The organism is Mammaliicoccus sp. Dog046 (genome assembly GCF_034039665.1).
Classification (GTDB): Bacteria; Bacillota; Bacilli; order Staphylococcales; family Staphylococcaceae; genus Mammaliicoccus.
In genome coordinates this window covers 230687-692059 of sequence record NZ_CP120131.1, presented here as the reverse complement: position 1 = coordinate 692059, position 461373 = coordinate 230687, and the positions used below count along the sequence as shown (strand labels likewise).

General features: G+C 33.7%; 444 protein-coding genes, 6 tRNA genes, 3 rRNA genes, 3 pseudogenes and 3 riboswitches (2 of these 459 only partly in view). Of the genes and pseudogenes, 125 read left to right on the top strand and 331 right to left on the bottom strand.

The window, feature by feature from the left end; genetic code table 11:
• The 6 genes from rho to P3U32_RS03340 all read right to left on the bottom strand — a co-directional run.
• Nucleotides 1-1210 carry the 5' portion of a transcription termination factor Rho gene (gene rho / locus P3U32_RS03365; RefSeq protein ID WP_323704218.1) on the bottom strand. 107 nt of this gene lie to the left of the window's left edge, so only the first 1210 of its 1317 coding nucleotides appear in the window; it begins with the start codon at nucleotides 1208-1210; the stop codon falls past the left edge of the window.
• A 749-nt stretch (nucleotides 1211-1959) separates the two neighbouring features.
• Nucleotides 1960-3387 carry an aldehyde dehydrogenase family protein gene (locus tag P3U32_RS03360; protein WP_323704216.1) on the bottom strand — a complete coding sequence of 476 codons (1428 nt, stop codon included), beginning with the start codon at nucleotides 3385-3387 and terminating at the stop codon, nucleotides 1960-1962.
• A gap of 200 nt (nucleotides 3388-3587) precedes the next feature.
• Nucleotides 3588-3917, bottom strand: coding sequence for a winged helix-turn-helix transcriptional regulator (locus P3U32_RS03355; RefSeq protein WP_323704215.1), 330 nt, complete (start codon nucleotides 3915-3917; stop codon nucleotides 3588-3590).
• 68 nt (nucleotides 3918-3985) lie between these two features.
• The gene (locus P3U32_RS03350; protein ID WP_323704213.1) at nucleotides 3986-5248 is read right to left on the bottom strand and encodes a UDP-N-acetylglucosamine 1-carboxyvinyltransferase; all 1263 of its coding nucleotides are present in this window, start codon (nucleotides 5246-5248) and stop codon (nucleotides 3986-3988) included.
• A gap of 226 nt (nucleotides 5249-5474) precedes the next feature.
• Entirely contained in the window at nucleotides 5475-6332 is an 858-nt protein-coding gene (fdaB, locus tag P3U32_RS03345; RefSeq protein ID WP_323704212.1) for a class IIb fructose-bisphosphate aldolase FdaB, read from the bottom strand.
• A gap of 85 nt (nucleotides 6333-6417) precedes the next feature.
• A complete protein-coding gene (locus P3U32_RS03340) occupies nucleotides 6418-6771 on the bottom strand; it encodes a response regulator (RefSeq protein WP_323704211.1) in 354 nt (117 codons plus the stop codon).
• Nucleotides 6772-6831: 60 nt separating this feature from the next.
• On the opposite strand from P3U32_RS03340, the gene P3U32_RS03335 reads away from it, so the two are divergent.
• On the top strand, nucleotides 6832-7359 hold the full coding sequence (locus P3U32_RS03335) for a DUF2529 family protein (protein WP_323704210.1): 528 nt from the start codon (nucleotides 6832-6834) through the stop codon (nucleotides 7357-7359).
• 69 nt (nucleotides 7360-7428) lie between these two features.
• On the opposite strand, the gene P3U32_RS03330 is transcribed toward P3U32_RS03335, so the two are convergent.
• The 7 genes from P3U32_RS03330 to P3U32_RS03300 all read right to left on the bottom strand — a co-directional run bounded on the left by P3U32_RS03330 (nucleotide 7429) and on the right by P3U32_RS03300 (nucleotide 13469).
• Nucleotides 7429-9030, bottom strand: coding sequence for a CTP synthase (locus tag P3U32_RS03330; RefSeq protein WP_323704209.1), 1602 nt, complete (start codon nucleotides 9028-9030; stop codon nucleotides 7429-7431).
• 145 nt (nucleotides 9031-9175) lie between these two features.
• Nucleotides 9176-9694 carry a DNA-directed RNA polymerase subunit delta gene (rpoE, locus tag P3U32_RS03325; protein WP_323704207.1) on the bottom strand — a complete coding sequence of 173 codons (519 nt, stop codon included), beginning with the start codon at nucleotides 9692-9694 and terminating at the stop codon, nucleotides 9176-9178.
• Between the two features lie 104 nt (nucleotides 9695-9798).
• A complete protein-coding gene (locus P3U32_RS03320; protein WP_323704205.1) occupies nucleotides 9799-10656 on the bottom strand; it encodes a GNAT family N-acetyltransferase in 858 nt (285 codons plus the stop codon).
• 96 nt (nucleotides 10657-10752) lie between these two features.
• The gene (locus P3U32_RS03315; RefSeq protein WP_323704204.1) at nucleotides 10753-11289 is read right to left on the bottom strand and encodes a hypothetical protein; all 537 of its coding nucleotides are present in this window, start codon (nucleotides 11287-11289) and stop codon (nucleotides 10753-10755) included.
• A complete protein-coding gene (locus P3U32_RS03310; protein WP_323704202.1) occupies nucleotides 11283-11912 on the bottom strand; it encodes a lysophospholipid acyltransferase family protein in 630 nt (209 codons plus the stop codon). The genes P3U32_RS03315 and P3U32_RS03310 overlap by 7 nt, the downstream gene beginning before the upstream one ends.
• 13 nt (nucleotides 11913-11925) lie before the next feature.
• Nucleotides 11926-12864 (bottom strand): phosphatidate cytidylyltransferase, encoded by a 939-nt coding sequence (locus tag P3U32_RS03305; protein WP_323704200.1) that lies wholly within the window; start codon nucleotides 12862-12864, stop codon nucleotides 11926-11928.
• Nucleotides 12864-13469 carry a CDP-alcohol phosphatidyltransferase family protein gene (locus P3U32_RS03300; protein WP_323704199.1) on the bottom strand — a complete coding sequence of 202 codons (606 nt, stop codon included), beginning with the start codon at nucleotides 13467-13469 and terminating at the stop codon, nucleotides 12864-12866. Before P3U32_RS03300 ends, P3U32_RS03305 begins: the two co-directional genes overlap by 1 nt.
• A gap of 152 nt (nucleotides 13470-13621) precedes the next feature.
• Here P3U32_RS03300 and coaW point away from each other — a divergent pair, with 152 nt between their 5' ends.
• Genes coaW through P3U32_RS03285 form a run of 3 tightly spaced genes read left to right on the top strand, consistent with a single transcriptional unit; the run spans nucleotide 13622 to nucleotide 15852 of the window.
• The gene (coaW, locus tag P3U32_RS03295) at nucleotides 13622-14419 is read left to right on the top strand and encodes a type II pantothenate kinase (protein ID WP_323704197.1); all 798 of its coding nucleotides are present in this window, start codon (nucleotides 13622-13624) and stop codon (nucleotides 14417-14419) included.
• Between the two features lie 23 nt (nucleotides 14420-14442).
• Nucleotides 14443-15066 (top strand): pentapeptide repeat-containing protein, encoded by a 624-nt coding sequence (locus P3U32_RS03290; protein WP_323704195.1) that lies wholly within the window; start codon nucleotides 14443-14445, stop codon nucleotides 15064-15066.
• Between the two features lie 15 nt (nucleotides 15067-15081).
• Nucleotides 15082-15852 carry a TrmB family transcriptional regulator gene (locus P3U32_RS03285; protein WP_323704194.1) on the top strand — a complete coding sequence of 257 codons (771 nt, stop codon included), beginning with the start codon at nucleotides 15082-15084 and terminating at the stop codon, nucleotides 15850-15852.
• A 206-nt stretch (nucleotides 15853-16058) separates the two neighbouring features.
• On the opposite strand, the gene P3U32_RS03280 is transcribed toward P3U32_RS03285, so the two are convergent.
• The 4 genes from P3U32_RS03280 to P3U32_RS03265 all read right to left on the bottom strand — a co-directional run bounded on the left by P3U32_RS03280 (nucleotide 16059) and on the right by P3U32_RS03265 (nucleotide 19942).
• Nucleotides 16059-16721 (bottom strand): DUF2750 domain-containing protein, encoded by a 663-nt coding sequence (locus P3U32_RS03280; protein ID WP_323704193.1) that lies wholly within the window; start codon nucleotides 16719-16721, stop codon nucleotides 16059-16061.
• A gap of 105 nt (nucleotides 16722-16826) precedes the next feature.
• Complete coding sequence (gene ldmS / locus P3U32_RS03275) at nucleotides 16827-18014, bottom strand: L-aspartate--L-methionine ligase LdmS (RefSeq protein ID WP_323704192.1); 1188 nt, start codon at nucleotides 18012-18014, stop codon at nucleotides 16827-16829.
• Nucleotides 18011-19198: a M20 family metallopeptidase gene (locus tag P3U32_RS03270; RefSeq protein WP_323704190.1), complete on the bottom strand. Its 1188-nt coding sequence runs from the start codon at nucleotides 19196-19198 to the stop codon at nucleotides 18011-18013. The genes ldmS and P3U32_RS03270 overlap by 4 nt, the downstream gene beginning before the upstream one ends.
• A gap of 58 nt (nucleotides 19199-19256) precedes the next feature.
• A riboswitch (SAM riboswitch) is annotated at nucleotides 19257-19356 on the bottom strand.
• A gap of 43 nt (nucleotides 19357-19399) precedes the next feature.
• Entirely contained in the window at nucleotides 19400-19942 is a 543-nt protein-coding gene (locus P3U32_RS03265) for a GrpB family protein (protein ID WP_323704189.1), read from the bottom strand.
• Nucleotides 19943-20076: 134 nt separating this feature from the next.
• Here P3U32_RS03265 and P3U32_RS03260 point away from each other — a divergent pair, with 134 nt between their 5' ends.
• Entirely contained in the window at nucleotides 20077-20544 is a 468-nt protein-coding gene (locus tag P3U32_RS03260) for an S-ribosylhomocysteine lyase (protein ID WP_323704188.1), read from the top strand.
• Between the two features lie 475 nt (nucleotides 20545-21019).
• Here P3U32_RS03260 and deoB read toward each other — a convergent pair whose 3' ends face one another.
• The 4 genes from deoB to P3U32_RS03240 all read right to left on the bottom strand — a co-directional run bounded on the left by deoB (nucleotide 21020) and on the right by P3U32_RS03240 (nucleotide 25290).
• The gene (deoB, locus tag P3U32_RS03255) at nucleotides 21020-22210 is read right to left on the bottom strand and encodes a phosphopentomutase (RefSeq protein WP_323704186.1); all 1191 of its coding nucleotides are present in this window, start codon (nucleotides 22208-22210) and stop codon (nucleotides 21020-21022) included.
• A gap of 11 nt (nucleotides 22211-22221) precedes the next feature.
• Nucleotides 22222-23523 carry a pyrimidine-nucleoside phosphorylase gene (locus P3U32_RS03250; RefSeq protein WP_323704185.1) on the bottom strand — a complete coding sequence of 434 codons (1302 nt, stop codon included), beginning with the start codon at nucleotides 23521-23523 and terminating at the stop codon, nucleotides 22222-22224.
• An 83-nt stretch (nucleotides 23524-23606) separates the two neighbouring features.
• Nucleotides 23607-24269 carry a deoxyribose-phosphate aldolase gene (gene deoC / locus P3U32_RS03245; RefSeq protein WP_323704183.1) on the bottom strand — a complete coding sequence of 221 codons (663 nt, stop codon included), beginning with the start codon at nucleotides 24267-24269 and terminating at the stop codon, nucleotides 23607-23609.
• Nucleotides 24270-24354: 85 nt separating this feature from the next.
• Nucleotides 24355-25290: a DNA-binding transcriptional repressor DeoR gene (locus P3U32_RS03240; RefSeq protein ID WP_323704181.1), complete on the bottom strand. Its 936-nt coding sequence runs from the start codon at nucleotides 25288-25290 to the stop codon at nucleotides 24355-24357.
• Between the two features lie 110 nt (nucleotides 25291-25400).
• Between P3U32_RS03240 and deoD the strand changes: the two genes are divergently transcribed.
• Nucleotides 25401-26111: a purine-nucleoside phosphorylase gene (deoD, locus tag P3U32_RS03235; protein ID WP_323704180.1), complete on the top strand. Its 711-nt coding sequence runs from the start codon at nucleotides 25401-25403 to the stop codon at nucleotides 26109-26111.
• 146 nt (nucleotides 26112-26257) lie between these two features.
• Here deoD and P3U32_RS03230 read toward each other — a convergent pair whose 3' ends face one another.
• From P3U32_RS03230 to P3U32_RS03090, 29 genes are all read right to left on the bottom strand, one after another.
• A complete protein-coding gene (locus P3U32_RS03230; RefSeq protein ID WP_323704179.1) occupies nucleotides 26258-27514 on the bottom strand; it encodes a (Fe-S)-binding protein in 1257 nt (418 codons plus the stop codon).
• Entirely contained in the window at nucleotides 27504-28913 is a 1410-nt protein-coding gene (locus P3U32_RS03225; protein ID WP_323704178.1) for an FAD-binding oxidoreductase, read from the bottom strand. Before P3U32_RS03225 ends, P3U32_RS03230 begins: the two co-directional genes overlap by 11 nt.
• 756 nt (nucleotides 28914-29669) lie before the next feature.
• Nucleotides 29670-30113: a Dps family protein gene (locus tag P3U32_RS03220; protein ID WP_323704177.1), complete on the bottom strand. Its 444-nt coding sequence runs from the start codon at nucleotides 30111-30113 to the stop codon at nucleotides 29670-29672.
• Between the two features lie 162 nt (nucleotides 30114-30275).
• Nucleotides 30276-31190: a D-ribose ABC transporter substrate-binding protein gene (locus P3U32_RS03215; protein WP_323704176.1), complete on the bottom strand. Its 915-nt coding sequence runs from the start codon at nucleotides 31188-31190 to the stop codon at nucleotides 30276-30278.
• A gap of 20 nt (nucleotides 31191-31210) precedes the next feature.
• The gene (locus P3U32_RS03210) at nucleotides 31211-32149 is read right to left on the bottom strand and encodes an ABC transporter permease subunit (protein ID WP_323704174.1); all 939 of its coding nucleotides are present in this window, start codon (nucleotides 32147-32149) and stop codon (nucleotides 31211-31213) included.
• Nucleotides 32130-33626 (bottom strand): sugar ABC transporter ATP-binding protein, encoded by a 1497-nt coding sequence (locus tag P3U32_RS03205; protein WP_323704172.1) that lies wholly within the window; start codon nucleotides 33624-33626, stop codon nucleotides 32130-32132. The genes P3U32_RS03210 and P3U32_RS03205 overlap by 20 nt, the downstream gene beginning before the upstream one ends.
• A gap of 12 nt (nucleotides 33627-33638) precedes the next feature.
• Nucleotides 33639-34028 carry a D-ribose pyranase gene (rbsD, locus tag P3U32_RS03200; protein WP_323704171.1) on the bottom strand — a complete coding sequence of 130 codons (390 nt, stop codon included), beginning with the start codon at nucleotides 34026-34028 and terminating at the stop codon, nucleotides 33639-33641.
• Entirely contained in the window at nucleotides 34021-34902 is an 882-nt protein-coding gene (rbsK, locus tag P3U32_RS03195) for a ribokinase (RefSeq protein WP_323704170.1), read from the bottom strand. Before rbsK ends, rbsD begins: the two co-directional genes overlap by 8 nt.
• The gene (locus tag P3U32_RS03190) at nucleotides 34895-35869 is read right to left on the bottom strand and encodes a LacI family DNA-binding transcriptional regulator (RefSeq protein ID WP_323704168.1); all 975 of its coding nucleotides are present in this window, start codon (nucleotides 35867-35869) and stop codon (nucleotides 34895-34897) included. Before P3U32_RS03190 ends, rbsK begins: the two co-directional genes overlap by 8 nt.
• A 66-nt stretch (nucleotides 35870-35935) precedes the next feature.
• Entirely contained in the window at nucleotides 35936-36322 is a 387-nt protein-coding gene (locus P3U32_RS03185) for a thiol-disulfide oxidoreductase DCC family protein (protein WP_323704166.1), read from the bottom strand.
• Between the two features lie 573 nt (nucleotides 36323-36895).
• On the bottom strand, nucleotides 36896-38314 hold the full coding sequence (gene nhaC / locus P3U32_RS03180) for a Na+/H+ antiporter NhaC (protein WP_323704165.1): 1419 nt from the start codon (nucleotides 38312-38314) through the stop codon (nucleotides 36896-36898).
• A 136-nt stretch (nucleotides 38315-38450) separates the two neighbouring features.
• Complete coding sequence (locus P3U32_RS03175; protein ID WP_323704163.1) at nucleotides 38451-38813, bottom strand: transcriptional regulator, SarA/Rot family; 363 nt, start codon at nucleotides 38811-38813, stop codon at nucleotides 38451-38453.
• A gap of 314 nt (nucleotides 38814-39127) precedes the next feature.
• Nucleotides 39128-40501, bottom strand: a complete 1374-nt coding sequence (locus tag P3U32_RS03170; protein ID WP_323704162.1) for an EVE domain-containing protein — start codon at nucleotides 40499-40501, stop codon at nucleotides 39128-39130.
• A gap of 205 nt (nucleotides 40502-40706) precedes the next feature.
• The gene (locus tag P3U32_RS03165) at nucleotides 40707-41714 is read right to left on the bottom strand and encodes a LysM peptidoglycan-binding domain-containing protein (RefSeq protein WP_323704161.1); all 1008 of its coding nucleotides are present in this window, start codon (nucleotides 41712-41714) and stop codon (nucleotides 40707-40709) included.
• A gap of 121 nt (nucleotides 41715-41835) precedes the next feature.
• Nucleotides 41836-42777: a mannose-6-phosphate isomerase, class I gene (gene manA, locus P3U32_RS03160; protein ID WP_323704160.1), complete on the bottom strand. Its 942-nt coding sequence runs from the start codon at nucleotides 42775-42777 to the stop codon at nucleotides 41836-41838.
• Between the two features lie 154 nt (nucleotides 42778-42931).
• On the bottom strand, nucleotides 42932-44467 hold the full coding sequence (locus tag P3U32_RS03155) for an AbgT family transporter (protein ID WP_323704158.1): 1536 nt from the start codon (nucleotides 44465-44467) through the stop codon (nucleotides 42932-42934).
• Between the two features lie 448 nt (nucleotides 44468-44915).
• Nucleotides 44916-45608, bottom strand: a complete 693-nt coding sequence (locus P3U32_RS03150) for a LutC/YkgG family protein (protein ID WP_323704156.1) — start codon at nucleotides 45606-45608, stop codon at nucleotides 44916-44918.
• Entirely contained in the window at nucleotides 45608-47038 is a 1431-nt protein-coding gene (locus P3U32_RS03145) for a LutB/LldF family L-lactate oxidation iron-sulfur protein (RefSeq protein ID WP_323704153.1), read from the bottom strand. The genes P3U32_RS03150 and P3U32_RS03145 overlap by 1 nt, the downstream gene beginning before the upstream one ends.
• Nucleotide 47039: 1 nt before the next feature.
• A complete protein-coding gene (locus P3U32_RS03140) occupies nucleotides 47040-47774 on the bottom strand; it encodes a (Fe-S)-binding protein (RefSeq protein ID WP_323704152.1) in 735 nt (244 codons plus the stop codon).
• A gap of 215 nt (nucleotides 47775-47989) precedes the next feature.
• Complete coding sequence (locus tag P3U32_RS03135) at nucleotides 47990-48691, bottom strand: FadR/GntR family transcriptional regulator (RefSeq protein WP_323704150.1); 702 nt, start codon at nucleotides 48689-48691, stop codon at nucleotides 47990-47992.
• Nucleotides 48692-48774: 83 nt separating this feature from the next.
• The gene (dhaM, locus tag P3U32_RS03130; protein WP_323704148.1) at nucleotides 48775-49140 is read right to left on the bottom strand and encodes a dihydroxyacetone kinase phosphoryl donor subunit DhaM; all 366 of its coding nucleotides are present in this window, start codon (nucleotides 49138-49140) and stop codon (nucleotides 48775-48777) included.
• A gap of 2 nt (nucleotides 49141-49142) precedes the next feature.
• Nucleotides 49143-49718 carry a dihydroxyacetone kinase subunit DhaL gene (gene dhaL / locus P3U32_RS03125; RefSeq protein WP_323704147.1) on the bottom strand — a complete coding sequence of 192 codons (576 nt, stop codon included), beginning with the start codon at nucleotides 49716-49718 and terminating at the stop codon, nucleotides 49143-49145.
• 11 nt (nucleotides 49719-49729) lie between these two features.
• Nucleotides 49730-50695: a dihydroxyacetone kinase subunit DhaK gene (dhaK, locus tag P3U32_RS03120; protein ID WP_323704146.1), complete on the bottom strand. Its 966-nt coding sequence runs from the start codon at nucleotides 50693-50695 to the stop codon at nucleotides 49730-49732.
• 413 nt (nucleotides 50696-51108) lie between these two features.
• Nucleotides 51109-52764: an alpha-glucosidase gene (locus tag P3U32_RS03115; protein ID WP_323704145.1), complete on the bottom strand. Its 1656-nt coding sequence runs from the start codon at nucleotides 52762-52764 to the stop codon at nucleotides 51109-51111.
• 4 nt (nucleotides 52765-52768) lie between these two features.
• Nucleotides 52769-53782 carry a LacI family DNA-binding transcriptional regulator gene (locus tag P3U32_RS03110; protein WP_323704144.1) on the bottom strand — a complete coding sequence of 338 codons (1014 nt, stop codon included), beginning with the start codon at nucleotides 53780-53782 and terminating at the stop codon, nucleotides 52769-52771.
• Between the two features lie 15 nt (nucleotides 53783-53797).
• Complete coding sequence (locus tag P3U32_RS03105; protein WP_323704142.1) at nucleotides 53798-54640, bottom strand: sugar ABC transporter permease; 843 nt, start codon at nucleotides 54638-54640, stop codon at nucleotides 53798-53800.
• Nucleotides 54640-55908, bottom strand: coding sequence for a sugar ABC transporter permease (locus P3U32_RS03100; RefSeq protein ID WP_323704141.1), 1269 nt, complete (start codon nucleotides 55906-55908; stop codon nucleotides 54640-54642). Before P3U32_RS03100 ends, P3U32_RS03105 begins: the two co-directional genes overlap by 1 nt.
• 14 nt (nucleotides 55909-55922) lie before the next feature.
• Nucleotides 55923-57176, bottom strand: coding sequence for an extracellular solute-binding protein (locus tag P3U32_RS03095; RefSeq protein WP_323704140.1), 1254 nt, complete (start codon nucleotides 57174-57176; stop codon nucleotides 55923-55925).
• 33 nt (nucleotides 57177-57209) lie between these two features.
• Nucleotides 57210-58310, bottom strand: coding sequence for an ABC transporter ATP-binding protein (locus P3U32_RS03090; protein ID WP_323704139.1), 1101 nt, complete (start codon nucleotides 58308-58310; stop codon nucleotides 57210-57212).
• Between the two features lie 243 nt (nucleotides 58311-58553).
• Here P3U32_RS03090 and P3U32_RS03085 point away from each other — a divergent pair, with 243 nt between their 5' ends.
• Together P3U32_RS03085 and P3U32_RS03080 are read left to right on the top strand one after the other, a co-directional pair.
• Nucleotides 58554-59012, top strand: coding sequence for a MarR family winged helix-turn-helix transcriptional regulator (locus P3U32_RS03085; RefSeq protein ID WP_323704138.1), 459 nt, complete (start codon nucleotides 58554-58556; stop codon nucleotides 59010-59012).
• Complete coding sequence (locus P3U32_RS03080) at nucleotides 58996-60441, top strand: YhgE/Pip domain-containing protein (RefSeq protein WP_323704137.1); 1446 nt, start codon at nucleotides 58996-58998, stop codon at nucleotides 60439-60441. Before P3U32_RS03085 ends, P3U32_RS03080 begins: the two co-directional genes overlap by 17 nt.
• A 210-nt stretch (nucleotides 60442-60651) precedes the next feature.
• On the opposite strand, the gene P3U32_RS03075 is transcribed toward P3U32_RS03080, so the two are convergent.
• The 6 genes from P3U32_RS03075 to P3U32_RS03050 form a co-directional block, all read right to left on the bottom strand.
• The gene (locus tag P3U32_RS03075; RefSeq protein WP_323704136.1) at nucleotides 60652-61656 is read right to left on the bottom strand and encodes a zinc-binding alcohol dehydrogenase family protein; all 1005 of its coding nucleotides are present in this window, start codon (nucleotides 61654-61656) and stop codon (nucleotides 60652-60654) included.
• Nucleotides 61657-61698: 42 nt separating this feature from the next.
• On the bottom strand, nucleotides 61699-61902 hold the full coding sequence (locus tag P3U32_RS03070) for a DUF1272 domain-containing protein (RefSeq protein ID WP_323704135.1): 204 nt from the start codon (nucleotides 61900-61902) through the stop codon (nucleotides 61699-61701).
• Between the two features lie 136 nt (nucleotides 61903-62038).
• Complete coding sequence (locus P3U32_RS03065; RefSeq protein ID WP_323704134.1) at nucleotides 62039-62491, bottom strand: DinB family protein; 453 nt, start codon at nucleotides 62489-62491, stop codon at nucleotides 62039-62041.
• A gap of 13 nt (nucleotides 62492-62504) precedes the next feature.
• Complete coding sequence (locus P3U32_RS03060; RefSeq protein ID WP_323704837.1) at nucleotides 62505-62882, bottom strand: VOC family protein; 378 nt, start codon at nucleotides 62880-62882, stop codon at nucleotides 62505-62507.
• 77 nt (nucleotides 62883-62959) lie between these two features.
• Nucleotides 62960-63643, bottom strand: a complete 684-nt coding sequence (locus tag P3U32_RS03055) for a YjjG family noncanonical pyrimidine nucleotidase (protein ID WP_323704133.1) — start codon at nucleotides 63641-63643, stop codon at nucleotides 62960-62962.
• A 109-nt stretch (nucleotides 63644-63752) separates the two neighbouring features.
• Nucleotides 63753-64157 (bottom strand): Lrp/AsnC family transcriptional regulator, encoded by a 405-nt coding sequence (locus P3U32_RS03050; RefSeq protein ID WP_323704132.1) that lies wholly within the window; start codon nucleotides 64155-64157, stop codon nucleotides 63753-63755.
• Between the two features lie 112 nt (nucleotides 64158-64269).
• Between P3U32_RS03050 and P3U32_RS03045 the strand changes: the two genes are divergently transcribed.
• Complete coding sequence (locus P3U32_RS03045; protein WP_323704131.1) at nucleotides 64270-64680, top strand: carboxymuconolactone decarboxylase family protein; 411 nt, start codon at nucleotides 64270-64272, stop codon at nucleotides 64678-64680.
• A gap of 454 nt (nucleotides 64681-65134) precedes the next feature.
• On the opposite strand, the pseudogene P3U32_RS12795 reads toward P3U32_RS03045, so the two are convergent.
• From P3U32_RS12795 to rpsJ, 39 genes and pseudogenes are all read right to left on the bottom strand, one after another.
• A pseudogene (locus P3U32_RS12795) lies at nucleotides 65135-65560 on the bottom strand (PTS sugar transporter subunit IIA); the annotation flags it as partial.
• 93 nt (nucleotides 65561-65653) lie between these two features.
• A pseudogene (locus P3U32_RS03040) lies at nucleotides 65654-67024 on the bottom strand (PTS fructose transporter subunit IIC); the annotation flags it as partial.
• A 168-nt stretch (nucleotides 67025-67192) separates the two neighbouring features.
• Entirely contained in the window at nucleotides 67193-69079 is a 1887-nt protein-coding gene (locus P3U32_RS03035) for a BglG family transcription antiterminator (RefSeq protein ID WP_323704129.1), read from the bottom strand.
• A 214-nt stretch (nucleotides 69080-69293) separates the two neighbouring features.
• The gene (locus tag P3U32_RS03030; RefSeq protein ID WP_323704128.1) at nucleotides 69294-69914 is read right to left on the bottom strand and encodes a hypothetical protein; all 621 of its coding nucleotides are present in this window, start codon (nucleotides 69912-69914) and stop codon (nucleotides 69294-69296) included.
• Between the two features lie 173 nt (nucleotides 69915-70087).
• Nucleotides 70088-70480 carry a 30S ribosomal protein S9 gene (gene rpsI, locus P3U32_RS03025; RefSeq protein WP_323704127.1) on the bottom strand — a complete coding sequence of 131 codons (393 nt, stop codon included), beginning with the start codon at nucleotides 70478-70480 and terminating at the stop codon, nucleotides 70088-70090.
• Nucleotides 70481-70499: 19 nt separating this feature from the next.
• A complete protein-coding gene (rplM, locus tag P3U32_RS03020) occupies nucleotides 70500-70937 on the bottom strand; it encodes a 50S ribosomal protein L13 (protein ID WP_323704126.1) in 438 nt (145 codons plus the stop codon).
• Between the two features lie 212 nt (nucleotides 70938-71149).
• A complete protein-coding gene (gene truA, locus P3U32_RS03015) occupies nucleotides 71150-71953 on the bottom strand; it encodes a tRNA pseudouridine(38-40) synthase TruA (protein ID WP_323704125.1) in 804 nt (267 codons plus the stop codon).
• 10 nt (nucleotides 71954-71963) lie between these two features.
• Nucleotides 71964-72761, bottom strand: a complete 798-nt coding sequence (locus P3U32_RS03010) for an energy-coupling factor transporter transmembrane component T family protein (RefSeq protein WP_323704124.1) — start codon at nucleotides 72759-72761, stop codon at nucleotides 71964-71966.
• Nucleotides 72751-73617 (bottom strand): energy-coupling factor transporter ATPase, encoded by an 867-nt coding sequence (locus P3U32_RS03005; protein ID WP_323704123.1) that lies wholly within the window; start codon nucleotides 73615-73617, stop codon nucleotides 72751-72753. The genes P3U32_RS03010 and P3U32_RS03005 overlap by 11 nt, the downstream gene beginning before the upstream one ends.
• Entirely contained in the window at nucleotides 73614-74420 is an 807-nt protein-coding gene (locus P3U32_RS03000; protein WP_323704122.1) for an energy-coupling factor transporter ATPase, read from the bottom strand. Before P3U32_RS03000 ends, P3U32_RS03005 begins: the two co-directional genes overlap by 4 nt.
• Nucleotides 74421-74742: 322 nt before the next feature.
• On the bottom strand, nucleotides 74743-75108 hold the full coding sequence (rplQ, locus tag P3U32_RS02995; protein ID WP_323704121.1) for a 50S ribosomal protein L17: 366 nt from the start codon (nucleotides 75106-75108) through the stop codon (nucleotides 74743-74745).
• Between the two features lie 16 nt (nucleotides 75109-75124).
• A complete protein-coding gene (locus tag P3U32_RS02990; RefSeq protein ID WP_323704120.1) occupies nucleotides 75125-76069 on the bottom strand; it encodes a DNA-directed RNA polymerase subunit alpha in 945 nt (314 codons plus the stop codon).
• An 82-nt stretch (nucleotides 76070-76151) separates the two neighbouring features.
• A complete protein-coding gene (gene rpsK, locus P3U32_RS02985; RefSeq protein WP_016998822.1) occupies nucleotides 76152-76541 on the bottom strand; it encodes a 30S ribosomal protein S11 in 390 nt (129 codons plus the stop codon).
• Nucleotides 76542-76563: 22 nt separating this feature from the next.
• Nucleotides 76564-76929 carry a 30S ribosomal protein S13 gene (rpsM, locus tag P3U32_RS02980; protein ID WP_323704118.1) on the bottom strand — a complete coding sequence of 122 codons (366 nt, stop codon included), beginning with the start codon at nucleotides 76927-76929 and terminating at the stop codon, nucleotides 76564-76566.
• A gap of 20 nt (nucleotides 76930-76949) precedes the next feature.
• Nucleotides 76950-77063, bottom strand: a complete 114-nt coding sequence (gene rpmJ, locus P3U32_RS02975; RefSeq protein ID WP_003156543.1) for a 50S ribosomal protein L36 — start codon at nucleotides 77061-77063, stop codon at nucleotides 76950-76952.
• Between the two features lie 32 nt (nucleotides 77064-77095).
• A complete protein-coding gene (gene infA, locus P3U32_RS02970) occupies nucleotides 77096-77314 on the bottom strand; it encodes a translation initiation factor IF-1 (RefSeq protein ID WP_001118443.1) in 219 nt (72 codons plus the stop codon).
• Between the two features lie 308 nt (nucleotides 77315-77622).
• On the bottom strand, nucleotides 77623-78270 hold the full coding sequence (locus P3U32_RS02965) for an adenylate kinase (protein ID WP_323704116.1): 648 nt from the start codon (nucleotides 78268-78270) through the stop codon (nucleotides 77623-77625).
• Nucleotides 78271-78288: 18 nt separating this feature from the next.
• Nucleotides 78289-79590: a preprotein translocase subunit SecY gene (secY, locus tag P3U32_RS02960; RefSeq protein ID WP_323704115.1), complete on the bottom strand. Its 1302-nt coding sequence runs from the start codon at nucleotides 79588-79590 to the stop codon at nucleotides 78289-78291.
• A complete protein-coding gene (rplO, locus tag P3U32_RS02955) occupies nucleotides 79590-80030 on the bottom strand; it encodes a 50S ribosomal protein L15 (RefSeq protein WP_323704114.1) in 441 nt (146 codons plus the stop codon). The genes secY and rplO overlap by 1 nt, the downstream gene beginning before the upstream one ends.
• A 30-nt stretch (nucleotides 80031-80060) precedes the next feature.
• Nucleotides 80061-80240 (bottom strand): 50S ribosomal protein L30, encoded by a 180-nt coding sequence (gene rpmD / locus P3U32_RS02950; protein ID WP_037589015.1) that lies wholly within the window; start codon nucleotides 80238-80240, stop codon nucleotides 80061-80063.
• Nucleotides 80241-80256: 16 nt separating this feature from the next.
• Entirely contained in the window at nucleotides 80257-80757 is a 501-nt protein-coding gene (gene rpsE, locus P3U32_RS02945) for a 30S ribosomal protein S5 (RefSeq protein WP_078356951.1), read from the bottom strand.
• A gap of 18 nt (nucleotides 80758-80775) precedes the next feature.
• Nucleotides 80776-81138 carry a 50S ribosomal protein L18 gene (rplR, locus tag P3U32_RS02940; protein WP_323704113.1) on the bottom strand — a complete coding sequence of 121 codons (363 nt, stop codon included), beginning with the start codon at nucleotides 81136-81138 and terminating at the stop codon, nucleotides 80776-80778.
• Between the two features lie 27 nt (nucleotides 81139-81165).
• Nucleotides 81166-81702, bottom strand: a complete 537-nt coding sequence (gene rplF / locus P3U32_RS02935) for a 50S ribosomal protein L6 (RefSeq protein WP_323704112.1) — start codon at nucleotides 81700-81702, stop codon at nucleotides 81166-81168.
• Between the two features lie 29 nt (nucleotides 81703-81731).
• Nucleotides 81732-82130 carry a 30S ribosomal protein S8 gene (gene rpsH, locus P3U32_RS02930; RefSeq protein WP_323704111.1) on the bottom strand — a complete coding sequence of 133 codons (399 nt, stop codon included), beginning with the start codon at nucleotides 82128-82130 and terminating at the stop codon, nucleotides 81732-81734.
• Nucleotides 82131-82159: 29 nt separating this feature from the next.
• Nucleotides 82160-82345: a type Z 30S ribosomal protein S14 gene (locus tag P3U32_RS02925; protein WP_016998812.1), complete on the bottom strand. Its 186-nt coding sequence runs from the start codon at nucleotides 82343-82345 to the stop codon at nucleotides 82160-82162.
• 27 nt (nucleotides 82346-82372) lie between these two features.
• Nucleotides 82373-82912: a 50S ribosomal protein L5 gene (gene rplE, locus P3U32_RS02920; RefSeq protein ID WP_323704110.1), complete on the bottom strand. Its 540-nt coding sequence runs from the start codon at nucleotides 82910-82912 to the stop codon at nucleotides 82373-82375.
• A 25-nt stretch (nucleotides 82913-82937) separates the two neighbouring features.
• Nucleotides 82938-83258, bottom strand: a complete 321-nt coding sequence (gene rplX / locus P3U32_RS02915; protein ID WP_323704109.1) for a 50S ribosomal protein L24 — start codon at nucleotides 83256-83258, stop codon at nucleotides 82938-82940.
• Nucleotides 83259-83301: 43 nt separating this feature from the next.
• Nucleotides 83302-83670, bottom strand: coding sequence for a 50S ribosomal protein L14 (rplN, locus tag P3U32_RS02910; RefSeq protein ID WP_016911102.1), 369 nt, complete (start codon nucleotides 83668-83670; stop codon nucleotides 83302-83304).
• A 33-nt stretch (nucleotides 83671-83703) separates the two neighbouring features.
• Nucleotides 83704-83967 (bottom strand): 30S ribosomal protein S17, encoded by a 264-nt coding sequence (gene rpsQ / locus P3U32_RS02905; RefSeq protein WP_323704108.1) that lies wholly within the window; start codon nucleotides 83965-83967, stop codon nucleotides 83704-83706.
• Nucleotides 83968-83990: 23 nt separating this feature from the next.
• A complete protein-coding gene (rpmC, locus tag P3U32_RS02900) occupies nucleotides 83991-84206 on the bottom strand; it encodes a 50S ribosomal protein L29 (RefSeq protein ID WP_016998808.1) in 216 nt (71 codons plus the stop codon).
• Nucleotides 84196-84630 carry a 50S ribosomal protein L16 gene (gene rplP / locus P3U32_RS02895; protein WP_016998807.1) on the bottom strand — a complete coding sequence of 145 codons (435 nt, stop codon included), beginning with the start codon at nucleotides 84628-84630 and terminating at the stop codon, nucleotides 84196-84198. Before rplP ends, rpmC begins: the two co-directional genes overlap by 11 nt.
• Before the next feature lie 2 nt (nucleotides 84631-84632).
• Entirely contained in the window at nucleotides 84633-85286 is a 654-nt protein-coding gene (rpsC, locus tag P3U32_RS02890) for a 30S ribosomal protein S3 (RefSeq protein WP_323704107.1), read from the bottom strand.
• A gap of 28 nt (nucleotides 85287-85314) precedes the next feature.
• The gene (gene rplV / locus P3U32_RS02885) at nucleotides 85315-85662 is read right to left on the bottom strand and encodes a 50S ribosomal protein L22 (RefSeq protein WP_323704106.1); all 348 of its coding nucleotides are present in this window, start codon (nucleotides 85660-85662) and stop codon (nucleotides 85315-85317) included.
• 25 nt (nucleotides 85663-85687) lie between these two features.
• The gene (gene rpsS, locus P3U32_RS02880) at nucleotides 85688-85966 is read right to left on the bottom strand and encodes a 30S ribosomal protein S19 (protein ID WP_025906792.1); all 279 of its coding nucleotides are present in this window, start codon (nucleotides 85964-85966) and stop codon (nucleotides 85688-85690) included.
• Between the two features lie 64 nt (nucleotides 85967-86030).
• Nucleotides 86031-86864: a 50S ribosomal protein L2 gene (gene rplB, locus P3U32_RS02875; protein WP_323704105.1), complete on the bottom strand. Its 834-nt coding sequence runs from the start codon at nucleotides 86862-86864 to the stop codon at nucleotides 86031-86033.
• 31 nt (nucleotides 86865-86895) lie between these two features.
• Complete coding sequence (gene rplW, locus P3U32_RS02870) at nucleotides 86896-87174, bottom strand: 50S ribosomal protein L23 (RefSeq protein WP_323704104.1); 279 nt, start codon at nucleotides 87172-87174, stop codon at nucleotides 86896-86898.
• On the bottom strand, nucleotides 87174-87797 hold the full coding sequence (gene rplD / locus P3U32_RS02865) for a 50S ribosomal protein L4 (RefSeq protein WP_323704103.1): 624 nt from the start codon (nucleotides 87795-87797) through the stop codon (nucleotides 87174-87176). Before rplD ends, rplW begins: the two co-directional genes overlap by 1 nt.
• 29 nt (nucleotides 87798-87826) lie before the next feature.
• Nucleotides 87827-88489 (bottom strand): 50S ribosomal protein L3, encoded by a 663-nt coding sequence (gene rplC, locus P3U32_RS02860; protein WP_323704102.1) that lies wholly within the window; start codon nucleotides 88487-88489, stop codon nucleotides 87827-87829.
• Nucleotides 88490-88520: 31 nt separating this feature from the next.
• Nucleotides 88521-88829: a 30S ribosomal protein S10 gene (rpsJ, locus tag P3U32_RS02855; RefSeq protein ID WP_016998799.1), complete on the bottom strand. Its 309-nt coding sequence runs from the start codon at nucleotides 88827-88829 to the stop codon at nucleotides 88521-88523.
• 316 nt (nucleotides 88830-89145) lie between these two features.
• Between rpsJ and P3U32_RS02850 the strand changes: the two genes are divergently transcribed.
• Nucleotides 89146-89514 carry a hypothetical protein gene (locus P3U32_RS02850; RefSeq protein ID WP_323704101.1) on the top strand — a complete coding sequence of 123 codons (369 nt, stop codon included), beginning with the start codon at nucleotides 89146-89148 and terminating at the stop codon, nucleotides 89512-89514.
• A gap of 78 nt (nucleotides 89515-89592) precedes the next feature.
• On the opposite strand, the gene P3U32_RS02845 is transcribed toward P3U32_RS02850, so the two are convergent.
• Nucleotides 89593-90927, bottom strand: coding sequence for an NCS2 family permease (locus tag P3U32_RS02845; RefSeq protein WP_323704100.1), 1335 nt, complete (start codon nucleotides 90925-90927; stop codon nucleotides 89593-89595).
• Between the two features lie 146 nt (nucleotides 90928-91073).
• Complete coding sequence (locus P3U32_RS02840) at nucleotides 91074-93209, bottom strand: DNA topoisomerase III (protein ID WP_323704099.1); 2136 nt, start codon at nucleotides 93207-93209, stop codon at nucleotides 91074-91076.
• 140 nt (nucleotides 93210-93349) lie between these two features.
• On the opposite strand from P3U32_RS02840, the gene P3U32_RS02835 reads away from it, so the two are divergent.
• From P3U32_RS02835 to P3U32_RS02825, 3 genes are all read left to right on the top strand, one after another.
• Nucleotides 93350-94216 carry a GNAT family N-acetyltransferase gene (locus P3U32_RS02835; RefSeq protein ID WP_323704098.1) on the top strand — a complete coding sequence of 289 codons (867 nt, stop codon included), beginning with the start codon at nucleotides 93350-93352 and terminating at the stop codon, nucleotides 94214-94216.
• Between the two features lie 169 nt (nucleotides 94217-94385).
• Nucleotides 94386-95243, top strand: a complete 858-nt coding sequence (locus P3U32_RS02830) for a GRP family sugar transporter (protein ID WP_323704097.1) — start codon at nucleotides 94386-94388, stop codon at nucleotides 95241-95243.
• A 24-nt stretch (nucleotides 95244-95267) separates the two neighbouring features.
• Complete coding sequence (locus P3U32_RS02825) at nucleotides 95268-96053, top strand: glucose 1-dehydrogenase (RefSeq protein ID WP_323704096.1); 786 nt, start codon at nucleotides 95268-95270, stop codon at nucleotides 96051-96053.
• Nucleotides 96054-96198: 145 nt separating this feature from the next.
• Here P3U32_RS02825 and P3U32_RS02820 read toward each other — a convergent pair whose 3' ends face one another.
• Nucleotides 96199-97110 (bottom strand): AEC family transporter, encoded by a 912-nt coding sequence (locus tag P3U32_RS02820; RefSeq protein ID WP_323704095.1) that lies wholly within the window; start codon nucleotides 97108-97110, stop codon nucleotides 96199-96201.
• 103 nt (nucleotides 97111-97213) lie between these two features.
• A complete protein-coding gene (ybaK, locus tag P3U32_RS02815; RefSeq protein ID WP_323704094.1) occupies nucleotides 97214-97696 on the bottom strand; it encodes a Cys-tRNA(Pro) deacylase in 483 nt (160 codons plus the stop codon).
• Nucleotides 97697-97742: 46 nt separating this feature from the next.
• On the opposite strand from ybaK, the gene P3U32_RS02810 reads away from it, so the two are divergent.
• Nucleotides 97743-97910 carry an SE1832 family protein gene (locus P3U32_RS02810; protein ID WP_323704093.1) on the top strand — a complete coding sequence of 56 codons (168 nt, stop codon included), beginning with the start codon at nucleotides 97743-97745 and terminating at the stop codon, nucleotides 97908-97910.
• Nucleotides 97911-97925: 15 nt separating this feature from the next.
• Entirely contained in the window at nucleotides 97926-98246 is a 321-nt protein-coding gene (gene mspA, locus P3U32_RS02805) for a membrane stabilizing protein MspA (protein ID WP_323704092.1), read from the top strand.
• Nucleotides 98247-98270: 24 nt separating this feature from the next.
• Here the strand turns inward: mspA and P3U32_RS02800 are convergent, their stop codons facing one another.
• The 3 genes from P3U32_RS02800 to P3U32_RS02790 all read right to left on the bottom strand — a co-directional run bounded on the left by P3U32_RS02800 (nucleotide 98271) and on the right by P3U32_RS02790 (nucleotide 104765).
• The gene (locus P3U32_RS02800) at nucleotides 98271-99449 is read right to left on the bottom strand and encodes an aminotransferase class I/II-fold pyridoxal phosphate-dependent enzyme (protein WP_323704091.1); all 1179 of its coding nucleotides are present in this window, start codon (nucleotides 99447-99449) and stop codon (nucleotides 98271-98273) included.
• An 829-nt stretch (nucleotides 99450-100278) separates the two neighbouring features.
• A complete protein-coding gene (locus P3U32_RS02795) occupies nucleotides 100279-103422 on the bottom strand; it encodes an efflux RND transporter permease subunit (protein WP_323704090.1) in 3144 nt (1047 codons plus the stop codon).
• Between the two features lie 92 nt (nucleotides 103423-103514).
• A complete protein-coding gene (locus P3U32_RS02790; RefSeq protein ID WP_323704836.1) occupies nucleotides 103515-104765 on the bottom strand; it encodes a lipid II:glycine glycyltransferase FemX in 1251 nt (416 codons plus the stop codon).
• 128 nt (nucleotides 104766-104893) lie between these two features.
• On the opposite strand from P3U32_RS02790, the gene P3U32_RS02785 reads away from it, so the two are divergent.
• Nucleotides 104894-105151: a hypothetical protein gene (locus P3U32_RS02785; protein ID WP_323704089.1), complete on the top strand. Its 258-nt coding sequence runs from the start codon at nucleotides 104894-104896 to the stop codon at nucleotides 105149-105151.
• On the opposite strand, the gene P3U32_RS02780 is transcribed toward P3U32_RS02785, so the two are convergent.
• Nucleotides 105148-106353 carry a putative multidrug effflux MFS transporter TcaB gene (locus P3U32_RS02780; RefSeq protein ID WP_323704088.1) on the bottom strand — a complete coding sequence of 402 codons (1206 nt, stop codon included), beginning with the start codon at nucleotides 106351-106353 and terminating at the stop codon, nucleotides 105148-105150. The two genes, P3U32_RS02785 and P3U32_RS02780, sit on opposite strands and share 4 nt — an antisense overlap.
• A gap of 150 nt (nucleotides 106354-106503) precedes the next feature.
• Between P3U32_RS02780 and P3U32_RS02775 the strand changes: the two genes are divergently transcribed.
• Nucleotides 106504-107541, top strand: a complete 1038-nt coding sequence (locus P3U32_RS02775; protein ID WP_323704087.1) for an SDR family oxidoreductase — start codon at nucleotides 106504-106506, stop codon at nucleotides 107539-107541.
• 102 nt (nucleotides 107542-107643) lie between these two features.
• Here P3U32_RS02775 and moaA read toward each other — a convergent pair whose 3' ends face one another.
• From moaA to glp, 6 genes are read right to left on the bottom strand one after another with little or no spacing between them, the layout of a single operon-like run.
• Nucleotides 107644-108666: a GTP 3',8-cyclase MoaA gene (moaA, locus tag P3U32_RS02770; RefSeq protein WP_323704086.1), complete on the bottom strand. Its 1023-nt coding sequence runs from the start codon at nucleotides 108664-108666 to the stop codon at nucleotides 107644-107646.
• A gap of 28 nt (nucleotides 108667-108694) precedes the next feature.
• Nucleotides 108695-109285, bottom strand: coding sequence for a molybdenum cofactor guanylyltransferase MobA (gene mobA, locus P3U32_RS02765; protein ID WP_323704085.1), 591 nt, complete (start codon nucleotides 109283-109285; stop codon nucleotides 108695-108697).
• 6 nt (nucleotides 109286-109291) lie between these two features.
• Nucleotides 109292-109525 carry a molybdopterin converting factor subunit 1 gene (gene moaD, locus P3U32_RS02760; RefSeq protein ID WP_323704084.1) on the bottom strand — a complete coding sequence of 78 codons (234 nt, stop codon included), beginning with the start codon at nucleotides 109523-109525 and terminating at the stop codon, nucleotides 109292-109294.
• A complete protein-coding gene (locus P3U32_RS02755; RefSeq protein WP_323704835.1) occupies nucleotides 109522-109974 on the bottom strand; it encodes a molybdenum cofactor biosynthesis protein MoaE in 453 nt (150 codons plus the stop codon). The genes moaD and P3U32_RS02755 overlap by 4 nt, the downstream gene beginning before the upstream one ends.
• An 8-nt stretch (nucleotides 109975-109982) precedes the next feature.
• Nucleotides 109983-110444, bottom strand: a complete 462-nt coding sequence (gene mobB / locus P3U32_RS02750; RefSeq protein WP_323704083.1) for a molybdopterin-guanine dinucleotide biosynthesis protein B — start codon at nucleotides 110442-110444, stop codon at nucleotides 109983-109985.
• A complete protein-coding gene (gene glp / locus P3U32_RS02745) occupies nucleotides 110441-111700 on the bottom strand; it encodes a molybdopterin molybdotransferase MoeA (RefSeq protein ID WP_323704082.1) in 1260 nt (419 codons plus the stop codon). Before glp ends, mobB begins: the two co-directional genes overlap by 4 nt.
• Before the next feature lie 68 nt (nucleotides 111701-111768).
• On the opposite strand from glp, the gene moaC reads away from it, so the two are divergent.
• A complete protein-coding gene (gene moaC, locus P3U32_RS02740; protein ID WP_323704081.1) occupies nucleotides 111769-112248 on the top strand; it encodes a cyclic pyranopterin monophosphate synthase MoaC in 480 nt (159 codons plus the stop codon).
• Here moaC and P3U32_RS02735 read toward each other — a convergent pair whose 3' ends face one another.
• The 14 genes from P3U32_RS02735 to P3U32_RS02670 form a co-directional block, all read right to left on the bottom strand.
• Nucleotides 112249-112749 carry a MogA/MoaB family molybdenum cofactor biosynthesis protein gene (locus P3U32_RS02735; protein WP_323704080.1) on the bottom strand — a complete coding sequence of 167 codons (501 nt, stop codon included), beginning with the start codon at nucleotides 112747-112749 and terminating at the stop codon, nucleotides 112249-112251.
• An 11-nt stretch (nucleotides 112750-112760) separates the two neighbouring features.
• A complete protein-coding gene (locus P3U32_RS02730) occupies nucleotides 112761-113762 on the bottom strand; it encodes a ThiF family adenylyltransferase (protein ID WP_323704078.1) in 1002 nt (333 codons plus the stop codon).
• A gap of 156 nt (nucleotides 113763-113918) precedes the next feature.
• Entirely contained in the window at nucleotides 113919-115076 is a 1158-nt protein-coding gene (locus tag P3U32_RS02725; protein ID WP_323704077.1) for a nitrate/nitrite transporter, read from the bottom strand.
• 327 nt (nucleotides 115077-115403) lie between these two features.
• Complete coding sequence (nreC, locus tag P3U32_RS02720) at nucleotides 115404-116057, bottom strand: nitrate respiration regulation response regulator NreC (RefSeq protein ID WP_323704076.1); 654 nt, start codon at nucleotides 116055-116057, stop codon at nucleotides 115404-115406.
• A 17-nt stretch (nucleotides 116058-116074) separates the two neighbouring features.
• Nucleotides 116075-117109 carry a sensor histidine kinase gene (locus P3U32_RS02715; protein WP_323704075.1) on the bottom strand — a complete coding sequence of 345 codons (1035 nt, stop codon included), beginning with the start codon at nucleotides 117107-117109 and terminating at the stop codon, nucleotides 116075-116077.
• Nucleotides 117106-117549 carry a nitrate respiration regulation accessory nitrate sensor NreA gene (gene nreA / locus P3U32_RS02710; RefSeq protein WP_323704074.1) on the bottom strand — a complete coding sequence of 148 codons (444 nt, stop codon included), beginning with the start codon at nucleotides 117547-117549 and terminating at the stop codon, nucleotides 117106-117108. Before nreA ends, P3U32_RS02715 begins: the two co-directional genes overlap by 4 nt.
• A 32-nt stretch (nucleotides 117550-117581) precedes the next feature.
• Nucleotides 117582-118262 (bottom strand): respiratory nitrate reductase subunit gamma, encoded by a 681-nt coding sequence (gene narI, locus P3U32_RS02705; protein WP_323704834.1) that lies wholly within the window; start codon nucleotides 118260-118262, stop codon nucleotides 117582-117584.
• On the bottom strand, nucleotides 118255-118836 hold the full coding sequence (narJ, locus tag P3U32_RS02700) for a nitrate reductase molybdenum cofactor assembly chaperone (RefSeq protein WP_323704072.1): 582 nt from the start codon (nucleotides 118834-118836) through the stop codon (nucleotides 118255-118257). The genes narI and narJ overlap by 8 nt, the downstream gene beginning before the upstream one ends.
• On the bottom strand, nucleotides 118829-120385 hold the full coding sequence (gene narH / locus P3U32_RS02695; RefSeq protein ID WP_323704071.1) for a nitrate reductase subunit beta: 1557 nt from the start codon (nucleotides 120383-120385) through the stop codon (nucleotides 118829-118831). The genes narJ and narH overlap by 8 nt, the downstream gene beginning before the upstream one ends.
• The gene (locus P3U32_RS02690; RefSeq protein ID WP_323704070.1) at nucleotides 120375-124046 is read right to left on the bottom strand and encodes a nitrate reductase subunit alpha; all 3672 of its coding nucleotides are present in this window, start codon (nucleotides 124044-124046) and stop codon (nucleotides 120375-120377) included. The genes narH and P3U32_RS02690 overlap by 11 nt, the downstream gene beginning before the upstream one ends.
• A gap of 196 nt (nucleotides 124047-124242) precedes the next feature.
• Nucleotides 124243-124842, bottom strand: a complete 600-nt coding sequence (locus P3U32_RS02685) for an ATP-binding cassette domain-containing protein (protein ID WP_323704069.1) — start codon at nucleotides 124840-124842, stop codon at nucleotides 124243-124245.
• A gap of 5 nt (nucleotides 124843-124847) precedes the next feature.
• Nucleotides 124848-125516, bottom strand: coding sequence for a molybdate ABC transporter permease subunit (gene modB, locus P3U32_RS02680; RefSeq protein WP_323704068.1), 669 nt, complete (start codon nucleotides 125514-125516; stop codon nucleotides 124848-124850).
• Nucleotides 125517-125527: 11 nt separating this feature from the next.
• Nucleotides 125528-126295, bottom strand: coding sequence for a molybdate ABC transporter substrate-binding protein (gene modA / locus P3U32_RS02675; RefSeq protein WP_323704067.1), 768 nt, complete (start codon nucleotides 126293-126295; stop codon nucleotides 125528-125530).
• A 667-nt stretch (nucleotides 126296-126962) separates the two neighbouring features.
• Nucleotides 126963-129323: an FdhF/YdeP family oxidoreductase gene (locus P3U32_RS02670; RefSeq protein ID WP_323704066.1), complete on the bottom strand. Its 2361-nt coding sequence runs from the start codon at nucleotides 129321-129323 to the stop codon at nucleotides 126963-126965.
• Nucleotides 129324-129459: 136 nt separating this feature from the next.
• On the opposite strand from P3U32_RS02670, the gene fdhD reads away from it, so the two are divergent.
• The gene (fdhD, locus tag P3U32_RS02665; protein WP_323704065.1) at nucleotides 129460-130251 is read left to right on the top strand and encodes a formate dehydrogenase accessory sulfurtransferase FdhD; all 792 of its coding nucleotides are present in this window, start codon (nucleotides 129460-129462) and stop codon (nucleotides 130249-130251) included.
• A 58-nt stretch (nucleotides 130252-130309) separates the two neighbouring features.
• On the opposite strand, the gene P3U32_RS02660 is transcribed toward fdhD, so the two are convergent.
• The 5 genes from P3U32_RS02660 to P3U32_RS02640 form a co-directional block, all read right to left on the bottom strand.
• Complete coding sequence (locus P3U32_RS02660) at nucleotides 130310-131053, bottom strand: GNAT family N-acetyltransferase (protein ID WP_323704064.1); 744 nt, start codon at nucleotides 131051-131053, stop codon at nucleotides 130310-130312.
• Between the two features lie 9 nt (nucleotides 131054-131062).
• Entirely contained in the window at nucleotides 131063-131617 is a 555-nt protein-coding gene (locus tag P3U32_RS02655) for a biotin transporter BioY (RefSeq protein ID WP_323704063.1), read from the bottom strand.
• Nucleotides 131618-131690: 73 nt separating this feature from the next.
• The gene (locus P3U32_RS02650; RefSeq protein WP_323704062.1) at nucleotides 131691-132551 is read right to left on the bottom strand and encodes an ROK family protein; all 861 of its coding nucleotides are present in this window, start codon (nucleotides 132549-132551) and stop codon (nucleotides 131691-131693) included.
• A 9-nt stretch (nucleotides 132552-132560) separates the two neighbouring features.
• Complete coding sequence (locus tag P3U32_RS02645; RefSeq protein WP_323704061.1) at nucleotides 132561-133199, bottom strand: FadR/GntR family transcriptional regulator; 639 nt, start codon at nucleotides 133197-133199, stop codon at nucleotides 132561-132563.
• A complete protein-coding gene (locus P3U32_RS02640) occupies nucleotides 133199-133882 on the bottom strand; it encodes a FadR/GntR family transcriptional regulator (protein WP_323704060.1) in 684 nt (227 codons plus the stop codon). The genes P3U32_RS02645 and P3U32_RS02640 overlap by 1 nt, the downstream gene beginning before the upstream one ends.
• A 149-nt stretch (nucleotides 133883-134031) precedes the next feature.
• Here P3U32_RS02640 and P3U32_RS02635 point away from each other — a divergent pair, with 149 nt between their 5' ends.
• Nucleotides 134032-134901, top strand: coding sequence for an N-acetylneuraminate lyase (locus P3U32_RS02635; RefSeq protein ID WP_323704059.1), 870 nt, complete (start codon nucleotides 134032-134034; stop codon nucleotides 134899-134901).
• 30 nt (nucleotides 134902-134931) lie between these two features.
• Nucleotides 134932-136458, top strand: coding sequence for a sodium:solute symporter family protein (locus P3U32_RS02630; protein WP_323704058.1), 1527 nt, complete (start codon nucleotides 134932-134934; stop codon nucleotides 136456-136458).
• A 68-nt stretch (nucleotides 136459-136526) separates the two neighbouring features.
• Here P3U32_RS02630 and P3U32_RS02625 read toward each other — a convergent pair whose 3' ends face one another.
• Together P3U32_RS02625 and P3U32_RS02620 are read right to left on the bottom strand one after the other, a co-directional pair.
• A complete protein-coding gene (locus P3U32_RS02625) occupies nucleotides 136527-137447 on the bottom strand; it encodes an ABC transporter substrate-binding protein (protein WP_323704057.1) in 921 nt (306 codons plus the stop codon).
• A gap of 90 nt (nucleotides 137448-137537) precedes the next feature.
• On the bottom strand, nucleotides 137538-137906 hold the full coding sequence (locus P3U32_RS02620; protein ID WP_323704056.1) for a YbaN family protein: 369 nt from the start codon (nucleotides 137904-137906) through the stop codon (nucleotides 137538-137540).
• Nucleotides 137907-138048: 142 nt separating this feature from the next.
• Between P3U32_RS02620 and P3U32_RS02615 the strand changes: the two genes are divergently transcribed.
• A complete protein-coding gene (locus tag P3U32_RS02615; RefSeq protein WP_323704055.1) occupies nucleotides 138049-138981 on the top strand; it encodes a DMT family transporter in 933 nt (310 codons plus the stop codon).
• 28 nt (nucleotides 138982-139009) lie between these two features.
• Here P3U32_RS02615 and P3U32_RS02610 read toward each other — a convergent pair whose 3' ends face one another.
• From P3U32_RS02610 to P3U32_RS02550, 13 genes are all read right to left on the bottom strand, one after another.
• On the bottom strand, nucleotides 139010-140170 hold the full coding sequence (locus tag P3U32_RS02610; RefSeq protein WP_323704054.1) for an acyl-CoA dehydrogenase family protein: 1161 nt from the start codon (nucleotides 140168-140170) through the stop codon (nucleotides 139010-139012).
• Between the two features lie 231 nt (nucleotides 140171-140401).
• Entirely contained in the window at nucleotides 140402-141793 is a 1392-nt protein-coding gene (locus P3U32_RS02605; RefSeq protein ID WP_323704053.1) for an L-cystine transporter, read from the bottom strand.
• Between the two features lie 295 nt (nucleotides 141794-142088).
• On the bottom strand, nucleotides 142089-142757 hold the full coding sequence (locus P3U32_RS02600; RefSeq protein ID WP_323704052.1) for an ABC transporter ATP-binding protein: 669 nt from the start codon (nucleotides 142755-142757) through the stop codon (nucleotides 142089-142091).
• A 12-nt stretch (nucleotides 142758-142769) separates the two neighbouring features.
• On the bottom strand, nucleotides 142770-143690 hold the full coding sequence (locus P3U32_RS02595; protein ID WP_323704051.1) for an ABC transporter permease: 921 nt from the start codon (nucleotides 143688-143690) through the stop codon (nucleotides 142770-142772).
• Nucleotides 143687-144853 carry an ABC transporter permease gene (locus tag P3U32_RS02590; RefSeq protein ID WP_323704050.1) on the bottom strand — a complete coding sequence of 389 codons (1167 nt, stop codon included), beginning with the start codon at nucleotides 144851-144853 and terminating at the stop codon, nucleotides 143687-143689. Before P3U32_RS02590 ends, P3U32_RS02595 begins: the two co-directional genes overlap by 4 nt.
• Before the next feature lie 19 nt (nucleotides 144854-144872).
• Nucleotides 144873-146372, bottom strand: a complete 1500-nt coding sequence (locus P3U32_RS02585; protein WP_323704049.1) for a DUF6583 family protein — start codon at nucleotides 146370-146372, stop codon at nucleotides 144873-144875.
• Nucleotides 146373-146447: 75 nt separating this feature from the next.
• A complete protein-coding gene (locus P3U32_RS02580) occupies nucleotides 146448-147056 on the bottom strand; it encodes a C39 family peptidase (RefSeq protein ID WP_323704048.1) in 609 nt (202 codons plus the stop codon).
• 126 nt (nucleotides 147057-147182) lie between these two features.
• Entirely contained in the window at nucleotides 147183-147533 is a 351-nt protein-coding gene (locus P3U32_RS02575) for a transcriptional regulator, SarA/Rot family (protein ID WP_323704047.1), read from the bottom strand.
• 407 nt (nucleotides 147534-147940) lie between these two features.
• The gene (locus tag P3U32_RS02570; protein WP_323704046.1) at nucleotides 147941-148294 is read right to left on the bottom strand and encodes a hypothetical protein; all 354 of its coding nucleotides are present in this window, start codon (nucleotides 148292-148294) and stop codon (nucleotides 147941-147943) included.
• Nucleotides 148294-149346 (bottom strand): LLM class flavin-dependent oxidoreductase, encoded by a 1053-nt coding sequence (locus tag P3U32_RS02565; RefSeq protein ID WP_323704045.1) that lies wholly within the window; start codon nucleotides 149344-149346, stop codon nucleotides 148294-148296. The genes P3U32_RS02570 and P3U32_RS02565 overlap by 1 nt, the downstream gene beginning before the upstream one ends.
• A 151-nt stretch (nucleotides 149347-149497) precedes the next feature.
• Nucleotides 149498-149872: a hypothetical protein gene (locus P3U32_RS02560; protein ID WP_323704044.1), complete on the bottom strand. Its 375-nt coding sequence runs from the start codon at nucleotides 149870-149872 to the stop codon at nucleotides 149498-149500.
• A 53-nt stretch (nucleotides 149873-149925) separates the two neighbouring features.
• On the bottom strand, nucleotides 149926-150672 hold the full coding sequence (locus tag P3U32_RS02555; RefSeq protein WP_323704042.1) for a transcriptional regulator, SarA/Rot family: 747 nt from the start codon (nucleotides 150670-150672) through the stop codon (nucleotides 149926-149928).
• Nucleotides 150673-150685: 13 nt separating this feature from the next.
• Complete coding sequence (locus P3U32_RS02550; RefSeq protein WP_323704041.1) at nucleotides 150686-152698, bottom strand: helix-turn-helix transcriptional regulator; 2013 nt, start codon at nucleotides 152696-152698, stop codon at nucleotides 150686-150688.
• Between the two features lie 480 nt (nucleotides 152699-153178).
• Between P3U32_RS02550 and P3U32_RS02545 the strand changes: the two genes are divergently transcribed.
• The 3 genes from P3U32_RS02545 to P3U32_RS02535 all read left to right on the top strand — a co-directional run bounded on the left by P3U32_RS02545 (nucleotide 153179) and on the right by P3U32_RS02535 (nucleotide 156846).
• Entirely contained in the window at nucleotides 153179-153928 is a 750-nt protein-coding gene (locus tag P3U32_RS02545; protein WP_323704040.1) for a CHAP domain-containing protein, read from the top strand.
• 732 nt (nucleotides 153929-154660) lie between these two features.
• A complete protein-coding gene (locus P3U32_RS02540) occupies nucleotides 154661-155278 on the top strand; it encodes a CHAP domain-containing protein (RefSeq protein WP_323704039.1) in 618 nt (205 codons plus the stop codon).
• 278 nt (nucleotides 155279-155556) lie between these two features.
• On the top strand, nucleotides 155557-156846 hold the full coding sequence (locus P3U32_RS02535) for a cation:dicarboxylate symporter family transporter (protein ID WP_323704833.1): 1290 nt from the start codon (nucleotides 155557-155559) through the stop codon (nucleotides 156844-156846).
• A gap of 45 nt (nucleotides 156847-156891) precedes the next feature.
• Here P3U32_RS02535 and gmpC read toward each other — a convergent pair whose 3' ends face one another.
• The 3 genes from gmpC to P3U32_RS02520 are packed head-to-tail and all read right to left on the bottom strand — an operon-like array spanning nucleotide 156892 to nucleotide 159434.
• Nucleotides 156892-157734 (bottom strand): dipeptide ABC transporter glycylmethionine-binding lipoprotein, encoded by an 843-nt coding sequence (gene gmpC, locus P3U32_RS02530; protein WP_323704038.1) that lies wholly within the window; start codon nucleotides 157732-157734, stop codon nucleotides 156892-156894.
• Between the two features lie 21 nt (nucleotides 157735-157755).
• Nucleotides 157756-158415: a methionine ABC transporter permease gene (locus tag P3U32_RS02525; protein WP_323704037.1), complete on the bottom strand. Its 660-nt coding sequence runs from the start codon at nucleotides 158413-158415 to the stop codon at nucleotides 157756-157758.
• Entirely contained in the window at nucleotides 158415-159434 is a 1020-nt protein-coding gene (locus P3U32_RS02520) for a methionine ABC transporter ATP-binding protein (RefSeq protein ID WP_323704036.1), read from the bottom strand. Before P3U32_RS02520 ends, P3U32_RS02525 begins: the two co-directional genes overlap by 1 nt.
• Nucleotides 159435-159691: 257 nt before the next feature.
• Here P3U32_RS02520 and P3U32_RS02515 point away from each other — a divergent pair, with 257 nt between their 5' ends.
• Nucleotides 159692-160003 carry a DUF485 domain-containing protein gene (locus tag P3U32_RS02515; RefSeq protein WP_323704035.1) on the top strand — a complete coding sequence of 104 codons (312 nt, stop codon included), beginning with the start codon at nucleotides 159692-159694 and terminating at the stop codon, nucleotides 160001-160003.
• Nucleotides 160000-161547 carry a solute symporter family protein gene (locus P3U32_RS02510; protein ID WP_323704034.1) on the top strand — a complete coding sequence of 516 codons (1548 nt, stop codon included), beginning with the start codon at nucleotides 160000-160002 and terminating at the stop codon, nucleotides 161545-161547. The genes P3U32_RS02515 and P3U32_RS02510 overlap by 4 nt, the downstream gene beginning before the upstream one ends.
• A 160-nt stretch (nucleotides 161548-161707) precedes the next feature.
• Here P3U32_RS02510 and P3U32_RS02505 read toward each other — a convergent pair whose 3' ends face one another.
• Nucleotides 161708-162835 (bottom strand): FAD-dependent monooxygenase, encoded by a 1128-nt coding sequence (locus P3U32_RS02505; RefSeq protein ID WP_323704033.1) that lies wholly within the window; start codon nucleotides 162833-162835, stop codon nucleotides 161708-161710.
• 103 nt (nucleotides 162836-162938) lie between these two features.
• Nucleotides 162939-163706: an N-acetylglucosaminidase gene (locus P3U32_RS02500; protein ID WP_323704032.1), complete on the bottom strand. Its 768-nt coding sequence runs from the start codon at nucleotides 163704-163706 to the stop codon at nucleotides 162939-162941.
• 185 nt (nucleotides 163707-163891) lie between these two features.
• Between P3U32_RS02500 and P3U32_RS02495 the strand changes: the two genes are divergently transcribed.
• The 3 genes from P3U32_RS02495 (at nucleotide 163892) to P3U32_RS02485 (ending at nucleotide 167083) form a co-directional block, all read left to right on the top strand.
• Complete coding sequence (locus tag P3U32_RS02495) at nucleotides 163892-164824, top strand: DMT family transporter (protein WP_323704031.1); 933 nt, start codon at nucleotides 163892-163894, stop codon at nucleotides 164822-164824.
• A 23-nt stretch (nucleotides 164825-164847) separates the two neighbouring features.
• The gene (locus P3U32_RS02490) at nucleotides 164848-165309 is read left to right on the top strand and encodes an NUDIX hydrolase (RefSeq protein WP_323704030.1); all 462 of its coding nucleotides are present in this window, start codon (nucleotides 164848-164850) and stop codon (nucleotides 165307-165309) included.
• 301 nt (nucleotides 165310-165610) lie between these two features.
• Nucleotides 165611-167083, top strand: coding sequence for a catalase (locus tag P3U32_RS02485; RefSeq protein ID WP_323704029.1), 1473 nt, complete (start codon nucleotides 165611-165613; stop codon nucleotides 167081-167083).
• 45 nt (nucleotides 167084-167128) lie between these two features.
• Here P3U32_RS02485 and P3U32_RS02480 read toward each other — a convergent pair whose 3' ends face one another.
• On the bottom strand, nucleotides 167129-168313 hold the full coding sequence (locus P3U32_RS02480) for an MFS transporter (RefSeq protein ID WP_323704028.1): 1185 nt from the start codon (nucleotides 168311-168313) through the stop codon (nucleotides 167129-167131).
• A complete protein-coding gene (locus P3U32_RS02475) occupies nucleotides 168310-168744 on the bottom strand; it encodes a MarR family winged helix-turn-helix transcriptional regulator (RefSeq protein WP_323704027.1) in 435 nt (144 codons plus the stop codon). The genes P3U32_RS02480 and P3U32_RS02475 overlap by 4 nt, the downstream gene beginning before the upstream one ends.
• 250 nt (nucleotides 168745-168994) lie before the next feature.
• Between P3U32_RS02475 and P3U32_RS02470 the strand changes: the two genes are divergently transcribed.
• Complete coding sequence (locus P3U32_RS02470) at nucleotides 168995-170230, top strand: ammonium transporter (RefSeq protein WP_323704026.1); 1236 nt, start codon at nucleotides 168995-168997, stop codon at nucleotides 170228-170230.
• A gap of 442 nt (nucleotides 170231-170672) precedes the next feature.
• Here the strand turns inward: P3U32_RS02470 and P3U32_RS02465 are convergent, their stop codons facing one another.
• The 3 genes from P3U32_RS02465 to P3U32_RS02455 all read right to left on the bottom strand — a co-directional run bounded on the left by P3U32_RS02465 (nucleotide 170673) and on the right by P3U32_RS02455 (nucleotide 174679).
• Nucleotides 170673-171962, bottom strand: coding sequence for a Na+/H+ antiporter NhaC family protein (locus P3U32_RS02465; RefSeq protein WP_323704025.1), 1290 nt, complete (start codon nucleotides 171960-171962; stop codon nucleotides 170673-170675).
• A 122-nt stretch (nucleotides 171963-172084) separates the two neighbouring features.
• Nucleotides 172085-172927: a helix-turn-helix domain-containing protein gene (locus P3U32_RS02460; protein ID WP_323704024.1), complete on the bottom strand. Its 843-nt coding sequence runs from the start codon at nucleotides 172925-172927 to the stop codon at nucleotides 172085-172087.
• A gap of 204 nt (nucleotides 172928-173131) precedes the next feature.
• Nucleotides 173132-174679: a M4 family metallopeptidase gene (locus P3U32_RS02455; protein ID WP_323704023.1), complete on the bottom strand. Its 1548-nt coding sequence runs from the start codon at nucleotides 174677-174679 to the stop codon at nucleotides 173132-173134.
• A gap of 206 nt (nucleotides 174680-174885) precedes the next feature.
• Between P3U32_RS02455 and iadA the strand changes: the two genes are divergently transcribed.
• Entirely contained in the window at nucleotides 174886-176031 is a 1146-nt protein-coding gene (gene iadA, locus P3U32_RS02450) for a beta-aspartyl-peptidase (RefSeq protein WP_323704022.1), read from the top strand.
• A gap of 50 nt (nucleotides 176032-176081) precedes the next feature.
• Here iadA and P3U32_RS02445 read toward each other — a convergent pair whose 3' ends face one another.
• Nucleotides 176082-176453, bottom strand: coding sequence for a winged helix-turn-helix transcriptional regulator (locus tag P3U32_RS02445; RefSeq protein ID WP_323704021.1), 372 nt, complete (start codon nucleotides 176451-176453; stop codon nucleotides 176082-176084).
• Between the two features lie 118 nt (nucleotides 176454-176571).
• On the opposite strand from P3U32_RS02445, the gene P3U32_RS02440 reads away from it, so the two are divergent.
• Nucleotides 176572-177765 (top strand): MFS transporter, encoded by a 1194-nt coding sequence (locus P3U32_RS02440; protein WP_323704020.1) that lies wholly within the window; start codon nucleotides 176572-176574, stop codon nucleotides 177763-177765.
• 62 nt (nucleotides 177766-177827) lie between these two features.
• Here P3U32_RS02440 and P3U32_RS02435 read toward each other — a convergent pair whose 3' ends face one another.
• Nucleotides 177828-178544 (bottom strand): tyrosine-protein phosphatase, encoded by a 717-nt coding sequence (locus P3U32_RS02435; RefSeq protein ID WP_323704019.1) that lies wholly within the window; start codon nucleotides 178542-178544, stop codon nucleotides 177828-177830.
• 195 nt (nucleotides 178545-178739) lie between these two features.
• On the opposite strand from P3U32_RS02435, the gene P3U32_RS02430 reads away from it, so the two are divergent.
• Complete coding sequence (locus P3U32_RS02430) at nucleotides 178740-179342, top strand: nitroreductase family protein (protein WP_323704018.1); 603 nt, start codon at nucleotides 178740-178742, stop codon at nucleotides 179340-179342.
• Between the two features lie 539 nt (nucleotides 179343-179881).
• On the opposite strand, the gene P3U32_RS02425 is transcribed toward P3U32_RS02430, so the two are convergent.
• The 7 genes from P3U32_RS02425 to P3U32_RS02395 form a co-directional block, all read right to left on the bottom strand.
• Complete coding sequence (locus P3U32_RS02425) at nucleotides 179882-180445, bottom strand: GNAT family N-acetyltransferase (RefSeq protein WP_323704017.1); 564 nt, start codon at nucleotides 180443-180445, stop codon at nucleotides 179882-179884.
• Nucleotides 180446-180458: 13 nt separating this feature from the next.
• Nucleotides 180459-181328 carry an ROK family protein gene (locus P3U32_RS02420; protein WP_323704016.1) on the bottom strand — a complete coding sequence of 290 codons (870 nt, stop codon included), beginning with the start codon at nucleotides 181326-181328 and terminating at the stop codon, nucleotides 180459-180461.
• Nucleotides 181329-181355: 27 nt separating this feature from the next.
• Nucleotides 181356-182300: a magnesium/cobalt transporter CorA gene (corA, locus tag P3U32_RS02415; protein WP_323704015.1), complete on the bottom strand. Its 945-nt coding sequence runs from the start codon at nucleotides 182298-182300 to the stop codon at nucleotides 181356-181358.
• A gap of 77 nt (nucleotides 182301-182377) precedes the next feature.
• Nucleotides 182378-183220 (bottom strand): formyltetrahydrofolate deformylase, encoded by an 843-nt coding sequence (purU, locus tag P3U32_RS02410; RefSeq protein ID WP_323704014.1) that lies wholly within the window; start codon nucleotides 183218-183220, stop codon nucleotides 182378-182380.
• 123 nt (nucleotides 183221-183343) lie between these two features.
• Nucleotides 183344-184204, bottom strand: a complete 861-nt coding sequence (locus tag P3U32_RS02405; protein WP_323704013.1) for an SDR family NAD(P)-dependent oxidoreductase — start codon at nucleotides 184202-184204, stop codon at nucleotides 183344-183346.
• Between the two features lie 930 nt (nucleotides 184205-185134).
• Entirely contained in the window at nucleotides 185135-185617 is a 483-nt protein-coding gene (locus P3U32_RS02400; protein WP_323704012.1) for a DUF456 domain-containing protein, read from the bottom strand.
• A gap of 10 nt (nucleotides 185618-185627) precedes the next feature.
• Complete coding sequence (locus P3U32_RS02395; RefSeq protein ID WP_323704011.1) at nucleotides 185628-186839, bottom strand: sugar efflux transporter; 1212 nt, start codon at nucleotides 186837-186839, stop codon at nucleotides 185628-185630.
• 134 nt (nucleotides 186840-186973) lie between these two features.
• On the opposite strand from P3U32_RS02395, the gene P3U32_RS02390 reads away from it, so the two are divergent.
• On the top strand, nucleotides 186974-187618 hold the full coding sequence (locus P3U32_RS02390; RefSeq protein ID WP_323704010.1) for an MOSC domain-containing protein: 645 nt from the start codon (nucleotides 186974-186976) through the stop codon (nucleotides 187616-187618).
• Between the two features lie 36 nt (nucleotides 187619-187654).
• Here the strand turns inward: P3U32_RS02390 and P3U32_RS02385 are convergent, their stop codons facing one another.
• On the bottom strand, nucleotides 187655-188530 hold the full coding sequence (locus tag P3U32_RS02385) for a LysR family transcriptional regulator (protein WP_323704009.1): 876 nt from the start codon (nucleotides 188528-188530) through the stop codon (nucleotides 187655-187657).
• A gap of 168 nt (nucleotides 188531-188698) precedes the next feature.
• Between P3U32_RS02385 and P3U32_RS02380 the strand changes: the two genes are divergently transcribed.
• Nucleotides 188699-189520: an undecaprenyl-diphosphate phosphatase gene (locus P3U32_RS02380; RefSeq protein ID WP_323704008.1), complete on the top strand. Its 822-nt coding sequence runs from the start codon at nucleotides 188699-188701 to the stop codon at nucleotides 189518-189520.
• Nucleotides 189521-189860: 340 nt separating this feature from the next.
• Here P3U32_RS02380 and P3U32_RS02375 read toward each other — a convergent pair whose 3' ends face one another.
• From P3U32_RS02375 to P3U32_RS02365, 3 genes are all read right to left on the bottom strand, one after another.
• Nucleotides 189861-190400 carry a ribonuclease FAU-1 family protein gene (locus tag P3U32_RS02375; protein ID WP_323704007.1) on the bottom strand — a complete coding sequence of 180 codons (540 nt, stop codon included), beginning with the start codon at nucleotides 190398-190400 and terminating at the stop codon, nucleotides 189861-189863.
• 193 nt (nucleotides 190401-190593) lie between these two features.
• Nucleotides 190594-192483, bottom strand: coding sequence for a DHA2 family efflux MFS transporter permease subunit (locus P3U32_RS02370; protein ID WP_323704006.1), 1890 nt, complete (start codon nucleotides 192481-192483; stop codon nucleotides 190594-190596).
• A 12-nt stretch (nucleotides 192484-192495) separates the two neighbouring features.
• Nucleotides 192496-193143 carry an HlyD family secretion protein gene (locus tag P3U32_RS02365; RefSeq protein ID WP_323704005.1) on the bottom strand — a complete coding sequence of 216 codons (648 nt, stop codon included), beginning with the start codon at nucleotides 193141-193143 and terminating at the stop codon, nucleotides 192496-192498.
• A gap of 209 nt (nucleotides 193144-193352) precedes the next feature.
• Here P3U32_RS02365 and P3U32_RS02360 point away from each other — a divergent pair, with 209 nt between their 5' ends.
• Entirely contained in the window at nucleotides 193353-193904 is a 552-nt protein-coding gene (locus tag P3U32_RS02360; protein WP_323704004.1) for a TetR/AcrR family transcriptional regulator, read from the top strand.
• A 69-nt stretch (nucleotides 193905-193973) separates the two neighbouring features.
• Here P3U32_RS02360 and P3U32_RS02355 read toward each other — a convergent pair whose 3' ends face one another.
• On the bottom strand, nucleotides 193974-195518 hold the full coding sequence (locus P3U32_RS02355; RefSeq protein WP_323704003.1) for a phospholipase D family protein: 1545 nt from the start codon (nucleotides 195516-195518) through the stop codon (nucleotides 193974-193976).
• 129 nt (nucleotides 195519-195647) lie between these two features.
• Between P3U32_RS02355 and P3U32_RS02350 the strand changes: the two genes are divergently transcribed.
• A complete protein-coding gene (locus P3U32_RS02350) occupies nucleotides 195648-196757 on the top strand; it encodes a 5-methyltetrahydropteroyltriglutamate--homocysteine S-methyltransferase (protein ID WP_323704002.1) in 1110 nt (369 codons plus the stop codon).
• Between the two features lie 41 nt (nucleotides 196758-196798).
• Here P3U32_RS02350 and P3U32_RS02345 read toward each other — a convergent pair whose 3' ends face one another.
• The 3 genes from P3U32_RS02345 to P3U32_RS02335 all read right to left on the bottom strand — a co-directional run bounded on the left by P3U32_RS02345 (nucleotide 196799) and on the right by P3U32_RS02335 (nucleotide 198790).
• Complete coding sequence (locus P3U32_RS02345) at nucleotides 196799-197281, bottom strand: cupin domain-containing protein (RefSeq protein WP_323704832.1); 483 nt, start codon at nucleotides 197279-197281, stop codon at nucleotides 196799-196801.
• 12 nt (nucleotides 197282-197293) lie between these two features.
• Nucleotides 197294-198007 (bottom strand): YebC/PmpR family DNA-binding transcriptional regulator, encoded by a 714-nt coding sequence (locus P3U32_RS02340; protein WP_323704001.1) that lies wholly within the window; start codon nucleotides 198005-198007, stop codon nucleotides 197294-197296.
• 135 nt (nucleotides 198008-198142) lie between these two features.
• The gene (locus P3U32_RS02335; RefSeq protein WP_323704000.1) at nucleotides 198143-198790 is read right to left on the bottom strand and encodes a Bax inhibitor-1/YccA family protein; all 648 of its coding nucleotides are present in this window, start codon (nucleotides 198788-198790) and stop codon (nucleotides 198143-198145) included.
• A gap of 317 nt (nucleotides 198791-199107) precedes the next feature.
• Here P3U32_RS02335 and P3U32_RS02330 point away from each other — a divergent pair, with 317 nt between their 5' ends.
• Nucleotides 199108-199926 carry a LysM peptidoglycan-binding domain-containing protein gene (locus P3U32_RS02330; RefSeq protein ID WP_323703999.1) on the top strand — a complete coding sequence of 273 codons (819 nt, stop codon included), beginning with the start codon at nucleotides 199108-199110 and terminating at the stop codon, nucleotides 199924-199926.
• Between the two features lie 654 nt (nucleotides 199927-200580).
• Here P3U32_RS02330 and P3U32_RS02325 read toward each other — a convergent pair.
• The 7 genes from P3U32_RS02325 to P3U32_RS02295 all read right to left on the bottom strand — a co-directional run bounded on the left by P3U32_RS02325 (nucleotide 200581) and on the right by P3U32_RS02295 (nucleotide 207827).
• On the bottom strand, nucleotides 200581-201579 hold the full coding sequence (locus P3U32_RS02325) for an inorganic phosphate transporter (protein WP_323703998.1): 999 nt from the start codon (nucleotides 201577-201579) through the stop codon (nucleotides 200581-200583).
• A gap of 12 nt (nucleotides 201580-201591) precedes the next feature.
• Nucleotides 201592-202209 carry a DUF47 domain-containing protein gene (locus tag P3U32_RS02320; RefSeq protein ID WP_323703997.1) on the bottom strand — a complete coding sequence of 206 codons (618 nt, stop codon included), beginning with the start codon at nucleotides 202207-202209 and terminating at the stop codon, nucleotides 201592-201594.
• Nucleotides 202210-202407: 198 nt separating this feature from the next.
• Entirely contained in the window at nucleotides 202408-204234 is a 1827-nt protein-coding gene (locus P3U32_RS02315; RefSeq protein WP_323703995.1) for an ABC transporter permease, read from the bottom strand.
• A 100-nt stretch (nucleotides 204235-204334) separates the two neighbouring features.
• A complete protein-coding gene (locus tag P3U32_RS02310) occupies nucleotides 204335-205096 on the bottom strand; it encodes an ABC transporter ATP-binding protein (RefSeq protein ID WP_323703994.1) in 762 nt (253 codons plus the stop codon).
• An 80-nt stretch (nucleotides 205097-205176) separates the two neighbouring features.
• Nucleotides 205177-206208: a sensor histidine kinase gene (locus P3U32_RS02305; protein ID WP_323703993.1), complete on the bottom strand. Its 1032-nt coding sequence runs from the start codon at nucleotides 206206-206208 to the stop codon at nucleotides 205177-205179.
• A 1-nt stretch (nucleotide 206209) separates the two neighbouring features.
• Nucleotides 206210-206893: a response regulator transcription factor gene (locus P3U32_RS02300; RefSeq protein ID WP_323703992.1), complete on the bottom strand. Its 684-nt coding sequence runs from the start codon at nucleotides 206891-206893 to the stop codon at nucleotides 206210-206212.
• A 10-nt stretch (nucleotides 206894-206903) separates the two neighbouring features.
• Entirely contained in the window at nucleotides 206904-207827 is a 924-nt protein-coding gene (locus tag P3U32_RS02295) for an NAD-dependent epimerase/dehydratase family protein (protein WP_323703991.1), read from the bottom strand.
• 117 nt (nucleotides 207828-207944) lie between these two features.
• Here P3U32_RS02295 and P3U32_RS02290 point away from each other — a divergent pair, with 117 nt between their 5' ends.
• On the top strand, nucleotides 207945-208448 hold the full coding sequence (locus P3U32_RS02290; RefSeq protein WP_323703990.1) for a GNAT family N-acetyltransferase: 504 nt from the start codon (nucleotides 207945-207947) through the stop codon (nucleotides 208446-208448).
• Nucleotides 208449-208491: 43 nt separating this feature from the next.
• On the opposite strand, the gene P3U32_RS02285 is transcribed toward P3U32_RS02290, so the two are convergent.
• The 5 genes from P3U32_RS02285 to P3U32_RS02265 form a co-directional block, all read right to left on the bottom strand.
• The gene (locus tag P3U32_RS02285) at nucleotides 208492-209523 is read right to left on the bottom strand and encodes an alpha/beta hydrolase (RefSeq protein WP_323703989.1); all 1032 of its coding nucleotides are present in this window, start codon (nucleotides 209521-209523) and stop codon (nucleotides 208492-208494) included.
• Nucleotides 209524-209570: 47 nt separating this feature from the next.
• Nucleotides 209571-210635, bottom strand: a complete 1065-nt coding sequence (locus tag P3U32_RS02280) for a YkvI family membrane protein (protein WP_323703988.1) — start codon at nucleotides 210633-210635, stop codon at nucleotides 209571-209573.
• Between the two features lie 145 nt (nucleotides 210636-210780).
• The gene (locus tag P3U32_RS02275; protein WP_323703987.1) at nucleotides 210781-212214 is read right to left on the bottom strand and encodes an MDR family MFS transporter; all 1434 of its coding nucleotides are present in this window, start codon (nucleotides 212212-212214) and stop codon (nucleotides 210781-210783) included.
• A gap of 74 nt (nucleotides 212215-212288) precedes the next feature.
• Nucleotides 212289-212786: a hypothetical protein gene (locus P3U32_RS02270; RefSeq protein ID WP_323703986.1), complete on the bottom strand. Its 498-nt coding sequence runs from the start codon at nucleotides 212784-212786 to the stop codon at nucleotides 212289-212291.
• Between the two features lie 109 nt (nucleotides 212787-212895).
• A complete protein-coding gene (locus tag P3U32_RS02265) occupies nucleotides 212896-213222 on the bottom strand; it encodes a CHY zinc finger protein (RefSeq protein WP_323704830.1) in 327 nt (108 codons plus the stop codon).
• A gap of 126 nt (nucleotides 213223-213348) precedes the next feature.
• Here P3U32_RS02265 and P3U32_RS02260 point away from each other — a divergent pair, with 126 nt between their 5' ends.
• Both P3U32_RS02260 and P3U32_RS02255 read left to right on the top strand, forming a co-directional pair.
• Nucleotides 213349-213648 carry an ArsR/SmtB family transcription factor gene (locus tag P3U32_RS02260; protein WP_323703985.1) on the top strand — a complete coding sequence of 100 codons (300 nt, stop codon included), beginning with the start codon at nucleotides 213349-213351 and terminating at the stop codon, nucleotides 213646-213648.
• Nucleotides 213649-213670: 22 nt separating this feature from the next.
• The gene (locus P3U32_RS02255; RefSeq protein ID WP_323703984.1) at nucleotides 213671-214609 is read left to right on the top strand and encodes a cation diffusion facilitator family transporter; all 939 of its coding nucleotides are present in this window, start codon (nucleotides 213671-213673) and stop codon (nucleotides 214607-214609) included.
• A gap of 259 nt (nucleotides 214610-214868) precedes the next feature.
• Here the strand turns inward: P3U32_RS02255 and P3U32_RS02250 are convergent, their stop codons facing one another.
• Genes P3U32_RS02250 through P3U32_RS02240 form a run of 3 tightly spaced genes read right to left on the bottom strand, consistent with a single transcriptional unit; the run spans nucleotide 214869 to nucleotide 216817 of the window.
• Nucleotides 214869-215603: a metallophosphoesterase family protein gene (locus P3U32_RS02250; RefSeq protein ID WP_323703983.1), complete on the bottom strand. Its 735-nt coding sequence runs from the start codon at nucleotides 215601-215603 to the stop codon at nucleotides 214869-214871.
• Nucleotides 215604-215624: 21 nt separating this feature from the next.
• Complete coding sequence (locus P3U32_RS02245) at nucleotides 215625-216269, bottom strand: SDR family oxidoreductase (protein ID WP_323703982.1); 645 nt, start codon at nucleotides 216267-216269, stop codon at nucleotides 215625-215627.
• Between the two features lie 14 nt (nucleotides 216270-216283).
• Nucleotides 216284-216817, bottom strand: a complete 534-nt coding sequence (locus P3U32_RS02240; RefSeq protein ID WP_323703980.1) for a CHAP domain-containing protein — start codon at nucleotides 216815-216817, stop codon at nucleotides 216284-216286.
• Nucleotides 216818-216991: 174 nt separating this feature from the next.
• On the opposite strand from P3U32_RS02240, the gene P3U32_RS02235 reads away from it, so the two are divergent.
• The 5 genes from P3U32_RS02235 (at nucleotide 216992) to P3U32_RS02215 (ending at nucleotide 222004) form a co-directional block, all read left to right on the top strand.
• Nucleotides 216992-217909, top strand: coding sequence for a hypothetical protein (locus tag P3U32_RS02235; RefSeq protein WP_323703979.1), 918 nt, complete (start codon nucleotides 216992-216994; stop codon nucleotides 217907-217909).
• Nucleotides 217910-217977: 68 nt separating this feature from the next.
• Nucleotides 217978-218892, top strand: coding sequence for a hypothetical protein (locus tag P3U32_RS02230; RefSeq protein ID WP_323703978.1), 915 nt, complete (start codon nucleotides 217978-217980; stop codon nucleotides 218890-218892).
• A 62-nt stretch (nucleotides 218893-218954) separates the two neighbouring features.
• Nucleotides 218955-219896, top strand: coding sequence for a hypothetical protein (locus P3U32_RS02225; protein ID WP_323703977.1), 942 nt, complete (start codon nucleotides 218955-218957; stop codon nucleotides 219894-219896).
• 582 nt (nucleotides 219897-220478) lie between these two features.
• Nucleotides 220479-220913 carry a hypothetical protein gene (locus P3U32_RS02220; RefSeq protein ID WP_323703976.1) on the top strand — a complete coding sequence of 145 codons (435 nt, stop codon included), beginning with the start codon at nucleotides 220479-220481 and terminating at the stop codon, nucleotides 220911-220913.
• A gap of 107 nt (nucleotides 220914-221020) precedes the next feature.
• Complete coding sequence (locus P3U32_RS02215) at nucleotides 221021-222004, top strand: hypothetical protein (RefSeq protein ID WP_323703975.1); 984 nt, start codon at nucleotides 221021-221023, stop codon at nucleotides 222002-222004.
• A 31-nt stretch (nucleotides 222005-222035) separates the two neighbouring features.
• On the opposite strand, the gene P3U32_RS02210 is transcribed toward P3U32_RS02215, so the two are convergent.
• On the bottom strand, nucleotides 222036-222707 hold the full coding sequence (locus P3U32_RS02210) for a haloacid dehalogenase type II (RefSeq protein WP_323703974.1): 672 nt from the start codon (nucleotides 222705-222707) through the stop codon (nucleotides 222036-222038).
• 223 nt (nucleotides 222708-222930) lie between these two features.
• Between P3U32_RS02210 and P3U32_RS02205 the strand changes: the two genes are divergently transcribed.
• Nucleotides 222931-224072 (top strand): IS3 family transposase gene (locus P3U32_RS02205; protein WP_323702460.1). Its coding sequence is split into 2 segments (ribosomal slippage): nucleotides 222931-223201 and nucleotides 223201-224072, totalling 1143 coding nucleotides; the frame shifts between segments, so codons are not numbered across the junction.
• A gap of 65 nt (nucleotides 224073-224137) precedes the next feature.
• Here the strand turns inward: P3U32_RS02205 and P3U32_RS02200 are convergent.
• From P3U32_RS02200 to P3U32_RS02060, 29 genes are all read right to left on the bottom strand, one after another.
• Entirely contained in the window at nucleotides 224138-225001 is an 864-nt protein-coding gene (locus tag P3U32_RS02200; RefSeq protein ID WP_323703973.1) for an HAD family hydrolase, read from the bottom strand.
• A 74-nt stretch (nucleotides 225002-225075) separates the two neighbouring features.
• On the bottom strand, nucleotides 225076-225855 hold the full coding sequence (locus P3U32_RS02195) for an ABC transporter ATP-binding protein (RefSeq protein WP_323703972.1): 780 nt from the start codon (nucleotides 225853-225855) through the stop codon (nucleotides 225076-225078).
• A gap of 104 nt (nucleotides 225856-225959) precedes the next feature.
• On the bottom strand, nucleotides 225960-226742 hold the full coding sequence (locus P3U32_RS02190) for a VOC family protein (protein WP_323703971.1): 783 nt from the start codon (nucleotides 226740-226742) through the stop codon (nucleotides 225960-225962).
• Nucleotides 226743-226892: 150 nt separating this feature from the next.
• On the bottom strand, nucleotides 226893-227501 hold the full coding sequence (locus tag P3U32_RS02185) for a DedA family protein (protein ID WP_323703970.1): 609 nt from the start codon (nucleotides 227499-227501) through the stop codon (nucleotides 226893-226895).
• Nucleotides 227502-227674: 173 nt separating this feature from the next.
• Complete coding sequence (locus tag P3U32_RS02180; protein ID WP_323703969.1) at nucleotides 227675-230059, bottom strand: heavy metal translocating P-type ATPase; 2385 nt, start codon at nucleotides 230057-230059, stop codon at nucleotides 227675-227677.
• 14 nt (nucleotides 230060-230073) lie between these two features.
• Entirely contained in the window at nucleotides 230074-230376 is a 303-nt protein-coding gene (locus tag P3U32_RS02175) for a metal-sensing transcriptional repressor (RefSeq protein ID WP_323703968.1), read from the bottom strand.
• 207 nt (nucleotides 230377-230583) lie between these two features.
• Nucleotides 230584-232386 carry a glutamine--fructose-6-phosphate transaminase (isomerizing) gene (gene glmS, locus P3U32_RS02170; protein ID WP_323703967.1) on the bottom strand — a complete coding sequence of 601 codons (1803 nt, stop codon included), beginning with the start codon at nucleotides 232384-232386 and terminating at the stop codon, nucleotides 230584-230586.
• 496 nt (nucleotides 232387-232882) lie between these two features.
• Nucleotides 232883-234235, bottom strand: coding sequence for a phosphoglucosamine mutase (gene glmM / locus P3U32_RS02165; RefSeq protein ID WP_323703966.1), 1353 nt, complete (start codon nucleotides 234233-234235; stop codon nucleotides 232883-232885).
• Between the two features lie 21 nt (nucleotides 234236-234256).
• Nucleotides 234257-235192 carry a CdaR family protein gene (locus P3U32_RS02160; protein WP_323703965.1) on the bottom strand — a complete coding sequence of 312 codons (936 nt, stop codon included), beginning with the start codon at nucleotides 235190-235192 and terminating at the stop codon, nucleotides 234257-234259.
• Nucleotides 235193-235999, bottom strand: a complete 807-nt coding sequence (cdaA, locus tag P3U32_RS02155) for a diadenylate cyclase CdaA (protein WP_323703964.1) — start codon at nucleotides 235997-235999, stop codon at nucleotides 235193-235195. It abuts the gene before it with no gap.
• Between the two features lie 139 nt (nucleotides 236000-236138).
• Nucleotides 236139-237044 carry an arginase gene (gene rocF / locus P3U32_RS02150; protein WP_323703963.1) on the bottom strand — a complete coding sequence of 302 codons (906 nt, stop codon included), beginning with the start codon at nucleotides 237042-237044 and terminating at the stop codon, nucleotides 236139-236141.
• A gap of 218 nt (nucleotides 237045-237262) precedes the next feature.
• A tRNA-Lys gene (locus tag P3U32_RS02145) sits at nucleotides 237263-237335 on the bottom strand.
• A 6-nt stretch (nucleotides 237336-237341) separates the two neighbouring features.
• Nucleotides 237342-237416 (bottom strand) — tRNA-Gln (locus P3U32_RS02140).
• A 4-nt stretch (nucleotides 237417-237420) separates the two neighbouring features.
• Nucleotides 237421-237504 (bottom strand) — tRNA-Tyr (locus tag P3U32_RS02135).
• Between the two features lie 32 nt (nucleotides 237505-237536).
• Nucleotides 237537-237612: transfer RNA gene (locus tag P3U32_RS02130), tRNA-Val, on the bottom strand.
• A gap of 10 nt (nucleotides 237613-237622) precedes the next feature.
• A tRNA-Glu gene (locus tag P3U32_RS02125) sits at nucleotides 237623-237694 on the bottom strand.
• Between the two features lies 1 nt (nucleotide 237695).
• A tRNA-Asn gene (locus tag P3U32_RS02120) sits at nucleotides 237696-237770 on the bottom strand.
• A 13-nt stretch (nucleotides 237771-237783) separates the two neighbouring features.
• A 5S ribosomal RNA gene (gene rrf, locus P3U32_RS02115) occupies nucleotides 237784-237898 on the bottom strand.
• Between the two features lie 199 nt (nucleotides 237899-238097).
• Nucleotides 238098-241024, bottom strand: a 23S ribosomal RNA gene (locus P3U32_RS02110).
• 251 nt (nucleotides 241025-241275) lie between these two features.
• A 16S ribosomal RNA gene (locus tag P3U32_RS02105) occupies nucleotides 241276-242831 on the bottom strand.
• The 16S, 23S and 5S rRNA genes sit together here with 6 tRNA genes alongside, the layout of an rRNA operon.
• A gap of 437 nt (nucleotides 242832-243268) precedes the next feature.
• The gene (locus P3U32_RS02100; RefSeq protein ID WP_323703962.1) at nucleotides 243269-243898 is read right to left on the bottom strand and encodes a KinB-signaling pathway activation protein; all 630 of its coding nucleotides are present in this window, start codon (nucleotides 243896-243898) and stop codon (nucleotides 243269-243271) included.
• A gap of 15 nt (nucleotides 243899-243913) precedes the next feature.
• Nucleotides 243914-244975, bottom strand: coding sequence for an Mrp/NBP35 family ATP-binding protein (locus P3U32_RS02095; protein ID WP_323703961.1), 1062 nt, complete (start codon nucleotides 244973-244975; stop codon nucleotides 243914-243916).
• A gap of 191 nt (nucleotides 244976-245166) precedes the next feature.
• Nucleotides 245167-246636 carry an MDR family MFS transporter gene (locus P3U32_RS02090; protein ID WP_323703960.1) on the bottom strand — a complete coding sequence of 490 codons (1470 nt, stop codon included), beginning with the start codon at nucleotides 246634-246636 and terminating at the stop codon, nucleotides 245167-245169.
• A gap of 71 nt (nucleotides 246637-246707) precedes the next feature.
• Nucleotides 246708-247175 (bottom strand): SepA family multidrug efflux transporter, encoded by a 468-nt coding sequence (locus tag P3U32_RS02085; RefSeq protein ID WP_323703959.1) that lies wholly within the window; start codon nucleotides 247173-247175, stop codon nucleotides 246708-246710.
• Between the two features lie 33 nt (nucleotides 247176-247208).
• A complete protein-coding gene (gene sdrM / locus P3U32_RS02080; RefSeq protein WP_323703957.1) occupies nucleotides 247209-248549 on the bottom strand; it encodes a multidrug efflux MFS transporter SdrM in 1341 nt (446 codons plus the stop codon).
• Between the two features lie 3 nt (nucleotides 248550-248552).
• Nucleotides 248553-250142, bottom strand: coding sequence for an amidohydrolase (locus tag P3U32_RS02075; protein WP_323703956.1), 1590 nt, complete (start codon nucleotides 250140-250142; stop codon nucleotides 248553-248555).
• Between the two features lie 104 nt (nucleotides 250143-250246).
• A complete protein-coding gene (locus P3U32_RS02070) occupies nucleotides 250247-250489 on the bottom strand; it encodes a hypothetical protein (protein ID WP_323703955.1) in 243 nt (80 codons plus the stop codon).
• 10 nt (nucleotides 250490-250499) lie between these two features.
• Entirely contained in the window at nucleotides 250500-251198 is a 699-nt protein-coding gene (trhA, locus tag P3U32_RS02065) for a PAQR family membrane homeostasis protein TrhA (protein ID WP_323703954.1), read from the bottom strand.
• A 13-nt stretch (nucleotides 251199-251211) separates the two neighbouring features.
• Entirely contained in the window at nucleotides 251212-252399 is a 1188-nt protein-coding gene (locus P3U32_RS02060) for a UTP--glucose-1-phosphate uridylyltransferase (protein ID WP_323703953.1), read from the bottom strand.
• Nucleotides 252400-252582: 183 nt separating this feature from the next.
• Between P3U32_RS02060 and P3U32_RS02055 the strand changes: the two genes are divergently transcribed.
• On the top strand, nucleotides 252583-252735 hold the full coding sequence (locus tag P3U32_RS02055) for a hypothetical protein (RefSeq protein ID WP_323703952.1): 153 nt from the start codon (nucleotides 252583-252585) through the stop codon (nucleotides 252733-252735).
• Nucleotides 252736-252873: 138 nt separating this feature from the next.
• Here the strand turns inward: P3U32_RS02055 and P3U32_RS02050 are convergent, their stop codons facing one another.
• Both P3U32_RS02050 and P3U32_RS02045 read right to left on the bottom strand, forming a co-directional pair.
• Nucleotides 252874-253365, bottom strand: coding sequence for a metal-dependent hydrolase (locus P3U32_RS02050; RefSeq protein WP_323703951.1), 492 nt, complete (start codon nucleotides 253363-253365; stop codon nucleotides 252874-252876).
• Between the two features lie 276 nt (nucleotides 253366-253641).
• Nucleotides 253642-254361 carry a hypothetical protein gene (locus P3U32_RS02045; protein WP_323703950.1) on the bottom strand — a complete coding sequence of 240 codons (720 nt, stop codon included), beginning with the start codon at nucleotides 254359-254361 and terminating at the stop codon, nucleotides 253642-253644.
• Between the two features lie 158 nt (nucleotides 254362-254519).
• On the opposite strand from P3U32_RS02045, the gene hutG reads away from it, so the two are divergent.
• A complete protein-coding gene (hutG, locus tag P3U32_RS02040; RefSeq protein WP_323703949.1) occupies nucleotides 254520-255509 on the top strand; it encodes a formimidoylglutamase in 990 nt (329 codons plus the stop codon).
• Between the two features lie 3 nt (nucleotides 255510-255512).
• Nucleotides 255513-256418, top strand: a complete 906-nt coding sequence (gene rarD, locus P3U32_RS02035; RefSeq protein WP_323703948.1) for an EamA family transporter RarD — start codon at nucleotides 255513-255515, stop codon at nucleotides 256416-256418.
• A gap of 176 nt (nucleotides 256419-256594) precedes the next feature.
• On the opposite strand, the gene argF is transcribed toward rarD, so the two are convergent.
• Nucleotides 256595-257596: an ornithine carbamoyltransferase gene (argF, locus tag P3U32_RS02030; RefSeq protein WP_323703947.1), complete on the bottom strand. Its 1002-nt coding sequence runs from the start codon at nucleotides 257594-257596 to the stop codon at nucleotides 256595-256597.
• Between the two features lie 225 nt (nucleotides 257597-257821).
• Here argF and P3U32_RS02025 point away from each other — a divergent pair, with 225 nt between their 5' ends.
• The 3 genes from P3U32_RS02025 (at nucleotide 257822) to P3U32_RS02015 (ending at nucleotide 259486) form a co-directional block, all read left to right on the top strand.
• A complete protein-coding gene (locus P3U32_RS02025) occupies nucleotides 257822-258088 on the top strand; it encodes a SunI/YnzG family protein (RefSeq protein ID WP_323703946.1) in 267 nt (88 codons plus the stop codon).
• A 336-nt stretch (nucleotides 258089-258424) separates the two neighbouring features.
• Nucleotides 258425-259147: an SDR family NAD(P)-dependent oxidoreductase gene (locus P3U32_RS02020; RefSeq protein ID WP_323703945.1), complete on the top strand. Its 723-nt coding sequence runs from the start codon at nucleotides 258425-258427 to the stop codon at nucleotides 259145-259147.
• 12 nt (nucleotides 259148-259159) lie between these two features.
• Nucleotides 259160-259486, top strand: a complete 327-nt coding sequence (locus P3U32_RS02015) for a heme oxygenase (RefSeq protein ID WP_323703944.1) — start codon at nucleotides 259160-259162, stop codon at nucleotides 259484-259486.
• A gap of 647 nt (nucleotides 259487-260133) precedes the next feature.
• Here P3U32_RS02015 and P3U32_RS02010 read toward each other — a convergent pair.
• The gene (locus tag P3U32_RS02010) at nucleotides 260134-261492 is read right to left on the bottom strand and encodes a YjiH family protein (protein ID WP_323703943.1); all 1359 of its coding nucleotides are present in this window, start codon (nucleotides 261490-261492) and stop codon (nucleotides 260134-260136) included.
• A gap of 359 nt (nucleotides 261493-261851) precedes the next feature.
• Between P3U32_RS02010 and P3U32_RS02005 the strand changes: the two genes are divergently transcribed.
• Nucleotides 261852-263000 carry an MFS transporter gene (locus P3U32_RS02005; RefSeq protein ID WP_323703942.1) on the top strand — a complete coding sequence of 383 codons (1149 nt, stop codon included), beginning with the start codon at nucleotides 261852-261854 and terminating at the stop codon, nucleotides 262998-263000.
• A 201-nt stretch (nucleotides 263001-263201) separates the two neighbouring features.
• Here the strand turns inward: P3U32_RS02005 and P3U32_RS02000 are convergent, their stop codons facing one another.
• From P3U32_RS02000 to amaP, 3 genes are read right to left on the bottom strand one after another with little or no spacing between them, the layout of a single operon-like run.
• Nucleotides 263202-263711, bottom strand: coding sequence for an Asp23/Gls24 family envelope stress response protein (locus tag P3U32_RS02000; RefSeq protein WP_323703941.1), 510 nt, complete (start codon nucleotides 263709-263711; stop codon nucleotides 263202-263204).
• A 59-nt stretch (nucleotides 263712-263770) separates the two neighbouring features.
• Nucleotides 263771-263998, bottom strand: a complete 228-nt coding sequence (locus P3U32_RS01995; RefSeq protein ID WP_416361241.1) for a DUF2273 domain-containing protein — start codon at nucleotides 263996-263998, stop codon at nucleotides 263771-263773.
• Nucleotides 263999-264019: 21 nt separating this feature from the next.
• Nucleotides 264020-264559, bottom strand: coding sequence for an alkaline shock response membrane anchor protein AmaP (amaP, locus tag P3U32_RS01990; protein ID WP_323703938.1), 540 nt, complete (start codon nucleotides 264557-264559; stop codon nucleotides 264020-264022).
• Between the two features lie 254 nt (nucleotides 264560-264813).
• Here amaP and licT point away from each other — a divergent pair, with 254 nt between their 5' ends.
• The 3 genes from licT to ascB all read left to right on the top strand — a co-directional run bounded on the left by licT (nucleotide 264814) and on the right by ascB (nucleotide 269133).
• Nucleotides 264814-265659, top strand: a complete 846-nt coding sequence (licT, locus tag P3U32_RS01985) for a BglG family transcription antiterminator LicT (protein ID WP_323704828.1) — start codon at nucleotides 264814-264816, stop codon at nucleotides 265657-265659.
• A gap of 172 nt (nucleotides 265660-265831) precedes the next feature.
• Nucleotides 265832-267709, top strand: a complete 1878-nt coding sequence (ascF, locus tag P3U32_RS01980) for a PTS cellobiose/arbutin/salicin transporter subunit IIBC (RefSeq protein WP_323703937.1) — start codon at nucleotides 265832-265834, stop codon at nucleotides 267707-267709.
• Nucleotides 267709-269133 carry a 6-phospho-beta-glucosidase gene (gene ascB, locus P3U32_RS01975; RefSeq protein ID WP_323703936.1) on the top strand — a complete coding sequence of 475 codons (1425 nt, stop codon included), beginning with the start codon at nucleotides 267709-267711 and terminating at the stop codon, nucleotides 269131-269133. The genes ascF and ascB overlap by 1 nt, the downstream gene beginning before the upstream one ends.
• 89 nt (nucleotides 269134-269222) lie before the next feature.
• Here ascB and P3U32_RS01970 read toward each other — a convergent pair whose 3' ends face one another.
• The 7 genes from P3U32_RS01970 to P3U32_RS01940 all read right to left on the bottom strand — a co-directional run bounded on the left by P3U32_RS01970 (nucleotide 269223) and on the right by P3U32_RS01940 (nucleotide 278230).
• On the bottom strand, nucleotides 269223-270239 hold the full coding sequence (locus tag P3U32_RS01970; protein ID WP_323703935.1) for a FecCD family ABC transporter permease: 1017 nt from the start codon (nucleotides 270237-270239) through the stop codon (nucleotides 269223-269225).
• Nucleotides 270236-271240 (bottom strand): FecCD family ABC transporter permease, encoded by a 1005-nt coding sequence (locus tag P3U32_RS01965; RefSeq protein WP_323703934.1) that lies wholly within the window; start codon nucleotides 271238-271240, stop codon nucleotides 270236-270238. Before P3U32_RS01965 ends, P3U32_RS01970 begins: the two co-directional genes overlap by 4 nt.
• Before the next feature lie 12 nt (nucleotides 271241-271252).
• Nucleotides 271253-272056: an ABC transporter ATP-binding protein gene (locus P3U32_RS01960; RefSeq protein ID WP_323703933.1), complete on the bottom strand. Its 804-nt coding sequence runs from the start codon at nucleotides 272054-272056 to the stop codon at nucleotides 271253-271255.
• 272 nt (nucleotides 272057-272328) lie between these two features.
• Nucleotides 272329-273165, bottom strand: coding sequence for a YitT family protein (locus P3U32_RS01955; RefSeq protein WP_323703932.1), 837 nt, complete (start codon nucleotides 273163-273165; stop codon nucleotides 272329-272331).
• Between the two features lie 530 nt (nucleotides 273166-273695).
• Nucleotides 273696-274649, bottom strand: a complete 954-nt coding sequence (locus P3U32_RS01950; RefSeq protein WP_323703931.1) for an L-lactate dehydrogenase — start codon at nucleotides 274647-274649, stop codon at nucleotides 273696-273698.
• A 21-nt stretch (nucleotides 274650-274670) separates the two neighbouring features.
• On the bottom strand, nucleotides 274671-276269 hold the full coding sequence (locus P3U32_RS01945; RefSeq protein WP_323703930.1) for an L-lactate permease: 1599 nt from the start codon (nucleotides 276267-276269) through the stop codon (nucleotides 274671-274673).
• A 239-nt stretch (nucleotides 276270-276508) separates the two neighbouring features.
• Complete coding sequence (locus tag P3U32_RS01940) at nucleotides 276509-278230, bottom strand: ABC transporter ATP-binding protein (protein ID WP_323703929.1); 1722 nt, start codon at nucleotides 278228-278230, stop codon at nucleotides 276509-276511.
• A 189-nt stretch (nucleotides 278231-278419) separates the two neighbouring features.
• Here P3U32_RS01940 and pbp4 point away from each other — a divergent pair, with 189 nt between their 5' ends.
• From pbp4 to P3U32_RS01925, 3 genes are all read left to right on the top strand, one after another.
• Nucleotides 278420-279784 (top strand): penicillin-binding protein PBP4, encoded by a 1365-nt coding sequence (gene pbp4, locus P3U32_RS01935; RefSeq protein ID WP_323703928.1) that lies wholly within the window; start codon nucleotides 278420-278422, stop codon nucleotides 279782-279784.
• Between the two features lie 91 nt (nucleotides 279785-279875).
• Nucleotides 279876-280625 carry a M50 family metallopeptidase gene (locus P3U32_RS01930; RefSeq protein ID WP_323703927.1) on the top strand — a complete coding sequence of 250 codons (750 nt, stop codon included), beginning with the start codon at nucleotides 279876-279878 and terminating at the stop codon, nucleotides 280623-280625.
• Between the two features lie 953 nt (nucleotides 280626-281578).
• Nucleotides 281579-282127 carry a YdhK family protein gene (locus P3U32_RS01925; RefSeq protein WP_323703926.1) on the top strand — a complete coding sequence of 183 codons (549 nt, stop codon included), beginning with the start codon at nucleotides 281579-281581 and terminating at the stop codon, nucleotides 282125-282127.
• A 78-nt stretch (nucleotides 282128-282205) separates the two neighbouring features.
• Here the strand turns inward: P3U32_RS01925 and P3U32_RS01920 are convergent, their stop codons facing one another.
• Complete coding sequence (locus tag P3U32_RS01920; RefSeq protein WP_323703925.1) at nucleotides 282206-282859, bottom strand: metal-dependent transcriptional regulator; 654 nt, start codon at nucleotides 282857-282859, stop codon at nucleotides 282206-282208.
• A gap of 145 nt (nucleotides 282860-283004) precedes the next feature.
• On the opposite strand from P3U32_RS01920, the gene P3U32_RS01915 reads away from it, so the two are divergent.
• Genes P3U32_RS01915 through mntC form a run of 3 tightly spaced genes read left to right on the top strand, consistent with a single transcriptional unit; the run spans nucleotide 283005 to nucleotide 285467 of the window.
• Entirely contained in the window at nucleotides 283005-283718 is a 714-nt protein-coding gene (locus tag P3U32_RS01915) for a metal ABC transporter ATP-binding protein (protein ID WP_323703924.1), read from the top strand.
• Nucleotides 283718-284539, top strand: coding sequence for a metal ABC transporter permease (locus tag P3U32_RS01910; RefSeq protein ID WP_323704827.1), 822 nt, complete (start codon nucleotides 283718-283720; stop codon nucleotides 284537-284539). Before P3U32_RS01915 ends, P3U32_RS01910 begins: the two co-directional genes overlap by 1 nt.
• A gap of 10 nt (nucleotides 284540-284549) precedes the next feature.
• Complete coding sequence (gene mntC / locus P3U32_RS01905) at nucleotides 284550-285467, top strand: manganese ABC transporter substrate-binding lipoprotein MntC (RefSeq protein ID WP_323703923.1); 918 nt, start codon at nucleotides 284550-284552, stop codon at nucleotides 285465-285467.
• Between the two features lie 697 nt (nucleotides 285468-286164).
• On the opposite strand, the gene P3U32_RS01900 is transcribed toward mntC, so the two are convergent.
• From P3U32_RS01900 to P3U32_RS01860, 9 genes are all read right to left on the bottom strand, one after another.
• On the bottom strand, nucleotides 286165-287055 hold the full coding sequence (locus tag P3U32_RS01900; protein WP_323703922.1) for a DNA/RNA non-specific endonuclease: 891 nt from the start codon (nucleotides 287053-287055) through the stop codon (nucleotides 286165-286167).
• Between the two features lie 197 nt (nucleotides 287056-287252).
• Nucleotides 287253-287747: a Na+/H+ antiporter subunit G gene (locus tag P3U32_RS01895; protein ID WP_323703921.1), complete on the bottom strand. Its 495-nt coding sequence runs from the start codon at nucleotides 287745-287747 to the stop codon at nucleotides 287253-287255.
• A complete protein-coding gene (locus tag P3U32_RS01890) occupies nucleotides 287725-288018 on the bottom strand; it encodes a Na(+)/H(+) antiporter subunit F1 (RefSeq protein ID WP_323703920.1) in 294 nt (97 codons plus the stop codon). Before P3U32_RS01890 ends, P3U32_RS01895 begins: the two co-directional genes overlap by 23 nt.
• On the bottom strand, nucleotides 288018-288500 hold the full coding sequence (locus P3U32_RS01885; RefSeq protein ID WP_323703919.1) for a Na+/H+ antiporter subunit E: 483 nt from the start codon (nucleotides 288498-288500) through the stop codon (nucleotides 288018-288020). Before P3U32_RS01885 ends, P3U32_RS01890 begins: the two co-directional genes overlap by 1 nt.
• 2 nt (nucleotides 288501-288502) lie before the next feature.
• Complete coding sequence (locus P3U32_RS01880; RefSeq protein ID WP_323703918.1) at nucleotides 288503-289999, bottom strand: Na+/H+ antiporter subunit D; 1497 nt, start codon at nucleotides 289997-289999, stop codon at nucleotides 288503-288505.
• On the bottom strand, nucleotides 289992-290339 hold the full coding sequence (locus tag P3U32_RS01875; RefSeq protein ID WP_323703917.1) for a Na(+)/H(+) antiporter subunit C: 348 nt from the start codon (nucleotides 290337-290339) through the stop codon (nucleotides 289992-289994). The genes P3U32_RS01880 and P3U32_RS01875 overlap by 8 nt, the downstream gene beginning before the upstream one ends.
• The gene (locus P3U32_RS01870; RefSeq protein WP_323703916.1) at nucleotides 290336-290761 is read right to left on the bottom strand and encodes a monovalent cation/H+ antiporter subunit B; all 426 of its coding nucleotides are present in this window, start codon (nucleotides 290759-290761) and stop codon (nucleotides 290336-290338) included. The genes P3U32_RS01875 and P3U32_RS01870 overlap by 4 nt, the downstream gene beginning before the upstream one ends.
• The gene (locus P3U32_RS01865) at nucleotides 290748-293147 is read right to left on the bottom strand and encodes a DUF4040 family protein (protein ID WP_323703915.1); all 2400 of its coding nucleotides are present in this window, start codon (nucleotides 293145-293147) and stop codon (nucleotides 290748-290750) included. Before P3U32_RS01865 ends, P3U32_RS01870 begins: the two co-directional genes overlap by 14 nt.
• A gap of 18 nt (nucleotides 293148-293165) precedes the next feature.
• A complete protein-coding gene (locus P3U32_RS01860) occupies nucleotides 293166-293717 on the bottom strand; it encodes a tyrosine-type recombinase/integrase (protein WP_323703914.1) in 552 nt (183 codons plus the stop codon).
• Nucleotides 293718-293854: 137 nt separating this feature from the next.
• On the opposite strand from P3U32_RS01860, the gene P3U32_RS01855 reads away from it, so the two are divergent.
• A complete protein-coding gene (locus P3U32_RS01855) occupies nucleotides 293855-294064 on the top strand; it encodes a DUF1659 domain-containing protein (protein ID WP_323703912.1) in 210 nt (69 codons plus the stop codon).
• Nucleotides 294065-294097: 33 nt separating this feature from the next.
• The gene (locus tag P3U32_RS01850; RefSeq protein ID WP_323703911.1) at nucleotides 294098-294313 is read left to right on the top strand and encodes a DUF2922 domain-containing protein; all 216 of its coding nucleotides are present in this window, start codon (nucleotides 294098-294100) and stop codon (nucleotides 294311-294313) included.
• 607 nt (nucleotides 294314-294920) lie between these two features.
• Here the strand turns inward: P3U32_RS01850 and P3U32_RS01845 are convergent.
• Nucleotides 294921-295256 (bottom strand): helix-turn-helix domain-containing protein, encoded by a 336-nt coding sequence (locus tag P3U32_RS01845; RefSeq protein WP_323703910.1) that lies wholly within the window; start codon nucleotides 295254-295256, stop codon nucleotides 294921-294923.
• 262 nt (nucleotides 295257-295518) lie between these two features.
• Here P3U32_RS01845 and P3U32_RS01840 point away from each other — a divergent pair, with 262 nt between their 5' ends.
• A complete protein-coding gene (locus tag P3U32_RS01840; protein WP_323703909.1) occupies nucleotides 295519-297699 on the top strand; it encodes a helix-turn-helix domain-containing protein in 2181 nt (726 codons plus the stop codon).
• A 196-nt stretch (nucleotides 297700-297895) separates the two neighbouring features.
• Here P3U32_RS01840 and P3U32_RS01835 read toward each other — a convergent pair whose 3' ends face one another.
• From P3U32_RS01835 to P3U32_RS01765, 15 genes are all read right to left on the bottom strand, one after another.
• Nucleotides 297896-298858 carry an LCP family protein gene (locus P3U32_RS01835; protein ID WP_323703908.1) on the bottom strand — a complete coding sequence of 321 codons (963 nt, stop codon included), beginning with the start codon at nucleotides 298856-298858 and terminating at the stop codon, nucleotides 297896-297898.
• 243 nt (nucleotides 298859-299101) lie between these two features.
• Nucleotides 299102-299398: a hypothetical protein gene (locus P3U32_RS01830; protein ID WP_323703907.1), complete on the bottom strand. Its 297-nt coding sequence runs from the start codon at nucleotides 299396-299398 to the stop codon at nucleotides 299102-299104.
• Between the two features lie 47 nt (nucleotides 299399-299445).
• Nucleotides 299446-299871: an HTH domain-containing protein gene (locus P3U32_RS01825; protein WP_323703906.1), complete on the bottom strand. Its 426-nt coding sequence runs from the start codon at nucleotides 299869-299871 to the stop codon at nucleotides 299446-299448.
• A 149-nt stretch (nucleotides 299872-300020) separates the two neighbouring features.
• The gene (locus tag P3U32_RS01820) at nucleotides 300021-300872 is read right to left on the bottom strand and encodes a MurR/RpiR family transcriptional regulator (protein ID WP_323703905.1); all 852 of its coding nucleotides are present in this window, start codon (nucleotides 300870-300872) and stop codon (nucleotides 300021-300023) included.
• 5 nt (nucleotides 300873-300877) lie between these two features.
• The gene (locus tag P3U32_RS01815) at nucleotides 300878-302314 is read right to left on the bottom strand and encodes a PTS transporter subunit EIIC (RefSeq protein ID WP_323703904.1); all 1437 of its coding nucleotides are present in this window, start codon (nucleotides 302312-302314) and stop codon (nucleotides 300878-300880) included.
• Nucleotides 302315-302332: 18 nt separating this feature from the next.
• A complete protein-coding gene (gene murQ / locus P3U32_RS01810) occupies nucleotides 302333-303217 on the bottom strand; it encodes an N-acetylmuramic acid 6-phosphate etherase (protein ID WP_323703903.1) in 885 nt (294 codons plus the stop codon).
• Nucleotides 303217-304272: a MupG family TIM beta-alpha barrel fold protein gene (locus P3U32_RS01805; protein ID WP_323703902.1), complete on the bottom strand. Its 1056-nt coding sequence runs from the start codon at nucleotides 304270-304272 to the stop codon at nucleotides 303217-303219. Before P3U32_RS01805 ends, murQ begins: the two co-directional genes overlap by 1 nt.
• Before the next feature lie 163 nt (nucleotides 304273-304435).
• Nucleotides 304436-304798 (bottom strand): DUF1304 domain-containing protein, encoded by a 363-nt coding sequence (locus P3U32_RS01800; protein ID WP_323703901.1) that lies wholly within the window; start codon nucleotides 304796-304798, stop codon nucleotides 304436-304438.
• Nucleotides 304799-304810: 12 nt separating this feature from the next.
• Nucleotides 304811-305194, bottom strand: a complete 384-nt coding sequence (gene panD, locus P3U32_RS01795) for an aspartate 1-decarboxylase (RefSeq protein WP_323703900.1) — start codon at nucleotides 305192-305194, stop codon at nucleotides 304811-304813.
• Between the two features lie 345 nt (nucleotides 305195-305539).
• The gene (locus tag P3U32_RS01790) at nucleotides 305540-306154 is read right to left on the bottom strand and encodes an AAA family ATPase (RefSeq protein WP_323703899.1); all 615 of its coding nucleotides are present in this window, start codon (nucleotides 306152-306154) and stop codon (nucleotides 305540-305542) included.
• Nucleotides 306151-307008, bottom strand: coding sequence for a class II fructose-bisphosphate aldolase (locus tag P3U32_RS01785; protein ID WP_323703898.1), 858 nt, complete (start codon nucleotides 307006-307008; stop codon nucleotides 306151-306153). The genes P3U32_RS01790 and P3U32_RS01785 overlap by 4 nt, the downstream gene beginning before the upstream one ends.
• 14 nt (nucleotides 307009-307022) lie before the next feature.
• Entirely contained in the window at nucleotides 307023-308312 is a 1290-nt protein-coding gene (locus P3U32_RS01780) for a PTS sugar transporter subunit IIC (protein WP_323703897.1), read from the bottom strand.
• A 15-nt stretch (nucleotides 308313-308327) separates the two neighbouring features.
• Nucleotides 308328-308633: a PTS sugar transporter subunit IIB gene (locus tag P3U32_RS01775; RefSeq protein WP_323703896.1), complete on the bottom strand. Its 306-nt coding sequence runs from the start codon at nucleotides 308631-308633 to the stop codon at nucleotides 308328-308330.
• Nucleotides 308630-310714, bottom strand: a complete 2085-nt coding sequence (locus tag P3U32_RS01770; protein WP_323703895.1) for a BglG family transcription antiterminator — start codon at nucleotides 310712-310714, stop codon at nucleotides 308630-308632. The genes P3U32_RS01775 and P3U32_RS01770 overlap by 4 nt, the downstream gene beginning before the upstream one ends.
• A gap of 366 nt (nucleotides 310715-311080) precedes the next feature.
• Nucleotides 311081-311965, bottom strand: a complete 885-nt coding sequence (locus P3U32_RS01765) for a 5'-nucleotidase, lipoprotein e(P4) family (protein ID WP_323703894.1) — start codon at nucleotides 311963-311965, stop codon at nucleotides 311081-311083.
• A 151-nt stretch (nucleotides 311966-312116) separates the two neighbouring features.
• On the opposite strand from P3U32_RS01765, the gene P3U32_RS01760 reads away from it, so the two are divergent.
• On the top strand, nucleotides 312117-313118 hold the full coding sequence (locus tag P3U32_RS01760) for an LLM class flavin-dependent oxidoreductase (RefSeq protein WP_323703893.1): 1002 nt from the start codon (nucleotides 312117-312119) through the stop codon (nucleotides 313116-313118).
• Nucleotides 313119-313358: 240 nt separating this feature from the next.
• Here P3U32_RS01760 and P3U32_RS01755 read toward each other — a convergent pair whose 3' ends face one another.
• The 6 genes from P3U32_RS01755 to P3U32_RS01730 form a co-directional block, all read right to left on the bottom strand.
• Entirely contained in the window at nucleotides 313359-314573 is a 1215-nt protein-coding gene (locus P3U32_RS01755) for a CynX/NimT family MFS transporter (RefSeq protein WP_323703892.1), read from the bottom strand.
• A 107-nt stretch (nucleotides 314574-314680) separates the two neighbouring features.
• Nucleotides 314681-316231 carry an L-glutamate gamma-semialdehyde dehydrogenase gene (gene pruA / locus P3U32_RS01750; RefSeq protein WP_323703891.1) on the bottom strand — a complete coding sequence of 517 codons (1551 nt, stop codon included), beginning with the start codon at nucleotides 316229-316231 and terminating at the stop codon, nucleotides 314681-314683.
• Between the two features lie 114 nt (nucleotides 316232-316345).
• Nucleotides 316346-317245, bottom strand: a complete 900-nt coding sequence (mmuM, locus tag P3U32_RS01745; RefSeq protein WP_323703890.1) for a homocysteine S-methyltransferase — start codon at nucleotides 317243-317245, stop codon at nucleotides 316346-316348.
• Nucleotides 317223-318557 carry an amino acid permease gene (locus P3U32_RS01740; protein ID WP_416361240.1) on the bottom strand — a complete coding sequence of 445 codons (1335 nt, stop codon included), beginning with the start codon at nucleotides 318555-318557 and terminating at the stop codon, nucleotides 317223-317225. Before P3U32_RS01740 ends, mmuM begins: the two co-directional genes overlap by 23 nt.
• Nucleotides 318558-318738: 181 nt before the next feature.
• A complete protein-coding gene (locus P3U32_RS01735) occupies nucleotides 318739-319248 on the bottom strand; it encodes a thioredoxin domain-containing protein (protein ID WP_323703888.1) in 510 nt (169 codons plus the stop codon).
• 148 nt (nucleotides 319249-319396) lie between these two features.
• Complete coding sequence (locus tag P3U32_RS01730) at nucleotides 319397-319597, bottom strand: cold-shock protein (RefSeq protein WP_323703887.1); 201 nt, start codon at nucleotides 319595-319597, stop codon at nucleotides 319397-319399.
• A 477-nt stretch (nucleotides 319598-320074) separates the two neighbouring features.
• Here P3U32_RS01730 and P3U32_RS01725 point away from each other — a divergent pair, with 477 nt between their 5' ends.
• Nucleotides 320075-320629 carry a DUF4256 domain-containing protein gene (locus P3U32_RS01725; protein WP_323703886.1) on the top strand — a complete coding sequence of 185 codons (555 nt, stop codon included), beginning with the start codon at nucleotides 320075-320077 and terminating at the stop codon, nucleotides 320627-320629.
• Nucleotides 320630-320668: 39 nt separating this feature from the next.
• On the opposite strand, the gene P3U32_RS01720 is transcribed toward P3U32_RS01725, so the two are convergent.
• Together P3U32_RS01720 and P3U32_RS01715 are read right to left on the bottom strand one after the other, a co-directional pair.
• Nucleotides 320669-320998 carry a YflT domain-containing protein gene (locus tag P3U32_RS01720; protein ID WP_323703885.1) on the bottom strand — a complete coding sequence of 110 codons (330 nt, stop codon included), beginning with the start codon at nucleotides 320996-320998 and terminating at the stop codon, nucleotides 320669-320671.
• Nucleotides 320999-321016: 18 nt separating this feature from the next.
• On the bottom strand, nucleotides 321017-321412 hold the full coding sequence (locus tag P3U32_RS01715; protein ID WP_323703884.1) for a hypothetical protein: 396 nt from the start codon (nucleotides 321410-321412) through the stop codon (nucleotides 321017-321019).
• Nucleotides 321413-321596: 184 nt separating this feature from the next.
• Nucleotides 321597-321706, top strand: a riboswitch (TPP riboswitch).
• A 63-nt stretch (nucleotides 321707-321769) separates the two neighbouring features.
• Between P3U32_RS01715 and P3U32_RS01710 the strand changes: the two genes are divergently transcribed.
• From P3U32_RS01710 to P3U32_RS01690, 5 genes are read left to right on the top strand one after another with little or no spacing between them, the layout of a single operon-like run.
• Nucleotides 321770-322354, top strand: a complete 585-nt coding sequence (locus P3U32_RS01710) for a thiamine phosphate synthase (protein ID WP_323703883.1) — start codon at nucleotides 321770-321772, stop codon at nucleotides 322352-322354.
• Entirely contained in the window at nucleotides 322347-323465 is a 1119-nt protein-coding gene (gene thiO, locus P3U32_RS01705) for a glycine oxidase ThiO (protein ID WP_323703882.1), read from the top strand. The genes P3U32_RS01710 and thiO overlap by 8 nt, the downstream gene beginning before the upstream one ends.
• Nucleotides 323449-323649 carry a sulfur carrier protein ThiS gene (gene thiS, locus P3U32_RS01700; RefSeq protein ID WP_323703880.1) on the top strand — a complete coding sequence of 67 codons (201 nt, stop codon included), beginning with the start codon at nucleotides 323449-323451 and terminating at the stop codon, nucleotides 323647-323649. The genes thiO and thiS overlap by 17 nt, the downstream gene beginning before the upstream one ends.
• A 1-nt stretch (nucleotide 323650) precedes the next feature.
• A complete protein-coding gene (locus P3U32_RS01695) occupies nucleotides 323651-324418 on the top strand; it encodes a thiazole synthase (RefSeq protein ID WP_323703879.1) in 768 nt (255 codons plus the stop codon).
• Nucleotides 324418-325416: a ThiF family adenylyltransferase gene (locus P3U32_RS01690; RefSeq protein WP_323703878.1), complete on the top strand. Its 999-nt coding sequence runs from the start codon at nucleotides 324418-324420 to the stop codon at nucleotides 325414-325416. The genes P3U32_RS01695 and P3U32_RS01690 overlap by 1 nt, the downstream gene beginning before the upstream one ends.
• Before the next feature lie 187 nt (nucleotides 325417-325603).
• Here the strand turns inward: P3U32_RS01690 and P3U32_RS01685 are convergent, their stop codons facing one another.
• The 4 genes from P3U32_RS01685 to P3U32_RS01670 all read right to left on the bottom strand — a co-directional run bounded on the left by P3U32_RS01685 (nucleotide 325604) and on the right by P3U32_RS01670 (nucleotide 332662).
• Complete coding sequence (locus P3U32_RS01685) at nucleotides 325604-327559, bottom strand: fructose-1,6-bisphosphatase (protein WP_323704826.1); 1956 nt, start codon at nucleotides 327557-327559, stop codon at nucleotides 325604-325606.
• Nucleotides 327560-327688: 129 nt separating this feature from the next.
• Nucleotides 327689-329452, bottom strand: coding sequence for an ABC transporter ATP-binding protein (locus tag P3U32_RS01680; protein ID WP_323703877.1), 1764 nt, complete (start codon nucleotides 329450-329452; stop codon nucleotides 327689-327691).
• Nucleotides 329436-331226, bottom strand: coding sequence for an ABC transporter ATP-binding protein (locus P3U32_RS01675; protein ID WP_323703875.1), 1791 nt, complete (start codon nucleotides 331224-331226; stop codon nucleotides 329436-329438). Before P3U32_RS01675 ends, P3U32_RS01680 begins: the two co-directional genes overlap by 17 nt.
• 632 nt (nucleotides 331227-331858) lie before the next feature.
• The gene (locus P3U32_RS01670) at nucleotides 331859-332662 is read right to left on the bottom strand and encodes a glutamate racemase (protein ID WP_323703874.1); all 804 of its coding nucleotides are present in this window, start codon (nucleotides 332660-332662) and stop codon (nucleotides 331859-331861) included.
• A 181-nt stretch (nucleotides 332663-332843) separates the two neighbouring features.
• Here P3U32_RS01670 and P3U32_RS01665 point away from each other — a divergent pair, with 181 nt between their 5' ends.
• A complete protein-coding gene (locus tag P3U32_RS01665) occupies nucleotides 332844-333137 on the top strand; it encodes an antibiotic biosynthesis monooxygenase family protein (protein WP_323703873.1) in 294 nt (97 codons plus the stop codon).
• A gap of 85 nt (nucleotides 333138-333222) precedes the next feature.
• Here the strand turns inward: P3U32_RS01665 and P3U32_RS01660 are convergent, their stop codons facing one another.
• The 8 genes from P3U32_RS01660 to P3U32_RS01625 form a co-directional block, all read right to left on the bottom strand.
• Nucleotides 333223-333654, bottom strand: coding sequence for an SRPBCC family protein (locus P3U32_RS01660; RefSeq protein ID WP_323703872.1), 432 nt, complete (start codon nucleotides 333652-333654; stop codon nucleotides 333223-333225).
• 179 nt (nucleotides 333655-333833) lie between these two features.
• On the bottom strand, nucleotides 333834-334181 hold the full coding sequence (locus P3U32_RS01655) for a VOC family protein (protein ID WP_323703871.1): 348 nt from the start codon (nucleotides 334179-334181) through the stop codon (nucleotides 333834-333836).
• 21 nt (nucleotides 334182-334202) lie between these two features.
• Nucleotides 334203-335489, bottom strand: coding sequence for an SLC13 family permease (locus P3U32_RS01650; protein ID WP_323703870.1), 1287 nt, complete (start codon nucleotides 335487-335489; stop codon nucleotides 334203-334205).
• 39 nt (nucleotides 335490-335528) lie between these two features.
• Complete coding sequence (gene dapA / locus P3U32_RS01645; protein ID WP_323703869.1) at nucleotides 335529-336437, bottom strand: 4-hydroxy-tetrahydrodipicolinate synthase; 909 nt, start codon at nucleotides 336435-336437, stop codon at nucleotides 335529-335531.
• 56 nt (nucleotides 336438-336493) lie between these two features.
• Nucleotides 336494-337657: a sialidase family protein gene (locus P3U32_RS01640; protein WP_323703868.1), complete on the bottom strand. Its 1164-nt coding sequence runs from the start codon at nucleotides 337655-337657 to the stop codon at nucleotides 336494-336496.
• A gap of 17 nt (nucleotides 337658-337674) precedes the next feature.
• Nucleotides 337675-338703, bottom strand: a complete 1029-nt coding sequence (gene pdxA / locus P3U32_RS01635; RefSeq protein WP_416361231.1) for a 4-hydroxythreonine-4-phosphate dehydrogenase PdxA — start codon at nucleotides 338701-338703, stop codon at nucleotides 337675-337677.
• A 27-nt stretch (nucleotides 338704-338730) separates the two neighbouring features.
• Nucleotides 338731-339885 carry an iron-containing alcohol dehydrogenase gene (locus tag P3U32_RS01630; protein ID WP_323703867.1) on the bottom strand — a complete coding sequence of 385 codons (1155 nt, stop codon included), beginning with the start codon at nucleotides 339883-339885 and terminating at the stop codon, nucleotides 338731-338733.
• 26 nt (nucleotides 339886-339911) lie between these two features.
• On the bottom strand, nucleotides 339912-341141 hold the full coding sequence (locus P3U32_RS01625; RefSeq protein WP_323703866.1) for a four-carbon acid sugar kinase family protein: 1230 nt from the start codon (nucleotides 341139-341141) through the stop codon (nucleotides 339912-339914).
• A gap of 186 nt (nucleotides 341142-341327) precedes the next feature.
• Here P3U32_RS01625 and P3U32_RS01620 point away from each other — a divergent pair, with 186 nt between their 5' ends.
• A complete protein-coding gene (locus tag P3U32_RS01620; RefSeq protein WP_323703865.1) occupies nucleotides 341328-343109 on the top strand; it encodes a sigma-54-dependent Fis family transcriptional regulator in 1782 nt (593 codons plus the stop codon).
• A 909-nt stretch (nucleotides 343110-344018) separates the two neighbouring features.
• Complete coding sequence (locus P3U32_RS01615; protein ID WP_323703864.1) at nucleotides 344019-345557, top strand: bifunctional metallophosphatase/5'-nucleotidase; 1539 nt, start codon at nucleotides 344019-344021, stop codon at nucleotides 345555-345557.
• 43 nt (nucleotides 345558-345600) lie between these two features.
• Here the strand turns inward: P3U32_RS01615 and P3U32_RS01610 are convergent, their stop codons facing one another.
• The gene (locus P3U32_RS01610) at nucleotides 345601-347139 is read right to left on the bottom strand and encodes a DNA-binding protein (protein WP_323703863.1); all 1539 of its coding nucleotides are present in this window, start codon (nucleotides 347137-347139) and stop codon (nucleotides 345601-345603) included.
• A 222-nt stretch (nucleotides 347140-347361) separates the two neighbouring features.
• On the opposite strand from P3U32_RS01610, the gene P3U32_RS01605 reads away from it, so the two are divergent.
• The 6 genes from P3U32_RS01605 (at nucleotide 347362) to P3U32_RS01580 (ending at nucleotide 352104) form a co-directional block, all read left to right on the top strand.
• Nucleotides 347362-348318, top strand: coding sequence for a phosphate/phosphite/phosphonate ABC transporter substrate-binding protein (locus tag P3U32_RS01605; protein WP_323703861.1), 957 nt, complete (start codon nucleotides 347362-347364; stop codon nucleotides 348316-348318).
• An 82-nt stretch (nucleotides 348319-348400) separates the two neighbouring features.
• Nucleotides 348401-349174, top strand: coding sequence for a phosphonate ABC transporter ATP-binding protein (phnC, locus tag P3U32_RS01600; protein ID WP_323703860.1), 774 nt, complete (start codon nucleotides 348401-348403; stop codon nucleotides 349172-349174).
• Nucleotides 349175-349207: 33 nt separating this feature from the next.
• Nucleotides 349208-349972: a phosphonate ABC transporter, permease protein PhnE gene (gene phnE / locus P3U32_RS01595; protein WP_416361239.1), complete on the top strand. Its 765-nt coding sequence runs from the start codon at nucleotides 349208-349210 to the stop codon at nucleotides 349970-349972.
• Nucleotides 349969-350778 carry a phosphonate ABC transporter, permease protein PhnE gene (phnE, locus tag P3U32_RS01590; protein WP_323703858.1) on the top strand — a complete coding sequence of 270 codons (810 nt, stop codon included), beginning with the start codon at nucleotides 349969-349971 and terminating at the stop codon, nucleotides 350776-350778. The genes phnE (P3U32_RS01595) and phnE (P3U32_RS01590) overlap by 4 nt, the downstream gene beginning before the upstream one ends.
• Nucleotides 350779-350897: 119 nt before the next feature.
• Nucleotides 350898-351533 carry an FMN-dependent NADH-azoreductase gene (locus P3U32_RS01585; protein WP_323703857.1) on the top strand — a complete coding sequence of 212 codons (636 nt, stop codon included), beginning with the start codon at nucleotides 350898-350900 and terminating at the stop codon, nucleotides 351531-351533.
• Nucleotides 351534-351708: 175 nt separating this feature from the next.
• Nucleotides 351709-352104 (top strand): GtrA family protein, encoded by a 396-nt coding sequence (locus tag P3U32_RS01580; protein WP_323703856.1) that lies wholly within the window; start codon nucleotides 351709-351711, stop codon nucleotides 352102-352104.
• A gap of 272 nt (nucleotides 352105-352376) precedes the next feature.
• On the opposite strand, the gene P3U32_RS01575 is transcribed toward P3U32_RS01580, so the two are convergent.
• From P3U32_RS01575 to P3U32_RS01560, 4 genes are all read right to left on the bottom strand, one after another.
• Entirely contained in the window at nucleotides 352377-352991 is a 615-nt protein-coding gene (locus P3U32_RS01575) for a cyclase family protein (RefSeq protein WP_323703855.1), read from the bottom strand.
• Between the two features lie 76 nt (nucleotides 352992-353067).
• The gene (locus P3U32_RS01570) at nucleotides 353068-354429 is read right to left on the bottom strand and encodes a gluconate:H+ symporter (RefSeq protein ID WP_323703854.1); all 1362 of its coding nucleotides are present in this window, start codon (nucleotides 354427-354429) and stop codon (nucleotides 353068-353070) included.
• 26 nt (nucleotides 354430-354455) lie between these two features.
• The gene (locus P3U32_RS01565) at nucleotides 354456-355823 is read right to left on the bottom strand and encodes a four-carbon acid sugar kinase family protein (RefSeq protein WP_323703853.1); all 1368 of its coding nucleotides are present in this window, start codon (nucleotides 355821-355823) and stop codon (nucleotides 354456-354458) included.
• Between the two features lie 7 nt (nucleotides 355824-355830).
• Nucleotides 355831-356712, bottom strand: a complete 882-nt coding sequence (locus P3U32_RS01560; protein WP_323703852.1) for an NAD(P)-binding domain-containing protein — start codon at nucleotides 356710-356712, stop codon at nucleotides 355831-355833.
• 112 nt (nucleotides 356713-356824) lie between these two features.
• Here P3U32_RS01560 and P3U32_RS01555 point away from each other — a divergent pair, with 112 nt between their 5' ends.
• The gene (locus P3U32_RS01555) at nucleotides 356825-357427 is read left to right on the top strand and encodes a GntR family transcriptional regulator (RefSeq protein WP_323703851.1); all 603 of its coding nucleotides are present in this window, start codon (nucleotides 356825-356827) and stop codon (nucleotides 357425-357427) included.
• Between the two features lie 760 nt (nucleotides 357428-358187).
• Nucleotides 358188-358958: an aggregation-promoting factor C-terminal-like domain-containing protein gene (locus tag P3U32_RS01550; protein WP_323703850.1), complete on the top strand. Its 771-nt coding sequence runs from the start codon at nucleotides 358188-358190 to the stop codon at nucleotides 358956-358958.
• An 844-nt stretch (nucleotides 358959-359802) separates the two neighbouring features.
• Here the strand turns inward: P3U32_RS01550 and P3U32_RS01545 are convergent.
• From P3U32_RS01545 to P3U32_RS01530, 4 genes are all read right to left on the bottom strand, one after another.
• On the bottom strand, nucleotides 359803-361185 hold the full coding sequence (locus P3U32_RS01545; protein WP_323703849.1) for an amino acid permease: 1383 nt from the start codon (nucleotides 361183-361185) through the stop codon (nucleotides 359803-359805).
• A gap of 165 nt (nucleotides 361186-361350) precedes the next feature.
• Nucleotides 361351-362529: a CynX/NimT family MFS transporter gene (locus tag P3U32_RS01540; RefSeq protein ID WP_323703848.1), complete on the bottom strand. Its 1179-nt coding sequence runs from the start codon at nucleotides 362527-362529 to the stop codon at nucleotides 361351-361353.
• A gap of 34 nt (nucleotides 362530-362563) precedes the next feature.
• A complete protein-coding gene (locus P3U32_RS01535; protein ID WP_323703847.1) occupies nucleotides 362564-363427 on the bottom strand; it encodes a fructosamine kinase family protein in 864 nt (287 codons plus the stop codon).
• A 65-nt stretch (nucleotides 363428-363492) separates the two neighbouring features.
• Nucleotides 363493-364413: an LCP family protein gene (locus P3U32_RS01530; RefSeq protein WP_323703846.1), complete on the bottom strand. Its 921-nt coding sequence runs from the start codon at nucleotides 364411-364413 to the stop codon at nucleotides 363493-363495.
• 163 nt (nucleotides 364414-364576) lie between these two features.
• Here P3U32_RS01530 and P3U32_RS01525 point away from each other — a divergent pair, with 163 nt between their 5' ends.
• Both P3U32_RS01525 and P3U32_RS01520 read left to right on the top strand, forming a co-directional pair.
• Nucleotides 364577-365158, top strand: a complete 582-nt coding sequence (locus P3U32_RS01525; protein WP_323703845.1) for a phosphatase PAP2 family protein — start codon at nucleotides 364577-364579, stop codon at nucleotides 365156-365158.
• A 58-nt stretch (nucleotides 365159-365216) separates the two neighbouring features.
• Nucleotides 365217-366110 (top strand): VOC family protein, encoded by an 894-nt coding sequence (locus P3U32_RS01520; RefSeq protein WP_323703844.1) that lies wholly within the window; start codon nucleotides 365217-365219, stop codon nucleotides 366108-366110.
• A 127-nt stretch (nucleotides 366111-366237) separates the two neighbouring features.
• Here the strand turns inward: P3U32_RS01520 and P3U32_RS01515 are convergent, their stop codons facing one another.
• The 4 genes from P3U32_RS01515 to P3U32_RS01500 all read right to left on the bottom strand — a co-directional run bounded on the left by P3U32_RS01515 (nucleotide 366238) and on the right by P3U32_RS01500 (nucleotide 369983).
• Complete coding sequence (locus P3U32_RS01515; protein ID WP_323703843.1) at nucleotides 366238-367473, bottom strand: acetylornithine deacetylase; 1236 nt, start codon at nucleotides 367471-367473, stop codon at nucleotides 366238-366240.
• A 15-nt stretch (nucleotides 367474-367488) separates the two neighbouring features.
• Entirely contained in the window at nucleotides 367489-368166 is a 678-nt protein-coding gene (tenA, locus tag P3U32_RS01510; RefSeq protein ID WP_323703842.1) for a thiaminase II, read from the bottom strand.
• Nucleotides 368167-368237: 71 nt separating this feature from the next.
• Nucleotides 368238-368347: riboswitch (TPP riboswitch) on the bottom strand.
• Nucleotides 368348-368362: 15 nt separating this feature from the next.
• Nucleotides 368363-368719, bottom strand: coding sequence for a DUF2200 domain-containing protein (locus tag P3U32_RS01505; protein ID WP_323703841.1), 357 nt, complete (start codon nucleotides 368717-368719; stop codon nucleotides 368363-368365).
• A gap of 55 nt (nucleotides 368720-368774) precedes the next feature.
• On the bottom strand, nucleotides 368775-369983 hold the full coding sequence (locus tag P3U32_RS01500) for an MFS transporter (RefSeq protein ID WP_323703840.1): 1209 nt from the start codon (nucleotides 369981-369983) through the stop codon (nucleotides 368775-368777).
• Between the two features lie 204 nt (nucleotides 369984-370187).
• Here P3U32_RS01500 and P3U32_RS01495 point away from each other — a divergent pair, with 204 nt between their 5' ends.
• Nucleotides 370188-370808, top strand: a complete 621-nt coding sequence (locus P3U32_RS01495) for a LysE family translocator (RefSeq protein ID WP_323703839.1) — start codon at nucleotides 370188-370190, stop codon at nucleotides 370806-370808.
• Nucleotides 370809-371101: 293 nt separating this feature from the next.
• Here the strand turns inward: P3U32_RS01495 and P3U32_RS01490 are convergent, their stop codons facing one another.
• The gene (locus P3U32_RS01490; protein WP_323703838.1) at nucleotides 371102-372106 is read right to left on the bottom strand and encodes an NADP-dependent oxidoreductase; all 1005 of its coding nucleotides are present in this window, start codon (nucleotides 372104-372106) and stop codon (nucleotides 371102-371104) included.
• 255 nt (nucleotides 372107-372361) lie between these two features.
• On the opposite strand from P3U32_RS01490, the gene P3U32_RS01485 reads away from it, so the two are divergent.
• Nucleotides 372362-373741 carry an amino acid permease gene (locus P3U32_RS01485; RefSeq protein ID WP_323703837.1) on the top strand — a complete coding sequence of 460 codons (1380 nt, stop codon included), beginning with the start codon at nucleotides 372362-372364 and terminating at the stop codon, nucleotides 373739-373741.
• 90 nt (nucleotides 373742-373831) lie between these two features.
• A complete protein-coding gene (locus P3U32_RS01480) occupies nucleotides 373832-374119 on the top strand; it encodes a putative quinol monooxygenase (protein ID WP_323703836.1) in 288 nt (95 codons plus the stop codon).
• A gap of 257 nt (nucleotides 374120-374376) precedes the next feature.
• Here the strand turns inward: P3U32_RS01480 and P3U32_RS01475 are convergent, their stop codons facing one another.
• Nucleotides 374377-375696 carry an Nramp family divalent metal transporter gene (locus tag P3U32_RS01475; RefSeq protein ID WP_323703835.1) on the bottom strand — a complete coding sequence of 440 codons (1320 nt, stop codon included), beginning with the start codon at nucleotides 375694-375696 and terminating at the stop codon, nucleotides 374377-374379.
• A gap of 170 nt (nucleotides 375697-375866) precedes the next feature.
• A complete protein-coding gene (locus P3U32_RS01470; RefSeq protein ID WP_323703834.1) occupies nucleotides 375867-377135 on the bottom strand; it encodes a pyruvate MFS transporter in 1269 nt (422 codons plus the stop codon).
• Between the two features lie 328 nt (nucleotides 377136-377463).
• Between P3U32_RS01470 and P3U32_RS01465 the strand changes: the two genes are divergently transcribed.
• From P3U32_RS01465 to P3U32_RS01430, 8 genes are all read left to right on the top strand, one after another.
• The gene (locus P3U32_RS01465; protein ID WP_323703833.1) at nucleotides 377464-379098 is read left to right on the top strand and encodes an APC family permease; all 1635 of its coding nucleotides are present in this window, start codon (nucleotides 377464-377466) and stop codon (nucleotides 379096-379098) included.
• 982 nt (nucleotides 379099-380080) lie between these two features.
• Nucleotides 380081-382186: a BglG family transcription antiterminator gene (locus P3U32_RS01460; RefSeq protein WP_323703832.1), complete on the top strand. Its 2106-nt coding sequence runs from the start codon at nucleotides 380081-380083 to the stop codon at nucleotides 382184-382186.
• A gap of 19 nt (nucleotides 382187-382205) precedes the next feature.
• Nucleotides 382206-382676, top strand: a complete 471-nt coding sequence (locus P3U32_RS01455; protein ID WP_323703831.1) for a PTS sugar transporter subunit IIA — start codon at nucleotides 382206-382208, stop codon at nucleotides 382674-382676.
• Nucleotides 382677-382733: 57 nt separating this feature from the next.
• Nucleotides 382734-383012 carry a PTS sugar transporter subunit IIB gene (locus tag P3U32_RS01450; RefSeq protein ID WP_323703830.1) on the top strand — a complete coding sequence of 93 codons (279 nt, stop codon included), beginning with the start codon at nucleotides 382734-382736 and terminating at the stop codon, nucleotides 383010-383012.
• An 86-nt stretch (nucleotides 383013-383098) separates the two neighbouring features.
• A complete protein-coding gene (locus tag P3U32_RS01445; RefSeq protein WP_323703829.1) occupies nucleotides 383099-384358 on the top strand; it encodes a PTS galactitol transporter subunit IIC in 1260 nt (419 codons plus the stop codon).
• Between the two features lie 20 nt (nucleotides 384359-384378).
• Complete coding sequence (locus P3U32_RS01440) at nucleotides 384379-385410, top strand: zinc-binding dehydrogenase (RefSeq protein WP_323703828.1); 1032 nt, start codon at nucleotides 384379-384381, stop codon at nucleotides 385408-385410.
• Nucleotides 385411-385449: 39 nt separating this feature from the next.
• Nucleotides 385450-385608 (top strand): hypothetical protein, encoded by a 159-nt coding sequence (locus P3U32_RS01435; RefSeq protein WP_323703827.1) that lies wholly within the window; start codon nucleotides 385450-385452, stop codon nucleotides 385606-385608.
• 31 nt (nucleotides 385609-385639) lie between these two features.
• Nucleotides 385640-386677: a galactitol-1-phosphate 5-dehydrogenase gene (locus P3U32_RS01430; protein ID WP_323703826.1), complete on the top strand. Its 1038-nt coding sequence runs from the start codon at nucleotides 385640-385642 to the stop codon at nucleotides 386675-386677.
• Between the two features lie 458 nt (nucleotides 386678-387135).
• On the opposite strand, the gene P3U32_RS01425 is transcribed toward P3U32_RS01430, so the two are convergent.
• On the bottom strand, nucleotides 387136-388023 hold the full coding sequence (locus tag P3U32_RS01425; protein ID WP_323703825.1) for a nuclease-related domain-containing protein: 888 nt from the start codon (nucleotides 388021-388023) through the stop codon (nucleotides 387136-387138).
• A 134-nt stretch (nucleotides 388024-388157) separates the two neighbouring features.
• On the bottom strand, nucleotides 388158-389801 hold the full coding sequence (locus tag P3U32_RS01420) for an alpha-keto acid decarboxylase family protein (RefSeq protein WP_323703824.1): 1644 nt from the start codon (nucleotides 389799-389801) through the stop codon (nucleotides 388158-388160).
• Between the two features lie 209 nt (nucleotides 389802-390010).
• On the opposite strand from P3U32_RS01420, the gene P3U32_RS01415 reads away from it, so the two are divergent.
• Nucleotides 390011-390460 (top strand): MarR family winged helix-turn-helix transcriptional regulator, encoded by a 450-nt coding sequence (locus tag P3U32_RS01415; RefSeq protein ID WP_323704824.1) that lies wholly within the window; start codon nucleotides 390011-390013, stop codon nucleotides 390458-390460.
• A gap of 490 nt (nucleotides 390461-390950) precedes the next feature.
• Here P3U32_RS01415 and yidC read toward each other — a convergent pair whose 3' ends face one another.
• Together yidC and P3U32_RS01405 are read right to left on the bottom strand one after the other, a co-directional pair.
• Nucleotides 390951-391715 (bottom strand): membrane protein insertase YidC, encoded by a 765-nt coding sequence (gene yidC / locus P3U32_RS01410; RefSeq protein ID WP_323703823.1) that lies wholly within the window; start codon nucleotides 391713-391715, stop codon nucleotides 390951-390953.
• A 31-nt stretch (nucleotides 391716-391746) separates the two neighbouring features.
• Entirely contained in the window at nucleotides 391747-392016 is a 270-nt protein-coding gene (locus tag P3U32_RS01405) for a hypothetical protein (protein WP_323703822.1), read from the bottom strand.
• Between the two features lie 313 nt (nucleotides 392017-392329).
• Here P3U32_RS01405 and P3U32_RS01400 point away from each other — a divergent pair, with 313 nt between their 5' ends.
• The 5 genes from P3U32_RS01400 (at nucleotide 392330) to P3U32_RS01380 (ending at nucleotide 396751) form a co-directional block, all read left to right on the top strand.
• On the top strand, nucleotides 392330-393583 hold the full coding sequence (locus P3U32_RS01400) for an NAD(P)H-dependent oxidoreductase (RefSeq protein ID WP_323703821.1): 1254 nt from the start codon (nucleotides 392330-392332) through the stop codon (nucleotides 393581-393583).
• A 313-nt stretch (nucleotides 393584-393896) separates the two neighbouring features.
• A complete protein-coding gene (locus tag P3U32_RS01395; protein WP_323703820.1) occupies nucleotides 393897-394412 on the top strand; it encodes a PTS glucitol/sorbitol transporter subunit IIC in 516 nt (171 codons plus the stop codon).
• Nucleotides 394413-394439: 27 nt separating this feature from the next.
• Entirely contained in the window at nucleotides 394440-395444 is a 1005-nt protein-coding gene (locus P3U32_RS01390; RefSeq protein ID WP_323703819.1) for a PTS glucitol/sorbitol transporter subunit IIB, read from the top strand.
• Between the two features lie 12 nt (nucleotides 395445-395456).
• Complete coding sequence (locus P3U32_RS01385) at nucleotides 395457-395807, top strand: PTS glucitol/sorbitol transporter subunit IIA (RefSeq protein WP_323703818.1); 351 nt, start codon at nucleotides 395457-395459, stop codon at nucleotides 395805-395807.
• A gap of 8 nt (nucleotides 395808-395815) precedes the next feature.
• Nucleotides 395816-396751, top strand: a complete 936-nt coding sequence (locus tag P3U32_RS01380; RefSeq protein WP_323703817.1) for a sugar-binding transcriptional regulator — start codon at nucleotides 395816-395818, stop codon at nucleotides 396749-396751.
• A gap of 174 nt (nucleotides 396752-396925) precedes the next feature.
• On the opposite strand, the gene P3U32_RS01375 is transcribed toward P3U32_RS01380, so the two are convergent.
• The gene (locus tag P3U32_RS01375; RefSeq protein ID WP_323703816.1) at nucleotides 396926-398272 is read right to left on the bottom strand and encodes an amino acid permease; all 1347 of its coding nucleotides are present in this window, start codon (nucleotides 398270-398272) and stop codon (nucleotides 396926-396928) included.
• A 258-nt stretch (nucleotides 398273-398530) separates the two neighbouring features.
• On the opposite strand from P3U32_RS01375, the gene add reads away from it, so the two are divergent.
• Complete coding sequence (gene add, locus P3U32_RS01370) at nucleotides 398531-399505, top strand: adenosine deaminase (protein ID WP_323703815.1); 975 nt, start codon at nucleotides 398531-398533, stop codon at nucleotides 399503-399505.
• A gap of 52 nt (nucleotides 399506-399557) precedes the next feature.
• Here the strand turns inward: add and P3U32_RS01365 are convergent, their stop codons facing one another.
• Nucleotides 399558-399932: a hypothetical protein gene (locus P3U32_RS01365; RefSeq protein ID WP_323703814.1), complete on the bottom strand. Its 375-nt coding sequence runs from the start codon at nucleotides 399930-399932 to the stop codon at nucleotides 399558-399560.
• Between the two features lie 29 nt (nucleotides 399933-399961).
• The gene (locus P3U32_RS01360) at nucleotides 399962-400579 is read right to left on the bottom strand and encodes an NDxxF motif lipoprotein (protein ID WP_323703813.1); all 618 of its coding nucleotides are present in this window, start codon (nucleotides 400577-400579) and stop codon (nucleotides 399962-399964) included.
• 175 nt (nucleotides 400580-400754) lie between these two features.
• On the opposite strand from P3U32_RS01360, the gene bioB reads away from it, so the two are divergent.
• Nucleotides 400755-401717, top strand: a complete 963-nt coding sequence (bioB, locus tag P3U32_RS01355; RefSeq protein WP_323703812.1) for a biotin synthase BioB — start codon at nucleotides 400755-400757, stop codon at nucleotides 401715-401717.
• A 149-nt stretch (nucleotides 401718-401866) separates the two neighbouring features.
• Nucleotides 401867-403228, top strand: coding sequence for a CitMHS family transporter (locus P3U32_RS01350; protein ID WP_323703811.1), 1362 nt, complete (start codon nucleotides 401867-401869; stop codon nucleotides 403226-403228).
• Nucleotides 403229-403424: 196 nt separating this feature from the next.
• On the opposite strand, the gene P3U32_RS01345 is transcribed toward P3U32_RS01350, so the two are convergent.
• The 3 genes from P3U32_RS01345 to P3U32_RS01335 form a co-directional block, all read right to left on the bottom strand.
• Nucleotides 403425-404360, bottom strand: a complete 936-nt coding sequence (locus P3U32_RS01345; protein ID WP_323703810.1) for a mechanosensitive ion channel — start codon at nucleotides 404358-404360, stop codon at nucleotides 403425-403427.
• A 149-nt stretch (nucleotides 404361-404509) separates the two neighbouring features.
• Nucleotides 404510-404983: a GNAT family N-acetyltransferase gene (locus P3U32_RS01340; protein WP_323703809.1), complete on the bottom strand. Its 474-nt coding sequence runs from the start codon at nucleotides 404981-404983 to the stop codon at nucleotides 404510-404512.
• Nucleotides 404984-404998: 15 nt separating this feature from the next.
• Nucleotides 404999-405712 (bottom strand): GntR family transcriptional regulator, encoded by a 714-nt coding sequence (locus P3U32_RS01335; protein ID WP_323703808.1) that lies wholly within the window; start codon nucleotides 405710-405712, stop codon nucleotides 404999-405001.
• A 136-nt stretch (nucleotides 405713-405848) separates the two neighbouring features.
• Between P3U32_RS01335 and P3U32_RS01330 the strand changes: the two genes are divergently transcribed.
• Genes P3U32_RS01330 through P3U32_RS01320 form a run of 3 tightly spaced genes read left to right on the top strand, consistent with a single transcriptional unit; the run spans nucleotide 405849 to nucleotide 409345 of the window.
• Nucleotides 405849-407174: a family 4 glycosyl hydrolase gene (locus tag P3U32_RS01330; RefSeq protein ID WP_323703807.1), complete on the top strand. Its 1326-nt coding sequence runs from the start codon at nucleotides 405849-405851 to the stop codon at nucleotides 407172-407174.
• 14 nt (nucleotides 407175-407188) lie between these two features.
• Nucleotides 407189-407920 carry a chitin disaccharide deacetylase gene (gene chbG / locus P3U32_RS01325; RefSeq protein WP_323703806.1) on the top strand — a complete coding sequence of 244 codons (732 nt, stop codon included), beginning with the start codon at nucleotides 407189-407191 and terminating at the stop codon, nucleotides 407918-407920.
• Nucleotides 407921-407941: 21 nt separating this feature from the next.
• Nucleotides 407942-409345 (top strand): PTS transporter subunit EIIC, encoded by a 1404-nt coding sequence (locus P3U32_RS01320; RefSeq protein ID WP_323703805.1) that lies wholly within the window; start codon nucleotides 407942-407944, stop codon nucleotides 409343-409345.
• A gap of 67 nt (nucleotides 409346-409412) precedes the next feature.
• On the opposite strand, the gene P3U32_RS01315 is transcribed toward P3U32_RS01320, so the two are convergent.
• Nucleotides 409413-409742: a DUF4889 domain-containing protein gene (locus P3U32_RS01315; protein ID WP_323703804.1), complete on the bottom strand. Its 330-nt coding sequence runs from the start codon at nucleotides 409740-409742 to the stop codon at nucleotides 409413-409415.
• A gap of 164 nt (nucleotides 409743-409906) precedes the next feature.
• Here P3U32_RS01315 and P3U32_RS01310 point away from each other — a divergent pair, with 164 nt between their 5' ends.
• From P3U32_RS01310 to P3U32_RS01295, 4 genes are all read left to right on the top strand, one after another.
• Nucleotides 409907-410800, top strand: coding sequence for a fructose bisphosphate aldolase (locus tag P3U32_RS01310; RefSeq protein ID WP_323703803.1), 894 nt, complete (start codon nucleotides 409907-409909; stop codon nucleotides 410798-410800).
• Between the two features lie 343 nt (nucleotides 410801-411143).
• On the top strand, nucleotides 411144-412427 hold the full coding sequence (locus P3U32_RS01305; RefSeq protein WP_323703802.1) for an MFS transporter: 1284 nt from the start codon (nucleotides 411144-411146) through the stop codon (nucleotides 412425-412427).
• Between the two features lie 22 nt (nucleotides 412428-412449).
• Nucleotides 412450-413877: a glycoside hydrolase family 32 protein gene (locus tag P3U32_RS01300; RefSeq protein WP_323703801.1), complete on the top strand. Its 1428-nt coding sequence runs from the start codon at nucleotides 412450-412452 to the stop codon at nucleotides 413875-413877.
• Nucleotides 413878-413994: 117 nt separating this feature from the next.
• Nucleotides 413995-414972 carry a LacI family DNA-binding transcriptional regulator gene (locus P3U32_RS01295; protein ID WP_323703800.1) on the top strand — a complete coding sequence of 326 codons (978 nt, stop codon included), beginning with the start codon at nucleotides 413995-413997 and terminating at the stop codon, nucleotides 414970-414972.
• Nucleotides 414973-415134: 162 nt separating this feature from the next.
• On the opposite strand, the gene betA is transcribed toward P3U32_RS01295, so the two are convergent.
• Nucleotides 415135-416817 carry a choline dehydrogenase gene (gene betA / locus P3U32_RS01290; RefSeq protein ID WP_323703799.1) on the bottom strand — a complete coding sequence of 561 codons (1683 nt, stop codon included), beginning with the start codon at nucleotides 416815-416817 and terminating at the stop codon, nucleotides 415135-415137.
• 33 nt (nucleotides 416818-416850) lie between these two features.
• Nucleotides 416851-418341 carry a betaine-aldehyde dehydrogenase gene (gene betB / locus P3U32_RS01285; RefSeq protein WP_323703798.1) on the bottom strand — a complete coding sequence of 497 codons (1491 nt, stop codon included), beginning with the start codon at nucleotides 418339-418341 and terminating at the stop codon, nucleotides 416851-416853.
• 210 nt (nucleotides 418342-418551) lie between these two features.
• Here betB and cudC point away from each other — a divergent pair, with 210 nt between their 5' ends.
• Entirely contained in the window at nucleotides 418552-419109 is a 558-nt protein-coding gene (cudC, locus tag P3U32_RS01280) for a choline uptake/conversion transcriptional regulator CudC (protein ID WP_323703797.1), read from the top strand.
• 352 nt (nucleotides 419110-419461) lie between these two features.
• Here cudC and cysC read toward each other — a convergent pair whose 3' ends face one another.
• The 14 genes from cysC to P3U32_RS01210 all read right to left on the bottom strand — a co-directional run bounded on the left by cysC (nucleotide 419462) and on the right by P3U32_RS01210 (nucleotide 434601).
• Nucleotides 419462-420061 (bottom strand): adenylyl-sulfate kinase, encoded by a 600-nt coding sequence (cysC, locus tag P3U32_RS01275; RefSeq protein WP_323703796.1) that lies wholly within the window; start codon nucleotides 420059-420061, stop codon nucleotides 419462-419464.
• Between the two features lie 19 nt (nucleotides 420062-420080).
• Entirely contained in the window at nucleotides 420081-421259 is a 1179-nt protein-coding gene (gene sat, locus P3U32_RS01270; protein WP_323703795.1) for a sulfate adenylyltransferase, read from the bottom strand.
• Nucleotides 421260-421273: 14 nt separating this feature from the next.
• Nucleotides 421274-422182, bottom strand: a complete 909-nt coding sequence (locus P3U32_RS01265; protein WP_323703794.1) for a sulfite exporter TauE/SafE family protein — start codon at nucleotides 422180-422182, stop codon at nucleotides 421274-421276.
• A 16-nt stretch (nucleotides 422183-422198) separates the two neighbouring features.
• Entirely contained in the window at nucleotides 422199-422819 is a 621-nt protein-coding gene (locus tag P3U32_RS01260; protein WP_323703793.1) for an NAD(P)-binding protein, read from the bottom strand.
• Nucleotides 422820-422849: 30 nt separating this feature from the next.
• Entirely contained in the window at nucleotides 422850-423584 is a 735-nt protein-coding gene (locus P3U32_RS01255) for a sirohydrochlorin chelatase (RefSeq protein WP_323703792.1), read from the bottom strand.
• 16 nt (nucleotides 423585-423600) lie between these two features.
• Complete coding sequence (cobA, locus tag P3U32_RS01250) at nucleotides 423601-424371, bottom strand: uroporphyrinogen-III C-methyltransferase (protein ID WP_323703791.1); 771 nt, start codon at nucleotides 424369-424371, stop codon at nucleotides 423601-423603.
• Between the two features lie 22 nt (nucleotides 424372-424393).
• The gene (gene cysI, locus P3U32_RS01245) at nucleotides 424394-426094 is read right to left on the bottom strand and encodes an assimilatory sulfite reductase (NADPH) hemoprotein subunit (protein ID WP_323703790.1); all 1701 of its coding nucleotides are present in this window, start codon (nucleotides 426092-426094) and stop codon (nucleotides 424394-424396) included.
• Nucleotides 426095-426108: 14 nt separating this feature from the next.
• The gene (locus tag P3U32_RS01240; RefSeq protein ID WP_323703789.1) at nucleotides 426109-427929 is read right to left on the bottom strand and encodes an assimilatory sulfite reductase (NADPH) flavoprotein subunit; all 1821 of its coding nucleotides are present in this window, start codon (nucleotides 427927-427929) and stop codon (nucleotides 426109-426111) included.
• 113 nt (nucleotides 427930-428042) lie between these two features.
• Nucleotides 428043-428774, bottom strand: a complete 732-nt coding sequence (locus P3U32_RS01235; RefSeq protein ID WP_323703788.1) for a phosphoadenylyl-sulfate reductase — start codon at nucleotides 428772-428774, stop codon at nucleotides 428043-428045.
• A gap of 394 nt (nucleotides 428775-429168) precedes the next feature.
• Nucleotides 429169-430791 carry a BCCT family transporter gene (locus P3U32_RS01230; RefSeq protein WP_323703787.1) on the bottom strand — a complete coding sequence of 541 codons (1623 nt, stop codon included), beginning with the start codon at nucleotides 430789-430791 and terminating at the stop codon, nucleotides 429169-429171.
• A 321-nt stretch (nucleotides 430792-431112) separates the two neighbouring features.
• Nucleotides 431113-431811 carry an LrgB family protein gene (locus tag P3U32_RS01225; protein ID WP_323703786.1) on the bottom strand — a complete coding sequence of 233 codons (699 nt, stop codon included), beginning with the start codon at nucleotides 431809-431811 and terminating at the stop codon, nucleotides 431113-431115.
• The gene (locus P3U32_RS01220; protein WP_323703785.1) at nucleotides 431811-432188 is read right to left on the bottom strand and encodes a CidA/LrgA family protein; all 378 of its coding nucleotides are present in this window, start codon (nucleotides 432186-432188) and stop codon (nucleotides 431811-431813) included. The genes P3U32_RS01225 and P3U32_RS01220 overlap by 1 nt, the downstream gene beginning before the upstream one ends.
• A 164-nt stretch (nucleotides 432189-432352) precedes the next feature.
• On the bottom strand, nucleotides 432353-433231 hold the full coding sequence (locus tag P3U32_RS01215) for a LysR family transcriptional regulator (RefSeq protein WP_323703784.1): 879 nt from the start codon (nucleotides 433229-433231) through the stop codon (nucleotides 432353-432355).
• 35 nt (nucleotides 433232-433266) lie between these two features.
• A complete protein-coding gene (locus P3U32_RS01210) occupies nucleotides 433267-434601 on the bottom strand; it encodes a sodium-dependent transporter (RefSeq protein WP_323703783.1) in 1335 nt (444 codons plus the stop codon).
• Nucleotides 434602-434769: 168 nt separating this feature from the next.
• Between P3U32_RS01210 and P3U32_RS01205 the strand changes: the two genes are divergently transcribed.
• Nucleotides 434770-435204 carry a VOC family protein gene (locus tag P3U32_RS01205; RefSeq protein WP_323703782.1) on the top strand — a complete coding sequence of 145 codons (435 nt, stop codon included), beginning with the start codon at nucleotides 434770-434772 and terminating at the stop codon, nucleotides 435202-435204.
• Between the two features lie 193 nt (nucleotides 435205-435397).
• Nucleotides 435398-436264, top strand: a complete 867-nt coding sequence (locus P3U32_RS01200; protein ID WP_323703781.1) for a nuclease-related domain-containing protein — start codon at nucleotides 435398-435400, stop codon at nucleotides 436262-436264.
• A 451-nt stretch (nucleotides 436265-436715) separates the two neighbouring features.
• Here the strand turns inward: P3U32_RS01200 and P3U32_RS01195 are convergent, their stop codons facing one another.
• Genes P3U32_RS01195 through P3U32_RS01180 form a run of 4 tightly spaced genes read right to left on the bottom strand, consistent with a single transcriptional unit; the run spans nucleotide 436716 to nucleotide 440573 of the window.
• Nucleotides 436716-437684 carry a sugar phosphate isomerase/epimerase family protein gene (locus P3U32_RS01195; RefSeq protein ID WP_323703780.1) on the bottom strand — a complete coding sequence of 323 codons (969 nt, stop codon included), beginning with the start codon at nucleotides 437682-437684 and terminating at the stop codon, nucleotides 436716-436718.
• 23 nt (nucleotides 437685-437707) lie between these two features.
• Nucleotides 437708-438745 carry a Gfo/Idh/MocA family protein gene (locus tag P3U32_RS01190; protein ID WP_323703779.1) on the bottom strand — a complete coding sequence of 346 codons (1038 nt, stop codon included), beginning with the start codon at nucleotides 438743-438745 and terminating at the stop codon, nucleotides 437708-437710.
• Nucleotides 438746-438761: 16 nt separating this feature from the next.
• Nucleotides 438762-439478 (bottom strand): ThuA domain-containing protein, encoded by a 717-nt coding sequence (locus P3U32_RS01185; RefSeq protein ID WP_323703778.1) that lies wholly within the window; start codon nucleotides 439476-439478, stop codon nucleotides 438762-438764.
• Nucleotides 439479-439496: 18 nt separating this feature from the next.
• A complete protein-coding gene (locus tag P3U32_RS01180; protein ID WP_323703777.1) occupies nucleotides 439497-440573 on the bottom strand; it encodes a Gfo/Idh/MocA family protein in 1077 nt (358 codons plus the stop codon).
• Between the two features lie 378 nt (nucleotides 440574-440951).
• On the opposite strand from P3U32_RS01180, the gene mbcS reads away from it, so the two are divergent.
• The gene (gene mbcS, locus P3U32_RS01175; RefSeq protein WP_323703776.1) at nucleotides 440952-442532 is read left to right on the top strand and encodes an acyl-CoA synthetase MbcS; all 1581 of its coding nucleotides are present in this window, start codon (nucleotides 440952-440954) and stop codon (nucleotides 442530-442532) included.
• Nucleotides 442533-442784: 252 nt separating this feature from the next.
• Here the strand turns inward: mbcS and P3U32_RS01170 are convergent.
• The 7 genes and pseudogenes from P3U32_RS01170 to P3U32_RS01140 all read right to left on the bottom strand — a co-directional run.
• Nucleotides 442785-442859: pseudogene (locus P3U32_RS01170) on the bottom strand (hypothetical protein); the annotation flags it as partial.
• 126 nt (nucleotides 442860-442985) lie between these two features.
• Complete coding sequence (locus P3U32_RS01165) at nucleotides 442986-444392, bottom strand: helix-turn-helix transcriptional regulator (protein WP_323703775.1); 1407 nt, start codon at nucleotides 444390-444392, stop codon at nucleotides 442986-442988.
• Nucleotides 444393-444500: 108 nt separating this feature from the next.
• Entirely contained in the window at nucleotides 444501-445688 is a 1188-nt protein-coding gene (locus P3U32_RS01160) for a thiolase family protein (RefSeq protein WP_323703774.1), read from the bottom strand.
• Between the two features lie 31 nt (nucleotides 445689-445719).
• Nucleotides 445720-447978 carry a 3-hydroxyacyl-CoA dehydrogenase/crotonase FadB gene (locus P3U32_RS01155; RefSeq protein WP_323703773.1) on the bottom strand — a complete coding sequence of 753 codons (2259 nt, stop codon included), beginning with the start codon at nucleotides 447976-447978 and terminating at the stop codon, nucleotides 445720-445722.
• Nucleotides 447979-448029: 51 nt separating this feature from the next.
• Entirely contained in the window at nucleotides 448030-449235 is a 1206-nt protein-coding gene (locus P3U32_RS01150) for an acyl-CoA dehydrogenase FadE (protein ID WP_323703772.1), read from the bottom strand.
• A gap of 76 nt (nucleotides 449236-449311) precedes the next feature.
• Entirely contained in the window at nucleotides 449312-450814 is a 1503-nt protein-coding gene (locus tag P3U32_RS01145) for a long-chain-fatty-acid--CoA ligase FadD (RefSeq protein WP_323703771.1), read from the bottom strand.
• Between the two features lie 24 nt (nucleotides 450815-450838).
• Nucleotides 450839-452407: a fatty acid degradation protein FadX gene (locus P3U32_RS01140; protein WP_323703770.1), complete on the bottom strand. Its 1569-nt coding sequence runs from the start codon at nucleotides 452405-452407 to the stop codon at nucleotides 450839-450841.
• Nucleotides 452408-452945: 538 nt separating this feature from the next.
• Between P3U32_RS01140 and P3U32_RS01135 the strand changes: the two genes are divergently transcribed.
• Nucleotides 452946-453248 (top strand): hypothetical protein, encoded by a 303-nt coding sequence (locus P3U32_RS01135; protein ID WP_323703769.1) that lies wholly within the window; start codon nucleotides 452946-452948, stop codon nucleotides 453246-453248.
• Between the two features lie 321 nt (nucleotides 453249-453569).
• On the opposite strand, the gene P3U32_RS01130 is transcribed toward P3U32_RS01135, so the two are convergent.
• Complete coding sequence (locus P3U32_RS01130) at nucleotides 453570-454493, bottom strand: AEC family transporter (RefSeq protein ID WP_323703768.1); 924 nt, start codon at nucleotides 454491-454493, stop codon at nucleotides 453570-453572.
• Between the two features lie 519 nt (nucleotides 454494-455012).
• Between P3U32_RS01130 and fni the strand changes: the two genes are divergently transcribed.
• From fni to P3U32_RS01110, 4 genes are all read left to right on the top strand, one after another.
• Nucleotides 455013-456065 carry a type 2 isopentenyl-diphosphate Delta-isomerase gene (gene fni / locus P3U32_RS01125; RefSeq protein WP_323703767.1) on the top strand — a complete coding sequence of 351 codons (1053 nt, stop codon included), beginning with the start codon at nucleotides 455013-455015 and terminating at the stop codon, nucleotides 456063-456065.
• 160 nt (nucleotides 456066-456225) lie between these two features.
• A complete protein-coding gene (gene mvk, locus P3U32_RS01120; RefSeq protein WP_323703766.1) occupies nucleotides 456226-457158 on the top strand; it encodes a mevalonate kinase in 933 nt (310 codons plus the stop codon).
• Nucleotides 457155-458138 (top strand): diphosphomevalonate decarboxylase, encoded by a 984-nt coding sequence (gene mvaD, locus P3U32_RS01115; protein WP_323703765.1) that lies wholly within the window; start codon nucleotides 457155-457157, stop codon nucleotides 458136-458138. Before mvk ends, mvaD begins: the two co-directional genes overlap by 4 nt.
• 12 nt (nucleotides 458139-458150) lie before the next feature.
• Nucleotides 458151-459227, top strand: a complete 1077-nt coding sequence (locus tag P3U32_RS01110; RefSeq protein ID WP_323703764.1) for a phosphomevalonate kinase — start codon at nucleotides 458151-458153, stop codon at nucleotides 459225-459227.
• A 537-nt stretch (nucleotides 459228-459764) separates the two neighbouring features.
• Here P3U32_RS01110 and P3U32_RS01105 read toward each other — a convergent pair.
• Entirely contained in the window at nucleotides 459765-460235 is a 471-nt protein-coding gene (locus P3U32_RS01105) for a peptide-methionine (S)-S-oxide reductase (RefSeq protein ID WP_323703763.1), read from the bottom strand.
• Between the two features lie 93 nt (nucleotides 460236-460328).
• On the opposite strand from P3U32_RS01105, the gene P3U32_RS01100 reads away from it, so the two are divergent.
• A complete protein-coding gene (locus P3U32_RS01100; protein ID WP_323703762.1) occupies nucleotides 460329-460805 on the top strand; it encodes a GNAT family N-acetyltransferase in 477 nt (158 codons plus the stop codon).
• Between the two features lie 197 nt (nucleotides 460806-461002).
• Nucleotides 461003-461373, top strand: partial view of an oxygen-dependent tRNA uridine(34) hydroxylase TrhO gene (locus P3U32_RS01095; RefSeq protein WP_323703761.1) — the beginning only. 577 nt of this gene lie beyond the right edge of the window; the window shows 371 of its 948 coding nt (coding positions 1-371); it begins with the start codon at nucleotides 461003-461005; its stop codon lies off the right edge, out of view.

The window sequence follows — 461373 nt, the reverse complement described above, 5'->3', positions numbered from 1 at the left end:
CAGAGAAGTCATTTTGATCAGTAAATAGATTTCTTAATTGCCAAATCATTTCTAATTCGACAGGTTCTAATAACAACTCTTCTTTACGCGTTGAACTTCTTCTTATATCAATTGCAGGGAATATACGTTTTTCTGATAATTTTCTATCTAAATGTAATTCCATATTACCTGTACCTTTGAATTCTTCGTATATCATATCATCCATACGAGAACCCGTTTCCACCAATGCTGTTGCTAATATTGTTAAACTGCCACCCGCTTCTATGTTTCTTGCTGCACCAAAGAAATGTTTTGGTCTGTGCAATGAAGCTGGATCTAACCCACCAGAAAGTGTTCTACCACTTGGAGGTACAACTAAATTATACGCTCTTGCAAGTCTCGTTAATGAATCCATTAATATAATAACGTCTTCACCAATTTCTACTAAACGCTTCGCGCGTTCTAACAATAACTCTGCCACTTTCACATGATGTTCAGGTGGTTCATCAAATGTAGAATTGACAACTTCAGCTTGTTCAACTGAACGTTCAATGTCAGTTACCTCTTCTGGTCTTTCACCAATTAATAATATAAATAATTTAGTTTTAGGTTGATTTTTCGCAATTGCATTAGCAATTTCTTTAAGTAATGATGTTTTACCAGCTTTTGGGGGTGCTACAATCATACCACGTTGCCCTAATCCTATAGGTGTAATCAAATCCATAATTCTTGTTGAATAATTCTTTTCAGTTGTTTCTAATCGGATACGTTCTTGAGGATATAACGGAGTTAACGCTTGAAAGTGCGGTCGTTTTTTAACTTCTTCTGCATTTTGATCATTTACGAAGTCTACTTGTAATAATCCATAATATTTTTCATTCTCTTTAGGCTTTCTAACTTTACCTGTTACTTTATCGCCTTTTTTAATTTCGAATCTTCTAATTTGGCTTGCAGATATATAAATATCTTTTTCACCTTTGGAATAATTCACCGTACGAAGAAAACCATAACCATCTGGCTGAATATCATCTAAGATACCCTCCATATAGTAGTTACCGTCCTTCTCCATTTGCGCTTCCATTATTGCTAAGACAAGCTCTTTTTTATTTAGTTTACTATAATTTGTAATTCTAAGTTCTTTCGCCTTTGTTGTTAATTCTTTAGTTGTATAATTCTTGTATAATTCGTCGAACGATTCATACTGAGGACTTGTTCTTATTCTTTCAGCCATATCTATGACACCCATTTCTTAAAATCTATTTCATACCCACTTCCAGATTTATAATCTGCCTTTAAACTATAGCATTTTTTCTTAGGTATGACAAAATTTGTTATCACGAAAAATATTACGAAATGTTAACAATAATTAATGTGCAAATGCTGCTCAAATTTAACACTTCAGAATCGTTTTTCTCTCTAACGGGATTGTTTCCTAGAACTATCTTGTTAGATTTTCTAATAAGATTGTTTTCTAAAACTATCTCGTTAGAGCGTTATTTTCTCACTTTTTATAGTTCATTCAGGCTTTTGTGTGCTCATTTCGACCGCTAACGGGATTGTTTCCTAAAACTATCTCGTTAGATTTTCTAATAAGATTGTTTTCTAAAACTATCTCGTTAGAGCGCTATTTTCTCACTTTTTATAGTTCATTCAGGCTTTTGTGTGCTCATTTCGACCGCTAACGGGATTGTTTCCCAGAACTATCTCGTTAGACTTTCTAATAAGATTGTTTTCTAAAACTATCTCGTTAGAGCGTTATTTTCTCACTTTTTATAGTTCATTCAGGCTTTTGTGTGCTCATTTCGACCGCTAACGGGATTGTTTCCTAGAACTATCTCGTTAGCCACAATCTCAAGCATTTTTTTGCGCTGACTCCTGCGTGAAAAGCATGTGCATAAAAAAATGCCGACAAAGTATAAAACTTTGTCGACACTCTGCAACAAACCAAACAGAAAAGTTTGGTTTGTTTTTTATCTATCTTTATTTATAGTATCCAGGAATTGATTTAACTTCTAGGAATTCTTCAATTCCGTAGTCGCCCCATTCTCTACCAATACCTGATTGTTTATAACCACCGAATGGAAGATCTGGTTGTCTACCTGAATCATTAATTTCAACTGTACCAGCTTCAAGTTGTCTTGAAACTTGTTGAATTTTCTCTTGATCTTTACCGTAAACATAAGCTGCTAATCCGTAGATTGTATCATTAGCAATTTCAATTGCTTCATCTAAATCTTTATAAGTGATGATTGTACCTACTGGACCGAATATTTCTTCTTGAGCTATTGTCATATCATTTGTTACATCAGTGAATAATGTTGGTTTAACGAAGAAACCATTTTCGATTCCTTCTGGTTTACCTACACCACCGTGTAATAAAGTTGCGCCTTCATCAATACCTTTTTGAATATATCTTTGTACTGTATCGAATTGTTTTTTATTTACAACTGGACCTGCATCTTGACCAGCTTCTCTTGGGTTACCAACTTTAACATTTTCGATTGCTTTTTTAGCTGCTGCTACAAATTCATCTTTAATGCTTTCAGGAACAAGTGTACGCGTACCTGCTGTACATACTTGACCAGAATTTTGTACGAATTTGTTTACTGCACTTTTAGCTGCATCTTCTACATTAACATCATCTAATATTACTACTGGAGATTTTCCACCTAATTCTAATGACACTTTTTTAAAGTCTTTAGCTGAATTCTCCATAATTTTTCTACCTGTTGGGCCTGAACCTGTAAATGACATCATACGTACATCAGGATGAGAACTTAATGGGTCACCAACACTTTGACCATCACCATTTACTAAGTTAAATACACCTTTTGGTACGCCTGCTTTTTCAAAGATTTCAGCTAAGATAATAGCTGCAAATGGTGTTTCTTCAGAAGGTTTTAATACTACTGGTGAACCTGCTGCAATCGCACCTGCTAATTTTAATGATGTTTGGTTAGTTGGGAAGTTCCATGGTGTTACTAAACCAGATACACCAATTGCTTCTTTAACAACTAAAGCATCACCGCGTCGCTCTTCAAATTGAATTGAATCAATAGCTTTACTTGCTTCTCTAAAATGATCTAATCCCATTTGGAAATGAACGTAGTCAGATTTTTCAATTGGTGAACCCAATTCATCTGTCATTACGTTAACTAGATCTTCTTTTCTATTTTCATATTCATCAGCAATTCTTTCTAATAATGCTTTACGTTCTTCAACAGAAGTATTTCTAAATTCAACATACACACTTTTAGCTGCTGCAACTGCATCGTCAACATCTTGCTTGTTACCTGCTGCAATTGTTCCCATTACTTCTTCAGTTGCTGGGTTTAATACTTCTAATGTTTCGCCACTATGGCTATCTACCCAAGCACCATTTATATATTGTTTAATGTCTTGTCTCATTTTTATCTACTCCTTTTAATTACTTACATCGTGTATTATAAAACGAAACAAACCTAAATTTAAAATAATCTGTTTGTAAAAATAAAAAAGGAGCAGCACAGAAATCTAATTTATAAAAAAAGATTCCGTAGTCCCGCCCCCGGCAAAGATAATAAAAGGAGGCTGAGACATTTTATTATGTCCCAACCTCTCAGTATGACTTATGAATGACTTTGCTCTAGTTCAACGTTTCGTTGTGCCCATTCTTCTAATGGTACTAATGCTTGTGCCAGCTCATAGCCTTTATTTGTTAGATGGTACTCTACAGATAGAGGTGTTGTTGTAACTACCTTCTTCTCTACTAAGCCCCAATCACTTAACTCAGTCAGCTTTAATGAAAGTGCTCTTGGTGTAATACGTTTTAAATCTCTTTTCATATCAGAAAAATGAGCAGCGCGTTCATCACAACGTGATAAATAATTAAGTATTAAACCATTCCAACTACGTCCTATTACTTTGAATGTTTCTTCTAAATAAGGACAAATTTCCATGTTACTCACCTCTTAACTTCTATAATTCAATAATACTACACTTTATATACAAAGTATATATTTTATACTCAAGATTCTGTTGTTTCTGTCCAAATATCTGCACCTAATGCTTTTAATTTCTCGACTATTCCACTGTAACCTCTATATATATGCTTCACGTTATATACAGTTGTCACACCTTCAGAAATTAAACCGGCAATAATTAATGAAGCACCCGCTCTCAAGTCACTTGCAGCGACACTTGCTCCATTCAATTTAGATGGATAGTAAACAGCAGTACCATTTTCTAAGTTTACTTTTGCGCCCATTCTCATTAATTCATCAACGTGTTTAAATCTTGCTGGATAAATCGTTTCAGTAATTTTACTTTTTCCATTTGCTTTTAATAATAACGGCGTAAATGGTTGTTGTAAATCTGTCGCAAACCCTGGATATACAGAAGTTTGAATATCGACAGGATGATATTCATCCTTACCTTTAATAATTACTTCGTCTTCACCTAATTCTATTTCAGTGCCCATTTCTTTCAACTTAGCTATTAAAGGTTCTAAATGTAATGGGATTATATTTTCAATATGAACTTCTTCGCCCATAGCTGCAGCTGCACACATATATGTACCTGCTTCAATTCTATCAGGAATAATTGTGTGTGTAGTACCGTGTAAATTTTCTACACCTTCAATTTTTAATGTATCCGTACCTGCGCCTCTAATTTTTGCACCCATATTATTTAATAAAGTTGCAACATCGACAATTTCAGGTTCTTTCGCTGCATTTTCAATAACTGTTTTACCTTTTGCTAATGATGCGGCTAACATGATATTAATTGTAGCACCAACGCTTACTACATCCATGAAAATTTTTGCACCGACAAGTTCTTCAGCAATTAAATACATTGCACCTTGTTCATTAGTCACTTTAGCACCAAGCGCTTCGAAACCTTTAATATGTTGATCAATTGGACGAGGACCTAATGGACATCCTCCCGGAAGACCGATAACACATTTTTTAAATCTCCCTAACATTGCACCCATCATATAATATGAAGCTCTTAATGATTGTACTTTCTGGTTAGGTAATGGTAAGTTCACTGCGTCACTTGAATCCACTTTAAGTTTGTCACCATTTAATTCTGTTTTTATATTTAAATCACCTAAAAGGCTCATTAAAGTTTTTACGTCTGAAATGTCTGGAAGGCCATCTAATGTAACAACATCATTAGCCATTAAACTAGCTGGAATTAATGCAACAGCACTATTTTTAGCACCACTAATTTGCACCTTTCCATTTAATTTATTTCCACCTTTAATCTTTATAACTTCTTGAGACATATGATTGCTCCTTTACTTCATCGACATAGAGATGCATACTCTCTCACCATGAATATATATAATTACCCTTATTATATACTATTCAATAACATAAACGCAAAAACTCAAAAAGTAAAGGCCACCAATTCAATATATTTTTCAAGGTTATTACAGCACAAAAAAAGACTATCAACAAAGTCTGTAACTTTGTGATAGTCTTTCAAAATAATTCTATATCATTATTTTATTAAGCTTGGTTAGAAGTACCAAATTCTTGGATTTTACCTTGAACTGTAGCTTTGATTGCTTCACGAGCAGGTCCTAAATATTTACGTGGATCGTAAACTTCGCTATCATTGTTTAACACTTCACGAACCGCTTTTACAGATGAAATTTGGTTTTCAGTGTTAACGTTGATTTTAGCAGTACCGTAAGTGATAGCTTTTTTGATATCGTGTGTTGGGATACCAGTACCACCGTGTAATACTAATGGTAAACCAGTAGAAGCACCGATTTCTTCCATTTCTTTAAATCCTAAGTTTGGTTCACCTTTGTAAGGTCCGTGAACTGAACCTAATGCAGGTGCTAAAGTATCAATTCCTGTTCTTTCAACAAGTTCTTGACATTCTTTAGGATCAGCATAGATAACGCCTTCAGCTACTACGTCATCTTCTTGTCCGCCAACAGTACCTAATTCAGCTTCAACAGAAACTCCATTAGCATGTGCGTATTCAACTACTTTAGAAGTGATTTCGATATTTTCTTCAAATGAATGATGTGAAGCGTCGATCATTACAGAAGTAAATCCAGCATCAATTGCTTCTTTACATTTTTCGAAACTTGAACCGTGGTCAAGGTGAATCGCTACAGGAATTGTGATGTTATAATCTTCCATTAAACCTTCAACAATTTTAACGACAGTCTTGAAACCACCGATGTAACGTCCAGCTCCTTCAGATACACCAAGAATAACTGGTGCATTTTCTTCTTGAGAAGCTTGAAGAATTGCTTGTGTGAATTCTAAGTTATTGATGTTGTATTGACCAACTGCATAACCGTTTTCTTTTGCTTTAATTAACATTTCTTTCATTGAAACTAAAGGCATTGAGTTTCCTCCTATTGTGCTTTGCACGTATTATTTACATTATTATTATAACAAATTTACTTTGTATATGCACCTATTGAAAGCCCTATCCTAAATGTTTTCTTACAATTTTCATAACTTCGTCAATTGTAAACGGCTTCATTAGCATACCTGTCACATTCCCCTTATTTAGTATCTCAATATTTGAAGAAGATTGAAAAGCAGAGATAATATAAACTGGTATTTGCTCATCCAATTCACGAATTTTTTCAAATACTGCTTCACCAGATAAACCTGGCATTCTTTTATCTATAAAAATAAGTTTATAGTCATTTTCTTTAAATAATTCAATACCTCTATATCCATTTTCGGCAGTATGTACTTTATAATCGTTCAGTTCTAAAATTTCGTTTAATAGCTGTCGTATATTTTTCTCATCATCTATAATTAATACATCCATTGAAGATACCTCACTTTTTCTATAAAATAAATTTAATTACATATATAAGGAGAACTCACATTGCTTAAAATTTTTAATACACAACTTAATGGCATTTTTAGTAAAATAGATGCTCAAATAGAAGAAATCGAAATAGCATCTCAATTACTTATGCAAGCAGCAAATGGCGAAGGTCATATATTTATTAAGACATTTGATGAAATGAATCATTTATCTGAATTTATGTTATTTGGACAAGAAAGCTTACCACATGCCCACCCCCTTGAAACAACAGATGAAATACAACAAATAGATACAACAGATCGTGTATTACTTGTAGCAAGTCATTTCACACAAGAACTTAATCAATGGATAGATGCTTTAAATGCATCAGATGTAGATTTCGTAGTCATCTCAAATAAAGATAAAGAAAATAAAACACACGAATCACTTATGCATTTCGTTGATTTATCAACACCTAGACCAATCGTACCAACTACAGATTATAGTAAAATTATTACCCCTCATTTAATGGCATTAAATTACATTTATTATATCATGTTTGCAGAAATGTATGAGATAACACAAGATTTAAATGATGAATTATAAAAGATGGTGTTACTTATTAAAATAACCCCGACAAATTGCACAAACAGTTTGTCGGGGTTTAAACTACTATTATTTATTTTTAATACTTGCTTCTACAAATCCTCTAAATAATTTTTGAGGACGTGTTGGTCTAGAAAGGAATTCTGGATGGAATTGACATGCTACAAACCATGGGTGATTTTCTAATTCAACGATTTCTACTAATCGACCGTCTGGGCTTGTTCCTGAGAATTTCATTCCTTCTTCTTCTAGTCTTTCACGGTATTCATTGTTAAATTCATAACGATGACGGTGTCTTTCATCAACTTCTAATTCACCATACATTTTATGAGCAACTGTACCTTCTTCTATCTTACATGGATAAACACCTAATCTTAATGTACCACCTAAGTCTTCGATGTCTTTTTGTTCTGGTAATAAATCGATAATTGGATATGGTGTATTTGGATCTAATTCAGCAGAATGTGCATCTTTTAATCCAACTACATTTCTAGCAAATTCAACTGTTGCTAACTGCATACCTAAACAAATACCTAAATAAGGTACATCGTTTTCACGTGCATATTTAATTGCTAAAATTTTACCTTCAACACCTCTATCACCAAAACCACCTGGTACTAAAATACCATCTACATCAGCAAGTTCTTTTTGATAATTAGATTGTGTTAAGTTTTCGGAATTAATCCATTTAATTTCTACATCAGATTTAAAGTCATAACCAGCATGTTTAAGTGCTTCTGCAACTGATAAATAAGCATCTTGTAAGCTTACATATTTACCTACTAAACCGATTTTAACTTTATCATCTAAATTACGTACTGTATCTAATAATTGATTCCACTCTGTTAATTCAGCTTCTGGCGCTGCTTCAAGTGCTAATCTTTCAATTACTAAATCGTCCATGTGTTGTTCTTTTAATGCTAATGGAATTTGATATAAAGTATCTGCATCACGACATTCAATCACGGCACGTTTATTTATATCACAGAATAAAGCGATTTTATCTCTTAAATCTTCTGTCATTTCATATTCAGTACGAACAACGATTAAATCAGGTTGAATACCTAATCCTCTTAATTCTTTAACACTATGTTGTGTTGGTTTAGTTTTCATTTCACCAGCAGCTTTAATATATGGTAACAAAGTACAATGGATGTACATTACATTTTCTCGGCCTAAGTCACTCTTAATTTGTCTGATTGCTTCTATAAATGGTAAAGATTCAATATCCCCTGTTGTTCCACCAATTTCAGTAATTACAACATCGGCATTTGTACTTTCTCCAGCCATTAACAATCTTGATTTAATTTCATTCGTGATGTGAGGGATAACTTGAACTGTACCGCCTAAGAAGTCTCCACGTCTTTCTTTTTTCAAAACATGAGAATATACTTTCCCAGCTGTTACATTTGAATATTTATTTAAATTAATATCAATGAAACGCTCATAATGCCCTAAATCTAAATCTGTTTCGGCACCATCTTCTGTTACGAATACTTCCCCATGTTGATATGGACTCATTGTACCTGGGTCAACATTTAGGTATGGATCAAATTTTTGAATTGTTACATTTAGACCTCTATTTTTAAGCAGTCTCCCTAGTGATGCTGCAGTGATACCTTTACCAAGAGACGAAACGACGCCACCTGTTACGAAAATGAACTTTGTCATATTTGTACCTCCATTTGATTTTTTAAAAATAAAAAACGCTCCCACTCACATTACTAATAATGTAAGGAGGGAGCGTTGTATTTATACGTTTGTCCTATTTAAAGGAGCCCAAATAAAATATTACCATCTTTCAAAGAAAAGTCAATTAAAATTCTTCTTCCTCTTCTTCTTCGTCCTCATCGTCTTCTTCATCAACGACGATACCCGCTTCATCAAGCTCATCTTCAACTGTTTCGTCTTCTGGATCTTCTGGGTCATTAAGTCCTTCTGAATCGTCTTGGTCAATCGTAATGTCTAATTCTTTAGTTTTATCTTCTTCACCCAGTAAAGAAATTTCAGAATCAGCTTCATCTTCTTCGTCAAGTACGTTGAATTTTTGAATTGTTGGCGCAATTTTTTCTTCGATGTCATCAACTGAATACCAGTCACGAAGTCCCCAAATGTTTTCTCCAACACTTAAGAAACGTCCGTCCGTATTTAAGTCTGTATAAAATTGTAATATGCGATTTTCAATCTCTGAATCTTTATAGTTACCTAATCTTTTAAATTCGTCAATCATATCATATAAATTTGTTTCTTTGCCGTTCTCAGTTAATAAAATATAAGCCATTTCGATAAATGAATGCTCATCTACCATTTGTTTACTGAAATCTTTAAGTTTCATGCTTTACTCTTCCTTTCAACAATCGTACTATTGTCGCGCATTAATATTTATAATCATAACAGTTTACGATTATAATTGACAAGCTGATTTTTAGCAAATGTTTGTTAATACTGAATATATTTCAAAAGTTTAATATAGTCTTCGGATTTTTGAATTTCAACAAAACCTGCTTTATCACATAACGGCTTCAATTTATTATTGGAACCGAACAATGAAATATGAAGTTCTTTTTTATTATTAAAATGTTTTCTAATAAATGTACTTAATTGTCTTAAAGCACTTTCGGCTATACCTTCTTTTCGATCATTCTCATCTACTTCGATGCTTCTAATGTCAAAGTTATCCCCTTTATGTTCTAACACAAGGATGCCTACTTTGTGATTATCTTTCATTAAATGTATATTTTCGAACTCATTATTGAGTTCATCTTCTACTAATTCTAATTTTAATGATGAAACATACTTAGAATCTAAATCTAAATAATATAAGCGTTCTTTACCTAAAGGTCCTTCTTCTTTTGTTGCTGTATGCATAAACCCAGCTCTTTCATACAAATTCCATGCAGCCTCATTTTCAGCATCTACAACTAAAAATAAATGATCAAAATCAGGAAACACAAATTGTACATATTCAGGTAAATTCATCATAATTGATGTGCCATAACCATTACCTTGATATTTCTCGTTAATTGACAATGATCGTATATATACGACATTATCAGGCGTATCATAACCTTCATGTTGATAATATTTATGTAATACAAAGAATCCTACAATTTCATCATCTATATTAACAACAACATTCGGCCTTCTGTCTGGATCATTTATTGCTCCGTCTAACACTTCTTTAGGTAGTGATGAATAAATTTGCTGACGTTCATTTAACTGAAAATCATATAGCGCTTCTCTCATACTTTCTTCAAATGGTTTTATAAAAATTTCACCATATTGTTTTGAATTCATGAATTTTATCCCCCTGTGTGTTTAAATATATCATACCGAACTTCACATTCAATGCGCAATTAAGAACCTAGTAAACATGATTTGATTTTCTGTATATTAAATAGTATGAATTGAAAAGTAAATCAAATATACGATCACCCAAACGATGAACCATATGTATATTTTCAAAGATGCTTTTAAATGTTTGAACACGACATGACTTAAAAAATATGCAATATAACTCGTTAACATAAACCTCAATAACCTCGCAAAGAAACTTACAATGATAAACGTTAAGAAAGAAATACCTTCGTGATAACTTAACATCGCATATAGTTTATAAGGTACCCCAAATAGTGGTGCTTCTATCAATCCAAACACACTTTTTTCTTCTAAAGATGTTCTCACATGTTCAATCATATATTCATGAACAGCTGGTATCTTAAGCATCACGGATTCTACAAATGCCAAGTGATGTGTAGAAATAATGTAAACAATGATTCCACCGATTACTGCTCCAATAATAGCAACCACATTCGCCATTAATAATTTTACTTTGCCTTTATTTCTTACTGCATAAAATGTGAGTGCGACATCAGGAATAAAGAAGAAGATGACCGCTTCTAACAATGCCCATACAAAGATAATTACCATTCTTTGAAGTCACCTTCTTTTCTCAATTCACTCATACGATGATTAAGTTCATCCATAAATGATTTTCTATCATCATCAAATAAAAATGGACGTCCCACAAATATATCTATAAAAAATGGCACAAATAATTTAGACCCTTTAGGTAATGCTTTACCTAAGCCATGTAAAAATAATGGCTGTATCGGAATATCAGGTCTTTCTCTCATTAAATAATATATACCCGATTTATACTTAGATAACTTTTCCGGTTCACCTCTACTACCTTCTGGATAAAGTATGATAATACTCCCGTCATCTAAAGCTTCCACAATCGGTTCAAAAAGCCCTTTAATATCTCGTGTCATTTTTCGTTCGATTGGGATAATATGCATAATATTTAAAGAGAACCATTTTAAGAACTTATTCTTGAAAAAGTAATCTCCTGCCGCAACAGGTCTAACCTTCTTAAACCCTTGGCCCTTAAACAATGAAAGTAACACAAGTGTGTCTAAATGCGAGTTATGATTCGCTATAATCACAACGGGCCCCTTCTTAGGTAGCCACTCTCTTCGACGTATATTTAATCCAAGCACAATTAAAATAATTGGTTTGATAATTACCGTAAATATAATCAGTCTCAACATGTTGGTTCACCCCTTAAAAGTAAAAGAACCTGACAAAATGGAAGAACAGTGGTGCTGTGTAAGTTAAAGAATCTACTCTATCTAATATACCACCATGACCTGGAATTGCTTGAGAAGTGTCTTTAATATTTAAGTCTCTTTTCAGTGCTGAAATATTCACATCTCCAACAAATCCCATAACGCTAATATATATACCGGCAATGATCATGCCTATAAATGAAAACGGCGTTAATAATGGTGCGAGACATAGTGATAATATTGTAGTTGCTATCACGCCACCTACAAAACCTTCCCACGTTTTATTTGGACTTACTTTTGGAACAATTTTATGTTTTCCAAACGCTTTACCAAATAAAAATTGGAATACATCATTTGCTTGCGTTAATATCACTAAAAATAATACAAGACTTGCTCCAGGAACTGAACTTTTTTCATCTGGTAGGACGATTAAATATGCTAAGTGACTTAAACTAAAGACCATTAACATTAATCCCCATTGTACAGATCCCATTGATTGTAAGAATCCTTTTGTTTCACCGACAAATATTGCTTGTATCGGTATAAACAAGAACATATATACTGGTATGAAAATAATAAACATGCCATAAAATCCAAAATAAATAAATGTGAATTGAATTGGAATAGATAAATATGCCCAGAATAAAACTGCTCTATGACTTCGATTTGTCGGTATCAATGAAAAATATTCTTTCAATGCTAGAAAACAAAGTAAGCCTAGGAATATTAAAGATACGGTTGAATGTATTACTAATGCGATGGAGAAGATAATACACATACTCCACCAAGATTTAATACGTAACCTAATTTCAGAGAAATCTTTCTCAGGATAGCGTTTCGTTAAATAAACACTAATTAAACTTGATAATACAAGTACAATAAATACACCGACCATGACAATCATCATCTCATTAGAAATCTTTCCTAAATTCATTATACCGCCTCCTTCAATCCTTTTTTAATTCTGTTATAAATATTAATAATGATTAATATTGAACATATGTAAAATACAAAGTGTAAATAAGGTGCGACATTTAAATGAACAAATATTAAAAAGCTCATCAAACCGATAATGAAGGCTCTGTCACTTTTCCCCATTGGTCCGTCATATCTTCTTGAACTTCCTACTACTTGTACAGTGACACCAGCCATTTCACTTATGATAGACAATGCAATAAAGATAACAATACCTACACCATAATCTTCAGCGATAAATAAGAATGGCATAAATAAACATACATCACTAATCACATCACCTAGTTCGTTTAATAATAATCCTAGTTTGGATTTCATATTGTATTTAGTTGCCATGACACCATCAATAGCATTTAACGCCATTCTTACAAACATGACGATTGGCATTAAAATATAAATCCATTGATTATCATGGAAAACACTTATTAAACCCCCCGTTACAACTGATAAAATAAGTGCTAGCACTGTAACCTGATTAGGTGTCATGCCCATATTACGCATCCACTTTACAGCAGGCATCAGTAAATTTTGAAATTTTGGTTTTATTTCATATATGCTAATCAATTTAAAACACTCCTTATTTTTCTTTCTTTTATATTTTATCACGCAAATATTTAATTTCCATTATACTTTTTGGAAAAATTGTTATTTTATCAAAATCTAATTTTTATAGTATAATGGCACTAATTTATTAATTCATTCAAAGAGGTGTTAGTGTGAAAATAGGCATTGATGCAGGTGGTACACTGATTAAAGTTGTAATCGAAAATGAAAATGAAAGAACGTATAAAAAATGGTTATCAACTGAAATTGATCATGTTGCTACTTGGTTAAATCAATTAAACGATGTGGAAATATTTATGACTGGCGGGAAAGCACAATATTTAGATTCATTAATCAGTCATGAAGTTAAACGGAGTATTGAATTCGATGCAACATATGCAGGTATTCAATTATTTTTAGAAGAGCATGACATACATTTAGATAATTATATTTTCTCGAATGTAGGAACGGGTACATCCATTCATTATGCTACGAAAGAGCAACAAGAACGCGCTGGTGGTACGGGAGCTGGCGGCGGTATGATACAAGGTTTAGGTTATTTACTTACACAAATCAGTGATTATGACCAACTCGTTCAAACTGCGTCTCAAGGTGACAGGGATAAAATTGATTTAAAAGTAAAACATATTTATAAAGGCGACAAAACACCAATATCAGGTGAACTGACTGCTTCCAATTTTGGTCATGTATTACAACACATGGATGAGACTTTCTCAAACGAGGATCGTTTAGCTGCTGTATTAGGTATTGTTGGTGAAACAGTGACTACGGTTTCTATCCATGCTGCTAAACAATTTGAAACTGAAAATGTCGTATATATTGGTTCATCCTTTATCAATAATGATTTACTGCGAAAAATCGTGATCGATTACACAGTATTAAGAGGACTTAAACCATTTTTCATAGAAAATGGAGAATTCTCAGGTGCTTTAGGTTCTATTTATCGATAATTCAATTCAAAAGGAGCTTTCAAATGAAAATAATAGAACCGAAACATAATCAATCGTTCGATTTTATTGAAGATCAAACTTATACACTTTACCAAACGTCGTATAACCTATCGTTCAATAAAACAATCATTAATTTTGATGAAGATACGAGTCAAATTGATACAATTTATTTTAATCAATGTCAATTCGATTCAGTAGACTTCACAAAAATCCATGGCTTAGATATTGTATTTAAAGGTTGTGACTTATCTAACTGTATCTTTAGTGATGCTTCATTAAACAGAGTACACTTTAAAGAATGTCGCATGATAGGCGCAACATTTACAGACCTAACGTTAAAACATGTACAGTTTACAAATTGCCAAATGAAAATGAGTCAGTTTGTAAACTGTAAATTGGATCACGTATTATTTAAAGAAAATCAAATGACAGAGATGTACATTTCTTTTACTACTCAAAAAAATGTAGCAATCACACATTGTGAACTTCAATCTTTAGAAGTTATTGAAACATCCTTCGATCAAATTGATTTATCAACCAATGAAATCGAATCGCTCATGATTCAACCTAATGATTTAAAAGGGGCAACCGTTTCAGAATATCAGGCAATCGACATACTGCCCCTTTTCGGCGTAAAGGTAACTTAAAAACAGGTGATAAAAATGGAGAAAATGATAAGTATTTTAAAACATTTTGGATTAAGTGAATACGGTGCAAAAGCTTATGTAGCTTTAGTCCAAAATCCAGGTATAACCGCTTATAAACTCAGTGAGATTTCAGGTGTACCTAGGTCGAAAATATATGAAGCATTAAACAAAATAGAAGAACAAGGCATTGTATATATCAACTTTCAAGATAATAAGAAATACTACTTTGCCTTGGATCCAGAACAAACAATCAAACTATTCGAGAAACAACAACAAGAAGCACTATCAACATTAGAACAAGAAATAGCCAAATTAAATACAGATACGCAACACGATGCAATACAAATCGAAGTACTTACTCACGCATCAGCGATATTTGAACACATAAAAAATATTATCCATACAGCTGAAAATAAAATTACCGTTTCCATTTGGCCAGATCTGTACAATATTATTCAAGAAGAAATTGAAAATCACATCCAACTACAAGGCATCACATTTAAAGTCGAACAACCAGGATATGATATACTCAATCACAGACCAACCAATTATGTTAAAAACTCAGAAGCACTAAAACCATTTATTATCATTATAGATCACACATATATGATATACGGGCAAACAGCAGAAGATAATATGCGTGCGTATATAAGTAGAGACCTCACACAAATAAAAATGATGAAAGACTACATTTGGCATGATGTCCTCGTTAATAAGTACTTAAATCAAAATAATAGTGAAATAGAACAAGAAATAACCCTTAAGAGAAAATCCTTTTTCTCTTAAGGGTTATTTCGATTCATTAAAAACTACGTTGGGATGTAGTAACTACTTTGGTAGTTACTAATAATTTATCAAACAATTTTACCATCGTCAACATAATAAAAATTCTTCTTTTTAATACTCATTAATGTGGAAGAGCTAAATAAATTTCACCCACTAAAAAAAGACTTCTGCATCTTTTGCAAAAGTCTTTTTATCTAGCTTATTATTTAACACGGCATTGCATTTAATACTGCTTTCGGATCAGTAACTGTACCAATCATACCTGATTTCAAGTTAACACCAAGTGCAATATCTTCTTGTTTCAAGTCTACTAACCATTCTTCAAATACGTCTGTTTCTATTTCTATAATTTCGTATTCATCAAAGTCTTCTCGTCTTATCTTTTCTGCTAACTTTCTCGTACTCCAAACGGTCATCATATCTGGCAAGCTTTCATCTTCTTCAGAAATAATGATGAATTGTTTTTGTCCTTTGACTGTTAATCCGTAAACATATTTTTCTTTACAGATGTCTTCAGCAAATTCTTCAATTCGTATATCGTCTAGTTCACTCATAATTTCTTCAATAAATGGTATTGCTTCTACTTCTATCCCCTTATTACTTTCAAATCGATCCACGATGAATTGGTCTCCTTCATCTAGGATTTCGTCCATTTCATATGTAACAAATCGATCTAAATCAAGTTCCATGATTTTATCAAACTGAGTGATGTTTGATTCTTCTAAATATGATTGTGCATGTGCTTCTTTTGACCAAATTAAACGGATGTCGTTTTCTTGATCTCTTAAGATTTTACGATCGATTAATATGACGTAAAATTTTTCCCTGGCTAGAATTTGTTTGAACATGGACATATCTTGTATAGCCATTGTCATACCACCCTTATTTTTATATTTAATCCTTATAAAATATATTATATTTAAAAGCGTGAAGTCAATATAAATTTAAGCGTTCAATTGTATTTATGTTTATACTTATTTTTCGCTTATTTCTTTTATAAATGCTTGTTCTTTTTCAAGTGCAATTGACTCATTTTCAGCATGCCATATACCTGCAAATCGGGACTTTACTTGCTCGTCTTTAAACCAATCTCCATCATAGTAAGATAATGGGTATAAATAGCCTTCTCTTATGTACTTTTTAATTGTTTCTAAGAAGTGTGCATTATTGCCTTTGGAATGGTAACTTAAAAATTTATGATACCCTTCTTGTAAACGTTCTTGAAGTAACAATAAACTTGTAGAACCATTTTGTCTAAAGTTCAAATCAATGGCATATACGTCTTCATTCTTATCAATGAGTAAATCGAATCCTGACACACCCGTATAACCATGTTCAACGCCATTCTTCATAATTTCATATCCCGCTTCTATTACACTTTCAGGCACTTCATTCAAATTGACATTGCCATTATAAAATCCATATTTATCTGTTAGTTGTTGAACGGCACCTAAATATTGAATACCTTGTTCTTTACTATAACTATACTGCACACAGTAATTTTGAATTTCTTCAATAAATTGCTCAATGATGATATTTTTTGTTTCAGTTGCTGCATTGATTCGTTTTATCGCTTGATTTAAATCTTCTTCATTGTAACAAATCATCACGCCATATCCGCCTGCTGTTGGTAACTCATCACCTGGCTTAATGACAATCGGTAACGTCCATTGTTTCACTCGATTTTCAAAGTCTTCCACATTAACAATTTCTCTTTGTGGTAAATATTTACCACCTGTCCATTGTTCAATTTTTGTCTTATTATTTAAATCGATGAATGTTGATTTGTTAACCGCATATGATTCTGTTTCACAAAGATGGTCACCATGAATATATTGAAAGAAGATTTTCTTATTTTGGTGACATAATTGTTTAATAAGTGCTTCATATGATGATTGATCATAGAATGTGTGAATGTTATTCGGTATTTCTAGCGCTACTAGACTTAATAGGTCTTTCGCATTTTTTGTTATACATGCTTCATGTACAATCATAGGCATATCACTAATGATAAGTTCTCTAGCTGTTAAAAAATTAGACTGGGCTTCCTCTGCTTTTAACCAAGGATTATCCTCATATGAAGGTCGTGCATTATAAATCATATCTTCTTCATAAATGTCTTTCAAAGTTAAAGGTAATGATTTCCTATATTCTTTTTTCATAGTAATTTCTCCCTTAATGTTTGATGATGCTGGATAATTTCATTTCTAAGGGACGCGTTCTCTATCAGTTCTAAACCCATTGATGCTAAAATTTTCGCACCGCTTATCAATGCTTTATCGCCTTTTTGACTGGCAGCTGCCTGACAAAATTCTTTCGTATGTCCGACTAAATCTGAAGGTCCAATTTTTATATGTGGATGTATAGTCGGTACGATATGACTCACATTCCCTGTATCAGTCGATCCAAAACCAAAATCATCTTCAATTACTTCTTCTCCTATTTCTTCTGCATGTTTTCTAAATAATTCGTCTAACGGTTTGTTAATAATAAATTCATTTACACCATTTTGAATTGGTCGAAGCTCGTACGTTCCACCTGTTTGAATCGCTGCACCTTCAGCAATTTTTCTTACTTTATCCGTTAACACATCTAAAGATTTACGAGAAGTTGCACGTGTATAAAATCGTGCATGTGTATAATCAGGGATAATATTTGCTGCTTCTCCACCGTTTAAGATAACACCATGCACTTTATCCGTTTTCTTAATTTGTTGTCTAAGCATACTTACGCCATTAAAGAACGATAACATTGCGTCTAATGCATTAATTGCTTCGTCTGCATTTTCAGATGCATGTGCACTTTTCCCATAAAATTTAACGTCAAATACATCTACCGCTAATGAAGGCACGGTTACGTAAGTTTCGTGACCAGGATGAACCATGAGTGCAACATCAAGATCATCAATTATGCCTGCTTTAACATAACTTGCTTTCGCACTACCATTGACGCCACCTTCTTCAGCTGGACAACCAAGAACAACGACTTTCCCACCTATTTCGTCTATCACTTTTGATAAACTAATGCCTGCGAGCACACTTGAAGTACCGATAATATTATGACCACATGCATGTCCAAGTCCCGGCAAAGCATCATATTCTGCTAAAAATGCAATCGTCGGTCCTTCTTTGTTTGTATCATATGTAGCAATAAAACCTGTAGGATGTTTAGCAATATTTGTCTCTATATTAAAGTGATGTTTTTTTAATTGATCACTTAATAATTTTGAAGCAAATACTTCCTCATTTCCTAATTCAGGTCTTTCATGAATTTGATGACTCATTGATAAATATAAATGTTTATTTTGTTCTATATAATTAATAATATTTTGCGATAAATTACTCATTTCCATTCACCTTTCCAAAAGAAAAGCGCACTTCTTGTTAAGGAGTGCGCCAATCAATCATTTATCTCTCAGTACGTTACTGTAGGAATTGGCACCTTTCCGTTATGGGAGGTTGCTGGACTTCATCGGGCCCATCCCTCAGTCTCTCTGGATAATTCGTATGAAATTTGTTTTTAATTCTAACTTTATCACTCGGATATGTCAATGTTTTGTAGCAATATCATTAGAATTTAAATACCATTTTTCTGCCTTTTTCTCAAATTCTTTAATCATGCTATCTTTTCCTTTATAATATGCTACGCTATCATCTGGATAGTCCAAGACTAAATCATGCTTTAATCTGCTATAACGTTCTCTTTCACCATTAAACGTTCTTAAATAATCTCTAAAGGATAGTAATCTCAAAATGTGTGGGCTACCCTCATCATATATATGTAAATGATGCGATACCGCACCATATTGATCATACTTCTTAAAATACCTATTTCCGATAACGCCTCTTTCTCCTTTAGACTCATACCCTAAAACTGAAAGTTCATGTGTAAATGCATCTATTGACTGACTATCTTTCACAACGATTAATATATCTATAATTGGTTTCGCAGATAATCCAGGAATCGCCGTTGACCCAATATGTTCAATACTGACACTATGCTCTTTCAACAATGACTGTAAATACTTCTTCTCTTCTAGAAAAAGATGTTGCCATATACTATCGTATGGGACTACTTTTAACCTTTCCATATTATCACCTTATTTCGGAACAATTTATTACATTATCTTATAAAGTGACCTATAAAGAAAGCAATAAATCTGAATTGATTGTTTTTTCAATTTTTACTTGATATAATGATGCCGAAATCAAAGGAGGAAGTATCATGACAAAAATGAATGTTGAAAGTTTTAATTTAGACCATACAATCGTTGAGGCACCGTTTGTAAGACTTGCAGGAATTAAAGAAGGATTACACGGTGACGTGATTCATAAATACGATATCCGCTTTAAACAACCTAACAAAGCACATATGGAAATGCCTGCTTTACATTCATTAGAGCATTTAATGGCAGAAAACATTAGAAATCATACAGATAAAGTTGTCGACGTTAGCCCAATGGGATGTCAAACAGGTTTTTACGCTTCATTTATCAACCATGATGATTATGATGATGTATTAAATATCTTAGAAGCAACATTAAAAGATGTTGAACAAGCAACTGAAGTACCAGCTTGTAACGAAGTACAATGCGGTTGGGCAGCTAGCCATTCATTAGAAGGCGCGCAACAATTAGCAACTGAATTTTTATCTAAGAGAGATAGCTGGAAAGATATCTTTAAAGAAGATTAAAAAAAGAACTCGGATTAATTCCGAGTTCTTTTTTTATGGACTATTGTATATTCAGTCCATTTTCGCGCTAACGAGATTGTTTTCACTTTCTGTCTCGTTAGATTTTCTAACGGGATTGTTTTTTAAAACTATCTCATTAGCGCGTTATTTTCTCACTTTTTGTAGGTAATCGAGTCTTTTTAGTGCTCTATTTAACCTCTAACGAGATTGTTTTCACTTTCTGTCTCGTTAGATTTTCTAACGGGATTGTTTCTCAGAACTATCTCGTTAGTCGTTCTCAATGTTGCTTGTCAGCCTCCACTTGCAATGTTCAGCGCATAAAAAAATGAGGCTGGGACATAATAAATGTCTCAGCCGTTTTTAGTATCTAGTCATCCTTGCCGGGGCGGGAATACGAAATCTTTTTTATATAAATTAGATTTCTGTCCCGCTCCCACTCTGAAAGAACTCGGATTAATTCCGAGTTCTTTTTTTATTATTCAGCGTCTACGCCCATTTCTTTTAAATAACTTTTACCGAATTTCGGCAATGTTACATTAAAGTTATCAGCAATTGTTGCGCCGATTGAACTAAATGTTGTATCTCCTGATAATGCTTTGTATTCTTCAATACTTGGACTAAACATTAATAATGGTACATATTCACGTGTATGATCTGTTCCTGGTGCTGTTGGATCATTTCCATGGTCCGCTGTAATGATTACTAAGTCATCTTCTTTTAAAGATGATTTTAACTCTTCTAAACGATTATCGAAGTCTTTAATTGCTTGTGCATATCCTTCTTTATCACGTCTATGCCCATAAAGTGCATCAAAGTCTACTAAATTCAAGAAGCTTAATCCAGTGAAATCACTGTTTACTACTTCAATCAATTTATCCATACCGTCCATATTATCTTTTGTTCTAACGGATTTTGTAACACCTTCACCATCATATATGTCGTTAATTTTACCGATTGCTATCACATCATAGTTAGCATCTTTTAACGTATTCATGACTGTATTACCGAATGGTTTCAATGCATAATCATGTCTGTTTGATGTACGTGTAAAGTTACCTGGCTCACCTACATAAGGACGTGCAATGATTCTTCCGATTAAATATTTAGGATCTTTCGTTAATGCTCTTACTTTTTCACAAATATCATAAAGTTCTTCTAACGGTATGATATCTTCATGTGCTGCAATTTGTAACACCGGATCAGCTGATGTATATACAATTAAATCTCCTGTTTCCATTTGGTGTTGACCAAACTCATCAATAATCTCAGTACCGGAAGCTGGTTTATTAGCAACTACTTTACGACCTGTTATTGATTCTATTTCTTTAACTAATTCATCTGGAAAACCTTCTGGATAAACTTTAAATGGTTTATCAATATTTAATCCCATGATTTCCCAATGACCAGTCATTGTGTCTTTCCCAACTGATGCTTCACTTAATTTTGTATAAAATGCTCCTGGCGCTTCGACACTATTCATATTTGGTAATGGTTCAATATTGGCTAATCCTAATTGTTCAAGATTTGGTAATGATTCATTAAAACCTTCAAGTGTATGTTTTAATGTATGAGAACCTTCATCACCAAACGCTTTTGCATCAGGTGCTTCACCAATTCCTACTGAATCCATGACGATTAAATGAATACGTTTAAAACGATTTGTCATTTGGCACACTCCTAATCTGTAATTACTTTATGGATTAAAGTTGGTTTCACTTGCTCATCTGATATTGTAATGTTCTCTAAGATTTTAGATTTAACTTGATCCACATCTTCACGATTTGCATATATCGTTACTAAAGATTCACCTTTTTCTACTTTATCTCCGACTTTTTTATTTAATACTAATCCTACTGCCAAGTCAATGATATCATCTTTTGTTGCTCGTCCTGCACCTAAAAGCATTGATGCGACCCCAATTTCATCTGCAACGATATGAGAAACATATCCAGCTGTTTCTGCTTCAACTTCGATTTTATATTGTGCTTGTGGTAATTTACTTAAATCATCCACAACACTTGCATCTCCACCTTGGTTTTCTAAGAACACTTTAAATTTCTCTAAAGCTTTACCATTTTGGATTACTTCTAATAATTTTTCTCTTGCTTCATCTAACGTTTCTGCTTTTTTAGCTAAGACAACCATTTGAGAACCTAATGTTAATACAAGTTCTGTCAAGTCTTCTGGTCCTTCACCTTTTAACGTTTCAACAGCTTCTTTCACTTCTAAAGCATTCCCGATTGCTCTTCCTAATGGTTGACTCATATCAGAAATAATCGCCATTGTATTTCTGCCCACGTTATTCCCTATTTTAACCATTGCATGTGCAAGTAGCTCAGAATCTTCAATCGTCTTCATAAATGCACCAGCACCAGTTTTAACATCTAATACAATTGCATCTGCACCTGCTGCAATTTTCTTACTCATAATAGATGACGCAATTAAAGGTATTGAGTTAACAGTACCAGTAACATCACGTAAGCCGTATAACTTTTTATCTGCAGGTGTTAAGTTCCCTGTTTGACCAATAACTGCAACTTTATCTTTATTAACTAAATTAATAAATTCTTGTTCAGTAATTTCAACATGGAATCCTTCTACCGCTTCTAACTTATCGATTGTACCACCCGTATGTCCTAATCCACGACCACTCATTTTAGCAACAGGTACATCTAATGCTGCAACTAAAGGTGCCAATACTAATGTTGTCGTATCACCAACACCGCCTGTTGAATGTTTATCGACTTTAATACCATCAATATCAGAAAGATCTATTTGATCTCCTGATTCAACCATTGCCATTGTTAAGTGCGCACGTTCTTGATTGGTCATATCTTGGAAAAATATAGCCATCGCTAAACTTGAAGCTTGATAATCTGGAATATCTCCTGATGTGTAACCTTTGATGAAAAATTCTATTTCTTCTTTAGTTAATTCTTTCCCGTCACGTTTCTTAGCTATAATATCTACCATTCTCATAATGTTTACCCTCCTGAATATATATGAATACGCTTACTTAAATTTCAAAATATTAAAGGTACAAAAAACGTACCTTTAAAGTATTAATAATCAGAATCTGATGTTTCACCTTGTAAAATTTTAACCCCTGCAGATGCACCAATACGTGTAGCACCTTGATCTATCATAGATTTAACATCTTCATATGAACGAATACCACCTGATGCTTTAACACCTAAATCAGGACCAACAGTTTCTCTCATAAGTTTAATATCTTCTGGTGTTGCGCCCCCTGTAGAAAATCCAGTTGATGTTTTAACGAAATCAGCACCAGCAGCTACTGCTAATTCACATGCTCTTACTTTTTCAGCATCTGTTAATACTGAAGTTTCAATAATGACTTTAGTTGTTACGCCGTTTGCAGCTGCAACGACACTTTCAATATCTTTCTTCACAACATCATCACGGCCATCTTTCAATGCGCCAATGTTGATGACCATATCAACTTCGTTAGCACCCTTTTTAATTGCATCTTCTGTTTCGAAGCCTTTAACTTCACTCGTGCTTGCGCCAAGTGGGAAGCCTATTACTGTACATACAAGTACATCTGAACCTTCTAATACTTCGCTTGCATGTGCAACGTGTGTTGGGTTAACACAAACAGATTTAAATCCAAATTCCTTTGCTTCAGATAATAATGCATCAATTTGTTCTAAAGTTGTATCTGGCTTTAATGCAGTGTGATCGATATATTTTGCTAGTGTCATCATAACTCCTCCTAATATGTTTGTTATTAATTACATTATAACCCATTCGTGAACATTTGTAAATTCATACAAGAAATTATGTTCATCAATCTAACAGCGCTTGTGCAGTATACTGATCCGTAATTAATATATTACTTAGTCCTCCAGTCAAAGCACCTCTGATTGCGTTAATCTTATGTTCTCCACCTGCCACTAAAATTGTACGCTCGATTTCTTTTAAGGCATCCAATTCTATTCCCATCGTACGGTCATTGATTGCCTGATCAGCAACTGAACCTTCCTCATTATAGAAACGAGAACAAATATCTCCAACAGCATGTTGCTTCAATCTTTCCTTCTCTAATTCATTCAAAAATCCTAATTTAAATAATAAAGATGAATCTCTTACCGTACCTACTGTAAAGACTGCAAGATCAACTTCTCTACCTTGTTCTAAGATCGATTTAATATAGCGATCTTTCTCAACCATCTGTTTGACCTCTTTGACATCAAATATCACTGGTAATGGCAGGTCGATTGGTGAGGCGTTAAACACTTGAGCAAAAGTTTCTAATATTTGATGACTTCTTGTATCTACATGAGAAAAACTAATACCACCTTTCAACTGAATGATACTGACATCTTTTAAAGCACTCGGTTGTAAATACTTCGATAATTCGTACATCGTCTTACCCCAACTCACACCGATTTTATCTCCGCTTTTCACATTACGATTGATATATTCAGCTGCCCTTTTAGCAATTGCACTTTGCACATTTACATAATCATTGTGCGATGCGTGTTCAACAACACACGCTTTTAAATTATATTTTGACTTTATTAAATCAGCTAAGCTTTCTGCATCTTCATAAGGATCGTCTATTTTAATTTTTACGAAACCATGTTCTTTAGCATAATTGAGTAGCCTAGAAACCGTTGGCCTCGAAATTTCCAACTTCTTTGCGATTTCTTCCTGACTCATCGCTTCGTGATAATAAAGCTTTGCTATTTTTATGCTGTCTTTATTCTTTTGTAAATCCATCCCTACTCACCACTTTCTTTCACTCTTATCGTACAAAAATTCGCAAAAAATTGAAACAAATGTTATCTTTAAATTGAAAATACTTTTTATATTTAAAGGAGAAGATAGTTATGACTCAAGGCACACCACACATTCAACCAAATGGTGTAAAAATCGCGAAAACTGTACTAATGCCGGGGGATCCATTACGTGCAAAATTTATCGCAGAAAATTTCTTAGAAAACGTTGAACAATTTAACGATGTAAGAAATATGTTAGGATACACTGGAACATATAAAGGGAAAGAAGTTTCAGTAATGGGTTCAGGTATGGGGATTGCTTCAATCGGCATCTACTCATATGAACTTTATAATTTCTTCGATGTTGAAACAATTATTCGTATCGGTTCATGTGGCGCAATGCAAGAAAACATCAACTTATATGACATCATCATCGCTCAAGGTGCATCTACAAACTCACGTTACGTAGATCAATTTAATATTCCAGGTTACTTTGCACCAATCGCTGACTTTAATTTAGTTTCAAATGCTAAAAATAAAGCAGACGAAATCGGAGCAACAACACATGTAGGAAACATTTTCTCAAGTGATATTTTCTATAATGCTGATACAGAAGTAACAAGTAAATGGGCTAGATTAGGAATACTAGGGGTAGAAATGGAATCAGCTGGATTATATGTAAACGCCGCTGCTGCCGGTAAAAAAGCACTAGGTATCTTTACTGTAAGTGATCATTTACTAAGAGACGAAGCAACAACAGCAGAAGAAAGACAAAATTCATTTACACAAATGATGGAAATTGCCTTAGAAATCGCTGAATAAATCTTTTTTAGATATATAAGTAGAAAGAGGATGAGACTAGGTGTCTCATCCTCTTTCTGTTTTGATTGTTGAATGTTGAGATTGGGCCATGTCGTGAGTTAACTCCTTAGTTAATCCAAGACTAAATATACTCACGTTCAAAAATTCTATTCTACTCCACATGCTTCTGCGACAACTTCTACTATATGTTTGACTTCTATTGTATGTTCTAGATTTTCATTTTTAACGCCTAATAGCATTTGTAAATGACATCCTGGGTTTGATGTAATAATCAGTTGTGGCTCTACTTTTTTAACGTGTGTCATTTTCCTATTTAATATATCCATCGACGCTTCGTAATTTACGATATTATATATTCCTGCCGAACCGCAACATATATCTTTTTCTGGTAAGATTTTATATTCTAATCCTTTTATTTGTCTAATGACATTCTCTGGTTCTTTAAAAACTTGTTGTACATTTTGTAAATGACATGATGGTTGATAAATTGCTTTTTTATTAATTTCATTTGTTAAATTAAGATCTAATTGATCGAATATAACTGAGATGTCTTTTACTTTTTCTACAAATTGTTCTGCACGTTTGTTCCATTTATCATCATGTCTCAACAAATGGTCATATTCTATTAACGACGCGCCACAACCTCCGATTGCATTAACATAATAATCAACATCATATTTTTCAAGTGCTTCGATATTCATTTTTGCTAATGTTTTTGCCTTATCCATTTCACCGGCATGATGTTGTAAAGCGCCACAGCATGTTTGCTGACTTATTTCCACAACTTGTATATCATGCGCTTCTAATATTTTAATTGCCAAGTCATTAATATTTGAGAAGAATGCATCCATCATACATCCTCTAAAAAATCCTATCGTTGTTTTCTTAGTTCTAAACGGTTTGTTCACATGGTTCTTTTGCTTTTTAACTGGTGGTAATATTTTAGCCATGTTCCCTAATCTATCTGGTAGTATGTCTAACATTTTTGTATTTGTAATGGCTTTATACATGAATGGCGTATGATAAAGTTTTAACCCTTTATACATTAGCGTTAACATGTAATTGCGTTCTAGAAATAGTGACATAATTTTGCTATCTAATTTTTTATTTCGATTTTCTCTCAATACCGATACTGCTGTTTCATAAATATCACCGTATTGAACATTGGTTGGACAAACAGTTTCGCACTGTCTACAACCTAAACATAAATCTATTGCTTCTTCTAGGTCTTTTAACTTAGCCTTGCCTTCTACTGCATATTTAACGAGATTAATTCTTCCTCTAGGAGAATGTTTTTCTTCTTTCATAGTTAAGTAAGTCGGGCATGACGGTAAACAAAATCCACACTGAACACAGTCAAAAGTCGCATCATAGTCAAGTTTCTTAATTAATTCACTCGTCATGAACTAACACAAACCTTTCATTCTCGTCCGGAAATATCTTTCCTGGATTCAGACGATTATTAGGATCGAGTGCTTTCTTAACACCTTTCATAAAAGCCATTCCTGCTTCATCAAACTCATTATACATAAAAGGCTTTTTAAACAATCCTATTCCATGTTCACCACTTAAAGTACCGCCTAATTTCAAAGATGCTTTAAATATTTCAGCGACTGCTTGTTCTGCTTTTTTAAGTTCTTCAGGTTTACGTTTATCAGTAATAATATTAGGATGTAAATTCCCATCACCTGCATGTCCAAATACAACTAAATTCAAATCAAATTCTTGTCTAATACGTTCGATTGATTTAAAGAATTCTGGAATCTGACTGACAGGTACACTTGTATCTTCACTAATTTTAGTTGGTCCAAATTTTACAATTGCCGGGGAAACTAATTTTCGAACTTCCCATAATTCAGAAGCTTGATGTTTATCTCGTGCGACAATTACTTTACATCCAGGCAACGCTTGGCAAGTCTCTTCTATCACTTTCATTTCCGCTTCTAAAGCGAGCGGATGACCATCTAATTCCACTAATAAAACGGATTCTGCATCATTCGTAACATGTTCGATTGGATGCGTTGATAATACTGCATCAACACAATATTTATCCATAATTTCAATTTTCGAAGGTAATATACCAGACCTTAAAATTTTCGAAACGGCTCTACCAGAAGTAACAAAGTCATCGAACTGAAGCATTGCTGTTTTTGTATCAATTGGCTTTGGTATCAATTGCAAAGTTGCCTTCGTAATTATACCTAGCGTTCCTTCTGAACCAATCATTAACTTTGTCATATCATAACCAGTGACATTTTTAACCGTACGACCACCCGAACGAATAACGTCTCCATTAGCTGTTACAATTTCCAAACCAACAACATAGTCTTTCGTCACGCCATATTTCAAACATCTCGGTCCACCTGCATTCTCAGCTAAATTGCCTCCAATTGTAGATATGCTGGAACTCGATGGATCTGGTGGATACATTAAACCATAAGACTCTGCAATTTCATGTATTTTTGCGGTAATGACACCAGGTGAAACGTCCATCATTAAGTCATCTTCATACACAGTTATGTCGTTATCCCATCTTGAAAAATCTAATACTATCCCTCCATTTACAGGTAATGGTCCCCCACTTAAACTCGTTCCACTTCCTCTTGGATAAATAGGTACATCAAATTGATTACTTAATTTCACAATTTTAACGACTTCATCTGTAGACATTGGCTGACAAATAATATCAGGCATATATTCTCCAAACGACGCATCATAGCTATAACTCGAAAGATCCGCAACTTCTTTAGATACATGCCCCTTTTTCAATGCATCTTGTAAAGCAACAAATAATTCTTCCATTACATCGCCCCCCTTATTCCGAAAATATTTTCTGAATATTTCAATATTAATCATATCACTTTTGTTCTATTTAAATCAAAAGCCACATAAGGTTTTATCCTTATGTGGCTATAGAATGTGATCAACCAATATTAATATTTAAAATGCACTCTAACGGGATTGTTTTTCGGAACTATCTCGTTAGCACCTTAAACACTAGCTTTTTTCATCATTTTCTACTTAAAATCAGGATTTTTGACCGCTAACGAGATTGTTTTCACTTTCTATCTCGCTAGATTTTCTAACGGGATTGTTTTTCAGAACTATCTCGTTAGCACCTCATACTTTAGTTTTTTTCATCGTTTTCTACTTAAAAACAGCATTTTTGACCGCTAACGAGATTGTTTTCACTTTCTATCTCATTAGAATTTCTAACGGGATTGTTTTTCGGAACTATCTCGTTAGCGCCTTAAACACAAGTTTTTTTCATCTTTTTCTACTTAAAAACAGGATTTTTAACCGCTAACGAGATTGTTTTCACTTTCTATCTCGCTAGATTTTCTAACGGGATTGTTTTTCGGAACTATCTCGTTAGCCACAAATCTCAAACATTTTTTGCGCTGACTCCCACGGAAAGCATACGCATAAAAAAATGGGAGCGGGACAGAAATCTAATTTATATAAAAAAGATTTCGTAGTCCCGCCCCGGCAAGGATGACTGCCAAGATACTAAAAAGAGTCTGGGACATTACATTATGTCCCAGACTCAAGTTTCTATTATCCTAAGAAAGATTTTAGCATCCAGTTATGTTTTTCTAAACTTGTAACCATTGATAATAACATGTCTCCCGTCATGTCATCGTTTAATTTTTCAGCTAATTGTATTCCTTCTTCAAGTTGAGCGATCACTGTTGTGAAATCTTTAGAAAGTTGCTCAACCATTTGATTAGCTGATAAATTTTTCTCAGCTTCTTCTATTACTGACCATTCTAATGCTTCTTTCAATGTAGCAATAGGATGACCTTCAATTGCTAAAATTCTTTCAGCTAAGTCATCTATATAAACACTTGCTTCATTATATAATTCTTCAAACTTCTCATGTAATGAGAAGAAGTTTGGCCCCTTAACATACCAATGGTAATTGTGTAATTTCGTATATAAAACTGTCCACTCTGCTACTTGTTTATTTAATACTTCTATAACTTCTTTATTGTTTGTCATTCATCTTCACTCCTCAATTTGATTTGTTAATTTATACTCATTATTATATTATAATGATTCTAATCTGTCAATTCATTTTACACCCTTATTTAGAATTAATATAAATAAGCTATACATACTTTTGTCGCTCAAGTATGTACAGCTTATCGTTTCATTACATATTTATTTTGATGTTTCTAATTTTAAAGGTATTTTAATTTCTTTATTTAGCTTTTTACCATCCATAAGTTTAATAATGGAATCTACTGAAGATTTACCCATTTTATCTGGTTGTTGGGCAACAGTCGCATCTAATTTACCATTTTTAATGGCTTTCATAGCATCTTCATTACCATCAAACCCTACGACAATTATATCTTTATCACCGATTGCTTCGATAGCACCTAATGCCATTTCATCATTATGTGCGAAAATCGCTTTTACATCTGGATGTGCTTGAATAATGTTTTGTGTCACATTCAATCCTTCTGCACGGTCGAATTTAGCGCTTTGTTTAGCAATTACATCTAATGATTTATCGGCAACTTCGTGGAATCCTTTACCACGTTCTCTTGTTGCACTTGCGCCTGGAACACCTTCTAATTCTGCGACTTTAGCATTTTTACTTAATTGATCTAAGATGAAATTACCACCCATTTTTCCACCTTCAACATTATCTGAAGCAATAAATGTAGCTACATCACCTTTATCTACAGATCTATCTAACGTTATCACTGGGATGCCTTCATTATTTGCAGACTGTACAGCACTTGAAATGGCACTTGAATCAGTTGGATTCACTACTAAATAGTCTACTTGTTGTTGAACTAAATCTTCAATGTCATTAGTTTGTTTTGCTGAATCATCCCTAGCATCTACAACTTTCACTTTCATGCCTTGTTTCTTAGCTTCTTTTTCAATTCCCTCTTTAATTGATACAAAGAATGGGTTATTTAACGTTGAAACACTGACACCAATTGTTACATCAGATTTTTTCTTGTTCGATTTCCCTTGATTATCTTTTTTCAATGGTGATTCTAGTGAACATGCACTCAAAAGTAATACAGCAGCTACTAAAAAGGTTATTATTTTCTTCATACTTTACGCCTCACTTTTAATTATTTTTTTCTATCTATTAAGACAGCTATTAATATAACGACACCTTTAACAACTTGCTGATAGAATGATGAAACTCCGAGTAAGTTCAGTCCATTGTTTAACACACCAATAATTAATACCCCTATCAACGTACCTACTATACGTCCTTTACCACCTGTTAAAGATGTACCACCTAACACAACAGCGGCAATTGCATCTAATTCATAAGATGTTCCTGCAGTCGGTTGAGCAGAGTTTAAACGTGATGTTAAAATGGCACCTGCTAATGCTGACATTAATCCAGAAATACCATAAATTAAAATCTTCACTCTATTTACTTTAATACCTGAAATTTTTGATGCGACTTCATTACCACCGATAGCATATGTATGTCTACCAAATGTTGTTTTTTGTAATATTATTGCCAATATGATAAATACGATAATCATCGTTACTGCTGGTACAGGTATTCCGAAGAAATATCCTTTTCCAAACAATTGAAATAAGTAGCTATCTCCTAAGTTTGTGATTGGATTACCATCAGTTACAACGAGCGTCAACCCTCTAAATATTGTCATTGTTGCCAATGTAGCAATAAATGGTGCCATGCTACCAAATGTCACTAACACACCATTCACAACACCTAATATGAATCCTCCAAGTACACCCACGATTAATGCAACGATTGGATCCATGCCACTTGTAATTAAAATTGCAGTAAATGCGCTTGATAATGCTAAAATTGATCCGACTGACAAGTCAATTCCGCCTGTTAATATAACAAATGTCATTCCAAATGCGATTAAACCATTGATTGAAACTTGTCTTAATAAGTTAAGTAAATTTGATAAATCTAAAAACGCTGAATTCATAATACTGATAACGACCACTAATAAGATCAGTCCTATAAATGGGATGATTTTTTCGACTAATGGTGTTTTAGCTGTGATTTGTTGCATGTAAATCCCCTCCTGTAGCTAATGTCATAATATTTTCTTCTGTAATACTTTCGTTCTCTACTTCCCCTTTGATACTTCCTTCTTGAACAACGATGACACGGTCACTCATCCCAATCACTTCCGGCAATTCTGAAGAAATCATGATGATGGATACGCCACGTTCGGTTAATTCGTTCATCAATTGATAAATTTCTCGTTTTGCACCTACATCTATACCTCTCGTTGGTTCATCTAAAATAAGTACTTGTGCACCTGTTCCTATCCATTTGGCTAACACTACTTTTTGTTGATTACCACCCGACAGAGATGAAACAAGCGCTTTACGGTTCGTCTTAATATTCAACCGTTTACTCATTTGATCTGCGAATGAATGTGATGCCTTTTCGTTAATAAAACCTTTATTGGAGAAACTTTTCAATGATGGTAATACCATATTATGTTCAATTGAAAAATCTAATAATAGCCCTTCATCTTTTCGATTTTCTGTAATTAAACCTATACCATATTTCATCGCATCTTCTGGCGATTTGATTTGTACTTGTTTTCCTTTAATTGAAATCTTCTTTTTACCTTTATCAATGCCAAATAGACTTCTCATAATTTCAGTACGTCCAGCTCCCATCAAGCCACTAAAACCTAATATTTCACCTTGTTTTAATTGGAAAGAAATATCTTTAATACCATGTTCATCATTATCGAGCGATTGAACATCCATAATCACTTCACCAGGTGTTACCGTTCTATTTGGAAATTGTTCTGTTAAATCCCTTCCAACCATCGACTTTACAATTTCATCATAGTTTGTATCTTTCGTATCTTTGTATAAGACTGTTTTACCATCTCTCATAACCGTTATTTCATCTGATATTTCAAATATTTCCGCCATTCTGTGTGAAATATATACAAACGACACACCTTGTTCTTGTAATGTTCGAATCAATTTAAACAATTGGCTAATTTCTTTATCAGTCAATGCTGCGGTTGGTTCATCCATAACGATTACTTTAGCATTTGTCATCAATGCTTTCGCAATTTCTATCATTTGCTGTTCACCTATAGAACATTTTCCAGCAACTTTATTTAATGAAATACTGAAATTAAGCTTATCAAATACTTTTTTAGCTTCTTGCTTCATTTTTTTCTCATTAATAATGCCAAATTTATTTTTTACTTCTTTTCCAATAAATAAGTTTTCAAGCACTGTTAACTCCGGCCAAATATTTAATTCTTGGTGAATGAATGTCATGCCCGCTTCTTCTGATTTTTGTACATCTTTAAAATCGATTGCTTGTTCTTGAAATGTAATTGTCCCTTTATCTCTCTCATGTATACCTACAAGTATTTTCATTAAAGTAGATTTACCGGCACCATTTTCTCCCATTAGCGCATGAACAGAAGCTTCTTTCAACGTGAAATCTACGCCTGTTAAAACTTTATTTTGTCCAAACGCTTTATGAATCCCTGTCATTTGTAACATATAACCCCTCCTTTAAAATAAAACATCGCTTTCTAAGATTACATTCGCAAATGGTGTAGCTTCTCCAGTTCTTATCACTGCAACTGTATCTTTCGTTAATGTTTTAAATGTCTCATGAGATACAAATGTTGTATCTATATTTTTGTCGATAAGCTTTTCATGAAGTACTTTATTATCAGATTTTATTTCTTCAGCTAATATCATTTTTTGAACCGCCATATGCTCAAGCACCACTTCGTAAACGCTTTCAAAACTTGGTACACCAAGCGTGAGCGCAAGATCAATCTTACGCACACCTTTAGGAATAGGTAATCCACAATCTGCAATGACGATACGATCTGTATGTCCTAAATCACTGAGTACCTTTGAAATTTCACTATTTAAAATACCTGTTTTATACATGCCATTCACCTTCAATATCTGTTAAATTAGGCATTCCGCCTTGCGCACCCATTCCCATCACTGAATAACTCGCCGCTAAGTTTGCGAATGCTAATGCTTTTTCTAATGAATAGGATTTCTGTAACCCAACAGCAAATGCGCCGTTAAATGTATCTCCTGCGCCAGTTGTGTCTTTCACTTCACGTTTATAACCTGGTACTTCTACTTTTTCTTTACCGTTATAATAGACCGCACCTTTGGATCCTAAAGTTACAATCAATTTATTCGGATACTGAATCAATGCTTGTTCAACATTGCCATTAAACATTTCTGCACTTTCTGTTTCATTAGGTGTTAAATAACTTACTTTCTCTATAACCGTTTGATCTACTTCTCTATACGGTGCTGGATTTAATATTGAAATCACATCATGAGCTGCACAATAATCAACGACATGTGTTACCGTTTCACCTGGTATTTCTTGTTGAAGTAATACGATATCACCTTTGTTTAATGTGCTTAAATATTTATCCACGTAAGAAACATTGACTTCATTATTCGCTGAAGGTACAACAATAATACTGTTATCCTCTTCAGCGAGCGTAATATGCGCCGTTCCAGAAGGTAAATGTGTAACGGGTTCCACACTGTCCACAATAACGTTATTACTTTTTAAATTTTCATGTATTTCTTTACCAAAGTCATCATTACCGATTCTACCGATCATATGTACTTGATCACCTAAACGTGCTGCTGCTACTGCTTGATTGGCACCTTTTCCCCCAGGTGTTGTAAAGAATGTCTCCCCTAATATCGTTTCTCCTTTACCTGGTCTCTTCGCTGCAGAAACAACTAAATCTATAGACATACTTCCGATTACTACTATTTTATTCATGTTTTACACTCCTCGTTGATTGTCTTTCTATTAAAGTCACATCTAAAATTTCATGATGTTCCCTCTTCTTACCTTCTAATTGTTTTATTAATTGTTGGCACGCTTTCTTACCAATTAAATACGCTGGTTGATGTATCGTTGTTAAACTTGGCGAATACATACTCGACAAAGGTATATCATCATAGCCTATGACTTGAATATCGTTTGGCACATTATAATTCAAGTTATAAAGCATACTCATAATTTGAAATGCCCCAACATCATTACTACAAATAATACTATCCAACTGATGTTCATCAATTAATTGATTTAACTTGTCTTCAGTCATTGTTAATTCGTTAGCAGTTATATATTTAATATGATGTTCTTCTAATGTATTCTTTGCACCTAACCATCTTTCTCTAAATGATTTATAACTTAACTCCTGTTCAAGGATTAACACCGATTGTGCATTACCTTTGATCACTGCTTGTGCTTGCAAATGCCCACCTTTAAGATGATTGGTTTCTACAAATTCATGGTCCTCATAAACACGGTCCAATAACACAAAAGGCATTTGATATGTCTTAAATGAATCAAATGTTTCTTTGCTTGAAAGTTGTGACGCAATAATCCCACTACAATTATGTACTTTAAATGTATTTAAGTATGCGAGCTCTTTTTCATCATTATTATCTCCGTTTCCTAAGATAATATGATACCCTTTCTCCATTGCTTCATCTTCTACACCACGTGCGACTACGGTAAAAAAAGGATTACTAATGTCAGGTAAAAGTAACCCTATCATTTTAGATTGTCGTTTATATAAAGTACGAGCTGTTTCATTTGGATGATAATTTAACGCTTTAATTGCTTTATCAATTTTATCTTGTGTTTCTTGTTTAACATATCCACTTTTGTTCAATGCGCGAGATACAGTAGCAACAGAAACACCAGCATATTGAGCGACTTGTTTAATCGTTGCCATATTTCAACTTCCTTTTATGTAACCGTTTACACAAAAGGATATCACGGTTTTATTATAAATACAATATTAATCTAAAAAATATTTCCGTTCTTCTTCAGTTGGCAATTTACAACGGGTATTTGAAGGAATTCGATGTCTTATACGAGCAAATCCTCCATAAAAAATATCTCTCAAGGATTTTGGAATAAAGGAAATCATCATAGATAACCATCGATAACCTGGGACATGCTTAAGTAAATGAATCACTGCATCCGATTGTGTCAGAGTCATTGGACCATCAACAACAATAATAGAATCAATGTTCCTTAATCTAGGTTCAGTATTAATCAGCCTTTCACCATATTTACCACTTAATTGTGCAAATTGAAAATGAGTTGGGATATTGTGATGAATCAACCATTTCACTGCTTTATTACAATATCCACATGTTCCATCATAATAAATAATTGGCATTTATATCTCCCCATTTCTAAATTTAAAATAACACGATAAGAATTCAAATTAAAGAAAGATTGGGTAGTTTTGGAGGACAAACACTTTGGCGATGCCTATATATACCTGCTAACGGGATTATTTCCTAAAACTATCTCGTTAGCCATGATCAATGTTGCTTGTAAGCCCTCACTTGCAATGTTCAGACGCTCAATGTTGCTTGTCGACTCTCACTTACAATGTTCAGACGCTCAATGTTGCTTGTCGACCTCCACTTGCAATGTTCAGCATTTTTTGCGATGACTCCTGCGGGAAAAGCATGATTCGAAGACTACAGGCTGAGAACATGCCCGCGGAAAGCATGCGCAAAAAAATAAAGCTGGGACATAATGTAATGTCTCAGCTTCATTTAGTAACTTGGCAGTAGATGACTGAGTTAAAAATGCGCTTGTATCAAGCTTTTTTAACTCTAGTCATCCTTGCCGGGGCGGGACTACGAAATCTTTTTTATATAAATAAGATTTCTGTTCCGCTCCCATTTTAATCCTGGGATATTTATCCTAGACTTTATATATAAATATTTTTTTTATAACATTAAGCTTCTTTAAATTTACGATATTCTTCATCATTAATTTTAATAATTTTAAATCCAATATAACCAAATATCACTGAAATGATAGGCACAGTATAATTAAACACTGCATATATACCATATTCTAAAACATTTACATTAAGTGTTTGGGCTATAAATACACCACACGTATTCCATAAGAAGAACACTGACGTTACTGTTCCACCATCTTCTAACGCACGTGAAAGATTTTTCGGGTGCAATCGTCTATTTAAGAAAGTATTAATATACATTCTTGAAGGAACAACGATGGATATGTATTGTTCTGAACATGATGCATTTGTACCGATACATGACACGATAACCGAAGCGATGAGTCCACCTGTACCTTTAGCAATTTTTAATATTTGAGTAATAATGGCTTTTAACATGCCTGAATATTCAAGGATGCCACCAAATGTCATTGCGACTATTGTCATAGAAATCGTATAGAACATGGATTCTAACCCACCTCTATTAAATAGTTCCTTTACTAATGCATTATCACTATTCATCTGATAACCTGTTTGTAAAGCTTGAACGCTATCATGCAAGCTACCACCTTGAACGAATATTTGTGATAGAAATCCTAATACGATACCTACCACTAATGCTGGTATAGCTGGTACTTTTAACGCTACCAATATAATAACGATAACTGGTATAAGTAACAGCCACGGACTAATCACAAATTTATCTAACATCTCTGCATTAATATTATCTATCTTTCCTTGATTCATATTATCTACAGAAAACTGTCTTCCTAAAACAAAAAATACAATTAAAGAAATAATCACTGCCGGCACTGTCGTGTAAAACATATGTTTAATATGTTCAAATAAGTCTGTCCCAGTTAAACCAGCTGCTAAGTTTGTCGTATCTGATAGTGGACTCATTTTATCTCCGAAATATGATCCTGAAATAATTGCACCTGCTATCATACCTGCTGGGATATCCATACTTAAACCAATACCCATACCTGCCACGCCAACGGTTGCCATTGTTGACCAACTACTACCAATGGCCAATGAAACAATGGCACATATAACTGTAATCGTGACTAAAAATAATGACGGTGTGATTAGCTGTAATCCATAATAGATCATTGTAGCGACAACACCACCACCGATCCAAGCACCAATAATTAATCCTACTAATATGATAATCACAATTGCAGGTAACGCTAACTTAATACCTTTGTACATCATTTCCTCAATTTCTTTCCAACTGTAGCCATGATAATATGCAACAATCGCAGCAAATGCTGTACCGATCATTAATGGAATATGAGGTGCTTGTTCCAATACAACAACTGTAAATAACATACTCACAATCATAAATAAAAACGGGACAATCGCCCATATGAAACGTATTTCCTTCTTAGATGTTAATTCATTTCCCATAGTGAAGACCCCCTTATTAAATTAAAGCGCTTACATTTTGTAGTTTAAAAATCTACAATATCACCATTATATAAGAGTGAGACAAAAATTTTAATTCCCAATTTAAATTTCTGTCTCACACTTATTTTAATTTCAATTAATCCTCTTCCAGCATGTATAAAACATCTTCCATAACTTCATTGAATTCTTTTCTATATTCATCATTAAAACGTAATATGACTGCTCTTTCATCCGATTTTAAACGATTTTTTAATATGTATTTTTTCTCAAATAATCTCTTAATCGCACGCGCTGATTTATTTTGTTTAATATACCCTCTTTCAATTGCATCTTTAAGATGAACTTCTTTTACCTCAATTAACTTCATTAAGAAGAAGAATTCATGCTTCTTTAGACCATACTTATGTTCAATAACTAAAAAGATGTTATCAATTTTATTTTGATAGTCAAAGAATTCTGAACAAGCTGAAATCACTTCCGAATAAGATTTAGTCACCATGTAATTAACCTCCTAATTTTTAGTTATTTAGATTATCTCAAAATAATTTTAACACAAAATTAAATAACATCAATATGGAATTTAAATATATATCTGACATTTAATGTATTTCTTGATATTTTATTATCAACTGCTATGTAGAAACCTATGAATTCAATTATTTTCGTTATCATTTCTATTAAAAAAAGATTATAACCTGTGTTGTTATAATCAAATTTCTTCTAAACATTTCGTTTATTTAAGTTTATATTATCCATTTTTTTACTTCTTAAACACAAAAAAATGCTGAGACACAGTCCCAGCATTTCATAAATTTATGATCCAACATGTAACACACGACAATGTTTTAAAAATTGGTGTGAATATTGTTCTTTAATGTCTTCTATTGATCCATAACATAAGCCAATCATTCTCCATTTAGGATTATGTTTATAGAATGAATCTTTCTCCAAACTCCATTTAACCATCTTACCTTCATGATTATATCTTGGTAATGTCATTTCATGTCCTTCTAATACATCTAAGAATAATTGGAATATTTCAGGATCAATTCTTTCAAATTGATCAATGACTAACCATTCTCTTTCTGAACTTGTAATATGCCCAGTGATAAATCCTTCACGATAATAAAGTGCACCACTTTCATTTGGCAAATATCTACCATATAACATTTCTTCTGAAAAATCAGGATGCCCCACTGCATAAATACCTTTAGCAAGTTCTCTTTCAACGTAATGTTTTGCTTTTTTTAATCCTTCTTCTTTGTTGTCACAAAGCATAAGAATAATCGGTTTATCTTTTTTATGCTCTATTTCTTGTTCTCTCGGTACTGACATTTCATATTGAGGACTTGATGGTTGCTCATATGTCCCATTACTCATTTCCATCATAGCGTCATATTGTGCTTTTGTTAAATTAGCTATAGATTGTTTCGCATTATCTTGTAAGAAGTATAATTTTTTTAATGTTTGATGTCTATTTAATTCCCCAACATTTACTGGATTAATATCACTGTTATATTTAACCGTGATGCAAGTTGAATCCGTACGTCCTGGTTGTGGTGGTAACTTATGAATACTGTCAGTCACTTCACCTATACCAATAATAGATTGATTGGCATTTTTACTTAAGAATACAAGTTGGTCCCCGATCTCTAATTGCGTATAGTATGTATACCCATTTCTTTTAATACCATTTAATGTATGTGTAAATATTGTGTAGGTCTCTTCTTCTTCAAATTGTATTTCTTCAGTTAATAAGAAGTACCTTGGGATTTTTATTGCTCCTTGTCCTAATCCAACAATCAAATCAAATTCTTCTTTTGATATACGATTAAACAATTGTTCAGATATTTGATTGATTCTCGGTTCTAGCTGTTCACTTCTCTTTAAATAATCAACAGAGAGCATCGTTAATGACGATTCAAATTTAAAGTGAATGCTTACTTTCTGATTCCCACCTGATTGAACATGGACAATTTCTCCATAGCCTAGTAATCCAACTTGATTTTGAACTTGATAATAAATAACTTTATCTCCAGGTTTGGCTGTTTTAAATGCATGAAATCCTTGTGTAGGATTGAAACTTGCACCTGATTCAAATACTGCGATTTGACCTTCTAATGGTTCCGTATGATTCCATCTATTATACCCACAATTTAACCAAAAGTAGTTTCTTTCTTCAGACATATGTATACTCCTTAATATCTATAATTATCGATAGTTGTCTATTTTTATATACGTGATTTAATATGTTTATTCTTTTTAACTCATAAACTTTACATTAACTTTAAAATAACCTTTTAATATTAACATTGTATAAGACATTAACACTTGTGTCTATGTTTACACAAATAAAAAACCGGGACTTTATAAGGTCCCGGTTTAATCTGAATTAATGTATATAGTTATAACTTGATACTTGTGATGCAGAGACCGTTCTATATGTTAATACGCCCGGTGCTGCTGAGAAGTTCATTTCAGAAACAAGGATACTTCCATTTGAGTTAATACGTTCAACAAATGAAACATGACCGTAATAACCAACAGATGATTGTAGGATAGAACCAACAGATGGCGTATGATTCACTCTATATCCATCTTTAGCTGCTGCACTTGCCCAGTTATTGGCATTCCACCAATATGTACTGATTGGTTTCCCTACTGCTTGTCGACGATTAAATACATGCCAAGTACATTGACCCCAATCATATAAATTTTGATGATTGAATGTAGGAGACGTATAGCCACCGCCTGTATTAGTTGCAGTGCCTGTACTACCAGTACTAGATGCAGTACCACTTACTTTTAATTTTTGTCCCGGATAAATAATGAAGTTAGATAACCCATTTAATGACATGATTTTTTGATAAGTTGTACCATATTTTGCTGCAATAATTGATAATGAATCGCCCGATTTAACAGTGTATGTTGAAGTACTTGTTGATGTACTTGGTGTACTGTTATTAGTTGTCGTGCTTCCCGTACTTGCTGTACCGTTCACCTTTAATCTTTGACCAGGATATATAATCGTATTACGCATACCATTTAAAGACATAATCTTTTGATACGTTGTACCATATTTCCCCGCAATAATAGAAAGTGAATCACCCGATTTAACTGTATAATATGTTGTTGATGACGTTGAAGTTGAAGTAGATCCCGTATTCGTACTAGTCGAACCAGATGAGCCAGGTAATTGTAATACTTGATTTGGAAAAATAACGTTTGAACTTAAATTATTCAAACTCTTAATTTTCGAAATCGATGTATTATGTTTGTCAGCAATTAACCATAATGAATCTCCACTTTTAACTTTATACGTTGCTGCTTCAGCTTGTTGTGAAGATACAGCTACTGCTACAGAAGCGCCAACAAACGCTGCTATTGTCTTTTTCTTCAATTTAGTTACCCCCATCTTGTTTACAGTAATTGTAATATATGAATTCTTATTAATTATACACTGTATTCTCAGGAGTTTATATTACAGTTTCATTTCATTTTGAATATATTGATTTTTCAATTTATACATAACTAATAATGACTTCAAGTTGGCCATTGATGTGATTATCTAAGTCATCAGAAGTTAATATTAAATGGTCTCCTTTAGACACTTGATTAATATTACCATCCGTGATGATTTCACCCGAACCATCAATAACACTCACCAAGCAGTAATCTCTTGGTTTTCTGAAATTAAACGTGCCTTCAATTTGCCATTTTGTCACTGTGAAATATTCACTTTCAATAAGTAACAAACCTTTTTGCTCATCATTGTCTATTCTTTTAGATGGTACATTTGGACTTTGAGCACCAACTGTGATGACATCAATACTCTTATCAATATGTAATTCGCGTTTGTTACCATCTTTATCTGTACGATCATAATCATAGATTCTATACGTTGTGTCTGAATTTTGCTGCGTTTCAAGAATCATAATTCCTTTACCAATAGCATGTACAGTACCTGCTGGAACGTAGAAGAAATCACCTTTTTCTACTTTTACGCTTTTAAATAAATGGTTCCAATCTTCATTTTCAATATACGATTTTAATTGTTCTTTCGTATTTGCATATGTACCATAAATAATTTCTGCATCTTCAATTGCATCAATCACATACCAACATTCAGTTTTACCATATTCGCCGTTTTCTACTTCATATGCATATGCATCATTTGGATGCACTTGTACTGATAATTTATCATTTGCATCTAAAATTTTTGTAAGCAATGGAAACTTTTTTTCTGATGGATTCCCAAAAATTTCTGGATGAAGTGACCATACTTGATCCAACGTTTGTCCTTTGTATGGACCATTAATGATTTCACTTGGTCCATTCACATGTGCTGATATCCCCCAACACTCCCCTATATTCCCGTCAGGAAGATGATAGCCCATTTGTTCTAATTGTCGTCCACCCCAAATACGTTCTTTAAAAACTGGTTTTAATAATAACGGAGACATTTAATCATCCTTTTCTTTTAATAATTCCCTTTTGTTTAGATCTATTTTTACAAATTATTTTAAATTTATTCCACTCGTGATTGTACCATATTGACGTTAATTAATGTAATAGTAATTCTATTCATCATAAATACGATTCACTTATTATAGAGGATTATTTATGGTAATAAATATCTCCACCTGGACCAAGTGGTAACCCTAATAAGAACCATAAAATCATAAATAGTGGCCACACAATGGATAATACTATTGAATACGGCATTAAACTTGAAATTAATGTCCCTAACTTCATGTTTTTATCATACTTTTGAGCATATGATAGTAACAATGGTAAGTATGGCATCATAGGCGTAATTGGATTTGTGATCGAGTCACCAATTCTGTATACCATTTGTGTAAATGCTGGATGATAACCTAACAACATAAACATAGGAATGAATATCGGTGCCAATATTGCCCATTTCGCAGAGGCACTACCAATAAGTAAATTAATAATACTACTCAGAATAATAAATCCTATAATTAAAACAATTCCATTTTGACCTTGTAATAACTCTGCACCTTTAACCGAAATCACGACACCTAAGTTACTCCATTCCAAGTAAGCTAATAATTGTGCAGCAAAGAATACAATGACGATAAAGCTTCCCATCGTGGACATCGATTCCGTAAGCATTCTACCTAAATCTTTCGTGTTAGCAATTTTACCTGAAAGGATACCGTAAACAAATCCTGGAACAAAGAACACAACAAGAATGATCATCCCAACACCATCCATTAGAGGTGCATTTTCAATTAAACTCCCCGTCTTTGGATTCCTTAGCCATCCATTTTCAGGTATACATAAAGCTAATAATATGAGAATCACAACACCGATACTTATATTCGCATATTTTAAAGCTCTGCTTTCCTTTGAGCTAATTTCTTCTGAATCTTGTTCATTATTGAGTTGATGTTCACCCTGATATGTACCGAGGCGTGGAATAACAATTTTCATACTTACAAAATAAATCGCTGGTAATAAAACAACTGTAGATGCAGCAATAAAATACCAATTCATTGCTACGTTCATATGTATATCTTTATCAATAATTTCAGCAGCAGGTTTCGTGAATGCATAAACAAGTGCATCACTCATACCTAAAGTTACATTAGCCGCGAATGCACCTAATGCCGAAGCATATGCCATAGCAAGACCTGCTATTGGATGATAACCCAACTTAATAAATACAAGCGCAGTTAATGGAGGTAGTACTACTGGTGCAGCGTCTCCAGCTGAGTTACCGATAATACCAACAAAAATAATAATCGGAACAATGATTTTTCTAGGTGCTTTCTGAACAACTAATATCATCAACTTATCAAAATAACCCGTTTTTTCAGCAACACCAATCCCTAACATAACTGCTAATACTAATCCTAAAGCAGGGAACTCTGAAAAGTTAGTAATCGATTCACTTATAATCTTACTAAAACCTTCTCTTGATATAAGATTCGTTACTTCAATCGTTTTTCCCGATCCTGGATTTTTAACTTTAATATCAAATAATGAAATAAACCATGAAAGTACAATTAAACCTGCACATAAAAAGAAGAACAAAATACTTGGGTCAGGTAAACGATTACCTACCTTTTCAATCAGATTCAAAAACCTGTTTACGAGCGAAACTTTTTGTCTAGTTTGATTCATATAATCATTCTCCTCTCATATCCAAATTAAAAACATTATATCAAAGATTCTGTATATTTTGAAGTTTCTGATAAATTAATACAATAATATTATAAAATGTATTAACAAGTACTTTTACAACGCATATTATCAGTGTAAATTTGATATATTTTTTTAGCTATTAACGTTGATAAACCACACACGTGACTATATACTAAAGATACAGATGACAATTTATTTTAAATTGTCATTCACTGTGAACGTCTTTATATATGATTATGGAACTGTTGGGTTATATACCCAAAAGCGATAAGCCTCCTGAAGCTTATCGCTTTTTTTGATGCTGAATCGCACGATATCTCGACACTAACCACCAACTCTTCGTGCGATTGATACCTTATCGCACGATATCTCATATCAATATAAAAAGCTGATGAACACAGTTCACTTGTGTTCATCAGCTTTCATTTTATATATCTTCTACTATTATATATGTTGCTTTTACTGGACCATGCACACCTACTACTAATTCCATTTCTATATCTGCTGAGTTAGATGGACCAGAAATTAAATTAATACATGATGGGAATCGTTCTTCAGAATCCATCATCTTATTCATTTCTTGGGCTGCTTGTGTATATCTTGGCACGATTGTTGATTTTGGAATAATCGCTATATAATGTGTCGGTAATAAACTCACGCTTCTACCTTTTCCTTTTCCAGCGTATAAAACGACTGTCCCACTTTCTGCTAATGTCGTATCACTAAAAGTTATACCTATATTCGCTCTTTCTGCAATGATTCTATTTTCTTCTCCCTTACTTTCGTCCCAAATATAAGTATTATGACGTTCTAAGTTAATTTTATTTTCTTCAAATCGTGAATCATTCCATGCGATGACTTCACCATTTCCATATTGATCAATAACTTGTGTCAAAGTTTCATCTAATTGTTCACGTTTTGTCTGAACAAACCCTGTATGAATCTTCTTACATTGTTCTTCAAGTAATTCAACGAGTTGAGTTTGATTTAAATCTGTTAACGTCTCATCTTGTGGACGATGTGACCACTCAGGTTTATTGACTTTAATTGGTTTAGGACGACCTAGTTGTTCAGATATATTATTTAAGAACGTTGTTCTATTTTGAATTTTTCCAGCCATTATTTATCGTCCCTTTCTTTTAAGTGATTCTGCATCCAATCTTTAAACCTTTGTTCATCTGGAAGTGGAAAATCTCTAGACTGAGTCCATGAATGAAGTGCAGATGGTCCTTTATGAATGGATTCATCGTCGCTAAATGGTTTCATCATTGGTCGCGCTAATTTCATACTATATTTAAATAGCGTTGGTTTTGTAGCGCCAAATCCAAAACCTTTCATTAACATACGTTCTGACTTTGGTGTTGATTTTTGTTGTTCCGCTTCGACTTGTCTATGTTTTAATAATAAGTCATGTAACGGGATTTTAACTGGACATGCTTCCGTACATGCCGCACATAAAGACGACGCATATGGTAGTTGACCATAATCTTCATATCCACCTAATAATGGTGACAAGACTGCCCCAACTGGTCCTGGATAAATTGATCCATAACTATGACCACCTGAATGTCTATAAACTGGACATACATTGACACACGCCGCACATCTAATACATTGTAGGATTGATTGGAATTGTGTGCCTAATATTTTTGAACGTCCATTATCTATAATGACAAGATGAAATTCTTCCGGCCCATCAATTTCACCAATGCCTCTTGGTCCTGTTAAAGTTGTTACATAACTTGTTAACTTCTGTCCTACTGCACTTCTCGTTAACATACCAACAAGTACTTCTAACTCTTCATGTGTTGGCACGATTCGTTCCATACCCATAACTGTAATTTGAGTCTTAGGTAACGTCGTAACCATGCGCGCATTACCTTCATTTGTCACTAATGTGAAACTTCCACTTTCTGCTACAGCAAAGTTACACCCAGTAATGCCAACATCTGCAGTTAAGAAATCCTGTCTTAATTTCTTTCTTACAAATGAAGTCATTTCATCTGGATCTTCTGTACCTTCATATCCAAGTTTTTCATGTAATGTTTCTTTTATTTGCATTCGATTTTTATGAAGTGCTGGCGCAACAATGTGTGATGGTGGGTTATGATCATCAATTTGTAAAATATATTCCCCTAAATCTGTTTCGACTACTTCACAGCCAGCTTTCTCCATTGCTTCGTTCAAATTGATTTCTTCTGTTACCATTGATTTTGATTTAGCTACTTTTTTAGCTTCTTTTTTCTTCAATATATCTGTTACATACGCATTTGCCTCTTCAGGTGTGCTCGCAAAATAAACATGTCCACCAAGTTCAGAAACATTATTAGCTAACATATCTAGATAGTAGTCTAAGTTTGAAAGGGTATGCTGTCTAATTTCTTCTGCATGATTTCGCCATTCTTCCCAATTACCTAAATCTTCTTGCGCTTGTAACTTTCGATCTCTTAATCTATCTTGTGCAGAACTCACTGCACCTCTCATAAATGTATCTTTACTTTCAACTTTGAACGCTTCTTTAAATGTTTTATCACCGATACGCATTGCCATATTATTGCACCGCCTTTGCTATTTGATTATTCAATACTTCAGCAATGTGCAATACTTTAACATTTGCACCACGACGTTTTAATCGTCCTTCAATATTCATTAAACAACTTGCGTCTCCACCAATCAGGTATTCAGCACCCGTTGCTAAGATTGAGTCTACTTTTTCATCAACCATTTCTGTAGAAACGTCTCCCATCTTCACTGCAAAAGTCCCACCAAATCCACAACAATTATAGTAATGAGGTAATTCAACCAACTCTAAGCCATCCACTTGTTCTAATAAAGCTTTCGGTTGATCAACAACACCAAGAAGTCTTGTCATGTGACACGAAGGATGTACTGTTGCTATGCCTTTTAAATGTGCACCGACATCCGTTACTTTTAATACATCCACAATAAATTGAGTTAATTCATACGATTTATCACTTAACGCTTTAGCTCTTGCATACCATTCCTTATCATCTTCAAACACATCTGGATAATGTTTAAACATTGTAATACAGCTCCCAGAAGGACTAACGACATATTCTGAATCAGCAAAAGCATTGATCATCAATTTTGCTGCTTTCTTAGCCTCTTCAACATAACCAGAATTGAATGCAGGTTGACCACAACAAACTTGACTAGCTGGATAGTCCACTTCACAGCCCAATCTTTCTAACAGCTCAACTGTTGCAATGCCTACACGTGTGTTTAAAGCTTCTACTAAACATGTAGAAAATAAACTCACCTTCATAATATAACCACCCTTATTATATTTTGCTTTAAAATTTTAATGCCCATAAATTATTTTTAAAGGTTCTATTTTCTTTCAATTAAAGAATTAATACCTCTATTTAATAATTTGACTTAGCAATATTATAGCATAATTTGCTAAGTCATCATATGACCTTGTGTGTAAAAATACTAATAAAAAACACCAATCTAAAATAGTCAGATTGGTGTTTTTACTTACTCTTGATTGTTTATATTACTTAACACGACTTTTTCTACTTCACTTAAATGAAATGCCATTTTGTCTTGTGCTAATGTATCATCTTGTACTTTTATCGCTTCATATATTTCTTTATGTTCGTTGTAGAGTTTCTCTATAGATTTACTTTTCGTATATAAATAAACTCTTCTTGTTTCTTTCATTGTATTTTGCATAATATCTGAAACATTTTCTAATATTTGAATTAATATATCGTTCTTAGATGCTTTTGCGATTGCAAGGTGGAATGCTAAATCTGGTGTCTCCCCTAACTTGCTCTCTTTAATGGCTTCTTCCATATCGCGCAGTGCTTGTTCTATTTCAGATAAATCTTGTTCAGTTCGATTTTTAGCAGCAAGTCTTGCAAGACCTACTTCAACGATATTGCGGACTTCTAATAAGTTTTCAATATCTTTCATATCCCCACAAACTGCATCGACGTTAAATCGTGGTTCTTCTTTTTCAACGATAAATGTACCTTTACCATGTTTAATTTCTACATAACCCATCGCTCTTAATGCATTTAATGATTCACGAATTGTCGCCTGACCTACACCAAAATTCTCAGATAATGCTTTTATTGAAGGTAATCTATCTCCTGTACTTAATCGACCTTCATTAATATCTAAAATGATGACATCAGCAACTTTTTCATATAATTTCTTGTTCGATATCTTCATGTTTATTTCTCCACCTTGTATATTACATTCGTAGAGCAATTATAACATTTATTTTTCATTAAATTGTATAAATCTAGACCTACTTATGAAAACTCTTTTTCGACACTTTTGATTGCTTCTTCAATCGTTGCACCTGTTGAAAGTGAAACACTCGCTAAAAAAGCACCTTCAACGATTGGAGCATCTACTTTGTACAACTGAAGCGTTCCTTCATACAAATCAAGTGCCATTTCTAAATTCATTTCAGAAGAGCCAATATCATAAAAGAGCATCGCATCTTCTTCCATTTCATTAATCACTTCATTGACTGTATCAATACTTGTCCCAATGCCACCTTCATTAGTGCCACCTTTAGCAATAACCGTTACACTCGGAGACATTTGTTCTAATAATGCTTTAACACCTTGAGCAATATCATTACTGTGACTGATAATACCGATTGTAGCCATATTTACACATCCTTACTGATTGCATTTAAGACATACACCATGCTTTGTGCACCTGGATCAATATGTCCGACTGAATCTTTTTTAAAATAAGCCGCTCTACCTTTAGTTGCTTCTAATTCTTTTGTTTCATCAGCAAATTGTTGTAACACTTCATTTGTTAACGGTTGACCTTCTTCTAGATGTTTAGATGCTTTCAATAAAACATCATACATTGTTTTTTCTCCACCTGTTACTTTACCTCGTGTAGCCACAGCATTTTTAAACTCGTCTATAAATGATTTTAGATTATCCGAAGTGATTTCATCTTCATCTACGCCAGCCATTTTAACGAAGCTGAATCCATAAAGTGGGCCAGAAGCACCACCGACTGAACTCATTAATGTCATACCTGTCGATTTCAATACTTCACTGATTGTTGTTCCAGATACTTTTTCATCTACAGCTTTAAATCCTCTTAACATATTAACGCCATGGTCACCGTCGCCAATCACTCTATCTAACTGTGTTAAATTTTGTTCCTCTTGTTCAAATGTATCTTTAAGTGCTTTTAAATTTTGTAATAGTAATTCTGCATTCATATTGCTACCTCCTATTTAAAATATTTACTTTCTGTTGGTGCGTTAAATGCTTTTAAATACTCTTCTTGATAAGGTACTAATGTAATTGAAAATCCTTGCATATCTAATGCTGTCATATAATTGCCAACTATGCATTTCTTAATATCTAGTTTATGATTGATTGCGTAATCATTAAAATATTTTGCGATTACAGCAAGTTCAGAATCAGGTGTTGCTCCCATGCCATTAATCATTACGATTAATTCTTTTTCAGATACTTCTTTCTCTAATTCATTCATTAATCTTTTTATAATGTCATCCACTGGTTCAATATTTTCTTGATAAATACCTCTTTCACCATGGATCCCAATACCTATTTCCATTTTTTCATCGTCTAAATCAAATCCATATTGACCGGTTGTCGGTACTAAACAAGGATAAATTGCCATTCCAATTGTTTTTATACTTTCAATAAAAGCTTCAACTTTTTCTTTAATCTCTGTTAAATTATATCCATTATCCGATAAATATCCCGCGTACTTATGCACAAAAACAGTACCCGCAACACCTCTTCTATCTTGTTCATTATCTATAGAAATATCATCACGAACGATAACTGACTGACATTGAATACCTTCCATTTCAGCCATTTCTTGTGCCATTTCAAAGTTCATAACATCTCCGGCATAATTTTTAATAATAAGTAATACGCCTTCTTCAGTGGCTACATGTTTAATGGCATCTAATATTTTATCAGGTGTTGGTGATGTGAACACTTCGCCACATACAGCTGCATCGAGCATACCTTCCGAAACAAAACCAGCATGTGCAGGTTCATGTCCAGATCCACCACCTGATACAAGTGCGACACCTTTAGATTTAAGATTTTTTCGAACAACGACATTGTCACTAATAATTTCAACAGAGTGGTCCATCACTTTGATACCCTCTAGCATATCTGCAACGAAATTCGTCTTTTCTTTCATTAATTTCTTCATATAAATACCTCCCGTCGAATTCTTCATATTACATCTCCATTATAGAACGATTGCGCAAGTAAGCGTTAACAATAAGGGTAATGGTATTTAATTCAGTTAATATGGAACTCCTTGTTTGCACGTTTACATAGTCTTGCTAATAACGACACTCTTGTTTGCACTTTCACCTTATAATGCTAATATGGCACCTCTTATTTGCACGTTTACTCACTCTTGCTAATATGGCACCTCTTATTTACACGTTTGCTCATTCTTGCTAATAACGGCATTCTTATTTGCACGTTTGCTCATTCTTGCTAATAACGACACCCTTATTTGCACTTTCTCCTCAAAATGCTAATAACGCCACTCTCATTTCCAACAAAAAAAGATTATTAATAGGTTATTTAATCCCATTAATAATCTTTTATCTATTAATTCACCACTCGATACACTCTTGTTTCAAATGGTGCCATTATTTTATTGTCTTGTATCGACTTGTAATTGTGTAACAACAATTCTTGATTTTCAAAGTCTATATCATATGTTATTTCGGCTTCTTCATTTGTTAAGTTGCTCATGACTATGACTTGATCATTATTTAATTTTCTCTTATACGTATATATTTGTTCATGGTTGTGATCTATCAATTCATATACTCCATAATTAAATACGTCATTTTCTTTTTTTAATTTTATCATTTTTTTATAAAAGTTTAACAACGATTCTTCGTCTTCTAATTGTTGTTCAACATTGATGTCTACGTAATTTGGGTTAACATGAAACCACGGTTCGTGATTTGAGAATCCTGCGTGTTTACTACTATTCCACTGCATCATTGTACGTGCATTATCTCTATTCACTTTGCTAAATGTTTCTAACAGTTGAGATGTATCTTCACCATTTTCTGTTCTTAACTTTATTTCATTTTTTACTGAAACATCATTAAATTCATCTAAAGATGTGAATGGGTAGTTTGTCATGCCTATTTCTTGTCCTTGATATATAAATGGTGTTCCTTTTTGCAAGAAATAATTCGTAGCATGACTCGTCGCACTTTCAAACCAATACTGTTGGTCATCACCCCAAGTAGAAACACATCTTGGTTGATCATGGTTTTCTATAAATAGTGCGTTCCATCCTTTACCTTCAAGTTTATCTTGCCACTTAGTTAGGATGTTTTTATATTGAATAACGTCAAAGCCACTATCTTCCGTATTCCATAAACCTAAATGTTCAAACTGAAATATCATATTAAATATACCCTTTTCAAAACCGACCCAGTCTTCAGCATCATCCGGACTTACACCGTTTGCTTCACCGACTGTCATAATGTCATATTTGTTAAAAGTTTCATCACGTAATTCTCTTAAATGTTCCAGAATGCCTGGTCGATTTGTATATCGTTCAAAAGCAGCTTTGAAATTCTGTTCATCATCAGCGTATGTGATATCTCCATCTTCAAAAGATTTCTTAATATGAGTAATCGCATCTACTCGGAAACCGTCTATTCCTTTTTCAAACCACCAATTTATCATGTCATATATTGCTTGTCTGACATCTGAGTTTTCCCAGTTTAAATCTGGTTGTTTTTTACTGAAGATATGTAAATAATAGTCGTCAGTTTCTTCTGTTTGTTCCCATGCTGAACCATTAAATATACTTCCCCAATTATTTGGTTCTTTTCCATTTTGACCTTCTTGCCAAATATACCAATCTCGTTTGTCATTCTCTTTGCTTGATTTAGATTCAATAAACCAAGGATGTTCATCTGATGTGTGATTAATGACTAAATCTAAAATAAGTTTCATACCTTTTTCATGTGTTTCTTTCAATAACAATTCAAAGTCTTCCATTGTTCCAAACTCATTCATAATATCTTGATAGTCACTAATATCATAACCATTGTCATCATTTGGCGACTGAAAAATTGGTGATACCCAAATCACATCAATACCTAAATCTTTTAAATAATCAAGTTTCTCTCTAATCCCATTGATATCCCCAATACCATCATTATTCGAATCATTGAAACTTCTTGGATATACTTGATAACAAACCGCTTCTTTCCACCAAATTCTTTCTTCCATACCTTTATTCACCTCTTATTTTTGTTGATTCTCGTTCTATAATTTCGGTAGGAACGATTGTATTTTTTCTTAAAATATTTGGATTCTCAATAAGTTTGATTAATGCGATGCCCGCTTCTTCTCCTAAATGATCAGGATAAATATTCACAACTGTTTGTGGCGGCGATGCATAAGTATTAATAAAGGAATCGTTAAATGTCGCTGTCATCACTTCATCTGGAATTCTAATATTTAATGCATATAGCGCACTTAATAAATTAATATTAATCATACTATCTGATGTAATAATTGCAGATGGAAATGCATTTCTTTTCTTCATACTTGTGATTATTTCTAATAATTCATCCCTGTCAGGATTTGCATGATATATCTCATAGTTTTGTATATTATTTTTTTCACACGCTTGTTTAAATCCTGAAATTCTATCTAATGCTACGGCATAATCATCCGGTTCCGCAATAAAGGCTAAATGTGCATGCCCTTTATTAATCATATATTCTGTTATTTCAAAGCTTGCATCTATATTATCGTTATCGATATGAATAATATCTCTGTCTTGTAATTGTTTTCCTATCACGACAAAAGGCACGTTATACGTTTTTAAAAGGTGCGCAATTGGATCTTGCTCTTTAGAATAAAGCATAATAAATCCATCGATAGATTTTGATTTAATTAAATTTTCAACTTCTTCAATTAAGTCATCTTGCTCAATGGAAGTCGTCATGATTGTAGAGTATTCTCGTTCTTTACATGCGATTGAAATCCCCATCAACACATCTGTAAAAAATGGATTTTGCGTCATTTCTTTTGAGGACGATTTCAAAATTAATCCTATCGTTTTTGCTTTCTGTGTAACAAGTGTTCTCGCAGCTATGTTAGGTTGATATCCTAACTGCTTCATCACAGCTTTTACTTTTTTTGATGTCTTCTCACTAATGCTCTTATGTCCGCTAATCACTCTTGAAACTGTAGATGGTGCAACGTTGGCTTCTCTTGCCACGTCTTTAATTGTAACCACGAGATCACTCCTTCATTATCCTTTAGTTGCTCCGGCAGTCAGACCAGTTACCAAATATCTTTGTAATAATAAGAACACAATTGAAATTGGGATAGCTATCATCATTGCGCCTGCAGCAAATACTGTAAAGTTGTTACCAAATTGATCATTAATAAAATTGAATAATCCTACTGCTAAAGTATATTTTTCGGGACTTCTTAATAAAATTCTTGGCAGAATAAAGTCCATAAATGGCCCCATAAAATTAAACAAAGCAACAACTGCCAATATCGGCTTCGCTAATGGCAACATTATCGTGAAAAATATTCTCAAATGCCCTGCACCATCTATTTTAGCAGATTCATCTAATTCTTTCGGTATTGTATCGAAATATCCTTTAACTAAAAATGCATTCATTGGTATGGAACCACCGATATAAATTAATGTTAATCCAAATAAAGAATCTAACAATCCAATCGTATTTAACAGAATATATATCGCTACCATTGCCATTAATACCGGAAACATTTGTAAGATTAAGAATGCCATCAACCCGTACTTTCTACCTACAAATCTATAACGAGAAAAAGCATATGCTGTTAAACCTACAAATATAACTGAGAATAATGCATTGGCTGATGCTACAAGCAATGTGTTTTTATACCACGTTAAATAATCACTCGATGGATCAGTTAACAAGTAAATATAATTTTTTAAAGACGCATCTTTTGGAATCATACTCGATCCATATAAATTCGAACCTGAATTGAGTGATAACCCTAAAGTCCATAGTAGTGGATAAATAATGATAATAAACATGACGATTAATATGCCATACATTAATATCGCTTTTAAAATATTTTTATTTTTCTTATTCATTAAATATCCCCCTCGTCTTTAAATGTACTTGTTTTTTTGAATTGAATAAACGCAATAATTGCTATAAATAATCCTATAATTAAAGATATTGTCGCTGCCATATTATAATTTTGCATATCAAATGTTAATCGGTACACCCAAGATATTAAGATATCTGTGCTTCCTGCATTTTGGCCAGAAACAGGTGGACCACCCTTGTTAAATAAATAAATTAAGTTAAAGTTATTAAAGTTACCTGCGTATTGCATAATTAATAATGGTGCAGTCGCAAATAAGATGTGTGGAAAAGTAATGTTTCTAAATTTTTGCCAACTTGATGCACCGTCCATATCTGCCGCTTCGTACCAGTCTGATGAAATACTTTGTAAAACACCTGTGAATAATGCAAATACAAATGGGAATCCAAGCCATACTTGAATTAAAATCAATGCAACCTTTGCCCAGAACGGATCATTTAACCATGCAGGTGCAATGCCTAATAATGGCTGTAATATATCATTATTAATTGAACCAAAATCATCATTGAAAATCGCTGCAAATATTAAAATTGTTACGAACGATGGTACTGCCCACGGTAAAATTAATATCGTTCTGATTAGTTTTTTGAATTTGATTAATGGATGATTCACAATAATTGCTAGTAATAATGCTAATGCAATTTGCAATGTCGTTGCTACTAATGTCCATACAATTGTCCAAGTTAAAACATTAAAAAATGTAGTTTTCCAAATCGGTACAGTCACTAATGATTTAAAATTTTCAAAGCCTACCCATTCTAATAAATGTCTAGGTGGCGCATTATATAAATTGTAATTTGTAAATGCTAAGAAACACATGAATAATAATGGGAATACAACAACAAATATTAATAAAAATATACCTGGTGAAATTAATAAATAAGGAAAGGTCTTATCCCATGTGGCCACCATTCTTCCTTTATTATCTTTAATTTCATGTCCTTTGTTATATTGATCAGCATTACGATATGCATCAATGATATTTACAACATATAGCGTTAATGCAAATGCAATTAATAATAATGATATAATCCCTTGTGCTAATAACACTCTTGAATCATCTAGTTTAGGCACTGTACCTAAAGTAAATAATCCCCAGAATCCAATATTCATAAATTGATAAAACACTGAAATAAAGCTTATAAAGAATATAATAAAGATGCTACCTTTGATATATCGTTTGTTATAAAATTGGCCAATACCTGGAATGATTGAAAGCATGGCCGCTAATTTTGGATTTCTCTTCTTCACTATTACACCTTCTTTTATTTTTTAGAGGCATTCATAATTTCAACTTGCTCATCGATGCCATTTTTAGCTTCATCAAGTGCTGCTTTAGGGTCTTTACCATTGGATATAAATGTTGCTGCATTTCCCATCGGATCCCACACTTGACTCATTTCTGGAATGTTAGGCATTGGTATCGCACTTCTCGCTTGTTTTTCATATGGTTTTAATAATTTATTTTTAGAAGATACATCAGTACGACCCGTGATTTCTTGCATATCATCCGTGTATTGCTGCATATTTTCTTTATTCGTTAAATATAATAATAAATCCTTAGCCCAATACTTCTCTTTACTGTACTCTGAAATAAACCAACCTCTTACGCCTAAGAAAGGTTTCATTTCTTTTCCATTGTCTGTTGGGAATGTTGCTGTGCCAAAGTCATCACCGAGTACTTCTTTAAATTCATTCGTTTGCCATGGGCCAGTGATAAACATCCCTACTTTTCCTTCTTTAAATAATCCAACAATGACATCTTGATTGGCTGATTTCGTAATATATCCTTTGTCATACCACGACTGTAACCTCTCACCATTCTTCACTACGGACGGATCATTAACTGCTACTTTTGTTGTATCGAATCCATCTTTTTGTTCTTTAAAAATATATCCGCCTTGTGAGAATAAGAATGGATAATTGAAATAAAAGTTCTTTGCATCAAACATAAATCCATATTGCTTTTTATCTTTATCAGTAACCTCTGCTGCAATTCTCTCAACGTCATCCATTGATTTTGGTGGTGTCTTTACAAGTTTTTTATTATATACAACAGCTGTTGATTCTACGATGGCCGGTAATGCAAGTTGCTTCCCATCATAATTGAGTGCATCTAATGCTTCTTTCGAATAACCTTTTAATTCTTTATCCGTAAAGTCGATTTCCGCAGCTAACCCTTGTAAATATGCGTCTCCAGCTCTATCGTGTGGCTGGAAAAATAAATCCGGCCCTTTGCCTGATGGGCCATCAAGGGATAAATTATCTACTTGATCATCTTGGGCAGTGTTTTTCAATATCACTTTTATGCCCGTTTTCTTTGTATATTTTTCTGTTACTTTCTTATAAAATGCCATTTGTCTATCACCATCTACCCACATCGTGAGTGATTTTGGTTTGGCTGTTTTTTCATCATCGTTTAATGCTTTATCTATGTCTTCTTGTGTTCGATCCGGTCCACAACTTACAAGTAAGATGGTAACTAGTATGATTGAACACATTTTCATCAATTGCTTCATTTACTCCCCTTCTTTCAATTAATATCATTTTGATTACTGACCAATTTTCTCACCGGTATCTTTATCAAAAAAGTGACATTTATTTAAATCAAGTGCGAGTTCAATGTCATCATTTGGGTTAATAACTGTTCTGGCATCTAACTTTGCACAAAAAGATTCATCATTAAATAGACCATGAATCATAATTTCAGAACCTAATAATTCACTAACAAGTACTTTAGTCTTAAATGTTGCATTTTTATTGGCATTAATAAAAATAGGTTCATCATGAATATCTTCAGGACGGATACCAAACCTAATTGTTTTGCCGTCATATCCATTTTGATTTAATAATCTTGCTTTACTTTCACTTAATTTAATAACTTGGTGACCTATTTTTAGTTCATCTTGATTAACTGTCGCGTCAAAGATATTCATTGAAGGTGATCCTATAAACTGCGCGACAAATTCATTAGCTGGTGAATCATATACTTCTCTAGGTGTTCCAATTTGCATGATATCTCCATCTTTAAGTACTACAATTCGCGAGGCCATCGTTAATGCTTCTGTTTGATCGTGAGTAACATATATTGTTGTCGTTTGTAATCGTTCATGTAATTTCAAAATTTCAGTTCTCATTTGAACTCTTAATTTAGCATCCAAATTAGATAATGGTTCATCCATCAAAAAGACTTTCGCATCTCTTACAATTGCTCGACCTAGTGCAACCCTTTGTCTCTGTCCCCCAGATAAAGCTTTAGGTTTTCTAGGTAAATATTCCGTTAACCCTAAAATTTCCGCAGCATATTGTACACGTTTATCGATTTCCTTCTTGTTCATCTTGCGCAATTTAAGTCCGAAAGCCATATTGTCATACACTGTCATGTGTGGATATAACGCATAATTTTGAAAGACCATCGCAATATTTCTGTCTTTCGGTGCTACATCATTCATTCTGTTATTATCAATAGTAAAATCACCTGACGTAATATCTTCCAACCCTGCAATCATTCTTAAAGTTGTAGACTTCCCACATCCTGATGGTCCAACAAATACGATGAATTCTTTATCTTTGATATGTAAGTTAAAATCTCGAACAACTGTATTCCCCTTATCGTACGTTTTCTTAATGTTTTCTAACTTCAATTCAGTCATATTTTCATCCTCCAAAATTGTAATCGCTTACATTATTACATTTATCTTATGTGTAAAATGTTAAAAAGTCAATATTTTTATGCAAACGATTGCATTAGTTTTTTATAACTATTAACAGTTTTAAATTCAATTAATTTATAAATAAGCGCAAACGATTGTTAAAGGATGTGATTTAACCCCTTGCATTTTTAGTACATAGGGTGTACTATAACTCTTGTATTCAGTACAGGAGGTGTACTATTAATGGAAGAAGAATTAAAGAGAGCTTTTAATTTATTTCAAGAATCTATCGTCAACATTCATAGTGAGGTTGCTAAGATTTTAAATAATTCTGGTGTGGATGAAGTTATTTCTAAGGAACAATATCAAACTTTAAGAATCGTTAAAGACTTCCCTAGATGTACATATAGTTTTATCGCCTCGAAGCAAGGCGTTTTCAAAACGGCCATTTCAAACCGAATTAATAAATTAAGTAAACTCGAACTGATTTCAATTCAACAAGGTGAAGATAAAAGAGAGAAAGCTGTCCTATTAACCGATAAAGGATTTGAACTTGTTAGTAGAACTGAAAATATTATATACGAGACATTTAATCGTAAATTATCATCTCATTTCACGGATCAAGAAATCATAACTTTCGTTAAACAACTTGAAAAAGCAAACAAACTTATAACCGGAAAGGATAATGTCAATCATGTTTGATGATATAAAGAATCTATGGACTCATAAATTCTTATTTGTCTCATTAATCGCTGTTATGCTCATCCCCCTCATTTATAGTTCTGTATTCGTCGGTTCGTTGTGGGACCCATACGGCAAGACAAAAGAATTAAAAATTTCTGTCGTAAATGACGATGCAGGCGGAGAAGTAAATGGTAAGAAAGCAAATATCGGTAATGATCTTGTAGATAAATTAAAAGAAAACGATAAATTTAAATGGGAGTTTGTAAAACAAGACACAGCTGACAAACATCTTGAACATGGTGAATCTTATGCTGTTATTACTATCCCATCTAATACAACAAAGCATGCAGGATCAATGCTTGATAAAAATCCTAAAAAGATCGACTTAAATGTGAAGACGAATCCAGGTTACAGTTATACTGGCTCACAAATTGCTGGTAAAGTATTAACAGCTGTTGAAGATAATTTAAGCGCTTCTGTCAGAGAAAAATATATGTCCGAATCATTTAAAGGTATGAATAAACTTACTAAAGGTTACAAAGATACTTCTAAAGCACTTGGACAAATGTCAGATGCAGAATCACAATTAATCAATGGTAACGGTCAAGTAAACTCTGGATTAGAACAACTTGCACCTATGGCAGGCGCTGAAGGTCAACAACTAGTACAAGGTAGCATGCAAGTGACTCAAGGATTAAATGATCTACAACAAAACAACGATAAATTAAAACAAAGTATTGATAAAGCCATTGATCAATCTAAAGGCAAATACTTTGAAGAGAAAAATATAAAAGCCATTAACAAACCGGTCGTTTCTAATGAAGATGACTTAACTGAAGTTAACAACTATGGTCAAAGTTTTGCACCATATATCCTTTCATTAAGTTTATATGTAGGTGCAGTTGCATTTGCTGCTGTGTACCCTATCGATAAACGTATTGGAGATTCTACTGGATTCAAATGGTGGTTAAGTAAATTTTCAATATTTATGATGCAAGCACTCGGTTCATCATTAGCATTAGCTGTATTATGTTTATACGGATTTGAAATTGACATTGCGAATCCAGGTTACTTCACATTGACGTTAGTACTATGGAGTATCGCAGCTTATATGATTGTTCCGTTCTTAACTGTCGTACTTGGTAACATTGGTAAGTTCTTAGCAATTATCCTATTGATACTTCAATTAGGTTCAAGTGAAGGTACATTCCCAATTCAATTGTCAGGTAAGATATTCCAAGACTTACATCCATTCTCTCCAATGAGTTATGTGATAAAAGCACTAAGAGAAAATATCTTTAACTTCACAAGTGATGTATCTTATGGCCAATCAATGCTGATTATTGGTGGTATTGCTATCGTATTTGCAGCACTTACACTACTTGTATACGTTATAAGATCTAAGTATCCTCACTTACGACGAATCGCAAACGAAAATGACTATTAATAAATATGAAAAGGCTGAGACAAAATTGTCTCAGCCTTTTTTTATGTTTGTGGAGCAGAAGATATCGTGCGTTTGATACTGAATCGCACGATATTTCGCCACTACCCTTAAAGTCTTCGTGCGTTTGATACCTAATCGCACGATATCTCAGCACTACACCTTAAGTCTTCGTGCGTTTGACACCTAATCGCACGATATCTCATTCTTTATTTAATATTCAATAACAATCTTACCTATACTATTTCCTTGTTCGATAAGTTGATGTGCTTCTGTTATCGTTTCAACACTTAATCCATTTAACTTTTTATATAGCGTTGTTTTTAATCTGCCTCTATCTAATAATAAAGTGAGTTTGCGTAAATAGTTATGATGTTCAATCATATCTTCTGTCTCATATTTAGGTCTAGTGAACATAAATTCAAATGAGAATGTCACGCTTTTATCTTTTAATGCATTTAAATCTACTTTATCCTTAAAATTCACTAAAGCAACGATTCTTCCTCTTGGCTTAATAATGTCAGCCATCACATTGAAATAAGCATCACTACTATGTGTGTTAAATATATAATCTACTCCATCTATTTTATGCGCTTTTAATTCATCAGGTAAATTGTGTTTATGATTCAACACAATATCAGCACCCATTTTCTCAGACCATCTTCGTGTTTCTTTTCGAGATGCGGTTGTAATAACTGTAAGTCCAAGTTCTTTAGCCATTTGTGTTGCGATGGATCCTACGCCACCTGCACCATTGATAATCAGTAATGTCTTCCCTGTATTCTCTTCAGGATTTGTTGATATATTTAACCCTTCAAAGAGTGCTTCTAATGAAGTTAGTGCTGTTAATGGCAATGCTGCTGCTTCTGCATAAGATAAAAATTCTGGTTTTAATCCAACAATGCGTTCATCTACTAATTGATATTCAGCATTCGATCCTTGTCTCGTGTTCGTTCCAGAATAATATACTTCATCACCTACATGAAATAATTCTACATCTTCGCCAACCGCTTCAACGACGCCTACACCATCATATCCAAGTATCTTAAATTCTCCATCACTTGTATTTCTAGACTTAGTATCAACCGGATTAATACTAGCTGCCTTTACTTTCACTAAAAGGTCTCTACCACTCGCCGTAGGTATTGGTAAATCACGTTCTTCAAATGCATTTGTCTCATTCAAATCAAAACTTGTTGTAAATCCAATTGCTTTCATTAACGGTTCACCTCTTTCTATATTTATAGTTCGATCAAAAATTTATTTATCACCTTTAATTGTATTTTCATCTGCTTTTACTTTTGGTCGAACGACAAGCTCTCCATTACATTCTGGGCATACATAGAATAAATTTTCAGCACACTCTCTACAATACGTATGTTCTTTCACGCATATGAAAGCATTACTTTTCTCATGAAATTCATAATTACACTTATCACAATTCGTTTTCATTTCTAATGCCATTTCAATCACTCCATTAATTTAATTCCATATTCATTTGTATCATAACACTTTTCATAGACCGATATAAATAAAAACAAACCTGCTAAATCATTTGATTTAATACAGGTTTGTCTCTATAAAAATGAATTTATTCACCTTAATCCAATTTTGTAATCATATTTTTTAATAATTGAATTTGGCCAATATGATAATTTGTATGCGTAACCGCAAAAGGAATTGTTTCAGCAAATGTCGTCATACTTACAATATTATTGCTTTCAGTACTTTCCATTTGTGCATCAATATTATTAACAATTCTTTCTAGTTGATCATTTAAATCTGCTTTTAATTCTTCAAAAGAAGTTTCCTCACCATTAAATCCTTGAGGAGATGTTCCTGGTGCATAGAATTGACCTAACTTTTTACCTAATATATTGGCTTCAGAATTCTTTCCGAAGATGAAAGACTCATTCGCAAGTAACATATGACCCAATTGCCATTTAATATTATTATTTGCAAGCTCTAATTGGAACTCAGCTTGTTGATCAGTTACATCTTTTAGAATACCTGCCAACATATTGTATGATACTTCATATTGTTTCTTAATCATAAATCAATTCCTCCTATTTTTGTTCCATGATAGCAAAATAATTTCCTTGTGTATCATGGAAATTGAACACACGACCTTCAGGCATATCAATAATATCATGACCCGTTAAACCTTGATCTTTTAAAGATTCATATAGTTCATCAAAGTTAGATGCTTTAAACATTAAAGAAGGCATTTCTAGACTTACTTCAGGACTATATTTTTTAATGAATGCTTTATCAAATAACACGAATGACGTTTCATTATCATCACTCGGCGCAATCTCTACAGATTTAAAACCATCAGGCAATTCTCCTTCAGATTTAACAACAAAGTCCATTGTATCTTTCCAGAAATTAACTGCTTTTTCTTGATCATCTACGTAAAGCATTACTTGGTTTAATTTTTCTATCATCATATTCACCTACATTTTTTTAGTATCTATAGAATACGCTATAAAAAAATGAAGTGCAAAAATTTAACACTTCATTAATTACCTTTTAAAATATTCTTCAAATCAGTTAACTGATAGATTTCATAAGTAGCACTATCATTCGCGCTTTCCTGATTATGATTATAATAACAAGCATCTATGCCAAACAATTGCGCACCAATAATATCTGATGAATAAGTATCACCCACCATTAAAATATGTTGCTTATTAACATCACCAATCGTATTTAAACAATGTTCAAAAAATCGTTTATCCGGTTTCTCATGTCCAATCTTTTCAGAAATAAAATGATCCTCAAAATAATCAATAATCCCTGAAGCTTTCATACGTTTCATTTGAGTTGAATACACACCATTCGATGCACTATATAGACGATAACCAGCAGCAGTTAAATATTCCAAAATATCAATCGCCCCATCTACAAGCGTATGATTATTATCTAAAATATTTCTAAAAATATCTTCCTTAGCGTATGGATCTACCTCTAAATTTAATGAATCAAAAATCTGTTTAAAACGACCAACTAAAACCGCTTCTTTCGAAATCAACCCTTGTTCAAGTTCACTCCACAGTTGTTTATTGATTGTTTTATACTTTTTAAAATTCGCATCATTAAATTCTACACCTTCAGACTGAAATACTGCTTTAATCGCTTCTTTCTCACCATCGTTGAAATCTAGCAACGTATTATCTAAATCTAACAAAATATATTTATACATAGCATTTCCTCACTTATTTCTTTTGATGTTATTTATATTAATACAAAAAAATCAAATGAACTATGATAATTCTCATAGTTCATACTTTTTAATAAAATTTTTCGATAAATCAAGAGAGTATGAAGTTCGTTTTAGTATGACCATATGGTTGAATTCCATCTATAAATTGCTCTACTTCTTCCATTGACTTGAATCTTACTTTACAAATAAAACAAGCATCTCCTGATATTCTATAGCAGAAATCTACATTATCTATTTTATTTATGTAATTTTTAAAATCACTATACAAATTATTTTTTATAACTATTTCTATTAGTGCTTCAATTTGATAGCCCAATTCTTTGTAGTTTATATCTATAGTATAAGCGCTTATTATATTTTGATCTTCCAATTTATTCACACGCTCTCGTGTTGCTGGTGCAGAAAGATTTATCTGTTTACTTAACTCATTAATAGTTATTCTACTATTTTCACCTAAAATTTTTAGTATTTTTTCATTTATAAAGTCATTCATTAAATTACCCTCTATTTCTAAAGTTATTTTTCATTTATTACTTCTTTTCAATATTCATCAATAAATATAACATACCTATAATTAATCTTAGATAAATAAAGGAGTGATATATTTGGTTTTATTAAATAACAGTACTTTAGGGAATACACCTTTTCAGAAAATATTAGGTCATAATCGAAAAATCTATAATTCTTGGAATGAATTATCTAATGTATTAGAAAATGAAGGATATTTGTCTATGTCTTTAAAAGAAGAACTGAGAAGAATCCTTGCACAAAAGAATGGTTGTCAATATTGTAAAGCTAAAGGTAAACCAACGCATCAATTTACTGATGAAAAGTCATCTGTATGTATAGGTTTTGTAGAAGTATACTTAAAAATGAAAGAAAACATTCCGAGTTATATTATAGAAACTTTAAAAGAAACACTAACCGATGAAGAATTAATAGAGTTAATCACATTTACTTTATTTACAACTGCCCAACAACATTTCGGTTCTATTTTACAAATAGGTGTTAAATAAAAGATATCGTGCGATTGACTCTGAATCGCACGATATCTCAGTACATACCCCTAACTCTTCGTGCGTTTGACACCTAATCGCACGATATCTCAGCACTTACCCCTAACTCTTCGTGCGTTTGACACCTATTCGCACGATATCTAGGCACTTCCCCCTAACTCTTCGTGCGTTTGATCCTGAATCGCACGATATCTCACCTCATACCCACAACTCTTCGTGCGTTTGACACCTAATCGCACGATATCTCGACCATACCCCCTAACTCTTCGTGCGTTTCACACCTAATCGCACGATATCTCGACCATACCCCCTAACTCTTCGTGCGATTGACACCGAATCGCACGATATCTCGGCTCTACACCTCAACCCACAACACGCTATATCCAGAATTTCCATTATATCAAAGGCTAGAACACCTCAATTGATGTCCTAGCCTTTTAAAATTCCTTATCGTTTATAACCTTCTCAATAGCGTATACATTTTTTCTTTTGTTTCAGCATTTAATAATGCATTTCTATAATCATCGTCCATTAATTTTCTGGATAAGCTTTGTAATATTTTTAAATGTGTATCTCCTGCTTCGTTTGCAGGTACTGCTATCATAAAGATCAATTTCGATGGTGTCCCATCTAAACTATTCCAATCGACGCCTTCATTTGCTTTCATAATAGCAAGTTTTGGTTCTGTAACTGCTGTTGATTTAGCATGTGGTATTGCAACGTTCATACCTATTCCCGTTGAACTTTGTGATTCTCTTTCCATTATTGCTGACTTAAAGTCTGTCGGATTTGTCACAATGCCTTCTTGTTCTAAATGACTAATTAATTGATCTATCACTTCTTCTTGAGTTAATTGATTATTTGTAATGGTAATTAATTTTTTGGATACTAATTTTTTATCTTCTTGTTTGTCTTGTTCTTGATTTTCTGTATCTTCAACAACTAAGCCTTCTGGTGTTACTGTATTTGTGCGTTTTAATACTATCGTCAATGCTGCAGTAACTAAAGCACCTATCAACACAGCAACGAAGAACCAGATGACATTATCTACTGCACCTAACACTGCTACAATTGGTCCACCATGTGCGACTCTATCTCCTACATGCGTTAACATTGCAACGACAGCACCTGTCATTGACCCTACCATAATTGAAGGGATAACACGTATTGGATCTTGTGCCGCAAATGGAATGGCTCCTTCTGTAATACCGAACAGTCCCATAGTAAAGGATGCTTTACCCATTTCAATTTCTTGGTCATTAAATTTATTTTTTCTAATAAATGTAGCTAGACCTAATCCAATTGGTGGAATACATATTGCTGCTGCGATCGCACCCATAATCGTATAGTTACCTTCTCCTATCATTGCTGAACCGAATAGGAATGCAACTTTATTTACTGGACCACCCATATCGAATGAAATCATTGCTCCTAAAATTAATGCAAGTACAACTGCGTTACTGCCTTGCATGCCTTTTAACCATGCTGATAATGCTTCAAAAATTGATGCAATTGGTGCACCAATCACATATATAAAGATTAAACCTACTAATACAGATGAAATTACTGGAATAAATATAATTGGCATTACAGGTTGCATTGCTTTTGGTACTTTAATTTTCTTAATCCATAATGCAATATAACCTGCTAAGAAACCTGCTATAATCCCACCAATAAATCCAGCGCCCGCTTCACTACCATAATAAGAACCAGTAGCTGCTATTAATCCACCAATCATACCTGGTACTAAACCTGGTTTATCGGCGATACTATATGCAATATAACCAGCTAGTATAGGAATCATAAAGGTAAATGCTGCGCTACCAATTTGTTGAATTTGGTACCAGAACGTTCCCTCTGGTACAGTAATTCCTTCTGGTGTTGTCTTACCACCTAATGATAAAGCGATTGCTACAAGCAAACCACCGACAACAATAAACGGTACCATAAATGATACACCATTCATTAAATGTTGATAAATTGGATTTTGTGCACGTTTTTCTTCTTTATACTCGTTTGAATATCCCCCTGTATAAACAGAAACATCGTCATCTTGCATTCTCTTAATTAAACCTTCTGGATTACGAATACCTTCCCCAACACTTACGTCTATTAATTTTTTACCATTAAACCGTGACTTATCAACCTTTCTATCAGCAGCAATGATAATCCCGTCCGCTTCCCTTATTTCTTGTGATGTTAATTCATTTTCAACACCGACACCACCTTGTGTTTCTACTTTCATTTGGACGCCCATTTTATCAGCTGCTTTTTGAAGATTCTCCGCAGCCATATAAGTATGTGCGATACCATTTGGACATGAAGTAATGGCTAACAATTTCATGTTTGTTTCCTCCCGTTTTTCTGATTACTTTTATTTTATACGAGAAATCCATGCTTATAAAAAAAGAAATTACCGTTATAACGGTAATTTCGAATTGTAGATAAATTGCCTTTCAATGTTCTTTATTCCAATGTTGCTTGTCAGCCTTCACTTGCAATGTTCAGAGGCTCAATCTCTCTTAATCAACCTTATAATCTCCTCTTTACTATTCGCATGTTTGAGATTTAACATTGTTTCTTCATCTTCAATCAAATCATTAATTTCACGATAAATTTGGTGATAGTATTTCTTATCTTCTTCAGTTAATGCAGTTAGGAATACGATGCTTACATTCTCTTCTCCCCAAATAATAGGCTCTTTTAGAATCGCTAAACTGATTGATGATTGTTCTACATATTCTGTCTTACCGTGTGGAATACTTACACCGTAGCCCACAGCCGTTGAACTTAAAAACTCTCTATGTGACACACTCTGTACAAATGCTTTCTGTACATAACCCGCTTCGATAAGTTCGCTTCCTATTAATTCTATTAATTCATATCGACTCAGATCACTTGTATTCATATGAATCAATTCTGTTTTTAAATACTTCATTAACAAGGACTGATTAGGACTTTTTATATCTATTGAACTTGTATATTTTCCTAAGGACTGTTCATCTTCTGTTGTCAGTAACGGGGATACTTGAATCACAGGTATCGTATCTATATCTAGTTTTATTGTAGTGACAATCATATCGATGTCATTTTTTTGTATATAATCCACTGTTTCATCTACTTTAATCACATCACAAATAATGAAATTCGGAAATCTCTTTTCGATTCTGACACGGAGCATTTGTGAAATGCCCACACCTAAATGACAAACAATGACCACTTTCTTATGTTCTGTTGATTTCATACGTTCATAAGCAGCTTGAAAATGTAACGTAATATAGCCCATTTCATTCTCTGGAATTTTATACTTAAGTTTAGACTCTAGATTTCTAATAGCATTTACAACACTCGAGAAAATAAATGGATAACTTTTTTTAATTTCAGTAAGTAAAGGATTATTTATATTCACAGACAAATACATTCTATCAATTGTCGAAGTCATATGTGTCATCAATCCTAGTTTAAGCTGCTCATCTGTTGAAAAGTCTATCATCGCCTCATGTTTCATTTCATCCATTAAATTCTCAACAAGACGCAGTACTTCCTCTGCTGGTTCTAAATTTGAATCGTGCCTTTCAGGAAGATGTAACGTTAAATAGCGTCTTTCATTTTCATTAATTTTAATTGATAAGTGCTGTTCTAATTGGTCGCATAGCTCATTTAATACATGCGTCATTTCTTTTTCAGTAATAGGTATTTCAATTGAAATGAAATGACCACTTTTAATACGATGAATCATAATTAATAAATGTGTCATCAATTGAGTCTTTTCATCGTTCGTCAATATTTCATTGAATACTTGATTGACTTGATCACTTACAACTTTATATTCAACTGCACCAAACTCTTTAATGAGTATTTCATGATTAGACAGTCGATTCATCTGTAGTGATGCAATAAACCTACTCGCATTACGAAAATCAATTTCTCTTCCTTGTAATTGAATACCTTTCCCTTTTTTAACCACGATAGAAATACTAAACTTCTCCATCCAATCGCCAATAATAGCCAAAGCCACTTTCACTTCATTGATTGAGATGTACATTTCCCGTGCGATATCTTTGAGCAATAAATGTTTGTTTGATGCATTCAACAACAATACAGCAATATTAATAGCTACCATATTTTGATCTTTTGATTCATAAGCTGCATTTAATTGTTCAATTAAATCATCTTCAATGTGTTGATCAATTGCCACATGAATACCCGATCCCCGTTTAATACGAATATCCACACCAGCCAATTGTTTAGACGTTTCAATAATAACCTTCATATCATTTCGAATCGTCTTATCTGAGCTCCCAAGCATCTCACTCAGTTCTTTAATCGTATACAGTTGCTTCCCGTTTGATAATAAATAATGCATAATACGGCGTTGCCTACCGTTCAAATCCTTCATAGCCATCCCCCTTTCTTTAAAAGCTATATGTACCTCATTAATATCTAATTATACGGAATTTATCAAAATATGGAACAGTGGGAGATATTTATTTGGAATATAAAAAGCACCGTCCAGTAATGGAAGGTGCTTAAAACTTAAACAATTAAATTTACTTCTTTAAAAAAGCTAGTCATGTTTATGCAGTTTATAAAAATATATCCTCACACTTAACTTATATAAACCCTCTCACAAACCTTTTTAGTTCTTCATATGCTTCTTCATTTCGCCATGTCCACGCTCTACTTTTAAAGGGATTCTTCTCGTTATTATGTAATTGAATCGTCTTTACAATGATACCTTCATCACTTATGTAGTAAAATTCCCATTTCAAAGTATCAGTAAAAATAAGTTTTTTAACTTTCATAGGTCTTAATAAATCTTTAGCTTTTTCTCTTAAACCACTTTCTTTAACCGTATTTGCAGTATCTAGGTAATTCAAAGGATCAAGATGAAATATAGGCTCTAGGAAAGGAGATTTTACTTCTACAATTGCATTATAATTAACTTTTTTAACCTCATTTTCAGTATTTTCCTTACTTATCTTATTTTCCGTATGCCAATTATCACAAATTACCAAATCAGGTTGGCTACTAATGTATTCACTTGTCTCTCCTGCATATTGAGAAAAATCATGATGCCCACCTTTATTAAAATATGAATGTACATCTTCTACAAATAATTCAGGAAGTACTGAACGTAAAAAGGGTTTTACGATTTCATTTTGAAAATGTATTTCTCTATGGTCCCTTTCAGCATATTTCTCAAAGGTTGAAATATAATCTTTGTATTCCACTGTTATCTCTCCTAAATTATTATTTAATCACACATTTTTTCTATTGTATCAAAGATATTTATCATTATCAAAACTCCTCTTGAGTATTTAAAAATAAATAAATATTATTTCACAACAAAAAAAACACCCTTTGGAATAATCCAAAGAGTGTTGAAACGTTTTTCGTATGAAAATTAACGTTTTGAGAATTGTGGAGAACGACGAGCGCCTTTAAGACCTGGCTTCTTACGTTCTTTCATACGTGGGTCACGAGTAAGTAATCCAGCGCGTTTTAATGATCCACGGTATTCTGGATCTGCTTCTAACAATGCACGTGCAATTCCGTGACGGATAGCTTGTGCTTGTCCAGTGAAACCTCCACCTTGAACGTTTACTAAAACATCATAGTTTCCTTTAGTTTCAGTAACTTCAAATGGTTGGTTTAAATCTAAAATTAATGATTCAAATGGTAAGTAGTCACGTACGTCACGTTTGTTAATTGTTACGTTACCTTCACCAGGTACTAAACGTACACGTGCTACTGAATGTTTACGACGACCTGTGCCTTGATATTCAACTTGTGCCAATGTAGTATCCTCCTCTTAATTAACCACGTAACTCGTAGTTTTCAGGTTGTTGTGCAGCATGTGGATGCTCTGCACCAGCATATACGAATAATTTTTTACCTTGTTTTTCACCAAGTTTGCTCTTAGGTAACATACCTTTGATAGATGTTTCTAATAAGCGAATTGGATTTTTCTCTTTTAATTCACCAGCAGATACTGATTTCAATCCACCTGGGTGATTTGAGTGACGGTAGTAAATTTTATCTTGTTCTTTATTACCTGATAAGTAGATTTTGTCAGCGTTGATAATTACAACGTAATCTCCTGTATCAACGTGTGGTGTATAAGTTACTTTATGTTTACCGCGTAAGATTGATGCGATTTCTGATGATAAACGACCTAACGTTTGTCCTTCAGCATCAACAACATACCATTTGCGATCGATGTTTGCTTCATTTGCCATAAATGTTTGACGCATTATAGTGTCCTCCTAAATTTTAAAAAAAGTTCTTGTTTAAGATGTATGAAATAACCTGTACCAAAGAATAAAACATACATCTTAAATTCCGTATTCTGATTCCTGCTTCTATATCTTAAAACACAATAAGATTCCGGGGCTTATCGTGGTGGTGATATAAAACAATACCGTTGTCTATAATATAATTATTTTGTATTTTTGTCAATTGGTTTTCAAATATTTTCTTTAGATTTTTTGTCATGAATATAGATATCATTTCCAAATTCTTTAACAAGTGCTTCTCTGTCTAAATATATTTTTTCTAAATACAAACCATGCGCTGGAGCTGTATGTGGTACTTTTTTTCTATCACGCTCTTCTAACAACGTATGAATTTCATTTCCGCTTCTTTTACCTTCACCTACTAAGATCAAATAAGCAACCATGACACGGACCATATTATATAAAAATCCTGACCCTGTGACGATAAACTCAAATCCATCTTCTGTTTCTACTACGTTACTTTGATAAATGGTACGCACTTTATTTTTTACTTCAGTTTTTTGAGAACAAAAACTGGTAAAATCATGTGTCCCGACAAAGTGTTTTGCAGCTTCATTCATTGCATTAATATCGACTGATTTCTTCTGTTGTACTTTCGTATCATGTTCGAATACATGTCTCGCTTCGTCAATATAGACTTTATAACGATATTTCTTACCAACACAATCATATCTACAGTGAAAATCATCATCAATCTGTTCAACACTTTGCACGTAAATATCATCTGGTAAAGCTGAATTAAATGCATACATCCACTTTTCATTCGCAATATTTAAATGTGTATCAAAGTGAAAATATTGCTCAATTGCATGTACACCTCTATCTGTTCTACTTGAAGGGTGAATTCTTACAAATGATTGATGCATTCTCTTTAGAATTCTTTCCAATTCATATTGCACAGTGCGTTCATGATGCTGTATTTGAAATCCCATAAACTGGCCACCATGATATGAAATTTTTACTAACATCCTCAAGACATACACCTCAATTTCTTAATAAATATAATATCATCCCTACAATTAAAATTGTAACTAACGCTGAGCTATCCCTTAGTTTCCAATTTAATATACGATAGTTCGTTCGTTGATTCGATGCATTGTACCCTCTAGATTCCATGGCAATCGCCAGTTCATCTGCTCTCTTAAATGCAGAAATAAACATTGGAATTAACAACGGTATGACTGCCTTAAGTCTATTAAATATACTTCCTGCAGCCACATCTGATCCTCTTGCTGTTTGTGCTTTTATAATTCTATCTAACTCATCCATTAGCGTCGGAATAAATCTCAATGAAATTGACATCATCATCGCTAACTCGTGAACTGGAAACTTAAATTTTTTAAGTGGTCTTAACATTGATTCGATTGCGTCAGTTAGACTAATTGGACTTGTTGTTAATGTCATAATCGTTGAAATCATAACTAATAGCATTAATCGAAGTACGATAAACGCACCTTGTGTAACACCATTTTGTTCGATAGTGAATAACTTTAAATCCAGTAATACTGGACCACCTTTAGTGACGATAAGATGCATGATAAATGTAAAGATAAACAGTAACATGACGGGTGTTAAACCTTTAATTAAGAACCATAATTTTATTTTTGCTAAATACATAATGAATAATACTGTCACTAGCATAAATCCATATGTTATCCAGTTGTTACAGAAGAAAATAAATATCATGAATAAGAAAACATAGATCATCTTCATTCTTGAATCTAAGCGATGAATAATCGTGTCACCAGGTATATAACGACCAATAATCATTTTATCTGTCATCACGAATCACCTGCTTCTCATACATTTCTTTAAACATTTCTTCACTTGTAGCAATTCGATCAAATTTCATTTGATGCTTATGCTCTATCGCTTGTTGAAGTTGGATGATTTTTGGTGCTTGTAAATGTGCTGTTTTGAGTAATTCATCATTAGTGAATATATGTTCTGGTTTATCTTCAGCTATGATTTCACCTGATGCCATAACTTTAACTTCCTCTGCATATTTCAACACGATATCCATTTGATGTGAAATTAATATAATCGTCATCCCCAATTTCTGGTGGATATCGTTGAATAATTCCATCATCTCACGTTGTCCCTTTGGATCTAAGCCCACTGTAGGCTCGTCAAGGACAAGTATCTCTGGTTGCATTGCTAATACGCCAGCAATCGCAATGCGTCTCTTTTGGCCTCCTGAGAGCTCAAAAGGGGATCGTTTTAATATGCTTCTGTCCATATTAAATAAATCGATTAAAGACTCTGCTTTATCAATGGCTTCTTTCTTGTCCATACCATAATTTAAAGGACCAAATATAATATCTTTTTCGACAGTATCTTCAAACAACTGATGTTCGGCAAATTGAAAGACGATACCAACCTTTTTACGGACAGGTAATAAGTGCTTTGCTTTTGATTTATGTTTTACTTCCGTTTCACCAATGATAACTTTGCCTCTAGTTGGTTTTAAAATGGCATTTAAATGTTGAATTAACGTCGATTTCCCTGAACCTGTATGACCGACTATTGCATAAAACTTTGCTTCGTTAAATGATGTTGAAACTTCATTTAAAGCTCTATATTGAAATGGGGTCTTAATGCTGTAATCATAAATAACTTTTTCAAAATTAATATTCATAATCGATCTACCAACTGTTCTAAAGAAATAAATTCATAACTGTTATTAATTAAAGTGTTCATACGCATAGAGAACGGTAAGTCTAAACCTATTTCAGTAAGATACGCCCCATCTTTAAATATTTCACTAGGTTGACCTTGTTTATAAACGCACCCTTTATTCATTACAATGATTTCATCCGCATTTACTGCTTCTTCTAAATCATGTGTAATAGATACGACCGTTAATTGATGTTCATCTTGCAAAGTTTTAATCAAGTGCATAATACTTTCTTTGCCCTCTGGATCTAACATTGCAGTTGCTTCGTCTAAAATCATTATTTCAGGTGACATTGCTAGGATGCCAGCAATCGCAACTCTTTGCTTCTGTCCTCCTGATAAATGACTAGGTTCAAATGTCTTCATTTCAGACATCCCTACTTCTTGCAGTACTTGATCAACAATGTCATGCATTTTGTTATACTCAACACTTTGATTTTCCATTCCAAATGCTACATCATATTCAACAGTTGAACCAATAAACTGATTATCTGGATTTTGAAACACGATGCCAATACTTTTTCTTAATTCTTCAACCGTTTCTTCAGTTAAAGTGGCATTACCAACTTTAATCTCTCCACTAAAAGACTGATGAATACCCATCAATAACTTAGCGATTGTAGATTTACCTGATCCGTTATGTCCAACAATAGAAGTCCATTGTCCTTTATTTATATGAAATGAAACATCATTTAGTGCAACAGGCTGATCTTCACCATATTTAAACGTCACGTTAGAAAACTCAATCATTCTTTCCTGCACCATTTATATTCATCCTTCAATATATTAATTATCTTTATATTTTACAGCATACTACCGAAATTGTAATCATTAATGGCTTTAAAATATAATACATAAATTGACGCAAAAAAAAATCCGAATAAACGGATTTAAATTAAAAAAGCGCGCACTCCACCAGAGACGAGTTCACGCGATAAGTCATTCAAATGTGGTGGAGTACTCTGAGCTAGACAATATTTATGTGTGGTAAACATTATCATTGCACTCATTTGCTTTGTGTGTGTTAAATAAACTGTATTTATAAAGAATGATTGAAGTGACTTTCGTCACTCCAATAAAGAATAAATTATACTAATTCAATAATTACTGATTCAGCACCGTCACCGCGACGTGGACCAACTTTCATAATACGAGTATATCCACCTTGACGCTCTTCATAGCGTGGCGCAACATCATTGAATAATTTTTGTAATGCAGTAATTGTTTTGTCATCTTCTAAGATTTTAACGTCACGTAAAGTTTCAGCTGCTCTACGACGTGAAGCTAAATCACCTTTTTTACCTAAAGTAATTAAGTTATCAACAACTTTACGTAGTTCTTTTGCACGAGCTTCTGTAGTCTCAATGCGTTCAGAAACGATAAGTTGAGTAGCTAAGTCACGTAACATTGCTTTACGTTGATCAGAAGTACGACCTAATTTTCTGTAACCCATGAATTAACCTCCTTTATTAGTCTTCTTTTCTTAAACCAAGACCAAGATCTTCTAATTTATATTTAACTTCTTCAAGAGACTTACGACCTAAGTTTCTAACTTTCATCATATCTGCCTCAGATTTGTCTGCTAATTCTTGTACAGAGTTAATTCCTGCACGTTTTAGACAGTTGTAAGAACGTACTGATAAATCTAATTCTTCAATAGACATTTCAAGTACTTTTTCTTTTTGATCTTCTTCTTTTTCAATCATGATTTCAGCATTTTGTGCTTCATCAGTTAAATTAACAAAAATGTTTAAGTGTTCAGTCATGATCTTAGCACCTAAAGAAACTGCTTCTTGAGGAGATAAAGAACCATCTGTCCATACATCTAGTGTTAATTTATCATAATCACTACTTTGCCCTACACGAGTATTTTCAACAGTGTAGTTAACACGACTTACTGGAGAGTAAAGTGAGTCGATTGGAATGACACCAATTGGCAAATCACTTGTGTTATTTTGTTCAGCTAAAGCATAACCACGGCCTTTATTAGCAATTAAACGCATCTTAAAGTGTCCACCTTTAGACACTGTTGCAATTTTTAAATCTGGATTTAAAATTTCAACATCGCTATCATGCATAATATCTTTCGCAGTAACTTCACCTTCATCTTTAATATCGATTTCTAGTGTTTTGTCTTCATCAGAGTAGATTTTAAGTGCTAAATTCTTGATGTTCATAATGATAGTTGTAACGTCTTCTACCACATTTTCTACAGCTGAGAATTCGTGAAGAACACCTTCGATTTCGATATTTTTAACTGCCGCACCTGGTAATGAAGATAATAGGATACGACGTAAGGAGTTGCCTAGTGTTGTACCATAACCACGTTCTAGCGGTTCAACAACGAACTTACCGAATGTAGAATCATCACTAACTTCTATTGTTTCAATTCTAGGTTTTTCGATTTCAATCATTTAAATATATCCTCCTTATAAACGTCGATTAAACTTTATTAATTTCTATCCAGTGACTCTTGAACATTAGAACTAACAAAAATTATACACGACGACGTTTTGGTGGACGACATCCGTTATGAGGAACTGGTGTTACGTCTCTAATAGCTGTAATTTCTAATCCAGCTGATTGTAACGCACGGATCGCTGATTCACGACCTGGGCCAGGACCTTTAACTGTAACTTCTACAGTTTTTAAACCATGTTCCATTGCAGTTTTTGAAGCTGTTTCTGAAGCCATTTGAGCTGCAAAAGGAGTTGATTTTTTAGAACCTTTGAATCCTAACGCACCTGCTGAAGACCATGATAATGCATTACCGAAGTCATCAGTGATCGTTACGATTGTATTGTTGAATGTTGAGCGAATATGAGCAACACCACTTTCGATATTCTTTTTCACTCTACGTTTACGAGATACTTGTTTACGTGCCATTTATATGTGCCTCCTTTACTTATTATTTTTTCTTGTTCGCTACTGTTTTAACTGGTCCTTTACGCGTACGCGCATTGTTCTTAGTGTTTTGACCACGAACTGGTAAACCACGACGGTGGCGAATTCCACGGTATGAAGCGATTTCCATTAAACGTTTAATGTCTAAGTTTCTTTCACGACGAAGATCACCTTCAACTTTGTAACCGTCAACTACTTCACGGATACGACCTAATTCGTCATCAGTTAAATCACGAACACGTGTGTCTTCAGATACGTTTGCTTCTTTAAGAATTTTTTGTGCTGTTGTTTTTCCGATACCATATACGTAAGTTAACGAGATTACTACGCGTTTCTCACGTGGTACGTCAATACCTGCAATACGAGCCATTTATTTACACCTCTCTTTTATTAGCCTTGTTTTTGTTTGTGTTTTGGATTTTCACAAATCACCATTACTTTACCTTTACGACGAATAACTTTACATTTTTCGCAAATTGGTTTTACTGATGGTCTTACTTTCATCTTTGTATACCTCCTTGTATTTGGAGTGACGATTATTTATAACGATAAGTGATTCTTCCGCGTGTTAGGTCATACGGAGACATTTCAACTGTTACTTTGTCGCCAGGTAGAATTCTAATATAGTTCATACGGATTTTACCACTAACGTGTGCTAAAATTTCATGTCCATTTTCTAATTCTACTTTAAACATAGCGTTTGGTAAAGTATCTAATACAGTACCTTCTAATTCGATTACATCTTGTTTAGCCATGATCATTTCCCCCTTTTTCTTTTCATTATCGTGAAATACATGTGTATTTCATGCTTTAAAACCTGGTCCAAAATTAGAGACATACTTTAGGTGATTAAATCACATAGAATAAGCACAGGTTTATAAAATTGGGATGATTTAATACTTAAGATTTGCATTCGACAACACTTCAAATACTTATCGCTTCTCGTAATCACTCCGATTGAATTTCAAAAACCCACATATTACCTTGATTCTTAAAAATCGAACGCAATCACGCGTTCAAGAATCACCTAAAGCTAGGCGAATTCGGGGTGAAAGCGTCATTACTATAATGATTCAAGAATTTGAATAACATCTTCAGTAACATTATCAATTTGTCTAGAACCATCGATGTTTTTAAGGACACCTTGATTGTCATAGAAATCTAAAAGTGGTTTTGTTTGTTTAACATTGACACTTAAACGATTTGCTACTGTTTCAGGGTTATCATCTTCACGTTGGTAAAGTTTACCGCCATCAAGATCACAAACACCTTCGACTTTTGGTGGATTAAATACTAAATGATATGTTGTTCCACATTCAGAACAAATACGTCTACCAGTTAAACGATTCATAAGCTCTTCTTCAGCAACTTCAATGTTAACGACAGCGTCAACTTGACGGCCTAGTTGGCTTAAAATATCATTTAATGCTTCAGCTTGTTCTACTGTACGAGGAAAACCATCTAGCAAGAACCCTTTTTTAGCATCTTCTTCAGCAAGTCTTTCTCTAACGATTCCTATAGTCACTTCATCTGGTACTAGTTCTCCACGATCCATGAAAGATTTAGCCTCTTTACCAAGGTCTGTTTCTTCCTTAATCGCTTTACGGAACATATCACCAGTTGAGATATGTGGAATAGGGTATTTCTTAACAATTTCACTCGCTTGAGTTCCTTTACCTGCACCAGGTAAACCCATTAAAATGATGTTCATAAATGCCCTCCTACTTGTTTATCGTCTTCTAAAGCCTCTATATTCTCGTTGATTGAGCTGCGCTTCTAAAGTTTTCATAGTTTCAATTGCAACACCGATAACGATTAGTAAGCTAGTACCACCAACTTGTATTGCTTGAGGTAAATTCATCAACTTAATAGCTAAAATCGGAATAATAGATATTACAGCTAAGAATATTGAACCAACAAACGTTAAACGATAGAGCACTCTAGTGATGTATTTTTTAGTTTGTTCACCAGGTCTTATACCCGGTACATAACTACCTTGTTTTTGTAAGTTTTCTGCCATCTTTTCAGGATTAACCTGAACAAATGCATAAAAGTATGCGAAAGCTATGATTAATACTATATAGACAATCATACCAATATTATGTGATGGATCTGCATACTGTGTCACTGTTTGAGCCCAATCTTGTTTTGGGAAGAACAGTGTCAATGTCTTCGGAAGCATGAAAAATGCCATCGAGAAGATTACAGGAATTACACCAGCTGAGTTAACTTTCAAAGGTAAATATGTTGCATTGGCAGATAATGTACTACCAAAGCCTTGTTGTTGACGCTTAGCATATTGAATTGGGATTTTACGAATAGCTTGAAGTACATAAACAGCACCAACAGTAAGTAAAATCATTCCAACGAATAAACCAATCGCTTTTAACCAAGCCATCGTTGTATCATCTGCACCAACAAAACTTTGTTGATAAAACTGAATTAATGAATTAGGCATAGAAGATAAAATTCCGGCAAAGATAATAATAGAAATACCATTACCAACACCAAATTGAGTAATCTGCTCACCTAACCACATTAAGAAAGCTGTTCCTGCAGTTAAAACAAGTGCAATTAATAAATAATTTAACACTGATGTATTTGCAATTAAATTACCACCAAGCATGTTATTAAATGAATATGACATACCTAAACCTTGAACGAATGCTAAAACAATTGTAAAGTAACGCGTAAATTGATTGATCTTTTTACGCCCAACTTCACCTTGTTTAGACCATTCAGTAAACTTAGGTACAACATCCATTTGCAATAGTTGCATAACAATCGAAGCTGTAATGTAAGGCATAATACCCATAGCTAAAATTGAGAAGTTCTGCAAGGCACCTCCACCGAATGTATTAAACAAATCAGTAATACCTTGCGAACCTTTATTTTGATTAAAAGCATCTGGATTAACACCAGGAGCTGGAATATAAGTTCCAACTTTAAAAATAACGAGCATTGCTAGTGTAAATAATATCTTGTTACGAATATCTTTAGTCTTTAGAAAACTAACGATCGTTTCAAACATTAGATCACCTCATGCGTTCCGCCCTTACCTTCGATTGCTTCAATTGCTGAAGCTGAGAATTTATGAGCTTTTATTGTTAATTTCTTCTCTAATGAACCGTTACCTAAAACTTTAACGCTTGATTTTTCTGATTTAACAACACCTGATTCAACAAGTAAAGCAGGAGTGATTTCAGTTCCATCTTCGAAACGATTTAATTGATCAAGATTAACAATTGCATATTCTTTACGGTTGATGTTAGTGAATCCACGTTTTGGTAAACGACGGAACAATGGTAATTGTCCACCTTCAAAACCTAAACGAACACCGCCACCTGAACGTGCTTTTTGACCTTTAGTACCACGTCCACTTGTTTTACCGTTACCTGTAGCCATACCACGACCTACGCGGTTACGTTCTTTACGAGCACCTTTAACTGGTTTCAACTCATGTAATTTCATTTTGGCACCTCCTTATTACTTTAGATAAATTTATTTTTCAGTAACTTTTACTAAGTGACTTACTTTGTTGATTTGCCCACGAATCGCAGGATTATCTTCAACTACTACAGTTGAGTTTGTTTTTTTAAGTCCTAGCGCTTGAACAGTCTTGCGTTGTGTTTCAGGACGACCAATAACGCTACGAGTGAGGGTGATTTCTAATTTAGCCATAGTGTTTGTTCCCTCCTTAATTTAATAATTCTTCTACTGATTTACCGCGTAGACTAGCTACTTGTTCGGCATTTTTAAGTTCTTTAAGTCCTTCGATTGTAGCACGAACCATATTGATTGGTGTGTTTGAACCTAATGATTTACTTAAGATATCAGTGATACCAGCAAGTTCTAATACGGCACGAACTGGTCCACCTGCGATAACACCTGTACCAGGTGCTGCTGGTTTAATTAAAACACGACCTGCACCAAAACGTCCAATAACTTGGTGAGGAGTTGTTCCTTCAACACGTGGAACTGTTACTAAGTCTTTCTTAGCATCTTCCACTGCTTTTTTAATAGCTTCTGGTACCTCTTGAGCTTTACCAGTACCGAAACCTACGCGACCATTTTTATCTCCAACAACTACTAAAGCTGTAAAACGGAAACGACGACCACCTTTAACTACTTTAGCTACACGGTTAATCGTAACTACGCGCTCTTCAAATTCTTTAACTTCTTGTTCTTTACGACGCATGAGTGTCCCTCCTTTAAATTAAAATTGAAGTCCGTTTTCACGAGCTGAATCAGCTAATGCTTTGATACGTCCGTGGTATAAATATCCTCCACGATCAAATACTACAGCTTCAACGCCTTTTTCAGACGCGCGTTTAGCAACGATTTCGCCAACTTTTGCTGCTGCTTCTACATTACCTGATTGCTCTAAGTTTAATTCTTTATCTACAGTTGATGCTTGAGCGATTGTTACACCGTTTAAGTCATCAATAATTTGAGCATAAATATGTTTGTTTGAACGATATACATTTAAACGTGGTTTTTCACTTGTTCCAGCTAATTTAGCACGTACGCGAGCATGTCTTTTCAAACGAACTTTATTTTTGTCGATTTTAGCGATCATGTTAGTGCTCCTTTCTTATCTTAATGGTTACTTACCAGTTTTACCTTCTTTACGACGAACATATTCGCCTTCGTAACGAATACCTTTACCTTTATAAGGTTCTGGTGGACGGATTGAACGGATGTAAGATGCAACCGCACCAACACGTTCTTTAGAAATACCTTCTACTTTAACTTTAGTGTTTTTATCTACTGATAATGTGATTCCATCTTCAGCGATAATTTCTACAGGGTGAGAATAACCAACGTTAAGGATTATGTTTTTACCTTGCATTTGAGCACGGTAACCAACACCTATAAGTTCTAAGTTTTTCTCGAAGCCTTTAGAAACACCTTCGATCATGTTAGCAATTAATGCACGAGTTGTACCATGCACTGTTTTGTGTTCTTTTGAATCAGAAGGACGTACAACTTCGATGCTGTTGTCCTCTTGTTTATAAGTCATTTCTTCATTAAAAGTTCTAGTTAATTCACCTTTAGATCCTTTAACTGTGACTGTGTTACTTTCGATAGTAACTGTAACGTCTGCAGGGATCTCAATAATTTTCTTACCGACACGGCTCATTATGTGGGCACCTCCTTATAATTTTATAATTACCAGATATAAGCTAATACTTCTCCACCGATTCCACGTTGTCTAGCATCTTTATCAGTTAAAACACCTTCAGATGTAGAAACAAGTGCAATACCTAAACCGTTAAGAACTTTTGGAAGTTCATCAGCTTTAGCATAAACACGTAAACCTGGTTTAGAAATACGTTTTAAACCTGTGATAACTCGCTCGTTGTTTTGACCATATTTAAGAAACATACGGATAACACCTTGCTTATCATCTTCTATGAATTCTACGCTTTTTACGAATCCTTCTTTTTTAAGGATTTCAGCGATTTCTTTTTTAATGTTTGATGCAGGTAACTCTAATTTTTCGTGACGTACCATGTTAGCGTTACGCACGCGAGTTAACATATCTGCAATTGGATCTGACATTGTCATTTGTGTTTCCTCCTTTCATTCTTTTGAGTTTACCAGCTAGCTTTACGTACGCCAGGGATTTGGCCTTTGTATGCTAGTTCACGGAAACAAATACGGCAAAGTTTGAATTTACGATATACTGAGTGTGGACGTCCACAACGTTCACAACGAGTGTATTCACGAACACCGAATTTCTGTTTACGTTGTTGTTTAGCGATCATTGATTTTTTAGCCACTTAATTAGCCTCCTTTATAATTAGAGATTACTTTTGAAATGGCATACCGAATTGTGTTAACAATTCACGAGCTTCCTCGTCAGTGTTAGCAGTTGTAACGATAACGATATCCATTCCTCGTACTTTACTTACTTTATCATAGTCGATTTCAGGGAAAATTAATTGTTCCTTAACACCTAAAGTGTAATTTCCACGACCGTCGAATGCTTTTTTAGAGATACCACGGAAGTCACGTACACGTGGTAATGAAACTGAGATTAATTTATCAAAGAATTCATACATTCTTTCTCCACGTAATGTAACTTTTGCTCCGATAGGCATTCCTTCACGAAGACGGAAAGTCGCAATTGATTTTTTAGCTTTTGTAACTAATGCTTTTTGACCAGTGATAGCTTCAAGTTCTTCAACTGCTGAGTCTAAAACTTTAGAGTTTTGAACAGCATCACCGATACCCATATTTACAACTATTTTTTCGATTTTTGGTACTTCCATAACTGAATCATAGTTAAATTTCTTTACTAATTCAGCTGAAATTTCATTATTAAACTTTTCTTTTAAACGTGTCAAAGTGGATCCTCCTTTCACTTAATAATTATTCGTTTGATGATTTAATTTCTTCGCCAGATTTTTTAGCGATACGAACTTTTTTACCATCTACTACTTTAAATCCAACACGAGTTGGTTCGTTTGTCTTAGGATCAAGTAACTGAACGTTTGATACGTGGATAGTACCTTCTGTTTCTAAGATACCACCTTCTGGATTTAACTGAGTTGGTTTTTGGTGTTTTTTAATTATGTTAACACCTTCTACTACTACGCGTTCTTTCTTAGGTAATGCTTCTAAAACTTTACCAGTTTTACCTTTGTCTTTACCTGAGATAACGATTACGTTGTCACCTTTACGTACGTGCATGTGTAGGCACCTCCTTAGGAATATTAATTTTTATCATTATAGATTAAAGTACCTCTGGCGCTAGAGAAACGATCTTCATGAAGTTACCTTCACGTAATTCACGCGCTACAGGACCGAATATACGTGTACCACGTGGACCTTTGTCATCACGGATGATTACACATGCATTTTCGTCAAATTTGATGTAAGAGCCATCTTCACGACGTACACCTGATTTAGTACGTACAACAACAGCTTTAACAACTTCACCTTTTTTAACAACGCCACCTGGTGTTGCATTTTTAACAGTAACTACGATTACATCACCAATGTTAGCTGTCTTGCGACCAGATCCGCCTAAAACTTTGATTGTTAATACTTCACGAGCACCAGAGTTATCTGCTACTTTTAAGCGTGTTTCTTGTTGGATCATCTTTGTTTGACCTCCCTTATCTTTTTACTTCTATTAAATAATTACTGATTCTTCAACGATTTCAACTAGACGGAAACGTTTAGTTGCTGATAAAGGACGCGTTTCTGCAATCTTAACGATATCGCCCATTTTTGCTGAATTATTTTCATCATGTGTTTTATATTTTTTTGAATATTTTACACGTTTACCATATAATTTATGAGTTTTGTAAGTTTCTACAACTACTGTAATAGTTTTGTCCATTTTGTCTGAAACTACTTTACCAACGTAAACTTTGCGGTCATTTCTTTCACTCACAGTAATGAACCTCCTCTACTTGATTATTTGTTATCTGCTGCTTTCTCTTCTTCGATTTCTCTTTCGCGAACGATCGTTTTTAGACGAGCAATCGTCTTTTTAACTTTTCGAATGTTAGCAGTCTCTTCAAGTTGACCAGTTGCTAACTGAAAGCGTAAGTTGAATAATTGTTCTTTAGCTTCTTTGATTTCTTTTTCAATTTCAGTAGTGGTTAAATTTCTGATATCCTTAGCTTTCATTTGTGTCACCACCCAATTCTTCACGTTTTACAAACTTAGATTTAACTGGAAGTTTGTGTGCAGCAAGACGTAATGCTTCACGTGCTACTTCTTCTTGAACACCTGCTACTTCGAACAAGATACGTCCTGGTTTAACTACTGCTACCCAACCTTCAACTGCACCTTTACCTGAACCCATACGTACTTCTAATGGTTTCTTAGTGTATGGTGTATGTGGGAATATTTTGATCCATACTTTTCCGCCACGTTTCATATAACGTGTCATTGCGATACGAGCTGATTCGATTTGACGAGATGTAATCCATGCTGCTGTTTGAGCTTGTAAACCATACTCACCAAATGTTACTTCATTTCCGCCTTTTGAACGACCAGTTGTTTTAGGACGATGTTGACGACGGAATTTAACACGCTTTGGTAATAACATTATTATTTTCCTCCTTCACTAGACTTCTTTGTAGGAAGAACTTCTCCACGGTAGATCCATACTTTTACACCTAATTTACCGTAAGTAGTGTCGGCTTCTTCATGTGCGAAATCAATGTCTGCACGTAGTGTATGAAGTGGAACAGTTCCTTCTGAATATTGTTCTGCACGAGCGATATCTGCGCCACCTAAACGACCAGATACTTGTGTTTTGATACCTTTAGCTCCCAATTTCATTGCACGTTGGATAGCTTGTTTTTGAGCACGACGGAAAGATACACGGTTCTCTAATTGACGAGCAATGTTGTTTGCTACCAATGTTGCATCTAAATCAACTTTTTTGATTTCGATTACGTTGATGTGTACTTTTTTGTTAGTCAATGCGTTTAATTTGTTACGTAATTTTTCGATTTCAGAACCGCCTTTACCAATAACCATACCTGGCTTACCAGTGTGGATAGCGATATTGACACGGTTTGCTGCACGCTCAATTTCAACACTTGAAACTGAAGCTTCTTTTAATGCTTCTGCGATATATTTACGAACTTTTAAGTCTTCATGTAAAAGTGTTGCGAAGTCTTTACCTGCGTACCATTTTGCTTCCCAGTCACGAATTACACCGACACGAAGTCCGATTGGATTAATTTTTTGACCCACTATATTCCCTCCTTAATGATTTAGTGAATTATGCTTCTTTTACTTCTTTTTCGCCAACTACGATTGTAATATGGCTAGTACGTTTGTTAATCGCACTTGCACGACCTTGTGCACGTGGACGGAAACGTTTCAATGTTGGTCCTTCATTAGCGTAAGCTTCTTTTACAACTAAAGTGTCAGGATTTAAATCATAATTATGTTCTGCATTTGCTAATGCTGACATTAATAATTTCTCAACAACTGGTGATGTAGCTTTGTTAGTTAATTTTAAGATGGCAATTGCATCTGCCACTTCTTTACCTCTAATAAGATCTAAAACTAATCTCACTTTACGAGGTGCGATTCTTATTGTTCTAGCAACCGCTTTTGCTTCCATTGTGACTTCCTCCTCTTTTTAGAAATTAGCGTTTAGTCTTTTTGTCGTCTGCAGCATGACCTTTATAAGTACGTGTAGGTGCAAACTCTCCTAATTTATGTCCAACCATATCTTCAGTAATGAAAACAGGCACATGTTTACGGCCATCATATACTGCTATAGTGTGTCCGATGAAGTTAGGAAATACTGTTGAACGACGAGACCATGTTTTAATAACTGATTTTTTTTCACCTTCGTTTTGAGCTTCAACTTTTTTCATTAAATGATCATCAACGAAAGGTCCTTTTTTAAGACTACGAGCCATTATGGCGCCTCCCTTCTTATTTATTGCGCGCGGCATCTAAGCCGCACACGTAAATAAGGTATTATTATTTTTTCTTACGACCACGAACGATAAATTTAGATGAACGTTGGTTTTTCTTACGAGTTTTCTTACCAAGTGTTGGTTTGCCCCATGGAGACATTGGTGATTTAAGACCGATTGGTGTACGACCTTCACCACCACCGTGTGGGTGATCGTTAGGGTTCATTACAGAACCACGAACTGTAGGACGTTTACCCATCCATCTAGAACGACCGGCTTTACCGATTGTGATTAATTCGTGTTGTTCATTACCAACTTGACCGATTGTTGCACGACAGCTTGATAAGATCATACGAACTTCACCTGATTTAAGACGAACTAATACGTATTTACCTTCTTTACCAAGTACTTGAGCACTTGTACCAGCAGAACGGACTAATTGTCCACCTTTACCTGGTTTTAATTCGATATTGTGAATTGTAGTACCAACTGGGATATCGACTAATTGTAATGCGTTACCAACTTTGATATCAGCTTCTGGACCATTGAAAATTTGTTGTCCTACTTTTAATCCTTTAGGAGCAATGATATATCTTTTTTCACCATCTGCGTATACTACTAATGCGATATTAGCTGAACGGTTTGGATCATACTCGATAGTTGCTACTTTAGCAGGAATTCCATCTTTGTTACGTTTGAAATCAATTACACGGTATTGACGTTTATGACCGCCACCTCTGTGACGAACTGTCAATTTACCTTGGTTGTTACGTCCCGCTTTTCTCGGAAGCGGTTGTAATAATGACTTTTCAGGAGTCGTTGATGTAATTTCAGCGAAATCTGAAGATGTCATATTACGACGACCATTTGTAATTGGCTTATACTTTTTAAGAGCCATTGTCGTTTTACCTCCTTAATGGTAATTGTTTTTAGTTGAATAGATCTATTGAAGATCCTTCTTTTAGTGTTACGACTGCTTTACGACGTTTGTTAGTGAAACCATTGTAACGACCAACACGTTTAGCTTTCGCTTTAACGTTCATGATATTTACTGAATCAACTTTCACGTCGAAAATTTCTTCGATTGCGATTTTAACTTGTGTTTTGTTAGCACGTGTATCTACATCAAATGTGTATTTATCTAAAGCCATATCTGATGAAGATTTCTCAGTAATTACGGGGCGCTTAATAACATCTCTTGCTTCCATTATGCGAGCACCTCCTCTACTTTATCCACTGCTGCTTTAGTTATTACGACTTTACTAGAATCTAAGATATCTAATACGTTTAAGCTTTGTGCGTCGATAACTTTAACACCTGGAATGTTACGAGCTGATAATTCAACGTTGCTTTCAACTGTATCAACGATGAATAAAACTTTTTTAGAAAGTTCTAAATTGCTCATTACATTTTTGAATTCTTTTGTTTTAGGTGCATCGAAATTGAATGCTTCTAAAACTGTTAATTCGTTATCACTTACTTTTGCTGATAATGCAGAACGTAATGCTAAACGACGCATTTTCTTAGGCATTTTGTAAGAATAACTTCTTGGTGTTGGTCCGAATACGATACCACCACCACGCCATTGTGGCGCACGGATTGTACCTTGACGAGCACGACCTGTACCTTTTTGTTTCCAAGGTTTACGTCCACCACCACGAACTGCTGAACGATTTTTTACTGCGTGAGTACCTTGGCGTAATGAAGCACGTTGTAAATTGACTGCTTCGAATAATACGTGTTGGTTTGGTTCGATACCAAATACACTATCATTTAATTCGATTGATCCAGATTTTGAACCATCTACTTTTAATACATCAATATTAGCCATAATGTTGTTTCCTCCTTTCACATAAATAATTATTTATTACCTTTTTTAATTGAAGTTGTAAGTTTTACTAAACCTTTTTTAGGGCCAGGTACATTACCTTTTACTAGAATTACATTGTTTTCTGCATCAACTTTAACTACTTCTAAGTTTTGCATAGTAACAGTGTTTCCACCCATACGGCCTGGTAATTCTTTACCTTTAAATACTTTAGAAGCATCTGAAGCCATACCCATTGAACCAGAACCTCTATGGTAACGAGAACCGTGACTCATTGGTCCACGAGAGAAACCATGGCGTTTAATAGAGCCTTGGAAACCTTTACCTTTAGATACGCCTGTTGCATCAATAATGTCGCCTGCTTGGAAAGTATCTACAGTGACTTCTTGACCTACCTCGTATGCTGAAACATCAATGTTTCTGAATTCACGAGTGAAGCGCTTAGGTGCTGAACCAGCTTTTTTAGCATGGCCTTCAGCAGCTTTAGTTGCATATTTGTTAGATTTACGATCTTTTTTATATGCTTGTTTGTCTTCAAAACCGATTTGAACAGCGTTATAGCCGTCAACTTCTTCAGTTTTAGTTTGTAATACTACGTTTTGACTAGCTTCTACTACAGTTACAGGTATTAATTCACCGTTTTCTGCGAATACTTGAGTCATTCCAATTTTTCTTCCTAAGATTCCTTTGGTCATCGAAAGTCGCACCTCCTGTTATTTTAATGAATTATAATTTGATTTCGATGTCTACACCAGATGGTAAGTTTAAGCCCATAAGAGCATCAACTGTTTTAGGTGTAGGGTTAAGAATGTCGATTAAACGTTTATGCGTACGTTGTTCAAATTGTTCACGTGAGTCTTTATATTTATGAACGGCACGGATTACTGTATAAACTGATTTTTCAGTTGGTAACGGAATCGGACCAGACACTTGAGCTCCTGAACGTTTAGCTGTTTCAACAATTTTCTCTGCTGATTGATCGATCATGCGGTGATCATACGCTTTTAAACGGATACGAATTTTTTGTTTTGCCATAATTTTCCCTCCTTGTTCGTCTACTTTATAGTGATAGACTTCTCCACGAAAACTCTCTTACACACCGCCATGGCAAAGCGGCCGGGTGTGTCAGTAACCTCTCGCTTCATCGCTTCTTAAAGTCCAACATTAGATATGATACATGACTTTTAACTATTAATCAATAGTTATCCATATATTTTTTCTAATTGCATCTAACACATACCCAAGTATTATAACGGATATCCGCTAATATTTCAATAGGTAATATTTAAATAGATAATTTGTAATCTAAATGTTATAATATAAAAAGTAATTTTCTACGGGTGGTGAAATCATGAAGAGAGGAATTAAGTCTGTGTTACTTGTTCTTTCTATTATATTAGTAATTTCTGAATTATTATTAGCAATACCGTTTCTCGGGGGAGGAATTGTACTTTCAACAGGTTATAACGCTTTAGTTCTTAATGGTACATTGTATTTCATTGCAACGCTGATCTTATTGATTGATGGTCAAAATTCTGTAAAGGTTATTTTCATCATTCCATTGATTGGTTTAATCTTTAGTTTTGTAGCGATCATTCCTATTGTTGGATGGTTATTGCATATCATTATGTTCATACTAATGATTGTTTTCTTATTCACTATTATCGTAGCTCCTGTCTATGTACCTTCGAAGTACTATAAAACAACATATAAAAGTTAATACTTTCAATATTAAATAAAAACAAACCTGCAACGTCGAAGTTTCTCTTCGGCATTGCGGGTTTATTTTTATAATGTATTATCCATGAACGAATACGAAATATGCGACAAATACGAAGAATAGTCCGTACATAATTGGATGAACTTCTTTATGTCTTTTAGCTACAAGCATTGTTATTGGATAGAATATAAATCCACATGCAATACCTGTTGCTATAGAATACGTTAACGGCATCATGATCATTGTTAAGAATGCTGGTACCGCAATTTCGAATTTCTGCCAGTCTATTTTTCCTAAGTTACTAACCATCAGTACACCTACAATTACAAGCGCTGGTGCTGTTACCGCACTTGTAACCACAGCCATTAATGGTGAGAATAGTAACGCTGCAAGGAAACATAATCCTGTTACGACACTTGCAAAACCAGTTTTTGCACCTACTGCTACACCTGCACTAGATTCAATATAGCTCGTAGTTGTTGATGTACCAAATATTGCGCCGACAATAGTTGCTAATGAGTCAGCAAATAAAGCTTTACCTGCTCTAGGTAGTTTATTATCCTTCATTAATCCTGCCTGGTTAGCAACAGCTACTAATGTTCCAGCTGTATCGAAGAAATCTATAAACAAGAATGTAAGTACTACTATTAAGAATTGTACATTAAATATAGTAGATAAATCTCCAAATGCATGGAAAGCTGCACCAAATGTTGGTGATACACTCGGTACTTTTCCAATGATGCTATCTGGCATGCCAATTTGACCAGTGATCAATCCTGCAATCGCTGTTAAAACCATACCAACGAAAATTGCTCCTGGCATTTTCTTTGCCATCAATAGAATCGTAATAACAATACCGAATACAGCAAGTAGCACTTCTGGGTTATGAATCGTACCCAATGTTACTAATGTTGAATCTTCTTTCTTTACTATACCTGCGCCCTGTAACCCTACAAATGTAATAAATAAACCTATTCCCGCGGAGACTGCCATTTTCAACTCGAATGGTATTGCATTAATGATTACTTCCCTTAAACCACTCATTGTTAAACAGGCAAAGATCACACCAGAGAATAACACGCCTGTTAAACCTGTTTGCCATGGAATACCCATTGTTAATACAACTGTAAATGCAAAGAATGCATTTAATCCCATACCTGGTGCTAATGCTATCGGATACTTTGCAATCAGACCCATAAATAAACAACCAACAAGTGCCGCTAATGCAGTCGCAACAAATACAGATCCTTGATCCATTCTCATTGAATCTGGAATACCCTTAACACTAGCTAAACTTAACATCGATGGATTAACGGCTAATATGTATGCCATTGATAGAAATGTCGTTAAACCACCTAATATTTCTCTTTTATAATTTGTTCCCAATTCATCAAACTTAAAGTAACGTTTCATCGTAAGACTCCTTTTCATTTTCAACACAGTACATTGTATTACTATGTGCAGTAAAAATCAATACTCTTTACGAACATTAAGAAATAATAATTGTCTCATGTTCGTTTATCTGTCATATATGGGTGTGATCTCTTGATGAACGTTCTTTAAAATTTTAAATCTTTCAAAGCATCTTTGAATGGATTGTTTTCTACTTCTTCATTTTTCATATATTGTTTCATTTCTTTTTTGCCTATTTTGCCAGTCTTTTTATTTTTTAATCTTTGATCCATATGTTCTTGCGTTTCTGTATGACCACAAACACATCTATATGTTGCTGTTTTACCAGTACCGTATAAAGTTAATTTCTTCTTACAGTTTGGGCAACGCGCATTTGTTTGTCTTTGTTGATTCTTTTTCGTTTTACATGTTGGATCTTGGCATACGAGCATTTGACCATTTTTTGTTTTTACTTTCAACATAAATTTCCCACAAGTAGGACATTCTGTCGTAGTTACATTGTCATGTTTAAATTTATCATCACTATTTTTTATTTCAGAAACGATCTCTTTCGTAAATGCTCTCATTTCTTTCATAAATGTTTCTTTAGCATACTGACCCTTTTCTATTTGGTTCAATTTCATTTCCCAACTTGCTGTCAGTTCTGGTGATGTCAGTTGCTCTGGAGCTAGGTTCAATAATTGCTTCCCTTTAGTTGTGATTTTTATTTTCCCTTGAATAGCTTCTATTACGTTCGTGCTATATAACTTTTCAATAATGTCTGCTCTAGTCGCAACTGTACCAATGCCTCCCGTTTCATTTAACGTTTGAGCCATTTTTTTATCTTTAAGTTTAAAGAATAGTTGTGGTGATTCCATTGCTTTTAGTAAAGTACCTTCATTAAAGTACGCAGGTGGTTCTGTATCTTTATTAGATACATTTACATTTTGAATATGAACGTGTTGTTGTTCTTTAAATGGTAAGTTTTTGACCGTTGTTTTTTCTTGATGAATTTGTTTAAATCCTAAATCGATAGCCACTTCTTGTACAAGTTTGAATTGTTCGCCAGCACAAGTTAGTTCAACATTCGTTTCTTCATATTGATAAGGTGGTAATAACACTTCTAAAAATCGCTCAGCAACGAGCATATAAATTTTTTCTTCTCTTGGTGATAATTGTGACATATCCGGTCTTACCTCAGTTGGAACAATTGCATGGTGATCGGATACTTTTTTATTATCAACGAAGTGTTTCCCTGCTTTAATTTCTTTCTTAAGTAATGGCGTAGAATAAGATTTAAGCGACGTTGCACTTAAAGAAGCTACTCTTTCTTTTAATGAACCTACCATATCATCCGTTAAATAGTTAGAATCTGTTCTAGGATAAGTTAGTACTTTATGTTGTTCATATAAAGCTTGCATTGTATTAAGGGTTTCTTTTGCACTCATTTTATAATGTTGATATGCCGTTTGTTGAAGACTTGTTAAATCATATAATTTTTGAGCGTACTTTGTTTTTTTCTTTTTGTGTACTTTATTAATTACGCCGTCTTGGTTTTGAACTTTTTTCTTAATTTCTTCTATTAAATTAGCATCAAATGTTTTATCTCCATTTTGATGTGTCCATTTAAATTGATAACCTTCAACATCTAAATACATTTGATAATACTTTTTCGGTTTAAACGATTGAATTTCATTTTGTCTCATCTGTACTAAATTTAAAGTTGGCGTTTGTACACGACCACATGATAATTGAGCATCATATTTCGTTGTCAATGCTCTTGTCGCATTGATACCAACGATCCAGTCTGCTTCACTTCTACTGAGTGCAGCTTTATAGAGATTGTTATACGCTTCACCAGGTTTTAATTTTTTAAACCCTTCTTTGATTGCTTTTTCTGTAACTGAACTGATCCACAATCGTTTTAATCGTTTTTTTATTTTCGCTTTTTCGATTATAAGTCTAGCAACAAGTTCGCCTTCTCTTCCTGCGTCGGTAGCGATAATAATTTCATTAACATCATCTCGCTTCATTAAATGTTGCACAGTGTTAAACTGACTTCTTGTCTTTTTAATTACAACATGTTTCATATAATCTGGAATGATTGGTAACACATTTAAATCCCATTCCTTGAATTTCTTATCATATTCTTCTGGAGTAGCATTGGTTACTAAATGACCTAGCGCCCATGTTACGATATATTGTTTATTCTCAAAATATCCTTTCTTTTGATCATGTATACCTAATGCTTTAGCAATATCACGACCAACTGAAGGTTTCTCTGCAAGAACTAATGCTTTCATATTATTCACCCATTCTTTTTTACATTCGCATTATTATAACATGAATAAAAATGGTTCTAAAGCTATGAAAAACTTTTATAAACGAATAAATAATCGTATAATAGAGGAAAATAAGCGGGAATATTTAAGGAGTGACTATCGTGAACATTCTGCCACTTAATCATATTGATGAAATTTCAACGTATATTTTAGACAAAAATGCTGAAAATAAAAACTATGTAGAGTTTATACCACGCACATTGGATGAAATAAAGTTAAAATTAACGAATACCTTTGACGAGCAATCATTCTATTATATGGAAGACAATCAGGAAATTGTTGGCATACTTGGTTTCGAAAAAATAGATACACACGAAGTAAATGTGTGGGGACCAATTGTTAACGACACGTCTGATGAAACATTAAATGCACTTGAAGAAATGTGGAAGTTACTATTAAGTAATCATCCTGATGTACAATTTTGTCATATCGCCCTTCATAAAGATCATCAATTAAATAATAGTAAACTTAAAAGATTACATGCGGGATACGTTAAGACACATTACACATTAGAAATTCAGCAACCCCCATTAGCAATTGATGAGCATCATCAAATGACACCGTATAGTAAACCATATTATTATGCATTTCATAAATTACATGCTAACAGCTTTAAAGATAGTGATATTTCCGCTGACGACATCATTCATACGCTTGGTGACAATCACGCACTTTATCTATATATCGCTGAAGGATTAGTTAAAGGATACATTTATTCGTCCATCCAAACGTCTGAACAGTTAGCAACAATTCCATACTTAGCCTCTCATCACGATTATAGAAAACAAGGCATTGCCTTTCAGATGATTCACTATGCGACGACGGAAGCATTTAAACATGAAGATGTCCAAACGGTTCGCATACATGTAGACAGCAAAAAGCATGAACAAATTCAATTGTTATACGAAAAAATAGGTTTTAAAATTGTAGATGAAACACATCATTTTAAATACGTTCATACCTATTAAATATATAAATACGCACCGAAAAAAGACACCGGTGCGTATTTTTATTTTCATTTTACAAAAAAATAAAAAAAATAGTGAGCTATATTATTTACTTTAGGTTAAATTCGGGCGTATAATACGTGAAGTAATCGTAGTAATACAAATAATTTTAAGAAAGTGAGTCGTGTGTATGGAATATCTTATAGCTCTTTTACCAGCCCTATTCTGGGGGAGCGTAGTATTAATCAATGTTAAAGTCGGTGGAGGCCCTTATAATCAGATTTTGGGTACTACAATCGGCGCATTTATCATCGGTGTTCTTTTACTCATCTTTGGTGATGTAGATTTCAATGCAACCATCGTTATCGTCGGTATCGTTTCAGGTATCTTCTGGGCACTTGGACAAGGTTTCCAACTTCGAAGTGTTGAATTAGTTGGTGTTTCAATTACAATGCCAATTTCAACAGGTCTTCAATTACTTGGTACAACATTATTCAGTGCTGCATTTTTAGGCGAATGGTCTACTGGTGTACAAGTAACACTTGGTCTAACTGGACTAGTATTACTTATCATTGGTGTAATCTTCACTTCAGTTCAGAAAAAAGGTGAAGGAAACAGTAAAAGCACAAAAGCACTTGGTAAAGCAATTCCAATGTTATTAATTTCAACAGTTGGTTACGTCGTTTATGTCGTAATCGGACAAGTATTCAATGTTTCAGGTTGGGATGCGTTATTCCCACAATCTGTAGGTATGGTTATTGGTGGTATTATCTTATCATTCAAACATAAACCAACAGTGAAATATACTACAGCAAACTTATTACCAGGTGTTATGTGGGCATTAGGTAACATGTTCTTGTTCATCTCACAACCAAAAGTTGGTGTAGGAACAAGTTTCTCATTCTCTCAAATGTTAGTTATCGTCTCTACTTTAGGTGGTATCTTCTTATTAGGAGAACAAAAAACAAAACGCCAAATGACATTTATTTGGATTGGTATCGTTCTAATCATTATAGCCGCATTCGTTATCGGAGCAGCTAAATCGTAATTCAAAAATTTAGGAGTGTTTAATATGTATACAGATTTAAAAGATAAAGTTGTAATTATCACTGGGGGGAACAGTGGTATTGGTAAAGCAACATCAGAACGTTTCGGTAAAGAAGGTTCTAAAGTTGTAATTGGTTATTTAGATCACGTTGAAGAAGCAGAAAAAATCGTTCAATCTATTAAAGATGACGGTGCAGATGCAATTGCTGTTAAAGCAGACGTTTCTGTTGAAGATGATATCAAAAACTTAATCCAACAAGCACATGAAAAATTCGGTCGTATTGATGTTTTAATCAATAACGCTGGTTTCGAAAAACCAATCCCTTCTCATGAAATGAGTCTTGAAGATTGGTCAAAAGTTATCGACATCAACTTAACAGGTGCGTTTATTGGTAGTAGAGAAGTTATCAACTACTATTTAGAACATGATATTAAAGGACAAATCATTAATACAGCAAGTGTTCATGATGTTATTCCTTGGCCAAACTATGTCAATTATGCTGCAAGTAAAGGCGGTATGAAATTGATGATGGAAACTTTATCTATGGAATACGGTAAAAATGGAATTAGAATTAATAACGTTTCACCAGGTGCAATTGTAACAGAACATACACGCGAAAAATTCTCAGATGCTACAACTAGACAAGAAACGTTAGAAATGATTCCTTTAAATGAAATTGGTGAAGCTGATCAAGTTGCTAACTTAAATGCATTCTTAGCTTCAGAACAAGCACATTACATTCATGGTACAACTATTTATGTAGATGGTGGTATGACTAACTATCCAGCATTCATGGGTGGTAAAGGTTAATTCAAACCGAATTTAATATGAAAATTTAAACACTTCACCCCAGAAAGTGTTCAAACCAAACGATACCCCATCGTTTGGTTTGATTTTTTATATATAAAAAAAGAAGCTGGGACATAATATATGTCCCAGCTTCTTTAGCTTCAATTTATACAAAGAAAAATTGATAAATATAAAGTATGATAATTGAAATAACAATACTTAAGTTAGTTGCCATACCTACAATAGGCAAGGTCTTATATTTAAATGTTATCGCATATGATAATACAGATACACCAATAGGAAGTAACCAACCTATAAGTAGTGTTGTTTTTATCATTGGATCACTTACTGGTAGGAAGAAATGCACTAATAGTCCCATACTGAGTCCAAAACCATAATGGAACAATAAGTATTTCACAACTATAGGTAAATATGCTTTTTCAATTTTGAAATTCAAGAACAAACCAAGTAAGATCATTGATAATGGCATATTTGCATTTGCTATAATTTCAAAGAAGTCTATAGCTTTGTCAGGTATGTGTATACTCATTATATTTAAAACAAACATAAGCATATACGTCATCAATGGTACTGTTTTAAGTAAATTCAATCCCATTCGTTTGAAATCGAATTGGTCTCCACCATCATTGAAATAACTACCTACAAAATATGTCACACCAAACATAATTATTGCTGTACCGATATCTAACATACCAAAATAGAGCAAACCATTTTTAGGCCATATTTGTGCTACTAATGGGTAAGCAAATAATCCAATATTTACAGATGCAGCCATCATACCGACTGTACCTCTAATTTGATTATTATACTTTTTCGTAAATAGCCAAATGATTATTACTTTAGCAACTACACCGTATACCAACATTAATATTGGTAACCATCCTAAAGATAAATCTAAATCTGCACCATTTAAATTTACAATTACAAGTGAAGGTAATGTTACGTTTAAGACAAGCGTCGCTAGTATATTACCATCAGATGCTTTAAAGAATTTTAATTTCTTAAGTACATAGCCTAAAGCAATTAATAAGATTATCATTATAAATTTTTCTGTCACTTTATCACTTCTCTCTTTAACTCACATTTATATATATTAACAACTGTTTGTAAACTATGCACACTTTTTGTTTAAAGTTTGTTTAAATTGTACTAAAATGAGTTTAGTTATGCTTAATCACATCTTCAAACTGAACAGTAATGACTTTAGATAAATCATTAGGATCAATTTCGATTTGATACCCTCTTTTCCCAGCACTAACAATAAAACTTGATAAAGATTGCGCACGTGAATCAACGACTGTTTGAAATGCTTTTTTCATTCCAATCGGTGAACAACCACCGCGCACATATCCTGTAACCTTTGTAAGTTGGTCTAATGGTAACAACTCTAGCTTCTTCTGACCTACTGCTTTACTCGCTTTTTTCATATCTAGATGTTCAACAATAGGTATTACAAATACGAAATGTTCATTATTATGATTCATTAATACCAATGTTTTATACACTTGATTTTCAGGTTTTTGTATTAATTGTGCAACCTCATGTCCATCTAAGTGTGATTTCCCTATTTTAAATTCATGAATATGATAAAATATATTGTATTGATCAAGCATACGCATAGCATTTGTTTTTAATTTTTTCACTATATCACCTACTCATCATTATGTTATTTTAAAAGGAGTGTATACAATGGATTTAAATCAACAATTATCTGAACTTAAATATGACTACATTCGCATTCAAAATGATTTAGAAAAAAGAGAATCCACAGGTCATGCTACTGACTTATTAGAAAAGCAACTTGTGCAAATTGAAGAAGAAATCAGTAAGGTTCGAAATCAAATCAATCAAGATTAACGAAAGGAACTCAATATGTTAATACTCATACTATTATTATTCACCTTTATTTACCTCATTATAAGTTATTTAAGTATTTATCAGTTACATACAATGCTTACCCAAGCTTTGCGCTTTATAATGGGCTTAATGTTGGTTGTATTTTTAGGTAGCATTGTCTTTGGATTTGCCATAGAAATTTGGTGGATCTTAGCTGTACTTGTTTGTTTAGTGATTAATATTGAAATCACAGCTTTCAAATATCGTATTGAAGATAAGAAAGCAACGAAGCTATTAAACTATATGACAATATTTATACTTATCATATATATTATTTTATTATTTTTCGTATTTTAAAGTTTAATTTCAAGGAGGGATCATCTACTGAGATGTTTCCTCTTTTTTATATAAATATGAAAGTGACTGTAATCGTTCTGCCCCTTCTAATAATTCTTGATCATTAAGTGCTAATGAAATCCTGACATAAGCGTCACCATTATCACCAAATGGTATACCTGGTGCAACTAATATCGATTGTTCTTTAAGTAAATATTCAACAAATGATTCTCCATTATAATTTGGCGGCGTTTTTAACCATAAGAATATGCCACCTTTCATTGGTTCGAAAGGAATATCGACTGCCTTTAAACGTTGCTCAAATTGGTTTCTTCGTTCTTTAAAGATTTCATTTTGTTGCTCTAGAAATGCGTCACATTGATTCAGTGCGACCGTACTAGCATCTTGCAAAGCTCCAAACATACCTGCATGTGTATGTGTTTGATATTTTTTCAAAGCAGCAATCATATCTTTATTACCTACCGCAAAACCTACTCTATAGCCAGACATGTTATAACCTTTTGATAAAGAGAAAACCTCAACAGCTACATCTTTAGCATTTTCAGTTTGTAATATACTTGGATTTTTCTGTTCAAAACCAAAAGCACTATACGCAAAGTCATGTACAATTTTAGTTTGTGAGTCTTTAAATTGAGCGATGGTTTCATCGAAGAATGATTGCGTTGCTATGGAACCAGTCGGATTATTAGGATAGGTTAAATATATAAGTTTTGCTTGATCAAGAACGTGAGGATCTACTTGATTCCATTGTGGTAAGTAATGATGTTCTGTTTTTAAATCTAAGTAATAAGGCTTAGCGTCTGCTAACAACACACCCGCTAAATAATCCGTATATCCTGGATTAGGCAATAATACATAATCACCCGGCTCCACTACACAAGTTGGTAATGAGACTAAGCCATTTTTCGTACCATATAAAATGCACACTTCCTCTTCAGGATCTAAATCTACATCGTAATGCCTTTTATAGAAATCAGTAATTGCTTTCCTGAAAGTTCCTTTCCCATGAAATGCACCATACTTTTGATTTTCAGGTTGCTGTATCGCTCGAATAAATTCATCTACAATCACTTTTGGAGTTTCTCCATCTGGAATACCAACAGCCATATTAATTAATGGTAAAGGACCATGTTCAATTTTTTGGCCCATTGTCTTACCAAAGTAACTGTCTGGAATATTTGATAGTCGTTTCGACATGTTCACAATAACGTCTCCTCTATCGTTCTAATTTATATGCTCAAGTACGTATATGTTTATATTTTATCAAAGTGACATTCACACACAAGTTTTTCTTACTTATTTACTATGAAATATATCGATGTATGTTAATCAGTTTTAAAAATTTATATGTACAAAAAGACTGGGAACAGATCCTATTCAACAAATTGACATGCTAACGAGATTGTTTATCAGAACTATCTCGTTAGCCTGTCATTTTCTCACTTTCTATAGTTCTTTCAGGTATTTATGATCTCTATTTGTCAGCTAACGAGATTGTTTTCCAGAACTATCTCGTTAGATTTTCTAACGGGATTGTTTATCAAAACTATCTCGTTAGCACGTTGTTTCTTCATTTTTTACAGTAAATTAGGCTTTTATGGGATCAATTTGTCCGCTAACGAGATTGTTTTCCAGAACTATCTCGTTAGATTTTCTAACGGGATTGTTTATCAAAACTATCTCGTTAGCACGTTGTTTTTTCATTTTTTACAGTAAATTAGGCTTTTATGGGATCAATTTGTCCGCTAACGAGATTGTTTTCCAGAACTATCTCGTTAGGATTTTTAACGGGATTGTTTATCAAAACTATCTCGTTAGCACGTTGTTTTTTCATTTTTTACAGTAAATTAGGCTTTTATGAGCTCTATTTGTCCGCTAACGAGATTGTTTTCCAGAACTATCTCGTTAGCGCTCAGTTTCCATGTATTTTTAAGTTAATTTAGGTATTTGCGCGTAAAAATGCCGACATCGGCAACAAAAAAGCAACACAAGAAATGTAATCATTTCTTGTGTTGCTTTTAATTTTCATATACTATTCAACATGTTCAGGTTCGTGCTTAAATATTTTTCGTTTAAATTTCATTATAATCTCATAAGATATTGGCACGACGAGCAATGTTAATATTGTTGATGATAACAATCCACCTATCACGGTAATTGCCAATGCTTTAGAAATCAGTATTGAACTTCCTCCACCAAATAATAATGGTACTAAAGCGCCTATTGTAGCAATAGCTGTCATTAAGATTGGTCTCAAACGTGTTCCTGCTGCTTCGATTAATGCTTCTCTCGTAGACATGCCCGCTTGTTCCATATTAATAACTCTATCGATTAATACAATTGCGTTAGTTACAACAATACCGATTAACATCAGCATACCAATCATACTTGGTACAGATATCGTTTCTTGAGTAACAAGTAAACCTGCAATGACACCAATAATTGATACTGGTAATGAGAATAGTATCGCGAATGGTGCAAGTCCACCTTTAAATGTTAATACAATAACTAAGTAAACAATTAATATCGCTGCAGCCATTGCCATTACAAGTTGTACAATCGCTTCATTTATATCATCATTTGTTCCACCGACATTTAATTCTACATCACTTGGTGAATCAATTTTAGATACTTTTTGATTAACTGTTGATGTTACTTTAGCGACATCATCACCTGTAATTTTACCGTCTACTGAAACGGATATTTTATCATTTTCTTTAGTGATTGTGTCTGGTGATTTTGATTTTTCTAATGTCGCAATATCACTTAATTTAACGGATTTACCTACAGGTGATGTTAATTTAGTGTCTTTCAATTTATCTTCTGACCAATCTGTTTTCATTGGCTTAGACAATTTAACGTCAATGGATTTACCATCTTCGTTTAATTTAGTTACTACTTTATCTTGTGTTGTTTGGTTAAGTGCCATTGCGATTTGACCAGCAGACAATCCAAGTTTGCTTGCTTTATCTTGATCTACTTTGACATCATATTGTTCATAAGAAGTTGATAAATTAGAATTGACGTTATCTACGCCATCTACTTTCTTCATTTCGCTTTCAACTTTTTTAACAGTGCTTTCTAATGCTTCTGTTGATGGTCCTGAAACTTTAACTGATACTTCATTTGCAGTACCACCTGTTGAAAAGTCTTGTTGCTTCCATTCTCCCTTATGGTTAAATGTATCAACTTTGTTCATTACTTTCTTACCAACATTATCCCAATTCGGTGTATCTTTATCGTATTTAACCATTAAAGCCATATCTTTTGTGGCAGATGGATTAAATGGATTTTCTCCTCCAACACTGTATTGAACAAAATCAACATTTTTATCTTTTGATAAATACTTCTCAACTTGTTCACCATGTTTAACGACTTGATCTTCTTTCTCACCTGGAGAAGGTTTATACGTTAACGCCAACATTTTGTCGCTTCCCGTATCAATAAATGATTTCCCAATGTATGGTGTAAATACTAATACGATACTTGCGAGTACAAGTACAATACTTATTACAATTACGAGCCATTTATGGTTCAAATTCCATTTTAAAATATTTTTATATTTACTCGCTAACCACTGTCCTTTTTCTTTTTTAGGCTTCCTAATGCCATTTCTAAAGAAAATATGTGATAACACAGGTACGATTGTCAATGCTATAAGCAATGAAGCTAATAAACTAAATGCTACAGCTAATGCGAATGGTCTAAACATCTCTCCGATTTGTCCTGTTACAAATGCAAGTGGCAAGAACACCACAATCGTTACGATTGTTGAAGACATGATCGGAATAAACATCTCTTTCGTTGCACTTGTAATTAATTGACCACCTTTAAGTGTTTCATCTTTATTTGACATACGTCTATAAATATTTTCTATAACAACGATGGAGTCATCTATCACACGTCCTATTGCAACTGTAAGTGCACCCAACGTTAAAATATTCAATGATATATCTAAAGATTTAAGTCCTAATAATGCAATCAATAGTGACATTGGGATAGACACCATTGCAATGATTGTTGACTTAAAGTCTCTTAAGAAGAAGAGAATAATAATAATTGCAACGATAGAGCCAATTAACGCTTTCTCTACCATTGTTGAAACAGAATCTTTAATCGTTGAAGCTGTCTCCATTAATTGGACAGATTCAATATTTTTATGATCTTTCTTATATGCATTTACTTCTTTATTAACATTATCAACGACATCTACTAAATTAGCATCAGATGTTTTGTTCACTTGTAATGCTAGGGCATCTTTGCCATTTGTTTTAGAAATTGAATCTCTCTTTTTCTCTTTTTTAACATCAGCGATATCTGATAATTTTACAGATGGTATACCTTCAGAAGCATCTGCACTTTGATCAGATGATTGCCCGGCTTGCTGTGCTTGACCCGCTTGCTGTCCTTCACCAGCTGAACTTGAACCACCTGTTAATGGAATTTCTAAATCTTTTAATGCTTTAATCGATGTGAATCTTCCATCTACTACAATCGATTTAAGGTTATCTCCAAATGTGTATAATCCTAACGGAGATTCTTTAGTCGCTCCATCTATATATTGTAATACTTGATCTTCAGTGAGACCTTTCTTAGTTAATTCGTTTTGTTTAAATTCTAAATTAACTTCTTCTAATGTTTGACCAGATAGTGAAACGTTTTGTACGCCATCTACTTTTTCTAATTTAGGAATTAAAGTAGATTCCATTTGTTTTGTGGCTTTTTCTAAATTGCCATCTTTATCAGAAACAGAATAACTCACAACTGGGAATGAATCCATCGACATACGACTCATTTCAGGCTCTTGAGCACCTTCTGGTAAATCTAAATTCTCAATCGTCTTTTTCAATTCTGTTTCTGCTTCATCCATATTTGTTTGGTATGTATATTCTAAGGTAATAGCTGAAGCATTTTCTAACGATTGACTGGATACGTTTTGTACCCCTTCCAGATTCTGAACTTTTTTCTCTACAGGTTCTGTTACATTTTTTAAGACATTTTCAGGTGTAGCACCTGGATATGGTGTCGAAATTGTAATGACTGGTGTCGTAACATCTGGTAAAAGTTCTAACTTCATTTTAAAAGCTGAATAAATACCGCCAAGTAAGACAATCAATGTCATTAACAAGATGGCAAATTTATTATTCAATGAAAACTTAATCATTTTTTGTACCATATATATTCCCCCTTATTAAATTATCTTGTGATTTACATAATGAAAGCACTAAAAATTTAAAGTTTAAAATTTTAGTGCTTTATTTTTATATGTTAAGATTTTTTAATTTTCTTTTCGATCTTTCTCTTATACGTTGTAACAGCTGGTTTCACTTTTTCAATAGCAGTATAAAGTGGTTTATTTAATACATAATCAAATTCACCAATTTTTTCGCTTAAGTATGTGCCCCAAACTCTCTTGAATGCCCATAGTCCATAATGTTCATGATCTTGATCTGGATCATTGTCTGTTCCACCGAAGTCAAACTTATCTGCACCTTTTTCTTTTGCAAAGCGCATCATTTCAATAATCATGCGGTGGTTAGGTAAGAATTCACGATATTCATTTGAAGACGCACCATATAAGTAATAAGACTTTTTACCAGAGAAGATAAGGATACCACCTGATAAGTACACACCATCAGGGTTCTTCTCTTTCAATTCTTCCATTTCTTGAATACGTTTCTCATAGTTACCTAGTTTTTCATCAGCATCATTTAATTGATTGACTACTTTTTTCGTTTGTCTGCGTTCTTGAAGTTTTGCTTTTTCTTCAAGTAATGCATCTCTTTCAACGAATAAATCTTTTAATACATTATTTGGAACGACTTTAACTAAGAACAATTCACAATCACCATCAGGATTTAAATGATCGTAAATGTTTTCGAAGTAAGAAACATCTCTAGTTAAGAAGTTATCTCTTTCTCCTGTTTCTTCCATAATCTTAGCAAAGATTTTTAAATCATCACGATTACCGATAACCAATTCTGTTCCACGTCTTAATGAGTTTCTCACACGTGAACGGTTACGTTTATCAAAGCTTTGCATTAAATCTTCTTCTGACTGATCGACTTTCGTAATCATTGTCATACGTGGCTGAATATATGTCTTACTTAAACCGTCTTCAAACCCTTTATGTTGAAAACCTAAAGAAGTTAAAAATTCTAATACACCTTCTGATTGATCAACTTCAATATCTGGATCAATTTTAATTGCATAACTTTTTTCATTTCTCGCCATTTCTTTAGATAATTCTAGTAATACTTTCACAGAAGTTTCGTCTTTATAATCAACTACAAACCCTCTTGATATGTAGCATAATGTATATGGTAATTTAGGGACTTTTTTGAATAGCAATTGTGCTACACCTGTTAATTGTTCTCCATCACCTACAGCTATACGACGAGAATACCAACCTGTAAGCTTTTTGGATTCTGCCCACTTTGTAAGTTGCAACATATCACCGTTTGGATGTTGTTTTACAAATTCATCATGTTGCTCATGAGTGATATTCATTTTCTTAATCGTCATTTATAAATCTCCTTTTTGTCAATTCGTTCCTTAATTATACAATGAAACTCACTATAATTTCACGTAAAAGACCAATATTTGTTATACTTGTTCAATAAACTATAAAGTTAGGGCTGAAATATATGAGACAGTTATTGCTTACTTTATTTATTATCTTAAACATAATTATGATTTTGATCAGTTTAAACTTTGATTCTACGATTAATTATTTAAGCTATCGTATCATTATCGTTGCTTTTACCTTTTTATTAAGTATCGTTTTTATTCTTGAAAATGCGCGTAAATCGATATTATTTTTAGCAATTATTAGTACGATCATTGCACTCGTTCATTTAGGCATTATCGTTCAAAGTATATACCTCAATGTTTATACAAGCTAATTCGATGATGGTTTAAACACTTTACTGTTAATAAAATATAAAACCATCAACAATATGGATACAATGACAATCGTTATAACAAATGGTATTGGATCACTTTCTCCGTTAATTCCGACTAACGGGGAAACGAGTCCACCGAATGCGAATTGAGATAACCCTAACAAGCTAGTGGCACTACCCGCGCCTCCATTATTATTAGCCATAGCAATTGAGAAACCTGTTGTACCAATTGCTGATACTGGACTCACAAGAACAAAGAAACCAATCATTAATAACCAAATTGGCCAACCTGCTAACAATGTTATTGATACAATGATAACCCCAACAATTTGAATCATTCCAAACAATCGCATTAAAAAGTGTTCATCATATTTATCTACCATCTTATTAATCATTTGACCTGCCAAGATTAATCCTAACCCATTAAATGCAAACATCCAACTAAATAACTGTGGTGATACATGATAAACAGACTGTGTAATAAATGAAGACGCTGAAATATAGCTAAATAATAAAGCATATGTACAACTTTGAATAAACAAAGGCATTAAAAATTTCGGACTCTTTAATAAATTTTTAAAATCACTTAATATCTCACTAATCCTACCTGAGCTACGTTGCTCTTCAGGTAACGACTCCGATAACTTCGTCAATGATAATATAAACATAATAAAGCCGAATATTGTCAAAAGAATAAACACCATTCTCCACGTAGAGAACGATAATATAACTCCCCCTAACACTGGTGCCATAATTGGTGCAATTCCGTTAACTAACATTAAGACCGCAAGAAACTTCGTCAATGCTTTCCCTTTATATAAATCACTAGATATTGCCCGGGAAATAACTGCACCTGCCCCTCCTGTAAATCCTTGAATAAATCTTAAAGCCATCACAATATAAATATTTGGTGCAAACACACATAATATTGAAGCCACTGAATATATAATCAAGACAACAATGAGTGGCTTTTTCCTTCCAATCACATCGGATAATGGACCAACAAATACTTGTCCAATTGCTAAACCAAGCATGAACAACGTCAATGTAAGTTGTGTATGCGAAGTCGTTGTATTAAAGTCTCGACTAATCTCTGGTAATGCTGGCAAATACATATCAATCGAAAATGGACCAAACGCCGTTAACAAACCTAATATAATTATTAAAAATAACGAAGGCTTCGCCATCTTATTTTCGTTCATAAAATTGTCTCCTTTTATCTCTATTCTTACTCATTATATGCATACGCATTTTCAAAAGGCAATGCTATAAACCACCAATTATAAAAATGCTTTACTTTCATGTTGTCATCATTCAAAATAAACTCAGAAACTAAGTATCGGAGTGGAAACATGAATATCTTTTTAACTGGTGCGACGGGATTTGTAGGTGCTGAATTGATTCAATCACTTGCAAAAGATGCACACAAACATTTTTATATTTTATATCGTTCTGAACAAAAAAAGACATCCCTTTTAAATAAATTAGATCCAAGTGTTCATACTAGATTGCATTTTATACACGGCGATATTACGCACGAACAATGTGGTGTCGATTTAGATGCACATCAAATACCTCAAATAGATAAATTTTATCATCTTGCAGCTTTAGTTAAATTCAACTTTGAATTAGCAGATGAATTATATCAAATTAACTATGTCGGCACACAGCATGCATTGGCATTAGCCGAACAATTGCAAACAAAACATTTCTTATATGTTTCAACCGCTTATACGGTTGGAGAACAAGAAAAAGCAAACGAAACATTGCATCTACTTGATTCACCGACAAACAATCCATACGAAGCAACAAAAGTAAAAGCTGAACACATCGTAGCAGCAAATACAAAGATGCATACATCCATTATTAGACCTGCAATTATTATCGGTGATTCTAAAACAGGTGAAGCCGATTCGAATTTCACTTTATATGGATTTATGAAAGCATTGAAAGTATTTAAACGAAGAATTGAGAGAAATAAAGATCAAACCGTATATAGATTATTTGGAGATGCAAAGCATACATCTAATTTTGTACCTGTAGATTATGTTGTAGACGTTCTGACAGTTGCATGTGATTATGCAGAAAATCAAACAATCTATCATGCGACAAATTCATCGCCACCGACAAATGATTTTATATTTGAAACAATCAAGAAGCATCTTGTATTCGATCAATTAGAAGTCGCACCAATATCAGACATTTATTCTATATCTGATGATGAGCGCGTACTTAATAGTTTTATAGATGTATTTGCACCTTACTTTTCAAAATCAATCGTATTTAATGACGAGAATACAGCTCACATGATGAAAAAAGCTGATAAATCAACATTACAACTTTCTAATGAAACATTAGATATGATTATAGGTGTCTATTTTAAAAAGTAACTAATATTTTTGGGAGATATCGTGCGTTTCATGCCTAATCGCACGATATCCCCATTATATTTATATAAAAAAGGTTTCTGGAATATCCAGAAACCTTTTTTATTATCCACCTATATAGTTCATATTAATTTTATTTTTCTTACGTCTCATCACTGTATCTTCAGTACGTTCATCTGAATATCTATCATCTCTGATGTTCCATAAATATTTTAAAGTAGTCAACAGTTCTTCATCTGTCTTCCCGCTTCTCATTTCCGATTTAATATCATAGCCATTCTTTTCTGCAAATAAGCATCCATAAAATTTACCGTCTGATGATATTCTTGCACGTGTACAAGAGGAACAAAATGATGCTGACACACTCGTGATTAATCCAAACTGTGCACCGTTATCTTTATGTTTATAGTATGTGGCTACTTCTCCAAAATAACTTGGATCAACAGGTTCTATTTCAAATTCATTTTCGATGAGAGATAACATTTCTGATTTAGTAACTACTTTATCAAAATTCCATCCGTTATCATTACCTACATCCATGAATTCAATAAATCTTACAACGATGTTCTTTTCTTTAAAATATTGAACAAGTGGAATAATTTCTTGTTCGTTAATGCCTTTTTGTATAACAACATTTACTTTGACTTTAAGTCCGATACTTACGGCATAATCAATTTGTTCAAGTATTTGCGACGCTGAAATATTACGATTATTAATGGATTTAAATAATGCATCATCTAACGCATCTATACTTACATTAATTCTTCTTAATCCAGCGTCATATAAATTTTGACCATGCTTCTTCAATAACAATCCATTCGTCGTTAAACCAATATCATTTATCCCTTCGATACCGTTCAATTCACGAATAAGCTCATGAAGGTCTCGTCTCAACAACGGTTCTCCGCCTGTAATTCTAATTTTTTGAACGCCTAAAGTACTATATAGTCGAGATAAACGTACAATTTCTTCAAAACTTAGCAATGCTTGTTTAGGTAAAAATGCAAAATCATCGCCAAATATTTCTTTTGGCATACAATAATCACAGCGAAAATTACAACGATCAGTAACAGATATTCTTAAATCTCTTATCGGTCTTCCTAATTTATCTTTGATAGGTTGATTCATCATAATGCCTCCTCTACCTAAACAATAGCTAATGCTTTAAATTTTCTAAGTCTTCACTGTAATTGATATTTTGGTACCAATTGCTAGTATCATCTACTACTTGTACATTTAACCACTGCGAAGGTGTATTCTGATATATTTCTTTCATTCTTAATGCTTGTTTATCTAAAGCTGCTTTAATATCTGATTCAACACGATGACTATAAAATGCTAACGTCGGCATTTTCTTACCATCTGCTTCATAACCGGCAATATCTAGCTGTTCTTCCATTACACGAGAAATGAAGAATTGATATAAGTGACTAATTGCTTTTTCAGTAATCAATGGCGTATCACACGCAATGACAAAGTAACATTCAGATTCATAAGACTTCATGGCACTGTATATTCCAGCTAATGGACCATTGTCCTTATATTCCGGTAAATCCACAACCACGTCTTCATGTTCAAATGAATGTTTTAAAGCTTCACTTGTACTGATTACTACTTTCTCGAATAAGTTTGTTTGATTCAATGTTTGAATAATTTTTTGATAAAATACTTCCCCGTCTATCGTTGCTAATGCCTTTGGTGAACCAAATCTACTGGACTTTCCTCCAGCTAGAATTATTGCTATCATTTCCTTTTAACCTCCACTGACTGGTGGAATCAGTGCAATGATATCTTCGTTTGTAACAACGCTTTGATCTTGCACAAATTCTTCATTTACAGCAATTTGATATGTTTCATCCTTTAATTCAGGATGTTGTTCATTTAAATATTGCTTAAAGTCTAACACAGTGAGGTCTTTACTAAGAGTGATTTGCTCCTCTTTTATGTTTAATATTTCTTTTAAATGAGCAAAATACAATACTTTCATGATTCATCCTCCATTATCGATGAAGAATGGTACTGTTTCTGACTTCCTTGCCATTCTTCTCCATCTTCCCATATTTCTTTTTTCCAAATAGGTACAATTTCTTTAATTCGTTCTATCGCGTATTCGTTTGCTTCATATGCATCACGTCGATGTGGTGACGATACACTAATAACAACCGCAATATCAGAAATTTGTAATTCTCCGATTCTATGCGCGATTGCTACAATTGTTCCTGGCCACTTTTCCGCAATTTCATCGCCGATTTGTGACATCTTCTTCTCAGCCATCGGTACATACGCTTCATATGCTAAATACTCTGTTTTAATACCTTTCGTCCATTCACGAACATGTCCTGTAAATACAACGATAGCCCCTTGCTTACTATTTAGCGTCCACTCACGATATACTTCTGGATTTATACTTTCTTCCACAATCTCAAACTGTTTCATTACTCCACCTACTCTTTGCTTAACCATTCTACAAACCATTCTAGAAAAGCAGCTCTTTCCGCTTCTTCAAATGCATTGAATGTATATTTAATATTTTCTAAAGTTTCTTCTATAGGTTGATCGTTTTGTTTTAGTACGATTTTTGGATATTTTGCAGATTTGAAGCCTTCTATCAATAGCACATCTGGTTTTACGGATAGATCTCCCTCAATGATTTCTTCTAAAGTTCTATCTACTTTAGTCACTCTTTCAATCAAATGTTTACCCATCACAATACTTTCGTTAGCACCATTTTTTATAAAGGATAAACTATCTACTTCTTTATGATTCAAAGAAATGTCTTCTTCACCATGTCCATGGTGCTTTATCGTTGAAACGACGATTTCCCTATCATTACATATGCGTATTAATTCATTAATTAAAGTTGTTTTACCATTATTTTTATATCCAACGACTTGTAAAATTCTCATAAATTCAATTCACTTTCATATGATTGGTGATCTGTGAGCAAGACTTTTACTTCGTCTCCCTTTTGATATCCTCTTGAGCCACTTGGTAATATAATCATACCATTACTATTCGCAATTGAAACAACTGCATTGGATTTATTAAATCCTGAAGGTTCTGCGTAAATGCCTTCGCTAGAAAAAGTTAACTTCCCTCTTATAAATCTTGTGAAAGGATTCGCTTTTGTAAAATCAGCATCAAGTACGGCATCTACAATGACAGAATAAATTTCATTTGCACCCATCATTTTTAAGACAGCTGGTCTAGTGAAAAGGTGGAACCCTGAATAACAAGCTGAAGGATTTCCTGATAAACCAAACAATAATTTATTTTGTTTATATGCGACCGTCGTCACACTACCTGGACGCATTTGTACTTTATTAAACAGTACTTCTGCTTGAAGTGCCTCATAGACTTTCGGTAAGTAGTCATAATCACCGACTGAGACACCGCCTGTTGTAATGACGATATCATGGTTGTTTAAAGCTTGATTTACCACTTTAATACAGCCTTCTAAATGATCTTCTTGTATTTGATAAATTGTACCCTCAATGCCAATTTGTTTACACATTGCTTGTATCATTGGGCCGTTTGAATTTCTAATCTTACCTGGTTGAAGCGGTTCATCTGGGGCTACTAATTCACTTCCAGTTGCAATAATAGCGATTGTCGGCGGCTCATAAACGTGCACATTTTGATAACCAAATGTTGCAAGTACAGCAATTGCACCACTGTTTATCGTTTGACCCTTTTTCAATACAAGTTCGCCTTCTCTACATTCTTCACCTTTAAATGAAATATTTTCACCTTGTTTAAAAGGTTTTCTGATAGAGAATTGGTTTTCCTGTTCAATTGTTTGTTCAAACATCACGACTGCGTCTGCCCCATTCGGGATTTGCGCGCCAGTCATGATACGTACCGCTTCACCTTTGTTTAATGTTACATCTGATGTCGTACCCGCACCGATATGATCAACAACTTTAAAAGAAACACGGTTGTCACCACTTGCATCATTAGAATCTTGACTGTTTATCGCAAATCCATCATACGGTGATTTATCAAATCTTGGAATATCATATGTCGCTTTAACATCTTCCGCCAATACTTTATTCAAACTATCTTCAATACGTATCTCTTTTACTTCTTTATGTTTAATTACATTTATAATACGTGAAATTGCTTCTGAAACGGGTATCGGTGTTCTCTTTTCAACTGTCATTTATTTACACTCCTTCTCTATTTATTATTTGTTCCGTGTTATAATATTTGCAAGAAAGGATGAGTTTAATGTCTGATTTTACACACTTTAATAATCAAGGTCATGCTAAAATGGTTGACGTTTCAGATAAAGAAACGAGTACGCGTATCGCTATTGCGCACGCTAGTATCAAAGTTAAAGAAACCATTTACAATCAAATTCAAGAAGCAACAAATAAGAAGGGCGATGTGCTAGGAACAGCACAAATCGCAGGTATTATGGCTGCTAAAAATACTAGCCAACTCATACCAATGTGTCACCCACTTCAATTAACAGGTGTAGATATTGATTTTGAATGGACTAACGACAACACCTATACGTTAAACATCACAACAACTGTAAAAACTAAAGGCCAAACAGGCGTTGAAATGGAAGCACTCACTGCTGCTAGTGTTACTGCATTAACAATTTATGATATGTGTAAAGCCGTAGATAAAGGAATGATTATCGGTGAAACTTATCTGTCCCATAAATCTGGTGGTGTAAACGGCGATTTCAATCGACCTTAACTATTTATTAAGCTCATACACGATATGATTTAATTCAGTCGTGATGAGCTTTTCCATTGCCAATTTTACTGCTCCTGTTGAACCTGGTAGTGCAAAGATGACTTTATTACGCTTCGTACCTGCAAGCGCTCTTGAAAGTATTGCTTTAGAACCAACATCCTCAACATAACTTAAATATCTAAATAATTCTCCAAACCCTTCAATCTCTTTATCTAACAATGGTTTAATGGCTTCAATCGTTACATCTCTTTGACTAATACCTGTACCACCCGTAGTAATAATAGCATCAATATCTGCATTCAACCATTCATTGATTTGATCTTGAATTTGACCTATTTCATCTTTGACGATGCGATAATTAGAATCCTTCCATGCAACATTTAAATCTTTTAAATATTTTTGTACAAGTTGTCCGCCCTTATCTGTTTCAGTTGTTCTTGTATCACTGATTGTTAGAATGGCAACTTTAATATCTCGATTTATGCTTTGTATGGTACTCATCATCAATTCTCCTAACCGAACATTTTTTCTACAAATTGTTTACCTTCGCTCGCTGTATCAATACCATGTATAAGTAGTCTTCCACTATTAAAAGCAACTACACGATGATCATCATATAAAAATTGAATCATATATGCATTTGAACGATGCAAGAGTCTATTTTGTGCGACAAATTTTTCAATTGCTGCTCGATTCAATTTCTCATTGATATATTGGACAGTATGACGACCACATAATTCCGTAACATGTTGATCTGATTCAGCAAGTTTTGGATAACTTGGAGAAGCGCCACAAGTTTCGCAATCATCACGTTGCATTTTTTTAAATCCAAATGTTTGATGTTCACCTTCCCAAACGTCACCATATGTCACTTTCGGCGTAAAAGTGTTTCCAGATAAAATCTTCAATGCATCAGCAACTTGTAAACTTGCTGCCATTGTAACTGCTGGATTGATCACACCGACTGTATCACACGTTCGACTAATCACAGGTAATTGTGGTAACACACAATTAAAGCATGGCGTTACACCTGGAATAAAGCTTGCTTGTACATATGTAGATTCTAAACATGCACCATAAATCCATGGAATTTGACGTTTATATGCAAAATCATTAATCAATTGTCTCGTATTAAAGTTATCTGTTGCATCAACAATAACATCAGAATAACCAGCAACTTCGTTTAATAGTTTTGCATCACATTGGGCAATGTAAGTTTTAATTTGAATATCTTCTCTAATAAGCTTTAAATGTCTTTCAGCTGCTACAACTTTAGGCAGCATTTCTTTAATATCTTTCTCTACAAATAGTGTTTGTCTTTGTAAATTAGACGATTCTACATAATCACGATCAATTAAATTTAATCGTTTTACGCCTGATCTCGCTAACTGTTCAGCAACATGCGTGCCTAATGCACCCATACCTATAATCGTTACACTACTTGCTTCTATTTTTTCTTGTCCTTTTTCGCCTATTTTGTTAAATAATATTTGGCGAGAATAGCGTTCATTCATCTTTATCAACCTTTCACGAATCACTTTATCTCCATTATAGAGTGAAAGACTTATATCCTCAACGAATAGAGGTGAATGAGATATAATTTTCCTTGCTTAAACGAAAACATCTCATCTTCTATTTACGATTACAGCAAAGATGAGATGTTATTATGTTTATGCACGTTTTTCGATTTTACTCATATGCATCATTGTTAATAATGCAATCACGCCAAAGATAGCTAATAACAGGAATGCAAGATGGTTTGATCCAAACATACTCGTAACTAGCGTAATCACAAGTGGTGGGAAGAATCCGCCAAGTCCACCCATCATTGATACAATACCGTTAACGACACCAACTTCTTTATTGAAATGTGTTGGTACAAGTTTGAATACTAAGCCATTACCAATACCCGCACTCACACTGATTGTTAAACAACCAATTGTAAATAAAAGAATATGTTGTGATAGTGACAAGATGAGTGCGCCAGCAATAATACTGATAAAGAACAATTTCAGTACATTCAATGCATTAAACTTATCACCTAACATACCACCAATCGGTCTTAACAATGTTGCTATCGCAATAAAGATACCCGTTCTAATTCCAGCATCTACTTTATCAATTTCAAAGTGTCCTACTAAAAAGTTCGGTAAAAACAAACCAAATGCGACAAAAGCACCGAATGTAATAAAGTACCATAAGCTAAAGTAATATAATTTGTAATTATTAATGACAAGCTTCGTTTGTTGCATCATAGGAATTTTGACTTTAGGCTCTTGTTTATCTCCAAAGATAAACATCAGTGCTGCAAATAATACTAATACAAGTAAATACAATTGTACTGTATGTTGCCAACCAATGAATCCTGCAATCGGTGGTGCTAAAAATGCTGAAACAGCTGTACCTAAATTACCCATGCCGTAAACACCATTCGCAAATCCATGTTTCTCTTTAGGATAATATTTTGGTATAGACGTTACACCTACCGAAAATATAGCGCCCCCTAATCCAATAAAGAATCCCGCGACAATTAACCCTGTAGTAGATTGCGCCTGACTCAAATAAAATACCGGAAATAATAATATAATAAAACTCGTTAAAAATACGATTCTAGATCCTACTAAGTTCGTATAGTAACCAATCGGTATTCTCAAGATAGAACCTAGTATGACTGGTATCGCTAAAATAATTGCCTTTTGACTTTCAGGAACAGCGATATCCTGAGTGATATATGGCATTAATGGCGCTAAAATTGTCCATACCATAAACCCAGCCATTAGACTAAACGTTTGAAGTGGCAATTGAAATTTCCCTGTGTTCGTTTTCATATTTTCACCCTTATTCTTATGAAATATTTATTTTGATGTCACATTTATTGTATGTTAATTGTGAAAACATGCGCATAAGGATTTACCCTTATACAAATAAGGAAATTCCCTAAATCATTATGCGTTTCATAGTTGGATTGCTATGTGAGTGGGTTGGCATATTAATATCGTAGTCGTTATTTGCACGTTTCACCATTCTTGCTAATAACAACACCCTTGTTTGCACGTTTCACCATTCTTGCTAACAACAACACCCTTTATTTGCACTTATCTACTAAAATTAAAAAACCTGTAAGCACTAAATAGTGTTTACAGGTTTTTGCCGTATTAGAAATCAAGCATCTTTTTCTTTAACGCGTACTCGACGAGTTCTGGACGTGATTTCAGTTCTAATTTATCCATTATGCGTGCTTTGTGTGCTTCTATCGTTTTAACAGATACGAATAACTTTTCAGCTATTTCTTTATTGCCATATCCTTTTGCGATTAAAGGTAAGATTTCTAATTCTCTTTGAGATAATATTTTAAATGGGTCTTTCGAATGATGATCTGTCGATTGTTTAGGATTAACTAACTCATTGACTAAGGAACTCGTGACTTTAGAATCAATATACATATCTCCTCTATAAATCGTTCGCACTGCATTTACTAATTCTTCATCTGGCGCATTTTTAAGGATATATCCTTTTGCACCGTTTCTTAACACATGAAATAAATATTCTTCATCATCAAACATGGTTAAGATGAGTATTTTTGTATGTTGAAAATCTTCGGAAATTTTTCCAGTTGCGATTAATCCTGACTCTCCCGGCGGCATACTCAAATCCATGATTAATATATCTGGTTCATGTTTTGCTACCATTTGATATGCTTCTATACCATCAGCGGCGGTTGCTACTACTTCCATATCATCTTGATAATTTAATATCATTGAAAATCCTGTTCTTACTACTGCATGATCATCTGCGATTACGAGCTTCATGTTTCTTCCCTCACCGTCTATGCTATTGGTACTGTTAATTTAATATTTGTACCTTTTCCAACTTTACTTTCGATATTGAACGTACCACCAACAATTTCAGCACGTTCTTGCATACCATAAATACCAAGTCCCGAGCCTTTTGGTTCACTTCCTAATACGAAACCAACACCTTGATCTGCTACTTCTACTTCTATAAAGTTTGATTCACAGCTCATATGCACATCAACACTATCCACTTGTCCGTATTTCAAAGCGTTAAACACCGCTTCTTGCACGATTCTATACACTACCGTTTCTATCTCATTATTAAATCTAATATCATCTGAATCATTATGGTAATGTACAATAAATCCAAAGTTTTTTTCTAACTGTTTAAAATAAGACTTAAATGCTGCGTTTAATCCTAAATCATCTAAAGAGGATGGCCTTAATTCTAAAGATAAGTTTCTAGTATCATCAATCAATTTGGACATTAAACGCTCAATGTGTTGTGACTGTGTCTTTAAATTCTCGATATTATCTTGATATTTTAACAATCTTAGTTCAACACTTACATTGAGTAATTCTTGAACGACGCCGTCATGTAATTCTCTTGAAATTCGTTTACGTTCATTCTCTTGTGCTGAGATTGTTTTTTGCATCATCGTTTGTTGATGTAACTTTTGTTGTCTTTCAATTTGTGGTGAAACATTCTGTAACGTATATACTTTCACATCATCTTCCTGACTAATGGTCTGATAAGTAGCAGTAAACGGTTCTACTTTACCACTATTTGTTTGCATATATACTTGAAAGCTACTATTGCCAATCGTCGTTGATTCTAAGAAACATTCTCTACATGATTGTATCGCAAATTCGTTAGAGTAACCTTCACAACGACTACAAATTGCATGCGTTAATGAGGACTGATTATCTTCAGAAATGACGCGTCTCGCCGCTTGATTCATGTTAATAACTTGACCTTTACTATTAAGAAAAACAATCATTTCACTCGTTTTTTCGTAGTATTGTTCTAATATTTGTGTCAATTTGGATGTTTCTTGCTCATTCATGAATTAATCATATCCTTTCCGAAAAACGGGCCAAATCGTGTGAATTGATCAAGGTCAACGGATGGTAATGGTTTATCTTGTCGTTGTCCAAGTAAAATGACGCCACAAACTCTATTTTGTTTCCATAAAGGAAGTGCAATTAATGATGTTAATTGTTCACTTTGAATAATTGGATAGTTAAACAATTGATCATAATACGGACTTTCCTTAACATCTGTAATCGTCATTGCTTTTCCACTCTTAATAACAATACCTGCAATGCCTCGTCCACTTCTAAGTACGATGTTTTTATATCTTTGATTTAAATTACCTGAAACATAACGCCACTTTATATGAAATGAATCTGATTCTTCAGATGACATTGCTAATCCGACAAAATCAAAGCCATATGTTTCACGAATATGATTCAGTTGTTCTTGAAATTTAAATTCAACAGACATATTTAAACACTCCTACTTAATTTATCTTTATTTTAATTCGATTTGTGCTTTCTGTAAATAATATAACTTCTACTAAAATAGTTTAATGGTACACTCCATACATGTACGAGACGCGTAAACGGCCACATTGCTGTTATAAATAATCCAGATATAATGTGTACTTTAAATGTCCATGGTACGTCTATCATAAGTGCCGCATCTGGATTAAATATTAATAAACCTCTGAACCAAACTGAGATCGTTTGTCTATAATCAAATTCTGGTGTTGTCGCATTAGTCCATAACGTTGCAACACACCCCATAAATACAATTACTAATAATAATAAATTAACAAAAATGTCTGACACTGTACTTAATCGTCTAACATTTTCTTTCGTAATTCTTCGTGCAGTGAGTAATATCATACCTAGAAATGTCATAATACCGAAGATACTTCCGATATAAACCGCGCCAATATGATAAATGTGATTAGTAACACCCACCGCATTTAACCATTCTGCCGGAATACCTAATCCAACTATATGACCGAATATAACCGGTATAATACCTAAATGAAATAAGATACTCCCCCACATTAATTGCTTTTTCTCAATAAATTCACTCGATTTTGCCGTCCATGAAAATTGATCATATTTATATCTGAATATATGACCGATAATAAATATTGCCACACATAAATATGGGTAAATCACCCAAACAAATTGATTAATCACCATTGATCACCTTCTCTTGCTGTTGTTCCACGACACATGTTTTTAATGTTTCTCTTAAAGCTTGTATAAGATGAAAGTACGGACTATTTTGTTCCCCGAGTGATTGCATAAGTTCATACGTACCATCTTCAATGACCATGACAACCAGTGTTAAACTTTCTTGTGCTCTACTGTCACCTCTCCAATCAGCTGCATATAAAAATTCTAGCATCAAAGGTAAAAAGTCTGAGAGTTCACTTTTGGGCATTTCTAATCCAAACATTTCATATAATACTTTTAATCTTGCAAGCATCTGACCGCGCTCTTTTTGTTCATTAAACTTATTGTATGTCATATAAAGCGTCGTCTTTTTTTCAAAATCAAATGTTCGTGTATATACTTCTTGAATGTCATCGAGTGATATTTCATGCATATTCTCCCAATATTGTTGTACATTAGCATATCCTGGATGTTTGTCATCAAATGCGTGTTCAAACGCTTTTGGATGAAAATCCAACTTCTCAGGATAGGTCAATTGATTACTGAAGAAGCCAAAACTTTCTTTATACTGATACAATGCATCTAAATTAATCACGGAAAATCCCTCCATAGAAATTCTCGTTATATATTTGTTGACCAGATTTATTTTCTGAAAGTTCTTGAACACCACATCCATCACAATTCATGCCAAAATTTTCATCTCCATAACCTTGGCTACCTTGTGCTCTGTACGTATCCATATATCCTTCTTTATGTGATGTTGGTACAACAAAACGATCTTCATGTTTTGCGATTGCTAGTAATCGGTACATATCCTTTGTTTGTCTTTCAGTGAGGCCAACACGATTTAATCTAGAAGTGTCGAATGGTTTGTTACTGGATTTAGCTCTCATATAACTACGCATCATAGCCATACGTTGCAATGCACTTTTAATCGTTTTCGTATCTCCCGCTGTTAACATATTAGCTAAATATTGAACGGGCAATCTCATTTCTTCTATTGCTGGGAATATCATATCTGGATTTCTGATTGAATCTTTCCCTTCGAAATAATTCATGATTGGGCTTAATGGTGGACAATACCACACCATTGGTAAAGTTCTATATTCTGGATGTAATGGGAATGCTAATTTATATTCAATTGCCAATTTATATACTGGTGAATTTTGTGCAGATTCAATCCAGTCTTGTGTGATGCCATCTTTTTCTGCTTGTTGAATAATATCTTCATCAAACGGATCTAAAAATAGGTCTAATTGTTTTTGATATAAATCCTGTTCATTTTCAGCTGAAGCGGCTTCTTTCACTTTATCTGCATCATAAAGTAATACACCTAAATAACGCATTCTACCAGTACATGTTTCTGAACATACAGTAGGTAAACCTGCTTCTACACGTGGGAAACAGAATGTACATTTCTCTGCTTTATTTGTTTTCCAGTTGAAGTAAACTTTCTTATAAGGACACCCTGTCATACAGTATCTCCAACCACGACATGCATCTTGATCGACAAGTACAATTCCATCTTCATCCCTCTTATACATAGCACCTGATGGACAAGAAGCTACGCAGCTTGGATTTAAGCAGTGTTCACACAATCTTGGTAAGTACATCATAAATGTTTGATCAAAATTAAATTTAATTTCTTCTTCGATTTTTTGAATATTAGGATCTGTTGGACCTGTCACATGACCACCAGCTAAATCATCTTCCCAGTTTGGTCCCCATTTGAGGTCTAATTTTTTACCTGAAATGACTGACTCTGCTTTAGCGACAGGTGAGTGTTTGCCTTCTTTAGCAGTTGTTAAGTGTTTATAGTTATATGTCCATGGTTCATAATAATCCTTCATTTCAGGCATATCTGGATTATAGAATATTTTACCGAGCGCAATTTTAGATAGTTTGCTTCCAGATTTTAATTCTAGGTCTCCTTTTTGATTGAGCACCCATCCACCTTTATATGTTTCTTGGTCCTCCCATCGTTTTGGATAGCCTATACCTGGCTTCGTTTCAACATTGTTAAACCATATATATTCAGCACCAGGACGATTTGTCCAAGTACTCTTACAAGTCACACTACATGTATGGCAACCTATACATTTATCTAAATTCATTACCATTGCTACTTGTGCTTTAATCTTCAAGCCAATCTACCTCCTTCATCTTTCTAATCGCAACATACACATCACGTTGGTTTCCTATTGGACCATAATAGTTAAATCCATAACTCATTTGTGCATAACCACCTACGAGTTGTGTCGGTTTTAAATGGATACGTGTTGGTGCATTATGAGAACCACCACGTGTATCTGTAATTTCTGAACCTGGTGTTTCAATATGCTTATCTTGTGCGTGATACATAAACATCGTACCTCTAGGCATTCTATGTGATACAACTGCTCTAGCAGTGACTAATCCATTACGGTTATACACTTCTAACCAGTCGTTATCATTAATATCATGTTCTTCTGCATCTTCTTTTGAAATCCAAACTGTTGGACCACCTCTGAATAGCGTCAACATGTGTAAATTATCTTGATAAGTTGAATGGATATTCCATTTACCATGTGGTGTTAAGTACCTTAATACGAGCGTATCTACGCCACCTTTAATTTGTTTATCTTTCGTGCCAAATACCATTGGTGGTAGCGTTGGTTTATACACTGGTAAATTTTCTCCAAACTGCAAGAACACTTCATGGTCAATATAATAACTTTGTCTACCTGTTAATGTTCTAAAAGGAACTAACCGTTCGATATTCGTTGTGAATGGAGAATATCTTCTATCTAATTTATTAGAACCTGGAAATACAGCTGTTGGAATCACTTCTCTAGGTTGAGCTGTAATGTTCTGGAATGTAATTTTCTCAGACGCACGTTCAGATGAAATATCTTTTAATGTCATACCTGTTTGATTTTCTAAGTCTTCGTATGATTTTTGTGATACTTTACCATTTGAAGCGGAAGAAACATTCAATATAACATCAGCGACTTTTCGTGCTGTATCCATTCTTGGCAGACCATTTTTCACTGTTTCATCTTCCCAAGTATCTAACATTAATTTCAATTCATCATATTGTTCTTTCACGGAATAACTCACACCGTGTGCACCGATTTTCCCCTTTTCTAATAATGGTCCTACCGAAATATATTTATCATAGATCTCAGTATAATTTCTTTCTACTACAGCAAAACCTGGCATTGTTTTACCTGGAATCGCCTCGATTTCTCCTTTAGACCAATCTTTCACAAGGCCATAAGGTGTTGAAATTTCTTGTTTTGAATCGTGCGCTAAAGGTGATGTAACGACATCTTTAAATGTTTCTTTCATATGCGTTTTCGACAAATCAGATACGCCTTTTGCTAATGTTTTAAAGATGTCCCAATCTGATCGAGATTCCCATAATGGATCAACTGCTGGATTAAATGGATGAATAAATGGGTGCATATCTGTTGAAGATATATCATGTTTCTCATACCAAGTTGCAGCTGGTAATACAACATCTGCATATAAAGGTGTTGCTGTCATTCTAAAATCTAATGCAACTAGTAAATCTAACTTACCTGTTGTATCTTCTCTCCACATAATTTCTTCTGGTTTTTCAGTTTCATTCGGGTTTGCTAATAAGCCTGACTTCGTCCCCAATAAATGTTTCATGAAGTATTCTTGACCTTTAGCAGAACTTGAAATTAAATTTGAACGCCATACAAATAATGTTTTTGGATGATTTTGTTTTGCATCTGGGTCTTCTATCGCAAATTTTGTTTGCTTATTCTTTACTGAATCGACTGCTCTTTTAATAATTGCTTCATTCGAATCATCGCCCGCTTCTTTTGCTTCTTCACCGAACAATAGACTATTACAATCAAATTGTGGATAAGAGGGCAACCAACCTAACCTTGCAGCTAATACATTGTAATCTGCAGGATGCTTATGTTTCAGTTCATTAGAAAGTGGTGATTGTAATTTATCTACACCAGACTCTTCATACTTCCATTGATCCGTCGCAAAATAGAACCAACTTGTCGCATTTTGTAATCTTGGTGGACCTTGCCAGTCTTTTGCGAATGCAATTGTGGACCATCCTTCAATCGGTCTACATTTTTCTTGACCAACGTAATGCGCCCATCCACCGCCATTCACACCTTGGCAGCCACAAAGAATGACTAAATTCAAAATCGAACGATAAATCGTATCTGAATTAAACCAATGATTAATTCCTGCACCCATGATAATCATTGAACGACCTTCTGTATCAATCGCATTTTGCGCAAATTCACGTGCCACTTGAATCACGACAGATGCTTTTACGCCAGTCACTTTTTCTTGCCATTTAGGAGAATATAACGACGTTTCATCTTCAAATCCTTTTGCTTCAAGTGGATGATTTAAACGTCTTACACCATATTGACTTGTCATTAAGTCATAGATTGTCGCGATATATGCTTTTTCACCATTTGCCTTTTCAATTTCTTTAACGATAATTGGACGTTCGAACGTACCATTTCCTTCATTATCAAAATACGGGAATTGTATCGTCATCACTGAAGATTCATGTTCTTTCAGTGAAAGTGCTGGATCAAGTAATGTACCATCTTCATTTTCTAAACTTAAATTCCATTTAGCACCTTCTTCATATCGCTGTCCCATCGTGCCATTCGGAACAACAAGTTCCCCTTTATGTTGATCATAGATTACAGGTTTCCATTCAGCATGTTCCGTTTCCATACCTAAATCACTTGCTCTTAAAAATCGACCTGCTTTATAACCCTCACCATGTTTATCTAGTTGAATGATAAACGGCATATCTGTATATTGTTTAGCATAATTAATAAACATTGGTTCTTGCTTTTCTTCATAAAACTCTTGAAGTATCACATGTGTCATCGCTTGAGATAACGCTGCATCTGTACCTGGATTTGGTGCTAGCCAATTATCCGCAAATTTAACGTTTTCGGCATAATCTGGTGCAACTGACACAACTTTAGTTCCTTTATATCGTACTTCAGTCATAAAATGTGCATCAGGCGTTCTTGTTAAAGGTACATTTGATCCCCACATAATAATGTAGCCCGCATTGTACCAATCACTAGACTCAGGTACGTCCGTTTGCTCTCCCCAAATTTGTGGTGATGCTGGTGGTAAATCGGCATACCAGTCATAGAAACTCAACATTTCTCCACCTAATAATGAAATAAATCGAGCACCTGAAGCGTAACTAATCATCGACATTGCAGGTATAGGTGTGAATCCAGCGATTCTATCTGGTCCGTATTTTTTTACGGTATATATAATTTGTGCTGCAATCAGTTGTGTTACATCTCTCCAATTGACTCTTACATGTCCACCTTTACCTCTCGCATTTTTATACATGTGTGCCTTTTCTTCATCTTCAACAATGGATGCCCAAGCAACAACTGGATCTCCATATTCTTCTAAAGCTGCTTTCCATAATTTCCACAGTTTCCCTCTGACGTATGGAAATTTAATACGTAATGGACTATATTCATACCAAGAAAACGATGCACCACGCGGACATCCTCTTGGCTCAAATTCAGGCATGTCTGGTCCACACGATGGATAATCGATTTGCTGATTCTCCCATGTAATCACGCCATTTTTCACAAATACTTTCCATGAGCAAGACCCTGTACAGTTCACGCCATGCGTTGTTCTGACAACTTTGTCATGACTCCATCTTTCTCTGTACATCTTTTCCCATTCTCTACTTTTCTCTTCTAAAATAGACCAATTACCTTTAAATTTTTCAGTTGGCTTAAAGAATTTCAAACCTAATTTAACCATATATGGTACCTCCTAATTTTTGCCCTTTTCTACTAACTACATTGTAAAAAAATTCACAAACTTTTTATATTAGGGGATTACCTATACATCGTTCGAAATTCCCTATTTCACTTTGAAAATTAAAGCATAAAAAAGCCTGTCGATTAGGTTTCACTTAATCGACAGACTTTATGTTTTAATTTCATAATTTCGTACATTATTTAATTTCTATTACTTCATCTGATAGCGTTGTAACTTCTTTTTTAGAATGTGAAACGAGTATGATTGGAATTCGCCACGTTGCAAAAATCTTTTGAATTAATCTCATTCCTTCTTCTTTCGTTTCATCATCTAAACTTGAAAATGGTTCATCCAATAATAACAAGTTAGGTTTCACGCTTAATACTCTGCATAACGCAACTCTTTGAGATTCTCCACCTGATAGCGTTGAAGGATATTGATCTAAACAATGTTCTATATTTAATTGCTTAATCAAATGTTCAGTATCTTTATTCGGTCGGGTCATATAATGAATATTTTCATGAACTGTCATATGCGGAAATAGCTGATAATCCTGAAATAAATATCCGATTTTTCTATCTTGTACCTTCACTTGATGCCCGTGATGACTTAACGTTTCATTATCTATACGTATGAATACATCATCTGCTTCTGCTAAACCAGAAATAATATTTAACAACGTCGTTTTGCCTATGCCCGATTTTCCAACGATGGCATAAATTTTCGGTACTTCTGACTGGATATTTAACGTGATTGTACGATTTTTAATTATTTTTTTTATATTAATGTGAATCATACATATCACTCCCACTTATGGTTTTTCTGATTTAATATATTTAATGCGCTGATCACACACACTGCAAAAGCAATCAACACGATGACCCATAACCAAGCTTGATTCTCTTCACCAGATTGTACTAAAAAATATATTTCCAGAGGTAACGTGTTCGTTAACCCTGGAATATATCCTGCAATCATAAGCGTTGCTCCAAACTCACCTAATCCTCGAGCAAAACTCATAACAATACCTGAAAATATTGCACGTTTTGTTAGTGGTATAACGATTGTCCAAAATATCTTTCTTTCACTCGCACCCATTGTTCTAGCTGAGTTTAACATCTTAGGATTAATGGATTGAAAACCATTGATCACATGTTGATACATAAGCGGTATGCTGACAATTACTGCAGCGATGACCGCACCCACCCAACTAAATATGACTTGAATATGTAATGTTTGGTCTATTAAATGACCAAACCATTGATTTTTTGAAAATATAATCAATAAAATAAATCCCATCACAGTTGGTGGTAAAACAATGGGTAACATAATGACACTTTCTATATATGGTTTAAGTTTACCATTGTAGCGGTGCATTAACTTTGCCAGAACAATACCTAATATACATACAATAATTGTACTTATTAATGTTACTTTCATTGATATCCATAATGGTGTTAAATCTGGCATAGATTAAGCTCCTAACCTTCAAAGTGATATTCTTTAAATATTTGTTTAGCTTCTTTTGATTTTAAGAAATTAAACCACTCTTTTGATTCTTTTTTGTCTGTAACAAGCCCTGCTCTGTATATAATTGGTTCATCTAATGGGGCATCTGTTAATTTAACAATGTTTTCTACTTTTTTATCTTTACCTTTATATAAATCTGTTTCATAAACAAATCCAATTTCAGCATTTTCTTTCTTAACATAATTCAATACTTGTTTAACATCTTTCGCAAATACAAATGTACTTGTCATACCTTCGTATAATTTTTCTTTCTTCAAGTATTCAATCGCATATCTTCCTGCCGGTACACTTTTTTCTTCACCTACCGCAACTTTAGAAGGTGAACTTACGTTTTTAATTTTTTTGATGTTAGAATTCTTGTATTTAATCGCAATTAATTTGTTTTTAGTATAGTCATACACTTCTGATACTTTTTTATTATCTTTTAGTGTGTCTACATCTTCGGTATTTGCTGACATAATAACATCTACATCAGCACCCGCTTCAACTTGCTTTCTTAAACTACCAGAACCACCGTAATTAAATTTAATATTTGTATTAGGGTGTTGTTTTTTATATTCTTTTTCTAGTGCTTTAGTGACATCTGTTAAACTTGCTGCTGCAGATACAGTTAAGTGCTTTTCTTCATTTTTTTTATTAATTTTGTCTTGGTTAGATTCCGTATTACACCCAGCCAATACAACTAATAATGCTACAACGAGCATAAACAATCGTTTCATAAAATAATTTCCTCTCTATAAATAGTATAAACTTAATTTACACCTTTCAACTACGCAATGAAAGAGCTATGTATATTTTTTCACAAATACTTCTTAATTCATAGCATAAATTAAAAAAAGTTAGGCGTATGTAAGTCTGAAATTTTACTATAAACAATGTATTTATAAGTAAAAGTGAGGCTAGCGAGATTGTTTTCCAGAACTATCTCGTTAGATTTTCTAACAGGATTGTTACTCAGAACTATCTCGTTAGCCTTGCTCAATATTGCTTGTCCGCCCTCACTTGCAATGTTCAGCGCCTCAATGTTGCTTGTCGACCTCCACTTGCAATGTTCAACGCTCCAATGTTGCTTGTCAGCCCTCACTTGCAATATTCAACGCTCCAATGTTGCTTGTCAGCCTCCACTTGCAATGTTCAGCGCCTCAATGTTGCTTGTCGACCTCCACTTGCAATGTTCAGCGCCTCAATGTTGCTTGTCAGCCTCCACTTGCAATGTTCAGCGCTCCAATGTTGCTTCTCGGTCCTCACTTGCAATATTCAGCGCTCCAATGTTGCTTGTCGACCTCCACTTGCAATGTTCAGGATTTTTTTGCGCTGACTCCTGCAGAAAAAGCATGCACATAAAAAAATGCCGACAAAGTATATAACAATGTCGACACTTTTTTACTATTGTAGTGGTATTTCTTCTAATTCTTTAACTGGTTTCTCGTAATAATCTCTGTCTTTCTTCGCATTAAATCGATCAGCTTTTTCTAACTTAACAGTTATGTTGTAATCAGGAATTTCTGCAAATTTCTCATATCGTCCTCTTGGTAACAAGTAGTTTCCTTCTGGGAAGTATACTTCAACATTACCTTTTAGAATGTCTACATATTTTGCGACGCCTTGGAACACACCGAAGCCATTATGAAGTACAACACCTTCACCTTCAGCTATACTCATTGATTCAGCATCTTCTTTATTCATTAAGACATCGTATCTACCACCTTCGTTAAAGGTTTCGTGTTCGCCATAAACCATAGAGTTAAATTGTTTACCACGTCGTGTCGTTAGCATAAAGTCGTCCGCTTTTTTATTTAAATTCGGTATGTCTACGCCAATCAAATGACCTTTTCCATCATCAGTTGGACAAATACCATCTTCACACAACCAAGCACCGCCCCATTGGAATACGTCTCCTTGTTTTTTCAAATATTGGACGCCTTCGTAATCTGGATTGGCTTTAGCGATTTCTTCTCTTATCTCTTGTCCATCTTTAAAATCAACTAAATGTGCCGTTTCAGGTTTGATTCTTTTAGCTAAATCAATATAAATCTTCCATTCTGATCTCGCTTCTTTAATTCTATTTTGATTACCTTCAATTTGAGGTGAATAGTATACCATACGTTCAGTTGAAGTTGATGTACCTCCGCCATCTTGTTCATAACGCGTCTTAGCTGGAAGTACAATAACCGTTTCTTTCGCATCAACTAAAGTTGACGTATTTAAAATAATATCTTGGTGGACCCTTAATTCTAAGTTCTCTAATGCTTCTTCAACAAATGTCGGATCTGGCATTGTTTCTAAGAAGTTTCCTCCAGATAAATAATAGCATTTAATTTTTCTTTCATGATCATCTGGTAGCATCGCATTTTCCAACGTTACACCTACTGTATCGCCTTGCCAATCGGCGATATCAAAGCCCCATAACTTCTCAATACGTTCATGATTTTCTCCATGAAAAGCACCCCCTGGTAACACAAATGGATCACAACCCATTTCACCAGTACCTTGAACACTTGAATGTCCTCTGAATGGCATTAACCCACTATGTTTTCTACCTAAAAATCCTCTTAGCAGCGCTAAATTACATACTTGAGATATATTATCTGTAGCAAATTCGTGCATCGTTAAACCAAGTGCCCATGCAAATACAGCATTTTTTGCTTTCGCTAATTCTAATGCTAAATCATAAATGCGTGATTTAGTAACACCGCTAGACTGTTCAATCTCTTCCCATGTTTGGTTTATAACAGTTTCTTTCAATTCTTCATAACCTGAAACATGTGACTCTACAAATGAATGATTGATTGCAGAACCATAAGATTCTTCTTCCATTTCAAACCAATGTTTCATAATGCCGTGCATAAATGCTATATCTCCACCGATATTCACTTGATAGAAATCATCTGCAACATTCGTACCAAACAATGCTGATTCCGCTACTGAAGGTATCCAATATTTATCCATTGCAGGTTCTTTATATGGGTTCACGACGATTATTTTTGTCCCTTTCTTCTTAGCTTCCAACATATATTTAGTTGAAACGGGTGACGAATTAGACGCAACACTTCCCCAGAAAAGTAATACATCTGTACCGATCCAGTCTTGGTAATTCGAAGTTGAAGCGCCAACACCAACAGATCGTTTCATTGCAGTTTTACTAGGTGAATGACAAATTCTCGAAGCATTATCAAGATTGTTAGCTCCTAAGAATCTCGCAACTTTTCCGGCAACATAATACGACTCATTTGTAATACCTCTAGAAGTTAAGTAAAACGCATAATTTCTAGGATTTAATGATTTCATCTTATCCGCGATTGTATTCATCGCTTCTTCCCATGAAATACGAATAAATTTACGATCACCTTTTCTTCGCATCATTGGATATGGAATACGACCTAAATTTCTTAATTCTGAACTATTATATTTTCTTAATTCATCTATGTCTTGATGAAGAATTTCAGGTTTAATTTCAGGCATTGTATTTAACCTTAATACATTAAAACGCGTTGTACATACATGAGGACCAGTTAACGTTTGATCACTTAATCCTGATACACCTAGCGCACAACCATCACAAACACCTTTTGTAATAATATTTTTAGCATAATTTAAATTATCTTTATTGTCCCAAACAATTTTCATTGTATCTCTAATATGTTTAGGCTTCACTTTACCTAATCCAAAGGGTATCGGACTAACCCAAAATTCAGGTGCAAGTTTCATGTCTTTCTTCATTGGACCTTGATGTTTTGTCTTCCCCATTTTTATCCCCCTCTAATAATTCGATTACTTTCATTATATTCAAATTGAAATATAATTGAAAGTGCTTCCACTTTATATAACACTAATTTATAAGTATAATCATTATATTAATAGCTTTATAAGTGGGGGAAATCGTATGAATAGGGATATGACTTACAATCAAAATATTTTAAAATATGAAAACAATCAGTTCGTCGAGACAACTGATTTTTACGTTACTGAATTCCCACTAACTATCATGATCAATGGTGAAGAATTTGCTACGATCATCTGCTCTCCAAAAAATTTCAAAGAACTCGTTTTAGGATTTTTAGCTTCTGAAGGTGTCATCTTTAGTGGAAAAGATTTAAAACAAATCACAATCGATGACTCAAAAGGGTTTGCACATGTTGAATTAACCCACCCGATTGATCCACGTACTAAACAGTATACGCAACGCGTCTTATCATCATGTTGTGGAAAAAGTAGAGCATTCTACTTCAATAATGATGTTCAAACTTCTAAGGTATCTCAATCTAAAGTAACCATCAATGCGGATCAAATTTTATCAATGATGGAAAGATTACATTCAGAAAGTAAAGTATTCAAACAAACAGGTGGATTACACAATGCAGCGATTAGTGATGGTAGTGAGTTTTATGAACACCGATCAGACATTGGCAGACACAATGCTTTAGATAAATTATATGGTTATTGTATTCAAAACAATGTATCTATTCGAGATAAAGTGTTGATATTTAGTGGTCGTATTTCCTCGGAAATATTAATTAAAGCTTCAAAAATCGGTGTCGGTATTATTTTATCTAAATCCGCACCAACGAACTTAGCAATCGAATTAGCAAATGACTTAAATATTACAGCTGTAGGATTTATTAGAGACGGTAGTTTTAATGTTTATAGTCATGCTGAAAGAATTATACAAAATTAATAAAAACACACTGAACTTATATTTATAAGTTTAGTGTGTTTTTTGTTCAGATTAGTTTTTAATATTCTTTTAAAGCTTCATATTGGAAACCACTATATTTATACCCTTGTGCTTGATACATATCTTTAGCTGTATCTTCTCCGTCAGCAACTAATATAATTGGCTTATCTTGTGCAATTTTTGAGACATAAGCTTGCATCTCTGTTCCAATGCCTTTCCGACGTAATGATTCATCCACCGCAAAACTATCTATTTCAACATAATGCGCTTGTTTCCAGACAAGTAAAATTCCAGCTGGTTTATCTTTGTAATAAGCAATCACTTGAATTGGATTGGTCGCTGCGAATTGTTCTTTATTCGTAGTAATTTTTAATTCTGCATAATCTTCGCCATATTCCTTATCAAATTCATAAGATAAATTCATGAAATCTACTAAATTATCATCATTTGTTTCAACAACTTCTATCGCTTCATTATGCTTTGTATGAAAATCTTTGTCATGATTGATATATAATTCTATCCAACTATATTCGTAACCTTGTTCTTTTAAATATGAACCGAGTTGATCATCAATCATTTCATTTTCAGGAAATACAAACTTTAAAAATGGCTGTTCATGTTGTTCGTGTAGCTTTTTCAACATATGTTCATCGTTCTTAAATGTTTCTAAATCAGGCATTTGTTTATAAACAATCTTATTTGAATCATATTGAATACGTTTATGTAATGTTTGAAAATGGGTATAGCGATCAGTATCTTCTAATATATCTCCATCTGTTTCAATATCACTAAATGTAACCATTACAACACCTCATCCATTTTGTCTTAATCTCTTAATTTCAGGTACATTCTTTAAACTAAATAGTAACATAGTTGCAAGTACTGCTTTAACAATATCCCCTGGCAAGAACGCAGCTGCTAGTTTGTATCTATGTATAATAGAAACATTCATAAATTCACCCATAGCATAACCGCCTATGATATTCAGTAACAACACACCTATGATTAAGTTCACACACAATGCGTATACGAAGGTTAATTTTTTCCACTTTTTATCTATAAAGAATCCAATAAGAAATGCGACAATTGGATATCCAATTAAATACCCTGCAGATGGTCCAAAGAATACACCTAGTCCACCTCTACCTCCTGATAATACAGGTAACCCGATTGCTACAAGTAGTAAGAAGATAACAACACTTAAAGTCCCTCTCTTATACCCTAATAAACAACCCGCTAAAATAATTCCTATATTTTGTAATACAATTGGTACTGGCATAATAGGTAATGGAATCGGTGGAATAAATGCCATTACAGAAATAAATGCGGTAAACATTGCAATCATAACGATATCTCTTGTTTTCAACTTACTCACTCCAAATCTTAAGATATCAATGATTATACCACATTGTTAACCATTCTGTAATAACAGTTAACAATTAATTGTGAAACGCTGAAATCGCTCCATACAACGCCGAGTCATTGCCCTTTGATGTCGTTGTAATTGTAGCATGACCGTATGCTTCGGGTAGGAAATCATCTATAAATGGTTCGATAAATGAAATTAAATTTTCACGTTGTTGTGAAATGCCTCCACCAATTAAAATAATTTCCGGATCAAATATTATTTGAATTTGTGCAATACCTTCAGCAACATCTTTACCCCATTCTTTTAATACAGTATTTGCTTTAACGTCCCCTTTTGCTGCTTCTTCAAATAATTGTTCAACTGATAAATATTGATGGTATTGTTGTTTGATTTTATTTTTAAGAGCTGTTGTTGATCCTCTGTCTTCATAAGTCTTCTTTGTTTCTTTATCATATAATAAATAACCAATTTCACATGCTCTATATTGATAACCTTCTAACAATTGATTTTCAAAATAAGCACCACCTATACCCGTGCCAATTGTAAGTAAAAATATTGATTTATATTTTTGTTGATTGTCACCTAATTCACCTAACAATGCACAAGATACATCATTATTAATCACAACTTTATTCGTAATGTCTGATAATGCCTCTTTAAAGTTCGTCCCATCATAATATGGCATTGTCGGACCTGCATAAGTAATAACACCTTTTTCGGAGTCAACAACACCTGCAGTTGAAATACCAACATTCGGATTTTCTAACTGAAATTGTTGTTTATATGATTCAATGATTTTCTTTACTTCTTCTAATATGCTGCCTTCTTTATTACTAGGTGTTTCAATTTTTTTATAACTATGCATTTGATTTTGATTATCTATGACACATGATTTGATGTAAGTGCCCCCGATATCTATTGAAATATCCATATAATCCCCCTACTTAGATAAATGTTCAGTCAAAATAGATTTCGCTAATGGTGCGTCTTTACTTTCAATTGCTTTAACAATTTGACGATGCACATCATTCGTATGCGTATAATCAATCAAGTCTCCCTCTTCTTCAGCATGATAAAAATACGATTGAATAACGGAACTTAATTGCTCAAATAACACATTACCTGATGATTTTAAGATAGCTTGATGAAACGCCTTATCATTTTCAAAATGGTTTGTAACATCTTCTTCTACAATTAATTTGAGCTGACTAATGTCTCTATTTAAGTTAACAATTTCTTCAATAGCCGCACACTCAAATATAATTCTTAATGAAAGTAAATCTTTCTTAGATCCATTCGCCACTTGAAAACTAAATAAAAATCCTTCTAATAAATGTGTTATATCTGGTGCTTTAATGACGGTACCTCTACCTTGAACAGTTTCAATCACACCAGTATGTTCCAAATAACTTAACGCTTCTCTTACTACAGAACGACTTACACCATACATCTCCGTAAATGCTCTTTCTGTAGGTAATTTATCTCCTTCTGATAAACCGGTATTTAATATATAATTTTTTATTTCTTGCAATACTTGTGCCTTTAAACTCTGTACTTCAACTTTATTTAAATTCCCCATTATATTTGCCCCAATTCTTCGATCCAATCAATCACTCGTGTTAAATGCTTATTTATCACATCATGTCCTAAAGAAAGGTCTTTTGTTTCAAGTGCATTAATGATTTCATTATGTTCTTTATATGAACGTTTAATATCTTCTTTATCAACAATTTGATTGAATTGGTTCTTTATAAAGTATTCTTTAATCACTTTACTCATCGATATGAGTGTCTGATTATTTGTAAATAATATGATTGTTTCATGAAATGATGAATCATATTCTGCTAATTTTTTAGATTGTTTATTAGATTTATAATAAACATCATTGATATCTTTTAATTTTTGCGCATCTATTGGAATACTATTCTCAATAATAAGACGAATAGCGCCAAGTTCTAAAATCTTTCGAACTTCTAATAATTCTTTAATTTCAAATCCATGAACTTTCATATGTGATTCAAATAACATAGACAAGTGTTCATTCTTATCAGTAATAAACATACCGCTTCCTGACTTCACCTGTATTAAACCACTTTGTTGCAAACGACTAATTGCTTCTCTTACAACTGTTCGACTCACACCAAGTTGATCAATGAGCATCTTTTCTGAAGGTAGTTTATCTCCATTTTCAAATTGATTTTCAGCAATATATTCCTTTAAATTCTCAACTGCAACATCAACTAATGACATGCGTTTCATCATCATCTCTACCTCCTATATTCTTATTTATTTTATCATATCTCATCTTGTAAAATGTAAAAACGTTTGACACGTCAACAAGAAATCGCTTACAATGTGATTATAAATTGGTCTGACAATATTATCAATAATAAAGAATAAGGAGTTTTTATATGAATGGATTATATTCAGCATTACTTGTACCTTTTGACAAAGAAGGCAATATTTTAGAAACGGGTTTAAGACAAATCATTCGTCAGAACATTGATGTTCAAGGTATAGATGGATTATATGTGAATGGTAGTTCGGGCGAGAATTTTTTAATGAACACTGAACAGAAGAAACGCGTCTTTAACATTATTAAAGATGAGGCAGGAAACGACATTAAACTTATCGCTCAAGTAGGCGCTCTTGATTTACAAGAAGCGATCGCATTAGGACAATATGCAACAGAACTCGGATATGACGCATTATCTGCAGTAACACCGTTCTATTATCCATTTAGTTTTGAAGAAATTAAATACTATTATGATGCCATCATTGAAGCTACTGGTAATGATATGATTATATATTCTATTCCAGCATTAACAGGCGTTAATTTATCTATTCAACAATTCGAAACACTATTTGAAAATGAAAAGATTATTGGCATTAAATATACTGCAGCAGATTTTTATCTATTAGAACGCATTAGAAAAGCTTTTCCTAACAAACTTATATTATCAGGGTTCGATGAAATGCTTATTCAAGCAGTTGTGTCTGGTGTAGATGGTGCCATTGGTTCTACTTATAACGTCAATGGTCGCCGTGCCAGAGAAATATTTGAACTTGCTCAACAAGGTGACATTCAAGAAGCCTATAAAATCCAACACGAAACAAACGATATCATTGAACAGATTCTAGCTTTAGGTATTTATCCAACTTTAAAAGCAATTCTATCTACTAAAGGCATTGAAGCTGGTGAAGTTAAACGACCACTATCACCTTTAAATGACGAAGCATTAGAAACAGTTCAAACACTCGTTACAAAATACAACTTATAATTTATTGTTGAACAAAGGGGATGTAAAACTATGAATGAAGTCGGTTTTGGTACTGGAAATTGGATTGCACTTATCATTTATTTACTAGTCACACTGCTCATCGGTGTCTACTTCACTAAAAGAGCTGGTGAAGATACGGAAGCATTTTTCAAAGCTAAAGGTAAAGTTCCAGCATGGGCTGTTGGTTTCTCAATCTATGCCACTACATTAAGTGCAATTACATATATGGGAACACCCGAACGCGCGTTTAACACAGACTGGTCTTATGCAGCTGGAAACTTAGCGATTATCGCAATTATTCCATTACTCATATATTTCTATATACCTTTCTTTAGAAAGTTAGATGTGACTACAGCATATGAATATTTAGAAGAACGTTTCGGAATTACGATGCGTGTCATTGGATCTTTAGCTTTTACGCTATTCCATATTGGACGTGTAGCTATCGTTATTTACTTACCAACGTTAGCAATTACGTCTGTGTCAGATATTAATCCATACTTAATTGCGACATTAGTTGGTATACTTTGTATGGTTTATACTTTCATGGGTGGTATCGAAGGTGTTATTTGGAGTGATGTAATTCAAGATATTATTTTAATAGGTGGTGCAGTTGCAGTCATCTTCTTAGGGGCATTCCAAATTGACGGTCACTTTGCTACTGTTGCACATGAAGCAATGCAAGATAAGAAATTTATCTCTGCAGAAAATTGGAAATTCGGTTCTGCAGCAGCTGCCATACCAATCATATTTATCGGATCTATCTTTAATAATTTACATCAATATACGGCCAGTCAAGATATTGTACAACGTTATCAAACAACTGGTACGATCGCTTCAACAAATAAGTCTTTATGGACAAATGGACTACTTGCATTTATAACAATCCCTATCTTCTACGGTATGGGTACTGTGTTGTATTCTTTCTATCACAATGTTTCATCGTTACCGAAAGATTTTAATACATCCGCAATTGTTCCTTACTTCATACTGACAGAAATCCCACCGTTTGTAGGTGGACTATTAATTGCAGCTATTTTTGCAGCTGCACAATCAACTATATCATCAAGTTTAAATTCGATTTCAGCTTGTGTTGTCGTCGATTTGAAACAACGTTTTTCTAAAAGTAATGATTCCTCCAAGGACGTTCTTTTAGCTAGATTAATTATAATTGTTGCTGGGTTGTTTGGTACTTTAGCTTCATTATATTTAATTAATCAGAAGACCAATGAAACCTGGGATCTCTTCTTATTAATAACAGGATTATTCGGAGTACCGATTGCCGGTGTCTTTGCAGTAGGTATATTTACTAAACGTGCGAACACATACGGCGTTATTATCGGATTAGTTGTCGCTGCAATTTCATCTTATTTTATAGGAAAAACAGATATCACACCGTTCACAATATCAGTTATAGGATTTTTCATTGCATTTATTGTTGGTTACTTAGCAAGTCTACCTTTCTCAAAACACAATAAAAATATTGTAGGATTAACAATATTCACCATAAACGATCAATATGTGAAAGACAATAATGGAAGCAGGACAGAAATCTAATTTATAAAAACACTAAAAGCGACTGAGACATTATATTATGTCCCAGCCGCTTTTAGTATTTTTACTGACTATTTATTTGCTTTATCTAAAATATGTTCTTTTAAATATTTTCTTTGTACTTCTAATGAATAAGGATCATTATACCAGAATGTTTGTGCATCAATTTCAATTACGTGATCATTCTTAACAGCTGGAATAGCTTTCCATGCTTCAGTCTTAGTGAATTCAGGTTTTGCTTGTCCTTTTGTTACTGGTAAGAATAAATAATCTCCGGAATATTTTTCAATTTCTTCTTGAGAAATCTTCTTCCATCCATCTTTCTTCACGTCTTTTTCAACGCTTGTAGGCATCTTCAATCCAAATGCTTGGTATAGAACTTCAGTTCCTCTTCCCCAGTTCTCGCCGTAAGTATAGATATCTTTTTGGAATGCTTCAATGACAGATACATTTGTGTCTTTTCCAATTTTATCTTTAATTTCTTTCCCGTCTTTCTCTGTTTCTTTCTTCCATTTCGCTACCCATTTTTTAGCTTTATCTTCTTTTCCTACTAATTTCCCTAATTCTACTTGCATGTCTAAGTAATTATGTTTTGCATAGTTATATGGAATGGTTGGTGCGATTTTTTGATATTTCTTAACATTCTTGTCAGTATTATAAGTAATAATCAAGTCTGGTTTTAAAGCTGCAACTTGTTCCACATTATCTTCACTGACTTTTTTGATGCCTTTAATTTTATCTTTAAGTATTGGTGTTTGATCCGTTGTTGCCGGAACGCCAACAGGTTTTACACCTAAATGTAATAATCCTCCAACATAAGATGGTGCTAAAACAACAATTCTCTTAGGTTTTTTAGGAATATCGATTTTTTTCCCGTCATCTAATTTATAATTCACTGTCTCATTATTGGATTTAGACTTGTCCCCATTATTGTTACCACAAGCTGCAACGAGAACGGCTAAAGCCATAACCAACATTAAAAGTTTCTTCATAATTGCCTCCTAATTGATAATGAATTTCATTTACGTCATATTTTATTATATATCCCTTAATGATTTATAGCAATATAAATTTCAACGTATTTATTTCTCGCTCGGCAATGTTTTTACAAAAGTAAATAGCACAACTGTTTGGCAAAATAACATGAAACACAAACCTAACCTTATATAGAAGTGATCAACCATCCAGATAGAAAAGCCAACGACGATATATAAACTAATAAGTAATTGGAACTTTTTCTTTAATGTATAACCTTTATATTTTTGAAAATCTTCGACATATGATTTATATATTTTAGTTCTAACGAGCCAACGATGAAATCGATCAGAGCTTTTGGCAAAGCAAATGACTGCCAACAATAAAAATGGCGTCGTTGGTAACAATGGTAATACAGCACCTACAAAGCCTAATATTGTTGCAAGTATACCGATCGATATGAGTACAAACTTCATGTAGCTACCTCTCTTTAATCAAATTACATTCATTATAGGAATGCCCCATAAAAAATTGCAAGCGAAACATTCCCGTCATATTGTTGAACGTATTTTCAAATGCTCAAATAAATTAACATCTTATAGAATCGAGGGGGTTTAATTGCAAGAAAATAAATTAAAGGGCACCTTACTTGTCATGCTCGGGGCGACATTTTGGGGTCTTGGAGGAACTGTAACTGAAAAGTTGTTTACTGAATATGAATTACCTGTCTCTTTATTTGTTGCAATTAGACTTTTACTGAGTGGCTTTTTATTATTGTTAATAGCAAAATTCATACAAAGAAAACCATTAACCCCTGTATTTAAAGTAAAGCACGCTTTAGTACAATTATTAATCTATTCTTTATTCGGTATGCTCGGAGTTCAATATACATTTATGGCGACCATTGATAAAGGTAATGTTGCAATCGCAACGCTTTTACAATTTTTAGCACCGGTTGTTATCCTCATTTATTCATTATTAGCGAGGAAGAGTACATTTCGTTGGATGGATATCATCATTATCACATGTTCTTTATTTGGAACGAGCTTATTATTAACGAATGGTGATTATTCAACATTATCTGTTCCACCACAAGCAATTATTTGGGGATTACTCACTGCATGTGCTGCCGCATTCTACACCGTATACGCTGTAAAATTATTCGTGAGTTGGCCGTCTTTAGTCATCATAGGATGGTCAATGTTTATTGGTGGTATCGCATTATCTATCATCAATTTAGATTTTTCTTTTCCATGGCATTTACTCGATGTTAAAGGAATCATCTATTTTTCATTTGTCATTACATTTGGAACGATGTTTGCATTCTGGATGTATTTAGAAAGTGTGAAATATATTAGTCCACAAACAACTGCTTTATTTGGTGTATTAGAACCCGTAACTGCTGTTATCTCTTCAGTACTTTGGTTAAAGGTACCTTTAGGGCTATGGCAGAGTGCCGGTATGTTTGTTATATTGGCTGTTGTATTATATATGTCGATAGGTTCTCGTCCAAAAATAAAAAAGGGATCGGGACAGAAATCTAATTTATAAAAAAAGCTGAGACATTACATTATATGTCTCAGCTTCTTTCTTCTATTGCTTTCTTTGCTAATTTTGAAATCGTAACATCATCCATAGGTGGATTATGTAATCCCGCACGTACATCTCTATAATATCTTTGTAATGGACGTTCCATTTGTAGACTTTTCGCACCTACAATACGCATAGCTGTATCGATCACTTTAATCGAATGATTTACGACAACATGTTTTGCTGCGCCAAGCTCAACGTCAATTTGAGATTGTGTGACGGATGGATTTAAATAATGATGAATAACACTATAAAGATAATGTCTCGCCATAGATAATTCTAACTCCATATTCCCAATATTTTGTTGAACAGGTGGAAGATCAGCAATTACACCTTCTATACTCCCTGGACTATACTCATTCGCAAAGTCTACCGCATAATCACGTGCTGCTTGTCCAATACCTAAATACACTGCAGGTATATGTAAATTCCACGGATTAATTTGATTACCTCTTGAGTCACCGGCAACTTCAACTAAATATCTTTCTTGCACTTTCACATTATTTAATACTAAGTCATGACTTTCCGTTGCTCGCATACCTAACATATCCCAATTTTCAACAATCTCTAATCCTTCAGTTTCACGAGGGACTAAGAAAAATCCAACTGATTCTTTTTCAGGAATATATGCACCTATCAAGAAATGCGTTAATCTTTGACTCATCGTTGTAAATGTTTTAACACCATTTATGATGTAAGTATCGCCTTCATGATCAGCATAAGTACTTGGTCTTGCACCACGCGTCGGACTACCAGTTTCTGCTTCACTTACCGCACGATTGACAATTGCACCGTTCAAAATGTCCTCTGAAAATTCTTTAAGTAACGATTCTGACCAAATGCGTTCTTGATATATTTGTCCAACTACACCCATATGCCAACCAATTGCTAGTGCCGTAGCACCATCAATCTTTCCTAGTGTTTCTTGAAATAGGATGATATCTTCTGGCGTTGCACCTGAACCACCATAGGATTCTGGTAACACAAGTTTTGTATATCCTTGTTCAATTAACCAGTTGATATTGTCATAAGGGAACTCAGCATTTAAATCATTTTTATTCGCATATTTTTGTAATGCTTCTTTATGATTTTCAAGTTTATTGACCCACTCTTCTTGAAAATCATTCTTTATAAATAAATCCCTACTCATCGTATCCACACTCCTTATTCATACTTTATCATTGTAGGTATGAGCTTTCAAGATTAATCCGACTATATCAATAAGTTTTGATACCATTTTGATTGCAGATAATATCGTGCGATTGACCCTGAATCGCACGATATCTCGGCTCATACCTTTAAGTCTTTTTCTCATTAACTACCATATAGCAAGAGGCTGTCGAAATGTTATCATTTCACAGCCTCTTTTTATCTTAACTATTTAGTAGCTTTCGCCTAATTCATTAAAGTTTTGATCATTATATACTTTTTCATCCATTTGACCAGTTACTTTTGCAGTAGCTGTTCCGGCTAACATTGAATCATTTACATTCAATGCTGTACGACCCATATCAATCAATGGCTCTACAGAAATCAACACACCTGCTAAAGCAATTGGTAAATTTAAAGTTGATAACACTAGTATTGCAGCAAATGTTGCACCGCCACCTACTCCGGCTACACCGAATGAACTAATTACAACAACACCTATAACAGATAAGATGAATGGTAAATCGATATCTACACCTGCACTTGGTGCAATCATAATAGCAAGCATAGCTGGATAAATACCCGCACAACCATTTTGCCCTATTGATAAACCAAATGAACCTGCGAAGTTAGCGATACCTTCAGGGACACCTAAACGTGACGTTTGTGTTTGAACATTCAATGGTAATGTACCTGCACTTGATCTTGATGTAAATGCGAATAACAGTGCTTCTCCAACTTTTTTCAGATATGTAGCTGGATTTAATCCAACAACAGTCACTAATATTAAATGAATAATGAACATTGTTATTAATGCCGCATAAGAAGCAATTACGAATTTCCCAAGTGTCCATACCGCTTCAAAATTACTTGTCATTATAGTTTTTGTCATTATAGCCAAAATACCATAAGGCGTTAATCTCAATACGAAAGTAACGATTCCCATAACTAATGCATAAATTGCATCCACGCCTCTTTTGATTAGACTACCTTTTTCAGGTTCTTTTCTCATCACACGTAAGAAACTAAATCCAACAAATCCTGCAAATACAACTACTGCGATCGTTGAAGTTCCTCTTGCACCAGTGAAATCTAAAAATGGATTAGCTGGTAATAATTCTATAATTTGAGAAGGTAAGTCATCTGCAGCCATGTCTTTTGAAGTTTGTTCAATTTCTTGACCACGACTATTTTCAACGCTACCTAAATCAATTTGTGATGCATCTAAGTTAAATACCATTGCATAGATAATACCTACTAATGCAGCAATTGCTACAGTACCTAGTAAGAACGTAAATATCCAAGCACCTACTTTAGCAAAATTTTGACCAATTGTTATTTTAGTAAATGCTGAAACAATTGAAATAAATACAAGTGGCATTACAATCATTTGTAGTAATTTAATATAACCCGTACCAACGACATCGAACCATGATGCAGTTGTTTCTGTTACTTTTGAATCAACACCATATATAAGATGAAGTACTAAACCAAATACGATACCGATACCTAAACCGATCAAAACACGTTTTGAGAATTTAACATGTTTCTTTGTTAAGTATCCTAAAAGCCCGATAAATAATAAGAAAACAATAATATTTATTATGATCCATACCGTTTCCATAACAAACCTCCTAAATCTTTTAATTCCGATACATTAAATAAGAATACACTTCAAAAACGGCATTTGCAATACGATTTTATAATTCTAAATATTCAGATACAAAAAACCATTCCAAGTTGTCGCAAAGCGACTCCTTGGAATGGTTAAACTTCAATATTAAGTTAGATTAGGATGCGAAGATGGCACCCCTTATTTGCACTTTCACTTCAATATGCTAATAAAGACACCCTTTATTTGCACTTTCACCTCAAAATGCAAACATCACTATCGCACATACTAATTTTATTACTGCTGATTACTCAGCAAGTATATCTTCAAACGTCCATCCTTTTTCTAATAATAAATTTCTATAAAATGGATCTTTACCAATGAGTTTGATTTCATCTGCTAATCGTTCGACTTCATCAATATGATGTGTCGTTAATATTATCAGCGTTTCTGATTTAAGGTGATTTAATAATTGATGGATATCATACCTAGACTTCAAATCTATACCAACTGTCGGTTCATCTAATATCAATACACTTGGATTGCTCAATAATCCAATAAGCAAGTTGACTTTCCTTTTTGTACCGCCTGATAACGTCGACACTTTAGCTTTACGCTCATATAAATTGAGTTGGTCACAGTATGATTCTATCAATTCCTTAGAGATTGTATGCTTCTGAAGTGCTTTAAAAAAGGCAATATTCTCATTCACAGTCATATGTTCAAACAAAGCGATGTCTTGTGGTATATATCCAATAGTTTGTTTAATTTCTTTATTGGTTAGTTTTTTTCCGAAATATCTTATCTGACCTTTGTCTGGCTTTTCTAATGCTGATATCATCCTTAACAACGTAGACTTACCTGCGCCATTCTCACCTAATAATATAGTGAGTCGCTTGTCATTAAAGGTTGTATTAAAGTCTTGAAATATATGTTTTTCTTTATAATGTTTCGTTACGTTTTCAACCGTAATCATTTGTTCAACCCCCTATATTTGTAAAAATAGATAGAAACAGCTGACCGCAATTGCCCACATCAATGCCATAAATAATCTATGACTGATTGTTTGTACTTTCAACAATAATAAGCTCATCCCCAATTCGTATATAACAACGATAATGAACGTTAATAAATAAAATTGCCAACTTAAATGCCACGACATAATCATGCTTGTTATGACCACACTTGCCATGATCAATATGACATGCGTGCTTACATACCAGAAATATATTTTCCATATTGTGCCGTGATATAACCTCAATCTCTCAATCGCTGCGCGTTGGTTGATTCGTCGATGTAATAATATTTGACTGCATCCGATCAATAAGAATAATGCAATGATAATACCAGCACCAATTGAAATATCAGCATTCTTTTTATATGCTTCATACGTAATTTGAGAGTGTGGTGTTTTTTCATTATAAGTTTTTTTGATCTTATTAATACTTATATTTTGCTTTGCGTCTGTTAGATGTTTATGGATGATTACAGGTATTTGCTGTTTATATAATGATTTACTCGTCACTTCTAAAGCAATATTACCGATGAAATCTTCCTTGTAATAAAGTGGAATAGCATCTTTCAATTCATTTTTTTCTAGTCTTTCACTGAAATCATCAGGTATTTGAAAACTCACTACCGCTTCTTTCTTTTTAATCAAGTCATCAATATAAGGTTCATCATCAGGAATGTTAACTACCTCAATATATTTCGTATGTCTCAAATCATTGATAAGTGATTGAGACACTTTGGAATGATCCATATCTTGAATCGCGATAGGCATTTTAAATAGTTTATTCGATGCTGATTGTACCGTGTTCACCACGCATAACGTTAATATGATCATTAATAGAAAGATTAAATATTGCTTCCATTGTTTTTTCACTACTAATGTAAACATAGATTTCATTGACGATACCTCCAAATTAAAGACATCGCTAATGCACCGACCATAATGATGATATTCCAGTAAAACATTGGATGTGTATCTAAAATATAATTATTCAAAATCAATTCAAGTAGCTGATTAAAAACAATCGTCGATGGAAAACCAGAAATATAATTCCCACCTATTTCTTTTAAATAAATAACCGGTATAATTGCGCCTGATAATAGAATCACAACGATTGATAGCACAATTTTACAGAAATAATTCATAGCGTTTCTAAAAGTAATATCTATAAAAATAAATATCATTGTTAAAAAGGCTAAATAATAAAGTAAATGTATGATTAACGTTGCTATGTTGTACATTTCAAATTCAGGTTTTAGAAATGTGAGTATAATCCACAAACCAACGCCCGACCATATGATTGTATACATTAAGCTAAACAAACCTCTCACAATTGTGAGCTTTTCATAGGAAAAATGAAACATCTCTAATCGTGATTTTAAAGCTTCTTTTTGATTCATTTTCAAAATACTAAACATTGAAAAGAAAAAGAAAAATATAGATAAGAAATACATAGATATCGTGTAATAACTGAATGTATCAAATACCTTAACTGATTGTTCATCAAATGAGCCATTCCTATTTAATCCCGTAAACAGCATATCCGTCATCATTGATAAAGTATCCTGTTCAGTCGCACTTGGATACAATGATACATAGGACATCGCACCACCCATTGAAAGCATCAATCGACTATATACTGATTCAGATAATTGTCTTATAACGATACTTTGCGCAGATTGATCATCATAAGTATTTACCTTAATTGGCAATTCTCCATTTTGGTAAAAGGCTTTTGTCATCCCATCTTGAAATATAAAATAACCATCAATTTTTTTACGTTTTAATAATTTGTGCGCTTGTTGTTCATTGTAATGTTTAATATTTAAATCATTACCTAAAGACTGACCGTCACCAACCGCATTTAAAATAATTTTCGTTTCATTTGTTTTGTCTTTATCAACTATGCCAATCGTAAAGTGGTTATCTTTTTGATTATATTGATTCACCGCAATAACAGCACCTAATAATAAAACAAATAATACAATTAAATATACAACTAAGTACCACTTTTTAATTAAAAAAGAGTGGTATATGTTGAACAATTTAAATGTCGACATATAACCACTCCTCACTTTATTATTGTAAATCTTCAGCTAATTTCATTGCAATGTCTTCAAAATTATCTCCAATTTCATCAGTAATATCCATTACTTCTGAATCTGATAAGCTATTGAAGTCTTTAGCGCCTTTTGTATTAAACTTAATATCTTTCTTCAATTCTGTCTTACCATCTAATAAGAATTTAATGTTTTCACCATTAACATCAAAGTTAAGGTTAACTTTTTGTTTTTGCTGGTTATTCTTAGCATCTGTTGTAAGATCATTTACATAGTTCAGTTTAAATGGTTCACCGTATTCTTCTTTGAATGTAATTGCACCTTCATCTTTACGTTTATCACCATTCGTTTTAGATTTATTATCTAAATCAACTGTTGTTTTAGAAAATTCATTTTCTTCAAATATCAATTTGTACTTATCTTTAATATTGTCACCAGAAGTTGATTTACCTTTTAATGATAATGATCCATCTTCACCTGGAACAGTTACTTTATAATCTAATTGTACACCGTCGTCAACAACATTTGTACCAACGATTTTTAATGATTCGTCATCTTTACCTTTAATCGTAATATCACGTTTAAGGATTTCTTTACCATCTACATAAATTGTAGATTTAATAGCTGGGTATTCTGAAACTTTTTCTTTTTTAGCATCTTTTAATGCATCATCAATTTTCTTGTCGAAGTCACTAACGTTTGCTTGTTTCTCTACCACTTTGTTTAAATCTTTATCTTTTTTAGCTTCTTTAAGAATTGCTACGACAACTTTCTTCGTATCTTTAGAGCTTAAGTTCATAGTTACTTTCTTTAATTCTTTTTCATCTTTAAAGATTTTCACTTTTTCTTTATCTTTCTTAAAGTTGTCATCATCTAGCTGATCAACAAGTAAATCACTATAACGTTTTGAAATATCATTAATTTCATCTTGAGAAACTTGTGAACCAGATAAAATTGTATTTAAATTCATTGAATCATTCGTGATTTTTTGTCCATCAGTTGATTCAAGAGGTTCGCCAGTTGCTTTTTCGACACCTTTTTTGATTTCGTTATTTTTCACTTTGTAAATATCATCGAACAATGGAGATTCAACATATTGATTATTTTTATCTGCGCTCCATTGGAAGTTACCGATATTATTATCAGCAATAGTAGGTTTAATACCTAATTTTGATTTTTCTTTTTTAGGATCTTGTCCAACATTAAATACGATGTTCGTTGAATCTATAACTGATTTTGGTACGCCTAATTCAGACACTAATGAATCTGGAATGTCTGCACCTAATTTAAATGTAGATTCATATGACTCGTCTTTCATCTTGTCTTGGAACTTCACTTCGTTTTCAAATCGGTCATTGAAATATGTTTTCCAAGTTTTTGCTGATTCTTGTTCACTTAGCAGATATGTATTCTTAGGCGTATTCGTTATAAAGTAATACGCTGCTGCTCCGCCAATACCGACTACAGCTAAAAATGCTACAACAATTGCAATAATGATAAATTTTGCCTTTTTTGACATTTGAACACCTCTTTTAATTTTATAAATATATCATATCAAAACAAATAACTTTATGAAATAAAATTTAAAAATTTTTTATATTTTTTTATAAACACACATTTTTCCCGGGTGATTAAAACTTGTTCTCATTTTATTTTTACGAATTTTGATAATTTGTTTTTTGGATGGCCATAAAGCAGGATAAATAACCATACCTTTCCATTGTTTCCATAACGGATCAATATAGTAATAATAGTCATCATCAAATCCTACTAATAGCGTGACATGGATATTTGTAATATATTCTTTACCTTTACTTTCTATTTTAAATGTCTTTTTTATTGGTGATTGCCCTAAAATTGTGTGATAAATAACAACCGGGTGACCTTTTTCAATGTGTTTTTCTAATTCACTTAATTCAGTACCTGTTCCATCAACAATATCGTCGTCAAACTGGTTTAAAAATTCAGCTAATACATTCGGAAAAATTGTTTGATGGTGTCCAAATTTCACAAAAAAGTGATTACCTACATAGCCTTTTTTAGGATTATTATCATGCCTCGGCCAATGTTTCATAATATAAGTAGCATCTATTTGTTTTCCATAATAATTAAGCAACATAGAACTTGCTGTTCCTTCGCATCCCATGATCATTGGAATCGGAAATAATTGACTTTTCGGTTTCACATTTAACATATTTTTCATAAGATTACGCCCTTTCATAGATCTATTATAATCCCAAAAAGGGTGAGACAGAAATCTAATGATTAACAATAGATTCCTTCGTCCCACCCTGTCGATGAGGCATTTATGTCTTTGCCACATTATTCACTATAATATTTCAGCTTCAATATCCATCAATAAGTTTTTTATCTTTTTATGTTGTGCCTTGCTTACTTGAATTGCAACAGTACGTTCATCTTTTTCATTTCTCTTTTTAGCGATGAGTCCTTTGTCTTTTAAACTTTGAATCGCTTTAGAAATATAATAAGGTTTAAACTTTGATTGTTTAACAATATCCTTTACATTATAACAATCGCGCTCACCTTTATAGACGTATACTAAAATATACAGCTCTTCAAAAGTTAAAACAAATTCACTTTTTATTTTAGCAAGATGTTCTTTCGCCTTCTTATTAATAGATACTAATTCCACAATATTTCTGATTGCTATTGTTTCCATTCCAAACAACTCCTCTAATTATATTAGCTTATTGTTGAATTGATTATTGTGCAGTCTTTAGTATCTATAGCAAATTCATCCTTTTCAACACAATTTATTAATAATAATTATTATTTTATACTGAGTTTTTAAAACATTCAATAAATTTTTAAAAAATAACTTTTAAACAACTCGGAATTTTTATAAAACCCCTTAGTATCAAGGGTTCTGACGTTCAATCAGACAAATTCTCACTACTGTTCACTTTTGAGTTTTATTATATTTGGAAAGTTTATACTTTATTGAATATGCAACAATACAATGTCAGAAATATTTGTAAAAACTTTATATTAATAAAAAATGCCCTTTAAAGATTACATCAAATTATGATGATCTTTAAAGAGCAAATATTCATTTTTAAATTTTAATTATTTTTTCTTACCTAAAGTATCTACAAAGCTTAATGCAGATAAACCTAATAATGTTAATGCTTGTTTAGCACCTTTGAATCCGTGACCAGCTTCATAATGTTTATAAGCAGCAACAGTCATAACTGATCCTACTAACACAGAACCTAATCTTGATAATGATTTATTACAAGCACTTAAGAATAAGAAGATAGAACCGATTAATTCAAGTCCACCTGCTAATTTCATTGAATTTCTTGAAAGACCGAATCCTTCTTCAAATTGTTGTGCCATACCGTCATCATCTTTAACCTTTGGCTTACTTGATTCAAAAATTTGTTTACCTACATATACATTTAATAAATATCTTAACATTACTTCATTTCCTCCTTGTTTTTCATATATTCATCTACAATTGGTTTTACTTTTTCACCAAGTAGTTGAATTGATTTTAATACTTTTTCATGCGGCATAGAACCTACTGGTAAATGTAACATAAATCTATTAATACCCAAGTCTTCATATAATTGAATAATTTTAGATGCAACTGTTTCAGGACTCCCTACGAACAATGCACCATGAACAATTTCTTGTTCAAATTTATCTAATGAATAAGGTGGCCATCCACGTTCTTGTCCTAATTTATTAATAGAATAAGCACTAGATGGAAAATAGTCTTGTTTTGCTACTTCATCTGTTTCAGCAACATATCCCCATGAATGAGTCGCAATTGGAAGTGTCGCTGCATCAAAGCCGTGCGATTCTGCAACTGCTTTATACATTGCAACATTTCTTCTAAAACGACTCGGCGCACCACCAATGATAGCATAAGTAATTGGCAATCCCAATTTTCCTGCTCTCATCGATGATTCTGGATTACCGCCTGTAGCTAACCAAATCGGTAATTTTTCTTGTACAGCTCTCGGAAATACTTCTAATCCATTAATCGCTGCTCTAGTTTCTCCTTGCCAATTGACTGTCGTTTGTTCATTAATTGCGAGAAGCAGATCTAATTTTTCTTCGTATAGTTTGTCATAATCTTTCAAATCATAACCGAACAATGGGAATGATTCTATAAAAGAGCCACGACCAGCCATAATTTCTGCTCTACCATTGCTCAATGCATCTAAAGTCGCAAACCTTTGATAAACTCTTACTGGATCATCTGATGATAACACCGTCACAGCTGATGATAGTCTGATGTTTTTTGTTTGCGGTGCTGCTGCAGCTAATACAGTCACAGGATCAGATACTGCATAATCTTCTCTATGATGTTCGCCTAAACCATATATATCTAGACCAACTTTATCTGCCAATTTAATCTCTTCTACAATTTGATTAATTCTTTCCTGTGCAGTATAAGGTCTTTCAACACCATCAATAGGTGTTATTTCTGCAAATGAAGACAATCCAATTTCTAGTTTCATATTTTTCACCTCTAATATAAAAAGTATACTAGATATAATTATAGTACTTAATTTTAAATTGTCAATAGCTATACCTTCTATGTTCAAATTAATTATTTTTAAAAAAGAAGACCACTCATATAACGACTGAGTGGCCTTCTTTTTTATATTTTTATTCATTCGATTCATCTTCAATATTACAAAGCTTTAATATTGCCTGTTTCAACGGTATTTGTGCTTCATCTATCCTCAATTGATCGATGGTTTCTGGGTTTAAATAAATACACTTTACTGGTTGATCATCCTGAAAAGCAACGACTGCTTCACCATCTTCTGAACCTTCAAACATCGTTTCCACACTTGCAAAATATTGTCCTAGTACATATATGATCGCATCACAATAGCGAACTCTATCTTTTTTATAATCTTCAACTTGCGCATCATCAATATAATACGCATCAACTAGTGTCATTCCCTCTATGTGTGCTGGTTGATTATTATCTTTAGATTCATTAAGTTGATTGTCTTTTTTAAAAAATTTAAACATACTTAACTATCCTTTCAGAATGGGTAAATGAATTACCTCTATATTATTAATATTTATTTTACCATAGCAACTGGACATTCTTCTATGTTTTCATAATATTCATCAACCACTTCATCAATAACATTTTTAACTTCTACTTCAACATCTTTATTTATAGAAACTAATACGACCCTTTCATCTATTCTATTTCTCTCTTTAAAGATGTAATTCATCTTTGCCAACTTTTTAATCGTTTTATTGATTTTCACAATATCCCAGTTGAATTTATTTTCAAGTTCTTTCAAAGTACATAGTTCATTATTTGATTGATATAAATAAAGTAATATCATGACATGATCTATATTTAAATCTCGTTTATCGTTCACGAAATGATTTAATGATGAAATGATATTATAACTGCTAACCATATCACCTATTAAATTTTCTTTGTTATACGTGATGACTTTGTCTTCAAATTCAAGTTGAAATGCTTGATTAACCTCTTGAAATAATTGCTTTATTTTTATTTTGTGACGAGTTTCTACTATTATATGTACTTTTCTTTCGTCAGTTTTTGAACGCTCTTTTTTATAGTATCCCAAATCGTGTAAATATGAAATGACATGTGTAATCATCGTTTGGTTTATTTGAAGTAATCTTTTAAATTCTTGAGTCGTAAATATCTCTTGTTCGTGATGCACATCGATATATTTCAAAACTTTCAAATGATGCACATTTAATTCAAAACCTTTTTTAAGCATTTGCTTCGTATATATATTCATACAATGTAGATTTAATAATGCGTTTATGTGTTTGTCCATTTTATTTACCACCTTAATTAATTTTTTGTTTAATATAAATATGTTTAATCACATCTGGAGAAGTATAAAATTGAAAAATAAACTTTTCTCCTACTTTTGTATAAATTCTTTCCTGCTTTGTGTACGTATTTTCTGAAGCATTACTTTGATGCTTTATTATGCTCGCCGACTTGATCATAATATCTTGATGTCTATACTCGATATCACCTAACTTCAAATCGGTCACATTAATACTTTGATAAACTTCTTTAATCGCCTTCATATTTGGAAATACGATAATTTGGTACTCCGACATGTACTTTGTCATTAATATCAAACCATTATAGAAGACAATCTCACCTCTTAACCTTATTAAGGTTAAGAGTAATTCAAAAAATTGATATTGGCTTTCTGTATTTAATTGTAGTTCTTTAATAAGGAGATGACTGTTTTGAGAAGGTATCATACTGTCTATCCATGTATCATCGATAATAATTGAGACGTCTTGGCCATATTTTATACTCCATTTCACTATGGATATTAAAGATTCGATTTTATTTGGGATTTTAGGTTGATATAGGATTTTTACAGAGGGATTATTCTTCAATATCGTTGCTGTATTTTTGCTGGTTTCTATTTCTCGATGCACTTTATAGGTGATTTGTTTATAATCATTCATTTTGTGCGACATGCGTTTAGCGAGATAATTATTTTGACTATTCATCACTAACGTCACAATAGTATCTTTTAAATTTTCTTTTATGATTTGAGAAATTTTATCAAATTGTTGGTACGTTGCATCAATATAAAATTTAAATGTGCGTGGTCCATAAAAATATGTGCAATCTGTTAAATAATTTAATAACCTCTTTAGTTTAGTTGTATATTCCACTAAATTTTGTGACCTACTTAATTTGATTTCAAATGAAATATCAAATTGGTGTTCCAATATAAACGAGAACATTTGATGCATGCGCTTGTTACTTTCAAAATCACTGCGACATATATCTTTAAATAACTGATAAGAAAACAGTATATTGTATTGACCCATCTCTCTTCTCATCGATAACAACTTAGTTTGTTGAAAGTAATTGGTTAACGTTTCTATATTTGTTATATAAATAAGTAAGTTTGGTGTTCGTATCTTATCGTTCCAACTGTCTTCTTCTCTAATATTAATATTTACATGACCAATGTTTTGATTAGCAAGTTGTTTGAGTCGATTATGTATCTTATCGAAGTTCTTTAACTGAATCGCATGTTTATGATGAAATGTATAGTAAGTATCATGCATCATTTGTTTTCTAAATCTTGCTGGTGTAATACCATACCTCTTTCTAAATAAATCAATTAACACACCTTCATTGGCATAGCCATTCTCTGATGCAATTTGTGCTAAACATTTCTTGGTGTACATTAAATCAAATGTACAGTGTGATAATCGAATCATTTTCAATAATTCAGAATATCTTAATCCCGTTACTTCTCTTATTTTCTTTGATAAGTTCCGCTCAGTTAATAAACCGTTTCTTGCTACATCTGAAAAATACAATTTCTCTTTGCAATGCGCATACATATAATCGAAGCCTTTTCTTACATCAATATCTTCACTTAAGTTATATTTGTCATCTAAAATACGATACTCATGTAATGTCGTCATAAGTTGATGAATTTGTTCTATGATATTATCCAGATTCTTAGAAGTTGGATTAACATAACAAGTAATTAAATCAATCATGTTGATTTTAAGTAACTTGCTATCTAACTTCTCAGTATTGATAAAGTACTTTTTCTTAAAATTATAAAATGCGTCCAACTCTTCCCTTGAGATGTACAAACTTGCAATTATAGTATTTTTATCAGATTTTATTTCATAACGTTGTAGATCATTAATGATAATAAACTCATTTGCTTCATATTTCTTCATTTGTCCATTAATTAATATTTTACTACTTCCTTCTATTATATATAGAATTAGTAAACCAATATTAAACTCTGAATCAATATCTAATGATTGATAAATTTTCAATTGACTATCATTCAACATCATTTACACCTCTATTCACCTTAAACGTCTCAATTAATGATCAAGCATTATTATAATTCATTAAATATTGTCAAAAATACTATATTCTTGACTTTTTATTATGATATTTTGTACTTATTTAAATTGCTTTAATCCTTTCAGTTCTGATAAATAATGGTTATTAATAATATTATTAATGATGCAAGTCAAACTTTTTATTATGTCTTAAATATTACAAACGTGTAACATTCAAAAATTCCACCTATTCCAACACCCTCCAAACCCTTGATATCAAAAGGATTTAGTATTTAAGTTAAATGTTCGGAATTATTACATGAAATCATTAGATATTTAAATTAAATTACAAAGCCTTAACATTCCACACAAACCATTCTATTTCTGATAAAGTAGATTTTGTTGATTACAGCGAAGAAAAAAACTTAATGAAGAAAAACATATACGAAAAAATATTTTAAAATTATCTAGGAGGATTTACTTATTATGAAAAAATTAGCAACAGCAGCTATCGCAACAGCAGGAATCGCAACTTACATGGCACATGACGCGGATGCAGCAGAAAACACACAAGGATATAATCCAAACGATCCATATTCTTATTCTTACAATTACACAATCGATCAATCAGGTAACTACAACTATACTTGGGAAGGTAACTGGAATCCATCATCTCATTATGGTAACCAAGCTCAACAACAAGTATCTAACAATAACGCAACTTCAAATACTAATGCTTCATCAAATACAAACTATTCACAACCAGCATTCAATGCTGCACCAAATGGTGGCGGTTATGGAGAAACAAATAACACAACTTCTTCAAACCAAAATAACAATAACGTACACGTAACTACTTCAAACAGTAGTTCAGATGTTAAAACATCTACAACTTCAACTTCACGTCCATCAACTGGCGGCGGAGCTAACTTATACACTGCTGGACAATGTACTTACTATGCATTCAGCAAACGTCCTGACTTAGGAAGCACTTGGGGAAATGCAAATAACTGGGCTAATGCAGCAGCACAATCTGGTTACACTGTAAACAACTCTCCAAAAGCAGGAGCAGTATTACAAACTACAGCTGGTGGTTACGGTCACGTAGCATACGTTGACAAAGTAAACTCTGACGGTTCAATCCAATTATCAGAAATGAACTACCAAGGTGTTGGTGTTGTTTCAACTCGTACTATCTCAGCTTCAGCAGCTGGTTCTTATAACTACATTCACTAAGAGTGAATTCAAAAAAGGCTGGGACATAATATATGTCTCAGCCTTTTTTAGTATCTTGGCAGTAGATGACTGAGTTGAAAATACGCTTGTACCAAGCTTTTTTCAACTCTAGTCATCCTTGCCGGGGCGGGACTACGAAATCTTTTTATATAAATTAGATTTCTGTCCCGCTCCCTTTTTATTTTGCTTTATTTTAAGTCTACATCCCCTATTTTACTACGTTCATTTCTATTTAATGATCAACTTCACAATTATAAAATGACGACTTTCTACTATATAATAGATATTTAAAAAACACATTCTAGTTATCTACTATTTTTGACACTAAATCTAATAAGAAAAACATAACTTGAAAACTACATGCATAAAAAGTGCCGACAAAGTCTAAAACTTTGTCGGCACTTTTTTATAGAGATATACATTAATACATGTACGTCTCTTTTTTAATTTATATCACAATATAAAAAGTATATTACAAGGCAATGACATAAGTATTCTCACAATTTAAGCCAAAAGCCTATTTTAACGCATTTCTCCATATATTACTGAGTGTCATATTTTTTCGTAAATATTACTAGAACATTGTATACCATTATGGTTAGGTAACAACTCGATGAAAATCAACACAAACTCAAATTCATCTGATAAAGTATTACTTGTCGTGAGGAAACGACGTTAAATTTAAATTTACAAAATTAAAACATATACGAAATTTACGGAGGAATATTTACAATGAAAAAATTAACAACTACAGCAATTATTACTACAGGTTTAGCAACAACTATTATCGGACATGGAGAAGAAGCATCAGCGGATACGTTTAACAACGTTCAAACGCCTGAACAATCTCAAAGTTTCCATAGCAACTATAATAATAGCTTTAATAGTAACCACTCTAATAACTATAACCAAAATTACAATACTTCAAACATGAATCAATCAGATTCATTAACATCATATTCACAAACATCAACTGAGCAAACTTCAACTGAACAAACATCAACTAAATCAACGAGCTCATCATCAGCTAACTTATATACGCCAGGTCAATGTACTTACTACGTATTCGATAAAAAACAAGCTGATGGAGAACCTATCAGCTCAACATGGGGTAATGCAAACCAATGGGCAGCAAATGCGGCAGCTGATGGATACACAGTAGATAACACACCTAAAGAAGGATCAATCTTACAAAGTACTGCTGGAGCATATGGACACGTAGCATACGTTGAAAATGTTAACTCTGACGGTAGCGTAGAAGTTTCTGAAATGAACTACGAAGGTGAAGGTGTTGTATCTTCTCGTACAATCTCAGCTTCTGAAGCTGGTTCATACAACTACATTCACTAAGATATTGTATTACATTTAAATTATAACTAAATATGAAAATTTATCTAATAACACCTTTAATTTTTAAAGGTGTTATTTTACTTTAAAAAAGCAAAACTTTATCGTTACTATAAATAAAATCTATGATATCATGACGTATACTCATATTATTGATAAGAGTATACTTTTTTAACAATCCCCTTTTGAAACGTTTCTTATGCACTTCCATTTGGAATGCATGATTTTTTTTGTATTTTACACTGCAAAGCTTTAAAGGAGGACTTTTTTTGGATAAAAAAATTAAAAAACCGAGAAAAAGATATATAAGTTTGCCTACTCAAATCTTAATAGCATTAATACTTGGTGTTGTAGTAGGTTATTTTTTACATGGTCAAGATCACCTTATTAAATTCATACAACCTGTCGGCGATGTATTCTTAAACTTAATCAAAATGATCGTAATACCAATTGTATTCTGTTCATTAGCATTATCAATCTCTAATGTAGGCGATATGCATACAGTTGGACGTTATGGTTGGAAAACGATTTTATACTTTGAAATCATCACGACTGTCGCGATTGGATTAGGTATGATATTTGGTAATCTATTCAAACCTGGTCTTGGGTTAGATGCTTCTAAACTACCTAAAGGTGATATTTCTAAATATGAACAATCGGCAGATGCTGCTGAGAAATCTACTTACGGAAATCATGTGATTGACACTATCGTACACATTATTCCAACAAATATTTTCGAAGCATTAACTGCTGGCGAATTACTACCGATTATATTCTTTGCGGTATTCTTCGGACTTGCGATTGCTGCAATCGGAGAAAAGGGGCAGCCCGTTAAAGATGTATTAAACGGTTCACTAGAAGCCGTATTCTGGATGATACATAGAATATTAAGACTTGCACCTTATGGGGTGTTCGCATTTATCTGTGTTACCATTATGACTTTCGGTTTATCAGCATTACTACCATTAGGTAAATTAATGGCTGTAGTTACAGGCGCAATCGTATTCTTTATTATTGTCGTTTTAGGTATCGTTGCTAAAATATGTGGTGTTAACATATTCCACATTATCATCATACTTAAAGACGAATTGTTACTTGCTTTCTCAACTTCAAGTTCAGAAACAGTATTGCCTTCAGTAATGGAGAAAATGGAGAAATTCGGTGCACCAAAAGACATTGTTTCATTCGTTGTACCTACAGGTTATACATTTAACTTAGATGGCTCAGCTTTATACCAATCTATCGCTGCACTATTTGTAGCACAGATGTACGGTGTGCATTTATCACTTGCTGAACAACTTATTTTAATGTTTACATTAATGATTACTTCTAAAGGTATGGCAGCCGTTCCTGGTACTTCTATAGTTGTATTATTAACAACTTTAGGATCTATGGGACTTAATCCTCAAGGTCTTGCACTTATCATCGGTATCGATAGATTACTCGATATGATGAGAACTTGTGTGAACGTTGTAGGTAACTCATTATCAACAATTGTCATTGCTAAATGGGAAGATAAATATGATCACGAAAAAGGTAAAGCATATTTCCAGACTTATAAAAAATCATAGATAAAAAAGATTCGGCTAAGGGGAGCCGAATCTTTTTTGTTTTCTTTATTTTAATGAGTCTTGAATTTTCTTAATTTCATCTTGTTTTAAGTCTACAACTACTTCTCCGTCTTTCGTATCTTCTTTCAAAGCATCTTTCGCTTCTTCTGAATGATATAAGTCTGCAATTTTCTTATATGTTTTATTGTCTTTATCTTTTGTATTTGCAGCTATGAAATTAATATAAGGTTTCGCTGCATTAGCATCTGGATCTTCTAAATAGATTGGATCTTTCTTAGGATCTAATCCTGCTTTTGATGCTACACCGTTGTTGATAATTGAAATATCGACTTCATCTATCGCTCTAGCTGTTTGTTGTGCATCTACTGCTTTAATATCAAGTTTCTTTTTATTTTCAATTATATTTTTAGGGCCACCATCTAAACCAAAGTCTTTATCTAATTTAATGTAGCCTGCTTTTTCTAATAATTTAAGCGCTCTTGCTTGGTTAGACACGTCATTAGGAATAACTACTTTCGCACCTTCTTTTAAATCTTTGATGTTCTTCACTTTTTTAGAGTAAATGCCTAAAGGCGCAAATACTGTTGTTCTAATAGGTGTAATATCTGTACCTTTATTTGCTTTTTCAAATTGATCTAAGAAAGCAAAGTGTTGGAATGAGTTTAAATCAATGTCTCCATCTGACAAAGCTTTATTTGGCACATTGTAATCTGAGAATTGTTTAATTTCGATATCTATACCATCTTTTTTCGCCAGTTCTTTCACTTTATCCCAAACTGCCGTATCATTCGATGCAATACCTATCGTTACTTTTTTATCATCTTTCTTATCTCCACATGCTGCTAATAATACAACTAATGCAACTAATAATGTTAAAACCTTTTTCAAATTAACCACTCCTCTTATTTTTTAATTTCTTCTAACAAGTCTTGAAAGTACATTTCCTAACGATTGAATCACTTGAACCATAATAACGAGAATAACGACTGTAATAACGATGACAATCGTATCAAACCTTTGATAGCCATATGCGAGTGCTAAATCGCCTATACCACCGCCACCAACAGCGCCTGCCATTGCTGTTGCACCGATAAGTCCTATGATTGATGTCGTTAATGCTAAGATTAACGAACCTAAAGCTTCTGGTAATAAAAAGTACCTAATAATTTGAAACGGTGAAGCACCCATTGAATGTGCTGCTTCTATGACACCCGCATTCACTTCTAATAATGAATTTTCAACGAGTCTTGCAATATACGGGGCAACATAAACAGTTAATGGGACAATAGCTGCAGACGTCCCTATCGAGCTACCTACGATTAATTTCGTAAATGGCACAATTGCGATGAGTAATATAATAAATGGCAATGACCTAAAAATATTTATTATCGGATTAAGCACGTAATAAATGATTTTATTTTCCCATATGCCCTTTTTCCTCGTAATCACTAATAGAATACCTAATGGGATACCGATTAATGCACCTAACACTAAAGAAACGGTAACCATGTATAATGTTTGGTAAATTGAATCTATTAATTGAGATGAATCTAATGACGAACCGAACATTACGCATCAACCTCCTCAAATTCGATTTGAGCTTCCTTCAAATATTGAAAACTATTTTGAATAGCTGCTTGTTCTCCTTTTAAACGTAAAGTTAAATAACCTACAGGAATACCTTGTATATCTGACATCGAAGCAAATAGAACATTAATCTGCACCTGACACTTCGTAATCAAATCATTGATAATGGATTGCGTCACTTGCTCACCATCTATGTATAATTTAATATCAACTGCATCTTGATCTGTCTTAATCAATTTACGTAAATTCGGTGAAATATCTGTTGTAATTACAGTAGATACAAAATTCTTAGCTGTTTCAGTTTCTGGATGACTAAATACATCTAGAACAGCGCCCATTTCTATGACTTTCCCACTTTCCATTACAGCTACTTTGTTACATATCTTCTGAATGACACTCATTTCATGTGTAATTAGCAGTATGGTAACGCCAAATTGTTCATTCACTCTTTTTAACAATTTCAATATGGAATCTGTTGTCGCTGGATCTAATGCACTTGTTGCTTCATCACATAACAAAATCTTCGGATCAGTAACCAATGCACGTGCAATTGCTACTCTTTGCTTTTGACCACCAGATAATTCGTTAGGATATTGTTTCCCTTTATCTTCTAATCCTACAAATGCTAACAACTCATTTACTTTCTCTTTAATATCTTTCTTGCTTTTACCTTGAAGTATTAAAGGCATTGCCACATTATTAAAGACCGTCTTAGAATTTAATAAGTTAAAATGCTGAAAAATCATTCCTATTTGTTTCTTTACACTTTGCAGTTCTTTCTTCGAATAGCGATTGACGTCATGACCATCTACAATCACTTCTCCCGATGTTTTTTCTTCCAACACATTTACAAGCCTAATTAATGTACTCTTACCTGCACCACTATATCCAATGACACCAAATATATCTTGTGGTTCAACTTTGAAGCTCACATCATCTAAAGCTTGTATTTTAGAATTCTTTTGTTGGAAAATTTTATTTACATTTTTAAACTCTATCATAACCATTCTCCCTCCCGAATTCTTATTAATATGATAAGAATTATATTGATATTTAATCCTATCGTCAACACTAAATATCAAATTTTTCTAAATATTCATACTAACTTATCCCTTTTTTATAGAAATGACCTATTGCATAAAAAATTCAATTAAACACACGAGTTATGTAAGCGTTACCAATTATTATTGACAATTGTGTGTCATATCAATAAAATGTTAACTAAGATGTATTTTTACATTATAAAGGGGGTTATTACATGGTTGAGCATGATTATGGGAGAATTGCTGAGGATCCTAAATTTAAGGCGCTTGTTAAAAAGAGAAATGCATTTATCTTTCCGATTTCTATCTTTTTTATTGTTGCCACACTTTTATTCCCAGTATTAACGAGTTACACAGAGATTTTAAATACCGTTGCATTTTGGAACATATCTTGGGCATGGATTTATGCATTATTACTTTTTGTTATGGTTTGGACACTCGTGACGCTTTATATGCGAAAAGCTAAAAGTTTCGATAAAGATGCACAGGAATTATTAAAAACTTATAGAGAGGAGCAACAAAGATGAATCCTATCGTCGTTATTATGTTTTTAATATTTGTGAGTATTACTTTATTGATTACATATTTCGCTTCGAAACGAACACAATCAACAAATGATTTCTATACAGCTGGTGGTGGTCTGACCGGTTGGCAAAATGGATTAGCGATAGCGGGAGATTATTTATCAGCGGCATCATTTTTAGGAATTGCAGGTGCAATTGCTTTATGGGGATTTGACGGTTTCTTCTATAGTATTGGTTATTTAACAGCATATTTAATCGTACTTTATATCGTTGCTGAACCTTTACGTAATCTTGGTAAATATACTTTAGCCGATATGATTGCTGCAAGATTTGAACTTAAAAAAGTTCGCGCAATGGCAGCAGTTTCTTCAATCACAATCGTTATCTTCTATATGTTAGCGCAACTTGTTGGTGCAGGTGCACTCATTCAATTATTATTTGGCATCCCGTATACAGTTGCTGTTATTCTAGTAGGTATTATGATGACGATTTATGTATTATTTGGTGGGATGACGGCTACAAGTTGGGTACAAATGGTTAAAGCTGTGCTACTGATGATTGGAACAGTGATTATTACATTTTTAGTTCTATTACACTTTAACTTTAATATTTCGACAATGTTCGGAGAAATGCACAATATTAAATCAAGTGATTTTAAAGGAGAGTTTATTAATCCAGGATCACAAGGTAAACCACCTTTAGATAATATATCACTGATTATCGCATTATTATTTGGTACAGCTGGGTTACCACATATCCTGATGCGTTTCTTCACAGTAAAAGATGCGCAAACAGCAAGATCTTCAGTAATGTGGGCAACTTGGATTATTGGTATATTTTATATTTTAACGATCTTCTTAGGATTTGGTGCTGCAGCATTATTAACGCGAGAAGAAATCATTTCAGCAAATCCTGCTGGGAATATGGCTGCACCACTATTAGCAGAAAAATTAGGCGGAGATTTCCTCATGTCCTTTGTATCAGCTGTTGCATTTGCGACGATATTAGCCGTAGTTGCAGGTCTCGTATTAACAGGCGCTTCGGCATTTGCACACGATATTTATGGACAAGTTATTAAAAAAGGGAAAATCACTGAAAAAGAACAAATGAAAGCAGCGAAATTAGCATCATTAACAGTATCTGTTGTTTCAATAATATTGGCATTGTTTGCACAGAATTTAAACGTCGCATTTCTAGTGTCATTAGCCTTCTGTGTTGCAGCAAGTGCGAATCTACCAGTCATTGTGTATACAATATTCTGGAAGAGATTTAATACACAAGGTGCGATAGTCGGGATAGCTGTTGGTTTAATCGTTTCATTAGTACTCGTTATATTGAGTCCAAATGTTATGAATCCTGATGGTAGTGCATTTATAGCAATGGCACCAATATTCCCACTATCAAATCCTGCAATTATATCTGTACCCGCAGGATTCTTGGCAGCATTCTTAGGAACATTCCTTGGAAAATCAGAATCTGAAGAAAAATTCAGAGAAGTACAAGTAAAATCAGCAACAGGCATTTCTACTTCAGATATTTCACATTAAATATAGAAAAAACAGCGTCTACGAAAATGTAGACGCTGTTTTTCTGTTTGAGTTGCAAAGATATCGTGCGATTGACCCTGAATCGCACGATATCTCGGCACTTACCCTAAAGTCTTCGTGCGTTTAACACCTCATCGCACGATATCTCGGCATTCTTCCTCTATTTCAACTTCGCTTTTTGTAAAAACTTCACTTTTCTATTCATTGCTTTAGATGATGTTTTCTTCATCATGGCATTTCTTGATTTAATTTTCATCGTACTTGTAGCTTGTCCTACTTTACCTATTTTACGTGATTTTAATATCACTTTCTTTGTATGTTTTACTCTTAATTTATCATATCGTTTAAGCGCCGCTTCTATGTCTCTATCTTTTATTAAATTTGCTAATGTAACTGCATCTTCAATTGCTTGTCCTGCACCTTGTCCCATATTTGGTGTTGTTGCATGTGCAGCATCTCCTAATAATACAACTCTACCGGATACGAATGATTTTAATGGCGCAATGTCATAAATATCATGTTGTAATATCCCTACTTCATCTTGTGCATCTAAAATCTGTCTCACTTCATTAGGAAATTGGTTAAAATATGCTTGTAAGTGTGGTTTCTCAAATGATTTGAATTGTAGATCATTTTCTTTAGCATTCATTGTACAGAACCAATAGTATTGATTTTCTTTTAATGGTACAATGCCAAATCTTCCTTTATGTCCCCAGTATTCTAATGCTTCTTTCCCGTCTATATCTAATTTAGCGTTTACTACGCCTCTAAAACATGTATATCCTGCATATTTTGGTAATGATTTAGGATAGATTTGAGTTCTAATATTCGAATGTAGACCGTCTGCTGCTATGACTAATTCGAATTCTTCTACTTCTCCATTGTCAAAGCAAAGTCTTACACCGTCTCCAGTTGGTTTGAATTCTGTTACTTTATGATTCAGATGAATACGTTCAGATGGCACATATGTCTTTAAAATTTCATGTAATACATTTCTATGGATTGTGATATTATGTGTGTCGTCTTGCTTCATATTTAAAGCACTTAAATTTTCGTCTAAGTCTGAATGTATTTTAATTTGTTCTAAAGGCTGACCTTCTTGCTCAATTGCATAAGCCATTCTATATTGTTTCAGTGCTTTTAATGCATTGCTTCCAATGCCTATACCTGCACCTACTTGATCTAAATTATCTTTACCTTCATAGACATTAACATCATGTCCGATTTGGCACATTAAGCCAGCGACTGTTAAGCCACCTATGCCTGCTCCAACTACAGCAATCTTCATTTTGTTCACTACTTTCTTTGTAATAAAAATTTCAGTATTTAATTTTATTTTAACATGAAACTAAATTTATAAATATAGTATAAATCCAACATAGATAATCACTTTATTTATAATAGTTTTTACTAATCTTCGCTTTCTTCAAGTCATGTTTTTCATAATAATGTTCCATAATACTACCGATGCTCGTCGCCCAATTGACATCTGTCGCATACAGATGCTGTCCAGGGTTATATGGATTCCATCTCATTTTATAAAGTGTGTTTTGTTCATTATTAATGTATTCATTACTGACAAATTCAGCGCCACCTTTAATGGCTTTTTCTGGTGAATTCCAGTTTTGCTTTTTGGCAAAACTACTACCTTCTTCTACTGCATTTCTATCAAACGCACCTATACCATAAAAGTTATAAAATGTTTTCCCGTTGGACATTTTAATTCCCTTTGCTAGTTCTGAATTACCATTGCCAGTTTCAATAAATGCATGACTTAATAAATAAATTACATTCACATCATATTTTTCTTGAGCTTCTAAAAAAGCCTTTTCACGTCCTTTGAAAATGCCTTTATCTTTTAAAATTTCTTTCAATTGTTCTTCGGATATATCAACCTTCTTGGAAATATCCATAAATTGCAGGTCGGTCTTACTCTTATCTATATCCATAAATTCATCGATATCCTTTTTGTTTGCATACACAAATTGATTATCCTTTTGTGTAAGTGCAGGAGAATCACTCTTTGTTTGTAATTCTAAAGCTTGATCATAAGTATAAGATTGTTTTTCTTTAAAAAATGGAGACTCAAAAATAATTAACAAAACAATAAAAACAACAATAATCACGAGTCCTAAAATTAAAGAAAACCTTTCTCTCAAGAAATTAATATAGCTCACACCTTTTCTATTTTTAAATGTTCCTGTTTTATTTTAACTTATCTTTTTCATTTTGTAATCTTAATGTCGCCAGTAACAAAAAAGTTAACAACATACTACTCTATCTATATCGGTCAAAAGCATGTATCATTAAGTAACTAAATTATATTTTGATAGGAGTCTATATTTTGATATTACTTATTATATTGGGTGTCATTGCTGGTCTATGTGTGCCATTACAAACTTCTATAAATTCTAGGCTTGGCACATACACAAAATCTCCCATTCTTGCATCGTTTTACTCATTCTTTATCGGAACAATTGTACTTATCGTCGTAAATTTAATGATGAATCCTCAAAAACTCACACCTTCGTTTCTATTTAACCAAGATTTTTCATACGTTTGGTTTACTGGCGGACTTTTAGGTGTTGTATTTTTAACCGGTAATTTATTACTATTACCTCGAATTGGCGCTGCTTTAACAGTTGTTATGACAGTATGTGGTCAAATTATCATGGGATTATTCATTGATCAATTTGGTTTGTTCGGCACTGATATTCATTTAATAAATTTAACGCGCGTGCTTGGCGTAATATTGATGTTATTGGGTATATTATTAATGAATTATAAAAAGAAAACATCAAGAATCATTACGAACGAATCGAGTCATACAAATTATTGGCTCATTGTCGGTATAATGACAGGCTGTTTGCCACCTATACAAACAGCGATTAATAGTGCATTAAGATATGAAGTTCAATCATTTTATTTATCTGCACTTATTTCATTTGGAATTGGTACGATCGCATTATTTATTTTGTCTTTAATTATCGTGCGACGTATTCGTTTCAGTTTCACCCACCCTACACAAGGTAAAATCAAGCCGATTTACTTTTTAGGTGGTGCTTTAGGGGTGATTTTTGTTACGACAAATATCATATTAATGCCAGAGCTTGGTGCCGCATTGACATTAATGGTTGTTATATTCGGTCAAATGCTCATGGGATTATTTATTGATCACTTCGGTTTATTTAATACACCTAAATTCAAAATTACAAAACGACGTTTTATCGGAGCATCTCTTGTTTTTATTGGTATCGTGATTTTAAAATTATTTTAACTTGATATGAAGGAGGAATTTAAATGGATCTTTCAATAAAATCTGGTGACGGCATGTTGAACATACGCGTTGGTGCAATCATAAAAGACAAAAATGGCTATTGTTTTCATTATGATAAACAACGCCGGTTTTATGCTTTAATAGGCGGAAGAGTTAAATATTACGAAAGTTCTGATGCAGCAATCAAACGTGAAATTAAAGAGGAATTAGGCATTGAATGTAATAACATTAAATTTGTTTCTACAATTCAAAATTTCTTTGAATATGCGGGGACGTCTTACCATGAAATATCATTTATTTATGAATTCACGTTAGAAACTTCATTAGAAGACTTAGATATTCCATCCGATCCAAAAGTAGATTACGTATCTGTTAAACTTCCAGACATCGATTCAATTAATCTACTGCCTGAAAAAGTTAAAGATATTATTTTAGAAACTGTAGATGTTCAACCACTATTTATCCATCATGACAAAGGAAAATAACATAAAACATCTCTACTAAAGGGGCTCTATACTCAATTAATTAGTTTCATTCTCATTTTAATATAAGTACATTCTTATAAACTGCACACTTAATGACTTTCGTTAAGTATGCGGTTTTTCTTATTAAAAGGGTAAAATGTTTATTTTTTAACTTTTAGGATATTATATTTAAATATAGTCCTACATTTAAATTCATTTCTTTCATTTTCATCGATACATTTACTTGTCACTTCGCTTAGTTTAAATTATAATGAGTATGAAATTAGAATTATTATAATTAAGAATCATAAGGAGGATAATTATGAGTAACAAATCTAAACTTACAGGTCTATTTGGCGCACCTGTCTCAGATCGAGAAAATACAATGACTGCTGGAAAACGCGGTCCTATTTCAATGCAAGATATATACTTTTTAGAACAAATGGCACATTTCGATAGAGAAGTTATCCCTGAACGCCGTATGCACGCTAAAGGTTCAGGTGCTTTCGGGACATTTACAGTTACACATGATATTACACAATATACAAATGCTAAAATCTTTTCAGAAATCGGGAAACAAACAGAAATGTTCGCACGTTTCTCTACAGTAGCTGGTGAACGTGGTGCTGCAGATGCTGAGCGTGACATTCGTGGTTTTGCACTTAAATTCTATACTGAAGATGGTAACTGGGACTTAGTTGGTAACAACACGCCTGTATTCTTCTTCCGTGACCCTAAATTATTTGCAAGTTTAAACCACGTTGTTAAACGTGATCCTAAAACAAATATGCATAACCCTCAATCAAACTGGGATTTCTGGACTTTATTACCAGAAGCATTACACCAAGTAACAATCTTAATGTCTGATAGAGGTATTCCTAAAGGCTTCCGTAATATGCACGGTTTCGGTTCACATACTTATTCAATGTATAACGATGCTGGTGAACGTGTATGGGTTAAATTCCACTTCAGAACTCAACAAGGTATTGAAAATTACCAAGGTGACGAAGCTGAACAAGTTGTCGCTAAAGACCGTGAATCAAGTCAAAGAGACTTATTCAATGCAATTGAAGATGGCAACTTCCCTAAATGGAAAATGTATATTCAAGTTATGACTGAAGAACAAGCAAGAAATCATAAAGACAATCCATTTGATTTAACAAAAGTTTGGTATAAAGATGAATATCCACTAATTCCAGTTGGTGAATTCGAATTAAATCGTAACCCTGAGAACTATTTCCAAGATGTAGAACAAGCGGCATTCGCACCTACTAACATTATACCTGGATTAGATTTCTCACCAGATAGAATGTTACAAGGACGTTTATTCTCATATGGAGATGCTCAACGTTACCGTTTAGGTGTAAACCATTGGCAAATCCCTGTGAACTCAGCTAAAGGTGCAGCTAATGTTTGTCCATTCTCAAGAGATGGTCAAATGCGCGTAGATGGAAACCAAGGTGGCGGTATTAACTATTATCCAAATAGTTATGAAGCACATGAATCACAACCTGAATATAAAAAGCCTAGTCTACCAGTAGAAGGCGATTTATATGAGCATGACTTCCGTGAAGATGATGATAATTACTACGAACAACCAGGTAAATTATTCCGTCTACAATCACCAGAAGCTCAACAACGTATATTCCAAAACACTGCTAACGAAATGCAAGGTACAACAGACGAAGTGAAACATCGTCATATCCGCAACTGTTATAAAGCTGATCCAGCTTACGGTAAAGGTGTAGCTGATGCATTAGGCATAGACATTAACGCTGTTGATTTAGAAGGTTAATATTAAAAAAAAGAACTGCACTTTAATTTAAAGTGCAGTTCTTTTTTATGCTATTTTATGTTTTCTTCTCATGTGCAAGAAGTAGAATCCAATTAATCCTACAATAGTAACTACTGACATTGCTAGGTATAAACCTGAGTATCCGATTGAATGCGTAAAGTTACCTAATACGTATGGTCCAAATCCTAAACCAAAGTCTAATGCAATAAAGTAAGTAGATGTTGCAAGTCCCATTTTTTCAGCAGGAGATACTTTTATAACAATTGCTTGGAATATAGATTGTAAATTACCAAATCCTAAACCTATAAATGCACCTGCTAATAATAATATAACTCCGTTATGCGCAATACTGATCAAGAACAGACCAATAATTAAACAAATAAATGCTGGAATTGTTACTACGTTTTCCCCTCTTTGGTCCATGATTCTTCCTGTAAATGGTCTCGTAAGTAACACAGCGATTGCATAGACAACAAAGAAGAAACTAGATGCTTCAACTAAGTGATTCACTTGTGCAAAGAATTGGATAAATGACAATACTGAAGAATAAGCGACACTGACAATGACTACAACAAGTGCAATCGGTAATGCTTGTTCTGAATAAAAGTCACTAAATTTAAATCCTTTTTTAGTTTCTTTTTTAGGTGTAACTGGTGTAGCAATGTTCATAAATAATGACATTACAAATGCTACGATGATTAAAACGGTACAGATGACAAATAGTCCATACATAGGAATATGTTGATATAACAATAATCCGATAAACGGTCCAATTGCTGTACCTAATACCATACTTAAACTGTACATACTGATACCTTCACTACGACGTTCTGCTGGTGTGATGTATGCTGCAATAGTACCTGTTGCTGTACTTGCAATACCACTAGCCGCACCATTTAGTACTCTGACTATTAATAACAATGCAAATGATGATGCGGATACTAAATATAAACCATTTGTTACTACAAGTAATATACCGCCAATAATTAATATCTTCTTAGTTCCTAATATATTTATATATTTCCCTGTTAAAAATCTTCCTATTAAAGATCCTACGATAAACAAACCTGAAGCAAGTCCTGCAAGACTATCTGATGCCCCGAATGTATCTTTACTATATCCACCTACTGTAACTAATAATAAATACATAGATAAAAAGATAAAAAAGCTAATAACAAAGTTAAATATAAAGTCCTTTGTCCATATAGGCTTTTTAATGTGATCACTCATGATTCTGTTTCCTCCTCAATTAAATGCTTTCTAAGTTTTTTTAATAACCGTTGTGCTTGTTCTATTTCTTGTTCACTAGCATCGACCGCTTCAAGTGATTGATTCTGAAAGTCTTTAATCTTTTTATGAATTTCATCAAATTGAAGTTGTCCCTTCTCCGTTAATGTTAAGAATTTCTCGCGCTTGTCTTCTTGACTGTTAACAGCTTGAACAAGTTGATGTTCGATTAACTTTTTAATAATTTTACGAGCAGTTGGTTTCTCTATAAAAGAACGTTTTGAAACGTGTACAAGTGTCGTTGGTTGATTATAGGCAATATCGTGTAACACCTTATATTGTGCGGTGTATAAATCATATGCCTCTAATATCTTGTTAATATGATGAATGTACGGTCTATACAAATTTGTATAAGTAAATAAAAAATTCTCCATCAAGTGTCAACCTCCTCATAAAAATAAAGTTAGCTTTGCTAACTAATACTCAATCATTCTACTCCCCTTATTTAATGATGTCAACAGTATTTTAAATCTATTTTAAATTTATATTGGACAACCTATTAATATAAGAAAAAAGATTTTTGATGTTAAATAACATAACATTAAGTGTAAATTTACCTAACCTATATTTCTTTTTTCACTTTTTATACTATATACTTTAAAAAAAATAAGGAGTTGAGGGAAGATGAGTCAGACAGATACACTTTTATTATTTGGTTGCACATTGTTAGTTTGGTTAATGACACCTGGTTTAGCATTGTTCTATGGAGGATTAGTTCAATCTAAAAACGTGTTAAATACATCTATGCACAGTATTTCAGCAATTGTGGTTGTAACATTCACTTGGGTTATTATAGGATTTACACTTAGTTTTGGAACAGGTAATACACTAATTGGTGATTTTTCACATACATTACTTAATGATGTTGGATTTAAACCAAACGGGGCATACAGTGAAACAGTTCCATTTGCTTTATTCATGCTATTCCAATTAACATTCTGTACAATCGCAGTTTCGATTTTAACGGGTTCAGTCGCAGAACGTATGAAATTTGGACCGTTTCTAGTATTTATGGCATTATGGGTTGTATTAGTCTATAGTCCAGTCGCACACTGGGTATGGGGCGGTGGTTGGATTCACAAATTAGGCGCTATCGACTTTGCAGGTGGAACAGTTGTACATATTTCTTCTGGTGTATCTGGACTTGTACTTGCCTTATTACTTGGTTCAAGAAAACCAGATAACCGAAAACCACCTCACAATCTTGTGATTACATTAATCGGAGGCATATTCGTATGGTTCGGTTGGTTTGGATTTAATACGGGATCAGCATTAACATTTGATTCAATTGCAATGCTAGCTTTTGTTAATACAATATTAGCTTCATGTGCAGGTATTGCAGGTTGGTGTATATTCGAATATATACAAAAGAAAAAAGTAACTTTAATCGGTACATTATCAGGTATGTTAGCTGGATTAGTAACAATTACACCAGCAGCCGGATTTGTCGGATACGGAAGTTCAATGATTCTTGGCCTATTAGGCGGACTAGTTTGTTATTACGTTATTACTCACTTAAAAGTATTATTAAATTATGATGATGCATTAGACGCATTTGGATTACACGGTTTCGGTGGTGTTGTAGGCGCAATCGGAACAGGATTATTCCAAAATTCAAGTGTCAATCCAACAATAACAGACGGTACATTATTCGGTGGTGGCATCATGCCAGTCGTTATTCAAATCGTAGCAGTTGTCGTTACAATCGCTTTTAGTGGTATCATGACATATGCAATCGCTAAAGTGATTAGTATATTCACTACTTTAAGAACAGATGAAAAATCAGAACTAGAAGGATTAGATGCAGCCTTCCATGGTGAAACAGCTTACGGGTATGAATTAGAAGAAAAAAGAGCATAATAGATGTAAGAAAAGGGAGCGGGACAGAAATCTAATTTATAAAAAAAGATTTCGTAGTCTCGCCCCGGCAAGGATGACTAGAGTTGAAAAAAGCTTGATACAAGCGCATTTTTAACTCAGCCATCTACTGCCAAGATACTAAAAGAGGCTGAGACATATATTATGTCCCAGCCTCTTTATTTTTGTTTGCACGTCGGGATATCGTGCGATTTACACTCAATCGCACGATATCCCGGCACTTACCCTTAACTCTTCGTGCGTTTCATACCCAATCGCACGATATCTCGGCACTAACCCCTAACTCTTCGTGCGTTTCATATCCAATCGCACGATATCTCAGCACTAACCCCTAACTCTTCGTGCGTTTCATATCCAATCGCACGATATCTCATCAAAAAAGATGCTAGGACATTGTCCTAGCATCTTTCCTTCATTTATTTCTCTACTTTTTTCTCGGATAACCAATAATGATTGATACGATTCCGCATATGCCTAGTAAATATGGATAGAATGTATATGGTAACAATGACATTGTCGATATGCCTGCTACACTTGTTGCTGCTAATACTTGCGCACCGTAAGGAATAATTCCTTGTATCGTACTTGCAAATATATCTAATATACTGGCTGATTTTCTAGGATCAATATTATAATCATCCGCAATTTCTTTTGCTAATGGTCCTGTTGTAATAATAGAAATTGTATTGTTTGCAGTTGCTAAGTCAGTCACACTGACTAATCCAGCAATGCCAAATTCTGCACCGCGTTTGGATTTTACTTTTTTCGTCACTGCGTTCAATAGCCAAGTAATGCCACCGTTATATTCAATAATCCCTATCATTCCACCTATTAATAGCGCAATCATAGAAATATCTTGCATACCGATTAAGCCGTCTGAAATGGCTTTTAAATTTTCTGCAAGTGTAAATGAGCCATCTATATAGCCAATTAAACTTGCGACGACGATACCTAATACTAATACGAGCAATACGTTCATTCCACATAGAGCACTTATTAATACAAATAGATATGGAATGACTTTAATTAAACTATAACCACCATGACTGGCATCAGATATACCAGCATCTCGTGTGATAAACCATAGTATAAAAATAGTTATAATAGCACCTGGTAAAACGATCAAGAAATTCATTTTAAATTTATCGCTCATCTTAGTTTGTTGCGTTCGAACTGCAGCAATTGTCGTATCTGAAATCATTGATAAATTATCACCAAACATTGCACCTCCGACAACAGTTGCTGTTGTTAGTGCTAATGATATATCTGTCGCTTCTGATATACCAACACCCACTGGCGCTAATGCTGCTACTGTACCCATTGATGTACCCATAGCAACTGAGATGAATGCACCTACGATAAATAGTCCTGCTAATAGGAATTGTCCAGGTATTAATGATAATCCTAAATTAACTGTAGAACTGACCGCACCCATACTTTTTGCTGTTTCACTAAAAGCACCTGCAAGTAAAAATACAAATACCATTAATAATATATTTGGATGTGCTGCACCTTTTGTAAAAATATCTAATTTCTTAGCTAATGGTGTCTTTGGATACATTGCACATGCGAATACAGCAGCAATCAAAATTGCTACATTTAATGGTAAGAATTCAAAGTCTTTCTTAATTACTCCTGTTCCTATAAACAGAAAAACAAACACAATTAACGGCAATAGTGCTATGAAAGAACCTTTCTTATCTATTTGTTCCATAAAAAATCTCCTTGTAAATATATCTTGAATACTTTAAAAGGTTACATGACAAAGTAGTACGCGTCAATTATAAAATGCCTTTTAAAGCGATTCTCGAATAAATACAAGGAGTTGAAATGATATTATTGTAATTTCATTAAATCTCTAATTAAGATAGAAACATTATATTTCTTAGAAGCATCACTTAAGTATAGTGCTACATCTAATTGTTTCACGTCACTATCATTGTTAATACCCATTTCGATTTTTGATTTAACTATGTTATATACAATTTCACTATATAACTCGTAATTATTTGATTTAATTGTTAAATCTAATGCCGCTTGTGCATAAGCTAAACATCTATCGAAACTATTTTCAGTTAAATACATATTTGATAACAAGTATAATAAGTGGATTGAATATTTCTCATCCACATTATAGCGTTTAGCAATTTGCAAACCTTGTTCTAAAGCTGCTTTTGCAACATCATTGTTACCTTTTTCAAAATGAAATCTTGCTTTTGCATCACAAATACTTACTTGTAATCTTTCATACATATTTGAATTCAACAAATCATATGACTCATCTATATTTTCAATTGCTTCGTCAAGATTATCATATTTATGTTGTGCGATCATCGCTCTAACCCATTTAATAGCAGCTATTTCATCTGTAGATCCATTAGATAAATAATTACCATCTAACAATGGAATAAGTGCATCATAGTCTTGCTTACTAAGTAATCGTTCGATGACTTTCAATTTTTGTTCAAACTGGTTATCTAACTCATTACCATTAAACAAATAATCCATACTACAATTTAATCGTCTAGACATATTAAATAGTAATTGTGATCCTGGTTGTAATTCATTTTTTTCAATTTTAGATATTTGACTTTGAGTTGCAATATCTTTCGCCAACGTTTGTTGTGAAAGCTTTAAGTCAATTCTTCTTTGTTTAACTCGTTCTCCTAGTTTCATCATGTAACTCCCCCATTTTTTTCGAATAAGCAAACTCATTTGATTTAGAAAATCATATAATTGTTCTTTACGCATCAAGTATTATTCTTCCCGGTGAATATATACAAGATGATTGTCATACTGAAAAAACTACTTCTAAATATCAAGATTAAGTCGTGCTATTCCTTATTTATATTTTAATGTGATGCTTGTAAAAATTCAATTATTTTATCCAGTAATACCTACTGATTCCCAAGCTTTTATGACTTCTTGTTCCTCAGTTGAATTTGCACCGTATAAATCAGATGCAGCCTGTTTCAAAGCGTATTTTGCGTCTAAGAAAGAAGAATTAGAAGACAGATATTCTGTTAACGCTCTATAATAAATCGCTTCTGACTTTTCTTTACCTACTTTTGTAATTGTTAAGTAAGCTGCTTTATTTGGAATACCACTATTAATGTGGACACCACCATAGTCACCTTGTTCTGTGTTTGGTAAGTTTTGATAATTATCCATATGTGCGGGTTGATTATATTGTTCTGGATTAGATAAACTTCTTAAACCATCTCCAGATTTTCCAGGTGTATAAGCATCTTCACCCATCAACCAATCATCTGGATCTACAAAATAGCCAAACACATCAGACATAGATTCATTTAATGCGCCAGGTTGATTCTCATACACAAGTCCTGCACTATGTTCAGTGACAGCATGTGTCAATTCATGTGCGACAACGTCATCGGCAGCAGATAATGATGTAAATGTTGTTCCATCACCGTCTCCATATACCATATATTGTCCATTCCAAAAGGCATTATTATAATCCTTGTCATAATGAACGATAGAATTAATTGGTGCACCGTTGCCATCATAACTATCACGTTGATGCGTATTCAAATAATAATCATATGTTTTAGCTGCATTAAAATGTGCATCTACACCGGCAGCTTGGTTTGCATCATTGAATGTCGTATCTGGATCTGTCATTAAGGATGCACTTGATTTACCACCTTTCGCATCATACGTTTGAATAGCTCCAGTATGTGTCATATCTTGAAGGTCATAACCATTAGTTACTTTTGTTAAATTCAATGGTTCTTTCGTATCTCCATTAACACCTTTCCCACTACCTACAACATGCTCAATTTTATTCTGCTTACTTATTACATCTCCTGTTTCTGCATCGATTTTAATTTCCCATCGTGCTGGTTCAGGCTCTAAATAAATTACTTCAACATTATAAACGAGCTTTTTCTTCTTGGCATTTATCACCAATTCATTTTTATTAATGACTTGTTTGCCTTTAACATTTTTAACTTCATTTTGACTTTTACCAATACTGTTAAAAGCCTTATTGATTGCGTCTTGCTTAGATAAACTTTGCTTATTCGTATAAGTAACTTTATCTGTATTTACATCACCATTTACGAGTTCTAACTCCTTTTTGCCATTCGTATGTATCTTTACTTCTTTATCTTCAACAAGATAGTTATCGACTTTCGGTTTAAGTGTGTAATGTGTAAAACCTAACTTATCTCGGAATTCATTAGTTACCGCAAACTGTTTGTAGCTTTTTTTAATGTTTGCATTTCCTGGTAATTGACTTAGAACCTCTTGTGCTTCTGACTTACTGTTTACGTCCAACTTAGGAATTGATTTTAATTCCTTTTGATCTATCGGACTATTTTCTGCTGCATTTGCTATGTGTGATACCCCTAAAGATAATGCGATTACTGATGCAAAGCCAACTGATAATACTTTCTTTTGATTCTTCATCAAATCCACCCCTATACAAATTCTGAATAAGTACAAGTCAATTATATATATTCGCGAAGCAAATGTCATCAACAAAAGTGTAAATTTATATTACAATTATATTACATATCGAATTTCATAATATTTATTATACAAATTTATAAATTTTGATTTCAAATTCCACTTATTTTAAAATATGTAACAACTACATTTTCAGGAGGCTAACTATGTTTACGCTCATTATTAATGGAGAAATTTATTCGCCAAAGTATATCGGTCAGAAACCTATACTCATTCAAGGTAAAACAATCATCAAAATTGGTAATATAGATATAACCGCATTAAAAAAGATAGATCCAGACTTTATTACAATTGACGCGAAAGACCATACCATTATGCCAGGAATCATCGATCCCCATATTCATTTACTTGGAGGTGGTGGAGAAGCTGGATATATGACACGTACACCTGAAGTAAATTTAACAGATTTAATTAAAAATGGTATCACCAGCGTTGTAGGTTTAATTGGCACGGATGGTCTATCTCGCACGCTCACGAACCTTTATTCAAAAGCAAAAGCCTTAGAAGCTGAAGGTGTTTCTACTTATATGTATACAGGAAATTATCACTTGCCCATCACAACATTAACGCAATCTATTCAAGAAGATCTGTTATTAATCGATAAAGTTATAGGAACTGGTGAAGTTGCCATTAACGATTTCAGATCATCCATACCAACAACTCAAGAGCTTGCAAGGATTGTATCCGAGACAACTGTTGGCGGTATGTTAAGCGGTAAAGCTGGTGTCACTCACTTCCATTTAGGAACGGGGAAGCATCAATTAGATCAAATATATGAACTGTTAGATCATTATGATGTCAAACCAAACAAAATGTATGTCACTCATTTCGATAAGGCATTAAATCTGTTAAAAGAAGGCGTCAACTTGAGTCATCAAGGCGTGTACGTTGATTTAACGGCTAGTGACAATACCGTTGAATGCGTGGATTATTTCAAAAAACATGACGGTGATTTATCTAGACTTACTATATCTTCAGATGGTCACGGTAGCTTACCTAAATTTGATGAACGTAATAAATTAGTCGGTTATGATGTCGCGAAATGCAGCATGCTTACACAACAATTATTTAATTTATTAGATACACATGCTAATCAAGAAGACATCATCGCTATGTTCACCTCAAACGTCGCAAAAGTCCTCACACTTCATCACAAAGGACACATAGAAGTAAACTATGACGCTGATATTCTCATATTAGACACCGAAAAACACCGCGTTAAAGACGTACTTGCAAAAGGAAAACAAATGGTATCCGAATATGAAGTAATAAGAAAAGGTATGTTTGAATAAAAAGAAGGAAAATGATTACTCATTTTCCTTCTTTTTATTCATTTTAATTTTTAAACAACATCTATAAATTCAACTGAATTTAATTCAACCTCTTCTCCGTTTTCTTTTCGTTTTTGAACATGTAATTCTCCCCATTTACATAGATGCTCTAATAAAAGATTCAACGTGCTTCCATATTCAGAAATTTCATATTCTACTTTTGGAGGTACTTGTTGATAGACAATTCTATTGATAATTTGGTCTTTTTCTAATTCTCTCAATTGTTGCGTCAACATTTTCTGAGTAATCTGTGGTATAGCTTTTTTTAATTCTGACGTTCTCATTTTCCCATGCTTCAAATGACATAAAATGACTGGTTTCCACTTCCCACCTATTACATCAATCGTAGCTTCTACTCCAATATGATATTGCGTTCCATTCATAATATTCCTCCTAAGGGTACTTTTTAGTACCTATATGACATTAAAGTACGTACTTCCTATTTGATTACTTAAGATATAAAATAACACATATCATATAACAAGGAAAGGAAATTTACAGATGAAAACTAATATTTCAAATCAACTCGCACTTATTTCTCTCGCCATTTCAGCATTCGCTATCGGCTCTGCAGAATTTATAAGTGTCGGACTTTTACCATTAATTAAAGATTCTTTTGATGTCACTATTCCAATTGCAAGTTTAACCGTATCCTTATACGCGATTGGTGGAGCATTTGGAGCACCGATTTTAACCCCTTTAACAAATCGTTTTAAAAGAAAGACAGTACTTATTCTCATTATGGTCGTATTTATTATCGCCAATATATTTGCAGGGGTAGCAACATCCTTTGCATTTCTTATAGCTATGAGAATCTTGAGCGCATTTGCTCATGGTGTATTTATGTCAATTGCTACTACTATTGCAGCTGACTTAGTACCTCCACACAAACGTTCAAGCGCGATCGCAATGATGTTTACTGGTTTAACAGTTGCAACAATAACAGGTGTACCGTTTGGAACATGGATTGGTCAAACTTTTGGCTATGAAATGTCATTCTATACGATTGCAGGGATTGGCTTAATTAGCTTAATCGCCAATATTATGTTTGTACCTAAACACTTAACAGAGTATGAACAAGCACCTATCATAAAACAACTTAGCGTATTTAAAAACAAACCACTGATGACGCTTTATTTAATTACAACACTTGGCTATGGCGGTACATTTGTTGTCTATACGTATTTAACTGAAATACTCACACATATTTTAGGTTATGATACAAATAGCATTGTTATTATATTAATTTTATATGGCGTAATGGTCGCAATCGGCAACACATTAGGTGGAAAATTAACAAACAATGACCCAACACGCTCACTTACGTTTATCTTTTTATTACAAGCTTTAACACTATTACTTTTAGGTTTAACAATACATCTCCATGTATTTGGACTTATCAGTATATTACTAATGGGATTATTTGCGTTTATGAATGTACCTGGTCTACAACTCATCGTCGTTATTTTTGCTGAAAGACACAGTAAAGAAACTGTGAATTTCGCATCTAGTTTAAATATATCTTCATTCAATCTTGGCATCACATTTGGTTCTGTCATTGGTGGATTTATATTAAACCACTTTACATTGTCACTTACTCCATATTTCGCTTTCATAATGGTAATATTGGCTAGTGCATTAATGTTTACAATAAATAAACGAGAATCTACTGAAACACTTGAAGTAGCAAAATAAATAATTATAGATAAAAGAAGCGGCTGAGACATATATTATGTCCCAGCCGCTTCTTTCGTTTATTAAATATCTTCGTTTTCTAATATTTTTCGTGCATTCTCTTTAAATTGTATTACTTTTTCTTCACCAAATTGTTGCTCAATATATTCATATGCTTCACGAATGTGAAAGTTTCTATTCGACGTATTATGTGCGTCGCTTCCTATAATATGAATCGCGTCCTTCTTAAGAAGTTCATCTGCGACCCTTTTCGCATCTGGTCCATATCGATCCACAAGTGATCCTGCTGTCACTTGGCAAAGCGCACCTCTATCAATTAAATCGTAGAGTATCTCTGGATTGTCTTGTATCGGAATGATACGTTCAGGATGCGCAAGTAATGGGCGATATCCCGCATTAAACAATTTATCAAAAGTCTCTTCTGCAAAATCCGGTACAGAAAAGAAAGGAAATTCAATGAGTACGTATTTTGAACCTTGAGTGATAGGCAGTAATTCACCTGATTGAAGTCCCTCTAATTCTTTACCAAACATATGAATTTCTTGGCTTGGATATATTTTAATATCAATCTTATTGTCATTTAATAGAGCCTGCACTTCATCAGTTCTCTCTTTCACAATAGATGCACTATTTTTAAATCGATGTTCGATATAATGCGGTGTCACTACAATATCTGTAATACCTATCTTTTCGGCTTCTCTTGCTAATTCAAGCATACTTTCAGCATCCAACGGACCATCGTCTAAACCATATAATAAGTGATTATGAATATCAATCATGAACATCGCTCCTTTAGTCATTCAATCATATAAACTTACAAAAATACCTTATTACTTATATTGTAACAAATAACTATAAACAAATTATATTAAAACGATTGTAACAAGCAGTCTTTTTAACAATAAGCAGAATATTTGTAATTCTCTCTTGTTTATATCACGATAACATTATCGATTTAAAGGAGGAAGTCCATCATGGAATTTAAAGAAGTCTTAGAACAACGTCGTTCTGTAAAATCTTATGAACCATATGAATTAGATAAAGAAACAATTAACAACTTATTAGATCAAGCTGCACTATCACCCTCTGCATGGAATTTACAACAATGGAAAGTGATTGTTGCACAATCTGATGAAGCAAAAGAAAAACTATATCAAGCTTCAAATAAACAAATTAAAGTCAAAGAAGCAAGCGCAACATTTATCATCTTAGGTGATTTAAAGGCACACGAAACAATTGAAGACGTGGCAGATGATTGGATAGAACATAATCATATCCCAGCTGATAAAAAAGATGGCTTGATATCAAGTGTTAATACATTTTTCGAAAGTACAACAAATCAAAGAGATGAAGCAGTCAGAGGCGCATCATTGTTCGCAATGAGTCTAATGCTTGCAAGTGAAAATGCCGGATTTGCAACATGCCCAATGATAGGATTTAATAAACAAGCTGTAATAGATGAATTTAATATCGAAGATCACTTAGTGCCAGCAATGCTTATTACAATAGGTAAAGGCGAAATGACTAACGATCGCGCATCACGTATACCAGCTGAAACATTCGCTAAATTCGAATAAAGTATATTTGCATAAGTATTAATAAAAAGAAAACAAGCAGCTCAATGAGCTGCTTGTTTTTTTCATTATAGTGAAAATAGTACGCGTTATAGTTGTTAGATTAGTGTAAGTGATGGAACAGAATTCGGATTGTGACTGTTATAGGTTCCGTAAGTGTCAGTATTCTGAATTATGACCGTTAGAATGCTGTAACGGACAGAATCTGGAATTTTGTCCCTTAGAACCGTGTAACGGACAGAATCTGGAATTTTGTCCTTTAGAACCGCGTAACGGACATAATCTGGAATTCTGTCCCTTAGAACGGCGTAACGGACAATACTCTGAATTCTGTCCCTTAGAACCACGTAACGGACATAATTTGGAATTTTGTCCCTTAGAACCGTGTAACGGACATAATCTGGAATTCTGTCCCTTAGAACCGCGTAACGGACATAATCTGGAATTCTGTCCCTTAGAACGGCGTAACGGACAATACTATGAATTCTGTCCCTTAGAACCACACAACAGACACTCTAAAACTCACTATCCTACTTCTCTCATTACTTACTATTTATATTTTGAAATTCTGTATCAGTAATTGCGTATATGGCATCGTCGACGATTCTTTCTTTATGAATTCTATTTTTAGGCATCACACCGACCTTCTTCATACCTAAACGTTTCATCACTTCGCCTGACTTAGGATTTATCGTACTATGAACGGCTTTGACTTGATTTAGATTCAATTTATCAAAAGCCAATGACAATATTTTTGTACCTGCTTCTGTCATATAACCTTTTCCTGTATACGATAAATTCAATGCATAACCGATTTCTGCTCGCTTATGTTCACTTTCTACTCTTAAATCTATCGATCCAATAAATTTATTATTTTCCTTTAATACGATTCCATATTTACCGAGCGGTGAATTTAAATAGAAGTTTGCGATGACTTCTTTCGTTTCTTCTATAGATTGATGTGTAGGAAATACATGTGAAGTGTTCTCTACATCAGAAGCATATTCAAACAAATCTTCTGTATCTTCTAATGTAACAGGTCTTAATATCAATCGCTCTGTTTCTAAATATTGGTTTTCCCCTAATGTAACTAATAATCTATCCATATAAGCACCTACTTTAATTGTTGAATTCATCTCGCGCGAGTGCTAAACAACCAATAATCCCTTGGTCATCATTCAAGCTCGGTGTAACAATATACGTATCAACAGGTGGTAATTTAATATAATCATTATTTAATAACGTAAATTGTTGGTGTACCTTTTCAAGTAAATGTGTTTGATGCATCACACCGCCTCCAAAAATGATTTTTTCAGGCGATAACATCAATGTTGTATTAAATGCTGCTTGCGCAATATAATACGCAACGATATCCCAATCTTTAGCTGTTTCAGGTATGTCTTTCGCTGATTTGCCTGCTCTCTTTTCAATTGCTGGTCCTGATGCCAAGCCTTCAAGGCAAGTACCATGATATGGACAGTTTCCATCAAATTGTTGATCATCTGGATGTATATGTACTGATGTATGTCCCATTTCAGGATGGCTCAATCCTTGTACAAATTGTCCATCAATCATAGCGCCACCACCGATACCAGTTCCAATTGTATAATACACTGCTGAACGGTTATCTTTAGCGATACCTTTTTTAAATTCTCCATATAACGACGTATTAACATCAGTTGTAAAAGCTACTGGAATATCAAAATGTTGCTTAATTGTACCTACAAGGTCGAAATGTTTCCAAGCAGTCTTTGGTGTTGTTGTGATAAAGCCGTATGTATCTGAATCCTTATTTATATCTATAGGACCAAATGAACCAATCCCAATACTATCAACTTCATATTTCTTAAAAAATTCAATGACTTGAGGCATCGTCTCAGATGGTTCAGTTGTTGGTATCGTTATACGCTCCTTAACTGATAAATCTTCATCACCTACTGCACACACAAATTTTGTTCCGCCCGCTTCTATAGCTCCAAAAAGTTTCACTTCTTCCACTCACCTTTCTAATTATCGTTAAAACCACTTTTTCTTTTTAAATATTGTTAACATAATTAATGCGATTACAATCATAATAACAAGTACGACATAATATGCATAGTGCCAACTCAACTCCGGCATATTGGTAAAGTTCATACCGTATATACCTGCTATAAGTGTTAATGGCATAAATACAACGGAATAAATCGTTAATATTTTCATAATATTATTCATCTTAAACGAATTTAGAGAAATATAATTATCTCTTATGTCACTAGTCATTTCTCTCGAGGCATCTACCATCTCCATTTGTTTCATCAAATGATCATAAATGTGCGTCAAATATAACAATTGTTGCTCTTGTAGTTGAAGTACTTTACCTTCTCTCATGCGATAAACCAAATCTTTCATCGGTTGCACAGTTCGTTTAATCAATAAAAGTTCTTGTCTTAAATCAAATGTGTCATCGATTAAGTTCTTTGTAGAAATATCTACATTATGACGATCTTCAAAATTAAATACTTTGTCTTCAATATCATAAATAAACGGAAAATAATTATCCACGATATCATCTAAAATATTTAATAATATATCTTTTGGTTCATTGAATTGAATAGATTGATTCAATAACTTTCTAACAATCGTATCAATTTCTTCAAATCGTTCTTTATGATAAGTAACGATATAATCCTCACCTATAAATATATCAATCTCTTCAGATTCAAGTGTCTTTAAATCCAATGCATAGAAGACAATAAATTGGTAATCCTCATATTGTTTAAACTTCGGTCTTTGTTGAACAACTGTTGCGTCATCAATCGTTAACGGATGAAATTTAAAATACTCTTCTAATACTTTTGCTTCGTCCTCTGAAGGCTCATTTAAATCTACCCATATCCATTTTTTATCTTCTGTAATGTCATATGGTGATGATACTGCTTTAACTTCATTATTTAAATTAACATAATATGTATTAATCATAGGAATTACACCACCTACTACATTTTAATCTTTAGAAAAATTAAGGCTGAGATGTATGCGTCTCAGCCTTAAATCACTTATGAAAAGACAACTGTCTTATTCCCGTTAACAATAATTTTATGTTCACAATGCCACTGTACAGCTCTCGCTAATACATGTGATTCGACATGTCTACCTGACTGTCTCATATCTTGTGCAGAGTATCTGTGGTTCACTCTGACAACATCTTGTTCAATAATCGGACCTGCATCTAAATCTTCAGTAACATAGTGACTCGTTGCCCCTATTAACTTAACACCTCTCGTGTAAGCTTGTTTATAAGGATTTGCGCCTATAAATGAAGGTAAGAACGAATGATGAATATTAATAATCTTCAAATGATGTCTTTCAACAAACGTTTCAGATAAAATTTGCATATATTTTGCGAGTACGAGTAAATCGACATTATATGATTCACTAATTCGCGTAATTTCATCTTCGCTTTCACGTTTTGTATCTTTAGTTACTTTTATATAATGGAACGGAATGCCCATGTCTTCTACAAACTTACGATTGTTCTCGTGATTACTAATCACACAACTAATTTCAATTGGGAATTCTTGACGATTCGCACGTAAAATAATTTCACTCAATGCATGATCTTCTTTTGACACAAGTAGTGCTGTTTTTACTTTTTCTTCTGCATCAAATATTTGATAGTTAATTTGTTTATTACTTAATTCTTTCTCTAACAATGGTTTCACTTGTTCATTCTTATCAAACTCAATACGAAGATATAAATGATTTTCATTCTCTTGTACATCTGTATAATGATCCAAGTGGAATATATTTGAATGTGTATCTTTAATGATTGTTGAAATCAATGACGTAATTCCGATTTCATCTTTACAATCAGCTAATAATATATAATGCTCGCTCATAATCCTCATCCTTTAATTAATATTGGAAATATTCTTACAATATCAACTATTATAAAATTTAATTTAAAATAAAACAATAATTAGCATACTGAACATCGAATGTAAACGTATTCATTTTGGTTTTTAATCACATAAATACATAAACTGATTTAATCGTAACGATTCTAACGTTTCACGAATGAGCCGCTTACGATCATAATAATTCAATCCTTGGTTAACAAGTGGCGTTACTTTTCCATCTGAAACATATTGCCCTCTATATAAACATTGGTCTTTCGTCACTTTAATTGTGGATTTTGCACCTTCCTTAGGTGTAATAAACATCGGATCAAAAACTTTATAAATCATGTCTCCAAAAGTTTTATTATATTTCGTTTTACCTAAATTTGTTGAGACTGCACCTGGATGTACAGCTGTAACGTTTAATCCATGTTCATGAAATTGTTCATGTAATTCTTGCATAAAGTATATTGTCGCTAATTTAGACCGACTATATGATTGTATTGGATTGAATCTTAATGGATATTTAAAATTTCGACGTCCAAGATGTGCATACTTATAAGCGCCTGACGACACAATAATAATTTGCTTGTCTTCACTTTTCATAACCGACTCAAATAATATATGCGTCAACAAGAAATGACCCAAATAATTTGTACCGAACATAAGCTCATAGCCGTCGACAGTCTTTTGTCGTGTTAAAGAAACGACACCAGCATTGTTAATTAAACAATCAACATGTGAATAAGTATCCATCACCTTTGTAGCAGCTTTCATAACATTTGCTAAATCCGATAAATCACATTTAATTACATCTACATTTAAATCCTGATGTTCTAGAAGCAACAGCTTCTTTAAATGTTCACCCTTCTCTATATTTCTACATAATAAAATAAGTGTGTCATAACGATGTGCTAATTCTAATACTGTACTCTTTCCAATACCTGAAGTCGGACCAGTGATTGCTAATATTCTATTCGACATATCATATACTCCTTTTAATTATTATCATACAATTACCCTGAATTACACATCTGTAACAATATAGCATGCAATTTTTATTTCTACATATCCTTTTTATAAAAAAATGCCGACAAACGAGATTGTTTTTGCTTTCTATCTCGTTAGATTTTCTAACGGGATTGTTTCCCAAAACTATCTCGTTAGCATGTTCATTTCTCATTTTTTGTAGTAAATACGGCCTTTTGAGGTGTCCATTTTCCCGCTAACGAGATTGTTTTTACTTTCTATCTCGTTAGATTTTCTAACGGGATTGTTTCCCAAAACTATCTCGTTAGCATGTTCATTTCTCATTTTTTGTAGTAAATACGGCCTTTTGAGATGACCATTTTCGCTCTAACGAGATTGTTTTTACTTTCTATCTCGTTAGATTTTCTAAAAGGATTGTTTTCTCAAACTATCTCGTTAGCATGTTGTTTTCTTATTTTTTGTAGTAAATCAGGCTTTTTCGTGGGCTATTTTCGCTCTAACGAGATTGTTTTACAGAACTATCTCGTTAGATTTTCTAAAAGGATTGTTTCCTTAAACTATCTCGTTAGCGTGTTGTTTTCTCATTTTTGGTAGTAAATCAGGCTTTTTCGTGGGCTATTTTCGCTCTAACGAGATTGTTTTACAGAACTATCTCGTTAGATTTTCTAAAAAGATTGTTTCTCAGAACTATCTCGTTAGCCATGCTCAATGTTGCTTGTCGACCTCCACTTGCAATGTTCAACGCTTCAACGTTGCTTGTCGACCTCCACTTGCAATGTTCAACGCTTCAACGTTGCTTGTCGACCTCCACTTGCAATGTTCAGGCGCTCAATGTTGCTTGTCGACCCTCACTTGCAATGTTCAACGCATAAAAAATGCCGACAAAGTGATAACTTTGTCGACATTCTAATATTAAACGTTACGCTAAATCCATATAGCAATAAAGAACCAAATGACCATAACGATCATGATCAATGCTTTCGCTATTGAGCTTGTTAAGAAGCCTAATAATGATCCTACACTTGCATTAAATGCTGTAGCTAGATTATTTTTTTGTACTAATTCTGATACAAATACGAGTACAAACGGTACGATGATAATACCAAATGGAGGAAATACGAAACAACCGATAATCACACCGATTGCTGCCATTGTTTCTCCTAATTTCGAGCCTCCAAACCTTTTAACAAAATAACTATTCATAATGATATCTGAAAGTATCATAAATACTGTAAACAATACCATCACTGTCCAGAATACCCAAGACAATTTACTATTATCTATCGCAAAGTGGTATATAAAGTAACCTACCCATAAAAATAAAACTGATGGGATGATTGGCTTTATTAAACCTACAAATGCGATTACAAACATAAGTATAATTAATATCCAATTGATTGTTGTCATGTGTTTTCTCCTAACTTGTTTGTGTTTCTTTATCCTTAGTATGTTCTATTGTGAATATTAACAGTACAAACCCTATCGCAACTGAAAGAGCTGATACGAAGAACACATTACCAAGTCCAACGATGTCACTCATCAGACCGCCAAGTAAATTACCACCTAATTGTCCAATAACCATTGCATTGGCAAATAGTGTAGAAGCATAACCCGGAAAGTCTGGTAAAATATCTTGAAAATAACTGATCCCTAACCCTAATAAAATAGCGAGGAAGAATGCAAGCGCCAATTGTCCTATTAACATAGCGATGAAGTTATCAAACACACCAATACTAAAGTAATAACCAAATCCAAAGATGGATCCTACCATTAATAATGTCTTCGTCTTAAATTTACTTGCAATTATACCTAATATAATCATAAATGGTACTTCAAGTCCTGCACACAAACTTGCTAAATAACCAACATTTGACTCATCATCTTTCAAGTATTCCGTTACATATAAAGGCATATTTAATGTATACATCCATTGACCTACATGTAATAAAATAAATGCCAAGAACGGAATCATTAAAGTCGGTTCCGCAAATAAGTTCGGTGCTTTTCTTTCAGGAAATTTACCCATTGCATGGTTGATGACTTTTATTGGTTCTTTATAAAAGATAATAAATAAAATGAGTACTGTTAAAAATAGTGCGACAGTCCCACCAAATAGTCCATCATAATCGAACGAACGTAATAATAACGTACCGATTAATGGACCAAATAGGAATCCTAATGAAAATGTTGAACGTAATACCGTGTTCGCAAAGATACTTCTATCTTTATAATCAGACTCATTAATCGATTCACGTGCAGATGCATACATTTGTGGCATCGCTGGTGCAGCTAAACCTTGAAACATCGCATACAAAAGAATAAACAAAATGATTGTATGTATGTAAAAATAAATAGAAAAACAGATTGCCCCCATAATTAATGCTGTGATAATCAAATGTTTTCGGTTAATCTTCCCGCTATCTGAAAATCGAGCTATAATCGAATTGACAGTAAATGAAGCCGTAGCTGCTAATGCCATTAAAATACCATATTGAAATTTAGTCATGCCTAAATGCTGAGTGGCATACAATACTAAGAATGGTACAGTTATGGCCATAGCCATTCCTAATAACCCCATATTTAACGTGAACAGTTTATAATTTTTAATCTGAAACAGTTTAAAGAACATGAATTCACAACTTCCTTTATTTTATTATATGGTTGTACTTTAATGCTTATCCAACATTACGTCAATGCTTAATTGATATATATCGAATCAAGTAGTATACTGAAATACAGATCTTTTTAAAAGGGGACTCTCAAATGCAATATCACATTGACTATATTTCAACAGGTAAAGTTTCTGACGTTACTTTCGACAATCAAAAAACAAAACGAACAGCAATCTTTAAAGAGCCATTTAAAGGAAAAATGTACTTAACAAAAACAGGTTTTACTGAAGATGAGCAAGAATATAAAGGACATGGCGGCATAGAAAAGGCAATTTGTTTTTATAGTAAAGACCACCATCCATTTTGGAATGATATTTTAGATCAACTACCTGAGTATGCAATTTTTGGTGAGAATATAACTGTATCAGGGCTTACAGAGGAAGATTTAAATATTGGTGATACATATCAACTTGGTGAAGCCATCATTCAAGTATCCTGTCCGAGACAACCTTGTGCGACGATTGCACTCAAATATGGAATTAAAGATTTAGTCAAGCGTATGGCTGATAGTGGTAAGACCGGTTGCTATTTCAGAGTGTTACAAGAAGGTTATGTTTCTCAAAATGACCATCTTCAATTGCTCCAATCTTATGAACCTAAACTATCTATTTATGAACTCAATACAACTCAATTTAAAGATAATAAAAATAAATCTCGTATTGAAAACATCTTAAATCATGATGGTATTAATGAAGAAACGAGAAATATATTCACACGATTTTATAACCGACTATAAAAAACAATCTATTCATCACCAGATGGATAGATTGTTTTATTTTTTTCCTATTTCAACATGTTTAATATAATTCTTCAAAACTTCAATAAACGATTTCACCTGCGGCAACTGCATCACATTATGTTCATAACAAATATACGTCGAACGTGTCAGTGGCTTACGCATGATATTTAATTTCTTAATTTCAAATTTATCAGTATCAATATCCCCTATTACTAATTCTGGCAATACCGTTACACCTACACCGTTTAATAATAATTCCTTACAAGTCGCGATTTGATCTACTTTGATAAGTGCATGGTATTCTTGTTGAAAATAATCAGCATACCATTCTTCAATTTGTTTCAAATAAATCGGTTCTGCTTGGAATTCAATCATAGGCAACAAATGTAAATCTTGTTTTTTACTTTTCGGATAAATAAAATAATGTTGTTCATTTAACAATAAATCATTTTGAACGTTCATGACTTCATTTCCTCTAACAACCATGACGTGGAAATCATTTTGACATGATTTAATGTGTTCACTGGATCCGATTTGTAATTGAATATCTACATTTGGATATAGATTCGTATATTCACCAAGCACTTGTGGCAAGATTGTTTGTCCGATTAATGAAGAAACACCGATTGAAATACTACCGTTTACTTCACCTATTTTCGAACTGATCTTGTCTAATAGTAAACGTTCTTCTTTTAACATCTTTCTTGCATGTTCAATCACAAGTAATCCTTCGTTTGTTGTTATTAGTTGTTTTTTTGTTCTAATAAAAATATCAATACCGAAGAAATTCTCTATAGATTTTAGTCTTTGGCTCACAGCCGGTTGTGATATGTAAAGAATGTCTGCCGCTTTGCGTAAAGTCTTTACATCTTCTAAAGTTACAAGCAATTTATAATCGTCTACTTTCACATGACACACTCCTTACTTTGATTATATTATAACATGATTTTTATATAGCGACTTTGAAAGTCCAAATGCATTTTTAAGTAAAATAATAATTTTTTCAATCATAAATTGAAACTCATTTCATAATTCGTTATAGTTGAGCTTGTACATAAATAGAGAAAGGATTTTATCATGTTAATTATAGAAATCATCAAGTATATTTTTCTTGGAATTGTACAAGGTGTGACTGAACCCATTCCGGTTTCCTCAAGTGGTCACCTCGTCATGGCACAAGAATTTTTAGGTCTACATACGGATGGGCTAACTTTTGAAATAGTAGTCAATACCGCTTCATTAATCGCAGTACTCATCTTATTTAGAAAAGATATCATCGAACTGATAATAGACACACTTAAATACATTAAAGGCGACCGTACAGAAGTTGTTAAGAAAAACTTCCAACTTGCCATGTATGTCGTTATCGCAACAATACCTGCAGGCGTATTAGGTGTCATCTTTAAAGATATCATCGGAGATACGAAAAGCGTCATCATGGTTGGTATTATGCTGATCGTAACAGGTATCGCTTTATGGTTTATTAAAAACAAACGCGGACAAAAATTAGAACGCGATCTATCACTGAAAGATGCAATCATTGTTGGTTTATTCCAGGCAGTAGCATTAATTCCTGGATTAAGTCGAAGCGGTGCAACAATCGTCGGTGCACTAGGCGTTGGTATGAATCAGAAAACAGCCTTTAAATTTTCTTTCTTACTATACATACCAGTAAGTTTAGGTACAGCATTACTTGGATTTAAAGATATAATCGATTCACCACCAAATTCTTCATTAATGATATCGTATGTATTTGCATTTATTGCATCACTTGTAGCAAGTTATTTCTCATTGAAATGGTTACAAGGCATTATGGAACGCGGACAATTAGGTATATTCAGTAAATACTGTTTCATTGTCGGACCATTAGCAATTATATTAGCTTTAATATTTTTATAAATAAGAACTGGGACACATTACAACATGTGTCTCATTTTTTATATTAAGTTGCAATAAAGATGAGGTTTAGAGATTATTCGATGCCGAGATATCGTGCGTTCCGGGTCCAATCGCACGAAGACTTTGGAGTTTGGCCGAGATATCGTGCGTTTCAGGTCCAATCGCACGAAGACTTTGGAGTTTGGCCGAGATATCGTGCGTTTCAGGTCTAATCGCACGAAGACTTTGGAGTTTGGCCGAGATATCGTGCGTTCCGGGGTCAATCGCACGATATCTTTTATCTATATACTAAAAAAACTGAGACACAGTGTCTCAGCTCTATTCGAAGTAACATTCCCGTTTATTTCGCATTCATTATTTCATGGAAGCAATATCTAATTTTCTTTTCTATGCCTTTGAAATCTGTTTCTAATTTAAACATGATTTCATGTGCTGTTACATATGCTTTATGATATTGTGCTTTAGATATTTTTTTCTCTTTAAGCATTCTTTCTAGATCATCTTCATCAACTAATTCATACTCACCCGACTTCGGTATGACTAATACATCTAAACATAAGTCCAGTGTTCTAGCATTACCAGGTTGCGTGATGTTCCTCAAATTCACATCAAAATAATACTGCACTGGTTGATTTTGTTTATTATACATTACAGTTATACTGTACGGTTTCTTCTCAGGCAAAATCTGCATCCATTTATACCCATTATCCGCTACTGTAATTTCTTTATCTACAACGTCCACTTTTAAAGTTTCTTTCACTTCTACCATCGTAACGAGTCCGACTAGCCCTTTAAAGTGGTTCGTATCCAGTACAACTTCTTTATAATCGCGTTTAAGGAGACGTCGCCAATGACGTTTGTCTATATACTTCACTTTCACAAGTCACCAACTCCTTTTTTACATTATATAAAAAACCTTGCCCGTTTCAAAGCATTAGAGATGTGTTTTTCAAAATAAATTATTTTCCACGAAAAAAAACACTAAGATTATGAATAAAATAATCTTAGTGTTTGTGCTTTGTGTCTTGAAAAAATTTCAATATATTGTGCAACTTTGTGTATTTTTTACGTTGTTACTCGTGTGAAATATAATGTGATTTTCCTTTTAAGAATAAACTTAAAACAAGAGCAATCACACTGAATAATGTCGCAACCCAGAAGGCATCGTTAATACCTTGAACTGTTGCTAATTTATTAAGGAATTCAACTAAAGCAGATGTACCTGCTTGTTCTCCACCTACAGAATCTGATAGTGCTTTTACTTGTTCTTGAATCATTGGATTTGTTGAATCAAGGTTATCAGACATATTCGCTAAATGTGAACTTGCATTTTGCGTCATAACTGTTACAAGTATTGCTGTACCGATTGATCCTGCTAATTGTCTTACTGTATTACTAATTGCATTACCATGTGGTATTAATCTTTGTGGTAATGCGTTCATACCTGCTGTCATAATTGGCATCATGATAAAGCTCATTCCGAATGAACGTACGATATAAATTACTAAAATCGTTGTATATGGTGTATCCATATTCAATTGTGTCAGTTCATAAGTCGCGAACGTCATAATTGTTAATCCGATTAAAGCTAATGGTTTAATACCAATTGAGTCTAACATTTTACCAGCGATTGGACCCATAATACCCATAAGTAATGAACCAGGTAATAATAGTAAACCTGAATCTAATGGTGAGAATCCACGTAAGTTTTGTAAGTACATTGGTAGAAGAATCATTCCACCGAATAAACTCATTGTTACGATTACATTGATTACAGTTGTTAATGTAAATCCAGAATATTTCAATGCAGACATATCTAACATTGGTTTATCCATTCTGATTTCACGGATTACAAATAGTGCTGTAAAGATCACACCCACTATTAATGATATAGTTACTGTCGCTGAAGACCAGCCATCATTACCCGCTTCACTAAATCCATATAACAACATACCGAAACCAATGGAACTAAATATAATACCTGGCACATCTGGTTTTGGATTTGATGTTTGTTGATAAATCTTGAACCAGAAGAAACTGATAAAGATAGCAAGTAAGCCAATGCCAAACATACCATAGAACATTACGTTCCAATGATAATTTTGTACGATCCAACCTGATAACGTCGGACCAATTGCTGGTGCTAATATAAATGCAACACCCAATGTACCCATAGCGGCACCACGTTTTTCAGGTGGGAAAATCGTCATAAATACATTCGTACCAAGAGGCATTAATATACCTGCACCTATCGCTTGAATGACACGTCCTGTCATCATTAACGGGAAGTTAAATGAAATGGCACATAGTAATGATCCAATCGTAAAGAGTGTCATTGCTATTAGGAATAATCTTCTGTACGAATATTTACTAATTAAGAAGGCACTGATTGGTATCAAAATACCATTTACAAGCATAAATCCTGTCACCAACCATTGTCCGGTTGATGTTGATACACTAAATTCATTATTAATGACTGGTAATGCTACGTTCAATAATGTTTGGTTCAATATTGCGATGAACATACCGAACAATAAGGCTAACAGTATTTTATTTCTAGAAACACCTTTTCCAAAAACAAAATTCACATGTTGTTTCTTAATTTGTTCATTAATTGGTTCATCTTCATTTAGTTCTGCACCACGATCTTCTAAATCATCGTGTGCTTCTTCTGTTTGAGCGTCATGTTCTACTTCAGAATTTTCTTCGTTTGAAGTTGTCGCAGCTGTCTCTGATACAGACGCTTGCTTTTCTTCTTCCATTTTTTCATGACGTGTAACTGGTTGTTGATCCGTTTTTGAATCGTCTTTTGATTGTAAATGTGATGTTTCTTTCACTTTTGAATCGTTAGATTGATTTTTTGATACGGATTTATTCTTTCTGCGTTTAACTACTAATGCATTAATTCCTATCCATAGAAGGATTGCAATAATTATATAAGCCACCGTAAAGGTTGATGTCATTATACACCCTCCTTAATTTTTATGGATTCGAACTTCAACATTCATTCCTGGAACAACATTTGTTGATGGCTTAGAATCAAATGTGATTTTCACTGGAACAACTTGTGTCACTTTTGTATAGTTTCCATTACTATTTGATGAAGGCATCAATGAGAAACTTGATGCAGTTGCTAATCCAACATGAGACACTTTACCTTTAACGCTAGCTTCTTGACCATCAATAGTAACATCAACAGCCTGTCCTTCTTCTACATCTTTAACATCTGTATCGTCAATATTTGCAGTTACATATAAATCATCAAAGTTATATGCGTATGCGATTGGTGAACCAGCTTGTACTAAACTGTTTTTTGAAGCTGAAGTTTTAACGATTGTACTTTTAGATGGTGCGTCGATATCCATTTTTTGAGATTCGCCGTTGTCACCTTTTCCTTCTACTTCTCCGATTTTGTCACCTTTACCGAATTCTTTACCTTCTTTAGCATCGAAACTAGTTAAGTTTCCTGATACTGGGCTTGCAATTTTAATTTGCTCACCGTCTACTTTTGCATTTTCTGTTTTAACATAATCCGTTGCTTCACTATAATAGTGGAAACCTACTAGGCCGATAGCCACTAAAATTACTATAGTGATAACATTTACAAGTACGATTTTTTTCATTACTCTTTTTCCTCCAAATTTCAATGATTTATCTATTATATGACGTGTCAAACATTATTTAAACCAACAAATTATACAAGTTTGTCGGGTTAAATTAACAAAAAAATCAGATATTTGTTCATAATATATTCATTTTTGAAACCAATATTAATGTATATTCTTCTGGATATTTGATAAAATGTACATTATGTATTTATTAGAGGTGAACTATGAAAAAACATGCGAGACAACTAATTACGAGTAACATGGTTTACTTGTTAGAACATTATCATTTTGATGAAATAACAATTAAAATGTTATGTGCAGAATGTGGCATTAATCGTTCAACTTTTTATGCCCATTTTAAAGACAAATATGATACATACTCAGAAATCAAAAAATTCCATATGACTAATTATGAAACTTTAATGGATAACATCGAACAGTTACTCATCGATCATCCTGACGATCGACATAAATATATTAAGCAATATTTTGTAAATATCTTTTATTATGTAAGTAGACACCAGCGATTTTTCACTAGCGTATGTGTTGCTCATCCTGAAAGAGAATTTATAATAGATTTCATTAAATTAATCAGAACAAGATTTGAACAATTAATACTACGCATTAGCTCTATACAAGATATTAATTTCTTTCTTGATTATACTGTAGGTGGACAAATTGCTTCTATTTATAGTTGGTTAAAAAATGGATGCGAAGAAGAATCAGATAAGATGGCTGATATTATGTATCGTAATATTATTAAGATGAATAGATAATATAAAGCGGCTAGGACAACTTGATTGTGTCCTAGCCGCTTCTTTATATTGATTGATAATCGTATTTCATTAAAAACTTGATAGTCCAGTTTTTTCTTGTATACGATATAATACCTTTTTCAACAGTGATTCATCTTTATAGTCACTATATTGTGATGTCATCTTATGATTTTTATTGTTCCATTCATCATTAAATGTGTTTGATAATTTTTTAAATGGTTTACTATCTTGCTTACCTTTTATAATAATATCCGATTCAAGGTTATAATCACCGATATTTCTTTTTGTTAAATTAGCAGAACCTAAGATCATTGTTGCATCTTTATTCTCATGTTGTTCCATCAATAAATATTTCGAATGGAATTGTTCGCCGTGTGTGATTGCCCATCGTACTTTAATATTACCATTTGAGCGATTAATTAATTCACTCGCTACAGGTTTATTAGGTACACCATTTTTCTTTCTACCAAAAGCATCTTTATTAATATCTAAGATCAGTTTAACATCTACGTTCCTCTTAGATGCTTTAACGAGTTCATTAACAACATCTCTATCTGACAAATAAAACATACCTATTGAAAGACGATCTTTAGACTGAAGCTTTCTAATATGTTTAATCATTTGTTCTTTGATTTTTCCTTCTGTTGCTAATTGTACACTGTAATCATCATCGTCGTCCCAACTATTTTCTTTGATGTTAAAGTCATCTGCCGAATAGTGTGCCCCACTCATATTTGCGACAGCTAATTCAGATTTAATCAACGATTTTTGTAATGGACCTGTAAACCGGACGCCTACATTTTGATGATAACCACTAGAATCGTGTGGGTTACTTGTTAAGACCATACCATGTTTCTCTGTCACAAGTGTCTTTCTATGATTTGCTTTCAAGTTAAATAGATCAAGATACCCTCTAACTGTTACATTCGGTGCTTGCTGACTCAATGGGTTTCTTAACATACCGTTTTCACTATTACCAAACCATTGTCCAAAAGTACGATATCCGCCTGAATATATAGGGTTCACATCTCTTAATTTTCTTAAATTAGTGTAATGTACCTCGATGTTATTCTCTTTTAATTCTTTAATATTTGGTGGCGTGTATGAACCATAGAATGTATTAAGAGGATCAGTCACCACAATAATTCTCATGTTTGGATTGGATTTTTTCTTCGCAACGAGTGACTTTGTCAATCGGTCTGCGATGTTTGGATATGATCTGTCATCCATTTTATATGCATTAAATAGGAACATATCCATGATGATAAAGTCATCCGCTTCTTCGATTGTTTCATTTACTTTATCAAATATTTCTTGTTTTGCCTTTACTTTATTTCCAGATTGATAAGTCACATCCGTTAGTAATTCTAAATTATTTGTTCTCGATTCTGGACTTAAAGTAGAAACATTATGTGGTAGAGGCTTAAACACATGATAAATAGAAACAATAATAACTAAAATCAAAAGCGCACATAACAGCCAAGATATGTATTTTTTCTTGAATTTACTTTTTTTATCTTTAGATTTAGATTTTTTTCTCGACTTTGTTATAGCAGGTTTCTTTTTAGTTTTTTTTGTATTACTTTTAGATTTAATTTTATTCTTGTTTGCCAAAAGTTTATTTCCCTCCTTTTATTTTTTATTATAACAAAATTTAATTGACAACGATGTATGACTTTGATACTTTTAATGAATATTAAATTATTCAGAATTTTTTGAGTATATACATAGGAGTGAATCACATTGGGAGAACAAATAAGACCTTTTCGTGCAGATCACGTTGGTAGTTTATTGAGAACGGAACCTTTGAAAGAGGCACGTAAACAATATTCAAATGGCGAGATTTCAGAAGATGCATTACGTAAAGTAGAAGATCAAGAAATTAACAAAATCATTGAAAAACAATTAGAAATCGGCCTAAAAAGTATTACTGACGGTGAATTCAGACGTTCATACTGGCACTTTGATTTCTTAGAGAACTTAACTGGCGTTGAAGACTATGAACCAGAAATTGGTTTAACTTTTAACGGTGTTGAAACGAAAAAACATGATGTTAAAGTTGTCAGTAAAGTCGAATTCAATCCAGAGCATCCACACTTTGAACATTTCGATTACTTACATAAACAGGTGAATGGCAGAGCCGTAAGTAAAGTTTCTATACCTAGTCCGAACCAACTCTTCCATCCAAACATATTAAATCATGACATTTATCCTGATATTTATGAATTTGCTAAAGATGTTTCAGAAGCATATCGTCAATCTATCTTGAAATTCTATGACTTAGGTTGTCGTTATTTACAAATTGATGATGTTTATTGGGCAGGCCTTGCTGCTACAGAACAATTAATTAAGAATAGAGAACGCACTGAAGACGAGAAGGAAGAAGCGATTAAATTAGCTGCAAAAGTAGTCAATGATTCATTAGCAGATTTACCTGAAGACCTTCTTATTACAACACATATTTGTCGTGGTAACTACCAATCATCTTGGGCAATTTCAGGTGGTTATGAACCAATTGCTAAAGAATTATTCACTGAAAAATTACAAGGTTTCTTCTTAGAATACGATGATAATCGTTCTGGTGATTTCGAACCTTTAAGACATTTTGATAGAACAGATGCCTATATCGTATTAGGACTATTCACTTCAAAAACAGGTGAACTTGAAGACAAACAAAACATCTTAAACAGACTTGATGAAGCAACACAATATGTTGCCAAAGACCAATTATGCTTAAGTCCACAATGTGGATTTGCATCAACTGAAGAAGGAAATATTTTAACAGAAGATGCACAATGGGAAAAATTATCATACGTTATAGAAACAGCTTTAGAAGTATACGGCGAACTATAACAAAATGAGGCTGAGACATATATTATGTCCCAGCCTCATTTTTATTCTTCAGATGCAAATGCATACTTTCTGATTGCTTCTTCATGTTGTGGATATAAAGGTAATAACTCATCTTGTGTAAATAATTCGAATGCTTCAAATTGAAATCCAGGTGCACACATACATCCTACTAAAGCATAATCATTATCACCTTCAACTGTTGAAGCAAAGATAACACCTTTAGGTACAAGTGTTTGTAGTACATCGCCATTTTCAACATTTGGTCCTACTTTGACCTTTTTATATTCACCAGTTGGATATATCATATGCACTGTCAACGTCTGTCCAGCATGATAATACCAAACTTCATCTGATTGAATTCTATGAAAATGAGATATATTATCTTTCTCTAATAAAAAATAGATACTTGTAAATAACGCATTTCCACTTTCTAGTGATTGATTAGATTTGATCACTTCTCTATAATAGCCACCTTCTGGATGTGCTGAAAGTTGAAGTGTTTCAATCCATTTCTCTTTATTCATCATATGATAACCTTACAAATCTACATTGTGGAAGACTTGTTGTACATCTTCTAATTCTTCAATAGCGTCTACTAATTTTTCAAATGTTTCTTGATCTTCTTCAGATAATGTCACTTCTGATTGTGCTAACATTGATAATTCAGCAACTTCGAAGTCTTCTACACCATTTTCTTTTAGTACATTTTGAACTTGTGCGAATTGATCAGGTTCAGCATAGACGATAGTTAATTCTTCTTCTTCAATTACATCTCTAACATCTAAATCTGCTTCAAGTAGTACTTCAAAGATTTCATCAGCAGAGTTACCTTTAAATGCAAATACAGCTGTATGATTGAACATGTAAGCTACTGAACCAGAAACACCCATGTTCCCACCATTTTTACCAAATGCTGCTCTCACATCACTTGCTGTACGATTAACGTTGTTTGTTAATGCATCTACAATAAGCATTGAACCACTTGGGCCAAATCCTTCGTAACGTAATTCATCAAAGTTTTCTTCTGCTCCGCCTTTTGCTTTTTCAATTGCTCTATCTATAATGTGTTTTGGAACAGAATAAGTTTTAGCTTTTTCTAATACGAATTTCAAGTTTTGGTTAGATTCTGGATCTGGTTCACCTGATTTAGCAGCAACATATATTTCACGACCAAATTTCGCATATATTCTACTCGTATTTTTATCTTTTTGGGCTTTTTTATCCTTAATATTATTCCATTTACGTCCCATAATTCCATCTCTCTTTCAAAGTGAGTTATTTAACATACTTATTATACAATATTGCATCAATCTCGCAAAGTTTGCCGTTCAAAAAAAGTAAGCCCTGCACCTGTATAACATCGGCAGAGCTTACTTAGTTTTATATTAATCCTTTAAAATACTCGCAAGTCTTAAGATATGCATGATGATATTTAATAAGTTAATAAATAAATTGAATCCCATTTCTCTAGGTGAGAAGTTCCCCAATTTCATTCTATTAAAATCATAAACAGTATACAGCAAGAACAAGCCAAGACCAATTACTGAAATAACAGTATGGAAAATTGGATTATTTATGAATAAACCAACAAAACTTGCTACGATTAATGCGATTAATGTTACGAATAAATATTTTCCTAAACCAGATGCATCGTCAATCATGAAATAACCTAATATTCCAAATGCCGCAAATGCACCGATAGCTAATGCAATATTTCCATAAAATGCTTGCGTGCCTAATGCACCAAGATAATACATAAATGATGTATATGAAAGTACACCTATTAAGAATGCAAACACATTTGAAATCAGTCCGCTAAATTTTCTAGAAGATTTTACAAAAAGTGAAATCATTATTAATGCAAATAAACCAATTGATATTGGTAAATATAATGCTGGTGGTACAAATTGTCCTATATAAGTACCGACACCAAATATCACCCAATAATATAAAAAGTATAACCATGTTTTTCTAATCGCTGAGCCATGTGAATCACTAGCGCTATGGGAATCATAATGTTGTTCATAACTCATTCGTAATCATTCCTTCTCTTAAGTGATACCAACATTTTACATCGTATAGCATCACTTTTCAAACATGAAGACATCACCCTTCTGTAACATTCCATTCACATACATATTTTTACATATCGAAAATATCCCATTCCCACAAGTTTTACGCTTTCATTTCACATAAACTCGTCATTCATCAATTATTGTATTTTCATTACAAAGTGATGACATAGAGTACTTCTATAACGATTTTTGTTACCATTACTGGTATCGAAGGATTTATATATTTACAGATAACTGTTTCTATACATTTTACGATAAACGAGGAGGATAAGCCTTTGAAAAAATTTGCATTCGCAGTAACAGCAGTTTCAGGTGTTGCAGCATTAGCTACACATCATGATGCAGACGCATCTACACAACATACTGTAAAAAATGGTGAGTCTTTATGGCAAATAGCCGATCAATATGGTACATCTGTTGACCAACTGAAATCTAATAACAATATTTCAGGTAACATGATATTCCCAGGACAAGTCATTACTGTAAACGGAAGTAGTTCAGCTGGAGGAAGTGGCTCTCAAGATAGTACAAGTACAGCAACTTCAGGTTCTACATACACAGTGAAAAGCGGCGATTCATTAGACGTTATCGCTCAACAACATGGTGTTTCAGTTGACCAACTTATGAATTCAAATCAATTACAAGGTTATATTATCTATCCTGGTCAAACATTAAAAATTGCTGGTGGAAGCGGAAGTGAAACTGCAACTACAACAGCAAGTAATACACAACCAACTCAAACAACTGGCAATCAATCATTTAATGACCAAAATTTATATGACTGGGGTCAATGTACATATTATGTATTTGATCGTAGAGGACAAGCTGGAAGTTCAATTAGTACATACTGGGGAGACGCTAAATATTGGGCAGGCGCAGCACAAGCTGACGGTTTCCGTGTAGATAGCACACCTGCAGTCGGTTCAATCATGCAGTCAACAGCTGGACAATATGGACACGTTGCTTATGTTGAATCAATCAACGCTGATGGAAGTTTGCTTATTTCTGAAACAAACTACAATACACCACCAGGCGTAACAGACTACAGAACAATACCAGCATCAGAAGTTTACAACTATTCATACATTCATTAATAACGAAAAGGTTCAGACTTAAGGTCTGAACCTTTTTTCATTTTATATAGAAGTTTGGGATACGACTCTTGGATTAACTTTGGAATTAACTCACGACTTACCTCATCTCTTGGATTAACTTTGGCGTTAACTCACGACTTCGGCTTTCTCTTGGATTAACTTCGGAGTTAACTCACGACTTGGCCCTTTTCTTGGATTAACTTTGGCGTTAACTCACGACTTCGGCTTTCTCTTGGATTAACTTCGGAGTTAACTCACGACTTTGGCCATCTCTTGGATTAACTCTGGCGTTAACTCACGACTTTGGTCATCTCTTGGATTAACTTTGGAATTAACTCACGACTTTGGCCATCTCGTCGCTTAATTCAAAAGTTAATCTACGACTTACCCAATCTTGTCGCTTAACTACAAAGTTAATCTACGACTTCACTCATCTCGTCGCTTAATTCAAGAGTTAATCTACGACTTTGGCCATCTCGTCGCTTAATTCAAAAGTTAATCTACGACTTACCCAATCTTGTCGCTTAACTACAAAGTTAATCTACGACCGTCCCTATCTCACATTAATCAAAAAACACTATAAATATCAAAAAACACTATAAATATCAAAAAAACGCCTGAGGTAATATATACCTCAAGCGTTTTTAAAATTTTTTATACAAATAACGCACAAATATGGTAAATGATAAATGCAAGTAAGATTGAAACTGGTAATGTAATAATCCAAGTAATAATCATTCTTTGTGCTGTTGTCCATTTAACACCTTTAACACGTTGTGATGAACCTACACCTAATATTGAAGATGATACAACATGTGTTGTTGAAACTGGTAAATGGATAAATGTTGCACCAAATATTACTGCAGCTGATGATAAATCTGCTGCTACACCATTAGCTGGGCGTATTTTCATAATATTTCCACCAACAGTTTTAATGATTTTCCAACCACCTACTGCTGTTCCTAATCCCATTGCAGTCGCACAACTAATTTTAACCCATAATTCAATATCAGTTGTAGATTGCATGTTTGCAGAAATAAGAGCCATTGTGATGATACCCATTGCTTTTTGAGCATCATTTGTACCATGGGAGAATGCTTGCAATGCTGCTGTCCCGATTTGTATAAATCTAAAGTTTCTATTTGTTTTCGTTAAATTATTATTTTTAAACACTACTTTAAATATAGAGTACATAATAAAACCAACGATAAACGCAAGAATTGGAGATGCGATTAACGCTAATATAATTTTCGAGAACCCTTGATAGTGTAATACACCAAATCCTGCTGATGCGATTGCTGCACCTGCAATTGATCCTATAAGTGCATGTGACGATGAACTTGGAATACCGAAGTACCAAGTGACTAGGTTCCATGTGATTGCTGAAAGTAATGCAGCTAAAATAACTATCGAACCATTCTCTAATTTAAATGGGTCAACAATATCTTTCGCAATTGTCTTAGCTACACCTGTAGCCATCAATGCACCGATAAAGTTCATAACGGCTGCGAGTAAAATTGCATGTCTTGGTTTAAGTGCTTTTGTAGATACTGCTGTTGCGATAGCATTTGCTGTATCATGGAAACCATTAATAAAGTCAAAAAGTAACGCACACACAACAATAGCTACGGTAATAATGAGTAAACTATCCATGTTTAAAACTCCTTAGCTATTTTTCATAATAATTTGTTCTAGTTTGTTTGCTACTAATTGACATTTATCTGCAACGTCTTCTAATGACTCATAAATATCTTTAACTTTGATTAATGTAACTGGATCTGTTTCACTATTGAATATATATTTAATAGACTGTCTTAAAATACTGTCACAGTTCGTTTCATATTCTTTAATGTTAATAGAATGTACGCGGATATGTGAGAATTTCTTCTCAGCAACAAGCGTTACAGCGATTTCGATTTCTTTAACAGCTGCTTGAATATTCTTAACAAATTCAGCCATATACTCGTCTGAATAGCTAATTGAATACATTTCAAACATTGCTGAAGTTTCTTCCATTTCATCTAAAACATCATCTAAAGCGTCACAAAGTTCTAAAATATCTTCTCTTTCGATTGGTGTAATAAATGTTTGGTTCAAATCCGTAATCATTTGGTGCATTAAATCATCACCATTAGACTCATACGCTTTTATTTTATCTGAATAAGCTTTTAGATCGAATTCAGAGTCAAAATCCATTTCTCCAAATTCTACTGATGCACGGCTTAAATTCTCAGCTATCGCTTCTAGCTGGATACCAAACTTATCCTTCTTCTTATTAAACATTAGTAATCCTCCCAAAATATACATCTTAAATTCTTATAATTACTCTTTCATTGTACTCTTTCAAATTCAATTCTACCACTATTATTAAGCTAATTTTAAATATTTAACTGAATTGTAAACTTTCCGAAAACTCAAAGTTCACATTGATATTTTATACCATAAAAAAAGACTAATGACAAGCATTAGTCTTTTAAAAATTTAAAGTACATGTTGTATAACCCGCTTCGAATGTACATAGCCTAAAATCGCAAATAGGATATAAATAATCGAGTATAATGTCATCACAATAATAACAGGCGTATAGAAAGATTGTCCAAATATGAACCATGCTGATTTTGCAGCAAAATATCCATGACACAATCCAATGATTAGTGGTAACGCAAAATTAAAACCAATTTTCAATGCAATACCTTTAGACATATCTTTCGATGTATAACCTAATTTTCTTAATATACTATAATTAGACACTTCATCTTCAGTTTCATCTATTTGTTTAATATAAATGATGCATCCTGTTGATAACAAGAAGGCAATGCCTAAAAATCCAAGTATAAATAGCATTAATCCGAGACTACTTTTCGCTGATTGATATACTTTAAAATATGATTCAGACAAATCGTTTTCGGTTTTCACTTTATCAAATATTTTATCTGCTTGTTTACTTTCAGCACTATTTTTAAGATTAACACCAAATTGCTCATTTATACTTTCATTTTTAGCTTCATGGGTTTTCATTTTATTATACGTATCATCTGACACAACATAAACTGGTGCATTGTGCGTAACGACTATTGATAATACTGGGTCTTTACTAATTGATTTTACTTTAAGATTTTTTGTTTTGTTATCTAATTCATAACTAATGTGTTCATTTTCTTGAACATCAACCATTTTTTCCAATATATCATTGAAACCGACAACTGCCACTTCATCATTTCTTAAATTTATATCTTTAAAATCTGAAGCTTTAGCAATTGTGGATGCTGAGTTTGAATCATGTTGTGTCGTCGTATCATTTGGAAAATGAAACACTTTTGAATCATCAACTACATAGCGTGTAACTTCAAAGTTTTTTTCTTCGAATTTTATATTTTCATCTTTCAATGCTTGTTTGAATTTCATGCTTGTATCTTTATTTACAAATACATAATCATCAGGTGCAGATCCTCGTGCAGTATCTTCAGCATTATAATAAGAAATATAGCTTAATGATAATAAACCGACTGCTAAGGCTGACACAATAGAAATGATTGTTAACGACAATGCGTTCGTTTTCATTTTGTGCATAATAGAAGAAGTTGAAACAACATCAGTCACACTTAACATGCCTTTTTTATATTTACGAATTGTATTAAAAATTAATGAAATCGAACATCTAAATAATAAGTATGCCCCAACGATTGTTAAAAATAATATTAAAATCATTCTCATGAATAATTGCGTCATACCATTTCCACTGATATTTTCAAATATTACACTAGATAAATAATATCCATATATAATCATTGCGATACCAAAGGCGCCAAATATGAGTTCATATAATTTTATTTTTTTGATTTTAGTATCCGTCGCATTAAATTCACTCATCAAATCTAAAATGGTCTTTCTTTTGATGAATATATAATTCTGAACAGAAATAATAATATAAACTACAAACATTAAGAGCATTGTTTGTAATAATGCTTCAACACTAAAATTCAAATGCGTTTCTTGTTTATAGTCAATAATTTTATATAAAATCATAAATAAAAATTTGGAAGAAAAAAATCCTAAAAATGATCCTATAACTACTGTTAATCCAAACAGTAGAAAATTCTCTAATGCAAATATTTTAAATACTTCTCTTTTCGTCATACCGATGAGTTGGTACAACCCTATTTCTCTTGAACGTCTTTTGATGAATAGTTTATTAGCATAAAGCAAAAACACAACAATGATTACGACTAATATTGTTATACCTACTTTAATTGCCGCACCTGGTTTAACGCCACCTTGTAGACTACTCAAGTCATCTGAATATTTCAAAGTCGTAAATCCAAAAAATAGCATCACACTTATCGTAATGGAGAACACAAACATACTATAGTGTCGGATATTACGCCTTAAATTTTTAAGCACGATATGATTAAAGGTCATTGATAACACCACCTAACACGCTTTGTGTTTTGATGATTTCTTTATAAAATGCCTTTCTATCATCTTCTCCTTTATATAATTCAGAATAAATCTTTCCATCCTTCAAGAAGATAACACGATTAGAATAGCTAGCTGCAACTGAATCATGCGTGACCATTACAATTGTAGATTGTGTTGTTTCGTTAATTTGATTCAATTTATTTAATAAATCTGATGCTGATTTGGAATCTAAAGCGCCGGTTGGTTCATCAGCAAAGATGATTGAAGGCTGTCCTATAAATGCTCTTGCTGCAGATGTTCTTTGCTTTTGTCCTCCAGAAATTTCATTAGGATATTTATTTTTTATATCGCTAATACCAAGCGTGTTACATATACTTTCAAATCTTAAACGTGCTTCTTGCTTTGAAATCTTTTGAATCGTTAATGGCAACATAATATTCTCTTGTACAGTTAACGTATTTAATAAATTATACTCTTGAAAAATAAAACCTAATTCTTTCTTTCTAAAATTAGACATTTGTTTATTATTCATGTCTTGTAATTGATGCCCATTGATTTCAATACGACCTGTTGTAGCATAATCAATTGAACTTAACACATTAAGCAATGTTGTTTTACCAGAACCTGATGGCCCCATAATGCTTATAAATTCACCTTTTTCTACTGTCATATCTATTTTCTTTAATACTTCTTGTTGATTTTTTTTAGAACCATAAATTTTCACGAGTTGTTCAGTCTTTAAAATACTCATTTATAAAACTCCTTTGAAATTTGTTTATAACTTAATCTTATAGACAAATTCAGTATGGTTCCTTCGAATCTTCATACATTTTATCGTTTTGAAGTGACATTTTTGTCACTTGCTTGTTCAAGCGAAGTATAGTCATTAGGATTAGGAAATGTCAGCGCAACTGTTGTACCTTCTCCGTAAATAGATGTCACGTTAACGTTAATATGTAATTCATTCGCAATTTCTTTTACTAAATAGAGCCCCATACCTGTCGCTGTCGTTTCTCTTCGATTAGTCGTTGACGTGAATCCACGTTCATAAATTCTAGGTAAGTCTCGGGCTAAGATACCTCGTCCATAATCTTCTATTGATAAACATATTTGTCCATGGACGATAGATGTACGAATCGTGATGTCTCCATTTTCCGTATACTTCAATGCATTATTCAATATTTGTCTAATAACTGTACGGCACCATTTTTCATCCGTATATACATTTTGATTTTCTAGTAATAATTCATAGCCAATGCCTTTAGACATACTGATATTTCTAGATTGTTGAATTTCTTTGATCACCATATCTTTAATGGAATAATGATCAAAATAAAAATCATTACTTGTCGATGTTAACCTTCGAATATATAACTGTTGATCGAGTAAATAATCTATACGACTCCATTCAAAAAATAAATCGTCTTTCAATTCTTTATCTTCTACTTGATCAAGTATTAATTTCATCGCCGTGATTGGTGTTTTCACTTCATGTATCCAATCCAGCAAGTCATTTTTAGTAAATTGAATTTCATTATTTTGTTCATGAAGTGTACGCTCTGCGTTCTCATTATAATTTCTTATGTAATTAAATATAATGTGTTCGTAAGCCGAATGATTTAAACCTTTATGTTCAATTTCTTTTATTGAGACATTATCCTTTAACGCGCTATAAAAACGCGTCTCACGAGAATAAATCAACCAAATAAACAAAATGAAAATAATTAAATTTAAGCCTAGTATATAGAAAGCGCTTGTAGTTGATACAGCAACGTCTAACCAACTCATCAACACAATCACCAGTTGCAGAAGAATAAACAGCAAGATCCAAGCTAATCTTTCTTTCAAAAATTGTATTAACATACTACCCCTCCGGATCATGCGCAATATAGCCTTTGCCTACTTTTGTTTCTATAAAATGATTGAGCCCAAGTTCAGCTACCTTTTTTCTTAAACGGTTCACATTCACTGTTAATGTATTATCGCTCACAAACTGTTCATCATCCCATAGCGCAGTGATGATTGTATCTCGACTAACAATTTCATTTTTATGATTCAGTAAAATCTCTAAAATAAACATTTCATTTTTAGTGAGTGAAACTGTTATATCATTGCCTTCAATAATGTGTTTTCCAAAATCCACACGTGCTTTATTCCAATATTTCATTCTCGGTTCTTCTTTATTATATTGATACACTCTACGATAGATTGCTTGTAATTTAGCTACGAGTACTTCTGTATGAAATGGTTTTTGAATAAAATCATCCGCCCCAAGTTCCATACTCATTACTTGATCCATCGGGTGATCTCTTGAAGATAGAAAAACAATTGGTAAATTAGAATGATTTCTAATCATACGACACCAATAAAATCCATCATATTGAGGTAATTGAATGTCTATAATAACTAAATCTGGTTCAATATCTTGATACTCTTTAAATACTAAGCTAAAGTCATTGATACCATAAACAGTCCATCCCCATTTTTCAAGCTGTCTCTTCATTATGTTAAATAATGTTTCGTCATCTTCTATTATTAGTAATTTCATATTATGCCTCTTACTTTGTATATTTTTTTACTTCTCCGTCTAACATACGCAATTGAAAATCTTTTATTCTACAGTCTACCTCAAAGCCTTTCATCGTAACATTATGAATTGGTGCTTGAGATAAATAATATATACTCCATGGAATTCTCGGTACATAATTAAATAAATGCACCATAAATTCGTTCGTCCAAGTGAGCTTTCTAAATTCTAACATACCGTTATCTTCAAACTTATTCACAGATAATGTTCCACCAACAACTTTAAATTGGATAACATTCGGGTCAATACTCGGATTGATGCGTTGTAGTTTAAGAATAGATTTCTTTCTATTTTTAAAATGAACGTGATATGTATCCCCAATCAATTCTGTCGTCACTAATGTCCCACTTGTTTCTTCTAACCAATTAAAATAATGTGTTACAGCATCTTCTAAATCCCATTGATATGGTAATGGCATTCGATCAACACTTCTTACATCATCGTATTTAGATTTTTGTAATTCAATAGAAACAGCTGGCCTTCTTATGGTTTGTTCTGTCACTTCAACTTCTATCCCAGTTGAAGATAATATTTCAATTGTTTCTTGATCGAACGGTGAACCTGGGATATAAATAATTTTCTTTACTTGATTTGCTTTACACGCTTTAGCCATGTTGTCACTAGCTATCATATTCAAATTTCTTGCCATACTTTGCGTCAGTTTTGCAGATTTTTTATTCGCATCTAAATAGTAAATAGCAATATCAATGTCTTCTAATGCTGCTATCATATCCTTCAAGATATAAATATCACATTGTCTCCAATTCACATCGCTATCTGTCATATCAGCTTCATATTTTGTAATTGTATATAATTGACCGACGTCCTTTAAAGTTGTGATTAAATGCTTGCCTATATAGCCTGAACCACCAGAAATAAAAATATTTGCAGTCATATGTCGCACTCCTTGTATTCAATGTTTACAAATGTGTTATAATATTTATTACTTATTGTATATTTACCATTAATATACCACTGATTGAAATTTATAAATAGAAATAGGAGACATTTTATGAAAGAAATCATACGTGAGATTCGAATTAACGATGTTGAAAACTTCAGCAAACTGTTAGATAGTGTCATTAATCAATCAGAATACCTTTTATTTAATCCAGGTGAACATCAAATTTCAATACAAAACCAAACTTTATTTTTAGAAGAAATGATAACAACCTCTAATTCAACAATTATTATTGCTGAGTTAAACGAAACATTGATTGGATATGCAACGATTCAAGGTGGCAGAACAAAACGAAATCGCCATGCTGCTAAAGTTGCAATGGGCATCCTACCTTCATTCAGAAATAAAGGTATTGGTTTTAAATTATTACAGGAAACTGAAGCTTGGGCAGTTAAACAAGAACTGCATAGACTTGAACTTACTGTAGTAACTGAAAACGAACCTGCCTATCGTCTATATGAGAAATTTGGCTTTAAAAATGAAGGCAAAAAAGAAGATACGCTATACTTTAATGATAGATTTTATGACGAATTTGTCATGGCAAAATTATTATAAAAAAAGACAAACTAAACACATTTAAATGCTTAGTTTGTCTTTTTTAGTTTTCTTTAATTACAGTTTCAGAATCTTGGTTTGCATTATTTTCATAAGGAGACTGATTCGTATTTGCACCTAAGAACATCATTACACTATTGTATGTTTTTTTAGATTCTTTTAAGTTCATATGGAATTGATATTGGTGTCGTAAACCATGTGTGCCATCAAAGAATGATGTCGTTGTTTCTATTCCTTGTTCTTTCAGCACTTTATCAAATTCCCTATTTTGTGGATCAAATGGATCTGCATCTCCTACCGTTAAAAATGTAGGTGGATAATGTTTCGTTACTTGTTCCACAGTAGATAATTGATTAATCTGTGCAAAGTTATGGTCCCATTTTTTAGAACCTGTATAGCTTGTCATAAATAAATCAATTCTTGGAAATTCAGTACTTCTTACTGTTTGCATATTATATAATCCACCGAACAATATCGCGCCTTTTAAGTTCTCCGTTTTTATGATCGGTTTCATATCCATTTGTTGTTGCAATCTTGGATTCGTTTGAATAGCAACAAACTGACTTGCAATTTGAGCACCAGCAGAATCTCCACCATACAAGATTTGGCTATCATCTATATTAAATTTATCTTTATATTTCAATGTATACTTCGTTGCTTGTTGTAATTGCTTAATTGGTGTCGGATATTGAGAATCCGGAGCTAAAGCATAATTTACATTCACGATGATATAACCTTTTTCAGCAATTTGAGCTAAGTATGGATTCTTATGTCGCTTATCTCCTGCGATAAACCCACCACCATGTGTCCAAAAAATAACTGGTAATTTTTTGTTTTTATTCATCTTCGATGGCATAATAATATCCATTTGACTGTTAGGTGCTTGATGCCCGTATGAAACATCTCGTATTAATTTCACTTTTTTATTGTTAAGTAATAATTGATTTGCTCTTTGCGCTTCCAATGCCATTTCTCGTTGCTTTTGTTCTTGGTACTTATTGTAAATATAAAAGCAACTCACAACAACGATGATCGCAATAGTCAAAATCAACAATCTTCGTTTTTTCCTTTTCATATGTTCACTTCCTCATGTAAGAAGACAGTTTAACATATTCAATTATTTTATGCGATATGTTTTTTATTGTCTTTTTTTCTAGAAATATATTTTACAACAATTGCAATACATATCAATAAACCTACTACACCCATAGCTGGATACAATTTATCAATTAATGCCGAGAATCCAACAAAGCTTAATGCATAAGCTAATAACATAACAATAGTTAGTAACACGATATATTTTTTCGAAAATGGTGTTGTAAATCGTGCAGTAAATGAATACATCAATCCTAAAATAGTATTATACATAACCATCAACATGATCACTGACAATGCCAAACCTATAATAGGTGAAATTTCACGTGCAAGTGCTAATGTTGGTATTTCTATATTTTTAATTGATGGGTATTCTGCCAACAATCCAGAATTGATAAGCGCTAATAATACTAAATATATAACGCCACCAATGACGCCACCTAAACCAGATACTTTTCGTTTATCCGCATCTCCACCAATAGCAATTAATGTACTGAAACCGACTGAGAATGCCAAGCCCCCATAAATAAAACCTTGAGCGATTCCCCAGAATAAACTTGGTTCTTCAACAGTATTATTAATTTCTGAAATACCAATACTTCCATTTAAGAAGAAATAACCAGCAATAATTAATATTACCGCTATAAGAAATGGTGTTACAACACCTAGTGCTTTAACGATTTTATCGAAATCCAAGAGTAACGTCACATAGATAACCACGCACATAATTAAAGCGCCTAACCATGTTGGTACACCAAAGCTTTCTTGAAAGGCTGACCCCGCGCCAGCAATCATCGTGACGGATATACCAAATAAGAAGAAAATTAAAACATAATCAACGATGATGCCCCATTTACCAAATAAATATTGAATTGTAGAACTATGATCGTCCGCATCTAATGCCGTACCGATTTTTGCAACTTGTCTCCCGAAAAATGCAAGCATAATACCAGAAATGAGTACGCCTAAATAGCCATAAAGTCCATAATGTGTGAAGAATTTCATGACTTCTTGTCCCGTTGAAAATCCTGCTCCCACTACTACTCCGACATAGGCAAAACCAATTTTTGTTGCTTCTCTTACATTTGACACAAAAGTTCCTCCTCAAAAAAATTGTTCAACATTTATTATTTTACCCACATTATCCGAAAATATTCCATATATGAAAAAGAATAACATAAAAAAACAGGCATCTTTTTCAAGAAAAGATGCCTGTTTCACACTAAGTGTAAACTTATTATTGTTGTTTTTCTTCAATCGATTGACTGTAATTCGCTCTCGTAATCGTGAATCCTACGAAAATTGTTAAAGCTAATAATACAATACCAAACCAATATGAATGGTGTATACCAATTGTCATAGCATGATTAATTTGTTCTGTAGTAGGACTCGCGATGCCTTCAAGTGCTGACTTTTGTCCACTATTCATAATACTAACAAATATCGCGATACCTAATGCTCCACCAATTGGTTGTAACATATTAGATACAGCTGTACCATGTGGATACATTTCTTTAGGTAATGCATTTAAAGCATTTGTATTTGCAGGCATTAATACTGCAGAAATACTGATCATTAAAATAATATAAACTAAAACAAAAATCCAAACTGAAATACCTGGGTGAATCATTGAGTAAAATATCGTCACACAAAGTAATACAATCAAGCCAGGAACTACAAGTTTTCTTGGCCCTACTTTGTCGAATATTGCTCCCATAAATGGTGATAAGAATCCATTTAATAATGCTCCTGGTAATAATATTAATCCTGCAATACGTGCACTGAACTCCATTGGCCCTTGTAAATACATTGGCATAACAATTTCAGACGCAAACATTGTCATAATAACAACGACAAAGACTATAACACCTTTGGTATAGTTATGATATTTGAAAACTTTTAAATCGAGTAATGGTTCTTCTAATTTTAGTTGTCTCATCACAAATAATGCCATTGCGATAATACCTATTACTAAAGTAATGATGATTTTTAAATTTGTAAATCCGCCTACTGTACTGCTGACAGAAGATACACTATATATTATTGAAGCAATACCAATAGTAGATAGAATAATTGAAGGGATATCCACTTTAGGTTTTGTAATCTCTCCAACATTTTGTAAATACTTAAATGCAAAGATAAATGTGAATAACATGAAAGGTACAACGATTAAGAATAACCATCTCCAACCCATGAAATCAACAATCACTCCGGATAATGTTGGCCCTAAAGCTGGTGCAAACATAATTACAAGACCAAATTGTCCCATCACTTTTCCACGTTCTCTTTCATTATAAAGTAAAAGCATCGCATTCATAACAGTCGGGATCATTAAGCCAGTCCCTGCTGCTTGAATCATTCTTCCTACTAATAACATTGGGAAATTAACAGCCAAACCTGCAATTAACGTTCCAATTGTAAATACCGTAATTAAACCTAAAAACAGTCTTCTCGTTGTAAACCACTGATTAACTACTGCGGACAACGGAGTTAATACACCCATCACTAACATAAATCCTGTTGCCATCCATTGAACAGTTGGTGCGTCTACATGAAAGACTGTCATTAATTCTTTTAAAGCTATATTCAATAGTGTTTCATTTAAAATCATAAAAAATGTTCCGACTAAAAACACAATCATAATAATTCTTCTTTTTAATTTATTCTCCATTCATTTCTCCTAAATTTTATTTTTACAACTTTGTTATAATGCCATAAAAAATAAACCTAGTCAACAGACTAGATTTATGCATTTTGTGACTTAGATAATTGTTCAAAATCAACAACAACTTGGTCCATTTTCTTAGCGGTTTCTTTCATAATATTCCGAGCAACTTTATTTTCAGGATCTAATTTTAAGATCTGTTTACTTATATCAAACGCTTGCTTATTTGTAAGCAACGGTTCTGGAATTGCATGAAGTAATAGCATTTGTAACAAGCTCTTTACTTCTTGATAATCCGTTAATTTCACAGAACGTTCTGCATGATAGTACGCTGTATGGAAAGCACCTTCATGTTCACTATATGGATAAACATGAAGCAAGAAAGCTAAATCATGTAATTCACTTGATTCCTCTTTCTTAATAGAATCCAATATAAACGTATAGAACATTGTGCTTTCTTCTTCGTGAGCTGCTGAAATGAAGTGTTCCTCGAATGTTAAGAAATCCACTTCGGACATTAATCTATATGCTGTATCAAATTCGCCACTTAATATATGACCTTTTATCAAATCTTTCATTTAATGTCCTCCTTTTTTTATATCAACATTCACTATTTCTTCATTTTTAAAGTTAAAAATAGTATAACACATTTTGTAATAAATTACCTTTAAAAAAGTTGTCACTCGTTTAAATTTTAAAATATAAATGATGATGATATTTACATCGATCGTTAAACCTCGCATCACAATGCGGACAGACTTCTGTCATCATATATTCATTAATCGACATTGTCTGATTACAAACGCCACATAAGATAGCCTGTTCATTAAATTCATCTTGATTCCATCTCTTTGCTTCATGATTTTCACATGCATCATGACATTTATAACATGGATAAAATTTATTACAACATTTAAATTTTATCGCAATAATATCTAAAGGCGTTTGGTAATGTTCACACCTTGTTTCATTATCTACTGTTAATCCATAAACCTTCACCGTATACGCCTCCATACTAATTATAAAATTAAACATCTCATAATACATTATAAGTTGTCAACGAACTTAGTTTGACATCTGATAAGATACATAATAGAATACACATATGAACACATATTCATATGTTGGGGGTCGTTCAATATGGAAAATCATATCACTTTAGATGATGAAACACTTTTACTTGTATCACAAACTTTTAAAGCATTAAGTGATCCAACTAGAGTTAAAATCTTGCACTTATTATGTACAGGTAGACATTCAGTTGGATGTATTGCTGAAACACTTGAATTGAGTCAATCGTCTGTTTCACATCAACTTAGATTTTTGAAAAATTTACGCCTCGTAAAATTCGAACGCGAAGGCAAAAGTATCTACTATTCTATCGATGACGATCACGTCATATTATTTTTAAAACAAGCAATCTCACATGCGCATCATTAATCTATAAATTGGAGGTGTTCCAATGGGACATGAACACCATGGACATGATCATAATCACGTCCATACAAATAATAAGAAAATACTATTCATTTCATTTTTAATCATTACCCTATTTATGATTGTTGAAGTTATTGGTGGTTATGTTACCAACAGTTTAGCTTTACTTTCAGATGCAGGACATATGCTTAGTGATGCACTTTCACTATTCATCGCATTACTTGCATTCAAATTCGGTGAAAGAGCTGCTAATAGAATTAAAACTTATGGCTATAAACGCTTTGAAATATTAGCTGCTTTATTAAATGGTGTACTCCTAATTGCTATTAGTATTTACATCTTTTATGAAGCGATTTTCAGATTAATAGATCCACCAGAAGTTGCATCTACAGGAATGCTTCTTATCAGTGTGATAGGACTACTAGTAAATATTTTCGTAGCGTGGATGATGTTTAAAGGATCTGATACTAAGAATAATTTAAATATGAGAGGTGCTTTCATACATGTTCTTGGAGATTTATTAGGTTCAGTTGGTGCCATAATTGCAGCCCTACTTATGATGGGATTTGGTTGGAACTTGGCAGATCCAATTGCTAGTGTTCTCGTAGCATTATTGATTATTCGAAGTGGCTATGGCGTTACAAAATCAGCACTTAATGTATTAATGGAAGGCGCACCTTCTCATATCAATATGCACGAAATAACTGAAACAATACAATCACACCCTGATATAGATGAAGTACATGACTTACACATATGGTCAATAACGAGTGATTTAACAGCTTTAAGTTGTCATGCTGTAGTTAAAGCAGACAAAACAATTTCAGAATGTGATGTTATTATTGATGAAATCAATCACGATTTAAGTCATAAATCAATTCAGCATGCTACGATTCAACTTGAAACAAGTAATCAACATCATGATCGATCAGCTATATGTTGTATGGAGCACGCGACACATTAAAACGATAAATAGAAAACGACTGGAACAAATAGTTCCAGTCGTTTTTGATAGAGAGCGTTTGTGCTGGTCCGAGATATCGTGCGTTTCGGGTATAATCGCACGAAGACTTTCGGAATTCGCCGAGATATCGTGCGTTCAGGGGGCAATCGCACGAAGACTTTCGGATTTTGCCGAGATATCGTGCGTTTCGGGGGCAATCGCACGATATCTTTTATACAAAAAGGAGTGAGACATCATGTCTCACTCCTTTTAATTACTATTAAATAAATGACTCAAATATTAACTGTTTACCTGGTACATCGTGTTCATCAAAGCCTTTTAAGAATGGTTGATTGTCATACGGCACTTTAATTCTTTCTACATTAATTGCACCTTCTTTAACTTCAACCACACCATACACAGCATAAGCACCATTATTTAATCCTACTGATCCTGGATTAAAATAAATCGTTTCTATATCATCGAAATGATGTAACACATGATTATGACCAAACGTAACAAAGTCAGCGTCAATACCATTAAATAATTCATGTACATGTTCTAAAGATGGATCTAATATCGGTTCAAATGGATCTTCGCTAATATGTTTCTGAAGATTTTTTTCTTGAATGCGATAATGTGTAAAATAAAATCTTAATCCATCTATTTCAATTGTATGTTCACGTTTGAGTTGTGATAAAAAAGTATAATATTTAGGATCTAAGTGTTCAACAATCCATTGATGATGTTCGTAAAATTTATTTTTCAAACTTTCTGGATATGGTTCTTGATTAGCAACCGACATGATTGCTTCATCATGATTACCTGATATATATGTCATATCTTCACGGTGCGTAACAATATCTAATACATCATTTGTTCGATGTCCTACACCGATATTGTCACCTAAATTATAAATGTGTTCGATGTCTTTTCGATTATCTATATCATTGAGGACGGCATTCAATGCATCTGCATTTCCATGTATATCCGTTAAAATTGCAAATTTAACCATCATATCATCCCTTACTTATGACTATTTATATTGGTCTACAGCCTCTTTAATCACTGTATCACCTGAAACTACTTGGAATTCTTGTCCTATTTTTTCATCATTATTTAAAACTTCTAATAACACTGTAGCAACGTCTTGACGAGGAATCTTGCCTCTTTCAACTTCTTCAGCAATTTCTACTTTATTTGTCGCTTCATCATTAATTAAAATACCTGGATGTACGATTGTGTATGGTAATCCAGCATTTCTTAAATGTTCATCTGCATAGTGTTTAGCTATTGTATAAGGTTTTAAATCTCCTTCAAATGCAGTTCTTCTTGTATCAAATGAAGATACGAGTACAAAATGTTCAACATTCGCTTGTTTACTTGCTTCTATAGATTTCACAGCGCCATCTAAATCAATAATAATCGTTTGATCTGCTCCTGTATGTCCACCTGATCCAGCTGTAAACACAACTTTATCTGCATTATCTAACTTTTTAGCAATGTCATTGATATCATCATATTCTAAATCTAATAATGCTGTTTTTGCTCCAAGTGATTCAAAGAAATCTGCTTGACTATTCTTTCTTATTCCAGCAGTTACTTCATTACCCTCTTCAACTAAACTTTTCACTAAATGACGACCGATTTGTCCATTTGCACCTATTACGAAAATATTCATATTAAACACTCCTTTTATATTTTTTCATGAATAAATTGATAGTTATGTAGCCTATCAGATGTGATTAATCTTTCTGTAACTTTATATGGTTGTTCATAGTTCATATCTGTAACGACAATAGAGCCATCATTTTTCACTTCTTCAACTATAGCAACATGACCTAAATCACCATAATCTGTTTGTAATATAGCTCCTTCGCTTGGTTGGCCATTCACTTTATAACCCGCTTCTTTAGCACGGTCATCCCAGTGTTTCGCATCGCCCCAAGTAGAGCCCATCTTTTTATTCTTTTTTAACCTTTGTTCATATACATAAAATGTACATTGTCCTTCTTGATAATAGTTACCTAAAGAGCGGTCACCCGTTTTATCGTTTTTCTTTAACTGCTCTGTTCGTATAGCTATTTCCTTTTGCTTAATTTGCTTTTTTACGTCATCTGTATAATTTACGATACTTTCGAATCCATTTTGACTTTTAAAAAGCATTAACATTGTAACCATAGCTATCCCTGTAACAAAAAGTATAAAAATTCGAAATAACTTTTTCATTGTTCACTCCTTACAATGTTATATACCCAATATATGAGCAATTTAATATGATTTCAAACAAAGTGCTCATTTGTAATATTACATTATTTGTATTATTTAAATATTTTTAACAAATGAGGTACATTTTTACCATTTTGTATATTAGTCTTATTATATATAAATAAGGAGGTTCTTATGTTTAAATTTCAATTTGATTACTTAAAGAACGGTAAAGGTAATCATATAAAAACGATTGTATTATTAGTTTTATCTTCAATTTTTATTGGTACTTCTTTGAATATTTCTGCTTTTTTATTTTTAGGAAGTATACTCACTTCGACTGCAATTAGTCATCCAATAGTAACTAGCATATTAGGATTAATTGGTCTTATAGTACTATTTTTTGCATTATCACTAATTGTACTCCCATTAATTATAGGGGCAACAAAGTTCTGCAAAGATACTGATATGGGTGTCCGACCTCAGTTCGTAGATCTATTTATGTTCTTTAAAAAAAGTTTATTTAAAACGACTTTTAAATATAGTAGTGCAATGGTAGCTATTTCAATGATTGCATTTTTTATATTTAGTACTATTCTAGTTTTAATTTTAAAAGTCTCGTCTACCATATATCCAGAACAAGTGTCACCTTTCTCAGCTTCAGCAGAGTTTAACATAGAGGATAATCCTATCAATATTATAGCATTGTCCATACTATTTATTTGTTATTACTTATTCTCACTTTACATATCTACTGGATTTTTAGTACATATTGATAAACCTTTATTATCTACTAAAAACAAACTGAGCATTTCATGGAAATTATTATTCAAAGGTAAACATAGCTTATGGAAATTACTATTCAATAACTTACTATTTATAATTGCCTATATCGTATTTATATTTGTACTAGCAATGGTACTTATGAAGATAGAAATGAGCCTACCAGTTACTCAAGAAGCGCTATATATTACCATTTATATACTTGGTGTGATTATATATATTGTTTCAATCTTCTTTGTTTCTTATACATTAAATGGCGGTATTTACAACTTCTATCACAAAAATAAAAATGCATTATACCCAAGTAATAACTCTGAAACTATTGAATAGTTATAATGCCATAGTTGATTCACATCAATTATGGCATTTTCTCACTTAAATGTATAAGGAGGCTTTTTATGTTTAAACTTTATTCAGGATATTTCAAAAATGGTAAAGGCAATCATTGGATTACATTATTATATTTCTTAATTGTCTCAGCCATCATTACACCATTTGCTTTTATTCCTTATATCGGCTATTTATTTGATAAACAAAGTTCAATTCGTCAATTAGATGTTGATAAACAACCACTAAACGAAACGTTCAATTCATTTAATGAACCGAGTAGTTTTGGTATCTTATTTTTTATAATTGTAAATATTTTCATTATCATACCACTTATATTAGGAATCTTACATATCTTTAAGAATACTGACTTAGGTATGCGTCCAAAATTTAAAGATTTATTTATAATCTTTAAAAAAGGCGCCTATTTTAAAACAATGAAACTAAGTATTTTAATGATCATTATTGTTTGCTTTTTTTATTTTTTATTGGCCATTATCATTTTCATAATAATGTTAATAGTATTTATTTTAGCTTGGTACTTTGCATTTTATTTAGAATCGTTAAATAATGCAATTTCAATGTTATTCGTGGTATTTCCTATATTATTTTTCATTACGTCATTCATTATATCGGTTCCATTTTATTATGTAGTCATTTTTATGATAAATACTTCTTTAGTTCATATAGATCAGCACTCATTGCCAACGTTAACTAAAGTATCTATTGGTCGTAAAATCACTAAAAAAGGGCCTAGAAATCCATGGGTGTTGTTAATCTCACACTATTTATTCGGTATATTAATATGTGGTGTTATATTTACTATTTATATAGATATCATGATGAATCATAATATCTTTACTTATATTATAAAATTTATAATTTTAGGTGGCCTCTTCTATTTCATTTTTGGTAGTTACGTTAACTTCTACCATCAAAATAAAAATGCAATATACCCAACCGAAACTCCTGCGACAGATGAATAATTTATCTACGGGGTTTGTTATCCCTTACAAATATATTAAAACTAAATTAAGGAGATTCTCTTATGTTTAAACTTCACAAGGACTATTTTAGAAATGGTCGTGGCTATCATTTCAAAACAATATTATTTTCTTTTCTTTTTTCATTAGTAACATGGGCAGCACTTGTCGCTCTTCCCTTTGGTACTGTAGTCTTAGGAATGGTCATTGCTGATGATCCTCAAGATGGTAATTCAAAAATCTATGTAGTTATATCAATGATTATTGGAGTTATTATTGCATTTATCGTTTGTTTTCTTCTAATTTTATTTATATTATCACCGCTTTATTGTGGAATTATACAACTGTATAAGAATACGGATTTAGGAAAGCAATCAAAATTTCGTCATTTAATTACCTTTTTTAAAAAAGGTAATTATGGTAAGACTCTAAAACTTACTAGTCTGTTATTAATTATTGGAGTGATGATTGGTTTTATTACTAGTAGCATAATATCACCTCTCTTTTCGATCTTTAACATGTCACTGTATTACTTTGTTCCTTCTTATATAGATATAACGGAAGGTAGTCTAATTGGCCATCTTCTCACTATTGTAATGTTAATAGGTATCTCAATTTTATGCATCCCTTTTTACTATTTGATGATTTATTTAATGAATGTTGTATTAGTTCACGTAGACCAGAGTTCTTTACCAACTTTAAATAAATTTTCAATTGCATGGAAGATCACTACTAAAGGTCCAAACAGCTCATGGAGATTACTTTTTTCTAACTTACTATATTTTGTAATCATACTTGTCGCAATAACTGTATTTCAAATTATAATAGCATTACCAATGCAGAACTCACCAACTATTCTAAGTACAATTTTAAGCTTTCCAAGTACTCTTCTAATGCTATTTATCTTAACAATACTTACATATTTAATTAGTGGAAGCATGATTAATTTCTACCATCAAAATAAAAATGCAATATACCCAACCGAAACTCCTGCGACAGATGAATAATTTATCTACGGGGCTCGTTATCCCTTACAAACATATTTAAAGGTTGTAGCAATCATATTAAAACTAAATTAAGGAGATTCTCTTATGTTTAAACTTCACAAGGACTATTTTAGAAATGGTCGTGGTTATCATTTCAAAACAATATTATTTTCTTTTCTTTCTACATTAATTTTAGCTGCAGTACTCTTAATTCTTCCCGCTACCAGTCTATTATTTGGATTTGGTATTTTCTACAATTCACAAGATTTCTATGGCAACCCATCAAACGCCGGAATTATATTATTAATTATTAGCTGTATTGTTGCGTTTATTCTATATTGCCTACTATCTATATTTGTATTGTTACCTCTTTCTCATGGGATTATACAATTCTATAAAAATACTGATTTAGGGAAACAACCCCGATTTCGTGATTTATTTACTTTTTTTAAAAAAGGAAAATATACTAAGACACTAAAACTTATTGGTCTGTTATTAATTATAGGAGTGTCTCTCGACCTAATTATCACTTTCATATACTCATCTATCTCAATAATCTATAACTTGTTCATGCATTTACTTGATCCGACTTATACGGAGATGATGAAAGATAGTATAATTATCTCTATTGTACAGACTATTGTTATGATTATTGCATACATCCCTATTTACTACTTAATGATTTATTTAATGAATGTAATATTAGTTCATATTGATCAGAGTTCTTTACCAACTTCAAAGAAATTTTCAATTGCAAAGAAGATTACTACCAAAGGTCCAAACAGTGCATGGAAATTACTTTTTGCAAACTTACTTTATTTTGTAATCATATTTGTCGTAATAAGTATAATTTCTATTATTGCTGCAATGATTGTAACGTTTTTAATACAGAACTTATCAACTATTGTAGGTATAATCTTAGGCGTACTATTTGGGATCATAACACTATTTATCTCAACGATGCTTTCATATTTAACTAGTGGCAGCATGGTCAACTTCTATCATAAAAATAAAAATGCACTATATCCAACTGAATAGCAGGTCCTAATTATATCAATTACAAATGTATTTATTTTGTCAAATAAAACACATTTGTAATTGATTTTGTGTTAATCTGATTATAAATATAATCAGGGGGTTATTCTATGTTCAATTTTCACTTTGACTACTTTAGAAATGGTCGAGGCAATCATTTAAGAACGATTCTATTATCCTTTTTTGCCATGTTTGTCTTTGCATTAGCTTTACTTATTCCAGGAATTTTTCTTTTAATTGGAACTGGCATTTACAATTACACGCTAGACTTTTATGGTAATCCTTCAACTGGCGGTACGATAACATTAATTATTTGTGCTGCACTCAGTTTAATAACATCTTTAGTTATATACATTTTTGTATTCATTCCTCTTTGTTATGGTTATATGACTTTTTATAAGAATACAGATTTAGGTAACCGCCCTCATTTCAGAGATTTATTTACTTTTTTGAAAAAGGGACAGTATGTAAAAACACTTAAGATAACTGCAGTAATTGCTCTGATGAGTATTGTAGGATACATTGCTGTTTATATCGTTTTCTTTGTTGCGTATTTAATCTTTATTGCAGTGTTTGGTACCACACTTGCAATAATGGGACCAGAATCTGAAAACTTAAGTACACCCGCAGCAATTACAAGTGCTGTAGTAATATTTTTATTTTTACTCGTAGTTATGTTCGTGATTTATATCCCAATCTATTACCTTATTATTTTATTAATCAACGTTACTTTAGTGCATATTGATCAAAGTTCATTACCATCATTCAAGAAAGTATCTATTGCCTGGAATATCACTACTAAGGGACCAAATAGTGCATGGAAATTATTGTTTGCTAACTTACTATATTATATTGGTTTATACATCATTATAGTTGTTATCGTATTAATTAGCGTTTTAATTAGTACATTAATATTTACACATTTACCAACTTTCATTGGCGTCATTATTAGTATCATTTTTTATATTATATATATGATTGTAATTACTATACTAACTTATTTAATCTACGGAAGTGTAGTTAACTTCTATCATAAAAATAAAAATGCTTTGTACCCAACAAACAATTCAGCGCCAGTTGAATCAAATGAATAATTGAATTTAAAAGACCTCAAATGATATGTCATCATTTGAGGTCTTTTTTTATATGATCTTGTAATCCATAAAGTGTTTGAAATTCGTAATTGGGTTGTACTTCTAAATACTCAAATTCACTCAAATTTCGATTAATCCATGCTGTTTGAAATCCAAATTTCTGTGCACCAACGATATCCCATTTATTTGTAGAAACAAACAATACTTCATCTTTTTTAACGTTTAATTGTTCTATTAATATTTTATAACTATTCCCGTTTGCTTTATACATACCATATGCTTCTAACGGTATAATATCTTTAAAGTATGTTGCTATCTCTGCCTGTTCTAACAATGCATCTATCATCTCTTTATTTGCATTACTAAAAATAACTTTATCAATATCATTCCATTCTTTCAAAACTTGTTGTACTTCAGGAAATATTTCGAGTTGTTCATAGCCTTTTACACAAGTTTGAATATCTTTTACTGTGTAATCAAAGTCTTTTCTATCTAAGACATATTCAAGAGCGTCACTTAACACTGTGCTAAATGGCTTATATTGGTCGACAAGTTGCCTCACGTGTATATTCTCAATCAATTTATATCTCCAAGCCTTCGCAATCTTCTCCCCGTTACCTGGATATACCTTCTCACAATTTTCACGAAGACTATTTATGTCAAATAAAGTACCGTATACATCAAATACGATGATTTTAATCATAAAAAGCACTCCTTATAATCTATTTTTTTTATTATATCCAAAATAATTAGATATAATCATAAAAAATAGATTGATTACAATATACTCGTTAAGTAATTACACATTTCTATAATAAAAAAACATGGCCGTGACAACGTTGCACTAACCCCAGGATGTGGGAGTAAAATAAAAACACTTTCGTTGAATTCATATTAAAATGAATTTATACGGAGGTGTTTTTTCTATGAAAAGAGTGGCATATTCAGTTGAAACAAAATATAAAGTAGTAGAAATGAAACTTAAAGGATATAGCGCAAGAGAAATAATGGATGCTTTAAATATTAAAAATGAATCTCAAGTTAAAGTGTGGTGGAAATGGTATAGAAATGGGGAAACACATAGATTCAATCAACAAGTAGGTAAACAATATTCCTATGGAAAAGGAAATGAAGAATTTAGCACTGTTGAAACACTAAAAATTGAATTAAAGCGCAAAGAAGTAGAAAATGAAATTTTAAAAAAGTACAAGGAATTGGAAAGGAAGTGGTCCCAGAAGTAGTTGTTGAATTAGTAAATGAATTGAAATCTAAATATACAGTGAAAGTCATTTTAGAAGCTTTAGATATTCCAAAATCAAATTATTACAGATGGAAAAACAAAGATTTCAGTATATCTGAGGATGAACGAGAAATTATAGAACTATGTAAGAAACATCGTTTTACATATGGTTATAGAAAAATAACTGCCTTGTTAAATAGAAAAAATAATAAAAAAATTAATCACAAGAAAGTACAAAGGATTATGCAAAAACATAAATTAAATTGTAAAGTACGCGTGAAGAAATCGAAAAGACCAGGAAACCCATATTATAAGACACATAATCTATTGAATAGAAATTTCAAAGCAGAGAAACCTTTAGAAGTACTTTTAACAGATATCACTTATTTACCCTTCGGGAATACAATGTTGTATCTTTCATCTATCATGGATGCTTACAATGGTGAAATTGTGGCATATAAAATTGGTAAAAACCAAAATCAAGAATTAGTAAATGAGACATTAAAACAACTTCAATTGGAACCAGGAGCTATATTACATAGTGATCAAGGAAGTGTGTATACTTCTTATGAATACTATGCCCTATGTACAGAAAAAGGCATTACCAGAAGCATGTCCCGTAAGGGAACGCCAGCTGATAATGCCCCAATAGAATGTTTTCATGCCTCTCTAAAGTGTGAAACATTCTACTTAAACAGTGAGCTTAGAAGCTCTAATACTATTGTAATAGATATTGTCGAAAATTACATTGAAAACTATAATAAAGTTAGAATTCAACAAAAACTAGGCTACTTATCCCCTATAGAATATAGGAAATTAGCAGCCTAGAAAATAGTGTTTTTATTGAGCTCCCTTAGTAAGGGTGCAGTGCCACGTCTCGGCCATGTTTTTATTTAAATATTTGAATGAACTAGAAATCTTTCTTTTAAATATTCAGCAACACCATTTTCAACATTTGTCTTGCTTGTTACTTCTTTTCCTAACGCTTTGATATGGTCAGCAGCATTTTTCATGACGATTGGATGATCAACATGTTCTAACATTTGTCTATCGTTGTCACTGTCACCTATCGCATATGTTTTTACATCTTCTTGAATATCTAAATATTTCAATGTCGCTTCTATTGCAGTTGCTTTATTAACACCTTCTGGCATTACTTCTAAATTACATTCAGTAGAGTGTGAAGTGGATATATTCATTTCTTCTACTAATGGTTTAACAACTGCTTCCCATTTCTTGATCTCTGACTTATTTCTTTTGAAGAAATAAAATTTTGAATAAGCATCTTCTGGAATTTCATCTACCCAATTCATTTTTTCTCTTAATGATTCTTGTCTTGATTGCCATTCATTATCTTCAACATCACCACGATCATCTGAGGATATTTCAGATATCAATAGGTCTTTGTCACGTTTTAAAGCAATTCTATTTTTATAATAAGGGAATAGCTCATAATAAATTTGATGTTGTTCTGCTAAGTCTATCAATTTGTATACCGTATGCATCGGTAATTGGTGTTTAAATATCTCTTTACCTTGAATGTATCCTACCGCACCATTGGATGATAATATACCATCTACTTCAAAAGACTCAGGGACAAGTGTTGAGATTTCATCATATGCACGACCAGTCGCTATAAATACTTTAACGCCGCTTTCTCTCACTTCTTGTATGATTTCGTTCGTATAATCTGATACTCTATTATTTTCATTTAATATCGTACCATCCATATCTAGAAAAATTGCTTGTGTCGTCATGTCGCATCCTCCATATTTTTAATCATATATATTATTTCATGCGTCTAACATAAAGGCAATTTTTTAGATTATATTCACTTTTTTGATAATATCGGTCTATGATTTTTGAAAGTAACATCTACTTCGATATTAAACAACTCACTCATATGATTTGCATTCACGGTCGATTGAATGTCTCCGGAACGATAAACTTCTCCATTTTTCAATAGTAATATCTTCTTGAAAATAGGCAAGACTTCTTCTAAATGATGCGTGACATAAATAATTGTAGGTCCTTGCTCTTCTTGTCCAATTCGATCGATTCTCTCAAGTAAATCTTCTCGTGCAACAAAGTCCAATCCATTCGTAGGCTCATCAAGAATCAATAATCTAGGATTTGACATCAATGCTCTTCCAATTAATACACGTGTTTGTTCACCTTGTGATAAAGTATCAAACCTGCGATTAATGTAAGGCGTAATCCCTAAAATTCCACATATATGTTGTGCTTTATCTTTAATTGCTTCGGTTGGATCTTCATACACACCAATTGAAGCATATGCACCGCTAATAACCGTTGTAAATGCATTATCTTGTTGTCTCATTTTTCTAAGCATAGATTGTGACACATATCCTATTTGTTTTCTAATTTCATCTGCAGAATAACCAGGTTTACCTTGCTTCATGTCTAATATTTCAAATTCACCTGAAGAAGGTGCCGTATATGCATTGATAATATCTAATAGCGTGGATTTACCTGCACCATTTAAACCATATAATACCCAATGTTCACCATCTTTTATTTCCCAAGAAATATCTTTCAATATGTATCTACCTTCACGCATCCAATGAACATGTTTTAAATCGACTAGCATGTGCACATCCCCTTTAATAAATTTAGTGCTTATCATGGCTTTATTGTACATTAAAGCACTTTGTTATTAAAGGTGATTAGAGATGAAGGTAGCATGTGAATTTATTATGTGTTGATCTCAAATAACAATCCATCTGGTGAAGTGATTTGCTTATTTTCTACATTCGGCATTTGAATGTCTACTTTAGCTAAACCATAGCTATTGTTATTATCTTCTCTTTTTTTGTTCGATTGCCACGTATTAATCGCAATATGATGATGATAATGTTTTGTTGACATAAATAATGCATTTGGAAAATTTTTAACCACTATATTTAAATATAATGTATTTAAGTAGAATTCTTTCACATCTTCTATATTGCTTGTTTTAATGTGTAAATGCCCAATCTTCGCACCAGAAGGCATGCCATTCCATCCTTCATTTGTTGCATGTTGAATAAGTGCTTCAGCATCCACTTCATGCGTATCCATTTTTACATTACCATCGAACCATTCCCAATTTTGCGCATCTCTATCTCTATAAATTTCTAATCCATTACCTTCTGGATCATTAAAGTATAATGCTTCTGATACAATATGATCGCCTGCACCTAGAGGAATATTCAGTCTAGAAGCATGAATTAAAAAGTCCGCCAAATCTGCCGTAGTTGGAAGTAATAATGCTAGGTGGAATAATCCTGCCTCTCTCATATTTGCCTCTCTTCCATTTGTTAATAAATTCAATGTAAGTGTATGACCAGATTCTCCTACTTCAAATATAACTTGATCATCTGACTTTTGTTTTATATTTAAACCAATGATACTATCGTAAAAAGTCGTCATCTTTTCTAAATCTTTAACATTTAATGTAATACCATTTACTAAAATCGCGTCTTTATCATGGAACATATTTCGCACCTCTTCTAATTTTTCTTCTTTAATAACGTTAGTATACTTCAACTAGTATAAAAAGTATACTTAAATTACTTGAAAATAAAATCAGCTCAGATTAACCTTCTTAAATGGTCAATCTGAACTGATTTTAATGATTATATTAACTTAAGTTGTCTTTTTCTTTTTAACAAACCAAATGATAAATATGATAATACCAATAGCGATAATGACATACATAAATTGTGAGTATATGTCCATATAATTTACAATTTGATGCCAATTATCTCCAACTTTTGCGCCAACGATAACGAGCACTAAATTCCAAATAAGCGTACCCAACGTTGTTAATAGTAAGAATAACCATTGATTCATACCACTCATACCTGCTGGGACCGAAATTAAACTTCGAATTAAAGGAATGAATCTACAGAAGAAGACTGTCCAAGGTCCATAACGATCAAACCATGCATCTGCTTTTCTAACATCTTCCTTAGTTAGTCTCAGATATTTTCCCCACTTCTCGATGATTCTCTCTAATCTTTCAACGTTTAATATACGACCAATCCAGTACAGAATAACTGCACCGCCAACCGACCCAATAGTTGAAGCAATGACAACACCAACGATATTCATATCTGATTTTGTTGTCATAAATCCACCGAATGTCAATATTACTTCAGAAGGTATTGGTGGAAATACATTTTCTAATAATATTAATAAAGCAATTCCATAATAGCCAAATTGCTCCATTACACTCGTAATCCAACTCTCCATGCATTTACTCCTTTAATTTATTATTTTTCTAATACCTTATTACGCACGAAACTAAACTTATAAATATAAATTATATAAAACATCTTCCTATAATTATTATACCGTAAATGTTTTACATTAGAGTCAGACTTTAGGACGATAATATTCCAATCAAAGTTTCGGATTTTCTTTGTTTATAATTTTACTTTTTTTAATCTCAATGCATTTGTTATAACACTGACAGAACTTAATGCCATTGCAGCTCCAGCAATCCAAGGTGCTAATAATCCTAGTGCTGCAATTGGTATCCCAGCTGTATTATAGCCGAATGCCCAGAATAAATTTTGTTTAATATTTTTTATAGTGGCATGACTGATTTTGATGGCTTTCGGTAATAGAAGTAATTCTCCACCTAATATCGTTACATCGGCCGCTTCAATTGCGACTTCAGTTCCTGTACCTATCGCAATACCAATATCAGCTATGGCTAAGGCTGGTGCATCATTGATACCGTCACCTACCATTGCCACTTTCTTACCGTCTTTCTGTAGTTCTTTAATTGTGTTTGCTTTTTCTTCTGGTAGCACTTCAGCAATCACATGATCAATACCAATTTGTTTTGCTATAGCTTGTGCAGTACGTTCATTATCACCAGTCAGCATAACAATATTTAATCCTTGATTTTTTAATAATCGAATCGCTTCAGGTGCACTTTCTTTAATCGTATCTGCTACAGCAATGATGCCTTTAAATTCATTATTTACAGCAATCAGCATTGCCGTTTTACCAGCTAATTCGAATTGTGATAATTGTTGTTCATATTCATGTATTTCGATATCGTTTGATGTCATTAAATTTCTATTACCGACGAGCATTTGATTTTGATCAATTGTTGCTTGAATACCTTTACCAGCTATAGCATGAAAATCATCCACTTCAAGTAACGACACGGATTGTTCTACCGCATATGCAACGATAGCTTCAGCTAATGGATGTTCAGAGCCTTTTTCAGCACTTGCTAACAATTGTAACGTTGCTTTATCTGCTGTGAAATCTGTCACTTCAGGTTTACCTTTAGTTATTGTTCCCGTTTTATCTAATACAATCGTATTTAATTGATGTGTGCGTTCTAAATGTTCTCCACCTTTAAATAAGATTCCTTGTTCAGCTGCTTTTCCTGTACCTACCATAATTGATGTTGGTGTCGCCAATCCTAAAGCGCATGGACAAGCGATAACCAATACAGCAATCGATGCGACGAGTGCACGTTCAAATTGACCAGGGTTCACCAATGTTATCCATATTATAAAAGTAAGTAACGCAAGCCCTACAACGATTGGAACAAAATACCCAGAAATAATATCTGCTAATCTTTGAATTGGTGCTTTGCTACCTTGCGCTTCTTCAACAGCTTTAACGATAGATGCAAGTGCCGTATCTGATCCTATTTTAGTTACCTTTATATAAATGTTTCCATTTTTAATGATTGTTGATCCTATGACATCTGCGTCTACGGATTTTTCAACAGGTATTGATTCGCCAGTTATCATAGATTCATCAATGGCTGCCTTACCTTTTTCAATGGTACCGTCAGTCGGAATTTTCTCTCCAGGTTTCACAATTAAGACATCCCCGACAATGACATCATTAATAGATATCATTTCTTCTTTACCATTTCGAAGCACTCTTGCTTCTTTAGCTTGCAAATTCATTAAAGAAGACAAGGCGTTGGTTGTTTGACTTTTTGCACGTTTCTCTAAATACTTTCCAAATAATATTAAAGTAATTAAGACTGCACTCGTTTCAAAATATAAATGTGGTACATAGTCAGGATTAATAACTGATTTAATTGTTTCATAAACACTATAAAAATAAGCTGCACTCGTACCAAGTGCTACAAGTACATCCATATTCGCACTTTTATTTCTTAAATTCTTATAAGCACCTACATAAAATTGCCATCCGATAATAAATTGAACCGGTGTTGCTAAAGTAAGCTGGAACCACGAATTCATTAAAATATGAGGCACATTTAAATTAAATAAGTGAACGAACATCGTTAACAAAAGCGGTACGGATAAAATGGCAGAAATGATCAACTTACGTTTCATATGTGTGATTTCTTTATGTTGATGCGAATATTTCTCTTCCATTTTCTTTTTCGATTGCGCATCGTATCCTAATTTTTTAATTTTATCAATCATTGTTTTTATATCGATTGATTCAGGATTATATTCTATATGTGCCTGTTCTGTCGTTAAATTGACTGTAGCCATTTTAATTCCATCTTGTCTATTTAATACCTTTTCAATTCGATTGGAACAAGCTGCACATGTCATACCATATACATCTAAATCGACGGATTCGCTCAATACGCCATAACCTAATTTTTCAATTTTGTTTGTTATATCATCTATATTATTTTTATCCTCATCAAATGTGACCGATGCCTTTTCAGTAGAAAGATTGACTTGAGCATCGACACCGTCCATTCTATTTAACACTTTCTCTATACGATTGGAACAAGCTGCACATGTCATGCCTGTTACCCCAACAGACATTTTTTTTGATTGACTCATTGAAACACACCACCTTATTTAGAAAATTGTTTAAGTACACGCATTAATTCTTCAATCGTTTCGTCACCTTCACCTTTTTGAATCGCATCTGTGACACAATGTTTCATATGACGTTCTGTTACAGCAAACCCGACATTTTTTAAAGCTGATTGTATGGCACTCATTTGTACAAGAATATCTACACAGTATCTATCTTCCTCAACCATACTCTGTATACCTCTTACCTGACCCTCAATACGCTTTAGTCGATTAATCACTTTTTCCTTCTCTTCATTCGTTCTAGGTGTAACTGTATGATCTTTTAAATGCTCACCCATATTCTCACGTCCTTTTTTAATTATAATATACCCCCTATAGGTATAATTCGCAAATAATGTGCTTATTTTTTTATAATCTAAGATACTGTTCGTTCGTGCATGTCCAACGAAAACATGCCCATAAAAAAATGCCGACAAAGTTTATAACTTTGTCGGCATTTTATTGTTAGGACTTTAACATTCTAACTTCTTCTTTAAATATAAGATCTATTCAACTGTAACTGATTTTGCTAAGTTACGTGGTTTATCTACGTCACAGCCTCTGTGTAACGCTGCATAATATGAAATAAGTTGTAATGTAACAACAGATACTAATGGTGATAACATTTCATGTACATGTGGAATCACATAAGTATCATTATCATGTTCTAAACCTTCCATTGAAATGATACATGGGTTCGCACCACGTGCAACAACTTCTTTCACGTTACCACGAATTGATAAGTTTACTTTTTCTTGAGTTGCTAATGCAACAATTGGAGTACCTTCTTCAATTAAAGCGATAGTACCGTGTTTTAATTCCCCACCAGCAAATCCTTCTGCTTGGATATAAGAAATTTCTTTAAGTTTTAAAGCACCTTCAAGACCAACGTAATAATCCATTGTACGTCCAATGAAGAATGCATTACGTGTAGTTTCTAAGAAGTCTTTAGCAATTTGTTCCATTTTAGGCGCATCGTCAACAATTGCAGTAATTGCTGTCGTTACTTTTGCTAATTCTGGGATAATATCTACACCAGTATCTTTATTATGTGCATTTGCAACAACTTGAGATAAGATTGCTAATACTGCAATTTGAGCTGTATAAGCTTTTGTTGAAGCAACAGCGATTTCAGGACCTGCATGTAAGATTAGCGTATGATCCGCTTCACGTGACAATGTTGATCCAGGTACGTTTGTAATCGTTAATGCTTTATGACCTAATTTTTTCGCTTCAACTAATACAGCACGGCTATCCGCAGTTTCACCTGATTGTGAAATGAAGATAAATAATGGTTTCTCAGATAATAAAGGCATATTGTAAACGAATTCTGACGCAACATGTACTTCAGTTGGTACTTGAGCCCATTTTTCAATAAATTCTTTACCTACTAATCCTGCATGATAACTTGTACCACATGCAACGATATAAATTCTATCTGCTTGTGCTACGTCATCGATAATTGCTTTATCAATTTTAAGGTTACCTGATTCATCTTGATAGTTTTGGATAATGTTACGCATTACTCCAGGTTGTTCATGAATTTCTTTTAACATGTAATGATCGTAAGTTCCTTTTTCAACATCTGAAGCATCAATTTCAGCTTTATAGCTATCTCTCTCTACTACGTTACCTTCTTGATCTTTAATAATAACTTCATCACGTTTAACAATAACAATTTCGTTATCTACTAATTCTTTATAAGTATCTGTTACAGCTAACATTGCAATTGCATCTGAAGCGATAACATTAAATCCGTCACCGATACCAACTAATAATGGTGATTTGTTTTTAGCAACATAAATAGTATCTGCATCTTGTTCATCTAATAAACCTAATGCATATGAACCATGTAATAAAGATAATACTTTATTGAATGCTTCTTCTGTTGTTAATCCTTCGTTTGAGAAGTATTCAATCAATTCAACAATTACTTCAGTATCTGTATCAGATTTAAAAGTAAGACTTCCTAAAAATTCACTTTTAAGTTGTTCATAGTTTTCAATAACACCGTTATGCACTAAAGTGAAACGACCTGATGTTGATTGATGTGGATGCGCATTTTCATAGTTAGGAACACCATGTGTTGCCCAACGTGTATGTCCGATACCAATTTGTCCATCAAAATCACTAGAAGATGCTTTACGTAATTCTGCAATTCTTCCTTTTTCTTTAAATACTTTAATTTCTTCTTCATTTCTAACAGCGATACCTGCTGAGTCATAGCCTCTATATTCTAATTTTTCTAATCCTTTAAGTAATAATTCTTTAGCATTCTCTCTACCGATATATCCTACAATTCCACACATAATTAAATACTCCTCCAATTTTAAATAAGCGGTCAGACGTTCACATGCATGTCCGGTCGCTTCTATACATTATTTTCTTCATGGCTATTTCAATGGCTTTGGACATATAGTCACCTATATGCTTTAAACATTGAACTTTCGAATGGGCCACATCCGGGATAGCATCCGCCGATAATTCGATAACTATCCTCCTCGTCAACAAAGTCACTTACATTCTTTCGACATGTATCTGAATATACACGCTTCATTAATCATGTACGTCCTTTGTTCAGGCGCTATAAGTTTCCTTATTTTGGTCAACCTCACAATCCTCCTCATTTAGACTCCCTTCATTCTACAATGAAATGGTATGTTGTGCAATTATAATACTAAATTACTCAAAAATATGTCCAAAATTTACAATTTCATTACTTAAAACTATATATTTCTTAATTAAATACAAAAAAATAGAAGAGACTGAGACATTACATTATGTCCCAATCTCTTCTAACCTTTATTATTCGATTCCCATTTCTTGTTGTACAACTTCAGCAATGCGATTAACATAGCTTTCAGCATCTTCTTCAGTCTTAGCTTCTACCATAACACGAACAAGTGGTTCTGTTCCTGAAGGTCTTACTAATATACGTCCTTCACCATTCATTTCTACTTCAACTTTAGTGATGATTTCAGATACTTTAGTATTTTCTTCAACACCGTATTTATCTGAAACGCGAACGTTTACTAATTTTTGAGGATATTTTTTCATTTTACTAGCTAAGTCACTTAAACTTTTGCCAGAACGCTTAACGATGCTTGCTAAATGTGCACCTGTTAATAAGCCATCACCAGTTGTATTATAATCCATAAGAACAATATGACCTGATTGTTCTCCACCTAAACTGTATGATCCACGTCTCATTTCTTCAACAACATATCTGTCGCCTACTTTAGTTTTATTAGATTTAATGCCTTCTTCATCTAAAGCTTTATAGAATCCTAAATTACTCATAACTGTTGATACAACCATGTTATCTTTTAATTCACCGTTTTTAGACATATCTTCAGCAAGTATATACATAATTTGGTCACCATCAACGATTTGACCCTTTTCATCAACTGCAATGATTCTGTCGCCATCGCCATCAAATGCAAGTCCTAAATCTGCACCGTGATCAACAACAGCTTGAGCTAATGATTCTGGGTGTGTTGAACCTACATTTAAATTAATGTTATAGCCGTCTGGTTTACAACCAATTGTTTCACTTGTTGCTTCTAAATCACCGAATAAATACGGTGCAAGAGAATATGTTGAACCATGTGCACCATCTAAAACAACTTTAAGTCCATCTAAGTCACCATCAACAGTTGATTTGATGTAGCTAATATATTTTTGTGCACCTTCAAAGTAATCAGAAGTATGTTTTAAGTCATTACCAGTCGGTCTTGGTAAATTATCTTCAGTAGCATCTAATAGTTGCTCAATTTCTAATTCTTCATCGTCCGTTAATTTAAATCCATCAGGACCAAAGAATTTAATACCGTTATCTGCAACTGGATTATGTGATGCACTAATCATAACACCTAAATCTGCGTCAACTTCTCTTGTTAAATATGCAACACCAGGTGTAGAAATCACACCTAATCTCATGACTTCCGCACCAATAGATGATAGTCCTGCAATTAAAGCTGATTCTAACATTTCCCCAGAAACACGTGTATCTCTTCCTACTAATACTTTCGGTTGTTCAGTACCATGCTTTTTAGATAATACATATCCACCGAATCTTCCTAATTTAAAAGCAATTTCAGGTGTTAACTCCGAATTTGCTACACCTCTTACACCGTCAGTTCCAAAATATTTGCCCATAGTAATTCTCCTTTATTTCTGTTAATTTTTAGAAATCTTAATTTTAGCTTCTACATCTTTAAATTCAGACTCATCTACGCCATCAGGTAAGTCTAAGCTTACATTCTTCGTTATATTATCATTAATGTTAGATACATCAACAGGTACATCTATAGATCCAATGCCGTCCAATACATTTCGAGGACCATAAATTTTAACTTTTGATTTATCTAAACTTATATCATCAATATTTATATCTTTTGATGTTGTACCCTTTGTAACTGGGTTTAAACTCACCGTCTTACTAGACCGTGCCACTTTAATATTCACATTCACTGTTTCAGGTCGTATTTGAACATCTAACTTATTCAAATTACTATCAAGTACACTGATGCCAGCTTTTTCTGTTGTATCATCTGTAAGTTGTTTATTTTCATCTAAAGTCGCTTTTACGTATGCAATTTTATTTAGCTCTTCCTGTCCACCAGTAATCGTTACTTGTGAAGGATTAACTGTTTCTCCAACTAATTCATATCCAGAAGCAATTCTATTTTGATTGATTTCTGCTTCTATTGGATATTTTTTGGATACCTTGTCTTGAAGTACTACGTTCGCACTCTTAGGAACCACTTTATATTTTAAATCTTTACTTAATCCTTTAATTTTAAAATTCTCTTTATACTGACCTACTGATTTGTTCTTTAAATCTAATACTACTTTAAAATCAAGTAATTTTTCAGCTTTTAATATAGTAGATTGTGGCCCAGACACTTTGACATCGACTGTCTTCGGTGCACCAGATAAGTATAACTCTTTATTATTATAAACAGTATCTACAGGTACATCCGCAATAATATGATCAGAACTATTCAAAGCGTTCTGTGAAAATAAACTTCCGAACACATTATTTACAGATAAGAACATCAGCAATGCTAGGATTAAAGCAACGAATCGCAATCCCCATTTTGATTCTAGCATCTACTTCACATCCTTTCTGTTTTGAACAGAACCGAACCAATGCTCAACTAGTAATTCTCTAAACGCTTCGCTTGATATTTCTTTTCTCAATTTACCATCAAAAGTCACTGAAATTGATCCTGTTTCTTCAGATACTATGACCGTAAATGCATCTGAAACTTCTGAAATACCTACAGCTGCTCTATGTCTTGTTCCTAAACTTTTGGATATTTTTTGACTATCAGATAATGGTAAATAACTTGCTGCAGTTGCAATCTTTTGCTCTTGAATAATCATTGCACCATCATGCAACGGTGTATTAGGTATAAATATATTCGTTAATAGTTCTTGTGAAATATCCGCATTGATTGGTATACCTGTCTCTATGTAGTCTTGTAATCCTGTTTCTTTTTCAAAGACAATCAATGCACCTATACGTCTCTTCGCCATATATTGTATTGCTTTATCGACACTATCCGTTAATCGTTCTTGATCAGCTGATGTTGCTACATTAACCCTTTTAAATAAACTACCTCTTCCTAATTGCTCTAAGGCACGTCTAAATTCGGGTTGGAATATGACAATGATTGCTAAGAAGCCCCATTGTAATACAAAATCAAATAGCAACGTTGTCGTTGTTAAATTCAAAAAATTACTTACTGTTCTACCTATTATGATGAAAAATATACCTTTTAATAATTGTATTGCTTTTGTACCTTTAACAACTGTTATGATTAAGTACAATACGTACCATACAATAATTAAATCAAGTATACCTGTGATTACCTTTATGGCACTCAACTCACCAAAAATTTCAGGTAACTGCATAGTATCTCCTCCGTGTTTCTTTTACCTAGTGATTATTATAACAATTTTTTAGTTAGATTGTTAATTTAATTATATATAAAACAAAAAAGCCTCTATAAAGAGACTTCTTATTTATATAAATTCTGTATGCATTTGTCAATTATAAAAGCTTTTCTCCGAAGAATGAACCCATTAATCCTATTGCCTGATGCGCTGTTTTATTACATTGATCAATAAGTGGATTAACTTCAACTAAGTCTGCAGAAACAATGAGTTCTGAATCATGTAACATTTCCATAGCTAAATGACTCTCCCTATATGTTGCCCCACCAGGAACTGTAGTACCTGTACCAGGTGTTTCAACTGGATCAAGCGCATCTACATCTAAAGAAAGATGAATACCATCTGTTTTATCTTTCAGATATGCGATTGTTTCAGAAATAACATGACTCATACCTAGTTTATCGATGTCAGCCATCGTATAAGTTCTAATGTCATTCTTTCTAATGAATTCTTTTTCTCCATCGTCCAAATCCCTCATTCCAATAAGGACAATATTTTCATGTTTTACTTTGTTTTTATACCCGCCAATGTTAGTTAAGGTATTATCTCCATCACCTAGTAAAACTCTTAATGGCATACCATGTATATTCCCACTAGGTGACGAATCTAATGTATTTAAGTCACCGTGTGCATCATACCAAATTACGCCTAAATTCTCATAATGTTTACTAATACCAGCTATAGATCCAATAGATAAAGAATGATCTCCTCCTAATATAAGTGGAAAGTTACCATTCTCTTTTGTTTCATTTACAGATTTATATAAATTCTCCGAAAATGAAATAACTTCATCTAAATTTCTAAGACCTTCTTGTTCGCTTTTATATTTTTTCATATCTATATTAGGAGACTCAACGTTTCCTTTATCAATTACTGTATGTCCTATATTTTCAAGTCTTTCTATTAATCCCGCATATCTTAAAGCATCAGGACCAAAGTTAACTCCTAATTTTCGTTGACCGAATGCTGTTGGTGCACCAATGATTTCTATATTTTTCTTCATGAATAAACATCCCCTTGTTTACTTTAGTAATAAACCTATTATTATTACATTCTAGTATATGTAAGCACTTGCATCAAGATTTAAGGGATTTCTTTCATATTATTACTATATCCCAAATATTTATACTTATATACATACCAATTATGCATATAATCTACTTTTTAATACAACATAAAAAAGAGAGTTGAAACAATTAATGTTTCAACTCTCTTTACTTATGAGCCATAGAGGATTCGAACCTCTGACCCTCTGATTAAAAGTCAGATGCTCTACCAACTGAGCTAATGGCTCTAAAAATGGCTGGGCTAGCTGGATTCGAACCAGCGCGTGACGGAGTCAAAGTCCGTTGCCTTACCGCTTGGCTATAGCCCAATGATGGTGGAGGGGGGCAGATTCGAACTGCCGAACCCGAAGGAGCGGATTTACAGTCCGCCGCGTTTAGCCACTTCGCTACCCCTCCAGCTTATTAAAATTAATTTATATTATATTAAATGGTGGAGAATGACGGGTTCGAACCGCCGACCCTCTGCTTGTAAGGCAGATGCTCTCCCAGCTGAGCTAATTCTCCATAATATAAATGACCCCTACGGGATTCGAACCCGTGTTACCGCCGTGAAAGGGCGGTGTCTTAACCGCTTGACCAAGGGGCCATGGCTCCACAGGTAGGACTCGAACCTACGACCGATCGGTTAACAGCCGATAGCTCTACCACTGAGCTACTGTGGAAAAATATATATTTGCCCGGCAACGTCCTACTCTCGCGGAACGTAAGTCCAACTACCATCGGCGCTAAAGAGCTTAACTTCTGTGTTCGGCATGGGAACAGGTGTGACCTCTTTGCCATCATCACCAGACAAATACTTGCTTGAGACAATCGTTTACATACTTCCTCATCACTTCTGGCTTTCGCATTCATTTACTTGAGTAAACTCATTTGTCATCCATTGTGATTCGTCGTCTATAAGCGTTTTCTCTACGCAATTATAAGAATGATATTACACATTCAAAACTAGATAGTAAGCAGATTTTACGGTATAAACCGAGTTAAAAAATTTGATTAAGTCTTCGATCGATTAGTATTCGTCAGCTACACACATTACTGCGCTTACACCCCGAACCTATTAACCTCATCATCTTTGAGGGATCTTATAACCGAAGTTGGGAAATCTCATCTTGAGGGGGGCTTCATGCTTAGATGCTTTCAGCACTTATCCCGTCCATACATAGCTACCCAGCTATGCCGCTGGCGCGACAACTGGTACACCAGAGGTATGTCCATCCCGGTCCTCTCGTACTAAGGACAGCTCCTCTCAAATTTCCTACGCCCACGACGGATAGGGACCGAACTGTCTCACGACGTTCTGAACCCAGCTCGCGTACCGCTTTAATGGGCGAACAGCCCAACCCTTGGGACCGACTACAGCCCCAGGATGCGATGAGCCGACATCGAGGTGCCAAACCTCCCCGTCGATGTGAACTCTTGGGGGAGATAAGCCTGTTATCCCCGGGGTAGCTTTTATCCGTTGAGCGATGGCCCTTCCATGCGGAACCACCGGATCACTAAGTCCGTCTTTCGACCCTGCTCGACTTGTAGGTCTCGCAGTCAAGCTCCCTTGTGCCTTTACACTCTGCGAATGATTTCCAACCATTCTGAGGGAACCTTTGAGCGCCTCCGTTACTCTTTAGGAGGCGACCGCCCCAGTCAAACTGCCCGCCTGACACTGTCTCCCACCATGATCAAATGGTGCGGGTTAGAAAGTCAACACAGCCAGGGTAGTATCCCACCAGCGCCTCCACGTAAGCTAGCGCTCACGCTTCAAAGGCTCCTACCTATCCTGTACAAGCTGTGCCAAATTTCAATATCAGGCTGCAGTAAAGCTCCACGGGGTCTTTCCGTCCTGTCGCGGGTAACCTGCATCTTCACAGGTACTATGATTTCACCGAGTCTCTCGTTGAGACAGTGCCCAAATCGTTACGCCTTTCGTGCGGGTCGGAACTTACCCGACAAGGAATTTCGCTACCTTAGGACCGTTATAGTTACGGCCGCCGTTTACTGGGGCTTCGATTCGTAGCTTCGCAGAAGCTAACCACTCCTCTTAACCTTCCAGCACCGGGCAGGCGTCAGCCCCTATACATCACCTTACGGTTTAGCAGAGACCTGTGTTTTTGATAAACAGTCGCTTGGGCCTATTCACTGCGGCTCTTCAAGGCTTTCACCCTAAAAAGCACCCCTTCTCCCGAAGTTACGGGGTCATTTTGCCGAGTTCCTTAACGAGAGTTCGCTCGCTCACCTTAGAATTCTCATCTTGACTACCTGTGTCGGTTTGCGGTACGGGCACCTATTTTCTAACTAGAGGCTTTTCTTGGCAGTGTGAAATCAACGACTCGCCGGATACATGATCCAACTCCCCATCACAACTCAACCTTACGAGTGCCGGATTTGCCTAACACTCAGTCTTATTGCTTGGACGTGCACTCCAACAGCACGCTTCGCCTATCCTACTGCGTCCCCCCATCGTTCAAACAATCATAGGTGGTACAGGAATATCTACCTGTTATCCATCGCCTACGCCTATCGGCCTCGGCTTAGGTCCCGACTAACCCAGAGCGGACGAGCCTTCCTCTGGAAACCTTAGTCAATCGGTGGATGGGATTCTCACCCATCTTTCGCTACTCACACCGGCATTCTCACTTCTAAACATTCCACATGTCCTTACGATCATGCTTCGACACGTTTAGAACGCTCTCCTACCATTATCCTTACGGATAATCCACAGCTTCGGTAATATGTTTAGCCCCGGTACATTTTCGGCGCAGTGTCACTCGACTAGTGAGCTATTACGCACTCTTTAAATGATGGCTGCTTCTAAGCCAACATCCTAGTTGTCTGGGCAACGCCACATCCTTTTCCACTTAACATATATTTTGGGACCTTAGCTGGTGGTCTGGGCTGTTTCCCTTTCGACTACGGACCTTATCACCCATAGTCTGACTCCCAAGTTAAATTATTTGGCATTCGGAGTTTGTCTGAATTCGGTAACCCTAGAGGGGCCCCTCGTCCAAACAGTGCTCTACCTCCAATAATCATCACTTGAGGCTAGCCCTAAAGCTATTTCGGAGAGAACCAGCTATCTCCAAGTTCGATTGGAATTTCTCCGCTACCCACACCTCATCCGCTCACTTTTCAACGTAAGTCGGTTCGGTCCTCCATTCAGTGTTACCTGAACTTCAACCTGGACATGGGTAGATCACTTGGTTTCGGGTCTACGACCAGATACTCATTCGCCCTATTCAGACTCGCTTTCGCTACGGCTCCACATTTACTGCTTAACCTTGCATCAAATCGTAACTCGCCGGTTCATTCTACAAAAGGCACGCCATCACCCATTAACGGGCTCTGACTATTTGTAAGCACACGGTTTCAGGTTCTATTTCACTCCCCTTCCGGGGTGCTTTTCACCTTTCCCTCACGGTACTGGTTCACTATCGGTCACTAGAGAGTATTTAGCCTTGGGAGATGGTCCTCCCGGATTCCGACGGAATTTCACGTGTTCCGCCGTACTCAGGATCCACTCAGGAGAGAAATAACTTTCGACTACAGGACTTTTACCTTCTATGGTTGGCTTTTCCAAAGCCATTCGTCTAATTATTTCCTTTGTAACTCCGTATTGAGTGTCCTACAACCCCAACAAGCAAGCTTGTTGGTTTGGGCTCTTCCCGTTTCGCTCGCCGCTACTCAGGGAATCGAGTTTTCTTTCTCTTCCTCCGGGTACTAAGATGTTTCAGTTCTCCGGGTGTGCCTTCTCACATACTATGTATTCATATGCGGATAACATGACATAACTCATGCTGGGTTTCCCCATTCGGAAATCTCTGGATCAAAGCGTACTTACAGCTCCCCAAAGCATATCGTCGTTAGTAACGTCCTTCGTCGGCTTCTAGTGCCAAGGCATCCACCGTGCGCCCTTAATAACTTAATCTAATATTTCCTTATACATCACTGTTTAAGAAAATAAATGTTATTAATCTGTGATGTCGTCTAAAAAGACGACGCGCGATTATTAAGCTTGAATTTCGTTAGAAATTCACTCGGTTTTTTTGCTTGGTAAAATCTATTTGCTTACTTATCTAGTTTTCAATGTGCAATGTGAATGTTAAATAAACATTCAAAACTGAATACAATATGTCTACGCTATTCCATGACCTAATGGTCATTCCGTAATATCCTTAGAAAGGAGGTGATCCAGCCGCACCTTCCGATACGGCTACCTTGTTACGACTTCACCCCAATCATTTGTCCCACCTTCGACGGCTAGCTCCTAATAAAAGGTTACTCCACCGGCTTCGGGTGTTACAAACTCTCGTGGTGTGACGGGCGGTGTGTACAAGACCCGGGAACGTATTCACCGTAGCATGCTGATCTACGATTACTAGCGATTCCAGCTTCATGTAGTCGAGTTGCAGACTACAATCCGAACTGAGAATAATTTTATGGGATTTGCTTGGCCTCGCGGATTCGCTGCCCTTTGTATTATCCATTGTAGCACGTGTGTAGCCCAAATCATAAGGGGCATGATGATTTGACGTCATCCCCACCTTCCTCCGGTTTGTCACCGGCAGTCAACCTAGAGTGCCCAACTTAATGATGGCAACTAAGCTTAAGGGTTGCGCTCGTTGCGGGACTTAACCCAACATCTCACGACACGAGCTGACGACAACCATGCACCACCTGTCACTTTGTCCCCCGAAGGGGAAAACTCTATCTCTAGAGCGATCAAAGGATGTCAAGATTTGGTAAGGTTCTTCGCGTTGCTTCGAATTAAACCACATGCTCCACCGCTTGTGCGGGTCCCCGTCAATTCCTTTGAGTTTCAACCTTGCGGTCGTACTCCCCAGGCGGAGTGCTTAATGCGTTAGCTGCAGCACTAAGGGGCGGAAACCCCCTAACACTTAGCACTCATCGTTTACGGCGTGGACTACCAGGGTATCTAATCCTGTTTGATCCCCACGCTTTCGCACCTCAGCGTCAGTTACAGACCAGAGAGCCGCCTTCGCCACTGGTGTTCCTCCATATCTCTGCGCATTTCACCGCTACACATGGAATTCCACTCTCCTCTTCTGCACTCAAGTTCCCCAGTTTCCAATGACCCTCCACGGTTGAGCCGTGGGCTTTCACATCAGACTTAAGAAACCGCCTACGCGCGCTTTACGCCCAATAATTCCGGATAACGCTTGCCACCTACGTATTACCGCGGCTGCTGGCACGTAGTTAGCCGTGGCTTTCTGGTTAGGTACCGTCAAGACTTGTTCAGTTACTAACAAATTTGTTCTTCCCTAACAACAGAGTTTTACGATCCGAAAACCTTCATCACTCACGCGGCGTTGCTCCGTCAGGCTTTCGCCCATTGCGGAAGATTCCCTACTGCTGCCTCCCGTAGGAGTCTGGACCGTGTCTCAGTTCCAGTGTGGCCGATCACCCTCTCAGGTCGGCTACGTATCGTCGCCTTGGTAAGCCATTACCTTACCAACTAGCTAATACGGCGCGGGTCCATCTATAAGTGACAGCCGAAGCCGCCTTTCACTATTGAACCATGCGGTTCAAAATATTATCAGGTATTAGCCCCGGTTTCCCGGAGTTATCCCAGTCTTATAGGTAGGTTACCCACGTGTTACTCACCCGTCCGCCGCTAACATCAGAGAAGCAAGCTTCTCATCTGTTCGCTCGACTTGCATGTATTAGGCACGCCGCCAGCGTTCATCCTGAGCCAGGATCAAACTCTCCATAAAAGAAGTAAGCTTGATTAGCTCTTTTTGATTGGTTAAGCCAATCACTCTTGAAGTACTAATAGTACTCAAATTATTGGAATTAACGTTGACATATTGTCATTCAGTTTTCAATGTTCATTCATCAAATGTCTAAACAATATTGTACTATAAAGTAGTTATTGTTTTCAACTGATTTCTTTACTTGTTTTTAACACGTTTATAAATATATAACATTTATTACGTATTAACAAGAGTCAATTTTACACTTTTAACAAAAAGTTTATTTTGTTGTTTGTGTGTTTGCTCTGTCGTTTTGACGACTTTTATATAATATCAAGTGGCATTCTAAAAGTCAATAATGTTTCTCATCTTTTTTTACAAAAAATTAAAAAACACAAGATTAAGTTGTAATAAACCCTTAAACTTGTGTTTTTCATCATTTCTAGCATGCTTTTCTGCTAGTTTTGTTGTTTCGTCTTTTTCATTTTTCTTTCTTCAAGTGATAATGCATTGAATTTTGGTAGTGTTATTAATTGATATGCGTTACATAATAGTAGTCCAAATATCGTTAAATAGATCCAACTTGTATCTTCAACTCTTAAAAAAGGTATTAATTCTACAGTTGTCATTACTATCATAAAGAACATTGATGGAATCCAAAGATTTTTATCTGATTGCTTATTTTTAATATTACTAATGATAAGTGCAAAAATAATAACAAGAATTGGTAGCCAAATAAATGTAAGGATTTGATTTGCATTACCAAATCTCAAAAATCTAAAATAAACAAGATCAAATATAGCAAAGATTGTTATAACAATTTGTACATGTGGCCATATCTTTCCAAATATACCGATTCCTAATTGATTAATAAATAAATAGATGAAATATGCTAATTGGCTAATCGTAGCAACAAGTAGTCCAACGACCATAAACCATACTGAAGCTGCAAGGAAATTCCCAATATCTCCATCTAATAAATACTTTGTCACTTTATCATAAGCAAATATTAATGAGGCTACATATGTAACAACTACACCGATAAGTAACGTGTTTCTATAAAATTGAATTAAATATTTTAAGGTCACCAGTTTACCTCCGCGCTATACTTCCGCTGTTATTTCAATTATATTCTCTGCAATTTGGGTATATACTTTCCCTAATGGTTCTTCTGCTTTATATATAGAAGGAGAAAAATTCTTCTCATCCCATTCTGGCTGACTTAATGGTAATTCTCCTAATAAAGTCGTTTGAAGTTCTTGTGCTAATTTAGCACCGCCACCTTTACCAAATACATATTCTTTATTTCCTGTTTCTTTACTTTGGAAATAAGACATATTTTCAATTACCCCAAGAATTGAATGTTCAGTATGTTTAGCCATTGCTCCCGCTCTAGCTGCGACAAATGCTGCAGTTGGATGTGGTGTTGTGACAATTATTTCTTTACTTGAAGGCAACATTGTATGAACATCTAGTGCAACATCACCTGTGCCTGGTGGTAAATCTAAAATTAGATAATCTAGTTCTCCCCATTTAACTTCAGTGAAGAAACTCGTTATCATCTTACCTAGCATTGGACCTCTCCAAATAACTGGTGCATTTTCTTCAACAAAGAAAGCCATAGAAATTACTTTCACGCCTTCACCCTCAACAGGAATGATTTGTTCTCCTTCTACTTCAGGTTTTTCTTGAATACCCATCATATCTGGTACACTAAAACCATAAATATCCGCATCAACAAGACCAACTTTTTTCCCTTGTCTTGCAAGGGATACTGCTAAGTTAACGGCTACTGTAGATTTCCCTACGCCACCTTTACCAGATGCTACTGCAATAAATTCAACTGGGTTATCTTTAGAAAGTAATCCTTCGATTGTTTCTTCTTCCATAGCACCTTTGAAATTTTCTAAAGCTTCATCTGAAAGTTGATCAAATCTAATTCCTACTGTTTTTGCACCATGCTCTTTCAACAAATCAACAATCTCCATTTGTAAATCTAATTGAGGTTGTCCACCTAATTTAGCAATCGCAATTTTAACACTTATATGTTCTTTCTCTTCTTTAATCTTTACTTCTATAATACCGCCCGTTTCTTTAAGTGGTACTTCAACGATAGGATCATTTAACGCGCCTACCAGTGATTCAACTTCTTCTACAGTTAACACAATTACTACTCCCCTTCATAAATATATCTATAAATCTTTATCTTTAGTGTAACAAAAATTCTTAATTTAATGTAATTAATTGTTTAAAAAAGAATGATTAAAAAACGAACTTACGATTCACTATTTTCTACATATAAATAAAAAAAGCTAGGACAGTTTCTCAACTTTGTCCTAGCTTTTAAATACTTCTATTATTTTGAATGATTTGGAACTCTTGTATTCTGGTGTTTATTTTCAGATTTAATAAATATAGAAAGTACTACACCGAAGAATACAATTACAGATAATACTAAGAATGCAATATTAATACCATGTATCATTGCTTGTGACTGTAGTATTTCTGCTTTGTTTCCAGCGCTAGCTGTTGCTAATTGTTCTTTAGATGGATGGAAACTCTTAGAACCAATCGACATAATTGTAACTAATATACCTGTACCAATAGAACCAGCAATTGTACGCAACGTATTCATCATTGCTGTACCATGAGAAAGTACCTCATTCGGAATTGCATTAAGTCCTGCAGTATTTACAGGCATCATAATCATTGAAACGCCAAACATTCTTATTGTATAAACGATAATTAAATATACAAATGAAGTATCTGACTTTAAGAATGCGAGCATTAATGTTGTGACTGTAATGAGTGTAAACCCAATAATCGCCAACCACCTCGCACCATATTTATCAAATAAACGACCTGTAACTAATGACATAATACCTGTAATAATTGCGCCCGGTAATAATAACAAGCCTGAGATAAGTGCTGAATAACCTCTCGCATCTTGCATATACATTGGCATTAATAATGACGGACCAATTAAAGATACCATTGAAAATATACCGATAACTGTTGTTAATGCAAATGTTTTATATTTAAACACTCTTACATTCAACAATGGTGTTTCTAATCTCAATTGTCTTAGTATAAATATAATAATAGTAACAACACCAACAATTAATGAAAGTATAACTGTTAATGAAGAAAATCCTAATGTTCCTGCGCTACTAAATCCGTATAATAACGCGCCAAATCCTATCGTTGAAAATATAATAGATGGTACATCTAAATGAACGTCTTTTGGTTTAGAAATATTTACTAAATATTTAGCTCCAAAAGCTAATGCTATAACAGCAAATGGAATAATTGTGTAGAAAGGACTACGCCAACTAAAGTTATCAACTAAGTAACCTGATAAAGTTGGTCCTAGTGCAGGGGCAAATGAAATGACCAAGCCGGCCATTCCCATCGCAAATCCCCGTTTTTCTTTCGGGAATAAATTAAATAGTACAAATTGCATAAGGGGCATCATTACGCCTGCACCCATTGCCTGCAATACTCTCGCTAACATTAACACAGTAAAGTTAGGGGAAAGTGCGGCTACTAATGTACCGATTGTAAATGATAACATGGCCATTAAATAAAGTGGCCTTGTATTAAATTTATCCATTAAAAATGCAGTTGCTGGAATCATTACACCATTGACTAACATAAATCCTGTCATTAACCATTGCCCCTGATTCGCGTCAATATTTAAATGTACCATGATTTCAGGTATCGCAGTATTCAGCAATGTTTGGTTTAAAATGGCCACGAAGGCACTCACTAACATAACAGCGACAACTAAATTTCTTTTACCTTTTGTAATATCCTGAACATTCATGGTTTCGACTCCTTCCAAATATACCTTTGCTATTATGCACTATTTTATTTCGGAAATCAAAATAAATGTTTTTACTTATTTAAATTTTTACTTTCAGGATAAAAAATCTCTGTACATATATATAGAAAAGTTATTATTAGCAAAATCACCCAAAAGTCTATTTTAATTTGCGAATAATATATATGAACTGAAAAATAAAACATAAATGTGCTCACTGAAATGGTTAGTAAATGAAAGGTCATGCCTTTGAAATAAGGATTGTCGTTCAACTTTCTCTTAAATCTATCTAATAAAAATTCAATAGCTACTAATGTGAAATAACCAAATAGAATATAACTACCATAATAAAACAAATTATCTATCACGCTCTTGTTATAGTTAAACTCAGCAAGACCATAATAAATCAATAGTCTACTTAATCCAAACATACCAAAAGAAAGTAACACAATGAATATCGCGCCTGACACTGTGAAAATACTAACGATAATCAATATTGATAATAAATGATATAGATCAAAGCGATTATTTCTTCTATTCATACATAGTTACTCCTTCTTAATATGTTTAAACGGTTATTGATTCTTCGTATGTTCTTCTTTAAAAAGACTTGCCCATAAAATACATAGAATGATTGAAGCGAGTATCATATAGAGCATAATATTCTGTACCCCATAATCTACAAATGATATATCCAACACATATATTGAAGTAACAATAAGTGATCCAGTCGTACTTCCAATCGTTTTAAATAATGTATAGATAGACATCATGGAACCTAAATGTTGTTGCGGTACTTCTTCCTGAACGATGACTACATCTTTTGTATACACTGTACCGAAAGATATTCCCATCACAAACACCGCAAATGGGATAATTACAATCCACGATACACCTGTTAATATAGCGAATGCTCCGACAAACATTGCTAAAAATCCTAGCATATATATAAATTTCAAAGCAAGTTTATCTAATTTGCCTAATATTAAAGTGACCATCAGCCAACCTACAGACATAGGGAAAATAATCAACCCACTTTGTAACGGTGAAAAATGTTGCTCATTCTGTAAATAAATCGGCATAAATATGGTATACCCCATTAGCATTGTAGAATAAATCAAATCCGTAATTAATACGAGTGCAACTTTTCTATTAAATGCTTCTAAAGGTATAAATGGCTTTTTCACTTTTTTCTCGGTCTTGTACAAAATAATGGCTAAAGCAATGAATACAACGAGCGCTACTATACGCCACAAGGTTGTAATATGCTCCGCTATTAAAATTAAGAAACTGAATACAACACAATAAAAAATAATTAATCCTTTATAGTCTAATTTATTGTTCTCTAATTTTTCTTGATCAAAATTAAAATATCGTATAACTAAACCAATGGCTACTAGTGCTATAGGTACATTGATATAAAATAGGAAACTCCAATTTAAAGATTCTAATATCGTACCTCCTAGTATTGGTCCTACTATACTAGATATCCCCCATACACTTCCAACAATACCCATCACTTTATATCTTTGTGGGATTGGAAATGCTAACTTCGGTATAATTTGACCTAGCGTCATCATAACGCCAGCACCCATTCCTTGTATGATTCTTGAAACGACTAGTAACGTAAACGAATGGGACAATTCACTTAAACCACAAAAAACACTTCCTATTATAAATATACTAATCCCTAGCAACACAACAAACTTTATATTGATACGCTTAACCAATTCTCCAACAATAGGTGTCATAAATACAACAGCAATTAAATATACTGTAAATATCAATGCAACTTCTGTACCTATATTAAAATCTTTTTGCATCGCTGGTGTTGCTAATGAAACGATTGATGTTTCTATCGCACTCATAAACATGATGAGTACAAGTGCAAGTACTATACCTTTATTTTTATTCATAATTTACACACTTTCGTATACAATTTCTCCATTTACAATTGTTTTAATTGCACGTATGGTAGCTAATGCTTCTGGCTTTATTTCAAATGGGTTATGATCTAACACTGTAAAATCCGCTTCATAACCTGATTTTATCATTCCTGTACAATGCGACGTTTGAGCAATTTCACTTGCTTGTGTCGTATATAAACGAATTGCCTCAAATACTGATAATGCTTCTTCTGTATAATAACCACCTGATTCTCCATAGGTTTGTCTATTAACAGCAGCATGTATTCCCAACATTGGATTAGGTGTTTCAATCGGAGAATCTGAACCACCACCCATTATAATACCTAAATCTAACATTGATTTAAACGGATATAAATATCGCGCTCTTTCACTTCCGAGTTTATCCTCAACCCAAGGGAAATCACTCGTTATAAACTGTGGCTGCACATCACAGATAACAGGCAATTTAGAAACGCGTTCTAATAAATCTTCGTTTAATGTACTGATGTGAATTAGCCTATCTCTAAGTCCTTCTGCAACAGGATATAATTCAATCGCATCTAGAACCATTTCACACGCTTTATCTCCTATCATATGTACTGCAATTGCACCGTTATATTTTCTCGCGAGTTTCACTTTCTCATTCATTTCTTCTTGCGTATAAATAGCAAGCCCATAGTTCTCACCATTTTGTTTGTCTAAATAGGGTTCTTTCATTAAAGCAGTACTACCCCCAAATGCACCATCGGCATAGAACTTCATTGCATCCGGTTCAATCCATCCTTCAACAAACGAAGCTTCTTCTTCAATCATTTGCTCATAAACACTGAAATGTCTTAACAACCTAACTTTAAATGGCTTTTGATTGTCATTATTACCAATGACGCGTTTATACGCATTTAGGACATCTTTATAATCATCGTAATATCCTAAATCTTCTGTATGTGCACCAGTAATACCATATTGATATAAGTAATCTATCGCATTTTCTAAATGTTTCGTTAAAGACTGTTCATCTTCATTTAAAGACAATTCTTCAAATGGTTCCATCGCCGTATCATATACCCAACCAGTCAATTGACCATTTACTTTTTCAAAAGATCCACCATCTGGATTTTTAATTTGATTATCAATATTTAATACAGTGAGTGCTTTCGAATTTACAATTGCTGCATGTCTACACACGCGTTTTACAATTACTGGATTATCCTTACATAATTCATCTAAATCTTCTTTCATCAATCTAATACCATTCAACAAATTTTCATCATAACCTTCAGCAATCAACCACTCTCCCGCTTCAAGTGATTGTGCTTTTTGTTTTATCTTTTGTTTAACCGTTTCTATATCTGTTTCTCCATTCAGTATCACCGATGAAAGCCAAACGCCCGTGCCCATAACATGGATATGTGTTTCTACAAATCCAGGTATCATTGTGCCTCCATTTAAATCTATAACTTCAAAGTCTTCTTTATGAAGTTGACTTATTTCTTCTTTCTTTAAGACAGATTCTACCTTTCCATCATTCACAATAACACCATCGTATTTATCTTTTTCGTTTGCCATCGTATATATCGTTCCATTTATATATAACTGTCTCATCGCAGATATCCCCTTTTTATTAAATGACTTAAATACATTTTACATGTTTAACGAACAAAAAGAACCATCAACGCACACATTTCCTCGTTGATGATTCTTTTTTATTATTTTAATTTTCTTTTCTCGCCTTTTTTAATATGTGCATTAAATGTTTGCTGATTGTGTCTTCTTTGATGTCTTACTAATAAAATTAGCCCATATGCAATGCAGAGTCCAAAAATTAATGAAATATAGCCCATAAACTGAAGCCCAATTTGTTGACCATCACCAAATACAAAGTAATAAAAGAAATACATCTGTATCAATAGAATGACAGTTAGCACAATGTAATATAAACGATAATTCATTATTTACCTCCTACATGAAGTACATAATAGCAATAAAGTGGAAAACAGACGCTATAACGATAAAGAAGTGCCAAATCATATGAAAATACTTTCTGTTTTTTTGAGCATAGAACCATGCTCCAATCGTATAGCTCAGTCCACCAAATAATATAAACAACATAAATATGAGTGAAGTTTTATGAATGATAGCTGGTAAAATAAGAACGCCCATCCACCCCATAATAAGATACATTGCTAAACTCAATTTATGATTTACATTTTTAGCAGTAGATTTGTAAATAATTCCCCAAATCGTAATGCCCCATTGGACAGCCATAATTAGCCAACCATACCACCCACCTACAAGTACCAATGCGATAGGCGTTGTTGTACCACAAATTGCAATATAAATCATACTATGATCAATGATTCTCATAATATATTTCTGTGGTGATGATGATGACATCGAATGATAAACCGCTGATGATAAAAACATCAGCATGATGCTAATAATATAAATAGATACACTCGTTGATTTAAGTGTCCCATCATGGATGTAGCTCACTACAGATGCGTACGGTAAGAAAAATAAAAGTAAAAATGCAGGTACCCCATGAGAAATCGCATTACCTACTTCTTCTCCGAATGATAGCGGCATAATATCTTTGAAAGTTTCTTTTACTTTTCCTTCTTTACTTTGATGTGCCTGTGTATCGTTTATTTGATTCATTACATGACCTCTTTTATAAAAGTTGATTAATTTCTAAATCCTTTTGAGCAGTTTCAATACTATCTTTACCTTCTTTATTTTTAAGAGGACTAAATTCTTTAGCTCTGTTCACTTGAAGTGTAGCAAACGAGTTTGCATATTGGAAAATATCAAAGTAGAATAACTCGAATTTTAAAGATTCTTTTTCTACAACGCTAAAATCTTCATCTAATTGTTTTAAATTCTTTATAGCTAAATGATAAGGCAATGCTTTTGAAGCTGATTCAATTAGAAAATCAACTTTGAATACATGAATACCGATATTAGCATTCTCAAATTTATTTACATCATCCGCAGATAGCTCTGAATATTCAAGCACGCGTTTTTTACCATCAACTGAAACAAGACGTCCTACTTTTTCATCTTCAAATGCTTGTATTGATTTAGTCGTCACATCACTATTTTGTTCTATAGTATAACCAACGAACTCAGGATCTAATACTTTAACTAAAGCGTTATCGATATTGTTTAAGAATAAGAAAGATACACCATGTTCTTTCATCTCAGCTAATAGCTTTGTTTTTTCAAGTGATTTAAACACACCACCGTTCCCATTTGGTGTTTGCATAATTCTCTTATTCACATCTAAAATCAATCGACCATCTGTCGTTAAAGATACAATATGGTCTTGTTTGAAGAAGTGTATGTATTGTTCATCATATTCAAAATAATTATTTTCAATAAAGAATGCTAACGTATCTTTATGATTCACATCACTTGTCATGATATACCAATGAATTGGTGTTCCAATTTCATTCACTAAATGACGAAGTTGTTCTGCTTGTCTCTCAAATAAACTTTTATCATTAAATGAGAATGTTCCTTTTGGACCTTGATGACCTAAACGTGTACCTTGTCCACCAGCCATTAATAACACAGCGAATTTACCATCTTTTATTGCTTTAATACCTAAAGATCTATATGACTTCAATTGTTCTTCAGAAAATTGATCTTTAATATCAAATTGAACTTGCTTAATATCATCAGCAATTTCAATTTCTTTTCTATTTACATAAACATCTTCATATAAACGATTAACTTCATCTAATTCTAATCGATTAATATCTGATTCTAATTGCTCTTTTTCGCTTTGACTCATTACTTTTGTATACTCTAAAAAGTGTTCTTGACCATGTTGTTTTAATACTGATTCATCTAGCATTATAATACCTCCGAAAATTTGACTCATTATCATTATACGACTTTAGAATGATTTGTCTAAAAATATCACAAAAAAATTAAAATTAAAATGATTAATTTATGTTTTACTGGGTATATATATAAATGTGTTGATTCTAAACACAAAAAATATTCCTATATATAATAGGCCAAGGAGGATTTTATTATGAGTTTAGGAGACAAATTTAACGATGCAAAAGATCAAGCAGTAGAAAAAGGTAAAGATCATTTAAACGAGAACAAAGATGAGTACACAGAAAAAGGTAAAGATTTCGCTAAAGAAAAAGGCGAAGACTTAAAAGGTAAATTCGGAAAATAATTTCGTTAACTTATATTAGAATGAGGCTGGGACATAATTTAATGTCTCAGCCTCTTTTAATATCTTGGCAGTAGATGACTTAGCGGGACTACAAAATCTTTTTTATATAAATTAGATTTCTGTCCCGCTCCCTTTTTCTTATATAAACAAGCGATAAATATCTTTCCACCACAATATTATCGTTACTATTGTAAACGTAGAAGATAGACTTAAATCCACTGCCCCTCCTGTTTTAAATACAAAAGGAAGTTTAATAGATGCATTTATTGGATAAAACAACTTCACACCTCTTGGCGTTAACATATCTAAAACAATATGAGAAAGCATACCAGATAATATTGAAACTAAGTAAGGTTCTGGTGCATTAATTGCATTTAATCCCCAAAAGATAAGAAATAAAAATAACAAAGAATGCGTAAATGTTCGATGTCCAAATATCATTCTTATAATGAAACTAATAGGAAACAACTTCTTTCCTATTCTACTTTTAAAATGACAAATATCAGGTACTAAACTTGATACGCCACATAAACTAACAATGGTGAAAGATGTAAATACATCTTCCGCATAATAAATACTTAATGATGACCCGATGAATATACCGCAAGCGAGATGTGTTTTACCTGTCATATTAAATTGTCCTCATTTCTTATTTTCTTATCAATATTTTATCATAATAACGCGAACAAGTATACGAACACTTTGTGACTTTGTAGTGATTATTATCACAGAAATGAGTTTTAGATGACAAAATTGTGAAAAAAATCACAAATGTATTGATTTGTATATAAACCCTGTTAAACTGTAATTGTAAGTCATATTAAACATAACCCTATACTATTGTTGAAATAACCCCCTTATTTCACACTAAAAAGCGTTCGTCTCCCCAGACGAACGCTTTTTTAGTTAACTTGCTTCTTTATTGAAATTTTCTTGTGTACTTTGATTTTCATTGCTTGATTCATTAGAATTATCAGATGGTTGCTCTTTCACATGTTCATTGTAATTCGTCGTATTTGAATGACTTTGATTACCCTGGCCTTCTTGGTTACTTTGATTGCCTTGGTTATCTTGTGGGAGCGTTTGTTCGTTACTTTGTTCATGATGTGTACCTTGCTGTGGTTGTTCTTGTTGTTGATTATGCTTTGGAATGCTACAGCCATGATCATTACATAAATAGCCATCGTTCGTTAAATTTTGCCAAGCTCTCGTAAATTCAACTGTACTTTCTAAACGATCACACTCAGCTTGAGAATCGCCTTCATTCAATAGACAATTTCTTGCTTTCGAATATGTTTCTGTGTCTATATCATTCGTATCGGTACGATGATTCGGTTTCACACCATTCACATTCTCCTCAACAGGTATTTCTTCCTCTGTTGATTGTTGTTCATTGTTTGAAGTATTCTTTTCTTCAGTAGATTGTTGTTCTGTTTGTTCCTCAGTTGTTTGTTGCTCTGTCGTTTTTTTATCTTCGTGTTTATTTACTTCCGTCGTTTTTTTATCGGTTGTTTTCGTCTCTGGAGACTTTTCTTTGTTACTCGATTCATTATTCTTAGAAGTTTGATTGTCACATGCAACTAGAAATAATAAGCAAACTATTAAGAGACCATAAATCCATTTCATTGAATCACTCCTTGGCCTTTTTGCTTTATCTTTCTTCCTATTCATTAGAAGACACTTCTTTCTTGTAAAATAATTAAGCATATAGTAAAACATAAGAATATCATACATGATAAACTAGCATTAGTAAAAATAATTGTAAGATTGGGGAGGTATTTATTGTGTATAGTGATGTAAAAAAAGAAGAATGGACAGGTAGAACTGATAGTGATTCATTACGTTCTGCATTTAGATTTCACCAAATCGTTGAAACCATTAATATGGAAAAACAAGATATTCAGCCAAAAAAAGAATTTGAACATCAAATCAATATGGCGCTTATAGGTTTTGAATGTGATGAAGGTGTATCTAGGAATAAAGGGCGAACGGGTGCTGTAGATGGTCCAAAGCATTTCAGAAAATCATTAAGTCCATTACCTATTCATAATGAATACTTACATTTAACAGATTACGGGAATGTTATTTGCCATAAAACTAAAATGGAAGATGCCCAAGAAGAATTAGGAGAAAAAGTATCTCAAATTTTATCTCACAATCAATTCACTGTTATTATAGGTGGTGGTCACGAAGTATTATATGGTCATTACTTAGGTGTTAGACGCGCAAACAAAGATAAAAAAATCGGCATCATCAATATAGATGCGCATTTTGATATGAGAGACTATGATGAGCAGTCATCTTCTGGAACAATGTTCAAACAAATTTTAGATTCAGATGATCAAGTCGGCTATTTTGTTCTTGGTATTCAAAAAAATGGGAATACAAAAGCGCTTTTTGAAAGAGCTGATGAATATGGCGTTCAATACATATTTGAGAACGAATTAAGAAGCCACTTATCTATAGAAACAATTACTTCTATCAATTCTTTCATTGAAGGTTATGATGAAATTCTTATCACTTTATGTACAGACTCTATAGATGTAAGTTATGCGCCGGCTGTCAGCGCACCATGTATTATGGGATTACAGCCACAAATTGTTCATACAATTTTGCAACTAGTAACAAATTCAAATAAAAGTGCGAGTATTAGTATTGCTGAGTTATCGCCAAGATTCGATATTGATAATCGTACATCAAGGCTTCTGGCAAATATTGCATCAAATATTTATCATGACCAAGCAGAAGTTATTCAAGCACAATGGGAGTCTTAATTCATGTCAGAAACTAAAAAAGGCATCATCTATGCAGCCCTAGCCTATGTAATATGGGGTGTGCTTCCTATTTATTGGAACATCGTCGATAAAATCGGCCCATTCGAAATTCTTGCTCACCGTATTCTTTGGTCAGCAGTATTTATGGTGTTATTACTCATATTTACAAAGCAACTAACAATGTTCAAACGCGCAACTATTAAACTATTTAAAAACAAAAAAATGCTATTTGCGATCATAGCTGCCGGATATATCATTACAATTAACTGGGGTACTTTTATATGGGCGGTGAATAACCACCATGTATTACAAGCGAGCTTAGGTTATTATATTAATCCATTGATGAGTATATTATTAGCGTTCATATTTCTTGGTGAACGTTTTTCTAAAGCGCAATGGTTGGCAATCTTACTTGCATTCATCGGCGTCATTTATATGACGTTCCAAGTTGGTGAATTCCCGTATGTTTCTATTATTTTAGCAACTTCTTTCGCTTTATACGGCTTAATCAAGAAAGTTGTGGATATTGATGCTTTCAGTAGTATTACAATTGAATGTATCGTAACTTTACCAGCAGCACTGATTTATATTTACTATTTATCACAAATAGATGCTGTGACATTTGGTGTCAATGCAGCAAGCGGATGGCTATTACTTTCTGGTGCTGTAACAGCAATTCCACTAATCTTATTTAGTGCTGGTGCTAGAAGAATCCCACTTTCCCTTACAGGATTCCTACAATATATTGGACCAACAATTATGTTCTTTATCGGTATATTCTTACTTAATGAACATTTTGATATAGATCAATTAATTACATTTATTCTGATTTGGGCGGGCATCATTATTTATAGTTACTCTAAATATTTAGAGCTTAGTCGTAATCGTAAAAAATTAATTAAAAACTAAACATAAAAGGGAGCGGGACAGAAATCTAATTTACTTAAAAAAGATTTCGTAGTCCCGCCCTGGCAAGGATGACTAGAGTTGAAAAAAGCTTGATAAAAGCGCATTTTCAACTCAGACATCTACTGCCAATATATTAGATGAGGCTGAGACATTGTATTATGTCCCAGCCTCATTTTTTAATATAAATTGCCACATGTAGTAGCTAATAATGCTTTGATTGTGTGCATACGATTTGCTGCTTGCTCAAATACTCTTGAATAATCTGCTCTGAATACATCATCAGTAACTTCCATACAAGTTACACCAAATTTTTCAAAACATAATGCACCCATTTCTGTATTTAAATCATGAATAGCTGGTAAGCAATGTAAAAATAACGTATCATTTTTACCTGTTAAATTCATTAGATTCTGATTGACTTGATAGTCTCTTAGTATATTAAAACGTGTATCTAATTGATCTTCTTCACCCATTGAACACCATACGTCAGTGTATATAACATCACTTCCGTATACACCCTCTTGAATATTATCAGTGATTAACACTTCACTTCTAGAGTCCTCACTTAATGAATGTGCTAACGATTGAATTTCCAAATCTGGTTGAAGTTCTTTAGGTGCCACAATATGAACATCTACACCTAGAATCGCACTTGTTACAAGTAATGAATTCGCAACATTGTTACGACCATCACCTATGAACGTTACAGTTTTGCCTTCGTACGTACCAAAATATTCTTTAATTGTTAGGAAATCAGCTAACATTTGGGTAGGATGCCATTCATTCGTCAATCCATTCCAAACTGGAACATTTGAGTATTTCGCTAAGTCTTCAACAGTCTTCTGTTCAAAACCTCTAAAAGCAATACCATCAAACATAGATCCCAATACAATTGCTGTATCTTCTACTGATTCCTTCTTGCCTAATTGCAAATCATCTTTACCTAAGTATGAAACACTTGCACCCATTTTCGTAGCTGCCACAGTGAAAGCTGAACGTGTTCTCGTAGACTGCTTTTCGAATAATAAAGCAATATGTTTCCCATTTAAATAACGATGTGGGATTTGATGCTTTTCTTTGAATTTCAATTCTGCTGCTAAATCAATAAGCGTTTCAAATTCTGCTTTTGAAAAATCAATTTCTTTTAAAAAACTCGTCTTATTTAATTCCTTTAACATAGATAACTTCGTCCCAATGAAACCAGCTCCTTATTCATTTATTAATGATAATATTACAATACTTTTGTTCACTTGTAAATAGTTATTCACTATATTGCATAAAAATACTTATACGATTAGTATGACACATTAATTAAAAAAGATAACACATTTTTCTTAAAATCTATTGAAAACGGATACAAAGTGCGTTATGATATACACATCAAACAAAAGGATGTGTTAATTATGGCAATGAGAGTTTCGAAAGATAATAATCAAGTTCATATTCAATGGAGAGTTGCTGATATTACAATTCCAAACAACGACATTAAAGAAGTTAAAGAAGATCAAGAGATTCATGCTTTATCCAAGGAAGATCAAGATCATGTAGTACGTATTGGATCAACTTTCGGTAAAACAAATCGTGTAATTATTAAAACAGATGAAAAAGAATACATTATATATACTCATGCTGATAAGAAGATTTATAACGAGCTCACGAAAGAAGCTTAATAACTTATCACATTTAATTATTAAAAGGGTAGAGACAACGTCTCTACCCTTCTTTTTTAACTTATTATAAATAGATTTACTCAGTATCTAAATTATCATTTTATATTCTTTGTTCAATGTTGCATGTCAATCCCCACTTGCAATGTTCAGCATTTTTTCGCGCTGACTCCTGCGGGATAAGCATGATTCGAAGACTACAGGCTGAGAACATGCCCGTGGAAAGCATGCGCATAAAAAATGTAATTAAATATCTATCTTTTTTTATACAATTGACTATCTTAAATATTATGATTGATTTTCAATGCGTGCTAACATATATGTAAGGAGTGATGATATATGTTAAGAGAGTTAAAAGGATTTAATGCTATTATAACTGGTGGTTCAAAAGGTATCGGAAAAGCAATCGCAGTTGAATTAGCACGTGAAGGTGTAAATGTAGCTATCGCGAGTAGAAATATTGATACTTTGACTGAAACTGCTAACGAACTCAAAAAATTTGGAGTTAAAGTTTTTTATAAAGAAACCAATATTGCAAAACAAAAAGATGTACAACGTTTCATTGAAGATGCATATCATGCACTAGGTTCTATAGATATCGTCATCAATAATGCAGGTGTCATGAAAAACCGTTCATTCTTAGAAGTAGATGAAGAAGAATTTGATCAATTATTTGAAACAAATGTTAAAGGTATTTATTATGTACTTCAAGAAGCATTACCACATCTTGTTAAACAACAAAGTGGTGACGTAATCAATATTGCATCTATGTCTGGTTTAAAAGCAAATGCCAATAGCAGTATTTATTCAGCAACTAAATATGCAGTAATTGGTATGACTGAAGGTATTATGCAAGAAATGAGAAAACATAATATTAGAGTATCTTACTTAACACCATCTGCAGTACTAACAGATTTAATTGGTGAGACACCATTACAAGAAGATACAATGACACACCCTGAAGATGTTGCCGATGTTGTCATCTCACAACTTAAATTACAACCAAGAACATTTATGAAGACTGCACAAATTTGGGCTACTAACCCAACACCAAAAGAATAGGAGTGAATATTAATGTATATCGTAACAAATAGAATTAAAATGAAATCAGGTTATGCTGAAAAATTAGCACCAATGTTTACTAAAGGTGGCGCACTACAAGAAATGAAAGGCTTCATCAAAGTAGAAACATGGAATATTCAAGGCATTGATGAAAATGATGAGCTACATGTTAATATGTGGTGGGAAACATTAGAAGACTTTGATGTATGGAAGAATAGTGATGCTTTCAAACAAGCACATCAGCGAGGCGGAGATTCAAATAAAGAAAAAGGCGAATCACCTATGTTAGGTTCAGAACTCGTCATTGCTAAAGTTGAAACTACAGTAGATCCAAAATAAATTAAATAAAAGCTGGAGCACTTTTTGAAAAGGTGCTCCAGCTTTTTTTGTATATACAGAAAACCTTCACTAACGAGATTGTTTTTACTTTCTATCTCGTTAGATTTTCTAACGGGATTGTTTCCTAGAACTATCTCGTTAGCTCGATGTTTTCTCATTTTTTGTAGTTAATTTGGGCTATTGAGGTGTACATTTCCTCGCTAACGAGATTGTTTTCACATTCTATCTCGTTAGATTTTCTAATGGGATTGTTTTTCAGAACTATCTCGTTAGCGCGATGTTTTCTCATTTTTTGTAGTTAATTTGGGCTATTGAGGTGTACATTTCGACGCTAACGAGATTGTTTTCACTTTCTATCTCGTTAGATTTTCTAATGTGATTGTTTTTCAGAACTATCTTGTTAGCGCGTTTTTCCCTCACTTTTTTAGTTAATTCAGCCTTTTACGAGCTCTTTTTACCCGCTAACGAGATTGTTTTCACTTTCTATCTCGTTAGATTTTCTAATGTGATTGTTTCCTAAAACTATCTCGTTAGCCATAAAGCTCATGCATTTTTTGCGCTGACTCCCGCGGAAAGCATACGCATAAAAAATGCCGACAAAGTTTATTACTTTGTCGACATTCTGATCTATCCTAGCTTTTTAATTTTTAAAAGAAAATATGTGCCAAAATAACAATCACAGGTAATGTGATTACAGTACGTATAAGGTATATCATGAATAGTTTACCAAGGCTGACTGGAATTTTAGAACCTAAAATAACGCCACCCACTTCTGATAAATATATTAATTGAGAAATACTTAACGCACCTATTATAAATCGTGTCATATCACTTGGTACATCACTGATTAATAGTGATGGTAAGAACATGTCTGCAAATCCAATTAATAATGTTTCTGATGCTTCTTTAGCATATGGTATTTGCATCAGTTCTAATAAAGGTACAAACGGTGTTCCAAGAATACTAAATGTTGGTGTATACTCTGCAACGATTGTCGCTAATGTCCCTATCGTCATAACTACTGGCAATACTGCTAACCACATATCTAATACGGTTTTCACACCATTTATAAAGAATTGTTTAAATCCTGGTGATTCAATTGCTTTTTCAGTTGCTTTTTCAAATCCCCATGACACTGGATTATGTGTGTCTGGGATTTTCTCATTTAATTGCTCAGTACTTCCATTTGAGTATTGATCAGGTATTTGTTTAAGCGGCCAAATTCTTGGCATAATAAACGCTGCAACAATACAAGCAATGATAACTGATAAATAGAATTGGAAGAAATAATCCATTAAACCAATTGTCTGTGCAATAACGATAGCAAATGTAATAGATACAACTGAGAATGTTGTCGCAATTACTGTTGCTTCTCTTCTCGTATAGAATCCTTGTTCATATTGTGAACTTGTAATCATAACACCTACCGTACCATCACCAATGAAAGATGCTAAGTTATCTACTGTAGATCTACCTGGTAATTTAAATACTGGTCTCATTATCGGCGCAAACATTGGTCCAAGAAATTCTAATAAACCAAAGTCCATTAATAATGGTAAAAATAATCCCGCAAAGAAGAATACAGTTAATAATGTTGGTAACAAATCTTTATATACCATTAAACCTGTATTTTCATTTAGAATGAATCCCGGTCCTACATTGAAATATACACAAATTGCAAAAACTGCACCTAAACAACGAATAACAGCCCAAATCCAATTGACATTGAATAGTTCGTTTGTAATTGAACGTTTCGTTGAAGTACTAAATAAAGTCGAATATATTACCGTCATAATCGCAGAGAACGAAATGATTAACATAATAATTAACCCTGCTTGATCACCTATTAAATCTAAAGCCCGATTGGCTAAATATGCAACAGGTAAACTCGTTTCTTTTTTTCCTTCACTGTTTGTATCTGAAATTGGAATTAAAAATAAATAAATCCCTAATAATGACAAAATTATAAATTTAAATCTGGCTAATGTAACACTCGTTTGTTTCATAGTTTCTCTCCTTTTCGCAAGACTAACTATACATAATAATAAATAAATATTCAATACTATTCTCCACTAAATTTATTATATATTTTTATGTAATCGTTGTCATTAAATTTTCTGAATTATTCTTCATTTATACATTTTAATCTCGTGCTATTTTCAATACTTTCAAAAATTAATTTTTTAAATATTCAATTAATTGAATATTATCCGTATGATAATGGGACAAACACGTTCATTTGTCTCTAATCTATACATAAAATATTCACTCAAAAATGGATTGTTCGGGTATTAAATTTTATCTGTATTTTTACAAATCACACTGTTATAATCATGTTTATATGTCTAAGAGAGGGAGTTTTACAATGTCGAAATCTCGATTAATCACTTTTATGTTAAGTGTCTTTGTTGTAGGTATGGTCGAATTGATGATTGCTGGGATTCTTTCTTTAATGAGTAAAGATTTAAATGTATCTGAGGCAATTATCGGTCAACTTGTTACAATTTATGCATTTACATTTGCGATTTGCGGACCTATACTTGTTAAACTCACAAAGAACCTATCTCCCAAACTCGTGTTATTAGTTAGTATGGCTATTTTTATATTAGGTAATGGGATTATCGCAATCTCTCCTAACTTCACAATATTAGTTATTGGACGCATACTATCTTCGGGTGCAGCTGCAATCATTGTAGTGAAAATATTATCTTTAACTGTTGTATATTCTAATCCAAGTGAACGAGGCAAGATGATTGGACTTGTTTATACTGGTTTTAGTGCTGCCAATGTACTTGGCGTGCCACTAGGTACAAAGATTGGTGACCTAGTAGGTTGGAGAATGTCATTTATCTTTATTTGTTCTGTAGGTGTTATCGCTTTAATTTTAATTGCATTCAATGTTGCAAATAATAAAATTGATACACCTGAATCATCAGGTTCAGCTCAAAGCTATAAAATTAAACACCCATTAGAAATCGTAAAATATTTAAGTATTACATTTCTCATTTTAGCTGCAAATTATGTTGTCGTTACTTATATTAGTCCTTTATTAGCAATATACGGGTATGATTTGAATATTGTTTCACTTGTCTTACTTGTCGCTGGTATTGGTGCAATATTAGGAACATCATTAGGTGGATATATCACTGATTCACTCGGTAGTAAAAAATGGTTACTCATATCTTTAAGTAGTTATGCTATTTTAATGTTTGTCTTCCAATCATTCCTACCAATTTTAATCGTTACTTTAATCGGGGTATTTGTTTGGAACATCGTACAATGGGGATCAAATCCACCAATACAAATTGGAATCATATCTCAAATTGAAGGCGATACGAGTGCTGTGATGAGTTGGAACATGTCTAGTTTAAATGCAGGTATCGGTGCAGGATCATTATTAGGTGGCATCTTCGTTTCATACTTTAATGTTATTTCAAGTTTATATGTCGCAGGTGCTTTAAGTCTTGTTGCATTTCTTATTTGTTTAACAATTAAGAAGCCGGCAACTGAATAAAAAAGATATCGTGCGTTTGATACCTAATCGCACGATATCTCAGCAAAATCCCAAAGTCTTCGTGCGTTTAATACAGAATCGCACGATATCTCGACTTTTACTGCATCACCAAATTTAAAAATAAAAAGCGAGGACAACATTTGAATATGTTGTCCTCGCTTTTTTATTATAAGTATAGTTCAAGCACTTAATGACCTTGAATTATTGTAATTCTTTACCACTTTGTGATGAACTTTCTTCATTTGAAGAACTATTTTTTTGTTCGTATTCTTTTTTACTCATTACGTCATCAACATGCATATTTACTTCAACAACTTCAAGACCAGTCATATGTTTAACTTGTTCTTTAACTAAGTCTGCAACTTTTTTGAAGATTTTTGGTGCTGATTCACCGTATTCTAAGATAACTTTTAAATCAACTGCAGCTTGTTTTTCTCCAACTTCTACAGTAACACCTTGTGTTACACTGTTTCCTGATGTAAAACGATCAGTGAAACTTGAAGCAAAGCCGCCTTTCATATCAAGAATACCCCTTACTTCTCTTGCAGCAATACCAGCAATTTTTTCTACTACTTCATCTGAGAAAGATAATGTATTTGAGAATTGTTGCTCTTGTGATTGTTGCTGTTGTTGTGCTTCACGTGCTTGTTCGTTAACTCCCGTTTGCTCGTTGTAACTATTCTTTGCTTTGTTGTTATCTACGTTTGCCATGATAAATTCTCTCCCTTGATTTATAAATTTTTACCGTTTTGTTTATTAATTATTACAGTTTAACTTATCCTATTGAGGAAATTAAGAAACTGTTGAGTACAGTCTTTAACATACCCTAACCCTACACCTATTAAACATAGCACGAGGATTAATACCGTCTTCCAAAATCCAATTGTTAGGAACAATACTGCTAAAATTAACATTGCTATAAAACCAATGATTCTCCATTTATATTCTTTAATGAAATTTATCAGTTGATTCGGATCTTGATTTTCATTAGTCATAATCGGAACCTCCTATCTCGTGTCTTATAAAACTCTTGTATCACTTGTTTTTTGATCTCTTACATTGATTTCAATATTTTTTACAGGTATTTCCGAAAAATGTTCAACATTTTGTTTAATATCTGTCTTAATACGATCTGTTAACGTTTGAATGCCACCTGTCTCCGAAACAACGAAGAAATCTGCTTTCACTGTGACATAAGAATTCTTTTTCTTATTGTACAATTTAGCGATAACATTCGGTTGACGTACTTCATCGTACTTTTGAATTGTGCGATATATACACTTCTCAACTGAATTTCTTGTAATATAAATGTGACCATCCTCATAATCACGATGTAAGCCTGGTTTCTTATGTGTCGGTTTAAATGTTGCAAAGAACATTAACAAACCAAAGAATATTAATACGCCTGCACAAGCAATCAACGCTGGTTCAAACCAATTATATGATAATAATTGTTGTTGATACTTCTTGATTTCGCTAATATCCAAATACATAAAAAGAAGCGTGCCTACTACTACTATTATGAATAAGCCTAGGAAAAAATTCTTTAATCTCCTCACTGGCAACTGCACCTCCTATGTAAACTCTCTTGATATAATCACCTATACCCATAAAGTTATTCTAAAAAACCTATTCTATTAAATATTTATTTTGTTTTGTATGAAATTCAAAATTTCTTCCATTTTTGCATAACATTTGTAATAAAATTAATTGATTACTTAAAATTTGATTGTATTATTTTAGACTAATCAATATAATAACAATCATATATCGCGATTTTATTTTAAAGTTCGTTAAGGGAAGGGATTTAATGATGATAATAAATAAAATAATTAACAACAATGTTGTGAGCGTATTGCATAATAACCAAGAAAGTGTCGTTATGGGAAAAGGGATTGGATTTCAAAAACAAGATGGGGACCTTGTCGAAGAATCAAAAATTGATAAAATCTTTACTTTAAGCAATCAAGAAATTTCAGATCGCTTCAAAAAGTTATTAATTGAAGTACCGATTGAAATCGTTGAAATTGCTGAACAAATTATTTCTATAGCCAAAAACGACTACCAAAAAACACTCAATGACACTGTATATGTTGCTTTCACAGATCATATTAACTTTGCGATAGAACGTCAAAGAAACAATCAGCCTATTAAAAATGGCTTGATTTGGGAAATTAAGAAATTCTATCCGACAGAATATGAAATTGGGCTCAAAGCACTTTCCATCATTGAAACACAACTTAATATTTCATTACCGATTGATGAAGCTGGGTTCATCGCCATTCATATTATTAATGCTGAAAATAATCAACTGTCATCTTTTGATCAAGTTACAGAAACAGTTCGAAACATTCTTAGTTTAGTGAAATATCATTTTAGAATTAGTTTTGATGAAGATAGCTTAACTTTTTATCGATTTGTAACACATTTAAAATTTTTCGCTCAACGCATTCATACCGCTTCTTCTTTATACAACGAAGATCATTCGCTTTATGAAATTGTGAAAGAAAAATATCCTAGCATATATAAATGCGTCTTTAAAATAGAAACTTATTTACTTAAAAAATATGATTATCATATTACAAAAGAAGAAAAGCTCTACTTAATGATTCATATCCAACGTTTAATAAACAAAAATGAAAGCGTTGACAAAAAATAATAATGTGCTATATTTTAAAAGAGAAAACAAAATATAAATTAATATTTTAGAATTGTGACTGTTCAATCAGGCAAGACCTAAAACATTAATAGACATTTCAAAGGGGTAACTTTGTCTATTTATGTTTTAGGTCTTTTTTGTTTTTTTAAATCATAGAAAAGAGTGTGAGAATATGACTCAAGAATATCAAGATTTTGCTAAAGATATACTCCAGCACATTGGCGGTAAGGATAACGTTAAGAATTTAACACATTGTATGACACGACTTCGCTTTGTATTAAAAGATGAATCCATTGCCAATGATGAAGCGATTAAAGAACTTAAAGGTGTTATGGGCTTACGTAAACAAGGTGGCCAATATCAAATTATTGTTGGTAATAACGTTGCAGCAACATACAAAGAACTTATGAAACTCGGCATTAGTGGTGGCGCAAAGAGCAATGAACCTATCACGAAACAAAAATTAACCGTCAAACAAGTTGGTGTTAACATTTTAGATGCCATCATTGGAACAATGTCGCCACTTATTCCAGCGATTATTGGTGGTTCAATGATTAAATTACTTGCTATGCTGCTTAATATGACAGGTCTTCTATCTCTAGAGAGTTCAACATACAATATATTAAATACAATTGGTGATGCACCCTTCTTCTTCCTGCCGTTACTTGTAGCTGTATCAGCAGCTAGAAAATTTGGTTCCAATGTATTCTTAGCCATGGCTGTTGCTGGTGTACTTGTCCATCCTGTATTTATGGAAATTATGGAGAAAGCCGCTGAAGGTAAAGCGACAACATTCGTATATATTCCTTTATTATCCGTAAAATATACGTATACCATCATTCCATCTATTGTACTGACTTGGTTACTTAAATACATTGAAGATTGGGTAGACAAAATCACACCAATCGTTACGAAAAACTTCTTAAAACCGATGCTTATTTTATTAATTGCTGCACCTATCGCAATTGTTATCGTTGGTCCATTAGGCATACTGATCGGTACTGGTATTTCACAATTAGTATTCTTAGTCCATGATCAACTTGGTTTCCTTGCAGTAGCAATCGTTGGCGCACTTTGGCCATTACTTGTTATGACTGGTATGCATAGAGTATTCACACCTACCATCGTTCAAACAATTGCTGAAACTGGCAAAGAAGGTATGGTTATGCCATCTGAAATTGGAGCTAACCTTTCATTAGGTGGTGTGTCACTAGCAGTTGCATTTAAAACAAAAAATAGAGAACTCAGACAAACCGCACTTGCAGCAGCATCATCTGCAATCATTGCTGGTATTACAGAACCTGCACTTTATGGTGTAGCAATTCGCCTAAAACGTCCGATGATTGCTTCAGTGATTACTGGTTTCGTTGCCGGTGCTGTAGCTGGACTCGCTGGTTTAGCCAGTCACTCAATGGCTGCACCTGGGTTATTTACAAGTGTTCAGTTTATAGATAAAGACAACCCAATGAGTATTGTGTGGATTATTGTCGTTATGGTTATTTCAATCGCCTTATCATTCTTCCTTACATTAATCTTTGGCTTTGAAGATATTCCTGTAGAATCAGATGAACGTACTGAAGAACAATTAGACGAAGATCATATATTTGTACACTCACCTGTTACAGGTCATATTACTCCTATTCAAGACGTTCAAGATGATGTATTCAGTAAAGAAATCATTGGAAAAAGCGTAGCCATTGAACCGAATGGCGAACAGATTTATGCACCAATCACTGGTACCGTAACTGCTGTATTCCCTACTAAACATGCTTATGGTATTACAGGCGACAACGGTATTGAAGTACTTATTCATGTTGGTATTGATACAGTTAAATTAGATGGTGTCCCATTCTCATCAACAATAGAACAAGGTAATCATGTTACTAAAGGCGATGTACTTGGAACATTTGATTTAGAACAAATTATTGCAGAAGGTTATGATCCAACAACCATTCTTGTCATTACAAATAGTGATGAATTCGATAGTATAACACCTATTGAAATTGATGAAGTACGTGAACACACACCAATCATAGGAGCGATTAAATAATGACAAACCAAACTTTTCCTAAAGATTTTCTTTGGGGAGGCGCAATTGCCGCAAACCAAGCTGAAGGTGCATGGAACATTGGCGGACGAGGTTTAAGTAATATAGACCTCTTGCCACATGGTCCAATGAGACAAAAAATAAAATTAGGACAAGTACCCAATCCACAACATATAGATGGTGAATATTATCCAAGTCATTCTGGCATTGATTTTTACCATAAATATAAAGAGGACATTGCTTTACTTGCTGAATTAGGTATAAAAATTTTTAGAACTTCAATTTCATGGTCACGCATTTATCCTAATGGTGACGACCAAGAACCGAATCAAGAAGGTATAGATTTTTATCATGATTTATTTAAAGAATGTAGAAAGCATGGTATGGAAATCCTCGTTACATTAGCACACTTTGATATTCCAATGGGGATTGTCCGCAAAAATGGTGGTTGGAGAAACCGCCAAACAATTGAGCATTTCACAACATTTGCCGAAACTTGCTTTAAATCATTTAGCGAAGACGTTAAATATTGGATCACATTTAACGAAATTAACATTGTGCTTCATAGCCCATTTTCTGGTGCAGGATTATCCTTCTCGGAGGATGAAGATAAAGAACAAATACTTTATCAAGCTGCACATCATATGTTAGTCGCAAGTGCAAAAGTAGTCGAATTAGGTCACCGTATCGCACCTCATATTCAAATTGGTTGTATGATTGCTGGAGGTAGTTTTTATCCATATAGTTGTAATCCTGAAGATGTATGGAAATCTATGAATGATGAACGTAAGAATACATTTTTCGTAGATGTTCAAGCAAAAGGTAAATATCCATACTATATGAAGAAATTCTTTGAAGAAAAAGGGATAAACATTGATATGGAACAAGATTCAGAAGTACTTAAACATACAGTAGATTTTGTTGCTTTTAGCTACTATGCTTCCCGTACATCAGTAGCAGACATTGAAACAGTTGAGAAGAACGAAGGTAACGTCGTTGTATCGGCGAAAAACCCTTATCTTGAAACGAGTCAATGGGGATGGACAATCGATCCTTTAGGTCTCAGAATCACTATGAATCAAATTTATGAAAGATTTGAAAAGCCATTATTCGTTGTAGAAAACGGACTTGGCGCTAGAGATGTGATCAATGAAGATGGCACAATTAATGATCCATATCGTATTGATTATATGCAACAACATATGAAGACAATGCTTGATGGTATTAACGATGGCGTTCCACTTATTGGATATATCAGTTGGGGTATCATCGATCTCGTTTCCGCTTCTACAGGCGAAATGAGCAAAAGATACGGCATGATTTATGTAGATAAAGACGACCAAGGTAAAGGAAGTCTAAAACGTATCAAAAAAGATTCGTTCTATTGGTATCAAAATATCATAAAAGGTAGCGAGACAGAAATCTAATTTATAAAAAAGATTTCGTAGTCATCCTTGCCGTGGAGATACTAAAAGCTGCTGAGACATTACAATATGTCCCAGCAGCTCTTTTAAATTTATATGTGGTTTGATTTTTGCATCAAGTATAAGAAGTATGGCGCACCTACAATAGCAACAATAATACCGGCTGGTAGCCCATTTGGATATAATACGATTTTTCCTATTGTATCTGCAAGTACTAACATGATAGCTCCGATTAATACTGCAATAGGTAAGTATAATTGGTGTCTAGGACCAACAATACTACGGGCAATGTGAGGACCCATTAAACCGACAAACCCTATTCCACCTGCTACAGATACTGCAGCTGATGATAATAGCACTGCGAGACTCACTAAAATGATTCGTTCTTTATTGCTTCGTATACCAAATGAAACAGATACTTGCTCATTTGTACTTAACATATTTAATACATTCGCTTTATAGAATAAGAATGGCATTACAATTAATAACCAAGGTAAACATGCAAAGACAAACGGCCATTCGTCTCCCCAAATATTACCGGCTAACCATTTTGAAATAAACTCCATTTGATCCTGGTCAAATGTAGACATAACCGTTATAGACAATCCACTTAAAGCTGTGGATATACCTACACCAATCAATACCATTCTGACAGGATTAATGCCTTCACCCTTTTTATAACTGAATAAAAAGATTACTGCAGCAGTAAGCATTCCACCTAACATACTGATTAGTGGCAATACATAAACAAAGTCTCCTGCTTTTACTGTTCCTATAACGATGAACAATGTAATCATAAAACCGCTTCCGGCATTGATTCCTAAAATACCTGGTTCAGCAAGTGGATTCTTTGTAATACTTTGTAAAATGGCACCACTTAGCGCTAAACTTGCGCCTGCTAATATCGTAATCAACATTCTCGGCATTCTAAAATCAAACAGTATCATTGTATCTAACGTATTACCAAAACCAAATAACGTCTTGAGATATTGTATTGGTGACATATTAAATTCACCCGTTGTCATCGCAAAACCTATGGAAGCAATGAGCACTATAACTAATATAATTAATGTAATACGTTGTTTTTTTATTATTTTTGGATGTATCATAAGATTTTACCATCCTTTCTAACGAGATAAAGAAAGAACGGTACACCTATAATTGAAATCATTGCTCCAATTGGTGCCTCTCCCAATATTCTTGCTATCATATCTGCAAACAATAATGCAAGCCCGCCTAATAGCGCAGATAATGGAATGACACGTTTGTAATCTGTTCCTATGAGAAATCTTGCTATATGCGGTATCATCAAACCAACAAATGCGATTTGACCAACGATTGATACTGCGATACCTGCCAATATCATCGTCGCTATTAAACTTATATATCTCACTATCGTACTATTTTGACCTAAACTTTTAGAAAGCGTATCTCCTAAGCTTAAAATTGTTAATTGTCTACTTAATAAAATTAAAACGATTAATACTACCAATATGATTGGCGTTGAAATCATCAATTGTTTCCAATTCGTACCACTTACACCACCAACACTCCAAAAAGTTAAAGTCTGGTTTAATTTAAAAATTAATGCTATGCCTTGACTGACAGCTGTAAGCATTGCTGAAACTGCTGCACCTGCAAGAACGAGTCTCATTGGACTAAATCCACCCATTTTGGATGAACCGACAACCATCACAAGTGTACCCCCAACTGCCGCTCCAATAAATCCTGCAACCATTAACGTAAAGTACCCTGCATGAGGAATCATTGCTAACGTTAATGCCAACATCATACTTGCACCTGAATTCAATCCTAACAACCCAGGATCAGCCAAACCATTTCGCGTCACACCTTGCATAACTGCACCTGATACAGCAAGAGCCATACCTACAATTACTGCACCCAATTCTCTTGGAATACGAATTTCTCTTAATATATTATGTTCATCCAGTTGTGGATTGTAATTAAAGATGGCATCATAGACCGTCTTAATAGACGTTGTATTTGCTCCAAATACAAATGACAGAATTAAAACAGTTACAAGTAAAATCACTGTAACTGTTAAAATAATAGGATAACGTCGTTCCTTTAATGTTTTATTATGTGTCATCATGTTGCCTTCCTATAACTTTGTATAATGTTTACAAAGTAAATTATATGTCACTAACATTGGTTTACCAGTTCGTGGATCTGTTGAAAGTTCAGCATCTATATTAAATACTTGCTCTAAAATATCATTTGTCAATACGGCTTCTGTTTCTCCTTGCGCAATGATATTACCATCTTTCATTGCAATTAAATGGTCTGAGAAACGAATCGCTTGGTTGATATCATGTAATACCATAATAATTGTACAACCTTGTTCTCTATTTAATTCTTGAACTAACTCTAATATTTCTAATTGATGAGAAATATCCAAGTATGTCGTAGGTTCATCTAAAAATATAATATCTGTTTTTTGTGCTAACGCCATAGCAATCCAAACACGTTGCCTTTGACCACCACTTAAATCATTAATTGATCTATATTTAAATTCATGTGTACCTGTAACATTTAAAGCCCATTCTATTTCTTCTTTATCATGTTTAGAAAGTCTTCCGAATCCCTTTTGATGTGGGAATCTTCCATAAGAAACAAGTTCACCGACAGTTAATCCATCAGCAACATCTGGAGATTGAGGTAATATAGCAATCTTCTTAGCAATTTCTTTTGTTGATGTTGAATGGAGGTTCTTGCCGTCTAATATCACTTCACCTGTTTGAACATTTAAAATTCTGCTTAACGCTTTAAGTAAAGTTGACTTACCACAACCATTTGGCCCGATAATTGAAGTTACTTTACCATCAGGTATTTCTAAATTCAAATCATTCACTATCAATTTCTCGCCATAACCAATTGAAATGGCTTCTCCCGTTAAACGATTCATAAAGAACCCTCTTTCTCTTTAAATTCAATCTATATTATTACCGTTCGTTTATTTGTATATTTTTGTAAATGATAATCATTATCATCATTCGTACTTATGTATTATATCACTTTATTGGACCTATTTCTATCATTTACAGAATTATTTCACGTCCTCGACACTTTTATAATCTAAGATTTTGTATGTGCATGCGCGTAAAAAAATGCCGACAAAGCATTTAACTTTGTCGACACCTATATTAGAACAATATGTTCTATCCTTATTTCCCTTTATTATTCATCTACTAAAAATCCATTTCCGAGTACATCTCTTACATCATGGACCACGACAAATGCATTTTCATCGAATTTTCTAATCATACGTTTGGTTCTAGATAGTTGCGTTTTAGCAATCACTACATATAAAACATCAGTATCTTTTTTAGAATAATATCCTCGACCATTTAAAATTGTACAACCACGACCGATTTGTTCGTCGATCATTTTAGCAATTTGATCTGGGTTTTGTGAAATAATCGTAACAGCCTTTTTAGGATTCAGACCTTCAATTACGAAGTCCATTACTTTTGTACCTACATATAATGATATCACTGTAAGTAACGCTTTTTCTAAAGGCATAACTGTTAAAGAAAACATGACAACGATAAGGTCGAAGAATAGAAGTGCATATGATGTATTAACATCTAAATACTTGTGAGCTATTCTTGCAAGTATCGTTGTTCCGGCCGTTGTTCCGCCAGATAGTACAATTAAACCAATGCCTAAACCAACCATGAAGCCACCAAATATTGTATTAATCAATATTTCATTTGAATGAACAACCCATGTGTCAGTTAATCCTAGAAATGCAGAAATTGCGATAACTGCAATAATTGTATAAATGGTACTTCTCTTACTTAAGAATTTATACCCTAGTGTAATTAATACAGCATTTAAAATAAATGTGGACCATGCTGGAGAAATATCAAATGCATACAGTAGAATTAATGATACCCCTGTTACGCCACCTTCACCTAAATTAGCTGAAATGATGAAGGCATTGACGCCAACTGCAAATATAAAAGATCCTACTAATATTAGAATCATATCTCTTAATAATCTATTCTTCATGACCTTACCTCCTTATTCGTTTTCAGCAGACATATAGATACTACCATAATCATACAATCCCCTCAACATGCCTTTTACTAACTAAATATTCTGATGATTCGTAAGAAAAAGTCATCTAACGGGATTGTTTTTCAGAACTATCTCGTTAGATTTTTTAACGTGATTGTTTCCCAGAACTATCTCGTTAGAGCGTTACTTTCTCACTTTTTGTAGTTAATTTAGACTTCTGAGTGGCCTATATGACCGCTAACGAGATTGTTTTTGTTTTCTATCTCGTTAGGATTTCTAACAGGATTGTTTCTCAGAACTATCTCGTTAGCGATACCTAATGTTGCATGTCGACCTCCACTTGCAATGTTCAACGCTCCAATGTTGCATGTCGACCTCCACTTGCAATGTTCAGCATTTTTTAGCGCTGACTCCCGCGGAAGCATGCAAAAAAATGCCGACAATGTATTTAACTTTGTCGACATTAAGAAGTCTGGAGCATGTGCTACTCCAGACTTCTCATCGTTATATTTTTTTATTTATTAAAATTCACTTTCAAAAGGAGCTTGAATATCTTTTAAAACATTTACAGAATGATCGAACAATCCTTTTTCTTCTTCATTTAATGGCATTTCGATAATTTCTCTTATACCTGCTCTATTAATTAATGCTGGTACACCGATATAAACACCTTCATTACCATATTCTCCTTCAAGATATGCAGACACTGTTAATACAACATCTTGGTTATTTAATATCGCTTTAGTAATGCGCATTAATCCCATAGCCACACCATAGTAAGTTGCACCTTTAGCTTCTATAATGTCATATGCTGCATCACGTGTTTGAACGAAGATTTCTTCAATTTTATGTTTACGTGATTCATCATTTTCTATAATTTGTCTTAATGGTTTACCTGCAATATTCGCATGTGACCATACTGGTAATTCTGAATCCCCGTGTTCACCAATGATATTTGCGTGCACACTTTGTGGTGCAACATCAAATTCTTCACTTAATAAATATCTAAATCTTGCTGTATCAAGAATTGTACCTGATCCAATGACACGTTCTTTTGGTAAACCTGAGAATTTCATTGTTGCATAAGTTAATACGTCAACTGGGTTTGTTGCGATTAAGAAGATACCATCAAATCCAGATTTCATAATTTCATCAACAATTGATTTGAAGATTTTCATATTTTTAGATACTAAATCTAATCTTGTTTCACCTGGTTTTTGCGCAGCCCCCGCACAAATAACGACTAAATCTGCATCTTCGCAATCTTGATATTCGCCAGCTTTTACCTTAATTGGAGATGGACCGTACACAGTACCATGATTTAAATCCATTACATCTCCAATTGCTTTCTTCTTATCTAAGTCTATAATGACAAATTCATCACAAATACCTTGGTTAATCACTGAGAATGCATAACTTGATCCTACTGCTCCGTTACCTACTAATACGACTTTTTTACCTTTAAATTGATTCATTATAAACGCTCCTTTTTATGATTAAATTAATTGAGTTAAAATAAATGTCCAAATACATATGAATATTAAGAATCCAATACTATACTTTAATGTCATTTTCAGTAGTTCTGATTCTTTACCAACTTCACCAACTGCCGCTGTTGCAATTGCGATAGATTGTGGTGAAATTAATTTAGCTGCGACACCACCTGCTGTATTTGCTGCGACAAGCAATGGTGCACTTGTTCCAATTTGGCCAGCAACTGTAGCTTGTATTGGTGCAAACAATGTGTTGTTGTTAACAACTGATCCCGTCATGAATACACCGATCCAACCAAGTACAGGTGATAGAAGTGGAAATACATTACCAGCTTTAGCAATACCTTGACCCATAGCACCAGTTAATCCACCATAAGTTGTGACTTTAGCAATCGCTAAAATGAAACATATAGTTAAAATTGGTAACCATAATTCTTTAATTGTTAAACCTAATAATTTTAAAGCTTCACTAAATTTAAAATGCTTAGAAATTAATATTGTTATTAAAATTGAGATAAGAATTGCAGTACCTGTTGCACTGAAAATATCTATCTTCAATGTAATTAATTTATTTGTTATTTCATTGACTGTGCCTGGTATACTTATATTCCAAACAAGTGATGATAACGCGCCACCTTCAGCAAATAATTGTTTGAAGAATGGTGCACTCCAAATCATGACGAAGATTGTTAAAATATAGAATGGACTCCATGCATATAAAATCGTCTTAACGGAATGTTTTTTAGGTTGGATGACCGTTTCATCCGTAACTCTGTATATATTTTTTGGTTGATAATATTTTGAGAATACTGCTATTGCAACCATTGATAATAATGGTGGAATAATATCAGCAAGTTCTGGACCTTGGAAATATGTGATCAAGAACTGTAAAGATGTATACGTTGTACTCACAACAAGAATCATTGGTAGAATTTCTTTAACACCTTTAAAACCATCTAAAATTAAAATTAATAAGAACGGAATAGCAAAGTTCATAATTGGTAAAGTTAATGTTGAAATTTGAGAGACTTGTAATGCTGTAACATCACCATGTAGCGCTAAATTATCTACGATGCCGACCGGTATACCAATTGCTCCAAACGCACCAGCTGCACCATTAGCGACTAAACAAAGCATCGCTGCTTGTAATGGTCTAAAACCAATTTGAATAAGTAACACACTACATATTGCAATCGGAACACCAAATCCAGCTGCACCTTCTAAAAATGCATTAAAACTAAATCCGATTAATAAAAGTTGGATACGATGATCCTGCGAGATTCCAGAAATACTATCTTGTATAATACTGAATTGGCCAGTACCATTTGACACTTTATATAGCCATACAGCCATGACAATAATATAACCAATAGGTAATATACCTTGGAAAAACCCTTCTGTAATTGCACCAACTGAAACCCTTCCCGGCAAATCAAAAATAAATGACGCAATCAATAAAGTTACTACAAGCGTAGTCATCGAAGCATAAATACCTTTCATTTTAAAAACTGTTAAACAAAGTAAAAATAATATAATAGGTATACTTGCAACAATTGCAGATAACATAACATTGTCAAAAGGGTTAATATTATTTAATAACACTATGAACAACTTCTTTCTTTTTTTATTTTTTCAGATGCGCATCTTTTTTCTTTTGTGATGTTTTTCACAATGTAAATATAACACCATCAAATCGCCAGGTCAATAGCTTCAAGCTATTTTTTGTGAAAAAAATCACATTTATTTTTTCTCTTATTTTGACGATTTTATTAAAATATTGTTATATCAATATTGGTTACGCTTACAAAAAAGCTAGGACAAAATGTCCTAGCTTCAAATTTTTATTCAGTTAAACTTTGTGTATTAACGAAATGTCTATATTTTTCATGTTGTTGAAGTAATTCGCTATGTGTACCTGCACCTGTTATTTCTCCATTGTCTAGGAAGATAATCTGACTTGCTTTCTTAATTGTCGCAAGTCTATGGGCGATCACTATTGTCGTTCTGTCTTTCATCAATTCATTCAGTGCTTGTTGTATATAAAATTCACTTTCACTATCAAGATTAGCGGTAGCTTCATCTAACAATAAGATGTCTGGATTTTTAATAAAGCTTCTTGCAATATCTATTCTTTGTCTTTGACCTCCAGATAGCTTCGTACCTCTTTCGCCTATCTCAGTATCAAAACCATTCGGAAATGACTTGATGAAGTCATAACATCTTGCCAACTTAGTATAATGGATTAATGTTTCATCGCTTACAGTTTCATTTATACCATATGTGAGATTATCTCTAATCGTTCCTGACATCATTGCATTTGATTGCATCACATATCCTATCGTTTGTCTCCAATGTTTTAAAGATATGTCATTGATTGATTGTTCTCCATACAAAATAACACCTTGTTGTATTGGATATAATCGTTCAATTAAACTAAAGATCGTACTTTTCCCTGAACCAGAAGGACCAACAATTGCGGTTACTTCCCCTGAACGTATAGTCAGTGATAAATCTTTAATGACACGTTCTTCTTCATAACCAAAAGAAACGTGATCAAAAAGAATATCATGATTATTTTTATCAGGACGATTTGTTTCATCACCTTGATGTTCCACTTCTTCATGATATATTTCATATATTCGTTCACTCGCACCGACAGTCTTTTTATAATCTGTTAAAAACATTGAAAAGCTTACTATCGGTCCTGAAAGTTGAATCACATAAAATATCATCGCAACTAATGTACCTGCAGTAATCGCACCACTTGATACTCTAATACCTCCGAAACCTAATATAATTGCTACAGTTAACATCATAATAATTCCTGACAGTGGCGAAATGATTGCTCTTATCTTTGCTTCTCTCAGACCTAAATCATAAATACTAAATAATGTAGTTCTTGTTTTTTCTAATTCTTTTTCTTCAGATGTTGTGACTTTAACAAGACGCATTTCAGTCAACACTCGTCCTAATATCCCACTGAAATTCGCAATTTCGGTTTGGGTTTCTTTTGATATTTTCCCCATTCTCCGGCCGAGCGGTATCATTATACCTATAAAAATCGGCAAAATAATAAATGTAATTAATGTCATCTGCCAATCTAATATGAATAACATGATAATTGAGCCTAACATTGTTAAAAATGATGGTAAAACACTTGGCGCTTTCTCTGAAATAAATGTGTTAATCACATTTGTATCATCTGTAATACGACTCATTAATTGACCACTTTCATTCTTATCAAAGAAGTTCATGTTCAAATTAATTAAATGGCGCCATAACTTTTCTCGAATCGAAAAGATGGTTTTCTCTCCTATTTTGCTTAACAAATAGGTCCCTATCCCACTCAAGATCGCATTTGCTAAAAAAATACCTAAAAATAACCACACCATGGTTAAATCTAAGTTTTCAGCATTAAATGTGTCCACCAATTTCCCGGTAAACAGTGGTACAAGCAAGCCACTTAAACTACCTAATATAGATAAAAACATCGCCATAAAGACCATTCTTTTTGGCCAATCTACCTTATTAAGTAAAAATAGTAACGGATTTTCCTTTTTCATATTAACGACCTCTTATATAAATTGATGAATATATTTTTATTTTACAGTAAAATATAAGCTATCTACCAATTAAAACTACAAAACTTCACAAAAAGTTAATATAGATTTGTTATATTGGTACACGGATGTTATTTAATATATGTTAAACTGGTATAGTTAATTTTAAAAATAATCAAAGAGGGTTTATTCATGAAAAAAAGTCTAATACTAATTATTGCACTACTATTATTAAGCATTCCAGTCACACAAAGCGCTTACGCCGCTGATAATCCAGAAACGCCTATACAAGTTGCCAACGATGATGGTCACGGACTTGGAGAAATCTATCAGCCAGAGGGTGCAGTCAACTACAGTTCTGATACTGGCCAAATTTTGTATCAATATAAAATAGATGCAAAATGGTATCCTGCAAGTATGTCTAAATTGATGACGTTATATTTAACTGAAAAAGCCATACATAGCGGAAAACTTAAAAAAGATGCAAAAGTTAAAATGACAAATGAAGAATATCGTTTATCAACATTACCAGAACTAAGTAACACGAAATTATACCCTGGTGATGTATACACTATTTCTGAATTAATGCAGATTACAGTATCAAATTCATCTAACGCTGGAGCTATGATTTTAGGTAGAGAAACGATGAAAGCTGAAGATTTAGCATCAGCGAAGAAATTAGAAAAAGAAGACAAAGATTCTAAGAAGAATACAGCCTCTAAGAAAGAAAAACAAGATCTAGACTCTGACTTCGTAGATTATATGAATAAAACAGCGAAGAAAATGGGCATGGAACATACTCAATTCTACAATTCAAATGGTGCATCAAACAACTTGTTACTAGAATATAAAGCGAAGAGATATCAAACTGATGAAGATAACTATACAACTTCAAGAGACTTCGCAATCTTAACGCAACATTTAGTAAAACAATATCCTGATATTTTGGATTACACAAAACTCGTTGCTCCTACTGTTCATAACGTGACGTATTATACTTATAATCACTCACTTGAGGGTGCTGATATGTCCTTAAAAGGAACTGACGGATTAAAAACAGGTTCAAGTGATATCGCAGACTATAACCACAGTCTTTCAACAAAACGAGACGGATTAAGAATCAACCAAATCCTCTTTGGCGCTGGTGATTATAATAGTGTCGGCGGTGAAATGCAACGTAATATGATAGGAAATAGTTTGATGAATAAATCTTTCAAAGAATATGAATGGAAGAAAGTATTATCTAAAGGTAAACAAAAAATCAACGGCAAAACATACTATGTAACGAAAGATTTATATGATGTTGTTCGTAAAGACCAAGATTATAAAGTTGTACTTAAAGATGGACAGGCACATATTGATTATGACCGAGAATTCATTAATGATAGCTATGGCCCACCTACTGTTAAAGTAGAGTCACCTAGTACACATAAATTCAATGAAACAAAAGAAAAAGTAACAAGTAAAGACAATAGACCACTTATATTAACAGCTTCATTATTACTTTTAGCTGGTGTGATCTTATTATTAACTTGGTTAATTAAACGTAAAAAATAATTAACACAACCATAAGTCTTAAGCCCGACAACAAAAACGCCACCTTAGTGTAGAATAGTTATATACTATTTTATACGAGGTGGCGTTTTTGTTGATTCAATTTTTACCTAAATTTTTATCAGAACCAATTCAACTATCATTAATCGTCATTGTTTTTATTGCATTGATATACGTATTTGTACATCATAGAAGACAACAGCCGTTAATGAGTTTAATAGATATCATATTAGGTTACTTCCCCATCTTAATTCATGAAATGGGACATGTGGTTGCTAATAAACTATCAGGAGGCAAACCCAAAGATTTAGTCGTTGTTTGGCGAAGAAGAGAACGCTTAGAAACTGGTCGTCAAGGATATGCTATTACAGGTTCAAAATCCAGTTGGAACCAATTCATTACAACACTCTTCGGTTATTTAATGCCACCAATCATGCTTATACTCGGTGTTTGGCTTAAACATCATACATTTGGTCCAGTCTTTTTAATCTTACTCATATTGATGTTTTTATATTATGTGTTATTAACTTCCAAAAAGTTTATTCCAACAATAATATTAATCGTTATGGCAGTTGCTTTATATGAAGTAACCACAGCGCCGAATATACATAATTTCGGACAAATCACGACATATATTTATCACTTAAGTCTCGGAACACTATTAGGAGAAGTCGCACAATCAAGCATTACTATCTTCTTATTAACCTTCTCACGAGGACATCAAGAATGGGACGGCAGCCAGTTAAGACAACTCACAAAAATACCTACATTATTCTTTAGCATCGTTTGGATTGCTATTAATGTATATGCTGTGATGTATACATTCACTATTTTATGGTCATAAAATAGTGAATGTTTTTTTGTTTGGGGATATGTTGGATAGATCAGATCATATATTGTTCGGACTCTTGGATTAACCTCTGAGTTAACTCACGACTTCGGTCATCTCTTGGATTAACTTCGGAGTTAACTCACGACTTGGGCCATTTCTTGGATTAACTTCGGCGTTAACTCACGACTTCGACCTTCTCTTGGATTAACTACGGAGTTAACTCACGACTTGCCTCTTCTCTTGGATTAACTTCGGCGTTAACTCACGACTTCGACCATTTCTTGGATTAACTTCGGAGTTAACTCACGACTTGCCTCTTTTCTTGGATTAACTCCAGAGTTAACTCACGACTTGCCTCTTTTCTTGGATTAACTTCGGCGTTAACTCACGACTTGAGCCTTCTCTTGGATTAACTTCAGAGTTAACTCACGACTTGAGCCTTCTCTTGGATTAACTTCAGAGTTAATCTACGACTTCGACCATCTCGTCGCTTAATTACAGAGTTAATCTACGACTTCGACCATCTCGTCGCTTAATTCAAAAGTTAATCTACGACTTCAGCCATTTCGTCGCTTAATTCAGGAGTTAATCTACAACTTCGACCATCTCGTCGCTTAATTCAAAAGTTAATCTACAACTTCACCCAACTCGTCGCTTAATTCAAAAGTTAATCTACAACTTAGACCATCTCGTCGCTTAATTACAGAGTTAATCTACAACTTAGACCATCTCGTCGTTTAATTCAAAAGTTAATCTACAACTTCACCCAACTCGTCGCTTAATTCAAGAGTTAATCTACGACTCCAATCATCATTCTCCTTTTTCCGACACAAAATATTATATACCCCTACCCCGTATATGTTATACTCTAATTGTATTACTAAGTGAGAACATTTTTGCTGTCTTTCAATCAACAAACCAAGCTATGTTCTACACCAAAATATATAAGATAGGAGTTGTTAATGATGATTAAGAAATTAAGTTTTATTATAATGGCATCTGCCTTAGTATTATCGGCTTGTTCAACTGATAGCAAAGAAGATTCTAAAGCTAACAAACAAGGGGATCATATGGAGCATATGAATCATAAAAGCGAATCTGCATCTCCTGATAATATGAAAGCTACAAGCGATAGTAAGTTTAAAAAAGGTGACAAAGTTACGATTACTGCAGGTCATATGGACGGTATGAAAAATGCGGATGGTACCGTTAAGGGTGCTTACAATACTTATGCATATGAAGTAAGTTATACACCTAAAAATGGTGGTAAGAAAGTTAGGAACCACAAATGGGTCGTGAATGAAGAAATTGCCAAAGCTCCTAAAACAGGTTTCAAAAAAGGTGATACCGTTAAACTAGAAGCTGACCATATGCCTGGTATGAAAGGTGCAATGGCTAAAATCGATAATGTCCAAAAAACAACTGTATATATAGTGGATTATAAATCAACTGAAAACAATAAAATGGTTAAAAATCACAAATGGATGACAGATGACGAACTTAAATCTCGTTAATAGGATCCTCAAATATTTCTATACAACAATAAAAAGCGTACGACTTAGAATTCTATTCTAAATCGTACGCTTTTAAATTTAATCTTCGACTTTAGCACCAAACAAATACGCTGCGTTTGTTTCACTTATAATGATTGTCTTATCATTTAATTTAAGTTCAATAATTTGGTTAAGTTCGTCTTTTTTACTAATTGTGACGATGTCTCCGATATTCAATTCTTGATTGCTTAAATAGTCTAACAAACTAACGTAATCCATCACGCGTTTAATTTCAATATCTTCCCCAACCTCAAATTCATTAAGTGAAGTATTATAAATTTCTTCGATTTGGTTTTCTCTTGGTATGATTCCACCATGCGGACATGTGTCTGGATAATCCATCAATTTATCAATCTTTTCAATAAAACGATTAGACACACGGTGTTCTAAGATTTCTGCTTCTTCATGAACTTCATCCCATGTGTATTCTAATTCTTCGATTAAAAATCGTTCTATCAATCTATGTCTCTTAATAATATTTGCTGTATGATTTAATCCTTTTTCTGTTAATTTAACACCTTTATATGGGCGAATATCAACATAGTCATCTTTTTTCAAACGCAACATCATTTCACTGACAGATGATGGTTTAATGTTTAAATCATTTGCTAAATTTTTATTTGATACGTAGTCTGTTGTTCCATTCAAACCAAAAATTGCTTTTAAATAATCTTCTTGTTCTTCAGTCAACATTTAATCTGACCTCACTTTTATGATCTTAATTTTATTGTACCATGATTTATTTTCTCAAGCTATCTCTTGACTTCATCAAAAAATATTATATAATCTAACTATAGTTTAGGCTAACCTAAACTTATTTTTAGAAAAAGGTGATAACATGTTGCAGGTTAAACATATGGATTTATACTTTGGGTATCAGCATATACTACACGATATCAACTTAACAATAGAATCAACTGGTTCTTTAATCGGTATTATGGGTCCGAATGGTGCAGGTAAATCATCATTCATTAAGTCTATTTTAGGTGAATGCCCTACATCTGGGGAAGCGCTTTGGAATGGCAAACCGATTAAACAACAACTGACACAAATAACGTACATTCCACAACGTAATCAACTTGATTTGGATTTTCCTATTACCGTTAAAGATAGTCTCATGACTGGTTATTATCAAACTTCAGGATGGTTTAGACCTATGAAAAAAGAAGCTTATATAAAACGCGATCAACTTTTAAATGAATTACAACTTACTGATTTAAAAGATAGAACATTGAATCAGCTGAGTGGCGGTCAATTACAGCGCGTTCTATTAGCAAAAGCACTCATGAAAGACAGCGAATTATTATGTCTTGATGAACCCTTTGTAGGTATAGACTTTAAGAGTGAAGCCATCATGATGCAATCGCTAAGACAATTGAAATCAGAAGGTAAACTGATTCTTATTGTCCATCATGATATTCAAAAAGCCAAAGCATATTTTGATGAAATCCTCCTCCTCAATCAATCCATCAAATACTTTGGACCCGCTTCAGAAGTTTTAACAGATGAGAATATTAAAGAAGTATTTTTAAAGGAAGGCAAGTCATTATGATAAACGAATTTATCTCTTCACTATTTCAATACGATTTTCTAAGCAGAGCGTTATTAACTGCCATATTAGTTGGTATTGTCTGCGGCGTTGTTGGCAGTTTGATCCTACTCAGAGGTTTATCTCTAATGGGTGATGCCATGAGTCATGCTGTCCTACCTGGCGTCGCAATCAGTTATATGCTCAATATCCCAATGTTTATTGGTGCGCTTGTTTCAGGCATGTTGACTAGTTTTCTAGTAGGATTTATTTCACAACATTCAAAGACGAAAAATGATGCAGCAATCGGTATTACTTTCACAGCTTTCTTTTCATTAGGTATCATTATCATCAGTCAAATTAATTCTGCGACTGATTTATATCACATCTTATTTGGAAACATATTAGCTGTGACAACAAACGCCTTCTACACAACGAGCATCGTATGTATCATCGTCATTATGTGTGTCGTGATATTTTATAAACCGTTACATTTATCAACATTTGATCCTATAGCAGCAAGAATGAACGGTTTAAATGTTAAAGTTATTCATTATTTCGTAATGATGTTGTTAGCACTTGTTACAGTTGCAAGTCTACAAACGGTTGGCATTATTTTAGTAGTTGCCATGCTGATAACACCAAGTTCAACAGCATTTTTAATTACGAAATCACTAAAGACAATGATGATACTCGCGAGTACAATAAGCGCCATATGTGCGGCCTGTGGCATGTATATCAGCTACCTTTATAACTTACCAAGTGGCGCTTGTATCGTATTAGTATGTTGTGCTGTTTATATTTGTACATTCGCTATACATAAAATTAAATTTAAAATTGCATAGGAGATTGATCATGAAAAAATTATTTATTCCAATCATTGCGATCATTTTTATATTAAGTGCTTGTAGTTCATCAAGCACAAAAGACCAATCACATTTAAAAATCGTAACAACCAATTCAATACTTGCTGATATGACGAAAGAAATTACAAAATCAAATGCTAACGTCACAAGTATTGTTCCAATTGGCCAAGACCCTCATGAATATGAAATTAAACCTAAAGATATTAAAAACCTTACAGATGCAGATGTTGTCATTTACAACGGATTTAATCTTGAAAGCGGAAATGGATGGTTTGAGAAAGCTTTAGAACAAGCAGGCAAAAAGATATCTGATAAAAATGTGATTCAAGCTACTGAAGATGTAGATCCAATATTTTTAAAAGGTGGAGAAGGCAATAAAAATAAAATCGATCCTCACGCCTGGTTAAGTATCGATAACGGTATTAAATATGTTAATACAATAACCAATCACTTAACTAAGCTTGATAAAAATCATCGTGAAGACTATCAATCTAACTCAGATAAATACACGAAAAAATTAGAACAACTTCATCACAAAATGAAAAACGAATTTAATGACATCAACGAAAATAAACGTGCATTTTTAACAAGTGAAGGTGCATTTAAATACTTCGCTAAATCTTATCATATTAAACCAGGATATATTTGGGAGATAAACACAGAAAAACAAGGTACACCTGACCAAATGAAACAAGCGATACAATTTGTTAAACAACATAAGCTCTCCTCGTTAGTTGTCGAAACAAGTGTAGATAAGAAAAGCATGCAAACACTCGCTGAAGAAACAAACCTTAAAATTGAAGATGAAGTCTTCACCGATTCAATTGGTACAAAAAAATCAAAAGGCAATTATTACTACAACATGATGGAACACAATGCCAAAGCCATACACCAAAGTATGAAATAATTTATATAAACAGGAAGCGGTACAGAAATTTACTGCCAAAATACTAAAAGAGACTGAGACATATATGTCCCAGTCTCTTTTATGTTATGGACAAATTTTTTATATAATAGTCTCTTTAAAACTTCTAACAGGATTGTTTCTTGAAACTATCTCGTTAGCGTACTCTTTTCTCATTTTTTGCAGTAAATCAAGCTTTTTTTGTGTGCTCTTTTCGCTCTAACGGGATTGTTTTTCAGAACTATCTCGTTAGATTTTCTAACAGGATTGTTTTCTAGAACTATCTCGTTACCCATACCCAATGTTGCATGTCGACCCTCACTTGCAATGTTCAACGTTTCAATGTTGCATGTCGATCCTCACTTGCAATGTTCAATGCTCCAATGTTACTTGTCAGCCCTCACTTGCAATGTTCAACGCTCCAATGTTGCTTGTCAGCCCTCACTTGCAATGTTCAACGCTCCAATGTTGCTTGTCAGCCCTCACTTGCAATGTTCAACGCTCCAATGTTGCTTGTCAGCCCTCACTTGCAATGTTCAGCATTTTTTTGCGCTGACTCCTGCGGGACCAGCATGATTCGAAGACTACAGGCTGAGAACATGCCCGCGGAAAGCATGCGCATAAAAAATGCCGACAAAGCACAATACTTTGTCGACAATCTGAACGTAATTATCAAAATGCACTCATATCTTTAAAACAATTAATACGTATATGTTCCATCATTATAATTTATTTGAACGCCTCTTTGTGTATTTGAAATCCACAAGTTCATATTGATCGTTTGACCATTGTCATTGATTGAATATATACGAACATGCGACCCTCTTGGTAATAATTCATCACCATTATAAACAGGTGTCACTTCATAAAATACTTTAGTATCAGGTTTGTCGTAAATCACATCACGCACTTTAGTTTCAGGATAACCCATCCCTCCACCTTCTGGCGTTCTATTTGAACCTACATTCTGTTCTCTCGTACCTAAAGTTAAATTATGTGTTTCCATATCTCCACCTAATGACCATGCAAGTGAATGTGACTTATTATAAATATAACCTCTATATCCTTCTAATTGTAATATTTGATTATTGGACTGTGTACCTCTCCAAGTTTGTTTCATAGGATCATAAGAACCATCCTTGTATTCGCCAGCTAAATGTACATTTGAATGAAATTGAGGTCTTTCTTTAGAACTTGACGCGTTGTTTAACACTGCTTGATATGTAATTAATGCTGTTACTTTTCCACCTCGTCCTAATTGGTCCAAGTCAGAATATGATGCCCAAAATTCAGAATTACCTTTTTGATTAATCAGTTGCTGATCTGCTTGTGACAACGATGTTTTATTATCGTTAACAAAGGCATAATTTTCTTCATTAGTATCTGCATTGATTAATGATAAGTCATCTTTACTATTTTTAATTTTAGGCGTTAATTTACTAAATGTTTCACTCTGAATATCATCTAATGCTTTTTTAGATTGTACTTTTAGTTCTTTTGTTGCTTCTTCCTTGATAACGTCACCTATATCACAACCAGCTAATACAACAGCGGTAAGTATTATAGATAACAGAAACTTGAACTTCTTCATTTAATTACTCCTCTTTATTTTAAACATAACTATATAATTAAATCACTTTTTATTAATTATTCATAGGTTATATTTTCAAGATACATAAATAATTTTTAAAAAAGAAGGATAACTAAGGTTACCCTTGCCAAGACACTAAAAAAGGCTGAGACATTGCATTATGTCCCAACCTCACTTTGAAAGATGAATTGTCTTAGTTAATCTTCTTTTTTCATTGATTCTTTTCTCATTGCTTGTTTATATTTACTCAATACTTCTGTATCATTTTTAGAAAATGCTTCATTCATGATTTGTCGTTTCTCAGCACGATGTCTACGATCTTTCTTCGTTTCTCTTCTATCGTATCTGAAGTTCAGAGATGCACCTTTTTTAGTATGTGCATTCATATACATGTATGAACCTGAATTGTATGCTGCTCTAATGATTAAATGTCCTGCTACAGGTGACGTTAAGTAAAGGAATAATATCGTTAATAGCGTTCGGACACTGAAATATTCTTCAGTAACTAAAAAGTAAACAAACACGCCCGATAATGCAAGCAATACTGAGAGTGTTGAACTCTTCGTTGCTGCATGACTTCGAAGAAAGCTATCTCTGAATCTCACTATACCAATAGCACTGATTAACGCGACAATTGATCCTAACAGTATGGACAAAGCTGCAATTAAACTAACGATCTCGCTTAGATTCAAAGACACGACCTCCTTCTATGAAACGTGATATTCCAACTGTACTTAAGAACGCAAGTATCGCAATGATTAAACTTGCTTCTAAGTAACTGAATGTATTGTAAATAATACTTAGTATACCAACGACAGATATTAATATTGCTCCTATCGCATCAAATGCAATGACTCTATCGGCAGTTGTTGGTCCTATAATTGTTCTGAAAAGCACAATAACAATGGCAATCCCATAAATGACAAGTGCTGCTTTAATAATTGTTAATATGATAACTGACATTATTTAAGCACCTCCCAGATCAATTTTTCGTATTTTTTAATTTGTTTCGTTAAAATTTGTTTTTCTTTTTCAGAAACATCAATTGCGTGAATAAAGAATCGCTTACCATCTGGTGACAACCTCAAGACGACGGAACCAGGTGTCAACATGATGAGTAACGTCAATAATGTCACAGCCCAATCATTCTTTAAAGTTGTTTCATATGTGACCAATCCTGGATTGACTTTGTCTGCTCTAAACAATATATAGTTGATTGTCGTCATACTAGATGTGACAAGTTGATAGTTATAAACACATATAAATTTGAATACGACCCAAACTTTTTTCAAATAAAATACATGTCCAAAAAATCTATGCATTAAATAGACAATAAAGATACCAATTAAATATCCTCCAATAAATGTGGATAAATGAAACTTATCTTCATCTTGGAATAACGTCCATAAAAAGGCGATTAAAATGTTTAATAATAGTTGTGCCATTATTATTTCGCCTCCACTTCTACATTTGGAATAACTTCTTTAAAGTATGCTTTTTCATCCATATTAAAGTGCGCTGCCATTTGTGAAATATCTAAAACGTATTGCGCTGCTAAACCTAATACTACTGTAGCAACTGTTAATATAACCATGGCATATAGTTTATTCTTCGATAGTACAACTAAGCTCGCTTGCGGAATTTTCTCTCTTCCAAAATACATGACTAGGAAAATCCTTAACAAACTATACATAGCAATGATACTTGAGATAACCATGATTACTACACCGATTGTATAACCATTCTCTAATGCACCTTTAATAATTAATAATTTCCCAGGAAATCCACTAAACGGTGGAACACCACCAATTGATAATATCGTTATAAAGAAGATGACACCTAAGCTTGGATAATATTTTATTAACCCACCAAACTGATCATAATACCTTGTTCCAGCTAATAAGACGAATGTCCCAATAACTAAGAATAGTAGTGTTTTTATAATCATGTCATGACTGACATAGAATATTGCACCTGCAATGCCATCTTGATTATTTGCACTTAAACCTAATACCGCAAAACCTATAGATAAGATAACTTGGTAAGCTGCAATCTTCTTAATATCTTTAAAGCCTAAGACACCGATGGAACCAATAATCATCGTAACGATTGCCATAATGTATAAAAGATAATGCGTCACTTCTGGTTTTTCATCAAACATTAGTACCATCACACGTATTAGTGCGTATACACCTACTTTAGTCATAAGGCTGGCAAATAGCGCTGCTAGTTCAGTATTCAATGCAGCATACGCTTTAGGTAACCACATAAACATCACAAGTGCTGCTTTACCGCCAAATACGAATATCATAATAATAGCGACTAAAGTGGTTGTAGCTGGTTGATTACTTTCACTAATTCTCATTGCTAAATGTCCAAAGTTCAATGTACCTAACGTGCCATATAAATACGCAATGCCCATTAAGAAGAACCACGAACTCACGACATTTATAACAACATATATAATACTTGCTCTCAATTGTTCAATTGATTGCCCTAGTGTAAGCAATACGAATGAGGCTAATAACATAATTTCAAACATAACATATAAATTAAATATATCCGCTGTTAAGAAACTTCCGTTTACACCTGTTAATAAAAACAATATAAACGATGGTAGGAAATAGTGATTGGCTACACGTTCTCTTTTACCAAAACCAAAATAAATAATAATAGTAACTACAAAACAAGAAACGGTAGTAAATAGTAGACCAAGTTCATCACCAACAAATTGTATACCAAATGGTGGTTGCCAATCCCCAAAATTAATAACTAACGCTTTATTCATGCTTACCTCGATTAATAACCATCCGGTCACTATCGTTGTTAACAGTAAACTCGTTATCGCGATACGTCTTGTGAGTGTTAAACGTTCTTTAAAGAAGAACAAAATTAATCCAGTGATCAAAGGTACGAGTATTGGTATTAATATTAAATTATTCATCTATATCTTCATCCTCACCGCGTAACGCCTCTATTCTGTTCACTTTTGTGATTTTAAATGTTCTATAAACAAGTACTAATAAGAATGCCGTAATCGCAAATCCAATAACAATTGCTGTTAAGATTAACGCTTGTGGTAGTGGATCCACGAAATCTTTACCATCTCCATTAATCAATGGTACATTTTTACCACCAAATTCACTCATGGATAAAATCATTAAATTCGCTACATGCGTATAAATAGCTGTTCCAATAACAATTCGAATCAAGTTCTTAGATAAAATCATATATGTTCCTACGAATGTGAGTACGCCTATTATAATAACTAATATTAAATTCAACTGTTATCACCACTTATCGCAAGCATTATTGTTACAACTGCGCCTACAACTGTAAGTAAGATACCCAGTTCAAAAAGTGTAACGCTTGAAAGGTGAATTTCACCTAATAATGGAAATGTAATATACCCATCTTCATGAGTTAACATCGGATGTCCAAAGAACATTGGTGTCATTGCTGTACCAATCGAAATTAAACATCCAATGATAGTCACAGCTCTAAAGTCCAATGGTAATGATTGTACAACTGTTTCAACATCAAAAGCTAAAAACATTAAAATAAAGGCTGAGCTAAATACAAGTCCACCGATAAACCCACCACCAGGATTATTGTGACCGGCGAGAAAAATGTAAAAACCAAATGTCAAAATTATAAATATAGCAATTTTTGATATAGTTTCTAATACAACATCATTTTCTTTCATTTGGCTCATCCTTTCTTATTTTAAATTTAACTAACGTATATATACCTAATCCAGCTATTAAGATGACGATACCCTCTAACATTGTATCTAATGCACGGAAATCACCTAATATACCGTTTACTATATTTTTTACACCTGCTAATTCATAAGCATTTTTGTAATAGAATGAAATTTTGTCGAATAAACTATCTTGTTGCATCATTATGACAAAGATAACAACGAACACTGCCATCAAGAAGGCAATCGTTAATTTCACAATTTCCCCTAATACATGTGGTTTATCTTTTTGAACGTTAGGCAAGTGATAAAACACTAATAAAAATAACACTGTCGTAATTGTTTCAATTACAAGTTGCGTTAATGCTAAATCTGGTGCTTTCATAAAGATAAATACAACAGCGATTGAATATCCAATCACACCATTTAAAATCGTCATTGTCATTCTCTCACGAATAAACATTAATGCTATAGCTGCAATTACGATATTAATCAGTATAATAATTTCAAATGGTGTTGCAGCAGTTATATGATAGTATGCAATATCATAAATACCTACTTGGTAAATACCATATCCCATAATAATGAAGAATATGATGTATATGATGTGTAAATATTGATTCAATTTATTGTTCATAATTCCTTGAATCGAAATTGAACTGAATGAATCAAGAAATGCCATACCTTTATTATAGAAATGATTGATTTCAAACTTTTTAGAGATTTTACTGTAGATCTTTTGCCAATTTGGTAAAATCACAAGCAATGAACCAATGATATAAATACCTATTGTTAAGAATAGCTCTGTAGTAAATCCGTGCCACGCTTGAATGTGAGGAATGTGATGCATGATTTCATTATTATGGAATATATCTCGTAATGCCGGTCCAATTAAATATTCACCGATAACATTTGGAATCCAAAAAATAATGAGCACAAACATCGCGATAATGATTGGGGCGATTAATAATCCACCACCATCATGACGAGGTACGTTTGGTAATTGTTTCTTATTCAACGTTCCGAAGAATGGTTCCTTAATCAGCTTAATACAGTATACAAATGTAAAGATACTACCAATAAAACCAGCAGCAATCATTACAATCGATAATGTTTGAGTAAAGATTTCTGTATGGCCAGTTTCCACAAGACTTGTGAAGAACTTCTCTTTACTTAAAAATCCATTAAATAAAGGTATACCAGCCATGGATAACGCACTAATTGCCATAACGACTGCTGTTATCGGCATCAGCTTCCATAAACCACCTAATTTATTAATATCACGCGTTCCTGTTTCATGGTCAATAATACCGACACCCATAAACAGTACACTTTTAAAAATAGCGTGGTTAATCAAATGAAAGATTGCAGCAAATAAGCTTGCGATAAATATTTCATTATCTACTTCAAACTGATCATTAAATGCAAGTAATCCAAGACCAATCATTGTCATAATCATACCGAGTTGACTGATTGTAGAATAAGCGAGCATTGCTTTTAAATCTTTTTTACTGACAGCGAAAAATGAGCCCACTAATAATGTGACTAATCCTACTGTAACGACAGTATAAACGACCCATTCACTTTGACCGATGATTGGTGTAAACCTCAGTAACAAATATAATCCTGCTTTAACCATCGTCGCTGAATGCAAGTATGCACTCACAGGCGTTGGTGCTTCCATTGCATCTGGAAGCCAAATGTGAAATGGAAATTGAGCCGACTTCGTAAATGCACCTAATAAAATTAATAAGACAGCAAATATAAACCAAGGTGATGCAAATATTTGATCGATCATGTCGACTTGCTTCGTTATTGTATTCGTACCGGTAATCACATACAGAATGATTAAACCAATTAACATAGCCATGCCACCAAAAACAGTAATTAAAAATGATTTCAGTGCGCCTTCCTGACTCTTTTCCCTTTGATACCAATATGAAATAAGTAAAAATGAAGAAATACTAGTAAGTTCCCAAAATGTATATAGCAATATTGTATTATTCGATAGAACAACCCCGAACATTGCCAACATAAACATTAATAAATAAGTATAAAATCTTGGGAGATTATTTTTTTTATGAGATAAATAATAGATTGCATATAAGAAAACACCCGCACCTATGAGTGAAATAAGCAATCCAAATATTAATGATAAACCGTCTAACCTTAAATCTAAATTCACATCAATCAATGGCATCCATGCCTTAAAATAAGTAACCGAATGCCCTTGATAAATGGTTTTTATTTGACTGATAAAATATATCGAACTTAATACCGGTGCAATCAAACTTAACCATCCCGCAAATCGGCTAAATTTGGTTTTCATCGTCAATAGAACGGCACAAATGACCGCGATGATCATAAAAAATATCCATATTAACCCCATATACGAACTCCTTTCTATCTATATATTAATTTCAATTGTCGTTTCTTTTTTAATTGTTGTAACATCAATAAATTTCAAAGTTTCAATTAAAGATTGATGACCAAGATATTTCTGAATAATTGATACAGAAACACCTGATTTAAATGCATGATATGCAAAGGTCTTTCTTAAAGAATATAGACCGATATTTTTTAATCCAACCTCTTCAGCAGCTACATGTATAATGCGATACGCTTGCTGTCTCGACAATTGTTTCTTTGTTTTGATGGACATAAATACAAAATCATCTCTTTCCAATCCTTGTTCTCTTATAAATGATGATAGGCTCGATCTTAAATGAAGTGGAATAACAACTTTAATTAAATCCTTCTCATTATTAATCCAGTTATATTTAATATCATTCTCTTCATCAAGTAAGTCTTGAACTGTTAAATTCAATAATTGATTTACTTTTATCCCTGTATGAATTGCCAAACTAAATAATAAATAATCTCTTTCGCTATGAGATTTAAGTACTTCATACATTGCTCTTATGTCGCTTTTATTTTTAATTGGAGATACTTGTTGCATGAATGTCGTCCATCCTTCCTAATAAAGGTACATATTAATAATAATATATATTTGAGTAACATGAAAGATTTTTGTCTAACTTTTTTGTCGTTTTGCCTGTTTCATTTCGATATATATATTGAAAGGAGGTTTTAATCATGGCAAAAGTCAAAGATATTAATATCATTTTATTGCACCAATTTTTAGATGACGCTTCTAAAGTGAAAACTGTTCAAAGAAAATTTAATGCCATCAATTTAGATGTTACACATGAACAAGTTAGATCTTTCAAAGGGATTATCGAAAGCCTATCTGATGAAAAATTCAAAGATGCTTACATCGTCAAAACCATTCAGATAGAAAATTAATTACCAATAATAAAATAAAAGGAGGTGATACTTATGAGAAGAGTATTAGAACTTAACTTTAAAACATCTACAGATAAAACATTCACCCTTCAAATTCAGAATCCTAAATCAAATTTAACTCAAGACATTGTTGTAAGCGCAATGATGCAAATTATAAAATTAAATTTATTTGATTTATCTAAAGGAGAATTGGTATCTGTCCATTCCGCACAATATATAGAAAGAACTACCCGCCAGCTTATAAAGTAATCATTCGTATAATGATTAAACGAAAAGCACCTGCATTCTTAACGAATGCAGGTGCTTTTTTGATTAAGGACAAGACCTTTACAACAGATTGAAACGCTAACGTGATTGTTTCCCAGAACTATCTCGTTAGGATTTCTAACAGGATTGTTTTCTTAAACTATCTCGTTAGCACATTGTTTCCTCACTTTTTGTAGTTAATTTAGGCTTTCTCACGGGCTATTTCCCCGCTAACGAGATTGTTTTTACTTTCTATCTCGTTAGATTTTCTAACAGGATTGTTTTCCGAAACTATCTCGTTAGCGCGTTGTTTTCTCACTTTTTGTAGTTAATTTAGGGTTTCTCACAGGCTATTTCCCCGCTAACGAGATTGTTTTTACTTTCTATCTCGTTAAATTTTCTAACGTGATTGTTTCCCAGAACTATCTCGTTAGAACGTTTTCCATAGTATTTTTTTGCGCTGACTCCTGCGGGAACAGCATGATTCGAAGACTACAGGCTGAGAACATGCCCGCGGAAAGCATGCGCAAAAAATATGCCGACAAAGTGATCACTTTGTCGACATTCTGACTCCTTCATTCATTAAGAATGCAGGTGCTTTTTTAATTTCCTATAATAAAATGTTTTTAATCATTTCTTTGTAGTTTACTTTCTGATCTTCTTCCATATAGTAATACACTTTTCTCTCATCTAAGTCACTTCTATATTTTCCTATGTAACCTTTTCTATATAACTTCGCTAAATTAGTACCTATGTTTGAAGGTCTAGTATGTAATTCAGTTAGTTTCCCTTGTAGTATTTCTTTTATGGTAATCTCTTCTGCTCTATATATTTCCTCTAATATGATAAAGTCTACGATTGATAAGCGATGATCACGTTTCATAATTGTAATTTTATTTTCATAATTTATCATATCTTGAATAGATTCACTAAATTGTACCGTCATTTTATATCCTCCTTAATTAATTTCTCCCGATTATTAATGGTTTACAACACACGATATGCATTTATATTTATTGTAAACAGTTTTAAATTCATATTTTGATTAATTCTTTCCATATATTTGATTTATTAGAAAGTAACTTAACTAATTTATTTAATAAGGTAACATTCTATTACTTTATTTGATAAAATAATAATATTAGAACTCAAAAATATGACTTTATTTGATGATTTGTTCCAAAATTTTACTTTATCGAGGTGGTTTTATGTACAATTATGAAATTTCATTGCATCAGGAAGGTATCATTAATCCTAAAAAAATAGGATTCGGTGCTTTATGTTTTATTTTAGAAGGAGATGTTGAATTAACTTTAAATCATGTGAAACAAACATTTAGTGTAGGCGATTTATTTTATCTTCAAGATAGTGACAATTACTTACCTCTGATTAACAATGGTATGGTTGCTATCCTACACATAAGTTATTCTATGATGGAAAGCATGAGTAATGAGGAAGCTTTCTTATTCAGAATTCCTAGTACATCTAAATCAAATCACTTAGATAGGTACAAACATCAAATTAAGGATTTATTTATAAAAGCCATTTTAGCTGATTTGACGAAAGTGAAAATTAGAAGCAGTCTTTATGTCATGGAAATATTTAAAGTGTTATACGAACGATTTAAAGTGGATGTTAAGCATTATGGACAAATGGAGTTAGATTTAAGTAGTTTAATTTATAAAGTGAAACAATACATTGATCAAAATTTCCATGACACTCTTTCCTTAAATATTGTTGCTAGTCATTTTTATGTTTCACCTGAACATTTATCAAGAGAATTTTCAAAACAAATGGCCAAAACCTTCATTCAATATTTGAAAGAAACGAGACTTTATCAGGCTACATACGCGCTACTATTTAGTCAATTTACCGTCGAACAAATTGCGAATAGTCATGGTTTCTCTAGTTATCATAATTTTAATAGACAATTTAAAGCGCAATTTAATGTCACACCAAAACAATACAGATTACAATATAAACAGAATAAAGTGAATAAGCACGATATATCACTTTCAACAGAAGAAAAATCTTCGCTTATTTCAAAACTACAGAAAATGATGCATAACAAGTCACTTGTTCATGAATATAAATATATGTCCTTTACTGATAAACCACTTAGAACTATAAACGCAGACCATAAGACATATTTACACATCGGTGGTGTTCATGATTTTCATACGCCATTTCTCGGTGAAATTATAAATAATCTTGAAAAAATTCCAACTAAACCAGTTATCGTCATTCATTGTTCTATGAAGTCTTTTTATGATAAAGAACACGGCACGCAATACAAACATGACTTAGCCTATTGCTTGAGTATTTTCACAAATACAAAGATTAAACCTGCTTTAAAAATTCACGACATTGAACCTACAGATAACATCTATAACCAACGTTGGTATGAACTAATAGATGTGATTCATAATTATTTTTACAACAAGTCTGGTGAAATCTTCTTTGATATTAACTTTAAAGAATTGATTCATTTAAACTCGCAGATTAAGGCAACGAAAGAACGCCTTCCAGATGTGAAAATAATGATTAATGCACCTGATCCTTTCGAATATAATTATGAAGATTTAAACATTAATTTATCTGAATTACATGATATTGATGGATTTGCATTAAGCTATAACTTTAATGACTTATATCAATTAGAAAAAATGAATAACTACGACATTACACGCGTGACAAATGCATATACAAAGAAACTTATCAAAAACATGAAATATTTAAACTTGCATAATAAAGATGTTATTCCTATAGAATGGAACGTAATAAATGGCAATAGCATAACTACAAGTGATTACTACTTCAATGCTTCAATTATGCTCAATCACTTATTAGATATTTCGAGTTACATTACTGGTACTGGATATTGGTTAATGGAAGAAGCAGCAACTTCTTACTCTACTATTTCACGACCATTGTCATTATACTTAAAATATCATTGCAAAAGCCCTACCAATTATTTATTAACATTACTGACTGATTTTAACGGACAGACATTTTATGCAGGACCAAATTACGTCAAATTTGAAATTCATAACAAGATATATTATTTATTATTTAATTATGAGTTATATCACCCACATGACATTAATTATCAAAATAACATTGGGATTATATTATCTTTTCGTGATATTCCATTTGAACAATTTAGAGTCACTAAAATTACATTCGACCAAGATAATGGCAATATCTTTAAAGCCATACGTAAACTAGACGACAATCAAAGTAATTTAGACTATTTGAACACTGTCTTATTAGATAGATACTGTTCACCAGATATTGAAATGGCTGACTTTAATACACGTCAAATAGAAGAAACATATTATTTAAAGACGAACGGTATCAAACTATTAATTGTGCAAAACTTAAAATAGTATGATTCCGAGTGGTGAGACACTATTTGAATGTGCGAAGAAAAGATATCGTGCGTTTGATCCTATATCGCACGATATCTCAGCAAAATCCCAAAGTCTTCGTGCGGTTCATACCTTATCGCACGATATCTCTATTCTTTCTATAATAAAAAAGCGTATGGTGTGGACCTTCATCCACACCATACGCTTTTAATTTTTATTCTAATTCTAAGTTCTTACGGTAATTTTCAACGACTTCTTTTTTACTTGAATCACTTGGAATAAAGTAATATAAACCATCGTCTAATATTGCATCTTGACCTTGTAATTGATTACGATCAACGTTGTCTAATGCATCACTATATTTAGATCTTAAACTATTAATTTGTGTCATCTTCAAGTCTGTTTGTACATTATCACCTAATGTATCAAATATTTGGTTAATCTTCGGTAATGACCCAACGCTCACTAGTTCATTTGCTAATGCTTGAATCACAAGTTGTTGTCTTTCTTGTCTACCAAAGTCTCCACCTGCACCGTCTTCTTTTCTACTTCTAATAAATGCAAGTGCTTCATCACCATCTAAGTTGTATTTTTGACCTTTTACATATGAATGTCCTTTAACTGTAAATGTTGCATTACTTTTAACTGACACGCCACCTGCTTGGTCAACAAGTTCTTTAACGCCGTCCATATTGATTGTAGCATAATGGTCAACTGGAACATTCATTAATTTTTCTAATGAATTAATTGCCATTTTCGGACCGCCATATGCATATGCATGATTAATTTTTTCTACTGAGTCTTGTCCAACAATTTCAGCTCTTGTATCCCTAGGAATACTTACCATAACTGTTTTTTTCTTATCTGGATTTATTGATAATAATACAATTGAGTCTGATCTTTCTCCTCCACCTGCTGCTGCTCTCGTTGAGTCAGAATCGATACCAAATAATGCAATAGATATCGGATCTCCGTTTGTATCAACGGCTTTCTGTCTTAACTCAGATTTGTCTCTACCTAATGGATTATGTATTGAATTCCCTAATGCGAAAAATTTATATACAAAAAAGGCTACGACAAGTAAGAAAGCAATTAGTAATACAATAATGATTGTCGTTATAATTTTAAATGCTGCTGACTTAGGCTTTTTTCCCGAACGTTCAAATTGATTAGTCACGTATACTCATTCCATTCTATTTTTTCTTTATTATACATTTATTTTTTTAACTTTGCCAATTACAAATAACATGTACATATGATTTCTGTTCACAAAAAATTAATATAAAAATAATAATAAATTTAAGTAGCTATTTATGGAATATATATATACTTTATGTTAAAGTGATACTGTAATCTACAACGTTACATGCTTTAAATTTTTTGGCATATTAAACGGGAAAGAGGATGAGATACGGCGATCTCATCCTCTCTTTTTTCGTCTTCTTTTGTTCGGTTTCGTTTTAATGACTTTCGTTGTAATTTGAATGTCATCGTTATATCGCACTCTCACTACATCACCATAAAACAATCTTTGTTCACCATACCTAGAACATACAGACAGTTCTGGGTACACTTCTTCAACTTTAGCAATATAATTGTACGATCTATCTCTTTTTAATACATCAATATAATTCCCTGCTTCCACACCTTTATCTGTCCCCGCATTAATAATAAAAGATGTGTCATCTAGTATTCTTATTATTTCCACTTGTTTCATTGTTCCACGCTAACTTTCTATAATTCTTATAATATGAAATGTTATGACTAGCGCTTAGTTGACTGCTTTACTGTTTCATAGAGTTGAAGAATATTTAATATGATATTTCTTTCATCTTTACGATTAATTTTTTTATTATTAAGTAACCTCTTTATAGTTTTCTTTTTGACATTACATAATTTGGCAATAGATTTATTGGTTAAATTATACTCTTTTTTTAATGTATTTTCAATATAATAAGTAGTGTATTTTAAAGCGTCTTTGTTTTTACTCTTGTCCTCAAAATAATTCAATCGTTTTTCAACTTCATATCTTTGTTTGTCCGTGAGTACACCTTGATTCCCTTTTAATAGAAATGCATATTTTTCTTTCGGGAGGTCTAATAATAAACGCATCTGTTCATCGTTGAATTCATATTTTTTTGATACATTTTCTATTCTTTCAGCATAAACATATCTTTCCACCTTTGCCATCATATCACTTCCTTTACAAATAACATATACCCATATATGGAAATTATAAGCATAATTATCTGGTTAGTCGCATATACAAAAAGACAAAGCTCACAGCTTTATACAATAAACTGTAAGCTTTGTCTCATTATTAAAAATGATGAAAATCATTATTCTAAATATAATTCCACTGCATCCCTCGTATGACTCATCGTCATGACGTGATGGTCATAATCTTTAGATAGATAACTATAAAATAAGATATCTACTGTCATTAATTGCGAAATAAGTGAACTTGTAGCCGCTAACCTCAAACTACTTTCTGAACTCGCATCATGAATTAAATAATGATCTGCAAATTTCGCTAATGTGGATGTTTGAGATTGCGTAATACCTACAATTTTCACACCATATTTTTTTGCTACTTTAGCTAATGACAACGTCTCATTATTCTCTCCAGAATTTGAAATACCAATAAACGTGAGATTACCTGTCTGTGAAGCCATTGCAGTTGATAACAAATGAGTATCTAACGAATAGATGACTTGTTTACCAATGCGTGTAAACTTCTGATAAATATCTTGCGCAACTAAGCTTGATGCACTGACACCATATACGATAATGCTATCTGATTGATATAGCTGTTCAACAATACGATCTACACTTTCACTTGAGATATGTTTTTCAGTCATTTCTAAAGTATGTGCTGCTCTCGTTACAAGCTTCTTACTAATAGAATCTACTGTTTCATCTTGCTTAATTTCTTGATAAATACTTTGCTCATGACTTGGTAAATATCTCGAAATTGCTAATTTCAAATCAGTAAAACCTTTAAAGTTTAATTTATGTGAACATCTAATGATTGAAGCTGCACTTGTTTGCGTCAACTTACCTAATTGTTGTGCACTTAAATTAATCGTCTCTTCCGGGTGATTAATAATATATTGAGCGATACGTTGTTCATGCTTGGTTAACTGTGACATTTGTTCTTTTATAAAAATCAATAAATGTTGATGCTCCATAATCTTTATTCCTCTTCCAATTCTTGTGGTGCTGTCATTTCTTTATTTGTACCAAAGAAATACGTAGCTATAAATCCTCCAGCGTATGCTGCTAATAATCCAGCAATATATCCTAAGTACATATTATCAGAAATTAAAGGAATAAGGGATACTCCACTTGGACCAATGGCACTTGCACCGATATGTCCGATACCACCGATTACTGCACCACCAATACCTCCACCGATACACGCTGTAATAAATGGTCTGCCTAATGGTAACGTCACACCATAAATAAGTGGTTCACCAATACCTAAAACTCCTACAGGCAAAGCCCCTTTTAGTAAATTAATGATTTTTTTATTTTTTCTACATTTTACCCATAATGCAAATGCTGCTCCAACTTGTCCAGCACCTGCCATTGCTAGGATTGGTAATAAATATGTTGCGCCAGATTGATTAATCATTTCTATATGAATAGGTGTTAATACTTGGTGTAACCCAAACATAACAAGTGGTAGGAATGTCGCGCCTAATATAAATCCACTAAATGCGCCACCGATATTTAGTACCCAATCAATGACACCTAATAATCCATTTGAAATGAATCCTGCAATTGGCATAATTAAGAATATTGTACCGAGACCCATAATAAACAATGTAACCGTCGGCGTAACGATAATATCTACCGAGCTTGGTACAATCTTGTGTAACCTTTTCTCAATAAGCGATAATATCCATACTGCGATAATGACACCAATAACTCCACCTTGACCAGCAGCTAAAGGTTCGCCATTGAATATATTTTTAATTGGATGTTCCGGAACCATACCAGTCAACATCGTTGTACCACCGATTACACCACCTAATCCTGGTGTTGCACCAAATTCTTTCGCGGCATTGATACCGACATAAATGACTAAGTATGCGAAGATACCGTTTTTAATAATATCAAACACTAATACAAATTGTTCCCATGTCGCACCATCTAAAGTACCTGCTGCTAACATATTTGAAATAACAGCTGATATACCACCAATTAAACCAGCCCCAACAAATGCTGGAATTAATGGAACAAAGATATTCGCAATAGATCTTAACACCTTTTTAAATGGTGTTTGATTCTTTTTATTTAAGTTTTGCTTAAATAAATCCGCTTCTTGTGCTACTTTTTCTTTATTTGAAGCATGATGTTTAATATCTTCTCCCAAAGGCACACCGATGATATCGCTCATTTCATTGGCTACTTTATTTACTGTTCCAGGGCCAATAACAGCCTGCAACATATCATCTTCTACTACACCCATTACACCCTTAGTATTCTTTAATCCTTCAACATCCACCTTACTGTAATCAACAATTTCCATTCTTACACGCGTCATACAATGAATGACTTTATCTAAATTATCTCTTCCCCCAACTGCTTTCAGTATGTCCTTTGCAATATCTCTTTCTTTAGACATTCGCAATACCCCCTTTGTTTACGTATTTCTCACAAATCCCTTTGCTTTGTTTATTTTTTGTACTGCGATTTCTTTAGTGACTTCATGCATTCCCATTACAATTGCCACCTTCACTTGATGATCACTTTGCTCAAATAATCTTTCACTTTCCTCATCTGAACAATTCAGTATTTCTTGAATCATGTTTATCGCTCTTTGTTTCAACTTCTTATTAGTTGGCTTTACATCTATCATTAAATTTTCATATACTTTTCCGATGCCTACCATGGCACCTGTTGAAATCATATTTAAAATTAATTTTTGTGCAGTGCCCGCTTTCAATCTTGTTGAACCAGTTAAAACTTCCGGACCAACATCTACTTGCACTGGATAATCTGCATATTGGCCAACTTCAGATTGACGGTTACATGTAACACAACCTGTAGGAACACCTATACTTTGAGCATATTTCAATCCACCAATGACATAAGGTGTTCGTCCACTCGCTGCTATTCCTACAACCGTATCATGTTCATTTATGTTTAATGATTTTAAATCAGCTTCCCCTAAAAGCGCATCATCCTCTGCACCTTCTACCGCTTCAGTCATTGCAGAAGGTCCGCCAGCAATCAATCCTATGACAACATCAGATGTTACACCAAATGTTGGTACACATTCAGCAGCATCTAATACCCCTAATCGTCCGCTAGTACCTGCACCTAAATAAATTAATCTCCCATCGTTTTGAAATCCTTTAATCACTTGTTTAATCAGCTGAGCGATAGCATCGTTTTCTACACTTATCGCCTCTGCTACTTTTTGGTCTTCATTATTCATCACTTCAACAAATTGTTCAGGTGTTAACGTATCTAATTGTGCAGAACGTGCATTCCTTGATTCTGTCGTTAATTGATTAATCTCCATTATATTTCTTCCCCCTTCACAAACTGAAATGCCTGCCCTGAATCGATTATGTCAATGCACTCTATATCTTGCTTACAGACATAACCAATGACATTTACCCCTTCATGTCTTTCTAAATTTACTTTCGCAATTTGTAGTTCATGCATATAACGTCCATAGATTATATTATCTAATGTTATCGCGCCTTTACTTCTTGTTACTGTTCGCTCAGGATGAATATCTCGTTGATTATGTTGTGCGCGTGCTTCTTCAGCTCTGATGACATCCCGAGCTTTATCTTTTCTATTATGAAAAACCTTCCCAATAACGCTATCCAAATACGATGATTCGGATGTTACATAAAGTGAAACGATTCCATTATGAATATAATTACTTAATTGAAATAATGATGTTGATTGCATATAACTGTCCCCTATACAGATATCATCAACACCTAATTTCAATAATTCATATGCAGCTACGAGTGGATGTGTATGTCTATGATCTTCCAATGTTGGTAATCCTTTAAATACTGGACCTCTATACGTTGTTCCTGGCACAAATGCCATTATGGATACATCAGGAAAATGCACTTTAATTTCTTGATTCTGCGCTTTAAAATATTCCCGATCTAAACCAGTTTCTGGTCTTGGATAATAATTATGTGCCACCATAATGCGTGACATATCAATATTTTCTTGGCTCAATTTGTGTAATAAATCGATCGCATCTGTGCTTGCGTTACACACAATTTTAACTTCATCTAATAATGAAACGATTGAAGGTACATCCATCGAAATATCTAATCTTATCCAATCAATACCCATTTCTTTTAAAACTGTTGGTTCATCGTAAGATAATCCTAAGTTTTGAAATGCATGTGGGCTTGCGTCTGCGATTATTTCAGCTCTATCCCCGACAAAATGGCGTAAGTCTTGCAACTTATCTATATATTGAGCTGAGTCATCTTCCGGAATTTGAAGTGATGTAAAAATATATTTAGAACCTTCCTGCAACATCATTTCAATATAATCCTCATCAAACGGTTCACCCAAGTACACTGAAAAACCTAACATAACAACACACTCCTCTTGGAATCGATTACATTATCTCATCTTTGAAATAAAATTACAATATTAATTATTTATTATACCTTTTACGAAATATCGTTTCGTGCCAAAAAAAGATCCTATGTATGAAAGATATAAATAAATACCTTCACACATAGGATTCAACAATCTATAAAAATAATACTAAGATGAGTGCAATAATTGCCGGTCCACCTTGCTTCAAAATAATCGATTTAGAACTCGTAAGACTACCGTATACCGCTGCTAAAATAATAAAGATTAATAATAAAGAAACCATCTCTTGTGGATTAGTTGAGAAAAATAATCCATAAAATAAAGCAATCGCTAATAAACCATTATATATCCCTTGATTCTTAAGTAATACTTGTATGTTCTTATCTTTAAGCACTTGTAATTTCATATTAAACGTTTGTGCTGTTTTCTCAGATGCAGTCGCTATTGTTTCTAAATACATAATATAAAGATGCTCAACAGCAACAATAACTACAAAGATTGAGGCTAATACACTCATGTTCATTCTCCTTTATAAAACAATTTGATTTTCTTTTTCTTCAATCATTTCAATAATTTCATTATTTTCATTCATTACAGCAACTTTAGGAGAATGCGTTCGTGCTTCTTCGTCAGTTACTTGAACATAATTCATTATAATAATAACATCGCCTACTTGAACTAACCTAGCCGCTGCACCATTCAAACAAATATGTCCGGTACCCCTCTCACCTTCGATAACATAAGTTTCCAATCTCGCACCATTATTATTGTTAACAATAGCGACCTTCTCGTTTGGTAATATATCAACCGCGTCTAAAATATCTGCATCTATCGTAATACTACCTACGTAATTTAAATTTGCTTCCGTCACACGTGCACGATGAATCTTCCCGTTCATCATAGTCCTTATCATAGTATTCAACTCCATCTATTTATTTAGATTTATATACTCGTTATTATCATACAATGTTATTTTGAACAGTCAACTATTAAATTCTGGATATGAGTAGTATTGGTTTTTTGGGGAAAATTGAGTGAAGAGGTGTGGATGTGGGTGTCGGTGTGGATGTTGGCGACGGTGCAGGTGTGGGTGCGGATGTGGCTTACTGCCAGAACTCTGAATTATGTCCGTTACAACCTTCTTAGGGACAGTATTCCGAATTATGTCCGTTACAACTTTCATCATGTCACTACCGTCCTAGTTACGCATACACAAAAAGCAAACCAAGTCTTCTTTTGGTTTGCTTTTTATATAGATTCATCTTTTATTATCAATCTGAGTTATCGTTTTATTTACCCACTCTATTATTTCTTGAATATCTATGTTTTCAAATTTCGAAACATCTACCTGCTTATTTTCCCCAATAAAAAATTGATCGTATTTTCTTTTATCACATCGTTCTTTAAATGTTTTAAAATCATCTAAATCATCGGGTTCTTTTACTAAACTTTCCTTATAATAAGAAGTTAGTATATGTCCAACATGTCTATCTTCACTTAAGTCACGTTCTCGTTGCCTTTTATATAACTCATAAATATCACCTTTTAAAGTAATGGTAATTGGATTAAATCCGTATTTATTTATTATTGTTTTTAATGTATTTTCTTGTTTATAACTAAATGGATAATCAATAATTACTTTAGTTGATTTTTCAAATTCATCTTCTAGTTGATTGTAATACTCATCCCAAGCTTTGAGTCCTAATTCTTTTTTCTCTTCTAAGTTGCTAAACCCTAATGTATCAAAGCAATTTTCTTTAATATCGTCATAGGACAATAGTTTCCATTCTTTATCTTGTGACATAATTTGATTTGCCATATAAGTTTTCCCAGTACCTGGGGGACCTGCCAAGATTAAAATGATTTTCGTCATACTTTAACACGTTCTTTATTCATAAATAAATTAATTTTATGTGAAACGATTTGTTTTACCGCTTCATTACAAGGAATGATATTGTGTCTTAACGACTTATTAACCTTTGTTTCTCCAAAGTATTTTTTCGCAGTTTCTGTCCAAGTTACAAGTAATTCTGTACCAACATTAAATTTTCTGATGCCATTATCTATTAACTTAGGTACGTCTTCTTCTTTAACGCCCGTACCGCCATGGACAACAAGTGGCGTGTTTACAATACTGTTAATTTCAGCTAATAAAGGGATATTAACATCTGTTTTAGATTTAAATTGACCATGATTCGTGCCGATAGCAACTGCCAATGCATCTACGTTCGTTGTTTCAGCAAAGTATTTTGCGTCTTTTGGATCTGTATACCTTACTTCTGAACCATCTATCGTAATCCCTTCTTCAGTTCCTCCTATGATTCCTAATTCGCCTTCAACTGAAACACCATTTTTGTGCGCGTAATCTACAACTGCTTTTGTTTTCATAATATTTTCTTTTAAAGGTAATGACGACCCATCAAACATTACTGATGAATACCCAGCATCAATTGCTGATTTTATATCATTAAAATCTTTAGCGTGATCCAGATGTAAAACGACATCTACCATTTCTGATTCGGCAATACTTTTTGTCACATTGACTAAAGTTCTATAACCTATATATTTCGCAGTATCTACGCTGGTTTGAATAATGATTGGACTTCCTGCTTCTTTTGCAGCTTCAATCATACTTGGTAACATTTCTAAATTATGTGCGTTAAATGCACCAATCGTACAATTTAATCGTTCTGCCTTTTCTGTAGCTTCTTTCAAATTAATATACATATATATTCTCTCCTTTAGAATGCTTTCATTAATGGTCCGATAATCCATGCATAAAATAAAGCTGCAGCTACAGTATCAACATCTGTTGCAGTAGCATTTACAAATCCCATGTTACTTAAAACAGTCACAAGTAATGCTGGTAATAATGTAATGAACAATCCATGTGCGATACCACCTATAATGGCACCTCTTAAACCACCCGTTAAGTTACCAAATATTCCTGCAGTTCCTCCTGCGAAGAAGTTCGTCAAGATTCCCGGAATAATCATTGCTAATCCAAACGCAGGGAATAAAAACATCGCGATGACAGATCCAATAGTAGTTGTTATAAATCCGATAATCACTGCATTTGGAGAAAACGGAAATAGTACAGGACAATCTAATGCTGGTTTTGCATCAGGGACAAGTTTCATCGCTATCCCTTTAAATGCAGGTACGATTTCACCTAAAAGTAATCTAACACCTGCAAGCAATACATATACACCAACAACAAACTGAATAGATTGTAAAAAGGCATACATAATATAGTTCGTATCACCTGAGAGTTTCGAAGCAAATGGTTCCCCGGCAAATAATACTGTAATTAAGAATAATGGTGCCATGACAACCATAAGCGATAAGTACGTATCTTGAAGAAATTCAAAATTCTTTGGAAGTTTTAAATCTTCGACTGATTTTCTATTTTCTCCTCTTTTACCAAATACGTACCCAACACCCGCTTCAAAAACATAACCTAGTGTACAAAAGTGGCCTAATGCAATATGATCTCCACCTACAATTTTTCTAACAAAAGGCTGAGCAATTGCTGGCATCATTGTTGCGAATACACCACCGATTAATCCCCCAATTACTACTAAAGTGATGTCTCTTAATCCAGCGAAGTACCCACCAATCGTTGTCATTGTAGCCATCCATAACAACGCTTGGCCAGTTAAAAAGATATATTTCCAAGGTGTAAAACGCGCTATTATAATGTTAAAGATAAATATAGCTAAAAATGTAAAGGCAATTTCTCTTCCCAGTCCTAAATCACCCATTGCCTGTCCATTTATCGCTTCAATCGATGGGACAATTCCTTCCATTTGAAAACCTTCAGAGAATATCTTCCCAAAATACGTTAAACTCCCTACAATAATTGCCGAACCTGCAGTTAAAACTTGAAATCCTAATAAAGTTTTAAATGATCCAGATACAATTTGGCCAAATGATTTTTTCTGTAATATTAAACCTAACATTGCTATTAAAGCTACGATGATTGCTGCTTGTGTCAAAATATTTTCTATAATAAAGTTTATAATTTGCATAGCATCACTTCCTTATTAAATGATCCCTTTTTCTTTTAATACTGGTGATAACTTTTCTTCTATTTCTTCAGTTGAGACAATGTTTTTTAGATAAACAATTGTTGTTACAGAATCATCGATTGAGAAATTATTAAATTGTGATCTGAAATTTTCACCCGTTATAATGATTTCTGCATTTCTTGATACAGCTGATGAAATCGTATCGTGGTCTAAATTTGCTTCTACACCTAATTTATTCAATACATCTTCCGCCGCCATTTGACACGCGAAACTACTTCCTAACCCTGCGCCACATACAAATAAGATATTAGTTTTACTCATGATATTTCCTCCTTTAATAAATGATTTATAAATTCTTCTTTATTCTTCAAGCTCAGTAATTTATTAACTTTATCCTCATTTCTCACTAATGCAACGATACTTTTCATAATATTTAAATGTGAATATGAATCCGTTGCTGATAAACAAAAAATTATTTTAACTGGGTCATTCAATTCATTTCCAAATTCGATATTTGGACTTAAAGTTGCTATACTCACGCCTAGTTCTTTTGCGCCGTCTTCAGGTCTAGCATGAGCCAATGCGATGTGTTTACCAATCACAATATATGGCCCATATTCTTCAACTGTCTGAATCATTGCTTCTTGATACTTCGTTGTGATAATTCCATCATCAAGTAATGGTTTAGAAACTAACTCGATTGCATTTTTCCAATCTTTACAAGATTTATTCAATTGAACGTGGTGTTTCTCTAATACTTCATTTAACATAGGTTGCACCTCTTTATCGTCGAAATTAAAATTATTTTGATCAAATATTTTCTTAACATCTTTATAATTTTCTTTACTTAATTTCATTCCGTTTTCTTCTAGCCAATTTGTAACATCTTTAAATAATGTTGCTTCATTTCTATTAACGTTATTATTATTTCGAGATAAGTATGCGTATTTGTCTAAAAATCCTTCAATCTTTTTTATGTCTGTTTCATTGAGTATCGCATTAACGAAACAGGTTGGTTTTCCATATTCCGCTTCTATAGTCGTAAATACAATATCCACATCATTCTCATTGATCAATTCATCCTGATTTGAAGCTAGGATATTGATGATATTCACATTAAAATGTGACTTTAATATTTCTGCTAATAAATTACTTGTCGCTATACCAAAACTACATACAATCACTGCATTAAAATAATTTTTGTTTTGTTGCACATATTTAAAGTATGCAGTTGAAAAGTAAACAGTAATAAATGCAATTTCATCTTCTGTAAATTCTAATTCTATATATCGATTTAACCGGTTCTTAGAATACTTCTTAATTGTTTCAAAAATTTTCAAATGATTATTTTTTATATTTTCTTTTAGAGGATTATAGATTTGTATTCCTTGCTCTAAACGATTAATTAATCCCGAAATGTGTTTATTGAGTCCTCCAAATAAGTAACTTTGGTATCCTTTAAAATCAATAGACAATTCATGTTCTACATATTCAATGAGTTGAAGACTGATTAATTGAGAGAGTGCGTCGTTCCTTCCATCAAAATCAATACTTCTATTTCCAATCAATGCATCAAGTCTATTATTGATAAAGTTGAATTCACTTATATCTACTGAATCATGTTTTACATTAATAACTTCATCGATAAAAATATTTACGATACTCAAATTTTTCTTTTTATCCGTTTTAACGAATTCAATAATATGATTATCTCTAATACGAGTGATCCATATAGCTGTTAAAATGATCATTGATAATTTAATGTCACCTTGCTGAATTGAAATAACTTTAGAATAAATATTTTCGATAGTGTAAATATTTTCAAGACTGATAAATTTGATCAGTGGACTATAGCTTTCAAACAATTGATCAATCGATATTTTATCTTCAATTATTTTTCTGACTAAATAATCATAAAGAAATGCACGTATATCAGATTCACATCCGTCAATATATAGTCCAGTTGAAATATTGGAATTGATTTTCAAATTAAACTTCCCTAAATCTTCTCTTACCATTTTCATATCTTTGTCCATCGTACTTTTAGATATCTCTAGTTCTTCACACAATTCATAAATTTTCTTGTGAGAATCTTTCATTAATCCATGAACAATAATGTATTCTTTTCTATACGTGGGATCATAGATTTGTTCTTCTATATCACCAGATATAATCCCTTTTAAATTCGTTTTTTGCAAAGTTGATAAGTTTAAATTGAGTACACCATTTTTATTATTGATTACTAAAAATTGATTATTTGTAAGAAATTCATTAATGTCTCTCAAATCGTTGCGAATAGTACGTTCAGTTTTTTTAAACATAATGCTTAATTCTTTTGTCGTGATACTCGCATTACTATTAAGAAAAATATTCAAAATATTCATCGGCCGATTTTTTAACATTTTTAACATCTCCCTTAATACATATTGTAAATTTATACTCCGATAATTGTTAGTACTTATATATTCTAAGTAATCGCGGAAAAAATGTAAGCGTTTACTATAGTGGTTGTGGATTGAGATTGGATTGTGCGTGGTGGGCTTAGGGACAGAATCCTGAATTTTGTCCGTTACAACCTTCTTAGGGACAGAATCTCGAATTATGTCCGTTACAACTCTCTTACGGACAGTATTCCGAATTTTGTCCGTTACAACTCTCTTACGGACAGTATTCCGAATTATGTCCGTTACAACCCCCTCTCACTCCGGAAACTATATTTTATTCTAAAAAAAACACTGCTTACTTTTATGTAAACAGTGTTTCGTTACTTATTTTTCATTTGATGTTTTCGTTGTTTTTGTTGCTGGATCGAAATATGTTAATGGTTGTTTTCTTAACTGGTCTAATTTATCTGGTGATTGTGCAAAGTTTCCGCCGTACAATGTTGCTTCCCAACTACCATACATTGGATTCGGGAAGATGATGTATTTGTCACCGAAGTCTTCTTTGTGTTTCTCAATAAATTTAGTTCTTGATTTAAGTGTGCTTTCTTTAGGTTCATCAAAATCTAATATATTATCCCCAAATAACATGATTAAATCGTGATTTTCACGTACTTTTTCTCTTCTTTGTTCTTTTCCTTTTTCATTTTCACCTTTTAACAATAAATGTTCTTTATTGGCTTGTGGCATTTTTAAGTCTTTCATATTTTTCAATGTACCTTTGAAATCTTCTTTTTCACTTCTATCTGTGACATAAAAAATTTCTACACCTTTTTTATCTGCATATTTTAAGAATGACTTGGCACCATATACTGGTTTTGCACTTCCTGTGTCGATCCATTCGTGCCAACCTTCTGGATATGTTTTATGTTTTAAGATTGCATATGCTTGGTACGGAGAATTATCAAGTACCGTTTCATCTAAATCTAAAACGATTGCTGGTTTCTTTTTACCTTTATGATGCTTCAGCTTTTCATCTAACTTATCTTTGGCAGTATTATAACCTTGTAAATACAATGCTTTAGCTTCTGCTGAAGTTTGGTACCAAGCTACACTCATAACATTTTGTTCAGCCAAATCGGCTTTCGTCACTTTTTCATTTTGAATTTCTTTTGTCGCATCTTGGCTCGCAAATGCTTCATTTGATTGGGCCATACCTGTTGTACCACTTAACAACACAACTAATGCTGAACTTGCAATTATTTTTTTCATGTATTTATCCCCTTTTTAAAAATATTTTCACATTAACTTTACAACTAATTAATATTTTAAACAAGATACAAAAAAATGCATTTTTGAGCAAAATATAATCATTTTTATGTGAATAAGCTATACTAAAAATAAAAAATAGGAGTACGGTTTCATGAAATTAAGTGTATTAGATCAAGCGCCCATTTCAAAGGGAAATTCACCCGAAACGACGCTACAACATACAATTGAATTAGCACAATTCACTGAGCAATTAGGCTATCATAGATTCTGGGTAGCAGAACATCACAATACGAGTGGTCTAGCAATCTCATCCCCTGAAATATTGATGACACGTATTGCCGCTTCAACAAATCGTATTCGTGTTGGTTCTGGTGGAATCTTATTACCTCAATACAGTCCTTATAAAATTGCTGAAAATGCGAAGACGTTAACTGCATTATTCCCATCACGTATTGATATTGGTATCGGAAATTCACCTGGGGGCTCGCCAATTACTCAAAAAGCTTTAACTGATAATCACATCAAACCTATCGATGACTTTTATAGACAAGTGTCTGACTTACAAGGGTTTATGCATAATACGTTGCCACGTGATCATGACTATCGTCTTGTCAAAGCTAGTCCACGAATTGAGCAACCACCAAAACTATGGTTGCTTGGCCTCACTGAAAACGGTGCAAAAAATGCTGCGAACCTTGGAATTGGTTTTGTTTTTGGACATTTTATAAATTCTAAATATAGTAAAATTGCTATGAAGACATACTATGAACAATTTAAACCATCAGTGAGTCAGACATCACCTTCTACAATTGTATGTATCTTTGTCGTTTGTGCTGAAACAGATGAACAAGCCGAAGCCCTTGCTGTCACACAAGACAAATGGTTATTGAATATTAGTAAAGGATTAGGAACACAAGTACAACCACCTTCTGAAATAAACAGAGATAATTACAGTAATGACGATTTAGAAATTATAAAGAAAAACAGAGAACGTTGTATTATTGGTTCACCGAATACAGTGAAATCCCAATTACAACGACTCTCTGAGCAATATCAAACTGATGAATTTATGATTATAACTAATATTTATGACTTTGCAGCAAAGCAAAAGTCATATCAATTACTTGCTGAAGTGATGGAGATAGAAGATTGATTCTGAAACGCACGATATCTCGGCATCTACCCCAAAGTCTTCGTGCGTTTTATACCTAATCGCACGATATCTCAGCACCTACCTGCGTTTTATACCTAATCGCACGATATCTCGGCACCTACCCCAAAGTCTTCGTGCGTTTCATACCTAATCGCACGATATCTCGGCACCTACCCCAAAGTCTTCGTGCGTTTCACACCTAATCGCACGATATCTTTTCTATCCTACCTCTCCATTCACTCAATCGTCCTCAACATATCTATCTGTAGAGGCTTGTAATGCGACGATATAGAATAATATGGATATCACTACGAGTGAAATAATACCTATATGCCATCCGCCTAAAACGTCATGTAAGAGTCCGATTAAAAATGGACCAATTGCAGCGATAAAGTATCCAATCGACTGTCCAAATCCTGATAATGTCATACTTCCAACATGTGTTCTTGCTCGAATCGAGAAGAACATCATACATAAACTAAATCCTGCACCCATACCAAATCCAGCAACAATCATTCCTAAAACCCAAAAGAAATAAATATCTATAAATAAGAAACTAAATCCTATAACAAACAATAAACTTACTATCGTTACTAGTAACTTTTGGTTTTTCATTTTTGAAGCTATGATTGGAAAGATAAAGGTCATTGGCACTTGTGAAAATTGATTCAACATTAATAAATAACCTGCTGTCGTTGGTGATAAGCCTTTATCTACCAGAATGGTTGGCATCCATGCAATAACTGTATAAAATATCATCGATTGCATTGCCATCGTCAACGCTACAGCCCAAGATAATTTTGATTTCATGAGTTTAATTTTCGGTGCTTTTATATTCTGATTGGATGCTCGGTTCGTTTGCAATTCTTGTGATTTATTTTTCTTAAATTGCCCTATCCACAACATAAGTGCAAGTATCGTAAAAATTATCCAAAAAGAAAGTGACAATCGATATCCTAGTGGTGTCAGTTGTGACAAAGGATAACTTAATCCGCCACCTAATCCTGCTGTAAGATTCATCGTTGCACTATACATACCCGTGAATAAACCAATTTGTAATGGAAACCGCCATTTCACATAACTCGGTAAACATACATTTCCTACTGCTATCGCGACGCCTAAGAGTACAGTACCAAATATAAATAATCCGACGTCTCCCGAAACACGCAATAATATCGCAATGAACAACAAACATAACGCACTCAAAATTGTTCCAGTCATTGTAAATCGGTTAATAATACGTGATACAAATGGTGATACCATCCCAAACAATATTAAAGGAATCGTCGTTAATAAACCTGCCAGACTATTACTAATATTTAAATCTGATTTTATTAATTCTATAACTGGACCTACTGATGTTAAAGGTGCTCTCAATGTAGAAGCAACAAAAATCATCCCTAGTACTACCCAAACAACTTCATTTAGTTTGTATTTTTGCATTTTGTTCTCCACATACTCACCACCTTTATTGATATGCTTTTAAAAATAATAAAAGCACTTATTACTAAGAATACTCTTCTTAATAATAAGCGCTGTTTATTCAAATTGAAATATATGATTTAAAATTGTTCAGAGAGTACTTTTTGTTCTAAGAAGTTCAACATGTAATCTGGACTACCTGTCTTGGCATCTGTACCTGACATTTTAAATCCACCGAATGGATGATATCCAACGACAGCTGATGTACATCCTCTGTTTAAGTACAAGTTACCTACATCATAATCTTCACAAGCTTTTATCCAATGTTCACGATTATTTGTAATCACTGCACCTGTCAAACCATAATCTGTATCGTTAGCTACTTCTAGTAACTCATCAAAATCATTGCACTTAGTGAAGCCAACGACTGGACCAAATATTTCTTCTTGCATGATTTGATCGCTCGTTTTAAGATCCGAAATGATTGTTGGATGTACGAAATATCCTTTACTATCATCCGTTTTACCGCCAACTTCTAATTTGCCTTCTTTACTTCCAATATCGATATAGTTTTTAATTTTATCGAATTGTTTTTTATTTATAACTGGACCCATGTATACATCTGAGCCATTTTCAGTATGCTTGATTGTTAATTCTTTTGTTAATTGAATTGATTTTTCAAGCACTTCATCGTACACATCTTTATGAACAATCGCACGTGAACATGCTGAACACTTCTGACCAGAGAAACCAAATGCAGAATCAACAATTGCTTGTGCGGCTAAATCTGTATCGATTTGCTCATCTACTACAATTGCATCTTTCCCGCCCATTTCAGCAATAACGCGTTTTAAGAAGTTTTGACCTTCTTGTACTTTAGCTGATCTTTCATATATGCGTGTGCCTGTTGCACGAGATCCTGTAAACGTCACAAAGTGTGTATCTTTATGATCTACTAAATAATCTCCAATTTCTTTTGGATCACCAGGTACAAAGTTAACAACACCTTTAGGTAATCCAGCTTCTTCAAACACTTCTATTAATTTATATGCAATTAACGGCGTGTCCTCAGCAGGTTTTAACAACACTGTATTCCCTGCAATGATAGGTGCAGCTGTTGTCCCTGCCATAATTGCAAATGGGAAGTTCCATGGTGGAATTGTTACACCTGGCCCCATTGGTTTATAAATATATTGATTATGCTCCCCTTCTCTATCTAAAATTGGCTTCCCATGAGCTAATTCCATCATAGATCTTGCATAATATTCAATAAAATCTATACCTTCATTTGTATCTCCATCTGCTTCATTCCACGGTTTACCCGCTTCATAAACCATCAACGCAGAAAATTCATGTTTTCTTCTACGTATAATGGCAGATACTCTCATTAGTAATTCTGCTCTTTCTTTAGGCGTCCACTTTCTCCAAGTATTGTATGCTTCCTTTGCCGCTTCCATCGCTTGATCAACTTGTTCAGTTGACGCTTTAGAAACTGTACCAAGAACTTGCTGATGATTAGCTGGGTCTACAGAGTCATATTGATCATCTGTAAAAATTTTCTCGCCATTAATCACGAGAGGAATTTCTTTCCCAAATTCTGCTTTAACTTTAGTTAAAGCATCTTTAAAAGCCTGTTGATTCTCTTGATTTGTGAAATCTGTTGCAGGTTCATTGTGAAATTCTACTACCATCCTCATACCTCCTAAAAATAAACACCATTTAAAAGGCTTATCGCCTCTTATAGAACATTTTACTATTCTATTTTCATTTTTATCAAGTAAAGCCCTTTCAAATTATAAAAACTTCTATATTAATGACCTAATTTCCTTAATATCTTTCGGTGTTGTCTCACAACAACCACCTACAATTTGAACACCTTGTTCGAGCCATTGTTTTGTATTTTGAGTCAGTTGATCATTCTCAGATGTTCCAATCCATACTTTCTTTTCAGGATCATAAGTCTTACCGCCATTTGGATATAATGCGATAACTTGAGGCAAGCTTAATAGCCCGCGTTTAATCGCTTGGTTCACACCTTGAACACTTGAACAATTAATGCCAAAGACAGGTACACGATCAAGATGTAGGCGAATAAACTGACATACTTGTTCAAAATCTGTGCCATCCGATAATTGACCCTCATCGTTGACTGTACAAGAAATCCAAAAAGTCGTCTCATCACTATAGTTAGGAATAATATATTCAACAATTGCTTTAATTTCATTTATATTTGGAACTGTTTCGAATACAAAATCATAAATACCTCTATTAATTAATGCATTAATACGGTCTTCATGAAATGCTACGTATTCCTCTACTGAAATCTCATATTCACCCGTATACTCAGAACCATCACTTAAATATGCACCATATGGCCCTAAACTTCCCACAATCACTTGTTCATCTGTCGTTGTAGTAGTAATACTATCTACAGCAATATCAAAAAGATGTTCAATTTCTTCCGTGTTCATTCCAATAGATTTAAATGTATCAAAACTTGCTTGATATGTACTCGTTAATATAATATCTGCACCTACATCAACAAATTCTTGATGTGCTTGTTTTACCTTTTCAGGTTGATGAACAAGGACTTCACTCGACCATAATGAGGAGTTCAAATTGCATCCATAACCTTCTAATGTTGTCGCTAAACCGCCATCTAAAACGAGTTGTTTATCATGATTAATTTTCTTTAGAAGTCTCATATATTTGTTCTCCTTTTTTATGATATTTAACGAAATAAAAAATAATCGCTATTATTGCAAATGGTAAACCAAAGTATAGTGCTGGTGATTGATTTGGATCAAACAACATACCTACACATGAAATTAAACAAAGTATGAATCCGATAACTGGCACACTGATATGCACGCTTAATTTCGCGTTCTGTCTCTTAGCATTGAAATAAGATAAGCAAATACTCATCCATACAATAACGACTGCTAAACCAGCAATTGAAACAAGAACGATATATAAAGTATCTGCAGCATAAATACTTGAAAATAATGCTAGTAAACCACCACACATGCTGAAGATTGTCGCACGCACTGGCATTTTATTTCCGCTCAATTTTTGGAATGCTTTAGGAAACATGCCTTCATTTGATAAGCTCCAAACCATACGACTCGCTGCATATAAACCTGAATTGGCTGCTGATAACAATGCTGTTACAATGACCAAATTCATAATATCGCCGGCATATGGTATGCCCATATTTTGAAAAATAACGACAAACGGACTTTCTAATGACTTACCTTGATAACTTGGAATTAATATTGAAATAATAACCATTGTTCCAATAAAGAAAATAATTAATCTCCATAATGTTGCATGAATCGCTTTAGGAATTACTTTTTCAGGATTCTTCGTTTCTCCTGCCGCAATTCCTATCAATTCCGTACCACTAAATGCGTAGTTAACCGCAAGCATCGTAAGGAATACAGCACCTAATCCATTTGGAAACGTTGGATTTGTATATCTCTCTTTAATTGTTTCAATTCCACTGTAACCACCATAATGAACGATACCTACTAGCGTGAGTATACCTAACGCAATAAAAATAACAATCGCTAGCACTTTCACCAATGAAAAATAAAATTCAACTTCAGCATAAAACTTCGTTGATACAATATTAAATACGAGCACGAGTACAATAGACACAATAGAAAATATGTATACAGGTACATCTGGCAACCATTTTTGCATTAATATACCTACCGCAGTAAACTCTGAACCGAGTGCGACTGTCCATGTTAGCCAATAAAACCACGCAACGATATATCCAATAGCTGGATGAATATATTTCGAAGCATATACATGAAACCCTCCTGTTACAGGATGTTCAATTGCTAATTGCCCTAGACATAACATGACGAGATATACAAGAATCGCACCAATCACATAAGATATCATCGTTCCTAAAGGACCTGCTTGTTGCAAAGTATAACCCGAACTTAAAAACAATCCTGTCCCAATTACTCCACCAAAACTAAGTAACATAATATGACGTTGTTTCATATCACGTTTGTATGACTGATTCGACACAATATACCTTCTCTCTAAATTTAAAAATATCTTCAATTCTATATCTTTTAAAAAATTCAGTCAACTTGAAATTTTCTGTAAATAGTGCACAAAAAAATGAGAGTGACGGTGTATCACACGGATTACACCATTTCACTCTACAAATGATTGCGATTTATTTATCTAAAGCAGTAATTAATTTTTGCTGAATCGTTTGAAGATCATCTTCAGTAGAGTCGAAATCAAACGCTTTACCATCAATAAAAATAACTGGAACACCTTTAATGTCTCTTTCAAAAGTTTCTTGATGAATGGCTATCGATCGATCACCTGCATTTTTTTGAGGAGATAATGCTAATTCATTTTCCATTTTTCGTTCAATCGTTTCAAAATTCAAAGTCCATTCATCTTGCGTCTCGAATAAGTGACGAATGATTTTCAATGTTTCATCAGGATCATTGTAATCTAAATAAAGATTGGCTACTGTCCCTTTTAACAAACGTTCTTTTGTTTTATCGAAATGTTTAATAACATAATGCACACGACCATCTTCGATATAATCATTTAAAATTGCATCAGCTGCTTTAAAATAATTTAAACAATACGGACACGCGAAATTAATAAATGCTTCCACAGTATGTTCTGCATCTTTGTTTCCAAATGTTAAATGTTGAACTTCTGGCATAAATATAACCTCCTTATCACTTGTTATATTTATTTAACCATTACATCGCAGATAAAGCGAATAATTAAATTCAGAATAGTCAATCAATTAAAAATAAGCATAAAAAAACTGAGACATTATATTATGTCCCAGTTTAACTAAACTAATATTAGTTTTTAACAACGTTAACTGCTTGAGGTCCACGTTGACCTTCTTCGATGTCGAAAGTAACTGAAGCGCCTTCGTCTAATGATTTGTAACCTTCAGTTTGGATTGATGAGAAATGTACGAATACGTCGCTACCATTTTCTCCTTCGATGAAACCATAACCTTTTTCTGCGTTAAACCATTTTACTGTACCTTTATTCATAATAAAAGTCCTCCTGTGTGCTTTTGCACGATATATTTGCAATAATCAATCTTCAAACTTAAATGGACTTTATTAACAATGAATAAAACTACCAATTAATTTAATGTCGAAATATCACTTGATGACTACTATACGCTATCTGTTAAGAATTGTAAAGCATTATGTTAAATTAACACTTTTATTTTAATTTTATATCGTAAATGACGTTAAAAATACTAGTGGGGAGGGTGAATTTTAGAGATCGTCGCTTAATTCAGAAGTTAATCTACGACTTCAGTCATCTCGTCGCTTAATTCAGAAGTTAATCTACGACTTAGGCGATCTCGTCGCTTAATTCGAAAGTTAATCTACGACTTTGGGTATCTTGTCGCTTAACTCGGAAGTTAATCTACGACTCCCCCTCACCTCACGCCTCATATTACTTTTAATAAAATTAGAATTTGCTAAAATAAAAGAAAAGTATAAAGGGGAATTGCAATGACATCACCAAAAATTACACAAGACGAACAAACTGCGCTTTTTGAAACTTTAAAAAAACGTTTTGAAAAATTTCCAGAACGACATGAAAATATTGAATGGTCTGCAGTTGAAGATCAACTTAATTTAAACCAAGATAAACTTTGGTCACTTAATGAAATGGAAAAGACTGAAGGTGAACCTGATGTCATCGGTTTCGAAGATGGACAATATATTTTTGTAGATTGTTCTAAAGAAAGCCCTAAAGGTCGACGCAGTGTTTGTTATGACAGAGCTGCATTAGATGCTAGAAAAAAACATAAACCTGCTAACAGTGCGATGGATATGGCAAACGAAATGAACGTTTCTATGCTTACTGAGGAACAATATAGACATTTACAAACATTAGGTGAATTCGATAAAAAGTCATCTAGTTGGGTAGCAACACCAGAAAAAATACGTAACTTAGGTGGCGCATTATTCTGTGACTTCCGTTACGATACTGTATTCACGTACCATAATGGCGCCGATTCTTATTATGCTGCTAGAGGATTTCGTAGTATTTTAAAAGTTTAATAAACAAAAAATCCGAGGCATTCAGCCTCGGATTTTTTGTTATAACACCCCTTTGATTCTTTGATCAGTTACAATCAATATTACTTTTCCTTGTTTAATATCTTCTACATATCGTTCTGCTTCTGGTTTAGCGACATTGAGTACTTCTAACTTCCGTAACAATTCGTCCTCTTTATACTCAAAACCGCCAATACTTTTTCGATTATAATTAATATTTTTATATTCTGTTTCTTCTACAATACGTTCTGTATGTGCTTCGTTTTCTGTTAATATATAAATATCTTTTTGACTAATCCCTTGGTCTTTTAATGTGTTAATATCCGCTTCTAAGTCTTTCTCATTTGTATATGCTTTAACTACAGGTATCATACTATGACCTCCATCCACTTATGCTTGTTTCGTATTGAGTTTGTTATATCTTTCATTAGTAATATAGAAATTACTATTTTCAATTATAAAATCAAATACTTCTTCTTTTGTAATTTCATTTGGTAATTCATATTTTATTTCAATGCGTTCATCTTCTGTATTATCTACTTTAATAATGTGATCGGGATTAACGGCGATTGCTCTTTTGTTGTATTTTAACTTTACATCACTTTGCCTTTCTTCAATTAATTCTAGTCGTTCTATCTTAAAAGCACTATTAATTAATTCTTTCAGTCGCTGTTCTCGCTTCCGAACCTTTCTTCTGCTTTTAAAATCGGCGATATATTTTCTTCTTAAAAAGTAATATAACGTCGCAATGATGATTAACGAAATTAAAAAAATTAGTGTAGCCATTTCTCATCCCACCCTTTTGTTATAAAATTTCTAGAAAATCAGAATACACTTTGAGTGTAATTTGTTATTTTCATAATTCCCTTTTCTACAAAGGGTAAACGCAAATTATCACTGAACGCGATAAATTTATTTTTCTATTTGAACATTCTGATTAATATATGTACAATAAAGTTAATAATTAAATATGAACCACTGGAAGTGCCTTAATTAGAGGCTGAGACTAAAGTAGTGACTTTGGGATTCCCTGAACCTGATCCAGTTCATACTGGCGTAGGAAAGTGGCGTATCTAAAGAAGCTAATTTTTGCGCTATTTTTCTATATAGAAAAATAGCGCTTTTTTATTTGGAGTGAATTAGATGTTTATTGCCATTACACCGTATCAAGTATTAACAGAAATAGATTTAAATCATTATATCGAAATTTCCGAATCCATAGACTTATTGTTATTACGTGTTCCTATGGATCATGAATCACTATGTATCTCGGTAGACTACTTAATTCATCATGGATTCCCTAAAGATAAATTAATGGTGCATAGCGATATTACATTGCTTAAAAAATATGATTTAACATTTATACACTTTCGTGAAAATGATGAACACGCCTTTTCTTTTAAACAGTCACATCCACATATTTCTGTAAGTATGTCGACACATTCAAGCGAAAGTATACAACGCGCTCAAAAGCATGGATTAGATTTCGTATGTTTCGGTCATGTTTTTGAAACAGCTTCAAAAGATGGTAAGCGCCCTAGATCAAATGAAGAAATCAAACGAGCAGTCGCACATCATATTCCCATTTATGCTATCGGGGGAATTCATGTTCATACAATCAAACATTTACCTCCGGGATTCAAAGGTATTTGTGCAATTTCATTTTTTAGAAAAGCTAATATACAAGAAATCAAGTCTTTAAGAAAGGTGTGGCAAGCTTATGTATGATGTTCTAATCGTCGGGTCTGGCGTAATTGGCATGTCCATTGCGCGCGACCTTCATGAACATGATGATTTATCTATCGCTGTGATTGATCGTGACGTTCCTGGGCTACATGCTTCTTATAAAGCGGGTGGCATGCTCGGCGCTCAAAATGAATTCACTGAGAATACCGATTTATTCCAACTCGCACTGCAATCTCGTAGGAAATTTAAGACATTGAGTCATGAATTATATGAAGAAACTGGTATAGACATTCATTATCAGTCAGAAGGTCTTATTAAGATGGCCGCTGCTCAAGATGACACTGACAATTTAAACATGCAATGGAACTTTTTAAATACTCACGATAAAGATGTAGTCCGATTAGATAAACAATCATTAGCACAATTGTCTAACAGCAATATTACTTATCATAATCATGCCATTTATATTCCAAGAGATGGTCAAATCAATGCATCTCAATATACGAAGGCATTATTGAAATCGATTGAACAGAAAGACATACACCGTTTCTACCAAACTGAAGTTTCATCATTAGAACGGGTTCAAGATATTTATCGGGTTCAAACATCTAAAGGTACATTAACTGCTAAAAAAGTCATTGTTGCCGCTGGTGCATGGAGCGATCAATTGTTACAAGACTATAATATTTCAACAGAAATCACCGGAATTAAGGGTGAAGTATTATTGTTAGAGCAACCTCAGTTAGATTTAAAACAAACACTCTTTATGACTAATGGTTGCTACATTGTTCCGAAGTATCACAACAGATTTTTAGTGGGCGCAACAAGTTATAAAGATGACTTCTCTGTAGGTACAACTGCTAAAGGTGAAGACTGGCTATTCAATGAAGCAACAACTTATATCCCTTCTTTAGTAAATAGTAAAGTGATTCATAAGTGGTCAGGCATTCGACCTTTTACACTTAACGAATGGCCAATTATGGATGAAATAGATAACGGACTATTTCTTGTAACTGGTCATTATCGTAATGGCATATTACTATCACCTATCATTGGTGAGCTTGTATCGGATTGGATACGTAATCAACAACGTCCTTCGTTGTTGAACCATTTTAAAACTGAAAGGAGTTCATATTATGAAATGCATCATTAATGGAGATGAATTTAATTTTGATGACACATTAACTTTGTCACAAATACTTGAATCTCTAGAATTGGATCAAGAAAGAATTATTGTGGAATGGAACGACACACTTGTTAAGCAAGAACAATTTAATGAGGTTGTCGTAAGAGAATCAGATCGATTAGAATTATTAGAATTTGTTGGAGGCGGATAAAATGTTAAAAATAGGACCATATACTTTAAACTCAAGATTATTATTAGGAACAGGTAAATTTGAAAATGAACAAACACAAACTGACGCAATAGAAGCTTCAGGTACAGAAGTACTGACATTCGCGGTAAGACGTATGAATTTATATGACAAATCTTTACCAAACCCATTAGCAAATGTAGACTTATCTCAGTTTGTTACTTTTCCAAATACTGCAGGTGCACATACTGCTGAAGAAGCTGTCCGTATCGCTGAAATTGCGAATCATGCTGGTGTATGTAATATGATTAAAGTAGAAGTTATCGGTGATGATAAGACATTATTGCCAGACCCAATCGAAACATACAAAGCTTGTGAATTACTACTGGATAAAGGATACATTGTCTGTCCATATATTTCGTGTGATGTTGTTTTAGCGAAACGTTTAGAATCATTAGGCGTCCATGCAATTATGCCACTCGCATCACCTATCGGAACGGGGCGTGGTATTAATAATCCACTTAATTTAAGATATATCATTGAACAATCTAATATTCCAGTCATTGTTGATGCAGGTATCGGTTCACCTAAAGATGCATGCTTTGCAATGGAACTCGGCGCCGACGCTATCCTATTAAATACTGCTATTTCAAACGCTAAAGATCCTGTAAAAATGGCTAAAGCAATGAAATTAGGCATTGAAGCTGGTCAGTTAAGTTACGAAGCTGGCAGAATACCTGTTAAATATACTGCTCAAGCATCTAGTCCGACTGAAGGATTAGGTTTTCTATAATGCAACGTTATGATAGACAAATGAAATACCATCGTTTCGGGGAAAACGGACAAAATCAATTACAACATACTAATATATTAATATTTGGTGCAGGTGCATTAGGTAGTCATGTTGCTGAATTATTGGCACGAATGGGTGCTGAACACCTCACGATTATCGACATGGATATTGTAGAATTATCGAACCTTCATCGACAAGCACTATACGATGAACATGATGCACAAAATATGTTGCCAAAAGTATATGCCTTGAAAGACAAAATAAAACGCATCAATCATAACGTACAACTCAATTCAATTAATGAAGAAATCACTTCTACAAACATTTTAGATATTATTGAAGATATTCAACCAGATATCATTATAGATGGTATGGATCAATTCGATATGCGTTTTTTAATAAACGAAGCAAGCCACAAAAGCCAAATTCCATGGATTTATGGTGCAGCAGTCGGAAGTAAAGGTACTGTGTATGGCATTGATTTTAATGGACCATGTTTGAAATGCATACTTTCTACCGTTCCAAGTACCGGTGAAAGTTGTGCCATCAATGGCGTCTTGCCTCCTGTTATACAGCAAGTCGCTAGTTATCAAGTATCTGAGTTATTACGTCACGTATCAGGAGAAGGCTTTTCTCAAAAACTCATTACCTTAGATACCTTTGAAATAACTGCAAAAATGACGAAAATAGATCAATTAAAAAATCATCAATGCGAAGTATGCGTGAATAATCACTATGAATCTTTAAATAAATTGAATCAGCCATCCATAGAAAGCTTGTGTGGAGACACATATTTATTTCGATTCAAACCACAAACATTTCAATTCGCACATTACTTCCCAGGAAATATTATAAAAGAAAATGATTACGTGAAATTTTTGCGCCATGACAATATAAACATGACCTTATTCAAAGATGGAAGAATGAACGTACACGGCGCCAATTCACAGCAACAAGCAGAACAACTTTATCAAGAATTAAGCAAAAGCATTAAATAAATGGGTGGTGGGATGTGAATGAAGTGAACTCGTCGCTTAATTCAAGAGTTAATCTACGACTTGATCCTTCTCTTGGATTAACTCCTTAGTTAACTCACGACTTAAGCCAACTTCTCCACCTCACCCTATAAAATAAAAAGCCTACCACTCAAATCATACAGTTGAGTGGTAGGCTTCCTTTTATTTATTAATCAATATATCGATATGACATCAATTCTTGTAACATCTTAATTTCTTCTTGTAGTTTTGCTCCTATATTCGTATCACGAACTTTTTTTCTTTCCAGCTCTTCATCAACAACACGTCGTACGGAAAGTTCATCTGCACCATTCATCAAGACATTTTCTTTTGTACCGAAGTGTTTATGTGCAACTAACTGCATGCCGAATGAATTATAAAGTAATGTATAACCTGCAATTCCGGTTGTTGATTGATACGCTTTTGAAAATCCACCATCGATAACGATCATCTTACCGTTTGCTTTAATTGGATTTTCTCCATCGATTTCTTTTACTGGTGTATGACCATTGATGATTCGTCCTTGTTCAGGATCTAAATCAAACTCTTCTAGCATCTTACGACACATGTCACTATCTTCTCTTAAATAATAGTATGGATTTTTTTCTTCTTTATGTGACGCTTTATCTGTTATAAAGTAACGTTCAAATGTTGTCATAGCTCGTTTTCCAAATAACGACGAATATTTACCTGTCCATAAATACCATATTAAGTCTGTAGATAAATCATCTGATTGTTCTTTCTGACCAAACGACAATCTAATGTGATGCTCAAACTGATCTAGCAATTCTCTACCGTTGTACATCTTACCGTCGATTTCCATCTCTTCCATTTTTCCTTGTTCATCAACTGGTATACATCCATGTATCAATAAGTTTCCATTATATTTTAAATATAAATTACCTTTTTTCATCAAAAAGTTCATATGGCGTTTCAATTTCTCAGATTCTTGAATTGAAAGCAACAATTTATTGATTACTTCTTCTTCTTCGTCATTTAATTGAGCTGGGTTTTCTCGATTGATTGTTTCAAAACATGTGTTTTCTAATTTATAAGTATGACCGTATACCGTTATTTCTTGATTATCGTAGTCTACTTTTTCTAACACTAAACGTTCATCCATATCGAATGACGGTCTACGTTTAATAATTGGACTTTCCAACTTAAATTGGATGATTGCTATAGCTTGATGAATTTTCGTGATTTGTAGCTTTTCTTCTTCAGACAATTGTTTCTCAGCATGTTCTTTCGGATAAAAAGCAGGATTATCTCCATAATATCGTTCTGCTAAGTTTACAAGTGGACGTAAGTTAATACCATAGGCATCTTCGATAATATCTAAGTTGTCATATCTTGCACATATTCGAAGTATATTAGCTAAACATACTTTTGATCCTGCATACGCACCAATCCAAAGTACATCATGATTTCCCCATTGAATATCTACAGAATGATAATTAATTAATGTTTCCATAATCTTATCTGGTTCAGGACCACGGTCATAAATATCACCCACTACATGTAAGTGGTCAACAACAAGACGTTGAATCGTATAAGCTAAACCGATAATTAATTTATCAGATTGTCCAAGCGAAATGACCTTTTGAATAATCGTTTCATAATATGTTGTTTTATTATTATAGACATTACTTTTATACAATAACTCTTCAATAATATATACAAATTGTTTTGGCAAAGCTTTGCGCAGTTTTGAACGCGTGTACTTACTTGAAGCATATGAAATTAAATGAACCATTTGAAGTATCGTCGTCATATACCATTCATTTAATTCTGCTTTCGTTTCAAAGTTATTTTTTATTAATTTTAATTTTTCTTCTGGATAATATACTAACGCTGCCAGTTCACTAATTTCCTCTTCAGAATGTGTTTCTTTGAAGATGTCATTGATTTTCGCTCTAACATTACCCGAACCATTACGTAATACGTGTTGAAATGCATGATATTCACCATGTAAATCACTGACAAAGTGCTCTGTGCCTTTCGGTAAATCTAATATAGATTCTAAATTTATAATTTCAGTCGCTACTTTTTCTTCTTGATCAAACTTTTCAGCTAATAAATTTAAATATTTTTCTTTTAAATTTTGGTTATTGTATTGAGACATCCTATTCACTCCGTTCGTTCTATTCATGAATTATCACTCCAAAATAATACCTACTATTCGTGATATAGTATAACACATTAAACGCTTTCTTCACTGTAAGAATGATAAGCATTTAATCTAAAATTTCACTTACCCATTTTGTAAAACGTACATCTTATGATAGATGCCTTTTAATTTAATCAATTCATCATGTGTACCACGTTCTACAATCTCACCTTGATTAAGCACGAGGATTTGATCAGCATCTTGAATTGTCGATAATCTATGTGCAATCGCTAGCGTCGTTCTACCTTTTCGCATTTTTTCTAGTGAATTTTGAATTTGTGTTTCTGTCTCCGAATCGATATTCGCTGTTGCTTCATCGAGTATCAGTATTTTAGGATCGCTCGCTATCGTTCTCGCAAAAGCTAATAATTGTCGCTCACCACTAGAAAATGCACTTCCTTTTTCAATTACATGATGATTATATTTATCTGGTAGTTTATTGATAAATTGATCTGCACTTACAAACTCTGCCGCTTCTCGAACTTTATCAAAAGTCATCGTCGGATGATACAATTTTATATTCGATGTAATCGTGCCATAAAAAATAAATGCATCTTGTAATACTAATCCAATATGACCTTTCAATTCACTTTTAGGTATAGATTTAATAGAATGTCCATCAATATTAATTTCGCCTTGATTAAATTCGTAAAATCTCATAAATAAATTGATAATTGAACTCTTCCCAGATCCTGTATGTCCAACAAGGGCAACTGTTTCACCTGGATTCGCGGTAAATGTAATATTTTTCAACACATCATTTTTTCCATCATAACTAAACGTTACATTTTTAAATTCTACTTTTCCTTCTGTGATGCGATGATCTGGTTGTGCGTCTTGCTGGGGTTCCAACATATCGTTATCTATCAACTTAAATACCCGACTGGCTGAAACAAGTGCTTGTTGTAGTACGTTTAAGTTTTGACTCACTTGATTGATAGGTTCAAAGAATCGTTCCATATACTGGACAAATGCAAATACAACACCTGCAGTTACGCCTCCAGAAAAGCTCAGTACACCAAAATAACTCAAAATCATAATCACCGCAAAAATAGAAATCATACTAATTGCAGGTCTCAATAATAGGCCATCGATTTTTACAGTTTTTAAATTAAACGCATAATGTTCGTCATTAATTTCTTTAAATTCTTTTTGTAGTCTTTTCTCTTGGTTAAATACTTGAATAATACGCATACCTTCAATAGATTCAGCAAGCTTAGCATTTAAATCAGATAAACGTTGTCTCGCTTGAGAAAAATAAATCGCCGAATATTTTCGATATAACGCTAATACTAATATAATAATTGGAACAAACACGAGTGCCATCAATGCTAATTTCAAGTTTAAGATAAACATCATAATATAACTTGATATAACCATGAAAATCGCCATTAACACTGATGAAAACACACCTATAAACATCTCTACGATTGCTTCTGTATCATTTGTAAGTCTTGAAACAACACTGCCACCCGGCTCTTTATCGAAATATTCCATGCCTAACTGTCCGATTTGTTCAAAGGCATCAATTCTTAATTGTTGAATTACTTTAAAAGCTAAGTATTGAAATAAATATACATTCCAATATGAAGTGACTGCACCAATAATTTGAATAATGAAGAAAGCGACAATCATGAGTGTGATATCCGACTTTGGAAATACTTGAGGCGTCAAATACGTATCAATAAACACTTTCACGATAAATGGTGTCGCCATACTCGCTACAGTTGTTAAAGCCAACATTAGAAAAGCCAACGCTATAATACCTTTGAAAGGAAATGTATATTTAATGAGCCTCATCAACACTTGAAATTGATCTTTAGCAGTTAAATTATGATTGATGTTCATGATGGTCATCTCCTTTCGTCAATTCATCAAGATTGCTCGTCAGTTCTTCTTGTAAAGCCTGAGCTTGGTATGTTTCATAGTACCAACCTTTTCTTTCCATAAGTGCTTGGTGATCCCCTTGTTCAATGACCGTACCGTTATCCATAACTAAAATCATATCTGCATGACTTACTGCGCTCATTCGATGTGCAGTGATAATATTCGTCTTTCCTTGTCTTTCACGCTGCATATTTTCTAGTATATGTTCTTCAGTTTCAGCATCCACTGCTGATAACGAATCGTCTAAAATCAATACTGGTGGATTCATGATTAATGCACGTGCAATAGAAATTCTTTGCTTCTGTCCACCAGATAACGAAACACCTCTTTCTCCAACGACTGTTTCATAACCTTCAGGAAAATTGAGGATATCGTTATGAATATAACTAATCTCACTCGCATGATACACGTCTTCATCTGGTAATGTCGGATTACTGAATGCGATATTTTGACGTATAGAAGTTGAGAATAAAAAGTGATCTTGTGGTACATAACCAAATTGCGCTCTCAAACTACGAATATCAAAATGTCGTAATGATTCATTTCCATATTTAATTTCATGTGCTTTTTCTGTATCAAATTCACGAAGTAATAATCTGATGAGCGCACTTTTACCTGAACCCGTTCGACCAACAATACCTACAGTTGTTCCTTTTTTAATCGTGAAATCAAGATGATGCAATGCTATATTTTCATCATCCGGAAAATGGAACGTTTCAATATTAAATTGAATATCTCCTTCAGGCATCTCTCTCGTTTCAAATTCTGTATCAATACCACTTTCAACGTGTGTAATTTCATTAATACGCTCATAAGAAGCATGTCCACGTTGAACAATATTGAAGAATAAACCTAATGCCAGTAATGGCCAAACCATCATCCCTAAATAAGTTGTAAATGTGACCAATTGTCCAATTGTAATTTCTTCATTGATGACCATTCTCGCACCAAAGAAAATAGCTAAGAAATAACTTAGTCCAATCACTGACATAATCGTTGGATCAAATAAAGCATCTATTTTAGATACTTTTAAATTTTTATTAACTACTTCATCACTTAGCTGTTTAAAGTCTGCTTGATCGTCTTTTTCATAACCAAACGTTTTAGTAACTTTAATTCCCGCGATGCTTTCTTGCGCTTTATCATTTAATTGACTAAATGCTGCTTGTGCTTTTTTAAAGCCACGGTTCAGCAGTTTACCGTAATAACTCGTTAAGATAATCATGATTGGTAAAGGCACCATCACAATTAACGTTAATCGCCAATCAACCGTTACCGCCATCGTAATTAATACCGCGCCGCCAGACATTAAAGAATCCGCAATTGTCAGCACACCGCCACCTGCTGTATTCTGTACTGCTCTAATATCATTCGTCGCATGCGCCATTAAATCACCCGTACGACGCTGTTGGAAGAACGATGGACTCATCGATGTATATTTATGATAGAGTCGTTCTCTTAAAATCTTCCCTAATCTCATACTTGCACCAAAGATCATAATTCTCCAAAAATATCTAAATGCGTATGTAAGAATAGCGGCTAAAAACAGAATAACCATGAAGATGATCAACTGTTTCCCCGTTAAAGTATTAAAAGTAATACCATCAATGACTTTCCCAATAATTTGTGGTGGTAATAAATCAATTAACGCAACGATGAATAATATGAATAGACCTATAATATAACTCTTGCGTTCCTGCTTAATAAACCATCCAAGTTTCGCAAATACTTTCAAAGTAAATCACCCTCCCTTATATCTATTATTTAAAATTTTATCACAAAAAATTAAATACAATGTTTTAATTTTTGAATTTTGCTACTTTTCTAACAAATTCATACTAATGGCCTATGCGGGATGAGATATGGGGTGAGTTCTGAGGGTGGCGGAGGAGGATATCAAAAGATTGAAGTATCAATGTGTTAGGTATTTGAGCAAAGGAGTGGCTCTATTTATCACGTTTGCCTAGTCTTGATAAATAGGACCCTTTTTCGTTGCACATTTCGTGAGTCTTGCAATCATTTTGCCCCGATCGTTGCACGTTTCGTGAGTCTTGCAATCATTTTGCCCCGATCGTTGCACGTTTCCCGAGTCTTGCAATCATTCCACCCCGATCGTTGCACGTTTCTCGAGTCTTGCAATCATTTCACCTCAATCGTTGCACGTTTCCCCAGTCTTGCAATCATTTCACCTCAATCGTTGCACGTTTCCCAAGTCTTGCAATCATTTCACCTCAATCGTTGCACGTTTCGTGAGTCTTGCAATCATTTCACCTCAATCGTTGCACGTTTCCCCACTCTTGCAATCATTCCTATTGAAATATCAAAAAATCCCTCAAAATCTTGTTTAGATTTTGAGGGATGAGTCGTTTATATTTTAATTTCTTCTATATCTAACTGTACGTTGAGTCTTTCAAGCATTGTTTGAAACTCTTCTATTGTATAGTTATCATTTGTTGTCACTAAAGTTTTTATTATCCCATTTCCTTTAGTTGCTTTTTTCCCTATATTATCAATAACAGTTTGTGCTGGATTTATAAACATAATATTTGGATAGAGCGTTTTAAAATAACTATATAACCAAGGTAAGTGTGTAGATGATAATGTGAACACATCAATTTCTTCATGAGTTTCTAATATGTCATCAATGACTTTTTTCGTAGTCATTAAAGTTCGATATTTATCTGTAAGAAATTCTCCGCTTTCAACAAGCTCTACTAATATAGATACATCAAATTTATATACAGATGCGCCTTTAGATGTTTGATTGATGTATGTCGTTAATTCATCACTTTCAATTAATGATTGTACACCTAATACACCTACTTTTTTAGAAGTAGACGCTTCTATCGCATCTTCAATAGGAGGATAGACACCTATTACTTCTGTATCAAATTCTTTTGCTACTTCTTCTAGCACAGTAATCGTTGGTGCATTTGATGCGACAACAATTAAACTCGGATTCCACGTTTCCAAATAAGCAATTGTTTGACGAATCACGTTCATTAGTTCCGGTTTCGACTTACTACCATATGGAAATTGATTCCGATCAGCTAAGTAAATTAAATCTTGTTTCGGAAATTGCTCTTTAACATGCTCAACAATCGCATAACTCCCTATACCCGTATCAAATATCGCAATCGGATTAGCCAGTTCATGGCTTAAATCACACATATAAATCCCCTCTTCTTCATTACTAAAATCAATCATCTTATGTTAATTTCAATATTATCACTTTATACCAACGTATCAAAATCTATTTTGGCATTCCAATTAGTTATAAAAAGTAAAATAATGCAGATATAACATTATTAATGTAAAATAACATTCAAATATAAAATAAGGACGTGCGAATATGATACTCGAAAGTGCCATGCTACATGTTAAAAAGAACAAAGAAAATGATTTTGAAAAGTCTTTTAAAGAAGCATCTAAAATTATTCGTTCAATGAAAGGGTACATTAAGCACTCATTAAACAAATGCATTGAAGAAGAAGGACAGTATTTATTATTAATCGAGTGGGAAACGCTAGAGGACCATACAGTAGGTTTCCGAGAATCTAGTGAGTATCATGAATGGAAACAATTATTACACCATTATTATGAGCCATTTCCAGTCGTCGAACATTTTTATAAAGTAGATATTTAAATAAATAAAGCGCATTAACAGTTGAATTGAAACCTGTTAATGCGCTTCTTTTAAACTTCAGAATCATCTGCAAGAGCTAAATCTTCTAACCTTGTTTCTCTACGTATGACACTAAGCTTTCGTTTATAATTTTATCCCATCCTTGATCCATAAATCCTCGAACCTCACTATGTGGCTGACCAAATTCGGTTTCTTTTTCATCGTCCCACCCCGAATGAATGAGTGTGAATTCTGTTGTATGGCCATCAATTTTTCGTAATTTAAATGAAGCAGTCCAATCTTTACCCCATATAAATCTCACTTCTTCATTAGGAATTATATTTGTCACTTTGCAAGGTGATTCTCCATAACCTTCAGTATATAATGTGAATGCTTCGCCTACAGATGGTACAAAGTCGTTATTCATCCACCATGCAGCAATTCCTTTAGATGTAGCTACAGCATCCCACACAGTTTCAACATTTGCATTAAGTACTACACTTTTCTTTATATCTTCTAAATTTGTATTGTTAGACATTGTTATCACTCCATTTTTTTATCGTATTGTGTTAATGAAATTTTACCATTATTTAAAATATAAATCACATCATAAAAGAATATATGTCGTTATAAAAATAAGGGAGCGGGACAGAAATTTACTGCCAAGATATTAAAAGTGACTGAGACATTACATTATGTCCCAGCCACTTATAATAATTATTTTTGCAAAATATGAATCGCAAATCCTCCATATTCTTCTTCTAAATATATATTTTTTAATTTCTCTTGATCATCGTAAGCAGCAGTGCTTGAATTAAATTTAATTCCCTTTTCTTTCAACTCTTCAACCGCCGCTTCTAAATCTTCTGTCTTCATTGCTATATGCCCATGCTTACCTAAATAAGGTGCTTTCATACATTCAAAATATTTTCCTGCAAATTCTGATTTCTGACCATGCCTTGATTCTAAATTAAAAATAAAGCTTAATTGTGAAGCAAGTGCTAAAGCTTCATTTTCGTTTTCAGTATTAATTCCAATATGCTCAAGTTCAAATTGATTGCTCATACTTTCATCTCCAGTCATCTGTTACACAGGGAACATTAATAGCGCACCTGCTGTTAAAAATACAAGTCTTATAAAATATTGAGGAATAGTGAATTTCCAAAATTGGGCGGCAGTATATTTACCATATCCTAATACCATCGCTGGCATACCATCAATTGGTAAGAAATGACCACACCATCCCGAAATGACAATCGCGCAAACAGCTGCTGTTGGATCTAATCCTAAACCTGTACAAATTGTTATTGCTAAAGGTGCTATGACATATACGGTCCCTATTGTTGAACCAGTCAACGTCGCTAATAAACTTGTCAAAATACAGAACACCAATATCATTACAAATGCATTTACATTATTACCTAGCAAATCTGCAACAGATGTCCCTACTAATTTCGTTAATCCTGTACTTCCCAGTGCATTAGCAACGCCTATCACACCTGCAGTAAGTAAAATAATTGGTGCACTTAATGCATCTCTAATTTCTGTAAAGCTCAAAATACCAAACATAAGTATCACTGCTACTGATAGCCCTGCCATCGCATACCCTGCATCACCAATTTTACTTTGTAACAACATTCCTACTACAGCGAAGGCAAACGCACCGTATGTGATGTATTCTTTCCATTTCGGCATCTTATCGGAAACGCTTTCATTTTCTTGTAATTTAATATCCTTTGTACTTGTATCTGCAATTGGATGATCTGGTAAGAATTTATATTGAATAATACAATTTACCAGAAAACCAATCGTTAAAAATAAATTTACAATCGCAAACTTAAATACCGAAACATTAATTGATTCACCTACTGAGTTTAAAACAGCTATGACAATACCATATTGTAACGCAGTATTGAATGGTATGAGTGGATGATTAGCTGCAAATCCAGCTGTCATAATCACTTTTGATGGTGGTAATTTCTTTGTATAAGGTAACGTAGATAACAAACCTATTGTTAACACATAATATGCTGTTGACCCTGTACCAAATAGACTACATCCCAACATAACAATCAAGATAATGAGCAAATAAGATTTAAACCCACCTTTATCTGCCATTGAAAACATCGCATTTTTAAATGCTGTAATAAAATTCGTCTTCTGTAACGCCGCTATAATTGCCATAAATTCTGCTAACATGATAACAGTTGAATTCGAAAATCCTGCAAATGCCCCTTTAATATCCGTAATTCCAAATATAACTAACAGTAAACACGCAAATAGTGGCGCTGCACCGAAAGGTATTTTATCTATCATTATTAGTACAATCATGACTACTGTAATTGCTAATGTAATAATCATTTCTACAGTCATACTATCCCCTCCACTTTTAATCCCTTAAACCCCAGCGAATTAATGCATATTTTTGGATTGATTATCGTTTAGTACTGATTTCAAGGCATCAATGCCTGCTTGTGGTACTTGATTAAATGGTGCTCGACAAGGCCCAACATTATGTCCCAATAAAGCTGTTGCTGTTTTAACGATTGTATTTGGATTTCCGTATTTAAAACAAGATCGGAATGTTTGAATACTTTCGTTTGTTTTACGCGCACCTTCTATATCTCCCGAAATAAACAAATCGTAAATAGAGGCCATCGTTTTAGGATATACATTGGCACAACCTGCAATCCCACCTGTTCCTCCAGCCATTAATGTCCAAGTGATTAATTGATCATTCCCTGATAAAGTATAAAATTCACCATTATCTTTCTCTTTACCAGCTTCAATATAAGCAAGAATATTGGAGAAGTTACCACTAGAATCTTTAACACCAACAATATTTTTAATTTTAGATAACTTTGCAACTGTTTCCGGTGCAATTGAATTTCCTGTTCGTGCAGGTATGTTGTATAAAACAATTGGCATATCTACTGATTCAGCAACTGCTTTGAAATGAATATATAATTCTTCTTGGCTAGCGGCTGCAAAACTTGGTGTAATAATAGATAGAACGTCTGCACCTACCTCTTTGGCCATCGTACTTTGTTCAATTGTCTCTAGTGTTGAAATTGCACCAGTTCCAGCATATACGGGCACTCGACCATTCACTTGATCTACTACTGTTTCTAATACTGACCTTTTCTCTGAGGCAGATAAAATATATCCTTCTCCATTTGTACCAAATGCAAATATGCCATGAATTCCATGTGCAATCATACGGTCCACTTGTAATCTAAGTTCATCTAAATTGATACTTCCATCATCAAACATTGGCGTCAAAATTGGACTTATAATCCCTTTTAATTCTATTGGTTTCATTGATATCTCTCCTTAATTTTCCTCTTTTGTTAAATCAATATTACTTATTTATAACGTTATACGCCTTCACCAGACGTTGGATTATAAAGACCGATTGATTCTCTCTTCGTTCCATATAAATCTTCCAAACTAAATCGTACATATTTTACACATAATCGATTTTTGTATGCATAAACAAGATGCAGTCGTTTATTTTTATCTTGATACAATGTTGGGTACTCATATTGAGCGTTATTTGTTTTATTCTCGGTTCCGAAATATCCCTCAGCTTGTTCAAAGATTCGACCAATTGGCCATGTTTTTCCAAAATCTTCACTCACTGACACTGCAACTGGATTTCTTAAACCTGGCCATGCAATATTGCCAAATGATGCTTGTGGTGCTGAATTCAAGTTATAACTTAATGCAATTTCTCCTGAATGTAATTTAATTGCACTGATACTTGAATTGTTGTTCGGAAGAATAGTCGCCTCAGGAATTGTCCATGTATCACCGAAATCAAATGACTCACTTCTATATATATAATCTGCAAAACGACTACGCATAAAAGCAATTAAATGTCCCGCTTCAACTTCTATAACATTTGCATGGACACGTCCACTGCTATCAGGCATTCGAACTGCTTTCCATGATTCGCCTTTATCATCAGATATTTGAAACTCAGTTGGATCATTGGTTAATCCATCAGCTGCATCTTCACATAACCATGTACTAAATATCCATCGTCCGTTACTAAGCACTTGAATCGCTTGTCTAGAAAAAGTACCCTCGCTTTCAAACAGCACTTCAGCATCCGTCCATGTTTGACCTTCGTCCATAGATTTTTGCACCATGACGATTGATGTGAATTGCATATTATCTTTTCCTTCTTGACGAGATACTTGAGATGTATAAATCAACCATATTTCATCGTTTGTTGCTCTGAAAAATGCAGGATTTTGTTCACTTCTATCTTCTCCTTGTGAAACTTTCACGGGCGTTGACCACGTTTCAGAACTGGCATCTAATTTCGAAACAACAACAGAGATATCGCCACTTCCTTCAAAGCTTCCAGCAAACCATGCACATAACATGCCACCATCATTTGTTTCGATAAGTGTTGGTGCATGTGCAGTTTGATTACCTCCCGTAGGAATCAATCCGAAATCGATATTTAAGAAATCATCACGATACATCGTTCCATTTGGTTCAGAATGACGAACTACTTTTAATTTGGACATTCTATTTCACCTTCCTACTATTTATTTGTGTTTTCAGCTAATCGAATTGCATAATCAATTGCATTAACTAAACTTGCTTCACTAGCCGTCCATTGTCCTGCTTGATCAAATGCAGTACCATGATCGACAGATGTTCGAATAATAGGTAAGTTCAAAGTAATGTTTACGCCCTCGACAGCTTTCCAATTTTGTTTTTCCTGATCATAAACAAAACCTAATAATTTTAATGGGATATGCCCTTGGTCGTGATACATCGCAACTACGATGTCATACATTCCACCATTTGCTTTCGAGAATAAAGTATCTGCTGGTAAAGAACCGTAGACGTCTATTCCTTCTAATTTTGCCGCTTCCACAGCTGGATTAATTTCATTAATTTCTTCATCACCAAACAATCCATTTTCTCCACAATGTGGATTTAATCCTGCTACTGCGATTCGTGGTTCAGCAATACCTAAATCTTTACACGCTTGATTCGCAATGTGTATGACATCAAGTACGCGTTGTTTCGTGGCACGATCACATGCTTCTCTTAACGAAACATGTGTTGATACATGAACGACACGTAAATTTCCATCAGCTAACATCATTGTGTATTTCTCTGTATTTGTTAAATCCGCATATATTTCAGTATGACCAGCGTAATGGTGACCGGCTGAATTCATCGCTTCTTTATTTAAAGGATTCGTCACTGTTGCATCAATCTTCTTATCTAAAGCTAAACGAATGACTTCTTTCACATATTGAAATGCTGCGTTGCCACCTACTTCAGAGACTTCTCCAACTTGGAACGAACGCATATCGACTAGATTTAAATCGATTAAATCTATTGTTCCAAATGTATACTTACCTTCATTAGGATCATCGATGACATTCACTTTTAATGATAATTCTGGATGATTCATTAAATAATGTTCTATTACACTTTGATCACCCACTAATAATGGATGACACCTTTCATATAAAGCACTGTCATTAAAAGCTTTGATTGATATTTCCGGGCCAATTCCTGCTGGATCCCCCATCGTAATACCTATTTTTTTCATAATTTGATTGTCCTTTCTGTTTGAAAATTACAGTACTTCTAAATAAATATTGCGTGCATCCTCAGCTGTTAATGGACGTTTATTATTCACAAGTAAACGTGTCACACTCATCCCAGCTTCAACTAATCCTTCTAAATCTTCTTTAGGAACATTAAATGTCTTTAAAGATGTAGGTATCTTAAGCTCTGTTACAATTGATTCAAGTTCTTTAATAATATAGGCTGATTTTTCATCTATTGTTTGTAAATGTTGATCTTCTTTTACTACTCTGTCATATGCGATTGCTAATAGGTCTTTGATTGCTGGTTCATTAAACTTCATAACCGGTGTTAATAACATGGCATTAGATACACCATGAGCGATATGATATTTTCCACCTAACGGATAAGAAAGTGCATGAACTGCTGTAGTGCCCGATGCTGTTATCGCGACACCTGCATAAAATGAACCTAATAACATTTTTCCTTTTTCTTCAAATGCATCATTGTTTTTACATGCAACAATGATATTATTAATGATCAAATCCAATGCTTCTAATGCAAATGTGTCACTTATAGGATTTGCTTTTTCTGATGTGAAGCATTCAATCGCATGGCACAATGCATCTACACCAGTTGCAGCTGCAATTGAAGTTGGTAAACTTTGAATCATTCTTCCATCTAAAATGACATAATCAGGAATCATTTCTGGATTAACGATACCTATTTTGATATCTTTTTCTGGTACACCAACGATTGCATTCGGCGTTGCTTCTGCGCCAGTTCCTGCAGTTGAAGGAATCATTAAACTCGATACTTGTTTATTGGCGAGTAAAGGATCATCTAATAAATCTTTAACGCTGTATTCATCTGTATCAAGTAGAGACGCTAACTTTGCGACATCCATGATACTCCCACCGCCAAGTGCAATAATAAAGTCAGCATTTTCTTCTTTAAACTTATCAATCGCTTCTTGTGCTTCTATATAACTTGGTTCAGGTGGAATACCAGTAATCACGGTGTAATCTATACCTAATCGTTCGATTATTTCTATAGGCACTGTTGTTAATCCCAGTTTCATTAGTCCTTCAGAAGTGAAAATAACAATTTTCTTGATGTTTTTATTAATAATGTTTTCTAATTGTTCTAATGCTTGGTCACCTGCATGTACTGACTTTGGCATTTTTAAATTATAATTCTCCATTTATACCGTCCTCCTAAATTTTTTCTCTATACGATAAATTCAGTAAACAAAGTTTCTTTTCCAAAACCACCTGATTTTGTGATGACTTTCCTTTGTTGCTTGTTCCATTCCATTGTTGATAATACAACGCCAGAGCTGATTTCAGTCATCGGTTCTATTTCGGAAATATTTAGCATCTTCATTGACTGATATAGCGTATCTCCTCCAGTAAATAAGAAGGTATTTTGATGATGATTCATCCATAATAACTCTGTTAATTTACCTAGTGACGCACCGATTCTAAAACGACTTTCTCTTTCTTCTAATTGATATTGTTTGCGATAATTAACGATTTCTTTACTTGTTTGATCACTAAATGTCTCGAAAGCGATCAATTTATTGGTATTTATTAATTCTAAATATGCATTTATTTCTTCTTGCCCCTTGTTACTATCCCAATGATTGATATCTAATAATTGCTTACCTGATAATGAAATTCTTGGATATCCTAACTGTTCAACATATTCGACTTGTTTTTGAGTTATAGGATTGATACTTCCACATATCACTACTATGGGATTATCTAAGACTTCATTTTTATTTCGTCCATCAGGAAACAAATGCTGCCCTAATACGTTTGCAAATCCTGCACAACCAACTGAAATATTTAATGACTCTGAATCATTTAGCCATTTCATATGTTTGTCTAATGTTGCATTTGATCGCGCATCAAAAACATAAACTTCATTTTTCTCGATTGGGAGTCCTTCCTCATTAACCAATGTAGCTTCAATATGCGCTTCTTCCTTTAACCGTTTCATCACATTACTTTCTGTGACTGGTTCGTATGGATCTTCAGCAAATACACTCTCAGATACTAAAACTTGATCAATGTACAAATGACCATCCACTAATACACGATTCATTTCTGGATATGACGGTAAGAACGGTACAACTTCTTGATTACCATAGTCCACCAATGCTTTAATTTCAGCACTAATATTTCCGCGTAAAGCTGAATCTACTTTTTTATAAATGTAAGGTATATTTTCTTTTTTTGCGTTTAATACAATATCTTTAATTATGTTATAGGCTACTTCAAATTCTAAATGTCTACTTTCAGTATCTATTACCAACACTTCAACGCTGTCAGATATCTTCTGATAATCAATATTCACTTCAGTTGATACTAAAGTCTTGGCACCTTGTTTAGAAAATTGAACACCTGTGTCTAATGCACCTGTAAAATCATCTGCTATAACTAACAACTTCAACATTATTTCACCGCCTTTAATGTCATGTGTTAATTATAAAAGTTACTTTTTCAGGTTTATATCTTAAAAATTAAAATAATCGTTTCAAATTTAAACAATTTTCAAATAATTCATAGTTTATTGATTTTCCATGTGATAGAATCGTTCATATATAGAACGATAAAGCGTTTTCAAAAAGGGGTGATGTGCATGTCTAACCAAATAAAGATATTAGGTATTGCACCTTATGAAGCATTAAACCAATCCATGAATGCTGTAGGAGAGCAATTTCCGAATATAACACTCGATGTATTCACGGCAGATTTAGAAGAAGGTAAACTTTTAGCTATGCAACTGTACCAAAATGGATATGATGCCATAATTTCAAGAGGCGGAACTGCGAAGCTTATTAAAGAAGTTATTGATATTCCTGTATTTGATGTATCTATTTCAATTTATGACATCTTAAAATCTATTCATTTAACGGAGAATTATACGGATAATTTTGCAATCGTGGGTTACGCAAGTATTACTGAAAAAGCCCACCTAATATGTGATATTATGGGGTACCGAATTGAAATACTTACAATTACAAATGATAACGAAGCAAATCAATTTTTAGATGATTTAGCATCTCAATCTTATGAACTGATACTATGTGATGTCATCACCAACCAATTAGCACTCAGCAAATCATTAAATACGATTCTCATTACATCAGGCGTTGAAAGTATTAAACTCACTTTATCAGAAGCAATCAATACAGTAGAATATCTCAAAAAAATTCAACATAAAAAATCTTTACTAGAACATTCATTTAATAGTCAAAATCAGCAAGTCGTCATTTTTGATCATCAATTTAATGTTCATTACACTAATATCTCTCATTCTTTCGAGCAATTCTTAATTAAATATTTACGTTCAAAGAAAACGGTAAATCAATCCAATCAATATTTTGTAACTTACCAAAACCTATCATTTAAAATTCAAATTGAACAATTCACCATTGATCAATCTATATTCTTTAGCTGTTTTATTTATGAACAAAGTATCCCTCAACCAAACAGCAAATTAGGCGTTAAATATCAAAATCACGATACAATTTCGGAAATTTTCACTACGCAATTACTGTTCAAACAATTTATATCTGACACAACTTCAGAAGATATAAAAAAGGCAATACCCTATTACCACTCTTTTCTAGTGTTCGGAGAGTCAGGCACAGCTAAAAGAAATATCGCTTATCATATTTATCTCAATCAAGAACTCAATACGAATTATCTTATTACTATTGACTGTAAACTCATGAACGATAAACTCTGGCGATACTTAGTTAATCCAGATAGTGGTCCGTTAGTTCATTTAAACAACACTATTCTTTTTGAAAATATAGAACAGCTGAACAATACAGATTTAGAGCGTCTTACATCATTAATAAAAGAAATGAATTTAATCCAAACGAATCAAATTATTTTCACTTATAACTCAAAGGCAACCAACGATACTTCAAAGTTACAAATATTATCTCAAACACTTGATTTCGCGAATATTTATGCACCTTCAATTAGAGAAAGAAAAAGCGAATTAAGTATTTTAGCAACACGTATTTTAAATAAAGTGAATATTGAATGCGGAAGAGAAATCATTGGATTTGACCCCAATGCTTTACAAACGCTCATTTCATATGACTGGCCAGGGAACTTTAATCAACTCCAAAGTGCAATTAAAGAACTCGTTATTAACTCAAACAGTCATTATATATCGTCACAACAAGTGTCTGATCTTATTAACCGCGAAGAAATTATTAATAAAGTATCCATGGTTCAATTATCAACTTTCCATTCCATGAATCAGTCGACACAACCAACATTATTTGACTATACAAGAGAAATTATATTGAATGTACTCGAACAGAATAACGGAAATCAAACGAAGACCGCACAACAATTAAATATAAGTCGAACAACACTTTGGCGATATTTAAAAGAATAATTCGCTTTAATCAGACCGTGGATAAACATTTATAACAAAAATGAAGATAACGGGATTGTTTTTACTTTCTATCTCGTTAGATTTTCTAACGAGATTGTTTTCCAGAACTATCTCGTTAGCACTTTATTTTCTCATTTTTTATAGTTAATTCGGGCTTTTGCGCGGATATTTACCCGCTAACGAGATTGTTTTTACTTTCTATCACGTTAGATTTTCTAACGTGATTGTTTTCCAGAACTATCTCGTTAGCACTTTATTTTCTCATTTTTTGTAGTTAATTCGGGCTTTTGCGCGGATATTTACCCGCTAACGAGATTGTTTTTACTTTCTATCTCGTTAGATTTTCTAACGTGATTGTTTTCCAGAACTATCTCGTTAGCCATGCTCAATGTTGCATGTCGACCTCCACTTGCAATGTTCACCGCCTCAATGTTGCATGTCGACCTCCACTTGCAATGTTCAAGCGCTCAATGTTGCTTGTCAGCCTCCACTTGCAATGTTCACCGCCTCAATGTTGCTTGTCGACCTCCACTTGCAATGTTCAAGCGCTCAATGTTGCTTGTCGACCTCCACTTGCAACATTCAACGCTTCAATGTTGCTTGTCGACCCTCACTTGCAACATTCAACGCCCCAATGTTGCTTGTCGACCTCCACTTGCAATGTTCAGCGTTCCAATGTTGCTTGTCGACCTCCACTTGCAATGTTCAACATTTTTTTGCGCTGACTCTTGCGGGAAAATCATGATTCAAAGACTACAGGCTGAGAACATGCCCGCGGAAAGCATGCGCATAAAAATGCCGACACGCTTTAATATCTATCACTTTTACCATTAATTAATCCATCCTTCATATTGTTCTGACAATCAATTGTTATAATGAAAGATATGCATACTATAGGAGGTTCTCGTGATGAAGGAAATTGTCATCTTAACTACAAGTGATATTCATGGTTATTTATTTCCAACTGATTATCAAGAAGCACATCAAGATTTACCTAAAGGACTACTAAAATTAGAAACAATGATTCGCGATATTAAGCAACAACATGAACATGTCATCGTGATGGATAACGGAGATTTTCTACAAGGGTCTCCTTTTACTTCTTATCTTTACACTCAATTACAATCAAGCAATGTATTAAGCGATATTTATAATCGTGTTGGTTTTGATTTTGGCGTCATTGGTAACCATGAATTTAATTATGGCCTGCCGTACTTATATCAAACGCTTCAGTCATTTAACTTTCCGGTATTATCTGCAAATATCATGAAAGACAATCATCCTTTTACTGGGCATGATGTGATTTATATTGATAAAAACGGTACACGATTAGGTATTATCGGATTAACGACACAATACATACCGAATTGGGAACAACCTGAGACAATTAAGGATTTAACTTTTCATTCTGCAAAAGAAACAGCTCAACAACGTATTGATGAAGTAAAAGCTCAATCTGATGTTGTCATTGTTTGCTATCACGGCGGGTTTGAACGCGATATACATACAGGTGAACCTACTGAATTATTAACGGGAGAGAATGAAGGTTATGCACTATTGAACGAACTGGAAGATATCGATGTACTCATTACTGGTCATCAACATCGTGAAATCGCAGAGGTCATCAATCAAACCGCGATTATTCAACCTGGTTCAAAGGGTGATTGTCTCGGTAAAATCACCTTAATCATTAATGAAACGACAAACCAAATTGAGTCTTCACAAAGTGAATTATTATTCGTGAACGATACAAATCCTACTATTCAAACAGATCAAACATCATTACAAATCAACGATGATGTCAATCAATGGCTAGACCAAAAAATTACGAACCTCACTGAACCTATGTATGTGGAAGATACTTTTCAAGCAAGAGTACAACCACATCCATTAATCAATTTATTGAATTATATTCAATTAGAAGTCAGTGATGCTGATATTTCAGCCACAGCATTGTTCGACTCAGCAACAGGATTTGGTCGTGAAGTAACAATGAGAGATGTCATCAACAATTATCCTTACCCTAATACATTTAATGTTTTAGAAATATCAGGTTCAGATTTATTGGCGGCACTCGAACGATCCGCTTCATATTTTTCAATTGAGGATCAAACATTAAAGGTCAGTTCTGCATTCTCAGAACCTAAGCCTCAACACTATAATTACGATATGTACGGTGGCATGTCATACACGTTTGATATTACTCAACCTGTTGGACACCGTGCCAAAGATATTTTCATCAAAGAACAACCTTTAAATCTAGAAGCAACATATAAAATCATATTAAATAACTACAGATCAGTTGGCGGTGGTGGATATGAAATGTATGATGCATCTAAAATCATACAAGAAATACAAACAGATGGTGCCGACCTTATTATTCAATTTCTACAGAAATATCATGTAGAAGACATTCCAAACATCTTGGATTTCAAAGTTATATATTAAAGGCTGAGACATTTCGTCTCAGCCTTATTTTTAAAACCACTTACTAACTTTGTACTATTACTGCTTCAGTTACAACATTAGTGCTACCTTGTTTCAACCTTATATTTGCACTTCCAGCAACGCTATCTTTCACTTGCACTGTAAAAGTAACAACGCCTTTACCATTCGCATCAGTCTTTACTGAAGTTGGTGCACTATATCCAAATGTGCTACCTGCTTGATCACCGACACCAATCTTACCTATTTGCGTGCCGCCATCAGTATACATACCTAATTTTAAATCTGACACGGTTGTATTTGCTTCATATCCACTTAAAGTTGTTGTTACTTTAAAGGTTTCACCACTTTTGACTGAAGTTGGATAATCTAAAGTTGCTGTTCCACTACTATTTCCTGGGTTATCTGTACCACCATCTGAATCTGCTGGGCCACCATAACTACCTGGCGCAAATGTATCACTGTTAAACCACTCATAACCTGCTTTCGGTTGCGCCCATGGTTCTGCTTGTGGTTCTACACTGTTTTCTGGCTTTTCAAAATCTAGTAATGGTGTTGCTTTATCTAATGGAATATTCAATGCTTCAAAAGTCGTATAATCTTCTTTTTTACCTAACCACGTTGTTAAATTATTGAGCATTTTCCCATTGTCTTCTTCTTTAAATCCGTCATACGTTTTCTTTGTACTTCCATCATCTTCTCGTTTATATTTTGGTGTAATGTCTTCTACCATCGAAGAATCACCTATGAAGGCTGCTTTTCCTTTACCTACTTTAGATATGGCTATGTATGCTCCTTCATCTTTACCGCCACCATTATAAACACCTTGATCAACTGCATGTCCCCATTTATCTGCTGAAGAAAGATTATCAGGTACATAGACAATACCTTTTGCAATTTTAGGATTAGTTACTGCAATTGTTGATCCTGCATGCATAGAAACGGATTGTACACCTTCACTTAAACCAAGTCCTTCTTCTCCTTGAACGATGTTCGTTGCGTTTAAATTATTTAATGCATTATATCTATATCTCACGCCAAAGTTCTGAGATAACCAATCTGAACTTGTCACACCTTGCATTTTATCTGATGATTTTTCAGCTGCAGACATGTCTTTAGTCATATCTTCATATGCCCCACGTCTATAACCGTTCATCACCTCTGAAGAATCTATTCTGTTATAATTTCGGTCTGCATTATAGTGATCGGATATAAATATCACACTTCCACCATTCTTCACGTAATCTAAAATAGCTTGTTGTTCTGTTGATTTAAATGGAATATTCGCTTCTGGTATAACTAATATTGAAGTCCCATCTAATTGTTCTGCCGTGATGCCTGCAGAATCTCTCAACTCCGACACTTGGTAACCTTGTTGCGCAATTGAATTTGCATAATCAGAAAAAGCCCCATCAATCACCCAATCTGCAGCGCCTGCTGTTTGTCCATGCGTATTATCTACTAATACCTTTCCACTTCCTGTATCACTGCCTATAACTGGTGCTTCACTTGCGAACGCTGATTGCGATGACAATGTAGCTATCGATACAAAACCGACTAGCGCAATTTTTTTAAAATATGACATTATGCCACTCCCTTTTCTTTGATGAATCCATTCTAATCAAAAAACATGCACATTTATGTTTATTAACCGAAACTTACGATAATCGTTACATAATATGTAAGCCCTTTAAACATATAACAAAACATTTACATAGTTTACCAATTTCAAATAAAATATGACTTCTCCTTATGATAACATTTTACATGTAGATAGTTATTATACATAGTCGGAGGCGTAAAAATTATGAGGGAAAAGAAACATCTAAGCCGCTTATGGATTTTTTTATTAGGCGCGATTTTAGTATTAGCAGCATGTGGGAACGGGGAATCAAGTATAGAATCGAAATCTTCAAATGATGGAAAGGACAAGAAATACAAACCTGAATCATTAACGATTCAATTTGTTCCTTCTCAAAACGCAGATACACTTGAAGCAAAAGCAAAACCATTAGAAAAATTACTTTCTAAAGAGTTAGATATTCCAGTAAAAGTTTCAGTATCAACGAATTACAATACAATTGTTGAAGCAATGAAATCTAAAAAAGTTGACGTTGGTTTCTTACCACCAACAGCGTACACATTGGCACATGACCAAAAAGCTGCAGACGTATTATTACAAGCACAACGATATGGTGTAAATAAAGATGGCTCAAATAATGACAAGTTAGTTAATGAATATAAAGCACAATTCCTTGTGAAAAAAGGTTCGGATATTAAATCACTCAAGGATATGAAAGATAAGAAAATCGCACTTCAAGATGTATCATCAACAGCTGGTTACACTTATCCGGTTGCTGAATTACTAGATGCTGGCGTTAATCCAATGAAAGACATGGAAATTACAAACGTTAAAGGACATGACCAAGCTATCATCGCATTGTTGAATGGTGATGTAGATGTCGCTGTTACATTCCAAGATGCACGTAACATCGTTAAAAAAGACCAACCAAACGTATTTAAAGATACTGAAGTTGTGAAATTAACTGAACCAATTCCAAACGATACAATTTCTGTTCGTAGTGATATGGATGACAAATGGCGTGACAAATTAAAAACGGCATTTAAAAATATCTCAAAAACGAAAAAAGGTCACAAAATCATTAGTGAAGTATACAGCCACGAAGGTTACGTTGACAGTAAAGATAAACAATTTGATATCGTACGTGAATATGGTGAAAAAGTGAATCAAAACGAAAAATAATCTTAAAGTTGATCAAACTAATGTAAAAGCTCAGCTCCCTATTTAGCGAGTTGGGCTTTTATTTAAATGGAAGGTGATTTAAATGAGTCAAATCGAATTTAAAAATGTAACGAAGGTATATAAAAATGGTCATAAAGGGCTCGATAATATTAATTTAAATATTGAGAAAGGTGATTTTGCGGTCATTGTAGGATTATCCGGTGCCGGAAAATCTACATTATTACGCTCTATAAATCGACTACACGATATTACTGAAGGTGACATATCCATTGATGGAAAATCCATTTCAAAAGCTTCCGGCAAAGATTTATTACATATGAGACGAAATATTGGTATGATTTTTCAGCATTTCAATTTAGTAAAACGATCGTCTGTCATTCGGAATGTACTAAGTGGTCGCGTTGGTTATCACCCTACTTGGAAGATGGTATTAGGTTTATTTCCTAAAGAAGATAAACGTAAAGCTTTAGAAGCATTAGATAGAGTCAATATATTAGAGAAAGCTTATAGTCGCTCTGATGAATTATCTGGTGGGCAACAGCAACGTATATCGATTGCACGTGCATTATGCCAAGAATCTTCTATTATATTAGCTGACGAACCGGTTGCGTCATTAGACCCTTTAACGACAAAACAAGTCATGGATGATTTAAAGAGAATTAATGAAGAACTCGGCATTACAATTATTATCAATCTTCACTTTGTTGATTTAGCACGCGCTTATGGTTCTCGTATCATTGGATTACGCGCGGGAGAATTGGTCTTTGACGGCCCAACATCAGAAGCTGATGATGATACTTTCTCAGAAATTTACGGTCGTCATATTAAAAATGACGAAAGATTAGGGGTGCAATAAATGGAGAATGAACAAGATCATCTCGCCCCTTATATGCAACGTCGCTCATCAATTAAACAAGTCGTTGCGGTTATTATCGTGATTGCACTAGTTATTTGGAGCTTTTTATATACTAAATTTAGTTTGGCAGACTTAATGTATGGTTTGCCTCAAATGATCGAACTGTTTAAGAGTATGTTTCCGCCAGATTTAAGTTATCTTTCAAGCATTACACAACCGATGCTCGATACGATCAGAATGGCTATTGTTGGTACTTTTATCGGTGCTATTCTTTCAATACCCATTTCAATCGTTTGTGCTAATAACGTAATTAAATCAAGCTTGATTTCTATACCTTGTCGTTTCATCTTAAATATCGTCAGAACTGTACCGGATTTATTATTAGCGGCAGTATTTGTTGCTATTTTCGGCATCGGACAAATTCCTGGTATTTTGGCGATTATTATTCTATCTATTAGTATCATTTCCAAATTGATGTATGAATCATTGGAAAGTATAGACGATGGGCCATTAGAATCCATGACCGCTGTTGGTGCTAACAAAATAAAATGGATAACATATGCTGTTATTCCTCAAGCGATTGCACCATACATGTCTTACGTGTTATATGCATTTGAAATTAATATACGTGCTGCGGCCGTGTTAGGTTTAGTTGGCGCGGGCGGCATTGGTTTATATTATGATCAAACATTAGGTTTATTCCAATATCCGAAAACATTAACAATCATACTGGTAACGCTTGTTATCGTTGTGTTGATTGACTTATTAAGTACGAAAGTGAGGGAACGTCTGACATGACACAAACACAATTTGAAATTCAACAACCTTATCAACAGAAACACCTCATTCGTCGCTGGATAATCTCAATCATCATTGTCATTTTATTAATTTGGGCATTCGTTGGTATTCCTGCTTTTGAGATCAAATCACAATCAGGTACAATACTCCGTTCAATTATCGATGGACTGATACACCCAGACTGGTCATATGTTTATATTCCTGAAGGTGAAGACTTATTACGAGGTTTACTCGAAACATTTGCTATCGCTGTGATTAGTACGTTTTTATCAGCAATCATTTGTATTCCATTTGCTTTTATCGCTGCTAAAAATATGGTAAAAAACAAGCCAGTTTCAAGTGTCAGTAAATTTGTATTGAGTGTCATTAGAGTTTTCCCTGAAATTGTGATGGCTATTATTTTTATAAAAGCTGTTGGACCTGGATCATTTTCAGGTGTACTTGCACTCGGTATACATTCTATTGGTATGATGGGTAAATTATTTGCTGAAGATTTAGAGAATCTCGACCTTAGCCCTACTGAATCACTCGTGGCCAGTGGTGCAAACTCTATTAAGACTTTAATGTTTGCTGTTGTGCCACAAATATTACCGTCATATTTATCGTTAGTGTTATATCGTTTCGAACTCAATTTAAGATCCGCTTCTATTCTAGGTCTTATTGGTGCAGGCGGTATTGGTACACCACTCATATTTGCACTTCAAACAAGAACATGGGATCGTGTAGGCATTATACTGATTGGCTTAGTTGTCATGGTCGCACTGATCGATATGATTTCTAGTAAAATCCGAAAAAGTCTCGTTTAAGCGTGATGCTCAAGTGTAATATCTCACTTTTTTCATAAGCATTCCTATTGATTTATAAAAAATACTTAGTATAATAATTATAGTTAGTTTAATTTTTATAACAGGAAGGAATTTTTAATATGTCACAAGTATTATTTATTACAGCTCATCCACATGATGAAACAGTATCATTCTCAATGGCAACAGCTCAAGCTTTTATCGAAAGCTATAAAGCAACAAATCCAAACGATGAAGTCGTTCATATCGATTTATATAATTCATATATTCCACAAATTGATGCAGATGTATTTGCTGGTTGGGGTAAATTACAATCAGGTCAAGGATTTGAAGAATTATCAGAAGGCGAACAAGGTAAAGTACAACGTCTTAATGAATTAAGTGATCAATTCATTCAAGCTGACAAATATGTATTCGTAACTCCATTCTGGAACTTCTCATTCCCTCCAGTTATGAAAGCATACTTAGATTCAGTATCAGTAGCAGGTAAAACATTCAAATATACTGCAGAAGGTCCAGTTGGTTTATTACCAGACAAAAAAGCACTTCATATCCAAGCACGTGGCGGATACTACAGTGAAGGTCCAGCAGCAGAATTAGAAATGGGACACCGTTACATTGGTCAAATGATGGGCTTCTATGGTATTACTGATTTCGACGGATTAATCGTTGAAGGTCATAATGCTTCACCAGAAAAAGCAGAAGAAATCAAAGCTGATGGTATAGCTCGCGCTAAATCATTAGGACAAACTTTCTAATAGTTAATCAATACAAAGCATTTGGGCATAAAACATTTATGCATCCAAATGCTTTTTTATTTTTGAAAAAGAATCACATTATCTTTGTACGTTTCTCATTATGGGTATACAATAATATCAAAACATTTTAAAATTCAGACACACTAGAATAGAACACGATTAAGGAGAAACAAATATGTACAAAAAGTACGGTGAAATTTTCCGATTTATCATTGTGGGCGGTATAAATACAGTGAACTACTACTGGGTTTATCTGCTCATGTTAAAAATATTAGATATTAATTACCTCGTCAGTCATTTAACTGGGTTTGTTGTGAGTTTTATTATTTCATTTTATTTAAATTGTTATTTTGTGTACCATGTACAACCAACGATTAAAAAATTTATACAGTTTCCACTTACACAAGTCGTCAATATGGGATTACAAACATTGTTATTATATGTTTTTGTACAATGGCTACATATTAATGAAACCTTTGCTCCGTTTGTCGGTCTTATTATAACTATACCCGTCACATTTATATTATCTAAATGGATATTGGTTGAGAAACAACATACAGATTCTATTTAATAGAAGAAAGGGAGCGGGACAGAAATCTAATTTATAAAAAAAGATTTCGTAGTCCCGCCCCGGCAAGGATGACTAGAGTTGAAAAAAGCTTGATATAAGCGCATTTTCAACTCAGTCATCTACTGCCAAGATACTAAAAACGGCTGAGACATATATTATGTCCCAGCCTCTTTCTTTAATGTTGGGATTAGAGATATCCAAAGTCTTCGTGCGTTTCATACCTCATCGCACGATATCTTCTATCAATAAATAAACTTCTCTTCAAATCATTTTTAAATCCTAGATATAACAGCTCTTATCGGACATCCATCTGCTCCAACGACTTTTAGGGGTAAGCCGATGAAGTCATAATATCCTTCTGATACATCTTCTAGTAATAAATTTTCGATATTGATTATATCGCATTTTTGAAATGTATGGTGATTATCTAATGTTGTCGATGCTATTTTATCAACAGAGGGTACATCAATTCCAAATACTTTAATATCAATTGACGCTAAATAGTTGATTGCATCTTCGGTTAAGGCAGGAACTTCTTCTGGGAATCTTTCTGGGTTCGCCCGCTCTTGCGTTTTTATCATAATAATTGTTCCTTTAATCGCCTTGTCCATTAACATTTCTTTTGTAATGATATCTTCGCCTATACATTCAACGAGTGTTGCTTTTCCAATTAATCGGTTCACATCGATTTGATCTATCGTTATTCCTTCATTATCAAAATGAAACGGTGCATCCATGTGCGTACCGATATGTGTTGTTGTCGAAATACTACCTATATTGACTACTCCGTTATCATCTTTTGTTTCAGCCAATTTAAAATGAAACGCCTCGTCTCCAGGCCAATTAGCAATTCGGTTTGTTAATGATTGTGTAATATCTACCCACATAAGCATGCTCCTTAATGTTTAATTTCGATTTCATCATACCTGTAAATGATGAATTTGTACATTAAGATCAGCTGATTTATAACATCATATTAGCTAATAAAATAAACACTAGACCGAGTACTGATAAGATAGATTCTAACAATGTCCATGTTAAAAATGTCTCTTTAATTGTTAGTCCAAAATATTCTTTAAACATCCAGAAACCTGCATCATTCACATGTGAACAGAATATACTACCTGCCCCAATCGCTAATACGACTAATGAAATATTAACATCAGACGATGTCAGTAATGGTAAGACGATACCAACTGAAGAAATTGCTGCAACTGTAGTAGATCCTAAAGCAACTCTTAATAATGCAGCTGCTAACCATGCTAAGAAAATTGGTGACATATTTGTACCGTGGAAGATTGTTGAAATTGTATCTCCAACTCCACCATCTATTAATACTTGTTTAAACGTTCCACCGCCACCAATAATAAGCAGTAACATTGCGATTGGCCCAATAGCTTCCTCAAAAGTCTTCGTAATTTCTGTCATATTCTTAGATTGTTTAATACCCATAGAGTAAATGGCAAATAACACAGCTATAAGCATTGCACTTACTGATGAACCTAGTAAAAATACAATAGATTCAAACCAATTTGTAGGTCCTTGATCATGTCCAGTAATCAATTGTACTACTGTTGCAAACAGCATTAATATAACTGGCAATAAAGCCGTTAACAAACTTATGCCGAATCCTGGTAATTTATTAGGATCGATTGTTGCCATCTTTCCAATACTTGCTGTATTACCTTCTTTTTCAAATGCGCTAGGTGCTAGAACACGCGCAATTTTAGGGAATGTACCACCAACAATAATTGCTAACGGTATTCCAATAATTAACCCATAAAGTAATACTTGTCCAATATTCGCATTTACCGCTTCAGAAATCGCAACTGGTCCAGGATGTGGCGGTAAAAATCCGTGTGTCACAGCAATTGAAGTCCCCATTGGAATCCCAACCTGTAAATTCGATATTTTCATTCTTTTAGCTAAAGTAAATACTAAAGGAATTAATAATACAAATGCGACTTCTAAAAATAATGAAATCCCTATAATAAATGATGCAATAATCATTGCCCATGTCACATATTTTTTACCAAATGTATTGATCAATGTGTCAGCAATTCTTGTTGCGCCACCACCATCAGATAATAACTTTCCTAAAATCGAGCCCAATCCAAAGATAATCGCAATATGACCTAACGTATCGCCCATTCCCTTTTCAACTGTTTCTACAATCTTATCTAGTGGCATACCTAAGATGATTCCCGTAATCATCGACGTCATTATTAAAGCAATAAAGGTATTTAATTTTAAGTACATAATCAGTATAAGTAATATAAGCACCCCTATAACGACACTCACTAGTGGCCAATATTCTCCAAACATAATCATCCCTCATCTCTATTTATATATTATTTATTTAATTCATAAACTTCGCTTAATGTTGATGCTTCACCTACATTGCCAGGAAATATCACATATGGCATGTGATGGTACTTCGCTTCTTTACCTGTTAACCACACAGGCACACCTTGTGTAATTTGACCAACGACTGTTGCTTTTTTAATTTGTAACCCTTTCGTTGCTACATCACTAGACGTTATACCGCCTTTCGCGATAATAAATTTAGGTTGAATCTTTAAATGAGAAACGATTGTCACTAAACTATTTGAGATGGTTGTTGAAATGCTTAAATTGTTTTGTAAATCTTCTGTTCTAATCACATCTCGAGATGTATATATAACAACATCTTGACCATTCTCAATGTAGCTCTCAACTTTTTCTGTCATTTCAATGATATATAGCGGAAGTGATGGTTTAATCACTTCTTTCACATCAAATTCAATTCCTTTAATCTGAGTATGATTCAATAAATACTCAAGCTGTTCCGACGATTTCTTCACATGAGAACCAACAACAATCATGCCACCATGCTGATTTTCTTCATATGATCTTAAATTAATCATTTCTCCAGGTGTTTCACAAATCGCTTTTACAAAAGATGCCGCCGTTCTAAAAATAAATCGTTTGTCGTGCTCTAATAAATAAGACGTTAAACACGATACGAAGAAATCCATATCTTCATCATTAACCGCATCTACAACTACTTGATCAAAATGAGATAACTCATTAAACAATGCATGGATTGCTGTTTTGTCTCTCTTTCTTAATAAATCTAATGAAATATGATAAATATCTTCTATATTAATTGTGTTTTTACTTTTTTCATTAATAAAAGCTTTCATTGATTTAGAATTGAAGCCAAACGTTGTATCATTCGCAAATTCACTTTCAGATACAGGTATATATGCTTCATTTTCTTTTAAGTAATGCACACCATTAAATGTATAACGATGCCCTTCAAAGAATGCTGGAATATAAAATACTGCATCAAATACTTGGTCTGCTGACTCACTAAGTACTTTAGGTTCTAAGTAAAAGTGACCACGTAATGTCGAATCTCCTCTACTAATAATTAAATAAGGATGATTCAATTTTTTCGATACGCTTTGTATGTTAGCGCTTACTTCATGGTGTAAAATTTTTGTCTCTTCTTCATTTAAAGCTCTAGAATTGGTAAGAATATAAAACATGTTGTTAGATTGAAGAAAACCATCTTCAATCCATTCTTCCGTCCATTCTGTATACACTGGTAAATCTTTAACTGTTTGTGTACCTGTTGGATCATCATCTAGAACAATAATCTTATATTGTAGTTCGTTTAAACGTTTATCTATTGAATCGTTCTTTTTTTCATTTATATGCGTTTGTGTTAACACCTTTTCATCACCCCAAATTATTAATTTTTTCGAAATACTGAATAATACCAGAATGATCATTTAAGCCATTCCCATTTGCAACTTCAGATTTATATATTTCTTTAATTTGACTTACAACTGGCAATGTTAAGCCAACTGTATCTGCAGTCGATACGACATTCTTTAAATCTTTCAAATTAATATTCAATGTACCACCTGGTTGATAGTCTTCTTCAATCATTTTAGGGAATTTCGCTTCCATTACTGCTGAGCCCGCTAACCCTGATTGAATGGCTTGATGCATTTCATTAAGATCAATATCAAATTTCTTCGCTAATACAACAGCTTCTGATAATGCAGCAATATTAGTATTCACAATAATTTGATTGGCTAATTTAACGACACTGCCTGCACCAACATCTCCTACTCTTACTACTGAAGCTGAAATTGGCGCCAACACTGTTTTAATCTCATCTAAGCTTGATTCGTCACAACCTAACATGACAGCTAATTCACCAGTAATCGCTAATGGTTCTCCACCACTTACAGGTGCATCAACATATTTAATACCTCGCTCGCCCATTACTTTATTAATTTCCACTGATTCATTCGGTGTTAATGAACTCATATCAATGACCAACTTCACTTTCAAGTCCGTTTGATTAAGAATTGCATGTTCCCCACTATAAAGAACTGATTTAACGATTGCGCCATTAGGCAACATTGTAATCATGTAATCCACTTCTCTTGTCATTTCTTCTATTGATACTGCTTTTGCACCTAATTGAACAACTTCTAATTCTGCTTCTTTATTTAAGTCATTAACATAGACTTCTTTATCCGCACTTAATAAATTCTTTACCATAGGCTTTCCCATAATGCCTAATCCTATAAATCCAATCTTCATCATTTAAACTTCCTTTCTGTAAACGTTTACACGTATTGTATACCAAATATAAGTAAATGTATACATTTTATTTCAAATTTTTTTATAGTAAGATATAAGAAATGAGGTGACAACAATGGCAAATGAAGATTTAACTTTATATCAAAGAATTAGAAACGATATTATTAACGGTAATTTACTTCAAAATGAAAAAATAACTGAAAGTAAGCTGGCACAAAAATACAATGTGAGCCGTACACCAATTCGAGAAGCCATCAAGCAATTAGAACTCGAATATTTTATTAAAGATTCTTATGTATATGTTCCAACAGTTGAAGAATATAGAAATATATTCGAAATGCGTATTTTAATAGAAACACATGCCATACAAAAAGCATGTATCGTATTTACACAAGAGGATATCGATGAGTTAAGAAGTTATACTCACGTTGAAGAAAAACAAACCGATGAAGAGATCATACAAATTAACGATCAATTTCATCAGAAGATTATGAGCGCTACTAAAAATAGTTTCATCATTGACACATACAGTAAATTAAAGAGTCATATTTATCTCTTTAGTAAAACTGTTATAAATAAAAAGAGACCGGGATTGATTGAAGAACACCAAGTGATTGTTGATATGCTAGAAAAAAGAGATGCTGATCAAGCAATTCAACTCATGAAAGATCACTTATTAAAAGATTTAGAATTTAGTCTTTATTATTTAAAATCATAAGAAACAAAAACAAGTAACTCGTCACATAGCCGAGTTACTTGTTTTTTATTTTTTATGACGTGTTCTTTCTATAATAATTGTATTTTTCAGATCGTTTCATGAAATTCATTTTTCTTTAACATAAGCAAATCCAAAAATATAATCGATTTTTTCATTTTATTAGAAGAATACACTTTTATATTACGAGAATATTACAATAACACCATTAATATTACAAACCTCGTAATATTATATATAATTAGTAATTTAACTAACAATTCTGTCTATTGTTGTAACAAACAAGTCAAACCTTACTTCTGCATGCTTTCAAAGCGTTTGTTACATTTAATATCAAACAATGTCAATACAAAAATATAAAAAACATTGTTGTTTCAAAATAAATTAGAAATTCCTTATTAAATATATCGCTTTTTAATATTTTACATTTTAAAAAACATACGTTATATTTTTATACCCTTAATTAAAACCGTTAAAACAACGTTTATAAAGAAAAACCATTTAATTAATTTTAAATTTCAACACCAATTAGTATACATTTGTGATTGTTTTGTGAAGATAAAAAAGAAGTTCTCTACTAAATATTACATTGAATTTTTGACATTGTAATGTTTTGTTATTTAGCTGTAATTTACAACGGCCTTATATATGTTATTGTTGTCTTGTCCCAAATTTACAGGGAAGAATATTCAACTAACAAAGAAATTATCATCTTAAAAAAGATACTAAATAAATAAAAAATTATTCGGAGGGTTTTTAAATTATGAAAAAAGCATTATTAACTTCATCATTAGCAGTAGCAATCGGAGCAACAGGAGTAGCATCATCTACACACGTAGCAGATGCAGCTGAACAAAATGTAAACAAAGAGCAATTAGCTCAATTAGCTCAATCAAATGCACCAGAACTTAACCAACACGGGATTCAAGAAGGCGCATATGACATCAACTTTACATTAAACGGTTTTGAGTATAACTTCCAATCAGATGGTTCTAACTTCACTTGGGAATACCATGCAACTAATGCAGCGGATTCAGCAAGCACTCAAGAAGCACCAGCTGCAACTCAACAACCAGTAGCTGAACAAAACGTTCCAGCTCAAACACCAGCTCCAGTAGCAAACGATACTGCTAAAGAACAAGTTGCTCAACAAGCACCTGCTCAAAAACAAGAAGCAACTCAACAAGCGCCAGCTCAACAACAAGCACCTACTCAACAAGCTGCGCCTAAACAAGAAACACAACAAGTTAAAACTACACAAACTTCAACAGCTAGCACTGGCGGATCAACTAAAGCTCAATTCTTAGCTGCAGGTGGTACTGAAGCTATGTGGAATACAATCGTATTACCAGAATCAAGCGGTAACCCAAATGCTGTAAGTCCAAATGGTTATCAAGGTCTTGGTCAAACTAAAGAATCATGGGGAACTGGTTCAGTAGAAACACAAACTCAAGGTATGGTTAACTATGCTAAAGAACGTTACGGTTCTGTAGATGCAGCAGTTGCATTCCGTTCTCAAAATAACTGGTGGTAAGCCGTTTACTACCCAAAAGAACTGATGAGTAATCTCATCAGTTCTTTTTTTGTATTTTTTTATATTACTCTCCCCTTTTTAGCTAGAACGATAAACATAATGACTGCGATAGTGAACATGCATATTTTCATTACAGCTCTTTTACTTCCAGAATTCTGAATTGTGATAGTTAGAGCTCTCTTACTTCCAAAATTACGAATTGTGATCGTTACAACCTTCTTACGGACAGAATTCTGGATTATGTCCCTTACAACCCTCTTACGGACAGAATTCTGGATTATGTCCCTTACACCTCTCATACGGACACTATTCCGAATTATGTCCCTTACACCTCTCATACGGACACTATTCCGAATTATGTCCCTTACACCTCTCATACGGACAGTATTCTGGATTATGTCCCTTACAACCTTCTTACGGACAGTATTCTGGATTATGTCCCTTACACTCTTCTTACGGACAGTATTCTGGATTATGTCCCTTACAACCTTCTTACGGACAGTATTCTGAATTGTGTCCCTTACACAACTCTTACGGACAGAATTCTAAATTATGTCCCTTACAACTCTCTTACGGACACTATTCCAAATTATGTCCCTTACAACCCTCTTACGGACACTATTCTAAATTATGTCCCTTACACTCCTCTTACGGACAGAATTCCAAATTATGTCCCTTACAGCGTCCACGCAACACCAACACTCAGCCCTTACCTCATTACACGCACATCACTCCATACCTCTTAACCTCTCACACCTCACCAAACCCCACCAAATCAAAAAACGCATGACCCAAGGCACCAATTTGTCCTCAGTCATGCGTTTCTTATTTTATAAATTGGTGATTAGTATTCACCTTTGTCTTCTTTATGATAACCTCTTAAGAAGTATATCCCTGACATGGCACCTAGGAATACTATACCGATAATCACAGATACTCTTGTTTCTTGATTAAACAACATTCCGATTAACACTAATGTAAAGAACGCTAATGTTAAGTAGTTCGAGAATGGTGCAAATGGCATTTTGAACGGATGATCTTTTAGTTCATCTGCATGATTCTTTCTAAATTGGATATGACTTAATAGTATCATGAACCATGGAACCATTCCTGGTAAGATTGATGCACTATACACATATACAAAGATATTTTCAGAACCATCAATAACCATTGGTAAAACGATGTTTAAGATAACACCAATAAAGATACCGATTGAAATTGCTAATACTGCAAAGAATGGTACGCCTGTCTTCATTACTTTAGTAAAGATTTTAGGCATTTGTCCTTTTTGAGCTAACGTATATACCATACGACTTGAACTGAATATACCTGAGTTACATCCAGACATTGCTGCTGTAATAACTACAAAGTTAATTAATCCAGCCGCGATTGTAATACCTACTTTTGCAAATGTAGCAACAAATGGACTTCCTACACTTCCTAATTGATCCCATGGATAAACTGTTACAATAACAAATATCGCACCTATGTAAAAGATTAATATACGCCAGATAACACCGTTAACTGCATTTTTAATATTTTTCTGTGGATCTTTTGTTTCTCCTGCTGTAATACCAATTAATTCTACCCCTTGATATGAACCGACAACTAATGATAGTGCAAAGAAGAAACCTACAATTCCTTTAGGGAAGAAACCACCGTGTTCAGTTAAATTACTTAAACCGATTGCATTTCCACCATTTCCTAAACCGAAGAAGATTAATCCAAATCCAGCTACAATCATTAAGATGATTGTGACAACTTTAATCATTGCAAACCAGAATTCAAATTCTCCAAATGCTTTAACAGATGTTAAATTGGCAGCTGCTAATGTGACTACAACGATGACTCCCGGTATCCATGTTGGTAAGTCCGGCCACCAATATTGCATATATTGTCCTACTGCAATTACTTCACTCATCCCTACGACAATCCACTGGAAGATATTACTCCAAGCTGTAACGTAACCTGCAACTGGATGTAGATAATCACTTGCATAGTTCGCAAATGAACCTGTTGTTGGATATAAATAAACCAACTCTCCCATTGCTCTCATCACTAAGTATAAAAATAACCCTGCTACTAAATAAGCAAATATTGCTGATGGTCCTGTCCATTTAATTGTACTTGAAGCACCCATAAACAGACCAACACCAATTGTTCCTCCAAGTGCGATCATCTGAACTTGGCGAGAACTAAGACCCCTTTTTAAATGATTGTCTTCCATCTTATCGTGTCACTCCTTGTTTCAATTCTTCAAACATATTTTTAAGTTCAAACTTCATGGCACAATTATACTATAAAGTGTCAGAAAATAAAGCATTTTTAGAAAGCGGTTTCTACTTTTTGTAATTATATTTGTATTATGTTCACAATGATGTAAATATTGCATTTACAACGTTTGTTCGATTGTTCGATTTCTTCCTGCTTGTGATCCAAAGAACATAATGAGTCCAGCAGTCACTAATAATATGCTAAATGATGCATACCAACTATGTGTCACATCATGTAAAATCCCAAATCCTAACGGTCCAATCGCAGCGAATAAATAACCTACAGCTTGCGACATTCCAGATAATTTTGCTGCTGTATGTGCATGCTCTGTTCTTAAACCAAAGAAAGTATTCACTAAGCCAAACGCCAATCCGCTCGCAATACCAATCAGTATAATGCCAATGATTGCAGAACGTGTCATAAACATAAGCACTAATATACCGACCATAAATAACAAACCTGTGCCAAATGTTAGTGCGACTTGGTTCTTCATCTTCTCAGCAAATATTGGCGTCACAAATGTCAGTGGAATTATTGCTAATTGTAATATTGATAAGTAAAGGCCCGCTTCATGAATTGGCACACCTTCACTTAATAAAAATTCTGGCAACCAGTTAATGAGCGAATAGAACATCAGAGACTGTCCACCCATTAACAATGTGATTTGCCATGCTAATGGAGATTTCCAAACATTTATAGTATCAGTTGAAGCCACCTGTTTAACTGCCTTATGTTTCTTCAATTGTAATGACCACACGATAATGCCAATCAACGTAACAACACCAATTAAACTAATCGCAAACTGATAATTAAATTGTTTTACTAATGGTGCAGTTACATATGATGACAAACTACCGAATATATTCATAACAACAGTATAATACCCTGTCATCACACCTATACGTAACGGGAAATTCATTTTAATAATACCTGGCGTCAATACATTACCGAACGCAATGCCGACACCGATTAATATCGTTCCTATGTATAGCCACGATACGTCAGTAATTGCTCTTAACGCAATACCGATTAATATAATCATTAATGCGCCAAACACTGTACGCTCCAGACCATATCTGTGGCTGATTTTCGCTGCAAATAAAGATACAGCCGCGAATGATAACAATGGAATAATTGTAATCAAACTGACGGATGTATTCGATAAAAGTAGTGATTCTTTAATTGAAGGTAATGCAATACCTACTGAAGTAATTGGCGCTCTTAAACTTGCCCCAATTAGTAAAATACCAATAAACAAAATCCAGCTCTGTTTATTCATTTTGTTAACGTCATTCATTTGCAGTCATTCTCCTAAATTCAATTTCTTATCATTAAATATGCGCTTCGAGTATGTCATTCATCGTTCGATTGACACTTCCAGCATACATTTCGCCAAATTTCACAAGATGAACCATCAATAGATATAGTTCATAAAATTGAATTCGGAATTCTGCACCTTTACTTAATGGTAATGATTCATTATAAGCATCATAAAAATCTTTTGTAAACCCTCCAAATACGCGCGTAGCACCGAGATCAAATTCTCGATCTCCATATAACGGTGAAGGATCAAACAATACAGGTTCTCCATTGTCTAAGAACATATAATTACCTGCCCATAAATCTCCATGTAATAATGACGGTTTACTATTATGATTTTCCAAAGTATCTACAATGATTTCACGTACTTGTTCAAACTTGCGTTGTTCCTCTTCTGTCCAAAGATGTTGTTTAACGATTTCATTTCGCAATTGATCTAATCGTTGTTCAACGAAGATATTTGTCCACGTCTCTTGCCATCCATTTTCAAAAGTTATCGCACTGCCGTGATAAGGTAAATGAAATCCAAATTTACCTGATGGCTCATGATGACTGTGCAATTTCGCAACAAGTTTGCCAAGTTCACGTTGACTTCCTGAACGTCCTTCTTCAAGATAACTCAATATCAAATATGCATCACTGTTGATTTCTCCACGTCCTTTAACGATTGGTGCACGTACACCCGCTTCTTGAAATGCTTCTAATCCAGCAACTTCTGCATCATAAAAATCTTCACTACGTTGATGTTGAACGAGTAAGAAATAGATATCATCCTTAGTTTCTATTCGAAAAGCTTCATTCACATCTCCACCACGAACTAGTATACATTTTTTGATATTTTGAATCGGTAATTGATTTAACCATTCTTGATTCATCGTTATCCCTCCTCTACTTTATTGTAAAGGATAGAACACATTAATTAAAATACCTCAAAGCAAACTTATTCATTCTCTAAATTCTTATTATATGCGTTTATAATATTTTGTTTCGCTGTATCATCCGCTTCAAAATACCATATGCCATCATTCTCAACTTGATTCACGCCGTCTATTGAAATCTTTTCAAAGTGTGTCGTCGCGTCTTTATAATCAGAAATTAATTTTCTTGTATCATTTAAATTGAAGCTCGTTGTCACATTGTCTTCAGCTACATTCATTAATGCATTAAAGTTACTAACATTTAAATGATTTTTAAGTTTTTTACCTGTAGCTTCTATTACAATTCTCTGTCTTTCTTGTCTACCTTCATCATCACCTGCGCCTTCTTCTTTACGACTTCGTACAAAGTCTAGCGCTTCATCACCACTTAAATGAATCGTTTCACCTTTTTTAAATGTTCCCTTATTGAATTTGAAAGTACCATTACTTTTTACTGTCACACCATCTAATGCATCGATCGTTTTCTTAAATCCATCCATATCTACTGTGACATAACCATCGATTGGAATATTAAATTCATTTTTAAGCGTATCTACCGCCGTCTTAGATCCACCGTATGCATAAGCATGTGCCACTTTATCATGGTTTGAATATCCTGTTATATTAACTGCCATATCTCTCGGTACACTGACTAATTTTGTAGTTTTCTTTTTAGGGTTGATTGAAGCTAACATAATTGAATCTGTTCGTTCACCGATGTTCTCAGATTCTCGTTCTTTATTGGAATCCACCCCAAAAATAGCAATGGATATCGGTTCGTTTTGTCTTATTTTTTTCTTAACCTTTTTCTCATCTTGTTTATTATTAATCGGCTGGTACACTTTATTGTTTATACTTGATACTTTGGCTACCACAAAGATACCTGCAACAATCAGTAAAATTGCGATACCGATGATAATTTTTCCTTTTTTAGATAATTTCATTACTACACTCCTAGATTTTTATTTATATACTAGATGATATCACTTTACAGCTTAACTTTAAATAACTTTTAGGTAGTCCTAAAGTCTTATTGTTCGAAATTGATTTGTGGATTAAAATTAATACCAAACGTTTATCACTTACATAAAAGGAGTACCATCGAACATGAAAAAAGATTCAAAACGCATCCTCACATACTCTACCATTTTGTTAATTTTAATCATTGCGATTATCACAAAATGGATTTATCCATTAGATCACGCAGCATATTCTGCGATACATTCTATAGCTATGACTTTTAGATTGTATAACTATTTACCGATTATCTCGTATATATTCTCCCCAGTACATACGCTCATACTAATATGCGTGATGCTGGCCGGACTATTCATATATCGTAAGAAGCACTTCTTGTTTTACGCGGTATTCTCAGTTTCTTCTATAATAATAGGGACAATATTAAAATATATCGTTCAAAGACCTAGACCCTCTGATTTAATTGATGGTTTCAGTTTCCCAAGTTTACATACACTGACTTTGTTTGTTGCTGTCTTTGTATTCTTATCTATATATAACAAACCGTTCGTTAAATGGATTGCAGCAATTTTTATTATTTCTATGATGTGTTCGAGAGTCTTTTTACATGCGCATTATTTTTCAGATACGTGTGCAAGTTTAATCATCGTACATCTTGTCTATATATTGATTAAAAATAATTGGTCACGTTTCTTCGCTAATAGTAAATAGCGTGTTTATATTTTTCAGATTGGGTATTATAACTGTAAAACGTTGAGGAGCTGAGTTTATGCCAAGTCAAAAAATTATTCCACATTTATGGTTTGATAATAATGCCAAGGAAGCTGTAGACCATTACTTGAAAGTCTTCCCTGAATCCGAAATTAGATCAAATACAACACTTAATGACACACCTTCAGGAGAAGCCAAACAGTTTGATTTCAATGTGTTTGGATATCGATTTATGGCAATCAATGCCGGGCCATATTTTGTTAAAAATCCTTCCATTTCATTTACGGTATTGTTCAAGCCATCAGAAGCACAATTATTACAAGAAGTATGGGACGCTTTAGCTACAGACGGGAAAATATTAATGCCATTAGACCAATATGACTTTAGTGAAAAGTTCGGTTGGCTCCAAGATCAGTTCGATGTATCTTGGCAGCTCCTTATAACAGACCAACCATTCGATACACGCATCAGACCATCATTTATGTTCATCAACGACAACGTTGGTCGCGCTGAAGAAGCCATCGAATATTACACAAGTGTATTCAATGATAGTGGTGACGTGAGTAAGTTCTATTATCCAGAAGGAATGGAACCAGATAAGCCTGATACATTAGCGCATGCAGAATTCAAACTTGAAAATCAATACTTTGTCGCATTGGATAGTGCACATAATCATAAGTTTGATTTTAACGAAGGTGTATCTTTATTAATCAATGTCGATACACAAGATGAGATTGATGCCTATTGGGAAAAATTATCGCACGTACCTGAATCAGAACAGTGCGGTTGGGTCAAAGATCAATTCGGCGTATCATGGCAAATCACACCAAGTATAATGGGGAAAATGATGAAAGAAGGGACTCAAGAACAAATCGACAGAGTCACTCAAGCATTTCTTAAAATGAAAAAATTCGACATACAAACTTTAGTTGATGCATATGAAGGAAAATAGGATAAAAAAAGAAACAAACTGAACTTAAATGAATAAGTTCAGTTTGTTTTTTTGTAGTGGCTAAATTTAATTTTATATCTTGGCTTCAATGTTGCTTGTCGGCCTCCACTTGCAACATTCTGTCACCTTAAACAACCGGATGATGATACCAATCTTCTAAAAATCTAAATAACACTTCACTAAATTGTTCTAGCTCTGTTATTTTTATCTTTTCATCTACTGAATGTGCTTCAGTTAATTCCCCAGGTCCATATAATATTGTAGGTATACCGTAATCACTTAACCATCCGCCATCAGTCACACTTGGGTTCACTCCTTTTTTCAAAGGCGCTTTAGTCACATGTTTATGTGCGTCGGCTAACTTTTCAAATCCTGGATGATGTTCAGGTAAAGTAAAGCTCGGGAATATTTCACCTTTATCTTCTATCATAGATGTCCCTCCCCATTCAAATTGTAATGGGTTTTCTTTTAACCATAGATCCGCTTCAGCTATTTGATTCAAATAAGTTTCTATTTCATCGACAATATCTTTATCATTTTCATTAGGCAAATAATGGACTGTAATCCATAACTTACATTCATCTGCTATAAATGCCGGATGTCTCCCACCTTCAATCACAGCTGGATTTATCGTTGTTGAACCATAAGGCATACCCGGATATGACTTCATCACAGCCCAATGTTTTTCAAGTTCATTTAATGCATGTATGACTTTGTACATTTTATCTATTGCACTCGCACCAAATAAATGACCACCTGCATGAATCATTTGTTGGCGTGCACCATCGTGAATTGTTTCTTTACTTTTTACAGTAACCCATCCAGTGATGACGCCACCTTGACCTTGTGCAATTAAATGACTCGTATCTAATACAATTCCTAAATCAGGCGTTACTAACAAATGCTCACATGCTGTCTTTGTGCCCGCTTCACCGACCTCTTCTCCAACAACAGATTGCACAATAATATCTCCTTTAGGTTTTACACCTTTATGATTTAACTGTTCTAAAACATATAACAGTGTTGCAAAACCACCTTTCATATCACTGACGCCTCGCCCATATAAATAACCGTCCGATGATGTGAGTTCAAATGGCGGTACTGTCCAATCTGTCGCTTCTCCTACATTGGCAACATCAACATGACCATTTAACACCAACTTTGGTGCATCAGGATTTGTACCTTTCAATACTGCATTGATAACACTGTCATTTTCATATAATGGTATTCGATCAATGTCGAATCCTAAACGATGTAGCATTTGTTCAATTACATCTTGTAACGGATCCGTATTTCGTGCTGGTGGACTTTCCGTATTATATTGTATGAGTTGCTTAATGATTGCTTGATGTCTTTCCTCCATTATTACACCTCTCTTCTATTTAATTGGCGTTGTCCATGTTTCGATATTCTCCGCCATGTCCCAGAACATATATTCATAATAGCTCGTCTTAACAACGATATCTTCAAGCCTTTTCAATTCTTCTTCAGACTTACCTTCAGTGACGCTATCCATGAGTTCAATGCACATGTCTTTAAATTCCGTAAATTCTTCCGAAGCATACATTTGAATCCATTCATCATATAAAGCATGATGTGTATGTCGTTCCGCTTCTGCAAGTTTTAATCCAATATAGTTATAACTCCATGTACACGTTAATACCGCTGCAATGACATTTTCAATGCCACCTTGCTGAGCTTTATTTAACATATAACTTGTATAAGCCACTGTCGTTTGTGCAGGTTCAGTTTGCTCTAATTCCTCTTCTGAAATATAAAACTGCTTAGCGTAACCGCGATGCAAATCCATTTCCGTATGAAGCGTACCATTCGCTAAGTCTGCAAAAGTCATCATCATATTTAAATCTGTTGATTTCGCCGCTCCAATTGAAAATAATCGTGCGTATTCTATTAAATACACGTAATCTTGCTTTAACCAATGTTTAAACTTCTCTTCGTCTAACGTACCGTCACTTAACCCTTTTATAAAAGGGTGTCCCAAATATGATTCCCAAATTGGCTCTACTCTTTGAAATAATTGTTCAGTAAATGTCATGATATATCCTCCTTATTTATAAAAAAAAGACGCTATTTCCATATAGAAAATAGCGTCTACTCATCCGATAAATATAAGTTTCGCCACTTTCCTACGCCAGTATGAACTGGATCAGGTTCAAGGAATTTTAAAGATACACTTTAATCTCAGCCTCTTTATAAAGGCACTTCCAGTGGTCTAACATATGCAATTGTTATTATTTTTCTGTTCTAAAGATATTCTCTTTCTTCTTACCTCTAGCAAGCTCGTCAACAAGCTTGTCTAAATACCTAATTTCTTGCATTAAAGGTTCTTCAATTTCTTCAACTCTCATGCCACAAATCACACCTTTAATGAGCTTTCTGTTAGGATTTTTATTAGGCGCTTCTTCGAAAAACGTCTTGAAATCCGTGTCACTTTCTAATATACGTTGAAGGGCTTCTTCATCGTAACCCGTCAACCAAGTGATAATTTCATCTACATCTTCTTTAGTCTTCCCTTTTTTCTCAGCTTTTGTAACATAATGTGGGTAAACACTTGCTACACGCATCGCATATACTTTTTCATTTTTCAATTGAACTTCCCCCTTAACAATATTTTCATTTCAGCTTTATTCCCACATAACACAACTATTGTGCCATATCTTGTGTCACATGTGAATGATTTATACTTTCTTTATAACTCATGACGAAGAATATAATGCTCACAAAGGAAATGAGCGATAAGATACCAAACAATTCAATACTGTTATGGAGATGATCTAATAACAACCCACCAAGAAGCGGCGCTAATAAACCACCTAACTTTTGTAAGCCTGCTAATGAATAATAACTGCCTTTATAATTTTCTTCCGATAATTCATCAATTTGAATATCGACCATCGTAAATACGAGCATTTCTCCTAATGTAAATAAGACCATCGCCATGCCTTGATATAGTAAATGGTCCATGACACCCATGAAAAATAATCCAATCGGCATAAGTACACCACCTACAATGATCGAAGTTCTGATAGACGTCCATCTACTAAATTTAAATATAAAATATTGGCAAGTTAACACTGTGACACCATTGATGGATAACAATAATGCGAAGCGTTTTGATGCTTCAACTTGCGTATGATCTAGCGCAAAATATTGTGGTAACACACCCGACATCACATTATATCCAAATACGAATAAAATGAGACCAATCATTAATAATAGAAATGCTTTATTTTTCATCGCAATCATAAGCGTATCTTTAATTGTAGATTGCTTCTGTTTAACAGAAATTTGAAAGTTATGGTTATTTTTTATGAAGGTGAATGTGAATATTATTGTATTAAGCACATATGCACTGACAATGATGTTACAAATAAAATGAATACCAAATTGTTGGATTTGTGTAGATAATAAAGGCCCTAATACTGCAGAAATGTTAATAATATAATAGCGGATATTAAATACGATATGTTTATTAGACTGATCTGAAAATATAGCAATCATTGCTTTATATGTAGGAGATAAGAAACTATTGCCAACACTATTTACAATTGTGAATAGAATAAATCCTTGAAATGTATTGATGAAAGGAAAAGTAACAAAACTCAATGTTACTAATAATAATCCAGTATAGATGATGATTTTTTTATTTATTTTATCGACAAATGGTGCAGCAATAAAACTCATAAATAAGGACGATACTGCAAACATTGAAACAATAACCCCAATTTCAAATCCACTATATTGAAACTGTTTTGATAAATATATCGAGAGAAACGGAATAATTAAAAAGGTACTGAATCGCTCTAAAAATGTTGCGATAAATAATGTATAGATAATACTCGGTAATTTCATAAGATGTATGCACCCCTTTAATTTTCAGATAATTGCATTATGATGAGTGTATATGAAGCATTCCGATATGACAACCCGATATTGAATAAAAATCATTTGTATATGATATAGTATGCTAAAATTCATTTTAAATTTCATATAGTTTTCTGAACGAATATTTGTTATATTTGTGAGAATAAATATTCATGACAGGAGTAGATTGCATTGGACAATTGGTTAAGTTTCGTATTTATCGCATTAATTATTATCATCGTACCAGGCCCTGATTTTTTCATTGTTCTCAACAATACATTAAAAGGCAATGCTAAAAATGGCATCATGGCCGGATTAGGTATTTCAAGTGCACATGTACTATATTCAACCTTAGCAGCATTCGGGTTAATCTTTATATTAACGACTTCTTATTACGTATTTACCGGTATTAAAATTTTAGGTTCCATTTATATTGCCTATTTAGGAATTAAAACCATTTTAAATGCTAAGAAGACGTTTAATATTAATACCGATCAAAATAAAAAATTAAATATCGGCCTTGGAATGTCATACAAACAAGGATTTTTAAGTACACTCTTTAATCCAAAAGCAATATTATTTTATGTTAGTATATTACCTCAATTTATATCTAAATCAGACGGTTCAATGAAAATCATTATCCTGTCATCACTATTCATATTAACTGTGTTCGTTTGGTTCTTCTTATGTAGCTATTTATTTAACTATATAAGACAAATCTTTAATAACGCCCGAATCAAATCAATGTTAGATTACGCAATAGGTACCGTATTAGTAGGATTAGCAATCAGTATATTTAGAATGGGTAAATAAAAGAATCCCCATCAGAACAGAGGTGTATCATTAGAGTTGAATGCTAAAAATTCAATTCTAATAGTGCACTATAGATGTTCTGATGGGGGTTTTTAATGTCAGAATTATGAATTGTCTCCCATACAGCTCTCTTACGGACAGAATTCCGGATTGTGTCCCTTACAACTCTCTTACGGACAGAATTCTGGATTATGTCCCTTACAACCTTCTCGCAACCGTCAAAATACCGTTTACCTTTTTACATAAAAAAACATTCACAATTAGGACTCATCCTAATCATGAATGCTTTTCTTTTATATTTCTGCGACTTTTATTACTTGCTTACCGAAGTTATCGCCTGTGAATAGTTTTCGGAATGCGTTTGGAATTTGATCAAATCCTTCGTCTACTGTAACTTCTGATTTGATTTTTCCTTCTTGTACCCATTGTGCTAATTGTTCACTTGCTTCTTTAACGTCTTCGTTAAATTGAGCAACTATAAATCCTTGCATGAGGGCCTGACTTTTGATTAATGTTTGTTGAATGCGTGGTCCTATGTCTTCTCCTTTTAAGTTATATGAAGAAATTGCACCACAAACTGGAATACGAGCAAATTTATTTAAGTGTTTAAATACTTCGTCTGAAAGCTCGCCACCTACATTTTCAAAATAAACATCAATGCCATTCGGAACGGCTTGCTCTAATTGTTCAGCGAAGTCATCTTGTTTATAATCTATACCTTTATCAAAACCTAATTCTTCTGTTAAATAGTTCACTTTTTCAGAACCACCTGCAATACCTACTACGTAAGCACCTTTAAGTTTGGCAATTTGTCCAACGACTGAGCCTACTGCACCTGATGCTGCGGAAACGACTACAGTTTCGCCTTCTTGTGGTTTACCGATTTTTAATAGTCCTTGGTAAGCTGTCATACCAGGCATACCTAATACACTTAAGTATAAATATAAAGGCACTTCATTGGATGCTATTTTTGTTACATATTTCTGATTGATTGTGATATATTTTTGCCAAGGTAATACGCCCGTCACTACATCGCCTTCACTTAATTCATCTACATTTGATTGAACGACTTGCGCTACGATATGACCATTAAATGGTTTATCTATCTCATATGATTGTGTGTAACTTTTTGAGTCATTCATTCTCCCTCTCATATAAGGATCTACTGAAACATATATTGTTTTTAATAGTACTTCATCTTTTTGAGGTTCTTTCACTTCTATTTCTTCATAACGGAATACATCATCTTGAGGAATACCTTCTGTTCTTTTAGCTAATACGATTTGTTCATTCTTCACGATTATTTCCTCCTTAAATTTTATTGATGTTTTTAAACTTCTTCTACTAGACAATAAATTTTAGACTTGAAGCATCTTAGAGTCAAACAGTCTGTTTGGCAGTGTTTTCATCTGCAAATAATAATTACTTTTTATACAAATTTAGTATTTGTGAATCAAAATAATTCAATCGCTATAAAATTACACGATTAAAGTTATTGTAACATATAGAATTTTTAGATAAATCTATGTATAATTATCTGCCGGAGGTGCAACATGAATCAATTTTTCAAAAAGAAAGATTGGCTTTCTTTTCAAACAAATAAAAAACTTAAAAAAACACTTGGCGCATTTGATTTAACCATGCTCGGCGTTGGCGCTGTAGTCGGCAGTGGTATTTTTATATTACCTGGAGAAATTTCTTCTACTATTACAGGCCCTGGTATTATGATTTCATTTATTATTGCAGCAATTGGCTGTGGACTCGCAGCATTATGTTATTCAGAATTTTCTTCAAAAATTCCTCAAGCAGGAAGTGCATACACATATAGTTACTACGTGTTCGGAGAAGGTATCGCTTGGATATTAGGTTGGGCGTTACTACTTGAATATGGTCTGGCCATCGCAGCAGTAGCAAGTGGCTGGTCATCTTATGTTGTTAATTTATTATCTGGTATGAATATTCATATCACGAAAGCATTGTCAGGGTCATATAACCCTGAACAAGGACAGTATTTTGATTTGCCTGCATTTTTAATTATTGCGGTGATCGGTGTACTACTCATCATTGGTGTTAGAGAATCGACGCGCATCAATAACATTATGGTTGTCGTCAAAATATTAGTAGTCCTACTCTTTATTCTTGTTGGTGCTTTTTATGTTAAACCTGATAATTGGACACCATTCTTACCATTTGGTTTCAATGGCGTATTAACAGGCGCTTCGATGGTATTCTTTGCATATATTGGATTTGATGCCGTTTCCTCGGCTGCAGAAGAAGTTAAAAATCCACAAAAAAATATGCCGATCGGTATTATCGCGGCATTAAGCGTATGTACGCTTCTATATATTATCGTCTCAGCAGTACTTACGGGTGTTGTTCCTTATCAACAATTAGAAGGTGTAGGCGCACCGGTTGCGTTCGCATTACAATCAATCAATCAAAATTGGGTTGCCGGTTTCTTATCATTAGGCGCAATTGTTGGTATGACCACTGTGATATTCGTTATGGCTTATGGTGGTACAAGACTTATCTTTGCGATTAGTAGAGATGGCTTATTACCAAAAATATTATCAAAAACAAATCATAAACAAACACCTGTTCAAAATACAATCATCCTTACAATTTCAATGGGTATTGTTTCAGGTCTCGTGCCACTTGCGGAACTGGCATCGTTGATTAATATTGGTACGTTATTTGCTTTTTGTACAGTATCTATAGGTGTCATTTTCTTAAGAAAAAATCCAAACCTACCAACGGATGGCTTTAACGTTCCGTTTTATCCTGTACTACCAATAATCTCTTGTGTGATTTGTTTATACCTTATGACGAACTTATCTCAAACAACTTGGATTGCATTCATTATTTGGTTTATTTTAGGTATTATTATTTATTTCACATATGGTATAAGACATTCAAAATTAAAAACTTTTTAAATTCCAAGCTTTCAAAATTTACTTTTGGTTTGCATTCTGTCATGATGCATTTATAGAAATTAAATTTGTTTAGAAGGAAGCGACCATTAAATGATTATTATCAATGCTAAATTCGAAGTTCAAGAACAAGCAGTTGAACAATACGAAGCATTAATCAACGACTTAGTAACATCTTCAAGAAAAGAAGAAGGAAATATTGGATATGAACATTTCAAATCCACAATCAATGACAATACGTACTTAATGTATGAAGTATGGGAAAGCCAAGAAGCAATTGAAGCACATAATACAAGTGAACATTTCAAAAGTTTCTTTGCAAATGTAAAACCATTACTAGCTGGACCATCAGATATCAAAGTAAGTTTAAGCCAGAACTAAATAACACAAAATCCCGAGACACATCGTCTCGGGATTTTTTTGGATATAAGAAAGATATAGTGCGTTTTGACCCTAATCGCACTATATCTCGACTATACCCCTTTTGTCTTCGTGCGTTTGATACCTAATCGCACGATATCTCGGCTATACCCCTTGAGTCTTCGTGCGTTTGATACCTAATCGCACGATATCTCGACACCCAAAACATTCATATTTCAAAAAAAGAGTCTAGGATCTCTGTCCCAGACTCTCTCTAACTACATAAATTCTGAAATTGTACCGAATATCAAATAAATATTAAGTACACTTAATACTACAGCCAATAACCATGAAACACGGCTCACCCAACGTTTATTAACAAAACTTTCTCCCATAATTTTAGGATTATTTGTTGCAATGATCAAAGGTATAATGCTAAATGGTAATGCGATACTTAAGAATACTTGAGTCAAAATTAACATATCTTCAATTTTCGATTCGCTTGAACCATATAACCATAAGCATAGAAATACAGGTATCACAGCTATACCTCTCGTTAACAATCGACGTACTATAGGACTTAATTTGATTTTCAAAAAGCCTTCCATAACAATCTGACCAGATAATGTTCCTGTAATTGTAGAATTTTGACCTGATGCTAACAATGCGACAGCAAATAATGTACTCATTATTCCTCCACCAACTGCACCGCCAATGTGTGATTGTTGTAAAGCATGATATAAATCAAAGAATCGTCCTAGTTGTTCATGATTACCAAAGAAACTAGCTGCACCTAATACAAGGATTAAACAGTTAATAACAAATGCAATCGATAGTTGAATATTTGAATCAATCGTTGCATATTTTATCGCACTTTTCTTACCTGAATCTGTTCTTTCATAATTTCGAGATTGTACAATAGATGAATGTAAGTATAAATTATGTGGCATAATTGTCGCACCTATAATACCAAGTGCAATGTAAAGCGCACCTTTATTCGTCACAATTTCTGAATGAGGTATAAAACCTGCAAATATACTACTCGCTTCTGGTGATGATAAGTACACTTCAAATATAAATATCATTAATACCGTAAGTATAAGAACTCCTACTATTGCTTCTATTTTTCTAAAACCTAATTTTATAATCGTTAATAATAGCAAGACATCAAGTACTGTAATTGTGACACCTAACCATAACGGTATATTAAATAATAAATTCAAAGCAATCGCACTGCCGATAACTTCAGCAATATCCGTTGCCATAATCGCTAATTCTGCAAGAAGCCATGCTACTTTGCCTAGAACATGATTTGATATTTCTTCTGTTACTTGAGCAAGATCCATACCACTCGCGATACCTAATCTTGCACACATACTTTGTAATAACATTGCTGACAAACTAGAAAGCAATATCACAAATAATAATATATAACCATACTGCGCCCCACCAGACATTGAAGTAATCCAATTTCCTGGATCCATATAACCAACAGCTACAAGTAACCCTGGTCCTAAATACATGATAAATTTTCTAAAGGCATTTGCTTCAGCGTCAAATGAGACTGTATGATTAATTTCTTCTAAACTCTTGCCCATTTCAAACACCTCTCTTACAAAGAGGATAAACCTATTAATATAATTTGTAAACATTTTTATTAGGCATACCTAAATATTAAGTAAAAAAAGATATCAGTAGCTGGCTACTGATATCTTGCTAATATAGATTTTAGTGTTTTTAAATAAATGATACACAAGAAGCTTTTATTTTATACATTTTCATCTTTAACTAATGGATTGTCAGGTTTAATAAAGAACCACATTAGAATTGCAAGTGCTACTGGGATCATTATTAATTGTAATGTTAAGTGCCAACCTATCTTATCAGCAAGTATACCCGCTAAGATTGGACTTAAAAGTGCCCCTATATTCCCCCATAAGTTCATCCATCCTGAAACTGTTCCTGAGAAGTTTCGTCCTAAATCAGTGGCAGTTGCCCAACTCATACCCATAGACAATCCTACGCCACCTAAACACATTGATAACCAGAAAATATTGATATATAAATTATCTGTTGCTAGTGCGAAGTATAATGAAATACAGAATACAACAAAACCTGTAATAGCAATAATTCCACGTGCAACAAACTTAGATTTACCACTTGATAAAATCTTATCTGAAATAGTACCACCTAGCATGATCAGCACGAACATCGCTAACCACGGCGCACCAGCAATGAATCCCATGTTATTATAATCCACATGATGTTCTTCATGTATATATGTAGGTAACCAAATTAAAAATAATGTAATTACGAATTGCACTACGAAATACTGTATGGCAATTGCATAAAAACTGAAACGTTTGAAAAATATTTTCCACGGTGCTGTTGTCTTTCCAGTTTGTACAACATCACGTGTTTCCATGATAAATCTTTTCTCCGCTTCATTTACCATCTTATGTTGTTCTGGCAAATCTTTCGCTATGATCGCCCATAATACAGCTAATAAAATACCAACTAAACCGAAGATATAGAATACCGCTTCCCAACCGAATGCATTCATAATAGCAATTGTTACAATCGGCGCGATAACTGGTCCGAAGTATGATCCTGCTAATAACGCTGAAGATGCACGACCTTTTTCATTTTTATTAAACCAGTAACTATTAAATACTGCGTTCGATGGATACATTGGTGCTTCACCTACACCAAATAGAAATCTAACTAAATACATTAAACCATGATTCTTAACTATACCTGTCAAGATTGTAAATGCACTCCACCAAATTAATGCGATGGTTAACATTTTCTTAGGTCCAAACTTTTCAGCAAGGATACCTGAAGGGACTTGCATTAACGCATACCCTAGTGAGAAGAATGATGCTAGGAGCCCGAACTGTGCTTTATTCATATTCAAATCTTCCATCATTGGTCCTGCAATGATAGAAATGTTTGAACGGTCCATATAAGCAATAATCCCAATAATAAAGAATGCGATAGCAAAATACCATCGTATATTTGTCCTTTTTTGTTCCATAATTATCCTACTTTCATATTTAATTTTTATATTCATACGGTCATATGATGAGTTGATTAATAAATAGAATATAGCATAATTAGGAAACGCTTACAATAAGAAATTAAAAAATTTATAATATATTATCTTTGTGATAAAATGCACAATTGCGTTCCTCTTAGTCACGCCCTATAATGCGATTTTATTCATTTCTATAACCAAAGTAAAATAGTGATTTTTCCCTATGATTATTTGACTAATAAACACATAAGCGTATAATTATTACCCGTGCATTAACTTTTAAAAAAACTTTATTTGCAATACTAAAAAAATACGAATGGGAGATTTCATGAGTAGTCATAACCAAAATAAAAAAATCAATCTTACACAACTTGTATTGTTAGGGCTTGGTTCGTTAATCGGTTCTGGGTGGTTATTCGGAGCTTGGGAAGCGTCATCTATCGCTGGTCCTGCAGCAATTATTTCCTGGATCATCGGATTTATCGTTATCGGATCTATTGCTTATAACTATATAGAAATAGGTACAATGTTCCCTCAATCAGGTGGCATGAGTAACTATGCGCAGTATACGCACGGTTCCCTACTTGGGTTCATCGCAGCTTGGGCAAACTGGGTATCACTTGTAACGATTATTCCAATCGAAGCGGTATCAGCTGTACAATATATCAGCTCTTGGCCATGGGATTGGGCTAAACCTACAAGTCAACTGATGCATAATGGTTCAATCAGCAATCTCGGATTATTTGCTGTGTTTATCATTATTATCATATTCTCACTTTTAAATTATTGGTCGGTTAAACTTTTAACATCATTCACAAGTTTAATTTCCTTCTTCAAATTGGGCGTACCTATTATAACAATTATCATGCTTATCATTTCAGGATTTGATACAGGTAATTATGGTTCTTCTATGGGTGAATTTATGCCATACGGAAGTGCACCAATATTTGCAGCTACAACTGCGTCAGGTATCATTTTCTCATTTAACGCATTCCAAACAATTATCAACATGGGATCAGAAATAGAAAAGCCTGAAAAAAATATTTATCGCGGTATCTTAATCTCACTATCACTAAGTGCAGCATTATATATCGTTTTACAAAGTACATTCATCACATCAATGCCAGCAGATATGCTTTCAAGTAATGGTGGATGGAGCGGTATTAACTTCGACTCACCTTTTGCAAACTTAGCAATTATACTAGGATTAAACTGGTTAGCAATTCTATTATACTTAGAAGCTGTTGTTTCACCATTTGGTACAGGTGTATCATTCGTAGCAATCACAGGTCGTGTGTTACGTGCAATGGAGAAAAATGGTCATATACCTAAATTCTTAGGTTCAATGAATGAGAAATACAATATTCCACGTGTAGCTATCGTGTTCAACGCTATTGTCAGTATGATCATGGTATCGTTATTCCGTGATTGGGCAGTATTAGCGAGTGTTATTTCTACAGCGACACTTGTTGCATACTTAACAGGTCCAACAACTGTAATATCATTAAGAAAAATGGCGCCTAAAATGCACAGACCATTCCGTGCAAAAATGTTAGGTTTCATAGCACCATTTTCATTTGTGATGGCGTCACTCGCTATCTATTGGGCAATGTGGCCAACAACTGCACAAGTTATATTTATTATCATATTAGGACTACCAATTTACTTCTTCTATGAATATAAAACAAACTGGAAAAACACTAAAAAACAAATCGGTGGAAGCTTATGGATAGTGACTTATTTAATTATCCTGTCATTCCTATCATTTATCGGAAGTAAAGAATTTAATGGTTTAAACTGGATTCATTATCCATATGATTTCATTGTCATTATCATTGTTGCACTTATCTTCTATAAATTAGGAACAACAAGCTACTTCGAAGGCATATACTTTAAAAAAGCCAAAAGAATTAATTCAAATATGAAAGACGAATTACCTCAAGAAGCACAAGATCAACTATAATATAAAGCTGAGCAGGAACACATTCAATGTGTTCCTGCTTTTTTGTGTAGAAGATATATTTGATATAGATGAAAATGGGTATCTCTTGGATTAATTCCGGAGTTAACTCACAACTTCGACCTTCTCTTGGATTAACTTTGGCGTTAACTCACGACTTGGGCTTTCTCTTGGATTAACTTCGGAATTAACTCACGACTTGGGCTTTCTCTTGGATTAACTTTGGAATTAACTCACGACTTCGACCTTTTCTTGGATTAACTTCGGCGTTAACTCACGACTGTAACCTTCTCTTGGATTAACTTCGGAATTAACTCACGACTTTAACCTTCCCTTGGATTAACTTTGGAATTAACTCACGACTTCGACCTTCTCGTCGCTTAATTCATAAGTTAATCTACGACTTCACCTATCTTGTCGCTTAATTCATAAGTTAATCTACGACTTTCACCAACTCGTCGCTTAATTCAGGAGTTAATCTACAACTTTAACCATATCGTCGCTTAATTCAGGAGTTAATCTACGACTTCATCTATCTCGTCGCTTAATTCAGGAGTTAATCTACGACTTTACCCATCTCGTCGCTTAATTCATAAGTTAATTTACAACTTTAACCATATCGTCGCTTAATTACAAAGTTAATCTACGACTTGGGTCATCTCGTCGCTTAATTACAAAGTTAATCTACGACTTTAACCAACTCGTCGCTTAATTCAGGAGTTAATCTACGACTTCGACCAACTCGTCGCTTAATTTAGGAGTTAATCTACGACTTTACCTATCTTGTCGCTTAATTCAGAAGTTAATCTACGACTTCACTCATATCGTCGCTTAATTCAGGAGTTAATCTACGACTTCGACCATCTCCCCCAATACACATACTACCTTCCTCAAAATCCTTTCATTTCAACATCCCCACCCTATAATCACAAAGGTGTACATACTAACACATAACAATTGTGATTAAAGTTTGTACAACTCTTTGATGTGCTGTGTTAAGTTTAGATTAACAACGAAGGAGGGATTTAAAATCCAAACAGAAAACTTTAATATCATTTCCGAAATGATTAAAAATCCAAAGGTTAAAGGCAAAGATTTAGAAATCATGTTCAACATGTCTCGCCGACAACTTGGATACAGAATCCAAAAATTAAATGACTGGTTTAAAGAGCAAGATTTTCCGGAGATTGAACGTACAAGCCAAGGTTATTTTATTGTTGATGACTCCATTAAAGATTTTCTCAATATTTCAAATGAATCCCCCACTCAACAAAATGAGCAAGTATATACTGCCTATCAACGTGCACACCTCATTTTATTGATGTTGTTTAGTGAAGAGGAAGGTTTATCTTTAAATCACTTCTCTATCGATTTACAAGTTAGTAAAAATACAGTTCTTACTGATATCAAAAAATTAAAAGAGTTACTCGAACCTTATGATGCAAATCTTCAATATAGCAGAACGAAAGGCTATTTTTTGGCAGGTAATGAATTTGAGATTCGAAGGTTACTTACAAGATTAATTGATAAAGTCTTTACAATGCACATCTCACAAAATGAAATAGTACATGGATTAAAGATTGATGAGTCAAAAATAGACATCATTAATAACCAAATCACTAAAATCGAACAATATTTAGATAGAAAATTTATTGACCAAAGTACACGGACTTTACCTTTCAAACTTTATTTGATTTTGCGAAGGATTAAATATGATAAAACAGTTTCATCTTTCTCTATTGGTTATGATGACTTATCAGACACAAAAGAATATCAAGCTACAGAGATTTTAACTTCTCTATACCCTAATATTCCTAGACAAGAGAAATTGTTTATCACATTGCAGTTATTATCTACAAGTGTTCAGTGGTCAGAATTAAGTGACATTCAACATATTCCAGAATTAAAACAAGCACTTGAAGCGATGATTACCCAATTCGAAAAGATCACAGTCATCACATTTGCAGATAAAGCATCTTTAATTAATCAGCTGATGCTACATATGGAAGCTGCTTTCTATCGCATTCGCTACCAATTATCAGACGTCGATGGCTTAGAGAATTCACTTAAAGAGGATTACAAAGAGTTATTTCATCTCGTGAAATTATCATCACGACCGTTAGAAGAATTTTTCGGACAATCTTTACCCGATAATGAAATCGCTTACTTAACAATATTAATTGGGGGTAGTTTACGTAGGCAGAATGAAGATATCGACCAAAAAGTAAAAGCCGTTGTCGTTTGTACACAAGGTACATCCATTTCTCAACTGATGTTACAAGAATTAAGAAGTGTTTTTCCTGAACTTATATTTTTAGATGCATTGTCATTAAGAGACTTTAATCATTATGAATTAGATTTCGATATTGTCTTTTCACCAATGCATGTTATGACAAATAAACGTTTGTACATAACGAAGACGATATTAACCGCTCAAGAGAAACATGAATTACGGCAACATGTATTTGGACAACTGAATCACACGCTTGAAACGGACATACAAGTTGAGAAAGTATTATCCATCGTTAGAGATTATGCAACCATACATGATGAATCCGAACTGTTCAAAAAAGTGAAAGAACAATTTGAAGATACATTTGCTTATTCATCCGTAAAAGCTTCCACATTATCATTGAACAGTCATTTGAATTTACAAGATTTATTACCAACAAACCATATTCAATTCGTCAAAAGTGTCGATCATATTCAAGACGCCATTCGATTAACTGCTGAACCGCTTCTCAATATGAACTATATTGATGCGCAATATATAGATGGTATGAATGATGTATTTGACGATACGTATATGATAATTAATCAGAATATTGCGATACCTCATGCTGATGGTGAACAACATGTACATCGAACTGCCATGAGTATGTTGATTCTAGAAGAACCTCTTAAATTAAGTACAGGTTTCGACGTGCATATCTTCGTCGTCATTGCAGCAACTGATAAATTCAAACATTTACGACCATTGCTGCAATTAAGAGATATGGCACAAGATACACAAGCAATCGCGAATATTGTAAATTCAAATACAATTTCAGAAGTCTTTGAAGTGATTAAGCAATTTTCAAAAATAGATTAATTTAAAGGGGTTGTATATTATGCAAGATTTAAAGATCGACATCTCTAACGTCATACTCGATTTAGAGGCAACAACAAACGTCGAAGCATTGGGTCAGTTATCTGAACTCATGCAGCACAATGGATATGTTAAGGCATCCTACAAAGATGCTGTTATAGAAAGAGAAGGTACATTTGCTACAGGGTTACCGACTGTATATTGTTCAGTCGCCATCCCACATACAGATACCGAACATGTCTTATCGAAAGCGATTGGTGTAGCGGTCCTTAAAGAAACAGTCCCTTTTGTCATAATGGGCGAATTAGAAGAAACAACAGATGTTAAATTGATTTTTATGCTAGCAATGGATAAAGAGGATGCGCAACTTTCACTCTTACAAAAATTAATGGGCATCTTCCAAAATGATGAACTATTATCATTTATTGCTAACACGAAAAATAAACAGTCAATTGTAGATGCAATTGATCAAGCACTTAATGAATCAAAATAAAAAATATATATGGAAGAGTACGATGCTTACATCGGCTCAAACAAGGAGGAAATTATTATGAAACAAGTACTAGTAGCGTGTGGAGCAGGAATCGCAACATCAACAGTGGTAAACAATGCAATAGAAGAAATGGCTAAAGAACACAATATCAAAGTAGATTTAAAACAAATCAAAATCACTGAAGTCAGTGCCTATGCATCAACAGCAGACTTATTAGTGACAACAGCGATGACACAAAAAGAATATGACTTCCCTGTGATCAATGCTCGTAACTTCTTAACTGGTATCGGTGTTGAAGATACGAAGAAAGAAATATTAGACGCATTACAAAGTTAAATTCAATACAAAATTACAAACGTGTGGTTGAAATTCTAATTTGATATTTCAGCCACATGCTTTTAAAAAAAGGGATGGTGTAAAGCATGAATGGTTTCGTTAATTTTATACAAGCTTTTCTTGATTTAGGTGCAACGGTCATCTTACCTATTGTTATTTTCTTATTAGGATTATTCTTTAGACAAAAGGTCGGCGCAGCTTTTCGATCGGGATTAACTATCGGGGTAGCATTTGTAGGTATTTTCTTAGTTATTGATTTACTTGTTAACAATTTAGGACCCGCTGCACAAGCAATGGTCAAAAATTTAGGCGTCAGTTTAAATGTCATTGATGTTGGTTGGCCAGCAACTTCTTCAATTGCATGGGCTTCTGTCATTGCTGCATTTATTATTCCATTAGGTATCGTGATCAATGTGATCATGTTATTAACTAAGACAACGAGAACAATGAACGTAGATATTTGGAATTTCTGGCACTATACATTCTGTGGCGCTATGGTCTATGCCATTTCAGATAGCATCTGGCAATCTCTTGTTGCTGCTGCCCTATTCCAAATTGTCTGCTTGAAAGTAGCTGACTGGACAGCACCAATGATGAGTAAATTCTATGATTTACCAGGGGTATCTATTGCAACTGGTAGTACGATTTCATATGTTCCTGGTATCTTCTTAGTCAAAGGACTTCAAAAAATACCTGGCGTTAACAAATTAAATGCAGATCCAGATACAATTCAAAAACGATTCGGTGCTTTTGGTGAATCTATATTTGTAGGTCTCGTACTTGGTTTAGCAATTGGTTTATTAGCAGGATACAATGCAGGCGATGTCATCAACTTAGGTATGTCTATGGCTGCTGTAATGGTATTAATGCCACGTATGGTTAAGATTCTTATGGAAGGTTTAATGCCTGTTTCTGAATCAGCACGTACTTGGTTAAACAAACGATTTGGTGAACGTGAAATATACATCGGCTTAGATGCTGCAGTTGCATTAGGTCACCCTGCTGTTATTTCTACAGCATTAATTCTTGTACCTATCACTGTGTTACTTGCAGTTATTTTACCAGGTAACCAAGTTTTACCTTTTGGAGATTTAGCGACTATACCGTTTATCGTTGCTTTCATCGTAGGAGCTGCACGTGGTAATATCATTCATTCTGTTATTGTCGGTACAATCATGATCGCAATTTCATTATATATTGCAACAGATGTGGCACCAATTTTCACAAGTATGGCTGATGGTACAAACGTGAAAATGCCTTCTGGATCTTCACAAATTTCAAGTCTTGACCAAGGTGGTAACATCTTGAATTACATTATCTTTAAATTCTTTAGTATATTCAATTAACATAAATGGGAGGACTTTTCATGAAAGCTTTAGTAAAAACAGAGCCAGGATTCGGTCATTTAGACATATTAGACAAAGATATTCCTGAACCAGATAAGAACGAAGTAAAAATAAAAGTTCATTATGCAGGCATTTGTGGAACAGATGTCCATACGTACGAAGGGCATTATAAGGTCAACTATCCCGTCACACTTGGTCATGAATTTTCCGGTGAGATTGTTGCTATTGGTGAAGGTGTTGAAGACTTCCAGATTGGTGATCGCGTAACTTCTGAAACGACTTATTACATTTGTGGTGAATGCGAATATTGTCAAACTGAGGATTATAATTTATGTAATCATCGTAAAGGGCTAGGTACTCAACAAAATGGTGGATTCACGCAATATCTCGTTGCTCGTGCAGCGAGTGTCCACCACTTACCTGATAATGTTTCATATAAAGCCGCTTCAATGACTGAACCACTCGCATGTGCCTATCATGCCGTATCAAAAATCGAAATCAAACAAGATGATATCGTTGTTGTGATGGGTCCAGGTCCAATCGGTTTACTCGTTGCCCAAGTCGTTAAAAGTAAAGGCGGCAAAGTCGTCATTACTGGATTAGATAACGATATCGCTAGACTTAACAAAGCTGAAGAACTTAATTTAGATCACGTTGTGAATATTCAACATAACGATTTAAAAGCATATGTAAACGACATTACAAATGGTTACGGTGCAGATGTTGTATTAGAATGTTCAGGCGCAGTACCGGCAGCACAACAAGGACTCGATTTATTACGAAAAAAAGGATTATACGTTCAAGTCGGCATCTTTAAAGAGCCTAAAATATCATTTGATTTGGAAAAAATCGTCCAAAAAGAAATTCGTGTTGTTGGCAGTAGAAGTCAGAAACCAGCTGATTGGGAGCCATCATTACAACTTATCAGTAGTGGTCATGTAAATACTGAAGCACTCATTACAGCTGAACTTGATATTACAGAATGGGATGAAGGATACAATCATATTAAAAGTGGCGAAGGCATTAAAGTCTTACTCCGCCCTATCGAATAAAACACTTATCTTTTCAAAGATAAAAAGGAGATGTCAATTATGGTAGAACATATGTTGGATTTTATGCTTGGACCAATGAGAGGAATCACTCAGTTTTATATGGACAATTTATTAGCTTGTAATAGCGCTGTATTCTTAAGTTATTTTGGATCAAAATTATTCAAGAAGAAAAAAGTCACTTCGGAACAAACATCTTAGTAAGTCTTAAATAAAAGGAGGCTGTACACATTTGAAAGCCTTAAACTTGTACGGTGTAGAAGATTTACGTTTTGAAGAAACAACCAATCCAGAATTGGCGTCACCCGATGATGTCATTATAAAGGTAAAAGCAACTGGCATATGCGGTTCAGATACGTCTCGATATAAGAAGTTAGGTCCTTATAAAGAAGGAATGACTTTTGGACATGAATTTTCAGGTGTAGTTGAACAAATTGGTCAAGCTGTAACTGATTTGAATGTCGGCGATAAAGTAACTGGTTGCCCTGCTGTCGTTTGTCATCACTGCCAATATTGTGAAAAAGGTGAATACTCTAGATGTGAAAACTTATATGTAATAGGCTCATACGTACCAGGTTGTTTTGCAGAGTATGTGAAACTACCTGCAACAAATGTTTTGAAACTCCCTGATAACGTCGATTTAGATACTGCTGCAATGGTTGAACCATCTGCTGTCGTTGCCCACGGGTTCTATCGTACACATATGAAACCAGGTGCGACCGTTGCTATTATGGGATGTGGCAGCATAGGACTCCTCGCTATTCAATGGGCAAAAATATTTGGCGCTGCTAAGATTATCGCTATAGATATTGATCATCATAAACTAGATGTCGCTACACAATTAGGCGCTGATTATACGATTCATTCTATTGAAAACAATTTAGAAGAAGCCATTTCTGACATACCTGATAACATCGATGTCGCTGTTGAATCAGCAGGTTCACCTTTTACAATTGGAGAAGTGCTTACATTACCTACTAAAGGTGGAGAAGTCTTATTGTTAGGCATTCCATATGCGGATATCGAAATTCATCGTTTACATTTTGAAAAAATATTAAGAAACGAGCTCAACGTTATCGGATCTTGGAATGGTTTATCTGCACCTTTCCCAGGAGAAGAATGGGCTGCTACGTTACATTATATGTCTACTGGAGAAATCAATGTAGAACCGATCATTTCAGACAGACTTTCTTTAGAAGCAGGTCCAGAAACATTTGATAATCTCGTTAATAAGAAAAAACACTATGATAAAGTTATTTTTCATCCGTGATGATTAAAGTTTAGGACACAATAACGTGTCCTATTTTTTGTCGTTGGATGAAGCGGGAGTTGGTGGTAGTGGTGTTTGGTGCTCCAATGTTACTTGTCGGGCCCCACTTGCAATGTTCAACGCTCCAATGTTGCTTGTCAGCCCTCACTTGCAATGTTCGAGCGTTCAATGTTGCATGTCGGCACTCACTTGCAATGTTCGAGCGTTCAATGTTGCATGTCGGCACTCACTTGCAATGTTCGAGCGTTCAACGTTGCTTGTCGGCACTCACTTGCAATGTTCGAGCGTCCAATGTTGCTTGTCGGCACTCACTTGCAATGTTCGAGCGTCCAATGTTGCATGGCGTGCTTCACTTGCAATGTTCGAGCGTCCAATGTTGCTTGTCGGGCCTCACTTGCAATGTTCGAGCGTCCAATGTTGCATGTCGAGCCTCACTTGCAATGTTCGAGCGTTCATTCCTACTTTCCCTTACTAATTGTGAAATACTTTTTAGGATTCTTATTCGTACTATTAAAATATTTTTCACACACTCTTCTAATAGTATGTTTATTCTCAACATCACACCATTCCTGTGCTTCTGATAAAGTAAAAGATTCTCCCAAACATATATATAGTTCTAACAAGTTGAATAAGTATATATTTTGTCGTACATCCTTAAAATCACACTTCCTGCATGTCAGGTTTTTCTTACAATCCTCGTTTACAATTGTATTCATACTCTTACATTTTGGGCATTTTAAACCTGGTATCAAACATGACATTGGTACTCTATTATTATTTTTATAAATATGTGAAAAATCTTTATATTCCCTTTGAAACAGTCGCAAGATTCTTAGATTTTCTTGTGTATTTTGATTTTTGAACATGTATTGAAATTTATGTAATTCAGTTGGTAATAAAATATTAAATTGACTAGGTATCGAACCTTTTAATGTGAATTTGGGGTTTGTAAAAATAAGATAAGATTGTACTGGTTTATTAATTTTAAAGTGGGATATTAAGAAGTTTAATTCATGATTGGCACGTCGCAATTGCTGAAAAGGTGTATAAAACATATTTCCAAATTCATTCATAAGCTGGCCATCTTTTATCGTATAATCTCCAGAATAATGTTTGATTTCAAAATGAAGCAAAGCATCATCTGTCACAATTAAAAAATCAATTTGAACACGATTTTTGTGATTGATTTGATAGTTATACAAATAATGAAGATCAGGATATTCATCTAAAATACATTTAATAAAAATCTCACCTTCCAGACCTTTAATATAGTTCCTCATTTCTTCATCAAGTTTACTCTGAATAATTCTGTTTTTTATTGCAAATAAATATTTTTGATTGGTCATAGTTGTACCTCCTAATTTATTTACAATTATTATAGTGAATGCTTGAGAAAAGTTAAACTAAAATTTTATAGTTTTTTGACCATCCTTACACAAAAATCCCCTAAGCCATATATTATGGTTTAGGGGATTTGACATTAACTATTTTGTTTAGAGAATGCTTTTCCGATTGCGTCGAGTTTCTCTGGTGCGTCTGCAATACCCATTTTCACTTCTATGAAATGCATTTGATTCGGTTCTTTATTGATTTTCATAAATACTTCATTTAAATCTTCTGATGTTTCTACGTCATGAATGGCGACTTTATCTTTGCCACCAAAGACAGCTGGTAATAGTTTATAATCCCACATTTGTATATCGTTATATGGTTGGTGTTCACCGTGTATTTTTCTTTCTACCGTATAACCATCATTATTAATTACAAAGATGATTGGCTTAAGGTCTTCTCTTATCATTGTTGAAATATCTTGTGCTGTTAATTGTAATGATCCATCTCCAATCAACAAAATATTTCTTCTATATTCATCAGACATTTGTGTACCAATAGTCGCTGGTAATGTATAGCCTATTGATCCCCATAATGGTTGTCCTATGAACGTATTATCTTTATGCAAATTCAAATCGTATGCACCAAAGAATGATGTGCCTTGTTCAGCTAAAATAATATCGTCTAAACCGATAAAGTCTTGCATCATTTTAAAATATGTTTCTTGTGTTAACGGTAGTTGATCAATTTTATATGCTTCTTTTTCAGGGCGAATATTTTCTGGGAAATGATTTTCATTTTTATATTGAATATTAAGTAATCCATTCATCAAATTAGGTAATGTGAATTCTGACGATACCGTATCATTTAATTTAAAATCATGGTGATTTATCATGACTACATCATCAATATCAAATCCATAAGAATATCCTGCTGTTGCTGAGTCTGTTAGTTTAGCACCTATATTGAGTATGGCATCACTATTATCAACGTAATGTTTAATATTTTCTTCTGCGATACTTCCATCATAAATGCCCATGTAATATGGACTTTCTTCATTAAACGCACCTTTACCTAACGATAATTGAGCTACAGGAATTTGTGATTGCTTAACAAATCTTTCTAATTCTGCGTGCAATTTGAAACTATTAATTTCATGGCCTGTAATAATGACTGGTTGTTGTGCAGTTTGTAATTTTTGTTCAATCATTTCGATGTATGATGATACATCTTGTTTCGGCGGTTCAGATAGTTTAAACGATTCTACAACTTCAATTTCTGCTTGTGCAACATCTATTGGTAAATGAATATGCACAGGTCTTTTTTCAGTTAACGCTGCATTAATTAATCTTGGAATTTCCATTTGCGCGTTCTCTATTGTGATATAACCTTGTGCAGTAGTGATTTCTTTAAACATTGTTCTATAACTATCAAATTTACCCTCACCTAAAGAGTGATGTACATATTTTCCCGCTTCTTCTACTACTGTCGTAGGTGCACCGGTAATAGCTATAACTGGTACACGTTCAGCGTAAGAACCTGCAATCCCATTGACTGCGCTCAATTCTCCTACGCCAAATGTTGTCACCATAGCACTTATACCATTCAATCTTGCATATCCATCAGCAGCATAACTCGCATTTAATTCATTCGTATTACCGACCCAATCCATATCATCTCGGCTGACGATATCATCTAAAAATGCTAAATTAAAATCACCTGGAACACCAAAGACTTTCTTAACACCTACACTACTTAAAGCATCCATTAAATATTCCCCAACACGTTTCTTCATAACCGATTCCTCTTTTCTATTTAAAAATTATATTTAGGTCAACGACATTGACCTATTACCTTAAAAAAATAAACACATCAATTAAATATCAAATGTATTCTTATATCTTTAATAATTAGTATATGCCTATACACATTTTAAGTCAACTTTGTTGACCTATAAATGAATTTTTCTTTTCTATCCTTTATAATAGTTGAAAAGGAGTCGACATAATGAATAATAAAAATAATTACGATCACATGCTTTTTTACTTTGCATATAAAACATTTATAAATACAGCGGATGACATCATAAAAAACCATGGCATGAGTAGACAACATCACAGATTTCTATTTTTTATAGATCAAATGCCTGGCATCACAATGAAAGATTTATTAGATACATTAGAAATTTCAAAACAAGCCTCACATGCATCACTTAAAAAATTAAAAGAAAAAGGTCTAATCAGATATGTAGATTCAGACAATGATAGAAGAGTTAAACATTTATACCCTACTCCAGAAGGTAGCGAACTCGTGGATACATTAAACCAAGCACAAAACGAATTACTACAACAAACATTTGAAGAATCCGGTAATGATTGGCACGAAGTCATGGAACACCTCGCTAGTAAAAAAAGTGGATTTAAAAATGTAAAATCAATAAAACCAAATGAATAAACAAAAAAGACGCTCAATCGTGAGCGTCTTTTACTTTGTACAACCGGATATTGCTTGTCAGACCCCACTTGCAATATTCGAGGGATCAATGTTGCTTGTCGACCCTCACTTGCAATGTTCATGGCTCCAATGTTGCTTGTCAGTGCTCACTTGCAATGTTCAAGGCTCCAATGTTGCTTGTCGACCCTCACTTGCAATGTTCAGGGCTCCAATGTTGCTTGTCAGTCCTCACTTGCAATGTTTAAGGCTCCAATGTTGCTTGTCAGCCCTCACTTGCAATGTTCAAGGCTCCAATGTTGCTTGTCGAGCCCCACTTGCAATGTTCAAGCGCTCAATGTTGCTTGTCGAGCCCCACTTGCAATGTTCAGGGCTCCAATGTTGCTTGTCGACCTCCACTTGCAATATTCGAGGGCTCAATGTTGCTTGTCAGCCTCCACTTGCAATGTTCAGTATAAAAAAGACGCTCAAATAGTGAGCGTCTTTTTTATATTTAATGGCTAACTTCAGGCTTTAATTCTTCTTCATGATAATTAAAGTATTTGTTAGATATATATTGTTGAATAATAAGAACAATCGCGCTTGCACTCCAATATAATGGCAATGCTGCCGGCATGTTTATACTCGCAATTAAAATCATAATCGGACTTAAATACATGAAGTATTTCATTTGTCCGTTTGCATCATCTGGCATATATTTTGTTGATAAATATGCTTGTAGTAAATATAAAGCCCCTGCAATTAATGCCATCCAAATATCTGGTGTACCTAAATTAAACCAAGCAAAGCTATGACTCGCAAATGCATCATTGTGTGAGATCGCAAAATATAACGCCATCAATATCGGCATTTGAATAAGCATCGGTAAACAACCCATATTCAATGGATTCACATCATGCTCTTTATATAAAGCCATCATTTCTTGGCTATATTGCGTTTTTTCTTGATCATCTTTAGCAGCCTTCATCTTCTTATTAATCTCATCAATCTCAGGCTTCAATTGTTTCATCTTAAATTGCATCTTCTTCTGTCCCTTAAACGACTTCAACATAAACGGCATAACAATCAAACGTACACAAAGTGTGACAATGATGATACCAATACCGTAGCTATCGTTAAAGAATGAAGCAAAGAATTTAATTAAATAAACAAATGGCTCTACCAAAGTTGAATGGAACATGCCACCTTCTTTTGGTGCACACCCTCCTAAAAGTACTGAAATTGCTAAAAATGCTAATACTGTATATAATTTTTTCAAAATTTCTCCTCCAATATATTAATAAATATGATTAATATATTGGCAACGCGTCTTCTTCATCGACGGTCATGGATAAGCAACGTATTCTCCACCTAAGTATAGGTACAATCCATACAAATATGTATTGATCATCTACCTCAGTTGAAGACCTCACAATCCAATTCTTATGGAGTTTGATACTTGCTTGCATTTGCAAGTAAACAAACAAGAGCGTCAGCAGCAATGGTACAAAATAATACAAACCAAATGCGACATATTGAATTAACACATCTTCACCCAATAACCCAATCAACCATTCCACGACGACCTCACTCCTTTCAAATTGAACTTATACATCAATTTTACATGCCATAAGGATAATATACAAATGATATTGTTAATTCTTCCAATTCATTTTAGACTCCTTCTCATCTTAAAAAACACTCCTCATTCCCTACAAACCTCATTTTAAATTAAAAATCATAGAGTAATATAACACTCGTTATAATCACATTTAATTCAAAAACTTTTGTTTATTTTTTAATTTTTTAATAATTCACAATTGACAGAAAGCGCTTTCTCAATTATTATTTACATAAGTTCTAGAACAGAACATTTGGAAAGGGGAATTGTATATGTCACTTTATTCAGATTTATTAATCAAAGAAGAACAAGCAGATTTTATTCGCGTTGGGGTTATTGGAGCAGGTCAAATGGGAAGAGGATTGATTAGTCAAATTTCTCAAATTCCAGGAATGGTTGTCGGTGGTGTTTGTGATATTGATGAATCAAATATTGAGTTTGCAATTCAAGGTTATAAAAAATTCAATAAACATGATCATGACATTAAAACTTCTACAAAATTTGAAGATGTAATTAATGGTGATTATATCGACGTGGTTGTAGATGCTACTGGTGTTCCTGAAATCGGCGCACAAATAATGGAACTAACACTTGAAGCAAGTAAGCATTTAGTACTATTAAATGTTGAAGTTGATATTACCGTAGGATCAATTATGAAGAAAAAATTTGAAGATAAAGGACTTGTTTATACAGGCTCTGCAGGCGATGAACCAGCTGTACTTGTAGAGTTATACGAGTTTGCGAAGTCTATGGGATTAGAAGTTGTTGTTGCCGGAAAAGGAAAAAACAACAAATTACAGCCTTATTCAAATCCAGATACTTGCCTAGAAGAAGCAAAGTCTAAAAATATGAATCCAAAAATGTTAGCTGCCTTTCAAGATGGAACAAAAACAATGGCCGAAATGAATCTATTGAGTAATGCTATTGGTTATCACGTTGATATCGATGGTATGCACGGAGTTCAAGCTAACTTAGATGATGTACATGAAAAATTAAATTTAAAATCTAATGGTGGTGTATTAAATAATTTACATGTTGTTGAATATGTAGATGGTTTAGCTCCTGGTGTGTTTGTCATAGTCAGATCCGACAATGCTATCGTAGATGAAGAATTAAGATATTTATTAAAAGTTGATGAAAGTCATAATCATCATTACACCTTGTATAGACCTTACCATCTTGCAAGTTTAGAGACACCACACACAATAGCTAAAGCAGTTATGTATAATGATTATTCAATTAAACCTATATCTGGACCTGTATCAGAAACTGTAGCTAGAGCAAAACGCGATATTAAAAATGGCGAAGCAATTGATGGTATCGGTGGTTACACTGTTAGAGGTGAAATTACAAGTCATCAAAACATGAAAGACATAAATGCCTTCCCTATTGGTGTTATTACAAATGGTACAAAAGCAACTAAAGATATTAAAAAAGATGAAATTTTAACTCTTGATAATACTGACTTGAATAAAGAATCTGTAATTTATAAATTACGACAAGAACAAGATCGAGTATTTCAATGAGCCTTGTTGTAAACATTCTTATTCTTGTTATGGTACTGCAGCTGATTTTAGGGATTATTCAAGTCAGATCAATAAATAAAAAGATAAAAGAAATTAAGTCTCAATACTCTAAAGCATATAAAATTAATATTTCTGTAGAAAAACGATTCAAAATTTTTAAAGTTATTATTATTTCAGTATGGAACGAACAATCTTTAGTAAGTATTTATACTATCCAAAGTTATTTATATAAATTAAAAGTCCGAAAAAATGAGAATGTGAAAAATAAAAAGATACATAAAAATATAAACATGTATCTAAGGGGTGAACAGTCATGAACATAATAGAATGGTTCGGAAAACATTTTATTGGCTTATTTGAAGAAGGCGGCAAGCAGTTTACTGAATTATTTACGAGCATTGTACCAACACTTGTCGTTCTATTAACTTTTACGTATGCAATGATTAAGTTTATTGGTGAAGAAAGAGTCACGAAAGCGATCAAAGTAACTTCTAAATATACGATAACTAGATATACAATTATGCCAATGTTATCCGTGCTACTTTTAACAAATCCAATGGCCTATACATTCGGGAAGTTTGTTGATGAAAAGAAAAAGCCAGCATTCTTTGATTCCTTAGTAACATTTCTACATCCTGTTACTGCCCTATTTCCATATGCAAATGCTGGTGAACTTTTCGTTTATTTAGGTATTGCTAATGGTATACAAAAAGCGGGTTTAGCTACTTCAGAATTAGCAGTTAGATATTTTTTAATCGCAATAGTCATTATGTTAATACGAGGTATTATTACTGAAAAAATAACTGCTTATCTATACAAGAAAATGTAAACGCTTTATAATGAGGGGTGAATTAATATGTATAAGCGCGTTAAAGTAAATAAAGGTAATGGTGGATGGGGCAAAGGTTTCACTATAGCTCCAACAGAAGAAAAAGATGTGATTTTATCGGTTACTGGTGGAGGTATTCATCCAGTTGCACAAAAAATTGCTGAATTAACTGGAGCAGAAGCAGTTGATGGATTTAAAAATACAATTAAGGATACAAGAATAGCAGCAGCTATCATAGATTGTGGTGGTACAGCTAGAATTGGTGTTTATCCTATGAAGGGAATACTAACTGTTGATTTACTCCCTACTTCTCCTAGTGGACCATTAGCCAAACATATAAATGAAGATAACTTTGTTTCTGGTGTTAAAGTATCTAATATTCAATTAGAAGATGTTACACTAGAAAATAATAATAATGATGAACAAACCAGTATAATCAAAGATAACAATGAAGCAGATACGGATGATACAACAACTTCACAAAAAGAACAAACTAAAGATAGCAAACCATCATTTTTAATTCGTTTTTCTAAAGGTATTGGAAACGTAACAGGTACATTTTATCAAGCTGGTAGAGATTCAATCGATATGTTAATAAAAAATATATTACCATTTATGGCTTTTATTAGTATGCTAATTGGTATAATAAACTATACAGGTGTAGGTCAATGGTTAGCTAAATTAATGACTCCATTAGCTGGATCATTAGTCGGACTTTTAATATTAGTTATCATTTGTACTATACCAATACTCTCCCCTATTTTGGGACCTGGAGCAGTTATTTCACAAGTAATTGGGGTATTAATCGGAACGCAAATTGGAGCTGGAAATGTTCCTCCAGAATTTGCCCTTCCTGCACTATTTGCAATTACAGGTCAAGTTGGTGCTGATTTTATTCCAGTTGGTTTATCATTAGGTGAAGCTGAAGAAAAAACGGTTGAAGTCGGTGTACCAGCTGTACTCTATAGTAGAATGATAACAGGCGTACTAGCAGTCATAATTGCATACTTTGCTAGTTTCGGCTTATATTAAGGAGAGAAAAATATGTATAAAACAATTATAAAAGAGTTTGGCGATTTAGCTCCAGCATTTAAAGAAGACAATTTATTTGTGTTGTTTGGTACGTCCGCTCCAGGAGAGTTGAAAGATATATCATATATTCACGAAACTAATGAAATCAGTGATGACTTTAATTTAAGTAATGTGTCTATTCTTAAGATCAATGACATTGAATTTAAAGTTGATAAAATTGGTTCTGAAGCACATAATAATTTAATGACTCTAGGTCATATATCTGTTTATTTGAATAATAACGATATACTTCCAGGAGCAATAGCAATAAGTGGTCATGAATTACCTGATTTAAAAATAGGAGATACTTTAAGATTTGAGTAGGGATAAAAATGTCAATTTTAGATGATACTAGAGTGATGATAAAGATTTGCAAATTATATTATCACCAAGAATTAAACCAAAATAGAATAGCAGAAATCATGGGTGTAAGTAGACCTACAGTTTCTAAATACCTGACCCTTGCAAAACAAAAAGGTATTGTTGAGATTAAAATAAATGAAAATGATTTATTAGAATTAGAATCTCAACTTGAAGAAAAATATAATTTAGAAGAAGTAGTTTGTATTAAAGATACTAAACAATTAAAAGCTAAATTAGGTACTGCAGGTAGTAACTATTTAATCCGTAAATTAAGCGATGATGATATTGTAGCGGTTTCGGCAGGAACGACAATGGATCAAGTTGTAAAGAATACAATTTGCAATAATAAATATCCAAACGTATTATTTGTGCCATTAGTTGGCGGTATGGGAAATGCATCAATGGATATACATGCTAATCATATTGCTGATAGTTTTAGCAAATGTTTTGGCGCTAATAATATGCTGCTTCACGCACCAGTTGTTGTGGATGATATTGAATCTAAACACTTTATGATGAATCAAAAGTTTGTTAGTAAAGTTACTGAAAAAATGAAGCAAGCAACGATTGCTTTAGTAGGTATAGGTGCAAATCCTGAACAGTCGACAATTGTTGCTTCTTATCGTGATGAACTTAGCTTTAATGATATTAAAGACAAAGCTATTGGCGATATTATGTATACCTTTATAAATGAATCGGGAGAAACCATTAATTGTGAGTGGAATAATCGTATCATTTCATTAGACATGGAAGAATACAAAAGAATCCCATTAAAAATAGGTATTGCTGGTGGTAATAACAAAGTCAAAGCTATTAAAGCAGCATTAAATAATAAACTTATCGATGTACTTGTTACAGATGAACATACAGGTAAAGCCTTATTAGAAATCAATACAGACAAATAAAAGCAGGACACATTCCATAATGTGCCCTGCTTTTACTATGTTTTTAGACTCCCTCTTGTCTACAGTCAGACAACCCGAAGACTTCCCTAGACACCTCTAAACCTTCCCTCCACTACGCATACAACAAAAAACAGCCGCCAAAGGGAATCCCTTTGGCGGCTGTTCTATTCTATACTATGGCTTCTTAATAAATGCGTATATACTAATGCTTAAGATAAACACAATACCTATTATTACAGATATTCTCGTTTCCTCATTAAATATCATGCCTACTACTACTAAGAATAACATCAATATTGTGATGTAATTACTAATTGGTGCGAATGGCATTTTAAATGGATGATTGGTCGTATCTTCTTTTTTTCTAAAGTTAATATGACTCAGTAATATAGCAAACCATGGTACCATACCTGGTAACACACCTGCACTAAATACATATACAAAGATATTAGTATCTTTACCTAATATCATCGGTAATACGATATCTAATATGATACCGAAGAAAATACCTATTGATACCGCAATAACTGCAATATGTGGTACACCGTTTTTATTCGTTTTATAGAAAATTTGTGAAATTTGTTTTTGTTTTGCTAATGTATATAACAATCTACTTGTACTAAATATACCTGAGTTACATCCAGACATTGCTGCTGTAATAACTACAAAGTTTATAATCGTTGCTGCTGCTGTTATACCAACTTTTGCAAATGTTGCTACGAACGGTGAACCGATTTGGTCTACTTGATCCCATGGATAAACCGTTACAATAACAAAGATTGAACCGATATAAAAGATAAGTATTCTCCATACAACACCGTTAATTGCTTTTACTATGTTTTTCTGCGGATCTTTCGTTTCACCTGCTGTAATACCAATTAATTCTATACCTATGTAAGAACCGAACACGATGGATAGTGCAAAGAAGAAGCCACTCAAGCCACCTGTGAAGAATCCACCATTTGACCATAGATTACTTACTCCAATTGGATTGAAGTTATTTCCAATACCGAAGAAGATAAGTCCGAAACCTGCAATAATCATTAAAATGATTGTTACTACTTTCACTGCTGCAAACCAAAATTCAAATTCTCCAAACCATTTAACAGATACTAAGTTCGCAGCTAATAATATAACGACAACTGCTAATCCAGGTATCCAAGATGGCAAGTCTGGCCACCAATATTTAAAGTAAGATCCAACTGCAATCACTTCACTCATTCCGACAATAATCCAGTTAAATGTACTACTTCCTGCTGTTACGAATGAGAATGATGGATGTATATAATCGTTAGCGAATTTAGCAAATGATCCAGTATCTGGATACATATATACCATTTCACCTAATGCTCTCATAATAAGGAATACAAAGACACCTGCAATAGCATATGCTAGAAGAACAGATGGTCCTGTCCATTTAATTGTACTTGAAGCCCCCATAAATAAACCAACGCCAATCGTGCCTCCAATTGCAATCATCTGCATTTGTCTTGATGTTAATTCTCTTTTTAAATTATTCATTTTAGCCCCTTCTAACAATTAAATTAAAGTTCAAATTTTCAATTAATAATTTTTTAAATATTTTATAAATATATCACTCTTAATAGTCATCTTCCAATAGTTCTTGATTAAATTTTTTAAATATTTTCTTAAAATGCTCACAATTTCTCCACATTTATGCTAAATACTACACGTTGAATATAATTTTGGTTATAATAAATCATTATGTTTATAATTAGACAAATGTATTAACAAAAATAGGAAGGATGATAATCATTGATGAATATACATAACATTAGTAAAACAGAACTACACTGCCACCTAGACGGTTCAGTAAGTATCGCACTTATCAAACAGCTTGCTAAAGAACAAGACATAAATATTAACATCAGTGATATACAAGTTGATCAATCCTGTAACAGCTTAGATGAATATTTAACTTCTTTTGATACTATTTTAAAAGTACTTCAAACAAAAGATAGTTTAAAAAGAGCAGTCATTGACGTTGCTGAACAAGCGCATCAAGATAATATTAAATACATAGAAATTCGATTTGCACCTTTATTCCATACAGATTTAGGATTAACTGTAAACGAAATTTGCGATGCAGTGAATGCTGGCGCTGAGCAAGCAGAAACATTATTCCCTATTAAAGTAAATATACTCGTATGTGGCATGAGACTCCATCCAAATGAAACAAATATCAAATTATTCACTGACATTAATGACTATAAACAGGACGATAGCCATATTGTTGGGTTTGATTTTGCAGGACCTGAAGAAGCCTTTCCTACAAAAGCCATTCAAGAAGCGATTGAATTTACTTCAACAACACAAAGTCATTTAACACTACATGCCGGTGAATGTGGTTGTGTTCATAATATAATCGAAGGGATTCAACTAGGCGCAAAACGAATCGGCCATGGTGTTGCTGCTGTAAATGATGATGAAGCTTTATCATTTATTAAAACCCACAATACACTGTTAGAAATTTGCCCTACGAGTAACCTACAAACAAAAGCGATTCAATCTGTAGAAGAAATTAATATTAGAACACTTATTGAACAAGGCATTCCTTTCAATATCAATACAGATAATAGAACCGTTTCAAGTACGAATTTAAATAAAGAATATGAACTATTGCATGAACATAACTTAATGACATTAGAAGAAATAAAAGATATCAACATTAAAGCCGTCGACCACGCATTTATCTCTTCAATCGAAAAAGAAAACTTAAAAACACAATACTAAAAAAACCTAAGACATTTTCCATATGAAAATGTCTTAGATTTTTTATGTCTTGTTACTTAAATTCTTTTTTTAGAAAATACTTTTTTTCTATCATATTATTGATAATTCCTAAACCAGTTGAACCAATTATAATAAATAAACTCCAATAGCTAGGACCATCCCAATCAACATTAATAAAATATATAATCATTAAACTGAAAACTAAAAAAAACACTGATATTTTATAAATCATAAAGTGCTTTAAACACTTTGCTTGTTCTATACCTCTTAAATATTCCAAGAACAATGTAACTATAACAATCAATGGAACTATATAATAAACAAATTCGTCTAATTCAACACTCCAAAATAAACCGATAACTAATAACACAATCAAAAATCCACAAATAACATTAATCAGCTCTCTATGCTTAACTAATTTATTCATGACAATTTACCTACTTTCACTATTTGATGTTATTTTTTAAAGGCATTTGTTTTAACCTTAATTTGCTTAAGGAATTTTTCTATTTTTGCTTGTTCTCTTCCATTTACTTTACTTGTATCAACATGTAAATCTTTAATTTCTTTTGTAGGAATTTTCCCCTTTTCTGATTGGCCTTGAATCTTTTGTACTTTATCATCCATGTCGCCAATCGTTTTATTATAAGTTGTAAAGTATGTACTTAATCGTTTTGTTTCTTTTTTGTATCCTTTTGGCAATTGATTATTTTCTATGTATTGTGAGAAGTTTTGATCATTCTCTCTTAATAATTTGCGACTTTCTTTTAATTGCTTTGCTTCTTTCTGAGTTAAAGGTTTCTCATCCCATACTTTCTCTTCAATATTTGATGTCACTTTATATATACTTTCATTTGTATCTAAGTATCTTTGGATACTTTTATGTATTTCTGACTTTGTTAAAGATTCATTTTTTAGATCAGATTCAAAAACAATACTTGGTAAAATTTCTTTCGTTTCATCATATGTTTGTTTATTTCCATTCATCGAGTTAGATACTTCCTGCTTCATACCACACCCTGACAGTATTGTAACTAAGCATCCTGATAGTATAAATGTTGATAGTTTCCTCATTTGCTCGGCACTCCTTTTATACATTTAAAAACTTTCCATATACATTATAACACTAAATTATTTTGGGTTGTACCATTTTTTGGAACATTTTTATATTGTTAACTTATTTTTAAATTAGGTTTACAATAAGTACAATTATTAGTATTCTATTAATAATTCCAAAGGGGGCAACATCATGCGTATTGCTAAAAAAATTATTAACGGTCAGAATTTATCTTTTAATGAAGCTTTAAATATATATCGAGATCATTCTATCGATACACTAACGCTTGTCAACGAAGCTTATAAAGTACGTCATCATTATTATGGTAAGAAAGTGAAGTTAAACATGATTTTAAACGCTAAAAGTGGCATTTGCCCAGAAAACTGTGGTTATTGCGGACAATCTAGAGACGTTAAAATCAAAGATCAACGCTATGCACTGATTTCAGAAGAACAAATTATCGATGGCGCGAAAGTAGCTTCAGATAATCAAATTGGTACTTACTGCATCGTTATGAGTGGTCGTGGTCCAAGTGATAAAGAAGTTTCTCACATTACACGCTCTGTTGTAGAAATCAAACGCCACCATCCTCAATTAAAGATTTGTGCCTGTCTCGGTTTAACGAATGAAAAACAAGCAGAATCACTTAAACAATGTGGTGTTGATCGTTACAACCACAATATTAATACAAGCGCTAATTATCACGATGAAGTTGTAACAACACATAGTTTTGATGATCGCGTAAATACACTTAATATAATGAAGGAAAAGAACATCTCCCCTTGCTCCGGTGTGATATGTGGTATGGGAGAATCGGATGAAGATATCATTGATATGGCATTTACACTTAATGAAATAGACGCTGACAGTATTCCAATTAATTTCTTACATCCTATAAAAGGAACAAAATTTGGTAGTATGGATGACTTAACACCAATGAAATGTTTAAGAATTTTATGTATGTTTCGATTCATTAACCCTACTAAAGAAATCCGTATAGCTGGTGGTCGCGAAGTTAATTTGAAGAGTCTTCAATCAATGTCACTTATGGTTGCCAATTCGATTTTTGTAGGTGATTATTTAATAACAGGTGGTCAACCTAATCAATTAGATTATGCAATGATAGAAGATTTAGGATTTGAAATTGATAGTTAAAATATTCAGTTTATTTTAGATTTTCTATATTATTGTTTAAATTCAAATGATATAATAAACAAAAGCTTTCTATTACACTTTGATGTGTTTTAGAAAGCTTTTTAATTTAAGAATTAATGTAAGCACTTACATTAAAAGGGGGATGAAGGATGGAAGAACCAAACACTTTACTAACGATTGTAGGACTAGTCATCATCGTTTCAATCGTCGCAATGCTTATTATGAAAAAGATTAGTCCTATTGTAGGAATGATATTGATTCCTGTAATTGGCGCACTTGCGATTGGACACGGATTTGGGGATATTCGAAAATATGTCGAGTCGGGTATTGATCAAGTATTTAACGTTGCAATCATGTTTATATTTGCGATTATTTACTTCGGCATTATCTCGGACAGTGGCTTATTTAGACCATTTGTAAGAAGCATGATTAAATTAACTAGAGGTAATATCATTATTGTTGCTATTGTAACAACCATTATAGGTACATTTGCCCAATTAGATGGTGCAGGTGCAACCACTTTCCTATTAGCGATTCCTGCTTTACTTCCATTATACCGGGCATTAAAAATGAGCCCATATCTACTAGTATTATTACTTGCATTAAGCGCAGCAATTATCAACATGGTTCCTTGGGGTGGCCCAATGGCAAGAACCGCTTCAGTACTAAAAGTCGAAAATATCAACGATCTTTGGTATCAAGTTATTCCAATTCAATTGGTTGGTATTGTATGCGCCATACTTTTTTCAATATATTTAGGGTTTAGAGAGAAAAAGCGTATAGCGAAAGCTTTTCCAGATCAAGATTTTGTTAAAGTTGATATGAAAGAAATCATTGCTAACTATGAAAAAGATCAAGAAGAAAATGCGGCTATCAAAGGAGAAGCAACAAAACATACGTACATATTGTGGTTGAATTTATTACTTACTGCAATCATTGTAACAATGATGCTTCTGGATATCGTACCACCTGAATTTGCATTCATGCTTGGTGTTGCAATTGCATTACCATTGAACTTTAGAGATGTAGATGAACAAATGGAACGTATACGTGCACATGCACCCAATGCTTTAATGATGGCAGCTGTTATTATTGCAGCTGGTGTATTCCTTGGAATATTAAATGAAACCGGCATGTTAGAATCTATCGCTTTATCACTTATTACAGTATTACCTACCGTTGTCGGTCCGTATTTACACATCATCATTGGAGTATTAGGTGTACCTTTAGATTTATTAACAAGTACAGATGCCTATTACTTTGCAATTCTACCAATAGTAGAATCTACTGCAAGTCAATTCGGTGTACCATCTCAATCAACAGCATTTGCATTAATGATTGGTAACGTTATAGGTACATTCGTTAGTCCATTCGCACCAGCCGTTTGGTTAGCAGTCGGACTAGCAGAAATAAATATGGGGAAATACATTAAATATGCATTCTTCTGGGTTTGGGGATTCTCAATTCTCATGCTAGTTATTGCAATACTTATGGGTGTTGTAACAATTTAATATGTAATATGCACAAGCGAGACAGAATTTACATTGTCTCGCTTGTTTTTTGAATTTATATTTTTGTGAATGAGTCTTCGTGCGATTGATACCTAATCGCACGATATCTCATTCGCACCGATCCCTTTCACTTCTATAATAAATAAAAGAACTTCATTAGACAGTTGTCTAATGAAGTTCTTTCCTAATTCGATAATTATTTATCTGAATCAGCTTTACGCTCTATTTTTGATAATGTTTTTTCAGCAAATGATTTACCACCGATACCAAATGAAATTGCAAATGCTACTGCAACTGCACCTAGGATAAGTAAGAATGCTACATTAACAATACTTTGAGCAAAGTTTAATTGATCTAATGTCATAAATACTGACACGATAATCACTAAATATTTTACAATTTCAGAAACAAATCCGTTACCAGTTGATTTCTTGATTAATTTAGATAATAAATTACCACCAATGAAACCAATTAGTAAAATGATTGCTGCTGAGATTACAAGTGGTAAGTAACCAATAATTGCTTCACCAATTGTATTTAATACTTGTAAATTCACTGTGTTCAACGCTTCTACTACAAAGAATAATCCAATAATTGTTGTGATTATCCAACCTGCAGCTGAAGGGATGTCGACACTTTCTTTATTATCACCAAAATTAACATAGTGATTGTATTTACTTACATTTAAATTAGTTAATAGATTTTTAACTAATGTTCCAAGCACTTTCGCAATGAATAGACCAATAACTAATATTACTACTGCAACAATAATTTTTGGTAAGAAGTCTAATACACTATTCATCATATTCTTAATTGGAGCTGAAACTGATGGCATTTTTAATGCATCAAATACTGACGGCAAGAATAGTAGGAAGATTAGGAAATAAGCAAGTTTACCAAATGTTTGAATTAAACCTTCAGAACCTGACTTACCACTTTCTGAGTCTGTAAGACCCTTCTTCGCTAACCATTTATCTAAACCAATTGCTTTTAACCCCTTAACAATGATTGTTTTAACGATTACTGCTATTAACCAAGCAACGATTAAAAGAATTATCGCACTGATTAAGTTTGGTATGAAACCAATGACACTATCTAAAGCACTTAAAAAAGAATCTGTTATATTACTCATAGTTCATTCCTCCTTTCTTGATAACTTACCCTAGTATAATTATAGTAATCATATTTTATTGATTTTTTTAAAGTTATTTTAATAAAGTGTTTTACATTCACAAAAAATGCATTTAATAATCTTTAAATTACACTAATCAAAATCTTAAATTATAATTTTTTAATCATCCGCGTTTCACGTAAAACATTTCCATAATCTGCAAACTCATATTCGCCATCTTTTCTATAGCCTAGCTTCTCATAGAACTTTACAGAAGGAATATTATCTTCAATTACCCATAAGGACAGTTGGTCATTTTCTAGTTTCAAACGACTTTCTACTTCCAACATTAATTGTGTGCCTATCCCCTTATTTTGAAACGCCTTTAATAAATATATCACCATAATTTCCCCACATTTTATATCATGGTCCTCTTTATACATTAAAAATCCGACAACTTGACCATCTACTTCAGCTACTATACAAGGCGCATTAAATATTTGATGTTTTTCTATATAAGATTCCAGCGTTAATTTAGATAAATAACTCTCAAGTATGATTCCTTTGTACGTTGTTAACCATGACTCATAATGAATTTTGGCAAGCGACTCAATATCTTCATCACGTTTATCTCTTATAATCAAAATACCTCTCTCCTTCTATCTAGATAGTTCTAATTTAAATTTATATTTTTTAGGATGATAAAGTACCTCTGAGTATTCAAATATTTCATCATTATTCAATATCGAATATGCTTTCAGTTCTAATAATGGTGTATTCGGTTCAATGTTAAACGTATCAATCGTTTCTTTATTTGGTAGTTTAGGTATAAACTCTTCTACTCTCTTTTTAATTGAATACCCCTTTTCCTTAAGATAACCATATTTCGATTTTGTCATGGCTTCAATAGATAAATCTGGGAATAATTCAAAAGGAATATATGCATTTTCTATGATCAAAGCTTCATCATATAATTTTCTTACTCGTTTAATGTTATATACTTTCTTATCTTCACTAATATTAAGAATTTCTTGAAGCTGCTCATCTGGTGATATAAGGCTAAATTCTGTAACTTCATTTTTTATAGAATTGTGAAATGGCTGCATCTCTTCAGTAAATCCTTGTAACTTAAATAAATTATGTTCAAATTTAGGAAACGCTACATAGGTTCCACTTCCTTTAATACTATATAAAATATCTTTCTCTATTAATTTCGAAATTGCTTTTCTAATCGTTACTCTACTTACGTTATATTTCTCAGCCAAAATCATTTCAGTTGGTATAACGTCTCCATGTTCAAGTCCTTCATTTTTTATAAAATCTTGAATATTTTTCATAATTTCTTGGTATAAAGGCATTTTATTTTCAGCCATAAAAACCCCTCACTTTCACATTTTATTCTATCACTACTAAATCAAAAAGCATACACATCTAAAATTTGTATTATATTTGTATTGAATTATAAGATACATATTGTATAATACAAGCAAAAAGGGAGGTTACAAAATAATGAAAAAGAGTAAATTAACAATAGTTGGTGGCGGAAGTACCTATACTTTAGGTATATTAATGAGCTTGATTGAAGAATCCAACGCTTTACCACTTAAGAAAATAACTTTGTATGATACAAATGAAGCACGTCAAGAAAAGGTTGGTAAAGCCGCATCAATATTATTAAAAGAGCATTATCCTTCATTAGAAGAATTTGAATATACTACTAATAAATCCATTGCTTTTAAAGATGCAGATATCATATTCGTTCAAATAAGAACGGGTGGTTTACAAATGAGAGAATTAGATGAACAAATTCCATTGAAACACGGTTTAGTTGGACAAGAAACATGTGGGGCTGGCGGGATGTCTTATGGATTGCGATCAATACCCGATATGATACAACTTGTTAAAGACATCCGTTCAGAAAATAGGAATGCTTGGATATTAAATTATACAAATCCCGCTGCAATTGTTGGACTCGCCTTAGATATGGTATTTCCAGATGATACTCGATTATTAAATATATGTGATATGCCAATAGCAATTATGAAAAGTTATGCAGATATTTTAGATGAGGATATTTGGAATTTAGAAGCAGATTATTTCGGATTAAATCATTTTGGTTGGTTTACAAAAATTCAAAACAAACAAGGTCATGATTATACAGATGAACTCAAACATTTTATAAAATATAACGACTTTAAACCTACTGATAAGTTAATTGCGAACGATGCTTCGTGGCAATCTACCTTTAAACAAGCTAAACAGATGATACAAGATTTTGATGAATATTTACCGAACACCTATCTACAGTATTACCTGTATCCTAATGATCTATCTCAAAAAGAATCAGTAAACAATACTCGAGCGAGACAAGTGATTAATGGTCGTGAAACTGACGTTTTTAATGATTGCGATAAGATCATCAATCAAAACAATACACACGACGTTGATATTTCTGGTGATATTCATGGCACATATATGATTCGAATCGCCGCTTCTCTTGTGCATCACCTAAACGAAAGATTTATTATACTAACAAGAAATGAAGGGATTATTCCTAATCTACCGAGCAATGCTCTTGTAGAAGTTCCTGCCCTACTTGGTATAAATGGTCCTCAGCCATTTATAGTTGGTGAGGTTTCTACTTTTTATAAGGGCTTATTAGAGAATCAATATGCTTATGAAAAATTAGTAGTAGAAGCTTATCTTGAAAATGACTATAACAAACTATTACAAGCGCTTGTTTTAAATAGAACAGTCATCGATACAAATAAAGCTAAGGATGTGTTAAGTGATTTAATCGATGCTAATAAGGACTATTGGCCAGATTTAACATAATTGGAGGGTAAACTATGAAAGTGATCATAAATGCAGATGATTTCGGGTATTCAAATGGCGTGAATTACGGAATAATCGATGCTTACAAAAATGGAATACTTACCTCTACAACTTGTTTAACAAACATGCCCGGATTCACACATGCTATTCATTTAGCTAAAGAAAATCCAGGATTAGGTATTGGTATTCACCTTACTTTAACTTGTGGAAAACCATTAAGTAAGAATTCATATAGCCTAGCTGATAGCGACGGTAATTTTAGAAGTCTATCACATTATGATGGGAAGTTTTACATCGATGTTGATGAACTATATTTTGAATGGAAAGCACAAATCGAAAAATTTTTATCAACTCAGTTAATACCTACTCACTTAGATAGTCATCATCATGTTAATAACTTAGAGATGGTTAAGCCCGTATTTTTAAAATTAGCATCCGAATATCAATTGCCTATTAGAAACAATTTAGGTGATAAAAATGATTATCCTGAATATAAGATGGTCGATTATTTTGAGTATCATCCTGAAAACATATTAAATTCTATAGAAAATATCAAAGAGAAATATAAAGCTTATGAAGCAATAGAAATAATGTGTCATCCAGCATATATAGATAAATTTTTAAGAGATCATTCATCTTTTGTTATGCCAAGAATTGAAGAATTAGCTTTTCTAACAAGTGATCATGCAATAAAAACATTTACTACCGCAAATGGGATATCTTTAATCAATTATTCTGAATTGTAATGTCAAAGGGGGACATTTGTTATGATGAGATTCTTACAAAAGCTTGGTAAATCCATGCTGATTCCAATTGTTGCATTACCTGCCGCTGGGATACTTTTTAGACTGAGTTCTGAAGATTTATTGAATTGGAAACTATTCCAAGCATCTGGAGCAATTTTTAATAATATCGATATTCTTATAGCAATCGGGATAGCAATGGGATTATCAAAAACTAAAGATCGAGGTATACCTGCTCTAACAGGATTTATTGCCATTTCCATACTTAAAGAAGGATTGAAGATACTTGATTCTGATTTAAATATGAGTGTATTTGGTGGTCTTATATCCGGTTTATTAGCTGCCTGGGTTTACAATAAGTTCAAAGATACTGAATTACCGAAAGTATTTTCATTCTTTTCTGGTGAGAACTTCCCTATCACTATAATTATCATCGTCATGATACCAGTAACGGGTTTAAGTTTTCTAATTTGGCCATTTGCTCAATCCACTATTGACTGGTTAGCTCAATCGCTTGTGACATTAGGCGGCTTAGGTGTATTTATCAATGGATTCTTAAATAGATTCCTACTTCCATTCGGATTACATCATGTTTTAAACACTTACATTTACTTTGGTTTAGGTGATTATAAAACATCAGGAGGAGAAGTCGTGCATGGTGAAGTCACGAGATTCTTAAATGGTGATCCTACTGCTGGTTATTTCTTAAGTGGCTACTTTGTCTCTATCATGTTTGGTATACCTGCAATTGCTTTAGCTATTTCAAAAGCTGCAAAATTCAACAAACAAAATACTAAAGCACTAATGGGCTCTGGTAGTTTCACAGCAATCGTCGCTGGTATCACCGAACCTATTGAATTTACATTCCTATTCACTTCACCATTTTTATACTTTATACATTCTGTATACACAGGTTTAGCAGGAATGGTATTGTATTACCTACACGTTCGGGAAGGTTTTTCTTGGGGAGGAAGCATCATTGATTATATATTAAACCTGAGTTTATCAGATAAAGGTTGGATGATTATACCTGTAGGAATAGGATTTTTCATACTATACTATGTTACGTTTTATTTCTACATCACTAAAAGGCATGTGCCGATTATTGGTCAAATTGAAGAAACTTCTTTTGATGAAGAAAGAGAAGAAGATGAGAAGGACCTCACTTTATCACACAATCAATATCAATATATGTCTAAAAAAATATTAGAAAATATAGGTACGAAAGATAATGTCATTGAATATGAAAATTGTATGACTAGGTTAAGATTAGAACTCCAAGATACTTCATTAATCAATAAAGACAAAATTATACAAACAGGTGCGCATGGTGTTGTGATCATAGACAAGCACAATGCCCAAATCGTTATCGGTCCAGAAGTTACAAAAGTATATAAAGAATTCGACAAATTAATAGAAGACGCTTAACACACTTTAAATACTCCCACTAAAAAAACAGCAATTCGCCTCTTCTGCGAATTGCTGTTTTTAATTGCTACATTTCCATCTCATGTATTTTCATCATTAAACCATGTGGTATATCATCATGTTTAACGACTGTTTTTTTATAGAATGTTTTACCATCGTCATTTGAAATCAATTTCACGAAGTCACCTTTTTTAGGTTTGAAATCTTGTGTTGATTCAAGTTTTACGTTCTCAGTAATTTCTTGATTCTTTTCGCTAATTACTTTCTCTGCAGTTGTACTACTCTTCATATATCCATAGTAAGTACTTTTTTGCGTAGAAAATAATAAAAGTGCTGCTACCGCTAGCGTAACAACAACTAAGCTACCTATAAGTAATATTGCTGATTTTTTATTCATTGTAAAGCCTCCTTACGGTATATCATAATCCCTATCAACTATATTTGGAACAATCATATAACATTCTCCTTAAATTCGACATAATTCATTTGAAGTGGTAACGCTTGATATCAGATTTAAAAATCATCATACTAAAAGTGAAAATACCTAAAGGAGTGAATAAAATGAACCAAGAACAATTTGAAAAAGTAAAAAATGGTAAAGGATTTATAGCTGCACTTGATCAAAGTGGTGGTAGTACACCAAAAGCACTGAAAGATTACGGCATTGATGAAAGTCAATACAGCAATGAAGACGAAATGTTTACACTTGTGCATGAAATGAGAACGCGCATTGTCACGTCACCTGCTTTTACTTCTGAGAAGATTTTAGGTGCCATTTTATTTGAACAAACAATGGATCGTGAAGTAGAAGGCAAATATACTTCTGAATATTTAGCCGACAAAGGCGTTGTACCATTTTTAAAAGTAGACAAAGGACTTGCTGAAGAAAAAAATGGTGTTCAGTTGATGAAAGTGATTCCTGGATTAGATGAACTATTACAACGTGCAAAATCTCGTGGCGTATTCGGTACTAAAATGCGTTCAAATATTTTAGAAGCGAATAAAGATGCGATTGCTGAAGTCGTACAACAACAATTTGAAATTGGTAAACAAATCATAGAAGCAGGCCTTGTACCAATTATCGAACCTGAAGTTAATATCAATTCTAACGACAAAGCTGAAATTGAAGATATTTTAAAAGAAGAAATCGCTAAAGAATTAGATAAATTAGAAGACAATCAATTTGTAATGTTAAAACTAACAATACCAACTAATCCTAATCAATATGAAACATTGAGCGAGCATCCAAATGTCGTTCGTGTAGTCGCATTGTCTGGTGGATACTCAAGAGAGAAAGCAAATGAACTATTAAAAGAAAATAATAGTCTTATCGCCAGCTTCTCACGCGCATTAGTAACTGACCTATTCGCTGATCAATCAGCAGAAACATTTGATAGTCACTTACAAGATGCAGTAGATTCCATATACGATGCATCAGTAAATAAAAATATATAAATTTTAATCCCCCATACCTTCTTGTAATAAGGAAGGTATGGGGGATTTGTTTTGGTCTGAGGGATATCGTGCGATTGACACCTAATCGCACGATATCTTGACACTAACCCCAAAGTTTTCGTGCGTTTGATACCGAATCGCACGATATCTCGACACTTACCCTAAAGTCTTCGTGCGATTTGACCTGAATCGCACGATATCTCTCATTTTTACTACCGTAATCTTTACCACAATTGCTAAAGAATTTAAATTTTTAGTATGTTAACCGGTTGACATATCATTTAAACAAAGCTAAACTTCTTTATAAGAAAGCCCTTACATATATTAAAAGGAGGTTTTAAAATTGAATTTTAGCAATTATATACAACCGTTTAAAAACAAATCTTATTTGCAATCTTCGTTTACATTACTACTCTTTTTCGCATCATGGTCTATATGGTGGTCCTTTTTCCAAATTTGGTTAACATCTGACAAAAATGGACTTGGTCTATCTGGAAGTGAAGTTGGTACGATTTATTCTGCAAATTCTTTAACTACTTTAATATTGATGTTTATTTATGGCATACTTCAAGACAGACTTGTTATTAAAAGGACGTTGTTAATATTTTGTGCAACGATGTCTACTCTTGTTGCCCCATTCTTTATTTGGATATATGCACCATTAATACAAAGTAATTTTTCATTAGGCATTGTATTAGGTTCTTTATTTCTTTCAGCTGCTTTTCTTTCAGCTGCTGGTATTTACGAAGCTGTGTCTGAAAGATTTAGTAGATATTTCGATTTTAAATATGGACAAGCGCGTGCTTGGGGATCCTTTGGTTATGCAATCTTCGCTTTAATTGCTGGATTTTTATTTGTTAAAAATCCAGATTATAATTTTTGGTTAGGTTCGTTATTAGGATTATTCTTATTATTAAACCTTATATTTTGGAAACCTGAATCGGAAAATAAAGCTAAGCGTGAAATTATAAATGATGATACAGACGCTTCTATTCCAAGTTTTAAAGAGATGTTATCTTTACTCAAATTACCGCATTTATGGGTAATCACACTCTTTATTATGTTTAGTTGGTCTTTCTATACTATTTACGATCAACAAATGTTCCCGGACTTCTATACTAAATTATTTGATACACCTGAAGCTGGACAACAAATGTATGGGACTTTAAATTCTGTACAAGTATTTTTTGAAGCGTTAATGATGGGTGTAATACCAATGATAATGCTAAGATTTGGAGTGCGTAATACTTTATTATTAGGTGTTACAGTAATGGTAGTCAGAATTGGTTTAAGTGGTTTACTTAATGATCCGGTTACAGTTTCAATTATTAAAATGATGCATGCCATTGAAGTACCACTGTTTATGCTACCTATGTTTAGATATATCACTTTACACTTTAATCCTAAACTATCAGCAACGTTATATATGATTGCTTTTCAAATAGCAGCACAAATTGGCCAAGTGATATTATCCACACCTCTTGGCACTTTACGAGATCAAATTGGATATAGTCAGACATTTTTAATCATTTCTGGAATTGCACTCATTGCAGGTATTTTCGCTATATTTGCATTTAAGAAAGACGATGAGGACGTCAATGGCGACCCATTTGTACGACAAACTTAATTAAAAAAGGAGCAAATTTATTATGACAAATAAACCGATACAAATTACGAATGACCGATATAGACTTGGCTTTCACGTTAGTGCTGAGTCTGGATGGATTAATGACCCAAATGGATTTTGCTATTTTAATGGCTACTATCACATTTTTTATCAACACTATCCATATAGCCCAGAATGGGGTCCTATGCATTGGGGACATGCAAGAAGTAAAGATTTAGTACATTGGGAGAACTTACCTATTGCATTGACACCTGGTTCTAAAGAAGACAAAGATGGCTGTTTCTCAGGCAGTGCGATTGTAAAAGATGATACATTATACTTATTCTACACTGGGCATCATTACTATGGTGACGGCGATCCTGATCATTTTTGGCAAAATCAAAATATGGCTTATAGTACGGATGGTGTGAATTTTACTAAGTATGAAAATAATCCAGTGATTGCTTCAGAACCTGAAGACAATACACACCACTTCAGAGATCCAAAGGTTTGGGAAGATAACGGTAATTATTACATGATTCTTGGTAGCCAAGGAAAAGATGGACTAGGTAGAGTCATACTATATCAATCTTCAGATTTAAAAGACTGGACGTACATTGGTGATATCGCAAAATCTACAAACATAGAAAAAGAAGGATTTATGTGGGAATGTCCGGACTTATTTACACTAAACAATAAAGATATTTTAATGTGTTCTCCACAAGGGATTAAACAAGATGAAAAAAAATATTTAAATTTATTCCAAACGGGTTATTTCCTGGGACATTTAAACTCAGACAAAACAGCATTTACACGTGATCAGTTTATTGAATTAGATCATGGACATGACTTTTATGCTGCACAAACAACATTAACGCCTGATGGCAGAAGAATACTCATTGGTTGGATGGCAATGTGGGAAAGTCCTATGCCTGAAAAAGAGGACGGCTGGGCTGGTGCGCTAACCCTACCAAGAGAACTTGAACTGAAAGATAATCATTTATATATGAAACCAGTAGAAGAATTAAAAGCTCTTAGAACACATACTTTACAGTCTGAAAATCTAGTCTTGGAGTCACCTAAATTGTTATCAGATCAGTTATCTCATTTAGAAATAAACGTAACGCATCACGTAGCATCTATAGAAAACCTTACTACTTCATTTGAGATAAAAGACAATTCAAATCAACTCATTTTATCTTTAAAGTATAATGCCGAAATAAATGAATTCGAATTATATCGTGCTGATAAAAACGACTCAAGATATGCAACCATTGCACCTCATGAAGAGTTGAATTTACGAATCTTTGTAGATAAAAGTTCTGTAGAAATATTCATTAATGACGGTGAAGTTGTATTCACAGAACGATATTACACAGAAGATACTCCAAATATTTGGATGGATGCTTCTCATTCTATTGAAACAACATATACTGTACATCAACTGAATGAAATAGCCGTTCAATTTTAATGGTATAAATCAGGAGCGGGACTACGAAATCTTTTTATATTAATTAGATTTCTGTCCCGCTCCCTTTTTTTGATATAATAGGAGGTAACTTAAATACTGTATTGAGAGGAATTTAAAATGAAGCCTAAATTAGATGATGTTGCCAAATTAGCTAACGTTTCAAAGACTACTGTTTCTAGAGTATTAAATAAACGTGGTTACTTAAGTCAAGAAACTATCGATAAAGTGAATGATGCTATGGAAAAATTAAATTATCAACCAAATACAGTTGCAAGACAACTTTTCAATAAAAAAACACAACTTATAGGACTCATATTCCCTACAGTAACGAATCCTTTTTTCGGAGAATTAGTCGAAGAATTAGAAAAAAGATTATATTCACAAGGATATAAAGTCATCATTGGTAATTCTATGAATGACCCTGATAAAGAAAAAAATTATTTAGATCAATTACTTTCAAATCAAGTAGACGGACTGATAGTAGGAACACATAACAGTGATATTCATCAGTATAAAAATGAAAATCTTCCTATAGTTGCAATCGACAGAATAATGAATCAAGATATTCCCATTATTGAATCTGATAATTATCAAGGTGGTCAACTTGCAACTCAACGACTGATTGATAAAGGCGCTAAAAACATTATCCATACAGCTGGACCTAAAAGTCTTAACACACCTGCTCAAAGACGTCGAAAAGCATACGAAGATACAATGGTCGCAAACAATTTACAACCTATTTGTTATACTGTTGATTTCAATATTCCATATAAAGATAAAATCGAAATCTTCAATCGCATGTTTGAAGAACAACCAAATATGGAGGGTATCTTCGCATCAAATGATTTAGATGCTGCTCTTATTATGCAAATAGCTAAAAAATTCAATAAACGCATCCCTGAAGATATACAGCTGATTGGATATGATGGTACACAAATTATGAGAAACATATTGCCTGAATTAACTACTGTTGTTCAACCAATCGAAGAAATTGCGATTAAAGCAATTGAAGTTTTAAATGAAAGATTAGAAAATAATAAAACTTTAGATGAGTACATACTCCCGGTATACATATGGGAAGGAAGTACTTGTTAAATTTCTCCCCCATACCTTCTTCTAATGAAGAAATAAGGTATGGGTTTTGTTTGATATGAAAGATATCGTGCGTTTGATACCTAATCGCACGATATCTCAGCTCAACACCACAACAAAAAAAGAAGCCAAATTTATGGCTTCTTTTTTCTATATGAATACGTCTTATTTAATTACACCAGCGTCTTTAGGATGTACGCCGTGTTGATAATAATCGATTTCTTCTGGTTCTAATGGTTTCTTACCTCTAATAATGTCTGCTGCTTTTTCTGCTAACATTAATACAGGTGCGTGGATGTTACCATTTGTTGTACGTGGCATTGCTGATGCATCAACTACTCTTAAGTTTTCCATACCGTGTACTTTCATTGTTAACGGGTCTACTACAGCCATTGGATCAGATGCTGGTCCCATTTTCGCACTACATGATGGGTGTAATGCTGTTTCTGCGTCTCTCTTAACCCAATCTAAAATTTCTTCATCTGTTTGAACAGATGGTCCTGGTGAAATTTCTCCGTCATTAAATGGTTTTAATGCTGGTTGTGATAAGATATTTCTTGCTGTTCTAATTGCTTCTACCCATTCTTGTTCATCTTCTTTTGTTGATAAATAGTTGAAGACGAATTTTGGTTTTTCAAATGGATCTTTAGATTTAATCTTCAAGCTACCTCTAGAGTTAGAGTACATTGGTCCAATATGAACTTGGAAACCATGTTTTGTATCTGCTTTTTGACCATCATAACGAACTGCAAGTGGCAAGAAGTGGAACATCAAGTTTGGATATTTCACTTGATCATTTGATCTTACGAAACCGCCACCTTCAAAGTGGTTACTTGCTGCTGGACCTTTACGTCCAAATATCCATTGTAATCCAATGAATGGCATTTTGAATTTATTTAAGCTTGGTTGTTCTGAAACTGGTTTAGAAGAAGCGTGTTGAACATATACTTCTAAATGGTCTTCAAAGTTTTCACCTACACCTGGTAAATGAACTCTTGTTTCAATACCTAGTGAATTCAAGTGTTCTGAATCACCAATACCTGATAATTGTAATAGTTGAGGTGTATTGAACGCACCACCTGATAAGATAACTTCGCCAGCACCAATTGTATGTGTTTTACCATTTTTCTTAAATGTTACACCAGTTGCTCTTCTACCTTCGTAATTAATTTCTGTAACAAATGCACGTGTTTGTACTGTTAAGTTTTTACGTTTCATTGCTGGTCTTAAATAAGCGATAGATGCTGAAACTCTTCTACCGTTATGGATTTGGCTATCAAAAGGTCCAAACCCTTCTTGTCTAAATCCGTTGACATCAGGTGTCTTGTTATAACCCGCTTCAACACCAGCATTAAAGAATGCTTGGAACAATGGATTTGTAGCTGGACCTCTTCTTAATTTGATTGGGCCATTATGTCCACGATATTGGTCAGATTTATCTGAACCAAATGCTTTTTCTAAACGTTTGAAGTATGGTAAGCAGTTAGCAAACTTCCATGTTTCCATACCTTCAGGTTCGCCCCAACCTTCATAGTCCATTGGGTTACCTCTTTGGAAGATCATTCCGTTGATTGAACTTGAACCGCCTAAAACTTTACCTCTTGTATGAAATACTTTTCTGCCGTCCATATGAGGTTCGCCTTCAGTTTCGTATTTCCAATCGTAGAAACGATTACCTGATGGATACATTAATGCTGCTGGCATTTGAATTAACAAATCCCAAGGGTAGTCACTTCTACCTGCTTCTAATACTAATACTGATTTATCTTTATCTTCACTTAATCTATTACCTAATACTGAACCGGCACTTCCGCCACCGATAATTATATAATCATAAGATTTTTTCATCTTGATAGCCTCCTACATGTTCTATATCTTTATTTATTTGCTGAACCAATTCACAGGTTCTGGGTTAATGTTTGTATATATATGTTTTGAAATCACATATTCTTCTAGGCCTTCTTTACCTAACTCTCTACCGATACCAGATTGTTTGTAACCGCCCCATGGTGCTTGTGCAAAGTATGGGTGGAAGTCATTAATCCAGACAGTCCCCATCTTCAATTCATTCGCTACTCGATTTGCTTTTGCAACATCTTTCGTAAATACACCACCAGCTAATCCATATATTGAATCGTTAGCTAATTGAATTGCTTCACTTTCATCCGCAAATCCTTCAATTGTAACAACTGGTCCAAATACTTCTTCTTGTACAATTCTCATTGATGTATCACAGTCAGTAATTACTGTTGGTTCGAAGAAGAATCCATCTTTCAAGTCTGCTCTTTCAGGTTTCTTACCACCAGCAGCTATTGTTGCACCTTCATTTTTAGCAACGTCGATGTAATTCGCAACTTTCGCAAGATGTTCTTTAGAGATAACTGGTCCCATCTCTGTTTCTTGATCGAATCCATTACCTAATTTAATTTTATTCACACGATCAATCAATGCTGATTCGAATTGTGCTTTAATATCGTTGTGTACGATGATACGAGAACCTGCTGAGCAAACTTGACCTGCGTGGAAGTAACCACCATTTAAAGCTTGGTCCACTGCTAATTCTATATCTGCATCATCAAAGATAATGTTTGGATTTTTACCGCCTAATTCAAGTGCGATATTCGTAACGTTATCCGCAGCACGTTTCATAATATGTTTACCTGTTTGAATACCGCCAGTGAATGACACAAGATCAACTTCAGGATGAGATGATAATACGTCTCCAACTTCAGCACCTTTACCAAGCACTAAGTTGATAACACCTTGTGGAAAACCAATTTCCTCCATCAATTCAAAAATACGAATTGTTGTTAACGGTGTAATTTCACTTGGTTTCATTACCAATGAACAACCTGTTACTAATGCTGGCGCAATTTTCCATGACGCTTGTAGTAAAGGATAATTCCATGGCGTGATTTGAGTTACAACGCCGACAGGTTCTTTTACTATTTTACTTTCTGAGTTAGGGATTGGTGATTCAACAACTTCTCCACCATCATTTCCACCTAATCCAGCAAAATACATAAATACATTATGAATATCATCCATGTCTGCATATGATTCTTCTAATGTTTTACCTGTATCTAACGTTTCAAGTTTAGCAAGTTCTTCTTTATGCGTTAAAATTGCATCCGCAATCGCTCTTACTTTATTACATCTATTCTCGCTTGTTTCTTTTGACCATTCGCCAGATTCAAAAGATTGTCTCGCAGCAAGTACTGCTTTCTCTGCATCTTCTTTTGTTCCTTCTGAAACAGTAAAGACAACTTCTTGGTTATATGGATTAATGATGTCTCGTGTTTCTCCGTTTGAAGCTTCAACCCACTCACCATTTATATATTGACGACTTGATAAACCATCTAAATATTCCATTAAAAATTACCTCCGTTAACTTTGTTAAATTTTTATTTAACGAACTTTACAGATGTAATGTTAGCATACCCTATTAAAGTCGTCAAATTTCCTCGGACTTTAAATTTTTCTATATACATCAAGCTATTTCGAATAGACAAGTAGTGCAAAAGTAACTACAATGTAAAAGAATTCATGATACAATTAAAGTAATTATTGGAGGTGTACGTAGTGGGACGTTCAGATAACTACAAGAAAAATTTAGACCAAGCTAAAGACATCGTGATCAATGGAATTGGTGAAACGATGGATTTATATGGTATTAACCGAAGCGTTGGAAACCTATATGGCACAATGGTGTTTGAAGGTAGTATGACACTTGATGAAATGCGTGAACAACTACAAATGAGTAAGCCAAGTATGAGCGCAGGTGTTAAGAAGCTACAAGAGTTTGATATCGTCAAACAACAATTTACAAGAGGAAGTAGAAAGCAACATTTCATCGCAGAGAAAGACTTTTTCATATTCTTTAATAACTTTTTCTCTAGAAAATGGGATAGAGAAATTTCAATAAACATGGATTCCGTGAAAGATGCAGAAGTCTTACTCCAAAAAATAATATCTGCCGAAGACGTTGACGAAGATATTAAAGAAGAAGCAACAAACATATATACGCAATTAGAAGAATCTAAAGTGTATTATCAATGGTTAGCAAACATAAGCAATGCAATTAAAACTGGTGAAATATATAAATACTTCCCTATACCAGAAGCAAAAGAACAATTATAAACGTAGCAATAACATGATGAGGCGAGGACAATGAAGTCCTCGCCTTTTTTGTAGATTATTTTTAGAGTTAGGTGATGTAGTTGGTCCATGTCGTGAGTTAACTCTCCCATTAAACCACACAAAAAAACTGCCACCTAAATCACATCAGACTTAGGTGGCAGTTCTATATTATTATGCATATTGAAGCTGGGACATAATATAATGTCTCAGCATCTTTTAGTATCTTGGCAGTAGATGACTGAGTTAAAAATGCGCTTGTATCAAGCTTTTTTTACTCTAGTCACCCTTGCCGGGGCGGGACTACGAAATCTTTTTTATATAAATTAGAATTCTGTCCCGCTCCCACTGATTTTTATAAATATTTATTTTCTTTAAGGTATGCAACGATTTTATTAACGGATTGTTCTACAGATTCATGCTCTGTATCTATAACTATTTCAGGATTCGATGGTTCTTCATATGGTGCATTGATTCCTGTAAATTCTTTGATTTCTCCGCTTCTTGCTTTTTTATACAAGCCTTTTGGATCTCTTGATTCACATTCGTCTAAACTACATTTCGTAAATACTTCGATAAATTCGCCTTCTTCAAGGATATTTCTAACAATATTTCTATCTTCTTCATATGGAGATATAAATGCTGTCATCGTAACAACGCCAGCATCTACCATTAGTTTACCTACTTCTCCTATACGACGAATATTCTCTTTACGATCTTCAGGACTAAATCCTAGATTATTATTTAATCCGTGACGAATGTTATCTCCATCTAAACGATAAGATGTTATTTTTTGATTGAAAAGTGCTTTTTCCAATTCTACTGAGATAGTTGATTTTCCCGAACCTGATAAACCAGTAAACCATATGACAACACTTTTATGTCCATTTCTTTCTTGTCGTTGTGCTTTTGTTACTTCAGAATCATGCCACGTAATATTTGTTGATGCGCTCATTTTTCCACTCCTAGAGAAATTAGTTTTGTTTCAATCCTTTAATCAATACATCTGCTACTTCTGGTCTAGAGAATTCTTTAGGCAATTGTTCACCGTTACGTAGTTTTTCTCTTACTTTCGTACCACTTAAATGTACGTGATTTGTTTTATCATGCGGACATGTCTTCGCTGTTGTCATGTTATCGCAAATTGTACAGAAGAATGCATGCTCAAATTTAAAGATTTGAATATCGATTTCGTCTTCGTATTGTGCGATTAATTCTTGTGCATCATAAGTACCATAATAGTCGCCTACTCCTGCGTGGTCACGACCGACAATGAAGTGTGTACAGCCATAATTTTTACGAACTAATGCATGTAAAATCGCTTCACGAGGACCTGCATAACGCATTGCTGCTGGATAAATAACTAATCTCGTTCTTTCTTCTGGATAATAATGTTTTAAGATAACTTGATAACTTTCCATTCTAATTTCTGCTGAAATATCATCCGATTTCGTTTCACCTACAAGTGGATTTAATAGTAATCCATCTACAGATTCTAAGGCGATTTTTTGGATATATTCATGCGCACGGTGAACTGGGTTTCTTGTTTGGAACCCTACAACTGTCTTCCAACCTAATTCTTTAAATAATGCTCTTGTTTCTGTAGGATCTAAGTGAAAATCACTGAATTCATCATGCTTCGGACGATCAACTAATTGGATAGGACCAGCAAGATATACATTACCTTTGTCATATACATTCTTAACGCCTGGGTGATTGATGTCTGTTGTACCATATACGTTTTGTGCTTCTTTTTCTTTGTCATATGTGTACTTCTCTTCAAGCTCTAATACACCATATAAATGTTTGTCTTCACCATATAGAGCAATTTTTGAACCAACTTCCAATTGATTTGCTTCTTCTTCTGATACTGGTAATGTAATTGGAATACTCCATACAAGGCCACTTTCAAGACGTAATTCTTCTACAACACTTGTATAATCTTTCTCACCTAAAAATCCTGTTAATGGACTAAATCCACCTATCGCGATTAATTCTAAATCTGATAAACTCCAAGGATTTAAAGTTAGTTGTTGAAATGATTTTGCTTCTTCGATTAATTGTTCTCTTTCTTCACCTGTTACTTGGCGATTAATCAATTCTCCACCATGTGGTTTAATCGTTTCTTTCGTCTTTTGAGTTGTTGTTGCCATCATGTTCACTCCTATTAATTAATTTGATCAACTTCGTTAGATTTTTGACTTTGAATATTGAACGGAAATTTATTGTGTTGACATAACGTAAATAGTACGAGTCCTAACCAAAGGACAATAATGCCAATCTTAGCAATATTGATTGTTGAATCATTACTTAAGAATGTTCCAAGCAATACACTACTATTTGTAAATATAATCAACCCACCTACTAATACTGCAAGTACATAGACAGGTAAAGTCTTTACAAGCCATGCTGAGAATGGTGCTGCTACAACACCACCGAATGCTAGTGCAACGACAAGTAAAATATTAATTTGACTCCATCCTAAGAAAATAATAAATCCTAGAGAAGTGGATATCGTTACAAAAAATTCACTCGCTGAAACTGTACCAATAACATATCTTGGTTCAATTTTATTTCTTGATAAGAGTAACGGTGTATTGACTGGTCCCCAGCCACCGCCACCAATTGCATCTAAGAAACCAGCTATAGCACCTTGAGGAACTAGTAAGAAAGCAGATAATTTACCATTATCTAATTTGTTATTTTGTTGTTTCTTAAATACAAACTGATAAATAATATAAAATCCCATACTTAGTAGAAAAATTGCTATAAAAGGTTTTATAAAATCACTATGCAAATTACTTAACACACCTGCACCTATAAATCCTGTAATTGCACCGGGAAGCGCAAGTTTTAAAATAATTGATTTATCTACATTTTTAAATTTCAAATGTGATATACCAGAAGCTGCTGTCGTTGCTACTTCAGAAAAATGAATTGTTGCTGATGCGATTGCTGGAGCAATACCAAATGTTAATAACAGTGAGGAGGAAGTTGCGCCAAATCCCATACCGAGGGACCCATCTATTAATTGGGCTAAGAAACCCACAATCGCAAATATTGTTAACTTTCGCATAAACTACTCTCCTCTCTTACTCCTTTTTTGGTTGCTGTTCCAACCATTCTATTAATTCATTTTGTTCATGTGTATCGAAGTATTGTTTTTTTAAAATCGTTGATAATAGTGCTTGTTTCTCTGATTCTTCTATATCTATTTTTTTGATTTTCATCCGGCATGAATAAAGAAAATCAACATAGTCGCCGTAATTTCCGGGATATTGTTCGTTTAAATCCTTCAATATTGAGCGAACCAATTTCGGACTTGCACCATGGGATGACACACTGATTTGTAACTTTCCCCGTGTTAATATCCCGGGAAATACAACGTTGCCTTCTTCTGCACCATCTACCATATTAATAAGCGCATTGTCAGGTGTTGCTTCTTTAATGGCTTTGTTTACTGCTACTTGATTCGTTGCCGAAACAATCAAATCTGCATGTTCTAAGTCACGTGCTTCAAATATTTTTTCACGCCATTTAATCTTGTTCTCTTGGAACAATTGATGTAAATGTTCCGTGATCTCAGGACTAATAATTTCAATCGTTCCGCCACTACTTATCAAGGCATTGACTCTTCTTTCTGCAATTTTGCCACCACCGATGACTTTAATTTGCTTTCCAGTTAAATCAATCATTAAAGGAACAAATGCCAATACAATCACCCTTTAAATTCATTTTTAAAATTAATCAGTTGTCATCGTTTCTAATACTCGATCTTTCAAAGCTTCTTGTATCGAAAGATGATGACCTAAGTGTCCACAAACAATAATTTCGCTGTTACTATTGTATGTTTGTGCAGTTTTTTCGATATGTCTTTCTAGCACACCCGTAAACCATAAATATGGTGCTATAAATATTTGAGAATGCTCAGCTTGTAAAGCTTGTTGTAATGCATCTTCAAATGATGGCTCACACGCGGCTAAATAACACACATCTACATCATTAAAGCTTGTCGTTTCATATAACGTCTCACCAATTGATGAGATGTCTCTTTTAGTTTGGGCATGGTAACTCCCACGTCCTACTACAAGTAGTTTCGCATCGGAGTTAATATCAACTTGGGTTTCTTGAATACGTTCTTTAAGAATGGCAGTTAATCTTGATTGGACGCCTAACGGTTCTCCATAAGTGAATGTTATATTTGGATATTGTGTTTTTATTTTGTCGATTTCATTTGGTATATCTTTAAAGTAATGACCAGCACTTAACAATAAAACAGGGATAATAGAAATTTCGGTAGCACCTTTTTCAATAAGCGCCCTCATGCCTTGCTGAATATTCGGTTCTGCTAATTCAAGAAAACAAATTTCTTGTAAAGAAATATCGATTTTCTTTTTTACAGATTCTATAAAAGCGACGGCCTCGTCAGTTGCTTCTTTAATTCTGCTACCGTGGCTTACGTATAAGACGCCTTTCATTATTATTCCTCCAATGTTAATAAATCAGTTGTGGTTCAAGTTCTTCACTAGCAACTTCTTCAAACCAACTCATTCTATCTCTCAGTTTCACTACTTCACCAATGACAATCATTGCGGGATTCTTAATATGCTTTGCCTTTGTGACGATATCATCAAGTGTACCTGTGACTGTCACTTGTTGATTCGATGTTCCACAATGAATTAAAGCAACAGGTGTTTCAGACTTTCTACCATGTTTCACTAATAATCTTTGAATTTCCGGTAGTTTCTTCACACCCATATAAATACAAAGTGTCTCTGGCCCTAAAGCAAGATGTTTCCAATATTCATCTTCATCTACTGAATCTTTCATCACACCTGTAATAAAAGCAACAGAAGAACTGTAGTCTCTATGAGTCACTGGAATACCTGCATATGCTGGTGCAGCTACACCAGCAGTAATACCAGGTACGACTTCATAAGGTATATCATAATTCTTCAATGTTTCCGCTTCTTCACCACCACGACCAAAAATAAATGGATCTCCACCTTTAAGTCGTGTTACGGTATGTCCTTCTAAAGATAACTTCACAAGTAATGCATTAATTTCATCTTGCGTTAACGAGTGTTTATCTGGGCTTTTACCACAGAAAATCATTTTCGTATCTTCAGTCGCATATTCCAGTAAAGCTTTATTAACGAGTCGATCGTATAATATAACATTTGATTGTTTAATTGCTTTTATACCTTTAACAGTAATTAAGTCTGGATCACCAGGTCCAGCGCCAACTAAGAATACCTTGCCCATGCTTACACCCCATTTTTTCTATTTAACTATGAAAGTCTTGTCCTGAGTGCACTTCTTTAATAATGCCTTTACGTATAACAAAGTCTCCAAAGTGTTCTCCATCATTTTTCTCTTTACCGTATTGAATAAGAATTGGTTTTAAGCTTTCTAAAATTTCATCTTCACCAATATTTTCTTTAAACAGTTTGTTTAAACGGTCACCTGTAAATCCGCCACCAAGATACATATTGTATTTACCTGGTGCTTTTCCGATAAATGCAATCTCTGCTAATGCTGGTCTTGCACAACCGTTTGGACAGCCAGTCATACGAATTGTAATTTCTTCTTCGTTGAGTCCAGCTTCGTCTAACAAGCCTTCAATTTTATCAATTAATGTTGGTAAATAACGTTCTGATTCAGCCATTGCTAAACCACATGTTGGGAATGCTACACATGCCATTGAATTTCTTCTTAAGCCAGTGTATTGTTCACCATCCGTTAATCCATATGCATCGATAATTTTTTGAATTGCTTTTTTATTAGATTTTGAAACATTAGCGATGATTAAGTTTTGGTTTGGTGTTAAACGAAAATCACCTTTATGAATGCCAGCAATTTCTCGTAATGCTGTTTTTAATTTATAGTCTTCTGTATCTTTGACACGTCCGTTTTGAACGAATAAAGTAAAGTGCCATTTGCCACTTCCTTCAGTCCAACCGTAACGATCACCATTATGTTTAAATTCGAATGGCTTAGGTTCTTCTACTTCCCAACCTAAACGATTATTCAATTCTTCACGAATCCAATCTAAACCTAATCGATCAACAGTATATTTAAATCGTGCATTTGCTCTATTTTCTCTGTTACCGTGATCACGTTGAATTGTTAATATTTTTTCACAAACATCAACAGCTTCTTCTTTAGGGAAATAGCCAAGTAATTTACCTACTTGAGGATATGTTGCTGTATTACCGTGCTTCATACCCATACCGCCACCTACAGTGACATTGAAACCGACTAATTGATCATCTTCAATGATTGCGATTAAACCAATATCTTGTGAATATACATCGATATCATTTGAAGGTGGTACAGCGATACCAATTTTGAATTTTCTAGGTAAATACGTCTTACCATACATTGGTTCTACTTCTTCTTTAGTATCAATGATTTTCTCATCATCTAACCATATTTCATGATAAGCACCAGTTTGTGGAGATAAGTGATCACTTATTTCTGTAGCTAATTGATCTACCTCTTGATGCACACCTGATTGATATGGGTTTGGGTTACACATAACGTTTCTGTTTACGTCACCACACGCTGCTAATGAATCCATCACTGCTTGATGAATACTTTGCATTGAGCTTTTTAAATTTCTTTTTAAAATGCCGTGGAATTGGAATGCTTGTCTTGTTGTTAATTTAATAGTGTTATTTGCATACTGTGATGAAATATCATCCATAGCAATCCATTGATCAGCTGTTGCTGTTCCACCTGGTACTCTGACACGAATCATAAAGCTGTACGCTGGTTCTAGCTTTTGTTTACGACGTTCGTCACGAATATCTCTATCGTCTTGCATATAACTACCGTGGAATTTAAGCAGTTTCGTATCATCTTCAGCTATAGCGCCAGTGATTTCATCTGCTAATCCTTCTTGAATTGTTCCTCTTAAATAATTACTTCTATTCTTAATGTGTTCCATCTCATCTAATTTGTCGGATAAATTTTGAGTGCTCACAATAATGCCCCCTCTTAATAAATATCTCTTTGATATCTTCTGTCTTTTTTCAACTGAGTAAGAAATGCTTCTGCTTCTTCTTCGTTATAATGACCTTCTGTTTGGATAACATTTAAAATGGCTTGATGTACATCTTTAGCCATACATTTTTCATCACCACAAATATATATCGCTGCACCTTCTTGAATCCATTGATAGAATTCTTTACTGTTTTCTTCAATGCGATGTTGGACGTATACTTTTTCTTCAGAGTCTCTTGAGAATGCTACGCTTAACTTATCAAGCACACCATCTTTCAACCAACCTTGCCATTCTGTTTGATATAAGAAATCTGTCGTAAAGTGTTGTTCTCCAAAGAATAACCACGCTTTATTATTTAGGTCTAGCTCTTCTTTTTCTTGTATATAAGATCTAAACGGTGCTACACCTGTACCTGGTCCAATCATAATCACTGGTGTTTCATTCGTTTTAGGAAACTTGAAGTTTGGATTCTTCTTCAAGTAAAGCGGAACTGTATCTCCCGGCTGTAATCGTTCAGCGAATTGAACAGAACATACACCATTTCTATCTCTATCATGTGCATGATATCTCACAGCACCGATTGTTAAATGAACTTCATCCGGCGTTGCTTGATGACTACTCGCGATTGAATACTCTCTAGCAGGTAATTTTCTTAAGATTTGATGTAACGCATCTGTTTGTAGATCTTCTGGTGGGAAGTCGTTAATTAAATCAATTAAGTCACGACCTTCTACATAACCGTAAATCCATCTATCTTTTTTAACTTTTTCTGATAACACACCATTTCCAAAAATATCTGCCGCTTTAGTCACAATTGATTTTGTTAACTTTGTAATTTCGAAATGACTTGTTAATGCTTCTTCAAGTGGTAAAGTGTCACCTTTATCATTGATTACAACACTTTCATCTGGCTTCCAAACAAGTGTATTAATCAGTTCAGATACAACTGCTGGATCATTTTTAGGGAAGATACCAATGCAATCGCCAGGTTCAAACGCCTCGTTAAATCCTTCAAGTGAAAGTTCAATATGTCGCACTTCTTTATTAGATCCGCGACCATTCAACTTAATGTTTTCAAGAATTTCCGCTTCAAATGGATTTGATCTTGAATAAGTTTGTGTTGCTGATACATCTTCAGCACTCGCTTGTGCTTGTTCAGTAGATGCCTGACTTGATGCTTGGCCAATTGTTTCTAGAATTTCTGTCATCCATTTTTCAGCTGGCTCATCAAAGTCTAAGTCACAATCAACTCTAGGTATCAATCTTTCAGCGCCAAGTTCTTCTAAACGCTTATCAAAATCTTTACCAGTTTGGCAGAAGAATTCATAAGACTCATCACCTAATGCAAGTACTGAGTATCTTAAATCGTTTAACTTAGGTGCCTTACGACTATGTAAAAACTCATGGAAGGTAATCGCATTATCAGGCGGATCACCTTCACCATGAGTTGCTGTAACGATAAATAGATCTTCTACTTTCTTAAGATCTTTCGGTTTAAAATCTTCCATACATGCGATTGTAACGTCGAAGTCTTTTTCTTTTAATTTACTTTCTAACGTTTCAGCAAGTCCTTGTGCATTTCCAGTTTCAGAACCAAATAAAACCGTAATCGCTCTCTTAGATAATTTCGGTTCACTACTAACACCTGTTGCAGTAGTAGCTTGTGTTACATCTGAAGCATTTGCTTGTATTGCTGAAGCTGATAAATAACCGCTCAACCAAACTTTTTGTTCATTTGTTAACGTTGCAAACACTTGATTTAATTTCTCAGATTGCTCTTGATTAAACGGGCTGTTTGTTACTTTTAATTCCAACGATGTCACCTCATCCTGTCCATTTTTAATTACTACTAATTTTTACTATTCTTATTAAAATAGTATGTTTTTATAATAAAAAAAGATTCAATATCCTTTAATATTTCAGTTTGTTATTTAGGTTTATTATTCGCTGTGTGTAATCCACATTCAGTCTTATTGAAGTTTGACCATCTACCATCACGAGAATCACCTGATGACGAAACTTGTGATGTACAAGGAATACAACCAATACTTGGATAGTTAAAGTCATGCAATTCATTATAAGTTAAATCATGTCGCTCAATATATGCCCATACATCATCCCAAGTCCAATATATTAATGGACATACTTTAATAGAATGAAATCTTTCATCCTTATTAATGAAGTCTGTATTTTGTCTGCTTGGAGATTGCTCTCTTCTTAAGCCAGAAACCCAAGCTGTTGCACCAGATAACACTTCTTCTAAAGGTTTAATCTTTCTAATATAACAACATTGGTTAGGATCACTCGTCCATAACGCAGGTTCATATTGGTCTGCTTGTTGTTCTAACGTTAAATCTGGTTTCTTAAGTTCAATATTTAATGAAGGATATCTTTCCTTAACACGATCAATTAAATCGTATGTTTCTTGGAAATGTAAATCCGTATCTAAAAATACTATTTTTGCATCAGGTTTTACTTTTGAAATTAAATCTATCAAAATCATACCTTCAGCCCCGAAACTACAAGAATATACTATTGAATCCCCGTAATGCCCATATGCCCATTTAAGAATTTGATATGCACCTTTTGTTTCATCGTCAGTAGCAATATCTTTAAAAGGATCAGTGTCAAAACGTTCATAAGTTAACACTTCTGCCATGATATACAACGTCCTCCTTATATTTATTTCTATAGAATATCTGTGAATAATTAAGGTAAAAAATGTAAATTATTTTAAACAGATAAGAATACTAAGAAATAATAAATTATGAAGATTAGCATACCCGATTGACGGTCTAATGTCAAACATTCTTTTTTAATTTTCAGTTAATTTAAGGCACTCAACGCCTTCAAATCGCGATATCCAAACATAGTAAAAATCACTCAAAAAAGTTTATGTGAAATTAGAAATTTTTATACGAGACAATTATGAGAGCATCGATTATATATTATGGTAGAAAAACGTCATTTAACTTCCACATTAATCGCCCACTTTTATCCTCTTCATCAACAAAAAAAGCTGGGACATTACATTATGTCCCAGCCTCAATATATTATAAATTATCGTCTTCTCTTTCTTCCCTAACTTGTACAATTCTTAATGATCGTCGTTCGACTTCTTTTAATTTATCCGCACGTTGTTGTAAGGCTATTCGATCTCCTGATAACGTTCGTATAAACGAAATCATCATAATCACAAATATTACGGTTAAAGGTACACTTGCTAATATCGAAGCTGTCTTCAATACATCTAATGCACGCTCTCCTCCTACAAGCATTAATGAGAAAGGTAATAAACATAATGCAAATGCCCAGAATAGTCTATTGGCTTTTAATGGTTCTCCAACGACTTTTTTCTGTGTTGCAGCTGCTAAAATGTATGCACCTGAATCAAACGTTGTTGCTAAATATAAGAATGCTGATATTAAGAATAATACAATCATTATTTTAGGGAATGGTAGCTGATGCATGACTTCTATAATCGTCGATTCTGCGCCATGACTATTTAAGAATTGTATAACATCAAATTGTCCTGAAATTTGTAGGAATACTGCATAGTTACCAAATATTCCAAAGAATAATACACAACCTAATGTTCCGTAAATAATTGTACCTAATACAACTTCTTTCAAAGTACGCCCTTTTGATATACGAGCAATAAATAACCCTATAAATGGCGCGTATACTAACCACCATGACCAGTAGAATATTGTCCAGTCTTGTGGGAAGTTTGTTTCTTTTCTATGTCCAATACCACCAAATGGTTCTAACCACGTAGCCATACGGAAGAAATTCTTCAACATATTTCCGAATCCAGAAACCGTTGTTTCCATTATAAAGATTGTTGGTCCTGCAATCAGAACGATACCTAATATTAAAAATGTTAACCAAACATTGATATCACTCAGTTTTTGAATACCTTTTTTCAATCCGGTATAAGCACTGATTGCGAATATCACGGTTATGATAATTAATATGGTTCCTCTCATAACTATGTTCTGACCATCCAGTCCTGTCAGACGTTCTATACCAGCTGCTATCATTGGCACACCTAATGCTAATGATGTCGCAGCACCGCCTAATAGACCAAATATAAATAGAATGTCTACTAATTTTCCTAAAAACTTATCTGTTTGTCCTTTTAAAATTGGTCGACATGCTTGGCTAATTTTGTAGATTGGTTTTTTCTTTACGAATACTAAATAACCAATTGGCAACGCAGGTAATACGTAAATTGACCATGCGATTGGCCCCCAATGAAACATACCGTACATCGTTGCATATTCAAGTGCTTCATCCGTCATACCTTGTGCACCGTAAGGCGGTACTTGATAGTAGTATGCCCACTCTATAATGCCCCAATATAAAATATCCGAACCAATACCGGCACAAAATAGCATAGATACCCAACTAAAGTTATTAAACTCTGGGCGATCACTCGCTTTACCTAATGTAACATTTCCATACTTACCAAATGCTATGTATAATACAAATCCAAATACAATTAAGCCAAGTAATAAATACCAAGCGCCTAAAGAATTCGATATCGTATCATTAATACCTGTTATAACTTCCTGACTAGCTTTCGGAAATACCATCATCGGTATAACTGCAATAAGTAATACAACTACAGTTCCATAAAAAGTCCACCAGTCCATTATTCTTTCTTTCTTCACTTCTGAACACTCCTCGTTATCGATAAATGTACACCGCTAATAAAATCACTATTAATGAATACGATGATTTCAATCACAATGAAGAGCTTATATAAGTTTTAATAAAAATGCAAACTACATACAAGAATTTAAGCCATTACTTATGAATAAATATATATATATTCTAATTATAAACGAATAGAAATATCGCCAAATCAATTGTGTTAAGTAAACATTTAACGAATTAAATAAATCTTACAAACGTTTATTATGCATTTTTATTCATAATTAGTGAATATAAATTTATCTCAAAAAAATAAGTCGTCATGATTAAATGACGACTTAAATTAAAGATATATGTGTTGTAATCAAATACAGAATCGGTAACATAATCGCACTAATTACAGCTGTTAAAATCATTCCAATTGTACTAAATGCCCCTGCTTCAATATTGGTTTCTAAAGCTTTTGCTGTTCCAAATGCATGAGATGCATTTCCGTACGTTAATCCTTTAGCTAAATCACTCTTGAATTTTGCTTTTGTAATGTAAAAATTACCTAAGATACTACCGATAAGACCAGTAGCTATAATAAACATCACGGTTAACGTATCTACACCACCCATTTGATGAGACACTTCAATACCTACTGCTGCAGTCATCGAACGCGGTAAAATAGTTACAATTGTAGAACTCGGATATCCTAATAAGAACAACGCACCATATATAACGACAAAATTCACGACGATTCCGGTTAACACACTTGAAAAAATGATTTTAAAGTTAGCTACAATCATTTTTCTGTATTTATATAATGGATACGCTAAACTTACAACTGAACAATCTAGAAATCGGTGTATCCACGATCCTCCTGCCATATAATCGTTATAATCATCACCGATAAGAAGCAGAATCCCAATAATGAAAAGTGAAGCAATCAATGCCGGATTAAGCAGAGGATGCTTATATTTAATTTGTAATTTCTTCGCTACAATAAAACTTACTATTGTTAAGACAATCATAGCAATCGTTTTAATAATCATCATGTATGCTCCTTATTCAGTTTATTTGAACTTACAATTTTTTCACAAACATATCCAGATGATAATGCGACTAAACTTGTACTAATAATAAGAAGCACGCCCATGATAATATAACTTGGACCTATTTCATTCGCAATATCCATAACACCAACAATCGATGGTACAAAGAACAACACCATAATGTTGATCAATTGATTAGCTCCACCTTCAATCCATTTTTCTGGCAAAATCTTAAACAATAATAAGAAAAACAGTAACGCAAGACCAACAATACTACCAGCTATCGGAATATGAAGCGTCACTTGTAGCCAACTTCCAACTTGCGTAATGATATATATTAAAGTTACTTGAATTAAAATTTTTATAAAACGGTGCATCCTAACACAACCTTTCCTGTAAATCACTGTATCAATCATTATAGGACGCATTTAAGTATTAATAAAATACATATTATCGATTTGAACTATTCTATTATGGAATAGTTGTAAAAATAAAAAATAACCCGTGAAAGATTACGCTCATAATCTTTCACGGGTTATGCTCATTCAAGTGATGATTTAAGAAATGTAATCCATTCCTGAGTCACTCTATTCACGTAGGCGCCTTTTTTCCAGATGAGTCCGAGATGCCAATAAATCTTTTCTCCTTCGAGTTCGATCATCGTAACATCTTCACTCATCTGTTCGGCTATGCTCTTAGGCACAATGGATATACCTAGACCTCTCTTGATCATATTACTTATAAACGTCAGCTGAGAAATCTTCGCTACTGTTTTAGGATAAAAACCAGCTTGACGGCAATTCTCAATTACCATATCTCTCAAATAATAATCATCATGCAACAAGAGAAATTCCTCATCTCTTAATTCACCAATAGCAACAGTTTCATGTTGTGCGAGTCTATGCGCCGTATTTACAACAAGAAAGAGTTCTTCTCTATACAAAGGAACACTATTATATTTAGATGAATCGACTGGCAATGTCGTTACACCAATATCTACCTCATCTTTATTAAGATAATGTTCAACCGCTTTACCGCCACCTTCAGCGACTTCATAAGTGACATTCGAATATTTATCGTGGAACTTCTCAAGACTATTCGTAATTAAATCTACTCTTATAAGTGGCGACAACCCTAATCTTATATGTCCTTTTTGAACTTCAAATATATCGTTCAACTCTAAGGTCAAGTGATCAAATAGCGTTAAGAATTCTACTGCTTTGTCGTAGAATACTTCCCCAGTATCTGTTAATTTAATATGTTTTTTGGAGCGATCAAACAGAATAATATCAAACTCATTTTCAAGATTTTTAACAGCTTTACTAATTGTTGATTGCGCAACAAACAGGTGATCTGCCGCTTGTGTCATTCCACCATTTCGTACAATCTCCACAAAATATTTCAACTGTTTAAATTCCATAGGTATCGCCTCTTTTTATGCCTTAATTTCACTTTCTATAGCGAACATATAAATACAATGATAATAATGATTGGAATAATGTATCTCATTAAGAATTTCCACGCTTTAAACCATTTAAGCGAGAGTGTATTCCCTGTTTGGAACTCTTGCTTCACGATTGCTTGATCCATTCTAAATGAAATAAATATTGCGATAAGCAGACATCCTATCGGTAATAATATGTTACTCACTAAATAATCCGTCGCATCGAATATCGATTTTCCAAATATCGAAACATCCGCTAATACACCATATGATAATGATGATGGAATACATGCGATAAATGTTAGTAATCCAAGAATCCATACGATTTTAGTTCTTGATCTTTTACCATCTTTTTCAAAAGCTGAAATGATGATTTCAAATTGACTAAATGATGATGTCAGTGTCGCGAATAAGAACAATAGTAAAAATAACGTTAAGAATAATGAACCAAACGCCATTTGACTAAATACATGTGGTAATACGATAAATAGTAATCCAGGTCCCTCAGTTGGTTCTAATGAGAAAGCATAAACAACTGGGAAGATTGCCATACCTGCCAATATAGAAACGATGATATTCATGATAGACACCGTTGCAGCAGAAGTAGGTAGACTTTCTTTCTTACTTAAATAAGAACTATAAGTGACCATACAAGAGAAACCAACCGCTAGTGAGAAGAATGATTGCCCTAACGCGTACAATACCCCTTCAGCAGCAAAGTCATCTAAATTAAAACTAAAGAAGAATGACAATCCTTCAGATGCACCTTCCAAAGTCACAGCTCGTATCACTAAAATGATAAAGAAAATAAATAATAATGGCATTAAGATATTATTCGCACGTTCAATACCTTTTTTAATACCAAAATTCAGTACAATCACATTCATAAGGATAAATATAAATACCCCTGCCAATACGGTAAATGGTTGACCAATTGTTTGTTCAAAGATTTTCCCGTAATTAGCATGATCTGACATAATGTTGCCCGTTAGTCCTAATAATGTATATATTGTGATCCAGCCACCAACTACACTATAAAATGATAATAATAAGAAACAACCGACGACACCTAATCGTCCAGTAATTCTCCAAGGCGATCCCGGTGCCAATGAATCATAAGCTGAAACTGCTTCTTTGTTTGTCGATCGACCAATAATAAATTCTGATATAAGCATTGGCAATCCAATAAATAACGTAAAAATTATAAATAATAATAGAAATGCGCCGCCTCCAAATTGTCCTGCTACATATGGAAACTTCCATATAGCACCAATCCCAATAGCTGCACCAGCTGAGGCCATAATAAATCCGAGTTTAGACGACCATTGATCACGTTGCTTTTCCAAGTTATCACTCCAATCAAATCTCTTTAATCCTATATTGAAGTATAACGCATAATCGCTTATGGCACAGTAAGAAATTTATGATTCAGAACATACTGTAATATTATTCGCTAATCAAGTAGGCATTCTATATAATAAGAATCACAAAATACTGAATTGGAGATGCTTCCTATGAAAATAGAAAAAATGGATCACGTTGGTATTGTCGTAAAGGATTTACAAGCTGTTAAACACTTTTTCACAACATTAGGACTAGAACTGATAGGTGAACAAGACGTTAACGGTCAATGGATAAAACAAATTTATGGTGCTGAAGCAGATGAAGCAACAATAGCAATGATGAAAGTTCCACATGGCGAAACAGTCATTGAGCTCATCAATTTCCGAGGTGAAATAGATAGTCCAGAAATCTTTACTCATTTCCCTAAATACGTGGGAGCAAGTCACTTTGCATTTTCAATCCAAAATATTGAACAAGTTGTTGCTAACTTAAAATCAACAACCGCACATATCATTGGCGACATCATTCAATACGAAGATATATATAAACTTTGTTATATCAAAGGTCCAGAAGGCATCTTTGTAGAACTAGCAGAAAAATTATAATTTAAAAATTGTGGGAGCGGGACAGAAATCTAATTTATAAAAAAAGATTTCGTAGTACCGCCCCGGTAAGGATAACTAGATACTAAAAGAGGATGAGACATTACTTTATGTCTCAGCCTCGATTTCTATTTTGTATTTTGTATTTGGCAAAAGATTAATATATAATATATGTAAAAAAATAGGAGGCATGCATATGAACCAATCCTTATATTTTAAAGCATTAGATAATCGACTCGACGACACTCATTTACATCGTGATATGTATCGGCAAATGAAAGGCGTCGAAGGTGAAAGTAAAATCGCACATATTTTAAAACAAATACCCGATTTAAACTATTTGAACAACGTCGCTTTCAATATTAAAAATCGTATTCAAATCGATTTTATAATTGTTGACGACGAACACATTTTTCATTTAGAAGTAAAACATTATAAAGGCGATTATCATATTATTGATGGTCAAATGAAAAATGAATTCGGAAACATCTTCGACACACCATTTAAACAAATGAATCGAGCAGCACACGAGTTACAATTACTCACCCATGAATTAAACATCACTCGGCCAATCTTATCCTATCTTATTTTTACAAACCCAACATTTACACTTCACACAGAAATCCCAAATAGAAAGCAAGTCTTCCTTCCAACAGAACTACACAAAATTCCACGATTATTCAAAAACTTTAGAAGTAGAGAAAACAAAGAAATACTCAACAAAATCAAAACCCAGCAACAAGACTTTTCCAATATTTATCCCGAAATCAATATCCCTTTCGAACAGATTAAACCCGGATTAAGATGCCCACATTGCAGAAAAATCGGTCACATTCAAATCGATGCGCGTATGCGATATGGCTTTTGTTTATATTGTTCAACTCAAACAAGCCGACAAAAATTATATTTAGACAATTTACTAGAATTGCACATCTTGAAACGCGAACCATTCACATTAAACGACGCAGAAAGATGGTGTGGAGGGAATAAATGGGCCATAAGAAAATTATGTAATAAACATTTCAAGAGAAAAGGTCAACACACAATTCAATACTTTACTTAACTTTTAATATCGTTCATATAGTCATTGCGACGTTAACTCACGACTTTGGCCATCTCTTGGATTAACTTCTGCGTTAACTCACGACTTACCTCATCTCTTGGATTAACTTCTGCGTTAACTCGCGACTTACCTCATCTCTTGGATTAACTTCTGCGTTAACTCACGACTTGGGCCATCTCTTGGATTAACTTCTGCGTTAACTCACGACTTACCTCATCTCTTGGATTAACTTTCGCGTTAACTCACGACTTACCTCATCTCTTGGATTAACTTTCGCGTTAACTCACGACTTACCTCATCTCTTGGATTAACTTCTGCGTTAACTCACGACTTCACACCTCAACACATCACCCAACCTCAAAAATTCTAACTAAACTAAAAAATAGCGCCTTATAAAGTTTTCACTCATCACGTGTCTACTTTATAAGGCGCTTTCTACTTTTTTATTAAATTAAGCCCACCATATATCGTTTAATGTTTCGTTGATATTCACATTTTTTAGGTTTTGCGCTGCTTTTTGGAAGCCTTCGTCAACTGACATAATTGGATCTTCATGTTCAATACTGACAACATAATCATATCCATTAATTCTTAATGCACTGATGATATCGCCCCAAACTTGCGGACTATGACCATAACCAACTGTTCTAAATGTCCAAGCTCGAGATTGTACTGAACTATATGGTTGCATATCTGTCAGTCCATACATATTGACATTTTCTTGATCAATATAAGTATCTTTCGCATGGAAATGATGAATCGCATTGGCTTTGCCTAATATTTTTATAGCTGCGATTGGATCTATACCTTGCCACCATAAATGACTCGGATCTAAATTTGCACCAATGGCATCATTCGTCGCTTCTCTCAATTTCAATAATGTATATGGCGTATGTACGGAGAATCCAGCATGTAATTCGATACCCACTTTAACATTATGATCTTTAGCGATTTGAGCCGCTTCTTTCCAATACGGGATGAGCTTCTTCTCCCATTGCCACTCCAATATTTCGGAATAATCTGTTGGCCAAGGTGTGACCGGCCAGTTCGGATATTTCGCTGTTTCATCAGAACCTGGTATCCCTGAAAATGTATTTACGACTGGAACGCCTAACATGGAAGCGAGCTTCACTGATTTCACAAAAGTCTCATGTGCTTGTTTCCCATGTGATTCATCAGGTGAAACTGGATTATCATGACAACTAAATGCACTAATTTCTAATCCTCTACTATGAATCGCATCTATAAATTTATTTCTTTCATCTTCATTTTCTAACAACACATCAACATCACAAAAATGATTCCCTGGGTTACCGCCTGTTCCGATTTCTACCATCTTCAAACCTGCTGCAGCAACGTGATCTAACATTTCTTCAAATGATTTATCTTGAAAAAGTACTGTAAAAACACCAATATTCATAACTTAGCACCCCTTAACGATTATTATAGTCTTACACTTCTTCCTTCTTCACTACTTCTATAAATAGCATCAATTAATGTACTCACTTGTCTTGCTTGTTCAGGTTGTACAACTAATGTTTCATTCCCTAAACAGCTATTCACAAAGTTCAATGTTTGTCTTTGTGCTGCAACATCTTCATTATGTTCTGCATCTGCTTGTTCATTAAAGAATGTGCCCATTTTAGATTGATAGATTTCAAATGGATAAACATTAAGACCGCCACCAACGCCGGAAATACTTAAATGAATTTGATCTTCTTTAATATTTGCAGACCACGAACACTCAAATTGCATTGTTGAACCATCATCAAAAGTAATAAACGTTGACACATGATCATCGACTTCAAATGTTTCGTGATTAAATGTACCCCAATCATTGATTTGACCAGGTGTCTTACTTAAACGATTATATGTTTTTCCAAGCACTTCAACAGGCTGTCTGTCTTTTAATAACCACATAGCCAAATCTAATAAATGACATCCATAATCTATTAGACTCCCTCCACCTTGAAGTTCTTTATTTGTAAACACGCCCCAGCCAGGTACTTTTCGACGACGTAATGCACGCACTCTAGTTACGAGTGGATCACCAACAACATCGTCATCAATCGCGCGATTCGCAAGTATAGCTGCATCCGTAAATCTATAATGATAGCCAATCGCTAATAACTTACCTGAAGTATTTGCCGCTTCAATCATCTTGTCACATTCTTCTTGATTCATCGCCATCGGTTTTTCACAAAATACATGTATCCCCGCATTTAGTGCTGCGACACTCATTTCAGCATGAAATTTGTTTGGTGTACAAATAACGACAGCATCAACATCATTAAACACCTGTTGATACGTGTCATATACATTTGGGATATTAAATGTCGAAGCAACTTGCGATGATTGTTCTTGATTTATATCGAACACACCTACAATATCCACTAAATGATCTAATTGCTTAAACGCTGGAATATGCCTACTCTGAGCGATACCCCCAACACCAATAAAACCTACTTTCAATTTATTCATATATATTGGCTCCTATTTATTTTTTACTAATTGCTTCTAAAGGTTGCGCGTTACCATACTCATGTTTAGGCGTACGACCTGTATATGCCCATTTCACCGCATTCTTAATAACTTGCTGAATGTCTGCATGATAATACGTCGGATAACTTTCATGCCCAGGTCTAAAGTAGAATATTTTACCGTTCCCTCTCTTAAACGTTGCGCCACTTCTAAATACTTCTCCACCTTCAAACCAACTGATAAATACGGTTTCGTCTGGTGCTGGTATATCAAAGTGTTCACCATACATTTCTTCCTTCTCTAACTCTATATATGAACTTAATCCTTCCGTGATTGGGTGCGTCGGGTCTACTACCCATAATCTTTCCTTCTCATCAGCTTCTCGCCATTTCAAATCACATGTTGTTCCCATTAGGCTTTTAAATATTTTCGAAAAATGCCCTGAATGCAGAACGATAAGTCCCATACCATCTAAGACACGTTGTTTCACTTTGTTTACGATATCGTCTTGAACTTCATCATGTGCCTTATGTCCCCACCAAATTAAGACATCAGTTTGATTCAACACGTCATCCGTTAGGCCATGTTCTTCTTCATCTAACGTTGCTGTCTTAACGTCATGTTCTTCTGACAGAAATTCAGCAATCACTTTATGAATGCCTTCTGGATATACTGCTTTAATTTCTTCGCTTTCTACTTCATGTCTATATTCATTCCAAACTGTAATATTCATTTTATTGACCCCTTTTTATTATTCAAAGTACACAGCTTTTCCTGTCTTTGCTGATTCATATAATCCTTCTAATATACGTGTAATCACCATTGCTTCTTGTGGCTTCACAACTGGTTCAGTGTCATTCAGAATACTATCAATCCAACTACGTGCTTCTACTTCTGCTTCATCCACTGTTTCACCTTCATAAAAATCAACACCTTTATTTTCGAGTTCGATTTTCTTCGTATATAAAGTCCCGAAGTCTTCCCCATGAATGTTTAAACCATTTTTCATATCTGCGCCACCTTCTGTACCCGAAAGTGCACATTTAGCTTCATCAACATCTAAAGAATTGAGCGCCCAGCTGGATTCTAGCACGATCGTTGTTCCATTCTTCATCTTAATAAATCCAAATGCGGAGTCTTCTACTGTAAATTTATTTGGATCCCAAGAACCCCAAGCATTGGCAGCATTTTCTTTTTTACCTAACTTATGAAAAGTAGATCCCATAACGGATTCTGGTTCGTAGTTATTCATCATCCATAACGTTAAATCTAACGCGTGTGTACCAATATCAATAAGTGGACCTCCACCTTGTTTTTCTTCATCTAAAAATACGCCCCATGTTGGAACAGCGCGTCGACGTATCGCTTGTGCTTTCCCATAATAAATATCCCCTAAATCACCACGTTGCGTCGCCTTATGTAAATATTGACTATCCGGTCTAAATCTATTTTGATAACCAATTGTTAATTTTTTATTATTACGTTCTGCCGCTTCAATCATAGCTTGCGCTTCTTCCGTTGTTTTCGCCATCGGTTTTTCGCACATGACATGCTTACCTGCGTCTAATGCATCCACAGTCAATGTCTTATGTGAGCTATTTGGCGTACAAACATGAACAACATCAATCGACTTGTCTTCTAACAATAATTTATAATCTTCATATACTTTTGCACCCTCAGAACCAAAAGCCTCCGCAGCAGCTTGTGCTTTATCAATTTCGATATCACAAAAAGCAACCATCTCTACCTCGTTTATTTTTGACAAACTTGGCATATGCTTACCATTAGCAATACCACCACAACCGATTATCCCTATCTTTAACTTCATGAGAACATCCCCTTTAATATATTTAAATGTATCATTTTTATAGAAAACGCTTACATATATGTGTACAATTATAAATACAAAACACTTATATCACTATCGTAAATTAAAATGGATTAAACACCAATGAATATCCCCTGTAAAGACACTTATATTTCATAATAGAATATATTTTCATAACTTAAAAATATTTTCATCATTTCTCTAAAGTCACTTTCCTTTTTTTGCAATTTTTCTTATTTCCACTACTTTCTCCACAATAAGACGTAAATTTTTTGATAATTCAAACTAAATTACTTTCATATAGTTTCATTTACTCGTATTAATTGTCATACCTTGTTAAAATGAATGGATAATTTAAAAATAGACGAGGAGATTAACATGAAAAACGCAAATTTAATTGCACCAGATAAATATAATATTGTTCATGAAATTGAAAAGCATACTTCAAACACTTCTAAAGAAGCAATTATTTTTGAAGATGTCGACGGCAACGTTCAAACAATTACATATGCTGAGCTGATCAAAAACGCTAATAAAGTAGGTAACATATTCAAAAGTCATGGCTTAAAAAAAGGTGATAAAGTACTTATCATTATGCCACGTTCTATTAAAACGTATGAAATCTATATTGCGGCATTAAAATTAGGCATTATCATTATCCCTAGTTCCGAAATGCTACGTACAAAAGACTTACAACACAGAATCTCACACGGCGAAGTAGATGCAGTTGTATCCATCCAACAATGTACAGTAGAGTTTGAAGACATAAAAGAATACGATCAATTAACGAAATTTATCGTAGGAGGAAATAAAGCTGACTGGATTTCTATAGAAGATGAGCAATCAACTGCTAGTGAAGACTTAACGGTTGAAGAAACGACACGCGACGATATCGCTATCTTATCTTACACTTCTGGTACAACTGGTTTACCAAAAGCCGTTATCCATTCTCACGGATGGGGATTTGCACATATTCAAACAGCACCAAAACATTGGTTAAGCATTAGTGAAGCTGATACGGTTTGGGCTACTGCTGCACCAGGTTGGCAAAAATGGATTTGGAGTCCATTCTTATCTATCCTCGGTTCTGGCGCAACTGCCTTTGTATATAATGGTAAATTTAGTGCATCTACTTATTTAGATTTATTAGAGAAACATCAAATCAATGCACTTTGTTGTACGCCTACTGAATATCGTTTAATGGCTAAACTACCAAATTTATCTGATTATACTTTAGAACATCTTCATAGTGCAGTTTCTGCAGGAGAACCTTTAAATAAAGAAGTCATCGAACAATTCCAGAATAACTTCAATATTAAAGTGAGAGATGGCTATGGACAAACTGAGAATACATTACTGATTGCATTCTTAAAAGATACAGAAAGCAGACCAGGCGCTATGGGTAAAGCAATACCTGGAAGTTATGTTGATGTTATTGATGAAGATGGAAATCCTATAACAAATGGAGAAATCGGAGACATCGCTGTTTCATTAGATTCTCCATCACTATTCAAAGGATATTTCAAAGATGAAGAACGTACTGAAAAATCAAAACGCGGTAACTATTACGTAACCGGAGATCGTGCTCAATTAGACGAAGACGGATATTTTTGGTTTAAAGGTAGAGAAGATGATGTCATCATTAGTTCAGGTTATACTATCGGACCCTTTGAAGTTGAAGATTCATTAACGAAACACCCTAAAGTTCAAGAATGTGCAGTTGTCGCTAGTCCAGATGAAATCAGAGGTAATATCGTAAAAGCCTTTGTTATATTACAAGACGACATCGAAAGTAACGATGAACTTGTTAAAGAACTTCAAACTTACGTTAAAAAAGACGTCGCACCATATAAATATCCAAGAGCAATCGAATTTGTTTCAGAACTACCAAAGACAAACTCTGGAAAAATACGACGCGTTGAATTAAGAGAAGCAGAACAACAAAAATATAATAAATAGAAGAAAGGATGGGACACAGTGTCCCATCCTTTTTTTGATTTGATAACAAAAGATATCGTGCGTTTGATACTGAATCGCACGATATCTCGTCACTTTACCCAAAGTCTTCGTGCGTTTGACCCTGAATCGCACGATATCTCTGCACTATACCCAAAGTCTTCGTGCGTTTGACCTTGAATCGCACGATATCTCCGCTCTATACCTAAAGTCTTCGTGCGTTTCATACCTAATCGCACGATATCTCAATCCGTTTTACCTTACATATTCAAATATACCTGCTGCACCCATACCTACACCGATACACATTGTAACCATGCCATATTTTGATATTTGAAGCCTTTTTTAGATTTCACTCATTCATCATTCCTAGAAAAATTCAAAGTAATACAAGTACTAGGAATTGCGTTAATAACAAATTAATCTGGACATATAGTTAGAACTTCCATAGTTCCATCAAGTTTCAGTATCACTTATTTCTGGGCGTAGGTTTAATTTTTCCGTAGGTTGTAATAAACGTTCTATATCTATACTACGAACACTATTAATAACCTGCGCTTTATCTTTATAACCATAACTTCCCACTCTATCAAGAACTAGTTGCGTCAAAAGTTTCACAGGATTCTCAGGATAATAACTATTTCCCAAATAACTTTTAATTTCTTCCTCTGAATAATGAATAAAGTTTGTCTTGGCAACTAGTCCCTCTAATTTATAAAACAGTAGCTGTCTAACTTTATTAAATTCATACCACTTGATAAAAAACTCTTTCGTGAATTGGAAAGCCTCTTTAACCCCCCTCTTCTTTTGTCTATTATCATTTAAATAGTTAAACATATAAGTATAGCAATACTTAGGTATCAAAAACATACTTTGTCTATCTGAGAAAAAATACGTTTCAGTTAATTCTTTCAAATTTTGTACTTCAGTGTTATAAAGTATAAATTCCGCAATGGTTTGAGAATTCATATTATTCATCGTTCTTAATGTGTTATAAGATAACAAATCAATATTAATTCCCAAATAATCACATACTTTAATAACATCTTCAATTTTCGGCTGTTTATTATTCATTTCCCATTGCAAAAATTCACTACTTGAAATATTAATGTCTTTTTCAATATCTTGAATTTCGATATCTTGTCGTTCTCTATATTCACTTAATAATTGCAATCCTATTTTACTCTCATCATGGTAGTCGTAATAATCTTCTTCAAAAACACTTCTAATTTCACTTTGGGCAAACTCTATATTATGAATAAGTGCATTCATATCAATAGGTTCCCTTTTATCATTAAAACTAGTATATCCAGCTGAATCTATTTCTAAATTTATCGGGAATTTCCATGTATTTTTATGTTCAAATGCACCAAACATTTCCAAATGATCCACAAAAGAAACAGACCTATAAAAAAGTATATCACTACTTTCTTTACTCACATCTTTAAATAAGAAGTCGTAATAATCACGCATTATAAAATCATATTTAGGTAAAGAAACCCAATCTCTACTTTTCACTAAATCAAAATTGGGAATGATGTCTGATAAGTTTTTAAAAGTTTTTGGCATCCCATTGCTATGACCATGGAAGTATTCTTCGATATTAAAGTTAATACTTCTAATTTCAGATTTATTGTAAGATTCCCAATCTTTTTCCAAGAATTCTGAAATCGATATACTAAAATATGATGCAAGGTCATTTATGATACGATAGGTAAAATCACATCGATTAGATTCTAAGTCCTTTATCTTTCTTTTTGTATAAAATCTAGATTGTGTAAAATCATTCAAAATGTCAGCTAATTCCTTTTTGTCTAATCCTCTGATTCTTCTTTCAAATTCAAGTTTGATTCCCAATTCCATACCATTGCCTCCTTTATTTGATCACCATACAAGCTATATTTTTATAAAAAAATTACAACAAAAGATATCGTGCGTTTGACCCTGTATCGCACGATATCTCAATCCGTTTTACCTTACATATTCAAATATACCTGCTGCACCCATACCTACACCGATACACATTGTAACCATGCCATATTTTGAATCTGGTCTTTTCTCCATTTCAGATAATAATTTTCCAGTTAACATTGCGCCTGTTGCACCAAGTGGATGTCCTAATGCGATTGCACCACCGTTAACGTTTGTTTTATTAATATCTAAACCGACTTCATTCATTGAAGCGATTGTTTGTGAAGCAAAGGCTTCGTTCAATTCTACTAAGTCGATGTCATCAATGGATAAGTTTGCTAATTCAAGCACTTCTGGTATCGCATACGCTGGACCGATACCCATTAATTTAGGATCTACACCTACTGCTTTAAATCCTACAAATTTAGCAATAGGCTTCACGCCTAATTCTTTAACTTTATCACCTGACATTAACACTACAAATCCTGCACCGTCTGTTAATGGTGCTGATGTTCCTGCAGTGACTGTTCCATCAGCTTTAAATACTGTTCTTAATTGTGATAGTGATTCTAAATTCGTTTCTGATCGAATCAACTCATCTTGTTTAAATATATCTTTACTCACTTCTGGTCCTCGTGCGCCGTAATTCACTTTATGCACTTCAATCGGTATAATTTCATTTTCAAATTTTCCAGATTGTTGTGCTTCCGTTGCACGTTTATGGCTTTCAACTGCATATTTATCTTGTTCTTCTCTTGACACTTTGTATGTTTCAGCAACCTTTTCAGCTGTTAATCCCATTGGATAAGAAACACCTGTATCTTGTTCTTGTAATTCAGGATTATTGGTAGGTTCATTCCCACCCATTGGTACTGCACTCATCAATTCAACACCACCAGCAACTAATACATCAGCTTGTTCTGACATAATTTCATTGGCAGCGATGGCAATTGTTTGAAGTCCAGATGAACAGTAACGATTCACTGTTTGTCCAGGTACTTCATTAGGTAAACCTGCTAGTAATGCAATTGAACGTGCGATGTTTTGCCCTTGCAAACCTTCAGGGAAAGAATTCCCGACAATCACATCTTGCACCATGCTCGGTTCAAATGTACCTCCAATGCGATCGAGCACACCTTTTAATACTTGTCCGCCAACTTCATCTGGTCTTTCATGAAATAAAGCGCCTCCTGGTTTTGCTTTTCCTGCTGCAGAACGACCGTATGCTACTATATATGCTTCTTGCATTGATATCCATCCTCTCTTATTCAGCTCTTGATTAATTACGTAAAGGTTTGCCTTTTTCTAACATATGGGTAATGCGATCATACGTTTTCTTATTTTGTAATAAAGATAAGAAGCCTTCTCGTTCAAGCTTTTGAATATATCTTTGATTCACGAACGTATTACGTGGTAAGTCACCACCAGAAAGTATATGTGCCACCTTCAATGTAATTTCATAATCATAGTCACTGATAAAATGACCGATGCGTTGTGCATCTAATTGCGCTTGTGCAAGTGCTTTGAAATCTCTACCCAATGCTGGATATTGTGCTTTAGGTTTCGGTATATAATTCGCTTCAGATTCATATCTCGCTTTATTTAAAGCTACTTCGACACGTTTTTCTTTATTGAAAATAATCGTATCAATGTCGCGAATATAACCATATCGTTTAGCTTCATAAGCATTTGTAGAAACTTTCGCTAAACCTACGTTCATTAATATTTGCATCACTGACGTTTGTTTATCATCATTTTTATGATTGCTTCTCAATATTCTATCCGACAATTCAGCTAATCCTCCACCAGAAGGTAATAAGCCTACGCCTGTCTCAACTAAACCGATATATGTTTCACTTGCGGCTACGATAAACGGTGAGTGCAAGACTACTTCACATCCGCCACCAAGTGCTCTTCCGTGAACAGCAGTAACAATTGGTTTTAATGCATATTTCATTCTATTGAAACTTTCATGAAGTTTATCAATTGCTGGTCCTACACCTTCAACAACTTGATTATGTTCATGCGCTTGTTTCATCAAATACAAGTTCGCGCCAACACTGAAGTTATTGCCGTCAGCATAAATGACCATACTTGAATAATCTTCTTGTTCAAGTAAATCAATAGATGCGATGATATCACTTGCGACACCATCAGAAATAATATTATTTTTACTTTGAATCTTAAATAATAATTGATCTTTGTTAGCTACAGATAAAAGTGAATCTTCTTTATTCCAAATCTCACGATCGATAAATGCTGATGCTGGTGTCACACGTTCGATAGATTCTCCTTCTTGATAGAATCCGTCTGTTTGTTGTTCAATCCATTCCGGCAATTCTCCAAGTTCTTCTTTCATTTTCGTTTTAACACGTTCAAAGCCCATTAAATCCCAAAGTTGGAACGGTCCTTTCTTCCAGTTAAAGCCCCATACGAGCGCTCTATCGATATCTCGATAATCTGCAGCTGCTTTCGGCACATTAATTGCAGAGTAATAGAAGTTATTTCTTAATGTTTCCCATAAAAATTGACCGCCTTTATCTTCTGCATTAAAGATGACATCTAAATTAGATTTTAAATCTTTACTGAAAGATGCTAATATTTCAAACGTTGGACGTTCTTGTTGAACATAATCATTTGAATTGATATCAAAGACAAGGATATCTTTTTTAACTTTTTTATAAAAACCTTGTTTCGTTTTACGGCCAAGTGCACCTTGTTGAACGAGCGTTTCTGCTACTTTTGAATCTTTAAAGTATGGTTGTTCTTCCGGTACTTGTTGCAATCCTTTCGTAACGGTAACTGCAATATCCAATCCTACTAAATCGGATAATCCGTATGTGCCTGTGCCTGGTCGGCCAATCGCACGGCCAGTTAACGCATCGACGTCAACGATCGAAAGACCTTGCTCTTCAGCACGATACATAATATCATTCATCGTTTGCGTCCCCACTCTATTCGCTACAAATCCTGGTACATCATTAGCAACAACAACGCCTTTACCTAATCTTTCTTCAGCGAATAATTGAACACTTTCAATGACATGCTCAGCTGTTTCAGCGTTTGGAATGACTTCAACCAATTTCATAATACGAGGTGGGTTAAAGAAATGCATCCCTAAAAATCGTTGTTTATTTTTATCATCAAATGCTTTAGATATCGCTTCGATTGGAATTCCCGAAGTGTTAGTCGCAAAGATTGCACGCTCTTTAGCAACCTTTGTCACTTGTTTCCATACTTGATGCTTAATATCTACTTCTTCCTTAACCGCTTCAATATAAATATCTGCATCATCTTTTTCTGTTAAATCATCTCTAAAGTTACCAAACGATAAATTAGATGCTGTTTCTAAATCAAATAATAATGGTCGTTTCTTATCCGTAATAATGTCATACGCTTTTTTAGAAATTTTATTTGGATCCTTTTCATCTATTACAATGTCTAATAGTTTTACTTTTAATCCTGCATTTACTAATAATGCAGCAATCTGACTTCCCATTGTACCTGCACCTAAAACGATCGCTTTATTTATTGTCATAAAGAGTCCTCCAAATTAATATATTCTGTGATTCATAACATGTGTTTAGATTTAAAGAAATGCTGAATCTCCAGTCAAAGCACGTCCTATTACTAACGCATTAATTTCATGTGTACCTTCATACGTATAAATCGCTTCTGCATCCGCAAAGAATCTTGCAATATCATATTCAGCAAGAATACCGTTACCACCTGTGATGCCACGTCCCATAGAAACGGATTCGCGTAATCTAAGTGCATTCATCATCTTCGCAGTTGAAGTAGCAACTTCATCGTATTCACCATTTTCTTGCATTCTTGCTAATTGTGCACAAATGGACATTGAATGTGCTAAATTACCTTGCATCATTGCCAATTTTTCTTGAATCAATTGATATTTACTAATTTCTTTACCGAATTGTTTACGTTCAGTCACATAATCAAGTGTTGCACGTAAAGCGCCCGCAAGTGCACCTGTAGCCATATATGCTACGCCTGCACGTGTTGAATAAAGTATTTTCGCAATATCTTTAAAGCCATTTATATTTTGAAGGCGTTGATCTTCAGCCACTTCTACATTTTTCAAATGGATTCGTGTATTCGGAATGATTCTTAGCGCAATTTTGTTCTCTATGATGTCGATATCCACACCTTCTTGTTCAGGTCTAATAATAAATCCTTTAGGTTTTCCTGTATCTACATCAACTGCATATAACGGAATGACATCTGCTAAGTTTGCACCACCAATCCATTTCTTCTCTCCATTTAATATCCATTTATCACCTTCACGTTTAGCTGTCGTTTCTAACCCACCTGCTACATCTGATCCGTGCTCTGGCTCAGTTAAAGCAAAGCAAGTTCTCAATTCATGTGATTGTAATTTAGGAATGTAATGTGCAATTTGTTCTTTGCTACCTCCAAATAGGAAGGAATTATGCCCTAAACCTTGATGAACCCCTAACAATGTAACTAAAGACACATCAAATCTTGCTACAACGTAAGACATAAAGAATTGAAATAGTTGGCTTGGTGTTTTAGCACCTTCACGTCCTTCAAAAAGCAATCGATTTTGGAAGTAGTTGAGTTTACCCATATCTTCAAAAAATCCTTCAGGAACAGTAGCGTTCACCCAGTGTTCATTGATTGTTGGACGATATTTTTCTTCTAATAAATCATCGAGTTGCTTTAAGAATGTAACTTCACCTTCTGTTAAATCGCTAGCAATATTCAATATATCTTCAGGAAATAATGTTTTTAAAGTTTCTGATTTTGTTGTCATAATGATGACCTCCATATATTATTTAAGCGCTTTCATTAATGTTCAAAAATTTTTACACCTTTATTTTTATTGATTTTTACTTTGTGTTTTTTGCGTTAATCATCTTCTTAATTTCTAATTTGTCTGGTTTAGATGTTGCTGTTAAAGGCATTTTAGTTACTTTTAAATATATTTTTGGCACTTTATATCGCGCTAAATTCGCTGTCATATGTTCATCTAATTTTTCTTTAAAGTCTGGGTCATTCTCTGTTAACAATACAGCTGCTGCCACATCTTCACCGAATTTCTCACTGTCATATCCCACGACAACACATTGTGCAACCAATGGATGTGATGCAAGGACATGTTCGACTTCAGACGGCAAGACATTCTCTCCACCTGTAATGATTAACTCTTTCTTACGATCGACAATAAATATGTCTCCGTCTTCATCTATACGGGCAAGGTCTCCTGTTAAGAAATAGCCATCATGAAATGTTTTTGCAGTTGCTTCAGGTTTATTCCAATAGCCCGGTGTCACATGTTTCCCTTTAATCGCAAGTTCTCCTATTTCTCCGACAGGCGTTTCATTGAAATCTTCATCAAATAAACGCGTTTCGACAAACATAACTGGTTTGCCTATACTCATCGGTTTTTTTAGCGAATTATCCGGTGTATTCACTAATGATAACGGTGCTTCTGTTAAACCATAACCATTGATAATATTGAGTCCCATGCTCGCGAATTTCTTCTGAACACCTAACAGTGGTGCTGATCCTCCTTGAATGAGATAATCTACATTTTCAAAATTCTTAACATCAAAGTTTGGTTCAACAAGCATGGCATAATACATTGTCGGTATAAGTGTTAAATAATTCGGTTTGTACTTTGCCATTAAATCATTGAGTTGCACACCTTCAAAGTATCGGTGCAACACAAGTGATCCTCCAGACATTAATAACGGTACCGTTAAATCATTAAAACCAAATACATGGAACATCGGTAATGAAACAATTGTTGTAAATTCGTCATTCACTTTATACGTTAAAATCGCATTAATCGCATTTGAAACAAATGATTCATATGTGAATTCGACGCCTTTAGGAACACCTGTCGTTCCACTCGTATACATTAACGCTGCCGTTTCATCTCCATTCACATCTGCTGCTTTAAACGGTTTATGATGTTCCGGATTAACGAGCGCATCATACGCTGGTGAATCTATATCCATATACAAATAGTCATCTGCTATACCTTGTAAACTGCTTAAATGTTTATTTGCATAGAAGATTTTCTTAACGCCTGAATCTTTAATCACACTTTCTATTTCAGTTGGCTTCAAACGCCAATTCATCGGAAAATATATTGCGCCTATTTTAAATGAAGCGAATAATAAATCGATTACTGAAACATCATTTGGAGCAAAAATCCCTACGACATCTCCTCTGCCTATACCTTGATCTTGTAAATGGTTCGCTAAGTTTTCAGCACGAATATTCAACTCTTTATACGTCCACTCAGTTCCTTTTAACGGATCAATCACCGCTGCTTTATCATCATCATCAAATTGTGCTCTTGTCTTAATCCAATCGTAATTCATAATAAATGACCCCCTTAATCATTTTTAACCATTGTCTTTAATACATTGCTTCAATTCTCCCCAAGTTGGTTGATAAATATCCTTGTTAATGATGCTAATATGTTCTGCAATCTTCGGTTGAAAATCTAAATGCGCGAGTACATCATTTTCTAAATCTAAACCAGGAGCAACTTCAATCAAAGTCAGTCCATCATCCAACAACTGGAATACCGCTCGTTCTGTAACGTAATAAACTTCTTGGCCACATTCTCTTGAATACTCAGCATTGAAGTCCATATTATGAACTTGTTCAACAAATTTCTTTGAATGTCCTTCTTGGTCGATGACTAAACCATCTTCATTACAAGATGACTTGCTTCCAACAACCATCGTTCCGGAGAAGATGATTTTCTTAACGGTTTGACTAATATCAATGAATCCGCCACAGCCATTCATTCTATCGCCGTATTTAGACACGTTCACATTGCCAAATTGATCTACTTCCGCAAAGCTTAAGTAAGCAATATCTAAACCACCGTTATAAATAAAGTCCCAAGTCATTTCATGTCGCATTCGGGCATCTAAGTTATAGTTCATCCCGAAATTTTGGCCACTACCAATCAATCCACCAAACACGCCAGTATCTATATTCAGTTGAACTAAATCTTCAACTCGCTCCTCTACTAAAAGATTCGACAACTCGTTGTTAATACCAAATCCGATACTTACGACGTCCCCTTCAGTTAAAAATCGCGCCGCATTTCTTAAAATTACTTTTCTTACACTGAAATCATTGTTAGGTTCTTGCGGACCACTCACGGTGTATTCACCTGTCAGCGCCGGATGATAATCAAGCTGTGGAATCTGTCTATGATATTTCGGATTATCATTGACCACGACATAATCAACTAGCTTTCCAGGTATGAAGACTTCGGTCGGTTTAAAACTGCTCTTCTCTACGACATCTTTCACCTGTACAATCACTTTGCCGCCATTTTGATGTGCAGCTAATGCGACACCATATCCTTCGCCTAAATGAGATTCCTGTGTCATGTAAATATTGCCTTCTTGATCGGCATATGTTCCGCGCAATAAAGCAACATCTACTTTAGGGAACTTATACTGCAAATATTCTTCTCCATTGATGTCTATCAAACTGACTAAATCCTCTTTCGTCAGTTCATTCACTTTGCCACCGGTATATCTCGGATCTACTGATGTATTTAATCCGATTTTAGTAATCGTGTGAGGAAATTGTTGTAATGACTGTCGATAATGCGTCGCGATCAATCCTTGAGGTAAGAAGTAAGCCTCAATTTCATTATTCTTCATCGCTTCAATCGACTTTGGTGAACTGATCATAATACTCATTACGAACCGTTTGACCATGCCACGACTTACAAATGAATCTAAATCATAACCATCACCACGATAATCACTCACATCATTAGCTACCATAAAGGTTAAATCATCTAAATTACCATATTCGTCATGCGCTTTAACAAGATGTTTGAGTATATTAACAGGCAAATTACAAACAGATAAAGCAGCTAAGGCAATCACATCACCTTTATTAACAATATTTTTTAATTCATTGAACGAAATCACTTTCATACGATTACCCCTTATCTCAACATGATTTCAACCATCCCTTGATATACTCTCTTTAAAATGTAAGCCCTTACATAACTAAATATAACATAGTACAAATGTAAAACAAAAGCAAAAAGATATACAACAATATCTTTTTATTAATAAAAATCAATAATTCACAACATATCTTTGTATCACTTAACATACCGTCGTTCTAAACATAAAATTAACAATCAACCTAACGTTAGGTCTACATTCTGTTAATCAAAGTGGAATTACAAAACAGCGAATCATTATGCAAATATAATTTAATGTTTAATTTTGCAATTCAATAATACACAACTTTATACAACCTATCGCTAGATAACGCCATTCATTTCATGCAAAATTCCAGAACACATCATGCACAAATTATTTTATATATGTAATAATTCACTACGAGTTTTTGAGCAAACAGTTTGAAAATATATCGGTGTAATTATACACTATAGTTAATAAACCTATCCCTTTTGGACCCATGTGATCATTCAATAAATCGTAATTAAAGGAGGTCATTCAAATGACTGTAGAAGAAAAAAATCTTATCAATGTCAATCGTCAAAACGAATTACGTTCATCAGAAATTTCTATTATGATTGAAGAAGGTGGCCTTGGCGCAGATAGTTATTACCAAATCATTAAACCAAACGCTAACGAGAAAGAAACCGAAGAAAACATTTTCCAATTTGAAGAAGAAGTCAGTCATAAAGAAGACGAAGAATTAGTAGAGTTACTTATCGCTAACGCTCAAGAACATTCAGCCGATCAATATAAAGAAGCAATGAATATTATCAAAGCCGAATTACTCATACGCATGAAGTAAATGAAAATAAAAACAATCCCTCTAATGGGATTGTTTTTATTTTCTATCTCGTTAAATTTTCTAACAAGATTGTTTCCTAGAACTATCTCGTTAGCACATTGTTTTCTCACTTTTTGTAGCTAATTTAAGCTTTTGAGAGGTTTATATGATCGCTAACGGGATTGTTTTTATTTTCTATCTCGTTAGATTTTCTAACAGGATTGTTTCTCAAAACTATCTCGTTAGCGCTATATTAAAAGCATGCGCAAAAAAATGCCGACAAATATACTTTGTCGACACTTTGTAAAGACTGGGATTATAACGTAATGTCCCACTCCTTTTTTAAAACAGAATATGTGAAAAATGAATCACAACTACAACCGTAATTGAACTAAATAATGTTGATAAAAACACTAACTCTGCTGCTAATTCAGGATAGTTATCATATTCTTGAGCAATCACCGAACTATTAACAGACGTTGGCATTGCTGATGCGATAAATAATGTTTGTGCTATGATGCCATCCAGTCCCATACATTTTATAATGACAAATGCAATTGCTGGTCCAACGACTAAACGAATTACTATGTATATATAAGATGACGACCACTTGAAGCGCAATTTAATATTCGCAATTTGAGCGCCTAATAGAATTAAAGCCACAGCAATCATTGCATCCGACAAATAACTCACCGTTGTCCATAGAAAACCAGGAATCGCTATATGATTATAATTCAAAATAATCGCAATGACTAATGCATAAATAATAGGCATCTTGAAATAATTGAGCAGCGCTTTAAGTTTGCCCACTTGTACAGATTGAATTGCAAATATTCCATAAGTAAACGTGAATACATTCTGCAAAGTAAGAATAATAACTTGTGCTGACATAGCTACGGGATCACTTTTAAATACGATGTCATTTAGAGGCGCACCATAGTTCCCAGAATTAAAGAAGAGCACACTATTCATTAACGTCGTTTCTTTCCCTTTGTCTAACTTTTGTAATTTCGAAGTAAGTAACGCCACTATGTATAAGATGATGATATAAATCAAGAAGAAGATAACGATGTAGAATAATAAATGCACTGCTAAATCTGATTTATAAAATTTTGCAAAAATAAACCCAGGCACAAATACATTTATATTTAACTTCGCTAAAGTTCGTAAATCCAACTTAACACGCTTTTGTAAAACATAACCGAGTGCAGTCATTAAAAATATCGGCACCACTACGGTCAATAAAATATTAAACATTTCCGCCACACTGGCACCCCCCATTTCAAACAATATATGTTATCGCTTTCATACAATCATAACATTTTTTATCATTTATGAGCGCGTGTATTTTTAAAAATTAAAATAAAACGTCTAGGTATGATTCCCAGACGTTTTGTATATTTTATTCAAAGTAATTATGTCCGTTACACCTCTCTTACGGACAGTATTCCGAATTGTGTCCGTTACACCTCTCTTAGGGACAGTATTTCGAATTATGTCCGTTACAACCTTCTTACGGACAGAATCCTGAATTGTGTCCGTTACACCTCTCTTACGGACAGAATTCCAGATTATGTCCGTTACACGCGCTTAATCTCACTTTCTAATTCACACTCCCATTCAATCGCCATTGTAAAAGTACAATTCCCCTCCTTAAAAGTACAAAATATCCTCATTTTTTCTTATTAAAATGTGCAGTTGTTTATATTCAATATAACAACTGATATAATATGATTGATATTAATACAAATTTTTCAATTATATAAATTCATGGAGGACAAATGAATGGACGACTCATTAAGAAGTAGAAGAAAGAATGAACATATTCAATTAGCTTTGGATACTTATCAAACAGCAGGGACTGATTTTGATAAGGTACAACTAATTCACCAATCCATTCCTTCAATTAATAAAAATCAAATCGACTTATCTGCTCGATTCCCTCATTTCACATTTAAATATCCTTTATATATAAACGCGATGACTGGTGGAAGTGAAAGAGCGACAGAAATCAATAAGCAGCTAGCTCAAATTGCCAAAGCTTGTGAAATTCCAATGGCCGTGGGTTCTACACATTCTGCTTTAAAAGATCCAAACGCTGCATCTAGCTTTACCATCGTTAGAGACGCACACCCTGATGGAATCATCTTCAGTAATGTTGGTGCTGATATTCCTTATGAAAAAGCGAAAAAATCTATCGAACTTTTAAATGCGGATGCTTTACAAATACATGTGAATGCACCTCAAGAATTAATCATGCCTGAAGGTGACACTCAATTTGAAAATTGGTTAACGAACATTCAAGAAATTCAAGAGAACATTGACGTTCCTGTCATTATTAAAGAAGTTGGCTTCGGCATGAGCGCTGAAACGATTCAAAAAATAAAAGACATCGGCATTCAATATGTCGACATCAGCGGTAGAGGCGGTACAAACTTCGCTATTATTGAAAATGAAAGACGACCTTTAAAAGATATGGCCTTCTTAAATCAATGGGGTCAAAGTACAATCCAAAGCTTATTAGAAGCAAAATTACTCAATGCTGATATCAATATTCTAGCAAGTGGCGGTGTTAAGAATCCGCTTGATGCGATTAAAGCATTAGTTCTAGGTGCACAAGCAGTTGGTCTTTCAGGATATATCCTAAAATATTTAGAAGAATCTGGCGTAGATGAAACGATTGAACATATGAAACAATTTATTGAACAAATGCATGTTATCGCAAATTTATTGAATGCATCTCAACTTTCTGATTTAAAATCAGTAGGCTATGTATTATCACCAGATTTACAAACGTATGTAGATCAACGTTCAAAAGTAATCCATCGTTCAAATTAATTCGACTTTTATGACGGATTAAAAGGTAATTAAATACCGTTTTATAGTCACAAATCTGTAATATATTGATTAAACTTTTTGAATATATGAAGATAGAGCTTTATAATAAGAAAGAATGTTTACAAAAATAAAATAAGAAATACTAAAGGTGATCGAAGATATGGCACAAATTGGATACGGGGAAGCAAATGGGAAAGTTATTTTAATAGGAGAGCACGCTGTTACATTTGGACAACCAGCAATCGCTATTCCATTTACAACAGGTAAAGTGAAAGTAACAATAACAGCACTTGCTCAAGATAATCCTTCATATATTCATAGTGATGTATATGATGGACAATTATCCGATGCACCCGAACATATTAAAGCTGTTATTTCACGCTTTATCGAGCAACATCAAATAGATAATCCTATCGATGTTGAATTTGAAACGAACCTCCCCCCTTCAAGAGGTCTAGGTTCCAGTGCTGCTATGGCTATCGCCTTTGTTCGTGCAAGCTATGATTATTTAAAACAAACACTTACAAATGAACAATTAATAGAAGAAGCGAATTGGGCTGAACGCATTGCTCACGGAAAACCAAGTGGTATAGATACACAAACGATTGTTTCTAACAAACCTGTTTGGTTCCATCAAGGCAAAGTCACAACATTAAAATCTTTAAACCTTGATGGATATATGGTTGTCATCGATACTGGTGTTAAAGGTTCTACTAAACAAGCAGTTGAAGAAGTGCATCAATTATGTAATCAAGACGCTACTTATATGAGTTATGTTGAACATATTGGCCAATTGGTATATGAAGCAAATGATGCAATCGAACATCATGACTTTAATCAATTAGCCAGTGTATTTACACTTGCTCAAGATAATTTGCGTAAGCTCACAGTTAGCCATGACAATATCGAAGCTTTACTTGAAATGAGTAAACACCAAGGTGCAACAGCTGGGAAACTAACAGGTGGTGGCCGTGGCGGTAGCATGATTATTCTTGCACAGAATTTAGATATCGCTGAGAAGGTTGCAATGGCAGCTGAGAAATTTGGCGCACATCATACATGGATTGAAAACTTAGGAGGTCAACGCGATTGAATACAAGTGGCAAAGCCCGTGCACACACAAATATTGCTTTAATTAAATATTGGGGAAAAGCCGATGAAGCATTAATCATTCCCATGAATAATAGTTTATCAGTGACACTTGATAAGTTTTACACTGAAACAAAAGTGACTTTTAGTCCTGAATATACGAAAGATACGCTCATCTTAAACGGAGAAGAAGTGAAAGATGATCAAGCGAAGAAGATTCATCGTTTTATGGATCTTGTGAGAGAACGCAGTCATACATCACAATACGCTTATATCGAAAGTGTTAATTACGTACCAACCGCTGCAGGCCTTGCTTCTTCAGCAAGTGCGTATGCGGCATTAGCGGCAGCTTGTAACGAAGCGCTTCAATTAAATATGTCTGAGAAAGATTTATCAAGATTAGCACGTAGAGGTTCTGGTTCTGCATCACGAAGTATTTATGGTGGATTTGCAGAATGGGAAAAAGGTTATGACGATGAAACTTCTTATGCTAAATCAATCGACGCTCAAGGTTGGGAAGATGATTTAGCAATGATTTTCGTTGTAATTAATAACCAATCTAAAAAAGTGTCTAGTCGCTCAGGTATGTCACATACACGTGAAACTTCTCGTTTCTATCAATATTGGCTAGATCATGTTGATCAAGATATCGCAGACGTTAAACAAGCAATCGAACATAAAGATTTCAAACATTTAGGTACGGTTATTGAGGAAAACGGATTGTGCATGCACGCAACAAACTTAGGTTCTCAACCACCATTTACTTATCTCGTTGCTGAAAGTTATGAAGTAATGGATATTGTACATCAATGTAGAGAAGCGGGTTATCCTTGTTATTTCACAATGGATGCTGGACCTAATGTTAAAATTTTAGTCGAAAAGAAAAACCAACAATATGTTATCGATGCTCTACTCGAATCTTTTAATAAAGAACAAGTAATTGCGAGCGATATCACACATACAGGAATTGAAATTATTAAATAAGGAAGAGATAACATGATTCAAGTCAAAGCGCCGGGTAAACTGTACATTGCTGGAGAATATGCAGTTACAGAACCTGGATATAAATCTGTATTAATCGCAGTGGACCGATTTGTAATGGCTACAATTGAAGATACCAACTCAGCTTCTGGGTTCATACACTCTAAGACATTACATCATGAGCCAATTACTTTTAAGAGAGAGCAAGATAAAATCATCATTTCGGATACAAACGCAGCAGAACAACTTAAATATATTACGCAAGCAGTTGAAGTATTTGAACAATACGCAAGAAGTGCAAATGTTACTTTAAGACATTATCACATTACAATAGACAGTAACTTAGACGATGCATCTGGTCATAAATACGGACTAGGTTCTAGTGCTGCTGTTTTAGTATCTGTCATCAAAGGTTTAAATGAATTTTACAATATGCAATTATCCAATTTATTTATATATAAACTCGCTGTTATCGCAAATATGAAATTACAAAGTTTAAGTTCATGTGGAGATATCGCTGTCAGTGTTTATACAGGATGGTTAGTATATAGCACATTTGATCACGATTGGGTTAAACAACAAATCCAGGAAACATCAGTTATGGACGTTCTACATAAGAATTGGCCAGGACTTCATATTGAACCCCTTCAAGCACCCGAAGGCATGGAAGTACTTATAGGATGGACAGGCTCACCCGCTTCTTCTCAACATTTAGTTAGAGAAGTTAAACGACTTAAAGCTGACCCTACCATCTATGGACAATTCCTTGATCAATCACAAATGTTTGTAGAGCAACTCATCAAATCATTTAAAACAAATAATATCAAAGGCGTTCAAGAAACCATTAGGAAGAATCGAACAGTCATACAATATTTAGATTCATTTGTAACAATCGATATCGAGACACCACATTTGAAAAAACTGTGCATCATTGGAGAGAAGTATGGCGGTGCTAGTAAAACATCAGGTGCTGGTGGTGGAGATTGCGGCATCACAATTGTCGAGAATGATAAAAACAAACAAAAAATATATGATGAATGGGCAAAGAATGACATCAAACCATTAAAACTCAATATATATAACGGACAATAAAAAACGATTGGGCTACAATATGAGCCCAATCGTTTTTTCTAGTTCTATAGAGTGGTATTGAATGTTGCAAGTGAAGGCCGACTTGCAACATTGAGACGTTGAACTTTGCTAGTGATGCCTGACTTGCAACATTGAGACGCTGAACTTTGCTAGTGACGGCCGACTTGCAACATTAAGGCTGGCTAACGGGATTGTTTCTCATAACTATCTCGTTAGCGTATTGATTTCTCACTTTTTGCAGTTAATTTAAACTCTTAGGCGCTTTATATACACTCTAACGAGATTGTTTTCATTTTCTATCACGTTAAATTTTCTAATAAGATTGTTTCTCATAACTATCCCGTTAGCGTATTGATTTCTCACTTTTTGTAGTTAATTTAGACTTTTAGGTGCTTTATATACCCTCTAACGAGATTGTTTTCATTTTCTATCCCGTTAGAATTTCTAATGGGATTGTTTCCCAGAACTATCTCGTTAACCTTATCAATCAAACATTTTTTGCGCTGACTCCTGCGAGAACATGGCCGCTTCCCTATTTCATTTATATTTGTTCATTAATCCTTTTGGAATATGACAATAGTCATCAGGATATTTATCAAGTCTATCTTGATGTATCTCAGCACTTTTCACGTAATTTAACAGGGGTTTCACTTCTACTTTTATTTGTTTGGCGTCTTCTCTACCATCTATATACTGTTGTGCTATTTCTAAATGACGTTCATATGTACTATATACACCTGTTCTATACTTCAATCCGATATCTTCACCTTGTTGGTTTACACTATAAGGATCAATGATGTCGAACAACTCATTCATTAAATCTGTAACTGTCACAACATCTGGATCAAATACTATCTTTACACACTCTGCATAACCATCATATTCACCTTCAAGTTCACAACTCGAACCATTAGCCCTACCTGCTTCTGTCTCAACCACACCGGGAATTGTTTTCACAAAGGCTTGCACACCCCATAAACAACCACCAGCTAAATATATAGTTTCCATGTGTAACGCTCCTTAATAATAGTAATTCGATTATACATGATTATGATACAATGACCATAATCATAACCAAACTAAAAACGGGAGGCTACGACCATGCAATTAATAAGATACAATGACACTTACTATCAATCTATTCTGGACTATCAAATCAATGATGACCAATTACAATTCACGAAATCACCAATAGAAAATCTTAAGTTATCGAAAAATAATCCAAACCGTCATTGTATACTTGGACTCAATAATCAAAATGAAGTAGTCGTATTTTTTGTGTTACATGAATACTGTGAATTTACAAAGCACTTCACCACACCAGCTGAATCTACTATTTTCGTAAGGTCATTATCAACCGATGAACGTCATTTAAGAAAAGGCTATGCAAGAGAAAGTTTAGCTCAATTAGACCACTTACTGTCTAAACAGATGCCACATATCAAACATATCGCTCTACTTGTTGATAAACCAAACCACATCGCATATCAGCTATACATTAGACTTGGTTTTAAAGATATCAATATAGATGTTAATCACACTGGCACAATCCAAACATTAATGTTGAAGGATCTATAAAGCAATACAATCCAGAATAAAAACGATTACATATTGTTTTACAAAATCAAACAATTGAAAAATGCAACTTTTTTGATACAATATAATGAGGATAAAAATGTGCGCACTTATAAAAGTCATCATTACCAAGCAGGAAACACTCAATCAGACATTAATTATATATGCTTAAATTAAGAAAAATAAGAGGAGAATGAAACATGGATTATAGAGTATTATTATTTTACAAATACACAACAATTGAAGACCCCGAAACTTTCGCTGCTGAACATTTAGCATTCTGTAAAGATTTAGAATTGAAAGGACGTATTTTAGTAGCTTCTGAAGGTATTAACGGTACACTTTCAGGTACTAAAGCAGATACTGATAAATACATCGAACAAATGAAAGCTGACGAAAGATTTGAAGGCATTACATTTAAAATCGACGAATCTGAAGGTCATACTTTCAAAAAAATGCACGTTCGTCCAAGACCTGAAATCGTTGCTTTAGATTTAGAAGATGATGTAAACCCTAGAGAATTAACTGGTAACTACTTATCACCTTCAGAATTTAAAGAAGCATTATTATC

What these genes read in the sequence shown, in the direction of transcription:
- ldmS (WP_323704192.1), bottom strand. Translation starts at nt 18,014, where the DNA reads ATGAAAAAAGAATATAGGAAATCATTACCTTTAACTTTGAAAGACATT.
- P3U32_RS02225 (WP_323703977.1), top strand. Translation starts at nt 218,955, where the DNA reads ATGTTTAAACTTCACAAGGACTATTTTAGAAATGGTCGTGGCTATCAT.
- P3U32_RS02515 (WP_323704035.1), top strand. Translation starts at nt 159,692, where the DNA reads ATGGTTGAGCATGATTATGGGAGAATTGCTGAGGATCCTAAATTTAAG.
- P3U32_RS02160 (WP_323703965.1), bottom strand. Translation starts at nt 235,192, where the DNA reads ATGCTAGAATCAAAATGGGGATTGCGATTCGTTGCTTTAATCCTAGCA.
- iadA (WP_323704022.1), top strand. Translation starts at nt 174,886, where the DNA reads ATGTTTACGCTCATTATTAATGGAGAAATTTATTCGCCAAAGTATATC.
- P3U32_RS02400 (WP_323704012.1), bottom strand. Translation starts at nt 185,617, where the DNA reads ATGACAACAATCAATTGGATATTAATTATACTTATGTTTGTAATCGCA.
- P3U32_RS02010 (WP_323703943.1), bottom strand. Translation starts at nt 261,492, where the DNA reads ATGAAACAAACGAGTGTTACATTAGCCAGATTTAAATTTATAATTTTG.
- P3U32_RS02435 (WP_323704019.1), bottom strand. Translation starts at nt 178,544, where the DNA reads ATGATTGATATTCATAATCACTTATTATATGGTTTAGACGATGGTCCG.
- P3U32_RS01740 (WP_416361240.1), bottom strand. Translation starts at nt 318,557, where the DNA reads ATGAAACAACGTCATATTATGTTACTTAGTTTTGGTGGAGTAATTGGG.
- P3U32_RS03175 (WP_323704163.1), bottom strand. Translation starts at nt 38,813, where the DNA reads ATGGTGACTAAATCTTATTCGGAAGTGATTTCAGCTTGTTCAGAATTC.
- P3U32_RS02590 (WP_323704050.1), bottom strand. Translation starts at nt 144,853, where the DNA reads ATGTCGACATTTAAATTGTTCAACATATACCACTCTTTTTTAATTAAA.
- P3U32_RS01815 (WP_323703904.1), bottom strand. Translation starts at nt 302,314, where the DNA reads ATGTCTAAAGAAAGAGATATTGCAAAGGACATACTGAAAGCAGTTGGG.
- P3U32_RS01205 (WP_323703782.1), top strand. Translation starts at nt 434,770, where the DNA reads ATGAAAATAGAAAAAATGGATCACGTTGGTATTGTCGTAAAGGATTTA.
- P3U32_RS03185 (WP_323704166.1), bottom strand. Translation starts at nt 36,322, where the DNA reads ATGCCAATTATTTATTATGATGGAACATGTGGATATTGTAATAAAGCA.
- P3U32_RS02345 (WP_323704832.1), bottom strand. Translation starts at nt 197,281, where the DNA reads ATGAATAAAGAGAAATGGATTGAAACACTTCAACTTTCAGCACATCCA.
- P3U32_RS03055 (WP_323704133.1), bottom strand. Translation starts at nt 63,643, where the DNA reads ATGTATAAATATATTTTGTTAGATTTAGATAATACGTTGCTAGATTTC.
- P3U32_RS01225 (WP_323703786.1), bottom strand. Translation starts at nt 431,811, where the DNA reads ATGATTATTAAAACGATTGCTATGATTGTCTTAACAATAGTAAGTTTT.
- P3U32_RS02235 (WP_323703979.1), top strand. Translation starts at nt 216,992, where the DNA reads ATGTTTAAATTTCAATTTGATTACTTAAAGAACGGTAAAGGTAATCAT.
- P3U32_RS01955 (WP_323703932.1), bottom strand. Translation starts at nt 273,165, where the DNA reads ATGAAGAATAGATTATTAAGAGATATGATTCTAATATTAGTAGGATCT.
- P3U32_RS03270 (WP_323704190.1), bottom strand. Translation starts at nt 19,198, where the DNA reads ATGAGTAATTTATCGCAAAATATTATTAATTATATAGAACAAAATAAA.
- mmuM (WP_323703890.1), bottom strand. Translation starts at nt 317,245, where the DNA reads ATGAGACTTCTAAAGAAAATTAATCATGATAAACAACTCGTTTTAGAT.
- P3U32_RS02445 (WP_323704021.1), bottom strand. Translation starts at nt 176,453, where the DNA reads ATGAATGGAACGCAATATCATATTGGAGTAGAAGCTACGATTGATGTA.
- rpsJ (WP_016998799.1), bottom strand. Translation starts at nt 88,829, where the DNA reads ATGGCAAAACAAAAAATTCGTATCCGTTTAAAAGCGTATGATCACCGC.
- P3U32_RS01820 (WP_323703905.1), bottom strand. Translation starts at nt 300,872, where the DNA reads ATGGAGCATCAACATTTATTGATTTTTATAAAAGAACAAATGTCACAG.
- P3U32_RS02430 (WP_323704018.1), top strand. Translation starts at nt 178,740, where the DNA reads ATGGAATTTAAAGAAGTCTTAGAACAACGTCGTTCTGTAAAATCTTAT.
- P3U32_RS02485 (WP_323704029.1), top strand. Translation starts at nt 165,611, where the DNA reads ATGAGTAACAAATCTAAACTTACAGGTCTATTTGGCGCACCTGTCTCA.
- P3U32_RS01295 (WP_323703800.1), top strand. Translation starts at nt 413,995, where the DNA reads ATGAAGCCTAAATTAGATGATGTTGCCAAATTAGCTAACGTTTCAAAG.
- P3U32_RS03000 (WP_323704122.1), bottom strand. Translation starts at nt 74,420, where the DNA reads ATGGTGCAGGAAAGAATGATTGAGTTTTCTAACGTGACGTTTAAATAT.
- P3U32_RS02085 (WP_323703959.1), bottom strand. Translation starts at nt 247,175, where the DNA reads ATGAATAGAAGAAATAATCGCTTTGATCTATATCATTTATTATCAATA.
- P3U32_RS01915 (WP_323703924.1), top strand. Translation starts at nt 283,005, where the DNA reads ATGTTGCAGGTTAAACATATGGATTTATACTTTGGGTATCAGCATATA.
- P3U32_RS01485 (WP_323703837.1), top strand. Translation starts at nt 372,362, where the DNA reads ATGAATCAATTTTTCAAAAAGAAAGATTGGCTTTCTTTTCAAACAAAT.
- deoC (WP_323704183.1), bottom strand. Translation starts at nt 24,269, where the DNA reads ATGACACTAGCAAAATATATCGATCACACTGCATTAAAGCCAGATACA.
- P3U32_RS02650 (WP_323704062.1), bottom strand. Translation starts at nt 132,551, where the DNA reads ATGGATATTTCAATAGATATCGGGGGCACTTACATCAAATCATGTGTC.
- pbp4 (WP_323703928.1), top strand. Translation starts at nt 278,420, where the DNA reads ATGAAAAAAAGTCTAATACTAATTATTGCACTACTATTATTAAGCATT.
- P3U32_RS01890 (WP_323703920.1), bottom strand. Translation starts at nt 288,018, where the DNA reads ATGTCAGTTATCATATTAACAATTATTAAAGCAGCACTTGTCATTTAT.
- moaC (WP_323704081.1), top strand. Translation starts at nt 111,769, where the DNA reads ATGTCTGATTTTACACACTTTAATAATCAAGGTCATGCTAAAATGGTT.
- P3U32_RS01840 (WP_323703909.1), top strand. Translation starts at nt 295,519, where the DNA reads ATGTACAATTATGAAATTTCATTGCATCAGGAAGGTATCATTAATCCT.
- rocF (WP_323703963.1), bottom strand. Translation starts at nt 237,044, where the DNA reads ATGAAGAAAAATATAGAAATCATTGGTGCACCAACAGCATTCGGTCAA.
- P3U32_RS01880 (WP_323703918.1), bottom strand. Translation starts at nt 289,999, where the DNA reads ATGAATAATTTAATATTAATACCAATACTCGTACCTTTGATCACTGGA.
- P3U32_RS02020 (WP_323703945.1), top strand. Translation starts at nt 258,425, where the DNA reads ATGTTAAGAGAGTTAAAAGGATTTAATGCTATTATAACTGGTGGTTCA.
- P3U32_RS01470 (WP_323703834.1), bottom strand. Translation starts at nt 377,135, where the DNA reads ATGGAACAAAAAAGGACAAATATACGATGGTATTTTGCTATCGCATTC.
- P3U32_RS03310 (WP_323704202.1), bottom strand. Translation starts at nt 11,912, where the DNA reads ATGTTGAGACTGATTATATTTACGGTAATTATCAAACCAATTATTTTA.
- P3U32_RS01830 (WP_323703907.1), bottom strand. Translation starts at nt 299,398, where the DNA reads ATGAAACAAGTGGAAATAATAAGAATACTAGATGACACATCTTTTATT.
- P3U32_RS01380 (WP_323703817.1), top strand. Translation starts at nt 395,816, where the DNA reads ATGTCAATTTTAGATGATACTAGAGTGATGATAAAGATTTGCAAATTA.
- P3U32_RS02455 (WP_323704023.1), bottom strand. Translation starts at nt 174,679, where the DNA reads ATGAAGAATCAAAAGAAAGTATTATCAGTTGGCTTTGCATCAGTAATC.
- mntC (WP_323703923.1), top strand. Translation starts at nt 284,550, where the DNA reads ATGAAAAAATTATTTATTCCAATCATTGCGATCATTTTTATATTAAGT.
- P3U32_RS02075 (WP_323703956.1), bottom strand. Translation starts at nt 250,142, where the DNA reads ATGAGACAGTTATATATAAATGGAACGATATATACGATGGCAAACGAA.
- P3U32_RS03260 (WP_323704188.1), top strand. Translation starts at nt 20,077, where the DNA reads ATGACAAAAATGAATGTTGAAAGTTTTAATTTAGACCATACAATCGTT.
- P3U32_RS02005 (WP_323703942.1), top strand. Translation starts at nt 261,852, where the DNA reads ATGTCGAAATCTCGATTAATCACTTTTATGTTAAGTGTCTTTGTTGTA.
- P3U32_RS01385 (WP_323703818.1), top strand. Translation starts at nt 395,457, where the DNA reads ATGTATAAAACAATTATAAAAGAGTTTGGCGATTTAGCTCCAGCATTT.
- rplN (WP_016911102.1), bottom strand. Translation starts at nt 83,670, where the DNA reads ATGATCCAACAAGAAACACGCTTAAAAGTAGCAGATAACTCTGGTGCT.
- P3U32_RS01925 (WP_323703926.1), top strand. Translation starts at nt 281,579, where the DNA reads ATGATTAAGAAATTAAGTTTTATTATAATGGCATCTGCCTTAGTATTA.
- P3U32_RS03305 (WP_323704200.1), bottom strand. Translation starts at nt 12,864, where the DNA reads ATGAATTTAGGAAAGATTTCTAATGAGATGATGATTGTCATGGTCGGT.
- P3U32_RS01360 (WP_323703813.1), bottom strand. Translation starts at nt 400,579, where the DNA reads ATGAGGAAACTATCAACATTTATACTATCAGGATGCTTAGTTACAATA.
- P3U32_RS03070 (WP_323704135.1), bottom strand. Translation starts at nt 61,902, where the DNA reads ATGGCATTAGAAATGAAAACGAATTGTGATAAGTGTAATTATGAATTT.
- P3U32_RS01310 (WP_323703803.1), top strand. Translation starts at nt 409,907, where the DNA reads ATGAACCAAGAACAATTTGAAAAAGTAAAAAATGGTAAAGGATTTATA.
- P3U32_RS01580 (WP_323703856.1), top strand. Translation starts at nt 351,709, where the DNA reads ATGTACAAAAAGTACGGTGAAATTTTCCGATTTATCATTGTGGGCGGT.
- P3U32_RS01720 (WP_323703885.1), bottom strand. Translation starts at nt 320,998, where the DNA reads ATGATACCTGTAGTTAAAGCATATACAAATGAGAAAGACTTAGAAGCG.
- P3U32_RS01215 (WP_323703784.1), bottom strand. Translation starts at nt 433,231, where the DNA reads ATGGAATTTAAACAGTTGAAATATTTTGTGGAGATTGTACGAAATGGT.
- P3U32_RS01960 (WP_323703933.1), bottom strand. Translation starts at nt 272,056, where the DNA reads ATGAATCGTTTAACGGGAGAAGCCATTTCAATTGGTTATGGCGAGAAA.
- P3U32_RS01135 (WP_323703769.1), top strand. Translation starts at nt 452,946, where the DNA reads ATGACTGTAGAAGAAAAAAATCTTATCAATGTCAATCGTCAAAACGAA.
- P3U32_RS02390 (WP_323704010.1), top strand. Translation starts at nt 186,974, where the DNA reads ATGCAATATCACATTGACTATATTTCAACAGGTAAAGTTTCTGACGTT.
- betB (WP_323703798.1), bottom strand. Translation starts at nt 418,341, where the DNA reads ATGGAATATTTAGATGGTTTATCAAGTCGTCAATATATAAATGGTGAG.
- P3U32_RS01855 (WP_323703912.1), top strand. Translation starts at nt 293,855, where the DNA reads ATGGCAAAAGTCAAAGATATTAATATCATTTTATTGCACCAATTTTTA.
- P3U32_RS02625 (WP_323704057.1), bottom strand. Translation starts at nt 137,447, where the DNA reads ATGAAGAAACTTTTAATGTTGGTTATGGCTTTAGCCGTTCTCGTTGCA.
- P3U32_RS03290 (WP_323704195.1), top strand. Translation starts at nt 14,443, where the DNA reads ATGAAAATAATAGAACCGAAACATAATCAATCGTTCGATTTTATTGAA.
- mspA (WP_323704092.1), top strand. Translation starts at nt 97,926, where the DNA reads ATGTTAATACTCATACTATTATTATTCACCTTTATTTACCTCATTATA.
- P3U32_RS01620 (WP_323703865.1), top strand. Translation starts at nt 341,328, where the DNA reads ATGTCTAACCAAATAAAGATATTAGGTATTGCACCTTATGAAGCATTA.
- rplQ (WP_323704121.1), bottom strand. Translation starts at nt 75,108, where the DNA reads ATGGGTTACAGAAAATTAGGTCGTACTTCTGATCAACGTAAAGCAATG.
- glp (WP_323704082.1), bottom strand. Translation starts at nt 111,700, where the DNA reads ATGACAGTTGAAAAGAGAACACCGATACCCGTTTCAGAAGCAATTTCA.
- P3U32_RS01585 (WP_323703857.1), top strand. Translation starts at nt 350,898, where the DNA reads ATGTCACAAGTATTATTTATTACAGCTCATCCACATGATGAAACAGTA.
- P3U32_RS01825 (WP_323703906.1), bottom strand. Translation starts at nt 299,871, where the DNA reads ATGGCAAAGGTGGAAAGATATGTTTATGCTGAAAGAATAGAAAATGTA.
- P3U32_RS03215 (WP_323704176.1), bottom strand. Translation starts at nt 31,190, where the DNA reads ATGAAGAAAATAATAACCTTTTTAGTAGCTGCTGTATTACTTTTGAGT.
- rpsS (WP_025906792.1), bottom strand. Translation starts at nt 85,966, where the DNA reads ATGGCTCGTAGTCTTAAAAAAGGACCTTTCGTTGATGATCATTTAATG.
- rplD (WP_323704103.1), bottom strand. Translation starts at nt 87,797, where the DNA reads ATGGCTAATATTGATGTATTAAAAGTAGATGGTTCAAAATCTGGATCA.
- P3U32_RS02060 (WP_323703953.1), bottom strand. Translation starts at nt 252,399, where the DNA reads ATGCTAGATGAATCAGTATTAAAACAACATGGTCAAGAACACTTTTTA.
- P3U32_RS01395 (WP_323703820.1), top strand. Translation starts at nt 393,897, where the DNA reads ATGAACATAATAGAATGGTTCGGAAAACATTTTATTGGCTTATTTGAA.
- rbsD (WP_323704171.1), bottom strand. Translation starts at nt 34,028, where the DNA reads ATGTATAAAACAGGTATTTTAAATAGTGAAATTTCAAAGGTACTCAGT.
- P3U32_RS02595 (WP_323704051.1), bottom strand. Translation starts at nt 143,690, where the DNA reads ATGAAATCTATGTTTACATTAGTAGTGAAAAAACAATGGAAGCAATAT.
- P3U32_RS01335 (WP_323703808.1), bottom strand. Translation starts at nt 405,712, where the DNA reads ATGGCTGAAAATAAAATGCCTTTATACCAAGAAATTATGAAAAATATT.
- rplF (WP_323704112.1), bottom strand. Translation starts at nt 81,702, where the DNA reads ATGAGCCGTGTCGGTAAGAAAATTATTGAGATCCCTGCAGACGTTACA.
- P3U32_RS01515 (WP_323703843.1), bottom strand. Translation starts at nt 367,473, where the DNA reads ATGGAGGAAAGACATCAAGCAATCATTAAGCAACTCATACAATATAAT.
- P3U32_RS02055 (WP_323703952.1), top strand. Translation starts at nt 252,583, where the DNA reads ATGAGTTTAGGAGACAAATTTAACGATGCAAAAGATCAAGCAGTAGAA.
- P3U32_RS03085 (WP_323704138.1), top strand. Translation starts at nt 58,554, where the DNA reads ATGGAAGAAGAATTAAAGAGAGCTTTTAATTTATTTCAAGAATCTATC.
- P3U32_RS02735 (WP_323704080.1), bottom strand. Translation starts at nt 112,749, where the DNA reads ATGAGTACCATACAAAGCATAAATCGAGATATTAAAGTTGCCATTCTA.
- P3U32_RS02725 (WP_323704077.1), bottom strand. Translation starts at nt 115,076, where the DNA reads ATGAAAACGAACACAGGGAAATTTCAATTGCCACTTCAAACGTTTAGT.
- P3U32_RS01885 (WP_323703919.1), bottom strand. Translation starts at nt 288,500, where the DNA reads ATGGCACAACTATTATTAAACATTTTAATCGCCTTTTTATGGACGTTA.
- P3U32_RS02175 (WP_323703968.1), bottom strand. Translation starts at nt 230,376, where the DNA reads ATGGGTGAGCATTTAAAAGATCATACAGTTACACCTAGAACGAATGAA.
- P3U32_RS02210 (WP_323703974.1), bottom strand. Translation starts at nt 222,707, where the DNA reads ATGATTAAAATCATCGTATTTGATGTATACGGTACTTTATTTGACATA.
- P3U32_RS01190 (WP_323703779.1), bottom strand. Translation starts at nt 438,745, where the DNA reads ATGAATAAATTGAAAGTAGGTTTTATTGGTGTTGGGGGTATCGCTCAG.
- P3U32_RS01435 (WP_323703827.1), top strand. Translation starts at nt 385,450, where the DNA reads ATGGTAGAACATATGTTGGATTTTATGCTTGGACCAATGAGAGGAATC.
- P3U32_RS02320 (WP_323703997.1), bottom strand. Translation starts at nt 202,209, where the DNA reads ATGTTTAATAAGAAGAAGGATAAGTTTGGTATCCAGCTAGAAGCGATA.
- P3U32_RS02255 (WP_323703984.1), top strand. Translation starts at nt 213,671, where the DNA reads ATGGGACATGAACACCATGGACATGATCATAATCACGTCCATACAAAT.
- P3U32_RS02505 (WP_323704033.1), bottom strand. Translation starts at nt 162,835, where the DNA reads ATGAAGATTGCTGTAGTTGGAGCAGGCATAGGTGGCTTAACAGTCGCT.
- P3U32_RS01165 (WP_323703775.1), bottom strand. Translation starts at nt 444,392, where the DNA reads ATGGAATTGGGAATCAAACTTGAATTTGAAAGAAGAATCAGAGGATTA.
- P3U32_RS01140 (WP_323703770.1), bottom strand. Translation starts at nt 452,407, where the DNA reads ATGAAAGTGATTTCGTTCAATGAATTAAAAAATATTGTTAATAAAGGT.
- P3U32_RS02425 (WP_323704017.1), bottom strand. Translation starts at nt 180,445, where the DNA reads ATGGATAGATTATTAGTTACATTAGGGGAAAACCAATATTTAGAAACA.
- P3U32_RS03035 (WP_323704129.1), bottom strand. Translation starts at nt 69,079, where the DNA reads ATGAAGGATTTGAACGGTAGGCAACGCCGTATTATGCATTATTTATTA.
- P3U32_RS01660 (WP_323703872.1), bottom strand. Translation starts at nt 333,654, where the DNA reads ATGTCTAACAATACAAATTTAGAAGATATAAAGAAAAGTGTAGTACTT.
- P3U32_RS02845 (WP_323704100.1), bottom strand. Translation starts at nt 90,927, where the DNA reads ATGAAACGTTACTTTAAGTTTGATGAATTGGGAACAAATTATAAAAGA.
- P3U32_RS01535 (WP_323703847.1), bottom strand. Translation starts at nt 363,427, where the DNA reads ATGAATCAAGAATGGTTAAATCAATTACCGATTCAAAATATCAAAAAA.
- P3U32_RS02990 (WP_323704120.1), bottom strand. Translation starts at nt 76,069, where the DNA reads ATGATTGAAATCGAAAAACCTAGAATTGAAACAATAGAAGTTAGTGAT.
- P3U32_RS03095 (WP_323704140.1), bottom strand. Translation starts at nt 57,176, where the DNA reads ATGAAGCAATTGATGAAAATGTGTTCAATCATACTAGTTACCATCTTA.
- P3U32_RS01670 (WP_323703874.1), bottom strand. Translation starts at nt 332,662, where the DNA reads ATGTGTGATTTAAGCCATGAACTGGCTAATCCGATTGCGATATTTGAT.
- P3U32_RS02470 (WP_323704026.1), top strand. Translation starts at nt 168,995, where the DNA reads ATGAGTCAGACAGATACACTTTTATTATTTGGTTGCACATTGTTAGTT.
- P3U32_RS01530 (WP_323703846.1), bottom strand. Translation starts at nt 364,413, where the DNA reads ATGAAATTATCTAAAAAAGGAAAAATTATCATCGGTATCGCAATTTTA.
- P3U32_RS01100 (WP_323703762.1), top strand. Translation starts at nt 460,329, where the DNA reads ATGCAATTAATAAGATACAATGACACTTACTATCAATCTATTCTGGAC.
- P3U32_RS01155 (WP_323703773.1), bottom strand. Translation starts at nt 447,978, where the DNA reads ATGACAATAAATAAAGCGATCGTTTTAGGTGCAGGTACAATGGGAAGT.
- P3U32_RS03205 (WP_323704172.1), bottom strand. Translation starts at nt 33,626, where the DNA reads ATGTTACAAATGACAGGGATTCATAAAGCGTTTGGACAAAATAAAGTT.
- P3U32_RS02635 (WP_323704059.1), top strand. Translation starts at nt 134,032, where the DNA reads ATGAATGGATTATATTCAGCATTACTTGTACCTTTTGACAAAGAAGGC.
- P3U32_RS03285 (WP_323704194.1), top strand. Translation starts at nt 15,082, where the DNA reads ATGGAGAAAATGATAAGTATTTTAAAACATTTTGGATTAAGTGAATAC.
- P3U32_RS02240 (WP_323703980.1), bottom strand. Translation starts at nt 216,817, where the DNA reads ATGAAAAAGTTATTTCGAATTTTTATACTTTTTGTTACAGGGATAGCT.
- P3U32_RS02475 (WP_323704027.1), bottom strand. Translation starts at nt 168,744, where the DNA reads ATGGAGAATTTTTTATTTACTTATACAAATTTGTATAGACCGTACATT.
- P3U32_RS02560 (WP_323704044.1), bottom strand. Translation starts at nt 149,872, where the DNA reads ATGTTTAAATTTTTTAAAAAAGACAATCAACTTAATGAATCTAAAGAT.
- P3U32_RS03190 (WP_323704168.1), bottom strand. Translation starts at nt 35,869, where the DNA reads ATGGCAACGATTAAACAAGTCGCTCAATATGCTGGTGTTTCTGTTGCT.
- fni (WP_323703767.1), top strand. Translation starts at nt 455,013, where the DNA reads ATGGACGACTCATTAAGAAGTAGAAGAAAGAATGAACATATTCAATTA.
- P3U32_RS01320 (WP_323703805.1), top strand. Translation starts at nt 407,942, where the DNA reads ATGATGAGATTCTTACAAAAGCTTGGTAAATCCATGCTGATTCCAATT.
- P3U32_RS01480 (WP_323703836.1), top strand. Translation starts at nt 373,832, where the DNA reads ATGATTATTATCAATGCTAAATTCGAAGTTCAAGAACAAGCAGTTGAA.
- glmM (WP_323703966.1), bottom strand. Translation starts at nt 234,235, where the DNA reads ATGGGCAAATATTTTGGAACTGACGGTGTAAGAGGTGTAGCAAATTCG.
- P3U32_RS01780 (WP_323703897.1), bottom strand. Translation starts at nt 308,312, where the DNA reads ATGCAAATTATAAACTTTATTATAGAAAATATTTTGACACAAGCAGCA.
- P3U32_RS03150 (WP_323704156.1), bottom strand. Translation starts at nt 45,608, where the DNA reads ATGGCTGGAAAAATTCAAAATAGAACAACGTTCTTAAATAATATATCT.
- P3U32_RS03280 (WP_323704193.1), bottom strand. Translation starts at nt 16,721, where the DNA reads ATGGCTATACAAGATATGTCCATGTTCAAACAAATTCTAGCCAGGGAA.
- P3U32_RS02395 (WP_323704011.1), bottom strand. Translation starts at nt 186,839, where the DNA reads ATGTTCTTTAAACTGTTTCAGATTAAAAATTATAAACTGTTCACGTTA.
- P3U32_RS01500 (WP_323703840.1), bottom strand. Translation starts at nt 369,983, where the DNA reads ATGAAATTACCGAGTATTATCTATACATTATTTATCGCAACATTTTTA.
- manA (WP_323704160.1), bottom strand. Translation starts at nt 42,777, where the DNA reads ATGTCTCCGTTATTATTAAAACCAGTTTTTAAAGAACGTATTTGGGGT.
- rplW (WP_323704104.1), bottom strand. Translation starts at nt 87,174, where the DNA reads ATGGAAGCAAGAGATGTTATTAAGCGCCCCGTAATTACTGAGAAATCT.
- P3U32_RS03350 (WP_323704213.1), bottom strand. Translation starts at nt 5,248, where the DNA reads ATGTCTCAAGAAGTTATAAAGATTAAAGGTGGAAATAAATTAAATGGA.
- P3U32_RS01970 (WP_323703935.1), bottom strand. Translation starts at nt 270,239, where the DNA reads ATGATACATCCAAAAATAATAAAAAAACAACGTATTACATTAATTATA.
- P3U32_RS02490 (WP_323704030.1), top strand. Translation starts at nt 164,848, where the DNA reads ATGGATCTTTCAATAAAATCTGGTGACGGCATGTTGAACATACGCGTT.
- P3U32_RS02795 (WP_323704090.1), bottom strand. Translation starts at nt 103,422, where the DNA reads ATGGTACAAAAAATGATTAAGTTTTCATTGAATAATAAATTTGCCATC.
- P3U32_RS02050 (WP_323703951.1), bottom strand. Translation starts at nt 253,365, where the DNA reads ATGACAGGTAAAACACATCTCGCTTGCGGTATATTCATCGGGTCATCA.
- sdrM (WP_323703957.1), bottom strand. Translation starts at nt 248,549, where the DNA reads ATGAATAAAAATAAAGGTATAGTACTTGCACTTGTACTCATCATGTTT.
- P3U32_RS01375 (WP_323703816.1), bottom strand. Translation starts at nt 398,272, where the DNA reads ATGAATAATTTAAAAAGAGAATTAACATCAAGACAAATGCAGATGATT.
- P3U32_RS01765 (WP_323703894.1), bottom strand. Translation starts at nt 311,965, where the DNA reads ATGAAAAAAATAATTGCAAGTTCAGCATTAGTTGTGTTGTTAAGTGGT.
- P3U32_RS03145 (WP_323704153.1), bottom strand. Translation starts at nt 47,038, where the DNA reads ATGGCAATGCGTATCGGTGATAAAACATTTAAAGAAGCGTTCAAAGTT.
- P3U32_RS01605 (WP_323703861.1), top strand. Translation starts at nt 347,362, where the DNA reads ATGAGGGAAAAGAAACATCTAAGCCGCTTATGGATTTTTTTATTAGGC.
- tenA (WP_323703842.1), bottom strand. Translation starts at nt 368,166, where the DNA reads ATGACATTTACTGAACAATTATTTCAAAGAGTAGAGCCAATTTGGGAA.
- P3U32_RS02840 (WP_323704099.1), bottom strand. Translation starts at nt 93,209, where the DNA reads ATGAAAGCATTAGTTCTTGCAGAGAAACCTTCAGTTGGTCGTGATATT.
- betA (WP_323703799.1), bottom strand. Translation starts at nt 416,817, where the DNA reads ATGAAAAAATCTTATGATTATATAATTATCGGTGGCGGAAGTGCCGGT.
- P3U32_RS02755 (WP_323704835.1), bottom strand. Translation starts at nt 109,974, where the DNA reads ATGAAACAGTTTGAGATTGTGGAAGAAAGTATAAATCCAGAAGTATAT.
- P3U32_RS01255 (WP_323703792.1), bottom strand. Translation starts at nt 423,584, where the DNA reads ATGAAAGGCGTCTTATACGTAAGCCACGGTAGCAGAATTAAAGAAGCA.
- phnE (WP_323703858.1), top strand. Translation starts at nt 349,969, where the DNA reads ATGACACAAACACAATTTGAAATTCAACAACCTTATCAACAGAAACAC.
- P3U32_RS01550 (WP_323703850.1), top strand. Translation starts at nt 358,188, where the DNA reads ATGAAAAAAGCATTATTAACTTCATCATTAGCAGTAGCAATCGGAGCA.
- thiS (WP_323703880.1), top strand. Translation starts at nt 323,449, where the DNA reads ATGAAATGCATCATTAATGGAGATGAATTTAATTTTGATGACACATTA.
- P3U32_RS02220 (WP_323703976.1), top strand. Translation starts at nt 220,479, where the DNA reads ATGAAAGATAGTATAATTATCTCTATTGTACAGACTATTGTTATGATT.
- dhaM (WP_323704148.1), bottom strand. Translation starts at nt 49,140, where the DNA reads ATGGCTACAATCGGTATTATCAGTCACAGTAATGATATTGCTCAAGGT.
- P3U32_RS02290 (WP_323703990.1), top strand. Translation starts at nt 207,945, where the DNA reads ATGAAAGAAATCATACGTGAGATTCGAATTAACGATGTTGAAAACTTC.
- P3U32_RS03355 (WP_323704215.1), bottom strand. Translation starts at nt 3,917, where the DNA reads ATGGAAATTTGTCCTTATTTAGAAGAAACATTCAAAGTAATAGGACGT.
- P3U32_RS03225 (WP_323704178.1), bottom strand. Translation starts at nt 28,913, where the DNA reads ATGGAAGAATTATTTGTTGCTTTACAAGATGCATTGAAAAAGGGGCAT.
- P3U32_RS03240 (WP_323704181.1), bottom strand. Translation starts at nt 25,290, where the DNA reads ATGGATTTACAAAAGAATAAAGACAGCATAAAAATAGCAAAGCTTTAT.
- rplM (WP_323704126.1), bottom strand. Translation starts at nt 70,937, where the DNA reads ATGCGTCAAACATTTATGGCAAATGAAGCAAACATCGATCGCAAATGG.
- rplP (WP_016998807.1), bottom strand. Translation starts at nt 84,630, where the DNA reads ATGTTATTACCAAAGCGTGTTAAATTCCGTCGTCAACATCGTCCTAAA.
- mobA (WP_323704085.1), bottom strand. Translation starts at nt 109,285, where the DNA reads ATGATAGCAATAATTCTAGCTGGAGGAAAGTCCAGTAGATTTGGTTCA.
- glmS (WP_323703967.1), bottom strand. Translation starts at nt 232,386, where the DNA reads ATGTGTGGAATTGTAGGATATATCGGTAGAGAGAATGCTAAAGAATTA.
- P3U32_RS01195 (WP_323703780.1), bottom strand. Translation starts at nt 437,684, where the DNA reads ATGAATATTGGTGTTTTTACAGTACTTTTTCAAGATAAATCATTTGAA.
- P3U32_RS01400 (WP_323703821.1), top strand. Translation starts at nt 392,330, where the DNA reads ATGTCACTTTATTCAGATTTATTAATCAAAGAAGAACAAGCAGATTTT.
- P3U32_RS02600 (WP_323704052.1), bottom strand. Translation starts at nt 142,757, where the DNA reads ATGATTACGGTTGAAAACGTAACGAAACATTATAAAGAAAAACATATA.
- P3U32_RS01455 (WP_323703831.1), top strand. Translation starts at nt 382,206, where the DNA reads ATGCAAGATTTAAAGATCGACATCTCTAACGTCATACTCGATTTAGAG.
- P3U32_RS01640 (WP_323703868.1), bottom strand. Translation starts at nt 337,657, where the DNA reads ATGTCCAAATTAAAAGTAGTTCGTCATTCTGAACCAAATGGAACGATG.
- P3U32_RS03080 (WP_323704137.1), top strand. Translation starts at nt 58,996, where the DNA reads ATGTCAATCATGTTTGATGATATAAAGAATCTATGGACTCATAAATTC.
- P3U32_RS01560 (WP_323703852.1), bottom strand. Translation starts at nt 356,712, where the DNA reads ATGATGAAGATTGGATTTATAGGATTAGGCATTATGGGAAAGCCTATG.
- P3U32_RS03105 (WP_323704142.1), bottom strand. Translation starts at nt 54,640, where the DNA reads ATGAATAAGAAAAATAAAAATATTTTAAAAGCGATATTAATGTATGGC.
- P3U32_RS02380 (WP_323704008.1), top strand. Translation starts at nt 188,699, where the DNA reads ATGTTAATTATAGAAATCATCAAGTATATTTTTCTTGGAATTGTACAA.
- P3U32_RS03090 (WP_323704139.1), bottom strand. Translation starts at nt 58,310, where the DNA reads ATGACTGAATTGAAGTTAGAAAACATTAAGAAAACGTACGATAAGGGG.
- P3U32_RS01735 (WP_323703888.1), bottom strand. Translation starts at nt 319,248, where the DNA reads ATGCCAGAAGTTCAACATTTAACATTTGGAAACAAAGATGCAGAACAT.
- mbcS (WP_323703776.1), top strand. Translation starts at nt 440,952, where the DNA reads ATGAAAAACGCAAATTTAATTGCACCAGATAAATATAATATTGTTCAT.
- murQ (WP_323703903.1), bottom strand. Translation starts at nt 303,217, where the DNA reads ATGGAGATTAATCAATTAACGACAGAATCAAGGAATGCACGTTCTGCA.
- fdhD (WP_323704065.1), top strand. Translation starts at nt 129,460, where the DNA reads ATGAATAGGGATATGACTTACAATCAAAATATTTTAAAATATGAAAAC.
- purU (WP_323704014.1), bottom strand. Translation starts at nt 183,220, where the DNA reads ATGAGCGAGCATTATATATTATTAGCTGATTGTAAAGATGAAATCGGA.
- P3U32_RS01665 (WP_323703873.1), top strand. Translation starts at nt 332,844, where the DNA reads ATGATACTCGAAAGTGCCATGCTACATGTTAAAAAGAACAAAGAAAAT.
- P3U32_RS01265 (WP_323703794.1), bottom strand. Translation starts at nt 422,182, where the DNA reads ATGCGAAAGTTAACAATATTTGCGATTGTGGGTTTCTTAGCCCAATTA.
- rpsM (WP_323704118.1), bottom strand. Translation starts at nt 76,929, where the DNA reads ATGGCTCGTATTGCAGGTATTGACGTACCACGTGAGAAACGCGTAGTA.
- P3U32_RS02230 (WP_323703978.1), top strand. Translation starts at nt 217,978, where the DNA reads ATGTTTAAACTTTATTCAGGATATTTCAAAAATGGTAAAGGCAATCAT.
- P3U32_RS02575 (WP_323704047.1), bottom strand. Translation starts at nt 147,533, where the DNA reads ATGGAAACAATAGCAATCAGAAATATTGTGGAATTAGTATCTATTAAT.
- P3U32_RS01790 (WP_323703899.1), bottom strand. Translation starts at nt 306,154, where the DNA reads ATGACGAAAATCATTTTAATCTTGGCAGGTCCCCCAGGTACTGGGAAA.
- moaA (WP_323704086.1), bottom strand. Translation starts at nt 108,666, where the DNA reads ATGAATCAACCTATCAAAGATAAATTAGGAAGACCGATAAGAGATTTA.
- P3U32_RS03170 (WP_323704162.1), bottom strand. Translation starts at nt 40,501, where the DNA reads ATGTCTGAAGAAAGAAACTACTTTTGGTTAAATTGTGGGTATAATAGA.
- P3U32_RS02715 (WP_323704075.1), bottom strand. Translation starts at nt 117,109, where the DNA reads ATGAATGAGCAAGAAACATCCAAATTGACACAAATATTAGAACAATAC.
- add (WP_323703815.1), top strand. Translation starts at nt 398,531, where the DNA reads ATGAATATACATAACATTAGTAAAACAGAACTACACTGCCACCTAGAC.
- P3U32_RS02540 (WP_323704039.1), top strand. Translation starts at nt 154,661, where the DNA reads ATGAAAAAATTAACAACTACAGCAATTATTACTACAGGTTTAGCAACA.
- pdxA (WP_416361231.1), bottom strand. Translation starts at nt 338,703, where the DNA reads ATGAAAAAAATAGGTATTACGATGGGGGATCCAGCAGGAATTGGCCCG.
- P3U32_RS02565 (WP_323704045.1), bottom strand. Translation starts at nt 149,346, where the DNA reads ATGAAACTAGAAATTGGATTGTCTTCATTTGCAGAAATAACACCTATT.
- phnC (WP_323703860.1), top strand. Translation starts at nt 348,401, where the DNA reads ATGAGTCAAATCGAATTTAAAAATGTAACGAAGGTATATAAAAATGGT.
- P3U32_RS01475 (WP_323703835.1), bottom strand. Translation starts at nt 375,696, where the DNA reads ATGGGCAAGAGTTTAGAAGAAATTAATCATACAGTCTCATTTGACGCT.
- P3U32_RS02645 (WP_323704061.1), bottom strand. Translation starts at nt 133,199, where the DNA reads ATGGGGAATTTAAATAAAGTTGAAGTACAGAGTTTAAAGGCACAAGTA.
- P3U32_RS02605 (WP_323704053.1), bottom strand. Translation starts at nt 141,793, where the DNA reads ATGGAAACGGTATGGATCATAATAAATATTATTGTTTTCTTATTATTT.
- P3U32_RS01465 (WP_323703833.1), top strand. Translation starts at nt 377,464, where the DNA reads ATGAGTAGTCATAACCAAAATAAAAAAATCAATCTTACACAACTTGTA.
- fdaB (WP_323704212.1), bottom strand. Translation starts at nt 6,332, where the DNA reads ATGCCTTTAGTTTCAATGAAAGAAATGTTAATTAAAGCAAAAGAAAAC.
- P3U32_RS01800 (WP_323703901.1), bottom strand. Translation starts at nt 304,798, where the DNA reads ATGAGTGTATTAGCCTCAATCTTTGTAGTTATTGTTGCTGTTGAGCAT.
- P3U32_RS03140 (WP_323704152.1), bottom strand. Translation starts at nt 47,774, where the DNA reads ATGAAGGTGAGTTTATTTTCTACATGTTTAGTAGAAGCTTTAAACACA.
- P3U32_RS02365 (WP_323704005.1), bottom strand. Translation starts at nt 193,143, where the DNA reads ATGAAAAAAATCGTACTTGTAAATGTTATCACTATAGTAATTTTAGTG.
- pruA (WP_323703891.1), bottom strand. Translation starts at nt 316,231, where the DNA reads ATGGTAGTAGAATTTCACAATGAACCTGCAACAGATTTCACAAATCAA.
- P3U32_RS02830 (WP_323704097.1), top strand. Translation starts at nt 94,386, where the DNA reads ATGGAATATCTTATAGCTCTTTTACCAGCCCTATTCTGGGGGAGCGTA.
- ascF (WP_323703937.1), top strand. Translation starts at nt 265,832, where the DNA reads ATGACTCAAGAATATCAAGATTTTGCTAAAGATATACTCCAGCACATT.
- P3U32_RS01445 (WP_323703829.1), top strand. Translation starts at nt 383,099, where the DNA reads ATGAATGGTTTCGTTAATTTTATACAAGCTTTTCTTGATTTAGGTGCA.
- panD (WP_323703900.1), bottom strand. Translation starts at nt 305,194, where the DNA reads ATGATAAGGACTATGATGAACGGGAAGATTCATCGTGCACGTGTGACG.
- P3U32_RS02325 (WP_323703998.1), bottom strand. Translation starts at nt 201,579, where the DNA reads ATGGATAGTTTACTCATTATTACCGTAGCTATTGTTGTGTGTGCGTTA.
- P3U32_RS02965 (WP_323704116.1), bottom strand. Translation starts at nt 78,270, where the DNA reads ATGAACATCATTTTAATGGGTTTACCTGGTGCAGGTAAAGGAACTCAA.
- P3U32_RS01330 (WP_323703807.1), top strand. Translation starts at nt 405,849, where the DNA reads ATGAAAAAGAGTAAATTAACAATAGTTGGTGGCGGAAGTACCTATACT.
- P3U32_RS02580 (WP_323704048.1), bottom strand. Translation starts at nt 147,056, where the DNA reads ATGAAAAATATGTTAAATGTGAAACCGAAAAGTCAATTATTTCCGATT.
- P3U32_RS02620 (WP_323704056.1), bottom strand. Translation starts at nt 137,906, where the DNA reads ATGAAGTTTGTACTCATATCGATCGGTATACTTGCAACAATATTAGGC.
- P3U32_RS02370 (WP_323704006.1), bottom strand. Translation starts at nt 192,483, where the DNA reads ATGACATCAACCTTTACGGTGGCTTATATAATTATTGCAATCCTTCTA.
- P3U32_RS02265 (WP_323704830.1), bottom strand. Translation starts at nt 213,222, where the DNA reads ATGGAGGCGTATACGGTGAAGGTTTATGGATTAACAGTAGATAATGAA.
- P3U32_RS01900 (WP_323703922.1), bottom strand. Translation starts at nt 287,055, where the DNA reads ATGAAGAAGTTCAAGTTTCTGTTATCTATAATACTTACCGCTGTTGTA.
- licT (WP_323704828.1), top strand. Translation starts at nt 264,814, where the DNA reads ATGATAATAAATAAAATAATTAACAACAATGTTGTGAGCGTATTGCAT.
- P3U32_RS01695 (WP_323703879.1), top strand. Translation starts at nt 323,651, where the DNA reads ATGTTAAAAATAGGACCATATACTTTAAACTCAAGATTATTATTAGGA.
- P3U32_RS02185 (WP_323703970.1), bottom strand. Translation starts at nt 227,501, where the DNA reads ATGGAGAGTTGGATTACGAGTGTAATGGAGCAATTTGGCTATTATGGA.
- deoD (WP_323704180.1), top strand. Translation starts at nt 25,401, where the DNA reads ATGACTCAAGGCACACCACACATTCAACCAAATGGTGTAAAAATCGCG.
- rpmD (WP_037589015.1), bottom strand. Translation starts at nt 80,240, where the DNA reads ATGGCTAAATTAGAAATCACCCTCACTCGTAGCGTTATTGGTCGTCCT.
- P3U32_RS01690 (WP_323703878.1), top strand. Translation starts at nt 324,418, where the DNA reads ATGCAACGTTATGATAGACAAATGAAATACCATCGTTTCGGGGAAAAC.
- P3U32_RS03075 (WP_323704136.1), bottom strand. Translation starts at nt 61,656, where the DNA reads ATGAAAGCAATTGGATTTACAACAAGTTTTGATTTGAATGAGACAAAT.
- P3U32_RS02180 (WP_323703969.1), bottom strand. Translation starts at nt 230,059, where the DNA reads ATGAGTCAATCAAAAAAAATGTCTGTTGGGGTAACAGGCATGACATGT.
- dhaK (WP_323704146.1), bottom strand. Translation starts at nt 50,695, where the DNA reads ATGAAGAAATTAATGAAAGAAAAGACGAATTTCGTTGCAGATATGCTA.
- P3U32_RS01625 (WP_323703866.1), bottom strand. Translation starts at nt 341,141, where the DNA reads ATGTTGAAGTTGTTAGTTATAGCAGATGATTTTACAGGTGCATTAGAC.
- P3U32_RS01570 (WP_323703854.1), bottom strand. Translation starts at nt 354,429, where the DNA reads ATGTTTGGAGAATATTGGCCACTAGTGAGTGTCGTTATAGGGGTGCTT.
- P3U32_RS01850 (WP_323703911.1), top strand. Translation starts at nt 294,098, where the DNA reads ATGAGAAGAGTATTAGAACTTAACTTTAAAACATCTACAGATAAAACA.
- P3U32_RS03360 (WP_323704216.1), bottom strand. Translation starts at nt 3,387, where the DNA reads ATGAGACAAGACATTAAACAATATATAAATGGTGCTTGGGTAGATAGC.
- P3U32_RS02610 (WP_323704054.1), bottom strand. Translation starts at nt 140,170, where the DNA reads ATGAGTAGGGATTTATTTATAAAGAATGATTTTCAAGAAGAGTGGGTC.
- sat (WP_323703795.1), bottom strand. Translation starts at nt 421,259, where the DNA reads ATGGCAACAACAACTCAAAAGACGAAAGAAACGATTAAACCACATGGT.
- P3U32_RS01615 (WP_323703864.1), top strand. Translation starts at nt 344,019, where the DNA reads ATGAAGGAAATTGTCATCTTAACTACAAGTGATATTCATGGTTATTTA.
- P3U32_RS02260 (WP_323703985.1), top strand. Translation starts at nt 213,349, where the DNA reads ATGGAAAATCATATCACTTTAGATGATGAAACACTTTTACTTGTATCA.
- P3U32_RS01110 (WP_323703764.1), top strand. Translation starts at nt 458,151, where the DNA reads ATGATTCAAGTCAAAGCGCCGGGTAAACTGTACATTGCTGGAGAATAT.
- P3U32_RS03010 (WP_323704124.1), bottom strand. Translation starts at nt 72,761, where the DNA reads ATGACAGATAAAATGATTATTGGTCGTTATATACCTGGTGACACGATT.
- P3U32_RS01300 (WP_323703801.1), top strand. Translation starts at nt 412,450, where the DNA reads ATGACAAATAAACCGATACAAATTACGAATGACCGATATAGACTTGGC.
- P3U32_RS01655 (WP_323703871.1), bottom strand. Translation starts at nt 334,181, where the DNA reads ATGAGCAATCAATTTGAACTTGAGCATATTGGAATTAATACTGAAAAC.
- nreA (WP_323704074.1), bottom strand. Translation starts at nt 117,549, where the DNA reads ATGTCTGTTGAATTTAAATTTCAAGAACAACTGAATCATATTCGTGAA.
- P3U32_RS03220 (WP_323704177.1), bottom strand. Translation starts at nt 30,113, where the DNA reads ATGACAAACAATAAAGAAGTTATAGAAGTATTAAATAAACAAGTAGCA.
- P3U32_RS01365 (WP_323703814.1), bottom strand. Translation starts at nt 399,932, where the DNA reads ATGAATAAATTAGTTAAGCATAGAGAGCTGATTAATGTTATTTGTGGA.
- rbsK (WP_323704170.1), bottom strand. Translation starts at nt 34,902, where the DNA reads ATGAATAAAATAGTAGTAATCGGAAGTATGTCTATAGATTTAGTTGTT.
- P3U32_RS02660 (WP_323704064.1), bottom strand. Translation starts at nt 131,053, where the DNA reads ATGGTTACATTTAGTGATATTGAAACAGATGGAGATATATTAGAAGAT.
- P3U32_RS01150 (WP_323703772.1), bottom strand. Translation starts at nt 449,235, where the DNA reads ATGACAACAAAATCAGAAACTTTAAAAACATTATTTCCTGAAGATATA.
- P3U32_RS01965 (WP_323703934.1), bottom strand. Translation starts at nt 271,240, where the DNA reads ATGACACATAATAAAACATTAAAGGAACGACGTTATCCTATTATTTTA.
- P3U32_RS02780 (WP_323704088.1), bottom strand. Translation starts at nt 106,353, where the DNA reads ATGAACGAAAATAAGATGGCGAAGCCTTCGTTATTTTTAATAATTATA.
- P3U32_RS02015 (WP_323703944.1), top strand. Translation starts at nt 259,160, where the DNA reads ATGTATATCGTAACAAATAGAATTAAAATGAAATCAGGTTATGCTGAA.
- P3U32_RS01315 (WP_323703804.1), bottom strand. Translation starts at nt 409,742, where the DNA reads ATGAATAAAAAATCAGCAATATTACTTATAGGTAGCTTAGTTGTTGTT.
- rpmJ (WP_003156543.1), bottom strand. Translation starts at nt 77,063, where the DNA reads ATGAAAGTAAGACCATCAGTAAAACCAATTTGCGAAAAATGTAAAGTT.
- P3U32_RS01610 (WP_323703863.1), bottom strand. Translation starts at nt 347,139, where the DNA reads ATGTCATATTTTAAAAAAATTGCGCTAGTCGGTTTTGTATCGATAGCT.
- P3U32_RS01105 (WP_323703763.1), bottom strand. Translation starts at nt 460,235, where the DNA reads ATGGAAACTATATATTTAGCTGGTGGTTGTTTATGGGGTGTGCAAGCC.
- P3U32_RS02405 (WP_323704013.1), bottom strand. Translation starts at nt 184,204, where the DNA reads ATGTCGAATAGAATATTAGCAATCACTGGTCCGACTTCAGGTATTGGA.
- P3U32_RS01770 (WP_323703895.1), bottom strand. Translation starts at nt 310,714, where the DNA reads ATGTTAAAAAATCGGCCGATGAATATTTTGAATATTTTTCTTAATAGT.
- cysC (WP_323703796.1), bottom strand. Translation starts at nt 420,061, where the DNA reads ATGAGCGCATCAACAAATATTACGTGGCATGATTCTGAAGTAACAAAA.
- P3U32_RS02730 (WP_323704078.1), bottom strand. Translation starts at nt 113,762, where the DNA reads ATGAATGAACGCTATTCTCGCCAAATATTATTTAACAAAATAGGCGAA.
- P3U32_RS01710 (WP_323703883.1), top strand. Translation starts at nt 321,770, where the DNA reads ATGTTTATTGCCATTACACCGTATCAAGTATTAACAGAAATAGATTTA.
- cobA (WP_323703791.1), bottom strand. Translation starts at nt 424,371, where the DNA reads ATGGGCAAGGTATTCTTAGTTGGCGCTGGACCTGGTGATCCAGACTTA.
- P3U32_RS02025 (WP_323703946.1), top strand. Translation starts at nt 257,822, where the DNA reads ATGGCAATGAGAGTTTCGAAAGATAATAATCAAGTTCATATTCAATGG.
- P3U32_RS01805 (WP_323703902.1), bottom strand. Translation starts at nt 304,272, where the DNA reads ATGTTAGGTTTTTCAGTGTACTTGGGTGAACCGTTTGATGAGGATTAT.
- P3U32_RS02250 (WP_323703983.1), bottom strand. Translation starts at nt 215,603, where the DNA reads ATGGTTAAATTTGCAATTTTAACGGATATACATGGAAATGCAGATGCA.
- P3U32_RS02850 (WP_323704101.1), top strand. Translation starts at nt 89,146, where the DNA reads ATGAAGAGAGGAATTAAGTCTGTGTTACTTGTTCTTTCTATTATATTA.
- rpsE (WP_078356951.1), bottom strand. Translation starts at nt 80,757, where the DNA reads ATGCGTCGTAAAGAACAAGAAGTTAAAGAATTTGAAGAGCGCGTAGTT.
- secY (WP_323704115.1), bottom strand. Translation starts at nt 79,590, where the DNA reads ATGTTTGAAACGATCGTTAGTTTTCTAAAGACTAAAGATATTCGTAAC.
- P3U32_RS01160 (WP_323703774.1), bottom strand. Translation starts at nt 445,688, where the DNA reads ATGCAAGAAGCATATATAGTAGCATACGGTCGTTCTGCAGCAGGAAAA.
- P3U32_RS01950 (WP_323703931.1), bottom strand. Translation starts at nt 274,649, where the DNA reads ATGAATCAATTTAAAGGTAAAAAAGTCGTATTAGTAGGTAACGGAGCA.
- bioB (WP_323703812.1), top strand. Translation starts at nt 400,755, where the DNA reads ATGCGTATTGCTAAAAAAATTATTAACGGTCAGAATTTATCTTTTAAT.
- P3U32_RS02305 (WP_323703993.1), bottom strand. Translation starts at nt 206,208, where the DNA reads ATGTTAATACAATTTTTGAAAGAAAGATTAGCTTGGATCTTGCTGTTT.
- P3U32_RS02310 (WP_323703994.1), bottom strand. Translation starts at nt 205,096, where the DNA reads ATGAGTATTTTAAAGACTGAACAACTCGTGAAAATTTATGGTTCTAAA.
- P3U32_RS01220 (WP_323703785.1), bottom strand. Translation starts at nt 432,188, where the DNA reads ATGCACCGTTTTATAAAAATTTTAATTCAAGTAACTTTAATATATATC.
- rpsK (WP_016998822.1), bottom strand. Translation starts at nt 76,541, where the DNA reads ATGGCACGTAAACAAGTATCTCGTAAACGTAGAGTGAAAAAGAATATC.
- P3U32_RS01940 (WP_323703929.1), bottom strand. Translation starts at nt 278,230, where the DNA reads ATGAAAAAGGAAAATCCGTTACTATTTTTACTTAATAAGGTAGATTGG.
- P3U32_RS01390 (WP_323703819.1), top strand. Translation starts at nt 394,440, where the DNA reads ATGTATAAGCGCGTTAAAGTAAATAAAGGTAATGGTGGATGGGGCAAA.
- P3U32_RS01920 (WP_323703925.1), bottom strand. Translation starts at nt 282,859, where the DNA reads ATGTTGACTGAAGAACAAGAAGATTATTTAAAAGCAATTTTTGGTTTG.
- P3U32_RS02825 (WP_323704096.1), top strand. Translation starts at nt 95,268, where the DNA reads ATGTATACAGATTTAAAAGATAAAGTTGTAATTATCACTGGGGGGAAC.
- P3U32_RS03230 (WP_323704179.1), bottom strand. Translation starts at nt 27,514, where the DNA reads ATGACGAGTGAATTAATTAAGAAACTTGACTATGATGCGACTTTTGAC.
- P3U32_RS01145 (WP_323703771.1), bottom strand. Translation starts at nt 450,814, where the DNA reads ATGAATTACGATTGGATTAAGACAAGAGCACAATTTGATGATGATGAT.
- P3U32_RS01785 (WP_323703898.1), bottom strand. Translation starts at nt 307,008, where the DNA reads ATGTATATTAATTTGAAAGAAGCTACAGAAAAGGCAGAACGATTAAAT.
- trhA (WP_323703954.1), bottom strand. Translation starts at nt 251,198, where the DNA reads ATGAATCAAATAAACGATACACAGGCACATCAAAGTAAAGAAGGAAAA.
- corA (WP_323704015.1), bottom strand. Translation starts at nt 182,300, where the DNA reads ATGATTAATACATATTATGTTAATTTAAATAATGAAGTTAAAGCAGTA.
- P3U32_RS01420 (WP_323703824.1), bottom strand. Translation starts at nt 389,801, where the DNA reads ATGAAGAAACGTGTTGGGGAATATTTAATGGATGCTTTAAGTAGTGTA.
- P3U32_RS01350 (WP_323703811.1), top strand. Translation starts at nt 401,867, where the DNA reads ATGGAAGAACCAAACACTTTACTAACGATTGTAGGACTAGTCATCATC.
- P3U32_RS01865 (WP_323703915.1), bottom strand. Translation starts at nt 293,147, where the DNA reads ATGGGGTTAATATGGATATTTTTTATGATCATCGCGGTCATTTGTGCC.
- P3U32_RS01440 (WP_323703828.1), top strand. Translation starts at nt 384,379, where the DNA reads ATGAAAGCTTTAGTAAAAACAGAGCCAGGATTCGGTCATTTAGACATA.
- P3U32_RS01680 (WP_323703877.1), bottom strand. Translation starts at nt 329,452, where the DNA reads ATGAACATCAATCATAATTTAACTGCTAAAGATCAATTTCAAGTGTTG.
- P3U32_RS01200 (WP_323703781.1), top strand. Translation starts at nt 435,398, where the DNA reads ATGAACCAATCCTTATATTTTAAAGCATTAGATAATCGACTCGACGAC.
- mobB (WP_323704083.1), bottom strand. Translation starts at nt 110,444, where the DNA reads ATGAGAATTTTACAAGTCGTTGGATATAAAAATAATGGTAAAACAACT.
- P3U32_RS02480 (WP_323704028.1), bottom strand. Translation starts at nt 168,313, where the DNA reads ATGAGTGATCACATTAAAAAGCCTATATGGACAAAGGACTTTATATTT.
- P3U32_RS02285 (WP_323703989.1), bottom strand. Translation starts at nt 209,523, where the DNA reads ATGAAAAGGAAAAAACGAAGATTGTTGATTTTGACTATTGCGATCATC.
- P3U32_RS03155 (WP_323704158.1), bottom strand. Translation starts at nt 44,467, where the DNA reads ATGAATCAAACTAGACAAAAAGTTTCGCTCGTAAACAGGTTTTTGAAT.
- P3U32_RS02520 (WP_323704036.1), bottom strand. Translation starts at nt 159,434, where the DNA reads ATGATAGAGTTTAAAAATGTAAATAAAATTTTCCAACAAAAGAATTCT.
- rplX (WP_323704109.1), bottom strand. Translation starts at nt 83,258, where the DNA reads ATGCACGTACGTAAAGGTGACAACGTAATCGTTATCTCAGGTAAAGAC.
- infA (WP_001118443.1), bottom strand. Translation starts at nt 77,314, where the DNA reads ATGGCTAAACAAGATGTAATCGAATTAGAAGGTACTGTATTAGATACT.
- P3U32_RS01860 (WP_323703914.1), bottom strand. Translation starts at nt 293,717, where the DNA reads ATGCAACAAGTATCTCCAATTAAAAATAAAAGCGACATAAGAGCAATG.
- P3U32_RS03065 (WP_323704134.1), bottom strand. Translation starts at nt 62,491, where the DNA reads ATGATTAAGAAACAATATGAAGTATCATACAATATGTTGGCAGGTATT.
- P3U32_RS02275 (WP_323703987.1), bottom strand. Translation starts at nt 212,214, where the DNA reads ATGGAGAATAAATTAAAAAGAAGAATTATTATGATTGTGTTTTTAGTC.
- P3U32_RS02555 (WP_323704042.1), bottom strand. Translation starts at nt 150,672, where the DNA reads ATGGACAAACACATAAACGCATTATTAAATCTACATTGTATGAATATA.
- rplR (WP_323704113.1), bottom strand. Translation starts at nt 81,138, where the DNA reads ATGATCGCTAAAATCGACAAAAATAAAGTTCGTTTGAAAAGACATGCT.
- P3U32_RS01185 (WP_323703778.1), bottom strand. Translation starts at nt 439,478, where the DNA reads ATGAATATTACAGTTTGGAATGAATATAGACATGAAGTAGAAAGCGAA.
- P3U32_RS03210 (WP_323704174.1), bottom strand. Translation starts at nt 32,149, where the DNA reads ATGCAACAAATCACAGCTAAAACACCATTAGTCGAAAAAATCATCCCA.
- P3U32_RS02545 (WP_323704040.1), top strand. Translation starts at nt 153,179, where the DNA reads ATGAAAAAATTAGCAACAGCAGCTATCGCAACAGCAGGAATCGCAACT.
- P3U32_RS02215 (WP_323703975.1), top strand. Translation starts at nt 221,021, where the DNA reads ATGTTCAATTTTCACTTTGACTACTTTAGAAATGGTCGAGGCAATCAT.
- rpoE (WP_323704207.1), bottom strand. Translation starts at nt 9,694, where the DNA reads ATGAAACTTAAAGATTTCAGTAAACAAATGGTAGATGAGCATTCATTT.
- P3U32_RS02295 (WP_323703991.1), bottom strand. Translation starts at nt 207,827, where the DNA reads ATGACTGCAAATATTTTTATTTCTGGTGGTTCAGGCTATATAGGCAAG.
- P3U32_RS02670 (WP_323704066.1), bottom strand. Translation starts at nt 129,323, where the DNA reads ATGGGGAAGACAAAACATCAAGGTCCAATGAAGAAAGACATGAAACTT.
- P3U32_RS01540 (WP_323703848.1), bottom strand. Translation starts at nt 362,529, where the DNA reads ATGAATGACGTTAACAAAATGAATAAACAGAGCTGGATTTTGTTTATT.
- P3U32_RS02585 (WP_323704049.1), bottom strand. Translation starts at nt 146,372, where the DNA reads ATGTCAAAAAAGGCAAAATTTATCATTATTGCAATTGTTGTAGCATTT.
- argF (WP_323703947.1), bottom strand. Translation starts at nt 257,596, where the DNA reads ATGTTAAAGGAATTAAATAAGACGAGTTTTTTAAAAGAAATTGATTTT.
- P3U32_RS01235 (WP_323703788.1), bottom strand. Translation starts at nt 428,774, where the DNA reads ATGGCAGAAGTGTTAACTTATGAACGTTTTGACACTGATCCTTTTAAA.
- phnE (WP_416361239.1), top strand. Translation starts at nt 349,208, where the DNA reads ATGCAACGTCGCTCATCAATTAAACAAGTCGTTGCGGTTATTATCGTG.
- P3U32_RS03265 (WP_323704189.1), bottom strand. Translation starts at nt 19,942, where the DNA reads ATGGAAAGGTTAAAAGTAGTCCCATACGATAGTATATGGCAACATCTT.
- P3U32_RS02070 (WP_323703955.1), bottom strand. Translation starts at nt 250,489, where the DNA reads ATGAATTATCGTTTATATTACATTGTGCTAACTGTCATTCTATTGATA.
- rplB (WP_323704105.1), bottom strand. Translation starts at nt 86,864, where the DNA reads ATGGCTCTTAAAAAGTATAAGCCAATTACAAATGGTCGTCGTAATATG.
- P3U32_RS02195 (WP_323703972.1), bottom strand. Translation starts at nt 225,855, where the DNA reads ATGCTAGTCGATTTAAAACATGTTCATTGGATGCGTGAAGGTAGATAC.
- P3U32_RS03135 (WP_323704150.1), bottom strand. Translation starts at nt 48,691, where the DNA reads ATGAAGATATCGAACAAGAAATTATATGAAAAAGTTGCTGATGTCATC.
- P3U32_RS01425 (WP_323703825.1), bottom strand. Translation starts at nt 388,023, where the DNA reads ATGACCAATCAAAAATATTTATTTGCAATAAAAAACAGAATTATTCAG.
- nreC (WP_323704076.1), bottom strand. Translation starts at nt 116,057, where the DNA reads ATGAAGCTCGTAATCGCAGATGATCATGCAGTAGTAAGAACAGGATTT.
- P3U32_RS02245 (WP_323703982.1), bottom strand. Translation starts at nt 216,269, where the DNA reads ATGAATATTTTCGTAATAGGTGCAAATGGACAAATCGGTCGTCATTTA.
- P3U32_RS03315 (WP_323704204.1), bottom strand. Translation starts at nt 11,289, where the DNA reads ATGGTAATTATCTTTGTATGGGCATTGTTAGAAGCGGTCATCTTCTTC.
- rpsH (WP_323704111.1), bottom strand. Translation starts at nt 82,130, where the DNA reads ATGACAATGTCAGATCCAATTGCAGATATGTTAACTCGCGTGCGTAAC.
- dapA (WP_323703869.1), bottom strand. Translation starts at nt 336,437, where the DNA reads ATGAAACCAATAGAATTAAAAGGGATTATAAGTCCAATTTTGACGCCA.
- P3U32_RS01630 (WP_323703867.1), bottom strand. Translation starts at nt 339,885, where the DNA reads ATGGAGAATTATAATTTAAAAATGCCAAAGTCAGTACATGCAGGTGAC.
- P3U32_RS03330 (WP_323704209.1), bottom strand. Translation starts at nt 9,030, where the DNA reads ATGACAAAGTTCATTTTCGTAACAGGTGGCGTCGTTTCGTCTCTTGGT.
- P3U32_RS01180 (WP_323703777.1), bottom strand. Translation starts at nt 440,573, where the DNA reads ATGAAGTTAAAGATAGGGATAATCGGTTGTGGTGGTATTGCTAATGGT.
- P3U32_RS01845 (WP_323703910.1), bottom strand. Translation starts at nt 295,256, where the DNA reads ATGACGGTACAATTTAGTGAATCTATTCAAGATATGATAAATTATGAA.
- P3U32_RS01545 (WP_323703849.1), bottom strand. Translation starts at nt 361,185, where the DNA reads ATGGAAGACAATCATTTAAAAAGGGGTCTTAGTTCTCGCCAAGTTCAG.
- P3U32_RS01760 (WP_323703893.1), top strand. Translation starts at nt 312,117, where the DNA reads ATGAAATTAAGTGTATTAGATCAAGCGCCCATTTCAAAGGGAAATTCA.
- P3U32_RS02200 (WP_323703973.1), bottom strand. Translation starts at nt 225,001, where the DNA reads ATGACGACACAAGCAATTTTTCTAGATATGGATGGTACGATATTAAAT.
- P3U32_RS01525 (WP_323703845.1), top strand. Translation starts at nt 364,577, where the DNA reads ATGAAAAAAGATTCAAAACGCATCCTCACATACTCTACCATTTTGTTA.
- P3U32_RS02335 (WP_323704000.1), bottom strand. Translation starts at nt 198,790, where the DNA reads ATGAGTTATGAACAACATTATGATTCCCATAGCGCTAGTGATTCACAT.
- deoB (WP_323704186.1), bottom strand. Translation starts at nt 22,210, where the DNA reads ATGACAAATCGTTTTAAACGTATTCATTTAATCGTCATGGATTCAGTA.
- P3U32_RS02270 (WP_323703986.1), bottom strand. Translation starts at nt 212,786, where the DNA reads ATGAAAGATTTGATAAAAGGTCATATATTAAGTGGCGAATTTGATACA.
- P3U32_RS02510 (WP_323704034.1), top strand. Translation starts at nt 160,000, where the DNA reads ATGAATCCTATCGTCGTTATTATGTTTTTAATATTTGTGAGTATTACT.
- P3U32_RS02045 (WP_323703950.1), bottom strand. Translation starts at nt 254,361, where the DNA reads ATGAAATGGATTTATGGTCTCTTAATAGTTTGCTTATTATTTCTAGTT.
- P3U32_RS01730 (WP_323703887.1), bottom strand. Translation starts at nt 319,597, where the DNA reads ATGAATAAAGGTACAGTAAAATGGTTTAACGCAGAAAAAGGTTATGGT.
- P3U32_RS02300 (WP_323703992.1), bottom strand. Translation starts at nt 206,893, where the DNA reads ATGAAATTACTAATAATAGAAGATGACGAAACATTATTTAACATAATG.
- P3U32_RS01870 (WP_323703916.1), bottom strand. Translation starts at nt 290,761, where the DNA reads ATGAAAGAAAATGATGTTGTATTAGAAACTATATCAAAAATTGCTATA.
- P3U32_RS01575 (WP_323703855.1), bottom strand. Translation starts at nt 352,991, where the DNA reads ATGTGGGTAGATATTACACAATCATTAACAAACCGAATTGCTAATTGG.
- dhaL (WP_323704147.1), bottom strand. Translation starts at nt 49,718, where the DNA reads ATGAATGCAGAATTACTATTACAAAATTTAAAAGCACTTAAAGATACA.
- P3U32_RS01460 (WP_323703832.1), top strand. Translation starts at nt 380,081, where the DNA reads ATGTGCTGTGTTAAGTTTAGATTAACAACGAAGGAGGGATTTAAAATC.
- P3U32_RS02460 (WP_323704024.1), bottom strand. Translation starts at nt 172,927, where the DNA reads ATGATGAAACTAGGAGAACGAGTTAAACAAAGAAGAATTGACTTAAAG.
- rpmC (WP_016998808.1), bottom strand. Translation starts at nt 84,206, where the DNA reads ATGAAAGCTAAGGATATCAGAAATTTAACCACTACTGAAATTGAAAAA.
- P3U32_RS01345 (WP_323703810.1), bottom strand. Translation starts at nt 404,360, where the DNA reads ATGAGTAATATAACAGATTCTTTTTTAAGTGCTTTAGATAGTGTCATT.
- P3U32_RS02775 (WP_323704087.1), top strand. Translation starts at nt 106,504, where the DNA reads ATGAATATCTTTTTAACTGGTGCGACGGGATTTGTAGGTGCTGAATTG.
- P3U32_RS03005 (WP_323704123.1), bottom strand. Translation starts at nt 73,617, where the DNA reads ATGAATATTAATTTTGAAAAAGTTATTTATGATTACAGCATTAAGACC.
- P3U32_RS01725 (WP_323703886.1), top strand. Translation starts at nt 320,075, where the DNA reads ATGACATCACCAAAAATTACACAAGACGAACAAACTGCGCTTTTTGAA.
- chbG (WP_323703806.1), top strand. Translation starts at nt 407,189, where the DNA reads ATGAAAGTGATCATAAATGCAGATGATTTCGGGTATTCAAATGGCGTG.
- P3U32_RS02785 (WP_323704089.1), top strand. Translation starts at nt 104,894, where the DNA reads ATGAGACAGTTATTGCTTACTTTATTTATTATCTTAAACATAATTATG.
- modA (WP_323704067.1), bottom strand. Translation starts at nt 126,295, where the DNA reads ATGAAACGATTGTTTATGCTCGTTGTAGCATTATTAGTTGTATTGGCT.
- P3U32_RS02690 (WP_323704070.1), bottom strand. Translation starts at nt 124,046, where the DNA reads ATGGTTAAATTAGGTTTGAAATTCTTTAAGCCAACTGAAAAATTTAAA.
- P3U32_RS02630 (WP_323704058.1), top strand. Translation starts at nt 134,932, where the DNA reads ATGAATGAAGTCGGTTTTGGTACTGGAAATTGGATTGCACTTATCATT.
- rarD (WP_323703948.1), top strand. Translation starts at nt 255,513, where the DNA reads ATGTCAGAAACTAAAAAAGGCATCATCTATGCAGCCCTAGCCTATGTA.
- P3U32_RS03320 (WP_323704205.1), bottom strand. Translation starts at nt 10,656, where the DNA reads ATGAATTCAAAACAATATGGTGAAATTTTTATAAAACCATTTGAAGAA.
- P3U32_RS02190 (WP_323703971.1), bottom strand. Translation starts at nt 226,742, where the DNA reads ATGTTCCATGATAAAGACGCGATTTTAGTAAATGGTATTACATTAAAT.
- P3U32_RS02360 (WP_323704004.1), top strand. Translation starts at nt 193,353, where the DNA reads ATGAAAAAACATGCGAGACAACTAATTACGAGTAACATGGTTTACTTG.
- P3U32_RS02685 (WP_323704069.1), bottom strand. Translation starts at nt 124,842, where the DNA reads ATGATTCACATTAATATAAAAAAAATAATTAAAAATCGTACAATCACG.
- P3U32_RS02810 (WP_323704093.1), top strand. Translation starts at nt 97,743, where the DNA reads ATGGATTTAAATCAACAATTATCTGAACTTAAATATGACTACATTCGC.
- mvk (WP_323703766.1), top strand. Translation starts at nt 456,226, where the DNA reads ATGGCACAAATTGGATACGGGGAAGCAAATGGGAAAGTTATTTTAATA.
- nhaC (WP_323704165.1), bottom strand. Translation starts at nt 38,314, where the DNA reads ATGGGAAATGAATTAACATCTAAGAAGGAAATACGTTTCATATGGGCG.
- P3U32_RS02340 (WP_323704001.1), bottom strand. Translation starts at nt 198,007, where the DNA reads ATGGGACGTAAATGGAATAATATTAAGGATAAAAAAGCCCAAAAAGAT.
- P3U32_RS01715 (WP_323703884.1), bottom strand. Translation starts at nt 321,412, where the DNA reads ATGGCTACACTAATTTTTTTAATTTCGTTAATCATCATTGCGACGTTA.
- P3U32_RS01685 (WP_323704826.1), bottom strand. Translation starts at nt 327,559, where the DNA reads ATGTCTCAATACAATAACCAAAATTTAAAAGAAAAATATTTAAATTTA.
- P3U32_RS01555 (WP_323703851.1), top strand. Translation starts at nt 356,825, where the DNA reads ATGGCAAATGAAGATTTAACTTTATATCAAAGAATTAGAAACGATATT.
- P3U32_RS03340 (WP_323704211.1), bottom strand. Translation starts at nt 6,771, where the DNA reads ATGGATGTATTAATTATAGATGATGAGAAAAATATACGACAGCTATTA.
- P3U32_RS02440 (WP_323704020.1), top strand. Translation starts at nt 176,572, where the DNA reads ATGAAAACTAATATTTCAAATCAACTCGCACTTATTTCTCTCGCCATT.
- ascB (WP_323703936.1), top strand. Translation starts at nt 267,709, where the DNA reads ATGACAAACCAAACTTTTCCTAAAGATTTTCTTTGGGGAGGCGCAATT.
- P3U32_RS01450 (WP_323703830.1), top strand. Translation starts at nt 382,734, where the DNA reads ATGAAACAAGTACTAGTAGCGTGTGGAGCAGGAATCGCAACATCAACA.
- modB (WP_323704068.1), bottom strand. Translation starts at nt 125,516, where the DNA reads ATGCCAGATTTAACACCATTATGGATATCAATGAAAGTAACATTAATA.
- P3U32_RS03050 (WP_323704132.1), bottom strand. Translation starts at nt 64,157, where the DNA reads ATGAATGACTTTATAAATGAAAAAATACTAAAAATTTTAGGTGAAAAT.
- P3U32_RS02465 (WP_323704025.1), bottom strand. Translation starts at nt 171,962, where the DNA reads ATGGAACAAATAGATAAGAAAGGTTCTTTCATAGCACTATTGCCGTTA.
- P3U32_RS02570 (WP_323704046.1), bottom strand. Translation starts at nt 148,294, where the DNA reads ATGTTAAGATATTTATTAAATGTATATGTAGGTAAACAAATTTTTGAA.
- P3U32_RS02550 (WP_323704041.1), bottom strand. Translation starts at nt 152,698, where the DNA reads ATGTTGAATGATAGTCAATTGAAAATTTATCAATCATTAGATATTGAT.
- P3U32_RS01520 (WP_323703844.1), top strand. Translation starts at nt 365,217, where the DNA reads ATGCCAAGTCAAAAAATTATTCCACATTTATGGTTTGATAATAATGCC.
- P3U32_RS01775 (WP_323703896.1), bottom strand. Translation starts at nt 308,633, where the DNA reads ATGAGTAAAACTAATATCTTATTTGTATGTGGCGCAGGGTTAGGAAGT.
- rplC (WP_323704102.1), bottom strand. Translation starts at nt 88,489, where the DNA reads ATGACCAAAGGAATCTTAGGAAGAAAAATTGGAATGACTCAAGTATTC.
- P3U32_RS03250 (WP_323704185.1), bottom strand. Translation starts at nt 23,523, where the DNA reads ATGAGAATGGTAGATATTATAGCTAAGAAACGTGACGGGAAAGAATTA.
- P3U32_RS02525 (WP_323704037.1), bottom strand. Translation starts at nt 158,415, where the DNA reads ATGTTCGGTTCGTCATTAGATTCATCTCAATTAATAGATTCAATTTAC.
- rplV (WP_323704106.1), bottom strand. Translation starts at nt 85,662, where the DNA reads ATGGAAGCAAAAGCGGTTGCTAGAACAATAAGAATCGCACCTCGTAAA.
- P3U32_RS02640 (WP_323704060.1), bottom strand. Translation starts at nt 133,882, where the DNA reads ATGATGAAACGCATGTCATTAGTTGATGTTGCAGTTGAGAATTTAAAG.
- rplO (WP_323704114.1), bottom strand. Translation starts at nt 80,030, where the DNA reads ATGAAATTACATGAGTTGAAACCAGTTAAAGGTGCTCGTAAAGAACGT.
- moaD (WP_323704084.1), bottom strand. Translation starts at nt 109,525, where the DNA reads ATGAAAGTATTGTATTTTGCTCATTTAAAAGAAATATTAAACATAAAA.
- thiO (WP_323703882.1), top strand. Translation starts at nt 322,347, where the DNA reads ATGTATGATGTTCTAATCGTCGGGTCTGGCGTAATTGGCATGTCCATT.
- P3U32_RS03115 (WP_323704145.1), bottom strand. Translation starts at nt 52,764, where the DNA reads ATGGAAGAAAGAATTTGGTGGAAAGAAGCGGTTTGTTATCAAGTATAT.
- cdaA (WP_323703964.1), bottom strand. Translation starts at nt 235,999, where the DNA reads ATGCAGTTACCTGAAATTTTTGGTGAGTTGAGTGCCATAAAGGTAATC.
- P3U32_RS02090 (WP_323703960.1), bottom strand. Translation starts at nt 246,636, where the DNA reads ATGAATGTTCAGGATATTACAAAAGGTAAAAGAAATTTAGTTGTCGCT.
- P3U32_RS02000 (WP_323703941.1), bottom strand. Translation starts at nt 263,711, where the DNA reads ATGGCAAACGTAGATAACAACAAAGCAAAGAATAGTTACAACGAGCAA.
- P3U32_RS01650 (WP_323703870.1), bottom strand. Translation starts at nt 335,489, where the DNA reads ATGACTGTAGAAATGATTATTACATTAGCAATTACAGTAGTCATGATT.